At 62.8% G+C, this 440797-nt stretch carries 395 protein-coding genes, 7 tRNA genes, 2 rRNA genes, 1 other RNA gene, 2 pseudogenes and 1 riboswitch; of the genes and pseudogenes, 206 read left to right on the top strand and 201 right to left on the bottom strand.

The genetic code is table 11. From position 1 onward, the window contains the following. Positions 1-247 precede the first annotated feature (247 nt). The 5 genes and pseudogenes from J2Z31_RS10775 (at position 248) to J2Z31_RS10795 (ending at position 13163) form a co-directional block, all read left to right on the top strand. The gene (locus J2Z31_RS10775) at positions 248-7744 is read left to right on the top strand and encodes a type I polyketide synthase (RefSeq protein ID WP_209601880.1); all 7497 of its coding nucleotides are present in this window, start codon (positions 248-250) and stop codon (positions 7742-7744) included. After that, the gene (locus tag J2Z31_RS10780; protein WP_209601881.1) at positions 7741-9156 is read left to right on the top strand and encodes an aminotransferase class I/II-fold pyridoxal phosphate-dependent enzyme; all 1416 of its coding nucleotides are present in this window, start codon (positions 7741-7743) and stop codon (positions 9154-9156) included. The genes J2Z31_RS10775 and J2Z31_RS10780 overlap by 4 nt, the downstream gene beginning before the upstream one ends. Before the next feature lie 39 nt (positions 9157-9195). Further along, the gene (locus J2Z31_RS10785) at positions 9196-9999 is read left to right on the top strand and encodes an SDR family oxidoreductase (RefSeq protein WP_209601882.1); all 804 of its coding nucleotides are present in this window, start codon (positions 9196-9198) and stop codon (positions 9997-9999) included. Between the two features lie 224 nt (positions 10000-10223). After that, entirely contained in the window at positions 10224-11816 is a 1593-nt protein-coding gene (locus J2Z31_RS10790) for an LTA synthase family protein (protein ID WP_209601883.1), read from the top strand. A 17-nt stretch (positions 11817-11833) separates the two neighbouring features. After that, positions 11834-13163 (top strand): annotated as a pseudogene (locus J2Z31_RS10795) (capsule biosynthesis protein). On the opposite strand, the gene J2Z31_RS10800 reads toward J2Z31_RS10795, so the two are convergent. From J2Z31_RS10800 to J2Z31_RS10830, 7 genes are all read right to left on the bottom strand, one after another. Next, the gene (locus J2Z31_RS10800) at positions 13133-14143 is read right to left on the bottom strand and encodes a KpsF/GutQ family sugar-phosphate isomerase (RefSeq protein WP_209601885.1); all 1011 of its coding nucleotides are present in this window, start codon (positions 14141-14143) and stop codon (positions 13133-13135) included. The pseudogene J2Z31_RS10795 and the gene J2Z31_RS10800 sit on opposite strands and share 31 nt — an antisense overlap. A 317-nt stretch (positions 14144-14460) precedes the next feature. Then, positions 14461-14670, bottom strand: coding sequence for a hypothetical protein (locus J2Z31_RS10805; RefSeq protein ID WP_209601886.1), 210 nt, complete (start codon positions 14668-14670; stop codon positions 14461-14463). Between the two features lie 503 nt (positions 14671-15173). Further along, entirely contained in the window at positions 15174-17702 is a 2529-nt protein-coding gene (gene secD / locus J2Z31_RS10810; RefSeq protein ID WP_209601887.1) for a protein translocase subunit SecD, read from the bottom strand. Positions 17703-17810: 108 nt separating this feature from the next. Next, entirely contained in the window at positions 17811-18224 is a 414-nt protein-coding gene (locus tag J2Z31_RS10815; RefSeq protein WP_209601888.1) for a hypothetical protein, read from the bottom strand. A gap of 176 nt (positions 18225-18400) precedes the next feature. Continuing rightward, on the bottom strand, positions 18401-20011 hold the full coding sequence (locus tag J2Z31_RS10820) for a 5-guanidino-2-oxopentanoate decarboxylase (protein ID WP_209601889.1): 1611 nt from the start codon (positions 20009-20011) through the stop codon (positions 18401-18403). Further along, positions 20008-21198, bottom strand: a complete 1191-nt coding sequence (locus tag J2Z31_RS10825) for a pyridoxal phosphate-dependent aminotransferase (protein WP_209601890.1) — start codon at positions 21196-21198, stop codon at positions 20008-20010. The genes J2Z31_RS10820 and J2Z31_RS10825 overlap by 4 nt, the downstream gene beginning before the upstream one ends. A gap of 17 nt (positions 21199-21215) precedes the next feature. Beyond that, a complete protein-coding gene (locus J2Z31_RS10830) occupies positions 21216-21830 on the bottom strand; it encodes a TetR family transcriptional regulator C-terminal domain-containing protein (RefSeq protein WP_209601891.1) in 615 nt (204 codons plus the stop codon). Positions 21831-22201: 371 nt separating this feature from the next. On the opposite strand from J2Z31_RS10830, the gene J2Z31_RS10835 reads away from it, so the two are divergent. The 8 genes from J2Z31_RS10835 (at position 22202) to J2Z31_RS10870 (ending at position 29811) form a co-directional block, all read left to right on the top strand. Then, the gene (locus tag J2Z31_RS10835) at positions 22202-22975 is read left to right on the top strand and encodes an ABC transporter ATP-binding protein (protein ID WP_209601892.1); all 774 of its coding nucleotides are present in this window, start codon (positions 22202-22204) and stop codon (positions 22973-22975) included. 35 nt (positions 22976-23010) lie between these two features. Further along, complete coding sequence (locus J2Z31_RS10840; RefSeq protein WP_209601893.1) at positions 23011-23793, top strand: transporter substrate-binding domain-containing protein; 783 nt, start codon at positions 23011-23013, stop codon at positions 23791-23793. A 70-nt stretch (positions 23794-23863) separates the two neighbouring features. Beyond that, positions 23864-24583, top strand: a complete 720-nt coding sequence (locus J2Z31_RS10845; RefSeq protein WP_234939358.1) for an ABC transporter permease — start codon at positions 23864-23866, stop codon at positions 24581-24583. Beyond that, the gene (locus J2Z31_RS10850) at positions 24580-25404 is read left to right on the top strand and encodes an ABC transporter permease (protein ID WP_209601894.1); all 825 of its coding nucleotides are present in this window, start codon (positions 24580-24582) and stop codon (positions 25402-25404) included. The genes J2Z31_RS10845 and J2Z31_RS10850 overlap by 4 nt, the downstream gene beginning before the upstream one ends. Position 25405: 1 nt before the next feature. After that, positions 25406-26575, top strand: a complete 1170-nt coding sequence (locus tag J2Z31_RS10855; RefSeq protein ID WP_209601895.1) for a M20 aminoacylase family protein — start codon at positions 25406-25408, stop codon at positions 26573-26575. Positions 26576-26773: 198 nt separating this feature from the next. Next, the gene (locus J2Z31_RS10860; RefSeq protein ID WP_209601896.1) at positions 26774-28183 is read left to right on the top strand and encodes a cytochrome ubiquinol oxidase subunit I; all 1410 of its coding nucleotides are present in this window, start codon (positions 26774-26776) and stop codon (positions 28181-28183) included. Further along, on the top strand, positions 28173-29177 hold the full coding sequence (cydB, locus tag J2Z31_RS10865; protein ID WP_209601897.1) for a cytochrome d ubiquinol oxidase subunit II: 1005 nt from the start codon (positions 28173-28175) through the stop codon (positions 29175-29177). Before J2Z31_RS10860 ends, cydB begins: the two co-directional genes overlap by 11 nt. Positions 29178-29505: 328 nt before the next feature. After that, positions 29506-29811 (top strand): chorismate mutase family protein, encoded by a 306-nt coding sequence (locus J2Z31_RS10870; protein ID WP_209601898.1) that lies wholly within the window; start codon positions 29506-29508, stop codon positions 29809-29811. Between the two features lie 25 nt (positions 29812-29836). Here the strand turns inward: J2Z31_RS10870 and galE are convergent, their stop codons facing one another. From galE to mscL, 3 genes are all read right to left on the bottom strand, one after another. Continuing rightward, positions 29837-30871 (bottom strand): UDP-glucose 4-epimerase GalE, encoded by a 1035-nt coding sequence (gene galE, locus J2Z31_RS10875; RefSeq protein ID WP_209601899.1) that lies wholly within the window; start codon positions 30869-30871, stop codon positions 29837-29839. Positions 30872-31026: 155 nt separating this feature from the next. Then, entirely contained in the window at positions 31027-32193 is a 1167-nt protein-coding gene (locus J2Z31_RS10880) for a pyridoxal phosphate-dependent aminotransferase (protein ID WP_209601900.1), read from the bottom strand. A 134-nt stretch (positions 32194-32327) separates the two neighbouring features. Continuing rightward, positions 32328-32756 carry a large conductance mechanosensitive channel protein MscL gene (mscL, locus tag J2Z31_RS10885; RefSeq protein WP_209601901.1) on the bottom strand — a complete coding sequence of 143 codons (429 nt, stop codon included), beginning with the start codon at positions 32754-32756 and terminating at the stop codon, positions 32328-32330. A 218-nt stretch (positions 32757-32974) separates the two neighbouring features. Between mscL and J2Z31_RS10890 the strand changes: the two genes are divergently transcribed. Continuing rightward, the gene (locus tag J2Z31_RS10890; protein ID WP_209601902.1) at positions 32975-36478 is read left to right on the top strand and encodes a PAS domain-containing hybrid sensor histidine kinase/response regulator; all 3504 of its coding nucleotides are present in this window, start codon (positions 32975-32977) and stop codon (positions 36476-36478) included. Between the two features lie 85 nt (positions 36479-36563). On the opposite strand, the gene J2Z31_RS10895 is transcribed toward J2Z31_RS10890, so the two are convergent. Next, on the bottom strand, positions 36564-37211 hold the full coding sequence (locus tag J2Z31_RS10895; protein ID WP_209601903.1) for a response regulator transcription factor: 648 nt from the start codon (positions 37209-37211) through the stop codon (positions 36564-36566). A 116-nt stretch (positions 37212-37327) separates the two neighbouring features. Beyond that, entirely contained in the window at positions 37328-37765 is a 438-nt protein-coding gene (locus J2Z31_RS10900) for a hypothetical protein (RefSeq protein WP_209601904.1), read from the bottom strand. A 163-nt stretch (positions 37766-37928) separates the two neighbouring features. Between J2Z31_RS10900 and J2Z31_RS10905 the strand changes: the two genes are divergently transcribed. Then, positions 37929-38276 carry a DUF952 domain-containing protein gene (locus J2Z31_RS10905; RefSeq protein WP_209601905.1) on the top strand — a complete coding sequence of 116 codons (348 nt, stop codon included), beginning with the start codon at positions 37929-37931 and terminating at the stop codon, positions 38274-38276. Continuing rightward, complete coding sequence (locus tag J2Z31_RS10910; protein ID WP_209601906.1) at positions 38273-39361, top strand: quinone-dependent dihydroorotate dehydrogenase; 1089 nt, start codon at positions 38273-38275, stop codon at positions 39359-39361. The genes J2Z31_RS10905 and J2Z31_RS10910 overlap by 4 nt, the downstream gene beginning before the upstream one ends. On the opposite strand, the gene J2Z31_RS10915 is transcribed toward J2Z31_RS10910, so the two are convergent. The 3 genes from J2Z31_RS10915 to J2Z31_RS10925 are packed head-to-tail and all read right to left on the bottom strand — an operon-like array spanning position 39337 to position 41519. Then, entirely contained in the window at positions 39337-40701 is a 1365-nt protein-coding gene (locus J2Z31_RS10915; protein WP_408022024.1) for an MATE family efflux transporter, read from the bottom strand. The two genes, J2Z31_RS10910 and J2Z31_RS10915, sit on opposite strands and share 25 nt — an antisense overlap. Positions 40702-40746: 45 nt before the next feature. Then, positions 40747-41250 (bottom strand): CAP domain-containing protein, encoded by a 504-nt coding sequence (locus tag J2Z31_RS10920; protein ID WP_209601908.1) that lies wholly within the window; start codon positions 41248-41250, stop codon positions 40747-40749. Positions 41251-41252: 2 nt separating this feature from the next. Then, the gene (locus J2Z31_RS10925) at positions 41253-41519 is read right to left on the bottom strand and encodes a DUF6460 domain-containing protein (protein WP_209601909.1); all 267 of its coding nucleotides are present in this window, start codon (positions 41517-41519) and stop codon (positions 41253-41255) included. Between the two features lie 125 nt (positions 41520-41644). Between J2Z31_RS10925 and J2Z31_RS10930 the strand changes: the two genes are divergently transcribed. From J2Z31_RS10930 to pdeM, 4 genes are all read left to right on the top strand, one after another. Further along, the gene (locus J2Z31_RS10930; RefSeq protein WP_209601910.1) at positions 41645-42580 is read left to right on the top strand and encodes a class I SAM-dependent DNA methyltransferase; all 936 of its coding nucleotides are present in this window, start codon (positions 41645-41647) and stop codon (positions 42578-42580) included. Between the two features lie 107 nt (positions 42581-42687). Then, complete coding sequence (locus J2Z31_RS10935) at positions 42688-43323, top strand: YitT family protein (protein ID WP_209601911.1); 636 nt, start codon at positions 42688-42690, stop codon at positions 43321-43323. 278 nt (positions 43324-43601) lie between these two features. Next, positions 43602-46151, top strand: coding sequence for a ligase-associated DNA damage response DEXH box helicase (locus tag J2Z31_RS10940; protein ID WP_209601912.1), 2550 nt, complete (start codon positions 43602-43604; stop codon positions 46149-46151). Between the two features lie 2 nt (positions 46152-46153). After that, entirely contained in the window at positions 46154-46876 is a 723-nt protein-coding gene (gene pdeM / locus J2Z31_RS10945; RefSeq protein ID WP_209601913.1) for a ligase-associated DNA damage response endonuclease PdeM, read from the top strand. A gap of 3 nt (positions 46877-46879) precedes the next feature. On the opposite strand, the gene J2Z31_RS10950 is transcribed toward pdeM, so the two are convergent. Both J2Z31_RS10950 and betC read right to left on the bottom strand, forming a co-directional pair. Then, complete coding sequence (locus J2Z31_RS10950) at positions 46880-47116, bottom strand: Lrp/AsnC ligand binding domain-containing protein (RefSeq protein ID WP_034859316.1); 237 nt, start codon at positions 47114-47116, stop codon at positions 46880-46882. Positions 47117-47251: 135 nt separating this feature from the next. Continuing rightward, complete coding sequence (gene betC, locus J2Z31_RS10955) at positions 47252-48787, bottom strand: choline-sulfatase (protein ID WP_209601914.1); 1536 nt, start codon at positions 48785-48787, stop codon at positions 47252-47254. 97 nt (positions 48788-48884) lie between these two features. Here betC and J2Z31_RS10960 point away from each other — a divergent pair, with 97 nt between their 5' ends. Continuing rightward, the gene (locus J2Z31_RS10960; protein WP_209601915.1) at positions 48885-49835 is read left to right on the top strand and encodes a choline sulfate utilization transcriptional regulator; all 951 of its coding nucleotides are present in this window, start codon (positions 48885-48887) and stop codon (positions 49833-49835) included. Positions 49836-49862: 27 nt separating this feature from the next. On the opposite strand, the gene J2Z31_RS10965 is transcribed toward J2Z31_RS10960, so the two are convergent. The 3 genes from J2Z31_RS10965 to J2Z31_RS10975 form a co-directional block, all read right to left on the bottom strand. Beyond that, the gene (locus J2Z31_RS10965; protein WP_209601916.1) at positions 49863-50666 is read right to left on the bottom strand and encodes a TIGR02186 family protein; all 804 of its coding nucleotides are present in this window, start codon (positions 50664-50666) and stop codon (positions 49863-49865) included. Next, a complete protein-coding gene (locus J2Z31_RS10970) occupies positions 50666-51592 on the bottom strand; it encodes a sulfite exporter TauE/SafE family protein (RefSeq protein WP_209601917.1) in 927 nt (308 codons plus the stop codon). The genes J2Z31_RS10965 and J2Z31_RS10970 overlap by 1 nt, the downstream gene beginning before the upstream one ends. A gap of 453 nt (positions 51593-52045) precedes the next feature. Further along, complete coding sequence (locus J2Z31_RS10975; protein ID WP_209601918.1) at positions 52046-55699, bottom strand: peptidoglycan-binding protein; 3654 nt, start codon at positions 55697-55699, stop codon at positions 52046-52048. 406 nt (positions 55700-56105) lie between these two features. Here J2Z31_RS10975 and J2Z31_RS10980 point away from each other — a divergent pair, with 406 nt between their 5' ends. The 8 genes from J2Z31_RS10980 to J2Z31_RS11015 all read left to right on the top strand — a co-directional run bounded on the left by J2Z31_RS10980 (position 56106) and on the right by J2Z31_RS11015 (position 65137). Next, positions 56106-57902 carry an acyl-CoA dehydrogenase C-terminal domain-containing protein gene (locus J2Z31_RS10980; protein WP_209601919.1) on the top strand — a complete coding sequence of 599 codons (1797 nt, stop codon included), beginning with the start codon at positions 56106-56108 and terminating at the stop codon, positions 57900-57902. A gap of 109 nt (positions 57903-58011) precedes the next feature. Beyond that, positions 58012-59220, top strand: coding sequence for an acetyl-CoA C-acetyltransferase (locus tag J2Z31_RS10985; protein WP_209601920.1), 1209 nt, complete (start codon positions 58012-58014; stop codon positions 59218-59220). A gap of 16 nt (positions 59221-59236) precedes the next feature. Then, positions 59237-61450, top strand: a complete 2214-nt coding sequence (locus tag J2Z31_RS10990) for an FAD-dependent oxidoreductase (RefSeq protein WP_209601921.1) — start codon at positions 59237-59239, stop codon at positions 61448-61450. Positions 61451-61689: 239 nt separating this feature from the next. Next, positions 61690-62271 carry a LysE family translocator gene (locus J2Z31_RS10995; protein ID WP_209601922.1) on the top strand — a complete coding sequence of 194 codons (582 nt, stop codon included), beginning with the start codon at positions 61690-61692 and terminating at the stop codon, positions 62269-62271. A 218-nt stretch (positions 62272-62489) separates the two neighbouring features. Continuing rightward, complete coding sequence (locus tag J2Z31_RS11000) at positions 62490-63008, top strand: winged helix-turn-helix transcriptional regulator (RefSeq protein ID WP_209601923.1); 519 nt, start codon at positions 62490-62492, stop codon at positions 63006-63008. Between the two features lie 219 nt (positions 63009-63227). Then, positions 63228-63878: a S24 family peptidase gene (locus tag J2Z31_RS11005; RefSeq protein WP_209601924.1), complete on the top strand. Its 651-nt coding sequence runs from the start codon at positions 63228-63230 to the stop codon at positions 63876-63878. A gap of 13 nt (positions 63879-63891) precedes the next feature. After that, positions 63892-64638 (top strand): thermonuclease family protein, encoded by a 747-nt coding sequence (locus J2Z31_RS11010; RefSeq protein ID WP_209601925.1) that lies wholly within the window; start codon positions 63892-63894, stop codon positions 64636-64638. Between the two features lie 88 nt (positions 64639-64726). Beyond that, positions 64727-65137: a tellurite resistance TerB family protein gene (locus J2Z31_RS11015; protein WP_209601926.1), complete on the top strand. Its 411-nt coding sequence runs from the start codon at positions 64727-64729 to the stop codon at positions 65135-65137. A gap of 64 nt (positions 65138-65201) precedes the next feature. On the opposite strand, the gene J2Z31_RS11020 is transcribed toward J2Z31_RS11015, so the two are convergent. The 3 genes from J2Z31_RS11020 to J2Z31_RS11030 all read right to left on the bottom strand — a co-directional run bounded on the left by J2Z31_RS11020 (position 65202) and on the right by J2Z31_RS11030 (position 67310). Further along, complete coding sequence (locus tag J2Z31_RS11020) at positions 65202-66020, bottom strand: transporter substrate-binding domain-containing protein (protein WP_209601927.1); 819 nt, start codon at positions 66018-66020, stop codon at positions 65202-65204. A 68-nt stretch (positions 66021-66088) separates the two neighbouring features. Continuing rightward, positions 66089-66163, bottom strand: a tRNA-Gly gene (locus tag J2Z31_RS11025). A 49-nt stretch (positions 66164-66212) separates the two neighbouring features. Further along, positions 66213-67310, bottom strand: coding sequence for a 2'-deoxycytidine 5'-triphosphate deaminase (locus tag J2Z31_RS11030; protein WP_209601928.1), 1098 nt, complete (start codon positions 67308-67310; stop codon positions 66213-66215). A 75-nt stretch (positions 67311-67385) separates the two neighbouring features. Then, positions 67386-67464, top strand: a riboswitch (SAM riboswitch). A gap of 44 nt (positions 67465-67508) precedes the next feature. Here J2Z31_RS11030 and J2Z31_RS11035 point away from each other — a divergent pair. Beyond that, complete coding sequence (locus J2Z31_RS11035; RefSeq protein ID WP_209601929.1) at positions 67509-68693, top strand: O-succinylhomoserine sulfhydrylase; 1185 nt, start codon at positions 67509-67511, stop codon at positions 68691-68693. A 186-nt stretch (positions 68694-68879) separates the two neighbouring features. Next, positions 68880-69272 carry a Co2+/Mg2+ efflux protein ApaG gene (gene apaG / locus J2Z31_RS11040; RefSeq protein ID WP_209601930.1) on the top strand — a complete coding sequence of 131 codons (393 nt, stop codon included), beginning with the start codon at positions 68880-68882 and terminating at the stop codon, positions 69270-69272. 53 nt (positions 69273-69325) lie between these two features. Here the strand turns inward: apaG and J2Z31_RS11045 are convergent, their stop codons facing one another. The 3 genes from J2Z31_RS11045 to J2Z31_RS11055 form a co-directional block, all read right to left on the bottom strand. Next, the gene (locus tag J2Z31_RS11045; RefSeq protein ID WP_209601931.1) at positions 69326-70315 is read right to left on the bottom strand and encodes an Hsp33 family molecular chaperone; all 990 of its coding nucleotides are present in this window, start codon (positions 70313-70315) and stop codon (positions 69326-69328) included. 256 nt (positions 70316-70571) lie between these two features. After that, positions 70572-71489: an ornithine carbamoyltransferase gene (argF, locus tag J2Z31_RS11050; RefSeq protein WP_209601932.1), complete on the bottom strand. Its 918-nt coding sequence runs from the start codon at positions 71487-71489 to the stop codon at positions 70572-70574. Between the two features lie 76 nt (positions 71490-71565). Next, positions 71566-72762, bottom strand: coding sequence for an aspartate aminotransferase family protein (locus J2Z31_RS11055; protein ID WP_209601933.1), 1197 nt, complete (start codon positions 72760-72762; stop codon positions 71566-71568). 420 nt (positions 72763-73182) lie between these two features. Between J2Z31_RS11055 and J2Z31_RS11060 the strand changes: the two genes are divergently transcribed. Continuing rightward, positions 73183-73701 (top strand): GcrA family cell cycle regulator, encoded by a 519-nt coding sequence (locus tag J2Z31_RS11060; protein WP_209601934.1) that lies wholly within the window; start codon positions 73183-73185, stop codon positions 73699-73701. Positions 73702-73881: 180 nt separating this feature from the next. On the opposite strand, the gene phoB is transcribed toward J2Z31_RS11060, so the two are convergent. The 7 genes from phoB to phoR all read right to left on the bottom strand — a co-directional run bounded on the left by phoB (position 73882) and on the right by phoR (position 81707). Next, the gene (gene phoB, locus J2Z31_RS11065; protein WP_034853928.1) at positions 73882-74565 is read right to left on the bottom strand and encodes a phosphate regulon transcriptional regulator PhoB; all 684 of its coding nucleotides are present in this window, start codon (positions 74563-74565) and stop codon (positions 73882-73884) included. Between the two features lie 146 nt (positions 74566-74711). Further along, positions 74712-75425 carry a phosphate signaling complex protein PhoU gene (phoU, locus tag J2Z31_RS11070; protein WP_209601935.1) on the bottom strand — a complete coding sequence of 238 codons (714 nt, stop codon included), beginning with the start codon at positions 75423-75425 and terminating at the stop codon, positions 74712-74714. A 71-nt stretch (positions 75426-75496) separates the two neighbouring features. Then, positions 75497-76258: a phosphate ABC transporter ATP-binding protein PstB gene (pstB, locus tag J2Z31_RS11075; protein WP_234939412.1), complete on the bottom strand. Its 762-nt coding sequence runs from the start codon at positions 76256-76258 to the stop codon at positions 75497-75499. Positions 76259-76326: 68 nt separating this feature from the next. Next, the gene (gene pstA / locus J2Z31_RS11080) at positions 76327-77682 is read right to left on the bottom strand and encodes a phosphate ABC transporter permease PstA (protein WP_209601937.1); all 1356 of its coding nucleotides are present in this window, start codon (positions 77680-77682) and stop codon (positions 76327-76329) included. Continuing rightward, positions 77679-79139: a phosphate ABC transporter permease subunit PstC gene (gene pstC, locus J2Z31_RS11085; protein WP_209601938.1), complete on the bottom strand. Its 1461-nt coding sequence runs from the start codon at positions 79137-79139 to the stop codon at positions 77679-77681. Before pstC ends, pstA begins: the two co-directional genes overlap by 4 nt. A gap of 70 nt (positions 79140-79209) precedes the next feature. Further along, positions 79210-80250 (bottom strand): substrate-binding domain-containing protein, encoded by a 1041-nt coding sequence (locus J2Z31_RS11090; protein ID WP_209601939.1) that lies wholly within the window; start codon positions 80248-80250, stop codon positions 79210-79212. A 194-nt stretch (positions 80251-80444) separates the two neighbouring features. After that, positions 80445-81707, bottom strand: a complete 1263-nt coding sequence (phoR, locus tag J2Z31_RS11095) for a phosphate regulon sensor histidine kinase PhoR (RefSeq protein ID WP_209601940.1) — start codon at positions 81705-81707, stop codon at positions 80445-80447. Positions 81708-81848: 141 nt separating this feature from the next. On the opposite strand from phoR, the gene ppk2 reads away from it, so the two are divergent. After that, on the top strand, positions 81849-82751 hold the full coding sequence (ppk2, locus tag J2Z31_RS11100) for a polyphosphate kinase 2 (protein WP_209601941.1): 903 nt from the start codon (positions 81849-81851) through the stop codon (positions 82749-82751). Between the two features lie 30 nt (positions 82752-82781). Here ppk2 and J2Z31_RS11105 read toward each other — a convergent pair whose 3' ends face one another. After that, entirely contained in the window at positions 82782-83963 is a 1182-nt protein-coding gene (locus J2Z31_RS11105; protein WP_209601942.1) for a biotin transporter BioY, read from the bottom strand. 359 nt (positions 83964-84322) lie between these two features. Between J2Z31_RS11105 and J2Z31_RS11110 the strand changes: the two genes are divergently transcribed. Both J2Z31_RS11110 and J2Z31_RS11115 read left to right on the top strand, forming a co-directional pair. Further along, entirely contained in the window at positions 84323-85327 is a 1005-nt protein-coding gene (locus tag J2Z31_RS11110; protein WP_209601943.1) for an NAD(P)H-dependent flavin oxidoreductase, read from the top strand. A 76-nt stretch (positions 85328-85403) separates the two neighbouring features. After that, positions 85404-85479 (top strand) — tRNA-Thr (locus tag J2Z31_RS11115). A gap of 78 nt (positions 85480-85557) precedes the next feature. Here J2Z31_RS11115 and J2Z31_RS11120 read toward each other — a convergent pair. The 4 genes from J2Z31_RS11120 to J2Z31_RS11135 all read right to left on the bottom strand — a co-directional run bounded on the left by J2Z31_RS11120 (position 85558) and on the right by J2Z31_RS11135 (position 89076). Further along, a complete protein-coding gene (locus J2Z31_RS11120; protein WP_209601944.1) occupies positions 85558-86499 on the bottom strand; it encodes a phosphatidate cytidylyltransferase in 942 nt (313 codons plus the stop codon). 6 nt (positions 86500-86505) lie between these two features. After that, positions 86506-87117: a lysophospholipid acyltransferase family protein gene (locus J2Z31_RS11125; protein ID WP_209601945.1), complete on the bottom strand. Its 612-nt coding sequence runs from the start codon at positions 87115-87117 to the stop codon at positions 86506-86508. Beyond that, positions 87114-87779 carry a CDP-alcohol phosphatidyltransferase family protein gene (locus J2Z31_RS11130; RefSeq protein ID WP_209601946.1) on the bottom strand — a complete coding sequence of 222 codons (666 nt, stop codon included), beginning with the start codon at positions 87777-87779 and terminating at the stop codon, positions 87114-87116. The genes J2Z31_RS11125 and J2Z31_RS11130 overlap by 4 nt, the downstream gene beginning before the upstream one ends. Positions 87780-87900: 121 nt before the next feature. Then, positions 87901-89076, bottom strand: coding sequence for an AI-2E family transporter (locus J2Z31_RS11135; RefSeq protein WP_209602295.1), 1176 nt, complete (start codon positions 89074-89076; stop codon positions 87901-87903). Between the two features lie 363 nt (positions 89077-89439). On the opposite strand from J2Z31_RS11135, the gene J2Z31_RS11140 reads away from it, so the two are divergent. Beyond that, entirely contained in the window at positions 89440-91140 is a 1701-nt protein-coding gene (locus J2Z31_RS11140; protein ID WP_209601947.1) for a long-chain fatty acid--CoA ligase, read from the top strand. Between the two features lie 129 nt (positions 91141-91269). Continuing rightward, positions 91270-92895, top strand: coding sequence for a glucose-6-phosphate isomerase (gene pgi / locus J2Z31_RS11145; protein WP_209601948.1), 1626 nt, complete (start codon positions 91270-91272; stop codon positions 92893-92895). 139 nt (positions 92896-93034) lie between these two features. On the opposite strand, the gene J2Z31_RS11150 is transcribed toward pgi, so the two are convergent. The 7 genes from J2Z31_RS11150 to J2Z31_RS11180 form a co-directional block, all read right to left on the bottom strand. Beyond that, a complete protein-coding gene (locus J2Z31_RS11150; protein ID WP_209601949.1) occupies positions 93035-93961 on the bottom strand; it encodes a carbohydrate kinase family protein in 927 nt (308 codons plus the stop codon). 49 nt (positions 93962-94010) lie between these two features. Then, positions 94011-94709 carry an orotate phosphoribosyltransferase gene (locus J2Z31_RS11155; RefSeq protein WP_209601950.1) on the bottom strand — a complete coding sequence of 233 codons (699 nt, stop codon included), beginning with the start codon at positions 94707-94709 and terminating at the stop codon, positions 94011-94013. Positions 94710-94762: 53 nt separating this feature from the next. Then, entirely contained in the window at positions 94763-95800 is a 1038-nt protein-coding gene (pyrC, locus tag J2Z31_RS11160) for a dihydroorotase (protein WP_209601951.1), read from the bottom strand. A gap of 218 nt (positions 95801-96018) precedes the next feature. After that, on the bottom strand, positions 96019-96639 hold the full coding sequence (locus J2Z31_RS11165) for a nucleoside triphosphate hydrolase (protein ID WP_209601952.1): 621 nt from the start codon (positions 96637-96639) through the stop codon (positions 96019-96021). Continuing rightward, positions 96636-97418, bottom strand: coding sequence for an ATP-binding cassette domain-containing protein (locus J2Z31_RS11170; protein WP_209601953.1), 783 nt, complete (start codon positions 97416-97418; stop codon positions 96636-96638). Before J2Z31_RS11170 ends, J2Z31_RS11165 begins: the two co-directional genes overlap by 4 nt. After that, complete coding sequence (locus J2Z31_RS11175; RefSeq protein ID WP_209601954.1) at positions 97418-98500, bottom strand: ABC transporter permease; 1083 nt, start codon at positions 98498-98500, stop codon at positions 97418-97420. Before J2Z31_RS11175 ends, J2Z31_RS11170 begins: the two co-directional genes overlap by 1 nt. 400 nt (positions 98501-98900) lie before the next feature. Next, positions 98901-99926: a sugar ABC transporter substrate-binding protein gene (locus J2Z31_RS11180; RefSeq protein WP_209601955.1), complete on the bottom strand. Its 1026-nt coding sequence runs from the start codon at positions 99924-99926 to the stop codon at positions 98901-98903. 273 nt (positions 99927-100199) lie between these two features. On the opposite strand from J2Z31_RS11180, the gene J2Z31_RS11185 reads away from it, so the two are divergent. Together J2Z31_RS11185 and J2Z31_RS11190 are read left to right on the top strand one after the other, a co-directional pair. Next, complete coding sequence (locus tag J2Z31_RS11185; protein ID WP_209601956.1) at positions 100200-101432, top strand: ROK family transcriptional regulator; 1233 nt, start codon at positions 100200-100202, stop codon at positions 101430-101432. Beyond that, entirely contained in the window at positions 101433-101861 is a 429-nt protein-coding gene (locus J2Z31_RS11190; protein ID WP_209601957.1) for an RbsD/FucU family protein, read from the top strand. A 64-nt stretch (positions 101862-101925) separates the two neighbouring features. On the opposite strand, the gene J2Z31_RS11195 is transcribed toward J2Z31_RS11190, so the two are convergent. Beyond that, positions 101926-102366, bottom strand: a complete 441-nt coding sequence (locus J2Z31_RS11195) for a DoxX family protein (protein ID WP_209601958.1) — start codon at positions 102364-102366, stop codon at positions 101926-101928. A 271-nt stretch (positions 102367-102637) separates the two neighbouring features. Here J2Z31_RS11195 and J2Z31_RS11200 point away from each other — a divergent pair, with 271 nt between their 5' ends. Continuing rightward, positions 102638-103342, top strand: a complete 705-nt coding sequence (locus tag J2Z31_RS11200) for a Crp/Fnr family transcriptional regulator (protein WP_209601959.1) — start codon at positions 102638-102640, stop codon at positions 103340-103342. Positions 103343-103346: 4 nt separating this feature from the next. After that, the gene (locus tag J2Z31_RS11205; RefSeq protein ID WP_209602296.1) at positions 103347-105224 is read left to right on the top strand and encodes a CHASE2 domain-containing protein; all 1878 of its coding nucleotides are present in this window, start codon (positions 103347-103349) and stop codon (positions 105222-105224) included. 118 nt (positions 105225-105342) lie between these two features. Here the strand turns inward: J2Z31_RS11205 and J2Z31_RS11210 are convergent, their stop codons facing one another. Next, a complete protein-coding gene (locus J2Z31_RS11210; RefSeq protein WP_209602297.1) occupies positions 105343-105960 on the bottom strand; it encodes a FecR family protein in 618 nt (205 codons plus the stop codon). 187 nt (positions 105961-106147) lie between these two features. Here J2Z31_RS11210 and J2Z31_RS29945 point away from each other — a divergent pair, with 187 nt between their 5' ends. From J2Z31_RS29945 to J2Z31_RS11245, 7 genes are all read left to right on the top strand, one after another. Continuing rightward, positions 106148-106759, top strand: coding sequence for an SEL1-like repeat protein (locus tag J2Z31_RS29945; protein WP_234939360.1), 612 nt, complete (start codon positions 106148-106150; stop codon positions 106757-106759). A 167-nt stretch (positions 106760-106926) separates the two neighbouring features. Continuing rightward, a complete protein-coding gene (gene spdA / locus J2Z31_RS11220) occupies positions 106927-107733 on the top strand; it encodes a 2', 3'cyclic nucleotide phosphodiesterase SpdA (protein ID WP_209601960.1) in 807 nt (268 codons plus the stop codon). 41 nt (positions 107734-107774) lie between these two features. Continuing rightward, a complete protein-coding gene (locus tag J2Z31_RS11225; protein ID WP_209601961.1) occupies positions 107775-108095 on the top strand; it encodes a YkgJ family cysteine cluster protein in 321 nt (106 codons plus the stop codon). Between the two features lie 180 nt (positions 108096-108275). After that, positions 108276-111977 carry a trifunctional transcriptional regulator/proline dehydrogenase/L-glutamate gamma-semialdehyde dehydrogenase gene (gene putA / locus J2Z31_RS11230; RefSeq protein ID WP_209601962.1) on the top strand — a complete coding sequence of 1234 codons (3702 nt, stop codon included), beginning with the start codon at positions 108276-108278 and terminating at the stop codon, positions 111975-111977. Between the two features lie 171 nt (positions 111978-112148). Continuing rightward, positions 112149-112733, top strand: coding sequence for an IMPACT family protein (locus tag J2Z31_RS11235; RefSeq protein ID WP_209601963.1), 585 nt, complete (start codon positions 112149-112151; stop codon positions 112731-112733). Positions 112734-112852: 119 nt separating this feature from the next. Next, complete coding sequence (locus tag J2Z31_RS11240) at positions 112853-113281, top strand: DUF1810 domain-containing protein (RefSeq protein WP_209601964.1); 429 nt, start codon at positions 112853-112855, stop codon at positions 113279-113281. Positions 113282-113395: 114 nt separating this feature from the next. Next, positions 113396-113869: an aminoacyl-tRNA deacylase gene (locus tag J2Z31_RS11245; protein WP_209601965.1), complete on the top strand. Its 474-nt coding sequence runs from the start codon at positions 113396-113398 to the stop codon at positions 113867-113869. 85 nt (positions 113870-113954) lie between these two features. On the opposite strand, the gene J2Z31_RS11250 is transcribed toward J2Z31_RS11245, so the two are convergent. The 4 genes from J2Z31_RS11250 to J2Z31_RS11265 all read right to left on the bottom strand — a co-directional run bounded on the left by J2Z31_RS11250 (position 113955) and on the right by J2Z31_RS11265 (position 118064). Continuing rightward, a tRNA-Arg gene (locus tag J2Z31_RS11250) sits at positions 113955-114031 on the bottom strand. A 144-nt stretch (positions 114032-114175) separates the two neighbouring features. Continuing rightward, the gene (locus J2Z31_RS11255) at positions 114176-115657 is read right to left on the bottom strand and encodes a sensor histidine kinase (protein ID WP_209601966.1); all 1482 of its coding nucleotides are present in this window, start codon (positions 115655-115657) and stop codon (positions 114176-114178) included. Positions 115658-115678: 21 nt separating this feature from the next. Then, a complete protein-coding gene (locus J2Z31_RS11260; RefSeq protein WP_408022025.1) occupies positions 115679-115894 on the bottom strand; it encodes a hypothetical protein in 216 nt (71 codons plus the stop codon). A gap of 172 nt (positions 115895-116066) precedes the next feature. Continuing rightward, the gene (locus J2Z31_RS11265; RefSeq protein ID WP_209601967.1) at positions 116067-118064 is read right to left on the bottom strand and encodes a methyl-accepting chemotaxis protein; all 1998 of its coding nucleotides are present in this window, start codon (positions 118062-118064) and stop codon (positions 116067-116069) included. A gap of 325 nt (positions 118065-118389) precedes the next feature. Here J2Z31_RS11265 and rpmH point away from each other — a divergent pair, with 325 nt between their 5' ends. The 5 genes from rpmH (at position 118390) to J2Z31_RS11290 (ending at position 122267) form a co-directional block, all read left to right on the top strand. Continuing rightward, complete coding sequence (rpmH, locus tag J2Z31_RS11270; protein ID WP_083265374.1) at positions 118390-118524, top strand: 50S ribosomal protein L34; 135 nt, start codon at positions 118390-118392, stop codon at positions 118522-118524. Positions 118525-118544: 20 nt separating this feature from the next. Continuing rightward, complete coding sequence (gene rnpA / locus J2Z31_RS11275) at positions 118545-118943, top strand: ribonuclease P protein component (protein ID WP_209601968.1); 399 nt, start codon at positions 118545-118547, stop codon at positions 118941-118943. Next, positions 118943-120730, top strand: a complete 1788-nt coding sequence (yidC, locus tag J2Z31_RS11280; protein WP_209601969.1) for a membrane protein insertase YidC — start codon at positions 118943-118945, stop codon at positions 120728-120730. The genes rnpA and yidC overlap by 1 nt, the downstream gene beginning before the upstream one ends. A gap of 145 nt (positions 120731-120875) precedes the next feature. Next, positions 120876-121529, top strand: a complete 654-nt coding sequence (yihA, locus tag J2Z31_RS11285; RefSeq protein ID WP_209601970.1) for a ribosome biogenesis GTP-binding protein YihA/YsxC — start codon at positions 120876-120878, stop codon at positions 121527-121529. A gap of 198 nt (positions 121530-121727) precedes the next feature. Next, complete coding sequence (locus tag J2Z31_RS11290) at positions 121728-122267, top strand: DUF1269 domain-containing protein (RefSeq protein WP_209601971.1); 540 nt, start codon at positions 121728-121730, stop codon at positions 122265-122267. A 52-nt stretch (positions 122268-122319) separates the two neighbouring features. Here J2Z31_RS11290 and J2Z31_RS11295 read toward each other — a convergent pair whose 3' ends face one another. Then, positions 122320-123027 (bottom strand): anti-sigma factor, encoded by a 708-nt coding sequence (locus J2Z31_RS11295; RefSeq protein WP_209601972.1) that lies wholly within the window; start codon positions 123025-123027, stop codon positions 122320-122322. Positions 123028-123276: 249 nt separating this feature from the next. Between J2Z31_RS11295 and argB the strand changes: the two genes are divergently transcribed. Next, entirely contained in the window at positions 123277-124164 is an 888-nt protein-coding gene (gene argB / locus J2Z31_RS11300) for an acetylglutamate kinase (RefSeq protein WP_209601973.1), read from the top strand. 94 nt (positions 124165-124258) lie between these two features. Here the strand turns inward: argB and J2Z31_RS11305 are convergent, their stop codons facing one another. Then, a complete protein-coding gene (locus J2Z31_RS11305; RefSeq protein WP_209601974.1) occupies positions 124259-125026 on the bottom strand; it encodes an isocitrate lyase/PEP mutase family protein in 768 nt (255 codons plus the stop codon). 200 nt (positions 125027-125226) lie between these two features. Continuing rightward, complete coding sequence (locus tag J2Z31_RS11310; RefSeq protein WP_209601975.1) at positions 125227-126138, bottom strand: DMT family transporter; 912 nt, start codon at positions 126136-126138, stop codon at positions 125227-125229. 204 nt (positions 126139-126342) lie between these two features. Between J2Z31_RS11310 and J2Z31_RS11315 the strand changes: the two genes are divergently transcribed. Continuing rightward, positions 126343-127056, top strand: a complete 714-nt coding sequence (locus J2Z31_RS11315) for a pyrimidine 5'-nucleotidase (RefSeq protein ID WP_209601976.1) — start codon at positions 126343-126345, stop codon at positions 127054-127056. 40 nt (positions 127057-127096) lie between these two features. On the opposite strand, the gene J2Z31_RS11320 is transcribed toward J2Z31_RS11315, so the two are convergent. Next, entirely contained in the window at positions 127097-127996 is a 900-nt protein-coding gene (locus J2Z31_RS11320) for an LOG family protein (RefSeq protein WP_209601977.1), read from the bottom strand. Between the two features lie 292 nt (positions 127997-128288). Here J2Z31_RS11320 and dapD point away from each other — a divergent pair, with 292 nt between their 5' ends. The 3 genes from dapD (at position 128289) to J2Z31_RS11335 (ending at position 131646) form a co-directional block, all read left to right on the top strand. Further along, the gene (gene dapD, locus J2Z31_RS11325; RefSeq protein WP_209601978.1) at positions 128289-129146 is read left to right on the top strand and encodes a 2,3,4,5-tetrahydropyridine-2,6-dicarboxylate N-succinyltransferase; all 858 of its coding nucleotides are present in this window, start codon (positions 128289-128291) and stop codon (positions 129144-129146) included. Positions 129147-129148: 2 nt separating this feature from the next. Then, complete coding sequence (locus J2Z31_RS11330; RefSeq protein WP_209601979.1) at positions 129149-129526, top strand: DUF805 domain-containing protein; 378 nt, start codon at positions 129149-129151, stop codon at positions 129524-129526. A gap of 221 nt (positions 129527-129747) precedes the next feature. Then, positions 129748-131646: a DEAD/DEAH box helicase gene (locus tag J2Z31_RS11335; protein ID WP_209601980.1), complete on the top strand. Its 1899-nt coding sequence runs from the start codon at positions 129748-129750 to the stop codon at positions 131644-131646. Positions 131647-131711: 65 nt separating this feature from the next. Here the strand turns inward: J2Z31_RS11335 and J2Z31_RS11340 are convergent, their stop codons facing one another. Further along, the gene (locus J2Z31_RS11340) at positions 131712-132623 is read right to left on the bottom strand and encodes a LysR family transcriptional regulator (RefSeq protein ID WP_209601981.1); all 912 of its coding nucleotides are present in this window, start codon (positions 132621-132623) and stop codon (positions 131712-131714) included. Between the two features lie 136 nt (positions 132624-132759). Between J2Z31_RS11340 and J2Z31_RS11345 the strand changes: the two genes are divergently transcribed. The 5 genes from J2Z31_RS11345 to J2Z31_RS11365 all read left to right on the top strand — a co-directional run bounded on the left by J2Z31_RS11345 (position 132760) and on the right by J2Z31_RS11365 (position 140055). After that, positions 132760-133572: an alpha/beta hydrolase gene (locus tag J2Z31_RS11345; RefSeq protein ID WP_209601982.1), complete on the top strand. Its 813-nt coding sequence runs from the start codon at positions 132760-132762 to the stop codon at positions 133570-133572. Positions 133573-133612: 40 nt separating this feature from the next. Continuing rightward, positions 133613-134812, top strand: coding sequence for an efflux RND transporter periplasmic adaptor subunit (locus tag J2Z31_RS11350; RefSeq protein WP_209601983.1), 1200 nt, complete (start codon positions 133613-133615; stop codon positions 134810-134812). Positions 134813-134934: 122 nt separating this feature from the next. Further along, on the top strand, positions 134935-138120 hold the full coding sequence (locus J2Z31_RS11355; RefSeq protein WP_209601984.1) for an efflux RND transporter permease subunit: 3186 nt from the start codon (positions 134935-134937) through the stop codon (positions 138118-138120). A 158-nt stretch (positions 138121-138278) separates the two neighbouring features. Further along, positions 138279-139472, top strand: a complete 1194-nt coding sequence (gene dapE, locus J2Z31_RS11360) for a succinyl-diaminopimelate desuccinylase (RefSeq protein WP_209601985.1) — start codon at positions 138279-138281, stop codon at positions 139470-139472. Continuing rightward, positions 139459-140055, top strand: a complete 597-nt coding sequence (locus tag J2Z31_RS11365) for a hypothetical protein (RefSeq protein WP_209601986.1) — start codon at positions 139459-139461, stop codon at positions 140053-140055. Before dapE ends, J2Z31_RS11365 begins: the two co-directional genes overlap by 14 nt. A 7-nt stretch (positions 140056-140062) precedes the next feature. On the opposite strand, the gene truA is transcribed toward J2Z31_RS11365, so the two are convergent. The 3 genes from truA to def all read right to left on the bottom strand — a co-directional run bounded on the left by truA (position 140063) and on the right by def (position 142348). Continuing rightward, complete coding sequence (gene truA, locus J2Z31_RS11370; protein WP_209601987.1) at positions 140063-140806, bottom strand: tRNA pseudouridine(38-40) synthase TruA; 744 nt, start codon at positions 140804-140806, stop codon at positions 140063-140065. A gap of 1 nt (position 140807) precedes the next feature. Beyond that, positions 140808-141743, bottom strand: coding sequence for a methionyl-tRNA formyltransferase (fmt, locus tag J2Z31_RS11375; RefSeq protein ID WP_209601988.1), 936 nt, complete (start codon positions 141741-141743; stop codon positions 140808-140810). An 80-nt stretch (positions 141744-141823) separates the two neighbouring features. Next, the gene (def, locus tag J2Z31_RS11380; RefSeq protein WP_209601989.1) at positions 141824-142348 is read right to left on the bottom strand and encodes a peptide deformylase; all 525 of its coding nucleotides are present in this window, start codon (positions 142346-142348) and stop codon (positions 141824-141826) included. Positions 142349-142486: 138 nt separating this feature from the next. Here def and J2Z31_RS11385 point away from each other — a divergent pair, with 138 nt between their 5' ends. From J2Z31_RS11385 to J2Z31_RS11395, 3 genes are all read left to right on the top strand, one after another. Then, the gene (locus J2Z31_RS11385; protein WP_209601990.1) at positions 142487-143680 is read left to right on the top strand and encodes a DNA recombination protein RmuC; all 1194 of its coding nucleotides are present in this window, start codon (positions 142487-142489) and stop codon (positions 143678-143680) included. Between the two features lie 51 nt (positions 143681-143731). Further along, positions 143732-144631 carry a ribokinase gene (locus J2Z31_RS11390; RefSeq protein WP_209601991.1) on the top strand — a complete coding sequence of 300 codons (900 nt, stop codon included), beginning with the start codon at positions 143732-143734 and terminating at the stop codon, positions 144629-144631. A 285-nt stretch (positions 144632-144916) separates the two neighbouring features. Continuing rightward, positions 144917-147295, top strand: a complete 2379-nt coding sequence (locus tag J2Z31_RS11395) for a methyl-accepting chemotaxis protein (protein ID WP_209601992.1) — start codon at positions 144917-144919, stop codon at positions 147293-147295. Positions 147296-147481: 186 nt separating this feature from the next. On the opposite strand, the gene J2Z31_RS11400 is transcribed toward J2Z31_RS11395, so the two are convergent. Continuing rightward, on the bottom strand, positions 147482-148426 hold the full coding sequence (locus J2Z31_RS11400; protein WP_209601993.1) for a nucleoside hydrolase: 945 nt from the start codon (positions 148424-148426) through the stop codon (positions 147482-147484). A gap of 207 nt (positions 148427-148633) precedes the next feature. On the opposite strand from J2Z31_RS11400, the gene J2Z31_RS11405 reads away from it, so the two are divergent. Then, complete coding sequence (locus J2Z31_RS11405) at positions 148634-149065, top strand: Hsp20 family protein (protein WP_209601994.1); 432 nt, start codon at positions 148634-148636, stop codon at positions 149063-149065. A 50-nt stretch (positions 149066-149115) separates the two neighbouring features. Beyond that, positions 149116-149373, top strand: coding sequence for a BQ00720 family protein (locus J2Z31_RS11410; protein ID WP_209601995.1), 258 nt, complete (start codon positions 149116-149118; stop codon positions 149371-149373). Between the two features lie 288 nt (positions 149374-149661). Here the strand turns inward: J2Z31_RS11410 and trmB are convergent, their stop codons facing one another. The 4 genes from trmB to lnt form a co-directional block, all read right to left on the bottom strand. Then, positions 149662-150360 (bottom strand): tRNA (guanine(46)-N(7))-methyltransferase TrmB, encoded by a 699-nt coding sequence (trmB, locus tag J2Z31_RS11415; protein WP_209601996.1) that lies wholly within the window; start codon positions 150358-150360, stop codon positions 149662-149664. Positions 150361-150499: 139 nt separating this feature from the next. Next, positions 150500-151768, bottom strand: a complete 1269-nt coding sequence (gene metK, locus J2Z31_RS11420) for a methionine adenosyltransferase (RefSeq protein WP_209601997.1) — start codon at positions 151766-151768, stop codon at positions 150500-150502. A gap of 248 nt (positions 151769-152016) precedes the next feature. Next, positions 152017-152433 (bottom strand): helix-turn-helix domain-containing protein, encoded by a 417-nt coding sequence (locus J2Z31_RS11425; protein ID WP_209601998.1) that lies wholly within the window; start codon positions 152431-152433, stop codon positions 152017-152019. 148 nt (positions 152434-152581) lie between these two features. Continuing rightward, the gene (lnt, locus tag J2Z31_RS11430; RefSeq protein WP_209601999.1) at positions 152582-154177 is read right to left on the bottom strand and encodes an apolipoprotein N-acyltransferase; all 1596 of its coding nucleotides are present in this window, start codon (positions 154175-154177) and stop codon (positions 152582-152584) included. Between the two features lie 403 nt (positions 154178-154580). On the opposite strand from lnt, the gene J2Z31_RS11435 reads away from it, so the two are divergent. Next, a complete protein-coding gene (locus J2Z31_RS11435) occupies positions 154581-155159 on the top strand; it encodes a LabA-like NYN domain-containing protein (protein WP_209602000.1) in 579 nt (192 codons plus the stop codon). Positions 155160-155376: 217 nt separating this feature from the next. Here the strand turns inward: J2Z31_RS11435 and J2Z31_RS11440 are convergent, their stop codons facing one another. From J2Z31_RS11440 to mutS, 13 genes are all read right to left on the bottom strand, one after another. Then, on the bottom strand, positions 155377-156534 hold the full coding sequence (locus tag J2Z31_RS11440) for a hemolysin family protein (protein ID WP_209602001.1): 1158 nt from the start codon (positions 156532-156534) through the stop codon (positions 155377-155379). A gap of 12 nt (positions 156535-156546) precedes the next feature. Further along, complete coding sequence (ybeY, locus tag J2Z31_RS11445; protein ID WP_209602298.1) at positions 156547-157053, bottom strand: rRNA maturation RNase YbeY; 507 nt, start codon at positions 157051-157053, stop codon at positions 156547-156549. Positions 157054-157066: 13 nt separating this feature from the next. Next, positions 157067-158122 (bottom strand): PhoH family protein, encoded by a 1056-nt coding sequence (locus tag J2Z31_RS11450; RefSeq protein WP_209602002.1) that lies wholly within the window; start codon positions 158120-158122, stop codon positions 157067-157069. A gap of 109 nt (positions 158123-158231) precedes the next feature. Further along, a complete protein-coding gene (gene miaB / locus J2Z31_RS11455) occupies positions 158232-159632 on the bottom strand; it encodes a tRNA (N6-isopentenyl adenosine(37)-C2)-methylthiotransferase MiaB (protein WP_209602003.1) in 1401 nt (466 codons plus the stop codon). A 95-nt stretch (positions 159633-159727) separates the two neighbouring features. After that, entirely contained in the window at positions 159728-160543 is an 816-nt protein-coding gene (locus J2Z31_RS11460) for a lysophospholipid acyltransferase family protein (protein ID WP_209602004.1), read from the bottom strand. A 97-nt stretch (positions 160544-160640) separates the two neighbouring features. Then, positions 160641-161138, bottom strand: coding sequence for a GNAT family N-acetyltransferase (locus tag J2Z31_RS11465; RefSeq protein WP_209602005.1), 498 nt, complete (start codon positions 161136-161138; stop codon positions 160641-160643). A 38-nt stretch (positions 161139-161176) separates the two neighbouring features. Then, positions 161177-161845, bottom strand: coding sequence for a tRNA (adenosine(37)-N6)-threonylcarbamoyltransferase complex dimerization subunit type 1 TsaB (tsaB, locus tag J2Z31_RS11470; RefSeq protein WP_209602006.1), 669 nt, complete (start codon positions 161843-161845; stop codon positions 161177-161179). A gap of 196 nt (positions 161846-162041) precedes the next feature. Continuing rightward, on the bottom strand, positions 162042-162608 hold the full coding sequence (locus J2Z31_RS11475) for a NifU family protein (RefSeq protein WP_209602007.1): 567 nt from the start codon (positions 162606-162608) through the stop codon (positions 162042-162044). 146 nt (positions 162609-162754) lie between these two features. After that, complete coding sequence (locus J2Z31_RS11480) at positions 162755-163246, bottom strand: universal stress protein (RefSeq protein ID WP_209602008.1); 492 nt, start codon at positions 163244-163246, stop codon at positions 162755-162757. Positions 163247-163298: 52 nt separating this feature from the next. Continuing rightward, entirely contained in the window at positions 163299-164363 is a 1065-nt protein-coding gene (gene trpS / locus J2Z31_RS11485) for a tryptophan--tRNA ligase (protein WP_209602009.1), read from the bottom strand. Between the two features lie 140 nt (positions 164364-164503). Next, positions 164504-166114, bottom strand: a complete 1611-nt coding sequence (gene murJ / locus J2Z31_RS11490; RefSeq protein ID WP_209602010.1) for a murein biosynthesis integral membrane protein MurJ — start codon at positions 166112-166114, stop codon at positions 164504-164506. Further along, positions 166111-168957, bottom strand: a complete 2847-nt coding sequence (locus J2Z31_RS11495; protein ID WP_209602299.1) for a [protein-PII] uridylyltransferase — start codon at positions 168955-168957, stop codon at positions 166111-166113. The genes murJ and J2Z31_RS11495 overlap by 4 nt, the downstream gene beginning before the upstream one ends. Positions 168958-169205: 248 nt before the next feature. Further along, positions 169206-171947, bottom strand: coding sequence for a DNA mismatch repair protein MutS (mutS, locus tag J2Z31_RS11500; RefSeq protein ID WP_209602011.1), 2742 nt, complete (start codon positions 171945-171947; stop codon positions 169206-169208). A 103-nt stretch (positions 171948-172050) separates the two neighbouring features. Between mutS and J2Z31_RS11505 the strand changes: the two genes are divergently transcribed. After that, positions 172051-174336, top strand: coding sequence for an NADP-dependent malic enzyme (locus J2Z31_RS11505; RefSeq protein WP_209602012.1), 2286 nt, complete (start codon positions 172051-172053; stop codon positions 174334-174336). A 423-nt stretch (positions 174337-174759) separates the two neighbouring features. On the opposite strand, the gene J2Z31_RS11510 is transcribed toward J2Z31_RS11505, so the two are convergent. From J2Z31_RS11510 to J2Z31_RS11530, 5 genes are all read right to left on the bottom strand, one after another. After that, entirely contained in the window at positions 174760-175635 is an 876-nt protein-coding gene (locus J2Z31_RS11510; RefSeq protein ID WP_209602013.1) for a GNAT family N-acetyltransferase, read from the bottom strand. A 337-nt stretch (positions 175636-175972) separates the two neighbouring features. Further along, on the bottom strand, positions 175973-178144 hold the full coding sequence (locus J2Z31_RS11515) for a hybrid sensor histidine kinase/response regulator (RefSeq protein WP_209602014.1): 2172 nt from the start codon (positions 178142-178144) through the stop codon (positions 175973-175975). A gap of 47 nt (positions 178145-178191) precedes the next feature. Beyond that, a complete protein-coding gene (gene lspA, locus J2Z31_RS11520) occupies positions 178192-178692 on the bottom strand; it encodes a signal peptidase II (protein WP_209602015.1) in 501 nt (166 codons plus the stop codon). Beyond that, positions 178692-179549, bottom strand: coding sequence for a TrmH family RNA methyltransferase (locus J2Z31_RS11525; protein ID WP_209602016.1), 858 nt, complete (start codon positions 179547-179549; stop codon positions 178692-178694). The genes lspA and J2Z31_RS11525 overlap by 1 nt, the downstream gene beginning before the upstream one ends. Next, entirely contained in the window at positions 179546-180679 is a 1134-nt protein-coding gene (locus J2Z31_RS11530; protein ID WP_209602017.1) for a class I SAM-dependent methyltransferase, read from the bottom strand. The genes J2Z31_RS11525 and J2Z31_RS11530 overlap by 4 nt, the downstream gene beginning before the upstream one ends. 282 nt (positions 180680-180961) lie before the next feature. Between J2Z31_RS11530 and J2Z31_RS11535 the strand changes: the two genes are divergently transcribed. Beyond that, positions 180962-181420, top strand: a complete 459-nt coding sequence (locus J2Z31_RS11535; protein ID WP_209602300.1) for an SRPBCC family protein — start codon at positions 180962-180964, stop codon at positions 181418-181420. 29 nt (positions 181421-181449) lie between these two features. Here the strand turns inward: J2Z31_RS11535 and J2Z31_RS11540 are convergent, their stop codons facing one another. The 3 genes from J2Z31_RS11540 to sppA all read right to left on the bottom strand — a co-directional run bounded on the left by J2Z31_RS11540 (position 181450) and on the right by sppA (position 183208). Further along, complete coding sequence (locus tag J2Z31_RS11540) at positions 181450-181794, bottom strand: DUF1049 domain-containing protein (RefSeq protein WP_209602018.1); 345 nt, start codon at positions 181792-181794, stop codon at positions 181450-181452. 44 nt (positions 181795-181838) lie between these two features. Continuing rightward, complete coding sequence (locus J2Z31_RS11545) at positions 181839-182141, bottom strand: integration host factor subunit beta (RefSeq protein WP_209602019.1); 303 nt, start codon at positions 182139-182141, stop codon at positions 181839-181841. Between the two features lie 107 nt (positions 182142-182248). Continuing rightward, positions 182249-183208: a signal peptide peptidase SppA gene (gene sppA / locus J2Z31_RS11550; RefSeq protein ID WP_209602020.1), complete on the bottom strand. Its 960-nt coding sequence runs from the start codon at positions 183206-183208 to the stop codon at positions 182249-182251. A 253-nt stretch (positions 183209-183461) separates the two neighbouring features. Between sppA and lptC the strand changes: the two genes are divergently transcribed. The 6 genes from lptC to ptsN all read left to right on the top strand — a co-directional run bounded on the left by lptC (position 183462) and on the right by ptsN (position 188705). Continuing rightward, positions 183462-184133: an LPS export ABC transporter periplasmic protein LptC gene (gene lptC, locus J2Z31_RS11555; protein WP_209602021.1), complete on the top strand. Its 672-nt coding sequence runs from the start codon at positions 183462-183464 to the stop codon at positions 184131-184133. Positions 184134-184147: 14 nt separating this feature from the next. After that, positions 184148-184711 (top strand): LptA/OstA family protein, encoded by a 564-nt coding sequence (locus tag J2Z31_RS11560; RefSeq protein WP_209602022.1) that lies wholly within the window; start codon positions 184148-184150, stop codon positions 184709-184711. A 14-nt stretch (positions 184712-184725) separates the two neighbouring features. Beyond that, positions 184726-185538, top strand: coding sequence for an LPS export ABC transporter ATP-binding protein (gene lptB / locus J2Z31_RS11565; protein ID WP_209602023.1), 813 nt, complete (start codon positions 184726-184728; stop codon positions 185536-185538). A gap of 140 nt (positions 185539-185678) precedes the next feature. Next, complete coding sequence (rpoN, locus tag J2Z31_RS11570; RefSeq protein WP_209602024.1) at positions 185679-187232, top strand: RNA polymerase factor sigma-54; 1554 nt, start codon at positions 185679-185681, stop codon at positions 187230-187232. 266 nt (positions 187233-187498) lie between these two features. After that, positions 187499-188071 carry a ribosome hibernation-promoting factor, HPF/YfiA family gene (gene hpf, locus J2Z31_RS11575; RefSeq protein WP_209602025.1) on the top strand — a complete coding sequence of 191 codons (573 nt, stop codon included), beginning with the start codon at positions 187499-187501 and terminating at the stop codon, positions 188069-188071. A 169-nt stretch (positions 188072-188240) separates the two neighbouring features. Then, a complete protein-coding gene (gene ptsN / locus J2Z31_RS11580) occupies positions 188241-188705 on the top strand; it encodes a PTS IIA-like nitrogen regulatory protein PtsN (RefSeq protein ID WP_209602026.1) in 465 nt (154 codons plus the stop codon). A 230-nt stretch (positions 188706-188935) separates the two neighbouring features. On the opposite strand, the gene grpE is transcribed toward ptsN, so the two are convergent. Both grpE and hrcA read right to left on the bottom strand, forming a co-directional pair. Continuing rightward, positions 188936-189550 (bottom strand): nucleotide exchange factor GrpE, encoded by a 615-nt coding sequence (gene grpE / locus J2Z31_RS11585; RefSeq protein WP_209602027.1) that lies wholly within the window; start codon positions 189548-189550, stop codon positions 188936-188938. Between the two features lie 147 nt (positions 189551-189697). After that, positions 189698-190780 (bottom strand): heat-inducible transcriptional repressor HrcA, encoded by a 1083-nt coding sequence (gene hrcA / locus J2Z31_RS11590; RefSeq protein ID WP_209602028.1) that lies wholly within the window; start codon positions 190778-190780, stop codon positions 189698-189700. Between the two features lie 264 nt (positions 190781-191044). Here hrcA and rph point away from each other — a divergent pair, with 264 nt between their 5' ends. The 4 genes from rph to hemW are packed head-to-tail and all read left to right on the top strand — an operon-like array spanning position 191045 to position 194084. Next, positions 191045-191764 carry a ribonuclease PH gene (gene rph, locus J2Z31_RS11595; protein WP_209602029.1) on the top strand — a complete coding sequence of 240 codons (720 nt, stop codon included), beginning with the start codon at positions 191045-191047 and terminating at the stop codon, positions 191762-191764. A 33-nt stretch (positions 191765-191797) separates the two neighbouring features. Then, complete coding sequence (locus J2Z31_RS11600) at positions 191798-192214, top strand: VOC family protein (protein WP_209602030.1); 417 nt, start codon at positions 191798-191800, stop codon at positions 192212-192214. Positions 192215-192247: 33 nt separating this feature from the next. Continuing rightward, the gene (gene rdgB, locus J2Z31_RS11605) at positions 192248-192892 is read left to right on the top strand and encodes an RdgB/HAM1 family non-canonical purine NTP pyrophosphatase (protein WP_209602031.1); all 645 of its coding nucleotides are present in this window, start codon (positions 192248-192250) and stop codon (positions 192890-192892) included. Positions 192893-192899: 7 nt separating this feature from the next. Then, positions 192900-194084, top strand: coding sequence for a radical SAM family heme chaperone HemW (hemW, locus tag J2Z31_RS11610; RefSeq protein WP_209602032.1), 1185 nt, complete (start codon positions 192900-192902; stop codon positions 194082-194084). A 218-nt stretch (positions 194085-194302) separates the two neighbouring features. On the opposite strand, the gene J2Z31_RS11615 is transcribed toward hemW, so the two are convergent. The 8 genes from J2Z31_RS11615 to mutM form a co-directional block, all read right to left on the bottom strand. Further along, positions 194303-195166 (bottom strand): nuclear transport factor 2 family protein, encoded by an 864-nt coding sequence (locus J2Z31_RS11615; protein WP_209602033.1) that lies wholly within the window; start codon positions 195164-195166, stop codon positions 194303-194305. A gap of 54 nt (positions 195167-195220) precedes the next feature. After that, positions 195221-195700: an SRPBCC family protein gene (locus J2Z31_RS11620; RefSeq protein WP_209602034.1), complete on the bottom strand. Its 480-nt coding sequence runs from the start codon at positions 195698-195700 to the stop codon at positions 195221-195223. Between the two features lie 75 nt (positions 195701-195775). Continuing rightward, the gene (locus tag J2Z31_RS11625) at positions 195776-197047 is read right to left on the bottom strand and encodes an RNA polymerase sigma factor (protein ID WP_209602035.1); all 1272 of its coding nucleotides are present in this window, start codon (positions 197045-197047) and stop codon (positions 195776-195778) included. After that, positions 197044-197418, bottom strand: a complete 375-nt coding sequence (locus J2Z31_RS11630) for a YciI family protein (RefSeq protein WP_209602036.1) — start codon at positions 197416-197418, stop codon at positions 197044-197046. The genes J2Z31_RS11625 and J2Z31_RS11630 overlap by 4 nt, the downstream gene beginning before the upstream one ends. 201 nt (positions 197419-197619) lie before the next feature. Continuing rightward, positions 197620-199059 (bottom strand): chromosomal replication initiator protein DnaA, encoded by a 1440-nt coding sequence (gene dnaA / locus J2Z31_RS11635; RefSeq protein ID WP_408022031.1) that lies wholly within the window; start codon positions 199057-199059, stop codon positions 197620-197622. Positions 199060-200056: 997 nt separating this feature from the next. After that, positions 200057-200323 carry a 30S ribosomal protein S20 gene (rpsT, locus tag J2Z31_RS11640; protein WP_209602037.1) on the bottom strand — a complete coding sequence of 89 codons (267 nt, stop codon included), beginning with the start codon at positions 200321-200323 and terminating at the stop codon, positions 200057-200059. Positions 200324-200512: 189 nt separating this feature from the next. Then, on the bottom strand, positions 200513-201286 hold the full coding sequence (locus J2Z31_RS11645) for an enoyl-CoA hydratase (protein WP_209602038.1): 774 nt from the start codon (positions 201284-201286) through the stop codon (positions 200513-200515). Between the two features lie 22 nt (positions 201287-201308). Next, positions 201309-202196: a bifunctional DNA-formamidopyrimidine glycosylase/DNA-(apurinic or apyrimidinic site) lyase gene (mutM, locus tag J2Z31_RS11650; protein WP_209602039.1), complete on the bottom strand. Its 888-nt coding sequence runs from the start codon at positions 202194-202196 to the stop codon at positions 201309-201311. 171 nt (positions 202197-202367) lie between these two features. Between mutM and ubiE the strand changes: the two genes are divergently transcribed. The 3 genes from ubiE to coaBC all read left to right on the top strand — a co-directional run bounded on the left by ubiE (position 202368) and on the right by coaBC (position 206099). Continuing rightward, positions 202368-203144: a bifunctional demethylmenaquinone methyltransferase/2-methoxy-6-polyprenyl-1,4-benzoquinol methylase UbiE gene (gene ubiE, locus J2Z31_RS11655; RefSeq protein ID WP_209602040.1), complete on the top strand. Its 777-nt coding sequence runs from the start codon at positions 202368-202370 to the stop codon at positions 203142-203144. A 4-nt stretch (positions 203145-203148) separates the two neighbouring features. Next, positions 203149-204723 (top strand): 2-polyprenylphenol 6-hydroxylase, encoded by a 1575-nt coding sequence (gene ubiB, locus J2Z31_RS11660; protein WP_209602041.1) that lies wholly within the window; start codon positions 203149-203151, stop codon positions 204721-204723. Positions 204724-204884: 161 nt separating this feature from the next. Next, positions 204885-206099, top strand: a complete 1215-nt coding sequence (coaBC, locus tag J2Z31_RS11665) for a bifunctional phosphopantothenoylcysteine decarboxylase/phosphopantothenate--cysteine ligase CoaBC (RefSeq protein ID WP_209602042.1) — start codon at positions 204885-204887, stop codon at positions 206097-206099. Positions 206100-206144: 45 nt separating this feature from the next. Here the strand turns inward: coaBC and J2Z31_RS11670 are convergent, their stop codons facing one another. Then, positions 206145-206990: a class II glutamine amidotransferase gene (locus tag J2Z31_RS11670; protein ID WP_209602043.1), complete on the bottom strand. Its 846-nt coding sequence runs from the start codon at positions 206988-206990 to the stop codon at positions 206145-206147. A 338-nt stretch (positions 206991-207328) separates the two neighbouring features. Between J2Z31_RS11670 and J2Z31_RS11675 the strand changes: the two genes are divergently transcribed. The 7 genes from J2Z31_RS11675 to J2Z31_RS11705 all read left to right on the top strand — a co-directional run bounded on the left by J2Z31_RS11675 (position 207329) and on the right by J2Z31_RS11705 (position 216071). Beyond that, positions 207329-208459 (top strand): Gfo/Idh/MocA family protein, encoded by a 1131-nt coding sequence (locus J2Z31_RS11675; protein WP_209602044.1) that lies wholly within the window; start codon positions 207329-207331, stop codon positions 208457-208459. A gap of 139 nt (positions 208460-208598) precedes the next feature. Continuing rightward, positions 208599-209459: a MurR/RpiR family transcriptional regulator gene (locus tag J2Z31_RS11680; protein ID WP_209602302.1), complete on the top strand. Its 861-nt coding sequence runs from the start codon at positions 208599-208601 to the stop codon at positions 209457-209459. A gap of 109 nt (positions 209460-209568) precedes the next feature. Further along, entirely contained in the window at positions 209569-211521 is a 1953-nt protein-coding gene (locus J2Z31_RS11685; RefSeq protein ID WP_209602045.1) for a bifunctional 5-dehydro-2-deoxygluconokinase/5-dehydro-2-deoxyphosphogluconate aldolase, read from the top strand. 138 nt (positions 211522-211659) lie between these two features. Beyond that, complete coding sequence (iolD, locus tag J2Z31_RS11690; protein ID WP_209602046.1) at positions 211660-213513, top strand: 3D-(3,5/4)-trihydroxycyclohexane-1,2-dione acylhydrolase (decyclizing); 1854 nt, start codon at positions 211660-211662, stop codon at positions 213511-213513. A 220-nt stretch (positions 213514-213733) separates the two neighbouring features. After that, positions 213734-214633 (top strand): myo-inosose-2 dehydratase, encoded by a 900-nt coding sequence (gene iolE / locus J2Z31_RS11695; protein ID WP_209602047.1) that lies wholly within the window; start codon positions 213734-213736, stop codon positions 214631-214633. Between the two features lie 158 nt (positions 214634-214791). Beyond that, on the top strand, positions 214792-215592 hold the full coding sequence (iolB, locus tag J2Z31_RS11700; RefSeq protein ID WP_209602048.1) for a 5-deoxy-glucuronate isomerase: 801 nt from the start codon (positions 214792-214794) through the stop codon (positions 215590-215592). Positions 215593-215666: 74 nt separating this feature from the next. Next, positions 215667-216071, top strand: a complete 405-nt coding sequence (locus tag J2Z31_RS11705; protein WP_209602049.1) for a GFA family protein — start codon at positions 215667-215669, stop codon at positions 216069-216071. A gap of 379 nt (positions 216072-216450) precedes the next feature. On the opposite strand, the gene J2Z31_RS11710 is transcribed toward J2Z31_RS11705, so the two are convergent. After that, positions 216451-217434, bottom strand: coding sequence for an NAD-dependent epimerase/dehydratase family protein (locus J2Z31_RS11710; protein WP_209602050.1), 984 nt, complete (start codon positions 217432-217434; stop codon positions 216451-216453). Between the two features lie 72 nt (positions 217435-217506). After that, complete coding sequence (locus tag J2Z31_RS11715) at positions 217507-218028, bottom strand: helix-turn-helix transcriptional regulator (protein ID WP_209602303.1); 522 nt, start codon at positions 218026-218028, stop codon at positions 217507-217509. Positions 218029-218150: 122 nt separating this feature from the next. Here J2Z31_RS11715 and J2Z31_RS11720 point away from each other — a divergent pair, with 122 nt between their 5' ends. The 3 genes from J2Z31_RS11720 (at position 218151) to J2Z31_RS11730 (ending at position 220671) form a co-directional block, all read left to right on the top strand. Then, on the top strand, positions 218151-218963 hold the full coding sequence (locus J2Z31_RS11720) for an AraC family transcriptional regulator (RefSeq protein ID WP_209602304.1): 813 nt from the start codon (positions 218151-218153) through the stop codon (positions 218961-218963). Between the two features lie 75 nt (positions 218964-219038). Further along, complete coding sequence (locus tag J2Z31_RS11725; RefSeq protein WP_209602051.1) at positions 219039-219965, top strand: DMT family transporter; 927 nt, start codon at positions 219039-219041, stop codon at positions 219963-219965. 13 nt (positions 219966-219978) lie between these two features. Next, positions 219979-220671, top strand: coding sequence for a B3/B4 domain-containing protein (locus J2Z31_RS11730; RefSeq protein ID WP_209602052.1), 693 nt, complete (start codon positions 219979-219981; stop codon positions 220669-220671). A gap of 21 nt (positions 220672-220692) precedes the next feature. Here J2Z31_RS11730 and J2Z31_RS11735 read toward each other — a convergent pair whose 3' ends face one another. Beyond that, entirely contained in the window at positions 220693-222276 is a 1584-nt protein-coding gene (locus J2Z31_RS11735; protein WP_209602053.1) for a peptide chain release factor 3, read from the bottom strand. A 95-nt stretch (positions 222277-222371) separates the two neighbouring features. On the opposite strand from J2Z31_RS11735, the gene dut reads away from it, so the two are divergent. Next, entirely contained in the window at positions 222372-222842 is a 471-nt protein-coding gene (gene dut / locus J2Z31_RS11740) for a dUTP diphosphatase (protein WP_209602054.1), read from the top strand. A 58-nt stretch (positions 222843-222900) separates the two neighbouring features. Here dut and J2Z31_RS11745 read toward each other — a convergent pair whose 3' ends face one another. Beyond that, positions 222901-223335 (bottom strand): Lrp/AsnC family transcriptional regulator, encoded by a 435-nt coding sequence (locus tag J2Z31_RS11745; RefSeq protein WP_209602055.1) that lies wholly within the window; start codon positions 223333-223335, stop codon positions 222901-222903. A gap of 132 nt (positions 223336-223467) precedes the next feature. Here J2Z31_RS11745 and J2Z31_RS11750 point away from each other — a divergent pair, with 132 nt between their 5' ends. The 4 genes from J2Z31_RS11750 (at position 223468) to cysK (ending at position 226516) form a co-directional block, all read left to right on the top strand. After that, positions 223468-224382, top strand: coding sequence for a DMT family transporter (locus J2Z31_RS11750; protein WP_209602056.1), 915 nt, complete (start codon positions 223468-223470; stop codon positions 224380-224382). Next, entirely contained in the window at positions 224379-224684 is a 306-nt protein-coding gene (locus tag J2Z31_RS11755; protein WP_209602057.1) for an NIPSNAP family protein, read from the top strand. The genes J2Z31_RS11750 and J2Z31_RS11755 overlap by 4 nt, the downstream gene beginning before the upstream one ends. A gap of 108 nt (positions 224685-224792) precedes the next feature. Next, positions 224793-225410, top strand: a complete 618-nt coding sequence (locus tag J2Z31_RS11760; RefSeq protein WP_209602058.1) for a LysE family translocator — start codon at positions 224793-224795, stop codon at positions 225408-225410. 137 nt (positions 225411-225547) lie between these two features. Further along, on the top strand, positions 225548-226516 hold the full coding sequence (gene cysK, locus J2Z31_RS11765; protein ID WP_209602059.1) for a cysteine synthase A: 969 nt from the start codon (positions 225548-225550) through the stop codon (positions 226514-226516). Positions 226517-226569: 53 nt separating this feature from the next. Here cysK and J2Z31_RS11770 read toward each other — a convergent pair whose 3' ends face one another. The 9 genes from J2Z31_RS11770 to rsmI form a co-directional block, all read right to left on the bottom strand. Next, positions 226570-228102 carry a YifB family Mg chelatase-like AAA ATPase gene (locus J2Z31_RS11770; RefSeq protein WP_209602060.1) on the bottom strand — a complete coding sequence of 511 codons (1533 nt, stop codon included), beginning with the start codon at positions 228100-228102 and terminating at the stop codon, positions 226570-226572. Between the two features lie 150 nt (positions 228103-228252). Then, positions 228253-229200, bottom strand: coding sequence for a glutathione synthase (gene gshB, locus J2Z31_RS11775; protein ID WP_209602061.1), 948 nt, complete (start codon positions 229198-229200; stop codon positions 228253-228255). A 222-nt stretch (positions 229201-229422) separates the two neighbouring features. Beyond that, a complete protein-coding gene (locus J2Z31_RS11780) occupies positions 229423-230412 on the bottom strand; it encodes an endonuclease/exonuclease/phosphatase family protein (RefSeq protein WP_209602062.1) in 990 nt (329 codons plus the stop codon). Then, a complete protein-coding gene (locus J2Z31_RS11785; RefSeq protein WP_209602063.1) occupies positions 230409-231521 on the bottom strand; it encodes a sn-glycerol-3-phosphate import ATP-binding protein UgpC in 1113 nt (370 codons plus the stop codon). The genes J2Z31_RS11780 and J2Z31_RS11785 overlap by 4 nt, the downstream gene beginning before the upstream one ends. Positions 231522-231578: 57 nt before the next feature. Beyond that, positions 231579-232421, bottom strand: a complete 843-nt coding sequence (gene ugpE / locus J2Z31_RS11790; RefSeq protein WP_209602064.1) for a sn-glycerol-3-phosphate ABC transporter permease UgpE — start codon at positions 232419-232421, stop codon at positions 231579-231581. A gap of 10 nt (positions 232422-232431) precedes the next feature. Then, a complete protein-coding gene (locus J2Z31_RS11795) occupies positions 232432-233418 on the bottom strand; it encodes an ABC transporter permease subunit (RefSeq protein ID WP_234939363.1) in 987 nt (328 codons plus the stop codon). Positions 233419-233423: 5 nt separating this feature from the next. After that, positions 233424-234722 carry an extracellular solute-binding protein gene (locus J2Z31_RS11800; protein ID WP_209602065.1) on the bottom strand — a complete coding sequence of 433 codons (1299 nt, stop codon included), beginning with the start codon at positions 234720-234722 and terminating at the stop codon, positions 233424-233426. Positions 234723-234841: 119 nt separating this feature from the next. Next, complete coding sequence (locus tag J2Z31_RS11805; protein WP_209602066.1) at positions 234842-235210, bottom strand: YraN family protein; 369 nt, start codon at positions 235208-235210, stop codon at positions 234842-234844. Then, positions 235200-236147 (bottom strand): 16S rRNA (cytidine(1402)-2'-O)-methyltransferase, encoded by a 948-nt coding sequence (rsmI, locus tag J2Z31_RS11810; protein ID WP_209602067.1) that lies wholly within the window; start codon positions 236145-236147, stop codon positions 235200-235202. Before rsmI ends, J2Z31_RS11805 begins: the two co-directional genes overlap by 11 nt. A 245-nt stretch (positions 236148-236392) precedes the next feature. On the opposite strand from rsmI, the gene dnaN reads away from it, so the two are divergent. From dnaN to J2Z31_RS11840, 6 genes are all read left to right on the top strand, one after another. Next, entirely contained in the window at positions 236393-237511 is a 1119-nt protein-coding gene (gene dnaN, locus J2Z31_RS11815) for a DNA polymerase III subunit beta (protein WP_209602068.1), read from the top strand. Between the two features lie 296 nt (positions 237512-237807). After that, on the top strand, positions 237808-238410 hold the full coding sequence (gene pmtA, locus J2Z31_RS11820) for a phospholipid N-methyltransferase PmtA (RefSeq protein ID WP_209602069.1): 603 nt from the start codon (positions 237808-237810) through the stop codon (positions 238408-238410). Positions 238411-238431: 21 nt separating this feature from the next. Continuing rightward, on the top strand, positions 238432-239013 hold the full coding sequence (locus tag J2Z31_RS11825) for a histidine phosphatase family protein (protein WP_209602070.1): 582 nt from the start codon (positions 238432-238434) through the stop codon (positions 239011-239013). Between the two features lie 7 nt (positions 239014-239020). After that, positions 239021-239725, top strand: a complete 705-nt coding sequence (gene pyrF / locus J2Z31_RS11830) for an orotidine-5'-phosphate decarboxylase (RefSeq protein WP_209602071.1) — start codon at positions 239021-239023, stop codon at positions 239723-239725. Positions 239726-239838: 113 nt separating this feature from the next. Continuing rightward, the gene (locus J2Z31_RS11835; protein ID WP_209602072.1) at positions 239839-240126 is read left to right on the top strand and encodes a DUF1330 domain-containing protein; all 288 of its coding nucleotides are present in this window, start codon (positions 239839-239841) and stop codon (positions 240124-240126) included. A 177-nt stretch (positions 240127-240303) separates the two neighbouring features. Further along, positions 240304-241284 (top strand): complex I NDUFA9 subunit family protein, encoded by a 981-nt coding sequence (locus J2Z31_RS11840; RefSeq protein ID WP_209602073.1) that lies wholly within the window; start codon positions 240304-240306, stop codon positions 241282-241284. 572 nt (positions 241285-241856) lie between these two features. On the opposite strand, the gene J2Z31_RS11845 is transcribed toward J2Z31_RS11840, so the two are convergent. Further along, the gene (locus J2Z31_RS11845; protein ID WP_209602074.1) at positions 241857-242663 is read right to left on the bottom strand and encodes an undecaprenyl-diphosphate phosphatase; all 807 of its coding nucleotides are present in this window, start codon (positions 242661-242663) and stop codon (positions 241857-241859) included. 165 nt (positions 242664-242828) lie between these two features. On the opposite strand from J2Z31_RS11845, the gene J2Z31_RS11850 reads away from it, so the two are divergent. The 10 genes from J2Z31_RS11850 to J2Z31_RS11895 all read left to right on the top strand — a co-directional run bounded on the left by J2Z31_RS11850 (position 242829) and on the right by J2Z31_RS11895 (position 254574). Then, entirely contained in the window at positions 242829-243521 is a 693-nt protein-coding gene (locus J2Z31_RS11850) for a glutathione S-transferase family protein (RefSeq protein WP_209602075.1), read from the top strand. Between the two features lie 10 nt (positions 243522-243531). Continuing rightward, the gene (gene queG, locus J2Z31_RS11855; protein WP_209602076.1) at positions 243532-244695 is read left to right on the top strand and encodes a tRNA epoxyqueuosine(34) reductase QueG; all 1164 of its coding nucleotides are present in this window, start codon (positions 243532-243534) and stop codon (positions 244693-244695) included. After that, a complete protein-coding gene (locus J2Z31_RS11860) occupies positions 244692-245564 on the top strand; it encodes an SDR family oxidoreductase (RefSeq protein WP_209602077.1) in 873 nt (290 codons plus the stop codon). The genes queG and J2Z31_RS11860 overlap by 4 nt, the downstream gene beginning before the upstream one ends. 464 nt (positions 245565-246028) lie before the next feature. Then, complete coding sequence (locus J2Z31_RS11865; protein WP_209602078.1) at positions 246029-246403, top strand: septal ring lytic transglycosylase RlpA family protein; 375 nt, start codon at positions 246029-246031, stop codon at positions 246401-246403. Positions 246404-246490: 87 nt separating this feature from the next. Continuing rightward, positions 246491-247780 (top strand): RsmB/NOP family class I SAM-dependent RNA methyltransferase, encoded by a 1290-nt coding sequence (locus J2Z31_RS11870; RefSeq protein WP_209602079.1) that lies wholly within the window; start codon positions 246491-246493, stop codon positions 247778-247780. 256 nt (positions 247781-248036) lie between these two features. After that, on the top strand, positions 248037-249317 hold the full coding sequence (locus J2Z31_RS11875; protein ID WP_209602080.1) for an imelysin family protein: 1281 nt from the start codon (positions 248037-248039) through the stop codon (positions 249315-249317). A gap of 46 nt (positions 249318-249363) precedes the next feature. Continuing rightward, on the top strand, positions 249364-250962 hold the full coding sequence (locus tag J2Z31_RS11880; protein WP_209602081.1) for a di-heme oxidoreductase family protein: 1599 nt from the start codon (positions 249364-249366) through the stop codon (positions 250960-250962). Next, positions 250962-252089 (top strand): imelysin family protein, encoded by a 1128-nt coding sequence (locus tag J2Z31_RS11885; RefSeq protein WP_209602082.1) that lies wholly within the window; start codon positions 250962-250964, stop codon positions 252087-252089. The genes J2Z31_RS11880 and J2Z31_RS11885 overlap by 1 nt, the downstream gene beginning before the upstream one ends. Before the next feature lie 218 nt (positions 252090-252307). Further along, positions 252308-253297, top strand: coding sequence for a magnesium/cobalt transporter CorA (gene corA / locus J2Z31_RS11890; protein WP_209602083.1), 990 nt, complete (start codon positions 252308-252310; stop codon positions 253295-253297). Positions 253298-253497: 200 nt separating this feature from the next. After that, positions 253498-254574, top strand: a complete 1077-nt coding sequence (locus J2Z31_RS11895; protein ID WP_209602084.1) for a DUF1513 domain-containing protein — start codon at positions 253498-253500, stop codon at positions 254572-254574. Between the two features lie 36 nt (positions 254575-254610). On the opposite strand, the gene J2Z31_RS11900 is transcribed toward J2Z31_RS11895, so the two are convergent. After that, positions 254611-255165: a GNAT family N-acetyltransferase gene (locus tag J2Z31_RS11900; RefSeq protein WP_209602085.1), complete on the bottom strand. Its 555-nt coding sequence runs from the start codon at positions 255163-255165 to the stop codon at positions 254611-254613. 222 nt (positions 255166-255387) lie between these two features. Here J2Z31_RS11900 and J2Z31_RS11905 point away from each other — a divergent pair, with 222 nt between their 5' ends. The 3 genes from J2Z31_RS11905 (at position 255388) to guaA (ending at position 258066) form a co-directional block, all read left to right on the top strand. After that, positions 255388-255774 (top strand): PaaI family thioesterase, encoded by a 387-nt coding sequence (locus tag J2Z31_RS11905; RefSeq protein WP_234939421.1) that lies wholly within the window; start codon positions 255388-255390, stop codon positions 255772-255774. Beyond that, positions 255771-256409, top strand: coding sequence for a 5'-methylthioadenosine/S-adenosylhomocysteine nucleosidase (locus J2Z31_RS11910; RefSeq protein WP_209602087.1), 639 nt, complete (start codon positions 255771-255773; stop codon positions 256407-256409). Before J2Z31_RS11905 ends, J2Z31_RS11910 begins: the two co-directional genes overlap by 4 nt. Before the next feature lie 94 nt (positions 256410-256503). Continuing rightward, complete coding sequence (guaA, locus tag J2Z31_RS11915) at positions 256504-258066, top strand: glutamine-hydrolyzing GMP synthase (RefSeq protein ID WP_209602088.1); 1563 nt, start codon at positions 256504-256506, stop codon at positions 258064-258066. Here guaA and J2Z31_RS11920 read toward each other — a convergent pair. Both J2Z31_RS11920 and J2Z31_RS11925 read right to left on the bottom strand, forming a co-directional pair. Beyond that, entirely contained in the window at positions 258029-259321 is a 1293-nt protein-coding gene (locus J2Z31_RS11920) for an MFS transporter (protein ID WP_209602089.1), read from the bottom strand. The genes guaA and J2Z31_RS11920 overlap by 38 nt on opposite strands. 150 nt (positions 259322-259471) lie before the next feature. Next, the gene (locus tag J2Z31_RS11925) at positions 259472-259942 is read right to left on the bottom strand and encodes an Lrp/AsnC family transcriptional regulator (protein WP_209602090.1); all 471 of its coding nucleotides are present in this window, start codon (positions 259940-259942) and stop codon (positions 259472-259474) included. A gap of 208 nt (positions 259943-260150) precedes the next feature. Here J2Z31_RS11925 and tatA point away from each other — a divergent pair, with 208 nt between their 5' ends. The 4 genes from tatA (at position 260151) to ybaK (ending at position 263145) form a co-directional block, all read left to right on the top strand. Further along, positions 260151-261320 (top strand): tyrosine aminotransferase, encoded by a 1170-nt coding sequence (tatA, locus tag J2Z31_RS11930; RefSeq protein ID WP_209602091.1) that lies wholly within the window; start codon positions 260151-260153, stop codon positions 261318-261320. 14 nt (positions 261321-261334) lie between these two features. Further along, positions 261335-261964 carry a YitT family protein gene (locus J2Z31_RS11935; protein WP_209602092.1) on the top strand — a complete coding sequence of 210 codons (630 nt, stop codon included), beginning with the start codon at positions 261335-261337 and terminating at the stop codon, positions 261962-261964. Positions 261965-262316: 352 nt separating this feature from the next. Continuing rightward, positions 262317-262664: an ArsC family reductase gene (locus J2Z31_RS11940; protein ID WP_209602093.1), complete on the top strand. Its 348-nt coding sequence runs from the start codon at positions 262317-262319 to the stop codon at positions 262662-262664. Positions 262665-262671: 7 nt separating this feature from the next. Further along, entirely contained in the window at positions 262672-263145 is a 474-nt protein-coding gene (ybaK, locus tag J2Z31_RS11945; protein ID WP_209602094.1) for a Cys-tRNA(Pro) deacylase, read from the top strand. A gap of 78 nt (positions 263146-263223) precedes the next feature. Here the strand turns inward: ybaK and J2Z31_RS11950 are convergent, their stop codons facing one another. Next, positions 263224-263673 (bottom strand): MarR family winged helix-turn-helix transcriptional regulator, encoded by a 450-nt coding sequence (locus J2Z31_RS11950; RefSeq protein ID WP_234939365.1) that lies wholly within the window; start codon positions 263671-263673, stop codon positions 263224-263226. An 86-nt stretch (positions 263674-263759) separates the two neighbouring features. Between J2Z31_RS11950 and J2Z31_RS11955 the strand changes: the two genes are divergently transcribed. Together J2Z31_RS11955 and J2Z31_RS11960 are read left to right on the top strand one after the other, a co-directional pair. Continuing rightward, positions 263760-264446: a glutathione S-transferase family protein gene (locus J2Z31_RS11955; RefSeq protein WP_209602096.1), complete on the top strand. Its 687-nt coding sequence runs from the start codon at positions 263760-263762 to the stop codon at positions 264444-264446. Between the two features lie 90 nt (positions 264447-264536). Continuing rightward, positions 264537-265793: an aminopeptidase gene (locus tag J2Z31_RS11960; protein ID WP_209602097.1), complete on the top strand. Its 1257-nt coding sequence runs from the start codon at positions 264537-264539 to the stop codon at positions 265791-265793. Between the two features lie 421 nt (positions 265794-266214). On the opposite strand, the gene J2Z31_RS11965 is transcribed toward J2Z31_RS11960, so the two are convergent. Continuing rightward, a complete protein-coding gene (locus tag J2Z31_RS11965) occupies positions 266215-267093 on the bottom strand; it encodes an EamA family transporter (RefSeq protein WP_209602098.1) in 879 nt (292 codons plus the stop codon). A 98-nt stretch (positions 267094-267191) separates the two neighbouring features. On the opposite strand from J2Z31_RS11965, the gene J2Z31_RS11970 reads away from it, so the two are divergent. Then, the gene (locus J2Z31_RS11970) at positions 267192-267674 is read left to right on the top strand and encodes a MarR family winged helix-turn-helix transcriptional regulator (RefSeq protein ID WP_209602099.1); all 483 of its coding nucleotides are present in this window, start codon (positions 267192-267194) and stop codon (positions 267672-267674) included. 9 nt (positions 267675-267683) lie between these two features. On the opposite strand, the gene J2Z31_RS11975 is transcribed toward J2Z31_RS11970, so the two are convergent. The 3 genes from J2Z31_RS11975 to J2Z31_RS11985 are packed head-to-tail and all read right to left on the bottom strand — an operon-like array spanning position 267684 to position 270701. After that, entirely contained in the window at positions 267684-268277 is a 594-nt protein-coding gene (locus tag J2Z31_RS11975; protein WP_209602100.1) for an NAD(P)H-dependent oxidoreductase, read from the bottom strand. Next, positions 268277-269863, bottom strand: coding sequence for an exodeoxyribonuclease VII large subunit (xseA, locus tag J2Z31_RS11980; protein ID WP_209602101.1), 1587 nt, complete (start codon positions 269861-269863; stop codon positions 268277-268279). Before xseA ends, J2Z31_RS11975 begins: the two co-directional genes overlap by 1 nt. 52 nt (positions 269864-269915) lie before the next feature. Further along, a complete protein-coding gene (locus J2Z31_RS11985; protein ID WP_209602102.1) occupies positions 269916-270701 on the bottom strand; it encodes a helix-turn-helix domain-containing protein in 786 nt (261 codons plus the stop codon). Positions 270702-270829: 128 nt separating this feature from the next. Here J2Z31_RS11985 and J2Z31_RS11990 point away from each other — a divergent pair, with 128 nt between their 5' ends. Next, entirely contained in the window at positions 270830-271240 is a 411-nt protein-coding gene (locus J2Z31_RS11990; RefSeq protein WP_209602103.1) for a hypothetical protein, read from the top strand. A gap of 54 nt (positions 271241-271294) precedes the next feature. Here the strand turns inward: J2Z31_RS11990 and J2Z31_RS11995 are convergent, their stop codons facing one another. Continuing rightward, positions 271295-272281: a Gfo/Idh/MocA family protein gene (locus tag J2Z31_RS11995; protein WP_209602104.1), complete on the bottom strand. Its 987-nt coding sequence runs from the start codon at positions 272279-272281 to the stop codon at positions 271295-271297. A 253-nt stretch (positions 272282-272534) separates the two neighbouring features. Next, entirely contained in the window at positions 272535-273170 is a 636-nt protein-coding gene (locus J2Z31_RS12000) for a hypothetical protein (RefSeq protein WP_209602105.1), read from the bottom strand. Between the two features lie 290 nt (positions 273171-273460). Between J2Z31_RS12000 and J2Z31_RS12005 the strand changes: the two genes are divergently transcribed. After that, positions 273461-273820, top strand: a complete 360-nt coding sequence (locus tag J2Z31_RS12005; RefSeq protein WP_209602106.1) for a nuclear transport factor 2 family protein — start codon at positions 273461-273463, stop codon at positions 273818-273820. Positions 273821-274107: 287 nt separating this feature from the next. Here J2Z31_RS12005 and pheT read toward each other — a convergent pair whose 3' ends face one another. The 5 genes from pheT to infC all read right to left on the bottom strand — a co-directional run bounded on the left by pheT (position 274108) and on the right by infC (position 279280). Continuing rightward, entirely contained in the window at positions 274108-276534 is a 2427-nt protein-coding gene (gene pheT, locus J2Z31_RS12010; protein ID WP_209602107.1) for a phenylalanine--tRNA ligase subunit beta, read from the bottom strand. Positions 276535-276570: 36 nt separating this feature from the next. After that, positions 276571-277653: a phenylalanine--tRNA ligase subunit alpha gene (gene pheS / locus J2Z31_RS12015; protein ID WP_209602108.1), complete on the bottom strand. Its 1083-nt coding sequence runs from the start codon at positions 277651-277653 to the stop codon at positions 276571-276573. Positions 277654-277804: 151 nt separating this feature from the next. Then, the gene (gene rplT / locus J2Z31_RS12020) at positions 277805-278209 is read right to left on the bottom strand and encodes a 50S ribosomal protein L20 (RefSeq protein WP_209602109.1); all 405 of its coding nucleotides are present in this window, start codon (positions 278207-278209) and stop codon (positions 277805-277807) included. Between the two features lie 36 nt (positions 278210-278245). Then, positions 278246-278449, bottom strand: coding sequence for a 50S ribosomal protein L35 (rpmI, locus tag J2Z31_RS12025; RefSeq protein WP_026613581.1), 204 nt, complete (start codon positions 278447-278449; stop codon positions 278246-278248). A gap of 294 nt (positions 278450-278743) precedes the next feature. Further along, positions 278744-279280 (bottom strand): translation initiation factor IF-3, encoded by a 537-nt coding sequence (gene infC, locus J2Z31_RS12030; protein WP_209602306.1) that lies wholly within the window; start codon positions 279278-279280, stop codon positions 278744-278746. Positions 279281-279497: 217 nt separating this feature from the next. Here infC and J2Z31_RS12035 point away from each other — a divergent pair, with 217 nt between their 5' ends. Next, a complete protein-coding gene (locus J2Z31_RS12035) occupies positions 279498-280304 on the top strand; it encodes an alpha/beta hydrolase (RefSeq protein ID WP_209602110.1) in 807 nt (268 codons plus the stop codon). A 275-nt stretch (positions 280305-280579) separates the two neighbouring features. Next, positions 280580-281200, top strand: coding sequence for a transglutaminase-like cysteine peptidase (locus J2Z31_RS12040; RefSeq protein ID WP_209602111.1), 621 nt, complete (start codon positions 280580-280582; stop codon positions 281198-281200). Between the two features lie 222 nt (positions 281201-281422). Here the strand turns inward: J2Z31_RS12040 and J2Z31_RS12045 are convergent, their stop codons facing one another. Continuing rightward, positions 281423-282664 carry an SAM-dependent methyltransferase gene (locus J2Z31_RS12045; protein WP_209602112.1) on the bottom strand — a complete coding sequence of 414 codons (1242 nt, stop codon included), beginning with the start codon at positions 282662-282664 and terminating at the stop codon, positions 281423-281425. A gap of 397 nt (positions 282665-283061) precedes the next feature. Then, complete coding sequence (gene efp, locus J2Z31_RS12050) at positions 283062-283631, bottom strand: elongation factor P (RefSeq protein ID WP_209602113.1); 570 nt, start codon at positions 283629-283631, stop codon at positions 283062-283064. A 158-nt stretch (positions 283632-283789) separates the two neighbouring features. Here efp and epmA point away from each other — a divergent pair, with 158 nt between their 5' ends. Then, positions 283790-284842 (top strand): EF-P lysine aminoacylase EpmA, encoded by a 1053-nt coding sequence (epmA, locus tag J2Z31_RS12055; protein ID WP_209602114.1) that lies wholly within the window; start codon positions 283790-283792, stop codon positions 284840-284842. After that, positions 284839-285894, top strand: a complete 1056-nt coding sequence (locus J2Z31_RS12060; RefSeq protein ID WP_209602115.1) for a lysine-2,3-aminomutase-like protein — start codon at positions 284839-284841, stop codon at positions 285892-285894. The genes epmA and J2Z31_RS12060 overlap by 4 nt, the downstream gene beginning before the upstream one ends. Positions 285895-285951: 57 nt before the next feature. Here J2Z31_RS12060 and J2Z31_RS12065 read toward each other — a convergent pair whose 3' ends face one another. Further along, positions 285952-286617, bottom strand: coding sequence for an OmpA family protein (locus tag J2Z31_RS12065; RefSeq protein ID WP_209602116.1), 666 nt, complete (start codon positions 286615-286617; stop codon positions 285952-285954). A gap of 312 nt (positions 286618-286929) precedes the next feature. On the opposite strand from J2Z31_RS12065, the gene J2Z31_RS12070 reads away from it, so the two are divergent. Next, positions 286930-287568, top strand: a complete 639-nt coding sequence (locus J2Z31_RS12070; protein WP_209602117.1) for an exopolysaccharide biosynthesis protein — start codon at positions 286930-286932, stop codon at positions 287566-287568. Positions 287569-287572: 4 nt separating this feature from the next. Here the strand turns inward: J2Z31_RS12070 and J2Z31_RS12075 are convergent, their stop codons facing one another. From J2Z31_RS12075 to J2Z31_RS12090, 4 genes are all read right to left on the bottom strand, one after another. Then, a complete protein-coding gene (locus J2Z31_RS12075; RefSeq protein ID WP_209602118.1) occupies positions 287573-287923 on the bottom strand; it encodes an antibiotic biosynthesis monooxygenase family protein in 351 nt (116 codons plus the stop codon). A gap of 106 nt (positions 287924-288029) precedes the next feature. Beyond that, positions 288030-289055 carry a histone deacetylase family protein gene (locus J2Z31_RS12080; protein WP_209602119.1) on the bottom strand — a complete coding sequence of 342 codons (1026 nt, stop codon included), beginning with the start codon at positions 289053-289055 and terminating at the stop codon, positions 288030-288032. A 241-nt stretch (positions 289056-289296) separates the two neighbouring features. Next, entirely contained in the window at positions 289297-289824 is a 528-nt protein-coding gene (locus J2Z31_RS12085; protein WP_209602120.1) for a GNAT family N-acetyltransferase, read from the bottom strand. 3 nt (positions 289825-289827) lie between these two features. After that, on the bottom strand, positions 289828-290406 hold the full coding sequence (locus tag J2Z31_RS12090; RefSeq protein ID WP_209602307.1) for a helix-turn-helix domain-containing protein: 579 nt from the start codon (positions 290404-290406) through the stop codon (positions 289828-289830). A gap of 131 nt (positions 290407-290537) precedes the next feature. On the opposite strand from J2Z31_RS12090, the gene J2Z31_RS12095 reads away from it, so the two are divergent. Beyond that, positions 290538-291803 carry an MFS transporter gene (locus tag J2Z31_RS12095; protein ID WP_209602121.1) on the top strand — a complete coding sequence of 422 codons (1266 nt, stop codon included), beginning with the start codon at positions 290538-290540 and terminating at the stop codon, positions 291801-291803. Between the two features lie 59 nt (positions 291804-291862). After that, positions 291863-293689 carry a translation elongation factor 4 gene (gene lepA / locus J2Z31_RS12100; RefSeq protein ID WP_209602122.1) on the top strand — a complete coding sequence of 609 codons (1827 nt, stop codon included), beginning with the start codon at positions 291863-291865 and terminating at the stop codon, positions 293687-293689. A gap of 207 nt (positions 293690-293896) precedes the next feature. Here the strand turns inward: lepA and J2Z31_RS12105 are convergent, their stop codons facing one another. After that, positions 293897-294385, bottom strand: a complete 489-nt coding sequence (locus J2Z31_RS12105) for a GFA family protein (RefSeq protein ID WP_209602123.1) — start codon at positions 294383-294385, stop codon at positions 293897-293899. Positions 294386-294490: 105 nt separating this feature from the next. Beyond that, complete coding sequence (locus J2Z31_RS12110) at positions 294491-294946, bottom strand: DoxX family protein (RefSeq protein ID WP_209602124.1); 456 nt, start codon at positions 294944-294946, stop codon at positions 294491-294493. A gap of 180 nt (positions 294947-295126) precedes the next feature. Between J2Z31_RS12110 and J2Z31_RS12115 the strand changes: the two genes are divergently transcribed. After that, on the top strand, positions 295127-295408 hold the full coding sequence (locus tag J2Z31_RS12115) for a SelT/SelW/SelH family protein (protein ID WP_209602308.1): 282 nt from the start codon (positions 295127-295129) through the stop codon (positions 295406-295408). 151 nt (positions 295409-295559) lie between these two features. On the opposite strand, the gene J2Z31_RS12120 is transcribed toward J2Z31_RS12115, so the two are convergent. Then, the gene (locus J2Z31_RS12120) at positions 295560-296186 is read right to left on the bottom strand and encodes a ribonuclease D (protein WP_209602125.1); all 627 of its coding nucleotides are present in this window, start codon (positions 296184-296186) and stop codon (positions 295560-295562) included. Positions 296187-296300: 114 nt separating this feature from the next. Here J2Z31_RS12120 and J2Z31_RS12125 point away from each other — a divergent pair, with 114 nt between their 5' ends. Further along, positions 296301-296630, top strand: coding sequence for a hypothetical protein (locus J2Z31_RS12125; RefSeq protein ID WP_209602126.1), 330 nt, complete (start codon positions 296301-296303; stop codon positions 296628-296630). A 99-nt stretch (positions 296631-296729) separates the two neighbouring features. After that, positions 296730-297761: a hydroxyacid dehydrogenase gene (locus tag J2Z31_RS12130; protein ID WP_209602127.1), complete on the top strand. Its 1032-nt coding sequence runs from the start codon at positions 296730-296732 to the stop codon at positions 297759-297761. Positions 297762-297905: 144 nt separating this feature from the next. Here J2Z31_RS12130 and J2Z31_RS12135 read toward each other — a convergent pair. Beyond that, a tRNA-Leu gene (locus J2Z31_RS12135) sits at positions 297906-297990 on the bottom strand. Positions 297991-298308: 318 nt separating this feature from the next. On the opposite strand from J2Z31_RS12135, the gene J2Z31_RS12140 reads away from it, so the two are divergent. Further along, a complete protein-coding gene (locus J2Z31_RS12140) occupies positions 298309-298740 on the top strand; it encodes a BA14K family protein (RefSeq protein ID WP_209602128.1) in 432 nt (143 codons plus the stop codon). A gap of 96 nt (positions 298741-298836) precedes the next feature. Here J2Z31_RS12140 and J2Z31_RS12145 read toward each other — a convergent pair whose 3' ends face one another. After that, positions 298837-299169 carry a DUF6665 family protein gene (locus J2Z31_RS12145; protein WP_209602129.1) on the bottom strand — a complete coding sequence of 111 codons (333 nt, stop codon included), beginning with the start codon at positions 299167-299169 and terminating at the stop codon, positions 298837-298839. Positions 299170-299567: 398 nt separating this feature from the next. On the opposite strand from J2Z31_RS12145, the gene J2Z31_RS12150 reads away from it, so the two are divergent. After that, a complete protein-coding gene (locus J2Z31_RS12150) occupies positions 299568-301139 on the top strand; it encodes a hypothetical protein (protein WP_209602130.1) in 1572 nt (523 codons plus the stop codon). 328 nt (positions 301140-301467) lie between these two features. On the opposite strand, the gene rpsA is transcribed toward J2Z31_RS12150, so the two are convergent. From rpsA to aroA, 3 genes are all read right to left on the bottom strand, one after another. Then, positions 301468-303174 (bottom strand): 30S ribosomal protein S1, encoded by a 1707-nt coding sequence (rpsA, locus tag J2Z31_RS12155; RefSeq protein ID WP_209602131.1) that lies wholly within the window; start codon positions 303172-303174, stop codon positions 301468-301470. A 167-nt stretch (positions 303175-303341) separates the two neighbouring features. Further along, complete coding sequence (gene cmk / locus J2Z31_RS12160) at positions 303342-303980, bottom strand: (d)CMP kinase (protein ID WP_209602132.1); 639 nt, start codon at positions 303978-303980, stop codon at positions 303342-303344. Next, complete coding sequence (aroA, locus tag J2Z31_RS12165; protein ID WP_209602133.1) at positions 303980-305347, bottom strand: 3-phosphoshikimate 1-carboxyvinyltransferase; 1368 nt, start codon at positions 305345-305347, stop codon at positions 303980-303982. Before aroA ends, cmk begins: the two co-directional genes overlap by 1 nt. A 285-nt stretch (positions 305348-305632) precedes the next feature. Here aroA and J2Z31_RS12170 point away from each other — a divergent pair, with 285 nt between their 5' ends. After that, positions 305633-306022 carry a TIGR02300 family protein gene (locus J2Z31_RS12170; protein WP_209602134.1) on the top strand — a complete coding sequence of 130 codons (390 nt, stop codon included), beginning with the start codon at positions 305633-305635 and terminating at the stop codon, positions 306020-306022. 241 nt (positions 306023-306263) lie between these two features. Then, positions 306264-306339 (top strand) — tRNA-Ala (locus tag J2Z31_RS12175). 73 nt (positions 306340-306412) lie between these two features. Here J2Z31_RS12175 and J2Z31_RS12180 read toward each other — a convergent pair. After that, on the bottom strand, positions 306413-306841 hold the full coding sequence (locus tag J2Z31_RS12180; RefSeq protein WP_209602135.1) for a cupin domain-containing protein: 429 nt from the start codon (positions 306839-306841) through the stop codon (positions 306413-306415). 143 nt (positions 306842-306984) lie between these two features. Between J2Z31_RS12180 and J2Z31_RS12185 the strand changes: the two genes are divergently transcribed. After that, complete coding sequence (locus J2Z31_RS12185) at positions 306985-307776, top strand: YdcF family protein (protein ID WP_209602136.1); 792 nt, start codon at positions 306985-306987, stop codon at positions 307774-307776. 58 nt (positions 307777-307834) lie between these two features. Continuing rightward, positions 307835-308470 (top strand): trimeric intracellular cation channel family protein, encoded by a 636-nt coding sequence (locus J2Z31_RS12190; RefSeq protein WP_209602137.1) that lies wholly within the window; start codon positions 307835-307837, stop codon positions 308468-308470. A 99-nt stretch (positions 308471-308569) separates the two neighbouring features. On the opposite strand, the gene irrA is transcribed toward J2Z31_RS12190, so the two are convergent. Next, a complete protein-coding gene (irrA, locus tag J2Z31_RS12195) occupies positions 308570-308992 on the bottom strand; it encodes an iron response transcriptional regulator IrrA (protein WP_209602138.1) in 423 nt (140 codons plus the stop codon). 372 nt (positions 308993-309364) lie between these two features. On the opposite strand from irrA, the gene fabA reads away from it, so the two are divergent. From fabA to fabI, 3 genes are read left to right on the top strand one after another with little or no spacing between them, the layout of a single operon-like run. After that, positions 309365-309880: a 3-hydroxyacyl-[acyl-carrier-protein] dehydratase FabA gene (gene fabA / locus J2Z31_RS12200; RefSeq protein ID WP_209602139.1), complete on the top strand. Its 516-nt coding sequence runs from the start codon at positions 309365-309367 to the stop codon at positions 309878-309880. A 50-nt stretch (positions 309881-309930) separates the two neighbouring features. After that, positions 309931-311151 carry a beta-ketoacyl-ACP synthase I gene (gene fabB, locus J2Z31_RS12205; protein ID WP_209602140.1) on the top strand — a complete coding sequence of 407 codons (1221 nt, stop codon included), beginning with the start codon at positions 309931-309933 and terminating at the stop codon, positions 311149-311151. Between the two features lie 4 nt (positions 311152-311155). Next, positions 311156-311962 (top strand): enoyl-ACP reductase FabI, encoded by an 807-nt coding sequence (gene fabI, locus J2Z31_RS12210; RefSeq protein ID WP_209602141.1) that lies wholly within the window; start codon positions 311156-311158, stop codon positions 311960-311962. Positions 311963-312076: 114 nt separating this feature from the next. Here fabI and J2Z31_RS12215 read toward each other — a convergent pair whose 3' ends face one another. Further along, complete coding sequence (locus J2Z31_RS12215; protein ID WP_209602309.1) at positions 312077-313693, bottom strand: MFS transporter; 1617 nt, start codon at positions 313691-313693, stop codon at positions 312077-312079. Between the two features lie 287 nt (positions 313694-313980). Here J2Z31_RS12215 and rimP point away from each other — a divergent pair, with 287 nt between their 5' ends. From rimP to J2Z31_RS12265, 10 genes are all read left to right on the top strand, one after another. After that, positions 313981-314598 (top strand): ribosome maturation factor RimP, encoded by a 618-nt coding sequence (rimP, locus tag J2Z31_RS12220; RefSeq protein WP_209602142.1) that lies wholly within the window; start codon positions 313981-313983, stop codon positions 314596-314598. A gap of 45 nt (positions 314599-314643) precedes the next feature. After that, positions 314644-316263 (top strand): transcription termination factor NusA, encoded by a 1620-nt coding sequence (nusA, locus tag J2Z31_RS12225; RefSeq protein ID WP_209602143.1) that lies wholly within the window; start codon positions 314644-314646, stop codon positions 316261-316263. Beyond that, the gene (locus J2Z31_RS12230; protein WP_209602144.1) at positions 316263-316955 is read left to right on the top strand and encodes an RNA-binding protein; all 693 of its coding nucleotides are present in this window, start codon (positions 316263-316265) and stop codon (positions 316953-316955) included. The genes nusA and J2Z31_RS12230 overlap by 1 nt, the downstream gene beginning before the upstream one ends. Before the next feature lie 105 nt (positions 316956-317060). Next, positions 317061-319730 carry a translation initiation factor IF-2 gene (gene infB / locus J2Z31_RS12235; RefSeq protein ID WP_209602145.1) on the top strand — a complete coding sequence of 890 codons (2670 nt, stop codon included), beginning with the start codon at positions 317061-317063 and terminating at the stop codon, positions 319728-319730. 157 nt (positions 319731-319887) lie between these two features. Then, on the top strand, positions 319888-320295 hold the full coding sequence (rbfA, locus tag J2Z31_RS12240; protein ID WP_209602146.1) for a 30S ribosome-binding factor RbfA: 408 nt from the start codon (positions 319888-319890) through the stop codon (positions 320293-320295). A gap of 7 nt (positions 320296-320302) precedes the next feature. Beyond that, positions 320303-321238 carry a tRNA pseudouridine(55) synthase TruB gene (gene truB, locus J2Z31_RS12245; RefSeq protein WP_209602147.1) on the top strand — a complete coding sequence of 312 codons (936 nt, stop codon included), beginning with the start codon at positions 320303-320305 and terminating at the stop codon, positions 321236-321238. Positions 321239-321592: 354 nt separating this feature from the next. Further along, a complete protein-coding gene (locus J2Z31_RS12250; protein ID WP_209602148.1) occupies positions 321593-323308 on the top strand; it encodes a sensor histidine kinase in 1716 nt (571 codons plus the stop codon). 177 nt (positions 323309-323485) lie between these two features. Next, positions 323486-323755, top strand: coding sequence for a 30S ribosomal protein S15 (gene rpsO, locus J2Z31_RS12255; protein WP_209602149.1), 270 nt, complete (start codon positions 323486-323488; stop codon positions 323753-323755). Positions 323756-324204: 449 nt separating this feature from the next. Continuing rightward, positions 324205-326358, top strand: coding sequence for a polyribonucleotide nucleotidyltransferase (gene pnp / locus J2Z31_RS12260; protein WP_209602150.1), 2154 nt, complete (start codon positions 324205-324207; stop codon positions 326356-326358). 250 nt (positions 326359-326608) lie between these two features. Then, positions 326609-327625 (top strand): class I SAM-dependent methyltransferase, encoded by a 1017-nt coding sequence (locus tag J2Z31_RS12265; RefSeq protein WP_209602151.1) that lies wholly within the window; start codon positions 326609-326611, stop codon positions 327623-327625. Positions 327626-327677: 52 nt separating this feature from the next. On the opposite strand, the gene J2Z31_RS12270 is transcribed toward J2Z31_RS12265, so the two are convergent. The 5 genes from J2Z31_RS12270 to ffs form a co-directional block, all read right to left on the bottom strand. After that, entirely contained in the window at positions 327678-328916 is a 1239-nt protein-coding gene (locus J2Z31_RS12270) for a lytic murein transglycosylase (protein WP_209602152.1), read from the bottom strand. 30 nt (positions 328917-328946) lie between these two features. Then, positions 328947-329552 carry a recombination mediator RecR gene (recR, locus tag J2Z31_RS12275; protein ID WP_209602153.1) on the bottom strand — a complete coding sequence of 202 codons (606 nt, stop codon included), beginning with the start codon at positions 329550-329552 and terminating at the stop codon, positions 328947-328949. A gap of 241 nt (positions 329553-329793) precedes the next feature. Then, positions 329794-330117 (bottom strand): YbaB/EbfC family nucleoid-associated protein, encoded by a 324-nt coding sequence (locus tag J2Z31_RS12280; RefSeq protein ID WP_209602154.1) that lies wholly within the window; start codon positions 330115-330117, stop codon positions 329794-329796. Between the two features lie 75 nt (positions 330118-330192). Continuing rightward, on the bottom strand, positions 330193-332082 hold the full coding sequence (locus J2Z31_RS12285) for a DNA polymerase III subunit gamma/tau (RefSeq protein ID WP_209602155.1): 1890 nt from the start codon (positions 332080-332082) through the stop codon (positions 330193-330195). 48 nt (positions 332083-332130) lie between these two features. After that, an RNA gene (gene ffs, locus J2Z31_RS12290) (signal recognition particle sRNA small type) lies at positions 332131-332228 on the bottom strand. Between the two features lie 102 nt (positions 332229-332330). On the opposite strand from ffs, the gene J2Z31_RS12295 reads away from it, so the two are divergent. Beyond that, complete coding sequence (locus J2Z31_RS12295) at positions 332331-332735, top strand: HIT domain-containing protein (RefSeq protein ID WP_209602156.1); 405 nt, start codon at positions 332331-332333, stop codon at positions 332733-332735. Between the two features lie 2 nt (positions 332736-332737). Continuing rightward, on the top strand, positions 332738-333718 hold the full coding sequence (nudC, locus tag J2Z31_RS12300; protein ID WP_209602157.1) for an NAD(+) diphosphatase: 981 nt from the start codon (positions 332738-332740) through the stop codon (positions 333716-333718). Positions 333719-333836: 118 nt separating this feature from the next. Here the strand turns inward: nudC and J2Z31_RS12305 are convergent, their stop codons facing one another. The 3 genes from J2Z31_RS12305 to J2Z31_RS12315 form a co-directional block, all read right to left on the bottom strand. Beyond that, positions 333837-333974 (bottom strand): DUF1127 domain-containing protein, encoded by a 138-nt coding sequence (locus tag J2Z31_RS12305; protein ID WP_209602158.1) that lies wholly within the window; start codon positions 333972-333974, stop codon positions 333837-333839. 211 nt (positions 333975-334185) lie between these two features. Next, positions 334186-335040 (bottom strand): prephenate dehydratase, encoded by an 855-nt coding sequence (locus J2Z31_RS12310; RefSeq protein WP_209602159.1) that lies wholly within the window; start codon positions 335038-335040, stop codon positions 334186-334188. A gap of 12 nt (positions 335041-335052) precedes the next feature. After that, the gene (locus tag J2Z31_RS12315) at positions 335053-335805 is read right to left on the bottom strand and encodes a 3-deoxy-manno-octulosonate cytidylyltransferase (RefSeq protein ID WP_209602160.1); all 753 of its coding nucleotides are present in this window, start codon (positions 335803-335805) and stop codon (positions 335053-335055) included. Between the two features lie 156 nt (positions 335806-335961). On the opposite strand from J2Z31_RS12315, the gene J2Z31_RS12320 reads away from it, so the two are divergent. Next, positions 335962-336600 (top strand): c-type cytochrome, encoded by a 639-nt coding sequence (locus J2Z31_RS12320; RefSeq protein WP_209602161.1) that lies wholly within the window; start codon positions 335962-335964, stop codon positions 336598-336600. Positions 336601-336867: 267 nt separating this feature from the next. After that, complete coding sequence (locus tag J2Z31_RS12325; protein WP_209602162.1) at positions 336868-337965, top strand: branched-chain amino acid aminotransferase; 1098 nt, start codon at positions 336868-336870, stop codon at positions 337963-337965. A gap of 51 nt (positions 337966-338016) precedes the next feature. Here J2Z31_RS12325 and J2Z31_RS12330 read toward each other — a convergent pair whose 3' ends face one another. Then, complete coding sequence (locus J2Z31_RS12330; RefSeq protein ID WP_209602163.1) at positions 338017-338961, bottom strand: AEC family transporter; 945 nt, start codon at positions 338959-338961, stop codon at positions 338017-338019. Between the two features lie 242 nt (positions 338962-339203). Here J2Z31_RS12330 and J2Z31_RS12335 point away from each other — a divergent pair, with 242 nt between their 5' ends. After that, positions 339204-339479: a BON domain-containing protein gene (locus tag J2Z31_RS12335; protein WP_209602164.1), complete on the top strand. Its 276-nt coding sequence runs from the start codon at positions 339204-339206 to the stop codon at positions 339477-339479. 140 nt (positions 339480-339619) lie between these two features. After that, positions 339620-340327 carry an SOS response-associated peptidase gene (locus J2Z31_RS12340; RefSeq protein ID WP_209602165.1) on the top strand — a complete coding sequence of 236 codons (708 nt, stop codon included), beginning with the start codon at positions 339620-339622 and terminating at the stop codon, positions 340325-340327. 55 nt (positions 340328-340382) lie between these two features. Here the strand turns inward: J2Z31_RS12340 and J2Z31_RS12345 are convergent. Beyond that, positions 340383-340472, bottom strand: a tRNA-Ser gene (locus J2Z31_RS12345). Between the two features lie 262 nt (positions 340473-340734). Here J2Z31_RS12345 and J2Z31_RS12350 point away from each other — a divergent pair. The 3 genes from J2Z31_RS12350 to J2Z31_RS12360 all read left to right on the top strand — a co-directional run bounded on the left by J2Z31_RS12350 (position 340735) and on the right by J2Z31_RS12360 (position 342973). Beyond that, positions 340735-341052: a hypothetical protein gene (locus J2Z31_RS12350; protein ID WP_209602166.1), complete on the top strand. Its 318-nt coding sequence runs from the start codon at positions 340735-340737 to the stop codon at positions 341050-341052. Positions 341053-341100: 48 nt separating this feature from the next. Further along, positions 341101-341751 carry a peptide-methionine (S)-S-oxide reductase MsrA gene (msrA, locus tag J2Z31_RS12355; protein WP_209602167.1) on the top strand — a complete coding sequence of 217 codons (651 nt, stop codon included), beginning with the start codon at positions 341101-341103 and terminating at the stop codon, positions 341749-341751. Positions 341752-341980: 229 nt separating this feature from the next. Then, on the top strand, positions 341981-342973 hold the full coding sequence (locus tag J2Z31_RS12360) for a BMP family lipoprotein (protein WP_209602168.1): 993 nt from the start codon (positions 341981-341983) through the stop codon (positions 342971-342973). A gap of 125 nt (positions 342974-343098) precedes the next feature. On the opposite strand, the gene J2Z31_RS12365 is transcribed toward J2Z31_RS12360, so the two are convergent. Beyond that, complete coding sequence (locus tag J2Z31_RS12365; protein WP_209602169.1) at positions 343099-343305, bottom strand: SlyX family protein; 207 nt, start codon at positions 343303-343305, stop codon at positions 343099-343101. Between the two features lie 42 nt (positions 343306-343347). Beyond that, positions 343348-344085, bottom strand: coding sequence for a sulfate transporter family protein (locus J2Z31_RS12370; protein WP_209602170.1), 738 nt, complete (start codon positions 344083-344085; stop codon positions 343348-343350). A 263-nt stretch (positions 344086-344348) separates the two neighbouring features. Between J2Z31_RS12370 and J2Z31_RS12375 the strand changes: the two genes are divergently transcribed. Genes J2Z31_RS12375 through J2Z31_RS12385 form a run of 3 tightly spaced genes read left to right on the top strand, consistent with a single transcriptional unit; the run spans position 344349 to position 347337 of the window. Further along, positions 344349-345710: an amidase gene (locus tag J2Z31_RS12375; RefSeq protein ID WP_209602171.1), complete on the top strand. Its 1362-nt coding sequence runs from the start codon at positions 344349-344351 to the stop codon at positions 345708-345710. Next, positions 345707-346615 carry an ROK family protein gene (locus tag J2Z31_RS12380; RefSeq protein WP_209602172.1) on the top strand — a complete coding sequence of 303 codons (909 nt, stop codon included), beginning with the start codon at positions 345707-345709 and terminating at the stop codon, positions 346613-346615. Before J2Z31_RS12375 ends, J2Z31_RS12380 begins: the two co-directional genes overlap by 4 nt. After that, positions 346612-347337, top strand: coding sequence for a copper homeostasis protein CutC (locus J2Z31_RS12385; protein WP_209602173.1), 726 nt, complete (start codon positions 346612-346614; stop codon positions 347335-347337). The genes J2Z31_RS12380 and J2Z31_RS12385 overlap by 4 nt, the downstream gene beginning before the upstream one ends. Before the next feature lie 105 nt (positions 347338-347442). Here the strand turns inward: J2Z31_RS12385 and nagA are convergent, their stop codons facing one another. From nagA to J2Z31_RS12405, 4 genes are read right to left on the bottom strand one after another with little or no spacing between them, the layout of a single operon-like run. After that, positions 347443-348600, bottom strand: a complete 1158-nt coding sequence (gene nagA, locus J2Z31_RS12390; RefSeq protein WP_209602174.1) for an N-acetylglucosamine-6-phosphate deacetylase — start codon at positions 348598-348600, stop codon at positions 347443-347445. After that, complete coding sequence (locus tag J2Z31_RS12395) at positions 348597-349619, bottom strand: SIS domain-containing protein (protein ID WP_209602175.1); 1023 nt, start codon at positions 349617-349619, stop codon at positions 348597-348599. The genes nagA and J2Z31_RS12395 overlap by 4 nt, the downstream gene beginning before the upstream one ends. Before the next feature lie 30 nt (positions 349620-349649). Beyond that, the gene (locus J2Z31_RS12400) at positions 349650-350414 is read right to left on the bottom strand and encodes a GntR family transcriptional regulator (protein ID WP_209602176.1); all 765 of its coding nucleotides are present in this window, start codon (positions 350412-350414) and stop codon (positions 349650-349652) included. Next, positions 350411-351295 (bottom strand): N-acetylglucosamine kinase, encoded by an 885-nt coding sequence (locus tag J2Z31_RS12405; RefSeq protein WP_209602177.1) that lies wholly within the window; start codon positions 351293-351295, stop codon positions 350411-350413. Before J2Z31_RS12405 ends, J2Z31_RS12400 begins: the two co-directional genes overlap by 4 nt. Before the next feature lie 199 nt (positions 351296-351494). Here J2Z31_RS12405 and J2Z31_RS12410 point away from each other — a divergent pair, with 199 nt between their 5' ends. From J2Z31_RS12410 to J2Z31_RS12450, 9 genes are all read left to right on the top strand, one after another. After that, entirely contained in the window at positions 351495-352394 is a 900-nt protein-coding gene (locus J2Z31_RS12410) for an N-acetylmuramic acid 6-phosphate etherase (RefSeq protein ID WP_209602178.1), read from the top strand. A gap of 52 nt (positions 352395-352446) precedes the next feature. Then, complete coding sequence (locus tag J2Z31_RS12415; RefSeq protein ID WP_209602179.1) at positions 352447-353706, top strand: ABC transporter substrate-binding protein; 1260 nt, start codon at positions 352447-352449, stop codon at positions 353704-353706. Positions 353707-353905: 199 nt separating this feature from the next. Next, the gene (locus tag J2Z31_RS12420; protein WP_209602180.1) at positions 353906-354853 is read left to right on the top strand and encodes a carbohydrate ABC transporter permease; all 948 of its coding nucleotides are present in this window, start codon (positions 353906-353908) and stop codon (positions 354851-354853) included. Between the two features lie 11 nt (positions 354854-354864). Then, on the top strand, positions 354865-355704 hold the full coding sequence (locus J2Z31_RS12425) for a carbohydrate ABC transporter permease (RefSeq protein ID WP_209602181.1): 840 nt from the start codon (positions 354865-354867) through the stop codon (positions 355702-355704). Further along, positions 355701-356765, top strand: coding sequence for a Gfo/Idh/MocA family protein (locus J2Z31_RS12430; protein ID WP_209602182.1), 1065 nt, complete (start codon positions 355701-355703; stop codon positions 356763-356765). Before J2Z31_RS12425 ends, J2Z31_RS12430 begins: the two co-directional genes overlap by 4 nt. Positions 356766-356782: 17 nt before the next feature. Continuing rightward, positions 356783-357793, top strand: coding sequence for an ABC transporter ATP-binding protein (locus tag J2Z31_RS12435; RefSeq protein ID WP_209602183.1), 1011 nt, complete (start codon positions 356783-356785; stop codon positions 357791-357793). A 454-nt stretch (positions 357794-358247) separates the two neighbouring features. After that, a complete protein-coding gene (locus J2Z31_RS12440; protein WP_209602184.1) occupies positions 358248-359471 on the top strand; it encodes an efflux RND transporter periplasmic adaptor subunit in 1224 nt (407 codons plus the stop codon). A 10-nt stretch (positions 359472-359481) separates the two neighbouring features. Then, complete coding sequence (locus J2Z31_RS12445; RefSeq protein ID WP_209602185.1) at positions 359482-362628, top strand: efflux RND transporter permease subunit; 3147 nt, start codon at positions 359482-359484, stop codon at positions 362626-362628. 127 nt (positions 362629-362755) lie between these two features. Then, positions 362756-363373 (top strand): TetR family transcriptional regulator, encoded by a 618-nt coding sequence (locus J2Z31_RS12450; protein WP_209602186.1) that lies wholly within the window; start codon positions 362756-362758, stop codon positions 363371-363373. A gap of 36 nt (positions 363374-363409) precedes the next feature. On the opposite strand, the gene J2Z31_RS12455 is transcribed toward J2Z31_RS12450, so the two are convergent. Both J2Z31_RS12455 and J2Z31_RS12460 read right to left on the bottom strand, forming a co-directional pair. After that, positions 363410-363796, bottom strand: a complete 387-nt coding sequence (locus tag J2Z31_RS12455) for a response regulator (RefSeq protein WP_209602187.1) — start codon at positions 363794-363796, stop codon at positions 363410-363412. Then, the gene (locus J2Z31_RS12460) at positions 363780-367265 is read right to left on the bottom strand and encodes a chemotaxis protein CheB (RefSeq protein ID WP_209602188.1); all 3486 of its coding nucleotides are present in this window, start codon (positions 367263-367265) and stop codon (positions 363780-363782) included. The genes J2Z31_RS12455 and J2Z31_RS12460 overlap by 17 nt, the downstream gene beginning before the upstream one ends. A gap of 282 nt (positions 367266-367547) precedes the next feature. Between J2Z31_RS12460 and J2Z31_RS12465 the strand changes: the two genes are divergently transcribed. Continuing rightward, complete coding sequence (locus J2Z31_RS12465; RefSeq protein ID WP_209602189.1) at positions 367548-368561, top strand: chemotaxis protein CheB; 1014 nt, start codon at positions 367548-367550, stop codon at positions 368559-368561. Positions 368562-368594: 33 nt separating this feature from the next. Here the strand turns inward: J2Z31_RS12465 and polA are convergent, their stop codons facing one another. Then, positions 368595-371609 (bottom strand): DNA polymerase I, encoded by a 3015-nt coding sequence (polA, locus tag J2Z31_RS12470; RefSeq protein ID WP_209602190.1) that lies wholly within the window; start codon positions 371607-371609, stop codon positions 368595-368597. A 456-nt stretch (positions 371610-372065) separates the two neighbouring features. Between polA and J2Z31_RS12475 the strand changes: the two genes are divergently transcribed. The 6 genes from J2Z31_RS12475 (at position 372066) to dnaJ (ending at position 381787) form a co-directional block, all read left to right on the top strand. Beyond that, positions 372066-372506 (top strand): MarR family winged helix-turn-helix transcriptional regulator, encoded by a 441-nt coding sequence (locus J2Z31_RS12475; RefSeq protein ID WP_209602191.1) that lies wholly within the window; start codon positions 372066-372068, stop codon positions 372504-372506. Between the two features lie 108 nt (positions 372507-372614). Next, complete coding sequence (locus J2Z31_RS12480; RefSeq protein ID WP_209602192.1) at positions 372615-374006, top strand: M20/M25/M40 family metallo-hydrolase; 1392 nt, start codon at positions 372615-372617, stop codon at positions 374004-374006. Positions 374007-374382: 376 nt separating this feature from the next. Beyond that, entirely contained in the window at positions 374383-375330 is a 948-nt protein-coding gene (locus J2Z31_RS12485; RefSeq protein ID WP_209602193.1) for a lysylphosphatidylglycerol synthase transmembrane domain-containing protein, read from the top strand. Between the two features lie 634 nt (positions 375331-375964). Further along, positions 375965-378163, top strand: a complete 2199-nt coding sequence (locus tag J2Z31_RS12490; protein ID WP_209602194.1) for a transglycosylase domain-containing protein — start codon at positions 375965-375967, stop codon at positions 378161-378163. Between the two features lie 251 nt (positions 378164-378414). Continuing rightward, positions 378415-380340 carry a molecular chaperone DnaK gene (gene dnaK / locus J2Z31_RS12495; protein ID WP_209602195.1) on the top strand — a complete coding sequence of 642 codons (1926 nt, stop codon included), beginning with the start codon at positions 378415-378417 and terminating at the stop codon, positions 380338-380340. 307 nt (positions 380341-380647) lie between these two features. After that, complete coding sequence (gene dnaJ / locus J2Z31_RS12500; protein WP_209602196.1) at positions 380648-381787, top strand: molecular chaperone DnaJ; 1140 nt, start codon at positions 380648-380650, stop codon at positions 381785-381787. Between the two features lie 184 nt (positions 381788-381971). Here dnaJ and J2Z31_RS12505 read toward each other — a convergent pair whose 3' ends face one another. Both J2Z31_RS12505 and J2Z31_RS12510 read right to left on the bottom strand, forming a co-directional pair. Beyond that, entirely contained in the window at positions 381972-382874 is a 903-nt protein-coding gene (locus J2Z31_RS12505; RefSeq protein ID WP_209602310.1) for a DUF2182 domain-containing protein, read from the bottom strand. 4 nt (positions 382875-382878) lie between these two features. Further along, positions 382879-383514, bottom strand: coding sequence for a DUF1326 domain-containing protein (locus tag J2Z31_RS12510; protein ID WP_209602197.1), 636 nt, complete (start codon positions 383512-383514; stop codon positions 382879-382881). A gap of 244 nt (positions 383515-383758) precedes the next feature. Between J2Z31_RS12510 and recF the strand changes: the two genes are divergently transcribed. The 3 genes from recF to J2Z31_RS12525 are packed head-to-tail and all read left to right on the top strand — an operon-like array spanning position 383759 to position 386165. Beyond that, the gene (recF, locus tag J2Z31_RS12515; RefSeq protein WP_209602198.1) at positions 383759-384883 is read left to right on the top strand and encodes a DNA replication/repair protein RecF; all 1125 of its coding nucleotides are present in this window, start codon (positions 383759-383761) and stop codon (positions 384881-384883) included. A gap of 53 nt (positions 384884-384936) precedes the next feature. Next, entirely contained in the window at positions 384937-385692 is a 756-nt protein-coding gene (locus J2Z31_RS12520) for a molybdopterin-synthase adenylyltransferase MoeB (protein WP_209602199.1), read from the top strand. After that, complete coding sequence (locus tag J2Z31_RS12525) at positions 385692-386165, top strand: GNAT family N-acetyltransferase (RefSeq protein ID WP_209602200.1); 474 nt, start codon at positions 385692-385694, stop codon at positions 386163-386165. Before J2Z31_RS12520 ends, J2Z31_RS12525 begins: the two co-directional genes overlap by 1 nt. Here J2Z31_RS12525 and J2Z31_RS12530 read toward each other — a convergent pair. Continuing rightward, positions 386162-387166, bottom strand: a complete 1005-nt coding sequence (locus J2Z31_RS12530) for a 2-hydroxyacid dehydrogenase (protein WP_209602201.1) — start codon at positions 387164-387166, stop codon at positions 386162-386164. The genes J2Z31_RS12525 and J2Z31_RS12530 overlap by 4 nt on opposite strands. Before the next feature lie 185 nt (positions 387167-387351). Here J2Z31_RS12530 and J2Z31_RS12535 point away from each other — a divergent pair, with 185 nt between their 5' ends. Beyond that, positions 387352-387903 carry an SH3 domain-containing protein gene (locus tag J2Z31_RS12535; protein ID WP_209602202.1) on the top strand — a complete coding sequence of 184 codons (552 nt, stop codon included), beginning with the start codon at positions 387352-387354 and terminating at the stop codon, positions 387901-387903. A 111-nt stretch (positions 387904-388014) separates the two neighbouring features. Here J2Z31_RS12535 and J2Z31_RS12540 read toward each other — a convergent pair whose 3' ends face one another. Further along, complete coding sequence (locus J2Z31_RS12540) at positions 388015-389007, bottom strand: adenosine kinase (RefSeq protein WP_209602203.1); 993 nt, start codon at positions 389005-389007, stop codon at positions 388015-388017. Between the two features lie 87 nt (positions 389008-389094). After that, positions 389095-389520, bottom strand: a complete 426-nt coding sequence (locus tag J2Z31_RS12545; protein WP_209602204.1) for a VOC family protein — start codon at positions 389518-389520, stop codon at positions 389095-389097. 66 nt (positions 389521-389586) lie between these two features. Between J2Z31_RS12545 and J2Z31_RS12550 the strand changes: the two genes are divergently transcribed. Further along, entirely contained in the window at positions 389587-390177 is a 591-nt protein-coding gene (locus tag J2Z31_RS12550) for a TetR/AcrR family transcriptional regulator (protein ID WP_209602205.1), read from the top strand. A 123-nt stretch (positions 390178-390300) separates the two neighbouring features. Here J2Z31_RS12550 and nth read toward each other — a convergent pair whose 3' ends face one another. Continuing rightward, positions 390301-391071 (bottom strand): endonuclease III, encoded by a 771-nt coding sequence (gene nth, locus J2Z31_RS12555; protein WP_209602206.1) that lies wholly within the window; start codon positions 391069-391071, stop codon positions 390301-390303. Between the two features lie 22 nt (positions 391072-391093). Between nth and J2Z31_RS12560 the strand changes: the two genes are divergently transcribed. Together J2Z31_RS12560 and J2Z31_RS12565 are read left to right on the top strand one after the other, a co-directional pair. Beyond that, entirely contained in the window at positions 391094-391591 is a 498-nt protein-coding gene (locus J2Z31_RS12560) for a DUF2244 domain-containing protein (RefSeq protein ID WP_209602207.1), read from the top strand. Positions 391592-391764: 173 nt separating this feature from the next. Continuing rightward, positions 391765-392637 (top strand): methylated-DNA--[protein]-cysteine S-methyltransferase, encoded by an 873-nt coding sequence (locus J2Z31_RS12565; RefSeq protein ID WP_209602208.1) that lies wholly within the window; start codon positions 391765-391767, stop codon positions 392635-392637. A 173-nt stretch (positions 392638-392810) separates the two neighbouring features. Here J2Z31_RS12565 and J2Z31_RS12570 read toward each other — a convergent pair whose 3' ends face one another. The 6 genes from J2Z31_RS12570 to mepA form a co-directional block, all read right to left on the bottom strand. Further along, complete coding sequence (locus J2Z31_RS12570; protein WP_209602209.1) at positions 392811-393446, bottom strand: 2,3-bisphosphoglycerate-dependent phosphoglycerate mutase; 636 nt, start codon at positions 393444-393446, stop codon at positions 392811-392813. A 28-nt stretch (positions 393447-393474) separates the two neighbouring features. Continuing rightward, positions 393475-394293, bottom strand: a complete 819-nt coding sequence (gene dapB, locus J2Z31_RS12575; RefSeq protein WP_209602210.1) for a 4-hydroxy-tetrahydrodipicolinate reductase — start codon at positions 394291-394293, stop codon at positions 393475-393477. 16 nt (positions 394294-394309) lie between these two features. Continuing rightward, positions 394310-396115 carry an ABC transporter ATP-binding protein gene (locus J2Z31_RS12580; RefSeq protein WP_209602211.1) on the bottom strand — a complete coding sequence of 602 codons (1806 nt, stop codon included), beginning with the start codon at positions 396113-396115 and terminating at the stop codon, positions 394310-394312. 176 nt (positions 396116-396291) lie between these two features. Next, complete coding sequence (locus J2Z31_RS12585; protein ID WP_209602212.1) at positions 396292-397308, bottom strand: glucokinase; 1017 nt, start codon at positions 397306-397308, stop codon at positions 396292-396294. Positions 397309-397355: 47 nt separating this feature from the next. Beyond that, complete coding sequence (locus tag J2Z31_RS12590; RefSeq protein ID WP_209602213.1) at positions 397356-397736, bottom strand: methylglyoxal synthase; 381 nt, start codon at positions 397734-397736, stop codon at positions 397356-397358. 233 nt (positions 397737-397969) lie between these two features. Continuing rightward, on the bottom strand, positions 397970-399034 hold the full coding sequence (gene mepA / locus J2Z31_RS12595) for a penicillin-insensitive murein endopeptidase (protein WP_209602214.1): 1065 nt from the start codon (positions 399032-399034) through the stop codon (positions 397970-397972). A 189-nt stretch (positions 399035-399223) separates the two neighbouring features. Between mepA and J2Z31_RS12600 the strand changes: the two genes are divergently transcribed. The 5 genes from J2Z31_RS12600 (at position 399224) to J2Z31_RS12620 (ending at position 406076) form a co-directional block, all read left to right on the top strand. Beyond that, positions 399224-401077, top strand: coding sequence for an extracellular solute-binding protein (locus tag J2Z31_RS12600; RefSeq protein ID WP_209602215.1), 1854 nt, complete (start codon positions 399224-399226; stop codon positions 401075-401077). A gap of 180 nt (positions 401078-401257) precedes the next feature. Beyond that, a complete protein-coding gene (locus J2Z31_RS12605; RefSeq protein ID WP_209602216.1) occupies positions 401258-402340 on the top strand; it encodes a microcin C ABC transporter permease YejB in 1083 nt (360 codons plus the stop codon). After that, the gene (locus tag J2Z31_RS12610; RefSeq protein WP_209602217.1) at positions 402340-403470 is read left to right on the top strand and encodes an ABC transporter permease; all 1131 of its coding nucleotides are present in this window, start codon (positions 402340-402342) and stop codon (positions 403468-403470) included. The genes J2Z31_RS12605 and J2Z31_RS12610 overlap by 1 nt, the downstream gene beginning before the upstream one ends. 8 nt (positions 403471-403478) lie before the next feature. Then, positions 403479-405107 (top strand): ABC transporter ATP-binding protein, encoded by a 1629-nt coding sequence (locus J2Z31_RS12615; protein ID WP_209602218.1) that lies wholly within the window; start codon positions 403479-403481, stop codon positions 405105-405107. Between the two features lie 9 nt (positions 405108-405116). Beyond that, on the top strand, positions 405117-406076 hold the full coding sequence (locus tag J2Z31_RS12620) for a 2-hydroxyacid dehydrogenase (RefSeq protein ID WP_209602219.1): 960 nt from the start codon (positions 405117-405119) through the stop codon (positions 406074-406076). Positions 406077-406292: 216 nt separating this feature from the next. Here J2Z31_RS12620 and J2Z31_RS12625 read toward each other — a convergent pair whose 3' ends face one another. The 3 genes from J2Z31_RS12625 to J2Z31_RS12635 all read right to left on the bottom strand — a co-directional run bounded on the left by J2Z31_RS12625 (position 406293) and on the right by J2Z31_RS12635 (position 409102). Beyond that, positions 406293-407147 (bottom strand): C40 family peptidase, encoded by an 855-nt coding sequence (locus tag J2Z31_RS12625; RefSeq protein ID WP_209602220.1) that lies wholly within the window; start codon positions 407145-407147, stop codon positions 406293-406295. Positions 407148-407156: 9 nt separating this feature from the next. After that, complete coding sequence (locus J2Z31_RS12630) at positions 407157-407501, bottom strand: MarR family transcriptional regulator (RefSeq protein WP_209602221.1); 345 nt, start codon at positions 407499-407501, stop codon at positions 407157-407159. Between the two features lie 209 nt (positions 407502-407710). After that, the gene (locus J2Z31_RS12635; RefSeq protein ID WP_209602222.1) at positions 407711-409102 is read right to left on the bottom strand and encodes a leucyl aminopeptidase family protein; all 1392 of its coding nucleotides are present in this window, start codon (positions 409100-409102) and stop codon (positions 407711-407713) included. A gap of 126 nt (positions 409103-409228) precedes the next feature. Between J2Z31_RS12635 and J2Z31_RS12640 the strand changes: the two genes are divergently transcribed. Beyond that, positions 409229-410053 (top strand): tetratricopeptide repeat protein, encoded by an 825-nt coding sequence (locus tag J2Z31_RS12640; RefSeq protein WP_209602223.1) that lies wholly within the window; start codon positions 409229-409231, stop codon positions 410051-410053. 276 nt (positions 410054-410329) lie between these two features. Here the strand turns inward: J2Z31_RS12640 and J2Z31_RS12645 are convergent, their stop codons facing one another. From J2Z31_RS12645 to J2Z31_RS12685, 9 genes are all read right to left on the bottom strand, one after another. After that, positions 410330-411310, bottom strand: coding sequence for a type II secretion system F family protein (locus tag J2Z31_RS12645; protein ID WP_209602224.1), 981 nt, complete (start codon positions 411308-411310; stop codon positions 410330-410332). A 10-nt stretch (positions 411311-411320) separates the two neighbouring features. Continuing rightward, positions 411321-412331, bottom strand: a complete 1011-nt coding sequence (locus J2Z31_RS12650; protein WP_209602225.1) for a type II secretion system F family protein — start codon at positions 412329-412331, stop codon at positions 411321-411323. 108 nt (positions 412332-412439) lie between these two features. Next, complete coding sequence (locus J2Z31_RS12655) at positions 412440-413897, bottom strand: CpaF family protein (protein ID WP_209602226.1); 1458 nt, start codon at positions 413895-413897, stop codon at positions 412440-412442. Positions 413898-413943: 46 nt separating this feature from the next. Then, positions 413944-415224, bottom strand: a complete 1281-nt coding sequence (locus J2Z31_RS12660) for an AAA family ATPase (protein WP_209602227.1) — start codon at positions 415222-415224, stop codon at positions 413944-413946. Positions 415225-415257: 33 nt separating this feature from the next. Continuing rightward, positions 415258-415902, bottom strand: coding sequence for a CpaD family pilus assembly protein (locus tag J2Z31_RS12665; RefSeq protein ID WP_209602228.1), 645 nt, complete (start codon positions 415900-415902; stop codon positions 415258-415260). Positions 415903-415953: 51 nt separating this feature from the next. Next, positions 415954-417513 carry a type II and III secretion system protein family protein gene (locus tag J2Z31_RS12670; protein WP_234939368.1) on the bottom strand — a complete coding sequence of 520 codons (1560 nt, stop codon included), beginning with the start codon at positions 417511-417513 and terminating at the stop codon, positions 415954-415956. Further along, positions 417514-418323: a Flp pilus assembly protein CpaB gene (cpaB, locus tag J2Z31_RS12675; RefSeq protein WP_209602230.1), complete on the bottom strand. Its 810-nt coding sequence runs from the start codon at positions 418321-418323 to the stop codon at positions 417514-417516. Positions 418324-418458: 135 nt separating this feature from the next. Then, on the bottom strand, positions 418459-418971 hold the full coding sequence (locus tag J2Z31_RS12680; RefSeq protein ID WP_209602231.1) for an A24 family peptidase: 513 nt from the start codon (positions 418969-418971) through the stop codon (positions 418459-418461). Positions 418972-419073: 102 nt separating this feature from the next. Then, positions 419074-419256 (bottom strand): Flp family type IVb pilin, encoded by a 183-nt coding sequence (locus J2Z31_RS12685; RefSeq protein WP_209602232.1) that lies wholly within the window; start codon positions 419254-419256, stop codon positions 419074-419076. Between the two features lie 247 nt (positions 419257-419503). Here J2Z31_RS12685 and J2Z31_RS12690 point away from each other — a divergent pair, with 247 nt between their 5' ends. From J2Z31_RS12690 to J2Z31_RS12720, 7 genes are all read left to right on the top strand, one after another. Further along, positions 419504-419929: a pilus assembly protein N-terminal domain-containing protein gene (locus J2Z31_RS12690; RefSeq protein WP_209602233.1), complete on the top strand. Its 426-nt coding sequence runs from the start codon at positions 419504-419506 to the stop codon at positions 419927-419929. Positions 419930-420177: 248 nt separating this feature from the next. Next, complete coding sequence (locus J2Z31_RS12695) at positions 420178-420798, top strand: TadE/TadG family type IV pilus assembly protein (protein WP_209602234.1); 621 nt, start codon at positions 420178-420180, stop codon at positions 420796-420798. Positions 420799-420805: 7 nt separating this feature from the next. Next, positions 420806-421387: a TadE/TadG family type IV pilus assembly protein gene (locus J2Z31_RS12700; protein ID WP_209602235.1), complete on the top strand. Its 582-nt coding sequence runs from the start codon at positions 420806-420808 to the stop codon at positions 421385-421387. Between the two features lie 183 nt (positions 421388-421570). After that, entirely contained in the window at positions 421571-422791 is a 1221-nt protein-coding gene (locus tag J2Z31_RS12705) for a phosphopentomutase (RefSeq protein WP_209602236.1), read from the top strand. Next, on the top strand, positions 422788-423762 hold the full coding sequence (locus J2Z31_RS12710) for an adenosine deaminase (RefSeq protein WP_209602237.1): 975 nt from the start codon (positions 422788-422790) through the stop codon (positions 423760-423762). Before J2Z31_RS12705 ends, J2Z31_RS12710 begins: the two co-directional genes overlap by 4 nt. Before the next feature lie 170 nt (positions 423763-423932). After that, positions 423933-424562: a uracil phosphoribosyltransferase gene (gene upp, locus J2Z31_RS12715; RefSeq protein ID WP_209602238.1), complete on the top strand. Its 630-nt coding sequence runs from the start codon at positions 423933-423935 to the stop codon at positions 424560-424562. Between the two features lie 138 nt (positions 424563-424700). After that, complete coding sequence (locus J2Z31_RS12720) at positions 424701-425222, top strand: retropepsin-like aspartic protease family protein (RefSeq protein WP_209602239.1); 522 nt, start codon at positions 424701-424703, stop codon at positions 425220-425222. On the opposite strand, the gene deoA is transcribed toward J2Z31_RS12720, so the two are convergent. From deoA to J2Z31_RS12770, 10 genes are all read right to left on the bottom strand, one after another. Continuing rightward, on the bottom strand, positions 425215-426531 hold the full coding sequence (gene deoA / locus J2Z31_RS12725) for a thymidine phosphorylase (protein ID WP_209602311.1): 1317 nt from the start codon (positions 426529-426531) through the stop codon (positions 425215-425217). The genes J2Z31_RS12720 and deoA overlap by 8 nt on opposite strands. A gap of 10 nt (positions 426532-426541) precedes the next feature. Beyond that, on the bottom strand, positions 426542-427339 hold the full coding sequence (locus J2Z31_RS12730) for a purine-nucleoside phosphorylase (RefSeq protein ID WP_209602240.1): 798 nt from the start codon (positions 427337-427339) through the stop codon (positions 426542-426544). Beyond that, complete coding sequence (locus J2Z31_RS12735; RefSeq protein WP_408022026.1) at positions 427336-427731, bottom strand: cytidine deaminase; 396 nt, start codon at positions 427729-427731, stop codon at positions 427336-427338. The genes J2Z31_RS12730 and J2Z31_RS12735 overlap by 4 nt, the downstream gene beginning before the upstream one ends. A 182-nt stretch (positions 427732-427913) precedes the next feature. Further along, positions 427914-428885: an ABC transporter permease gene (locus J2Z31_RS12740; protein WP_209602242.1), complete on the bottom strand. Its 972-nt coding sequence runs from the start codon at positions 428883-428885 to the stop codon at positions 427914-427916. A gap of 3 nt (positions 428886-428888) precedes the next feature. Next, positions 428889-430019, bottom strand: coding sequence for an ABC transporter permease (locus J2Z31_RS12745; protein WP_209602243.1), 1131 nt, complete (start codon positions 430017-430019; stop codon positions 428889-428891). Continuing rightward, positions 430016-431551, bottom strand: a complete 1536-nt coding sequence (locus J2Z31_RS12750; protein WP_209602244.1) for an ABC transporter ATP-binding protein — start codon at positions 431549-431551, stop codon at positions 430016-430018. The genes J2Z31_RS12745 and J2Z31_RS12750 overlap by 4 nt, the downstream gene beginning before the upstream one ends. Positions 431552-431898: 347 nt before the next feature. After that, on the bottom strand, positions 431899-432477 hold the full coding sequence (locus J2Z31_RS12755; protein ID WP_209602245.1) for an alpha-ketoglutarate-dependent dioxygenase AlkB: 579 nt from the start codon (positions 432475-432477) through the stop codon (positions 431899-431901). Between the two features lie 199 nt (positions 432478-432676). Further along, on the bottom strand, positions 432677-433168 hold the full coding sequence (locus J2Z31_RS12760; protein ID WP_209602246.1) for a metallophosphoesterase family protein: 492 nt from the start codon (positions 433166-433168) through the stop codon (positions 432677-432679). Positions 433169-433536: 368 nt separating this feature from the next. Continuing rightward, complete coding sequence (locus tag J2Z31_RS12765; protein WP_209602247.1) at positions 433537-434388, bottom strand: hypothetical protein; 852 nt, start codon at positions 434386-434388, stop codon at positions 433537-433539. Between the two features lie 242 nt (positions 434389-434630). Continuing rightward, positions 434631-436763, bottom strand: a complete 2133-nt coding sequence (locus J2Z31_RS12770; RefSeq protein ID WP_209602248.1) for a bifunctional diguanylate cyclase/phosphodiesterase — start codon at positions 436761-436763, stop codon at positions 434631-434633. 250 nt (positions 436764-437013) lie between these two features. On the opposite strand from J2Z31_RS12770, the pseudogene J2Z31_RS29205 reads away from it, so the two are divergent. After that, positions 437014-437106, top strand: a pseudogene (locus J2Z31_RS29205) (IS66 family transposase); the annotation flags it as partial. 48 nt (positions 437107-437154) lie between these two features. On the opposite strand, the gene J2Z31_RS12780 reads toward J2Z31_RS29205, so the two are convergent. Both J2Z31_RS12780 and J2Z31_RS12785 read right to left on the bottom strand, forming a co-directional pair. Continuing rightward, the gene (locus tag J2Z31_RS12780) at positions 437155-438108 is read right to left on the bottom strand and encodes a DMT family transporter (protein WP_328243328.1); all 954 of its coding nucleotides are present in this window, start codon (positions 438106-438108) and stop codon (positions 437155-437157) included. Positions 438109-438197: 89 nt separating this feature from the next. Further along, a complete protein-coding gene (locus J2Z31_RS12785) occupies positions 438198-438815 on the bottom strand; it encodes a nitroreductase family protein (protein WP_209602249.1) in 618 nt (205 codons plus the stop codon). A 140-nt stretch (positions 438816-438955) separates the two neighbouring features. Here J2Z31_RS12785 and J2Z31_RS12790 point away from each other — a divergent pair, with 140 nt between their 5' ends. Continuing rightward, the gene (locus J2Z31_RS12790) at positions 438956-439849 is read left to right on the top strand and encodes a LysR family transcriptional regulator (protein WP_209602250.1); all 894 of its coding nucleotides are present in this window, start codon (positions 438956-438958) and stop codon (positions 439847-439849) included. Between the two features lie 360 nt (positions 439850-440209). On the opposite strand, the gene J2Z31_RS12795 is transcribed toward J2Z31_RS12790, so the two are convergent. From J2Z31_RS12795 to J2Z31_RS12805, 3 genes are all read right to left on the bottom strand, one after another. Further along, positions 440210-440286, bottom strand: a tRNA-Met gene (locus J2Z31_RS12795). Between the two features lie 75 nt (positions 440287-440361). Then, positions 440362-440476: ribosomal RNA gene (gene rrf / locus J2Z31_RS12800) — 5S ribosomal RNA — on the bottom strand. Positions 440477-440711: 235 nt separating this feature from the next. Next, a 23S ribosomal RNA gene (locus tag J2Z31_RS12805) occupies positions 440712-440797 on the bottom strand; the annotation flags it as partial.

Below are 440797 nucleotides of genomic sequence, written 5' to 3' on the forward strand. Positions count from 1 at the left end.
CCTTTCCGGCCATACCGCCTTCAAATCGATTACAGGCTGTCGCCGTAATTGTCTTGGATGAAGATTGTGAGGCGGATATCTAGGCCTTCGGGGTTGAAAGCTAGGCGGTATGGGTTAAAAGCTCGCTAATACTCAGGGGAACAACACGGGGAAATCACCCAAGGAAGTGTCGCTCTATTGCAATTTACGTTTGGCGTTGCAATGGACTAGAACAATTTAAACGGCAGTTCAGAGCGTTCGATCATATATGACAGTTGAAATCATTGGGCGTGCATGCCTGGCTCCTGGAGCACAATCGCCGCAGGCGCTATTCGAAATTCTCCGTCAGGGCATGTGCACCGTGTCCAGAGTTCCCGCCGACCGCTGGGACCTCGCGCGATTTTGGCATCCCGCCATGGGAACGCAGGGAAAGACCTATACCTTCGCCGCCGGTGTTCTGGACCAGATCTATGATTTCGACCCAGCCGTCTTCGGTATGTCGCAGCGCGAAGCCATGTACATGGATCCGCAGCAGCGCGTATTGCTGCAACTCGCCTGGCGCGCACTCGAGGACGCAAACATCTCGATCGCGTCGCTGCATGGCGAGAATGTCGGCGTGTATGTCGGCGCCTCCAGCCTTGACCATGCCAACCTGACGGTCGAGGATCCGGCCGCGGCCGGTCCCTATTTCATGACCGGCAACACGCTCTCGATCGTCTCCAACCGCATTTCCCACGTATTCGGCTTGAGCGGCCCGAGCATGACGGTGGATACTGCCTGTTCCTCCTCGCTGGTCGCCCTCGACCAGGCGATGCGGGCGCTCACCGCCGGCGAGATCGACACGGCAATCGTCGGTGGGGTCAACGTGCTTGCCCATCCCCTACCCTTCGTCGGGTTCGCGCAGGCGCGGATGTTGTCGCCGGAAGGGCTCTGCCGCGCCTATGACAATGACGGCGCCGGCTACGTACGCGCCGAAGGCGGCGTCGTCTTCGTCCTGCGCCGCTCCGATCGCGCTCGCCGAGAACGGGACAGGAGCTACGCCAAGATCGTCGCCACCGGGGTCAATTCCGCTGGCCGCACCAACGGTATCTCGCTGCCGTCGCGCGAGGCGCAGGCCAATCTGCTGCGAGCGATCTACGAAGGCCGCGGCATCGACGCCAATCAGGTGGCGTTCGTCGAAGGTCACGGCACGGGTACCAAGGTGGGCGATCCGGCCGAGGTCTGGTCCATCGGCTCGGTCATCGGCGCCAAGCGCCGGGCTCCGGTCCCGATCGGCTCGATCAAGTCGAATATCGGTCATACCGAGCCGGCGTCCGGCCTATTCGGCATGCTGAAAGCCATTCTGGCGCTTGAACACAATTACCTGCCGGCATCGCTGCATTTCGACGCGCCGAACGAACTCATCGATTTCGAGGGACTGAACGTCCGCGTCACCGCCAATCCGATCGAGTTGCTGAAGGGCAAGCGCGCGCGGCTTGCTGGCATCAATTCGTTCGGCTTCGGCGGAGCGAACGCGCACGTCGTCATAAGCGATCCGGACCCGCTTCCGGAGGAAAAACCCCCGGCTATCCCGTCCGGTCATGTATTCTTGGCGAGCGCCCATACGCAATCGAGCCTCGACACCCTGCTCAGAGAGTACAAGGCCGTCTTTGCAAGCGCCTCGAAGGAGGAGACGCGCGCCGTTATCGCCGCCTCGGGAGCAAACCGCACCCATATGCGCCATCGATTCGTGGCACGCAGCGACAATCCCGAAGATATCATCCGGGCAATCTCAAGCCATCTCGATAATGCCGGTTCCGACATTGGCGAAGTTGGCGAGGCACCGGTCAAGAACGCGCCGATCGCCTTTGTCTTCTCCGGCAACGGGTCCCAATGGGCAGGCATGGGCGTCGAGGCCTTCCGGGAAAACCTGCACTTCCGGCAATCCTTCACCTCCGTCAGCGCGCTGTTCAAATTCCACTCCGATATCGTCCTCACGGAGTTGCTGACGGATCCGGCACTCGACAAGAAGCTCGCCGACACCAAGATCGCCCAGCCGCTGCTTTTCGCAATCCAGGCGGCACTTTCGGATTCGCTGGTCGCGATGGGCATCAAGCCGGCCGCCGTCTTCGGCCATTCCGTCGGCGAGATCGCCGCCGCTTACGCGGCCGGCGCTCTGTCGCTTGTCGACGCGGTGGCGATCGTGGCCAAGCGCTCGCTGCACCAGGATAGACTCGCCGGCGAAGGCACGATGGCTGCCGTCATGCTCGGCGAGGAAGCCGCTGACGCCTTCGCAAAGGCGCAAGGCCTGAACGGGCTCTGCGTCGCCGCCGTTAACGCGCACAATTCGGTGACGATTTCCGGACCGGCAAACGAGGTTACGGCCTTCCGCGACGCTGCGCGCAAGGCGAAAATCCCCGTTCAGATCCTCGACATCAACTACCCCTTTCACCATCCGATCATCGACCGGGCGAAGGAAGCCTTCCTCGCCGATATCCCGGACATTGCGCCGCGGAGAACGGAACTTACTTATTTCTCGACAGTCACCGGCGCCGCACTCGAAGGCTCCGAACTCGATCCGGATTATTGGTGGAAGAACGTTCGCGAGCCCGTTCGCTTCCAGGCTGCGGCCGAGGCGGCGCTCGAGCTCGGTTGCCGGCTGTTCATCGAAATCTCCCCGCGGCCGATCCTTTCCTCCTATATCAAGGAGTCCATCAAGCAGGCGGCGGTTCCAGCAGCGGTGGTGGCGACCCTGCTTCGCGACGCAGGAGAACCGGGACATGATCCGATCTCCGCATCGATGGCGCGCGCCGTTGCCCATGGCGCAGCCGTCGACCGGCCACGCGTCTACGGCAAGCGCGACGCCTATGTCCAACTGCCGAGCCTGCCCTTCGAGCCGGTGGAACTGCGTCCACAATCGACAAGCGATGCGACGGATCTTTTTGGTCGCTCGGGCAAGCCCTACCGCCTCTCCGGCTGGCGCGGCGACCCGAACAGCGGCAGTTGGAAGAACCACATCGACGCACACCTCTTCCCCGATCTCGCCGAGCATGTCGTCGACGGCAAGGCGATCCTGCCGGGCAGCGGTTTCATCGAGGTCGCGGTTTCGGCCGCGCAGCAATATTACGGCAGCGTTGAGGTCGAGATCACCAATCTCGAGATCGTACGGCCACTGGAACTCAGCGGCAGCCGGATCATGGAACTCTCGACCGTCCTGTCCCCGGAAACCGGCGATATCGAGATACGCTCGCGCGAACGCCTGTCCGAGGACGATTGGACGGTGCATGCCGTCGCCCGCAGCCGCAAACCCATACCGGGAGCGAACGGGGGCTGCCCGTCATTCACAGGCCTGGCGAAAACGGGAGTCGTCACCCCGGAGAAAGCCTATGATACGGCCCGACAGTTCGGGCTGGACTACGGCCCGCGCTTCCGATTGCTCGCCGGCGCCACCGCTTACGGCGATCGGCTGATCGAGGTCGAACTGAAGGCCCCGGCTCCCGCCGGCCATCCGTTCGTCAGCTATGCGCTCAATCCGATTTCCGTCGACGCGACGTTCCACGGGCTGGTGGCTCTTTTCGACCGCTTCACCGGCGACAAGGGCGGCGCGCCTTACATCCCCGTGCGATTCGGCTCGGTGCGCGTCGTCAATTCCGGCAAGCCGATTGCCCGTGCGACGATCGAGATCGAGCGCGTTAGCGCCAATTCGATCAAGGCCCGCTTCCACTTCTTCGACCACACCGGCGCCGAGATAGCCCGTTTTGACGACTGCCGCTTCCGACGCACCTATCTGCGCAAACACAAGACGCTCGAGGATCTTTCCTTCCACTTCGAGACGGTGCTGTCCGAAGCGACGCTGCCCGGCAAGACATCGACCGTCACACTCCCAGCGAGGCTGACGGAGGAGACCCAAACCGACGAAGGCGTCGACAACGCCACCCTCTTGTTCAACGCCGCCATCTATCGCGCCAGCCAGGAGATCGCCCTGAAGCTCGCGAAAGGAGGGAGCACGATCCAAGGCGCTACCTTGCCCGGCGACGTCGCCTTCCAATGCTTCCTGACGAGCTGCCTCTATGCGCTCGAGGATGCGGGACTCTCGGAGCACCAGAACGGCACCTGGAAAGTGGCGACGGAGTTTACGCTCCCGACCGTTGACGAAATCCTGGCGGAACTTTACGGCGAGCGGCCCGATCGGGCGGTCGAGGCGGTGCTGATCAACAATGCCCACAAGGAAGCGCTCAGTCGCCTCGATGCATTTCTTGGCGGGACGGCCGGTGGCGATCCGCCGGCCTTCAATGCCGCCTTCATCAGCGAGGCGACGCTCGATCATCAGGCCGTTCATTCATTGGCAAGCCGCTCACGCATGGATCGGGTCCTCGCCGCTGTGGAGCGCGCCTTGGCCGCGCAGGCGAAGCCCAACCGCTTGCGCATCATCGAATTCGGCAGCGTTTCCGCTGGCTTCACCCGGCGCCTGGCTGATCTCGCAGCGCGGCACGGGGCGACCCTTTCCGTGGTCGAACCGCGCGACAACGCCCAACGCAATCTCGAGATCGCCTTCGAGCAAGACCCGCATGTGCGGGTCCTGAAGAAGAGCGAGTTTTCCGCGATCGGTCCCTTCGATCTCGCTGTCAGTGTATCCGACAACCTCTTCCAAATCGTCGACGAGGAAACCGGTGTGCGCGATGCGCTTGGCTCGATGCTGCGCGAGAGCGGCGCTCTCGTCGCAGCCGTCAGCGCCCCATCGATCTTCGGCGACTTTGCGCTCGGCCTCTCCGACGGCTGGTTCGCGCGCAGCCAGACGGCGGAGTTCCCGATCGGCAGGCTGGCGGCCGTGCCGCATTGGCAAAAGTACCTGAGCGATCTCAAGTTGCGCGACATCACCGTCAGCGAGCGCGAATGCCCACACGGCAATACCATTCTGATCGAAGCTCGCGGTGCGGCAAGTCAGGCGGCGGAGGCGAGCGAGATCAGCGCCGCTCCCTACCTGCTGCTCGAACTGGAAGGTTCCCGGCGCACGTCCGCGCCGGCGGGCGCGATCCCCGTATCCGTCTCGGGTGAGATGGATACCGATGTCGCCGCATTGCGCGACGCCTTCGGCGCCCTTGGCGCGAACGCGGTTCGCGCGGTATTCCTGTCGGCGGCAGAGCGCATCGGAGACGAGGATTCGGGCTTGCTGCAGACGCGGGTACTGGCCTTCAGCGCCTTTGCCGAAGCGCTGCGCCAGCATGTCGGCGAGACGGGCCTCGAAGGAGGCGCACGCCCTCGCCTCGTGCTCGTTGCACCGGGCGGTGCACCGGTAGCCGCTTCCGTTAATTCCGGGGTGAATTCAGGCCTGTGGGCATTCGTTCGCGTGCTCGAGAACGAATACGAATTCCTCGACGTCCATTCGCTCGACCTTACCGATCACACGGCGAGTGAGGACGAGATGCTCGCCGCGGCACTACCGCTTCTGACGCTGGATGGCGCCAATCGCGAATGGCTGCTCGACCCGGCGACCAGCCTCTTCTCCGAAATCCGGGCTGTGCCCGGACCAGCCCGTCGGGCGGAAGGCAAGACGAGCGCTTTTGCGGCGGCCACAATCCGCCAGCGCGTCAGTTCTCAGGTCGGCAGCATCACCTGGGAAGAAACCGAGGTGCCACGCGCAGGACCGGGCGAGGTCGTCGTCGCCGTCGCCGCGACCGGCCTCAATTTCCGCGACGTCATGTGGGCCATGGGGCTCTTGCCCGAGGAAGCGCTTGAGGACGGCTTTGCCGGGGCGACGATCGGCATGGAGCTTTCCGGCCATGTTGTCGAGGTCGGAGCAGGCGTCGACGACCTTGCGGTTGGCGATGCGGTGATGGCGATCGCCTCCTCAGCCTTCTCGACTCATGCGGTCGTCTCGCGCGCAGGCGTTGCCAGGCTGCCACAGACCATCAGCCTGGTGGCGGCCGCCACCCTGCCCGTCGCCTTTCTCACCGCCTATTACGCCATGGTCGAGCTCGGCCGCATCCAGCCTGGCGAGACCATCCTCATCCATGGTGCCGCGGGCGGGGTCGGTCTCGCCGCCTTGCAGGTCGCCAAGCTGAAGGGCGCCAAGGTCATCGCGACCGCCGGCACGCGCGAGAAGCGGCGTTTCCTGAAGATGCTCGGTGCGGATCACGTCTTCGATTCGCGTTCGCTCGGATTCGTCAATGACGTGCGCGCGGTGACCGGCGAAGGCGTGGACCTGGTGCTCAATTCGCTCTTCGCCGAGGCGATGGAGCAGAGCCTCGCCCTCGTAAAACCCTTCGGGCGGTTCCTCGAACTCGGCAAGCGTGACTATTACGCCGACAGCAAGATCGGGCTCAGGCCTTTCCGCCGCAATATCAGCTATTTCGGCATTGACGCGGATCAATTGCTCGTCAACCAGCCGGAATTGACGAAGCGCATCTTCATGGAAATTGGCGCGCTTTTCGAGCAAGGTCGACTGACGCCGCTTCCTTACCGTGCCTTCGATTTCGACGAGATCGGCAATGCTTTCCGGCTGATGCAGAATGCCGGCCACATCGGCAAGATCGTCGTCCTGCCCCCTGTTGCGGGCAAGCACGAGATTGCCTCCAAGGCGCACGGCGGCATGAAGGTCGATCCGGATGGCGTCCATCTTGTCGTCGGCGGTATTGGCGGCTTCGGCCTGATGGCGGCCAACTGGCTTGTCGAGAAGGGCGCACGCAGGATCGCGCTCTGCTCGCGTCGGGGGCAGCCGGACGCGGAGACGACCGCCATGGTCGCGCGATGGGCGGAAGAGGGCGTATCGGCATCCCTCCATGCTTGCGACGTAACCGACGCCGCGGCCGTCGAAGCGCTGCTTGCAACACTGCGGGCGCAAGCGCCGCTGCGCTCCGTCGTGCACGCCGCAATGGTGCTCGACGACGCGCTGATCAGCAATCTCAACCGCGAACGCAACCGACCGGTGATCGACACCAAGGCCAAGGGCGCGGCGCTCCTCGACCGGCTGACGCGGAGAGACAGGCTCGACAATTTCATCCTGTTCTCTTCCGCGACCACACTGGTCGGCAATCCGGGTCAGGCGAACTATGTCGCCGCCAATGGTTATCTCGAGGGCCTCGCCCGAGCGCGCCGTGCCGAGGGCCTGGCGGGGCTGGCGGTCGGCTTCGGAGCAATCGCCGACGCCGGCTACCTGACGCAAAATGCCGACGTCAACGAGCTGCTTGCAAAGCGCATAGGCAAGACGGCTCTGAAGGCGCAGGTCGCGCTGGACATGGTCGAAGCCCATATCGCTGCCGATCCGGGAACCGTCGATGCCGCTGTCGTGATGATCTCCGAGATCGACTGGGCGGCGGCGCGTAACCTGCCGGTTGCCCGCAATGCGCTCTTCGAGGTGATCCTGCGCACAGCCGACCAGCATTCGTCCGGCGCCGAGGGCGCGACGATGGACCTCGTCGCCATGATCGAAGGCAAATCGCCGCAGGAGGCGGAGGACATCCTCTTCGATCTTGTCGCCGGAGAAATCGCCGCCATCCTTCGCGTGTCGAAGGATACCGTGACGCGCGGCAAGATCCTGAAGGAAATCGGTCTCGACAGTCTCATGGCCGTCGAACTCGGTATCAGCTTCCAGCAGAACACCGGCTTCGACATGCCGCTCAGCGGCGTCGCCGACAACACGACCGTCGGGGACGTGGCGCGCAAACTCTACGAAAAGGTGAGCAAGCGCGACGAGAGCAGCGAGGGCGAAAACGCTGACGACAAGCTCGTCACCGAATTGACGCAACGCCATGTTGGAGCGGCAAAGGAGAAAGCGCTGAGCCAATGAGCAACGACGGAAAAGGCCAGACCTTCTCCAAGATGAACAGCAGTCTCAAGGAGAACCTGCTGGACAGGATGAGGAACACTCATCACTCGTCCGAGCGCAACCGGATGGCCCGCTCGGAGCGGGAGTTGCCCCCCGCTCCGCGTCGCCAACAGGCCCGCTTCGAGGATCTGCCGGAATACAAGCAGGTGGTGGCGCAGAAATTCGCGAGCGAACAGCTCGGCATCGCCAACCCCTTCTACCGGCCGCACCAGACCGCGGCCGGCGCGACGACGGTGATCGACGGCCGTACGCTGATCAATTTCGCGTCTTACGATTATCTCGGCTTGAACAAGCACGCCCATGTCCTCGAGCGGACGCGCGAGACGATCGGGACTTTCGGGATTTCGGCGTCGGCCAGCAGGCTCGTGGCGGGCGAACGGCCGGTCCACGTCGAGCTCGAAGAGCGGATCGCGCGTTTCTACGGCGTGGACGCCGCCGTCTGTTTCGTCAGCGGCTACCTGACCAATGTCGCCGCCATCAGCTGCCTGATGGGGCCCAAGGACCTGGTCATCCACGACGAGTTCATTCACAACAGCGCGCTGGCCGGCATCAAGCTTTCGGGCGCCACGCGCCGTCTCTTCAAGCACAACGATACGGCCGACCTGGAGCATGTCCTGCGTACGGTCTCGGGCGACTATCGCCACATCATGGTGATCGTCGAGGGCATTTACTCGATGGATGGCGATATCGCCAACCTGCCGGCCCTGCTGAAGCTCAAGGCCGAATACGGTTTCTGGCTGATGGTCGACGAAGCCCACTCGCTCGGCGTCCTCGGCAAGCGCGGCAAGGGTCTCGCCGAACATTTCGGAATCGATCCGCACGAGGTCGATATCTGGATGGGAACACTCTCGAAGACGACGTCGAGCTGCGGCGGATACATCGCCGGGAGTGCGGCGCTGACTGCCGTGCTTAAGGCCTCGGCCGGCGGTTTCGTCTACAGCGTCGGCCTTGCGCCCGCCTTGGGCGCGGCGGCGGTCGCAAGCCTCGATATCCTGGAACGAGAACCGGAGCGGACCACCGCGCTCCGGCGCAATGGCGGCCTGTTCCTGAAGCTTGCCAAGGAGGCCGGCCTCGATACCGGGTTGAGTGGCGGCTATTCGGTCGTGCCGGTGATCGTCGGCGACTCCTTGCGTGCCGTACAGCTTTCGAACGACCTGCTCGCCGCCGGTATCAATGTGCTGCCGATCATCCATCCGGCTGTGCCGGAAGGGCTCGCGCGGCTGCGCTTCTTCATCACCAGCGAGCACACGGAAAAGCAGATCCGCCGCACCGTGGCGCTAACCGCAGAGCGACTGAAGGACCTGACGGAGCGCAATTTCGGGCTTGGCGGTGTCGATATCGAGCAGATGCTGAAGGCGATCTCCGCGCGTTAGCACCACCGAGGCTGCCGCGGCCGCAAGCGAGTGTCCAGCATGACTCACGTGATCATCACCGGCGGCTCCAGCGGCATAGGAATGGCGATCGCCTCCATCTATGGCGCCCGTGGCGCACGGCTGTCGCTGATCGCCCGCTCGCGCGATCTTCTTGAATTGGCGGCGCACAAACTTGTTTCGGAATACGGTGCCAGCGCTGGCGACATTCGCATCGAGGCGGCGGACGTGACGAATGAGACGGAGGTCGGCGCCGCGATCTCCCGCTGCATCGAGACCTTCGGCCCGTGCGACATCCTCGTAACGTCGGCGGGCGTTGTCGAACCGGCTCCGTTCGACGCCATGCCTGGGCTCTCCTTCAACCGACAGGTGGAAACCAATTTTTGCGGGACCGTACATGCCATACGCGCCGTCTATCCGGACATGGTGCGGCGGCGAAGCGGGCGAATCGCGATAATTTCCTCCGGCGCGGGCCTCATCGGCATTTATGGATATTCGGCCTATTGCGCTTCCAAATTCGCGCTTCACGGCTTCGCGCAGGCATTGCGAAGCGAAGCACGCTGCCACGACGTTCATGTGTCGGTGAGCTTTCCGCCCGATACCGAGACGCCGCAGTTCGAGCGGGAACTCGACCAACGTCCGCCGGAGGCGAGCATCGTCATGGGAGCCGTCAAGCCCTGGAGCGCCGACGCCGTGGCGAGAAAGATCGTTGCGGGGATCGAGCGGAGACGGTTCGAGATCCATTTCGGACTTGAGCTTTTCTTGCTTGGTCGCATCGGTCCGGCGGTTCGACCGCTCCTCGATTGGTGGTTCGACCGGGCGATCGCACGCAGCCGTGGACGATGACCATCCGCAGTGATGTGCGGCTTGTCGCTGCCGACGTTAGCATTTAGACAGGAACGGCTCTAAGCCTCGGGACGCGTGCTGCTTGGAGCGTTTTGCAGTCAGGTGGAATCACCCGACATCGCACAATGCGGCGAACAAGCAGATGGGGCGGCGGCGTGAAAGCATGTGAGCGCATCCCGCTCCAAAGACTGCGGCGCGGTTAAAAACGGCTTGAAGGTATCGGTTTGGCGGTTCTTCCCTTTCATTTGCATGATTACCCGACAGCGCTGACCCTTGGCTGCTATCTTCTTTCCTGCGCAGTGATCTTCTTCACCGACCGCTTCGCCCTGCCGAAGCGCGAGCGCAGGAAGAATGCCTCCCCCTTTGGCCGCGACCAGAATCTGGTGGACGTCGTCGCCCGGCTCCCGGTAATCGCGCTCGTCTTTGCCGGTTTTTTCGCGATTTCCTGGCGCCCGCTCTATGCGGCGGCGGGCACCATGAGCTTCTTCATCATCTTCACCGGCATTTCCCGCGCGAAGTTCAAGTTCATTCGTGAGCCCTTGGTCTTTTCCGACATCGCCCTCGTCGCAGATGTCTTCAAATACAAGTCGATCTTCTACGCGACATCGCTCAACATCGCGTTCTGGATCGTGGCCTTTCTCTACGTTTTCGGCGTCTCCGGTCTCTACATGTATTTTGAGCCGAGCGTGCTGCCGACGAGCGACGAGGCGTTCTGGATCGTGGTGATGATCCTAGCCGCCAATGCCCCTTGGATCCTGCTGTTCTATGGTCCGGTGAACCGCCCGACCGCCGCCCTTGTCCAGCGGCTCGTCGGCAAGGTCAATGTCAAGATGAGCACGGTGCGCTTCGGCACCTTCGGCTCGGTGGTTTTTCATTTTATCATCTGGCTCGGCGTCAAGCGCGAGAAGATCGTTGCCGAACTCTCAGAGCGCCTGCTAGCCGCGGTGCATGATCTGATCGGCCACGAAGAGGCGCCGCTGATCGTCGTCTGGCAATCGGAATCCTTCATCGACATGCGCCATTTCGGTGTCGACTCGATCAAGCTGCCAACGATCGACCGGTTGCGCAAGCAGGCGGTGCAGTGGGGCCGGTTGAGCAATGTTTTCGAGGGCGGCTACACGCTGCGCACCGAGTTCGCCGTCTTGAGCGGCCTTGTACCTGACGACATCCACGTCGATGCGAGTTACCCCTATCTGCGTGCAGCACACTATGCCGATGTCGTATGGCCGGGGAAATTGAAGCGGGCCGGCTGGCACACACATTTCGTCCACCCCTACGACCGGACATTCTTCTTGCGCCACAAGGCAATGCCGGTGCTCGGCTTCGACAAGCTCACCATGCTCGATGCCTTCGACCATGACACGGCAACAGACGGTCTCTACGTCTCCGATGGGGTTCTGACCGCTCGCGTGCTCGAGGAAGCCGAGAAGCTGCCTGAGGACGAGAGCGGCTTCTTCTTCGTCGCCTCGATGGCCAATCATGGGCCTTGGGAACCCGGCCGGATCGAAGGCCTCACCAATCCCGTCGAAATCTATCTGGCGATCCTCGAGCAGTCGGATGCCGCCCTGAAGAAGCTGGTCGACGGCCTCGGCAAGCTCGAGCGCCCGGTCTGGCTCGTCTTTTACGGCGACCACGCGCCTCTGTTGAAATCTTTCGCCGACCCGTTCCCCGATCCGCGCACGGACTATTTCATCGTGCCGCTCGCAAATGCCCGTGCGTCCAACCACCGCCCGACGCCGGCCCAGGACGAGCATCCGTGGAACCTTCTGCGCGCCCTGTTTGGACACGCCAACCTGCAGAAGGAGGCGCTGCAGTAGCAGCGGAAATAGCAGCAATGAAAGCGGAGGCGACGACGAGCAACACCCATCGGCGGACATTCCTGTTCCTGCAGGGCCCTTCGTCGCCGATCTTTGCCAAGATCGCCGCCCGGCTCGAAGCTCATGGCCATCGTTGCTTGCGCATCAATCTCAACACCGGCGATCAGATTTTCTGGCGGCGCGGCGGCGCATACAATTATCGGGGCTCGTTCTCCAGGTGGTCCGACTTTGTGAACGAATTCATCCGCCGCCATGGCATCAGCGATCTCGTCCTGCTCGGAGAGGAGCGACCCTATCACAGAACCGCCATCAACGCGGCGCGGAACCATGGGGTTGCTGTTTTCGTCGTGGAGATGGGATATCTCCGGCCGGACTGGCTGACGCTCGAGCGCGGCGGCATGTCGTCCAATTCGCATTTCCCGGTCGACCCCGGCCAAGTTCTTGAAGCGGCTGCCGCACTGCCCGAACCCGACTGGCGGCGGCGCTACTCGCAGACCTTCGTCGCCGAGGCAGCCTGTGACCTCCTTTACAATCTTCCGAATGTTTTCCTCTGGTTTCTCTTCCCCGGCTATCGCCGGCACGCGATCTTTCATCCGATCGCCGAATATGCCGGCTGGTTGAAGCGGCTTGCCGGAGCCAGGCGGCAGAACCGAGCGGCTGAGGCGATCAGCCGCTCGATGGTTTCGGCGAACAGCCGCTATTTTATCTATCCCCTGCAGCTTGAGACCGACTATCAGTTGCGCGCGCACTCACCCTTCAACAGCCAGAAGGAGGCGATCGAGGAAATCCTCATCTCCTTTGCCCAATGCGCCCCGAGCACTGCAAAGCTGGTGATCAAGGTCCATCCTCTCGATAACGGCCTCATTGCCTGGCGCAGGATCGCTGCCACGAAAGCGGCAATGCTCGGGATCGAAGATCGCGTCGCCTATATCGACGGCGGCAATCTGGATGTCCTGACGGAGAGGAGCGCCGGCATGGTGACGGTCAATTCGACAGCCGGGCTGCACGCGCTCCGGCAGGGCAAGCCCGTCAAGGTCCTCGGCAGGGCGGTTTTCGATATCCAGGGGCTAACGGACCAACAGCCACTCGACGCCTTTTGGGCGGCGCCGCAGCCGCCGGATCCCGCCCTCAGCGCGGCCATCTTCCGCCTGTTGGCGGCGTCCATCCAGGTCCGCGGCAATTTCTATTCCAAGGCCGGCACCGACGCCGGCGCCGAGGCAATCGCCGAGCGGCTGCACAAGAATATCGTCAACCAGCCGGGGGCCTTCGTCGATCCACCGCCGCGGCAGAAGCCGGAGAAAAGAGCCTGACCTACCTCAGGCGACTCCGGCGCGCAGGAGATCGTGAATGTGCAGGATTCCGGTGGGAAGCCCCGCCTCGTCGATGAGGAAGAGCACGGTGACCTTGTGCTCTTGCATGAACTCCATGGCGGCGCTGGCGAGAACGTCGCCGTGAACCACGCGCGGGCTATGCGACATCACCTCTTCGACCCGCTGGCTCAACAGGTCGCCGGCCATGTGACGACGCAGGTCGCCGTCGGTGATGACGCCGATCAAGGCGCCGCGTTCATCAATGATGCCGACAACGCCGAAGCCCTTTGACGACATCTCGATAACCGCCTCACTCATCGGCCGGCCGACGGCGAGCAGCGGCACCTGCTCCGCTACATGCGCCAGTTCCTGAACCAGGCGCAATTGCGCTCCCAGCTTGCCGCCTGGGTGGAAGGTCTTGAAGTCTTCCGCGGAAAAACCGCGCCGTTCCAGGAGCGCGATCGCCAGCGCGTCGCCGACCGCAAGCTGCAGCATGGCCGAGGTCGTTGGCGCCAGCCCATGCGGACAGGCCTCCGGCACTTTCGGCAGCACCAAAGCAACGTCCGAGTTGCGCGCGAGGATGCTGTCTCGGTTGGACGAGATCGAGACAATCGGCACCTTGAAGCGCTTGGCATAGGTGAGCATGTTGGCCAGCTCCGCCGTCTCACCCGACCAGGAAAGCAGGATCACGACGTCGTCAGAGGTGATCATGCCGAGATCACCATGGCTTGCTTCCGTCGGATGGACGAAATAGGCGGAAGTGCCGGTAGAGGCCATGGTCGCTGCAATCTTGCGGCCGATATGACCACTCTTGCCCACGCCGGAAACGACGACACGGCCGCGCCCATCGCCGATGAGTTCGACGGCATCGACCAGGCTACGCGCGAAGTCTTCATCAGTCTCCAGATGATCCGCCAGGGCCTTGATGCCATTCGCCGCTGTCGTAATCGTCCTACCGATCGAGTTAAGCACGGCACCGCGCGAATGCCCATCCGCCTTCACATGTCTTAAACCCATTTCTGATCCCCGGGCATGGAGCAATGATGGCCGCTGGGGCCGGCTTACGGCGGTGCGGCGAGAAAAGTATTCGGAGGCAATAAGCCCTTTTTCTTGACGAACCAAGCCTTCCTGGCGCTGAAATTCGCTGCGCCGGGGCTATTTTCGAACAGTTCAGATTAGCGAGCGTGCTTTTCCACAGACCCCGGCGCGGGCGGAGGGATAACCGTAGCTCCAATCAAAGGCGCGCCGCCGCACATCGCGTACGGACGCGTGGCAGCTGTACTTACGCAAATTCGGGACGGTGATTTCAGACGAGAAGCTGCAGACCGAGGAAGTCACGACGACGCCACGCCGGCGTTCCCGGGCCGGGCACCGTGGCCGTTCAGCAGATGCCGAATGGCCGCCCGCGCCTCATCGGCCGAGCGGAACCGCTGAGCATCGAGATCCCAGACGTGATACTTCACGGCCAGGAACTTGACCTGCCCCTGATCGGGAACAACAACGCCGACGGGTACACCGTCATGTTCGATAACTTGCCTGTTCATGCAATAACGCTCCCCCACGCTTCACGCGCGGATCTTCAAATTTTCGGCAGAGGTGATTTCGGTGGGTCGAACGGTCACATTCGGCAGAGCGTGCCAATGAGACCTTTCACCGTTGCACGACAAAGGGAACGAGAGCCGCAGAAAGCGGCGGTCGAGATCATTCTTGACATGTCACGCTCCTTTGGCTTGGCGCGGCGGCAGCGCCGCGGCGGTTGTTGAACGATACGGGCGGACTCACCGCCCAGATCTGCAAATTAGAATAATCGACCAATCAGTCAATTGCAGAAAACAAGAACGAGAAAAGTTCTCCCGGCTTCCCATCTCCTGCAGAATTCCATTTGCCGTCTCCACAGGACCTTCTCGCTATCTAGGTAGCAACGAATCGACCTGCAAGGGACAGATCTAAGAAGACAGCACTTTCCGACGAAAAAGGGGCAGCCCGCAGGCCGCCCCTCGAATTTTCGATCGAAGCGCTTCTGCGCTTCCCCCACCCGGACCAGGCACTAAGGCGTTCCAGCCGGTTGCACTCCGGAGCGGCTCGCCTCCCGATCCTTCCACCAGCGGCTCAGGAACAAAAGGATCGGCCCGCCAATATAGATCGACGAGGTGGTTGCGACGATGACGCCGAAGATCATCGGCCAGGCGAAGCTGCGCACGACCTCGCCGCCCCAGATTGCCATCGGCACCAGCGACAGGGCCGTTGCCACCGAGGTGAAGATGCATCGCGCGATCACCTGGTTGATGCTCATGTCGATGAGTTCGGAGAAAGGCATCGACTTGTACTTGCGCAGGTTCTCGCGCATGCGGTCGTAGACGACCACCTTGTCGTTCACCGAGTAGCCGATCATCGTCAGCAACGCGGCGATCGCCGTCAGGTTGAAGTCCACGCCGGTGAGCGCGAAGAAGCCGATGGTCTTGGTGATGTCGAGCAGGAGCACGGCGATCGCACCGACGGCGAAGTGCCACTCGAAGCGGAACCAGATGTAGAGCAGGATCGCCAGCATGGCGAGGCCGACGGCGAGCGAGCCCGAACGTGCGAGTTCCGTGCTGATCGTGGGGCCGACGACCTCGGTCCGCTCGAGCGTTGCGCCCGGCACTGCGGTTGTCACGGCCTCCTTTATCCGGTTCAGCGCCGCCGTCTGCTCCTTTTCGCCGCCCGGCTGGCGCTGGACGCGGATCAGCACCGACTGGCCGCCGCCGAAGTCCTGCAGCGCCACCTCGCCGAGATTGAGCTCTTCGAGACCATGGCGCAACGTCGGCAGATCGATCTTTTCCTTCGAAACTGCTTCGACCTGAATACCACCGATGAAGTCGATGCCGTAGTTGAGACCCGGCGTGAAGAACAGGACGACGGAGCTGATCGACAGAAAGGCTGAAAAGCCGATCGCCTGGTACCGCCGCTTCATGAAGGAGATTGTCGGCAGATGCGGCACACGGCCGAAGAGCGACGGTATCTCCAGCTTCTTCATCTTGCGGCGAACGACGACCTCGCGCATCAGCAGGCGCACGACGGTCACCGAGGTAAACATCGAGATGATGATGCCGAGCATCATGGTCACGGCGAAGCCTCTCACCGGCCCGCTGCCGAGCCAGAACAGGAGCACCGTGCCCACGAGCGTGGTGACGTTCGAATCGAGGATCGTCGCGTAGGCCTTGTTGAAGCCGACGTCCAACGCCTTCATCGCACCGGCACCGGCTTCCGTTTCTTCTCGAATGCGCGCGTTGATCAGGATGTTGGCGTCGACCGCCATGCCGATGCCGAGGATGATACCCGCGATGCCGGGAAGGGTCAGCGTCGAGCCGATCAGGGCGAGGACGCCGATGGTCATGATCGTGTGCAGCAACAGGCCGACATTGGCGATCATGCCCCAGGCGCCGTAGAGCACGACCATGAGGCTGATGACGAGGCCGAAGCCTACCAGACCGGTATAGAGACCCATACGGATCGAATCGCTGCCGAGGTTCGGTCCGACGGAGCGCTCTTCGATGATCGTCAGCGGCGCCGGCAGGGCACCGGAGCGCAGCAGCGCCGAAAGGACCGTTGCCTCCTCGACCGTGAAGTTGCCGCTGATCTGGCCACGGCCGCCGAGGATCGGCTCGTTGATGACCGGCGCCGTCAGGACCTTGCCGTCGAGAACGACCGCAAATGGCCGGCCGACATTTTCCCGGGTAATCTCGGCGAACTGGCGCGCACCGAGCGAATCGAAGCTGAAGTCCACCACCGGCTGGTTCGTCTGCTGGTCAAAGCCGACTTTGGCATCGGCGAGCCGCTCGCCCGAAATCGCGACACGGCTTTCGATCGGATATCTGTTGCCGTCATTTGCGCCGGGAAGGATCTCGACCCCGCGCGGCGGCGACTCTGTCACGTCCACGCTCTGGTCCAGCATATGGAAGCTCATCTGCGCGGTGGAGCCGAGAAGCTCACGAAGGCGCGTCGGATCCTGAAGGCCCGGCAGCTGAACGAGGATGCGGTTGGAGCCGATGCGCTGGATCAGCGGCTCGGCGACGCCGACCTGGTCGACGCGGTTGCGGATGATCTCCAGGCTCTGCTCGACCGCTTTGGTCATGCGATCGGCGAGCCCCGCCTCGGTGAGCGAGAGCGTGATGACGTCACCGGACGTCGTCACCTCGACTTCGGGAGCCGAGGCGCCGAAGCCGATAACACTTACCGGCGTCGCCAGTTCCTGCAGTTTCGGGAGCACCTTTTCCCGGTCGGCAGCATCGGGGATGCTCACCGTTACCGTGTTGCCGCTGATACGCGCCGAAGAGGCGGAGACGCGCTCGCCGCGCAACAGCCGGCGGGTGTCGTCGAGAAGCGTGTTGACGCGGGCCTTCTGCAGACCGGCGGCGTCGACTTCGAGAACGAGATGCGAGCCGCCCTTGAGGTCAAGGCCGAGTGTGACGGGCTCGAACGGCAGAACGGAAGTGAATTGCTGCCGCAACCCTGGCGGCAGCACGCTCGGCAGCGCCGCGAGGCATCCGAAGATAACGATCGCGACATAGGCGAGAATCGCCCATCTTGATGTACGCATGTGGAATTTCCATAAATGCCTGAACGCGCCTGTGCGGCAGCATCCGGGCGTGAGTTTTTGTCATTTCGAGCAGATCCGAAAACCGTCCGCCCGAGCGCCCATGATCTTCTAAGCCCTGGGTGGGGCCCGGATGTGCTCGCTCTGGCGCGGTGCTCGGACAAGAACTTCCGTCCGCGCTACAGGCGCCGGCCGACCACCGAGAGCAGCTGGAACAACAGAAAACTCAGGCGGAAGAGCCGCACCAGGATCGCCGCCGACGGTCGATTTCCCTTCCGCCTGGGCGGCCATGGTGCGAACATCCGGCAAGGCGACGGCTCTGGCGAGCTGACGGGCCGCCGGGCGATTGGACGAGCCGGAATCGGGTGCGGCGACATCGCCGGTCTGCGCGCCGGCGCCAAACCGGCTCGAGACGCTTTGCCCGACCGCGATTGCCTGCATGGCGAAGGAGGCGCAAAACAGCCACAGCACAGCCAGAAGCCGGCCGGCATGCATGCTCTTGCTGCCACCACCCAAGAGGTACATGGGGACGCGGTTCCTTTCTATCGGCGCCCGGGAACCCAAGCCTATCGGAAGAACGTGGCCGGATTCGAGCGTCGGCGCCCTTATCACCATTCCGACGCGAAAAAGTCAAATCCGGGGTGGTTTGGATCTGCGCGTCGAGCTTTCCGAAAATCGGTTCCGGTTTTCGCGCCGATGCGCTAGCCGGCGGCGCCGGCGGTCTTCGTTTGATGGATCTCGACCAGCGACGGCCCCGCCCGCGCGGCGGCATCGGCGAGCGCCTGCGGCAGATTGCGGATATCGGCCAGACGCTCTGCCGGAACACCGTAGGCTTTGGCCGTCAGCAGGAAATCCGGGGCCGATGGCTTGACCCCTTCCGGCGTGATGCCGGATTCGCGCATGTAGGATTCGATTTCCTGATAACCATCATTGTTCCAGACGAGGAAGATCACCCGCGCATTGGCATCGACGGCCGAGCCGATCTCCGCGAGCGAGAACTGAAAGCCGCCGTCACCGACGAGACAGACGACAGGCCTCGCGCCATCGGCAACGGCCGCGCCGACAGCCGCCGGGGGCGCATAACCGAGCGCGCCATAGCCGGTCGCCGAATTGAACCAGGCGCGCTGCCGGGGCGCGTCGCAATAAAGATTGCCAGCATACACAACCTGCGTCGAGTCGCCGACGATGATGCAATCTGGCAGCGCCCCGTAGATCATGTCGATGACGTCCACCTCGGCCCGCATCTTCGGCGCCAATTCCTTCAAGGCCGCCTTTCGCGCCGAATCCGCCCGTGGCGCGCCGTCCTTGGCGAGGTGGTCGGGCAGAAAGCCGAGTATTCCCGCTGCCGCCGTCCTCGCGCCCGAAAGGATCGAAAGTACCGCCCGTGGCCCCCTCGCGAGTTGCGTCGCGTCGATGTCAGTGCGGATCAGGTTGCCGAGTTCGGGAAAGCCGCCATCGGCATAGAGATCGTAGTCTGTCTGGCCCATCTCCGTACCGAGCGCCAGCACGAGATCGGCGTCGCGCAGCAGGGCGCGGACGGCCTTGAGGCTCGGGCTCGCTGGCACGCGCAGCGGATGTCCGCCGAGTATGCCGCGGGCGTTCACGGTCGTTACCACAGGCGCGCCGATCCGTTCGGCGAGTGCCCGCACCTCCGCCTCCGCCGCCAAGGCGCCGCCGCCGCAGAGGATGGCCGGGCGCGAGGCTTCGGCGCAGAGGATCGCCGCCCTCTGCAGGGTTTCGCCGTCTGCGCGCGGGCGCGTCGCCGCGGCGGGCCGAATGACGCCGCTCTCAATCCTCTCGGCCATCACGTCGGTCGGAATTTCGATGTGCACCGGACCGGGCCGACCCGAGAGCAGCACGGCAAAGGCGCGGTCGACAACCAGCGGCAGGTCGGCCGGATTGAGGAGCGTGTGCGAATAAAGCGCCAGGGTCTTCATCATTCCCTGCTGGTCTGGCAGTTCATGCAAAAGACCGCGTCCGTGGCCGAGCGAATCCCGGCGGTTGACCCCGGAGATCACCAGCATCGGGATCGAATCCTGCCGGGCCTGGGCCATCGCCGTAATCGTGTTGGTTAGCCCCGGCCCGGTGATCACCAGCGCCACGCCCGGCTTGCCGCTGACGCGCGCATATCCATCCGCCATGAAACCGGCGCCCTGCTCGTGGCGCGGGGTCACGTGACAGATCTTCGAACCCGCGAGGCCGCGGTAGAGTTCCACCGTGTGGACGCCGGGAATGCCGAAGACGACCTCGACTCCGTTTGCCTCGAGCAGATCGATGAGAGCTTCGCCGACGGTTTTCATGGCAGCAATCATGCGCAACGCTCCTTCCGCCGCAGGCAGCGCTCGGCCGTGGCGGCGATACGGCGGCAAGCCTCGTCGATATCCTGATCCGGAACAGTGAGGCTCACGCGGAGGAAGCCCTCCGCCTGCCGACCGAATGATGATCCGGGCATCGCCGCCACACCCTCCTCTTCCAACAGCGTCCAGGCAAATGCCTCACCCGAAAGACCCGTATCGGAGACGTCGATCAGCGCGAACATGCCCGCTTCCGGCCGCAGCACCTTGACGCCCGCGGCACAGGCAAGACTGTCGACTATAAGTCCCGCGCGACGGCTATACGCTTCCCGCATCTGGCGCGCGGTATCGATGTCATGCGTCAGCGCATAGGCAGTCATATCGGCGATGAAGGGCTGCTGGCCGAAGAGCATGGTCTCGGAAACCGGCAGGAGGCGGCGGGTGAACTCGGCCGGTCCAACCGCCCAGCCGCTGCGGAACCCCGGCGCTGCATGGGACTTCGAAATCGACGAGACGACGACGGTGCGCTCGGCGAGGTCGGGATTGTCGAAGGGCGAGGCGAACGTCCCGCCGAAGACCAGCTCCTCATAAACCTCGTCGCAGACGATCCAAAGATCGTGGCGGCGTGCCACCTTGCCGATCGCCGCTATTTCCGCTGCCGTCAAGACCGCACCGGTCGGGTTGTGCGGCGTGTTCAGGAGCAGTACGCGGCACTCGGGGGTGACGACGCTCTCCAGGTCTTCGGCCCGCATGCGGAAGCCGGAGGACGGCCTCAACGGCACAAAGACGGGATGGGCGCCGGTCGCGCGAATGACGCCTTCATAGGTGGCATAGAGCGGATCGCCAACGACTACGCCGTCGCCGGCCTCGGCGAGTCCCAGCATCACGGCGAAAAGCGCGGTCTGGGTACCGGGAAAACAGAGGACGTTCTCCTTCGTCACATCGGCCCGGCGACGGCGGTACTTCTCCGCCAGCGCCGCCAGGACAGCCGGCTCCCCGCGACCGTTCGAATAGCGGTAGCGCCCCGTGTCCATCGCTCGCTGGCATTCATCGAGAAGTGCGCGATCCGGCGGCAGGTCCGGCTCGCCGATCGTCAGTTCGATGACGTTCGCGCCGCTTGCCTTCAATTGCCGCGCACGAATGTGCAGCGACCACTTGCCGGAGCCGAGATCGGCCAGCCGCGACGTGATCGACGCATAACGCATTGAGTTTCTCCCGTCGGTTATTCTTCTACAGGCAGATCAAGCAGAGCCTCGACCGCGGCCATGGCGATGCTGATCAGCTCTCCCTCGCGGAAGAGGTCACCGGCAAGGCAGCCTTCGATCCAAAGCCCGTCCACCAGGCCGTTGATCGCTATGGCGTGGCGGCGACAGACCTCCGTACTCGCAGGCCTGCCTTTGGCTGCGAGGAAATCGCCCAACAGGTCCTGAAGCGCATTGCGGAAGGCAAGATAACCTTCGCGGTGAATCTCGGCGAGCGCCGGATCGACGCGCACCTGACTGATGAAGGCTGCCCACAAGGAGACGCTGCGACTGTCGGCCACCGGCTCAGTCAAGTTGATGGCGATGAAGTCCTTGAGCCTGGTCGCCGGGTCGCCCTCGACATTCTTGGCCTTATCCGTCAGCGATGCGATAACGCTTCGATAAGCCTCCGCAATCATCTGATCCTTCGATTCGAAATAATGTCGGACGAGCCCAGCGGTGACACCGGCACGCACCGCGATCTGTCGGACGGTCGCACCCTTCAGGCCGAGTTCCGAGATGCAATCGAGCGTCGCCTCGATCAGATCCTGCCGGCGCTCACCCTCAGGCGCGCGATAGAAGCTGCGGCGGCTCACACTTGTCCTCCTAAAGCGCCGCGCGTCTTTTCAGACGCGCAAACGCCGCTGCAACTCTTTGAATTTGCGCGTTGAACTTCCCGAAAAGCGGGTACGATTTTCGGGCCGATAAGCCAGGCCCGCCACCTACCGGCCGCGTCGTTACATGCCATCCGTTTCGGCTCATGCGCTGCTCCTGCGGGAGGTTGGTGGAAGCGAGGACCGCCGGAAATTTCGGCGCGAAGTTATTATACACTTGAATAATAGCAGCACAAGTGCAACCATGCTTCTCAAGAAACAGCATGACGAACCGAAGATGCTGCCCGACAGCGCGATCAGGGGACAGTTTTCATGCCATCGAGCACTTTGCAAACCACGGGAACCGTGTGCCGATGACGGATACGGCCGAAGCAGTCGCGGTTTCGGACCTCCACAAGCGTTTCGGGCCGCTGGAAGTTCTGAAGGGCGTATCGCTTTCCGCCAAGAGAGGGGACGTCATCGCGATCATCGGCGGCAGCGGCTCGGGTAAATCGACGCTGCTGCGCTGCATCAACATGCTGGAACTGCCTTCCGCTGGAACGGTCAGCGTGCATGGCGAAGAGATCCGAATGAAGCCCGACGGCCACGGCGGACTTGTGCCTGCGGATCGCAAGCAGGTGCAGCGCATTCGCACGCGCCTCGGCATGGTTTTCCAGAGCTTCAATCTGTGGCAGCACATGACGATCATCGAAAACGTCATCGAGGCGCCGGTGCATGTGCTCGGCAGTTCGAAGGCAGAGGCGATGGAGACGGCAGAAGCTCTGCTCAGGCGGGTCGGGCTCTACGAAAAGAAAGATGCCTATCCCGCCTTCCTTTCCGGCGGCCAGCAGCAGCGGGCCGCGATCGCCCGGGCGCTGGCGATCCAGCCGCTCGTCATGCTCTTCGACGAGCCGACTTCAGCGCTCGATCCGGAACTTGTCGGCGAGGTGCTCTCTGTGATCGGCGATCTTGCGCGCGAAAAGCGAACGATGATCCTCGTCACCCATGAGATGAAGTTCGCCCGCAGTGTCGCCAACCACATCGTCTTCCTGCACAACGGCATCATCGAGGAACAAGGGCCTCCCGAGGACATCTTCGGCGCGCCGAAATCCGAAAGACTCAAGAAATTCATCAGCTCTATTCATTGAATTCCTGAATGCTAAACAACCACAAGGGGAACAGCATGAAGAAGACATTGAAGCTCCTGGCGCTCACCGCCGCCCTGGCAGTCACCGGCGCCGCCGCCTCATCTGCAGAAACGGTCAAGGTCGGCATTGCCGCCGAACCCTACCCTCCCTTCACCTCGCCTGACGCCAACGGCAATTGGGAAGGCTGGGAGATCGAGTTCATGAAGGCGGTCTGCGCCGAGGCCAAGCTCGATTGCGTGGTCACGCCGGTAGCCTGGGATGGCATCATCCCGGCGCTCACCGCGAAGAAGATCGACATGATCATCGGCTCGATGTCGATCACCGAGGAACGACTGAAGACCATCGATTTCTCCGACAAGTACTACAACACACCCACCGGCGTCATCGGCACGAAGGGCGAGGACATCAAGCCGACGCCGGAAGGCCTTGCTGGCAAAACTCTCGGCGTGCAGGTCTCGACCGTGCACCAGGCCTATGCGACCAAGCATTTCGCGCCGGCCGGCGTGGAGATAAAGGAGTATCAGACCCAGGACGAGGCCAACCAGGACCTCGCCGCCGGACGTCTCGATGCCGTGCAGGCTGACGCGATCGCGCTCGACGCGTTCCTGCAGAGTGACCAGGGCAAGGCGTGCTGCGACTACAAGGGCGACGTCGCCCCGGATGTCGACGTTCTCGGGCCGGGTGTCGGCGTCGGGTTGCGCAAGGGCGAGGCGGAGCTCAAGGAAAAGATCAACGCGGCGATCCAGGCGATCCGCGAAAACGGCACCTACGAGGCCTTCTCGAAGAAGTATTTCGACTTCGACATCTATGGCGGCTGATCCGCGACTGGCCGGCGGTCCAGCGCATCAGGCGTGAAACCACCGGCCGAAACGTTCGGAGTTGATCTCCATGGATTCCTTCGTCAACTGGAGCCTGCTCGCGCTCTCGGCACCGGGCTGGGGCGGCTTGCTGCTGCAGGGCTTCCTCCACTCGATCGAGATCGCCCTCGGCGGTTACGCACTCGGGCTCCTGCTCGGCATCGGCGGCGCTTTCGGCAAGCTCTATGGCGGCCCGGTGCTGCGCGATTTGCTCGAGTGCTATACGACGATTGTGCGCGCCGTGCCCGAGCTCGTGCTGATCCTGCTCCTCTACTATGCGGGCACTGATCTCCTGAACCAATTGCTGGGCCTTCTCGGGCTCGGTGCGGTCGACATCAGCGGCCTGATGGCCGGGATCTTCGTCATCGGCGTCGTCCAGGGCGCCTATTCGACGGAGGTACTGCGCGGCGCGATCAAGGCAGTGCCGGCCGGTCAGATCGAGGCGGCACGCGCCTATGGCATGTCGCCGGCCAAGGTGCTCCGCCGAATCACCCTGCCGGCGATGCTCCCCTATGCCATTCCGGGCCTCTCCAATCTTTGGCTGATAGCCACCAAGGATACGGCGCTGCTCGCCGTGGTCGGGTTTGCCGAGCTGACACTGGTGACGCGCCAGGCAGCCGGCGCCACCAAGGCCTATTTCCTCTTCTTCTGCGCGGCCGGCGCGCTCTATCTGGCGCTGACGCTCGTTTCCAACCTGATCATCGGCTTTATTGAACGGCATGCGCGCCGGTGCTTCGTGGAGCAGAGATGAGCAACGAAACCACCCACGCGCTCGCCTTCTCCCCCGACGATCTCCCCCAGGCGGAGAGCTTCTTCAAGCCGCATCGCATCGTGCTGATCGCCCTCTTCGTTGGCCTGGTGCTAGGCATCGCGATTTTCATGCGCTGGGATTGGCTGCCGCGCTACATGCCCCGCTTGGGCAGCGGCATCCTGGTCAGCCTGGCAATGCTCTTCAGCACGTCGATCCTCGGCTTCCTGCTGGCGATTCCGCTGGGGCTTGTGCAGGTGACCGGCCCTTGGTTCCTCAAAGGTCCCGCCCGTCTCTTCTGCACCGTCATCCGTGGCACGCCGCTGCTCCTGCAGCTCTGGCTGCTCTATTACGGGCTCGGTTCGCTGTTCCCGCAGTTCCCGACGATCCGCCAATCCTTCCTCTGGCCCTATCTGCGCGAGGCTTGGCCCTATGGTGTCGCGGCGCTGACGATCTCCTTTGCCGCCTATGAAGGCGAGGTGATGCGCGGTGCCTTCGCAGGCGTACCGCAGGGCGAGTTGGAGGCGGCGCGCGCGTATGGAATGGGGCGATGGACGATGTTCCGGCGCATTTGGCTGCCGCGTGCCGTCCACCGTGCGCTCCCAACGCTCACCGGCGAAACGGTGCTGCAGCTCAAGTCGACGCCGCTTGTCGCGACCATCACCGTCATCGATGTCTATGCCGTGATCTCGAAGGTGCGGCAGGAAACTTTCCTGACTTATGAGCCGCTGCTGCTGCTCGCACTGATCTATCTGTGCCTGACGGGCCTTCTCGTGCTCGCCTTCCGCTATTTCGAAAACCGTATCCCGACCCGTGGTGCCTGACATGAGACTTTCCGCCGCCATCGACAACGCCATGCCTGAGCTCCTCGCTATCCGGCGCGACCTGCACGCCCATCCGGAACTGGGCCTGGAGGAGACGCGGACCTCCGCGTTCGTCGCGCGCTATCTCGACGCCGTCGGCTATCGGGTGACAACGGGACTTGCGAAGACCGGCGTCGTCGGCACCCTGACGAACGGCACCGGCTTCCGCTCGATCGGCATCCGCGCCGATATTGATGCGCTGCCGATCCATGAGGAAACCGGGCTCGACTATGCCAGCCGGATTCCGGGGCGGATGCATGCCTGCGGCCATGACGGCCACACCGCCATGCTCTTGGGCGCGGCCCGCGCGCTTGCCGAGCGGAAGAGCTTCGACGGCACGATCCACCTCATCTTTCAGCCGGCCGAGGAGAATTTCGGCGGGGCGAAGATTATGATCGACGAGGGTCTGTTCGATAAATTCCCCTGTGACGCCGTGTTCGCGCTCCACAACGAGCCGGGCCTGCCCTTCGGCCAATTCGCGCTCCGGGAAGGGCCGGTGATGGCGGCTGTGGACGAGGCACGGATTACCGTCCACGGCCGCGGGGGGCACGGCGCCGAACCGCAGGACACGGCTGATCCGATCGTCTGCGGCGCCAGCATCGTCATGGCGCTGCAATCGATCGTTGCGCGCAACATCCACCCCATGGATCCAGCCGTCGTGACCGTCGGCGCATTTCACGCAGGATCGGCGAGCAATATCATTCCGGAGCGGGCCGAGATCGTCGTCGGCATCCGTTCCTTCGACGCGGCTGTGCGGGATGAACTCGAACGCCGCATCCGGACGATTGCTGAGGCCCAAGCTACGAGTTTCGGAATGCGCGCGACGGTCGACTATCAGCGAAGCTACGACGCGACGATCAACCACAAAGCCGAAACGGACTTCGTCCGGGATCTCGCTATCCGCTTCGCCGGGGCGGACAAGGTCGTCGATCTCGCGCGACCCTATATGGGCAGCGAGGACTTCGCCTATATGCTGAAGGAAAGGCCCGGCGCCTATTTCTTCCTCGGATCGCGCGTGACGGGCGAGGAGAAGCCGCTCCACCACCCGGGCTACGATTTCAACGACGACCTGCTGCCGATCGGTGCCGCCTTCTGGACGGAACTCGCAGAGGCCTTCCTTGGGCGCTGCTGAGCCCCTCCGACCAAAATGCCGCAGGCGAAAGATTGCCGCAGTGTGACAACGTGGCGGCCGGGTAATCATTGACCTTTGGCAATTTTACCGCAGATTCAATCACACGATGAAATCGAACGGCGCCGACCCGGTTGCGGCGCCGACAAGCGATAATGCGAGGGGGCGGACTCCGCCTCCTTCCGCCGAAAGGATCGCGACGTGTTCGAAGCCTTTGATGCAATTCTGCTCGCACGCATTCAATTTGCCTTCACGGTTTCGTTCCACATCATCTTTCCGGCCTTTTCCATTGGTCTCGCAAGCTACCTCGCGGTGCTCGAAGCGCTCTGGCTCTGGAAGAAGGATGTGGTCTATCTGGAGCTTTTCAACTTCTGGAAGACGATCTTCGCCGTCGCCTTCGGAATGGGAGTCGTCTCGGGCATCGTCATGTCCTACCAGTTCGGCACCAACTGGAGCGTGTTCTCCGACAAGGCTGGGCCGGTGATCGGACCGCTGATGGGCTACGAGGTGCTGACGGCCTTCTTTCTGGAGGCAGGCTTCCTCGGCGTCATGCTGTTCGGCCTCAATCGAGTGGGCCCGAAGCTGCATTTTCTCGCAACCGCGATGGTCGCCTTCGGGACGCTGATCTCCGCCACCTGGATATTGGCGGTGAATTCGTGGATGCAGACGCCGGCGGGCTTTTCCATGAACGAGGCGGGTCAGTTCGTTCCTGACGACTGGTGGGCGGTGATCTTCAACCCGTCCTTCCCCTACAGGCTCGTCCATATGGTGCTCGCGGCCTATCTGACCACCGCCTTCGTGGTCGGCGGCTGCGGGGCCTTTCATCTCCTGCGAAAAACCGCACCGCGCCGCGCCTACACCATGTTCTCCATGGCCATGTGGATGGCGGCCATCGTCGCGCCGATCCAGATCTTCGCCGGCGACCAGCACGGTCTCAACACGCTCGAGCACCAGCCGGCCAAGGTGATGGCCATGGAAGGGCACTACGAGAGCCATCCAGACGGGGCGCCGCTCATTCTGTTCGGCATACCCAATGCCGCTGAGAAGCGGGTCGACTACGCGATTGAAATCCCGAAATTGTCGAGCCTGATCCTGAAACACGATCTCAATGCGCCGCTCGCCGGGTTGGACACGATTCCAGAAGAGTTGCATCCTCCGGTCGGCATCGTCTTCTGGTCTTTCCGTGTCATGCTGGTGATCGGCTTCTCGATGCTCGGCATCGGTGTTTGGAGCCTCTGGTGCCGGTATCGCGGCACGCTTGGCACCAATGCCTGGCTGCATCGCACCGTCGTCCTCATGGGACCCGCCGGCTTCCTGGCTGTGCTTGCCGGCTGGGTCACGACCGAGGTCGGACGCCAGCCCTACACGGTCTACGGCCATCTCCTGACGGCCGAGTCGATCTCGCCCATCGGCGCCCCGGCGGTCGGCGCGTCGCTCATCGCCTTCATCATCGTGTATTTCTTCGTCTTCGGTGCCGGGACGTTCTACATCCTGCGGCTGATGGCGCGCCTGCCCCGTGATGCGATGCCGGAACTCGACGAGGGACCTATCCGCACCGCGGGCGTCATGCCCGGGCCGGCCCAACCCCATGGAGCCCATCATGGACATTGACCTGCCGCTGATCTGGGCCGCCCTCATCGCCTTCGCCGTTCTCGCCTACGTCGTCCTCGACGGATTCGACCTCGGCGTCGGAATCCTCTTTCCGCTCTTTCCGGAAAAACACGACCGCGATGTGATGATGAATTCCGTCGCGCCGGTTTGGGACGGCAACGAGACTTGGCTGGTGCTGGGCGGCGGCGGTCTCATGGCGGTCTTTCCTCTCGCCTATGCCACGGTGCTGCCGGCGCTCTACGCGCCGATCATCGCCATGTTGCTCGGCCTCATCTTCCGCGGTGTCGCTTTCGAATACCGCTGGCGCACGCGGCGAGGCGAGTTCCTGTGGAACTGGGCCTTTGCCGGCGGATCGATGCTTGCTGCCTTCTCGCAGGGGCTGGCACTCGGCGCACTCGTCCAAGGGATACCGATCGCCAACCGCACCTACGTGGGTGGCTGGTGGGACTGGCTGACGCCGTTTTCCATTGTGACGGGACTTGCGATCGTCGTCGGCTATGCGCTGCTAGGGGCAACCTGGCTGGTCATGAAGACGCGCGGCCCGCTTGCCGAACATGCCCGCTCCATTGCGCTCCGATGCTCTTTCGCCACCATCGCAGCCATGGGCATAGTCAGCCTCTGGACGCCATTTCTCGAACCGGTCTATCTCGAGCGCTGGTTCGGCTGGCCGACAGCAATCTTCAGCGTCATCGTGCCGCTGCTCGTGCTCGGATGCCTCTATCTGCTGCTGAAGGGTATTCGCGACCGGCATGATACGCAGCCCTTCATCGCCAGCCTCGGCCTCTTCCTGCTTGGTTACATCGGCATCGGCATCAGCTTTTACCCCTATATCATACCGCCGTCGCTGACGATCTGGGACGCGGCGGCACCGGACGACAGCCTCGCCTTCCTGCTCGTCGGCGCACTTGTTCTGGTGCCGATCATCCTCGCCTACACCGGCTATGCCTACTGGGTGTTCCGCGGCAAGGTCGATCCGGAGGAGGGCTACCATTGAGGCAAGCGGCTGGACTTGGGCGGAAGCTCCTCTGGTTCGTCGGCCTTTGGCTCGCCGGCGTCGCCGCTGTGAGCGTGGTCGGCTTGGCGATCAAGCTCGCGCTCGGGAGTTGAGCGAGAAAGCTCCGCTCAAGTTTGCGGGAATACCGTCATAACACACGTCGGCAGGCGATCGCCGGACGGAGACAGGACCGCACCCTACTCCCCCGGACGATCGCCCGCCGAGGTGACCAGACCTTTGCTGCGGCCCTTTTTCCCCTTCTCAGCCCGCATGCCCTTTGCTAGCAAGTCGGCGCAACGATTGGGGCGGCGCCCCGCAGGAGCCGGACATGCAGAAAACCCCCGCAGAATGCGCGACAATGGCGGACATCCGTGCCGAAATCGATCGGCTGGATCGCGCCCTGATGATGCTGTTTGCAGAACGCTGGGGCTATATCGAACGTGCCGCCGAGATCAAACGTCCGCTGAAGCTCAAGGCGGATATTCCGGCGCGTGTCGCCGAGGTCAGGGAAAATGTCCGAAGGAGCGCAACCGAGTTCGGCCTCGAGCCGGAATTCTACGATCGGCTGTGGTCGCAGCTCATCGATCACGCGATTGCGCACGAGCGCAAACTCCTCGGCGAGGATCAGGGATAGACTTCTTACAATATGAGCCGTCGGATCAGCCATTGGCGACGAGCCGGCTTTCTTGCTCGCGCCCTTCATCGAAGCTGTTCTTGCGACTGAGATAACTCTCCCAATCGAAGGCGCTCTGGACGATGTGTTCGAGGCTTGCGTGGGTCGGCACCCAATCGAGCTTCAGTCGTGCAAGTGATGGATCGGCGACCACCTGCGCGGCATCGCCCGGGCGCCTAGGCGCGAAGTCGACACGAAACTCGCGGCCGGAAACCCGCCGCACTGCATCGAGCACCTGCAGAACCGAGAAGCCCTCGCCATAGCCGCAATTTGAGACGAGAGGCTGACCGCCGTCTCTCAAGTAATCGAGCGCGTTCCTGTGGGCGGCGACCAGGTCGCTGACGTGGATATAGTCGCGAACGCCGGTGCCATCGGGGGTCGGATAATCTGTGCCGAAAACGTCGATCTTGCGGCGCTTGCCGAGCGCCGTCTCGCAGGCGACCTTGATGAGATGGGTGGCGCCGAGCGTCGACTGCCCGGCACGACCGAGCGGGTCGGCCCCCGCCACATTGAAATATCTAAGTGCCACATAGCTGAAGTCATGGGCGGCCGCGGCGTCCTCGAGCATCATCTCCGTCATCAGCTTGGAGCGACCATAGGGACTTTCCGGCCGCAAGGCTGCCGACTCCTTGACCGGATTGGGCGTATCCTGGGTGCCGTAGACGGCAGCGGTCGACGAGAAGACGAAGTGGCGTATCCCGGCCTTGATCGATGCGGCTATGAGCGTGCGCGTCCTCGCCGTGTTGTTGTCATAATAGGCGAGCGGGTTGGCGACCGATTCCGGCACGATTGCCGATCCGGCAAAATGGACCACTGCGTCGATCTCGTTCTCGGCAAATATTCGCGCAAGGACAGCCGGGTCTCCCACATCGCCGAAATAAAAGCGTGCCTCGCGCGCCACCGCCCAGCGAAATCCGGTCGTCAGGCTGTCGAGCACGACGACTTCTTCCCCGGCATCGAGCAGCGACCAAACCATATGGCTGCCGATATAACCTGCACCACCAGTCACCAATATGCCCATTGATTTCTGCCGCCCCTGTGAGACCGGGACAGGAAAGACGGTTGATGCTTTCGGAATCGGTAAAACACGGGCGCCCGGACCTGGATTCGCGCGCTATTCTGGTCGGCGTGGTTAAACTCGGACCTCCGAAATCGATCGCAATTTATCGATCGATGTCAGAGGGCGAGAATATAGCGGCGCAGGCGGTCCGCCGCTTCCGCGATCTGGGCCGGATCACGTAGGAAACAGGCGCGCATGAAGAGCTCGCCGCCCGTGCCGAATGCCGTTCCGGGCGCGAGGCCAATCCCCGCCTTATCGACGATTTCGATCGCCGCCCGGCGAGAGTCCGTAACGCCGTCGATTTTCAGAAAGGCGTAGAGGGCTCCATCGGGCTTCAGTTTCTCGACACGATTGGTCGCGATCAGCGCGTCGCAGAAAAGGTCGCGGTTGCCTCGAGCCCTGGCAACATTCGCGTTTACGAAATCGTCGCCCTCCTCGAGCGCGACGACGGCGCCGCGCTGCATGAATTGGGCAACCCCGGAGGTCGAATATTGAATCAGATTCTCGAGCACCTGCCCCATTGCCGGCGGCGCCACGATCCAGCCGACGCGCCAACCGGTCATCGCCCAGTTCTTGGAAAAGGAATTGACGAAGAGGATACGGTCTTCCTCCTCCATAATGTCGAGGAAGGATGGCGCCCGCCCGCCGAGATAATAGTAGAGCGCATAAATCTCGTCGGCGACCACCCAGATGCCATGCTTGCGTGCCACAACGAGGATTGCTTCTAGGTCGTCGCGGCTCGCCGTCCAGCCGGTCGGGTTGGAGGGCGTATTGATGAAGAGCGCCCGCGTTTTCTTTCCGATCGCCGCCTCGAGGCGGCCAAGATCGAGCTGCCATTTGCCGTTCTGAAACCGCAGCGGCACCGATACGGGCCGGGCATCCGAGAGGTCGGCGGCAGCCGCGAAATTCGGCCACGCGGGCGTGAGGAGAACGACCTCGTCGCCTGGCGAGGTGATCGCCTCGATTGCAAGCTTGATCGCCTGCATGCCCGATCCGGTGACGTAGAAATTCTCCGGCGACAGGGTTTTCTGGAAGCGGCGCTCGTAATAGCGCACCAGCGCCTCGCGAAGCGGCGGGAATCCGCGCTGCCAGGTATAGAACGTCTCGCCCGCCATCAATGCGTCCGCTGCGGCCCGGCTGATGAAGTCGGGTGTGGGAAGATCGCCCTCGCCGACCCAGAGCGGAATGAGCCCTTCGCGGTTGCGCGCGTAGTTCACGACTTGGACGATGCCGCTTTCGGGCGCCGAAAGGGCACGGGGGCTGAGGCTGGTCATGATCGTCATCGGCGGCTCCTGAACTGCTCGCCGCTTCTAGACAGTTTCATGCCGACGATCACGCGATATTCGCTGACCTGTCTATCGATTTCTGTGATGTTTTCGCGAACTGCGCGAGGACGGGCCGCCACCCGGCGCCTGCATCACGCCCGTTGCTTCAGGATATCGCGAATCTCCGACAACAATTGTATGTCCTCGGGCGGCGGCGCAGCCGGTTGCGGCGGCCTCTCCCTTTCGACAGAAGCGCGAATGCGATTCACAACCTTGATCATCAGAAAGATGATCCAGGCGAGGATGAGGAAATTGATAAATACGGTGATGAAATTGCCATAGGCAAAAACGGCGCCCTGCTGGCGTGCTGCCGCAAGGGTCGGTGCCGTGACGTTCGCCGTAAGCGGCAGGAAGTAATCAGAGAAGTCAAAGCCGCCACCGGTTATCGCGCCGACGATCGGCATGACGAGGTCGTTGACGACCGAATCGACAATCTTGCTGAATGCGGCACCGATGATCACGCCGACCGCAAGATCGATCACGTTGCCGCGGGCAATAAACTCCTTGAATTCGTTCAGCATGCATATCTCCGTAAGGTGCCTTTGGAGTGGCGCGCACCCTGCCCGGCGCGCAACCGATGATTACGAATCTAAACCAAACCCGCATACGACGGAACCACGCCACTTGCGGTCGATCAATTCCGCTCCGGCGAGGCCAGCGCATCTTGGACTTAAGACGAATGGAGAGCCAATTCTCAAAGACAGGGAGTTGCCCTATGCTTCGCGCAGAGGAGTGAGGCATGCTTTCGGGTTCGGTTATTTTTGCCTCGGCCTTCGCCTATCTGCTGCTGCTCTTCGCGGTTGCAAGCTATGGCGACCGGCAGGCCAGAAAAAGCAGTATTGCCAACAAGGGCAGGCCGCTCGTCTATGCGCTGAGCCTCGCCATCTACTGTACGTCCTGGACTTATTTCGGCGGCGTTGGCCTGGCCGCCGAACGCGGCCTCGAATTCACCGGGATCTATATCGGCCCGATCCTGATGTTCACCTTGGGCCTGCCGCTGATCCGCCGCATCGTTCGGCTGGCGAAAACGGAGAGATTGACCTCCGTCGCCGATTTCCTAGCCGCCCGCTACGGCAAGAACCCGGCGGTCGCCGCGATTGTGGCGCTGATCTCGCTGGTGGGCGCCATCCCCTATATCGCACTCCAACTCAAGGCGGTTTCGAGTTCCGTCGCCGCGATGGTCGACACCAGCGAGTACGGGATCGGCTCCGGGCAGAACTTCATCGACCTGCCACTTCTCGTCACGCTCTTCCTCGCCTGTTTCGCCATCGTCTTCGGCACGCGCCACACGGACGCGACCGAGCACCAGGACGGGCTGATCCTGGCAGTCGCCATGGAATCGGTCGTGAAGCTCGCCGCCATGCTGGGGATGGGCATTTACGTCGTCTTCATTCTTTTCGGAGGGCCCGCTGAGCTTTGGGCGCAGGCACAGCAAAGCCCCGATGCGCTTTCCGCGCTCGCTTACGAGACGCCGCCGGCGCGATGGATCCTGCTGATCGTGCTCTCCAGCTTTGCCATCATCATGCTGCCGCGGCAATTCCACGTCACCGTCGTTGAGAACCGCACCGACACGGAACTGCGCACCGCCGGCATTCTCTTCCCGCTCTATCTGGTCGCCATCAACCTCTTCGTGCTGCCTATAGCGATCGCCGGTATTGTCACCTTTTCCGGGTCCGGCGACGCCGACCTCTATCTCTTGACGCTGCCGCTCGCGAATGACATGCCGCTCCTGACCTTGACCACCTTCATCGGCGGCTTCTCTGCTGCAACGGCCATGGTCATCGTCGCCTCGGTCGCCCTGTCGATCATGGTCTCCAACGACATCGTCATGCCTGTTTTCCTGCGCCGGCGGCTCGGAACGCGCGGCTCCCTGCAAGAGGACATGGCCGGCACCCTCCTCAATATCCGGCGCACGGCGATATTCGTCGTTCTGCTTCTCGGCTATGGTTATTACCGCTCGGCGGACATCAGCGCCGGCCTTGCTTCATTGGGCCTGCTTTCTTTCGTCGCCATCTCGCAAATGGCGCCGGCGCTTTTTGGCGGCCTCGTCTGGAGGCAGGCGAACGCCCGCGGCGCGATCTCCGGCATGGTCTCCGGCTTTCTCGTCTGGGCCTATCTCTTGTTCCTGCCGAGCCTCGGCGGCCCGGACAATTCGCATGTCGCCTCGACAGTGCTAGGTTTCCTGCTGCCTTTTACCGATCTTTTCTCAGGACCGCAGTCCGACCCGCTGGTCAATGCAACCGCGCTCAGCATGCTCGTCAACACGACCGCCTACGTACTCGGCTCGCTGACGCGCACGCCGAAACCGCTGGAGCGGTTCCAGGCGGGAGTGTTCATCACGCGCCGCTCGCGCACGGAAGGAACCTTCCGTGGCCGGAAGACGAAAGTGACGGTGCGAGATCTCAAAACGACAATCGCTCGATATATGGGCGAGGAGCGCATGCAGCGCTCTTTCCACACCTATGAGCGGCAGTCCGGCCGGTGGCTGGATGAAAACGCCTCGGCCGACATGGCGCTTGTCCATTTCTCCGAGCAATTGCTCGGCAGCGCAATCGGCTCGTCTTCGGCGCGACTGGTGCTGTCGCTCGCCCTGCAGCGCGTGGACGACGCTTCCTCCGATACGGCCTGGCTGCTCGACCAGGCAAGCGAGGCGCTCCAATACAACCAGGATATGCTGCAGACGGCGCTTTCGCAGATGGACCAGGGCATCGCCGTCTTCGACAATGCAAACAACCTGATCATCTGGAACCGGCGGTTCCGGCAATTGCTCGATCTGCCGGAGACCGCCGGCCAAGTCGGCTTTCCGCTGGCCGGAATCGTCGCGACGCTTACTCGTCGCGGCGATATCCGCAAGGAGGACGAGGCGGCGCTGATCGCCAACTTCCTGACGCTTGACAAGCCCTTCCTGCTGGAACTTGCCAACGGCACGCGCATCGTCGAGGTTCGGACCAATGCCATGCCCGACAAGGGCATCGTCACCACCTATACCGACATCACCCAGCGCGTCGCCGCCGACATGGCATTGAAGCAGGCGAACGAGACATTGGAACAGCGCGTCGCCGAACGGACGGGCGAATTGACGCGGGTGAACCGTGAACTCGCCGAAGCGCGGGCCGCGGCCGAAGAAGCAAATATCGGCAAGACCCGCTTCTTCGCCGCCGCTGGACACGACATCCTGCAGCCGCTCAATGCCGCGCGGCTCTATTCCTCGTCGCTCGTGGAGCGGCTCGGCGATTCCGAGAACAGGGCGCTGGTGCAGAACATCGACTCCTCTCTGGAATCGGTGGAGGCGATCCTCGGCGCCGTGCTCGACATTTCCAGACTGGACACCGGAGCCATGAAGCCGCGGCTGCAATCGGTGCCCCTCGGCGAATTGTTCAAGCGCATGGAAACCGATTTCGCGCCGATGGCGCGGGAGAAGGATATCGAGCTTGTCGTCATGCCAACCTCGCTTGTCGTGCATAGCGACCCGAACCTCTTGCGGCGCGTCGTGCAGAACCTGGTCTCAAATGCCGTCAAATACACGCTCCGAGGCAAGGTGCTGATCGGGGCTCGCCGGCGCGGAAAAGTGGCGACCATCGAGGTGCTCGATTCAGGCATCGGCATTCCGCCCTCGAAATTCCGCACCGTCTTCAAGGAATTCGCGCGCCTCGAAGAAGGCGCGCGAACGGCCGCCGGCCTCGGCCTCGGCCTGTCAATCGTCGACCGCATCTCGCGCGTTCTCAATCATCCCGTCGGTCTGCAATCGAAGCCCGGCAAGGGAACCGGCTTCAAGGTGACCGTGCCGCTGGTTACGAGCGGCGACCGACAAAAGCCGCAAGTGCTGGCGGCACCGAAATCGGCGGATGCTCTGACCGGGCTCCACGTGCTGTGCGTCGACAACGAGGTGAAGATCCTCGAGGGCATGGCTCTGTTGCTTGGCGGCTGGGGCTGCACGATCACCACGGCAGAGTCGCTTTCAGCCTGCGCCGGGATGGGGCCTGACGGACTCGCGGCTCGCCCGGACGCCGTCGTCGCCGACTATCACCTTGGTGACGGCACCGGCATTGAGGCGATCGCCTGCATCCGCTCCCTTTGGAAAGAGAACATCCCGTCCTTATTGGTGACCGCCGATCGCACGCCGGAGGTCCGCGGCGCTGCCGAACACGACGGCATCTCCTTGCAGCACAAACCGGTACGTCCCGCCGCCTTGCGTGCCTGGCTGACGCAACTCGCGGCCGCTTCAAGGGCGGCTGCAGAGTAGTTGCCCTCGAGACCTGTGTCGTAACAGCCCCTCACCCTGACCCTCTCCCCGCACGCGGCTCCAGGAGAGAGTGGCAAAGGCAGGCTCAAGCCGCGGCGACGTTCCCGAGCTTCTGCAGCTGGATAACCGCCTGGGTGCGGCTGTCGACATTGAGCTTCAAGAGGATCGCCGAAACATGGGCCTTGATGGTCGCTTCGGAAACGCCGAGCTCATAAGCGATCTGCTTGTTGAGCAGACCCTCGGCGAGCATCGAGAGCACGCGCGACTGCTGCGGCGTCAGGGTCTGCAGCCGGTGCATGAGATCGGCCAGTTCCGGCTCGTATTCCTGATTCCGATCGTAGCCGGACGGCACGAAGATTTCCCCGGCCATGACCCTCGCGATGCCGTTGCGAATCTCCTCGATGCCGGCCGATTTCGATAGAAAGCCCGCGGCGCCGAGATCGATGGCGCGATGGATCGTTGCCGGATCGTCATGTGCGGAGACAATCATCACCGGCAGGCTCGGGAATTCGGCTCGCAACGCAATCAGTCCGGAAAGCCCGCTGACCCCAGGCATGGTCAGGTCCAGGAGCATCAGGTCGGCGTCCGGGTGGGCGGCTGCTGCCTTGCGCGCCGCAGCGAAATCGCCTGCCTCGACGATGGCCGGCGCGCCGGCCATCCCGCTCAGCGCCTGGCGCATCGCGCCTCGAAACAGCGGATGGTCGTCGGCGATGATGATGGTTATGTCCGGCATGGTGACGCCCCCTCCCAAGAGCCTCAGCTGCAATACATAGGATGCAGATCCTACTACCATTGAATTCGCTTCGGGATAAGATGCAGCAGCAGGCGCCCTCCGCCGCCAACGGGACATCACGTCCTGTCGGGTACCTGCTCGTCCCGATTGGCGGGCGAGCCCTCTTGCCCTTCGAATTCCTTAACGATCTCCATGAACTTCCGCATAATTCTTTCCATGATGCTCATTGTCCGGTCAATCTCTTCGTCAGTCGGAAGATCCTGTTTCCTTGTCGTTGCACCGCTCTGAAGGGCCTTTTCGAGGGCGTCGACGCGTTTGGTCAGAAGATCTAGCTCCCTCTCGAATGCTGCACGCTCGTCGGCCGCCATGCGGCAAACGAGTTCGCCATTCTTCTCCTGGCAGAGGTCGACCTCGCCCGTTTCGGTGTCGAGCCGGGCGAATCCCGTCTCGGACTTCTGCATCGAATAGCGTCCAGGCGAGGGTTCCTGGGCGCCCACCGAAAGCGCCCATGCAAAGCTCAGGACGAGACCCAATGCTGCGCTTGCGTGCTTCATGACATCCTCTCCGTTGGATGCTCACCTGCTGCGGCGACTTTCGTGCGTCTGGTAAGACGGCGCGCGCCGCAGGAAATCCGCTTCGATATGATGTTCCTCGGTGGACATGCGGCGATATTTGCGGCAAGGCCATGGCTCGGTTTCATGACGGCGAGCGGACAGGATGAACCCTACCATATACAAGATCGTTCCGGCACTGCTTTGGCAGGAAGCGCGGCGCACGGGACGGTTCGACGGCGCGCCCGCCGACCTCGCCGACGGTTTCGTTCACTTCTCGACGCGCGACCAGGTCGCCGAAACGGCAGCCCGCCATTTCGAAGGGCAGACGGAGCTCCAGCTTGTCGCCGTCGACGCGGCCGCGCTCGGAGACAAGCTGGTCTACGAGCCTTCCCGCGGCGGTGCGCTCTTCCCCCATCTCTATGCGCCGCTCATGCTCGATGCGGTGCTTTGGGAAAAGCCCCTGCCGCTCGGCGCCGACGGCAAACATATCTTTCCCGAGCTTGCCCCATGACCGGACCTTTCGAAAGCCTCGCCCGTCGCGGGCTGTTCCTGCTCGACCCGGAGACCGCCCATGGACTCTCGATCCGGGCGCTGAAGAGCGGCGTAGTCCCGAGCTGCGCAGCTGTCTCCGATCCGAGGCTGGCGCAAACCATAGCGGGCCTCACCTTTCCCAATCCAATCGGCATGGCGGCGGGCTACGACAAGAATGCCGAGGTGCCCGAGGCGCTGCTGAGACTGGGCTTTGGTTTTACCGAGATCGGCACGGTGACACCGCGGCCTCAAGCAGGCAACGACAAGCCGCGGCTTTTCCGGCTCGTCGAGGACGAGGCGGTGATCAACCGGCTCGGCTTCAACAATGAGGGGCATGGTGCGGCACTGGCGCGGCTCAAGGCCTGCTCGCGTGAGGCGCTGATCGGCGTCAATATCGGCGCCAACAAGGACAGTGCCGACCGGATTACCGACTATATCGCCGGCATCCGCACCTTCTATTCGGTCGCGCGCTATTTCACTGTAAACATCTCCTCGCCCAACACGCCGGGCCTGCGCGATCTGCAGGCGCGTGAAAGCCTGGCGGCACTGCTTACGGCCGTGCTTGCTGCTCGGAATGAAGAGGCCGGCAAGAACGGCCGGCGGCCTCCGGTATTCCTCAAGATCGCCCCGGACCTGACCGAAGAAGGCATGGACGATATCGCGGCGGAAGTGCTGGCTCATGACCTCGACGGGCTGATCGTGTCGAATACAACGCTCTCGCGCGATGGTCTCAAGGACCAGCGGCAAGCAAAGGAGACCGGGGGGCTTTCCGGCAAGCCGCTTTTCGAGAAATCGACCGCGGTGCTCGCGCGGATGCGCAAACGCGTCGGTCCGGAACTGCCGATCATCGGCGTCGGCGGTGTCGGATCGGCGGAGGCCGCGGCGGAAAAGATCCGCGCGGGCGCCGATCTCGTGCAGCTTTATTCGTGCATGGTTTACGAGGGACCGGGCCTGCCGGGGCGGATCGTCCGTGGCCTCTCAGCTCTCTGCGAGCGCGAGGGCCTCGCCTCCATCCGCGACATCCGGGACAGCCGCCTCGACTATTGGACCGCGCGGAAGGTCTGAGTTGCCCGGCGCGGCACCAGCATCAACAGAAATAGCCCGCGCATCAGCAGGAACAGGTTGAGCCCGGCCCAGAGACCGTGATTGCCGAAGAGCGGCACGAGCACGGCAAGCGCCGCGCAATAGCCGAGGAAGGCGGCGAGCATCATGTTGCGCATATCGCGCGACCAGGTGGCACCGATGAAGACACCGTCCATCAAGAAGGCGAGCGAGCCGGTCAGCGCCGTGAGCGCCGCCCAGGGCATGTATTCGTAGGCGACGACGCGCACGTCCGCCGCCGTCGTCAACAGATCGACCAGCGCATCGCCGAAGACAAGGAAGGCGAGGGTCGTGAACAGGGCCAGCCCCAGCGACCAGGCGGCAGTCATACGGATTGCACGGTCGAAGGCCGGGCGGTAGGCGGCGCCTATCGAACGTCCCGTCAACTGCTCGGCCGCATTGGCAAGGCCGTCGAGGTAATAACCGGCAACAAGAAAGATCGTCATCAGGACCGCATTGGCCGCGAGCGTCACCGGACCCAGCGCTGTGCCGATGCGCGTCATGAGCGTGAAGGCCGCGACCAGAACGAAGGAGCGGATCATGATGTCGCGGTTGAGGCCGAACAGTGCCGTGAGGCGCTCCACCGAAAAAATCGTCGCCCAATCCGGCGCGTCCCTCTTGTCGAAGCGGCCATAGACGATCGCAAAGCCCGCAAGCGCGCCGATGACTTCGCCGGCAACGGTGCCAATTGCGACGCCGGCCACGCCCCAGCCAAGCGCGAGCCCGAGGAGGATCGACAACGCGATGTTGGTGCCGTTGATGAGTGTTTGCAGCAGCAAGCCGATCGAGCCCTCGCCACGGCCAAGGACGAACCCGAGGATGGCGTAATTGGCGAGCGCCGCCGGACCGGAAAGAATCCTGTAGAAAAAGTAAGTGCTGGTGACTGCCGCGACTTCCGGACCCGGCGCCATCAGCCGGAGCCCGCCCGCCAGCAGGAGCGGCGACAGGAGGACGAGGGCACCACCGCAGACGAGCGCAGTCGTGAGCGATCGCCAGAACACCGCTTGCTGCTCACGCCGGTCGCCGCGACCATAGGCCTGGGCCACAAGGCCCGTGGTGGCGGCCCGCAGGAAATTGAAGGTGGTGAAGATTAAATCGAATATCACCGCGCCGATCGCAAGTCCGGCGAGCAATTCAGCCCGGCCAAGCCGACCGACGACAGCAGTATCCACGAGTCCTAGCAGTGGCGTCGTCAGGAACCCAAGCGTCATCGGCAGGGCGATCGAAAAGATCAGCCGATTGGTGACGTGAAAGGGACCCGCTTCGCGGGCATGCCGGTCTTCGAGGCTTTCGGCGGCGATCATCATTCTGTCCGTACGGCCGGTTCCGCAAGGGACTTGGGAATCAGCTCAACCGGACAGCACCATGGCCCAATAGGGGCGGTTCCCGGAAGCGGAATTTTGCGCCACGGCGACGCCGAGCCCCCGATAATTGCCGAGCATGTTCTTCAAGTGGTTCGCCGAGTTGAACCAGGCTTCGTAGGCACTCTCGGCATTCTCCTGGCCCATGGCGATGTTCTCGGCGGCCGGAAGCGTGACGCCGTGGCCCTTCACCCGGTCGTGGAAATTGTCCCGCCAGCCGATATTGTGTTTCATCTTGCCGGCGCGCGCCATGCGTGTGGCCTGGTACATTGCCGCCACCGAAGCAGCCGGATTGCGAACGAGCGTCGACAGACCCCTGCCCTGGCGAAGCGTGTTGACATAACCGAGTGTCGCCTCGGTCTGGTCGCTTCCGGTGCCGTCGTCGGGGGAAAGGACGTTGGAAGTCGAGCAGCCGGCAACAAGGCTGACGGAAATCACGGCACCGGCGGACAGAATGAGCCGTCTGCGGGGAAGAAAGAACTGATCCTGCATGCTTAACGTCGGTAGCTCAATACACGAAGGATGATAAAGGCGGGAATGACCACGGCGGCACCAAGCAGCAAATAGTCTCCGACGCGCCCAAGCGCCGCAAACCCTTTATGCCACAGATCGAGCAGGAAATTGCGGATGCCGTAGTAGATGTCGGCGGGATACCAGTCGAAGACATTCATTACGAAACCGACCAGGATCGACACGACGACGAGCTTGACCAGCACGCGCAGCGGTGAGTCCCCCAAAAACCTGTTTATTCCGTCCGACATGGGCGAAGAATTCTCCTTTTTCCCCTCACATAAGCTGCCGTTTCCGCACCCGCAAGCGGAGATTCCGCTTGTCTTTTGGCCCGGGCGACGTCAGATGCGCTCATCACAATGCACCCGTTGGTCCAATGTACGTGAAACAGCTCTCCTCCGGCGACCTGATCGCCGATCGCCGCGCCGACTATGCCAAGATGCTCGCCGAAGGCGGCGATCACCGAGGCGCGGCCGAGCTCATGGCCCAGGCGCTAGAAATCGCGCCGGACTGGGCGGCCGGCTGGTTCCGCCTGGCGGACTATGAAGAGAAATCTGGCCGTAAGATGGCTGCCATCGAGGCGCTGGGGAGAACCCTTCGCCTCAGTCCGGAGGACATTTTCGGCGCCAGCCTCAAGCTTGCCCTGCTCGGCGCCGCCGAAACGCCTCAGCAGCCGCCGAGCTCCTATGTCGAGCGGCTCTTCGATGACTATGCGGAGCGCTTCGATCAGGCGCTCGTCGAAAAGCTCGACTACAGCGTTCCGGAAAAGCTGGCTGCCCTGATCGGCAGGATGCCGAGCCAGCGCTTCCGACACGTCACCGACCTCGGTTGCGGCACGGGCCTCTTCGGCGAGCGCATTCGCCACTGCGCCGATTTCCTCGAAGGGTTCGATCTTTCGGTCAACATGCTCGCAAAGGCGGAAGCAAAAGGAGTCTACGACCGGCTGGGCCAGGCAGACCTGTCGTTGCCGCCGGAGCGCTCCGGGCTTTTCCGCGACCCGGCAAGGGAGCCTGCCGATATCGTGAGCGCAGCGGACGTGCTGATGTATCTCGGCAATCTCGAGAGCGTGTTCCTCATCATAGACCGTTTGTTGGCGCCGGCCGGACTGTTCGCCTTCTCGGTCGAGGATGCGGCAACGCAGGTGGGCTTCGTGCTGCGCCCGTCGCTGCGGTACGCCCATTCGGAGCCTTATGTCGCCTCGCTCTGTGCCGAGCACGGGCTTTCGCTCGTGGCAGTCGAGCGCACGATCATTCGAATGGATGCCGGCCTGCCAGTCTCGGGCATCCTGTTTCTCGCTCGCAAAGATGCTTGAGGCACAAGGCTGTCATGCGAAATAGGTCAGTATTACTTACATATTTTTCTTGATTAATTTTGTGCGTTGCAGCAATGCTGTCACCATCACGGTCTCGAGGGGTCGGCATGGCACAGGGAAGCAGCGTTTTCGGTCTCTGGAACACAAGTCCTACAAAGCACACGCCGATCGAGGATGCACAAGGCATCTTTTCCGGCAGCCTGATTGCTGCTCTAGGCCTCTATTTTCTCGCGAGCGCCGGGCTTCTGACCGGCAGTACCGCCGGTATTGCCTTTCTCCTGCATTACGCGACCGGCGTGAATTTCGGGCTCGCCTTCTTCCTCCTAAATCTGCCCTTCTTCTACCTCTCGCTGAAACGGCTCGGCCCGGCCTTCACTGTCAAGACCTTCATCGCCATCGGGCTCACCTCCTTCCTGACCGACGCGCAATCGCGGCTCTTCGAGACCGGGCAGATCCAACCCGGCTGGGCGGCGCTCCTCGGCGGCCTCCTGCTCGGATATGGCCTACTTGCGCTCTACCGCCACCGGGCGAGCCTCGGTGGCGTCGGCATTCTCGGTATTTATCTGCAGGAGCGGTTCGGTATTCGCGCCGGACTGGTGCAGCTTGTCATTGACATGGCTGTTCTGGCAGTCGCCTTCGCAATCACCATTCCCTCGGTCGTCACCTGGTCGGTGCTGGGCGCTGTCGTCCTCAACCTCTTCGTGGCGATCAACCATCGCGCCGATAGGTACATTGCGCTTTGACGCCCCCGCTACAGTGGGGCGGGATGCATGCGACCAGTGAGCGGCCCTCATCCGGCCTGCCGGCCACCTTCTCCCCGCACGCGGGGCGAAGGTGACTCGCGGTGCTCTCCAGTCCCCTCGCCCCGCTTGTGGTGAGAGGGTTAGTCCCCGGGTTAAACCCGAGGATAGGGGCAATCGCGTGCCTTCCGTGACGAGGTATCGGGTGGATTGCGATCGCGGAGTGAGAGGCCGGCCCACGCGGGATTGCAGACTTCTCTTTTGCCGCACATGATCTACCTTTGTTCCCCGTGACCAGGACCGATTCACCATTGCCGAAGGGCGACGCCCTGACGCTGCCGGCGCCTTTCCTCAGGTGGTTCGCCGAAAAGGGCTGGCGGCCGCGCGCCCACCAATTGGAGTTGCTCGCCCGCGCGGAGGCGGGAGAGAGCACGTTGCTGATCGCTCCGACGGGCGCAGGTAAAACGCTTGCCGGCTTCCTTCCCTCCCTCGTCGATCTAACCCGTCGCGGCAGGATCCCGCCAGGCTCGGCCTTTGTCGGCATCCACACTCTCTACATCTCACCGCTCAAGGCACTTGCCGTCGATATCGAGCGCAACCTGATGAAGCCGGTCAGCGAGATGGTCCTTCCCGTTCGGATCGAGAACCGGACGGGGGACACACCTCAGGGCAAGCGCCAGCGCCAGAAGCTCAATCCACCCGACTTATTGCTGACGACACCCGAGCAACTCGCGCTGCTTATAGCCGACGGCGAGGCCGAGCGCTTCTTCAAGGACCTGCGCTATGTCGTTTTTGACGAATTGCATTCGCTCGTCACCTCCAAGCGCGGCCATCTGCTTTCGCTCGGACTCGCCCGGTTGCGGCGGCTGGCACACCGCCTCCAGTCAATCGGGCTTTCGGCCACCGTCGCCGAACCGATGGAGTTGCAGCGTTGGCTCGTGGCACAAGCTCCGGGGAAGGACAACCATGCCGGACTGATCACCGTTTCCGGCGGCGCCAAGCCGGAGATTTCCATACTTCGCAGCGACAATCACGTGCCTTGGGCGGGGCACTCCGCCCGCTATGCGATTGCCGATGTCTACGAGGCGATCAAGGCGCACGGCACGACGCTGCTCTTCGTCAACACGCGCAGCCAGGCGGAAATGCTGTTCAAAGAGCTCTGGACGATCAATGACGACAACCTTCCGATCGCGCTGCATCACGGTTCCCTCGACGTTGCCCAGCGCCGCAGGGTCGAAGCGGCCATGGCCGAGAACCGGCTGCGCGCCGTCGTCGCCACGTCGACGCTCGACCTCGGCATCGACTGGGGCGATGTCGACCTGGTCGTCCATGTCGGCGCCCCGAAAGGGGCGAGCCGGCTCGCCCAGCGCATCGGCCGCGCCAACCATCGCATGGACGAGCCGAGCCGAGCCATTCTCGTGCCGGCCAACCGCTTCGAGGTGATGGAGTGTCAGGCGGCGCTCGATGCCAACTATGTCGGCGCCCAGGATACGCCGCCGATCGGCAAGGGTGCGCTGGACGTGCTGGCGCAACACGTGCTCGGCATGGCCTGCGCCAAGCCGTTCGATGCGGTCGAGCTTTACGAGGAGGTCACGAGCGCCGCCCCCTATACCGGTCTCTCCTGGGAGGACTTCGAGCGTGCCGTCGACCTCGTCGCCACCGGCGGCTATGCGCTTCGAACCTATGAGCGTTACGCCCGCATCCGCAAAACGAAAGAAGGGCTTTGGCGCGTTTCGAATCCCATGGTGGCGCAGCAATATCGTCTCAATGTCGGGACGATCGTCGAATCGCCGATGCTGAACGTGCGCATGGTGAAGCGCAATGCCCGCGGCTCGCTCGGCCGGGGCGGCATGTCCCTCGGTAAGGTGGAGGAGTATTTCCTCGAAATGCTGTCGCCGGGCGACACGTTCCTCTTTTCCGGCAGGGTTCTGCGCTTCGAAGGTATCCGCGAGAACGAATGCCTCGTCTCGCAGGCTTTCTCCATCGACGCGAAGGTGCCGAGCTATGCCGGCGGCAAGTTCCCGCTTTCCACGTATCTCGCCGCGCAGGTCAGAAGAATGCTCGCCGATCCGGGGCGCCGGGCTCATCTGCCGGAGCAGGTGCGAGACTGGCTTGCGCTGCAGAACGACGTCTCCGTGCTCCCGCGGGAAAACGAACTGCTTATCGAGACCTTCCCGCGCGGCAGCCGCCACTACATGGTCATCTATGCATTCGAAGGCCGTCTCGCCCACCAGACCCTCGGCATGCTGCTTACCCGCAGGCTCGACCGCGCCGGGCTGAAGCCGCTCGGCTTCGTCGCCACCGACTACTCGCTTGCGGTCTGGGCCCTCGATGACATGGGCGCTGCCTTCCGGGCGGGCGCGCCCTCGCTCGGGGAACTGCTGGACGAGGACATGCTGGGGGACGATCTCGAGGCATGGCTGAACGAGTCCTTCCTTCTGAAGCGGACATTCCGCAATTGCGCGGTGATCGCCGGGCTTATCGAGCAGCGCCATCCCGGCAAGGAGAAGACGGGCCGGCAGATCACGGTATCCGCCGACCTCATTTACGACGTGTTGCGGATGCACGAGCCGGACCACATCCTCCTGGAAGCCACACGGAACGATGCAGCGGCGGGACTCTTGGACATCGGCCGGCTCGGCGCCATGCTGAAGCGAATCAAGGGACACGTCATGCTTCGGCGGCTCGACCACATTTCTCCACTCGCCATCCCGGTCATGCTGGAGATCGGGCGGGAATCGGTTCATGGAGAAGCGCACGACTTCCTGCTCACAGAAGCCGCGGACGACCTGATCAACGAGGCGATGGGCCAACACAAAGGAATAAGCTAAGGATGCATCGGCTCGTCCATGCGACATCGGCCCCGGCGAGCGCCTTCTTCGAGGCGCGTACGGCGATCAACGGCGTGGCCGCGATCTGCGACACGTTGGGTGGCCTCTATCTGCCCGAAAGCCGAACGGTGGTCGTTTCCGACCTGCACCTTGAAAAGGGGTCCGCCTTTGCCCGCCGCGGCATGATGCTGCCGCCCTACGACACCTTGGCGACGCTACGGATCCTCGAGGCGATCCTCGCGCGCCACGATCCCAAGACTGTCATCAGTCTCGGCGACAACTTCCACGACCGCAAGGGTTCGGCGGCGATGCCGGAAAGCTTTCGACAGATGATCTGCTCGATGGCGCACGGCCGCGACTGGATCTGGATAAACGGCAACCACGACCCGGACGGCGCATTCGGACTGCCCGGCGTCTCCCTGGATGAACTGCGCCACGGGGGACTCGTCTTCCGGCACGAGCCATCCCTCACGGACGACCTCGGCGAGATTGCCGGTCATCTGCACCCTTCGGCAACCGTCCGGCGCCGGGAAAGGTCCGTGCGCCGCGCTTGTTTCGCGACGGACGGCAGACGGCTCCTGATGCCCGCCTTCGGCGTCACTACGGGCGGGCTGGACCTTAGGCACCGCGCAATGAGCGGCCTCTTCGATCGCCAACACCTCGTCGCCCACATGATGGGGCGCGATCGGATCTACTCGGTGCGCTTCGCCAATCTCATTGGCTAGATTTCAAAAGGCGTTGAAGGTCAGCGTCGTCAGCGATCGGGAAATGCCGGGCACGCTGGCGATGTTGTCGTTGATGAATTTGCCGACGTCCTGACCTTCTTCCACATAGATCTTCAAGAGCAGATCGTAGTCGCCGCTTGTCGAATACATCTCCGAGACGATCTCCTTGCGGTAGATCTCGTCGGCCACTTCATAGGTCTTGCCTGGGGCGCATTGCAGCTGGACGAAAATCGGCTTCATGGGGCTTCCTCTGCTTTCCGGGAACCACCTCTGGCAATTCCTCGTCGTCTTCCCGTTCAAATCACCGGTCGAACCTTCTCGTGCTTGCTTAAACCGGAAGAGGACAAAAGAAAACGGCGCGACTGCAGCTGCTTGTTACCGCCGTTCAGTCTTGTCGGTTACTCCTCTAGGGTAGCGCTGTTTCTCCTCGAGCACGTTGAGGTCCATGTGGTTGCGCATGTATCGCTCGGACGCCTTCTGCAGCGGCTCGAACTCCCAAGGATAATAGGCGCCGTTGCGCAAGGCAGTATAGACCACCCATCGGCGCGCCTGGCTTTCACGCACTGCGGCGTCGAACGCGGCGAGATCCCAGCGCTTGTTCGCTTCGGCGGCCATGCCGGCCAGGACTTCCTTGTACGCCTTATCCTGCGCAAGATTCCTCAATTCATGCGGGTCGGAGTCGATGTCGAACAAGAGCGGCGGGTCCTTTTCGCAGAGCGTCAGTTTGTAAGGCCCCATTCGCAATCCAACGAGCGGCGCCTCCGAACCCTCCGCGGCGTATTCCATCGGCACGGGACCCCGGTCGGCTTCCCCATGCACTAGCGGCGCGAGATCTACACCATCGGTCCACGGACGGATCGAAGCGATGTCCAAGCCCGCGATGGAGGCGATCGTGGGCGTGACGTCGAGCGTTGATACCGGCACGTCTACCCTACCGGCCTTCCAGCCGGGCGCCGAGATCATCAGCGGCACGCGGGCCGAGCCTTCGAAGAAGCTCATCTTGAACCAGAGACCGCGTTCTCCGAGCATGTCGCCATGGTCGGATAGGAACAGTATGGCGGTATTCTCGGCCATGCCGGTCCGCTCGAGCACATCGAGAAGCTCTCCGATCTTCTCGTCCACGTAGGAGATACTGGCAAAATACCCGCGCCGGGCGCGCCTTACGTCATCTTCTGAAATGTCGAAAGACCGGTGGTCGCAGGATTCCAAGAGGCGCTGCGCGTGCGGGTCCTGCTGCTCAAAAGGAATGGGCCCGACTTTCGGGTCAAGTGCCGGACAAGCTTCATAGAGATCCCAGAACCGCTTGCGCGCGACATAGGGATCGTGGGGATGCGTGAAGCTGACCGTGAGGCTCCATGGCCGATCGTCATTTCCGCGCGCAAGATCATAAAGCTTGCGGGTTGCGTGGTAAGCGACCTCGTCGTCATATTCCATCTGGTTGGTGATCTCGGCAACCCCGGCACCCGTGACGGAGCCGAGATTATGATACCACCAGTCGATGCGCTCCCCCGGTTTGCGGTAGTCCGGGGTCCAGCCGAAATCCGCCGGATAGATATCCGTCGTCAGCCGCTCTTCGAAGCCATGCAGCTGATCGGGCCCGACGAAGTGCATTTTTCCCGAGAGGCAGGTCTGGTATCCCGCCGCTCTGAGATGGTGCGCATAGGTTGGTATGTCCGAGGCGAATTCGGCCGCGTTGTCGTAGACGCGCGTGCGGCTCGGGAGTTGGCCGGACATGAAGGATGCGCGTCCCGGAGCGCAAAGCGGACTGGCGGTGTAGGTATTGACGAAGCGGACCGAGCGCTCGGTCAACGCCTTCAAGTGAGGCGCGTGGAGAAAATCGGCGGGGCCATCGGGAAACAGAGTTCCGTTAAGCTGGTCGACCATCAGGATCAGAATATTGTGCCGCGACACTGAATGTCTCCCGCTGCTATTTGATTTCCATATTCGTGCGGCTATTTTAAAGCCCTGTGAAGTCTGGTTTTCTTGATTTCCACCATAAGGTTTTTCTATGAGACAGCGAGCGGTTGATCTGGGTTGGATGCGGCTATTTGTGGAGGTGGCGCGGCGCGGCAACCTGACGTCCGCTGCAGCTGCGCTGAAAATCTCGCAGCCGGCGATCAGTTATCAAATTCGACGTATAGAAGAGCAGATCGGGGTGGAACTGCTGACCCGCGTGCACCGAGGCGTCGAACTCACGCCCGCGGGCCTAAGGCTTTATGACATCGCCAAGAGGGCAGTCGACGAAATCGATGATGCCGTTCGTGCTTTTCGCTCGGACCGGGAACGGTCGACTATTCGATTGCTCACGGATTACGCCTTCGCTTCACTCTGGCTGATGCCTCGAATGCATGCTTTCCGGCTACTGTATCCCGAGCTGGACATCCAGATCGTCGCGACCCAAAGGCTCCAGCGGGAGGTTTTAAAAGAAAGCGACATAGCAGTCGCTTTCGGCGCGCAGCGCGATTTCGGCGATGACGCGATCCTGCTCTTGCCGGAAGCGGTCACCCCCGTGTGTACCCCTGGCTATGCGGAAAAAAGCGGCCCGTTCGAAGATGCCGCGTCGCTGGCAAAATCAACCCTGATCCATCTCGAAAGTTCGTCGCCCTCGCCCTGGTTCGAATGGACTACATATCTGTCGCATTTCAAGGCGGTCAGAGATGCTCAGTCGGGACATGTCGACCTCAGCTTCAACACATATTCGCTCGTGGTGCAGGCTGCAGTCGGCGGCCAGGGCATAGCACTCGGGTGGAAGGGCCTCGTGGACGACCACATGTCGTCAGGTCTCCTGGTGCCCGTCGGCGCCACTCTCGAGGTTCCGGAGCGAGGTTATTGGTTGGTCCAGCCTGAGCGCGCAAGTCAACCCGTCAATCGTCTCGGAAGCTGGCTGATCGGTGAGGCGAAGGCTACGGCCGGGCCTCACGATCGCTACGAAGCTGAAAAGACCGCCGGAGCCTACTGACGGGGCACGGCACTGCAGAGTCAGAATCTAATCCTTGCGGAAGAGCAGGCTCGCGCCCCAGCCGGTGATGACCGCCAGGGTGACGGCGAAGAGGCCATAGATGACCGGCTGCTCGTGCGCTGCCCGGGTGATCGCCTGTTCGAGCCCGGTCTTGATGACCCTCAGCGGCAGAGCTTTCGCAGCGACAAAAAGCCCGTCCCGGAAAAGATAGGCGCGCACGATGTGAACTCCGTTCGGCACGTTTGCCGGCAGCCGGACGGAGGCCTTGAACAGGCTCGAACTTATGAACTGCACCCCACCCGGATCGCGTTGGTAGACGCCGTTTTGTTCCCGGATGCGGCGGAAGGCGTTGCGGAACTCGCCGAGATTGCTGCCGTCGCCAAAGAATCCAAGCGGCACCAGGCGCATATGATCGACGCCAATACCCATATTGGCGATGTCCCGCGGCGGCGCGATCGTCGCGATGTCGCGCGTGCTCGACAATGAATAGGCTTCAGGCACGAGCTCGAAGGTCATCGACTGGGTATTGACCCAGATGCCGAAGACCCGCTCCTTCTTGCGCACGGTCGCGTTGTCCTTCGGGCCTTCGAGCGTGACGATGATGTTGTATTTGCCCTGCGCAAGCAGATTGGCGTCGAAGCCGTCGATGGCGCCGAAGATCGTCAGGTCCGCCCCGCGGAAGTCCGAGGTGATGGAGATCTCGTCGGTCGAGATGCCGATCTCAAGCTTTTCGGGGAAGTGCGTGACCTGCCGCTCCAGCGTCTGCGCCGAGGCCGGCGCAGCGGCAGCCAGTAACAGGATGAGGAGGAAGTGGCGGGCGCGCGCGAGCATCAATAGCCGAACCCCGCCGATACGACCGAATAGATATCCTCGGGAGGAATGACGAGTTCGACCGCGAGGCGAATGCCGACCGCGAGCACGAGCAGCGCCAGAAGGGCCCGCAACTGTTCGCCGCGCAGCCGCTGGCCGACGCGCACGCCATATTGCGCACCGATGACACCGGCAATCATCAGCACGAAGGCGAGCACGATATCGACCGTATAGTTCGTCGACGCCTGGACGATCACGGTATAGGCGGAGACGAAGACGATCTGGAAAAGCGATGTGCCGACGACGACGCTGGTTGGGATTCGCAGCAGATAGATCATCGCCGGAACCATGATGAAGCCGCCGCCGACGCCCATGATCGAGGTCAGCATGCCGATGAAGAAGCCAAGCGCGGCGACGGGAATAACGCTTAGATAGATCTTCGACTTCTTGAAGCGCATCTTCATCGGCAGCCCGTGGATCCAGATGTGCTGGCCGGGCCGGCGCAGTGCCGTTGGCAGGTTTTTCGCGGCTTTGCGCATGGCACCGATGCTTTCCCACAGCATCAAGCCACCGACGGAGCCGAGCAGTACGACATAGAGCAGCGAGATCGTCAGATCGAGCTGCCCCATTCTGCGCAGGATCGAGAACAGCCACACGCCGACACTGGCGCCCACAAGGCCGCCGCCGAGCAGCACCGTTCCAAGCTTGACGTCGATCGTGCCGCGGCGGAAATGGGTGATGGCACCGGAGATCGACGACGCCACCACCTGGTTCGCTCCAGTCGCCACCGCGACGACCGGGGGAATGTTGTAGAAGATCAAGAGCGGCGTGATCAGGAAACCCCCGCCCACGCCAAACATACCGGACAGAAATCCGACGGCCGCGCCCATGCCGAGAATGATGAAGATATTCACCGACAATTCCGCAATGGGCAGATAGACCGTCACGGCCGAAACCTCGATGTACCAATAGCCCGCGGCTGCGGACGCACTGCAACTTCACAACTCCTAGCCCGAAACCGATTTAGGAATTGTGCATGCTTCAATTTTCTCCTCACACGCTCGTTTAAGGCGCGCGGCGCGATGCTTCAAAGTGGTCAGGGTTCACCACGAGCAGGGATGTAGCGGCAATCCGCCCGTCTTCCGGAGACAGCGGACTGCACCCTTCGTCATGCGCTCCGCAGCCGGAGCTGTCAACCATTTCAGGCACATGGCGCCGCAAACTTCCATGTCGTGCGCTCTAGATCACGATGATTTTAGGTCGGATCGAGCGAAAATCATGAACGCGTTCGATTCCGGGAAGCCAGCGGCCATACGGGCCTAAAACCGCGCGCACCTTTCCTCATTCCGCTATCGCGCCGATCTGCGGCTTTCTTGCGGCGCTCCGACGGAGCGGCCGCGTCAGGAATTGCGCTTCAGAAGCTCCTGCACCAGCGCGTCGGTAACCTCTCCCGTCGGCTCGTGGCCGATCGACTTCTGGAAGGCTTTGATCGCGGCAACCGTCCTCTTGCCCATCTGGCCGTCGGCAGGACCGGCATCGAAGCCGTTGTTGTTGAGGATCGCTTGGATGTTGCGCACCGCCTTCGTCATATCGACCGAAGCTGTCTTGGTCGAGGGACCGACCCAGGCGTCGGGGACCTCAACCGTATTCGCACCGGCATCGACCGGCTGCGCCTTCCAGGCATCGGCCTTGGCCCTGGCGCTCGAAAGTGTCTCCGGCGTCATCGCCTTGGCGATCTCGTCACGCTTCTCGGCTGCGTCCTTGTCGCCATCGCGCGCAGCGATGGCGAACCACTTGTATGACTCCTCGAGGTTCTGGGCGACGCCATTGCCGCGAGCGAAGAGCACCGCGAGGTTGAATTGGCTGTCGCGGACGCCGAAATTCGCAGCCTTTTCGAACCACTTGGCCGCTCCTGCAAAATCCGGGGCGCCGTCGCGGCCGCTCGCCAGCAGCACCGCGAGATTATGGATCGCACTCGCATTGCCGGCTTCCGCAGCCTTCAGGTACAAAGCCTTGGCCTTGGACGCATCGCGTGCGACTCCCGAACCTTTCTCATAAAGATTGGCAAGCCGGTATTCGGCTGGCACGACGCCAGCGTCGGCGGCGCGTTGATACCACTTCGCGGCCTCGGCCAAATCTTCCTTGACGCCGCGCCCCTCCGTGAAACGCGTACCGATCTCATAATATGCCAGCGGATCACCGCCCTTGGCAGCGGTGACGAGCGCCGGCGGACCAAAACCCGCGGGCAGGACGATCTCGCTCAGCTTTGCCTGTATCGGAGCCGAATGATTGGCTACCCCTTTTGCGGAGGGCTCGAAAGCGGAAGCGGGGCCTGTCGGCTCGACGGCCGCTTGAAACAGCGGCGCCTCGGTCGCGCCCCCTGCGTCGGCATGTTCATCACTCTTGTTCCCGATTTCGGGAGAGGGTGCCTTTGCGGGCGCTTCCGGCGCTGCAGCGCCCCTCGGCGCCGCGGCACCTTCAATCGTCGGTTTCGCGGCTGGTGCAGCTGCCGCCGGCTGGCTCATCTTCGGTTGCTCGATCGCGGCAACTGGCTGGACGCGCGGCGCATCCCTGCCCTTCAGCACCGTGCTGACAAGCGGATAGGACATGATCGCCAGGAGCACGGCGCCGACCGCCATCAGGATTGGGCGGCGATGGCGGGCAAATGCGCTGCTGATGGCAGAGGGCGCCTTGTTATCCTTCCGGTTCAGCGCGTCGGTCTCCTCGACGGCAAGCTGGGCCGCGCGGCGCGCGGCAGCAATGAAATCGGCCTTGTCGCCAAGGGCGGCCTGCTGGCCACCACGCGCCATTTGACCGGCGCGGACACGCTCGAGTATCTTCTTTACGTCCGGCACGCCGGAGCCCGGTTCCAGCAGTTGGTTGGCTTCGTCGGGAGCAAGCATTTCAGCGGCATCGATCGGCGGGGCCGGCTCCACCATCTGTCGCTCCGGGGCCGCTACGGCCGATCTCCGCTTGGCGGAGAAGCGCCGGGTCAGGCCAGCAAGCAGGCCGGGCTTTCCATGCTGCGCCTCCGCCGTCGGCTCCGTCCGTTCAACGGTCGAGATGTCCACGGAAAGCGCATCGGCTCCAAACGCACCGGCGGCGGCGGCGTCCACCGGCTCATGGCGCTCCAGCCCGACACGGCCATCATCGAAATCGGCCGGAGGGTAGGCATTGTCGAATGCAGGCTGCAGGGCTTTGGCCACCGCCGGCGCGTTGCGCAAGTCGGACGGCTCCCGCTCTTCAAGGCGCTCCAGCTTTTCCGCGATGTGCACGAGCGTCTCATGCAGCGCCTCGAAGGTCCGCGCCGTCCGTTCTTCGCTCGAACGGGCAATTTCCTCGAGCGCGCGAAGGTCCTCGGCAAGGGCAGAGATTGCCGCCATGTCGCGGCCCGACGCCGTTTGCGTCGGCGCGTTTTTGGAATAGGCCTCCATCACCGCTTCGGCGGCCTGTCGCGCCGCTTCGATGATGTATTCATCGCTGGTCGCAAGGTAATCTTCAAGCGCATGCATGCGATCTTCGAAGTGGCCCGGGGCGGTGTTAGCGGGTACCTGGTGTGGTTGACTGACCAGCGTCGAGAGGTGGCTGATCTGCGCCTCCAGATTTCGCAGCGCCTCGCGATCGTCGAAGGGGGCTGCCTGCGTCTCCTCCAGGCGCTGCGCAATATCGGCAAGACGGTCCTCGATACGGTCGAAGCGAGTATCATTCGCGGGCCTGTCGACCTGCGTGTCCAGTTCCTCGATGAGGCGGCCAAGGTAATCGAGCCGTGTCGCCAGCGCATCGTTGACGCTACCCTGGTCCAGAGCCTCGATCTTTCGCGAGATGTCGGCGAGGTAGTCGATGAGGTCAGGCGCGGCATTGTACTGGTTGCGTTCGAGCAGCGTCGAAAGGTGGTCAAGGCGCTCCTCGAGCCGGACCGCGGCCTTCTCGCTTGCCAGATCCTCGACTCGCTGGGCGAGAGCCTCGATCCTCGTACCGAGGTCAGCGTCGGACGGACGGGAGAGATTGTCGATCTGGCGGGAAAGGTCGCCAAGCCGCCCTTCGAGCCGATTGACGAAAGCAGCATCGATGCCGCCGGCAGTGCGGCCGTTCACCGCAATCGCCCGGCTGATTTCATCGAGCCGTGCATCGAATTCGGCAAATTGCGTAGCGAGGCGCCGGTCGTCCGGCTGCATCTGGCGTCCAAGCATCTCGACCGCCTGGGCCACGGCAATGAGCTTGTCTTCCAGGGCATCGGTCGAAACTCCCTTGCTCAGGGAACCGATCTGCGCCTTGAGCTCGTCGAGACGGTAAGCCAAAGCCAGCAGCTCATCGTCGCGATTGCGATCGAAGGCGTTCAGTCGGTCCTCGACGCCGCCCCAGCGGTTTTCCATGCGGCGCATGCTGTCTTCGCGGGCCAGACCGTCGAGCATTGCCCGAAGCTCATCGAACTCGACCCGCAGGGCATCCGCCTGAGCCGAGGGCGTGTGCCGGCCGAGTTCATTGATGCATTCGGCCAAACGCTGCATGTCGGTCCGGATATCGGCGGCAAGGCCTCGGTCTTTGGCCGCCTCGGCCTTGATGCTGCTGATCTCGGAGCGGAGAGCCGTGAGCTCGCGCGCGAGCCCATCGCCAATGTCGCGTTTGAGGTCCAGGCGGAGACCCACGAGCGCCTCGGCAATATCGGCTGCCGCGGAGGCCCGCGCCGGCGCAGCGGGCGCCGGTTGCGGAGAGAAGTAGCGCGGCTCTTCCGTGGAGCGAGGCGGGGTGGAGCGAGGCGGGGCGGAGCGCTCGGGCTCGCGCGCCGAGATACGTTCGCGCAGCGATGGGCGCTCGCGACCGGCGCTTAGCGAGCGCTGTCGTTCGAGAATTTCGGAGACGGCGCTGTCTGCCGTCGGTCTCTGTCGTTCGGAGTGGCGCTGCTCTGGCTGGCGCGACTCACGGCTGACGCTGCTCATCAGGCCTTCGATGCGCGCCTCGAGGCCTTCGATGGTTCGGTTGAGGGCGTCGAGCGACGTCCTGTCGCTATGGGACGGGCTGCCCATTCTCTGGGGATTGGATCGCGATCCGTTCATCTCTCTTCGCCCCTGTCGTCGACCATCATCGAAACCGCCCAGGGAAGGAACGATGCCCTCTCTCCTCAGCGGCTCAGCCGATCCGGCAAAGCCACAACGACGCGATTCGTGCCGTTTGCAGCTCTGGCCATCTCAAAGCCCACAATTCAGTAAACGTGGTAAACAAGCCGTTAAGCGTTGCGATTTTTTAACGTTTCATCAGGACGCTGGGACCGTGAGCCCACTTCAGCGCAGCAAATGCGCATGGGATGAAACTTACATGAACAACCAATTTTGACGTTTACGCAAACGTCAAAATTTTGTACCATCCTTGCATCGTTGCGGCACCTAAGCGCCGGCTGCGCTCGAAACTACAGACATCGGCAGCCGCGCAGGCGGCCCGAAGGGACATCAAGGCGAGGAAAGAATGCCCATCTACAAGGCTCCGGTTGAAGACACCCTGTTCATCCTCAACGAGGTACTCGGAATTGAACGCTACCACAATCTGCCGGGCTTTGCGGACGCGACACCAGACATGTTGTCAGCGATCGTCGGCGAAGCTGCAAAGCTTTCCGAGGAAGTTCTTTTCCCGATCAACCTTTCCGGCGACCAGGAGGGCTGCGAGCGACATGAGGACGGATCTGTCACCGTGCCGAAAGGCTTCAGGCAAGCCTATGAACGCTACCGCGAGGGCGGCTGGCTCGGCTTAGCGGCGCCGGAGGAGTTCGGCGGACAGGGCCTGCCTTACACGCTGCATACGGCCGTCGGCGAATTCATGTCCTCTGCCAATATGTCGCTGATGATGTATCCCGGTCTGACGCAGGGCGCGATCGCCGCCATCCTGGCGCATGGCTCGGACGAGCAGAAGCGGACCTATCTGCCGAAGCTTGTCGAGGGGCGCTGGACGGGAACGATGAATCTAACGGAGCCGCATTGCGGCACCGACCTCGGGCTGCTGCGGACCAAGGCCGTACCGAACGGCGACGGCAGCTACAGGATTTCCGGCCAGAAGATCTTCATCTCCGCAGGCGAACACGACATGTCGGAGAACATCATCCATCTCGTGCTGGCGCGAATCGAGGGGGCTCCGGAAGGCGTCAAGGGGATCTCGCTCTTCATCGTACCGAAGTTCAAGCTGAACCGGAACGGCGATCCCGGCGAGCGCAACGGCGTCTCCTGCGGCGCGATCGAGCACAAGATGGGCATTCACGGGAACGCCACCTGTGTCATGAACTACGACGAGGCTACCGGCTATCTGCTCGGCACGGAAAACAAGGGCCTCAATGCCATGTTCGTGATGATGAACGAGGCCCGCCTCGGCGTCGGCATGCAGGGTCTTTCGATCGCCGAGGTCGCCTATCAGAATGCCGCCGAATACGCCCGCGAACGCCTGCAGGGCCGCTCCCTCTCCGGTGCCAAGGCGCCGGACAAGAAGGCCGATCCGATCATCGTTCACCCCGACATTCGCAGAACGCTGATGACGATCAAGGCCTTCAACGAAGCCGGCCGCGCCTTTACGCTCTGGACGGCGCTGAAATCCGACATCGCCCACCGCTCCGAGAATGAGGCGGAACGCCAGGCCGCCGACGATATCCTCGGCCTGATGACGCCGATCCTCAAGGGCGTCATGACCGACAAGGGTTTCGAGCATGCTGTCATGGCACAGCAGGTCTTCGGAGGCCACGGCTATATCGAAGAGCATGGTATGAGCCAACACGTGCGCGACGCCCGTATCTCCATGATCTATGAAGGGGCGAACGGTATCCAGGCGCTCGACCTTGTGGGCCGCAAGCTCGCCATGAACGGCGGCCGCGCGGTCATGGCCATGTTCAAGGAAATCGGCGATTTCTGCGAAGACAACCGCAACGACGAACGGCTCTCCGGCCACACCAGGGCCTTGAAGAAGGGGCTCAACGACCTGCAGGCGGCAACCATGTGGTTCATGCAGAACGCCATGGCCAAGCCCGACAATGCCGGCGCCGGCTCGACCGATTACATGCACCTCTTCGGCCTCGTCGTCCTTGGCTATATGTGGGCGAAGATCGCGAAGACGGCGGAGGAGAAACTCTCCGCGGGAGAGACCGCCAATGCCGATTTTCTCAGGAACAAGCTGATCACGGCAAGGTTCTTCATGGAACGCATCATGCCGGAAACGGCACTTCGCAAAGCCCGCATCGAAACCGGCGCCGACACGATGATGGCTCTGGACGCCGCCGCATTCTGATTTCAAGCTGGAGTTGGATGGGGAGAATTCTGCAGCGGTTTTCCGCCCGCATCCCGCTCCGATATTCACATGCCGGCGCCAGGAGTGCCGCCGAACGGGAGATCAAGAGATGACGAGAGTCTTCGTATACGACCACGTGCGCACGCCGCGCGGCCGGGGCAAGAAGGACGGTGCGCTGCATGAGGTTCCCTCCGTTCGCCTTGCCGCCAAGGTGCTCGAGGCCGTGCGCGACCGCAATGGACTCGACACGTCGACCGTCGACGACGTCATTATGGGCTGCGTCGATCCGGTGATGGACGCGGGCGCGGTAATCCCGAAGGCGGCAGCCTTCGAGGCCCGCTACTCGACGCGAGCGCCCGGCATGCAGATTTCCCGCTTCTGCGCCTCCGGTCTCGATGCGGTCAATGTCGGTGCCGCCAAGATCGCCCAGGGGGCGGACGAAATCGTCATCGCCGGAGGCGTCGAGTCGATGTCGCGCGTGGGGCTCGGCATGTCCGGCGGCGCCTGGTTCATGGATCCCTCCGTCAACCTGCCGGCCTATTTCATGCCGCAGGGTGTCTCGGCCGACCTGATCGCCACCAAATATGGCTTCTCCCGCGATGACGTCGACGCCTACGCGGTCGAGAGCCAGAAGCGCGCGGCACATGCCTGGGACAACGGTTACTTCAAGGACTCGGTCATCGCCGTCAAGGACCAGAACGGCCTGACCATTCTCGACCGAGACGAGCATATGCGCCCTGGCACCGACATGCAGTCGCTCGCCTCGCTCAATCCTTCCTTCCAGATGCCCGCCGAGATGGGCGGTTTCGAGGCCGTCGCCATCCAGGCGCATCCCGAGATCGAGCGGATCAATTATGTGCACCACGCCGGCAATTCCTCCGGCATCGTCGATGGCGCCGCAGCGGTGCTCATCGGCTCGAAGGCCGGCGGCGAATCCATGGGGGTCAAACCGCGGGCCCGGATCCGCGCCTTCGCCAATGTCGGCTCCGATCCGGCACTGATGCTGACCGGTCCGGTGGACGTGACTGAAAAGCTCCTGAAGCGCGCCGACATGGAGCTGTCCGACATCGACCTCTTCGAACTCAACGAGGCCTTTGCGGCCGTCGTTCTGCGCTATATGCAAGCCTTCGACATTCCGCACGACCAGATCAACGTCAATGGCGGCGCGATCGCCATGGGCCATCCGCTCGGCGCTACCGGCGCGATGATCCTCGGCACGGTGCTCGACGAGCTCGAGCGCCGCGACCTCAACACCGCTTTGGTCACGCTCTGCATTGGCGCCGGCATGGGCACGGCAACGATCATCGAACGCTTCTGATCCTGGGAGAGAAAGAATGTCTTACACGAACTTCAAGATCGAAACCGACGCCGACGGCATCGCGCTCGTCACCTGGGACATGCCCGAGAAGTCGATGAACGTCATTACCCCGGAGGTGATGGAGGAACTGGACGCAATCATCGATGAGACGGCTGCGGACCCGGCTATCAAGGGCGTCGTCATCACTTCCGGCAAGCCCTCCTTCTCCGGCGGTGCCGATCTCTCGATGATCAAGTCGATGTTCACGCTTCAGGCCGAGGAGAAAGCGAAAGATCCGGCCCACGCCGCACAGAAGCTCTTCGATCTCGTCGGCCGCCTGAGCAGACTCTTCCGCAAGCTCGAAACCTGCGGCAAGCCTTGGGTGTCGGCGATCAACGGCACTTGCATGGGCGGCGCCTTCGAGCTGTCGCTCGCCTGCCACGGCCGCATCGCTTCCAATTCGAAGGCGGTGAAGATCGCGCTGCCCGAGGTCAAGGTCGGCATCTTCCCTGGGGCCGGCGGGACGCAGCGCGTGCCGCGGCTCACCAATACCCAGGACGCGCTGCAGATGATGACCACCGGCTCGTCGCTGACCGCCGCGCGCGCCAAGGCCATGGGCCTCGTGCACGAGGCTGTCGATCCGGACAAGCTGATCGATGCTGCCAAGGCGATGATCAAGAACGGTCTGAAGCCGGTACAGCCATGGGACGAGAAGGGCTTCAAGCTTCCCGGCGGTGGCATCTGGACGCCCGCCTCCGCGCAGCTCTGGCCGGCCGCTTCCGCCATCCTGCGGCGCGAAACCTATGGCAATTATCCGGGCGCCATCGCCATCCTGAAATGCGTCTATGAGGGCCTGCAGGTTCCCTTCGATACGGCCCTCAAGATCGAGCAGCGCTACTTCACCGAGGTGCTGCAGACGACCGAAGCCTTCTCGATGATCCGCTCGCTGTTCATCTCGATGCAGGAACTTGGCAAGGGCGCGCGCCGCCCGGCTGGCGTGCCGAAGGCGGAACTGAAAAAGGTCGGCGTCGTCGGCGCCGGCTTCATGGGCGCCTCCATCGCCTATGTCACGGCCGCTGCCGGAATTCCCGTCACCCTCATCGATCGCGACATGGAAGCGGCCGAGAAGGGAAAGGCGCATTCGGCGGGGCTGGTCAAGGACTCGATCGGTAAGGGCCGCCTGACCAAGGAAGAAGGCGAAGCGCTGCTTTCCCGCATTACGCCGTCGGCCGTCTACGACGACCTTTCGGATGCAGGTCTCGTCATCGAGGCGGTATTCGAGGACCGGCAGGTGAAGAAGGAGGTGATCGAAAAGGTGGAGGCGGTGATCGCCGAGGATGCGATCTTCGCATCCAACACGTCGACCTTGCCGATCACCGGCCTCGCTCAGAACTCCAGGCGGCCGGATCAGTTCATCGGCATTCACTTCTTCTCGCCCGTCGAGAAGATGATGCTGACGGAAGTCATCCTCGGGAAGGAGACCGGCGAGCGAGCGCTTGCCACGGCCCTCGACTATGTCGCGGCGGTCAAGAAGACACCTATCGTCGTCAACGACACGCGCGGCTTCTACGTCAACCGCTGCGTCTTCCGCTATATCCACGAAGCCTATGACATGCTGATCGAGGGCATTCCGCCGGCGATGATCGAGAACGCCGCCAAGATGGCCGGCATGCCGGTCGGACCACTCTCGCTCAATGACGAGGTGGCGATCGATCTCAGCCAGAAGATCCTGAAGGCGACCGTCGCCGATCTCGGCGAAGAAGCCGTCGATCCCGAGCATATGGCGCTGATCGATAAGATGGTCGGCGTCCTCGACCGCCGGGGGCGCAAGAACGGCAAGGGCTTTTATGAGTATCCGGCCAAGCCGGCCAAGAAATATCTCTGGCCGGGCCTCAAGGAGCTTTATCCGCAGAAGGATGCCGGAAATATCGACGTCGAGGTGCTGAAGCAGCGCTTTCTCGTGACGATCGCGCTGGAAGCGGCTCGGACCGTGGAGGAAGGCATCGTAACCGACCCGCGCGAGGCCGACGTCGGCTCCATCCTTGGCTTCGGCTTTGCGCCCTTCACCGGTGGAGCGCTGTCCTACATCGACGGCATGGGAGCAAAAGGCTTCGTCGAGCTTTGCAAGAAGCTCGCCAAGGACCATGGCGACCACTTCAAGCCAACGCCGCTGTTAAGGGAGATGGCCGAGCAGGGCGAGACCTTCTATGGGCGGTTCGATCCCTACGGGGAGGCGCAGAAGGCGGCGTAGGCTGCCCGGTGCTCCGCATGTCATGCCGACGCGCACAGCAAGCTGCAGCACTTTGTATCGCAAGACGTCTTTGAGGAAGCATGCAGTAGAGGGCCGTGTCACGGGTGCGGCGCTCTACACGCGAAAGCGTGTTCGCCAGTACCTGTTTCCCAAGCAACGAGCGGCGCAAATTGACCGGCGTCAAGCGCCTTGGCCGGCAATTGGGCTAAAGCTCTGCAGTTATCAATGTAGAGACCGCTATGCAGCCGTTCCCTTTCGCCCTCGCCATCCTGCTCCTGCTCGCAACGCCCGGCCCCACCAACACGCTGCTGTGGCTTTCCGGCGCGTCTGCCGGCATGCGCCGTTCCATGCTGCTGCTCCCCGGCGAACTCGGCGGCTATCTCACGGTGATCATTCCGGCGGCAGCGGTTGCGACGCCGCTGCTGTCGGCGCATCCTGAGATCAGCCTTATGCTGAAGCTCGCCGCCGCGTGCTGGATCCTCTTCATGGCGCATGCGCTCTGGACGTTGAAGGCGCACGGTGCCGGCGGGCAACCGATCACCGTCGGACAGGTTTTCCTAACGACGCTGCTCAATCCGAAGGCGCTTATCATCGCGCTCGTCCTCATGCCGCAGGTGGGCCCCGTGGCGATCTTGCCTTGGCTTGCGGGGTTTGCGCTACTGACTTTGAGTGCCGGTTCGCTCTGGATCAGCGCCGGCGCGCTTCTGGCGCGCCTGCCGAAGCAAAGGTTCGGTCCCCGCCTGCCCAGCCGCATCGCCGCCGGCTGCCTCGTTGCCTTTTCCGTCGGCATGGCCGGAAGCGCGCTTGCATCGTTGGTCTGAGATCCAGGGCCAAGCGCGCGGTCAGACTGCCTCACGCCTTGGCGAGGCGTTCGAAGATGCTCCGCCTCGACCGCCAGGGCTCCGCATCGGCAAATGCCGACCTGCTTGTAAAGCGAAAGCAGTTGCACTACCGACGCAGCTGCTGCAATAATGCAAGCAGTATGGGAGCATCGTGGGCAGGACGTCCACGAATCCCCCTTTCGACGCTGGAGACCGAAATGCCTGAAGATCACCGCTCTGGTTGCCCGATCAACCTCTCGCTTGAGGTCTTCGGCGACAAATGGAGCCTCCTGATTGTTCGCGACATGATCTTCGGCGGCAAGCGGCACTTCCGCGAACTCCTGCGCTCCGAAGAAGGCATCTCCTCCAACATCCTCGCCGATCGGCTGAAAACGCTTGTGGAGATCGGCATGCTGACGAAGAGCGACGATCCCACCCACAAGCAGAAGGCGATCTACAGCCTGACGGAGATGGCGATTGCGCTGGTGCCGATCATGGCGCATCTTGGCGCCTGGGGACGGCGTTACTTGCCGGTGAGCGAGGAGCTCAGCATCCGCGCTGAGCTGATGGAGGAAGGCGGACCCGCCCTCTGGGAGCGTTTCATGGACGAACTCAGGGCTGAACATCTCGGCGCCGGGCTCGTCGCGGAAGGGAAATCTTCAGTGCGCGAGCGCCTGCAGAAAGCCTATGAAGATGTGCTGGCTCGGAAGGCGAAAAGTCCCGATGTCGCCGGATAGCACCTGAATGCCGCATAGGTCGGAAAAGGACTATTTTCCTTCCCATCCTTTACGGCCCTTCCGCGCTCCGTTACTGTTGAACCTACAGCGCCGCGCGTCAATCTGATGCAATGTCGCTGCAGAACTTTGAAGTGCTGCACGTCTTGCCCTTACAATCCCAGTCAGGGGAGAAGACATGCAGGAGGGATGGGCGTCGCTCGCCTTCCAGGGTGGATCGACATGCTTTCACATGACAGCATCTGGCGCGCGATCGATGCGCTGGCGGAGCGCCATCAACTTTCGCCATCGGGCTTGGCGCGCCGGTCCGGGCTTGACCCCACCTCCTTCAACAAATCCAAGCGCAAGTCCCCCGACGGCCGTGACCGCTGGCCCTCGACTGAATCGATCGCCAAGGTCCTGGAAGCGACCGGCGACAGCGTTGACGAATTTCTGGCGCTCCTTCAGCCCGGCGACGGAGTGGTGCCTTCGCAGGAGCCTGCATCGGGCATTCCGCTGATCGGCTTCGCCCAGGCCGGTACAGGCGGCTACTTCGACGACAGCGGCTTCCCGGCCGGGCAAGGCTGGGACGAGATCGACTTTCCGGTCGCTCCTCAGAAGAGCGAGGGGGTCTATGCGCTGGAAGTCCAGGGCGAAAGCATGCTGCCGCTTTATCGCAACGGCGATGTCCTGATCGTCGATCCAAATACGCAGGTGCGTCGCGGTGATCGGGTCGTCGTCAAGACCCGCGACGGCGAAGTCATGGCGAAGGTGCTGGCGCGACAGACGCCGCGTGGCATCGAGCTTCTGTCGCTCAACCCCGATCACTCCAATCGCAGCTTCGAGATGAAAGACGTTGAATGGATCGCCCGAATACTTTGGGCCAGCCAGTAGAACAGGCCTGCTGATGCGTCAACAACTCGTCATCGCGGCCGGCGGGCTCGCCGCGCTTGCGCTTTACGGCGCCATCATTGCGAGTGGCGCCGCCGTCATCCGTGACCGCGATGGCGCTGCGGCGCCCGATTTCGTGCTCGATACGCCGGATACGGCAACATTCGAGGAGCCCGATAAGGCCGTTATCGCTGAGCCTGCCGCTCCGCCCGCCGCCGACCAAGAGCCCGCTGCAAAAGGCGCCCGCCTGCCGCTGCGAATTGTGGAGCCAGCCTTTATCGCCCCTCCCGAGGAGAGCCTCGCCCAACCGCTCGAACGTATTGCACCGCGACCGGCGCTTTCCGACCCTGCGAAAAAGGAAATGCCTTCGTCCGTCATTCTTCAGCGCCCTGTCGCGCTTGCCGCCGGACTTGTCCAGGCGGGCGATAGGACGGTGCAGCTCAAGGACATCGAGCCGGAAAGAACCGAGAAGATCTGCGGGAGTGAGGGAGGAAACTGGCCCTGCGGCGTGGTCGCACGCACGGCATTTCGCAACTTTCTGAGAGGCCGCGCTCTCGCCTGTGAAGAGATTGAGGAGAAGGCGGACGGGACGACCACCGCCATGTGCACCGTCGGCGGCGAGAACGCGGCCGCATGGCTCGTTGCGAATGGATGGGCACTGCCGCTCGCCGGGTCGGCCCTCGAGGCGCAGGCGGAGGCGGCGCGCACGGCGGGGCGAGGCTTCTACGGCAATGATCCGCGCGATCTCGACCGCGCTCCCTAGAGGGTTTTGCAGTCGTGCGGAATCCTTCCGGAGCTTGCAAGCGGATGGAGAGACTCCCAATTAACCGCTGAATTCCACGGAGATATCCATGTCCTCAAGTCTCAGCCAGCAAGAAGCCCTTGTCTATGTCATGGTCATGATGTCGGCCGTCGACCGGCACATGACCGACGACGAGTTCGCGCGCATCGGCACTCTCGTCCGCTTCCTGCCCTCTTTCGAGGGATTCGACGAAAACAGGCTTATCCAGATCGGCCGCGACTGCGCGGCTGAGCTCGCCGCCCCGGAAGGCCTTGACGTGACGCTCGAACTGGTAAGAGAGGCCTTGCCGCAAAGGCTCCACGATACGGCCTATGCGCTTGCCGTCGAAATCGCCGCCGCCGACCAGCGCATCCGCAACGAAGAAATCCGCCTTTTGCAGTTGCTGCGCGACCGGTTCGGCCTCGACAAGCTCACCTGCGCCGCCATCGAACGCGGCGCCATCGCGCGCTTCCGCAAGTAGCCGGCAAACGGGCTCTCGGCTTGAGGCCGGCGGCTGAGGGGCAATCAAGCTCACGCCGTGCTTGTCAATAAATCCCATTGGGGAAATAACGGAGATAGATCTCCTCGAGCCTGCCGCTGCGCGAAAGTGCCAGAAGCGCATGATCGATCGCCTGGGTGAGGGCAGGTTCGGTCTTCCGGTTCATGATTGTCAGACCTTCGCCCAGGAAGCGCTGCGAGAAATAGGCGCCTTCCATCAATGTGCAACAGCCTGAGGCAATGCCGCCGGAGATCCAGAATGAAAGTTGCATGCCGTCGGAGAAGACTGCCGGTACCAGTCCCTCCCGCAAGGCGGCAAGCATCGTGTCCCGGTCGGGAAAGATCTTGGCAGTAAGCTCCGGGAAGAAAGCCTTGAACATCGCTTCATGCCTCGTACCCGAGACGACGCCGACAGGCTTGCCAGCGAGGTCGGCCGGCTCGACGACGCCGCTGGCGGCCTTACGATTGAGCGCGAAGCGGGCGGGCAACTGCATAAACGGTCTGGAAAAGCCGAAGCTCTTCCTCAGTTCCGGTGTTATGGCAACGCCGGCGGCTATTGCATCCCCCTGCCCATCCTCCAGCGCCGGCGTCAACTCCTCGAAGGTCAGGGCCTGGATTTGGCACTTCGGCTCGATCGCCAGTTCCCGGCATATTTCCCGGGCAAGATCGACATGGAAACCCGCGAGCTTTCCCGACTGGTCGATGAAGTTGAAGGGCGGAAAATCGACCGTCGTGAGAAAGCGCAAGCGCGCAAGCGAGCTCAAGTCGGGCTTGGCAATACGTTCGCGAGAATCGAAGAGCAAGGGCAATTCCCTCGGCTCCGCATGCACCCCTCCCGCGATGAGCGAAGCCGAAACGGCAAACAAGCCGACTGCGCCCCTGAAAGAGGTGCGGACAAGATCGGATGCTTTCGAGAGACAACCGGCGGAAAAGATGGAGCGGGTGATCGGGATCGAACCGACGACATCAAGCTTGGGAAGCTGGCGTTCTACCACTGAACTACACCCGCAACAGAAGCGGAAATTTCCTCAATGGGCGCGATCTGTCAAGCATAATGCTCACTCGGCGCGAAAATGCTTCGAGAGCTTGAGCCCCTGCGCCTGGTAATTCGAGCCGAGATCGAGACCGTAGAGCCCGTCAGGCCGCTCCAGCATGTGCTCGTAGACAAGGCGCCCGACGATCTGCCCGTGCTCGAGGATGAACGGAACCTCATGGCTGCGGACCTCGAGCACGGCGCGACTGCCGCTGCCGCCTGCAGATGCATGGCCGAAGCCCGGATCGAAGAAGCCGGCATAATGGACCCGGAATTCGCCGACGAGCGGGTCGAACGGCGTCATCTCGGCGGCGTAGAGGGGCGGCACGTGCACCGCCTCGCGCGAGACGAGGATGTAGAATTCGTCCGGATCGAGGATCAGGTCGTCACGGCCGCGGCTATAGAGCGGCTCCCAAAAGTCGAAAATCGCGTGCTCGGCCTTCTTGTCGACGTCGACCACCGACGTGTGGTGCTTGCCGCGATAGCCGATCAGGCCGTCGGGCCCGGTACCCTTCAGATCGATGGAAAGAGCGATGCCGCCGCCAGTGACATTCGGACGTTCGCTAGCGACGAGCACATCGATTTCGTGCAGCGCCAGAAGCTCCTGTTCCGAAAGCATCGCATGGCCGACGCGGAAGCGAATCTGCGAGAGACGAGAGCCACGGCGAACGACGATGGGGAAGGTGCGCGGACTGATCTCGAGATAGAGCGGCCCCCTGTAGCCGGCCGGGATCTTGTCGAACTCCTGCGCCCGGTCGGTGATGACGCGGGTGAAAATGTCCAGCCGTCCGGTCGAGCTCTTCGGATTGGCCGAAGCCGACATGTTCTCCGGAAGAGCAAGGCTCTCCATCAGCGGCACGATATAGACACAGCCTGTTTCCAGCACCGCGCCTTCGCTCAGGTCGACGACATGCAGCTTCAGGCGGTCGAGCTTGTCGGCCACGAGATGGGCCGGACCCGGCATGAAGCTCGCCCGGACTCGAAACGCCTTGGATCCGAGGCGAAGATCAAGGCTCGCGGGCTGGATCTGGTCACTGTCGAGCGCCCTCTCGGCCTTCAAACGTCCCGAGGCATACAGCGCGGCAATCGCGCGGTCGGCCAAAATCCCTGTCTCGCGACCCATTCCGATCCTCTTCTCAACCCGCCCGACAAAACCAGACTCCAGGAATTGACGCAAGCGCGACCAGGCAGTATTGGAGCTTTATCCCGTGGTGATTTGGCCGGTCGGCTTGCAGCCACGTTAAACAACTAGCTAAAAGGGCCGGGTGTCAAACCGGTCGTTTTCGCGGCCGGTTTTTCTGTTTTTGAAAGTGATCGTCGTATGAGCAAGAACTGGCGCCCGGCAACCCAACTCGTCCACGGCGGAACGCTCCGCTCGCAGTACGGCGAGACCTCTGAGGCGATTTTCCTCACTCAAGGCTTCGTCTACGACAGCTCCGAAGCGGCTGAAGCGCGCTTCAAGGGCGAGACAGACGGGTTCATCTATGCCCGCTACGGCAGCCCCACGAACGACATGTTCGAGAAGCGCATGTGCATGCTCGAGGGCGCGGAAGACGCCCGCGCCACCGCCTCCGGCATGGCGGCCGTGTCGTCCGCGATCCTCTGCCAGGTGAAGGCCGGCGACCACATCGTCGCCGCGCGGGCGCTGTTCGGCTCCTGCCGCTGGGTGGTGGAAACGCTAGCGCCGAGATACGGGGTTGAATGCACGCTGGTCGACGGTCGGGACCTCGCCAACTGGGAGAAGGCGGTGCGCCCGAATACCAAGGTCTTCTTCCTCGAGAGCCCGACGAACCCGACGCTCGAAGTGATCGACATTGCCGGCGTCGCCAGGCTTGCGGACCAGGTGGGTGCGAAGCTGGTGGTCGACAACGTCTTCGCGACGCCGCTGTTCCAGAAGCCGCTGGAACTTGGCGCGCACGTTGTCGTCTATTCCGCAACGAAGCACATTGACGGTCAGGGCCGCTGCCTTGGCGGCGTCGTTCTGTCCAATAAGCAATGGATCGACGAAAACCTGCACGATTACTTCCGCCACACCGGGCCGGCCATGTCGCCCTTCAACGCCTGGACGCTGCTCAAGGGCATCGAAACCCTGCCGCTGCGGGTCAAGCAACAGACGGAGAACGCGCGCCGGGTCGCCGACTTTCTCGCCGATCAGCCCCAGGTCGCCCGCGTGATCTATCCTGGCCGCAGGGACCATCCGCAGGCCGATCTCATCGCCAAGCAGATGAGCGGCGGCTCGACCTTGGTCGCCTTCGAGCTCAAGGGGGGCAAGGACGCCGCCTTCGCCCTTCAGAACGCGCTGGAGATCGTCCGAATCTCGAACAATCTTGGCGATTCCAAGAGCCTGATCACGCATCCTGCAACGACGACGCACAAGAATTTGAGTGACGAAGCGCGCGCAGAGCTCGGTATTTCCGCAGGCACGGTCCGCTACTCCGCCGGCATCGAGGACAGCGACGACATCGTCGAAGATTTTGCCCAGGCGCTGAAGCACGTCCGGGCCTGAACAAAACCTATCGGCAAAACCGTCCGCCTGTCGCGGGCGGTTTTCAGGGGTGGTCGCGAGGCGAGACGCGCCATGTTGCCGTCCTTGCAGCGGAAATATGATGCAACTCGTGCAATCTTGCCGTTATTCTTCACGAAACCTTATTGCTATAGGATATCCGCACAGATTTGGAACAGGATGTCGAACATGTACCGCGCACTCACTCGCGACATAGAAGTCACGGTAGAGCCGTACTATCTCGAGGAACAGTCCGACCCTGACGACAGCCGTTATGTCTGGGGCTATCGTATCGTCATATCGAACCATTCGGACGTCGCGGTTCGACTCATGACCCGCTACTGGCACATCACCGACGAGAATGGCCAGGTGGATGAGGTCAGTGGCCCAGGTGTGATCGGGGAGCAGCCGCTGCTCAATCCCGGCGACACCTACGAGTATTCCTCCGGCTGTCCGCTGGATACGCCGTCAGGTGTCATGTTCGGTCACTACAGTATGGAGGCGGAGGGCGGCGAGACCTTCAATGTGGCCATCCCCGCCTTCTCGCTCGACTCCCCCGGGCAGGTTCGGACGCTGAACTGACGGCGCCCGGCAAGTTCACACCTGATCCGGTCGACCCCGGCGCGATCCCTTACCTATTGCGATCGCACCTCGCTCGCTTCGAAGCGATAGGTGGTTGAGCAGAACTCGCAGGTCACCTTGATGAGGCCATCCTCGATACTGTTCTCGATGTCCTCCCGGCTCAGCCCATCCAGCACGTTGCGGATCTTGTCGCGCGAGCAACTGCAGCGATCATACACCACCTGCGGCTGATAAACGCGAACGCCGCGCTCGTGGAACAGCCGGTAGAGCAGCCGCTCGGTTCCGACCGTCGGATCTGTCAGCTCATCGGTGTCGATGGTCTCGACCATCACCTTGGCTTCCGTCCAGAGATCGTCCTCCTCGAACTGGCCGTTGCCGTCGTCGCCGTCGCCGCCATGCAGGTCCGGCTGGCGCATTCTCTCCGGCGACTCGGGCAGGAACTGCGCCACCATGCCGCCGGCGCGCCAGCGATGCCTCGGCTTGCCATGCGCGTCACGGTCGAGAAGTTCGGCAACGCCCAGGCGCACCTTTGTCGGGATCTGCTCCGACTGGCGGAAATAGGCGCCCGCGATCTCCTCGAGCGTTGCGCCGTCGAGCGCGACGATGCCCTGGTACCGCTGGGTGTGCGCGCCCTGATCGATGGTGAAGGCCAGGATACCACTGCCGAGTAATTCGTGCGGCTGCGTCCGCCCCCCCCGTTCGGCGGCGGCCAGCGCCTCCTCGTCATAGCGGGCATAGGCGCGGACCCGGTCCGGCGTCGAAAAATCGGCAACCACCAGATCCACCGGCCCATCGCTCTGGGTCTGGACGATGAGCTTGCCTTCGAACTTGAGCGATGTGCCGAGCAACACGGTCAAGACAACCGTCTCGGCGACCAGCCGTGCCACCGGAAGCGGATAATTGTGCCGCTCGAGGATCGCATCGAGCATCGGACCAAGCTGAACGGCACGGCCGCGCACGTCGAGCCCTTCGACGTAAAACGGGACGACATGATCGTCACCGGCGAAATCGAACTCGCCCAGTCCCGGTGCTGTTTCTGTCATCGCTTGCTCCTTATTGCGTGCGGCCGCAACGCGGGCGTTGTTCCGCCCCGTGCAACCTGCCCGGCATCCAATGGTTCCCGCCAAGTGAACGGATTTGTCAGAAGTCCTATCCGCATGCGCGGCGTCGACGACCACAAGCGGTTCTCCGTCGGCCTCACCGGCAATCCATGCCGAAACCGCCTCTGTCGCGTAGATTGTGTCGGACCGCCGCGGTTTCAATAGCTTCGCCGCTCAAGGCCATCCTGCGACGCCGTGGTCAAACGGTGCCGAGGCACCAGGCGAGGATCGATTTCTGCGCATGCAGCCGGTTCTCCGCTTCGTCGAACACGACGGATTGCGGGCCATCAATGACCTCGTCGGTGACTTCCTCGCCGCGATGTGCCGGGAGGCAATGCATGAACAGCGCATCGGGCGCCGCATGCTTCATCAGCGCCGCATTGACCTGATAGGGCTGGAAGACATTATGGCCGCGGGCGCGATGCTCCAGATTCATCGACACCCAGGTGTCGGTGACGATGCAGTCGGCGCCGGCGACCGCCTGTTCCGGCTCATGGCAAAGCAGGATCTCTCCGCCGTTGCTGCGGGCCCAATTGAGAAACTTGTCCTGCGGCTCGGAGCCGAGCGGCACTGCCATGTTCATGCGGTAGCCGAAACGCGCCGAGCCTTCGATCAGCGAGTGCAGCACATTGTTTCCGTCGCCCGTCCAGGCGATCGTCTTGCCCATGACCGGACCGCGGTGCTCCTCGAAGGTCAGTATATCGGCCATGATCTGGCAAGGATGCGTGTCGTCGGTGAGGCCGTTGATTACCGGCACCGTCGCATGCTCGGCCATTTCCAGAAGCCGGCGGTGGTCGGTGGTGCGGATCATGATGGCGTCGACATAGCGAGACAGGACCTTTGCCGTGTCGCCGATCGTCTCCGCCCGCCCAAGCTGCATTTCGGTGCCGGAGAGGAACAGCGTTTCGCCGCCAAGCTGGCGCATGCCGACGTCGAATGAGACGCGCGTGCGGGTGGAGGGTTTCTCGAAAATCATCGCCAGCATCTTTCCTGCAAGCGGCTTGTCGGCCGTGCCGGCCTTGGTCGCCGACTTCCTGGCGCGGGCATCGTCGATGATCGTTCTGAGATCGGCGGCCGTCATCGCGGAAAGATCGAGAAAATGTCTGGTGGCGGTCATAACGCTTTCAGTTCCTGTCATAAATATCGGTACTCGACCATGATTGCGGGCCGGTTCAAGTGAGCCCCGCCCGATCTCAGGCCGCGGCGATGCCGGCCGCCCTCACGGCCTCGGCGGCACGCTCCAGCCTTGCCAGACCTTCCCGCGCTTCGGCCGCGGTGGTGATCAGGGGCGGCAGAAGGCGGAGCACGTTCTCGCCGGCGGGAACAGCCAGCAACTTCTCGGCGCGGATCGCCTTGAGGAGGTCCGCCGAAGGGACCTTCGCCTTGATACCGAGCATCAAGCCGTCCCCACGGATCTCCTCGACCACATCCGGAAAACGATCCTTGAGCGATGCGAGCCCCTGTCGGAAAACGAGCGCGACGTCGCGCACCCGATCGAGAAAGCCTTCGGCGAGAATGACGTCGAGCACAGCATTGCCGACAGCCATGGCCAGCGGATTGCCGCCATAGGTGGAGCCGTGCGTGCCTGCCACCATGCCTGCCGCAGCCGCCTCCGTCGCGAGGCACGCGCCGAGCGGAAAGCCAGCGCCGATACCTTTGGCGACCGCCATGATGTCGGGCTGGATGCCCGCCCATTCATGAGCGAAGAGCTTGCCGGTACGGCCGACGCCGCATTGCACCTCGTCCAGGATCAACAGCAGGCCGAATTCGTCGCAGAGTGCCCGCAATTCCTGCAGGAACTCCTTGGAAGCCAGGCGAATGCCGCCCTCACCTTGGATCGGCTCGATCAGGATTGCCGCAGTCTCGTCGTTGATGGCATTCTTGACGGCGGCGATATCGCCGAACGGGACCTGATAGAAGCCCGGCGCCTTTGGTCCGAAACCTTCTATGTATTTCTGCTGACCGCCGGCGGCGATCGTCGCGATGGTGCGGCCGTGGAAAGCGCCTTCGAAGGTGATGACGTGAAACCGCTCGCCATGCCCCTTGGCGAAGTGGTAGCGGCGCGCCGTCTTGATCGCGCATTCCAGCGCTTCCGCGCCTGAATTGGTGAAGAAGACGCGATCCGCGAAGGTTACCGCCGCCAGCCGTCTCGCAAGGCTCTCCTGGCCCGGCACGTCGTAGAGGTTCGAAACATGCCACAGCTTTTCGGCCTGCGTCTTCAGCGCCTCGACGAGGTGCGGATGCGCATGACCGAGGGAGTTCACGGCAACGCCGGCGGCAAAATCGAGATAGCGCGTGCCGTCCTCCGCAATCAGCCAGACGCCTTCGCCTCGCTCGAAACGCAACGGCGCGCGCAAATAGGTGTCGTAGAGCGGCGTTGTTGCGGTCATTTGAGCTTCTCCTTCCTCGGCGTCACCGTCGGACCGATAGGTCCTGGTTTGCGGCCGACAAAATCAAAAATGCCGCCTTTCGGCGGCGGGGCACTATTCCCATTTCGCGGCGCAATGTCAACAAAACCAAGGCCCCCGGCCGACTTACCGGTGCAGATTCCGCGGCGCGAAAAAATCGCGCCTTGGGGCTTGCAAAAATGCAACTATCGGACAGCAAGTTGGGGAAAACAGCGAAAACGATTCGGCACGATTCCCGCGACTCTTGCCACGGAGTCACCCTGCCGGTAGGTTAAGATTTAATTACTAGACGCATGCGGCGGACCTAGTCACCAAAATGGTTATCGCGTTGTAACTCCAGGCATTTTCTGGAGAAGGGTGATGGATTCTGCCATCCCAACGCCGAGAACGGGGAGTGCAGACATGATTTGGACTGACGAGCGGGTTGAGAAACTGAAGAAGCTGTGGTCCGAGGGACTGAGCGCCAGCCAGATCGCGGCGCAATTGGGTGGCGTCAGCCGCAATGCGGTCATCGGCAAGGTGCACCGGCTGAGCCTGCCGGGCCGCGCGAAGGCCGGCGGCACGACCGCAGCCGCTCGTCCAAAGCGGGCGACCTCGGCGCCGCGGGCGCCGAACTACGCCGCACGCGCCGTGACCCGGACCGTGACCCGACCGGCCGGCGCCACCGTTCTCAAGGAAGAGGTCGTCGTAGATCTGGCTCCTGAACCGGATTTCGCGCTCGAAACGAACATTGTCGTACCGATGTCGCGCCGGCTGGAGCTGACGCAACTCACCGAGCGCACCTGCAAGTGGCCGATCGGCGATCCGCTCAAGGAGGAATTTCACTTCTGCGGCAACGACTCGCCGGAATCCTCACCCTACTGCAGCTATCATGCACGTCTTGCTTATCAGCCGTCCGCGGAGCGGCGGCGCATCCGCTGAATTCGAACCGATCCAGACGGAAAAGGGCCCGGGAGGGCCCTTTTTGCATAGCTATCGAGGAGAGCGCTGGGGAGACTTAGATCACTACGGTTTCGGATCGATCCGAAGTCACGAACGTGATCGACTCTAAGAAGTCGGCGTCGGATGGGCAGAGAACTGCGCACTTTTCCTCGGCCCGCGCTAGCCCTCCAGCGAGTAACCAGCGCCACGGACCGTCCTGATGACGTCGGGCATGTTGGAGAAGTTCAACGCCTTGCGCAGACGTCCGACGTGGACATCCACCGTGCGCTCGTCGACATAGATGTCGTGGCCCCACACGCCGTCGAGCAGTTGTGATCGCGAGAAGACGCGTCCTGGCGACGACATCAAGAATTCCAGGAGGCGGAATTCCGTCGGGCCAAGTCGCACCTCACGGCTGCGACGATGAACGCGATGCGTCTCCCGATCGAGCTCAATGTCGCCGCAGCGAAGCACCGTCGAGAGCACCTCGGGCTTGGCCCGCCTTAGCATTGCCTTGACGCGGGCCATCAGTTCCGGTGTCGAGAATGGCTTGACGACGTAATCATCGGCGCCGGTCGCGAGCCCCCGCACTCGCTCGCTTTCCTCGCCGCGTGCGGTCAGCATGATGATCGGCAGCCGTTCGGTCTCTGGCCTCTGCCGGAGCCTGCGGCAAAGCTCGATGCCCGAAACGCCGGGTAGCATCCAGTCGAGGATCAGAAGATCGGGGAGTCGCTCCTGCAGACGGATTTCCGCCTCGTCTCCGCGAAGGATGGTATCGACCTCGAAACCCTCCGCCTCCAGATTGTAGCGGAGCAGCACGCTCAGCGCTTCCTCGTCCTCGACAACTGCTATCTTAGGCAACATTCAGCTACGCTCCTTGCCTCGATTCCATCACAGCGCCGCGCGTCCTATCAGACGCGCAAAGGTCGCTGTAACACTTTGAATTGCTGCGTGTCTTTGTCCTTAAACCTAGGTCGATTTAAGGAGACATGCAGTAGCGAGAGGATGGCTCATTCGGTCACCGAGCCCATGGTTGCTGTCGTATCGTCCTTCGGCCGTTCGCCCTGGGGCTGTGCACCGGTCGCCATGTAATAAATCGTCTCCGCGATATTGGTCGCGTGGTCGCCGATCCGCTCGATGTTCTTGGCGCAGAAGAGAAGATGCGTGCAGGGCGTGATGTTGCGCGGGTCCTCCATCATGTAGGTGAGCAGCTCTCGGAAGAGGGACGTGTAGATCGCATCGATCTCCTCGTCCCTTTCGCGGATGCTGTTCGCCTTCTCCGGCGAGCGCGACGCGTAGACATCGAGCACTTCCTTGAGCTGGACCAGAGCGAGTTCGGCCAGATGCTCGAGACCGCGCGCAAGCTTGCGCGGGATGCCCGAGCCTGCGACGGCGATTACCCGCTTGGCAGTGTTCTTGCCGAGGTCCCCGACACGCTCCAGGTCAGCCGCGATACGGATCGATCCCATGATTTCGCGCAGATCCGACGCCATCGGCTGGCGCTTGGCGATGGTGAGGATCGCCTTTTCACCGATCTGGCGTTCGGCGTCATCGAGAATGGCGTCGTCGGAGATGACCTTCTGGGCGAGACCCAGATCGGAATTCACCAGCGCGCGGACGGAGTCTGCCACCATCTGCTCGGCAAGCCCGCCCATCTCGGAGATTCGGCGCGTGAGATACTTCAACTCTTCATCGAAGGCGGACATTATGTGTGGGTGAGTCATCTTCAATTCCTCAGGGCGCGCGCCCATCAATCGATTCGATCAGTTTAGCAGGCGGAGGCCAGCGGGTCGGCCTAGCCGAACCGGCCCATGATGTAGTCCTGCGTGCGCTGGTCATCCGGATTGGTGAAGATCTTATCCGTGTCGTCCACTTCGACAAGGTTGCCAAGGTGGAACATCGCCGTACGCTGCGACACGCGGGCTGCCTGTTGCATTGAGTGGGTTACGATAACGATGGTGAAGTTCTCGCGAAGCTCGTGGATCAGTTCCTCGACCTTGGCAGTGGCGATCGGGTCGAGCGCCGAGCAGGGCTCGTCCATGAGGATGACTTCCGGACTCACGGCAACGGCCCGCGCAATGCAAAGGCGCTGCTGCTGGCCTCCCGAAAGGCCCGTGCCCGGAGCATGCAAGCGATCCTTCACTTCGTTCCAAAGGCCGGCCCTCTGAAGCGCTGATGCGACGATATCATCCAGGTCCGCCTTCTTGGCGGCCAGGCCATGGATGCGCGGACCGTAAGCGACGTTCTCGTAGATCGTCTTCGGGAAGGGGTTCGGCTTCTGGAAGACCATGCCGACCTTGGCGCGCAACTGCACCGGATCCACCTTCGGATCATAGATGTCTTCGCCGTCGATGGCGATGTGGCCTGCGACCCGGCATATGTCGATTGTGTCATTCATGCGATTGAGGCACCGCAGGAAGGTCGACTTGCCGCAGCCAGACGGACCGATGAAGGCGGTCACGGAGCGCGGATGGATCTCGATGCTGACATCCTTGAGGGCGTGTTTGTCGCCATAATGGACCTGCACACCGCGGGCGGAAATCTTCGGTTGGTTCATGGCGGGAGCCTTCGTCGAAATCGTCGTCGTTATCGTAGCGGACATATTGTTCATAATGCGCTCCTTTTCTACCAACGGCGCTCGAAGCGGCGGCGAAGAATGATCGCTGTCAAATTCATTGCAACCAGGAACACCAGAAGAACGATGATTGCGCCCGAGGCTCGCTCAACGAAAGCCGGATCGCCGCGCTGGGTCCAACTATAGACCTGAACAGGCAGGGCCGAAGCCGGATCAAAAAAGCCTTCCGGAGGCCCTGCAGGATAGTCGCGAACAAAGGCGACCATGCCGATCAGCAGCAGCGGTGCCGTTTCGCCCAGTGCATGGGCGAGGCCAATGATCGTACCCGTCAGGATTCCCGGCATGGCGAGCGGCAGGACGTGGTGAAATACGGACTGCATTTTGGATGCGCCGACGCCGAGCGCGGCGTCACGGATGGAGCGCGGCACAGCCTTCAGCGCAGCGCGCGTGGCGATGATGATGGTCGGCAAGGTCATCAGGGTCAGCACCAGACCGCCGACGACCGGAGCCGATTGGGGTAATCCCGCGAAGTTGATGAACACCGCCAGGCCAAGAATACCGAAAACGATGGAAGGGACGGCGGCGAGATTCGCAATATTGACCTCGATGAGGTCGGTAAAGCGGTTCTGCGGCGCGAACTCTTCAAGGTAAATCGAAGCAGCCACTCCGAGTGGCAGCGACAGGACCAACACGATCAGCATCATGTAAGCCGAGCCGAGAACGGCCACGCCCAGACCGGCCGCTTCGGGACGGGTGTCGGACGCGTCAGGCGCCGTAAAGAAATCCCAGTTGAATCTGGTCGCTAGAAGCCCGGCCTGCTTTAGTTCGTCTGCCAGCAGCAACTGCTCGGGGGAAATGTTCCGATCGAGTTGCGCGCTTTCCTTGGTCACGCGACCCTTGTAGTATCCGTCGATGCGGCCCGACGCGAGGAGATCGAAGGATATGGTTTCGCCGATGACCGCCGGATCGGAGATCACATACTGGCGCAACGTTGCCGGGGCTTCCTTGGAGATCAGTTCGACTGCGCGCTTGGCGTTCACTCCCTCGACGGCAATGCCCTTTGCAGCCATGGCATCGGTCAAAGCCTTCTGGATCAAGGGGGCGTAGGCGAATGTGGTGATCTTGGCGATGGCCTCGGGATCACGATTGCCTTGCTTGTCCAGCTTGGCCGGATCAAGATAGATGTCCAGCGTGACATAGGTTTGCCGGAAGGACGTCAGTCCGTTTGTGAGAATGGACGCCAGCAGCCCGACCAGGGCGAGAATACTGATCGCAACGGCAATCTTGCCCATAAGCCGAAAGCGGGCTTCCGCCGCATGGCGCCGACGGGTCCGCGCATCGATGGCTAGGATTGACTTTGGCTGCGAGACTTTGCCGCGCTCGGCTACGACGGAGACGTCGGTCATTCGTACTGCTCCCGGTATTTGCGCACGATGTAGAGGGCCAGCACGTTCAGCCCAAGCGTAAAGACGAAGAGGGTGAGACCGAGAGCAAAGGCGACCAGCGTCTCCGGACTTGCGAACTCGGTATCGCCGGTAAGCTGGCTTACGATCTTCACCGTCACCGTCGTCATCGCCTCAAAGGGATTGAGATCGAGTTTAGCGGCCGCGCCTGCACCGAGAACCACGATCATGGTCTCGCCGATCGCGCGGCTGGCCGCCAGCAGAATGGCGCCGACGATGCCCGGCAAGGCTGCCGGCAGGATAACCTGCTTGATGGTCTCGGACTGCGTCGCGCCAAGACCGTAGGACCCGTCTCGCAGTGCCTGCGGTACCGCATTGATGATGTCATCGGACAGCGAACTGACAAACGGAATGATCATGATGCCCATTACGATACCCGCGGTCAGTACCGACGAGGACGAGTTGCCGAGCCCAAGTGGCTGGGCAAACCAGTCGCGCAGGAAAGGGCCGACTGTGATCAACGCAAAGAGACCGTACACGATCGATGGAATGCCCGCGAGAACCTCGATTGCAGGCTTGGCGAAACTCCGCACAGACTTCCCTGCATACTCGGAAAGGTAGATCGCAATCAGCAGGCCGATCGGGACCGCTAGAAGGAGGGCCACCAGCGATATGTACAACGTGCCCCAGAGCAGCGGCAAGATGCCGAGCTCCGAGCCGCCGCGGAACTGCGGGTTCCATACGGTGGAGAAGAAGAACTCGGACGCCGGGTACATCCTGAAGAAGGTGATGCTCTCGAAGACGAGCGAGGCGACAATCCCGATGGTGGTCAGGATCGCAACCGTCGAGGATCCGATCAACAGTGACTTGATGAAGCTCTCGCTGATATTGCGAGCGCGCATGTCGGGGCGGATGCGAGTGAACGACCATGCGCCAAACCCGGCGGAAAGAGCGAGGACTGCGATGGTCATGGCGATCGTGCCGATTTTATCGCCCTGACGATAAACTTTTGCGGCTTCGAAGACCTCATTCGGAACGTCGTTCCCGAGTGCGATGCCGACTCCAGCGAGGCGATCACGAACGGTGGAGAAATCGATGCGGCCGTCGGTAAGCGCAGCCTCGTCCAGAACATTCCTGGCAAGCACTGCATCAAGGCCGTCGGCAATCCTGCGCACGTCTGAAATGACTAAGCTTCGCGCGCCGCCTGCGGGGATGACACTGTCGGGGATCATGCCGTTGACCCGAGCGCCGACAATCGCCGGCTGGATGAACAGCCAAGCTATCAAAAGCAGAAAGGCCGGGACCGCGATGAACAGAGCGACGGTCTGGCCGTAGTAACCAGGAAGGGAGTGGAGCCTCCTGCCGCTCTCAACCGCAAGAGCCAGGGCGCGCCGCCTGCCGAGGAAATAGCCGAGTGCTGAAAGCACCAGCAAGACAAGGATAATGATGCCCACACTCATCTTGCCCGCATCCTTTGACAAAGTTGAAAACTGGCGGCGCAATCATTGCGCCGCCAGAGTGTTTGAAGACTTAGTTCAAAGCCCCCAAGGGCTTGCGTGCCTTGACTGCTTCCTGGGTCTTGGCAAGTTCCGGATCGGAAACCAGGCCGTAGGCGGCGAGCGGGCCGTCCGGGCCAGCCATTTCGTCCGATACGAAGAACTCGACATATTCCTGCAGGCCCGGAATGACGTCCAGGTGAGCGTTCTTCACGTAGAAGTACAGCGGACGGGAAACCGGATATTCACCGGAAGCGATCGTCTCTACAGACGGCGTCACGCCGTTCATAGTGGCGACGCGCAGCTTGTCGGTGTTGTTCTGGTAGAATGACAGACCGAAAACGCCGATGCCGTTCTTGTTGGCTTCGATGCGAGCGAGCGTCTCGGTGTAGTCGCCGTCGATGTCGACCGAAACGCCGTCGGTGCGCAGAGCCATGCAGGCCTTTTCAGCTGCTTTCTCGTCGCCGCTGCTAGCGGCCTTGTGCGCTTCAAGCGTGCCATTCTCTTCGCAACCGGCGATGATGACCTTCTCGTCGAAAACCTCACGGGTGCCGTGTTTGGTGCCCGGGATGAAAGCCAGGATCGGCTGAGCCGGCAGTTCGGCGCGGATTTCATTCCAGGCCTTGTACGGGTTGTCGACGAGCTGACCGTCCTTCACGACCTTGGCGGCCAGAGCGGCGTGCCAGTCGGCCGGGGTGAAGGCGTATTCAGGACCCTTGATGTCCGACGCAAACACGATGCCGTCATAGCCGATGCGGACCTCCTGGATTTCCTGGACGCCGTTGGCAGCGCAGGCGTCGATGTCCGACTGCTTGATGCGCGAGGAGGAATTGGCGATATCGATGGTGTTCTCGCCCACACCTTCGCAGAGTTTCTTGCGGCCCGCGCCCGAACCACCGGACTCGACAACGGGGGTCGGGAAGTCGGTGTTTTCGCCAAAGGCTTCGGCCACGATAGAAGCGTAGGGAAGAACGGTGGAGGAGCCAGCGATCTGGATCTGATCGCGAGCCACTGCTACGCCCGCGAAAGCGGCGGAAGCAGCCAGCGCCGCCACGGTGAATTTAAGAGCTTTCATAGATGTTCTCCCGGAATGGGCTTGTGTTGGTGCGCTTGGGTGCCAGCGCTCTCTCTCGCCGTATCATCGGCGCCCCTAGTTAGCCGCCGATGGCCACATCTTTTATGTCAAATTCATGAAACATTTGTGACAGGCTAAGTAGCGGGAATCACTTCGAAATTTTGAGTCTTGCGAATTGTGCCCAGGCTTTTGTGTCAGAAGCGCACCGTAAAGACCGCGCCCTTGCCGAACTCCGAATGGATGAGCAGACGCGCCCTGTGGCGGGTCAGGATGTGCTTGACGATCGCCAGGCCCAGCCCCGTCCCTTTCTTGGAACGGCTCGCCTCCACGTTAACTCTATAGAAACGCTCGGTGATCCGCGGCACGTGCTCCGCCGAAATACCTGGCCCGTAATCGGTAACCGTCACCTCCGCATGGCCGCCCTCGCCGCCGGTCAGCCGCACGTCGACCTTCTTGCCCTCCTGCCCGTACTTGCAGGCGTTCTCTATGAGGTTCTCGAACACCTCGATCAACTCGTCCCGGTCTCCCTGTACGACGACCGGCGTCTCCGGTACGTCGAGCGAGATCGTCACGTCGAGTTCTCCGGCAAGCGGGGCAAGGCCGTCGCGGACATGCCCGAGCAACGGCACCAGATCGACCGTGTCGTCGGGCGCGATATGGGATTTAAGCTCCAACCGCGACAGCGACAGGAGATCATCGACGAGGCGGCTCATCCGCGTGACCTGCTCGTGCATGATGCTGAAGAACTTCTCCTGCGCCTTCGGATCATTGCGGGCAGGCCCTTGCAGCGTTTCGATGAAGCCGCGCAGAGACGCAAGCGGCGTGCGCAGCTCATGGCTGGCATTGGCGACGAAATCCGACCGCATCCGATCGATGCGGCGGACCTGGGAGATGTCGCGGTAGCTGAGCAGGAAGACCCGCCGACCGGAATTGCCCTCGCCGATATCGGCAGGGGCAACCCGGACGACATAAACGGCATCGGAGGGAAGCCGTTCCGTATGCTCGATCTGATTGGCCTTGCCGGTGGCGATGGTCTCACGCACCATGTCGAGAATGCCGGGAGAACGCACCCGGGCGGCAAGGTAACTCTCCGGGGGAATGGTGCCGAAGGCCTTCTCGGCGGCAATGTTCTGGAACAGGACGGTTTCGTCCGCCGCGATGACGAGCACCGGCATGTCGAGGGCGTTCAACACCGGGACCAGCGGATCCTTTCCATCCTCCATCGCCGCCGTTGCGACTATCGGCGCCGGCTGTTCCGTCGGCACGCTCCGGTTGAGAAGCGCCACAACGAAGGCGATCCAGAACGGCAGGATCACGAGGGGGTGAACGCCGGCGAATATCGCGAGCAGCGCAAGCACCGCGGAGAGGGCGAGGATCGCTCGTTCCGCCTTCAGCCTCGGCAGCAATTCCTGCCAAAACAGTTTCGTGCGATCCAACACGACACCCTCATCGCTCAATTGCCGCCTCCCGTGACGATTCGTCGGTAGTGACGGAGAGATAACGGCGCTTCATGACATGATTTTCACGTCATGCTTGAAATCGCAACGCAATTGTGTCCTCCTCCAGTGAAATCCAGCCGCGCAGCGGGAGGCAGGAAGATGGTAGTCGATACGGCAGAAAACGCGGCCAAGCCGGAAAGCCGGGCGGTCGAACTCCAGATCGGCGGCAAGACCCGGATCTTCGACATCGACAATCCGGAATTGCCGCAGTGGATCGATGAAGAAGCCTTCGCTTCGGACGACTATCCCTACCGGAAGAAGCTCGATGAAGAGCAGTATGAGCAGACTCTCGAGCAGCTGCAGATCGAACTCGTCAAGGTCCAGTTCTGGTTGCAGGCCACCGGCAAGCGCGTGATGGCCGTTTTCGAGGGCCGCGATGCGGCGGGAAAAGGCGGCGCCATTCACGCCACCATGGCCTACATGAACCCGCGCTCGGCTCGCGTCGTCGCGCTGACCAAGCCCACCGAGACGGAGCGCGGCCAATGGTATTTCCAGCGCTATGTGGCCACCTTTCCAACCGCCGGTGAATTCGTTCTCTTCGATCGTTCCTGGTACAACCGCGCTGGCGTGGAGCCGGTGATGGGGTTCTGCACACCTCAGCAATACGAGCATTTTCTGAAGCAGGTACCGCTCTTCGAGAGGATGATCGTCGAGGACGGCATTCATCTTTTCAAGTTCTGGCTGAACATCGGTCGCGAAATGCAATTGAAGCGTTTCCACGACCGCCGTCATGACCCACTGAAGATCTGGAAGCTGTCGCCGATGGATATCGCGGCCCTGCAGAAATGGGACGACTACACGGAGAAGCGCGACCGAATGCTCAGGGAGACGCATAGCGACGATGCGCCTTGGATCGTTATCCGCGGCAACGACAAGCGTCGCGCGCGGGTCAACCTGATTCGGCACATGCTCAACAAACTCGATTACGACGGCAAGAACGAAGCGGCAATCGGTGCATTGGACGACAGGATCGTCGGCTCCGGCCCGGACTTCCTCAGGTGAACTGCGCAGAGACGGACCGCCCGCGGCAGATCATTGCCCGGGCAGGACCCGGATGGCGAAAAGGTCCAGGCTGTTGCCGGCGCCGCTGACATCGCTGTTGATCAGCAGTCGCCCGGGGCTCTTCGGCGCGAGGCCGCGCTCAAATGTCACTTTGAACAGCGTATCCAGCCTTTCGTCGTGCACGGTGAAACGATGTCGGCCGCAGTTGCCGAGCGTCGAGAAATCGCAGGCGACGGAAAATTCCGTCGTCTTGCCAGCCATCGCCTTGACACTCAGGGCCAAGGTCGACGATTTGCCCGCGAGCTCCGCAAGTACATCCGCCGGGATTTCGATCGCGACGTCGCCGTCCTCGGTCCCGATGCTCGAGGTCAACCGGACCCGCTCGCCGCCGTCGTCATTATAGGGCTCCGCGCGGGCGCGGGCAGCCGGCTTGACGGATGCGGTGTCCGCGGCGGTGAAGACCTCGACCCAGTCGTCGGAGAATCCCTCACGGGCGCCAAGGGTCGGCAAGGCCGTCGCGCCGTTGAAATCCTCGGCCTCCACGGTCGGCGGCGGGTTGGCGACATTGGTGTCGCGTTCGGCCGGCGCCCTCAAGAGATCGTTGGTTTGAACCCACCAGACGGCGGCGCCGGCCGCCGCTGCGAGCGTCGCGACCACCATCAGGAAGGAAAGGAAACGTCCGCGCCTTCGCCGGGGAGGACGCTTTTCCGTCACGCCCAGATCCGTCATCCTCAGGTCGGATGCCGCCTGACCAGCCGCAACTGCAGCCGCCGAACCGGAGGCGCCGGGCGTTGCACTCTCGCCAGCCCCGCGGGAGGAAACCATCGGTCCATCGCGATCCGGCCGTAAGCCGCCGAGGCCGCCATCGGCCTGCGCGGCAGTCTCGCTCTCGCCCTTGGACGTCGGCTCCCGCTGCGCCGCACCGGCCGAGCCGGAGACATCGCCTCTGGCCTTCACATCTGCGAGACTGATGACCGGCGCGGCGGTGGCGCGCGCCTTCAGCGCGGTCCGCTCCTCCGTCTCTATCGCATGGATGATTGCCTCGAGCCGATGGCGCTGCCGCGCAATGACCTCGGGATCCTCGACCTGCTGTTTTTGCAGACCATTTTCCAGCGCCTGGCGCGCCGACTGGTAGATGCGGGCGCGGATTTCCGCATTGCTCCTGTCCGAGCGTTCCAGTGCATTCCTGATCGCAGTCTCGAGTCCGCTCACGTCAATTCCTTCTGCACATCGAACGTCCGGCCAATGACCGGCGGCCTCATCCCCGGCGGTTCCTCGCCACCTCGACGCCCTTGTTAACGTTTGGGTAACCGCTTGATTTGGAATCCGCAAGCCCGACAGCGTCGTCGATCACGACGTCCTGCGTCTTTTTACGCGATTGACGTGTAGTGTATTCAGAAGCGTCGCAGTACCACTTGAACTGCCACAGGTCTTTGCCTTTGGATCGGCTCCGGTCAAAGCCGGTAAGCGCGAGCGCAAAGTGCGCGCCATCCCGCTCGAGGCAAGCGGGTCGGCTGCTGCTATCAATCTTACGCTTACGCAAACGTCAAACAATTGGATGGAGATCCGAAATGTTGCCGCCAATTCTTTCCGGGATGAGACTGCCGGTCGTCGGAGCGCCACTATTCATCGTCTCGCATCCGAAACTGACGATAGCGCAATGCAAGGCTGGCATCGTCGGCGCATTTCCGGCGCTAAACGCGCGGCCGCAGGAACAACTCGACGATTGGCTGGCGGAGATCACCGAAACGCTCGCCGAACATGACGCCAAGAACCCGTACCGTCCGGCCGCCCCTTTTGCCGTTAACCAGATCGTGCACAAGTCGAATGCGCGTCTCGAGCACGACCTGATGCTCTGCGTCAAATACAAGGTGCCGATCGTCATCTCCTCGCTCGGCGCTGTTCCGGAAGTGAATGATGCCATTCACTCCTATGGCGGCGTCGTGCTGCACGACGTCATCAACAACCGCCATGCGAATTCGGCGATCCGCAAGGGCGCCGACGGGCTGATCGCGGTCGCCGCCGGCGCCGGCGGCCATGCGGGAACGCTTTCGCCGTTCGCGCTCGTCCAGGAAATCCGCGCCTGGTTCGACGGGCCGCTGCTCCTCTCGGGCGCGATCGCCACCGGCGGCGCCATTCTCGCGGCCGAGGCCATGGGCGCCGACATGGCCTATATCGGCTCGCCGTTCATCGCCACCGAAGAGGCCCGCGCCAGCGACGCCTACAAGCAGATGATCGTCGACAGCAATGCAGCCGACATCGTGTATTCCAATTACTTTACCGGGATCCACGGCAACTATCTCAGGGCCTCGATTCGCGCCGCGGGCATGGACCCGGACAACCTCCCGGAAGCGGACCCGTCCAAGATGGATTTCGGCAGGGCCGCCGACGGCGCCAAGGCATGGAAAGACATCTGGGGCTGCGGCCAGGGCATCGGCGCCGTCGGCGAGATCGCCCCGGTCGCGGGATTGGTCGACCGCCTGGAGCGCGAATACGATGCCGCCCGCGCCCGACTGGAGCTGGCGCATCGTGGTGCTGCGCCTACTCCGAAGGAATTTTCGAGTTCTCGGAACTGATGGCTTGAAATCTTGCCGCTTTGCGTTTATCAGCGCCTCACATTCGTTCCGCGGGCGCCCGCGGAACCGCCCCAGGGCCGCTTTAGCTCAGTCGGTAGAGCACATCATTCGTAATGATGGGGTCACGTGTTCGAGTCACGTAAGCGGCACCATTTGTTTCACGCAATTCATCGCCGGCGGATAGCCTGAACGAGGGAATCGGCTGATGCCGGCCTCCTTGCGAGCCACAATCACGTATAGAAATACCGCGTCAGGTGGAAGAATACCGGTGCGGCGAAGCTCAGCGAGTCCATGCGATCGAGCACGCCGCCATGGCCCGAGATCATCGTGCCCCAATCCTTCACGCCCATCGAGCGCTTGACGGCCGAGAGAGCAAGGCCGCCGAAGAAGCCCATGGCGACGATGGCGAGTGCCATTGCCGCCGCCTCGACGGGGGAAAAAGGCGTGATCCACCAGAGGCCCGCGCCTGCCAGCACGGCAGAGAGCCCGCCGCCGACGAGGCCTTCCACGGTTTTTGACGGGCTCACGACAGGCGCGATTTTCGTCCTGCCCGTCAGCTTGCCGAAGACATATTGCATGACATCGCTCAACTGCGCGACGGTGATCAGGAAGAAGAGCAGCAGGAAACCCTGACCATCATAGCCCGGTATGTCGAGCATGATCAGTGCCGGTGCATGACTGATGCAATAGACCGTCAGCATCAGCGCCCACTGAATGCGCGACACCCGCAGCAGGAACTGCTCGGCATCACCCTTCAACGCTGCGAGGGTCGGAAGGAGGAGAAAGCCGTAGACCGGTATCAAGATCGTGAACAGCGCATACCAGTCGGTCCAGATCAGCCAATATTGAAGCGGCAACAGCATATAAAACGCGCCGACGAGGAGCAGGTGGTCGGCCGCCCGCGTCGGCGTCAGCGAGACGAACTCGCGTAGCGTGTAGAAAGAGGTGAGCGCGAAGAGCACTACGGTCGCACCCTTGCCGAGGCCGAAGCTCAAGGCGAAGATCGCGACCATCACCCACCAGGCCTTGATGCGCGCATTGAGATTATCGACGGTCGCTCGGCCGCTTTCCGACGTGATCTTGCGCGATAGCGCAAAGCCGATCAGAGAGGCGATCGCGAGAAGACTGCAGATACCGGCGAAAAGGATGAGAAGCTTATCGCTCAAAGACATGCGGCCTCACGTGATCGGGTACGAGGCGAGCGAGCCGACCGCTTCCCGGGCGCGCTCGAGGAATTCGTCTTTTTCCTCTCCCGCTCGGCTGGCGAGCGGCGCGCCGAAACGCACCGTGCAACTGATGGGAACAGGAAGGAAGGCTCCCTTCGGAAAGGCGCGCGAGGGGTTATCGAGGTAGGTCGGGACCAGTTCGACCTCCGGAAATTCCTGCGCCAGCCAGAAGAGACCGCTCTTGAAGGGGCCCGGGAGGCGGTCACTGCCGCGCGTGCCCTCCGGGAAAAGGATGAGGGATTGGCCGTCGGACAACAGGCCGCGCAAGGGCGCCAGCGCCGCCCCGGGCGTGCCCTGCAAGGCCCGCTCGACGAGCACGGCGTTCAGCACTTTCAGCGCGATATGGCGGCGGATGCTGCCCCTGCCCCAATAATCGGCCGCGGCAATCGGATGGGTGGACGCGCGCAACGCCCGTGGCAGCGCCGACCAGATGAGGAGCGTATCTAGATGGCTGGCGTGATTGGCGAAATAGATGCGCTGGCGCGGCTCCGGCAGAGAGCCGACCCATCGCGCCTGGCCGCCGACGATAAAGCGGGTGAGGCCGATCAGCACGATATCAATCAAGGCTGCGAAGCTCCCCGGATGCGCGAGACGATGGCTCTGGTGCGGGTCCAGCAGGTGAGCAGTGAACCGAGCAGGATGACCCAGGCCGCGACGTAAGGTATGAAGTGCCCCGTCGTCAGCGCGGCTTCTGCGAGCGCCAAGACGCAGGCGAGGCTCATCACCGCCATGCGGTGCTGTTTGGCCATCGGACCGCGGAAATCCTGCGCCTGGCCGATCGAGCCGCCGAACACGCGGACATAGGCGGTAAGCGCCGCCGCGAGCGCGCCCCCCCAGCCGAGCCATCCCGCTTCCGCGGCATAGCCGAGGGCGACGATCAGCACCGTATCGGCGACGCGATCGGGAAATTCGTTGTAGAGCGCGCCGACGGACGAGCCGCGCCCACCCTCGACCGCCACCATGCCGTCGAGAAGATTGCACAAAAGGCGCAACTGGATGCCTGCGACGGCGAGCAGATAAAGGAAAGGCCAATGCGGCGCCCAGAACAGGGCAGCCGCTCCGATCACGGCGAAGGCGATACTGAAAAGCGAAATCTGGTTCGGCGTGACTTGCGTCTTGAGAAGCAATGCCGTCAGTTGCCGCGCGAAACCGCTCTGGCGCGCCGCAATCGGGCGGCGATCGGTGGCTGGCCCGTCGGCATGCTCGCCGTGAAAAGCGTCGTTCATTATGGAAAACCGGGCCCACAACTTTATGATTGCAGCCTGTCTTAAAACAACTTCGTGAAAAAAACCATATGGCGGCTTGCTCGTCGACACAGCCGGGACGGCCGTACTCGTCCGCTCGATCTCACTTCACCGACAGATCGACCCGCGTAATCGTCTCGGAAGTCGGCTGCGGCCTCTCGGTCACCTCATGCAGCCATTCGCGCCAGATGGCGACAAGCAGCGCCATGAGCACCGGCCCGACGAAAAGACCAAGGAAGCCCATTGTCTTGACGCCACCGACAAGGCCGAAGAAGGTCGGCAGGAAAGGCAGCTTGATCGGTCCGCCGACAAGCCTCGGGCGCAGCGTCTTGTCGACGATGAAAAGCTCCGTCGTACCCCAGACAAAGAGCGCAAGACCCTGAACCGGCGAGCCACTCGCCACGAGATAGGCCGACACCAGCGTGAAGCAGAGCGGCGCCCCGCCGGGAATCAGCGCCATGATGCCGGTGATGATGCCGAGCGTGACGGGAGACGGCATGCCGGCGAGCCAGTAGGCAACGCCAAGGACGATGCCCTCACCGATGGCGATAATGCCCATCCCGGTCACGGTCGAGCTGATGGTGAGGGGAACGACACGCGACAGACGCTCCCACCGCATCGGAAAGATCTGCTCGCCGAGACGATCGAGCTGCTTCGAAAAGGACTGGCCGTCACGATAGACGAAGAACAGCGTGATCAGCATGAAGAGCAGCGTCAGGAACGACTCGAAGGCTGAGGCGCCGATCACCAGAACACCACGATAGATGTTGCCGATATTGGAACCGCTGACGAGCTGGACCAGCTCTCCGAGAGCGCCGGGATGGCCGATATATCGCACCCATTGCTCCCCGAGCCAGCCGCCGGCCATCGGAATCGTTGCCAGCCATTCGGGAACCGCTGCTCCGTTGGCATTGGTCGCGACTGCCCAGAGGAGCCAATCGCGCACCTCCTGCACCGCATAGACCGCGGCCAGCGAGATCGGCACGACGATGAAGGCGACGACCGCAACGATGGCGATGGTAGCAGCAAGCGTACGATTGCCGCTAACCGCCTGCAGCAGCCGTCGATAGATCGGCCAGCTGGCGAAGCCGATGACGACGGCGGCGAGCACCGGCACCACGAAACCGTGGAAGAAATAGACGCCGGCGAGCAGTACGAGGACGAGCAGCCAACGCGCCGCAGAGATCGGCAGGACAAGGGCGGAACGCGAATGAGCCGGCTGCCCGAAGAGCCTCGGCTCCACCGGGAGATTTTCTCGCTCGCGATTGCCCAATTGCACCTGCATTCCTCCGTCTTTCAGAGACCTTACAACAAACGCGCGGCCTTGCCAGCCCGTCTCCCGCAGGATCGCGGATATTGTGCCGGCCTCCAGCGCCGCGTGTTTGCTCAACGGGCAAGGGTCGGGCTAGGCCCCCTCCCCCGCACTTCCCCCTGTTAGCCCAAGCAGGTGACAGGCAGATTTCGGTGATCCTAGCCAGACACGCACAGAACTCGCTTATTGACGCTTACGTCAAAGTAATATAACTGGAATGATGCTTGAAGAAGCGCAGTAAAAGCAGCATCTTCGACGGAGAGGAAGATCGGGAGGGGTTTTTCTTCGCCGTGAGCACGGCCGTTTGATGCGACCAGAGGGAGAGAGGTCATGGCGGAAGCAAGCATACAGCAGGCAGGGTCCGGCAGCGGAAAGATGTGGCTCGGATCCTATCCGCCCGGCGTGCCCGCCGAGATCGGCCCGATTGCCTATCGCTCCATCGGCGAGTTCTTCGACCACGCTGTTGCACAATATTCCTGGCGTCCGGCCTTCACCAGCATGGGCAAGTCCCTCACCTTCGCCGATCTCAATCGTTATTCGGCAAAGATCGGTGCGTGGCTGCAGTCGCTGGGGCTCACCAGGGGCGATCGGGTCGCGGTCATGCTGCCGAATACCCTGCAGAACCCGGTCGTCGTTTATGGAATCCTTCGCGCGGGCTTCACGGTGGTGAACGTCAATCCGCTCTATACCCCGCGCGAACTCGAACACCAGCTCGTCGATGCCGGTGCCAAGGTGATCTTCGTGCTTGAGAATTTCGCCCATACGGTCGAGCAGGTCGTCACCCGGACGGCGGTCAAGCATGTGGTCGTCGCCAGCATGGGCGACATGCTCGGGGCCAAGGGTCTGGTCGTCAATCTCGTCGTGCGCCGGGTAAAGAAACTCGTTCCCGCCTGGTCGATCCCGAACCATGTCTCCTTCAAGGCAGTCCTCGCCAAAGGCGCGACACTGACGCTTACGAAACCCCATCTGGGGCCGGGGGACACTGCCTTTCTTCAATATACCGGCGGTACGACGGGCGTGTCCAAGGGCGCATGCCTGACCCATGCCAACCTTCTCTCGAACATGGCGCAGATGGAGCTCTGGCTGAACACGGCGTTCCTGCGCAAGCCGCGCCCTGAACAGCTCACCTTCATGTGCGCGCTGCCGCTCTACCATATCTTCGCACTTACGGTGAATTCGCTGATGGGCCTCGCGCTTGGCGGCAACAACATCCTGATTCCCAATCCCCGCGACATTCCCGCGTTCGTCAAGGAGCTCGGCAAATACCGCACCAATATCTTTCCCGGGCTCAACACGCTCTTCAATGCGCTGATGAACAATCCCGAGTTCCAGAAGCTCGACTTTTCATCGCTGATCCTGACCTTCGGCGGCGGCATGGCCGTGCAGCGGCCGGTTGCGGAGCGCTGGCTGCAGATGACCGGATGCCCAATCCACGAGGGCTACGGGCTGTCGGAAACCTCGCCGGTCGCCACCGCCAACCGGCTCGACACGGATGAGTTCACTGGCACGATCGGCATGCCTTTACCCTCGACGGAGGTGGACATACGCGACGAGGACGGCAATTCGTTACCTGTTGGCCAAGTCGGCGAGATCTGCATCCGCGGGCCGCAGGTGATGTCCGGCTATTGGAAGCGGCCGGAAGAGACGGCGAAGGCGATCTCGCTGGACGGATTCTTCCGCACCGGCGACGTCGGTTTCATGACCGCTGCCGGCCTGATCAAGATAGTCGACCGCAAGAAGGACATGATCCTCGTCTCCGGCTTCAATGTCTTCCCGAACGAGATCGAGGAGGTGGTGGCCACGCATCCAGGCATTCTGGAATGCGCGGCGATCGGTGTTGCCGACCCGCATTCCGGCGAGGCGGTGAAGCTTTTCGTCGTGCGCAAGGACCCGAAGCTCACCGAAGAGGAGGTCAAACGCCACTGTGCGGAGAACCTCACCAATTACAAGCGGCCGAAATTTGTCGAATTCCGCGCCGATTTGCCGAAATCCAACGTCGGCAAGATCCTACGTAAGGACTTGCGCGGTTAGCACCAGCGGCGCACCGATCTGGAAATGCCATCCGCAGGCGGTTTTTTCGCTGCAGTGCACACATGCCCTTGATTTGCCGCTGTTAAAGCGACTAGCTATCGCAGCCAATCCGATGCAAGGAGCCCTGCGATGAAAGCGCTTGTCGAGAACCTCAAAGCCACTGCACGCGAGACCAATGCAACCGACATCCGTGCCGCCTTTGCGGCCGATCCCAACCGCTTTTCCCGCTTCAGCACCAGGCTCGGAGACCTCCTCTTCGATTATTCGAAATGTGCAGTGAATGACCGGATTCTCGACGGGCTGGAGGCGCTGGCGAAGGCCGCCAAGGTCGAGGAAAAGCGCGACGCGATGTTCCGTGGTGACATCATCAACATCACCGAGGAGCGTGCGGTACTGCATGTCGCGCTCCGGAACAGGACGAACCGGCCGATCCTCGTCGACGGCAAGGACGTCATGCCCGACGTCAATTCCGTGCTCGAAGCGATGAGCGCCTTTGCCGACGGGGTACGTTCCGGCGCGCTCCAAGGCGCGACCGGCAAGAAGATCACCGACGTCGTCAATATCGGGATCGGCGGCTCCGACCTCGGTCCCGTGATGGCGACGCTGGCGTTGGCGCCGTTCCATGACGGGCCGCGGTTGCATTTCGTCTCGAACGTCGACGGCGCCCACATCGCCGACACCCTGAAACTCCTCGATCCGGAGACCTCGCTCTTCATCGTCGCGTCCAAGACCTTCACTACGATCGAGACGATGACGAATGCGGCAACCGCCCGCGCCTTCATTGCCGATAAGCTCGGCGAGGCGGCTGTCGGCCATCACTTCGCGGCCGTCTCGACGGCGCTCGACAAGGTCGGCGCTTTCGGCATCGATGCCGCCCGCGTCTTCGGCTTCTGGGACTGGGTCGGCGGGCGCTACTCCATCTGGTCGGCCATCGGCCTGCCGCTGATGATCGCCATCGGCAAAGAAAACTTCGGCCGCTTCCTCGATGGCGGCCATGCGATCGACGAGCATTTCCGTACCGCCCCTATTCGCGAAAACATCCCGATGCTGCTTGGGCTCATCGGCTTCTATCATCGCAACGTGCTCGGCTATCCCTCGCGGGCGATCCTGCCCTACGATCAGCGTCTTTCGCGCTTCCCGGCCTATCTGCAGCAGCTCGACATGGAGTCGAACGGCAAGGCCGTGACGCTTGACAGCACGCCGGTCCAGTTCTCGACCGGGCCCGTGGTCTGGGGCGAACCCGGCACCAATGGCCAGCATGCCTTCTATCAGCTTATCCACCAGGGCACCGACATCATTCCCGCCGAGTTCATGATCGCTGCGAACGGACATGAGAAGAGACTGCGTCACCAGCACCAACTTCTGATCGCCAACTGTCTGGCGCAGTCGGAAGCCCTGATGAAAGGCCGCACGCTCGCCGAGGCAAAGGCGCAGCTTACGTCGAAGGGCATGGATGAGGCGAAGGCCGACAGAATCGCGCCGCATCGCGTCTTCACCGGCAATCGGCCGTCGCTCACCTTCGTCTACGACCAACTCGATCCGTTCGCGCTCGGGCGCCTGATTGCGCTCTACGAACATCGTGTCTTCGTCGAAGGCGCGCTCTTCAACATCAACTCCTTCGATCAATGGGGGGTCGAGCTCGGCAAGGAGCTCGCGACCGGGCTTCTCCCGGTTGTCGAGGGAAAGGAGAGCGCCGACGGCCACGATTCCTCCACTGCCGGCCTGGTTGCCGCTCTCCTGAAGGCGGCGCGCTGATCAAGAACAAGGGGCTCGGCCAAGTACCCCCACTGGCCTTCCCGTCCTCGCAGCAGCTGCGGAGTGGGCCGGCCAGAGGGGATATCGACCGTCGCGCGTTCCGGCCAAGTCGGCGAGAACCGGTGTCGTTAGTATGAACTCAGAGCCCGATTTCGTGGCGCCAGGGCGGATTGGCGCCGGCGCGCGAGACGGTGACAGCCGCGGCCTTGGCACCGAGCGTAAGCGCATCGCGAACGGCGCCCTCGTCAAGGCTCGCCACGCTTTCCTTAGTGAGCCGATCGTTGAGCTTCAGCGAAGCCAGTACGCCGGCATCGAAAGTATCGCCGGCACCGACGGTATCGACCACGGCGACGCGCTCGCCGGCGACTTCGACTTTGTGATTCCGGGTGTAGCCGACCGCGCCGGCCGCTCCCTTGGTGATCAGCACCAGCTTCGGGCCACGCGTCAGCCATTCGGCTGCGAGCGCGTCATGACTGCCCTCCATGCCGAACCAGGCGAGATCCTCGTCGGAGAACTTGATGATGTCCGACATCGCAGCCATTCGGTTCATGCGGGCAAGATGCGCCTCCCGGTCCTTGATGAAGCCCGGGCGGATGTTCGGGTCGAAGGAGATCACCCGTCTCTCGTGCTCCCGCCGCATCAGCGCCTCATAGGTCGAGCCGCAGGGTTCGGGAATAAGGCTGATCGCGCCGAAATGTAGCGCCTCGCAGGTGTCGTCGAGCCCCGGCAGGTGATCGACGGTGATCATTCGCCCGGCCGTGTTCTCGTCGAAGAACGCGTAGCTCGCATGGCCGTCGACAAGCTTTACGAAAGCGAGCGTCGTGTGCAGCGGCAGGGTGGCGCAGGGGCTGTAATCGACATTGGCAGCTTTCAGCGTCTCACGCAGGATATCGCCGAACATGTCGTCGGAAAGGCCAGTGACGAAGCCGGTCGGAATGCCGAGGCGTCCAAGCGCGATGGCGGTATTGAAAATTGCGCCCCCCGCATAGGGCGCAAAGGCAGTTTCCCCCGCCGCCGTCTCACGCGGCAGCATGTCGATCAAGGCCTCTCCGCAGCACACGATCATGACTGTCCTCCCTGAAATCTATTCGGTTGATTAAGCGCGCGCCGGTCTGTCACTGAGCCGCGAGCGCGCTGACGCCGCCGTTGCGGGCCGACCATTCGAGCGGCGCATTGAGGAAAGCCTCGACCTCGTTCAGCGTCTTTTCGTCAAAGAGCGCCTGCTCTCGGGCGACGGCAAGTACGTTGCGCCAGGTGGCGATGTAATGCAGGTCGACGCCTTTGGACTTCATGTTGGCGCGTGCCTCCGGGAAGATATCGTAATAGAAAAGGGCAACGCCGTGCTCGACTATGCCGCCGGCCGCGCGGATTGCATCGATGAACTTGAACATCGAACCGCCGGCGGTCGTCAGGTCCTCGATCACCAGAACGCGCGCACCCTCCGGCATATGCCCCTCGATTTGGGCATTGCGGCCGTGTCCCTTCGGCGCCTTGCGCACATAGATCATCGGTAGGCCGAGGCGCTCGGCAAGCATTGCCGCAAACGGGATGCCAGCGGTCTCGCCGCCCGCAACCACGTCAAACTGCTCGAAACCGGCCTCACTCAGGATCGTCGCCGCCGCGAAATCCATGACGGCCGAGCGAATCCGCGGATAGGAGATCAGCTTGCGGCAATCGATATAGACCGGGCTCGCCATGCCGGAGGCAAGCTTGTACGGTTCATCGGCGCGAAAATGCACGGCCCTGATTTCCCAGAGCATCTTCGCCACCAGCTCTGCCATCACCGCCTTGTCGGTGAATGCATTCGAAAACATGAACTTCCCTCCGTGGCATGACCTGAAACGATCACGCATCCAAGACAACCCGATTAGACGACAGCCCAGTAGAGCGGGAACATCGGATCAAAAACGGTGACCGGTCCCGCCTCAGTCTCGATCTTGGCCGGATAGCGCACTGGCTCCTGCCCTTTGCTGAGCGTGATTCTTTCCTCGTTGACCGGCAGGCCATACCACGCAGGGCCGTTCAGCGACGTGAAAGCCTCCAGCCGGTCGAGCGCCCCCTCCTCCTCGAAGACCTGCGCGAGGCAACTCAGGGTATTTATCGAGGTGTAAATTCCGGCGCAGCCGCAGGCGCATTCCTTGAGCGGATCGACATGCGGGGCGGAATCGGTGCCCAGGAAGAAGCGCACGTCGCCGGAGGTTGCCGCTGCCCGTAGCGCGAGACGGTGTGTTTCGCGTTTCGCGACCGGCAGGCAGTAATAATGCGGCTTGATGCCGCCGACGAGAATGGCGTTGCGGTTGATGATCAGGTGATGGGTGGTGATCGAGCCGGCGAGGTTGGCTTTCGACGCCTTGATATAGTCGATACCGTCCTTTGTCGTCACGTGCTCCATGGTGATCCTGAGCTCCGGCAGGCGCCGACGCAAGGGATCGAGAACCGTTTCGATGAACACGGCCTCACGGTCGAAGATATCGACCTCCGGCGTCGTTACCTCGCCGTGGACGCAGAGCGGCAGGCCGATCTTGGCCATGCGCTCGAGCACCGGCATTGCCTTGTCGATGTCGCGCACGCCGCTCGCCGAATTGGTGGTGGCACCGGCCGGGTAGAGCTTTACCGCCTTGACGAGACCGCTTCTGAACCCCTCCGCGACATCATTCGGGTCGGTACTTTCGGTCAAGTAGAGCGTCATCAGCGGTTCGAAGCGATGGCCCGCGGGAATGGCGGCGAGAATACGCGCGCGATAGGCCGCCGCATCGGCGGCGGTGACGACCGGCGGCACAAGATTGGGCATGACGATCGCGCGGGCGAAGTGGCGGCTCGTGTCAGCGACGACGCCGCGCAGCATGCCGCCATCGCGCAAGTGAAGGTGCCAATCGTCCGGGCGCCTGATTACGAGCTCTTGCATGTCAGCGTTCTCCCGATGCTCGCGCCCGATCCGCGCGGGCGGCGCTGCGGCCGGCGCTTGTGGGGCGGTAATTCATGTGGTGAAACCGCATCTCGATATCATCATTGCGCCGCGGAAGACAACGACGATTCCAACGGGATCGATCCACAGGGGGCGATTCCAAGGGCCAGGCACAGGATGTGGGCGTCACACACTGTCATCCCACTCCGGAGCTACCGTCAGAAGTCCGGAACCACCCGGTCGGCGGGCCGCCGACTGTCGAGGACCCGACGGGCGTTCGGGATGTCGTTGCCGAAGGCCTTCGCGCGCGCCACCTCGTTATCGTACCCGTAATCGAGCCAGCGCTGGAGCAGCCTCTTTTCGAGCACTTCCAGGCCGGGATCGATGAAGACCGAATAATCGAACGCTCCATCGAGGGCGCTCCAGGGCGCCTCGTCGAGCAGCAGGTAATTGCCTTCGACGAGGACAAGGCGCGTCTCCGGCGCAATGATCCTTGCCGAAGCGATCGCCAATTCCCTGGAACGATCGAAGACCGGAACCAAAACCTCGCCGTCATTAGCGCGGACGGCTGCGAGCGTTGCAAGGAACGTGCGCACGTCGAAGGTCTCGGGCGCGCCCTTGCGGCCAAGCAAGCCCTTCTTTTCGAGGACGGCGTTGTCCATGTGGAACCCGTCCATCGGGAGCACTGCCACGCTTTCGCCCGCTGAGGCGATCGCCTCGGCAAGGGCTTCGGAAAGTGTCGACTTGCCGGCCCCCGGTGGGCCGGCAATGGCGACGATGAAACGGCCGGCGCCGGCCGCCCGTTTCAGGATCTCGTCCGTCAAGGACCTGCGCGTCATGCAGCAATCGCCTCACCCGGAGGTGCTTTTGCACCGGTCATGAAGGCGACCGCATCCGACATGGTGAAGTCCTTGGGATTGATGACGCAGAGCCGCCGGCCGAGGCGGTGGATATGGATCCGGTCCGCCACCTCAAAGACATGCGGCATGTTGTGCGAGATCAAGACGATTGGCAGGCCGCGGGCGCGGACATCGAGGATCAGTTCCAACACGCGCCGGCTTTCCTTCACACCGAGTGCCGCAGTCGGCTCGTCCATGATCACGACTTTCGAGCCGAAGGCGGCCGCCCGTGCGACGGCGACGCCCTGGCGCTGGCCGCCCGAAAGCGTTTCCACCGCCTGATTGATGTTCTGGATCGTCATCAGGCCCAGTTCGGACAGCTTTGCCCGCGCCTGTTTTTCCATGGCCGCGCGGTCGAGCGAGCGGAACCACTTGCCCATGATCCCCGGCTTGCGGATCTCCCGGCCGAGAAACATGTTGTCGGCGATCGAGAGCGCCGGCGACAGGGCAAGATTCTGGTAGACCGTCTCGATGCCGGCCTTGCGCGCATCCATCGGCGAGCGGAAATGCACCGGCTGGCCTTCCAGGCGGATTTCGCCGTCGTCCGGCGTGAGAGCGCCGGAAACAGCCTTGATCATCGTTGACTTGCCGGCACCATTGTCGCCGATCACAGCGAGGATTTCGCCGGGGTAGAGATCGAAATCGGCATGGTCTAGAGCTGTCACCCGGCCATAGCGCTTGACGAGACCGCGGGCGGTGAGAATGGGTTCCTGTGCCATCAGGCTGCTACCTTTCTGATCCACTGGTCGATTGCAACGGCGAGGATGATCAGCAAGCCGATCAACAGATAGGTCCATTGCGGGTCGGTGCCCATCAGGCGAAGTCCGAGCGAGAAGACGCCGACGATGAGTGCACCGAACAGCATGCCGAGAATGGAGCCGCGTCCGCCGAAGAGCGAGATGCCGCCGATCACCACGGCGGTGATCGATTCGATATTCGCGAACTGGCCGGCGGTCGGCGAGACCGAGCCGATGCGGCCGATGAGGGCCCAGCCGGCCAGGGCGCAGATCAGGCCCGACAGCGTATAGACGGCGACGAGCATGTGCCTGACGTTGACGCCGGCGAGCTTGGCCGCTTCCGGGTCGTCGCCCACCGCATAGACGTAGCGTCCCCAGGCCGTATGGTTCAGGACATACCAGAGCAGGCCGACGAGAAGGACCATGGCGATGACGCCATAGGTGAAGACGGCGTTGCCCAGGCGAAGGCTCTGGCCGAAGAATTGCAGAATCGGCGCGTTCGCGGAGATGTCCTGTGCGCGAATCGTCTCGTTGGCCGAATAGAGGAAATTCGACGCGAGCACAATCTGCCACATGCCCAGGGTAACGATGAAGGGCGGCAGCTTCATGCGCGCGACGAGGGTGCCGTTGATGTAGCCGCAGAGCGCCCCGACACCAAGTCCGCAGAGGACGGAGAGCGTCGGCGGCAGACCGTAGCGGAAAGTAAACTGTCCCATCACCACGGAGGAGAGCACCATGATCGCGCCGACCGACAGGTCGATGCCGGCCGTCAGCACGACGAGCGTCTGGGCCGCGCCGACGATGCCGACGATCGCCACCTGCTGCAGGATGAGCGTCATCGAGAAGGCGGAGAAGAACTTGCCGCCGAGAATGGCGCCAAAGGCTGCCAAGGACAGCACCAGGACGATCAGCGGCACGGCGGCCGGGCTCGAATGAAGGAAATGCTGGAGTTTCTGAAGTGGCGTCTTGTCATGCGTGTCGAAGGACGCCACCTCCGTCGAACTGTTGACCAGGACTTTTTCGAATTCCTGGGATGGCTGTGCGGCTGTGTTTGGCTCGCCCATGGAGACTCCTCCCGTAAACCCCGCTCCCAAGCAGGGCGCATTGCTGCAGGATGTGCGGACCGCCGATCATCGCGGCGAATTCCCATGACTTTCCCGGTCACCTCGGCTCGGATTGCCTCATCCGGATCACAATGGCGACCGCTTCCGAGAAGCCAGAGCGGAATACGGGTGGAAACGCGATCACGACTTTCCTCATCCCGCTCTAAAGGTTGCGCAGGTTCTGCGGCTTGTCAAAGACCACACGCCGCGCGGCTGTTCAGACGCGCAAAATTTGCTGCAGAAGCTTCGACTCGCGCATGTCCTTCCTGGCTCCGCCAGAACTCAAGGAAACATGCAGCGCCGCTTACACGAAGGGCGGCCGGGGCCGCCCTTCCCTGTCACGTTTAAAGCCCGGGCCTCGTCAGCCCCAGCACTTCTCCAGACCTTCCTTGGTGTCGATCGACTCGACGCCGGAGACCGGCTTGTCGGTGACGAGCGAGACCCCCGTGTCGACGAAGTCCTTGCCCTCGGTCGGCTTCGGCTTTTCGCCGGTGTCGGCGAATTTCTTGATCGCCTCGATACCGAGCGCCGCCATCATCAAGGGATATTGCTGGGAGGTCGCACCGATTACGCCTTCGGCAACATTCTTGACACCCGGGCAACCGCCGTCGACGGAAACGATAAGCACGTCCTTCTCGCGGCCGAGCGCCTTGAGCGCTTCATAGGCGCCAGCGGCAGCCGGCTCGTTGATCGTATGAACGACGTTGATGGTCGGATCCTTCTGCAGAAGGTTCTCCATCGCGGTACGGCCACCTTCTTCATTGCCGTTGGTGACGTCATGACCGACGATGCGCGGATCATCCTCGTCGCCAATCTTGTTCGGATCCTTGGGATCGATGCCGAAACCGATCATGAAGCCCTGGTCGCGCAGAACGTCGACGGTCGGCTGCGACGGGGTCAGATCGAGGAAGGCGACCCGCGCCTCCTTGGCGGCATCGCCAAGCGTCGCGGCGGCCCATTGGCCGATCAGCTTGCCTGCAAGCAGGTTGTCGGTCGCGAAGGTCGCGTCAGCAGCATCGAGCGGCTCGAGCGGGGTGTCGAGAGCGATGACCAGGACGCCTGCCTCGCGAGCCTTCTGCACGCTTGGCACAATGCCCTTGGTGTCGGAGGCGGTGAGCAAGATACCCTTGGCACCGTCAGCGATGCAGGTTTCGATCGCCGCAACCTGGCTCTCGGAATCACCGTCAACCTTGCCGGCGTAGGACTTGAGCGTGATGCCAAGCTCCTGAGCCTTGGCGGTCGCGCCTTCCTTCATCTTGACGAAAAAGGGATTGGTGTCAGTCTTGGTGATGAGGCAGGCGGAAATATCAGCCGCCTGCGACGCCGACGCGAAGGCGACGCCAACAGCAAGCGCGCCGAAAGCGGCAGAAAGAACAGTTTTCTTCATTGAACCCTCCCAAGGATGAACATGCCGGAGAAGCCGGCCTTTCGGGCTTCGCCCCGCAGCAATTCCTCCACTGCGGACCGCGCTTCCGGATGTAAATCAAGCACCAAATTTCCGGCCTGTCAATAAATAAATCAAATTGAATTATTATCCCGTTGTGGCATTCTGCGTGTATGCGGAGGCTCCGAGCGGTCGATCACGCAATGCCGGGCATGGCGGGAGTAGAGCAACAGACTTCGTGTGAACTTCGAAGTGCCAACGGGAGGAGGCGGTGGCATGTCACTGACAGTAGGTCCCCGGGCAGGATCGACGCAGCCGGATGTCATCGATCCGAGCGGGGGGGCGAACCAGACGCGCGTGCGCGCCTACAACGAGCGGCTGGTCATGTCGCTGGTGCGTCGCCACGGCCATCTTTCCAAAGCCGATATCGCCCGCCGGTCAGGCCTTTCGGCGCAGACCGTTTCGGTGATCATGCGCTCGCTCGAGTCCGACGGGCTGCTCGTGCGCGGCGCCCCGGTGCGCGGGCGCGTCGGCCAGCCTTCGATTCCCATGCGACTCAATCCGGATGCAGTCTATTCCTTCGGGGTCAAAATCGGTCGTCGCAGCGCCGATCTGGTGCTGATGGATTTCGTCGGATCGATCCGGCTGCATCTGCACCAGATCCACACCTATCCGCTGCCCAACGATCTCGTGAGCTTCATCGTCGAGGGAATCGATAAGCTCGAGCGGCAGCTCGAGCCGGAAGCACGCAAGCGCATTGCGGGAGTGGGGATCGCAACGCCGTTCGAGTTGTGGAACTGGGCGGAGGAAGTCGGCGCGCCGCGCGAGGAGATGGACAAGTGGCGCAATTTCGACCTGCAGGCCGCAGTTGCCGCCCGGACGCCGTATCCTGTTTTCATCCAGAATGACGGCACCAGCGCCTGCGGCGCCGAACTCGCCTTCGGCGTCGGCGCCAGCTATCCCGACTTCGTCTATTTCTACATCGGTTCCTTCATCGGCGGCGGCGTCGTCATCAACTCGGCCCTCTTTTCCGGCCGCACCGGCACTGCAGGTGCCGTCGGGCCGCTGCCGGTGTCCGGCAAGGACGGGAAGACAACGCAACTGCTGAAGATCGCCTCGGTCTTCATGCTTGAAAAGCTGCTGCGCGAGCGCGGCATCGACCCGAGGCCACTGTGGTATTCGGCGGACGACTGGATCGATTTCGGCGAGCCGCTGGAGATCTGGATCCAGGATTCGGCGGCTGCCCTTGCGCAGGCCGTGGTCTCGGCCGCGTCGATCATCGATTTCTCAGCCGCCGTGATCGACGGCGGCTTCCCCCCATGGGTGAAAACCCGCCTGCTCGCGGCAACGCGCAAGGCGCTCACCGCTCTCGATCTACAGGGGGTCAGCGTTCCCGATCTCGTCGAGGGCGCGGTCGGAAGCCACGCCCGGGCGATCGGCGGCGCCAGTCTGCCGCTCTTTTCACGCTATCTGCTCGATACCAATGTTCTCTTCAAGGAGCTTACCTAGATGCTAAAGGGAATCGACCCCATCCTGAGCCCGGAACTGCTCTCCGCGCTACGGTCGATGGGGCATGGCGACGAGATCGCGCTCGTCGACGGCAACTATCCGGGACAGGAGCATGCGCGCCGGCTCGTGCGGCTCGACGGCCACCACCTAATCCCCGTGCTCGACGCCATCCTGAGCCTTCTGCCGATCGACGACTTCGTGCCTGAGGCGATCTTCCGCGCGACCGTCAAGCAGGACAAGGAGGCACTGGATCCGGTACATCGGGATATCGTTGAGTGCTGCCGCAAGCACGAGCCGCGGCAGCCGGTCGTCCCCCTTGTCGGCGCTGATTTCTATCCGCGGGTAAGAGCCGCCCACACGGTGGTGCAAACAAGCGAGCCGCGGCTCTATGGCAATGTCATTCTACGCAAGGGCGTGGTTTACCCCTGAACAATGAAAAAACCCGCCGGGCGCACCGGCGGGTTCGTTGCAACAATCGACGATTTCACCTGCCTTAGGCGGTGGCGAGCGCCTTGCCGAAGCGGGCGTCGAGCGAGAGTGCCCCCGGGCCGAAGCCGGCCAATACGAGGAAAGCGCCGGCAATGGTGATGTTCTTCATCATCATGATCTGGTTGAAGAGCGACAGCAGGCCGTTTGCGGCCTCGGGGAAATCTGGAATGTTGATGGCGCCGCCGTGGAACACGAAGGCGGTCACCAGGCAGAAGGCGGCAAGAAGATAGGAGGCGATGCGCGTCTGGAAGCCCACCAGGATGGCGAGGCCCGCGGCCAATTCGAATATCCCGGCAAGATAGGCAAGCAGTGTCGCCGCCGGCCATCCGGCATTGGAGATCATGCCGACCGTGCCCGACGGATCGCCGAGCTTGCTGAAACCGGAAGTGATGAAAATGATCGAGAGAAGAATGCGTCCGATGAGAACGATGACATTCTGAGACATGGCGAGCTCCTGTTGGAAAGGTATTCGGCAACAGAAGTACCAGTATTTCGAGATTCATCTAGCCGCCGCCGCGGAAACAGATTGTTCACTCCTAAAAGACAGAGGCGGTCCATCGTCAACGCATTTTGGCGCTCCGCCACGCTCTTTTCTGTTGCACGAGGGAGCAGCAAGAGGAAGAATCGCCGCGCGTCCAGCGTGTCGGCCCGTAAATCGGAACCAATTTTCGGGAAGCACGCCTGGGGGACGAATGGCGCGCTGCAGGGGAAATCTCATGGCCGAAGTCAACCGGAGTCCCGCCTTCTGGCGGTCCTTCCCGATATTCGAGGAGTTCGACAAGGAAACGCTTTGCGAGCTCGCCGACATCGCCACCTACCGGAAGTGGCCGGCGGGCACCGTCATCTTTCAGCGCGGCGACGAAGGCAACTACATGATCGTCGTGGTCTCCGGGCGGGTCAAGCTGTCGCTGTTCACGCCGCAGGGGCGTGAACTCATGCTGCGGCAGCATGAGGCGGGTTCGCTTTTCGGCGAAATGGCGGTGCTCGACGATCAGCCGCGCTCGGCGGATGCAACCGCGGTGACCGCCGCCGAAGGTTATGTGATCAGCAAGAAGGATTTCCTGGCTCTCATCACGCAAAGGCCGAAGATCGCCGAGGCGGTCATACGCTTTCTCTGCGCGCAATTGCGCGACACGACGGACCGGCTGGAGACGATCGCCCTCTACGATCTCAATGCGCGGGTTGCGCGCTTTTTTCTTGCGACCCTCAGACAGATCCATGGGAACGAGCTGCCGGCCAGCGCCAATCTCCGTTTGACGCTGAGCCAGACCGACATTGCCGCGATATTGGGGGCCAGCCGCCCCAAGGTAAACCGTGCTATCCTCTGGCTGGAGGAGAACGGCGCCATCAGACGCACGGATGGCATCATCTCCTGCAATGTCGGGCGCCTCCTGAACATCGCCGATCCACCGGAGGACTAGCCCTATTTTAAGTCCGGCAACCTGGCCGCATTATCGCATCAGCCCAGTCCTCGGCGGGATCATCGCGAGCCTGGCCGCGGCGCTCATTCTCTATCTTTTTGCCGAGACTGCGTTCCGCACGCAGCGCGAACTCTTCTTCGATAGTCTCAATCAGTTGGTCCCTTCGCCGCGGTCGCCGGAGATTGCCGTTGTCGACATCGACCGAAAAGCGCACGAGATGCGCTCCGGGGCCTGGGACAGGGCGGCGACCGCCGATCTCCTGTCGCGGCTTGCGGCCGCAGGGGCAAAGACGATCGCCGTCGACCTCGTCTTCAGCTCCGAATGCGACCCCCTCTCTCCCGATAATGCCGCCCTTGCTTCGGCGATCGGAAAAGCACAGGTTGTCCTGGGCTTCCTGGCGGCCGGGCGCACGCTCGAACGCCCGCGCCCCGTTCCGCCGCTTGCCTTGCGGCGGCCGGTTGCCGCTCCCGGTTCCTGGTTCATTGAAGGCGCAGAAACCTCCTGCCCGGCCTTCATGGATAGATCGAAAGCCGCAACGGCGGCTTTCCTCGTCGGCGACAGGGATGCGCGGGTCCGGCGGGCGCAGGCCTTCGCCATTCTCGGCGATGTTGCCTATCCGGCGCTCGGCATCGAAGCGGGTCGGCTTGCGATCGGAAGCAGCACGCCGGTGCTCGGTGGAGAACCGGCATGGCTCCGCCTCGACCATGCGCTTATTCCGCTCGACGAGGACGGCAATCTTCGTTTCGTCGCCAGTTCGCGGGAAGCGATCGCCGCGCGGACGCTTTCGGCGGCCGACGTCTTGGCGGACGAGGTCGAGAGGGAGCGTCTTGCCGGCAAGCTCATTTTCGTCGGCAGCAGCATGCCGAGCCTTGGCGGGCTCAGGCCGACCGCCTCGATGCCGCTTCAGCCTTCGGTGCAGATACATGCCGATATCGCTAACGCGGTGATAACCGGGTTCGTGCCCTACCGCACGAACAATCTGACGACCTTCGAAACGCTGTTCAGCCTCGTCTCAGGCATTCTGATTGCGATCGCAGCAACGAAGCTCCGCCCGGTGATGGCGCTCGCGCTTGCTCTGGCTGCCATTCTTGCCGTCGCGGCTGGCGCGGGTGCGGCCTACGCCGCGACCGGACTGCTCGTCGATGCGGTCACCATTTCGGCGGCGTTGTCGGCGGTGCTCGTCGTCACCAGCACCCTGCAGCTTGCCCGCGTGCGCCGTGCAGAGGCGATCGCCCGCCAAAGATTTTCCCAATACCTGCCGCGATCGGTCGTGGCGCGATACATCGACGAGCCGGATCATGGCCGCGTCGCAGGCGAGGAGCGCGTGGTCACAGCGCTCTTTACCGATATCGAGGGCTTTTCAACGCTATCGCAAAAACTCGCGCCTCGCGCGCTGGTAAAGCTGCTCGACGTCTATTTCGCCGAGGTAAACGCGCTCGTCGACCGCCACGGCGGCATGGTCGACAAGGTGGTGGGCGATGCCGTCCATTCCCTCTTCAACGCCCCGGAAGACCTTAAAGCTCACGTCGACAAGGCCATCCAATGCGCAATGGCGATCCACGCCCTGACCGAGGAAATGCGAAACCGTCCGCACTTCGCCGAGCAGGGTTTCGGCAGGACGCGGATCGGCATAGAAACCGGGCCGGCGGTGCTCGGAGAGGTCGGCGCGGGCGGAAAGCTTGACTATACGGCCCATGGCGACGCCGTAAACCTCGCCGCCAGGCTGCAGGAGGCGAACAAGTCCCTCGGAACCGCGATCTGCATCGGCCCGGCCGCCGCCGCGCAATCCACGATCCCGCTTCGCGGCCTCGGCGCACATGATATCCGCGGCTTCGGGAAGATTGAGCTCTTCACCGTCTCCGACCGCGCCGGCCGGGCGTAGATCGATGAGTTTCAGCGCCACGCAAGTTTTCAGACGCGCAATGGCCGCTGTGACTCGTTCAATCTGCGAATCGGGCCTTGCGAACTCGGCTCCGCGGGCCATGCGCCGGACCGGGCGGCTAAATCAGCCCGACGCTCGCATAGGCTTGGCGGATGCGCGCCTGCCCCCAATTGACCGGTTCGCTCGGCGGCGCGCCGGGCCGGTCGAAGTCCACGCCCAGGCCTGCGGAGATCGTGCGGGTCACGCCGCCACCTGTGACGCTGACGCTACCGCGCTCGACGAAAACGGCGAAGGCGGCGCGGCTCGGACCGCAGAAGAACCTGGTCCCGCGCACACCGATCATGCCGAAGGCGGTCCGCACCGCGATGTCCGTCTTCGGCGAGCCCTCGGGCCGCTCGAACAGCATCCGGCCGAGGCCAAGTTCGAGCGTCCCGCCCTGCCCGGCGATGAAGCGATCGATCAGCAATTCCGTTTGCGGGCCGAGCAGGACGCGCGTCTCGCTGAGCGCGAGATCGGCAAAGCTATTGGTGCCGGTCGTCACATAATCCCTGTCGAGAACGGCGCCGCCCATGGCAAGCCGCTCGTCCTCATCGCCCTGCCGGCGGCGAACGTTTCCGCGAATCTTCTCGGCCTTGCCGACGACGGCTGCCGCCGCAGACCACGGCAGTCCGGCAGCGAGTGCTCCGAGGATCAGCCCGCCGAGGACCGATCTTCTCCCCATATATGCCAGCCGCATCGACTGCGTCCACTGCATCGCGGCGCTCCCCAATTCGAGTTTGGCGACTGCAAGGATAGACGGAAGCGGCGGCGACGCAAGGCGGCCTAGCTCAGCGGCCATCCGCTCGGTCGGTGGCAGTTTCCTGCGGAACAGTTGGGGCCGAACGACTGTTCTAGGAATACCCTGGAGATTTAGGGAGACCGGCATGGATAAGCGTCTCAATCCCAATGCACCGATCGTCAGCGCTCTTTTGATGTCCGCCCTCACTTTGACCGCGGCCGCGCTTCCTCCGGCGCATGCCTCCGATCTCTCAGTCGCCGAGCAATGCGACAAGGAAGCTGGCAGCGAACTCGACCTCGAGCGCAACATGTCGTTCCCGCCCGTCGCCACCCAGGACATTCGCATCGGCATCGCACTCTCCGCCTGCCGCGAAGCCTACAACCAGAGTGGCAGCCCGCGCATACAGTTTCAGCTCGCGCGCGTCCTCGACCGGGCGGGGGAGAGGCTGAAGTCGCACGGCATCATCGAGGAAGCCGCGCGGAACGGTCATGCGCTCGCAATGGTCCATTACGGCGCGCTGCTTGCCGAACGCGGCGAAGAGAAGGAGGCTTTCGACTTCTACCGGCGCGCCGCAGAGACGGGAAATGCACTTGCCGCCCATAATCTCGGCATCGCCTACCGGGATGGCATAGGGACCGCCCCGCACGGCGAGCTGTCCGCCCGATGGTTGGCGCACGCGGCGCAACTCGGCGAGGCAGGCGAGCGAAGCAGGACTCTCGAGGCCGCCGCTCTGGCAACGGAGAATCGTATCGAGTGACGAGTACTCGCGCCCTGCCGGGACCGCGATGCAGAGCCCGTCCACAGGTCCGGCGACAAACGGGACGCGTCCTCGAACCCGTCAGCCATTCGCACCCAAAGATGCCTCTTGACGGGAGCGCCCAGGCGCAGGAGCGTGCGGCAAGGCACATCTGTCGCGGGGCGCCAATGACGAAGCTCATCATTTTCACCGATCTGCATATGGTCCCCGAAGGCATGACCATCATCGGGATCGATCCTTATCGTCGCCTTGCCAACGGCATAGCCCACGTCAACCGTTTCCATGCCGATGCCGATCGGGTGATATTCGCCGGCGATCTGGCACATTATGCGGACCGCGCCTCCTACCAGCGGCTGAAGGATTTGCTTTCGGAACTCATTCCCCCCGCCGCGATCATGATCGGCAATCATGATCGGCGTGAGGTCTTTCTTGATGTCTTCACGAATGCAGCAACCGACGAGGGCGGCTTCGTGCAGCAGACGATCGACTTTGCCGATTGCCGCGCCGTGCTGCTCGACACGCTGTTCGCGCCGCCCTACGAATACCCGACGAGCCATGCCGGCCATCTATGCGAAAGGCGGCTCGACTGGCTCGACCGGCAACTCGACGGGGCCGGCGAAAGGCCGGTGCTCCTCTTCATGCATCACCCCCCGCATGCAAGCGGATTTGCCGGTATCGACATGATCCGCCTCATCAACGAAGAGGAGTTCTACCGGCTCGTCAAGCGCCACGGCAACGTCCGGCACATCTTCGCCGGCCATGTCCACCGCACGATCAGCGGATCCAGCCGCGGCATTCCGTTCTCGATCTTCAAGAGTCCGGTCCACCAACAGCCCATGCCCTTCGACATTGCCGACGCTTCCCTTTCCGTCGACGAGCCGGCCGCCTACGGCATTGCCGTCGTCACCGCCGATGGGGTGCTGGTGCATACGGAGGATTACGAGATCGCCAGCCGCGATGCTGTCGTCGCGTGACGCCATTCCGACCTGTCCGGCTTCGTGATAGGCTGGCTGCCATGACCGTTTTCCATTCCGCCGCCCCATCCTTCGACTGCCAGAACTGTGGTGCATGCTGCGCATATTCGGCCGACTGGCCGCGCTTTTCGCTGGAGACGGAGGAGGAACTCGATCGGATACCGGCGGAGTTCGTAGCCGCCGATCTGGGCGGCATGCGCTGCGAGAACGACCGCTGCACCGCGCTTCAAGGCACGCCCGGAAAAAGCGTCGCCTGCAGGGTCTATGCCGCGCGACCGATCGTCTGCCGCACCTGCATGCCCGGAGACGACGAATGCCTTATGGCACGCGAACGACTTTTCGGAGCCGCCGCTTTCATGTGAACATTCGGGTTGCTTCAGCAATCACCGGATATTCATCCATGAAATAGTCTGCATGTGGATAATCGTCCGGCGCAACAGCGAATTTGCCGGATAGATGTTCGGTTCGAAGAAGCGTATCTTCTGCCCAGAATTCGAGACGGCGCCAAGCCGCCTTCGAGCCCTTGTGGAGGACCGCAGTTGATGAGCCAGACCCCGCTTAAGAAACCGGCCGATCAAGCCGCAACGGCGCCATTTGCCGAATTCGCGCCGCCGATCCGACCGCAGACCCCGCTTCGCCAGGCGATCACCGCCGCCTATCGCCGGCCGGAGACGGAATGCCTGCCGCCGCTCCTCGAGGCAGCCACGATGCCGCCGGAGACGCGGGAGGCCGCGGCGAAGACTGCCCGCAAGCTGGTGGAGGCTCTTCGCGGGAAGCACAGCGGCTCAGGCGTCGAAGGCCTGGTGCAGGAATATTCGCTTTCGAGCCAGGAGGGCGTCGCGCTGATGTGCCTGGCGGAGGCGCTGCTGCGAATTCCCGATACGGCAACGCGCGATGCGCTTATCCGTGACAAAATCGCGGACGGCGACTGGAAATCGCATCTCGGCGGCGGACGCTCGCTTTTCGTCAATGCCGCCACCTGGGGCCTTGTCGTGACCGGCAGGCTGACGTCGACCGTCAACGACCGCAGCCTTTCCGCGGCGCTGACGCGGCTCATTGCCCGCTGCGGCGAGCCGGTGATCCGCCGCGGCGTCGATATGGCGATGCGGATGATGGGTGAGCAGTTCGTCACCGGCGAGACGATCAAGGAGGCGCTTCAGCGCTCGAAAGAGCTCGAGAAAAAGGGCTTCAGCTACTCCTACGACATGCTGGGCGAAGCGGCAACGACGGCCGCCGATGCGGCGCGCTACTACAAGGACTACGAGACTGCCATCCACGCGATCGGCAGGGCGTCTGCCGGCCGCGGCATCTACGAGGGTCCGGGCATCTCGATCAAGCTCTCGGCCCTGCATCCGCGCTATTCGCGGGCGCAAGCGGCGCGCGTCATGGGCGAGTTGCTGCCGCGCGTCAAGGCGCTCGCCGTGCTCGCCAGGAAATACGATATCGGCCTCAACATCGATGCCGAGGAGGCGGACCGGCTGGAGCTCTCGCTCGATCTCATCGAGGAACTCTGCCTTGACGCCGATCTTGCCGGCTGGAACGGCATGGGCTTCGTGGTGCAGGCCTATGGCAAGCGCTGCCCCTTCGTGCTCGACTATATCATCGACCTCGCGCGGCGCTCCGGCCGGCGCATCATGGTCCGGCTCGTCAAGGGAGCCTATTGGGACGCCGAGATCAAACGGGCGCAGCTAGACGGGCTGGAGGATTACCCGGTCTTCACCCGCAAGATCCACACCGACGTCTCCTATATCGCCTGCGCCCGCAAGCTGCTTGAGGCGAGCGACCTGGTCTTTCCGCAGTTTGCCACCCACAATGCGCAGACGCTCGCCACCATCTATCACATGGCGGGCAAGGATTTTCAGGTCGGCGAATACGAGTTCCAATGCCTGCACGGGATGGGCGAGCCGCTCTACGAAGAGGTGGTCGGGCCAGACAAGCTCAACCGGCCCTGCCGCATCTATGCGCCCGTCGGCACGCATGAGACGCTGCTTGCCTATCTCGTCCGCCGCCTGCTCGAAAACGGTGCCAACTCGTCCTTCGTCCACCGCATCGCCGACCCGAAGGTTTCGGTCAGCGAGCTCATCGCCGATCCCGTGGAGATCGTCCGCGCCATGCCAGTCGTCGGCGCCAAACACGACAGGATTGCCCTGCCGGCCCAGATCTTCGGCGATTCCCGCAGGAATTCCGCCGGTCTCGATCTCTCCAACGAGGCGACGCTCGCCGCGCTGACGGAGGCACTGAAGGCGAGCGCCGCAATTGCCTGGAGCGCTGCGCCGCAGCTTGCAACCGGCACCGCCGCAGGCGCGCCGCGGCCGGTCGTCAACCCCGGCGACCATCGCGATGTCGTCGGATCGGTGACGGAGACTTCGGACGTGGATGCACGGCGTGCGGCTCAGCTTTCGGCGGCGGCAGCATCGGGCTGGGCGGCGGTTTCTCCGACGGAACGGGCGGCCTGCCTCGATCGCGCCGCCGATCTCATGCAGTCGCGCATGCCGACGCTACTCGGCCTGATCATCCGCGAAGCCGGCAAATCGGCGCTCAATGCCATTGCCGAGGTGCGCGAGGCGATCGATTTCCTGCGCTATTACGCCGAACAGACGCGCCGGACCCTCGGACCCGCCCACAGGCCGATCGGGCCGATCGTCTGCATCAGCCCGTGGAACTTCCCGCTGGCCATCTTTACCGGTCAGATCGCCGCCGCCCTCGTCGCAGGCAATCCGGTGCTCGCCAAACCTGCCGAGGAAACGCCGCTGATCGCCGCCGAAGGCGTGCGCATCCTGCACGAAGCCGGCATTCCGGCAAACGCGCTGCAGCTTCTGCCCGGAGACGGGCGCGTCGGCGCGGCGCTCGTTGCGGCGCCGGAAATCGCCGGCGTGATGTTCACCGGCTCCACCGAGGTCGCGCGGCTCATCCAGGCGCAGCTTGCCAACCGGCTCTCGCCGGCCGGCCGGCCGATCCCGTTGATTGCCGAAACCGGCGGCCAGAATGCGATGGTCGTCGATTCCTCGGCGCTGGCCGAACAGGTCGTCGGCGACGTGATCACCTCCGCCTTCGACAGCGCCGGCCAGCGCTGCTCGGCATTGCGCGTGCTCTGCCTGCAGGAGGACGTCGCCGACCGCATCCTGACGATGCTGAAGGGCGCGCTGCACGAGTTGAACATCAGCCGAACCGACCGACTTTTCGTCGATGTCGGCCCGGTGATCACCGAGGAGGCGAAGGAGGGCATTGAAAAACACATCGAGCGGATGCGCGGGCTCGGCCGCAGGGTGGAGCAGATCGGCCTCGCCAGCGAGACCGGGCACGGCACATTCGTGCCGCCGACGATCATCGAGCTCGACAAGCTGGCCGATCTGAAGCGCGAGGTCTTCGGGCCGGTGCTGCACGTCATCCGCTTTCGCCGGGACGATCTCGACCGGCTGATCGACGACATCAATGCCACCGGCTACGGGCTTACCTTCGGCCTGCATACACGCCTCGACGAGACGATCGCGCATGTGACGAGCCGCATCAAGGCCGGCAATCTCTATGTCAACCGCAACATCATCGGCGCGGTCGTTGGCGTGCAGCCTTTCGGCGGCCGCGGCCTTTCCGGCACGGGGCCAAAGGCCGGCGGTCCGCTGTACCTCGGGCGGTTGGTGACAACCGCGCCAGTGCCGCCGCAGCACAGCTCCGTGCATACGGATCCGGTGCTGCGCGATTTCGCGAAATGGCTCGACACCAAAGGAGCGATGGCGGAAGCGGAAGCTGCCCGCAGCGCCGGCGGCAATTCTGCGCTGGGGCTTGCCGTGGAGTTGCCCGGCCCCGTCGGCGAACGCAACCTCTACTCTCTCCACCCGCGCGGGCGCATCCTGCTCGTCCCGGCGACGGAGAGCGGCCTCTATCATCAGCTTGCCGCGGCGCTTTCGACCGGCAACAGCGTCGTCGTCGACGCCGCCTCCGGTCTGCAACCCTCCCTCAAGGGCTTGCCGCAGAGCGTCGCGCTTCGCGTCTCCTGGTCCAAGGATTGGGCCGCCGACGGCCCCTTCGCCGGTGCGCTCGTGGAAGGCGATGCCGACCGGATCCGCACTGTCAACAAGACGATCGCCGATTTACCCGGCCCGCTGGTGCTCGTCCAGGCGGCCTCCACCGAGGAAATCGCTCGCAATCCGGACGCCTATTGCCTGAATTGGCTGGTCGAGGAGGTTTCCACTTCCATCAACACCGCCGCCGCCGGCGGGAATGCGAGCCTGATGGCGATCGGCTAATTGACGGCGGCTCCCGTTCTTTCATCCCTCCCCAACCCCTCAAGGGGAGGGTTTCGGCGCCTGCCGCGACCGCCTACCCGACTTCCAACTTCATGGGCGGCCGCACCATCACTTTCGCCGGTGGCGCCTCCGACGCCAATCCGCTATCAGCTTGAAAAACGGAAGCAGCGGATGTTCACACTCCAGCGCGTCGAGACCGCGGCACAGGAAATCAAGAAAAGCCGGTTCGTTGCGATCGCCGGCCCGATCGCGGATGAGCAGGCGGCAAGGGCCTTCCTCGCCGCGCATGCCGACCCGACCGCCAACCACAATTGCTGGGCCTGGCGCATCGGCCAAGGCTACCGTTTCAGCGACGATGGCGAGCCGAGCGGCACCGCCGGCAAACCGATCCTTGCGGCGATCGATGGGCAGAAACTCAACAGCGTCGCGGTTCTGGTGACCCGCCGGTTCGGCGGTATTCTGCTCGGCAGCGGCGGTCTGATGCGCGCCTATGGCGGCACCGCCGCGCTCTGCCTCGGGGCTGCAGAAAAGGTCGAACTCGTTGACAGGCAGGTGGCGACGCTCGCCTGTGAGTTCACCGACCTGGCGCTGATCAAGGCGCGCCTTCTAAACCGGAAGGTCGCGGTCACCGGAGAGACCTTCACGGAAACCGGGGCGGTGCTGACGATCGAAATGCGAAAAGACGCGGTGGACGAAGTGTTGGCCCTCGTCACCGATCTCAGCCGCGGCAAAGCCGTCGTATCGCTCGCGAACTGAACGGCACACGATCGGCTGATCAAGGTTCACGTTCATCAGCGATGGTGAGATAATGCTGCGATCGTGCGGCTTCCTCATAGGCGCTGAGAGGGTGCCGACCGTTGCTAGGGATGGCAAGGATGAGCGAAGCCTTCGACCTCGAGCGCTTCGTCGAGGCGCAACAGGGCATTTACGAAACCGCCCTTGCAGAACTTCGCGCGGGCGCGAAGAAGACCCATTGGATGTGGTTCATCTTTCCGCAGATCCAGGGTCTCGGCCATTCGGCGACGGCGCAATATTATGCGCTTTCGGATATCGACGAGGCGGACGCCTATCTGCGGCACCCGATTCTCGGCCGCCGCCTGCTCGAATGCACCGACGCCGTCAACGCGCTTGAAGGCTTGAGCGCGCTCGAGATTTTCGGGCGACCCGACAATCTTAAATTCCACGCGTCGATGACGCTCTTTGCGCTCGCAGCCCCGACCGTCGGCGCCTTCAAAAGGGCGCTCGACCGCTATTTCGATGGCGTGAAGGATGGCCGCACGATGGAAATCCTGCGCGGGGAATAGAGCCGCGACCGCCGATGCCACGGCGGCAGCGGACCCGTTCATCGTTGACTTTCAAAGCCATGAGAGGAGAATGGAGGTCTTCCGCGTCACGACTGATCAGAAGGGGCGCCTACGATGACGATCGCCAAAAAACTCCAGGATTATATCGACAGCGAAGGGGTCACCTACGACACCGTCGCTCATCACCGCACGGCAACCTCGAGCCAAACCGCCGAGGCCGCCCATGTCCCCGGCAACCGCTTGGCCAAATCCGTGGTCGTGCACCACGAGATGGGCTATGTGCTGGCCGTCGTTCCCGCCACGCACCGGGTCGAACTCTCGACCTTGCAGGACGTCATGAACAGGCGCTTGGGTCTTGCCTCCGAAGACGAGGTCAGCTCACTGTTTTCCGATTGTGAGATTGGCGCAGTGCCGCCGATCGGATCGGCCTATGGCGTGCCTGTGATTCTCGACGAAAGCCTCGACAAGGCCAGCGACGTCTATTTCGAGGGAGGAGACCACCGGACCCTCGTGCATATGAGCGGCGCCAATTTCCGCAACCTAATGAGGAATGCTCAGGTCGCTCGCTTCAGCCACCCAGCGGCGTGAAAGACGAGGGCTTGGCGGCGCGCCGACTTCACTGACGCGGCACATGTTCTCGCGGCCATCGGCGCGTGCATTTTTATGAAGTGAATGGCGCACCCGAAGAGATTCGAACTCCTGACCCCCAGATTCGTAGTCTGGTGCTCTATCCAGCTGAGCTACGGGTGCTTGCCTTGAAGCGGTGACCACCGCTTGCGTGGCGATCCCTCTAAAGGGTCCTTTCGGGGATTGCAAGCGCCCCGGGGAAAAAATTTCACTTTTGCGAGGTCCCCGTCCTTTGGCGTACATCGCAATGCCGTGGCCGCGGCCGCGTTACGAGCGCCCCTTCGCCCGAAAGGCGTCGAGGCGGACAGGGCGGTCCGGCAGCTCGATGCGGAACAGCGTCCCGGGCGTCGGCTTTTCCACAAGCGCGATCGTGCCACCATGAGCAAGCACCAGCTCGCGGGCGATCGCAAGCCCAAGCCCCGTGCCCCCGGAGCGCGCCGAACCGCGGAAGGCGGCAAACAGGTTCTCTCGCGCCTTGGGCGGCATGCCCGGCCCCGTATCGTCGATGGAGATCGTCACCACGCCGCCCGTCCTGACGGCTGAGACGATGATCGCCCGGGTGCGGCCGTCCTCGGGTTCATGGTTCGCCAGCGCCTGGACGGCATTGCGGCAGATATTGTGCACGACCCTGAACAATTGCTCGCTGTCGGCATCGACCATCACGTCCTCGCGAACCTGGTTCTCGAAGGCAATACCGCTCTGGCTGTCGATCGCCAGCAGCTCCGCGACGTCGTCGACAAGCGGCCGCAACGCCACGAAGCGTCGGCGCGGCTCGGCCTCGGCCGTGCGCCCGTAGGAGAGGACCTCGTGCGTATAGCCCACGGCCCGGTCGATGGTCCTGAGCAATGTCGGCGCGAAACGCTTGACAACCGGATCGTCGACATCCGCAAGCCGGTCGGAAATCAGTTGCGCCGAGGAAAGGATGTTTCGCAGGTCGTGATTGATCTTTGAAACGGCAAGGCCGAGTTCGGCGAGGCTCTTCTGCTGCTTCAAAGTCTTTTGCAGTTCGCGCTGCATGCTGGCGAGGTGCTGGCCGGCGACCGCCAATTCGTCGCGCCCCTCCGGTGGGGTGAGGATCCGCGCGGGGTCCGCGGGCTCGTCGGAGAACTCCTGCATACTGGCCGTCAGGCGCTTGATCGGGACGATCAGCATCCGGTTGATGGCGAGAAAGATCAACGCCGCAGTGATCAGCGAAATGACGATCGACAACAGGAAGACGTTGCGGGAATAGCCGAGCATGGCCTTGCGCAGCCCCGCGTCCTTCATCACCAGCTCTATCGTCGCATCGCTCTCTCCAAGTGGCCCGTAGACCCGCATGATCCGGTGACCGCCGAACAGCAGCGTGTCGAAAGCGTCGCGGATCGCACCCAAGGGCGTAATATTGGCGACATCGTATTCCCCGTCGATCTGAGGCGGCATATCGACGCTCGCGATCATCCTTGATGCATCCTTGCGGCGGATAACGATCGCCTTGGTGCCGGTTGCCATCAGGGTCTCGCGCTGCACGGCACGCGGCAGCTCAATATTCTGCAGACCGTCGACGACGACGGCGGCGGCCGCCACGGTGTTCAGCCGGTCCTCGAGCCAGCGGATCCGCATATTGGCGACGGAGGGCACGAAGATCAGCACTTCCGCGAGCATGACGAAGGCGACCGTGAGCAACAACAGTTTGCCGGAGAGCCCGCGCAAGAAGCCGACGGCCGCACGGGGCGGCGCGCTCGCATTGGCCGGACGTACATCTTCTGTCATGTCCAATGGATTTCCCTGCCGTCAGCCGAAACGCCGCAGATGCGGATCGCAGTGCGGACCAACCCGATTTCGTGCCATGGGTGGATAATAGGAGATCGCTGCCCGTTTTCCAATCTCGGAAAGGACCGGACGGGGTGCCACATAGTCGCGGAAGCGTTTCAATGTCAGATGGTTGGCGACGGCAAGGGCCGCCTTCGCGCGTCCGATTGGACGCGCGGCGCTGTCGGCGTCGATCATCTCCCCGCTCCCGCGCCGACGCCGGCATCAGGAATTCGCTCCGGGGTCGAAAGGAACATGACGAAGATCGCCGCCGAAGTCCGCGCAAACGGATACAAAGCCGCTTGGCTGTAAGACAGCAGAGCCTGTCGCTCCCTTCGGATCGGCGGGCCCTGACGAGTCGATCTACAAATCAGAACTCCTGCCAATTGTCCCGGGCTGGGGCAGCCGAGCCGCCACCGAAGGCGCGTGCCACCGTCCCCATCATCCGACGCGCAGGCGATGCGACGGGCCGGCTCGTTTCTTTAGCCAGCGACGGCACGCGCACCTGTTCGCCATCGACGTTGAAATGGGCGATGAGGCCGGCTAATCCGTCCGCCTCGGCCGAGAGCTTGTGCGTGGCGGCCGTCGCCTCCTCGACCATGGCGGCGTTGCGCTGGGTCACCTGGTCCATCTGGTTGACGGCACTGCTGACCTCGCCGAGGCCGGTCGACTGCTCGCGTGCGGCGATCGCGATCGAATGGATGTGGTCGTTGATCTTGAGCACGCGCGTCTCGATCTCGCCAAGCGCGGCTCCCGTCGCCTGCACCAGCTTGACGCCGGTCGCCACTTCGTCGCCGGATTTAGAAATGAGCGCCTTGATGTCCTTGGCGGCGCTGGCGGCACGCTGGGCAAGCTCCCGAACCTCTTGCGCGACGACCGCAAAACCCTTGCCGGCGTCGCCGGCGCGGGCTGCCTCGACCCCGGCATTGAGCGCCAGGAGGTTCGTCTGGAAGGCGATCTCGTCGATGACGTTGGTGATCTGACCGATCTCGCTGGAGGCCTGCTCGATCCGGCCCATGGCCTCGATGGCGTCCCGAACGACAGATGCGGATTCGGCCGCGTTTTCCTTCGCTTCCGTCACCATCGCTGTCGCTTCCTGCGCCCGCTCGGTCGAGTTCTTCACCGCCGCGGTGATCTCGTCGAGCGCAGCTGAGGTCTCCTCGAGGGAGGCGGCCTGTTGTTCGGTGCGTTTCGACAGGTCATCGGCGGCGGAGCGCAATTCGGACGCGTTGCCGTTGATCGTGTCCGTCGCCGCACGCACCTCTCTGAGCGTTTTCCGCAGCGTCGAGAGCGCATCGTTGACATTCTTCTGCAATTCGGCGAAGGCGCCGTGGAACTCACCGTTCATGCTGTGCGTGAGATCGCCCGCCGCAAGGCTCGCGATCACCCGTCGCGTTTCGGCGATGCCGCTGTCGACACTGCCGACCAGTGCGTTGACGCTCGCTGCGAAGCGGTTGAGATCGTCGTCCCCGTAGTCCTTGCCGATGCGCCTGGTGAAATCGCCGGCCGCGGCCGCCGCGACGACGACGCCGATGCTCGACTGGAGGTCGGCGCTCTTTTCGCGCAATACCGCCTCCTGGGCATTGAGCTCGCGCACTGCAAGACCATTCTCCTTGAATACTTCGACGGCGGCCGCCATGTCGCCTATCTCGTCCTTGCGGCCGGCAAAGGGCACATCGACCGAAAGGTCGCCGCCGGCGAGGAGCTTCATCCTCTGGGTCAGGTCGACAATCGGGCGGCTGAGCTGATTGGTCGCGATGTAGTAGGCTGCACCGATACCGGCGGCCATCCCGAAGCCCGCAAGGCCGAGGACCAGGAGAACGATCCAGCCTTCGAAGGCGTCGAGGTCGGCAGTAATCGCCTGAAGGGATTCGCGATCGGCATCGACGACCACGTCAATCTCCGCCTGGAAGGCCTTGCGGTTCGCGCGGTTTGCCTCGTTATTGCCCTGCTCGTTGGCAGCCTGTGGCGCCACTTCCTTGCCGAGACGCGCGGTTTCCGTCCGGAATGCCTTGAATTCTTCCGCACGTTTAACAACTGCGTCGAAAGCCGACAGCCTGTCGGCCGGAACCAGCGGACGCCAGTCGGCCAGCAATCCGTCGATCTTTTCGAGGTTCTTGACGATACCTTCGGCGAAGGGCACTGCCTTCTCGATGGTCGGCGACGCATAGATCCCGCGCGACTCCATCACCACGGCCGTGACGAGCCGGTTCAAGCGCTCGCCCTTGAAGGCTCGTTCCGATGCATGCTGGAACTGGCGAAGCTTGTCGTTGTATTCCGAGACGATGAGCAAGGACATGCCGGTGATTGCAACCGCCAGCAGGCTCATGATGCCGACGATCAGGTTTATCTTTCCACGAATTTTCATTCCTGCTCCCCTCCCCACTGGACTCGCCTTTAGCGCGAAGTCACCCGCATCTCACACGCAGATGAGAGAATGCTAAAATGAGATTGGTTAACAATAAGGGACGTACCAGGCCCCAAATATTTAAGGGTAGCGGCCCCAAGGCGAGATCAGGCATGGCTTCCATGAAATTTAGGCGGTACCGGGAGGAATTGACTTTGCGGGGCTTTTGTCCCTATAAGCCGCGCACGTCCGGTCGAGCCGCCAAGGGCGGAGCTTTGCCGGAAACGTAAACGCTCCTTGCATAACGCAAACTCAAGAAGGGCCGCACACCGCGGTATTTAAATAAATGAAGCGTACCTACCAACCGTCCAAGCTTGTTCGCAAGCGCCGCCACGGCTTCCGTGCTCGCATGGCTACCAAGGGTGGCCGCAAGGTTCTCGGAGCCCGCCGGGCTCGTGGCCGCAAGCGTCTTTCGGCCTGAGCCGAGCCTGCCCGAAACGAGTGTCCGGGCACATGACTTCAGATAAAGACAAGATCGCTGTCGGACGGCTGAAAAGCCGTCCGCAGTTTTTGGCCGTCAGGGCCGGAGAAAGCCGCAAGGGGCCGCTATTTCTCCTCGAAGTGCTTGACCGCAACGATCTGGAAGGCGAGGCCCGCGTCGGTTTCACCGTTACCAAGAAACATGGCACCGCCGTCGAGCGGAATCGGATGCGCCGACGCCTCAAAGAGGCCGTGCGGCTTTCCGCAGGGTTTGCAATGAAACCCGGACACGACTATGTGATTGTCGCCCGACGCGATCTGCTGAATGCCCCTTTTGACGCATTGACGCGGGCGCTTGAGGATCGCATCGAAAACAAGCCGAAACCGAAGCGGCCGCCGGCCGGTTCCAGGAAGTCATGATGGAAAACAACCGCAATTATTTCGTGGCGATCGCCCTGTCCGTGCTGATCCTCGTTGCTTGGCAGTTCTTCTACGTCAATCCGAGAATCGAACGGGACCGGATCGCCGCGGAGCAGGCGCAGCAGGCCGAGCAGGCTCAGCAGCCGCAGCCGCAGCAGCAGGGTACCCAGCAGGCGGCACCGGGCCAGGCGCTGCCCGGCGGCCCGATTCCGGGAGCGGACCGCGACCAGGCCGTCGCCAAGTCTGCACGCGTCGCGATCGACACGCCGGCGCTTTCCGGCTCCATCAACCTGACCGGCGCACGCTTCGATGACTTGAAGCTCAAGGAATATCGCGAAACGGTCGACCCGCAGAGCCCCATCATTACGCTCTTCAGCCCTGCCGAAGCCGCGGACGGCTATTTCACCGAGCTCGGCTATATCGGCAACGAGGCCAGCGGCAGCGTGCCGGGACCGCAGACCGTCTGGACGCTTTCCGGCGGCGACAAGCTGACGCCGAATACGCCGGTGACGCTGACCTACACCAATGACAAGGGGATTACCTTCACCCGTACGATCTCGGTCGACGACCACTACATGTTCCAGGTCGCAGACAGTATCAAGAATGCGGGCGCTGCACCGGTCTCGCTTTCTTCCTACGGCCGCGTCACGCGCTTCAACAAGCCGACGACGCCGAGCATCTACGTCCTGCACGAAGGCTTCGTCGGCGTGACCGGCGACACTCTGCAAGAGGTCGGCTATTCGGACGCGGAGGAAGAAACGACGATCGAGTCCGGCAAGTCGACCGGCGGCTGGCTCGGGATCACGGACAAATATTGGGCCGCGACGATCGTTCCGCCGCAGGCGACGCCCTTCGATACCCGGTTTTCACATTTCACCGACGGCCGCGCCCGCTATCAAAGCGACTACAAGAGCGATCAGATCACGGTCGCGCCCGGCCAGGCGGCGGAGGTAAAGAATCTCGTCTTCGCCGGCGCCAAGGAAGTCCCGGTCGTCGACAACTATGCGGTCGCCTACGCGATTCCAAAGTTCGACCGCCTGATCGACTGGGGCTGGTTCTACTTCATCACCAAGCCGATGTTCAAAATGATGGATTTCTTCTTCCGTCTGTTCGGCAATTTCGGCATCGCGATCCTGATCACGACGATCGTCGTCAAGCTCATCTTCTTCCCGCTCGCCAACAAGCAATATGCCTCGATGGCGAATATGAAGAAGGTCCAGCCCAAGATGGAGGAGCTGAAGAAGAAGTTCGGCGACGACCGCATGGGGCTGCAGCAGGCGATGATGCAGCTCTACAAGGACGAGAAGATCAATCCGCTGGCGGGCTGCTGGCCGATCATCATCCAGATTCCGGTGTTCTTCGCGCTTTACAAGGTGATCTACGTCACCATCGAGATGCGCCATGCACCGTTCTTCGGCTGGATCCAGGATCTTTCCGCGCCCGACCCGACGACGATCTTCAACCTCTTCGGACTGCTGCCCTTCGACGTCCCGCTGTTCCTGCATCTCGGTGTCTGGCCGCTCATCATGGGCGTCACCATGTTCCTGCAGATGCGGATGAATCCGACGCCCCCCGACCCGACGCAGGCGATGCTGTTCACCTGGATGCCGGTCGTCTTCACCTTCATGCTGGCATCGTTCCCGGCGGGCCTGGTCATCTATTGGGCCTGGAACAACCTGCTCTCGATCATCCAGCAGTCGATCATCATGAAACGTCAGGGCGTGAAGATCGAACTCTTCGACAATCTGAAATCTCTATTCACGAAGAAACCCAAGCCGGCGGAATAGCGGCTTGCAGGCTCGCACCAAAAAGCCCCGGATCGAGCATCCGGGGCTTTTGTTTTCCAAGTCGTATGTCTTGCGAAACCGCCGCCGTGCTTGACATGCGTACGCAAAAGCCGGATGCCGGCAGCCAAAAAGGGGATGGCAGTACATGTCCGGACACAGCGATCAGAACGCCTCCACCGTCTTCGGCAAGCCGTGGATCTTCATCCGCGGCGTTCCGGCGATGAAATTTTTACCGCCCGAAGGCCCGGCGGAAATTGCCTTTGCCGGCCGTTCGAATGTCGGCAAGTCGTCGCTGATCAATGCGCTCGTCGGACAGAAGGGGCTTGCACGCACCTCCAACACCCCCGGCCGCACCCAGGAGCTCAACTATTTCGTGCCGGACGGCTACTCCGGCGAAGCCGACGACCTGCCGCCGATGGCGCTTGTCGACATGCCCGGCTACGGCTACGCGCAGGCGCCCAAGGAACAGGTCGACGCCTGGACCAAGCTCGTCTTCGACTATCTGCGCGGCCGCTCGACCCTGAAGCGCGTCTATGTGCTGATCGATGCCCGCCACGGTATCAAGAAGAATGACGAGGAGGTCCTGTCGCTCCTCGACAAGGCGGCAGTGTCCTATCAAATCGTGCTGACCAAGTCCGACAAGATCAAGGCGGTCGGCGTGCCGCGGCTTATCGCCGAAACGCTCGAGAAGATCAGGAAGCGTCCAGCCGCCTATCCGGAAGTCCTGTCGACATCTTCGGAAAAGGGCGCCGGCATAGAGGAACTGCGCTCGGCAATCGTATTCGCGGTCGCGCGCTAGAGCATTTTGCCGTCAGGTGGAACCACCCGACGTCGCGCTAATGCAGCAATGGGATTGGGCAGCGGTGCCGGATTTGTGCACACTCCGCGCTAAACCAAGACGCGCCCACAGAACCTCCGGAAGGCCCTACCCTCAGCCGCGAGCCGCCCTATCTCCGGCTGTCGAGCGTTGTACATGGCTCAATGGCAGGAGGGCGATATGTCCGATTTGATCGTGGTGGGATTCGACTCGCCAGAAGAGGCCGACAGGGTTCTCTTGAAGCTCAATAGCCTGAAGCAGGAATATCTGGTCGACCTCGAGGACGCGGTCGTGGTGGTGCGCGACGCCGCAGGCAAGGTGCATCTGAAGCAAAGCATCCACCTCGCGGCAGTTGGGGCCACCTCGGGTCTTCTCTCCGGGTCGCTCTGGGGCGGGCTCGTGGGCTTGCTCTTCCTGAACCCGCTCGCCGGCTTTGCAATCGGCGGTGCGCTCGGCGCCGGTGCGGGAGCTCTTTCCGGTTCGCTCGTCGACTACGGCATCGATGACGATTTCATCAAGTCGCTCGGCAACACCATCCCAAACAATTCTTCGGCGTTGTTCGTTCTGGTCCGTAAGGTCCAGCCTGAGAAAGTTCTTGCGGAGTTCTCGGGGCTTCGTGGCCGCGTGCTGAAGACTTCGCTTTCGCCGGAGCAGGAGCAGAAGCTGCAGGCGGCGCTGACGGATGCGCAGACGCCGTCGCCGCAAGCCGGAACTTTCTGAAAACAAGTGCTATGAGCGCCTACAGCGCCCGCGCGTTTTCGGGGCCGATGCGCTAGCGATAGCGCGCGTTTCCGCGAGCAATGATCACTCCGCTCGGTGAACCGGTCGGGGAACCGCCGGACGGCTCGACGCTGACGGCAAGGGTGGCGCCGACGGTGATATTGCGGCGCATCGTGGGTGTAAGCGGAATTTCCCCTCCGCCCGACTGCGGTAGGACGCCGAGCGATACGGCTGGCTGCGAGCCTCGAATCAGCCAGAGCTCCAGGGAGTTTCCCTCCGCCTTTCCGGCCCCAACAGGCGTCACCTTAATGCGTCCGGATGCGGCGTCGAAACGGGCGACGAGGTTGACGGCGTTGCCTTCTCCGGAAAGTTCCGCAACCAGCGATGTGCCACCCTCCCCGCCACCGAGGAGGCCCGCCGAAGAAGCGGCGAGAACCGTCAGGGCCGCGAGCGATGCAAGGGCGAGGCAGCGCCAGAACGCCAGCGAATTCCAGACGCCCTGGGAGCGTGCCGAAGCTTCGGGGGCACCGTGATCGACCGCCGTAAAACCACGCACCACGTGCACGCTACGTTCATAGGCTTCGTCGAACGCGGCCAGGTTGTTTTGCCAACGGACGACCATGGCGGCAAAATTTCGGTCGGATGCCATGCGCGCCTCGACCTTCCGGCGGTCTTCGGCGGATAGGACGCCCAACACGTATTCCCCTGCGATCACCTCGTCGCGGCGGGAATCGCCGCTTTCGGGCTTCTGCGTCGTCATCGCTCAACGTGCTCACTCGACATCAGGAGACCATGCCCGATCATTCCGGATCCGGAGCAGGATCAGCCATAATATATGTCTCGTCAATCCATTGGCGATGGCTCCGCTCGGTGAAAGGGCGTCCTGACGAAGGCGCTCCGCAGCCAGGCCATGGGAGCGCCGTCATTAAGCCGTTATGTTGCCTCCGGATCATTCCATCCGCCGGAGACTTGCGCTAAACAGCAGCCGATATTTTTTCGAGGGTCCGCCATGTCCGCATCAGAAAGTGAAATCCAGGCACGCCTGCTCGCCCAGGCGCTGCCCTACATGCAGCGCTATGAGAACAAGACGATCGTCGTCAAATATGGCGGGCATGCCATGGGCAATCCGGAGCTCGGCCGCGCCTTTGCAAGCGACATCGCGCTCTTGAAGCAGTCCGGTGTCAATCCGATCGTCGTCCATGGCGGGGGGCCGCAGATCGGTGCAATGCTCAACAAGATGGGTATCGAATCGAAGTTCGAGGGCGGGCTTCGCGTCACCGACCAGAAGACCGTCGAAATCGTCGAGATGGTGCTCGCCGGCTCGATCAACAAGGAGATCGTCGCGCTCATCAATCAGACCGGCGAATGGGCGATCGGGCTCTGCGGCAAGGACGGCAACATGGTCTTTGCAGAAAAGGCGAAGAAGACCATCCGCGATCCGGATTCCAACATCGAGCGCGTGCTCGATCTTGGCTTCGTGGGCGAAGTGGTCGAGGTGGACCGGACGCTGCTCGATCTGCTCGCGCGCTCGGAGATGATCCCCGTGATCGCCCCGGTGGCGCCCGGCCGCGACGGCCACACCTACAACATCAATGCCGATACCTTTGCCGGCGCGATTGCAGGGGCGCTCAACGCGACTCGCCTGCTGTTCCTGACCGACGTTCCGGGCGTCCTCAACAAGCAGGGCGAGCTCATCAAGGAGCTCTCGGTCGCCGAAGCCCGCGCGCTGATCGCCGACGGCACGATTTCGGGCGGCATGATCCCGAAGGTCGAAACCTGCATCGACGCGATCAAGGCAGGCGTGCAGGGCGTCGTCATCCTCAACGGCAAGACTGCCCATTCGGTGCTGCTCGAGATCTTTACCGAACACGGTGCCGGCACGCTGATCGTGCCTTGACGAGACGGGTTGCCCTTTGCGGCACGACATTAACCTACCGGCTTAGGAAGCCCCTCCCCTTTGTGGGGAGGGTTGGGGAGAGGAAGGTTCCATCCTACTTGCCAAATGCCTTCTCGGCCTCTCCGCGCAGCCAGGCGATCATGGCCCGGTAGGGAAATGGTCCATAGCTGACGCGACCGACGCCGGCGGCGGCAAGGATGGATAGGTCCGGCGCTCCGGGCTTCATCATCACGTTCACTGGCAACGGTGAAGCTTCGCAGAGTCTCGCGATCAGGTCTGCATCGACAAGCCCGGGCGCGAAGAAGCCGCTTGCGCCCGCGCCGGCATAGGCCCTCGCCCGGGCGATGGTCTCGTCGACTAGGCCGGCGTGGCGGGAAACATCGCTCTCCTGCAGGAAGAGGTCGGTGCGGGCATTGATGAAAAGGGGGACACCCTGGCGCTCGGCCATGTCGCGAATGGCCCGAATGCGGGCAACCTGCCTGTCAATCGGGTGAATGCCTCCCCGGCCGACGACCTGATCTTCGAAATTGATGCCGATTGCGCCTGCGTCGATGAGTTCAGCCACATTGGCGGCGCCCTGGGCCGGATCCTCCGAGTAGGCACCTTCGAAATCAACCGAAAGCGGCAGATCGACGGCCGCGACAATCTCGCGAACGGTCTCGATCAACAGCGCCAGCGGTACCTTCTGCCCGTCTCCATAGCCATGAGCCGCCGCCACGGACCAGCTTCCGGTCGCCAGCGCCTTGGCGCCGGCCTCGGCCACGCAGCAGGCACTGCCCGCATCCCATATATTGTAGAGAACGACCGGCTCCCCCTTGCGGTGCAATGCTGCAAAGGCAAGCGCCCTTTCCTCCTGTGTCATCGCTTTTCCTCCATATAGGCACGGGCCTTCGCGCCGGGCGAGCAATCATCGCTTTCTATGCTACCCCCGCCGCGCTCGACCCCCGGCACCGATTCCACGGCGCGGACTGCCTCGATGCTACCGATTCGCAGTCCACTTTGTACCATCTTGCGCTTTTACGGTCCGCCGGAATTGGGGCGCAGCATTGTGCTGAGAGCCGTTCACTGCACGATCAGCACGACGACGCCGAACACGATCAAGAGACAACCGAGGAGTTCGAGCCGGGTGATCCATTCCCGGAACACGAAGAAGGAGGAGGCGAATGTAAAAAGCATCTCCACCTGGGCGACAACTTTGACCATCGCCGCCTGTTGCAGGGTCATTGCCGAAAACCAGCCGAAGGAGGCCGAAGCGCCAACGAAACCGACCAGGATCGCGGGCTTCCATGCCGCGCGTATCCGGCCGAGTTCATCCGGTTCGCCAAGGGCGATCCAGGCGAGCATGACGATTGTCTGCAGCAGGATCACGAAGCCAAGCGTAAAACCGGCCTGCATCAGGTAGTCCGGCGCCGGAAGGCTTGGCGCCAAGGCAAGCGAGGCGGAGCGGTAGGCGACGGCGGAGAGGCCGAAACAAGTCCCGGAGAGGAGCCCTATGCCGGCGGTGCGTGTGAACACCGACGTCACCAAGGACCGGACACTCAACGCCGTGCGAGCAACGGAAATGAGCATGACCCCGACGACGGAGACGGCGATCGCGACAATGGCGCCCGGGCCCGCCTTCTCGCCGAGGAAGACCAGGCCGAACAGGGCCGCCTGGGCAGGTTCCGTCCGCGAATAGGCGGTGCCGACGGCAAAGTTGCGAAAGGAGAACAGGTGCACCAGCAGGAAGGTTGCCGTAATCTGCGACAATCCACCGACCAGCGCCCACAGGAAAAAGGTGCCATTCGGAACCGGCAGGCTGCGCCCCACCCACACCAGCAGGGCCAAATACAGAAACGCGAAAGGCAGGCCGAAGCCGAATCGCACGAAGGTGGCGCCGGTCGTTCCCATGACACCTTTCAGGTGCTTCTGCATGGTGGAGCGGACATTCTGCAGAAATGCCGCGGCGATGGTGATGAGAATCCAGGTTTCCATGACAGTCGGCCAGAGCGGGACGCGCTCACATGCGCTCGCGTCGCTTCTATCCCCTTGTTTTTTGCCGCATTGGTGCAGCGTCAGGTGATTCCTTGACGGCAAAGTGCTCTAGCACGAGCGGGAGCGGCAAACCAGCCGCAACTGTGAGTGGCGGCGCACAGGATTCCGTTTTCCTTCGCAAGCCGCGCGTGGCATAAGGCTGCCATGAAGAAGCTCGATCGCCTGCCGACCCATGCCGAATTCGCCCATGTCACCGACTGGGTCTTCGATCTCGACAACACGCTCTATCCGCACCACGTCAACCTCTTCGCCCAGATCGACCGTAACATGACGGCCTATGTCGCCGCACTGCTGTCGCTCGATCCTGCGGAGGCGAAGAAACTGCAGAAGGCCTATTATCGGGATCATGGCACGACGCTCCAGGGCCTGATGATCAACCATCGCGTCGACCCCAACGATTTTCTCGAACGCGCGCACGCCATCGACTACAGCGTCGTGCCCGCGAACCCCGAACTCGGAGAGGCAATCAAGGCGTTGCCTGGACGCAAGTTCATCTTCACCAACGGCAGTGTCGCCCATGCGGAGATGACGGCGCGTGCGCTTGGCATCCTCGACCACTTCGACGACATCTTCGATATCGTTGCCGCCGATTTCGTGCCGAAGCCGGCCGACACTACATACGACAAGTTCATGAGCCTGCACCGGGTCGACACGCGGAACGCAGTGATGTTCGAGGACCTGCCGCGCAACCTGATCGTGCCGAAGGCGCTCGGCATGACGACGGTGCTGCTCGTGCCGCGCAATCTCGAATATGAATTCGTCGAGGCCTGGGAGAGGTCGAGCGATGCCGATGAGCAGATCGACTACGTCACCGAAGACCTGACGGGGTTTCTGCGCCGCGTCGTTGCTGTCGCATAGGGATCAACGGAAAGATGATCCCGCTTTGCAACATCCCGCGCTAACGCCTGCCCGATGCCATCGGCAGGGAGCTAGGATCCACGGTCTCGTAAAAGCGGGCAATGATGTCCCAGGCCTGTTCTGCGGTATCGACGAAATGCACGAGATCGATGTCATTCGGCGCGATCGTGCCGAACTCTGCCAGCGCCTCGAAATTGATGATCGAGCGCCAGAACTTCTCGCCGAAGAGCAAAAGCGGTACGAGCGCCAGGCGCCCCGTCTGCATCAGCGTCATCGTTTCAAACAGTTCGTCGAGCGTTCCGAACCCGCCGGGGAAAACCGCCACCGCCCTGGCGCGCAGCAGGAAGTGCATCTTCCGGATGGCGAAGTAGTGGAAGTTGAACGATAGTTCCGGCGTGACGTAACGGTTCGGCGCCTGCTCGTGTGGCAGAACGATATTGAGGCCGATCGACGGGGCTCCGGCATCTGCCGCGCCGCGATTGCCCGCCTCCATCACGCCCGGGCCGCCGCCGGTGACGACGACGTATTCCTTGTGGCCGAGCTTGGCGGATTGCTCGGAGCACAGCCGGGCGAATTTTCGCGCCTCGGTGTAATAGACCGACGCCGCTTCAAGGTTTCTCCGCTGCGTCTCGTTCTTGGCCGCCCAGGCAGCACCGCCGGGCTCTGGAATACGCGCGCCGCCGAACATGACTACCGTCGAGTTGATGCCACGCTCCGCAAGCATCATCTCGGTCTTCAGCAGCTCGAGCTGCAGGCGAACCGGCCGCAATTCCTCCCGACAAAGGAAATCGTCGTCGACATAGGCCAGACGGTAGGTCGGCGAGGCCGATTGTGGCGTCAGCGGAACGGTCGAGGCGCGCTGCCTGCTTTGCTGGCTGTCCGCCAGCGGATCCCAAACCCCACCCCTGCGTCGCAGGGCGCGCTTTTTCATGCGTCCCATATTTCGTCTTTCCCGTCCATTCCGGACTATGTCCGGATACCTCCTGTTGTGTTTTCCCGGCAATGTGGCGTTTCTCTGCCGGAAACGCGCCCACTTGCCAAGCCCCGTCGCAAAAGCGAAGCCGAAAAGCCTTCGACCTTGCTAGATCAAGCTTCCGCAGCATCCGTTGAAACTCATACGCGACCCGGCAGCTGCGGCACTTCGTACTCTGCGTAACACCTCAAACAGGTTCCGATTCGACGCATTATGCAGTAGAGCTTCAACGATAACCGCCGAACTTTAAGGAATTCCGATGACCAACCACGACCTCGTCTCCCTGTCGCAGACCATCGAAACCGCCTTCGTAGAACGTGAGACGATCAATACAGGCACACGCGGTGCCGTTCGCGATGCTGTGGAAACGGCGCTCAACCTCCTCGACAGCGGCAAAGCGCGAGTCGCCGAGCGCGGCGAGGACGGCACCTGGACGGTCAATCAGTGGCTCAAGAAGGCCGTGCTTCTCTCGTTCCGGCTGAACCCGATGGAACTCGTGAAAGGCGGCCCGGGCGAATCGGTCTGGTGGGACAAGGTGCCCTCGAAATTCGACGGCTGGAGCGTCAACGAGTTCGAGAAGGCCGGCTTCCGCGCCGTGCCGAATTGCGTGGTCCGCCGATCCGCCTATGTCGCGCCGAACGCGGTCCTGATGCCCTGCTTCGTCAATCTCGGCGCCTATGTCGGCGAAGGCACGATGGTCGACACCTGGGCGACCGTCGGTTCCTGCGCGCAGATCGGCAAGAACGTGCATCTTTCCGGCGGCGTCGGGATCGGCGGGGTGCTTGAGCCGATGCAAGCGGGGCCGACTATCATCGAGGACAATTGTTTCATCGGCGCCCGCTCCGAAGTCGTCGAGGGTTGCATCGTCCGCGAGGGCTCGGTTCTCGGCATGGGCGTCTTCATCGGCAAGTCGACCAAGATCGTCGACCGCGCGACCGGGGAAGTGATGTATGGCGAAGTGCCGCCCTATTCGGTCGTCGTCGCTGGCTCCATGCCGTCCGGCTCGACCATGGCAAACGGTCAGCCGGCGCCGAACCTCTACTGCGCCGTCATCGTCAAGCGGGTCGACGAAAAGACCCGCTCGAAAACAGGCATCAACGAACTGCTCCGGGACTGACCATGGCCGAGAAGGGGCGGCCAAGCATGACCTGGCTGTTCTTCAGCCCGTCCGGCCGGATCGGCCGGCTGCCCTTTTTCCTTTCCTGGCTCTTTTGGCTCTTCGCCGGCGGCTTCCTGCTTGCGCAGGTGTTGAAAAACGAGGGGCAGGACGCGCCCCTGGCGCTCTGGACGCTGGCGCTGATCGCTTCCGGTTTCGTGTCCGCCGTCTCACTCGTCATGCTGGCGATCAAGCGCCTGCACGATATCGGCTATCCCGGCCCGCTGGCGCTCTGCCTGTTCATTCCGGTCTTGAGTCCGATCGTCTTCATCGCGCTTTGTCTGTGGCCCGGCAACAAAGGCGCGAACGAATTCGGCGGTGACCGCAACCGCCCAAGGTAACCCATCGAACTTGGGTCGGATTTGCGCTGGCGGTGAGCGGATCAAAGGCTTCGGCGGATATGCAGGTGCAAGGCCTCAGACACTGTACATTCCTGCTCCGAGCGCGTATGTAGCGGCACAATTGAACTGGCCGCGACGTTGGCCGCGGCAATCGACGCCTGATGGCGGCCAAGAGGGCCTGCTCGTCTGTCGGCGCGAAGACCGAATCCGAAAGACGAGACATGACAGAATTCGAAGGGATCGCCCCCGCGATCGCCGAAGCGTTGGCCAAACGCGGCTATGCAACGCTGACACCCGTCCAACAGGCAATGCTCGATCCGGCGATCGAGGACGCGGATGCTCTTGTTTCCGCCCAGACCGGCTCCGGCAAGACCGTGGCCTTCGGCCTGGCGATCGCGCCGACGCTGCTTGGCCAAGTCCGGCAACTCGGTGCGGCCGCGGCGCCGCTGGCGCTGGTCATCGCACCGACGCGCGAATTGGCGCTGCAGGTCAAACGTGAGCTCGAATGGCTCTATGCGCCTGCAGGCGCAACGATCGCCTCCTGCGTCGGCGGCATGGACATCCGCAGCGAGCGGCGCGCGCTGGAGCGCGGCGCCCATATCGTCGTCGGCACGCCGGGACGGCTTTGCGATCATATCCGCCGCGATTCGCTCGACATTTCCGCGCTTCGTGCTGTGGTGCTCGACGAGGCGGACGAGATGCTCGACCTCGGTTTCCGCGAGGACCTGGAGTTCATCCTGGAGTCGGCACCCGCCGAACGCCGCACGCTGATGTTCTCGGCGACAGTGCCGCGTGCGATCGCCACACTTGCCAAGAGCTATCAGCGCGACGCGGTGCGCATCGGCATTGCCTCGGAGCAAAAGCAGCACGGAGATATCGAGTACCGATCCCTGATCGTCTCCCCGGGCGACCGGGAGAACGCCATCATCAACGTGCTGCGCTACCACGAGGCGCGAAACGCAATCGTCTTCTGCTCGACGCGAGCGGCGGTCAACCACCTGACGGCTCGCTTCAACAATCGCGGCTTCTCGGTGGTGGCGCTCTCGGGCGAGCTCAGCCAGAATGAGCGCACCCATGCCCTCCAGGCGATGCGCGACGGACGCGCCCGCGTCTGCATCGCTACCGACGTCGCGGCGAGGGGCATCGACCTTCCAGGCCTGGAACTCGTCATCCACGCCGACCTCCCTAACAATCCTGAAACATTACTGCACCGGAGCGGCCGCACCGGTCGCGCCGGCCAGAAGGGCGTCAGCGCCCTGATCGTGCCGGTCAATCAACGGCGGAAAGCCGAGCGATTGCTGGATGGCGCGCGCATCACCGCGGCCTGGGCAAAGCCTCCGTCGGCCGACGAGGTGACGCGCCGCGACGAGGAGCGCCTTCTCGCCGATGTGGCTTTCGACGAGCCCTTGCACGATGACGAACAGGCAATGGTGCAGGCGCTGATCGACCGACACGGAGCCGAAAAGGTCGCCGCGGCCTTCCTGCGGCAGTTCCGCACCAGCCGCTCCGCGCCGGAGGAGCTTTCCGATGTCTCCATTGAGGAGACTCGCAAGAAGAGCCGGCGTGACGACTCCGTTCCCGCCCGCGACGATGTCGCCGGTCTTCGCCCGGACTTTGCCGATGGGAGCTGGTTCTCGCTCTCCGTCGGCCGAAAACAGAACGCCGAACCGCGCTGGCTGATCCCCATGCTCTGCCGTCATGGCAAGTTGAGCAAACGCGACATCGGGGCGATCCGCATGCAGCCTGAGGAAACCTATGTCGAATTGACCGGCGAAGGAGCCGAGCGCTTTCTTTCCGCGATCGGCCCAAATCGGACGCTGGAAAAGGGCATTCGCGTCAGAACCCTTCAAGGCGCCCCGGATATGTCCGCGCCGCGGGAGGGCAAACCGGATTTCGCGAAGAAGCGGCCGAGGCCTGCTGAGGTTGCGCCGGAGCGCGAGCACAAGGACTTCAAGCCGAAGCGCAAGTTCGAAAAGAAGCCTTCGCAGGCGCAGAATGCGCATCCGGAGAAGCGGGACGAAAAGCCCTGGAGCAACAAGAAGGGCAAACCCGAGGCTAGCAAAGCTGGCGACTTCAAGCCGAAAACCAAACGCAACAACGCCAAGAAACGTCAGGCTTGACCCTCGGCTGACTCGACGCCGCGCGCGAACGCTGTCATGCCGAGCGCGCCAAGTGAGCTGGCCAATCAGGCGCCCTCCATTTGCGATTGCGCCACCACCTTCACCACCCAATCCGCAAAGACACGCAGGCGGCTGCTTAAGTGCCGGTTCGGCGGGTAGACGAGATAGATGGGTGTGGGATCGATCTCCCAATCGGTCAGGACAGGAACGAGTGTTCCGGCGCTGAGGTCATCGCGCACCATGAAGAGCGGCGCCTGGATGATGCCGAAGCCCGCTCGCGCGGCGGCGAGATATGTCGTGGACTCGTTGGCCGCCACCGTATAGCGGCCGTTGACCTCGATCTCCTCGTTGCCGCGCCGAAAATGGAACGGCATCTGCTGACCTGTCTTCGGCAGGAAATAGCCGACGACATAGCAATTCTTCTCGAGATCGGTCGGGTGCTGCGGAACCGCGTGACGCGCGAGAAACTCCCGTGAAGCGCAGGATATGAATTTCATTTCCGTGATGCGGCGCGCAATCAGCGATTGGTCCGTCAGGGTGCCGGCCCGGATGGCGCAGTCGACGTTCTCGGCGAGATAATCGACAGTGCGGTCTGAAACGCCGAGATCGATCTGGATATCGGGGTATCTCTTGTGAAACTCCGGCAGGGCCGGAATGATGATCAGGTTGGCAAACGCGCTCGCCGTTTCCACGCGCAGCCGTCCCTTAGGCAGGCTCTGGGCACTCGAGAGGCTTCCGTCCAATTCGTCAAGGTCGGAAAGGAGGCGTGCGGCGCGCTCGTAATAAAGCGCACCATCCGGTGTGACCAGCACCCGCCGCGTCGTACGGTTCAGGAGCTTGGTCCTCAGGTGCGCCTCCAAACCCTGTATCAGGTTTGTAACCGTGGCCTTCGGCATGTTGAGCGAAGCGGAAGCCCGGGTGAAATTTCCGGTTTCGACAACCCGGAGAAACACGCGCATGGCCGTGAGCTGGTCCATTTTCAATAACCGAATTGTTCGAAATTTCGAATAGTGTAGCCAGATCCCGCGGACTATTCCAAGCGAAAGACAATGCTATGGTGTCAGCGTTGCGGGTTGTCCTCATCTAGGAATTCACCCGCCGCGGAGACAAGACATGGAGACGCATTTTACGGAAAAGATGGTGCAGACGAACCGCGGTGCGTGCTGCGCACGCATCTATCGCGGTGAGTCCTTGCTATCGCCACCCCCGATTGTGCTCCATCTCCACGGCGGAAGCTTCGTTGGAGAATCGGCCGCCGCAGGGGAAAAGGTCGCAAATGCATTGGCAGCTGCCGGTGCCGTGGTCGTTTCGCCCGACTATCCCTCCGCCTGCCTCAACCCGTTCCCGGCAGCGATCGAGACCGCCTATTCAATGCTTTCATCCATGCGCAGCAGCTGCCCTGAGTTCGCGCACAAGAAATCGATGCTGTTCGTCGCGGGCGAGGAAGCGGGCGGCAATATCGCGGCCGGGCTGGCCCTGATGGCGCGCGATCAGTTCCTCACCGATCTGAAGGGGCAGATCCTGCTCTCGCCGCTGCTCGACCCGTGTTTGGCGACGTCCTCGTTCCGCAAGTTCTGTCCGCAGAGCTCGGCGCAGTCGATCGCCGAGGGTTGGCAGCAATATCTCGGCGAGGGGACCGGCCTGACGCATCCATATGCGGCACCCGGCCATTGCACGCGGCTGGGCGGCCTCGTTCCGGCGCTCGTCGTCACCAGCGAGGAATGTCCGATGCGCGACGAGACCGAGGCCTATGCCGATCGCCTGCGTGAAGCCGGCGTTCCTGTCGAGTTGCACGTTCTGGCCGGGCGCGCCGCCTGGATCCCAAGCATTGCCGCCCAGGCAAACTGGGCCGCGCAGGAAAGAATCATCTCAGGCCTTTTCTCCCGCTTCTTCCACGCGGCGGGGGCGAAGCCGATCAAGCAGTAAGCGAGCACAAGAGCCGGCTCCCAACCGGCAAGGAGAAAACATGACATCGACCGTTACCCGCCGGGCCTTGTGGGGCGCCGGCCTCAGTATTCTATTGTCTCTCGCTGGCGGAGCTGCCGTCGTCTTCGGCCTGCCCGCCCGGTCGCAAGCTGATGCCGCAGCCGAGGCGGCGGCACCCGCGGCCGTCCCGGTTTCCGTAGCCAAGGCGGAAACGCGCCGGATCACCACCTGGGAAAGTTTCTCGGGCCGTCTCGAAGCGGTCGAGCGTGTCGAGGTTCTCCCCCGCGTCGGCGGCGCGATCCTGAAAGCGCATTTTCGCGAAGGTGCCCTGGTGAACAAGGGCGATCTGCTCGTCGCGATCGATCCCGAGCCCTATGCCGCTGCCGTCGAGCGGGCCGAGGCGGAGGTCGCGGCGGCCGAGGCGCGGGTCGCACTCGCGAAAACCGAGCTTGATCGCGGCCGTAAGCTCGTTACCACCAGCGCTATCCCCCAAAGCGGGGTCGATCAAAGGCTGAGCGCCTATGACGAGGCGCAGGCGAATGTCCGATCGGCCAAGGCTGCGCTCCGCTCGGCGCGTCTCGATCTGCAATATACGGAAGTTCGGGCGCCGATCACCGGACGCGTCGGTGCGCTCGCGATCACGGCCGGCAATCTCGTTTCCGCCGGTGCTGCTTCGCCGGAGCTGACGACCATCGTTTCCGTCGATCCGATCTATGCGAGCTTCAACGTCAACGAGGAAGTTGTCGCAGCCGCGCTCGCCAAACTTTCCGCTTCGGCCGGAACGGATTCGATCGAGCGCATTCCGGTCCAGATCGGCACCGCCGCCGACGAAGGCACGCCGATCGAAGGCCACATCCAGCTGATCGATAATCAGGTGGATGCGGCGACCGGCACAATCCGACTCCGTGCCGCACTCAAGAATGCCGACGGCCGGCTGATCCCGGGACAATTCGTCCGCATCCGCATCGGCGACCCAGCGCCGGCGGACAAGCTGGTGATCAGCGATCGCGCCATCGGCTCCGACCAGGACAAGAAATTCGTGCTGGTCGTCGGCACGGACAACAAGGTCGAGTACCGGCAGGTGACGCTCGGGCCGACCGCCGAGGGCCTTAGGATCGTCGAAAACGGATTGGCGCCTGGCGAAACCATCGTCGTCAACGGATTGCAGCGCGTCCGCCCTGGCGTCGTCGTCGCGCCGCAGCCGGTGGAACAGGAAACCGCTTCGGTCGCCAAGCCATAGCAACTGCGGCCTTGCCCTCTGGCGAGGCCCTGGAACTGACGTCAAGCCGCAAGCGGAGCGCCGCGGGTGAGGACTATCGCCCGCAGGCACCGTATGCCTCACCTTGTCCCAAGGGGGATGACATGAACTTTTCACGCTTCTTCGTCGACCGTCCGGTCTTCGCGGGCGTTCTCTCCGTGCTGATTTTCGTCGCGGGCCTGATCGGCATGACCGGCTTGCCCATCTCGGAATATCCGGAAGTTGTGCCGCCGCAGATCGTCGTTCGGGCCCAATACCCCGGTGCCAACCCGGCTGTAATCGCCGAAACCGTCGCGACGCCGCTCGAAGAGCAGATCAATGGCGTCGAGGGCATGCTTTACATGCAGAGCCAGGCGACCGCCGACGGGTTGATGACGCTCACCGTCACCTTCGAACTTGGCACCGATCCCGACCAGGCACAGCAGCTCATACAGAACCGGGTCTCGCAGGCCGAACCGCGGCTGCCGGAGGAGGTGCGCCGCCTCGGCGTCACCACCGTGAAGAGCTCGCCCGACCTGACGCTCGTCGTGCATCTGCTCTCGCCGAACGGGCAATACGACATCAACTACCTGCGCAATTACGGTGTCTTGAACGTCAAGGACCGGCTGGCGCGGGTCGAGGGCGTCGGCCAGGTGCAGATCTTCGGCGGCGGAGACTATTCGATGCGCGTCTGGATCGATCCGGAAAAGGCTGCCGAGCGCGGGCTAGCGGCAAGCGATGTCGCCAACGCCATCCGCGGACAGAACGTCCAGGCGGCCGCCGGCGTGATCGGCGCTTCGCCCTCCGTTGCAGGGCTCGACCTGCAGCTCTCCGTTAATGCTCAAGGACGCCTGAGAACCCCGGAGGAATTCGCCGGCATCGTCGTCAAATCCGGTGACAATGGCGAGATCACCCGCCTCGGCGACGTCGCACGCGTTGAAATGGGCGCGGCGGATTACTCGCTGCGCTCGCTGCTCGACAACAAGGCCGCCGTCGGCATGGGCGTTTTCCAGGCCCCCGGCTCGAACGCCATCCAGATCTCGGAAAACGTCCATAAGGTCATGGCCGAACTGAAGCAGACCATGCCGGAGGGCGTCGACTACGAAATCGTCTACGACACGACGCAGTTCGTCCGGGCTTCGATCGAATCGGTCGTGCACACATTGCTCGAAGCTATCGCGCTGGTGGTGCTCGTCGTCATCGTGTTCCTGCAGACCTGGCGCGCCTCGATCATCCCGCTCGTGGCCGTGCCGGTCTCGATCGTCGGCACCTTCGCGGTGATGTATGTCTTCGGCTTCTCGATCAATGCGCTGAGCCTCTTCGGGCTGGTGCTGGCGATCGGCATCGTCGTCGATGACGCGATCGTCGTCGTCGAAAACGTCGAGCGCAACATCGCGCAAGGCCTGTCGCCGGTGCAGGCGACCTATCGCGCCATGCAGGAGGTCTCCGGCCCGATCATCGCCATCGCGCTGGTGCTGGTCGCGGTATTCGTGCCGCTTGCCTTTATCACCGGCCTTACCGGACAATTCTACCGCCAGTTCGCCTTGACCATCGCCATCTCGACGGTGATCTCCGCTTTCAACTCGCTGACGCTGTCGCCGGCCCTCGCCGCGCTTCTCTTGAAGGACCACCATGCGCCGAAGGATCTTCTGACGCGGGTAATGGACAAGCTCTTCGGCTGGTTCTTCCGCGGCTTCAACCGCTTCTTCGGAAGGAGCTCCGAGGCCTACGGCCGGGGCGTCGGCGGCATTCTCACGCGCAAGTCGTTGATCATGGGCCTCTATGTCATCCTGCTTGGTGTGACTTTCGTGCTCTTCCGCGCTGTCCCCGGCGGCTTCGTCCCGGCCCAGGACAAGCAATATCTGATCGGCTTCGCGCAGCTGCCGGATGCGGCGACGCTCGACCGTACGGAGGACGTCATCCGGCGCATGAGCGACATCGCGATGAAGCATCCCGGCATCGAACATGCGATCGCTTTCCCCGGTCTGTCGATCAACGGCTTCACCAACTCCTCCAACTCCGGCATCGTCTTCGTGTCGTTGAAGCCCTTCGAGGAACGCACGACGCCCGAGCTCTCCGGCGGCGCGATCGCCATGCAGCTGAACCAGCAGTTCGGGGCGATCCAGGACGCCTTCATCGCCATGTTCCCGCCGCCCCCGGTACAAGGCCTCGGCACAACGGGCGGATTCAAACTGCAGATCGAGGACAGGAACGGCCTCGGCTATCGGGCACTCGACGATGCCGCCAAGGCCTTCCTGGGCAAGGCGATGCAGGCGCCGGAGCTCGCCGGGCTCTATTCGAGCTATCAGATCAACGTGCCGCAGCTCTATGCCGACCTTGATCGCACCAAGGCGCGCCAGCTCGGCGTGGCGGTGACGGACGTGTTCGAGACGCTGCAGATCTATCTCGGCTCGCTCTACGTCAACGACTTCAACGCTTTCGGCCGCACCTACAGCGTGCGCGTCCAAGCGGATGCGAGCCACCGCAGCCATGCGGATGACATCGGCAAGCTGAAGGTGCGTTCGGCGTCCGGCGAGATGATCCCGCTCTCCGCGCTGCTCAAGGTCGAACAGACGGTCGGCGCCGAGCGGGCGATCCGCTATAATGGCTTCCTCGCCGCCGACATCAATGGCGGTCCTGCTCCGGGCTTCTCCTCGGGCCAGGCACAGGCGGCGATCGAGCGGATCGCGGCGGAGACGCTGCCGCCGGGCATCAGCTTCGAGTGGACGGATTTGACCTATCAGCAGATCCTCGCCGGCAATTCGGGCGTTCTCATCTTCCCGCTGGCACTGCTGCTCGTCTATCTCGTGCTCGCCGCACAGTATGAAAGCCTGATGCTGCCGATCGCGATCATCCTGATCGTGCCGATGGGCATCATGGCAGCGCTCACGGGCGTGTGGCTGACCGGTGGCGACAACAACGTCTTCACCCAGATCGGCCTGATCGTGCTGGTGGGGCTCTCGGCGAAGAACGCGATCCTGATCGTCGAATTCGCTCGCGAGCTCGAGCTCTCCGGCAGGAGCGCCGTCAGCGCCGCAATCGAGGCAAGTCGCCTTCGTCTGAGGCCGATCCTTATGACCTCCATGGCCTTCATCATGGGCGTCGTTCCGCTCGTCACCTCCACAGGTGCAGGTGCGGAGATGCGTTCGGCCATGGGTATCGCAGTCTTCGCCGGCATGATCGGCGTCACCGCCTTCGGCATCTTCATGACTCCGGTCTTCTACGTGCTGATCCGCAAGCTCTCCGGCGAGCGGCCGCTAAAGCACGCGGGAGCCCAGATCGAAGCGCCGCATCTCGCCCCGGGGGAATAGGACACCTCCCCAGACGCGAGCGGGCCAGGCAATTGCCTGGCCCGCTTCTTTCTCACGGAACCGCGGAGTGGTCTCATCACGCGTGACAGCTTGGAACCGATCGGATAAACCAGCAATTCCAGTCCATTGGCCCACCGGCTCCGCAGGCATACCGCTCGATGTTCCCGACCGATCCGATCTCCAATCTCGCCACCCTCATCCGCTGCCCGTCGGTTACCCCGGCCGAAGGCGGCGCGCTCCGGGCGCTCGAAGCCATGCTGGCGCCGCTGGGCTTCAGGGTCGATCGCGTGGTTGCCAAGGAAGCCGGAACGCCGGATGTCGAGAACCTCTATGCCCGGGTCGGAAGCGAAGGGCCGCACCTGATGTTCGCCGGCCATACGGATGTCGTTCCCGTCGGCGACGAGGCCGCCTGGAGCCATGGCCCGTTTTCAGCCGAGATCGCGAATGGCGAGATGTACGGCCGCGGCGCCGTCGACATGAAGGGCGGCATTGCCTGCTTCGTGGCGGCGGTTGCCCGCCACGTCGAAAAGCATGGCCCGCCGAAAGGCTCGATCTCCTTGCTCATCACCGGCGACGAGGAAGGTCCGGCGATCAACGGCACCTCGAAGCTGCTCGAATGGGCGGCAGCCAAAGGCGAGCGCTGGGACGCCTGCCTTGTCGGAGAGCCCACCAACCCCGATCAGCTCGGCGACATGATCAAGATCGGCCGGCGCGGCTCGCTTTCCGGCCGCATCACCGTTCATGGCGTGCAGGGACATGCGGCCTATCCGCATCTCGCCGACAATCCGGTGCGCGGTATCCTGCAGCTTACCGCAGCGCTGATGCACCCGGCCTTCGACCAGGGTACGCAGGATTTCCAGCCTTCCAATCTCGAGGTCACGACGATCGATGTCGGCAATTCAGCCGTCAACGTCATTCCTGCAAAGGCAAGTGCCGCCTTCAACATACGTTTCAACGACGGCTGGACGGCCGAGAGCCTGATGGCGGAGATCGTCGCGCGGCTGGACCGGGCCGCAAAAGACGGCACACTCAGACCCGGCCGGGCGCCCGTCAAGTACGAGATCGTCTGGAACGAGCGGCCGAGCCAGGTGTTCCTGACGCGCGACGATGCGCTGGTCGAGTCGCTTTCCGGCGCGGTCGAAGCCGTCATCGGGCGGCGCCCGCAACTTTCCACCACGGGCGGCACCTCGGACGCGCGCTTCATCAAGGACTATTGCCCGGTGGTCGAATTCGGCCTCGTCGGCCGGACGATGCATATGGTGGACGAGCGCGTCGCGGTGGACGAGCTCGAGACGCTCACCGAGATCTACGGCTCCTTCATCGCCCGCTGGTTCAGACATGCCGTCGCTTGAATTGGTCCTCGCTTACATCAAGGGGCTATGGCTCCTCATTCTCGGCAAGCGCGAGGGCTATGTCTGGCTGGACCTCAGCGAAGGCGGTCTCTGGCGCTCCTTCGCGGCGATCCTCTGGGCACTGCCGGCAATGGTCGTGACCTGGGCCTCCTGGAGGCTCTATTATCTCTCCGCGATGCCGACCGGCACGACTGTCGGCGCAGGCTTCTTCCTGAAGCTCTTCATCGTCGATCTCACAAGTTGGTTGGTGCCGATCCTGCTGATCGTCATCCTTTCGCGGCCCCTCGGCTTTGCCGCTTTCGTGGTGCCGGTGATCGTCACCACCAATTGGCTTTCGGTGCCCCTGTCCTATGCAGCGGCGGTGCCGGCAGCGATCCTGCTGCTTGCGCGCGAAGCCCAGCCCGTGACCGCCTTCCTGTGGTTGATCGTACTCTTTGCCAGCACCGCCCTGCTCTTCCGGCTGCTGCGCACGATCACCGGCAACGAGAACCTGCTCGCGGCGGCTCTAACGGCACTCTTCCTGCTGCCATCGATGATGGTCGGGCAATATCTGCAACATCTCTTCGGCCTGATCCCCGGCTGACGGAGCCTCAATAGTCCACTTGCAGGAAATAGAGCCCCTCCGGCGGCGCGACCGGTCCGCAGGCCTTGCGGTCTCGTGCCTCAAGAGCCGCCGCTAGATCGTCCGGCGTCCACTTGCCCTCCCCAACGAGCTTCAATGAGCCGGCGAAGGAACGAATCTGATTGTGGAGGAAGCTTTGGGCGCTCGCGCGGATCTCGATCAATTCGCCGCCGCGGGTGACGTCCAGCCGGTCGAGCGTCCGCCATGGGCTCGTCGCCTGGCAATGGGCGGAGCGGAACGTGCTGAAATCGTGGTGGCCGACGAGCCGCTGCGCCGCCTCGTGCATCGCCTCATGGTCGAGCACCTTCGGCACCCACCAGGCGCGCCGCGCCTCGAGCGCCAGCGGTGAGCGGCGCGAGATGATCCGATAGAGATAGTGGCGGCGGACGGCCGAGAAGCGAGCGTCGAAACCCGACGGCGCTTCCGTGGCGTCGAGGATTGAGACCCGCTCGCCAGCGAGCGTCAAATGGGCGTTCAGCGCGTTGCGCAGCGTGTGCGCCTTCCAGTCGCGCCCAAGGTCCAGATGCGCCACCTGGCCGATCGCATGGACGCCGGAATCGGTGCGTCCCGCTCCGCGGATAGAGACGGTTTCGCCTGTGAGCGACAAGACCGCCTTCTCGATCGCGCCCTGAACCGAAGGGCCGTTTTCCTGGCGCTGCCAGCCGACATAGTCGGAGCCGTCATACTCGACGGTCAGGCGATAGCGCGGCATATCAGGAGACCCTCGCGCCCGCCGCAACCGGCGTGCCGCGCAGGAATTCCAGCGCAGCGAGCGCCTTGCCGCCTGCGCGCTGCAATCGCGTCAGCCGCACCGCACCTTCGCCGCAGGAGATCGTCAAAGTATCGTCGAGCACGGTACCGGGCTCGCCGGTACCGTCGGCGAGCTCAGAGGTCAGCACCTTGATCCGCTCGACCCGGCCGGCGATCTCCAGTTCGAACCAGGCTCCCGGGACGGGCGACAGCCCGCGAATATGGTTATGCACGTCGCTTGCCGACCGGGTGAAATCGATACGCGTTTCGTCCTTTGTGATCTTGGCCGCGTAGACAACGCCTTCCTCCGGCTGAGGGGTCAGCGTCAATTCGCCGGTCTCGAGCTTCGTCATCGCCTCCTTCATCAGCGCTGCCCCGACATGCATCAGCCTGTCGTGCAACTCACCGGCCGTCATCGCTTTGCCGATCGTCACGCACTTCGTCAGTGCAACCGGGCCGGTGTCCAGCCCCTTATCCATCTTCATCACCATCATGCCGGTCTCGCTGTCCCCGGCCATGATCGCGCGCTGGATCGGTGCGGCGCCCCTCCAGCGCGGCAGGAGGGAGGCGTGACCATTGTAGCAGCCGTAGCGAGTGCCCGTGAGGATCTCCTCCGGCAGCAACAGCCCATAGGCGACGACGACCGCCACATCCGCATCGAAGTCGCGGAAGGACTGCCGGTCGGCCGGCTGCTTGAAGTTGGCGGGTGTCAACACCGGGATGCCCAGGAGCTCGGCCGCCTGATGCACCGGAGACTTCGTAAGATCGAGGCCGCGCCGGCCGCCGGGACGCGGCGGCTGCGTATAGGTGGCAACGATCTCATGGCCAGCCTCGGCGAGCGCTCGAAGCGTCGGTACCGAGAATTCGGGCGTGCCCATGAAGATGATGCGAAGTGTCAAGGCGGTGAACTCCGTCTTTTTCGAATGCCCGGACCGGCCAGGCCGAACCCCGGCTGTCCGCGCCAAGAACCCTCGGCTCGTCAGATCGCGTGGCTTCCCCGCATCTTGGCGGCCTTGGTGAATTTGCGAATCACCATATCGCGCTTGAGCTTGGAGATATGGTCGATGAAGAGAACGCCGTTCAGGTGATCGATCTCGTGCTGCAAGCACGTGGCGAGCAGCCCATCGGCCTCGACGGCCTGCTTCTTGCCTTCACGATCGAGATACTCGACGGTGATCGCGGCCGGCCGCTCGACCTCGGCATAATAGTCGGGAATCGACAGGCAGCCTTCCTCGTAGACCGAGCGCTCGTCGGAAGAGCGGACGATCTCAGGGTTGATGAAGACGAGCGGCCTTCTCTCCTCGCTTTCCTTTGTGACGTCGAGCACGAGAAGGCGCTTCGGCACGCCGATCTGGATGGCCGCCAGGCCGATGCCGGGCGCATCATACATGGTCTCGAGCATATCGTCGGCGAGACGTCGGACATCGTCGTCTATCGCCTCCACCGGCGTCGATACCTGGCGCAGTACGGGATCGGGAAGAATGATGAGCGGCTTGATCGTCATGCCGCTCCCATAGCCGATCTTTCCGCCCGGGTGCAAGGAAATTACCGACGCGAAATCGCAAGCCTTCGGTAGCGCAACTCAATATGTCCGTTCTCGTTTTGATCTGTCCTTCGGGAGCGAATCTGTTAGGCTGCAGCCATGGAGCCCCTCGCCTTTTCCTTCGACCAGCCGCTATTTCAACTCGCCAGCCTGCCCATCACGGCAGGCCACCTCGTCGCCGCAGCCGCCTTGCTGATGGCGCTTGTCGCCATCGCGGCTGGCCGCCGCGCCCGTTCGCTGCGCATCGACGAGCGCGACGGGCAGATCTCGGCGCTGCTTGCCGCCCAGACCGAGCTGCAGGGGCGAATCGCGACGATGGCCGAGGTGTTCGGCGCCCGACAGGCCGAGCTCAATCAAACACTTAGCCAACGTATCGACGGCATGACGCACCGGATTGGCGCCTCGATCAGCGAGCAGACCAAAGCGACGCATGAGAATCTCCGGCGTCTGCAGGAGCGGCTGGCCGTCATCGACAGCGCCCAGAACAACATCCAGGCGCTCGCCAAGGACATGGCCGGGTTGCAGAACATCCTTTCCAACAAACAGACGCGTGGCGCCTTCGGCCAGTCGCGCATGGAGGCGATCGTCGCAGACGGCCTGCCGATCAGCGCTTACACTTTCCAGGCCACGCTTCCAAACGGCGCCCGCCCAGACTGCATCATCCGCATGCCAAACGGCCAGCCGCCGCTCGTCATCGACGCGAAGTTTCCGCTCGAATCCTGGAACTCCATGCGCGACGCGCCGGACGCCGACCGGCGTCAGCAGGCTGCGCAAGCCTTCCGCCGCGACATGGAGGTGCATGTGCGCGATATTGCCAGCAAGTATCTCTTGCCCGGCGAAACGCAGGAGACCGCTTTCCTCTTCGTTCCGTCGGAATCGATCTTCGCCGAAATCCACGAGCACTTCGAGGCCTTGGTGCAGAAGGCGCATCGCCAGCGTATCGTCATCGTCTCGCCTTCGCTCCTGCTGCTCTCGATCCAGGTCATCCAGGCGATCCTCAAGGATGCGCGCATGCGCGAGCAGGCGCATCTGATCCAAGGCGAGGTGATACGGTTGATGGAGGACCTGTCGCGTCTGGATGAACGCGTGCGCAAGCTCCAGGGCCACTTCGCCATGGCGCAGAAGGATGTCGACGAAATCCTGATCTCGTCGAACAAGCTGACGCGCCGCGGCGCCAGGATAGAGACGCTGGAAATGGAGGCCACAGCGCCGCCCGGGCCGAGCGAGAAAGGTGAGCGAGCAGTCGACAATCGCATGGGCCAGTTGAAGCTCAGGGTGGTTGACGAGGACTGACGCAGTCGGGCACTCTCCGGCAAATTCTGCGAGCCGACGGGACACCTCGAAATGATCACTGTTCTTGGATCCATCAACATGGATCTGATCGCCACGACCGCACGCCTGCCGAAGCCCGGCGAAACCGTTGCCGGATCCGGCTTCTCTACCGCCGCAGGCGGCAAGGGTGCGAACCAGGCGCTGGCGGCGCGACGCGCAGGCGCCGCCGTGCGCATGGCCGGCGCCGTCGGATCCGACAGCTTCGCAGAGGGAGCGCTTGCACTGCTCAGCGAGGCGGGCGTCGACCTCGGCCTCACCAAGACCGTGGATGCTCCGACCGGTACGGCTCACATCATTGTTGGCGGCGATGGCGAGAACGTCATCGTCGTCGTGGCGAGCGCCAACGCGACGGTGAGCGAGAGTGACGCCGCTGCCGCCGTCGAGGCGATGTCGCCCGGGGATACACTAATGCTTCAGCTCGAAATTCCGGGTGTTTCGGTCAAAAAGGCGCTTGACGATGCACGGCGCCGGGGTATCCGCTCCGTCATCAATATCGCGCCACTGACCCCCGATGCTGCCCGCCTCGGCCGCATGGCCGACATCGTCATCGCCAATGAGACCGAGTTCGAACTCCTTGCCGGCAAGAGCGGCATCGCTGCCGCCGATCGGGAAGAGGCAATGAAGGCACTTCACGCCGAAACCGGGCAGACCGTTATCGTCACCCTCGGCGCCGAGGGCGTGGTGGCGATCCATGAAGGCAAGCTCCACCGGGCGAAGGGGGTCACGATCGAGCCGGTCGATACGGTCGGGGCCGGCGACACCTTCTGCGGCTATCTGGCTGCAAGCCTCGATGCGGGGCTTTCCTTCCCCGATGCGCTTCGCCGCTCGGCGGTCGCGGGCTCGCTCGCCTGCCTCAAGCCAGGCGCGCAGCCCTCCATTCCGCTCGCAACTGAGGTCACCGCCCTCCTCTGACGATCGACCGGAATTAGCGCCGCTTCGCGATACGAACAGTGAATGTCGCAGCAACGACACTCGTCGCGCAGAATTCGCCAGAACTCCCAGTAAACGCCTGAAATGTTGGGCGTATCTTAATCTTTGATCGTCTATCCAAATGGCGAAACTGCCGGTCGCGTGGTCATCGGCTGTCTCCTTCTGCCGGTCGGCATCTGGCGCCCCATGACGGGGCCTTCACCCAAAATATCGGAATGCGTGACGCCGCGGGTAGCGCCTGCGGACCTCCAGATAGGCGAGGATTTCATGTTCAAGTTCCATGCCAAATCGCTGGCGACCAAGTTGATTGCAGTGACGGGCGGCACGATTGCCCTGGTGCTGCTTGCGTCGAATTTTGTTCTCATCTCCCAGACCCAAGACCGCGTGGAAACGCTCGTCTTCGAAGGCGCGCAAGCGGAAGCGCAAGCGATTGCCTCGGACATTGCCGGCAGCGTCGGTGAACTTGCCGCTGCGGCACGCACCATGTCCGGCGTTCTCGGGCGCGGCCATACGGGGAAATCCATCGATCGCCCAGGCGCCATCAACCTGTTGAAGGCGAATCTGGACCAGCATGAATTCGCTTTCGGCAGTTGGTTCGCCGAGGAAATCAAGGCCTTCGATGGGCGGCAGGAGGAGGTTGCCAACAACAAGGAACTCGGCGCCAACGATGCAGGCGTCTTCACGCCCTACTGGTCAAAGAACCGCGATGGCGAGGCGCAATTCTCGACCTTCGGCGCGGACTATACCGCCGAGTGGTACGCACTCGCCGCCAAGAGCGGCAAGGGCGCGATCACCCAGCCCTATCTTGCGGAAGGAACGGATGTACCGACCACGATGACATCGATCGCCTATCCGGTGATTTCGGGCGGCAAGATGATCGGCGTCTCGGGGGTCGACATCTCGCTCGCCTCCCTGGCCGATCGGCTCGGAAAGCTCAAGCCCTTCGGCTCCGGCCGCGTCTATCTCTTGTCGCAGGCCGGCAAGTGGCTTGCCGCGCCAATCCCCGAACTGCTCATGAAGGATTATGAGGGCGCAGGCGCGGACCTGATCAAGAACGCCCTGTCCTCGGGCACTTCGGGAATGATCAGGGATCTGACCTATGACGGAAACGAGCCCTTCGATCGTGTCGTCTATCCCTTCAGTCTTCCCAATGTGAATGCGAACTGGGTCGTGCTCGTGGACGTGCCGCGCACAGTCATCAACGCACCGGTCAACGACCAGACTTACATGATGATCCTCGGAGGCCTCGTCGTTCTTGGCGCAGTGCTCGCCGGACTCTACCTTGCCGTCCGGCGCTTCGTACAGAAGCCGCTCTCCACGCTTGTGGCCGATGTCGAGAGGCTCGGCAGCGGCGATTATGAAAACCCGATCTCCGGCCAAGACCGCGTCGACGAAACAGGCCAGGTCTCCAAGGCGCTCGAAGGCTTCCGTCACCGGCTTGCAGACGCCGGGCGCCTGGAAAACGAAGCGCGCCACGAGCGCGAGCAGGCGGAACGCCAACGCAGCCGTTCCGAAAGCGAGCGATCCGAAATCAGCGCGCTGCAGCGCGACATCGTCGCGCGCCTCGGCAAGGGCCTCTCGCATCTCGCCTCCGGCGACCTCGCTTTTCGGATTGCGGATGAATTCCCCGGCGAATACGCGCAGTTGAAGCGAGATTTCAACGGCGCGATGGAGAGCCTCGAAGAGACGATCCGCACCGTGAACCAGTCGGTCGTCAACATCGGCAGCGGTACCGGCGAGATCTCCAGCGCCGCCAATGACCTGTCGCAGCGCACTGAGCAGCAGGCGGCGAGCCTCGAGGAAACGGCCGCGGCGCTCGACGAACTGACTTCGCAGGTCAACGCCAGCGCCGACAACGCCAAGGTCGCCGCGAAATCGGTCGAACTCGCCAGCAGCGATGCCGAGCAGTCGGGCGAAGTCGTGCAGAAAGCAATTGCCGCAATGCACGGCATCGAGCAGTCCTCGCACGAGGTGAGCCGCATCATCGGCGTCATCGACGAGATTGCCTTCCAGACCAATCTTCTGGCGCTCAATGCCGGGGTCGAGGCGGCACGCGCCGGGGAAGCGGGCAAGGGCTTCGCGGTCGTCGCGCAGGAAGTCCGAGAGCTCGCGCAGCGATCGGCGAACGCCGCCAAGGAGATCAAGACGCTGATCAGCACCTCCGCGGATCAGGTGCGCGAAGGCGTCGACCTCGTTGGCAAGGCGGGCGGGGCGCTGAAGAAGATCTCCGAGCAGGTCGTCGAGATCAACGGCCTTATCCGCCAGATCTCGGGCTCCGCCTCCGAACAGGCGGTCGGGCTCAGGGAGATCAATACGGCCGTCAACCAGATGGATCAGGTGACGCAGCAGAACGCCGCCATGGTCGAGGAGACGACGGCGGCCAGCATGGCGCTGAACGAGGAAGCCCAGGCGCTCAGTGCACTCGTCTCCCGCTTCCGCCTTCCGGAGCGAGAACCGACACAGGCTGCCACCGACCGACTGCGTGGCGCAGCAGCGCGGATGCGGTCAGCCGAAGTCCACGCCTCCCGTCCGGCCGCCGCCACGGAGAGCCGGCCGGTGCGCGGCAGCGGCTATTCCCCGCCGAAGCAGCGCGTGCTCGTCCAGGGCGCCAATGCGCTTGCGGGGAGCGATTGGGAGGAGTTCTGAGCTGGCAGCGCTTGATATCTGCAGAAATACCCCTCCCCTCAAGGGGGAGGGGCTTGGTGCTCGCGGCAATTCCAGCAACGCCCATGACTTGGCTTAGCGTCTGCCAGAAAAGACAGGGTCGCCGGAGACGTTGCGGCAGGTTAGGCACCTCCCCCTTGTGGGAAAAATGCACGCCACGGCTTCACTCTAAATGCGCGAAAGACGCTCCGTCAGCAGATCGAAGAATCCCTCATCGTCGACATGCCGCATCACCTTGGCATTGTGTTTGCGGCCGGTGACCTGCCACCAGTCGACGACGGTCATGCCGGTGGTGAGGGCCGACGTCGTTTCGATCTCGACATTGCAGTCGCGGCCGGTGAAGAGCTCGGGCCGCAGAAGATAGGCGATCACCGTCGGATCGTGCAGCGGTCCGCCATCGGTACCGTATTTTTCGATATCGAAACGCTCGAAAAATTCGAGCATCTCCGCGAGCGCGACCGCCGCCGGGCTGCCGATGGCGCGGATCTTCTCCACCCTCGCCTTGTGGGTGAGCACGCGATGCGTGACATCGAGCGGCATCATCACGATTGGAATTCCGGAACGAAAGACGATCTCGGCGGCTTCCGGATCGACATAGATGTTGAATTCAGCCGCGGGCGTGATATTGCCGCCTTCGAAGAAGCCGCCCCCCATCATCACCAGTTCCCGAACCCGCGGCGCGATCTCCGGCGCCTTCGTGAGCGCGAGCGCTATATTGGTGAGCGGGCCGAGCGTCGAGAGCGTCACCGCACCCGGCGTTTCGGTCTTGAGCGTCTCGATGACGAAATCGACCGCATGCTGCTCCTGGAGCGGCATCGTCGGCTCGGTGAGTTCGGGGCCGTCGAGCCCGGTCTTGCCATGAACATGCTCGGCGGTGATCAGCGGGCGCGCGACCGGCCGCTCGGCGCCGGCGAAGACCTTCACGTCCGTCCTGTTGCAGAGCTCGCAGACGATCCGCGCGTTGCGGGCTGTCAAAGTGAGCGGCACGTTGCCGGCAACGGTGGTGATGCCGAGGACGTCGATCTCTTCAGGACTGCCGAAGGCAAGCATGATCGCGGCGGCATCGTCCTGCCCGGGGTCCGTGTCGATGATGATCTTTCTCGCGCTTGACACTTGCCTTTCTCCTGTCAGCCGGGTGTTCGCTGGGTCGTCGGGGCCATATTTTTCGACTGCCGCTCGGAAGCCCGGAGAGGACTATGATTTGCAGGGGCCGCGGAGGCAAGCCGCTTGCACTCGTTGCACACAGCTACCATATTGCTTGCCAGGATGCTGCTTGGCAGGTCCGAAAAGATGGTCGCTTGAGCTTGCAAGGACTTGGGAATGAGCAGAATTACGCCTTTTACCAGCCCGCTCCTGGTGGGGTTCGACAGCATGGAAAAGACCCTTGAGCGCATAGCCAAGGCGAACGACGGTTACCCACCCTACAACATCGAACGGATTCGGGGCGGAGGCACTGCCGATGCGCCGGAACGCCTGCGCATCACGCTGGCCGTCGCCGGATTTTCCGAAGACGATCTCGATGTGACGACGGAGGAAAATCAGCTCGTGATCAGGGGGCGGCAGATCGATACGGGCGAGAAGGATTATCTCCATCGCGGTATTGCCGCCCGGCAGTTCCAGCGCACCTTCGTCCTTGCCGACGGCATGCAGGTGCTCGGCGCGGAACTCCGCAACGGCCTGCTGTCAGTCGACCTCGTGCGGCCAGAGCCCGTTCGAATGGTAAAGAAAATTAACATTTCAGTCCCAGAATAGGATAACCGGCGGGATTTTCCTCCCCAAGCCGGCGACCACGGAGCATGACCATGGGACTGAAAACCATCAACACGTCGCTGTCGAAGAACGACCTCGCACATCTTGGCGAAGGCGAAGTCGGCTATATCCGCAAGATGCGTTCGGAGGAAGTCTCCCGCTGTTTTCCGGAAGCGCCCGAGATGGGACCCGGCATCGATCTCTGGGCCCTGTTCGCCGCCGATGGAACCCCAATCCTCTTGACGGACAACCGCTCCAGCACCTTCTTCAAGGCGGCAGAGGACGACCTGCGTACCGTCAGCCTGCATTGATTACCGGCCCCCGCCCCGGAGCTGTGAATTGCCCTCATCCGGCCTGCCGGCCACCTTTTCCCGCAACCGGGCGAAGGGGACCCCCGGCAAGGCCGAGCTCCTCTCACCTTCGGGGACGCGGCGGTAGTGCGAAATCGGGAGACCAGCGCTCCCGTCCCTCGCTCCGCATGCAGGACGAGGGCTGCTGCAGTATCCTTGAATCGACCTCGATCAAGACACGATGTGCCACAGCGGCCTTTGCGCGTCCGAAGACACGCGGGCGCCGTATGGTGAGGGGCTAAATACGCCCTAACTACGCCTGAAAGTCAGATAGGCAGACTTGCGGCCCTCCCGCTGGGCTTTGGCCTCGTAGCGCGTGCTCGGCCAACCGGCGAACGGCGTCAGCCAGTCGGCTGCTCTTTCGGCCGTCCACTCGAAAGCGGCGTGGTCGCGGCAGTGGATGAGGGTCCAATTGACGTAGCTTTCGATATCCGAAGCGAAGCAGAAGAGGCCGCCGGGCTTTAGCACGCGGGCGAAGCGGTCGAGATTGACTTTGGAGACGAAACGCCGCTTCCAATGCTTCCGCTTAGGCCAGGGGTCGGGATAGAGCAGGTCGATCTGATCGACCGAGGCAGCCGGCAACCAGTCCAGAACCTGGGCCGCGTCGTCGTCATAAAGGCGGACGTTGCCGACTCCCCTCGCTTCGATCTGACCGAGCAGTTTCGCCATCGAATTGATGAAGGGCTCTACGCCGATGAAGCCGGTGGACGAATCCTCCGAGGCTCGGTGTACGAGGTGTTCGCCACCACCGAAACCGATCTCGAGCCGTATTCGCGTGACGGGGGCCGGGAAGAGCTTCGACAGGTCCGCGGGCGCCGGCTCAGCCAGATCGAGCTTCAGGGCAGGCAGGATCGTTTCGAGATGCGTCGCCTGGCGTTCCCGCAAGGGCTTGCCCTTGCGGCGGCCAAAGAAGGCCTCCGTGGCTCTGGCGCGGCGCGGTTCACTCATCTCGTCATTCCATTCGAAGCCAAGATCGCTTTGGGCCGTTGCGGCCCAGATCTTCAAACAAGAGAGGCGGATGCTCCTTTGCGAGCACCCGCCCTGATTTATCAGAACCATGCATCCGAATCGATGCTAGGCCGTCGCCTTATGCCGCGCGGCCGTTGATTGCCGTCGCGTCGAGAGCGATCGCCTCCTTGAGCGGCTTTACCAGGTCGAGCTTTTCCCAGGAGAAGGAGCCGTCGCGCCCCGCCTTACGGCCAAAGTGGCCATAGGCGGCCGTCTTGGCATAGATCGGCCGGTTGAGGTCGAGATGACGACGGATGCCACTGGGAGAGAGGTCCATCGTCTTGCGGATCGCCCTTTCGACCTGGTCTTCGGAGACCTTACCGGTGCCATGCAGGTCAACATAGATCGACAGCGGCTGGGCAACGCCGATCGCGTAGGAAAGCTGGATCGTGCAACGGTCGGCCAGACCGGCCGCCACGACGTTCTTTGCGAGATAGCGGGCGGCGTAGGCGGCCGAGCGATCGACCTTGGTCGTGTCCTTGCCGGAGAAGGCGCCACCGCCATGGGGCGCTGCGCCGCCATAGGTGTCGACGATGATCTTACGGCCGGTGAGACCCGCATCGCCGTCCGGTCCGCCGATGACGAACTTGCCGGTGGGGTTGATGTACCAGGTGCAGTCGTCGGCAATGCTCAGGTCGGAAAGCGCCTCGTGAATATAGGGTTCAACCACCGAACGGACTTTGGCGGAATCCCAATTCTCGTCCAGATGCTGCGTCGAAAGGACGATCGAGGTAACCTCGGCCGGCTTGCCGTCGATATAACGCACCGTCACCTGACTCTTGGCGTCCGGACCGAGCTTGGCGACCTCGCCTTCACCCTTCTTGCGGGCAGCGGCAAGCAGATTGAGGATGCGGTGCGAATAGTAGATGGGCGCCGGCATGAGCTCTGCGGTCTCGCGGCAGGCATAGCCGAACATGATGCCCTGGTCGCCAGCACCCTCCTCGCCCTGCTTGTCGGCGGCGCTATCGACGCCTTGAGCGATATGCGCGGACTGGAAGTGCAGCAGCACGTCGATCCTGGCCGTCTTCCAGTGGAAGCCGTCCTGTTCGTAACCGATATCGCGGATCGCCTTTCGGGCGGCGGACTTGAACTTCGACGGATTGATGACGTCGTTGCCGTTCTTGTCCTTCTTGAGAAGACTCGGCGGCAGGCGGACTTCCCCGGCGATGACGACGCGATTGGTGGTCGCCAAAGTCTCACAGGCAATGCGCACGCTCCAGGGGTCGACACCCGACTTGGCCGCTTCGCGGTAGACCAGATCGACGATCTCGTCGGAGATGCGGTCACATACTTTGTCGGGATGGCCTTCGGCTACGGATTCACTCGTGAACAGGTAGTTTGCGCGCATGCGGGAAGTCCCCTCAATGAAAGAAGCGGTCCGAAACTGTTAGTGGGTTTGCTAGCGAAAAACAAGCGAACAACGACATAAATATATGTTTATATCGATATCACCGATCCGCAAAATGGGGGGCGCGTGGCGTCGCCGCGATTTTGAAATTTATTGAGCGATCGTCGCCCGCGATCTCAGCGGAATCTCACCCGCACTTACGAAAAAAGCGGCCCATGGCCGCTTTTTCATCTCCCGGAATTCTTCCGCTAGTCGCTCTCCGCCTCGGCGGCCAGCGCCTTCACGAGATCCACCAGCTTGCGCCTGACCTTCGGGTCGGAAATCCTGACAAAGGCTCGGTTAAGCTGCAGGCCTTCGGAAGACGACAGGAAATCGACCACGTAGTTGGAGCTCGCAGGCTCGGCGCTTCCCGAGGCACCGGCGCCCTCTCCCGGGGCATCCTCGAAGAAGAACGAGACCGGCACATTGAGAATCGTGGCGATGTTCTGCAAGCGGCTCGCGCCGACACGGTTCGTGCCCTTCTCGTATTTCTGGATTTGCTGGAAAGTGATCCCTAGACTCTCGCCGAGCTTCTCCTGACTCATGCCAAGCATCGTTCGGCGAAGGCGAATCCGGCTGCCGACGTGAATGTCGATCGGGTTCGGCTTCTTCTTGTTTTCAACCATATTCGCGTTCCTAAACACGCTGTTTCGATGACCTACAACCCCTCATTGCTGGTTCTTGCATCCCAAGCAGCCTGCCCGCGAAGGCAGGACTACAGCGGCAGGTGGAGATTGACGGTAATAAACACTATGCAATTTTAGGGGTTTTTGGTCAATTCGTTCCGTAACTGAAACTTCTGCGTGAAATAATTGCAATCAATAAGAGAACCCCCATCGCAAACCAGAAAATCCGGTCACGCGTGATTGTATTAGTCGCCGTGATCATTTTTCCCGGTAGGGTAGTATCAACAACTCCCTTGTAATTGTATCCCAATCCTACCACTAAAACACCGCGTGCATCAATGATTGCTGATATACCGCTATTGGCGGAGCGGATCATCGGCGTTCCACTTTCGACGGTGCGAAGCTGCGCCTGATGAAAGTGCTGGCGGGGGCCGGGTGTATCGCCGAACCAGGCATCATTGGTGACGTTCAGAAGCACGTCGGCCATGTGGCCGCTGCCGTCGATCTCGTCGGGGAAAATCGCTTCGTAGCAGATCAGCGGATACATCGTCCTGCCGTCAGGCAAGGTCAGAAGTGCGCGGCTCCTTGCCGCCGAGAAGCCACCTGGCATTGAGGCGGCAACGGAACTCAGTCCCCAGGAGGAAAGCAATTGCTCAAACGGCAGATATTCGCCGAAGGGAACCAGATGCATCTTGTCGGCGGCCCCGACGATCTGCCCGCGATCATCGATCACGTAGATCGAATTGTAGTAGCGCGGCGGCAGGCCGGCACCCGCGTCCTCGGTCCGCACCGCGCCGGTGACGAGTATCTGACCTTCCTCGAGAACATCGGCAATCCGGGTCAGGGCGTCGGGGTTTTCAGTCAGGATGAAGGGGACCGAGGTTTCCGGCCAGACGACGATGTCGGGCCTCTGGTGTTTCGGCGCTGGCGGGGCCCTCGTGAGGGCGAGATGCTGCTCGAAGATCGTCGCACGCTCTCGGTCGTCGATCTTCTTCGCCTGGTCGATCACCGGCTGGACGAGCCGCACGGTCGTTTGCGGTTCCGGCGGCGCCGTCACCGGAAGGGAAAGTCGATAATAGCCGAAGCCGATATGGGCGGCAAAGAGTGCGACCGCGGCGCCGAGGCCGATGCGCGCACCTCTGCCCGTGCCGACGAGGGCCGGGGAGGCAAAGACGAACACTGCCAGCGTGTTGATCGTCGAAAGGTTCACAACGCTTGCCGACTGCATCATCAGCGGCATCGGCATGGCCGCATAGCCTATGGCATTCCAGGGGAAACCGGTGAAGACGAAGCTGCGCAACCATTCCGCAAGGCCGAATCCGACGGCCAAGGCGGCGATGCGGCCCACCCCATCGGACCAGAAACAGCGGGCAAAAAGCACGGCCGCGGCATAGAAAAGCGCAAGAAATGCAGGAAGACCGATGACCGCGAGCGGCAGCGCCCAGGCGAAGACATCCGCCTCGACGAGCAGCGCGTTTCCAAGCCACCACAGCCCGCCAAGGAAATAACCGAAGCCGAAGGACCAGCCGATCGAGGCGGCAGGCAGCAGCCGCCGCAGCAAGCCCTCGTCCGGGTGGGGCGCCACTCCATCGATCAGCCACACGAGAATCGGAAAGGATACAAAGGCGGCGGCGAAAATGCCGAAGGGCGGCTGGGTGAACATCGCCAAGAGGCCGGCGAGAAAGCCGACGAAAGCACGAGATGCGCCGGAAAGTAGTATTATTTTACCTGCCAGTCTTTCCATCGAGACCCCAATCGGCGCCGGCCCTGGCCGCGCGGAAGAACGAATCAATCGGCCGCAGTCTTCCAAAAAAGCGGCGCCTTGTCCTGTGGCGGCAGCGGCAATCCGTCAGCTAGCCGATCGGCCCGATGCTCGGAACCGAATTTTCAGAAAGCGCGATTGCGTAGATCCACTAAACTTACGCCTCCCTATGCCCTCGAGGACGCACGGCGCGTAACGCAATCGCGTCGATGACTTCGCGTGACGGTTGAGATATGATTGACCCGAGTTAACCACAGTTGCCAATTTGATGCGGGGGGCGGCTACCGGTTTCCCCGTTCTTGCGTACGATATCGTCATCAGGCGTTCGACTCCACCTATGGCGATGGCCTAGTCAATGGGTTTTGTAGAGTGACAGGGGGTCACAATGTTCGATTCCCGCGAAAAGATCGCACTTTTCATTGATGGTGCCAATCTTTATGCCACATCGAAGAGTCTCGGCTTCGATATCGATTACCGGAAATTGCTGAGCGCGTTTCAAAAACGCGCGTACTTGCTGCGCGCCTATTACTACACGGCCCTCATTGAAGACCTGGAGTTTTCCTCGATCCGCCCATTGATCGACTGGTTGGATTACAACGGCTACACGGTCGTCACCAAGCCCGCCAAGGAATTCACCGATGCGCTCGGACGGCGCAAGATCAAGGGCAATATGGATATCGAACTCGCCATCGACGCCATGGAGCAATCGGACGTGGTGGACCACGTCGTGATCTTCTCCGGCGACGGCGACCTGACCACACTCGTGGAGGCGCTGCAGCGAAAGGGGCGCAAAGTCTCCGTGGTTTCGACCATGTCGACCCAGCCGCCGATGGTCGCCGATGAGTTGCGCCGCCAGGCGGATCATTTCATCGACCTGATCACATTGCGCGGCGAGATCGACCGCCATCCGCCGGAATACGTGCCGCAGTCCACCAAGCCGAAGAACGAAGACGCGAACCAGTAGATCAAGATGATTTCACGTCGGGTCGCCGGAAAGCCTCGTGATCTCGTTGCTGACGATCAGGGTGGATGCGGCCGAAATAGCTCTTCTGCATGTCTCCTGAAGGGCCGCGTGGAGAAAGACGTACAGCAGCTGCAACGACCTTTTGCGCGTCTGATTGGACGCGCGGCGCTGTAGTCCTCCGCCACCCCTCAGGGCTGCTGGTCCGCGGCGGTTAGGCTCACTTGACGGCGTGCGGTGGCTGGATCTCGGCCTGGCCGCCGGAAGGCACGAACGTCTCGGGCAAGGGCTCCTTTTCACTCTTCATCACCCGCCGGCGGGCCGGCGCACGCTTGCGCATGATCCGCACGCGTTTGACCCGGCGCGGATCGGCGTCGAGAATCTGGAATTCGAAGCCGGGAATGGCCTGAACCACTTCGCCACGGACCGGAATGCGGCCAAGCGAGGCGAATACCAGACCGCCCAGCGTGTCGACATCCTCGATCTGTTCGCGTACGTCGAAGTCCGGTCCAATCGCCTTGGCGATCTCCTCGAGTTCGACACGGGCATCGGCCACGAAAATGTCGTCGGACGTGCGGGCGAACATCACCTCTTCGTCGTCATGCTCGTCCTCGATGTCACCGACCACCATCTCCACGATGTCTTCGAGCGAGACGAGACCGTCCGTGCCGCCATATTCATCGATGACCAGTGCCATCTGTATGCGTGCGGCCTGCATGCGTTGCATCAGGTCAGACGCCAACATCGAGGGTGGCACGAACAGGAGCTGGCGAATGATCCCGGCCTCCTCGACGGTCTTGTCCAAATCGACGCGTGAGAGATCGAAATTCGACTTCGGCTGGCGCGGCGTCCTATCCGCCTTTTCGCCCGCCACAGCGGGCGGAGCCTTGCCGTTTCGGCGACGGTTGCGGGCCTGTTTCGTGACATAGGCCAGCAGATCGCGGATGTGCACCATGCCGCGCGGGTCGTCCAGTCCTTCGCTGTAGACTGGCATGCGCGAACGTCCCGATTCCTCGAAGATACCCATGAGTTCGCCGATGCTGATGCTCTGATCCACCGCCTCGATGTCCGCGCGCGGGACCATCACATCCTCGACCCGCACCTCGCGAAATCGAAGGATGTTGTTGAGCATCGCCCGCTCTTCGGGCGAAAAGGCGGCGTTGCTGACGGCATCGGTCAATAGCGCGTCGGCAAGATCCTCGCGGAGGCTGGACGTGCTTGCGCCGCGCAACAGGCGTGCGGCCCGGCTCCAGAAAGTTGATGCGCTTTTGTTGCCCTCTGGTCGGGCGGCGGTACTACTACTGCCCGCGTCGGAGTCGCCGGAGGCCTCGGCCTCGTCGTTCGCAACCGTGACCGGTTGAATCTTGAAGTCGCTCATTGTTCCAAACTGTCAATCCGAGGCTCTGTCCCCGTAAGGGTCAGATAAGCCAAGACGCGCCAAAATGCGAGTCTCCAGAGCCTCCATTCTCTCCGCTTCATGGTCTTCGAGGTGATCATACCCGAAAAGGTGCAGGAATCCATGGACGAGAAGATGGGTCAAATGCTCCTCGAAGGGCTTCGCCAACTCCGACGCTTCGCGCCGTAGCGTTTCGAAGGCGACGACGATATCGCCGAGCATCGGCCCCGGCATCTGACCCGGCGCCAATGGAAAGGCCGGAAAGGACAGGACATTGGTCGGCTTGTCCTGTCCACGCCACTCCGCATTGATCGCGCGGATCGACGCATCGTCGGTGAAGACCAGCGACAATTCCGGCGGCCCGTCGGGAAACGGCTGCCCCTCGCCCTCGACCAGAAAATCGGCTGCCGCCCCGAGTGTGCGTGCCGCAAAGGACTGGAGTTCGTCCTCCGGGGGCCATTCCCCTTCCTCGACGCTGATCTGGATGTCCAATACCGTCATCTTCGTGCGGTCGTCAGCGATCGCTCTGCTCGCTTTCGTCATGGACGGCCGTATGGCTTTCATAGGCCCTGACGATCCGCGCCACCATCGGATGACGCACGACGTCGGCGTCCTTGAAGCGGATAACCGAAACGCCTTCGACGCCCTTCAATATCTGCAGAGCCTCGACGAGGCCCGACTTGACGCCCCGCGGCAGGTCGACCTGGCTCGGGTCGCCCGTGACGATCATGCGGCCATTCTCGCCGAGACGGGTCAGGAACATCTTCATCTGCATCGATGTCGTGTTCTGCGCCTCATCGAGAATGACGGCGGCATTGGCGAGCGTCCGCCCGCGCATGAAGGCGAGCGGGGCGATTTCGATGACGCCGGCGGAAATCGCCCGCTCGACCTTGTCGCCAGGCATCATGTCGTAGAGCGCGTCATAAAGCGGGCGAAGATAGGGATCGACCTTCTCCTTCATGTCGCCCGGGAGAAAGCCGAGCCGCTCGCCCGCCTCGACTGCCGGCCGCGACAGGACGATGCGATCGATCGCGCCGCGCTCGAGCAGCTGGGCGGCATGGGCGACGGCGAGATAAGTCTTACCGGTACCGGCCGGGCCAATGCCGAAGACGAGCTCGGCCCGATCGAGCGCACGGATATAGGCATCCTGCATCGGCGTGCGCGCGGCGATCGTCTTCTTCCGCGTAGAGATCTGCGCCATCGTCAGCTTGGCCTTGCGCTCCATCGTCGGCAGCTGCAGCTGGTCGTCCGCCGCGGCCGCCATACGGATGGCGCCCTCGACGTCGGAGGTGTCGATAGTGGCGCCGCTCTGGAGCCTGCCGTAGAGGTAATCAAGCGCGCGGCGTGCCTGATTGGTCGCAACGACATCGCCGGAGATGGCAACCGAGTTCCCGCGCGGCCTGGCATGAATGCGCAGCCGCTCCTCGAGCAGTTTCAGGTTTTGGTCGAACTGGCCGAAGAGTTCACTGGCGAACCGGTTGTTCTCGAACGTGAGCACGAAGTGATTGGCGTCTGTCGCGGATGTCTTCGATTGGCGCGATGAGGATGAAATCATCTCGTGTCCGTTCAAGCGGTTCTGGCTCCTCGATCCTGGTCTGCAGCGTCCGATGGCAACCGCAGACTGTTCTAACACTTTATCTGCGCAATTGCTCCCAGCGAACGCGATTTCCGCTGCTGCGCTAGCCGACCATCTCGGCAAACAGGCTATTCGGGCCGGCCTTGGTGATTCGTACCCTGATAATGTCACCGATTTGCGATTGCTTTGCATCAATATTCACGGGCTGCAGCCAGGGCGAGCGACCGACCAGCTGGCCGGCCAGCCTGCCCGGCTTCTCCAGGAGAACATCTATCTCCCTTCCGACGCAGGATGCGGCGAATTCGCGCTGCTGGCGGGTAAGCAGGTTTAGCAATCTTTCCAGGCGTTTGGCTTTCACGTCTTCAGCAACCTGACCCGTGAGTTCCGCCCCAGGGGTGCCGGGCCGGCTCGAATATTTGAACGAGAAAGCCTGTGCATAACCGACCGACTCGACAAGGCGCATCGTGTCCTCGAAGTCTTCCTCGGTCTCGCCGGGAAAGCCGACGATGAAATCACCGGAGAGCGCAAGATCGGGCTGGGCCGCGCGGATGCGGTCGATAAGGGCGAGATATTCGGCGGCCGTATGCCGGCGGTTCATTGCCTTCAGGATGCGGTCGGAGCCCGATTGGACCGGCAGATGCAGATAGGGCATCAGTTTCGCCATCGAGCGATGCGCCTCGATGAGGCTGTCGTCCATGTCGCGCGGATGGCTGGTGGTGTAACGAAGGCGCGCGAGCCCATCAATCTCGCCAAGATGCCTCAAGAGATCGCCGAGACCGCAATCACGGCCGTCCGGGCCCGTGCCGTGCCAGGCGTTGACGTTCTGCCCGAGCAGCGTGATCTCGCGCACGCCGCCTTCGACCAGCTTCTCCGCTTCGGCAAGGATTTGCGCAACCGGGCGAGAGACTTCGGCGCCGCGGGTATAGGGAACCACGCAGAAGGTGCAGAATTTGTCGCAGCCTTCCTGGACAGTCAGGAAGGCGGTGACGCCGCGAGCGCGGGTTTTCGCCCGGTCGGGAGCCGGCAGATGCTCGAACTTGTCTTCAATCGCATAATCCGTCTCCACGACGCGCTCGCCGCGGCGGGCCCGCTTCAAGGCTTCCGGCAGGCGGTGATAGGTCTGCGGGCCGATCACCAGGTCAACTGCCGGTGCGCGGCGAAGGATTTCATCGCCTTCGGCCTGGGCGACGCAACCGGCAACGCCGATGACCATCTCGCGGCCTTCACTTGCGCGTGCCTTCTTCAATTCGCGCAGCCGCCCCAATTCGGAATAGACTTTTTCGGCGGCCTTCTCCCGAATATGACAGGTGTTGAGGAGCACGAAATCGGCGTCTTCCACCGCATCTGTCGCAACATAGCCGTCGCGCGCGAGCGCATCCGACATGCGATCGGAATCATAGACATTCATCTGGCAGCCATAGGTCTTGACGAAGACCTTGCGCAGCGGCACGTGGTCGTCGCCCGCGACGGGCGATGTCGGCAGAAGAGCTGTTTCCTGGGTCATGCGGCGTTCTTTAGTGCAAAGCGGCCAAAAGTTGAAGCTTTTTCGGGTGCCGCGGCCAATGCCGCGACCAAGTAAAGCCGAGACAGCAGGCTCGACTACGCCGCGTTTTGCGACCGGTCCGGCGACCGCCCTCTCAGTCGCTCCGACAGCATGGTGCGGATCCGCTGTTCGACGGCACGGCTGACTTCTTTCCGGTTGGATCGACGTTCGTAGTCCACCGTCTCACCGAAGTCGACATCCACGTCGAGCGCGCCTTCCCTGAGGACACCTAGAAGCGACGGAAGCAGGCCGATATCACCCGGCCAGGCCGCTATCGGCCGGTAATAGCGCCCCATCGGCATGCCGTGGATACCTGTATAGGATATGGCGACAGGCTGCACGTGGACGAGTCCGGTCGGCGACTGCGGCACGGCCGAGGCGGCAGCGCCAAAGAGCGATGTCTTCATTTCGAGCAGGCGATTGCCATCCGACGTGGTGCCCTCCGGAAAGAGCACCACCACTTCACCATCGGCCAGACGCCGGCCGATTTCGCTTACCTGATTGCCCGTCGCACGCCTCTGCTCGCGCTCGATGAAGACGGAAGCCTGCAGGCGTGCAAGGAGGCCGAAAATGGGCCAGTCCTTGACGTCGGACTTGGCAACAAAGACGACGTCAGCAATCGACGACAGGACCAGAATGTCCTTCCAGGAAACGTGGTTGGCGCTTATGAGCAGCGGCCGGCGGCTCTCCAGTTCCCCATGTACCCGGACGCGAATGCCGAGCAGACGGCAGGCAAGCCGGTGCCAGATGCGCGGCAGATAGCGGCGCGGTTCAAGGTCGAGCCGAAGGCACACGAGCTGAATCGGCATCATGAAAAGCGAGACGATCAGGAGCAGGATGCCGTAGAGCGTGACCCGTATCCAATTGACCATCGAGGGGCCTCACGCCGCGAGACTCGTCGCCATTCGAGAAACCAGTCCCGCCCATTCGCAGGAACGCGGCAGGAGTTCTCATTGACGGCAAAATCCTCTAGCGAAGATCAAGCCGCATGACAAGCGCGGCAGTGCGTGCGCCGGCAGCCCCCTGGTAATAGGCCCGCCGCTCCCCGACCTTCAGGAAACCCAGCTTGCGATAGAGGCCGATCGCCGCCTCGTTCGTTTCGTCGACTTCGAGGAAGAGGGTATCGGCACCCTTGACCAGCGCCTCGCGCATGACCGCCTGCATCAGCCGCCAACCGAGACCGGAGCGGGCGAAACGCGAATCGACCCCGATCGTCAGGATCTCCGCCTCGCCGGCGGTCGCACGCGACAGGACGAAGCCGCCCAGGGAAGGACGAAACCCACCGCTGGTCTGGCGCGCGGCAAATCCGAAGACCGTGTCCTGGGCGAGCAGCGCGTGAATCTCGCCATCGCTCCACGGGGAGGCAAAGGTTTGCCCATGGAGCGCCGACGCGGCAGCGAGGTCGCCTTCCTCCAGCGGGAAGATATCGAATTCGGCACGGCGGGTGAAATAGTCCGTCAAACTCATCGTCATCGATTCTAACACGGGCGTTACGCCCACACGATCTATCCTGCGCTGGCCCGAGACACCGCGAATCCCGCCTGGGGTTTCGCATCGGGCCCACGCAGATAAATCGGCTTCGGCTTGGCCGAAGCTGGATCGGCTGCAGCGCCCAGGCGAGCAACTATGGCGATGTCGATGTGATCTGCTTCACCGCTTGCCTCGGCAGTTGTGACGAGATGGGCTCCGGAACCGCAGGAGATTCCATCGAACCCGCGCAAGCGCTCGCGCGCCTCAGCTATCGGCAGGACTTCAGCCGGCCCTGCGGGTTGCCCGAGTGTGTCGAAGCACTGCACATAAGCCTCGTCCCGCTTCGCGTCGATCGCGACGAGCACCGGTCGCCCCGGCTCGGCCTGCCTGGCTCTTTCCGCTATGGCGTGAAGCGTGGTGACACCCACCGCTGGCTTGCCGAGCGCAAGCGCGAGGCCACGCGCGGCCGCAACCCCGACGCGGATGCCGGTGAACGAGCCCGGTCCGACGGTCACCGCGATCCGGTCGATATCCTCGAGCCGTTTGCCGGAAGCACCGAGAGCCTCGTCGATGAAGTCCATCAGGCGCTCGGCGTGGCCTCGCCCGATAGTCTCTCCGGCGCCTGCCAGCAGCGCTTCGGTCGCACCGTCGTAAACGGCTGCGGCGCAGCCGGAACCGCAAGTGTCAATGGCAAGAACCAACATGCTGAGCTGTCAACGCCTCCCTATGCATGTCTCTTAAATCGACCCCGAGTTAAGAGAAAGACATGCAGCAGTTCAAAAGTGCGAGAGCGACTTCTGCGCGTCTGCGAAGACGCCACCCGCATCTGCTGACGCACACCCCAGACGACGAGAGCGGCCCGCGGAGGCGGGACCGCTCGACAATTGCCTTGCCACTGAATCAAACGGATTCGACGGACTCAACTTCCGGCACGAAATGCCGCAGCAGGTTCTGCACGCCGTGCCGCAGCGTCGCTGTGGAGGAGGGGCAACCAGAGCATGCGCCCTTCATGTTCAAAAACACGGTGCCGTCCTTGAAGCCGCGGAAGGTGATGTCGCCACCATCCTGGGCAACCGCCGGCCGCACGCGGGTCTCGAGCAATTCCTTGATGGTGGCGACGATCGCCTCGTCGCCTTCATCGTAAAACTCGCCCTCCTCATCCGTTTGCTCCGCCCGGCCGACGCCGGACATCACCGGCTGGCCGGACATGAAATGCTCCATGATCGAACCGAGGATAGCGGGCTTCAGATGCTGCCACTCCTGCCCTTCCTTGGTAACCGTGATGAAGTCATAGCCGAAATACACGCCGGTAACGCCGGGAATCGCAAGGAGCCGCGCCGCAAGCGGCGAGCCAGCACGAGCTTCCTCCTCGTTGCGGAATTCGGCCGTGCCGCTTTCCATCACCACCTTGCCCGGCAGGAATTTGAGAGTGGCCGGATTCGGCGTGGCTTCGGTCTGAATGAACATCTCTTTCTCCGTTGAGCCTCGAGCGGTCCTCGATCGGCTCTTTAGAATAGTTCAAAAAATATAGGGACAAGCTGCCAAGGCCGCAAGAGCGCATGGCGCCCCAGTGCTGATTGTTCATCCGGCAGCTGAAATGCTGCACGCATGCATCAGGTGAGCGCGTCGATTTCCTCGTCGGTCAGAAGATCCGGGATGACGGTGACCGGAATCGGAAAGGCAGCGGACTTCCCGGCGATCGATGAGACCAGCGGCCCGGGACCCTCCTTTGCCGATCCGGCCGCCAATACCAGAATGGCGATGTCCCTGTCCTCTTCGATGAGCGCGTGGATCTCATCGGTTGCGTTTCCTTCGCGGATGACCAGTTCCGGCTCGATGCCGATCGTTTCTCGGACGTTCTGAGAGACCTTGGCAAGTGTCGCCTCGGCCTCCTCGCGCGCCTCCGCCCGCATGATCTCCTCGACGCCCAGCCATTCCTGGAAGTCGCCATCGGCGATGACGTAGAGCAGCACCAGGCCGCCATTGGAGTTCTTCGCCCGCATACCGGCATAATGCACGGCGCGGCTGCATTCGGGCGTGTCATCGATCACCGCCATGAATTTGCGGCGATGACCTTCCAGTCGTGAGAGTCGGGTCGAAACCATGCGGCGAACATTACATTGCCGCACGCCGCCTGCAAGGTCTCATTTTTGCCGGCTATTGCAAAAATCCGATGATCTCGCGCACTTCGCGCATCGTCTTTTCCGCTCTCGTGCGGGCGCGCTCGCCGCCCGTGCGCAGGATCGCGTCTATATGCGTCGTGTCGTCCATCAGGCGGCGCATTTCGGCCGTGATCGGCGCAAGCACGCTGACGGCAAGATCGACGAGGGCTGGCTTGAAGACCGAGAATTGCTGGCCTGCGAACTCGGCAAGCACCTCTTCCTTGGTCTTGTCGGAGAGCGCCGCGTAAATGCCGACCAGGTTTTCTGCCTCCGGGCGGCTTTTCAGCCCTTCCACTTCGCTCGGCAGCGCATCCGGGTCGGTCTTCGCCTTGCGGATCTTCTTGGCGATCGTCTCCGGATCGTCCAGCAGGTTGATGCGCGACAGATCGGATGGATCCGATTTCGACATCTTCTTCGTGCCGTCGCGAAGCGACATGACGCGTGGCGCCGGGCCGCCGATCAGGGGCTCCACCGGCGGGAAATAGGCGTGGATCGGCTCCTCGCCGACGACGATGTCGACACCGTAACCGCCGCGGCGGATATGCTCCATGAAGTCGATGTTGAACTTCTGGGCGATGTCGCGCGTCAGCTCCAGATGCTGTTTCTGGTCGTCGCCGACCGGGACATGCGTCGCGCGGTAGACGAGGATATCGGCCGCCATCAGGCTCGGATAGGCAAGCAGGCCGAGCGAGGCGTTCTCGCGGTCCTTGCCGGCCTTGTCCTTGAACTGCGTCATCCGGTTCATCCAGCCGATGCGGGCGACGCAGTTGAAGATCCAGGCGAGCTCCGCATGCTGCGGCACGGCCGACTGGTTGAAGACGATATGCTTCTCCGGATCGATGCCCGAGGCGATGAAGGCCGCGGCGATCGAACGGATCTGGCCAGGCAGATCCTCATGCACGAGCTGCGCTGTGATCGAGTGGAGGTCGACGACGCAATAGATGCAATCATGGCTCTCCTGCAAGGCGACGAACTTGCGGATCGCGCCGAGATAGTTGCCGAGATGCAGGTTGCCGGTCGGTTGAACGCCGGAAAATACGAGCGGCTTGAATTCGTTCATGTCGTCCCCAATCGGGCTTGTGGAGGGCCAGTTGTTATCCGCCGCGCTTATGCACGGCGGGCCCTCTTCAATCAAGTGGCTGAATTATGCGATGCCAGCACCTTGTTTCGGCACCCTGCAGGCGACAGGGCGCCTCGGGATCATGGCGTTTCAGAGCCATCTCGCGCGGCGGGTTCCGTCGCCGGTCTTGCCGCCTTGCGCTTCAGACTCCGGCGGATCATGCCGAGGCTCGCGCCGCCGAGCGCGAAGGCGCAGGCGAAATAGATCGCCATCGCCGCGAGCACCAGGCCGCAGACCGTCGCCGCACGCGTCGCAAGGGGTGCGGCGGAGGAAAGCGGGAAGGCCAGCCATTCGATCGCGTAATAGAGCGCCACCGCCATGATTGCGGCGGCGGCGACGAGGCGGGGGATCCTCGAGAGTAACGCAATGTCGCGGCCCCAGTGCCCCCGCCAGACGAGGGTCGAAAATAGCAGGATCGCATTCGCCCAGCCGGCGACGATCTCGGCAATGGCAATGCCGCTTGCGCCGAGCATCGGAAACAGCGTTAGGGCGAACGATACGTTCACGACCACCGAAACGGCGGCGAAGATCATCGGCGTGCGGGTATCCTCGCGCGCGAAGAAGCCGGGAATGAAGGCCTTGATCAGCACGAAGGCCGGCAAGCCGAGGCCGTAGATCGCGAGGATCTGGCCGACGATGACGGTCGATTCAGGCGAGAACTTGCCGCGTTCGAAGAGCAGCCGGACGATCGGCTCCGACATGACGAGCAGCGCGGCAGCCGCAGGCAAGGTCAGGAAAAGCGTGAACTCGACGGAGCGATTCTGCAGGCTCGAGGCCTCGTTGAGGTTGCCGGCGCGAAGTGCGCGCGCAAGCTCAGGGAGAAGTACGGTGGCGACCGCAATGCCGACGACACCGAGCGGCAGTTGGTAGATGCGGTCGGCATAGACGAGAGACGAGACAGCGCCCGCCTTTGCCGACGCAATGTTGGTATTGATCAGGAGGTTGATCTGGGTGATGCCGCCGGTGATCGCCGCCGGCAGCGCGAGCACCAGCAGCCGCCGGACATTGGCCGTCAACCGCGGGCGGCGAAAGCCGATCCTCATCCCGGCATTGCGCACCGCGAGCCAGACGATCGCAAGCTGGACAAGCCCCGCCGCCATCACCCCCCAGGACAGACCATAGCCGACGGCAACCGCGTCATGGCCGTCATACCAGGCATAGGCGAGCACAGCGATCAGGATGACGTTCAGGAACACCGGCGCAATCGCCGCAGCGAAATAGCGGTGCAGCGAATTCAGCATGCCAGCCATCATCGCGCCGAGCGACATGCAGGCGAGATAGGGGAACATGATCGTCGCAAAGGTGACGGTGCTTGCGAATTTCTCCGGATCGTCGGCAAAACCGGGCGCGATCAGTTCCCCGACGATGAAGGGCATCGCCAGTTCCATCGCGATCGTCAGAAGCAGAAGTACGGTAAACAGGACTCCGAAGACCTCTTCCGCAAAGGTGCGGGCGCCTTCCATGCCGCGCGCCTCGATCTCCCTGGCAAAGAGCGGCACGAAGGCGGAATTGAACGCGCCTTCGGCGAAGAGCCGGCGAAAGGTGTTCGGCAGGCGGAAGGCAGTGTTGAAGGCGTCGGCCACCGGACCGGTGCCGAGGGCCGCCGCCATGAAGGTTTCCCGTACGAAACCGAAGACGCGGCTTCCAAGCGTGGCGCCACCGACAGTGGCGAATTTCCTGACCAGGCTCATGTTTCGGCTTTTGTCGATCTGGACGCGTGCGACGAGCGCGGCACCGGAGCCGGCGCGATAATGCCCGAGGGCATATGCAAGCGCGCTTCGTCCAATTCGCCCGCAAGCACCGCCTTGAGGCGGGCGGCAATGTTGACCTGTCGGCTTTCGCTGGTGATCTTCGAACCAACCAGGTCGGTGACGTAGAAGGTGTCGATCACCTTCTCGCCGAAAGTGGTGATATGCGCCGAAGCGATGTCGAGCGAGAGGTCGGAAAGCACTGCCGTGATCTCGGAGAGAAGACCCGGGCGGTCGAGCCCTTCCACCTCGATCACCGTGAACTTGTTCGACAGCGTGTTGCTGATCGTCACCTCAGGCGTCACGGTGAAGGCCTTGCTGCGCTTCTTCACCTTGGTACGGCTGGCGATGACCTCCGGCAGACGCCTGCGGCCCGACAGTACGTCCTCGATCAGCTTGCCGATGCTGCCTGCCCGGCGCATCTCGTCCTCGTCCACCGAGAACTCGCGGTTGACGAGGATCGTGTCCAGTGCACGTCCATCGGAGGTCGTATGGATCTGGGCGTCGACGATGTTGGCACCTGCCGCGGCGCAGGCACCGGCAATCACCGTCAACAGGCGCGGATGGTCCGGCGAAAGCACGGTAATCTCGGTGATGGCGTGGAACTGGTGCGTGCGCACCATCGTCGCCAATGTCTTGCCCGCACGATCCGCCTCGCGGATGAATCCGGCATGGCGCACCTGGTCCTCGATCGCTACGGTAAGCAGATAGGGCTGGTAGTGCAGCCGCACATAGGCGTCGCGCTCTTTGCGCGGCCAATCCTTGAGCGCTTCGCCGAGCACGTGCGCGGCGTGCTTCGCCCGCTCTTTTCGCGAAAGCTCCGAAAAGCCCCCCGAGAGGAGAAGCTCCGTCTCGTAATAGAGCGTGCGCAGCAATTGCCCCTTCCAGCCGTTCCACACACCCGGCCCGACGGCGCGGATGTCGCAGACCGTCAGGATGAGCAGCATCCGCAGCCTTTCCAGCGATTGCACCCGATCGGCAAAGTCGACGATGGTCTTGCGGTCGTTCAAGTCGCGGGTCTGGGCCACCATCGACATGGTCAGATGTTCCTCGACCAGCCAGACGGCCGTTTCGGTCTGTTTCGGCGTCAGTCCGAGGCGCTGGCAGAGCTTGCGAGTCACCTTTGCGCCGGCGATCGAGTGATCCTCGGGACGGCCTTTGGCGACATCGTGAAGCAGCACTGCGACATAGAGGGCTTCGCGGTCTTCCACATGCGGCATTAGCTTCGCCGTCAGCGGATGCGCCTCCACCTCAAGACCCCGCTCGATGCGCGAGAGTACGTCTACCGAGCGCAGCAGATGCTCGTCTACCGTGTAGTGGTGATACATGTTGAACTGCATCATCGACACGATCTTGCCGAAATCCGGGATGAAGCGGCCGAGAACGCCCGACTCGTTCATGCGCCTCAGGATCAGTTCGGGATTGCGCCGCGACGTCAGGATCGAGAGGAAGAGCCGGTTGGCTTCCTCGTTCTCGCGCAGGTGCGGCGTGATCAGGCTCAAGGATCGCGTGACCTGCTTCAACGCATTCGGATGGAATTCGAGCCCGTGAATGTCGGCGATGTGGAACAGACGCAGAAGGTTCACCGGGTCGCGCTTGAAGGCGTCCGGGCTTGCTAGCGCGATACGGCCGCCATCGTCGACGAAGTCGAGCGTTCCGGCGATCTTGCGCGTGCGGTGCTTGAACCGGCTGATTACGCCGGAAAGGCCGGGAGCGTCCTTTGCCTGCTGATCCTCGAGGGCGGCACAGAAGATCCGGGTAAGATCGCCGACGTCCTTGGCGACGAGAAAATAGTGCTTCATGAAGCGCTCGACCGCCGTCAGGCCGGGATGGTCGTGATACCCCAGCGCCTCGGCGATTTCGCGCTGGATGTCGAAGGAAAGCCGTTCTTCCGCCTTGCCGGTGAGGAAGTGCATGTGGCAGCGCACTGCCCAGAGGAAATCGTCCGACTTCTGGAACAGCTTGTATTCCTGCTTCGAAAGCACGCCGAGCTTGACGAGGTCGGCGGAGTCCTTGACCCGGTAGAAATACTTGGCGATCCAGAAGAGCGTATGCAGGTCGCGCAGGCCGCCCTTGCCTTCCTTGACGTTCGGCTCGACGAGGTAGCGGGTGTCGCCCGCCTTGCGGTGGCGTTCATCGCGTTCGGCAAGCTTTGCGGCGATAAATTCCGGGCCGGTATTGCGGACGATCTCGTGGTCGAAGCGTTCCTCTAGCTCGTCTGCCAGCGCCTTCGAGCCGCAGATGTAGCGACATTCCAGGATCGCCGTACGGATGGTCATGTCGGCGCGCGACAGTCGGATGCACTCGTCGATCGTGCGCGTCGCGTGGCCGACTTTGAAACCCAGGTCCCAGAGCACATAGAGCATGAACTCGATGGCCGGTTCCGCCCAGACGGCCTTCTTTGAGGGGAGCAGGAAGAGGAGATCGATGTCCGACCCCGGCGCGAGCGTGCCGCGGCCATAGCCGCCGACGGCGGTCACGGCGATGCGGGCCGTCGCCGGCGCGTTCGCCGCGTCGAAGACCTCGTTCAGCGCGAAATCGTGCAGAACGGTGATCAGTTGGTCTTGCAGCCAGGAAATGCGCTCGGCGCATCTGAGCCCTGCCCCGTCGGCGGACAGCCGTTCGCGCGCTTTGGCGCGGCCGGCGGTATTGGCTTCCTTGAAGGCCGCGAGCAAGGCCCGTCGCATGGGTTCGCGCTGCTCGGCATGGGCGGAGGCGATGAACCCGCACTTTGCTCGGAGGCTCGCGACATCGAGGATTTCAGGAAAAGAGTGTTCGCTGGCCATGAAGTGCCGAGAGGCGTCCTGTCCGACTGTTTCTGTGGTCCGCTGCATGTGCAAGCGCTCCTGCATGTCTCCCTAAATCGCAGGCGATCCAAGTTGGAACCATGCAGCAATTCAAAGTTGCTGCAGCAACGTTTGCGCGACAAGACGCGTGGCGCTGCAGTGCGTGACTCATGAAGAAGCACGCGGCGCTGTATAGCTGTTTTGACAATCGATTGACAGGAAAAATAGGTGGCACCTTCGCGCCTCAATCAGCGGCCGGCGACTTCCTTCTTCAACGCGTAGAGTGCCTCCAGCGCCTCGCGAGGCGTCATGTCGTCCGGGTTGAGGGCCCGTAGCGTTTCCTCGAGTTTCGAAGAGCCGGGAGCTCGAACCTCCTCGCGCCGGATCGCAACCTGGAAGAGCGGCAGATCATCGATCAGCTCGCTGGCCGGGTTCTTGCGATCGGCGTCTTCGAGCTTGGCAAGCACGTCCCGCGCCCGCGTGACCACCGAGGCCGGAAGGCCGGCAAGGCGGGCGACCTGAATGCCGTAGGATCGATCGGCAGCACCGGGGCCGACCTCGTGCAGGAAGATCACGTCGCCGTCCCATTCCTTGACACGCATCGTCGCGTTCGACAGCCGTCCGAGCTTTTCGGAAAGAACCGTCAACTCGTGAAAATGGGTGGCGAAAAGGCCCCGGCATCGATTGGCCTCGTGCAGATGCTCTACCGCCGCCCAGGCGATCGAAAGGCCATCGAAGGTCGCGGTACCCCGGCCGATCTCGTCGAGGATCACGAGCGAACGATCGGTCGCCTGATTGAGGATCGCCGCCGTCTCGACCATCTCGACCATGAAGGTCGAGCGCCCACGGGCAAGATCGTCGGAGGCGCCGACGCGGGAGAAGAGCCGGTCGACGACGCCGATATGGGCGGCGGCGGCAGGCACGAATGAGCCCATCTGCGCCATGATGGCAATCAGCGCATTCTGGCGCAGAAAGGTCGATTTGCCGCCCATGTTCGGACCGGTGAGAAGCCAGATCGCTCCGGCCTCCTCGCCAGCAGGCGGCGACAGGTCGCAGCCATTCGCGACAAAGGGATTTGCCGCCTGAAGCCGCAGTGCCTGCTCGACGACCGGGTGGCGGCCGCCAGCGATTGTGAACATCCGCGATTGGTCGACGACCGGGCGGACATAGCCCTGCTCCTCGGCAAGAACGGCGAGCCCCGCCGAGACATCGATCGTCGCCAGCGCCAGTGCCGCCGCTTTGATGGTTTCCGCATGGGCGACCACCTCGCGCGTCATCGCCTCGAAGGCCTCGATCTCGATCGCCAGCGCCCGGTCGGCGGCATTGGCAATCTTCGTTTCGAGCTCCGCAAGCTCGGTCGTCGTGAAACGCATGGCGTTCGCCATCGTCTGGCGATGGATGAAGCGGGCGCGCGCCGCGTCCGTGTCGATCAACGCGCCGGCATTCCCGGCCGTCACCTCTATGAAATAGCCAAGAACGTTGTTGTGCTTGATCTTCAGCGACTTGACGCTGGTCTCCTCTGAATATCTGAGCTGCAGGCCGGCAATGACCCGGCGCGACCGATCGCGAAGCGCCCGCATTTCGTCGAGCTCGGCATTCGCGCCCTCGCGAAGGAAGCCGCCGTCGCGCTTGAGAAGCGGTAATTCCTCGGCGAGCATGGCATCGAGGTGGGCGAGCAATTCACTTGGGAGCGCGGTGATCGCCTCTTGCGCTTGCCCGAGTTCCGCCGGAAGCTCGGCTCGCAACAACAGCCGGGATATGGCCGCAGCGGCGCGCAAACCGGCCTGAATTGCGCTTAAGTCGCGGGGGCCGCCGCGGCCGAGCGCAAGCCGTGAGAGGGAGCGCGGCATGTCGGGCGCGCGCCGCAGGGCGTCGCGAAGGTCGATGGCGAAGCTCGGCTGATCAACCAGGATTTCGAGGGAATCGAGTCGCGCATTGATCCGTTCCGGGTCGGTCAGCGGCGACATCAGCCGCTCGGCGAGCAACCGCGCGCCACCACTGGTCACGGTCCGATCCAGCGCTTTCAAGAGGCTTCCGTCGCGAGAGCCGGAGAGCGTCTTTACCAGTTCCAGGTTGGCGCGGGTCGCCGGATCGATGAAAAGCGTCGAGGCGACGCTTTCTCTTTCGGGAATGCCTAGCGGCGGCCTCTCGGCGATCTGGGTCTTCTCGACATAGGAAATCGCAGCGGAGGCGGCCGCGAGCTCGGCCCGCGAGAAGCTGCCGAAACCATCGAGGGTCTTGACGCCATAATAGCGCGCGATGCGGTTCTCGGCGGTCGCGCTGTCGAAAAAGACGGCGGGCTGCGGCACCGCCACCCGGCCGAGCACGTCGAAAACGGCGCGCAGCTCCGGATCGTGGAAAACGGTGTCCGGCAGGATCAGTTCGCGCGGCTCGACCCGCAGGATGTCCGCGAGCAGACGACTCTCGGCCGTTTCCGCTAATCGGAAGACGCCGGTCGAGATGTCGATCCAGGCAAGCGCATAGGCCGGTTCCGAGCCGCTTCTGATGCGGGCGAGCGCCATCAGGTAGTTCGACTCGGCCGGCGATAGCAGCTTGTCCTCGGTGATCGTGCCTGGCGTCACCAGACGTACGACATCACGGCGCACGACCGACTTGCTGCCGCGCTTCTTCGCCTCCGCCGGATCCTCCACCTGTTCGCATACGGCGACTCGGTAGCCTTTGGCGATCAGCTTCTGCAGATAGTCGTCGGCAGCGTGGACCGGCACGCCGCACATGGGGATTTCCTGACCCATATGCTGGCCGCGCTTGGTGAGCGTGATACCGAGCGCGCGAGCGGCTTCGACGGCATCCTGGAAGAACAGCTCGTAGAAATCGCCCATTCGATAGAACAAGAGCGAATCCGGATTGTTCGCTTTGATCTCGATGTACTGCTCCATCATCGGCGTGGCAGTGGAGCGGCTCTCCTCGCTCGCCAGATCGGACACAGAAAGAACGTCCGTATGGCTCGATATTCCGGTCACGAAATTCATGATTGTTCCAAAAAAAGAGATGTCACACTATCCGCAAGGATTTATAGACGACAATAACAAAAGAGGCTGACCAGCTGGGTCGCCCACAGGAGGTTGAGGAAAGATGCCGGCTACCGACAAGTCCGATCGCGCAATGACGAGCGTAACCGCCCAGGAAGCGCTCGACTTCCATTCCCAGGGCCGCCCCGGAAAGCTGGAGATTTCCCCGACGAAACCGATGGCGACCCAGCGCGACCTGTCGCTCGCCTATTCGCCCGGCGTCGCCGTGCCCGTCAAAGCGATCGCCGAGGATCCGCAGACGGCTTACGACTACACCGCCCGCGGCAACATGGTTGCTGTGATTTCGAACGGCACGGCAATCCTCGGCCTCGGCAATCTCGGCGCGCTCGCCTCGAAGCCGGTGATGGAAGGCAAATCCGTCCTCTTCAAGCGTTTCGCCGACGTCGATTCGATCGACCTCGAGGTCGACACGGAGAGTGTCGATGAATTCGTCAATTGCGTGCGCTTCCTCGGCCCCTCCTTCGGCGGCATCAATCTCGAAGACATCAAAGCGCCGGACTGCTTCATCATCGAGCAGCGGCTGCGCGAGGTCATGGACATTCCCGTCTTTCACGACGACCAGCACGGCACCGCTATCATCGCCGCCGCTGGACTGATCAATGCGCTGACGCTGACGGGCCGTGACTTCAAGACGACCAGGCTCGTCTGCAATGGCGCTGGCGCTGCCGCGATCGCCTGCATCGAGCTCATCAAGGCGATGGGTTTCAATCCGGACAACATCATCCTTTGCGATACGAAGGGGGTGATCTACAAGGGCCGCACCGACGGGATGAACCAATGGAAGTCGGCGCACGCGATCGAGACCGACCTGCGGACGCTGGTCGATGCCGTCGAAGGCGCCGACGTGTTTTTCGGTCTCTCGGCCAAGGGCGCGCTTTCATCCGATATGGTGCGGTCGATGGCGCCAAGGCCGATCATCTTCGCAATGGCCAATCCGGATCCGGAAATCACCCCGGAAGAAGTCGCCGAGATCCGCGACGACGCGATCGTGGCGACCGGACGCTCCGACTATCCCAACCAGGTCAACAACGTCCTGGGCTTCCCCTACATCTTCCGCGGCGCCCTGGACGTGCGCGCCTCGACCATCAACGACGCGATGAAGATCGCCGCGGCCGAGGCACTTGCAAGCCTTGCCAAGGAGGATGTGCCGGACGATGTCGCTGCAGCCTACCAAGGCAACCGGCCGCGTTTCGGACCGCATTACATCATTCCGGTGCCCTTTGACCCCCGCCTGATCTCGGCCATTCCGATCGCCGTTGCGAAGGCTGCCATGGAGACTGGCGTCGCCCGCAAGCCGATCACCGATCTTGCCGCGTACGGACGGCAGCTTTCCGCCCGCCGCGATCCGATCGCCTCGACGCTTCAGCGAATCTATGAGCGCGTCCGGCGCCAGCCTAAGCGGATCGTCTTTGCCGAAGGCGAGGAGGTGCAGATGATGCGCTCGGCCGTCGCCTATGCAAACCAGCAGCTCGGCACCGCCATCCTGCTCGGACGTGAAGAGCAGATGCGCGAAACCGCCGAGCGGGAAGGCATCGACCTCAACCGCCCCGGCATTCAGATCGTCAATGCACGCCTTTCCAAGCGGGTCGGCGCCTATACCGACTATCTTTATGCACGACTGCAGCGCAGGGGCTATCTCTTCCGGGATGTGCAGCGGCTGATCAACAACGACCGCAACCATTTCGCCGCTTCGATGGTGGCGCTCGGGGATGCCGACGGCATGGTCACCGGGCTGACGCGCAACTATTCGACGGCGCTCGAAGACGTACGCCGCTGCATCGACGCCAAGCCCGGGCACCGCGTGATCGGCGTCTCGATCGCGCTCTGCCGCGGCCGCACGGTGCTCGTCGCCGACACCGCCGTGCACGACATGCCGACGGCCGAGGAGCTTGCGGACATCGCCGAGGAAGCCGCCGGACTTGCCAAGCGGCTGGGCTACATGCCGCGTGTCGCCCTGCTCGCCTATTCGACCTTCGGCCACCCCTCCGGCGAGCGATCGGAGCGGGTCCGGGAAGCGGTCAAGATCCTCGACCGGCGCCGCGTCGATTTCGAATATGACGGCGAGATGGCCGCCGACGTCGCGCTTAACGCACGGGTGATGGAGCAATATCCGTTCTGCCGCCTCTCCGGCACCGCCAATGTGCTGGTGATGCCGGCCTTCCACTCGGCCTCCATCTCCACCAAGATGCTCCAGGAACTCGGCGGCTCGATGGTGATAGGCCCGCTGCTCGTCGGACTCGACAAGTCGGTACAGATCGCCTCCATGTCGGCAAAGGATTCGGACATCGTCAACATGGCGGCCATCGCAGCCTACAACGCCGGGACGTGAGCTACTGTTTGCTTCGTTGACGCGAAAATCAGCAAAGAAGCGTGCCTCTTTGAAACAACTTCGGTGGAATCCGAACGCGCGACTGACAATCGTACAGTAATGGCACACGATCTACATACAAAATAAGAGCCCACCGCCGTCGAAACGGGGGTGGGCTCAATACGGTGTGGTGGATCCGCTTCTACGTTATGAAAAAACGAGGGAATTTTTCGCGACATCGGCCCCCTCAAGCCGAGTCTGCGAATTTCCCTTCTGTTCTACACTTTCGCGTAATGAAAATCAGACCCAACCACGGCAAGGAACTTGTCTCTTTCGAACGTCAGAGTCAAATACATCCTTAACAACTGGTTAATACTACAGAACCGCGCGTCTTATCAATGCGCAATGATCGCTGTATCACTTTTGAAGTGCTGCAGCCTTGCTTCAGGATGAGAAACGACCTGCGTCAGCGCCGTAATAATTGATGTAACGGCCCGAGATATTGCTGATCGGAAGGACGATCAGGACATCCGTCGTGCGGAAAGCGTGATCTACGACCGCGCCCTCGCCGACCATGGCGCCCAACCGCATATAGCCCTTGATGAGCGGCGGCAGGGCGGCCAGCGCCTTCTTCGGATTGATCGCCTCGGAAGGCATCAGGTCCATCGTCCGATAAAGCTCCGGTTGCGCCGCAACCGCCCAGTCGCCCCGGGCGAGGAGATTGTGGTGCAAGAAGGAGAGCGCCAAGGCATGCTCCTCGGGGACGACGCCCGGGAACGAGCCGCAGCCGAACATGGCGTCGACGCCGTACATCAGCGCATAGGCCCAATTGCCCTGCCAGAGCAGTTCGACTGTCCGCTTGGTGCGGTATTCCGGCAGGACGCAGGAGCGGCCGAGCTCCATGAACCGCTTGCCCGGATGGCGCGCGATGAGCGGGTCGATCGCGAATTCCGATGTCGAATAGAAGCCGCCGGCCCGCTCGGCTACCTCCTGGCGAAGCAGGCGATATGTACCGACGATCTGCTCTTCTGGATCGCCCTCGATCGAGGTGTCGAGAACGAGCAAGTGATCGCAGACGGAATCCCACCTATCCGCGTCACGCCGGCGCCGATGTGCCTCGGGCGCCACCTGCGCCTTCATCTCCTCGACGAAAACCTTGTAGCGGACCGCCTGTGCCGCGTCGACCTCCGCCGCAGAGCGCGCAAGCCGCGTCTCAAGGCTGCCGATGCGGCCGAGTGCGCCCGCCGTGGGTGCCGCCTTGCGGAGGCAAGCCTGCGAAGTGTCGACCACGTTCGTCGAATCCAGAAGTTCGGTCGTCATGCCGTGTCATCCCGAATCGTCAGCATCTGTCGGGCTTAAAACACGTTTTTGCTACAAGATAGTGACACGCAGACGGCGTGCAAGCAGCGAGTCTCGTCGAACCGCATTCATGCGATGCGCTTTAGATTTGCGCATGCCGTTGTCCCAAAACCGCTCCGCACTTTTGGGCGACATCATGTTTGCGCATGTCGTTGCCCCAAAACCGCTTCGCACTTTTGGGCGACATGCATGTTTTACGCATGTCGTTGCCCCAAAACCGCTTCGCACTTTTGGGCGACATGCATGTTTTACGCATGTCGTTGTCCCAAAACCGCTTCGCACTTTTGGGCGACATGCATTATGAGATAAGCCGTGAGATCTTGGCGAGGAGTTGGTCCGGCTCGGCCGGCTTGGTCAGCACGGCGTCGGCGCCCGCTGCGACGAGTTCGTCGCGGACATCCTTGCGGCCATCGGACGTCAGAACGATTACGGGGAGTTGACGGAGGCGCCCGCGCGCCCCCTCCCCACGCAGGCGCCGTAGCATGGCAAGGCCGTCGCCTCCCGGCATATGGAGATCCGTGACGACGAGTAGCGGCGGGGCGCACTCCGCTTCGTGCAGCGCGGCGTCGAGGGCGGCGAAGTCGGCCACATGCGTCACGGCATGGCCCTTACGCTCAAGAAGCGTCTGCAGGATCAGCGCATTCACCGCGTCGTCCTCGGCCAGGATCACGCGACCCGCACCGGTTGGGGCCGCGGACATCGGCGGCGCGTCGCGGAGCACCGGCCTGTTGTCACTGATCGCGTCGCGATTTTCGATGCCTCTCAGCCGCCCGAGCAGCACCTCCACCAGGGACCTTTCGCGCAAGGGCCGGATCAGCCAGGCTGCGTAGCCGTCCATCCTGTGCACAGGATGGCTGCTGCGCTCCTCCGGATTGATGAGATAGGTCCGGCGCAGCCTCAGGCGCTCGATCGCCGGCTCGATGAACAGGAGCCTTTGGAACTGGCCCGCATGGCGATGGTCGACGATGATGTCCGTCAGAGTCAGTCTGCCGACGAGCACATCGGCGAGGATGCTCCTGGCCTCGTCAAGTGTCGATGCCCGGTAGCACGAGCCGCCGAGCGTCTCGATCGTCGAGGCGAGCGCCAGCGAGGCCGGGCCCTCGGGCGCCATGACGAGCACGCGCGCGTCCGCCAAAGTGCCGCATCGGCCAGGCGACGGGGCGGCATCGCCCGGGATCGGAAAACGCACCACGAAGCGACTCCCCTTTCCGGCAGCGCTCGATGCCGTCAGGCTGCCGCCGAACGTTTCCAGGATCCGACGCGAGATGGCCAGACCAAGGCCCGTGCCTTTGGCACGCTGTGCGCCGTCGCCGGCCTGCTCGAATTCCTCGAACACGCGCTCCACCTCTTCGGGGGACATTCCCGGACCGCTGTCGTCGATCCGGATGCGCACCGTACCTTCGATAATATCTGCGGAGACGAGAACGCCACCGGTTTCGGTGAATTTGACGGCATTGCCGATGACGTTGAACAGCACCTGCCGCAATCTTGCCGCGTCGAAGACCATTGAGCCGGGCACGCTCGCTGCGACAGTCGCGCCAATTTCGATCCCCTTCTCATGCGCCCGGTGCGACAGAAGTTCCACCACGTTCTCTATGACGAGGCGAAGATCCTGGCGCGTTGGATGCAACTGAAACCGTCCGGCAGAAAGAGACGAAAAGTCGATCAGGTCTTCGACCAGTTGAACCAGCGCATGTCCGGACTGCTGCATATCGGCGAGGTAATTCCGCTGCTCGGCGGAAAGCTCCGTCTGGCCGAGCAGGTGGCTCATACCGAGGATGCCGGAAAGAGGCGTGCGAATCTCGTGCGTCACCGTGGCAAGCAGTCTCGACTTCGCCTGGCTCGCCTCTTCGGCGCGGCGGCGCGCCTCTTCCCTTTCGCGCGCGGCTCGCGCCTCCTCGGTGACGTCACGAGCGATGCTGTGGCGCACCAGGCGGCCGCTGCCAGACTCGCGGACAATGACGTCGTGCCAGTCGTAAAAACGCTCTCCCGCCGCCGTCATTAATCGTGCGAGATAGTGGTCGGGCTCGAGCCTCGGCTCGAGGGCCAGGCCGAGGGAAGCGCAGGTGAGACCCTTCACTTCCGTACGGGCCAAGACCCGGTGGAAAACGGCGTTGGCCTGAATGATCCTGCCGTCGAGGTGCCGGACGATCGCGATGTCGCCGAGTGCATCATGTATGGTCGATAGCAACGCGGAGGTCTCCGACCCACCCCGCCTGGCCATGTCATCTCCCCCCGCCACTTCCCAATGGTTCTCGCCATCACCGGAGAGCAGCAGAAAGGCGCCGGAAAGACCGCCGATGGCGGCGACAGCAGGCAACAGATGGAGATTGGCGCTAAGCCCTACGGCAAGGACGACAAGGGCGGCCAGAGCGCCCGCGCAGGCTGAGAGGATGCGCAGGATTGACCGCGCACTGCCATGCCCGGTCGGGGCCCGGTTCGGCTGTTCAAGTCGTGAAGGCTTGCTCATGATTTCAACCTAGCATGGCAAGCCTTCCGAATGCCTTCAGCGGACCTCTAAAGTTTTAGCGAACGGCCCCGTTTCGACTGCAGCAGTTCGTCGAGAATGATTGCGCCGGCGCCTATGGTAATGAAGCTATCGGCAAGGTTGAAGACGGCAAAAGACCACGTTTCCGTATGGAACAGGACATAGTCGATGACGTAACCGAAGAGCAGCCGGTCGACCAAATTACCGAGCGCTCCGGCGATGATCATCGCATAGCCGAGATGGGCGAAGAACCGGTCCTTCGGCGTGCGGCGCCAAAGCCAGAGCACGAAGGCGACGACGGCAAGCCGCATGCTGACGATGAACCAGCCCTCCATGCCGGACAGCATGGAAAAGGCAACGCCGTAATTATGGGTGCGGTAGAGCGCGAGCATCGGTATGACGGGCACCGCCTGCTGAAAGGGCAGAAGGGCCTCGACGAGGTATTTTATGAACTGGTCGGCGGCGATCGCGACGACGATGAAGAGCGCGATTGGCAAGGGCCGGGAAAACAGGGTCTGACGCATGCTCATCAACCCGCATCCAGTGCTAGCAGGTGGCGGCGCGCCTCGAAGAGCATGATGCCGGTGGCAATGGCGAGATTGAGCGAATCCGCCCGCCCTGCCTGTGGTATCCGGGCGAGCGCACCGGCCTCGCGGGCAAGCTCCACCGGCAGACCGGCCTGCTCGTTACCCATCAGAAGCACCACCGGCTTCGAGCGGTAGTCGATGGTGCGGTAATCGACCGAGCCCGCGAGGTGCGTCGCCACGACCCGCACGCCCGCCGACTTCTGCCAGTGGATGAAATCCTCGGCGCTTGCCCGCACGATCGGCATGGCAAAGACGGAGCCCATCGTTGCCCGCACCGTCTCGAGCGAAAAGGGGTCTGTGGTATCGCCGACCAGGATTACGCCGGAGGCGCCTGCAGCATCGGCGGTGCGGATGATCGTGCCGAGATTGCCGGGGTCGCGCACGCGGTCGAGCGCCACATAGGTCTCGCCTTCCTGCGGGTGAATGTCCTTGAGCGCGCGGTAGCGCTGTTCGAAGATCCCGACCACCATCTGCGGATTGTCGCGCCGGGTGATCGTGGAGATCACCTTTTCACTGACCTCGAGGACGAGTCCGCCCTTCGCCACCGTCCTCGCCGCAATCTGTTCGACCTGCGGCTTACCCTTCGCGGCCTTCGCGTAGACGAGCGTCCTGATCTTCCAGCCGAGATCGAGCGCGTCGATCACCAGCTTCAGCCCTTCCGCCATGAAGGAATGCGTCTCGTCGCGATGCTTCTTCTGTGATAGTGCGCGGATTTCCTTGATGATCGGATTGGCGAGGCTGGTGACCTCCTTCACCTGACCGACCCGCGACAGGCCGTGATCGCTTCTCTCTGTGTTCATTTGGGTACCCAGCGGCTGAAGAGCGAAGTGGAGAGCGCCCTTCCGGGGCTTGAACCGTCGAGCCCGCCCTCGCGGATGATGAGCTCGCCCGATTCCACCCGGCCGCCCCGGCCGCGCATCGTCTCGCGCATCAATTCATGGATGGAATAGAAACTGGCGCGTATGGAATAGGCCGTCAGTACCAGGCCGCGCGCCTCAGGCGCAAGGATCTCGCGGCAGGTGTCCAGCATGGCCGACAAGTGATCGAAGAGCTGCCAAACCTCGCCGTTGGGGCCGCGGCCAAATTTGGGAGGATCGGTCAAGATGATGTCGTAACGGCTGCCGCGCCGCTCCTCGCGTTGGATGAATTTCATCGCGTCGTCGCAGATCCAGCGGATCGGCAGCTTCTCGGCGCGAGACACGACCTGGTTCTCCCGCGCCCAGCCGATCGCCTTCTTGGAGGCGTCGACATGAGTTACCTCAGCGCCCGCCTTGGCGGCGATCAATGAAGCGACGCCGGTATAGCCAAAGAGATTGAGGACCTTCAGCGGCCGGCCGGCCGCCGCCACCTGGTCCCGCATCCAAGACCAATGGGCAAGCTGCTCCGGAAACACGCCGACATGCCGGAACGAGGTGAAACGGCCGAGGAAATCGGTGTCGAGAAGCTGCATCGGCCAGGTTTCGCCGAGCACCTCGCCGGGAAAGCGCCAGCGGCCAATGCCGTCCTCGTCGGTGTCGCCGGTGAAAATCGCATCGGCCTTGTCCCATACCGCCGCCGACAGTGTCTTCGGCCAGAGCGCCTGCGCTTCGGGCCGGACGATGCGATAGGGGCCGTATTGCTCGAGCTTCTCGCCACCGCCGCTGTCGATCAGGTGGTAACCGGCAGCAGCCGTCGTCTCAAGGATGAGCGGCACCGTTTCGGCGGGCTTCTCACCACTTCTCAGCTTCAGAGGGCGCGCCGGCGCCGCCTCCTGTGCAGGAAGGCGCGGCGTCTTTTCCGGCTTCGCCGTTGGTGGCGGGCCGCTTTTCCCTCGCCCAATGCTTTTTTCCGGCCGCTGCCATTGCTCCTGACGACCGCCGCGCGCCTCCGCCCCCCGGCCCTTTGCCGCGGTGACCGAGGCATTCTTCGATCGCCGATCCTTTTCCTTCACGCGCTTAACCTTGAACTTCGTTCAAATCATTTCCGGGCCAGCCGACTGCTTTCCGGCGCGACAGCCTCGATGCCGTGCAATAGCACCGCGAATGCATTTGGCAAAGCCGTTTCCGATTTGCGAATATCGCCGCGAGCGGGAAGAGCTACAGCATGTCTCCTTAAGGACAAAGACATGCAGCAATTCAAAGGCGACAGCGACCATTGCGCGTCCGACAAGACGCACGGCCTGAAGAATGCGCAATCGCGCCTGGACCCTGGAACAAGACGGGAGGAGATGCTCATGGAGATGGAAGGGGAGGAACGCATCGCGGCCCGCCGCGACGCCGTGTGGCAATGCCTGAACGACCCGGAGATCCTCAAGCAGTGCATTCCGGGCTGCCAGTCGCTCGAAGCGAAATCGGCGACGGAACTCGCCGCCGTCGTCAAGGTCAAGATCGGGCCCGTTTCGGCGACTTTCAACGGCAATGTCATCCTCTCCAATCTGAGCCCGCCCGACAGCTACACGATCTCCGGCGAGGGAAAAGGCGGCATCGCCGGTTTTGCAAAAGGACGCGCGGACGTGGCGCTTGAAGAGGAGAACGACGAGACGGTGCTGCGCTACGCCGTCAAGGCGGAGGTCGGCGGAAAAATCGCGCAACTTGGCTCGCGCCTCATCGACTCGACGGCGCGGAAGCTTGCGCAGCAATTCTTTGCGAACTTCAACCTGGCGGTCAGCGGCGAGGCGGAAGCGGCAAGCTGAATGACCACAGCAGAGGCAGGGCCGTCAGCTCAATTCTGCGGTTCAGGGAGGCTGTTCCGCTGCGCGAGTCTTTGAACCTCGCCGCGCTGCTTTTCGGCCTCTCGATGCCATTTCAATGCCTCATTGGCCTCGTTGCGCGCACGGCGACGATGTCTTCCCTGGGCAAACCAGGTGACGCCGGCGCCGAGGACCAGCCCAACGATCACGGCGAGGAACAGGAAGACGAAAAAGGGAGCCGATACGGAAAGCACGCTGTCGGCCGGATCGAACGGATTGAGCGCCAGGGTCGCTGTCTGGCGGTTAGCGACGCTCAGAATGATGAGGATGACGCCCAAGGGAACGAACACGAGGATATTGATTATTCGTTTAAGCATTCACCCGCTCCGGTTCGATCCCAACATTAGGCGGGAATACGCGCTCAATCTTCGTCCTTGCCGTTCATCCCGGGGTTGAGCCGCTCGCGCAGTTCCTTGCCGGTCTTGAAAAAGGGCACCCATTTCTCCTCGACGAAAACCGCATCGCCCGTGCGCGGGTTGCGACCTGAACGCGAAGGCCTGTTCTTGACCGAGAAAGCGCCGAAGCCGCGCAACTCGACACGGTTACCGGCGGCAAGCGCATCGGTGATCTCGTCGAGAACCGCATTGACGATATTCTCCACGTCGCGGTGGTAGAGATGTGGATTGCGCGCGGCCACAATCTGCACCAGTTCTGACTTGATCACTGTCGCCCCCTTTGGTCTTTTGCTTGATCTGCCTGGTTGGTGACGTCCCGTAGCATGACGACGGCCTGCATCCGGGCAGTCACACAGGCCAGTAAATTTCGCCTTCCTTATTGGCCTTCAACCTGCCAAACCGAGACAAGACCGTCAAGAAACAACTTCTCTCCGCCCAATTTTTCGAGCCCGTTGATCGCCGGAAAAGCCTCATATCCCAACAGCTTGAGTCCATCGGCGACAAGTCCGGAGAGCCCAAAGGACAAGGCGCCGCGCTGCGCCTTCCAATCGATAACGGGGAGGCCCTTGGGCACCTTGCGCTCGGCGAGGAAGGCTCTGATCTCATCATCGCCACCAATCTCGTCGACGAGCCGGCTTGCGAGTGCCTGCCGCCCCGTGAAGATGCGTCCGTCGGCGAGCGCGAGCGCCTGCGGTCGCGGCAGCTTGCGCCGCTCGGCCACAAGGTCGACGAACCAGTCATAGCTGTCGTTGATCATCGCCTGGATCATCGCCCGCGCTTCTTCGCTCGGCGGATGGAATGGAGACGGCTCGGCCTTCAGCGGCCGCGATTTGATCGATTCGAGCGACACGCCGATCTTTTCCATCAGATCCTTGATTTGCGGGTACTGAAAAATGACGCCGATCGAACCGGTGATCGACGTCTCGCCGGCGACGATGCGATCGCCGGCAAGCGCGATCATGTAACCGGCCGAGGCGGCGAGCGTTCTGACATCCGCGACCACCGGCTTATTGGCGGCGACCTTGCGGATGGCCCTGTAAACAACCTCGCCGCCATAGGTCGTGCCGCCCGGCGAAGAGATCGTTACGATCAGCGCCTTGGCGGATGTGCTGGCGGCGATCGTCTCCAGCCGCTCGACGAGTTCCCTGTCGTCCTGGATGATGCCGGAGACGGTAATGCGCGCGATGTGGTCGCGGGTGCGGCCCGTCGCCTCGCCCAAACCCGAATAGGCAAACAGCGCGAAGCCGGCAAGAACAAGGATCACGGCGGTCGCCCAGCGCCAGAAGCTCAGCTTCCGGCGCAGGCGGCGGCGATCGGCGATGGCGTGTTCGTCCATGGTTATCTCCGAATTTGTCGGCGGGGTTCTGTCAGTTTCCGAGGGAACATGCTATCTGCGCGAACCGTGGCAGGCTAGATGGTGGCGGCTCGACGGCGGTTGAAGCCGCAAGCCGCACTTCGCCCCCTCAAGTTTTTTCCTCTCCATTGCCGGATCGCAACAAAATAACCATATTCGCCCTGACTTACGCCATTGAATTGAAATGCGGGTGTCTCGGAATTGCCGACGCCCGACGGATCTTGACAGGCCCTTCATGCTGAACGAAGCGGGACTTCCCGGAATCCTTACCGATTCGGGCGCAAGCTCGGCCGATGCCTATGCCTCGGCTGCGCGGCATTCGGCACGCGTCAGACGGTTGAAAATCGTCCTGCCGCTCGTGGCCGGCGCCATCGCCCTGATTTTCCTGGCGGTTTCGTTCGTGCGCGCCTTCCTGCCCGAAGAATTGGAACTCGAGACCGCGACGATCGAAGACGGCAAGATCGTCATGCAGAATCCGGCGATCTCCGGCCGCAACAAGCAGAATATCAGCTATTCGATGAAGGCCCAGCGCGCGCTTCAGGACATCGAGAACCCGGACCTGATCACGCTTGAGAAGATTCATGCGGAGATGCCGGTCAACGACACGCTGATTGCCACCGTGAATGCGGTAAGCGGGATTTACGACCGGGGCGCGAACACGCTCGACATGAACGCGCCGTTCACGATTTCCATGAATAATGGCGTCTATGCCGATTTCCAGTCGGCGTATCTGGACATAAATGCAGGCGAGATGGAAACGAGACAGCCGATAGCCATCAGCATGAACGGCGGATCGATCATTGCGCAGAAGCTGAGAATGACAGATAAGGGACGTATTGTAACTTTTGAGGGCATGGTACGGGTCAACGTCGAACCCAGCGCCATCCGCAAGAACGCAAAAAAATAGGACCTGGTGCTCCCATGTCGGTGAGATCTCCCGTTTTCTTCAAGCTCGCAGTCGGCGTGACTGCCGCCGCAATCGGCGCGCTGGCGATCGCTTCTGGCGCTTCGGCGCAGGCCACGTCCAGCCGCATGCAAGGCATGCAACTTTCAAACGACAAGCCGATCCAGATCGAAAGCGACAAGCTGGAGATCAAGGATCCGGAAAGCAAGGCGATCTTCACCGGCAATGTGAAGGTCGTTCAGGGTACGACGACGCTGCAGGCGGGCAGCATGACGGTTTTCTACAAGACGAGCGAGGGCGCCACGATCACGAGCGGCGATGCCGATATCGATCGGATCGAGGTTAGCGATCGGGTTTTCCTGAGCTCCGGCACACAAAAGGCGACGGGCGACAGCGGCTCCGTAAACCTGACGACGCAGAAGCTGGTGCTGAAAGGCGACCGGGTGGTGTTGTCCGAGGGCAACAACGTCTTCGTCGGCTGCCAGCTTAACGTGCAGATGAACACGGGCGAGGCGCAACTCGAGGCCTGCGGTGGCCGCGTGCAGATCCAGCTCGACCCGCAATCCCGCAAGCAGAATTGACACAAGAATCGCTCGTGCAGTTTCCCTTCCTTCACAAACGCAAACGGGTCAAAAAGCCGTCGGCGGCCGCCGCAGCTGTGCGCTCCGTCGATAAGGCGCGCTACGAGGGCACGTTGATCGCGCGCGGGCTGACGAAGTCCTATCGGTCGCGTCGCGTCGTCAACGGCGTATCGCTTGTCGTGCGCCGCGGCGAGGCGGTCGGACTGCTCGGTCCCAACGGCGCGGGCAAGACAACCTGCTTCTATATGATCACCGGGCTGGTACCCGTCGACGAGGGCTCGATAGAGATCAACGGCAACGATGTCACGACCATGCCGATGTATCGACGGGCGCGCCTCGGCGTCGGCTACCTGCCGCAGGAGGCCTCCATCTTCCGCGGATTGACTGTCGAGGAGAACATCCGGGCGGTGCTCGAGGTCCACGACAACGACGGCGACCGCCGTGAGGACAAGCTCAACGAACTGCTTGGCGAATTTTCGATCACCCACTTGCGCAAATCGCCGGCTATTGCCCTTTCCGGCGGCGAAAGGCGGCGACTGGAAATCGCCCGCGCGCTCGCAACCGACCCGACCTTCATGCTGCTCGACGAACCCTTTGCCGGCGTCGACCCGATTTCGGTCGCCGACATTCAGGCCCTGGTGCGGCATCTGACGTCACGCGGTATCGGCGTCCTGATCACCGACCACAACGTACGAGAAACTCTCGGGCTGATCGACCGGGCCTATATCATTCATGCCGGCGAAGTGCTGACTCATGGGCGGGCCAACGATATCGTCACCAATCCGGATGTACGTAGGCTCTATCTCGGCGACAACTTCAGCCTTTAGCGATCCCTGATAGAGATTCGCGCCGCCGCTCAGTCGGCGCTTGACCAAATCCAAGTAATAAGCAATTTTTGGGCCAACTGATAATGGCCTGTCCAAAAGAAGACGTGGCCGCGGAAATTTGACGGGAGCATCGCGTCAGCATGGCCTTGTCCGCCAGCCTTCACCTGCGCCAGTCACAGTCGCTGGTCATGACGCCGCAACTGATGCAGTCTATCCAGCTGCTGCAGATGACCCATCTGGAGCTGACACAGTTCATTGCACAGGAAGTCGAAAAAAATCCGCTGCTCGAGTTTCAGAACGGCGATGAGCCTATCAGTGACCGCGACCGCGGCCACGACGAGGCGATTCCGCTTGCCGCCGACCCGGCGGAGCAGCCCGCCGGTCACGGAGATGTTTACGACAGCGCCACATCTTCCTCCGGCGAGAGGCTCAGCGTTGAACTCGACGCCGATTTCGCCAATGTTTTTCCGGACGATACCGTGCCGCAGCGCGCGGACGCTCCGGAATTGCTCGGCCAATGGAAATCGATGCCGGGCGCAGGTGGCAGCGAGGATGGCGAGGGATACGAACTCGACGATTTCGTCGCCGGCCGCAAGACCCTGCGGGAAACGCTCGTCGAGCAGCTTCCCTTCGCGCTCGCCGCGCCTAGAGACCGGTTGATCGCCCAGCACCTGATCGACCAGCTCGACGAGGCTGGGTATCTGCACGCGGACCTCGAGGAAACAGCGACAGGACTTGGCGCCTCCACCGGGGACGTTGCGCGGGTGCTTCTCGTGCTGCAACAGTTCGACCCTCCAGGCGTTTTCGCGCGTTCGCTCGGCGAATGCCTGGCCATCCAATTGCGGGCTCGCAATCGGCTCGACCCGGCAATGGAAGCGCTCGTCGCCAATCTGGAACTCCTTGCGCGGCGCGATTTTGTCAGTCTCAAAAAGATCTGCGGTGTCGATGAAGAGGATCTCGTCGACATGCTCGCTGAAATCCGCAAGCTCGATCCGAAACCGGGCACGAGCTTCGAGACATCGGTCACCGAGGCAATCATTCCCGACGTCGTCGTGCGCACCGCACCCAACGGTGGCTGGCTGGTCGAACTCAATCCCGATGCGCTGCCGCGTGTTCTCGTCAATCATCAATATTTCGCCGAGATCTCACGCGGCAGCCAGAAGAACAGCACCGATCAGGCCTTTCTGAGCGAATGCCTGCAGAATGCCAATTGGCTGACACGTAGCCTCGACCAGCGCGCCCGGACGATCATGAAGGTGGCGAGCGAGATCGTGCGGCAACAGGACGCCTTCCTGCTGCATGGTGTCGGTCATCTGCGGCCCTTGAACCTCAGAATCATTGCTGACGCGATCAAGATGCATGAATCGACGGTGAGCCGCGTCACCTCGAACAAATACATGCTGACGCCGCGTGGACTTTTCGAGCTGAAGTACTTCTTTACGGTCTCGATCGGCTCTGCGGAGAACGGCGACGCCCATTCGGCAGAGTCCGTGCGTCATCGCATCCGCACGATGATCGCCCAGGAAACGGCCGATGGCGTGCTTTCTGACGACGACATCGTCGACGTGCTCAAAGAGGGTGGCATCGAGATTGCGCGCCGTACCGTCGCGAAATACCGAGAGGCGATGAACATCCCGTCCTCCGTCCAGCGGCGACGCGAAAAGCGCGCTCTGGCCAAGGCTTCCGCCGTCTGATCGTCTACGGGCGCAAAGCGTTTTTTCAGACGTGCGAGCCGGTCGAATCTGCGCCCGCACGCGGAACCGCGAGGACCCCGCCGCCGTTTACTTGGCGGCTCATGATTGACTCTGCGCGACACAGCAGATATGAGGCCGCCGCAATTTCCGGCGCATGGAGACTGCGCTCCGGCGGCACCCGCGCGAGAGCCTTGCTGAAATGCTTGGATGACGGAAGCGCTTGGAATAAACTGGATACGCAAGTCACGAACGAGAGAGGAAACTCCATGAGTGTGCGTGTGTCCGGTAAACACATGGAAATCGGCGATTCGTTTCGCTCGCGCATCGGCGAGCAGATTCGGCAAGCCGTCACCAAATATTTCGACGGAGGATATTCGAGCCAGGTCACTGTGGAAAAGTCCGGGTCGCGCTTCAGCGCCGACTGCAAGCTTCATCTCGATACGGGCGTGATATTGCAGGCGAACGGCCAGGCAAACGAGCCACAGGCAGCCTTCGACGCGGCATCGGAGCGGATCGAGAAACGGCTCCGGCGCTACAAACGCAAGCTCAAGGACCATCACAACGGCAACGGCCAGAATGCCACCGAAGTGGCCTATCGGGTGATGGACTCGGTCCCCTTCGAGGACGAGGAAGTTCCCGATGATTACGCACCGACGATCGTTGCCGAGAGCACCAAACAGCTCAGAACGATGACCGTGGCCAATGCCGTGATGGCCCTCGACATGACGGACGAGCCTGTATTGATGTTCCGCAGCCCCGGCAAGGAGGACCTGAACATCGTCTATCGGCGCAACGATGGGAATATCGGCTGGATCGATGCCGCCAAAATCAAAGTATGAGCGGCTTTAAGGGAAAGCCGGAAAACCGGCCTTCCCGCCGCCGCGGCGGACAGACGGAAAAGAGTTACTTTTCTGTGAATGGGAGCCGTCAAAATAAAGAAGGTTAGAGCCATTACGGCATATTTGTGATGAAGTTGCCAGGCTCTAACCGGCAGACGAGGACAGAAGAATGGCATTGGCAGGCTTGCTGCATCAAGATGCGATCATCCCGGCCATGAGGGCCAACTCGAAAAAGCAACTCCTCCAGGAATTGGCGGCTAAAGCATCGAAACTCACCGGTCTGCCGGAACGCGAGATTTTCGACGTCATCCTTCAGAGGGAGCGGCTCGGCTCGACGGGCGTCGGCAACGGCATCGCCATCCCGCATGGAAAGCTCAGCAATCTCTCTTCGCTCGTCGGCATATTTGCGCGGCTGGAGACTCCGGTCGATTTCGAGGCGCTCGACGATCAGCCCGTCGATCTTGTCTTCCTCCTGCTTGCGCCCGAGGGCGCCGGCGCCGATCACCTGAAGGCACTGTCGCGGATTGCGCGGGTGCTGCGTGACCACGACATGGTGACGAGGATTCGCGCGAGCGATTCCGCAAGCGCGATCTATATGCTCCTCAACGAGGATACGACCTCGCACGCTGCCTAGGGCTTTTCCCGGTTGATTGAGACAATTCTGTCCTCGAGCGGAGCGGATGTATGCTCGGCTGCGCACGCCGTACCGTAGCCCCAGCCTACGTCCTACGCGCGCGTCTTCGGACTCGCAAAGAGTCGCTTAGGACGCTGTAAAGCGCGTTTTGGCGTGACAAGGCTGGGAAATTGAAAGCGCCGCGTATCGGAGACACGCGGCGCTTTCCTGTTGCCTTGCAGCTAGTCGCGTCAGCCCGCCGGCGTCTCGCTTTCGGTCGGAACCACTTTCGGTCCACCCTTGGCGACACCGACCATCGCCGGGCGCAGCACGCGCTCGCCGATCGTATAGCCGGCCTGCACCACCTGAACCACAGTGTTGTTAGGAACCTCGCTATTCGGCACTTCGAACATGGCCTGGTGGAAATTCGGATCGAATTTCTGGCCGGCGGGTTCGAGTTTCTTGACGCCGTGACGCTCTAGCGCCGCCAGCATGGACCGCTCGGTCATCTCGACGCCTTCGATCAGCGCCGCAAAGCCAGCATCGCCGGACTCCCGCGCCTCGGCGGGAATGGCCTCGAGGGCGCGGCGAAGATTGTCGGACACTGCGAGCATGTCGCGGGCAAAACCGGCAACGGCATAGGCTTTCGCGTCCCTGACGTCGCGCTCGGTACGCCGGCGCAGATTGTCCATCTCCGCGGCGAGGCGAAGATATCTGTCACGCAGTTCCGCATTCTCGGCCTTGGCGAGTTCCAGCGGATCTGGCGCGGCGGACGTTTCGGCTTCCGGCTTTTCCGGGGCGGCAGCCTTCACGTTCTCTTCCGGCACCGCGGCCTCAGGTCCGTTCTTGTTCGTTTCGTCGGTCATGACGTTCTCCGAATATCTTCCATTTCATGTTTCGGCATCATCAAACCAGCGGAGGTCGCTCTGCTTGAACCTTTTGTTGCCTGGATTCGACAGCCGATATCGAGGTTTGGGCCCGAAAAATCAAGGTCTGTCGATCAATAGGATTGCTCAGCGCGACAGCCGCGACATGAGCTGAGCGGTGTAGTCGACCATGGGGACGATCCGCGAATAGTTGAGCCGGGTCGGTCCGATGACACCGACCGCGCCGACGATGCGGTCGTCGTCGTCGCGATAGGGCGCGACGATCAGCGACGATCCGGAAAGCGAGAAGAGCTTGTTTTCCGAGCCGATAAAAATGCGAACGCCCGGACCGCTCTCGGCGAGGTTGAGGAGCTCGATGAGGCTGTCCTTCTTCTCGAGGTCGTCGAACAGCATGCGCAGCCGGTCGATGTCGTCGCTGCCTTCCAGCCCCTCGAGCAGATTGGCACGCCCGCGGACGATGAGGCGCGCAGGCTTGCCGTCACCCTCGCTGCCCGACCAGATCGCAAGCCCGCGTTCAACCAGATCCTGCGACAACGCGTCGAGTTCGCCGCGCACGGTTTCCTTGACCTTTTCAAGTTGTGCGCGCAGTTCTGCAATCGTCTGCCCGGCGAGGTGGGCGTTGACGAAATTGGCCGCTTCGGTGAGCTGCGCGCTTGTAATGCCCGCCGGCAGTTCGATGATCCTGTTCTCGACCTGATCGTGGTCCCCGACGAGGACGGCAAGGGCCTTGGTCGGCGCCAGGCGGATGAACTCGACATGCTTCAGCACCGGATCGCTCTTGGTCGTGATGACGAGACCGGCGCCGCGGGACATGCCCGAGAGCATCTGGCTTGCCTCGGCGAGAAGCGATTCGACCGATTGGTCCCGACCGGCGGCGGAGCGCACCTGCCGCTCGATCGACGCGCGCTCTTCCGGGGAAAGCTTGCCCACCTGCATGAAGGCGTCGACGAAGAAGCGCAGGCCCGTCTGGGTCGGCAGCCGCCCCGCGCTGACATGGGGCGAATAGATGAGGCCCAGATCCTCGAGATCGCTCATCACATTGCGAACGGAGGCTGGGGACAGCGACATGGGCAGGAGCCGCGAGAGATTGCGTGAACCAAGCGGCTCGCCGCTTTCGAGATAGGTCTCGACTATGCGGCGGAAGATCTCGCCGGAACGCTCGTCCAGCGTCGATGCGATCCCCTTCTTTTCAGGGTTGCGCAGTACCATGTCACTCCAAGCAAACAACCGTTCCTGTGGTTCCCGAATATAGTAAGCCGCAGGGGCAATGGCAAAAGGGAAAAATCACTCCCCCCACTATAGCGCCGCTCGCCTTTTCAAACGCTTTCAGACGCAAAGATCGCTGCAGCACTTCGAGCTGCTGCTTGCCCTATTCCTTGAATCGGTTCCGATTCAGGAAAACATGGCGCATCAACCGGTTCCTTTTATGGGCTGCATGATCTAGAAGGCTCAGCAGACAGATAGGAGTTGACGATGCGGCCATCCGGCAGACGAACCGACCAAATGCGCAAGGTTTCCTTCGAGCGCAATTTCTCCAAGCATGCGGAGGGCTCATGCTTCGTTCGCTTCGGCGACACACATGTCCTGTGCACGGCGAGCCTCGAAGACAAGGTTCCCGCCTGGCTGCGCAATGGCGGCAAGGGCTGGATCACTGCCGAATACGGCATGCTCCCGCGGGCAACCGGCGAGCGGATGAAGCGCGAGGCGGCAACGGGCAAGCAGAGCGGCCGCACGCAGGAGATCCAGCGGCTGATCGGCCGCTCTCTGCGCGCCGTGGTCGATCTGCAGGCTCTCGGCGAGCGCCAGATCTCGATCGACTGCGACGTCATCCAGGCGGATGGCGGCACTCGGACGGCTTCGATTACCGGCGCCTGGATCGCGCTTCACGACTGCCTGAAATGGATGGAAGCGCGCAACATGATCAAGGCGGAGAGGGTCCTGAAGGACCACGTCGCAGCGATTTCCTGCGGAATCTTCGCCAATCAACCTGTGATCGATCTCGATTATCTCGAGGACTCGGCGGCCGAAACCGATGCCAACTTCGTGATGACCGGCAGCGGCGGGCTGGTCGAAATCCAGGGAACGGCCGAGGGCAAGCCTTTCAGCGAGGAAGAATTCGCGACCCTGATGCGCCTTGCGAAAAACGGCATTGCCGAGCTCGTCGACTTGCAGAAGCAGGCGATCGCCGGCTAAAGCAATTCGAACGTGCGAGCGAGAGGATTGGACTTGGCCCCGGCGCTTGAAGGCATTCTCGAAACCGCGCTCTATGCGGAGGATCTCGACCAGGCCGAAGCCTTCTATGGCACCATTCTCGGCCTGGAGCGCATCACCCGCGTCGGCGTTCGCCATGTCTTCTTCCGCTGCGGCGACGGCGTGCTCCTGATCTTCAATCCGGTGGAGACCGTAAAACCACCGGCTCCGGGCGCTCTTCCCGTCCCGCCACACGGAACCACGGGCAAGGGCCACATGTGCTTCCGCGTCGAGGCCGCAGCACTCGACGCCTGGAAGGCGAAGCTCGAGGCCGCGGGTGTCATGATCGAGGCGGACATTCGCTGGCCGAACGGCGCCCGCTCCTTCTACTTCCGCGATCCGGCCGGAAATAGCCTCGAATTCGCGGAACCTGGCCTCTGGGCCAAGGATTGATCTGCGGCAGCAAGCCTTGATGGACGGAACAGAATGCGCAAATTGGTCGATAAGACGCTCGTCGTTGCGAGCCACAATGCCGGCAAGATCCGTGAAATCCGCGATTTGATCGGCCCGCTCGGGTTCGAGGCGAAATCGGCCGCGGATCTCAACTTCTCCGAACCGGAGGAGACCGGCGTCACGTTCGAGGAAAATGCGACGATCAAGGCGCTCGCCTCGGCAAAAGCCTCCGGCCTTCCGGCGCTCTCGGACGATTCCGGGCTCGCGGTCGATACACTCGGCGGAGCCCCCGGCATTTACACGGCGAACTGGGCCGAGCGCGAAGACGGCAGCCGCGATTTCGCCATGGCGATGGAGAAGGTCGAGACGGCGCTGCGCGAGAAGGGCGCCATGACGCCGGAAAGCCGCACAGCGCGTTTCGTTTCCGTGCTCTGCCTGGCCTGGCCCGACGGTCATGTCGAACTCTTCCGTGGCGAGGTCGAGGGCCATGTCGTCTGGCCGCCGCGCGGCACGAGCGGTTTCGGTTACGACCCGGTCTTCCAGCCCGACGGCTACGACACCACTTTCGGCGAGATGAGCGCGGAAGAAAAGCACGGCTGGAAGCCGGGCGACAGAGAGGCGCTGTCGCACCGTGCTCGTGCCTTCAAGCTATTCGCCGAGACCTGCCTCGGCGCCTGAGAAGGACATGAGTAAAAAGACTCCACTTACAACGATCGGTGACGTTACGGACCCCGGATTCGGGGTCTATGTCCACTGGCCGTTCTGCGCGGCCAAGTGCCCCTACTGCGATTTCAACAGCCATGTCCGCCACCAGCCGGTGGACCAGCCGCGTTTCGTCGAAGGTTTTCTCAGGGAGATGGCGGCCGTACGTGCGCTTTCCGGCCCTAGAACCGTGACAAGCATCTTCCTGGGCGGCGGCACGCCCTCCCTGATGGAGCCGGCAACTGTCGAGGCGATCCTCAACGGCATCGCCGGACACTGGCATATGCCGGACGACATCGAGATCACCATGGAGGCCAATCCCTCGAGCGTCGAGGCGACGCGCTTTTATGGATACCGGGCGGCGGGCGTCAATCGGGTCTCGCTCGGCGTCCAGGCGCTGAACAATCGCGACCTCAAATTCCTCGGTCGGCTGCACAATGTCGAGGATGCGCTGAAGGCGGTCAGGCTCGCGCGCGATATCTTCCCGCGCATGTCCTTCGACCTGATCTATGCCCGACCGGACCAGACTGTCGAAGATTGGGAGCGCGAGCTCAAGGAAGCGGTCTCCTATGCCGTCGATCACCTTTCGCTCTACCAGCTCACTATAGAGGAAGGCACGCCCTTCTACGGGCTGCACAAAGCCGGCAAGCTGATCGTCCCCGACGGAGAGCAATCGGCAGTGCTTTACGAAGCGACGCAGGAGATCACGGCGGCGATCGGCATGCCCGCCTATGAGGTTTCCAATCATGCGCAGCCAGGCGCGGAAAGCCGCCACAACCTCACCTATTGGCGCTATGGCGATTATGCGGGCATCGGTCCCGGCGCGCACGGACGCCTGTCCGTCGGAGCCGAGAAGGTGGCGACGGCAACGGAACGGAACCCCGAAGCATGGCTGCGGCTGGTCGAGGAGCGCGGCGACGGCATCGCCGAACGGGAGTTGCTCGATCCCGAAGCGCAGGCTGACGAGCTCCTGCTGATGGGGTTAAGGCTCCGGGAAGGCGTCGACCTTTCCCGCTGGCAGATGCTTTCCGGCCGCGATCCCGACCCGGATCGCGAGAGGTTCCTGATCGAGCACGGCTTCATCGAACGGCTCGGCAATTCGCGCCTTCGCTGCACGCCGGCCGGAATGCTGATCCTCGACTCCGTCGTGGCCGACCTCGCCTGCTGACGGGCAGGGCCGGCTGAGGCGGTGAGCGCCCACCGCGATTGCTTCTCACCGCACCCTCGGCCTCGCCTGAGAAGCGAGATGAGGCGAAGAAGAGGGCGCCGCAACTCCCCTCGCTCACCCTGCGCGGCTAGCACATGCGGTCTCCGCAGCAGCAGCAGCTGTGGGGCGGGCAGCCGGATCGGACAGCGCCGCGACGGGATAAGGAGCCGGGGATCGGCTCAACCCTCCTTCTTCACCGGTGCGACGATTGCCCACCTGATGCCGAACGGATCGCGGAGCTGGCCGTAATAGTCGCCCCAGAAGGCAATCTCCAGCGGCATCGTCACTTCCGCGCCAGCCGCGACCGCTCGCTTCCACCAGTGGTCCGCGTCGTCGACGACGAGATGGAGGACGTAGCCCTCCGGCGGCTTCCAAGGATGATCAAACTCCGGGAAAGGATCGCTCAGCATCAGCGCGCCGCCATTGACGGTCAAATGGCAATGGATGAGCCGCTTGCCGTCGTCGGCATATTTGCGGTGCTCTTCCTTAGCGCCGAAGGCGCGGCCATAGAATTCGGCGCTGGCATTGGCGTCCTCGACACTCAGATAGGCAATGACGCCGGCCATCGGCGGAGGCGACGGCGCGTCCCAGTCGACTTGGGACTTCGGGTCGAGATCGATCGCCGCCTTGAAGCTTCCATCCATGTAGAAGGGCACGGACTCGTGCTGATGCACAATCTTCCAGGTTCCGCCGGCGCGCCTCAGGCCGAGGGTCAGGCGGTACCAGAGGGCAGCCTTCCCGCCGTCCAGCTTTTCGCCGGAAAGATGGGTCAGGGCCGTGGCAAAGGCAACATCTTCACCTGCCGAAATCTCGACATCTTCGAGCCGAAAGCCGAGCGGCCCCTTCCAGGTAGCGAACCATCGCTCGAGCCCTTCCGAATCGCTGTCCGATGCCTTGAGCGGCGGCGCCAGCGAATAGACAAGGCAGTCCTCCGCACCCTGTGCGAGGACGCGGCCTGCATCCTTCCGGCGCATGGCCTCCGCCCAATCCTCAATGACCGCGCGAACGTCCGCAACGGCGGTTCTGCTCCCTATGTCGGACATGCTTCGTCTCCTTGTCTTGGTGGAAGCCGAAATCGTGGCGAGCGCGGCTCGCCCTCAAAGTCTGGTGACGAGAGCCGATAGCTGGTCGGCACATTGGCCCCAGCCCTCGTGAAAGCCCATTTTTTCGTGCGCCTCCTTGTCCTCCATGCTCCAGTGCCGGGCGCGGGCGGTGTAGCGGGTCTTGCCGCCTTCCTCCTCGAAGGTGAGAACCGCCGTCATGAAGGGCTTCTCGGCAGGCTTCCAGGCTTCCGTATAAGCATCGGTGATGACGAGCTTCTCGTTCGGAACGACCTCCAGATAGACGCCCTGATTGGGATAGAGCTCCCCCTCGGGCGATCGCATGACGAAACGATTGATGCCGCCGGGTCTGACATCCAGTTCCGCTTCCGTGATCGTCCACGGCAAGGGTGCGAACCATTGCTTCAGGAGTTCCGGGTCGGTGAAGGCGCGGTATACCTTCTCGCGTGGCGCATCGATCAGCCGGATCAGCACGAGATCGCGTTCGTCGGTCTTCGTGTCGGGCACAACGGTCATTTGGAATTCCTCCATGTTGGGTTCGATCCAAGGACGAAGGAAGGGGCCGGATGCCGACAGCGGTCAAATATTTTCTTAGGGCCGTTCTTCCGCGTGGGTCGGCTCGGTTTCGCCCGCCAGATGGTCGAGCTCTTTGCGGATGTAGGCGGCCTCCGCCGCGTTCGTGGCGAGCGCGATCGCCCGGTCGAAAGCGGCGCGGGCCTCGCGCCCGCGTTCCAATTGCTTGAGCAAGGCCCCCCGCAGGCCGTGATAATAGAAATAGCCGGAGAGCCTGTCGCCGAGCTGCTCGACGAGGGCGAGCGCCGCCTCCGGCCCTTCGCGCTTCGACACTGCGACTGCCCGGTTCAGGGTCACCACCGGCGATGGTTGCAGCCGTTCGAGCGCCTGGTAGAGCAGGTCGATCTCTTCCCAGTCGGTCAGCTCCGGCTGCTCCGCACGCGCGTGCAAGGCGGCGATCGCCGCCTGGATCTGGTAGGGACCGGGGCGGCGATGGCGCATGGCCTTTTCGATCATCGCCAGCGCCTCGGCGATCATCTGTCTGTTCCAGAGGCGCCGATCCTGATCCTCGAGCAGGACGATGCTGCCGTCGGCGTCGAACCGGGCGCGGGCACGCGAATGCTGGAGCAGGAGCAGCGCCGTCAGGCCCATGATCTCGGGCTCCGCCGGAAACAGCCGCAGAAGCAGTCGGGAAAGCCGGATCGCCTCGTCGCACAAATCGGCGGAAACGCCCTCGGGGCCGTTCATCGCCGAATAACCCTCGTTGAAGACGAGATAGATCATCGCCGCCACGGCGGCGAGCCGCTCTGCCCGATCGGCGGCGTCCGGCGTTTCAAAGGCAATGCCCGCGGCTGAGACACGCGCCTTGGCGCGGGTGATACGCTGCTCCATTGCCGCCTCGCTGACGAGGAAAGCGCGGGCGATCTGCCTGACCGACAGGCCGGAGACGATCCGGAGTGCGAGTGCTATCTGTTGCGTCGCCGGCAGGACCGGATTGCTGCAGACGAAGAGCAGCCGCAGTATGTCGTCGCGGTAGTGCGATCCGTCGAGGCGCTCCGCAAGCTCGCCTTCGTGATCTTCGAGGTCGGAAAGCAGTTCCTCAGGCGGGAGCGCCGTTTCGCGCGCCTGCCGGCGCACCTTGTCGATGCCGCTATTGCGGCCGACGAAGATCAGCCAGGCGGCCGCATCGCGCGGCGGCCCGTTCTTCGGCCAGGTCTTCAGCGCCCTGAGGCACGCCTCCTGGAAAGCTTCCTCCGCCTGGTCGAGATTGCGGAAATAGCGAAGAAGCGCACCCATGACCTGCGGCCGCGCCGAAATGAGTGCAAGATCGATCCAGGCGGTGTCGGTCATGAGGGTAGCTCACCGGGTTTGAAAAGAGCGAGGGGCCGGATCTCGTAGGAGCCGGAGCTCGGATTGGCCGTGCTGAGCTCGCGCGCGAAGTCGAGCGCCTCGTCGAGCGAGGCGCAATCGATCAGATAGAAGCCGAGCAATTGTTCCTTGGTTTCGGCGAAGGGGCCGTCGATGACGATCGTCTCGCCGACCTTGTGGCGCAGCGTCGTAGCCGCCGTGGTCGGCAGAAGGCGCGCAACCGGCCCAAGCTTGCCGGTTTCGACATATTTGCGCTGGACGGCAGTAAGGTCACGCATGACCCGGTCGTCCTCCTCCTTGCTCCAGGCACTGGTGACGCTTTCATCATTGTAGCAAAGCACGGCATAAAGCATCGGGAACTCTCCGCTCTGTCTGAAGACGAATGGAGAACGTGATAGCCGACAAAGCAAGGCGAAAGAAATATTTGGTGAGCTCTCTGCCTCAGATAGCGCGCGGGGCGGGAGGGCTTCCCCACGACCGAGCCATCCACCATGCCACAACAAAAGGCCCGGCAGAGCCGAGCCTTGTAACCTTCCGCTTACATAGACAATGCCCTACTCGTTGATCAGTCGCTTCAGGAGCTCGATCTCGTGGCTGAGCTTGGTATCGGCGGCGATCATTTCTTCGATTTTACGCACTGCATGCAGCACCGTCGTGTGGTCGCGACCGCCGAAACGCCGGCCGATCTCCGGAAAGGAGCGCGGCGTCAGGGTCTTGGAAAGATACATGGCGATCTGGCGCGGCTTGACGATAACGCGTGTGCGGCGATTGGAGACAAGTTCCTGGCGCGAGACGTTGTAGTGCTTTGCGACGACGCGCTGGATGTCCTCGATGCGGACGCGGCGCGGCTCGCCGGCGTTGACCAGATGGCCGAGCAGCTCGTCGACGCGCTCGATCGAAAGCTGCGGCTCGAAGGAGCGGCGGAAGAGAAGCTGGTTGAAGGCACCCTCGAGCTCGCGTCCGCTTGCCGTGACATTGCGGGCGACGTGCGAGAGGATTTCCGGAGGGATCTCGAGCGAGGCGTCGTCCTGGCGGGCGGCTTCGAGGCGGCGCTTCAGCATTTCGAGCCGCATCTCGTAATCCGGCCCTTCCATCTCGATCGCCACGCCCCCCTGGAGGCGGGAGCGCACGCGGCTGTCAAGCGATTCCAGTTCCCAGGGTGCGCGATCGGCCGCGACCACCACCTGCTTGGCGGAATCGAGCAGCATGTTCAAGAGATGGCAGAACTCGTGCTGGATCGACTTGCCCTGCAGGAACTGCATGTCGTCGATGATCAGGAGATCGATGTTGCGCAGCGATTCCTTGAGCGACAGCGCATCATTGTCGCGGATCGCAGTCGCGAAACGCCACATGAAATATTCGGCGGTCAAGTAGACGACCCGCGGCGCGCGGGCGCTTTGCAGGGCCGCGAGTGCGATCGCCTGGAGGAGATGGGTCTTGCCGAGGCCGACGCTCGAATGAATGAAGAGCGGATTAAAGCGCACGGCACCGGCACCGGCCTCAGCGATCGTGCGAGCGGCGGCAAGCGCCACGCGGTTTGACGCTCCTTCGACGAAACTGTCGAAGCAGTAGCGCTGATCGAGCGGCGAGCCGAAAAGCGGCGCCTGGGCCGGCTTCGGGGTGCTGGCGACCGCCGCTGCGGCAGAAACTGCGACAGGCGGCGGCGAGGCGGACCGACGGACCGGCGCCGGCGGTTCGGCTGCAGCTGGCGCCGTCTCTTCATGGGCGGAGGATCGCTGGCTGCGCGTTGCCGTGCGCACCAGAATTTCCACCTTCAGGATCTCGCCGTCCTCCTGTTGGAAGAGGCCAGTGATGAGATCGAGATAGCGGTTGTTGATCCAGGATTTAAGAAACGTCGTGGGCACCGACAAGCGAACGACGCTCTTCGATACGGAATGAAGCTTGAGACGCCCGAACCAGCTGGCGAAAACATCCGGACCGACCTGGGCTTTCAGACGCGCACTTACCCGCTCGAACAGTGCGTCATGCCGCATGTCGTGTTTTTCCCCCGCCGCGTGAGACTGATTGCCGGCCTGAAATCCTTCAGGTGCCGTCGCCATATTCATCATGTTGCCGCCTTCCAATTCCATTCTCCGACGCCGTCATTGCTGCCGGCTTCATCTCTAATACCCGCCTGCCGCGGCCGCCTCGAAAGGCCATGCCGTTTCCTCGGGCGCCCCTGTCACACCGGTGCGGGTTCCTCATAATCCCGCCACGATGCGCTACTGCGCGCATTCGCCTTTCCAGTGCGAATGTCCCCCGCGCCGCTTTATCCCGTTCCAGCGGTCACCTGGGGCCACCTGGAACCTTTCCTCTTCACGGCTGCGCCGCACCCTCGTACGAAGCGGTGCAAACCGGTATCTCTACCTCCTTCAGATCGACGCAGAACAGTTTGGGCTCACGCCCGGAACACAACTTAAGGTCGAAATATTCCTATCCCGACACGAAGGCTCGTTCGGCTTTCACTACTCGACTTGTCTGATGAGTGACGTGGAGTTACCCCGCCACAGGGAACAGGAAAGCCGAAGCCATCTCTCGGAAATGACCCCAAAACATTCCTGATACGGGTTTGGTCCGTGTCCCCTGTGGCAGCCATTTAGGCAGGATCGGACGGCAAGATCAATCGGGTTTTTTACCGCGCGTTAAACGCGGCCGGTTGACTCTCGGGCGCCGTTTTGCATGGGGTTTTCCGAGTCTTGAAAGAATCGCTTTTGAATCAAGGGTTTTGTTTTTCTGAGTTCTTGCTTAGCTGGCAAAAAAGTAAAAAAATAAAAATTCGCTTGACTCGCCTAGCAGGCGATACGTGCGCCAGGAGACACGTCCAGGCCAGGACATCCTCCGACAAACCTTTGAATTTCCTCAACAAATAATGTCACGACGTTGCCACAATGTCGCAGGGCGAGGTTAACCATGACCGTGACGAAATCAAGAATCAGAAGAGCCCAGCGCAACACGCCAGGCTCTTCATAAATGGATTTTTATTTAGCCGGCTTAGGCCGAAAGCGCCTTCACGCGCTGGGCCAGACGAGAGACCTTGCGCGATGCGGTGTTGGCATGCACCACGCCCTTGGTGGCGGCTCGCATCAGTTCGGGCTGAGCCGCCTTGAGGGCGGCGGCGGCGGCGGCCTGATCTCCGGATGCGATCGCCTCTTCAACCTTGCGGACGAAGCTGCGGACGCGCGAACGACGGGCCTTGTTCACTGCGGTACGGCGTGCGATCTTGCGGGTCGCCTTTTTCGCCGAAGTTGTATTGGCCATTGATGCCTCTCTTCGAAAACTGACATGAACTCCGCCTTCGCCGTGCCGGGTCACTGCGACCTGTCATCCAAGCAATTCGGGAGCATTCTCGGAAAGCCTGCGTGAGGCGTTCCAGACTGAGGGCGGCGTATAGCGGGAAACCGCTCCCGCGTCAACGCGCAAATTGCGAAAAGCTTGCCTTGCCTCACCTCATCTGTGTTTGAATTCGGCCTTGCGCTTGGCGACGAAGGCGGCCATCCCTTCCTTCTGATCGTCGGTGGCGAAAAGCGACTGGAAAAGCCGACGCTCGAAACGCAGGCCCTCGGCGAGCGTCACCTCGAGCGAGCGGTTGACCGCCTCCTTCGCCATCATCACAGCCGGCAGCGAGAAGGAGGCGATTTTCTCGGCCGCCCCGAACGCCTCGTGCATCAGCTTGTCCGGCGCGACGACTCGGGCGACGAGCCCCGCCCGTTCGGCCTCGGCCGCATCCATCATGCGGCCGGTCAGGATGAGATCCATGGCCTTGGCCTTGCCGACGGCGCGAGCAAGGCGCTGCGACCCGCCCATACCCGGAATGACCCCGAGAGTGATTTCCGGCTGACCGAATTTCGCGGTTTCCGAGGCGATGATGAAGTCGCACATCATCGCGAGCTCGCAGCCTCCGCCAAGTGCAAAACCGGACACGGCCGCGATCATCGGCTTGCGGGCGCCGGCAACGTGCTCCCAGCCGCCGAGGAAATCGCCGAGATAGCTTCCAGTGAAATCGAGCGCTTGCATCTCCTTGATGTCGGCGCCGGCAGCAAAGGCCTTTTCCGAGCCGGTGATGACGATCGCCCCGACATTTCCATCCGCATCGAAGGCTTTCAAAGCCACGTCGAGTTCGCGCATCAGCACGGAGTTCAGGGCGTTGAGCGCCTGAGGGCGGTTTAGGGTTATCACACCCACCCGCCCGCGCGTTTCGACCAGCAGGGTGTCGTAACTCATTCTCGTGTCCTCCATTCAACGGCTATTTTTGGCAGCGCGGGCAATAAAAGGTCGAGCGCCCCGCCTGAACGATGCGGGCGACGGTACCGCCACAGCCCGGCGTGCGGCAAGCCTCGCCCTCGCGGTCGTAGACGGAAAAGGCATGCTGGAAATAGCCGAGGCTGCCGTCGGCCTGTATATGGTCCTTGAGCGAGGAGCCGCCGGCAGCGATCGCGTCGGCAATCACTGCCCGGATTGCCTCCACCAGGAGAAGAAGAGGCTTTCTCGCGCCGCCGCGCTTGTCGACCAGCGTGCCCGCTGGCCTTACCGGCGCGAGGCGGGCGCGCCAGAGCGCCTCGCACACATAGATATTGCCGAGGCCCGCGATCGTCCTTTGGTCGAGAAGAGCGGCTTTCAACGGCTGCGCCTTGCCGTCAAAGCGCGCCGCAAGGTAAGCGGCGTCGAGCGCATTGCCCGTCGGCTCCTCGCCGAGCTCTCGGAAGAAGGCGTGTTCGGCGATAGCCTCACGCCGCGCCAGATCCATGAAACCGAAGCGGCGAGGGTCGTTATAGATCACCCGCGCCGGGCCGGCATGCGCGTCGAGATGGAAGACCACGTGATCGTGCTTTTCATCCTTGCCACGCAGGGCATGGAAGCCGTCGCGTGCGGTGGGAGCCCCGGCCTCGATCCGGAACGAGCCGGACATGCCGAGATGGGCGATGATTACATCGCCACCCTCGAGATCGATCATCAGATATTTGGCGCGCCGCGACAGGGAGAGGATGCGGCGGCCGGAAACAGCGGCGGCGAAGTCATCGGGGAAGGGAAAGCGCAGATCCGGCCGGCGCAGTTCGGCGCGCACCAGAAGCGCCCCCTCCATCGTTGGCGCCAATCCGCGCTTTACCGTTTCGACCTCGGGCAATTCCGGCATCGGCCGTCTTCCTTTATCCCTCTGTTCATTCCGCCCGCGGACATGCATTCCCATCTCGGGAGCGATGACCTATAGGTGCGCTATGCCGCAGCCGAACTCTCTCGCTGAGATAGCGCGGATCGGCCGATTTCGCTATGGTGCCGGCGCATTGGGTTGAAGTGGAGTTTTTTGATGACGGGCGAGCGCGTATCGACGAATGGCGGGATGGAGACCTCTTTCGGTTTCCACGAAGTCGGCGCGGGCGAAAAGCAGCCGCTCGTCAACGATGTCTTCCACAGGGTCGCCAAGCGCTACGACGTCATGAACGACGTAATGTCGGCGGGGCTCCATCGGGTCTGGAAGGATGCGATGATCGCCGCGCTCAATCCGCCGCGGCGAGAAGACTACCGGGTGCTCGATGTCGCCGGCGGCACCGGCGACATCGCCTTCCGTATCGTGGAGGCGTCGGCCCGCCGAGCGCATGCGACGGTGCTCGACATCAATGGATCGATGCTCGCCGTCGGCGCCGAACGCGCCCGCAAGAGAGGGCTCACCGCCAATCTGGAATTCGTCGAGGCCAATGCCGAGGACCTGCCTTTCGCCGACAATTCCTTTGACGCCTATACGATCGCCTTCGGCATCCGCAACGTGCCGCGCATCGAGGTGGCGCTGAAGGAAGCCTATCGGGTGCTGAAGCGCGGCGGCCGGCTCCTCGTCCTCGAGTTTTCCGAGGTCGAGATGCCGCTGCTCGACCGCTTCTATGATGCCTGGTCCTTCCACGCGATTCCGAAGTTCGGCAAGCTTATAACCGGCGACGACGCGCCCTATCAGTATCTGGTCGAGTCGATCCGGAAATTCCCGAACCAGCGTGATTTTGCCACCATGATCCGCGACGCGGGCTTCTCGCGGGTCTCGTTCACCAACTATACCGGCGGGATCGCGGCGCTGCATTCCGGATGGAAAATCTGACCGCATGAGCACGCCCGGAGCATATTTCCGTCTCGTGCGGATCGGCTGGGTGCTCGCGCGCGAAGGCGTGTTTTCGGCGATCCCTTCCGAGCACCTTCCCCCGTCCGCCCGCCTCGCGCAGAAGCTCGTAAGCCTGCTTGCCCGCCGCAAGGCTCGGTTCGAGGAGCGCAGCGGCCGGCTTGCCCGCGCCGTCGAGCGGCTCGGCCCCTCCTATGTCAAGATCGGCCAGTTCCTGGCGACGCGACCGGACGTCGTCGGCGCGGAAATCGCCGCCGATCTGTCGCTGCTGCAGGACCGGATGGAGACCTTTCCGCACCACGCAGCCAAGGCAGCGATCGAAGATTCGCTCGGCCGCAGCGTCGAAGCGCTCTTCGTCGAATTTTCCGAGCCGCTGGCGGCCGCGTCGATCGCCCAGGTGCACCATGCCATTGTGATGCGCGACGGCCGGCGGGAGCGGGTGGCGGTCAAGGTGATTCGACCCGGCGTGCGCCAGCGCTTCGCCGCCGACATCGAGGCGATGTACCTCGTTTCCCGCATGCAGGAGCGCTTCCTTGCCTATACGCGGCGGCTGAAGCCTGTGGAGGTGACTCGAACCCTCGAGCAGACGACCAAGATCGAGATGGACCTGCGGTTGGAAGCGGCAGCGCTTTCGGAACTCGCCGAGAATACGAAGGAGGACTCCGGCTTCCGGGTCCCCAGGGTCGACTGGGAGCGCACCGGGCGCGACGTCGTCACGATGGAATGGATCGACGGCATCAAGATGTCGGATATCGCAGGGCTGAAGGCCGCCGGCTATGACCTCGACAGGCTTGCCGAGACGCTGATCCAGTCCTTGCTGCGGCACACCTTGCGCGACGGCTTCTTCCACGCCGACATGCACCAGGGGAACCTGTTCGTCGACGAGGCGGGCCACATCGTCGCCGTCGACATGGGCATCGTCGGCCGGCTCGGCAAGAAAGAACGCCGCTTCCTCGCCGAGATCCTCTACGGCTTCATCACGCGTGACTACCAGCGCGTCGCCGACGTGCACTTCGAGGCCGGCTACGTGCCGTCCCATCACGATGCCGCAAGCTTCGCCCAGGCGATCCGCGCCATCGGGGAGCCGATCCACGGCCAGCCCGCCGAGACGATCTCGATGGCGAAGCTCTTGACGCTGCTTTTCGAGGTGACCGAACTCTTCGACATGCAGACGCGGCCGGAACTCGTGATGCTGCAAAAGACGATGGTCGTCGTCGAGGGCGTCGCGCGCACGCTCAATCCGCGCTTCAACATGTGGCGGGCCTCGGAGCCGGTTGTCGGCAAATGGATCCGCGACAATCTCGGCCCCAAGCGCGTCGTCTCCGATCTGCGCGACGGCCTGCACGCGGCGCTCCGCGTTGCCGAAGCCGTCCCGGAAATCGCCGCCCGCACGGAGCGCTTCTCGAACGACATCATGGCGATGAGCGAAAAGGGCCTGCGTTTCGATGCGGCAACCGCCGAAGCGATCGGCAAGGCGGAAGCGCGCCATACGCGCTCGGGCCGCGTCGCGCTCTGGGTGATCGCGGCCGCGCTCGTTTATATCGCATGGCGGTTGGTCTGAGCGCCTAGCTCTCCCGCCGCTGGCGCGGCGAGAGGGCCGGAGGCACGCCGCTTGCGCTCTAGGTTCCAGCACTCTGGTTGCCGCATTAAATCGGTTCCGCTTCGAGACCTCATGCAGTAGGGTCGCGGGAAGAACGGGAGCGGCGACTAGCCGGAAGCGGAATGACACTGTCGGGCAGGCGTATCCTTCTCATCATCTCCGGCGGGATCGCGGCCTATAAAAGCCTCGACCTCATCCGGCGGCTCCGCGAGCGCGGCGCAACGGTCCTACCCGTGATGACCGCGGGGGCGCAGCAATTCGTGACGCCGCTTGCCGTCGGGGCGCTTTCCGCATCCCATGTCTTCACCGATCTCTTCTCGCGCGAGGACGAGCAGGACGTCGGGCATATCCGGCTCGCGCGCGACTGCGATCTCGTCGTCATCGCCCCCGCAACGGCTGATCTGATGGCGAAGATGGCCAATGGCCATGCGGACGACCTCGCCTCGACGATCCTACTGGCGACCGACCGGCCGGTGCTCGTCGCGCCGGCGATGAACCCCAGGATGTGGATGCATCCGGCGACGCGCCGCAACCGGTCGACGCTCGTAGGCGACGGGATCCGCTTCGTCGGGCCCGCCTCGGGAGAAATGGCCGAAAGCGGCGAGGCCGGCGAAGGCCGGATGGCGGAACCAATGGAAATCGTCGCCGCTGCAGAGGAATTGCTGAGCGGGGCAAAGCCGCTTGCCGGGCGAAAGGCGATCGTCACCTCCGGGCCGACGCACGAGCCGATCGATCCGGTTCGCTATATCGCCAACCGCTCCTCCGGCAAGCAGGGCCATGCGATTGCGGCGGCGCTCGCCCGGTTCGGGGCTGATGTTACGCTCGTCTCCGGGCCGGTGACGATCCCCGATCCCGCCGGCGTGCGCGTCGTCCGGGTCGAGCGTGCCGAGGAGATGCGCGATCAGGTGCTCGCCGCGCTCCCGGCCGATATTGCCGTGATGGTGGCGGCGGTCGCCGACTGGCGTGTCGCCTCTGCCGCCGGCAACAAGATAAAGAAACGGCCGGGCGAAGCCCCTCCCCCGCTGCATCTCACCGAGAACCCGGACATACTGAAGATCATCGGGCATCATCAGGCTCGTCCAAAACTGGTGATCGGCTTTGCCGCGGAAACGGAGAATGTCGCCGAGAACGGCCGCGCGAAACTCGAGAAGAAGGGCGCCGATTACATTCTGGCGAACGACGTTTCGCCTGCGACCGGCATCATGGGCGGCGACCGCAATCGAGTGAGGCTGATCGGGCGCGAGGGCATTGAGGAGTGGCTGGAGATGGGCAAGGACGAGGTTGCCGAGAAGCTGGCGGCGCTGATTGCTGAAAACCTTGCAGCCGACCTGCCATGACGAAAACCTGCTGCGGCAGAATGTTTCCCTTCAACCGGGAAGGCACTAGGTGAGTTGCAGGTCGCTTCCGGCAGCCCTCGAAAACGGCGCGACGGCCGGTGACTCGCCAGACGGAATGTCAGCTGCGCCGAAAAGGCGCACGTCGACGCCGTTTTCGCCGACGATGACAGCGGAACCGTCCGGTATTTCTGCCCAGGCATTGTCGTCGTTGAGGGGCTCCGAAACCAGGCAGTAACCGCCATCCGCCCCCATGGGCGCGGCGTAAAGCGTCGGGGCTTTTCGGTCGGAGGCATAGCGGACTGCATAAAGATCCTCGCCGTTGGAAAACGCGGCGGTAAATCGAACGAGCACCGGACGAGCCATATGCGCGGCCAACCGCTCGACGAAGCCGAGCGTTTCGGCCACCGCACCAAGCGGATCACGGTCGAGGCCGAATTGCAGCGCCAGCAGGAAAAGCAGCTCCGAATCCGTGGTGCCGGTGCGCGCGGCATAAAGCTCGTCCTCGAGCATGTTCTCCATCGACCGGCGCAGATGCTCGAAATCGCCGATCTGCCCGTTGTGCATGAAGCACCAGCGACCATGGACGAAGGGGTGGCAATTGTCACGCCGCGTGCCGCCGCCGGTCGCCGCACGAACATGGGCGAGGAACAGGCGCGAGCGGATCTGCCTGGCAATGCTTTTCAGGTTGCAGTCGGACCAGGCGGGCAGGATGTCGCGATAGCGGCCCGGTTCAGGACGATCACCATACCAGGCGATGCCGAAGCCGTCGCCATTGGTCGCCGTCTTGGCACGGGTCGCGCAATGAGACTGTTCGATCAACGAGTGTGCCGGCGACGTGACAAGTTCTTCAAGATAGAGCGGTTCTCCACGATAGGCTGCCCAACGGCACATGCGTCAATCACTCCGGGCCTGCGGATATCGGTCAATCCACGCGTTCATTCCCATTGGACGGGCCAATTGGAGCGGGCCCATTGGAGCGGGATGCGAACGAAACCCGCCGCATAGTTTCCTCGGCCTGCTTGCTGCGATTCGTCAACCAGGGTGGCGCCATATTCCAACGGAACATGGTAAAAATGCGTTAACGATTCCGGCTCTGCGTGATGTCACCGGACAAGCTGGAGCATCGCTGGGCCTGAAAGCGGCATTTTTCGAACAAACATTCCATATTGACAAATTTCGTACAGATCATTTCATTCCCAATGATCAAGGCGAATGCTCGGGAGGAGAACATGGGCGACAAACGCAGATTGGGGATCGGCCTGATCGGCACGGGCTTCATGGGCAAGGCTCACGCACTCGGCTTCACGATTGCGGCGCGGGTTTTCGACCTGCCGTTCGAATTGGATCTGGTTTCCGTGGCGGACGTGACCGCCGAAAGCGCCGAGGCTGCACGGGCGCGGCTTGGCTTTCGCAAGGCGACCGCCGATTGGCGCGAGCTTCTGACCGATCCCACTATCGACGTCATCGATATCACCACGCCGAACCTGCTGCACAAGGAGATGACGCTCGCGGCCATCGCCCACGGAAAACACGTCTATTGTGAAAAGCCGCTGGCACCGACGGTCGCCGACTGCGCCGAGATGGTTGCGGCCGCTGAGAGGGCCGGCGTTGTCACTCAGGTCGGTTTCAACTACCTGAAAAACCCACTGATCTTCCTTGCGAAGGACATCATCGAAAGCGGCGAGATCGGCGAAGTCCGCTCGTTCCGCGGCGTTCACGCGGAAGATTTCATGGCGGATGCCAGCATTCCGTGGGCATGGCGCCTCGATCCTCGCAGCGGCGGCGGCGCGCTCGCCGATATCGGCAGCCATATCATCGCCTGCATGCGCCACCTCGTCGGCCCTATCAAGTCCGTTCTCGCCGAGACCGTCATCCATATCCCCGAACGTCCCGTCGCGCGCGGAGCGGTCGAGACGCGCGCCGTCGAAGTGGACGACATTGCCCGCGCCTTCGTCCGCTTCGAAAGCGGCGCGAGCGGCAGCTTCGAGGCAAGCTGGATCGCTACCGGCCGCAAGATGCAGCACGATTTCGAGATCTACGGTTCCAAAGGCAGCATCATCTTCACCCAGGAACGATTGAACGAAATCAGGGTCTATTACGCCGGCGACGTCGTCCGTAGCCGCGGATTCCGCACCATCTGGGCGGGACCGGAACACCCGCCCTACGGCGCATTCTGCGTGGCGCCCGGCCACCAGATCGGCTTCAACGACCTGAAGGCGATCGAGGTCAACGAGTTCCTGGAGGCCATCGCCACAGGTGGGCGGCCCTGCACGGATTTCCGCGAGGGCTACGAGGTGCAAAAGGTGCTTTCCGCCGCTTACCGGTCTGCCCGTACGAATGAATGGGTGGACATCGGCTGATCCGCGACGCAGCGGCGGAAAATCCCGCGAAATGGAACGTTCGTTCTATCGTGACGGACCCTATTCAATTAGAGTGAGGCGAACGGAACACGAGCAGGCCAAAACGTCCGGAGACGCTTGAACGATGCCAACGCCAGAGATGCCAACGCCAGAGTCGACCACCGAGGCTCCCCAGGATTTCGAGGCGCTGAAGGCCGTCATTCTCGAGCGCAAGGCGCAATTGCCGAAGCGTCTGAAACAGGTAGCGGCCTATTCGCTCGACCATCCGGACGAGATCGCCTTCGGCACGGCGGCAAGCATCGCGACCTCCGCCGATGTCCAGCCTTCCACACTCGTGCGCTTCGCCCAGCATTTCGGCTTCGAAGGCTTTTCGAGCCTGCAGCAGATCTTTCGCGCGCGCCTGCGCGAGCGCACGCCCGGTTACGAGGATCGGCTGAAGGCGTTGCGCGGCAATGACCATGCTACGCTCGAAAGCGGCTCCATCTTCAACGGCTTCGTTGCGGCCGCCCACCGGTCGCTCGACAACGTCGCGAGAGCAATCCATCCGGAGGCTTTTGAAAAGGCCGTCGACATTCTCGCCAAGGCGGACACGATCTTTCTCATCGCCAAGCGCCGCTCCTACCCGATCTCCAGCTATATGGCCTATGCCTTCGGCAAGCTCCGGGTGAAGTACCAGCATGTGGGCACGGCCGCCGGCATTGATGATGATCTGCTGGCGATGGCGACGAAGCAGGACGCCGCCTTCGCTGTCAGCTTCTCACCCTACGCCTCGGAAAGCGCAGCCCAGGCCCGCTTTCTCGCCAACCGCAAGGTGCCGGTCGTCTCGCTGACCGACTCTGCCTTCTCGCCGCTCGCGGAGTCTTCAAAGGTGTGGTTCGAGCTGGTCGAGGCCGACCATGCCGGCTTCCGTTCGCTTTCCGCCAGCATGGCATTTGCCATGGCGCTGACCGTGGCGATCGCCGAGAAACGCCGACGGCAAGGGGACAGCGGCGGCTCATAGAACGAAAATTCCATATTGACGAAATGACGGAATTTATGTTTCATGACCACATCGCCCATGACAAAAGGATAACTGTCGGCGCCGGCACGGCGTCCGCAGGGAGGAAGCAGTGAGCCAGGTTCCATCGGCCCGAATTCCGTCGACGCAGGGCGCCAAGCCCCTCGACATCATCACAATCGGCAGAGCCTCGGTCGACCTTTACGGCCAGCAGATCGGCACCCGGCTCGAAGACGTGTCAAGCTTTGCCAAATCGGTCGGCGGCTGCCCCTGCAACATCTCCGTCGGCACGGCGCGCCTCGGTCTCAAATCGGCGCTGCTGACGCGAGTCGGCGACGAGCAGATGGGCCGCTTCATCCGCGAGCAGCTTCAGCGCGAAGGCGTGGAAACCCGCGGCATGGTGACCGATCCGGAACGGCTGACGGCGCTTGCGATCCTCGCGGTCGAGAACGAGAAATCCTTTCCGCTGCTTTTCTACCGCGACAATTGCGCCGACAACGCTCTGTGCGAAGACGATATTTCGGAAGAGTTCATCCGCTCCGCCCGGGCGATCCTCGTCACCGGCACGCATTTCTCCAAGCCGAATACCGACGCCGCGCAGCGCAAGGCGATGCGTATCGCCAAGGAGAGCGGCGCCAGGATCGTCTTCGACATCGACTATCGCCCGAACCTCTGGGGCCTTGCGGGCCACGATGCGGGCGAGAGCCGTTACATCGCGTCGGATCGCGTTTCGGCGCATTTGAAGACCGTGCTCGGCGATTGCGACCTGATCGTCGGCACCGAGGAGGAGGTTCTGATCGCGTCGGGCGAGGGCGATCTCCTCAAGGCGCTGAAAACCATCCGCACGCTTTCCAACGCCACGATCGTTTTAAAGCGCGGTCCGATGGGCTGCATCGTCTACGACGGGCCGATTTCAGACAACCTCGAAGACGGCATCGTTGGCAAGGGCTTCCCGATCGAGGTCTATAATGTGCTCGGCGCCGGCGATGCCTTCATGTCCGGTTTCCTGCGCGGCTGGCTCACCGGCGAGCCGCATGCGACATCCGCCACCTGGGCCAACGCCTGCGGTGCCTTCGCGGTCTCGCGCCTGCTCTGTGCTCCGGAAATCCCGACCTGGGTCGAGCTGCAATATTTCCTCGAGCACGGCAGCAAGGAGAAGGCGCTGCGCAAGGACGAGGCGATTAACCACGTCCATTGGGCGACGACACGCCGGCGCGACATCCCGCTTCTAATGGCGCTCGCGATCGACCATCGCAGCCAGCTCGAGGATATTGCCGAGGGCAATCCGGACCTGCTGGCGCGCATTCCGGCCTTCAAAGCGCTCGCCGTCAAGGCGGCGGCCGAAGTCGCCGCCGGGCGGCCCGGCTTCGGCATGCTGATCGACGACAAGTATGGCCGCGATGCGCTCTTCGCAGCCGGCGCCTATCGCGATTTCTGGATCGGCAAACCGATCGAGCTACCGGGCTCGCGGCCGTTGCAGTTCGAGTTCGGCCAGGACCTCGGCAGCCGCCTCATCGATTGGCCCGTCGACCATTGCATCAAGGTGCTCGCCTTCTTCCATCCGGACGACCCGACCGAGCTCAAGGCCGCCCAGATCGCCAAGCTGCGCTCGGCCTTCGAGGCGGCGCGCAAGGTAGGCCGCGAGATCCTGATCGAAATCATCGCCGGCAAACACGGCCCGCTCGACGACCAGACCATTCCGCGCGCGCTCAACGAGCTTTATGATGCGGGACTGAAGCCCGACTGGTGGAAGCTGGAACCGCAGGCAAGCCGCGGCGCCTGGGCCGCCATCGACGCCGTGATCGAGAAGCGCGATCCGCTCTGCCGGGGGGTTGTGCTCCTCGGCCTGGAGGCGCCCTACGAGGTGCTGAAGGACGGCTTTGCCGCCGCAAGGACATCGAAGATGGTGAAGGGCTTCGCGGTCGGCCGGACGATCTTCGCGGACGCCGCAAAGACCTGGCTCACCGGCTCGATGACCGACGAGGAGGCCATTGCCGACATGGCCGCGAAATTCAAAGCGCTGGTGGACCTCTGGCTGCGATTAGGTGAAACCAAGGCTGCATAGGTAAAAACAGCCGACGAGGCGGATGAGGTATGGTGCGAAGCGGCTCCCACCCGCATCGCGCTTTGGCCATGAAATTCGACAGTCTGTTGGCGGCATCAAACAAAGAGGGGCGGGAATCCGCCACCAGGAGGAAACAAAATGAGCCAGAAAACCGTGCGCCTGACCATGGCACAGGCCGTGGCCCGGTTCCTTACGCGGCAGCTGACCGATATCGATGGAGAGCGGGTGCCGATCTTCGGCGGCGTTTTCGCGATCTTCGGCCATGGTAATGTCGCCGGCGTCGGCGAGGCGCTTTATGCCGTGCGCGAAACCCTGCCGACCTATCGCGCCCAGAACGAGCAAGGCATGGCCAATGCCGCCATTGCCTTCGCCAAGGCGAGCTTCCGGCGCCGCTTCATGGCGTGCACCTCCTCGATCGGCCCCGGCGCGCTCAACATGGTGACCTCGGCGGCGCTCGCCCATGTCAACCGTCTGCCCGTCCTGTTCCTGCCCGGCGACGTCTTCGCCAACCGGCGGCCCGACCCGGTGCTGCAGCAGGTGGAAGGCTTTGGCGACGGCACGATTTCGGCCAACGACTGTTTCCGCCCCGTCTCGCGTTACTTCGACCGCATCACCCGCCCCGAACAGATCATCCCGGCACTCCGTCGCGCGATGCAGGTGCTGACCGATCCGGCCGACTGCGGGCCAGTGACGCTCTCGCTCTGCCAGGACGTCCAGGCCGAGGCCTACGACTATCCGGAATCCTTCTTCGACGAGAAGGTCTGGGTGCCGCGCCGGATCGAGCCCGATCGCGACGAACTCGCCGCGGCGATCAAAATGCTCAAAGAGGCGAAGAAGCCGATCATAATTGCCGGCGGCGGCGTACTCTATTCGGAAGCGAGCGCCGAACTCGCGACTTTCGCCGATAAGCATGGCATTCCGGTCGTCGAGACGCAGGCCGGCAAGTCCTCGCTGCCGCATTCGCATCCGCTCAACATGGGCTCGGTCGGCGTCACCGGCACCTCGGCGTCGAACAGTCTTGCGGAGGAGACCGACATGGTGCTCGCCGTCGGGTCGCGGCTGCAGGACTTCACGACCGGCTCCTGGGCGCTTTTCAAGAATGACGAATTAAAGATCGTCGGCCTCAACGTCCAACTCTTCGATGCCGGCAAGCACAATGGTCTACCGCTGATCTCGGACGCGCGCGTCGGTCTGAAGCGGATATCGGCCGGGCTGGGCGATCACAAGGCCGACAGCGGCTGGACCGAAAAAGCCAAGGCGGGCAAGGCCGAATGGCTGGTGGCGGCCGACAAGGCAACCGCCACAACGAATGCTGAACTTCCCTCCGATGCCCAGGTGATCGGCGCGGTCCAGCGCGCCCGCGGCGGCCCAAAGTCGACGCTCGTCTGTGCAGCCGGCGGCCTGCCCGGGGAATTGCACAAACTGTGGCAGGCCGAAGAGCCCGGCGGCTACCACATGGAATACGGTTTCTCGACCATGGGCTATGAAGTGGCCGGCGGCCTCGGCGTCAAGCTCGCCCGGCCGGAGCGCGACGTGATCGTTATGGTCGGCGACGGCAGCTACATGATGCTGAACTCCGAGATTGCCTCCTCGATCATGCTCGGCGCGAAGTTCACCATCGTGCTCCTGGACAATGCCGGCTATGGCTGCATCAACCGGCTGCAGATGGAAACCGGCGGTGCCAACTTCAACAATCTGCTCAGGGACACCCATCACGTGGAACTGCCGCAGATCGATTTCGCTGCGCATGCCGCCGCGATGGGCGCCGTCACCCGCAAGGTCGGCTCGATTCCCGAACTGGAGACAGCACTCGCGGAAACGGCAGATGAAGCGCGCACGACCGTGATCGTCATCGATACCGACCCGCTGATCACGACGGAAGCCGGTGGCCATTGGTGGGACGTCGCGGTTCCGGAAGTTTCAGAGCGTGAGCAGGTGAAGACGGCACGCCAGGGCTATGAGAAGGCGCTGCAGTCGCAACGCTTTGGCTGAGCATAGGCAGGCCCTCACCCTTACCCTCTCCCGACGCGGGGAAAGGAGCTGCGAGGGTGCGGCATATCCTTCTCCCCGCGAGCGGGGAGAAGGTGGCGGTCCACCCTCCGCAGCTGCTGCGGAGGACGGGCAGCCGGATGAGGGGCTGGTCCGCCCCATCAAACACCAGATCACAAACCATCCGCCCCGACGCGGATGATTCAATGGGAAATGAAGAACCATGATCCGCTATGGAACCAACCCGATTGCCTGGAGCAATGACGACGACCATTCGATCGGAGCGCATCTGACGCTGGAGGATTGCCTTTCCGATTGCCAGAAGATCGGTTTCGACGGCATCGAGAAGGGCCATAAGATGCCCTCCGATCCGAATGCACTGAAGCAGAAGCTCGCTTCTTACGACCTCGTTTTCGTGTCCGGGTGGCACTCCACCAATCTTCTCACCCATGACGTCGAGGTCGAGAAGAACGCGATTCAGCCGCATCTGGACCTCTTGAAGCACAATGGCTGCAAAGTGGCGATCGTTTGCGAGACCTCGAACGCCATTCACGGAGACGACTCGAAGTCGCTCGTCGGGAACAAGCCGGTCCTGCCGGCCGATCAGTGGAAGAAGTTCGGCGCCGACCTCGAGGCGATAGCTGAATATTGCGCCGACCAGGGCATCGATCTCGTCTACCACCACCACATGGGCACGATCGTCCAGACCGGCGAGGAGATCGACCTCCTGATGCAAAATACCGGTCCTGCGACCAAGCTGCTGCTCGACACCGGCCATGCGTGGTTCGGCGGTTCCGATCCGGCGGAAGTTGCCCGCAAATACATGGGCCGCGTCCGCCACATTCATTGCAAGAACGTCCGGCCGGCGATCCGCGAAGTCGTCGAGAATGAAGGCCTCTCCTTCCTCGAAGGCGTACGCCGCGGCGTTTTCACCGTTCCCGGCGACCCCGAAGGCGGCGTCGATTTCCTGCCGGTGCTGAAAATTGCGGCCGAACACGGCTATGATGGCTGGCTGGTGATTGAGGCCGAACAGGATTCGGCCGTGCGCAACCCGTTCGAATACCAGTCGCTGGGGCTGAAATCGCTGAGGGCGTTCGCGAAGGAAGCTGGGCTGGACAAGTAGCCGCTCAATTAGGCGGTCGGCATGCCCCTCATCCTGCTGCCGCCACCTTTCCCCGCTCGCGGGGAGAAGGATATGCCGCAATTCAAAGTGCTACAGCGACATTTGCGCCTCTTCCTGGAACGCGCGGCGCTGTAGCCATCAAGGTCAGGAGTCCGCACATGTCCAAACTGCTCGTCAAACCGAAGGCACAGTCCGGCCTGATGCAGGAGATCACGCCAGAGAGCGCCGGCTGGACCTATGTCGGTTTCGCGCTCAATCGGCTGAAAGCGGGCGAGACGGTCGGCGGGGAAGCCGGCGACAAGGAACTCTGCCTGGTGCTCGTCTGCGGCAAGGCGCAGATTACCGTCGACGGCGAGGACTTCGGCGAGCTTGGCGAGCGCATGACGCCATTCGAAGGCCAGCCCTATGCGGTCTACGTGCCGAAGGGCAGCAGCTGGCGGGCGGACGCCACCACCGGTCTCGATCTTGCCGTTTGCTCGGCGCCCGGCGGCGAAGGCTTCAAGGCTAAGGTCATCCGCCCGGGCACGCATCCGCAGATGACCCGCGGCAAGGGCACCAATACCCGTTATGTCACCAACATCATGCCGGAAGACGACGGCTCGGCTCAGTCGCTGCTCGTGGTCGAGGTGATCACGCCCGGCGGGCACACCTCCTCCTATCCGCCGCACAAGCACGACCAGGACAATCTGCCGGCCGAAAGCTACCTCGAGGAAACCTACTACCATCGCCTGAACCCGCCGCAGGGTTTCGCCATGCAGCGCGTCTATACGGACGACCGCTCGCTTGACGAGACCATGTCGGTGGAGGACGGCGACGTGACGCTGGTTCCGAAGGGTTACCACCCGGTCGCCGCGGTCCATGGCTATGACTCGTACTACCTCAATGTCATGGCCGGGCCGAAGCGGATCTGGAAGTTCCACAACGCCAAGGAACACGAGTGGCTGTTCACCGGGGTTTAAACCCGTGGGGAACTCTCTGGACGAATGAGAACGGCGCTCTACCCTTCCTCTCCGGGGAGAATGGAGCGTTCGGAATGCATATCGAAGGCGAGTGCCATTGCGGCTTCGTGACTTACGAAGCGGACATCGATCCCGAACTTGTTGCAATCTGCCATTGCACCGACTGCCAGCGACTGACGGGGGCGGCCTATCGCGTGAGCGCCAGCACGCCGAGCACGTCCTTCCGGCTGACGGGCGGGGACCCCAAGCTTTACATCAAGATCGCCGAAAACGGGCGAAAGCGCCTGCAATACTTCTGTCCGCAATGCGGCTCCCCGATCTATACGACCGGAACGGACGAGGACGCCAAGGAGGTCGGCATCCGGCTCGGTACGATCAACCAGCGGCGCGAGCTCAAGCCGCGGAAGCAGATCTGGTGCTCCTCAGCCCTGCCATGGATCGGAGACGTGGCCGGCCTGCCCGGACGTCCGCGGGGATAGCCGGACTTAGAGCCTTTCCGGGTTAAATGGAAACATTCTGCCGGAGCAGGTTTTCGTCAGGGCAGAGGCGATCGCCGCAGGTCGTACCCGGAGGTACGGCCGAGGCGATCGCCTCTGCTCCTGGCGGAAAGATGCCCGGCCACTGCACGTCTCCTTGAAGCGATCTCGCTTCAAGGACAAAGACATGCAGCAATTCAAAGTGCTACAGCGACCTTTGCGCGTCTGATAAGACGCGCGGCGCTGTAGAGGTTGGCTGAAGCGGGCGGCCTGTTTGCCCGGCTGGCTTGGCCGTATGCTTTGGCTACGCCGCGCGCCAGCCGGGCAAACATTCCGCTCCGCTTGAGCCAACAGAATTGTTTCCATTTAACCCGGAAAGACTCTAGGCGACCGGATAGGGTCCGTCCGCAAAGACCGTGTCGTGGTATCCCTTGGAACCGATCTCGCGGGCGAGCGGACTGAGGAAGTCCTTGCCATTGCGCAGAGATTTCAGCACGTGGCGGAAATCGTATTTCGGCCGCCAGCCGAGCGACGCCATCGCACTTGCGCTCACATAGACACGGTCGATCGTCGGGAAAAGTTTCCAGCCACGCGCGGCATAAAGCGCCTCGCACTCCGGAAAATGACGCAGTACGACAGATGGAGCATCGGCGCGCAGCTCGGCGAGATCGTCACGTGTAAATGGCGTCGGTGCGGAGACGATATAGCGGCCGAAGCGGATCTCCTTCGCTCTCTCGAGCGCCGCGAGATGCGCGCTCACCACGTCCTCGATGTCGGCGCGCCGATAGAGCAGCTCATTCGCCTGCACATTGGCGATTTCATAACGGCTGCGGACATTGGCATCGTCGTCCGCCTCGGGAAAGAAACGCGAGGTGCGCAGGATGATGGTGGCAAGCCCGTGCCGGCGTGCAAAGAGCTCGCACAGCCCCTCCGCCGCGACCTTGCTGACGCCGTATATGTTGCGCGGCACAGCCATCACGTCCTCGGTGATCCAGGCGGCCGGCTTGTCGGGCGCCGGCGTCAGCGCCGAACCGAAGGCGCTCGTGGTGCTGGTAAAGACGAAGGCGCCGACGCCAGCCTCCGCGGCCTCTTCGAGCAGGTTGAGCGTACCGGCTATGTTGGTCTCGACGAATTCGGAATAGCGATGGCTCGCGACATGCGGTTTGTGCAACGTCGCCGCGTGAATGACGGCGCGCGCGCCCTTGAGCGCGCGGCTGACGAACGCTCGGTCGCCGATCGTTCCGATAAAATCGGTGAAATCAGAGCGTTTGATATCGATGCCGCGCACGTCGCGACCTGCTCCGCGCAGCACCCGCACCAGCGCCTCACCCAGATGGCCGGCGCTTCCCGTCACCAGAATCGTCATGCGTCACTCCTCGTTTTACTGAGGCTAGCCGGGGCCACCGGGGAGGAACAACGCATAAATTATACGTCGCGATCACATGAGCGTCGTCACGAGGCGACCTGACGCCCCATCGGTGAGCGGAATCTTCTCCCAAAGCACGCGGCCGGCGACGATCGGAACGTCGCCGCTGCCGTTCGGGCCGGTATCGACGACCAGCGACGCCAGGCGGCTCTCGTACCAGCCAAGATCTGCAAGGTCACTTTCCGCCTTCTGGATCTCCGCCGAGGCGTAACGGAACATCAGCGCTCCGAGCATATCCTGCCGCCACTCCGCCCGACGTGGTAGGGAGGCCGCCAGCAGCCGGTGCGAATGGTCGCAGATCAGGTGAACCCGGGCCGTCGATGTTTCGACCAGCCGCTTGAGCGCGGCATCGGCTGTCGACGATCCAGCAAAGAGGCGTTCCAGCGCCCGTTGCTGATTGTCCGAGGGCGTGAGCACGCCTGCTTCCCAGCGCGACACGGTCGCCTGCGTGACCTGCAGGAGTTCCGCCACATGGCTCTGCTTCATGCCGTTCAGAAGCCGCAGCCGCTTCAGGGCCTGCCCCGTATAAAGCATTGCACCCTCCGTGAAGGTCGTGCGCATCGATGCCCCTTGCCAGACCGCCTGCGCTTTGCGGCAAGTCGATTGAGAGGCTATACGACCAGGACGGCTCAACCAAGAACAGCGACGGAGCGGGCGTGAAAAAGGGCCATTTCAGGGTGCTGCCGCGCCGCATTGCCGGCGTCGACGTGGTTGAGGCCGCCACCGACCACACGTTTGCGCGCCACACGCACGAGCAGTTCGGAATCGGCCTGATCCATGAGGGGGCGCAGACGTCATTGAGCGGCCGCGGCATCGTCGAGGCGAAAGCGGGCGACGTGATCACCGTCAATCCAGGCGAGGTTCATGACGGCGCGCCGATCGACGGCAAGGGCCGTTCCTGGCGGATGCTCTATCTCGAACCTTCGCTGTTTGCCGCCGCGGTCGACGACATCAGCGAAGGGCGGATGCGGACCTGCGAATTCGCCCACCCCGTGATCAGCAATGCCGGGCTTGCCACCCGCTTTCGCGCAATCTTCGCGGCTGCCGCGACCGTGAACAGCCCCGACACGGTGCTTCGCTGGGAAGAGCTTGCCGTCACGCTCATCGCCGAGGCGACGGCGCTTGCCCCGCCGCCAGGCGCTCCGGGCAAGGTGCCGAAGGCGATCGCTGCCGCCGTTAGCCTGATCGACGACGACCCGCTGGCGCCCGTCACCCTCGCCGACCTTGCATGCGAGAGCGGCCTGAGCCGGTTCCAGGTCGTGCGCGGCTTTGCGAGAGCGACTGGGCTTACACCGCATGCCTATCTCATCCAGCGGCGGATCGACATCGTCCGTCGGTCGATCGCCGCGGGGATGCCGCTTGCGGAAGCCGCAATTGCCGGCGGCTTTGTCGACCAGAGCCACATGACGCGCGTCTTCGTGCGCAAATACGGCTTTTCGCCCGGCACCTATGCGCGCGCGGTGAATTGAGACCTGCAATTCCGTACAAGATCGCCGCCCTTCGATCGGGTTTTCTGCCGTCATCGATAACGGAACGGTGGAACGATGTCGAAGCAGCTTCAGGGATATCTATACCTATCGCTCGCGATGATGCTCGTGGGCAGCACCGTGGTTGCCAGCAAAGTCATAGCGTCCGGGCTGCCGCCGTTCATGGCAACGGCACTACGCTTCGCCATCGCGCTGCCTCTCTTCCTGATCCTGATGCGGGTAACCGCAACGCCGTGGCCGCGCCTCGCGAAAGGCGACTGGCGCGTCCTGCTCCTCCAAGCGGGCGCCGGCAGCGTCGGCTATACGACGCTGCTCATCTCCGGCCTGAAGCTGACGCCCGCCGCCGATGCCGGCATCATCATCGGTACGCTTCCCGCCGTCTCGGCGGCCATCGCCATACTCGTGTTGGGCGAGAGGCCGCACCGATTTGTGCTTCTTTCGATCGCGCTTGCCGCCGCGGGCGTCCTCGCAATAGTCCTGCCTGATGCCGGCGGCGCGCACTCACTCGTCGGCAGCGCCCTGATCTTCGGCGCAGTCGTCTGCGAAGGCCTCTTCATTCTCATCGGCAAGCGCCTCGAAACCGAGGTCCCGCCGCTGGCGCTGTCGACGCTGGTGGCTGCCCTCGGCGGCGCGATTGCCGCTCCCTTCGCGGTAGCGGAGTTTCCCTCGGCGGCTGCGGCAAGCGGGCCCGCCCTTGCTGCGGTGGTCTACTATGCGCTGGTACCGACAGTCGGGGGTTTCCTGCTATGGTATGCGGGGCTCGCCAAGGTGAGCGGCACGGAGGCCTCGGTCTTCACCGCTCTGGCACCTGTGTTCGCCGTTCTCCTCGCCGCTTCCGTCCTCGGCGAACCGATTGCTGCCAACCAGACGATCGGGATAGCCTGCGTGCTGATCGCCGTCCTAGTTCTCGGCTTTCGGGCGAACAATCGTCAAGACGCAGGACAGAGAAGGCCTGATGCGGCCGAGCCCTCAACGAATCTATAAAGACCGTGACCTCATGTACTTTCGCCACTCAGACGACATCTGGAAGGATTTCCCCGAACTCGCCGCAGGCGCGCTTCGAACCGAGGGCATTCGCAAGGACGTCGCGGTCGAGAAGCATGTCGCCAATTTCGAGGCGATGGCGAGAGCACGGCTTTCGGAGCGCACGGAGAGCGAATTACCGGAGATCCAGGCCTGGCGCCGCGGCTTCGCACGTATGGGACTTAAGCCGACGCAATATCGCTCAGCCTCCGAGGCGCTTCTCAGGCGATTCCGGAAGGAGGGAGCGCTGCCGAAAATTCATCCGATGATCGACCTCTGCAACGCCGCTTCGCTTGCATATGCCATTCCGGTCGCTGTTTTCGATCTGGCGAGGATCACCGGCGATCTCGAAGTCCGACCTGCTGTCGGCGATGAAATCTACACGACATTCGCCGGCGACGTGGAATTGCCGGAGCTCCAGGAAGTGATCTTCGCCGACGCGAGCGGACGTGCGCATGCGCGGCGCTGGACCAACCGCCAGAGCGGCTACTCTGCGGTGCGAGACGAGACTGCAAGTGTGTTGATCGTCGCAGAAGCTCTGCACGTCGGCGCCGAGCCCGATGTAAGACAGCTCATCGACGAGCTCTCTGTGGCCATCCGCGCGATCTGGTCCGTCAATCCGCGAAGCGCCATCTTGAACCGCTCGGCGCCGCGCTTCGATTGCTGAAGGAAAAGGCCTCTGTTTCCGTCATGCCGCCTTGGCGACGTGATACTCCTTGACCGCCACCATCTTGACCGCCGGATAGCGTTCCGACTCGTAACGCAGCGAGAAGCCGTCCTGCGCCATGAACACCGGATCGCCGTCGAGATCGCGGGCGATGTCGCCACGATGGGCGGAGATGAACTTGTCGAGGTCGGCCGGGAGATCGGCGGATATCCAACGGCAAACGGAGAAGCGCGACATCTCGAAGGAGACGGGCAGGCCATATTCCGCCTGAAGACGTTCCTTGAGGACGTCCAATTGCAGCGCGCCGACGACGCCGACGATCGCAGGCGCCCCGTCATCCGGGGAGAAGAGCTGGACGACGCCCTCCTCCGCCATCTGCTGCAGCGCCTCCTTCAGCTTCTTCGCCTTCATCGCATCCTCGAGCCGCACGCGGCGGAGAATTTCCGGCGCGAAGTTCGGCACGCCCTGGAAGACGAGCGGCTCGCCTTCGGTCAGCGTGTCGCCGATCCTAAGCGTTCCGTGGTTCGGGATGCCGACCACGTCGCCGGCAAAGGCGGTGTCGGCGAGTTGACGCTGCGAGGCGAAGAAGAATTGCGGCGCCGTCAGGCCCATCTGCTTGCCGGTGCGCGACAGACGCGCCTTCATGCCGCGTGCCAGCTTGCCCGAGCAGACGCGGACGAAGGCGATGCGGTCTCGGTGGTTTGGATCCATATTCGCCTGGATCTTGAAGACGAAGGCGGTCATGCGATCGTCCGTCGCCTCTACGGTGCGGATATCGGCGACCTGGGCGCGCGGCGGCGGCGCGAAGTCGCTGAGCGCGTTGATGAGGTCTCGGACACCGAAGTTGCGGAGAGCCGAGCCGAAGAAGACCGGTGTCAGATGGCCTTCGAGGAAAGCCTTGCGGTCGAAAGGCTTGCAGGCCTCGATCGCCAGCGTCGTCTCCTCGATGAAGGCTTCGCGCTCGTTCTCGGGCAGGCGGTGAGAGGCCATTTCGGGGTCATTGACCTTGGTTAGCCGCTCCTGCGTATCGGCGCCGCGCACCTCGTTGGTGGCAAGATGATAGGTGCCGCAGAAAGTTTTCGAGCGGCCGATCGGCCAGGTGACCGGCGCGCAGTCGAGTGCTAGCTTCCCCTCGACTTCGTCGAGGATCTCGAACGGATCGCGGCTCTCCCGGTCCATCTTGTTGACGAAGGTGATGATCGGGATATCGCGCAGGCGGCAGACCTCGAACAGCTTCAACGTGCGCGGCTCGATACCCTTGGCGGCGTCTATGACCATGACAGCCGCATCGACCGCCGTCAGTGTCCGGTAGGTGTCGTCGGCAAAATCCTCGTGGCCGGGCGTGTCGAGCAGGTTGAACACGGTGTCGTTATATTCGAAGGTCATAACCGAGGTCACGACCGAGATGCCGCGCTCGCGCTCGATCTTCATCCAATCCGAGCGGGTCTGGATGCGGTCCTTCTTGGCCTTGACTTCACCCGCGAGTTGGATCGCGCCGCCGAAGAGGAGGAGCTTTTCGGTGAGCGTCGTCTTACCGGCGTCCGGGTGTGAAATGATCGCAAATGTGCGGCGGCGGGAGACCGCCTCGGCAATGCTTTCGGCCATGATCGAGGTTCCTGTGAGTTGCGGCGTCTTTACAGGTTCAAGGGCCAATATGCAATTGACTGCCGGGAGACCGATGCTGTTATGACGGAATGATCATGAACGCGCCCGATAGCCAGCCCGCCCTCACAATCATCCGCCTGCCGCATGCAGACGGTCTCGAACTACCCGCCTACGAGACGGCAGGCGCAGCCGGCATGGACCTGCGCGCGGCTGTCATGGCCGAGGCGCCGGTGACGATCCCACCGGGCGGCCGGGCGCTCGTCCCGACCGGCTTCATCTTCGAGATCCCTGCCGGTTACGAGGGCCAAGTGCGGCCGCGCTCCGGGCTCGCCTTCAAGCACGGCATCACCTGCCTCAATACGCCGGGCACGATCGACAGCGATTATCGCGGCGAGGTGAAGGTGCTGCTCGTCAATCTGGGCCAGGAGGATTTCACGGTCGAGTGCGGCATGCGCATCGCCCAGATGGTGATCGCCCCGGTGATCCAGGTGACCGTGCGCGAGGGGGACGGCGCCAGCGCGACCGCGCGCGGCGCCGGCGGCTTCGGCTCGACCGGGTCCAGCTAATGCATGTCGCCCAAAGTGTGCAGCGGTTTGTGGACAACGACATGCATCAAACAAGGACCTAGAGGGGCGGCAGCCGGCGCTTGACCGGCGTCGACTTGACGATCGAGGTATTGGTCTGCGCCTTCTCGGCAATGCGGTCGAGAATGGTATCGAGTTCTGCCATGTCGCGCACCAGCATCTTGGCAACGAAGCAGTCGTCGCCCGTGACCTTGTCGCATTCGACGATTTCCGGTGTCTCCTGGATCAGCCTGTCGACAATGTGCAGCATGCCCGGCATCGGTCGGACGCGGACGACCGCCTGCAGCGGATAGCCGAGCCGGGCGGGATTGACGGAGATGGTGAAGCCATCGAGCACGCCGCGTTCCTCGAGCTTGCGCAGCCGCTCGGCCGCGCTCGGCGAGGAGAGCCCCGCCTCCTGCGCGAGTTCCTTCAGCGACACCCGGGCATTGGCGGCCAGAATTTCGAGGATGCGTCGGTCGAGTTCGTCCAGCATGAATATTCCCATTAGTAAGAAAGCGAGATTTCCCTTTTATAATTAGGTATTGTCCCACATTCTCCTTTCGGGATCCATATCGATCGGCCATACGGCTCACTATTCTTGCGCCAGATCGAAGGAGAAATGGCCATGGATAAGGATGTCCGGCGCGGAAGCGCGGAAATGACGGCGGCAATGCTGATCTCGGGAACGATCGGATGGTTCGTGCTGACGTCGGCCCAGACGGTCACCGGCGTCGTCTTCTGGCGCTGCGTCTTCGGGGCGGCAACGCTTGCCCTTCTGGCGGCGCTCTTCGGCCTCCTCGACCTCCGCCATCTGCGCATGAAGGTCATGGTTCTGTCGGCGCTTGGCGGGGTTGCGATCGTCGTCAACTGGCTGCTGCTTTTCGCTGCCTATCCGCGCGCCTCGATCTCCATCGCGACGATGGTCTACAACACCCAGCCATTCATGCTGCTCGGACTGGGCGCATTTTATCTCGGAGAGCGGATCACCGGCAGCAAGCTTTTCTGGCTCTCGGTATCCTTTGCGGGAATGATCGCGATCGTTTCCGCCAAGCCTGCCGGCGCATATGAACCCAGCGACTATCTCGTCGGCATCGGGCTCGCGCTTGCAGCAGCCTTCTTCTATGCCATCGCGGCGATCGTCACCAAGCTCCTCAAGGGCACACCGCCGCAGCTGATCGCACTGATCCAGGTGATCACAGGCGCCGTGATGCTGGCGCCCTTCGCGCTCGCCAACCCGCTGCCACAGGACGAAACGCAATGGGTGCTGCTGATCGTTATCGGCGTTGTCCATACCGGGGTCATGTACATTTTGCTCTATGGCGCGATCCAGAGGCTGCCGACCCATGTCACGGGAGCGCTTTCCTTCATCTATCCGATCGCCGCAATCCTTGTCGACCGTATTGCATTAGGGCATGCGCTGCAGCCGGTGCAGATCGCCGGCTCGGCCGCGATCCTGCTCGCGGCAGCCGGCACCAATCTCGGCTGGACCATTCGATCGATCCCCGTTATCAAACGCGAAACCGAACGGAGTTCCTCGTGATCACCTGCTACCTGAAATATGTCATCGATCCATACAAGCTTAAGGAATTCGAGCACTACGCCAAGCTCTGGATCCCGCTGGTCGATCGGCTCGGCGGCAAGCATCACGGCTACTTCATGCCGCATGAAGGGGCGAACAACATCGCGCTCGCGCTCTTCAGTTTTCCATCGCTTGCCGCCTACGAAGCCTATCGGGAGAAGATGGCGGCGGATCCAGATTGCCAGGCGGCCTTCGGCTATGCCGAGGAGACACGCTGCATCGTAAGCTACGAACGGAGCTTCATGCGCCCAGTCTTCGAGTAGCTACGCGATAGCCAGTTCTTAGCGAAAAATGTCGCTGATGCGCTCGGGTGGCATTTTGCTTTGCGTGGGGCGCGCGCTAAAACAGGGCAAACTGCAAGGAAGAACCCCATGACGCTCGCAACCCTTCTCGCCTATAGCGGTGCTCTCTTCATTGCTGCGGCCATACCAGGGCCCGGTGTGACGGCGGTCGTGGCGCGGGCGCTCGGGTCCGGTTTTCGCGAGACCTTCTTCATGGGCCTCGGCCTTATCCTCGGCGATATGCTCTATCTAACGGCCGTCGTGCTCGGGCTGGCCTTTATCGCCCAGACCTTCACGACCGGCTTTTTTGTCGTGAAGATCGCCGGCGCGCTCTATCTTTGCTATGTCGCCTGGAAGCTCTGGACCGCGGGCCTGCTGCCGCATGAGGTGGAGGCACGGAAATCGGCAAATGCCGCGATGTCCTTCCTTTCGGGGCTGCTGGTGACGCTCGGCAATCCAAAGACCATGCTGTTCTACGTGGCGCTGGTACCGACGCTGATCGATCTCGCCTCGATCGGCATCGAGGACTACGGACTACTGCTCGCTGCCACTTTCCTGGTCCTCTTGACAGTGCTGCTGCCTTACATGCTGCTTGCTGCACGCGCCCGTGCCCTTCTGAAGCAGCCCAAAGCACTGACGGCGCTCAACCGCGCAGCCGCCGGCATTCTCGGCGGCACCGCGGCTTATATCGCCACCCGCGCCACCTGAAAAAAGATTTCCCAACCGGAGGTGTTATAACCGTTTTTTTGTCTCGGCTGGCCCTTTTCCACGGCGTTCGCGCTCTGGCTTGGCTCGATCAATCTTCCTATGCTTGCGACAATTGTTTCGAAATGGGAGAAAACGAAATGCCCGAAGCGCGCAAGCCCGGCCGCGGCCGCATCTATTCCTCGATCACCGAAACGATCGGCGACACTCCCATCGTGCGGCTGGACAAGCTTGCCAAGGCCAAGGGGGTCAAGGCGAACTTGCTCGCCAAGCTCGAATTCTTCAATCCGATCGCCTCCGTCAAGGACCGGATCGGCGTCGCCATGGTGGAATCGCTCGAGGCTCAGGGCAGGATTGCTCCCGGCCGCACGACCCTCATCGAGCCGACCTCCGGCAATACCGGCATCGCGCTTGCCTTCGTCGCGGCCGCCAGAGGCTACAAGCTGATCCTTACCATGCCGGAGACGATGTCGGTCGAACGGCGCAAGATGCTGGCGCTGCTTGGTGCTGAACTGGTGCTGACGGAGGGCTCCAAGGGAATGAAGGGTGCAATCGCCAAAGCGCAGGAACTCACCGAGACGCTGCCCGAGGCGATCATCCCCCAGCAGTTCGAAAATCCGGCCAACCCGGAAATCCACCGCCGGACGACGGCCGAGGAGATCTGGAACGACACCGACGGTGCCGTCGACATCCTCGTATCGGGCATCGGCACCGGCGGCACGATCACCGGTGCCGGTCAGGTCCTGAAGGAGCGCAAGCCGTCTGTGAAGGTAGTGGCCGTCGAACCCGAAGAATCGCCTGTCCTCTCCGGCGGCGCACCCGGCCCGCACAAGATCCAGGGCATCGGCGCCGGCTTCGCCCCTCCGATCCTCGACACCTCCATTTATGACGAGGTGATCACCGTCAATGCCGGCGAAGCCGTCGAGGCCGCGCGCCTCGTCGCGAGGCTCGAAGGCGTGCCGGTCGGCATCTCCGCCGGGGCGGCGCTCCAGGCGGCGATCGAGGTCGGCCTGCGCGAGGAAAACGCCGGCAAGAATATCGTCGTCATTATCCCGTCGTTTGCGGAGCGCTACCTCTCAACCGTGCTGTTCGAGGGGCTGGGGGTTTAGGCCGAGCGCCATCCCTTCTGGCCTTATCCTGGTCAAAGCCAAGGAAAAGGGCGCTAAGCCGCCGCTGGCAAACGCTCTCCCGCGACACGGTAGGAGATCGCCTCGGCGAGGTGGATGCGGCCGACCGTCGCCGCACCATCGAGGTCAGCGAGCGTGCGCGCCACCTTCAGGACGCGATGGTAGCCCCGGGCCGAAAACTTCATCTTCTCCGCCGCATCCCTGAGGAGCTGCAAACCAGCGGCGTCGGGCTCGGCGATCTTCTCGATCATCGCCGTCGATGCGCGGGCGTTGCTCGTCAGTTTCGGATGGCCGAGCGCGGCGAAGCGGCCCGCCTGCAGCTCACGGGCGCGCGCAACCCGCCTTGCGACATCGGCACTCGCCTCGGCCGTGCCGGGGCGGATCAGGTCGGCGGCGCTCACGGCGGGCACGTCGATGCGGATGTCGATCCGGTCCATGAGTGGTCCTGAGATCCGCGCCTGGTAATCGGCCATGCAGCGCGGCCCGCGGGCACAGCTATGGCCCGGCTCGCCGGCCATGCCGCAGCGGCAGGGGTTCATGGCCGCAACGAGCTGGATCGCCGCCGGATAGCTGACGCGGTGATTGGCGCGGGCAATCACGCATTCGGCCGTTTCCAGCGGCTGGCGCAGCGCATCGAGCACTTGCGGGGAGAATTCCGGAAATTCGTCGAGAAATAGGACGCCGTGATGCGCGAGCGACGCCTCGCCGGGCTTTGCCCTGTTCCCGCCACCGATCAAGGCCGCCATGGTGGCCGAATGGTGCGGCGCGCGGAACGGCCGCCGGTCGGAGAGCTTGCCGCCCGGCAATTGTCCGGCGACCGAATGGACCATCGATACTTCGAGCAGTTCGGCAGGCGAGAGCGGCGGCAGGATCGACGGAAGGCGTGCGGCCAGCATCGACTTGCCGGAGCCGGGCGGGCCGACCATCAGGAGGTTGTGGTTCCCGGCGGCGGCAACTTCCAGCGCCCGCTTGGCGCTTTCCTGACCCTTGATGTCGGCGAGATCCGGCAGGTTGGCGGCCGTCGCCCGCACCGAGGGTTCCGGGCGGGAGGTGACCTGGGTGCCGCGGAAATGGTTGGCGATCGCGATCAGACTTCGCGGCGCGAGGATGTCGATCTCTGCCCCGGCCCAGGCCGCCTCCGGACCGCTTTCGGCCGGGCAGATCAGCCCCTTGCCGAGTGCATTGGCACCGATCGCTGCCGGAAGCGCGCCGGCAACGGGGGCGATCGTCCCATCGAGATTGAGTTCGCCGATGACGACATAGCCGGAAAGCGCATCCGCGGGAATCGCCCCGAGCGCCGCCATCAGGCCGAGCGCGATCGCCAGATCGAAGTGGCTGCCCTCCTTCGGCAGGTCGGCCGGCGCCAGATTGACGGTCACGCGCTTGGCCGGCAGCGCCAGGCCGGAGGCATGGAGCGCCGCCTGCACGCGCTCGCGACTCTCGGCGACGGCCTTGTCAGGCAGCCCGACGATCTGCATGCCGACCTTGCCGGGCGCAACCATCACCTGGACGTCGACCGGAACGCCTTCAATCCCCTGAAATGCCACGGTACTGACGCGTGCGACCATGATGCCCCCTGCCCGACGTGCTTTCACCGCTACAACCGCCGCCGGTGCCGAACCAATCTTGCACGGTACGCGCTCAAAAACAAGAACAATAATAGAACAAATGGCCGATGGGCGCAGGCGCCGCGGGAGCAGCACCTTCGCGTCAGGTGATCAGCCGCGCTTCTTCTCGATAGCGTCCCAGAGCAGGCTTGCGACATCGGCACCGCCGAAGCGCTTCACCTCGCGAATGCCCGTCGGCGAGGTGACATTGATCTCGGTCATGTAGTCGCCGATCACGTCAATGCCCACGAAAAGGAAGCCGCGCTCCTTTAGCGCCGGGCCGATACGGGCGCAGATCTCGCGCTCGCGGGCAGTGAGTTCCGTCGCCTCGGCGCGTCCGCCCACATGCATGTTGGAGCGGGCGTCGTGCTCTGCCGGCACACGGTTGATCGCGCCGACCGGCTCGCCGTCGACGAGCAGGATGCGCTTGTCGCCCTTCCTGACCTGCGGCAGGTATTCCTGCGCGATGAAGGGCTCGCGGAACATCTGACCGAACATTTCGAGCAGAGAGGAGAGGTTCCGATCGTCGCGCGCGGAGTGGAAGACGCCGGCGCCACCATTGCCATAGAGGGGTTTGAGGATGATGTCGCCCATCTCCTGACGGAAGCGGGCGATTTCGCCCGGATCGCGGGTGATCAGCGTCTTCGGCATCAGGTCCGGGAACTCGGTGACGAAGATCTTCTCCGGCGAGTTGCGGACCCAGGCCGGGTCGTTGACGACCAAGGTTTTCGGATGCAGGCGCTCGAGCAGATGCGTCGAGGTGATATAGGCCATGTCGAAGGGCGGATCCTGGCGAAGCAGGATGACGTCCATGGTCGAAAGGTCCACCCGCTCCGGCTCGCCGAGCGTGAAGTGGTCACCCTTGACATCGCGCAACGTCATCTGCTGCGCCGTCGCATGGACCTTGCCGTCACGCAAGGACAGCTTGTCGGGCGTATAGTGGAACAGCCGATAGCCGCGGGCCTGCGCTTCGAGGCTCATCGCGAAAGTCGAATCGCCCGTAATGGTGATGCCCGACACATGGTCCATCTGGACCCCGACATTGACGATTCTTGCCATCTTCCCGTTCCCGATTGAATCCCGACCCGCACAATTCCCTGGACCGGCATCGGCTGGAGCTGGAATTATGCGGCAAATCAAAGCGCTATACGGGACGCCGCCGCATGTACGCTCGCAACATGTAGAACGCGCAAGGCGCTCAGGCAAGAAGGCGGCGGCTTCATCCAACCCGGAGGGCGCGGCGGATTTCGCGCCTGACGGCGTCGACAAGTTTTGCAAATTTTATTCGAAGCCCTCGACGACGCAGGTGATGAGGTCGTGATCGGACAGGGGACGACCGGACGCGTCGAGCGAGGGAATGATGCGGCTTTCGTTGATCCTCAAGCCGCGCGCGAGGAACCAGTCGAGCTTCATCGCCCGCTCCGGCCAGCGCGTGATCAGGCTGGGGCGGGTCGTCGTCTGATCGATCGGGCCGCCATGGCGGGTGAAGCCGCGCGCGGCGCTCATCTCGAACAGCCCCTCCGCCTCGAAGTCTCCGCCGATATGATTGCCGGTATTGAGATCGCCGCCGATCAGGATGGGAAGCCCGGGAAACGCCGCCTCCAGTCGATCGATCAGCTCCTTCACCTGTCGTTCGCGACAGGCGGCAGTCGTGGCGCTTTCGAGATGGGTGGAGACAGCGACGAAGGGGCCTGCCTCGGTCTCAACGACACCGCCGACTGCGATACGCTCGCCAAGCCGCGGCTGGTCGGTATCCGTGAACCACAGGCGCTCGCCCCAGAGCCGCGATAGCAGAGGTCGGCGGAGGGGAACGGAACTCAGAAAGGCATTGCCGTGGAAACCCTTTTCGTTGGCGTCGTCCTTGCAGAAGTCGCGCTCCGTCTCCGATCCCAACCCGAGTTCAAGGAACTCGACTCCATAGGCATATTGCATGCCGAGCGCCATCGCGACTTCCGCCGTCGTGTGGCGCTGGCTCGTACGGGCCATGCCGTAGTCCATTTCGGAAAGCATCACCAGCGACGCGCCAGTCGCACGGAGATGCTCGGCGCTTTCTCGCGGAAACAGACAGCGCTCGAGGTTCCAGGCGGCGACCGTGAAGGGAAAGGCGAGCGGTCCGTCCGAAGCAGTGATGCCGCCGACCTCGATCCTGTTCATCGCTTCGATGCCTGCCATCGCCGCATCATGGGCGGCTATGCTGCGCTCGATGAGAGCGACATCGTTGCGGCTCTGTTCAGAGGGGATGGCGAGCGTCGATACGGTCTCTTCGATCACAATGCGGGCTCCACATTGACGATTTCTCGGTGCGCAGGCGCGGCACCCACCTTCTGGCGATAGAGCCGCTTGCCAGTCTCCGCCGAGAAAAAATGCAGTCGTTCGGTGGATATGGTGATCGCGAGCACATCTGCAAGCGGCGCCTCCGGCGCAAGCGCCACGGTCAGTGCCTGATCCTCGACCATACCATGAACGAGGCGCTGCGCCCCGAGTTCCTCGACATAGTCGACGCGGAAGACGAGCGTCTCGTCGCCGATCGCCGCCGGGCGCAGGTCCTCGGCCCTGAGGCCAACGGTCACCCGGCCTTGCGCGGGCGCCGGATAGCCAAGTTCGATCGCATGGGTGCCGATGTGCAGGCTGCCTCCTTCAAGGCTGCCTTTGACAAGGTTCATGGCGGGCGAACCGATGAAGCTCGCTACGAAAGTGGAAGCCGGCGCATGATAGACGTCGAGCGGCCGGCCAATCTGCTCGATCCGGCCGCCATTCAGCACGACCAGCCTGTCGGCGAGCGTCATCGCCTCGAGCTGGTCGTGGGTGACGTAGAGCGAGGTCGTGCCGAGGCGCTTCTGCAGCCGCTTGATCTCGCCCCGCATCGAGACGCGCAGTTTGGCGTCGAGATTCGACAGCGGCTCGTCGAACAGGAAGGCAGCGGGCTTGCGGACGATCGCCCTGCCCATGGCGACGCGCTGGCGCTGGCCGCCCGAGAGCGCTCGCGGCTTGCGGTCGAGATAAGGCTCGATCTCCAGCATGCGCGCGGCATCAGTGACACGCGCGTCGATCTCCGTCTTCGGTGTCTTGCGGTTCTTCAAGCCATAGGCGAGGTTCTCGTAGACGGTCATGTGCGGATAGAGCGCATAGTTCTGGAAGACCATGGCGATGTCGCGCTCGGCCGGATCGACCTCGTTGACGATGCGTGTTCCAATCTTCACCGTGCCCTTCGAGACCGTCTCAAGCCCGGCAACCATGCGCAGCAGTGTGGACTTGCCGCAGCCCGAAGGGCCGACGAGCACGATGAACTCCCCGTCCTCGATATCGATCGAGACGGATTTCACGGCTTCGACGCCGCCCGCGTAGATTTTCGAGACCTCTGCGATGTCGATCGCTGCCATTGGCTGCCTCCGTTGATGATTGCAGGTTGCCGGGCGCGCCCGCACCCTTGTCGTTCGTTATTTGTCGCTCTCGGTCAGCCCCTTGATGAACCAGCGCTGGAAGATCACGACGATCAGCACCGGCGGCAGCATGGCAAGGATCGCCAGCGCGAAGGCCTCGTTGTAATCGGGGATATTGGAGCCGACCCAGACCAGCAGAATCTGCTTGATGCCGCGTACCAGCGTGAAGAAGCCCTCGTCCGTCGTCATCAGGGTCGGCCAGAGATACTGATTCCAGCCGTAAACGAACATGATGATGAAGATCGCCGCCATCATCGTGCGCGAGAGCGGCACCAGCACGTCTATGAAGAACTTGAACGGACCGGCACCATCGATGCGGGCGGCCTCCAAGAGCTCGTCCGGCACCGACTTGAAAAACTGACGGAAATAGAAGGTGCCGGTTGCGGACGCCAGAAGCGGTACGATCAGCCCCGTATAGGTATTGGTGAGCTTCAGCGCATTCATTACCTCGTAGGAGGGCAGGATGCGGACTTCGAGCGGCAGAAGAAGCGTCGTGAAGATCACCCAGAAGAAGAAGGTCGCGAGCGGAAAACGGAAGTAGACGATCGCATAGGCCGCGAGCATCGAGAGCACGATCTTGCCGATCGCGAAGCCGAGACCGAGGATCATCGAATTCATCATCATGTTGAAGCCGGTGACCTTGCCGGTGAAGCCGCCCTCGCGGGTCAGCACCGTCCCATAGGTCTCGGCGAAATGGCCACCCCAGGTCAGGCTCAATCCTTTGCGGTGGATGTCGGCCGCCTCGTGGGTGGAGGTCATGAAGGCGACCACGACCGGCGCCACCATGATGAAGACGCCGATCAGGAGAATGACGTGGTCGAGAATTTTCGTGCGATGCATCGGCGCCACCTCAATTGTAGTGCACGCGCCGCTCGATGAAGCGGAACTGGAAGATGGTGAGCACGAAGACGACCAGCATCAGGATCACCGATTGCGCCGAGGATCCGCCGAGGTCGTTGCCGCGGAAACCGTCCATGTAGACCTTGTAGACGAGCGTGATCGGGTTGTTGGCGGCCTTGTCCTTCACCATCACGTCGATGACGCCGAAGGTGTCGAAGAGCGAATAGGTAATGTTGATGATCAGCAGGAAGAAGGCGGTGGGCGCCAGCAGAGGCAGGATGACTGTCCAGAACCTGCGCAGCTCCGAACGGCAGTCGATTGCCGCCGCCTCGCGCACCGAAACCGGTATGCCCTGCAGGCCCGAGAGGAAGAAGATGAAATTATAGGGAATCTGTTTCCAGACCGAGACGACGATCATCGCGAAAGCCGTGTCGCCGTAGTTAAGGCCGACCTTGATCTCCCAGCCGAACCAGCGGGCGAGCTCGACGATCGGGCCGATATGCTGGTCGAAAAACATCATGCCGATCAGGCCGGCGACCGGCGGCGCGATCGCATAGACCCAGATCAGCAGCGTCTTGTAGGCGGCATTGCCGCGAATGACCCCGTCCGCCTTGACGGCGAGCAGGAGCCCGATCGACAGCGCGAAGAAGGTGACGAGTGCGGTGAAAATGGCGGTGAAGCGCGCGATCCCGAGATATTCGCCGGACTTCAGCACGTCGGTGTAATTGCCAAGCCCGACGAAGGTGGAGCCGAAGCCGAAGGGATCCTCGAGATAGAAGGAGGAGTGGATCGCCTGCGCCGACGGCCAGTAGAAAAAGGTGAAGATGATCGCAAGTTGTGGCGCGAGGAAGAGATAGGGGAGCAAGCGCGACGTGAATTGCACGCGCTTGGCGGCGGTCTGCCCGTGTTGGCCTGACGCGCCCGTCACCCGGCCTGCCGGCCACCTTCTCCCCGTCAGGGCGGGGAGAAGGGTCGTCCCATCGGAGCTTTGGCTCATCGAAATCAGCCGGCCGTCTTGGCGAAACGGGCGAGCAGTTCGTTGCCTTCCCGCTCGATCGTCTCAAGCGCGTCCTTGACCGTGGTTTCGCCCGAGAAGATGCGGCCGTATTCGCGCTCCATGATCTCGCGGATCTGCGGATAGAAGCCGAGGCGGTAACCCTTCGACCATTCGCCGGCGGGCAGCAGGAGCTGCTTGATACCGACCTCGGCAACCGGCGTCTGCTTGTAGTAACCGTCCTTTTCAGCGAGCTCATAGGCCGCCTTGGTGATGGCAACGTAGCCGGTGGCCTTGTGGTAGAAGTACTGGATTTCCGGCGAAGTCAGGAACTGGAAGAAGTCTGCCACGCACTTGTTTTCTTCATCCGGCTTGCCGGACATGGCGAAGAGCGCCGCGCCGCCGATGAAGGAGTTGGTGCCGGCGCCCTCAATCGCCTCCCAGTAGGGCAGGAAGGTCGCGGAGAAGGGCATGGTGGCCGTCTTCTGCAAACCGCCAAAGGAACCGGAAGAACCGATCCAGAAGGCGGCCTTGCCCTCTTCGAAGACCTTCTGGTTGTCGGCCCAACCGGCGCCATAGAAGGCGAAGTGGCCCTCATCCTTCCAGGCCTTCAGTTTCTCGAACATCATCTGGAGGTTTGGATCCGTCACCTTCAGCGTGGTATCGACGACGCTGTCGTAGCCGTTGTTGTTGGTGGCGAACTGAATGTTGTTGCGCGAGAAGAAATTCTCGGTGAACTGCCAGGTGAGCTGCGACTGGACGAGCGGAATGTAACCCGCCTCTTTCAGCTTCGGAGCGATGGCTTCGAACTCTTCCCAGGTCTTCGGCGCTTCGGCGCCGGCCTTCTTGAGCGCCTCGTCGTTGATATACATGATCGGCGCCGAGGAATTGAACGGCATGCCGACGAACTTGCCGTCGCTGTCGGCGTAGAAATAACGCACGCCGTCGATGAAGGCGCCGCGGTCGAAGCTGTAACCGGCCTTGGTGATCAGGTCTTCCGCCGGGATGACCGCGCCTTTGGCATTGATGATTGTCGCCGCACCGGCATCGAAGACCTGCAGGATGTTCGGCTGTTCGCCCGAGCGGAAGGCGGCGATGCCGGAAGCGAGCGCCTCTTCATAGGTGCCCTTGCTGACCGGGGTCAGAACGCAGGCGCTCTGGGCCGCGTTGAATTTCTGGGCGACCTCGTTGATCACCTCGCCATTGCGGCCGGCCATGCCGTGCCACCAGCTGATGTTGGTCGCGGCCAGCGACGTCGTTGCGGAAAATGCAAAGGTTACGGCTGCAAGCAAAGCTTTCCTGATCATGTCCCTGTCCTCTCCACCGTGGTTGCGGTCGGCAGTGGACTAGTGGCCTTCAATGACAGACAGGTAATGCTTCTGTGACGGAACGATTACATTTTTCCCGTTCGGTCAAAAAGCACTCGTCAAAAGGCGTTGGGCAGATGCCGGGGCCAGCGCCAGGGCGTGACGGCGACGATGTCGTAACGCACCGACAGGCGGTGGAAATCGGGCTGGCGCGCGAGCCAGAGATCGCTTGCCGCTCTGATGCGCCTTTGAGAAAAATCGGACACGGCGAAGACTGCGCCATCGAACGTCGTCCTCGCCTTCACCTCGACGATGGCGACGAGATCGCCCCTCCGCGCGATGATGTCGATCTCGCCGAGCCGGGTGCGGTACCGCATTGCGACGATGCGATAACCTTTGAACATAAGGCAGAGCGCAGCTCGGTATTCGGCAAGAAGTCCGCGTTTCAGCGCCCGGATCTTGCGGGCGTCCGGTGGCTTAGCCTTCATCACGTCCCTTGAGGCTCAACAGCCGATCGTAGAGTTCCTTGCGCGGCAGACCTGTGCGGCGGGCGGCTTCCGTCGCGGCCTTGCCCATCGGCATGTCATGGGCGAGTTCCCTCAAAATGGCCTCGAGATCGGCCTCTTGCCGAACCGGCCTGGCCTCGGGCGGTCCGATCAACAACACGATCTCGCCCTTCACGCCGGCAGCTGCGTCATAGAAGGCTTTGAGCTCGCCGAGCGTGCCGCGGCGGAACTCCTCGAAGGCCTTCGTCAGCTCTCGGCAGACCGCCGCCCTCCTCTCCGTGCCGAGCACCTCGGCAGCCGCGGCGACGGCCGCGGCGATGCGGTGCGGCGACTCGAAGAAGATCAGCGTCGCCGGCACGGCTGCCAGTTCCGCGAGACGGTCTCGCCGGGCTTTCTGCTTCGTCGGGAGGAAGCCGGCAAAGAGAAAGGCGTCGCTCGGAAGGCCGGAGCCGACGAGCGCGGCAAGCGGCGCCGACGGCCCTGGGATGGGAATGACGCGGTGCCCCGCTTCGATTGCAAGCTGAGCGAGGCGGTAGCCTGGGTCGGAGACGAGCGGCGTGCCCGCGTCGGAGACGAGCGCCACCGACTTGCCCTCGGCAAGCTCGCCCAGGAGACGCGGCCCTGCCTCGGCGGCGTTATGCTCGTGATAGGCGAGCGGCCGATTGACGATGCCGTAGCGGTCGAGCAGGACCCTGGTCACACGCGTGTCCTCGCAGGCGAGCACATCCGCGGCGGCGATCGTTTCCAGGGCACGAAGCGTGATGTCGGCAAGGTTGCCGATCGGCGTTGCGACGAGATAGAGCGCCGGCTCCAGGGGGCGCGCCGGAATGCTTGCATTCAGCAGGCGAAAGCCGCGCTGCCGTTCCTTTTCCGCCGCCCCGCTCGATTGCTGCTTTTCCACTGCCCGATTCCCGATCATGCCCGGCCGGATCATAATCCCGATCGCCGGTTTCCGCCCTTTATGAGTGAGCAGAAGGCGCAGGGCAAGCGTACGGCGACCGCGGCCACAGGCTTGGGGAAACTGCCCGCGAAACCCCTTGCTTTCGCAGTTCCTTTTCTGCCATTTTGCCCGTCCATATCTTTCCGGCCGTTCGGCCGGGGACGCAGTTGACGCTGCGGCGGGCGCCTTGTCCGCCCGGCATAGGTTGAAAGCGGTAGCATCCCATGCGCATTACTCTCGAGCGATCAAACCTGCTGAAATCGCTGAACCACGTCCATCGCGTGGTCGAACGGCGAAACACGATCCCGATCCTCTCGAACGTGCTGTTGCGCTCGGATGGTGCGAGTCTCGAAATGAAGGCGACCGACCTCGACCTCGAAATCACCGAGGCAACGCCGGCACAGGTGGAACAGGCGGGCGCCACGACCGTTCCGGCCCACCTCCTCTACGACATCGTCCGCAAGCTGCCCGACGGATCGGAAGTGCTGCTGGCGACCAATGCGGAGGGAACGGCGATGACGGTCGCCTCCGGCCGCTCCAAGTTTTCGCTGCAATGCCTGCCGCAATCGGACTTTCCCGACCTGACGGCCGGCAGCTTCTCGCATTCGTTCCGCGTCAAGGCGACGGATCTCAAGATGCTGATCGACCGGACGCAGTTCGCGATCTCTACCGAGGAGACGCGTTATTATCTGAACGGCATCTTCATGCATACGGTGGAAAACAAGGGCGAACTCAAGCTGCGCGCCGTCGCCACCGACGGCCACCGCCTCGCCCGCGCCGACATCGAGGCGCCGGCGGGCTCCGAGGGCATGCCCGGCGTCATCGTTCCGCGCAAGACCGTCAGCGAATTGCAGAAGCTGCTCGACAATCCTGACGTCGTGGTCACGGTCGAGGTCTCGGACGCGAAGATCCGCCTGACGATCGGCTCGATCATCATGACGTCGAAGCTGATCGACGGAACCTTCCCCGACTATCAGCGCGTCATTCCTGCAAACAACGACAAGGAACTGCGCGTCGACTGCCAATCTTTCGCGCAGGCTGTCGATCGCGTCTCGACGATCTCCTCCGAGCGCGGACGCGCCGTGAAGCTCGCCTTGAACGAAGGGCAGATGACGCTGACCGTCAATAACCCGGATTCCGGCAGCGCGACCGAGGAACTGCCGGTCGGCTACGAGAGCGACCCGCTTGAGATCGGCTTCAACGCCAAGTACTTGCTCGACATCACCGCCCAACTCACCGGAAGCGAAGCGGTTTTCATGCTGGCGGATCCAGGCTCGCCAACGCTGGTGCGCGATCTTGCCGCCGATGACGCGCTTTATGTTTTGATGCCGATGCGAGTTTGAGAAACGAAACTTTCCGACGAAACCCGCCCTGCTCTCGCAAGGCGGGTTTTTTCATGTTCGCCTCCGCCCGCCACATTGCGGTGCCGAGCGTCATTTCAGACGTGCAAAGGTCGCGAGTAGCACTTTGTATCCCCATGTCTTTCTCCTTAATAGAAAGGATCTGGGGAAACATGCAGGAGGCGCAGACAGACTTGTTTTCGCCGCATATAGGAGCACATTATGAAAAAGGACGAACTCAAGCTCGGCGAACCGGAGAGCATGAGGAGAGCTGACAGCGAGGAGGTCGAGGGGGTTCTATGAATTTGCGCTTGAAGGTTAAGGAAAAGTTCGGCCAGAAGTTCGACGAGGAAATCCGCTTCTTCAAGGGCTGGATGAGCAATAGCCGCGCCGTCGGCGCGATCCTGCCGACATCCTCATTCACGGCACGGCGCATGGCGAGCGTCGTCAATCCGCGTTCCGGTCTGCCGGTACTCGAGCTCGGGCCAGGGACGGGTGTCATCACCAAGGCGATCCTGGAGCGCGGCGTGGCGCCCGAGAAGTTGATATCAGTGGAATATTCGACAGACTTCTTCAATCAGTTGAAGGAGCATTTCCCGGACGTGCAATTCATCAACGGCGACGCCTTCGACCTCGCCCGCACGCTGGGGGCGTTCAAGGACCAGCAGTTCGACAGCGTCATCTCCGCCGTGCCTTTGCTGAACTTCCCGATGCACCGCCGCGTCGCACTGATCGAGGATCTGCTCGCGCGCATCCCGGTGGGCCGGCCGGTCGTGCAGATCTCCTATGGCCCGCTCTCTCCGGTTGTCGCCATGCCGGATCGGTACCGCATCCAGCATTTCGACTTCGTCGTGCGGAACCTTCCGCCGGCCCAGCTCTGGGTCTACAGCCGGACGCATTAATCTCCGCGCGGGGGCGCTGTCGTGTTCGGCATCTATCTCACGCATCCGCAGGTCCGGATCGACCCCCGTGTGCCGGTGCCGCAATGGGGCCTTTCCGATCTCGGATGGGAGCGCACGCGCATGGCAGCCGAACAGCCTTGGGTCCGGCTTCTCGGTCGCATCATTTCATCTCCTGAGAAGAAGGCGATCGAGACGGCGATCATCCTGGCAGAAGCCGCCGGCGTCCCCTTGGAGAAGGATGAGGAGATGGCGGAGAACGACCGCTCCGCGACAGGTTTTCTGCCGCCGGAGGAATTCGAGAGGGCGGCCGACTGGTTCTTCGCCCATCCAGCGGCGAGCTTCAGAGGCTGGGAACGGGCAATTGACGCGCAGGCGCGCATCTCGAGGGCCGTATTCTACATCCTCGATCGCCACGATCCGGCTGTCCCGATCGCCTTTGTCGGCCACGGGGGCGTCGGCACCCTGCTCAAGTGCCGGATGACAGGCACTGCCATTGCCCGCAGCGCCGACCAACTGCCCGGCGGAGGCAATCTCTTTGCGTTCCGTCTTGCGGATCGCGCCGTCACGTGCGACTGGACGCCGATGGAGTTCTGGCAGGGGTAGTCTCGACATGAGCTTGAACGTGCGTGAACGGCTGATCGTCGGCCTCGACCTCCCGACAGTAGCCGAGGCGGAGAAGACCGTCTCGACCCTCGGCGACGAGGTCATCTTCTACAAGATCGGCTATCAGCTCGTCTTCGCCGGCGGGCTCGAATTCGCCCGCGACCTCGCCGCGAGCGGCAAGAAGGTCTTCCTCGACATGAAGCTGCTCGACATCGACAACACGGTTGCCAGGGGCGTCGAGAATATCGTCAAGATGGGCATGTCGATGCTGACGCTCCACGCCTATCCGAAAGCGATGAGGGCGGCGGTCGAAGCCGCCAAGGGCTCCGACCTCTGCCTGCTCGGCGTGACCGTGCTCACCTCGATGGACGAGCAGGATGTGATCGACGCCGGATATCTATACGACCCCCCCACCCTGGTGCTGCGCCGCGCCGAGCAGGCGCGTGCCACCGGAATGGGCGGCATCGTCTGCTCGGCGGAAGAGGCTAGAGCCGTGCGCGGGATCATAGGCCGGGACATGGCCGTGGTGACGCCGGGAATCCGCCCTGCCGGTGCGGAGAAAGGCGACCAGAAGCGGGTGATGACGCCGGCAGACGCGATCAGGGCTGGATCGAGCCATCTCGTCGTCGGCCGACCGATCGTCAAGGCAGAAGACCCGCTTGCTGCAAGCCGCTCGATCCTTGCCGAAATGGAAGGCGCCCTTTCGGCCTGATCATAGCGGCAGGACCAACGACTTCGCGTCGCCAGTGCGCCGCTTGACCTCGCCCGAGATTTGCCGAAAGTAACGACCTCGGCTGCAGTAGCGCAGCAAGACGAGGAGCTCATATGGCCAAAGGCTATTGGATTGCTCGGGTCGATGTAAGAGACCCCGAACGTTACCAAGACTATGTGGCGGCCGCCAAGCCCGCCTTCGAGAAATATGGCGCAAGCTTCCTTGCCCGCGGCGGGCAGTTCCAGCGCCTGGAGGGCGCCGTGCGCGCCCGCAACGTTGTGATCGAGTTCCCCTCCCTCCAGGCCGCCATCGACTGCTACAATTCGCCCGAATATCAGATTGCCGCGGCGATCCGCCAAGAGGTCGCCGACGCCGAGATGGTGGTCGTGGAGGGGGTCTGAAGGTTCCAAGAAGTTGGCGCGGGATGCGGGCGGAAAACCACGCACACTTTTCCTGATCCCGCGCCTGCGCCGCGGTGCAAAAGGGCTTGCAGGTGTGTGCGGATTGGCCTTCACCTCGCCCGCCGCTTGCGATATGTAGCAGGCAATTCTTCTAATGATCTCAGGAGTGCGCAGCCCATGACATTGTCCAACCTTCCGCCGCTGGTGACGATATTCGGCGGATCCGGATTCGTCGGCCGTCATGTGGTACGCGCGCTCGCCAAACGCGGTTATCGCATTCGCGTTGCCGTTCGCCGGCCGGATCTAGCCGGCCACCTCCAGCCGCTCGGCAATGTCGGCCAGATTTCCTTCATCCAGGCAAATCTGCGCTACCGCAAGTCGATTGATCGCGCGGTAGAGGGTGCCGATCACGTCATCAATTGCGTCGGCGTCCTCTATGAGAGCGGCCGCAACACCTTCGATGCCGTCCAGGAGTTCGGTGCTCGGGCCATTGCCGAAGCCGCCCGGGCGGCCGGCGCGACGCTTACCCATATCTCGGCGATCGGAGCGGACCCTAACTCCGCATCCGCCTATGCGCGCACTAAGGGGCGGGCAGAGCGTGCGATCCTCGAAACCGTTCCCGAGGCGATCATCCTGCGCCCGTCGATCATCTTCGGTCCCGAGGACGGTTTCTTCAACAAGTTCGCCGACATGGCGCGCTTCTCCCCCATGCTGCCGCTGATCGGAGGCGGCCGCACCCGTTTCCAGCCGGTCTATGTCACCGACGTCGCTGAGGCCGTTGCCCGCGCCGTTGAAGGCGAGCTTCAAGGCGGAACAATCTACGAGCTCGGCGGACCTCAAGTGCTGTCCTTCCGCGAATGTCTCGAGCTCATGCTGAAGACGATCGACCGCAAGCGTTCCTTCGTGGCGATTCCCTTCGGCATCGCATCGCTTCTTGGACGTGTCGCCTCGCTGGTGCCGTTCATCGCGCCGCCGATCACAGCCGATCAGGTGATGTTGCTGAAATCCGACAATGTCGTCTCCGAAAAGGCCGAAAGCGAAGGACGGACGCTGACCGGCATTGGCATCGCGCCGACGATGCTCGAGGCTATCCTGCCTACCTATCTGGTACGCTATCGCCCGCAGGGGCAGTATACGCGCAGCGGCCGCTCCGCCTGATCGCGCCTCTCCACGACAGAAAACAATCGGAGCCGCCAGCACTTGCCGGCGGCCTTTCTGTTGCACCGAGGCAACAGAGTTGCAATTCTGCCGCAGTCGCAAGCGCGTGCGTCGTTTACCGCAAATTCAGCATGTCCTGATATTGATCATGACATCTCCGGCGAATAAACAGCGCCCAACACGGCGCAGCAAACGCAATTGGCGCCGACAAGAATACTCGAAAGGCATAACACCCCATGGGCAAGTCGATCGCGATCTTTTTTGCGTCCGCGGCACTGGTCATCCTGGCTGGCTCGCTCATGGCACCGAGCACGGTCGCCAGCAGCAGCAGGGGCTGCGCACCCGCCTACGGCGTCGATCCGTGCACGACGGCATCCGTCGGAGTCTTCGGCAAATAGGCCGGCATCGCCTCCTTCGCTCATGAGGCGGCGGGAGCGGTAACGCGCAGAGATTTCAGTTTATTGGCGGGGGCCAGGGGCCGCATGCGTTTCGCAAGAAACGCATGCGGCTTTATGCTTTCGTGTCCGGACTTCCATATCTCGGCCCTCGTCCGGCCTGCCCGCCGGAAGGCCCTATCCGACCAGCCACAGGCCGATCAGCCCGGCGATGCCGACGAGGATGCGCCAAATGGCGAAGGGCGTGAATCCGCGGTGCGAAACGAAATCGAGCAGCGAGCGCACGACGAAGATCCCGGCGACGAAAGCGGCGACGAAGCCGACGGCGATCAGGCCGATATCGTCGAAGGAGAGCGCATCGCGGTTCTTGTAGAGATCGATGGTGAAGGCGCCGACCATGGTCGGCATGGCAAGGAAGAAGGAGAATTCGGCCGCCGAGCGCTTGTCCGTTCCCATGAGCAGGGCCCCGGCGATCGTCGCTCCGGAACGCGAAGTGCCCGGGACCATCGCCAGGCACTGGAAAAGGCCGATTTTCAGCGCCAGCGACGGTGGATACTGGAAGACGTCGGTATATCGCGGCCTCAAGGGCAGCCGGTCGATGACAAAGAGGACGAGGCCGCCGACGATCAGCACCACGCAGATCAGCATCGGCGTCTCGAACAGCACCGACTTGATGAAGCCATGCGCAGCCGCACCGATGAGGGCCGCCGGCAGAAAGGCGACGAGAACGGAGAAGACGAAACGGCGCGCGGCCAGACTCGTAGGCAAGGCGAAGGCGATCGACAGAAGTTTCTGGAAATAGACGAGCAGGATCGCGAGGATTGCACCGAGCTGGATAAGAACAGCGAAGGTATTCCCAGGGGATTTGAAGCCGAGGAAATGCCCGGCAAGGAGAACATGCGCGGTCGAAGAGACGGGAATGAACTCGGTGAGCCCTTCGATGAGCCCGAGAACGAGCGCGCTGATGATCGATTGATCCGCCATATATAAGAATTTCCTGATATAGTGTGCTCTGGAAAGAGAATAGCGATTCTCTTGTGTTTGCCACCTGAACTACCTATAGCTCGTTACAACGAGCCGTGGCCAGATGCATATGCCGCGATGCTGACATTCCCAAGACAGCTCACCCAAAACAGCTCAAAAACATCGATGCCGACACTTTATCATCACCCCATGTCTTCCAGCTCGCGGTTCGTACGCCTTATTCTCTCCGAATATGGCTATCAGACGGAACTCTGCGAAGAGCAGCCCTGGGAGAACCGGCGGGACTTCCTGGCGCTGAACCCCGCCGGCACCCTGCCGGTCTATGTCGACGACAGCATGCGCGCGCTTTGTGGCGCGACGATCATCTCGGAATATCTGGACGAGACCAGCGGCATCATGAAGCGCGACCGCCGACTGCTGGCGGAAGATCCGTTCCAGCGGGCCGAGATTCGCCGGCTCACCGAATGGTTCATGGAGAAGATGGAAGCCGACGTGACCCGCCCGCTGGTGCGCGAGCGCATCTTCAAGCTGCAGATGACCCCGGACCAGGGCGGCGGCGCACCAGATTCGAAAATTCTCAGGACTTCGCGCAACAACATCCGCCAGCACATGAAATATCTCTCCTGGCTTGCCGGATCCCGTCCCTGGCTTGCCGGCGACCGCATCTCCTATGCCGATCTTGCGGCGGCCGCGGCGATTTCGGTGCTCGACTATCTCGGCGAAATAGAATGGTCCGAATCGCCGGCCGCCAAGGAATGGTATCAGCGGCTGAAGTCGCGCCCCTCGTTCCGCCCTCTGCTTGCCGAGCGGGTGCGCGGCATCACCCCCGTCTCCCATTATGCGGACCTCGACTTTTAAGGACATGAACATGCCTGGGAACGCTGCAAAGGCGGAGAACCAGGACAGGAAACGACGGACGCTCACCGCCTTCCTGAAGGAGGAAGCCGCGGCCAAAGGCTTCGATCTCTGTCGCATCACCCGTCCGGATGCGATACCGCACGCGCCCGCGCGCCTGAACGCCTTCCTCTCCGCAGGCTGCCACGGCACAATGGACTGGCTTGCCGAAACGGCAGAGCGGCGCTCCGATCCGCGCGTCCTCTGGGGAGAGGTCCGGTCGATCGCCCTGTTCGCCATGAATTACGGCCCGGACGAGGATCCGCGCGATATTCTCGGCAAGCGCAACCGAGGCGCCATCTCGGTCTATGCCCAGAACCGCGATTATCACGACGTCGTCAAGGGGCGACTGAAGGAGATCGCGACACGCTTTGCCGCCCGCGCCGGCGGGGACGTCAAGGTTTTCGTGGACACCGCGCCGGTGATGGAGAAGCCGCTTGCGGAAAAGGCCGGCCTCGGATGGCAGGGCAAGCACACCAATCTCGTCAGCCGAGAGTTCGGATCCTGGCTCTTCCTCGGCAGTTTGTTCACAACCGCCGATCTCGATTTCGATGCACCCGAAGACGACCATTGCGGCTCTTGCCGGGCCTGCCTCGACGCCTGCCCGACCGGCGCGTTCCCCGCGCCCTACCAGATCGATGCGCGACGCTGCATTTCCTATTTGACGATCGAACACAAGGGGCGGATTCAGCCGGAGCTGCGGCCGCTGATCGGCAACCGCATCTATGGCTGCGATGATTGCCTCTCCGCCTGTCCGTGGAACAAGTTCGCCCGCTCTGCGTCGGAGATGAAACTCAAGGCCCGCGAGGATCTCAAGGAACCGGAACTTGCCTTCCTGCTGACACTCGACGATGCCGCCTTCCGCAGCTTCTTTTCCGGCTCGCCGGTGAAGCGCATCGGCCGTGACCGCTTCATCAGAAATGTCTTGATCGCCGCCGGCAACTCCGGCGAAGAAGGCCTGATCGCCGCTTGCAAGGCATTGGCGAGAGATACTTCGGCGACCGTCAGGGGAATGGCCGTCTGGGCGCTTTCGCGACTGGTCGGACCCGAGGAACTCGCCGCCTTCGCCGGCGAATGCGAGCCGGAGACGGATGAAGAGGTTGTTCTGGAATGGGAAATGGCGGGAGTGAGTCGATGAATGTCCTGGTCCTTGGCGCCGGTTATTCCGGTACGGCAATCGCGAAGGCGCTGGCGCCCTCCGCACAGTCGGTCACCGGCACGACACGCTCGCCGGAAAGACTGGCGGCCCTCTCGGCCGCGGGCATCACTCCGATTCTGTTCGACGGAAACGCAATTTCGGCCGAACTTGCCGAAGCGATGCAGAAGACGACGCATCTCATCCAGTCGATCGCCCCTGGCCAGGAAGGCGATCCGATGTTCCGTGCCAACCGGCCGCCGCTCGACGCGTTGCTGCCGAAGCTGCACTGGGTTGGCTATCTCTCCACCGTCGGCGTCTATGGCGACCATGGCGGCGCCTGGGTCGCGGAGGATGCGCCGATCAGGCCCGTCTCGCAGCGCTCGAAGGAGCGCGTCGAAGCGGAAACTGCATGGCTGGACTTTGGTGCCCGGCAAGGCATTCCCGTCGCCGTGCTGAGACTCGCTGGCATTTACGGGCCGGGCCGCAACGCCTTCCGCAACCTCGCCGCGGGAACGGCGCATCGCATCATCAAGCCGGACCAGGTCTTCAACCGCATCCGCGTCGAAGACATCGGCGCCGCGACGGCTTTTCTTGCCGCGCGAGGCTTCAGCGGCATCTACAATATCACCGACGACGAACCGGCGCCGCCGCAGGATGTGGTTGCGGAGGCCGCCCGGCTGATGGGTGTGGAGCCGCCGCAGGAAGTCCCATTCGAAACGGCCGAGCTTTCCCCGATGGCCCGGTCCTTCTATGGCGAAAACAAACGCGTTTCGAACGCCCGGCTGCGAGAGGCGGGCTTCGAACTTGCCTTCCCCAACTATCGCGCATCGCTTGCACAGCTGTGGGCTTCCGGCACTTGGCCCGGCTAGTCAATATGCTTAGACACACACTGCAGCAGTATAACCTTCCATAGCAGTGGTGCCGCGTCAGATCATTCGAAAGTATTGGCTTCCGCAGCTTATGCTTGACTGCCGTAAGCTGTCCATTTTTTGCCTATACTTCGCCACCATCCACAACCATCGCGATAGTTTGCGAAACACAACCTTCATGGACCGCAGAATCTCATAGCGATCGAAAATTTAAATTGCCTCTCTTCATGAAGAGGGCAGCTGGCTCTCAGCGAAGGCGGCTGGAAACGTTTAGCCCTTGATTCTAAAGAAGTTCCTCGAATGATTTAAATTATTTCAAGCAATCGTTAGTTTTAGATTTTCGCAAATCTGCAATAGATCCTAATCGGAAGTTAACGGTTGAAGCACTTTTTTGCCATTTTTTGCCCCGATTAGCACGACCTGTAAGGGAACAATTCCAACATTCAATCCGAGGGGGACGTCGCTTGAAGCCAGCGAAGATGAAGGCTGCGGCCGCTGCAGCGTTATTCACCGTCGGGATAGCATTGGTCTCGGCATCCGATACTCAGGCGGCAGCAGCCAGATGCGGCGGCGCCTCCTGGTATGCCCTCACCTCGAAAACGGCCTCCGGCGAAAGGATGAACGCCTCGCGCCTGACCGCCGCGCATCGCAGCCTGAAATTCGGCACCAAGGTTCAGGTCACCAACAAGCGCAATGGCAAGTCGGTCGTCGTCAGGATCAATGATCGCGGACCCTTCATTCGCGGCCGCGTGCTCGATCTTTCCAAGGCCGCGGCGTCGCAGATCGGCATGGTCCGTTCCGGCACCGCCAGCGTCTGTTATCAGGTCATCAACTCCTGACCGGTGCGCGGCAGCCATATTCTACCGCTGCCGTCTTGCTCTTCGATGCCTTCGCCGCTACCACGGCGAAAAAGGAGTTGATCGAAGATGCGATTGGGCGGCCGGCTCTCGGGAGCCATTGACGTTCTTGACGACATAGAGAGGCGCAAGCGCCCCGTCGCCGACGCACTCAAAGACTGGGGCCTCTCCCATCGCTTCGCCGGCTCCGGCGACCGCGCCGCTATCGGCAACATCGTCTATGACGCGCTGCGGATGAAACTCTCCCATGCCTATCTGATGGACAGCGACAGCGCCGTCGCGCTTGCTCACGCGGTGATGTACCGGCAGTGGGGCTTTAGCCCGGAAGGCCTTGCGGCCGAACTTGCCGACGACAAGTTCGCCCCGGAGACGCCGTCGTCGAAGATGGTGAAAGCCTTCAGCGAGCGCCGGATCGAAAACGCGCCGCTCAACGTGCAGGGCGATATTCCCGAGTGGACCCAACCGTCGTTCGAAGAGAATTTCTCCGACGCTTGGCTCGAAGAGGCCCAGGCGCTCGCAGGCCGTCCGACCCTCGACCTGCGCGTCAACACGCTGAAGGCGACCCGCGCGAAAGTGTTGAAGGCGTTGGAACGCAGCGGCGCCGAACCGGCGGCGATCGCCCGCCAGGGCATCCGCATCCCTGCCGGCGAGGGCGCTTCGCGCCTGCCTAACGTAACCGCCGAGGTTTCCTTCCAGAAAGGCTGGTTCGAGGTCCAGGACGAAGGCTCGCAGATCGTCGCCGACCTCGTTTTTCCGCAGGAGGGCGAGCAGGTGCTCGACTATTGCGCCGGCGGCGGCGGCAAGACGCTCGCCATGTCGGCCGCAATGAACAACAAGGGCCAGGTCCATGCGTATGATACCGACCGCAAGCGGCTGGCGCCGATCATTGAACGGCTGAAACGTGCGGGCACCCGCAATGTGCAGGTGCATGAAGCTGCCGACTCGCTTGCACCGCTTTCATCACGCTGCGACCGCGTGCTCGTCGATGCTCCCTGCACCGGCACCGGAACCTGGCGCCGCCGGCCGGACACGAAGTGGCGGCTGACGCAGAAGAATCTCGAGGAGAGGCTCGCACAGCAGGAAGAGGCACTTGCCAGCGCCGCGCAGTTCGTCCGTCCCGGGGGACACCTGATCTATGTAACCTGTTCGGTTCTGCCGGAGGAAAACGAAGCACAGGTCTACGGCTTCTGCGAGGACAACCCTGAATTCGAGATCCTGTCGGCCGCCGATACTTGGGCTGCACTATTCGGTACCGGCAAGCCGCAACCCTGGTCCGCCGACATGAAGACGGTGACGCTGACGCCGGCCTCGACCGGGACCGACGGCTTCTTCTTCTGCGTGATGGGGCGGAAGGGCTGATCGCGCTCCTATCGCATCTCTTCTTTAATGCACCTCCATTTGCGGACGAGGACTGCAATTCAAAGTGCTAAAGCGACGTTCGCGCGTCTGACGAGACGCGGCGCTGTCGGGTCGCGAGCTCCAGCGACCACCAGTCAAAGTCGAAAATAGATAGACTTCTAAACTATACACTTTGACACAAGTTTGCTTTTGGTCCATGACAGCCGAGCTTTACCGGGCGTGCACGGCCGCCTTGAGACAAGCGAAGGAGAGGGTCATGACCAAGAAATTCATCCGCACCGCCGCGTTGGCGCTCCTGGCGGCCACGTCCGCGCTGGCCCTGCAGCCGGTCAAGGCCGCGACCGACGCCGCTGCGGTCGTCAAGCATTATGCCGCCATTGCACATGCCAAATACGAGGACGCGCTGACGACGGCCGAGGCACTCGACAAGGCCGTCGACGCGCTGATCGCAAATCCGAGCGAGGAGACGCTGAAGGCCGCGCGCGAGGCCTGGCTGAAGGCGCGCAATCCCTATCAGGAGACGGAAGTCTATCGTTTCGGCAACGCGATCGTCGACGAGTGGGAAGGCAAGGTCAATGCGTGGCCGCTCGACGAGGGCCTGATCGACTATGTCGACGCGAGCTACGGCACCGAGAGCGACGAGAACGCGCTCTTCGTCTCGAACGTGATCGCCAACAAGACGATCAAGATCGACGGCAAGGACGTCGATGCGGCCAACATCACGCCGGAACTCCTGTCCGAGACGCTGCAGGAGGCCGGCGGTATCGAAGCAAATGTCGCGACCGGCTATCATGCCATCGAATTCCTGCTCTGGGGACAGGACCTGAACGGCACCGGTCCCGGCGCCGGCAACAGGGCCCCTACCGACTTCGACACCCAGGCATGCACGAATGGCAATTGCGACCGCCGCGCCGCCTATCTGAAGGCAGCCACGAGCCTGCTCGTCTCCGACCTCAAGGACATGGTCGCCAACTGGGCGCCGGAGGGCGACGCCACCAAGGCGGTCGAAGCCGACCCGAAGGCGGGGCTTGCCGCAATCCTCACCGGCATGGGCTCGCTCTCCTATGGGGAACTCGCCGGCGAACGCATGAAGCTCGGCCTGCTGCTGCACGATCCGGAAGAGGAGCACGATTGCTTTTCCGACAACACCCACAACTCGCATCTGCATGACGCGATCGGCATCCAGTCGGCCTATACCGGTGAATACACCCGGATCGACGGCACGAGGCTGGCCGGGCCGGCCCTCTCCGAACTGGTCGCCGCCCAGGATGCCGCGCTCGACAAGGAGATGAAGGGCAAGCTCGCTGCCACGGTCGAGAAGATGCAGGCGATGGCGAAACGTGCCGAGACGGTCGAGGCCTATGACCAGATGATCGGCGAAGGTAATGCGGAGGGCAATGCCACCGTGCAGGCGGCCATCGACGGGCTGATCGCCCAGGCCAAGACGGTCGAGCGCGTGATTGCCGCGCTCGATCTCGGCCAGATCGAGCTTGAAGGTTCCGACAGTCTGGATAATCCTAACGCGGTCTTCCAATAATCGAAAAGGCGGGCCGTTTCCGGCAGGTGGCGGCCCGGCCTGTCCAATGAATGTCCTGACGATCCGCTTTCACGCGCTTCCCATCGCGCTCCTCGCCGCAGCGGCAGCGGCGACGCCCGGTGGTGTCCGGGCGGAACCCCATCGGGTCGTGGCGACGAAAGCCGACACCCCCCTCTGCCCTGCCCAAGCCAGAGGGGGATGTCGTCCGCAACGCGACGATCTGTCCGAGCATGAGCTCGAGCGCGTGCTCGAGGTGACGCGGCCGACGACGGACTTCTCGAAAGCCGAGCAGTTCGAGGCGATGTCCGGGGGCGCGACGACGACGATCGCTCCGTTAGACGAGAAGGTATTCTCGCAATTCTCAGCGAACCTTCCATTCGAGGCCGAGGAGAATTTCAAGCTCGGCAAGGCACTGTTCGAGAAGCTCTGGGTCTCCTCCCCCTCCTCTACGCAAGCCTCCGATGGGCTCGGGCCGCTCTACAACGCTCGCGCCTGCGAGAGCTGCCACCCGCGCGACGGCCGCGGCCGTCCGCCCGAAGCCGCAGCGGATGCGACGTCGATGTTCTATCGACTTGCCCGTCCGGCGAGGGATGAGGCTGAGCGGCAGATGATCACGGCTCACAGGGTCACCAATTTTCCTGATCCGGTCTACGGTGCCCAATTGCAGGACAGTGCGGTACCTGGGCTAGCCGCCGAGGGCCGCATCACCATCACCTATACGGAAAAGCCGGTGACGCTTGCCGGCGGCGAGACGGTGTCGCTTCGCAAACCACACTATGCGGTCGCCGATCTCGGCTATGGTGCAATGGACGCGGCGACGACATTGTCGCCACGGGTCGCACCACCGGTGATCGGACTCGGCCTGATCGAGGCGATCCATGAGGCCGATATTCTGGCCAGCGCCGATCCGGAAGACATGGACGGCGACGGTGTCAGCGGCAGGGCGGCGCTCGTGCGTGACCGGCAGTCCGGCGCCACGATGCTGGGCCGCTTCGGCTGGAAAGCACAGAACCCGACCATTCGCCAGCAGACCGCCGACGCCTTTGCCACCGACATGGGCCTGTCCACGCCCGATGTCGACCGCAATCATGGGGATTGCACCGCGGCGCAGACCGCCTGTCTCGAACTCCCAACCGGCGCGCAGGCGCGGCTCGGGGCCGTCGAGGCTCCCGATCCCGTGCTCGGGCTCGTCACCTTCTATTCCTCCAATCTCGCCGTGCCCGCCCGCCGCGAGGCGAGCTTTGCCGAGACCTTGAAGGGCAAGCGGCTATTCTACGAGGCGGGGTGCCCGGCCTGTCACACACCGAAATTCGTGACCCGGCGCGACGCTCCACATAAGGAGGTGGCTTTCCAGTTGATCTGGCCCTACTCCGATTTCCTGCTGCACGACATGGGCGAGGGCCTCGCCGACGGCCAGGAAGTCGGTCTCGCCAGCGGACGCGAATGGCGCACCCCGCCGCTCTGGGGAATCGGCCTGACGAGGACCGTCAGCGGCCACACATTCCTGCTTCACGACGGGCGTGCGCGCAATTTCACAGAGGCCATCCTCTGGCATGGCGGCGAAGCGGAAAAGGCGCGAAAGGCCTTCGCCGCCATGGCGAAGGATGACCGCAAAGCCCTCTTGACCTTTCTGGAGTCGCTCTGATGCGCCTTGGCCTTTTCCTGCCAATTTCTCTCCTGTGCATCACGATCGCTGCCGGTCCTGCGGCGGCACAGGAAGGCGGCGCCCCAATGCTGTCCGCTCTCGACAAGACGGCGCTTCCGGGCGTAATGGCGAAAGCGGTGGACGGCTTCATCATTCCCGGCTATCGCAACCTCTCGCGGGCGACCGCCAGCCTTGCCGCCACGAGCGCGGCGCTTTGCGCAGAGCCCTCCGAAGCCGCATTGCAAGCCAGTCGGTCGGCCTTCGCGGAGGTCGTCCAGACATGGTCACAGATCGAAATCATCCGGCTCGGGCCTGCGCTCGAACAGAACCGCTTCGAGCGCTTTCTCTTCTACCCGGACCGAAAAAGCACCGGCTTGAAGCAGGTCCAGGCCATTCTCGCCAAGAGCGACGAGAGCGCAACCGACGTCGAGCGCCTCAGGGCAAAGAGCGTCGCGGTCCAGGGCCTCGGTGCGCTCGAATATGTCCTTCACGGCAAGGGAGCGGATGGGCTTGCCGGCAAGGGCGCCGGCTTCCGTTGCCGCTACGGGCACGCCATCGCCGGGAACCTGGAGGCGATTGCCGGCGAGTTGCGCGCCGCATGGGAAAAGCCGGACGGCATCCAAGCCGCGTGGAAGGCGCCGGGCCCCGACAATCCGCTCTTCCGCGATAACAAGGAGGCCGCAACCGAACTGCTTGGCGTTCTCATCCATAGCGTCGAAATGGTGAAGGACCAGCGGCTGCGCACCTTTTATGCCGGAACGATCTCCGGCAAACCGGGCAAGGATAATCCTAAGCTGGCGATCTATTGGCGCTCCAATCAGACGATGCCGTCCATTTCAGCGAATTTTCGGGGCCTGCAGACATTCTTCGAGACTTCCGGCATGCAGCAACTGCTGCCTGCGGACAGCCGCTCGATCGCCGCCTCCGTGAAGTTCCTCCTGAAAACACTGACGAGCGCAGCCGACCGGATTGACGGTCCGATCGACGCGGCGCTTGGCGACGACGAGCGACGCGCGGTTCTCGGCTTTATCGCCCTCAACACCGCCGATCTGCTCGACCGGCTCAATCGAGATTTTGGTGGCGCGATCGGCCTTGGTGCCGGCTTTTCCTTTGCCGATGGCGACTGACACGAGAAGGGGAGAACGACCGCTGCTCTCACCGGTTGACAAGAGTCGCGTTTGGGCGCAAATCGCATGTCGCGCCTGCTGCCGCGGGCACAGTTCACCACAAGGATCAACAGAAATGAACCCCGACAGTCGAAGTCGAGTCTTCACGCTCACGGCCGTCCGGACCTGATTGATCAGGGCTCCAGCCGGTCGGACGACTCGACGACATGGAGCCTGATATGCTGCGCATCTATAAAAGCCAGAACAGCCACCTCGTGCTTGCCGATCACGCCGCCGGCCCCACTGCGGACGAGGCGGTGGCATGGTTCGACCTCCTCAATCCCTCCGCAGACGAGACGCGGTTCGTCGAGGGCCATCTCGGCATCGAGATCCCGACGCGCGACGAGATGCAGGAGATCGAATTGTCCGACCGCCTCTATCAGGAGGATGGCGCCGAGTTCATGACCATTACGGCAACGGCGAAGCTCGACAGCGACCATCCGGCCAAGGTGCCGGTCACCTTCATCCTGAAGGGAACGACGCTCGTCACGGTGCGTCACGCCGAGCCGAAGCCGTTCCAGCTCTATGCAAACCGCATACAGAAGCCGAACGGCGCAGCCTGCGAGACGGGTGAACTGGTCATGCTCGGCCTGCTCGAGGCCATGATCGATCGTATTGCCGACGCACTCGAGCGCGCCGGCAACGAGGTCGACGCGATCTCGCACGAGGTGTTTCGCAAGACCCACGCCAGCGCCACCAAGAAGACACGCAACCTGCAATCGCTGATTGAGCAGATCGGCCAGAAGGGCGACCTTCTGACGACCATCCGCGAAAGCCTGGTCAGCATCGGCAGGCTTTTGGCCTATCACGTCGCCGTCGAGGGAAGCAGCCCGCGCAAGGCGGCGAAGGAGAGCCGGCAGCGCATCAAGCTGATCCAGCGCGACGCGACTTCACTCGGCGATCACGCGCTGTTCCTGTCGAACAAGATCAACTTCCTGCTCGACGCAACGCTTGGGCTCATCAACCTCGAGCAGAACCAGATCATCAAGATCTTTTCGGTGGCGGCCGTCGTCTTCCTGCCGCCGACGCTGGTCGCCTCGATCTATGGCATGAACTTCGAAGCTATGCCGGAACTCGCCTGGCACTTCGGCTATCCCTACGCACTCGGCATGATGGCGCTTTCCGCGCTGTTGCCCTATCTCTTTTTCAAGCGGCGGGGGTGGTTGTGACGAAAGCAAAGGCCCTGCCTACCCCTACCCACAAGGGGAGGGGCTCGGTGCCCGCTGCGATCGCCCATCTTTGCCGGCCGGTCTTGCGCAAGGCTAATGCGTGACGGCGGGTGCGCCAAGCGGGCCCCTCCCCCCTGTGGGGCCCTTATTGGGAGGGATTGATCACGGGCCACACTTTGCCGCTATGCACGGGAAATCGGATGAAAAACCTCATCGACCGACGTAGCTTCGTTAAAATGGCGGGTGCCGCGTGGGTGGCGGCGCTTGGTCCTCGAGCCGCCTTCGCACTCGAAAGTGCAGACGCCGTCTTCGCCTCCGCTTTCATGTCCCCCGACGGCAGCTATGGTGTGGCGACGCTTACGGAAGCGGGCGAGATCGTCGACCGGACGCCGCTGCCGGCACGGGCGCACGGCATTGCCTCCTCGCCGGCGACCCGGCGTGCTGTCGCGTTCGCGCGCCGGCCCGGTACTTACGCAGTGATACTTGCGACCGACGGAAGCACGGAACCGATCGTGATTTCCGCCGCCGAAGGCCGTCACTTCTTCGGCCATGGTTGCTTTTCCGCTGACGGCAGGCTGCTCTACGCCACCGAGAACGATTTTTCCGCCAATCGCGGCATGGTCGGCGTCTATGACGGCACGCAAGGTTTTGCCAGGGTGGGTGAATTCCCAACCTACGGCATCGGACCACACGACATGACGCTCTCTGCGGATGGTCGCACGCTCGTCATTGCCAATGGCGGCATCGAAACCCACCCGGACTTCGGCCGCACCAAGCTCAATCTCGACCATATGGAACCGAGCCTTGCGCTTGTCGATCCGGCCGCGGGCGCACTCATCGAGAAGCATGTGCTGCCTCCGGAACTGAAGCAGCTTTCGACTCGCCATCTCGACATCGGCGCCGATGCCCGCATCTGGTTCGCCTGCCAGTACGAGGGCCCGCGCAACGACCTGCCGCCGCTCGTCGGCCATTTTGCGAAAGGCGAGTCGCTGAGCTTCGTCGACCTGCCGGAGCGCATCACAACGGCGCTTGTCAATTATGTGGGCGCCATCTCCGTCAACCGCCGGCAGGGGCTGATTTGTGTTACGTCACCCAAGGGTCATGTCGCCGTCACACTCGACGCAAAAACCGGCGCTGTCGTAAGCGAGGAGCGCATACCGGACGCCGCGGGCGTGGCGGCTGCCGCCAATGGGTTTGCGGTTTCCTCCTATGACGGGCTCTTCAGAGGGCACAGGAGTGCCGTCGCATGGGACCAGCACATCGTTCGGCTCGACTAGGGGTAAAGCGCCCATCGGAGAGAGATTGCAGCGGTCTTATGCCGCCCGCCCGCCAACGCCGGACAGCGCCGCGAGGTCGTCCCAGCGATAGGCGACTTGAACCAGGCGTTCGCCGCCAACGCCAACGCGTCCTTCGCCGATAGCCCGAGCACCCATGCGTTCATAGAACGCCCGGTTGGGGTTTTCCGCAAGGACCCAGGCAAAAAGCGACGAAGCCCCCGTTTGGTGGCAATGGGCCGCGACCGTGCGCACGAGCGCCGAGCCGATGCCGGCGCTGTGGTACTGCGGCAGAATATACAGTTCATAGAGCTCCCGGTCGAAAGCAAGCGGCATGCCCCGCGCCCGCCCATGATTGGCGAAACCGATCACCCGACCTTCCGAAAGGTCGGCGGCCACGATGAGGAAGCTCCCCGGAACGCGCATCCGCCGCGCATGCCCGATGGCCTGGTCTTCGACCGTCATCGCATCGAGATAGGCATCCGAAATGATGCCGCGAAAGGTTGCGCGCCAGGTCGTGACCAGGACCGTGGCGATCGCCATGAGGTCGTCGGGGTCGGCCGGCCTAATCTCGATACGTCTGAAATTCTTCATGCGTAAGATATATGGACGCGCCCCGTCCCGCAAAAGGCTGCAAGGGGCGGAATCCTACGGCAAGCTTGGGCCGGACGATTGCGCTTGTCCTGCGGGAAAACGCGTGCAACTGTCGGCCGATCTCACGGGGCATATTTGCGGGGGCACTTGCAATTGAACGAAGACAGTGAGCCGTATGATTTCCGCGCCCGCGTCCGGGAGAGCTTCGGTCGCCAGGCGGCCATGCGCACGATCGGCGCGGAATTGACAAGGGTCGAGCAGGGGACGGTCGAGATCGAACTGCCCTTCGACGACAAGCTGACGCAGCAGCACGGACTTATCCATGCAGGCATCATCGCCGCCGCCCTCGATGCCGCCGGCACCTATGCGGCTTACTCGGTGATCGACCCCAATGCATCGCTGCTGACGATCGAGTTCAAAGTCAACCTGCTCTCGCCGGGCCGCGCCGAACGCTTCCTGTTCCGCGGCGAAGTGACGAAGCCGGGCACGACCATCATCGTCTCGGACGGGCGCGCCTATGCGGTGAGATCCGACGGGCCAGCGAAGCTGATCGCCTCCATGACCGGAACGATGATGGTGGTGCGCGGGCGCGAGGGGATCAAGGGATGAGCTTCGAGCTGAAGACTGTCGCGGGCAGGAAGATCCTCTATGTGATGGCCGTCGATCCCGAATACGGCCCGTGCCTGCGCGCCCGCATCAGGCCACTGATGACCGGCGTCGGCCCGGTCGAGGCCGCCGTCACGCTGACGAAAGCGCTTGGCGATCTTCGCGCGTCGGATCGCCTGCCTGATCTCATCGTCTCGCTCGGCTCGGCGGGGTCGGCGACCCTCGAACAGACGGAAATCTACCAGGCGAGCTCGGTCGCCTACCGCGACATGGATGCCTCCGCGCTCGGTTTCGAAAAGGGTGCAACGCCTTTCCTCGACCTCCCCGCCGTTGTGCCGCTGCCGCTAACGATTCCGGCGGTCAAGAAGGCGCGGCTTTCCACCGGCGCCAACATCGTTTCGGGCGAGGCCTATGGTGAGATCGATGCGGACATGGTCGAGATGGAGACCTATGCGATCCTGCGCGCCTGCCAGGCTTTCGGCGTACCGATGATCGGGCTGCGCGGCATATCGGACGGCAAGGCGGAGCTTAAGCACGTCAACGACTGGACCGAATACCTGCACGTCATCGACGAAAAGCTCGCAGCCACCATAGATCGACTTGAAACGGCACTGGAAGCCGGCGAAATCCGGCTCTGAGGGTCGGTGCCACATTGTCGGGATGCAATGTAATCGTTGCGCCGGCGGCAGGCTTTCATTAAAGGCTCGCCATGATCACGCTTGAAGGCCCGCCATGACCCAGACAGCCCATCCCGACACAGTCCTGATCGTCGATTTCGGCAGCCAGGTGACGCAGCTGATCGCCCGGCGCGTACGCGAAGCCGGCGTATATTGCGAAATCGTGCCGTTCCAATCGGCCGAGGAGGGCTTCAAGCGGCTCAAGCCGAAGGCAGTGATCCTGTCCGGCAGCCCGGCTTCGACGCTCGACACCGGTTCGCCCCGAGCCCCTTCGGTGATCTTCGACAGCGGCATTCCGGTCTTCGGCATATGCTATGGCCAGCAGACCATGTGCGCCCAGCTCGGCGGCAAGGTGGAGAGCGGCCATCACCGCGAGTTCGGCCGCGCCTTTATCGAGGTCGAGAAGGATTGCGATCTCTTCGAGGGCCTCTGGTCCGCCGGCTCGCGCCACCAGGTGTGGATGTCGCACGGCGACCGCGTCACCTCTTTGCCGCAGGGCTTTCAGGTCGTCGCCACCTCGCCCAATGCCCCCTTCGCCTTCATCGCCGACGAGACGCGCAAATATTACGCCGTGCAGTTCCATCCGGAAGTCGTGCACACGCCGGACGGCGCCAAGTTGATCGCCAATTTCGTACAGAGGATCGCCGGTATTGCGGGCGACTGGACGATGTCCGCCTACCGCGCCAAGGCGGTCGAGGCGATCCGCGAGCAGGTCGGCGACAAGAAGGTGATCTGCGCGCTTTCGGGCGGCGTCGATTCCTCCGTTGCCGCACTCCTCATCCACGAGGCCGTTGGCGACCAGCTCACCTGCATCCTCGTCGACCACGGCCTGATGCGCAAGGACGAGGCGGCGAATGTCGTCGCCATGTTCCGGGAGCACTATAACCTCAGCCTCCTCCATATCGACGCCTCCGACCGCTTCATCGGTGAACTCGAGAGCGTCAGCGATCCGGAAACGAAGCGCAAGATCATCGGGCGGCTGTTCATCGAAGTTTTCGAGGAGGAGGCGAAGAAGCTTGGCGGCGCCGATTTCCTCGCCCAGGGCACGCTTTATCCGGATGTGATCGAAAGCGTCTCCTTCACCGGCGGCCCGTCGGTGACGATCAAGTCGCATCACAATGTCGGCGGTCTGCCGGAGCGTATGAACATGCAACTCGTCGAGCCGCTGCGCGAGCTCTTCAAGGACGAGGTGCGCGTGCTCGGCCGCGAACTCGGCCTGCCCGAGAGCTTCATCGGCCGTCACCCCTTCCCCGGCCCGGGTCTTGCGATCCGCTGCCCCGGCGGCATCACCCGCGAGAAGCTCGAGATCCTGCGTGAGGCGGATGCGATCTATCTCGACGAGATCCGCAAGGCCGGCCTCTACGACGCCATCTGGCAGGCCTTTGCCGTTTTGCTTCCGGTGCAGACGGTCGGCGTCATGGGCGACGGGCGTACCTACGAATATGTCTGTGCGCTGCGCGCCGTCACCTCGGTCGACGGCATGACGGCCGACTTCTACCATTACGACATGGAGTTCCTCGGCCGCGCCGCGACCCGGATCATCAACGAAGTCCGCGGCATCAACCGCGTCGTCTACGACGTCACCTCGAAGCCGCCGGGTACGATCGAGTGGGAGTGATTGGCCTCCCCATGCAGGCGGCGACGACGACGCCCGACAGGAAGGTCAATGCGGCGATCGAGAAAATCGCCGCAGAAAGGCCGAAGCGATCGGCGATGAGCCCCGCGGAGAGAGCGCCGATCGCATAACCGAGATCCCGCCAGAAACGGTAGACGCTGAGCGAGCGGGCGCGCCAGGTGGGATGCGACGCGTCGGAGACTGCAGCGATCAAGGCGGGATAGACCATTGCCGTGCCGACGCCGAGAATGAGGCTGCCGGCAAGCCACCATCCGAACTCACGTGTCGCGGCGGTCAGGACCAGGCCGGCGGCCTGCACCCACATGCCGGCGACGATCAGGCCCTTGCGCCCCAGGCGGTCGCTCAAGGGACCAGTGGCGATCTGCAGCACACCCCAGGTCGCGGGATAGGCGGCCTTCAGAATGCCGATCCGTTCCACCCCGAGGCCGAAGGCGGCGAAGAACAGCGGGAAAATGCCCCAACTCATGCCGTCGTTTAGATTGTTGACGAGACCGGCCTGCGACGCTGCGAAAAGGTTTCGATCCTTGAATGATGTGAGCGCGAAGATTTCCCGAAAGCCGATCGAGGTTGCTTCCCCGGCATTGGAGGAAGCTTCCAGCCGGACATGGTCTCGCGTGTCGCGGACGAGGAGAGCCGACAGCACGGTGCCCAACCCCGCATAGGCGATACCGAGATAGATTGGCGTTGGGCGCAAGCCGTAGCGCGAGGCGAGATAGCCTGTGAGAAGTGCGGTTGCGCCCAACGCGAGATAGCCGGCGAATTCGTTCAATCCCACCGCAAGGCCGCGCGACTTCGGCCCGACCAGATCGACTTTCATGATTACCGTCATCGACCAGGCGAGTCCCTGGTTGATCCCGAGAAGGGCGTTGGCGGCGATCACCCATCCCCAACTCGGCGCCCCGATGATCATGAACGGAACCGGCAAGCCGAAGAGCCAGCCAAGCACGAGAACCCGCTTTCGGCCCCAGAGGTCCGCCAGTTGACCGGAGACGAGATTGGCGAAGGCCTTCACCACGCCGAAGCTCACGATGAAGGAGATGACGAATGTCGTCGAGGAAATCCCGAACTCTTCGGCGCCGATCAGCGGCACGACGGTGCGCTCGATCCCCACCATGCCACCGACAAAGGCATTGATGAGGACGAGCAGCGAGAACTGGGGCCAATTTTCCTTAAGCCCCAGCCGCAGAGGCCGTCCGCTCTCCGGTTGGAGGCCTGCTTCGGCGTTCGGAACGATCATCAAATTGCCCTCCTTGCGAGGGCGGCTGCATGAGTGCTCGCGCAAGGATAGGGCGAGAGCGGGCCTGCCAGCAAGTGCCGCGGCAGCCGCCGATTCCGATCTCCCGAGGCCGGCGAAATCGTGGCGCATTCCGCTCGATCTGCGCGTCGTTTACAGCGGAACCCCGGCGCCCGTCTTCGGGCTGTCGAGCAGGATGGTCGAGCGAATCGTCTTGATTTCGGCTATGTCTTCGAACTTGCTCCACAGCAGGCGCTTGTAATCGGCTACGTCGGCAACGGCGACCTTCAAGAGGAAATCGAAATCGCCGGCGACCGTATGGCATTCGATCACTTCCGGCATGCGCGAGACGAGCTCGATGAAACGCTGTCCCACGCGGCTGGCGGTGCGCTCCAACGTCACCTCGACAAAGGCCTGGAAACCGATGCCTAGCGCCTTCGGATCGACGATTACCGTCTGGCGGATAACGCCCGCCGCGTAGAGGCGGGCCAATCGCCGAGACAATGGCGCGGGCGACAGGCCGACCTTCTCAGCCAGCTCGTTGTTGCTGCGCGAAGCGTCCTCGATCAGCAGTTTGATGATGCGCCGGTCCGTCGCATCCAGTTCCATTTGCCCGCGCTCCATGACAACCTCCACCGGAGAGCAAAAACGCCCACATCAAACCTGCATTCTCGCAAATTCATTTAAGTCATCACGCGCTTTTGGGCAACCCGATCAGCGAATTTGCGGCTAGGGCAAGCTAAACAGTTACGGATCGCCGACCCTCCGGCTTGCCTTTCATCGGCCCCGGGACGACTATCGGAACAGTCTCATTTTCCAAGGGAATTCCACCATGTTCGAAGCCCTTACTCGCCAGCCCGACGACCCGCTGCTTGCCCTGATCGGGCTGTTCCGCGAGGACGAACGCCTCGGCAAGGTCGATCTCGGCGTCGGCGTCTACCGCGACGAGACGGGGCGCACGCCGATCTTCCGTGCGGTCAAGGCGGCGGAAAAACGGCTCCTTGAAACCCAAGACACCAAGGCCTATGTCGGCCCCGAGGGAGATCTCGTGTTCCTCGACCACCTCTGGAGCCTTGTCGCCGGCGACACGGTCGACAGGAGCCATGTCGCAGGCGTGCAGACGCCGGGAGGTTCCGGCGCGCTTCGTTTGGCGGCAGACCTCATCACGCGGATGGGCGGCCGAGGCATCTGGCTCGGTTTGCCGAGCTGGCCGAACCACGCGCCGATCTTCAAGGCGGCCGGCCTAAACATCGCGACTTACGACTTCTTCGACATTCCGTCGCAATCGGTCATGTTCGACAATCTCATCAGCGCGCTGGAAGGCGCGGCCCTCGGGGACGCGGTGCTCCTGCATGCGAGCTGCCATAACCCGACCGGCGGGGTACTGACGGAAGCCCAATGGCTGGAGGTCGCGACACTCGTCAATGAGCGCGGCCTGTTGCCGCTCGTCGACCTCGCCTATCAGGGTTTCGGCCGCGGCCTGGAGCAGGACGTCGCCGGCCTCCGGCACCTCTTGAGCGCCGCTCCGGAAGTGCTCGTCGCCGTGTCGTGCTCAAAATCCTTCGGTCTCTATCGCGAACGCACCGGCGCCATCTTCGCGCTCACCACTTCGCCTCAGTCCGCCGACACGGTCCGCTCCAATCTCGCCGGCCTTGCCCGCACCATCTATTCGATGCCGCCGGATCATGGCGCAGCCGTCGTGCGCACGATCCTCGCCGACGAGACGCTTCGGCGCGACTGGGCGGAGGAACTGGAATCCATGCGGCTGCGCATGACCGGCATCCGCCAGACGCTGGCGGAAGGCCTGAGAAGCCGCTGGCAAAGCCTCGGCGAGATCGCCGACCAGGAGGGCATGTTCTCGATGCTGCCGCTGACGGAAGCGGAGGTGATGCGGCTCAGGACCGAGCACGGCATCTACATGCCGGGCTCCGGCCGCATCAATATTGCCGGGCTGAAGACGGCGGAGGTCGCCGGGATTGTACAGAAATTCACCAGCCTCTGATCCGGATCGCGATGATGACGACCGATACCCCTTTCGACGCCGCGCCGGTGGACCGGCACAGGCCTTATGAAGACGTGCTGGCGATCCTCACGGGCACGCTCGTCGTTTCCCTCGGCGTGGCTATCTACAGCAAGGCGGTGCTGCTGACGGGCAGCTCTGCCGGCTTGGCGTTGCTCCTGCAATATGCAACCGGTTCGAGCTTCTGGCTGATGTTTTCGCTCGTCAACCTGCCCTTCTATGTGCTCGCGATCAAGCGGCTCGGCTGGCTCTTCGCGCTACGCACCTTCGTCGCCGTCAGCCTCGTCTCGCTCTTCTCACGCTTGACGGCGGAATGGGTGGAATTCGCGCGGCTTGACCCGGTCTATGCCACCGTCGCCGGCGGCGCCCTGATGGGGATGGGACTGCTCATTCTCTTCCGTCACCGCACGGGCCTTGGCGGCATCAATATCCTGGCGATCTACCTCCAGGAGAAGGCGGGGATCCGCGCCGGCTATTTCCAGCTCGCCGTCGACTTCGCCATCCTCGCCGCCGCCTTTTTCGTGCTCCCACCGGCAAATCTGATGCTCTCGGTCCTCGGCGCGACCATCGTCAACATGATGCTCGCCATCAATCACAAGCCTGGGCGCTATGTCGGGATAAGCTGAGCATTGCGGCAAGTCTTTTCACATCCGCTCGGCCCGGCTAGAGCCTTTCCGGGTTAAATAGAAACAATTCTGTTGGCTCAAGCGACGCGGAATGTTTGCTCGGCTGGCGCGTGGCGTAGCCCAAGCATACGTCCAAGCCAGCCGAGCAAACAGGCCGCCCCGCTTCAGCCAACCCGAAGGGCCGGGCATCTTTTCGCGAGGATCAGAGGCGATCGCCTCGGCCGTACCTCCAGGTACGACCTTCGGCAATCGCCTCTGCCCTGACGAAAACCTGCTCCGGCAGAATGTTTCCATTTAACCCGGAAAGGCTCTATGTGTACGGCCGCGCCTGAGCGAAGAAGGTTTTGCGACAATGGTTACGATCTACGGCATCAAGAACTGCGACACGATGAAAAAGGCGCGCGCCTGGCTCGACGGCCGCGGCACCGCCTACCGGTTTCACGACTATAAAGCCGAAGGTATCGACCGGGCGCATCTCGAGCGCTGGTGTGCGGAACTCGGCTGGGAGACGGTCCTCAATCGCTCGGGCATGACCTTCCGCAACCTGGACACAGCGGAGAAGCAGGACCTGACGGCCGAAAAGGCGATCGCGCTGATGCTCAAGCAGCTCTCCATGATCAAGCGGCCGGTGCTGGAGAACGGAAGTAAGCTGCTCATCGGCTTCAAGCCTGAACTCTACGAAGCTGCGTTCGGCGAGTAAGACATCGATGTCTAAGACAACGCGGGCGACGCAAGCGCTGGCAAAGGCAGGCATCTCCTTCACGGTGCACAGCTACGGCTACGATTCCGGCGCCGAACGCGTCGGGCTGCAGGCGGCCGAAGCACTCGGCGAAGATCCGTCGCGCGTATTGAAGACGCTGATGGCGGAGGTGGACGGCAAGCCTGTCTGCTGCATCGTGCCCTCCGACAGGGAGGTCAGCATGAAGAAGCTCGCCGCCGCCTTCCGCGGCAAGTCGGCGGCGATGATGAAGCCGGCCGATGCCGAGCGCCTCACCGGCTATCATGTGGGCGGCATCAGCCCTTTCGGCCAAAGGAAGATCGTTCCGACGGCGATTGAGGAGGCCGCACTCTCGGAAGCATTGGTCTTCATAAATGGCGGCCAACGCGGACTGCAGGTGCGGCTTGCGCCAAAGGATGCGCAGGCCGCCCTCAAGGCGATCGCCGCGCCGTTGGTCGCCTGAGCGTCGCTGCTGCCATCGGGCAGAGCCGAGGGGCGCCAACTTCCTGGACCAGTGATTGCCTCAACAGGTCGCATCTCCTTAGAGCCGCGAAAGCAAGGCCGCCAGGTCGCGTGCCTCCGCCTCGCTGAGTTTGCCACCGACGTGACGCTCGATCGATCGCGCATAGGTCCGCCACATCCGCTCCCTCACAGCCCTGCCCTCCTCCGTGACGACGATCCAGCGGCCGCGGCCGTCGGCATCGAACGCCTCGCGGCGAACGAGCCCTTCCCGCTCCAGCCGGTCGATAAGCCGCGACAGATTGTATTGCGTGAGCAATGTCCGCGCTTCGATCTCGAAGGGCCGCAGCCGCCCGCCGTCGGCCTTCACCAGTTCCCAAAGCACGTCATACCAGCCAAGCGGCGGCAGGCCCGCCGACTTGAAATCCTTCTCGATCGCCGCAAGCACCCGCTGCTGTGCCCGCATGAGGCCGATCCAGGCCTGGGTGATCGCAGGGGCCGGTGCCCCGTTCTGCAATGATGCTTTTGCCATAGATGCAATTACATCTATCTTGACGGATTTGGCAAGTCGGCCTAAAGATATATGCACTTGCATCTATATTGAACAGGGAGACCCCGATGACTGCGACATTGACACTGGTCAGCCACCATCTCTGCCCCTATGTGCAGCGTGCCGCGATCGCACTTTCCGAAAAGGGAGTGGCGTTCGAGCGCGTCTATATAGATCTCGCCAACAAGCCCGACTGGTTCCTGAAAACGTCGCCGCTCGGCAAAGTGCCGCTACTCAGCGTGCCGCAGAACGATGGCGACGCGATCCTCTTCGAAAGCGCAGTGATCTGCGAGTATCTGGAAGAGACCCAGCCGGGATCGAAGCTGCACCCGGCCGATCCGCTGACCAGGGCGCGCCATCGCGGTTGGATGGAATTTGGTTCTTCCATCCTTTCCGAACTTTGGGTCTACGAGACCACGCAGGATACCGAGACGCTGGAGAGGAAGCGCGACGCGCTCAAGGCGAAGTTCGCGACCATCGAGGCGGAGCTTGGTGACGGCCCTTATTTCGTAGGCGCCGCGTTCAGCCTGGTCGACGCCGTCTTCGCGCCGATCTTCCGCTACTTCGATGTCTTCGACAAAATCTCCGACAGGGGCATTTTCGACGGGCTGCCGCGTGTTCGCGCCTGGCGGCAGGCGCTTTCAGCGCGGCCGAGCGTGAAGGCCGCAGTGACCGAGGATTATGCCGAACGGCTGATGGCTTTCTTGAGGAGGCACGATGCGGCACTGCTGAGGACGGGAAATGTGGTCGCCTGATCGTCTTCTGGAGGGCGAGGGAGCTTCTGTTTTCGGAGCAAGCGGTTTAAAACCGCGATGACACCCGCAAGAAGAAGAGCAGGAGCAGAGATGAACGCGCCCCTCCAGTCGGCCCACGCCGCCGTCGATCCCGCAAAGCTCGAAAAACTCGCAGAAGTCGCCATCAAGGTCGGCCTGCAGCTCAGGCGCGGTCAGGACCTGGTGATGACCGCACCGATCGCGGCCCTGCCGCTCGTTCGCCTCATCACCGGGCACGCCTATATGGCGGGCGCCGGGCTGGTGACGACCTTCTATACGGACGAAGAGGCGACCCTTGCTCGCTATGCCCACGCGCCCGACGAGAGCTTCGACCGCGCCAGCGACTGGCTTTACGAGGGCATGGCGAAAGCCTTTGCCAATGGCGCGGCGCGGCTTGCGATCGCCGGCGACAATCCAATGCTGCTTTCGGACCAGGACCCGCAAAAGGTCGCGCGCGCCAACCGGGCCAATTCGAAGGCCTACAAGCCGGCGCTCGCAAAGATCTCGAACTTCGACATCAACTGGAACATCGTTTCCTATCCGAATCCCTCCTGGGCACGGCAGGTCTTCCCGGACCATCCCGAGGCGGTTGCCGTCGAGAAGCTGGCGAATGCGATCTTCGCCGCCTCCCGTGTCGATGTCGACGACCCGATCGCAGCCTGGGAGAAGCACAATGCCGATCTCCGCCGGCGCTCGACCTGGCTCAACGAGGAGCGCTTGGCCGCGCTGCACTTCACCGGCCCTGGCACCGACCTGACAGTCGGTCTGGCAGACGGCCACGAATGGCACGGCGGCGCCTCGACAGCCAAGAACGGCATCACCTGCAACCCGAACATACCAACCGAAGAGGTGTTCACCACGCCGCATGCGCTGCGCGTCGAAGGCCATGTCAGGAGCACCAAGCCGCTTTCCCACCAGGGCACGCTGATCGACGACATTCAGGTGCGCTTCGAAGCCGGGCGCATCGTCGAGGCCAGGGCCTCGCGCGGCGAGGAAGTGCTGAAGAAAGTGCTCGACACCGATGACGGCGCCCGCCGGCTGGGCGAAGTTGCGCTGGTGCCGCATTCCTCGCCTATCTCGGCAAGCGGCATCCTGTTCTACAACACGCTCTTCGACGAGAACGCCTCCTGCCACATCGCGCTTGGCCAATGCTATTCGAAGTGCTTCCTGAATGGCGCAAGCCTCAGCGACGAGCAGATCCGCGCCCAAGGAGGCAACTCCAGCCTCATCCATATCGACTGGATGATCGGCTCTGGCGAGGTCGACATCGATGGCGTTCGCGCCGACGACAGCCGCGTGCCTGTCATGCGCAAGGGCGAGTGGGCCTAGAGCCTTTCCGGGTTAAATGGAAACATTCTGCCGGAGCAGGTTTTCGTCAGGGCAGAGGCGATTGCCGCACGTCGTACCCGGAGGTACGGCCGAGGCGATCGCCTCTGATCCTGGCGGAAAGATGCCCGGCCACTGCACGTCTCCTTGAAGCGATCTCGCTTCAAGGATAAAGACATGCAGCAATTCAAAGTGCTACAGCGACCTTTGCGCGTCTGATAAGACGCGCGGCGCTGTAGAGGTTGGCTGAAGCGGGCGGCCTGTTTGCCCGGCTGGCTTGGCCGTATGCTTTGGCTACGCCGCGCGCCAGCCGGGCAAACATTCCGCTCCGCTTGAGCCAACAGAATTGTTTCCATTTAACCCGGAAAGGCTCTAATCCTCGAGAAGCGGCGACTTCGGCCGCGGCGTGACCTGCCGCGGCCGCCTATGCCCGAACCGGGTTGGCGCGGCGCGCCATCTGCGTCTGCTGGCTTAGCCAGACGCTCGCGAAGACGGCGACGACCCCGAGCGATTGCATGATCGACAGCTGCTGGCCTAGCACGGCCCAGCCGAGCAGGATCGCAACGACGGGGCTCAAGAAGCCGAGCGGTGCGACCCGGGAAGGCTCGAGCCGCGAGAGGCCGCGGAACCAGAGCATGTAGGTGAATGCGGCGCCGATCAGGCCGAGATAGGTGAAGCCCCACAGATTCGCGGCATCAAGCGGCGGCAAAGGCGGTTCGAAGAAGAATGCCACCGGAACGAGTAGCAGGCCACCGGCCGCCAATTGCCAGGCTGTGAAGGTGAGCGCCGATACCGGCGGCGCCCAGTGGCGCGCGAGCACCGTTCCGACGGCCATCGAGATTGCACCGGCCAGGCCGGCGACGATCCCCAGCGGATCGAGGCTCGCTTGCGGTGTGAGCACCAGAAGCGCGACACCGGCGATGCCGGCGAAACCGGCCACGACGCTCAAGACCCGGATCGGCGATCCGAGCACCACGCGCGAAAGGCATATGACGATCAGCGGCTGGATGGCGCCGACGGTTGCGGCAACACCACCCGGAAGGCGGTAGGCAGAGACGAACAGCATTGCCCAGAAGAAGGCGAAGTTCAGAGCACCGAGCGCGAAACTGCGGGCCCACCAGATCCCCTTCGGCATTTGCCTGACGACGAGCAGCAGCAGGAGCCCGGCCGGCAGCGCCCTCAACATCGCCACCGTCAGCGGATAGCCGTCGGGCAGGAATTCGGTCGTAATCAGATAGGTACTTCCCCAGATCGCCGGGGCTGCGGCAGTCAGGGCGACGTCGAAGCTCTGAGTCGTTTTCATCTGTTTACCTCAAGATTCTTCACTTCAAGATAACTCCCCATTTATCTTGACGTCAAGATAATTTTAGAATAGCAAGGGACCGAACAGGGCAGATGATGATGGATCACGTCGACAAAATCCTGGCGCAATGGATGCGAGAACGGCCGGATCTGGATGTTTCTGCCATGGGGCTGCTCGGTCGCCTGGCGCGGCTGAGAGCTCATCTCGCTCGCGAAATCGAGAAGATCTTCACGGAACACGGCCTGACATCGGCGAGCTTCGACGTACTGGCGGCACTGCGCCGCTCCGGACCGCCGTTTCAGCTTTCTCCGGGCGATCTCATGGCGACCACCATGGTCACCTCCGGCACCATGACCAACCGCATCGACCAGCTCGAAAAAGCCGGCCTCGTCGAGCGGCTCGACAACCCCGATGACCGACGGGGCGTCATTATCGGGCTGACGGAGGAGGGCCTGAAACGCGTCGAGGCTGCGGTGACCGACCACGTCGCCAACCAGCATCATCTCCTCGAATGCCTTGAGACCAAGGACAGGCAGGCGCTCGACGGCTTGCTCCGGAAATTGCTCGCCGCTTTCGAATGATCGAACGGCTCAGCGAAGCCGGCCGAGAAGCGTCCGCACCCGCTCCAGGTGGCGCTTTCGCTTCGCCTCTGTCGCCCGGTCCATGTCGTGCAGGCTGATCATCCGAAAATCGACGCCCCTGCTGCAGAAGGCGGCGATCCCGCGCTTGAGCAGCCGACGTACCGGATTGCCCATATAGAGATGTACGACCCACCAGGGGGATCCGGTGGTCGTCAGGGCCAAGAAGACCCTGATGTTCTGAAGGCGCGGGATGATCCGCCCGCCGTCCGGATCATGGTCAAAGGCGACTCCAGGGGCGAAGACACGATCGAAGAAGCCTTTGAGGATCGCCGGAAAATTGAACCACCATTGCGGAAAGACGAGCACGAGCCCATCGGCGGCCTTGAGCCGCTCGACGAGACCTGCCACGGCGGAGGTATCTTGGGACTTCGCATGATAGCTGCCTCGCTCGGCAATGGTCAGCCGTGGGTCGAAATCCTCGCGATAGAGATCAAGCAGATCGACCGTGTGGCCGCTTCCTTCCAACGCCTCCTTGGCAACAGCCGCAGTGCTCGCTGCGAAACTGTTCTCGAGCGGATGGGCGAGCACCAGGAGGATCCGCATCAAAACAGTCTGCCCTGCTTCGATGGTTCGGCCGCCTGCACCGGGCGCTTCTTCGGCGCTTGCGGCGATGGCGGGGCACCGCCGTCGCCGGCGACTGCCGCGACCCGGCCGTCGGCAAATTCCAGCGAAAGCGCCATGCCGGGCGACACTGCGGCCGCCTGCTTCACCGGCTCGCCGTCGGCGTCGCGCACCAGCGCGAAGCCGCGCTGCAATACATTGCGGTAGGAAAGCGATTGCAGCACTCGATCTTGCGCCGCCAGCGCCCCTCTCAACCGGCGAAGCTCGGAGCCCATCGCGGCGTCGCTACGCGCACCGAAGCTTGCAATGCGGTCCTGGGCGCGGTGGATCTGCCCGACGAGGCGTGAGGGAAAGGCGCGCAGCGACGCATCCGCAGCGGCAACGCGCGACTGTCGCCGGTCGAGCTGGCGCTCGACGCACCTTTCGGTGCGGTTCACGAGGTCGGAAACACGCTGCCGACGATCACCGATCCGCGATTTGACGAGATCCGGCCGCAGATGAGCGGCACACCGTTCGAAGCTGCGCCGCTTGTTGGCCGTGTTCATCTGCAAGCCGCGGCCGAGGCCGGCGGCCGCCTCGTCGAAGCGGCGCCGCGGCAAGGCCAGCAACTGGTCGAGCGAAGGCAGGGCACGGGCGAGCGCGCGCAGCGCGTTGCAGCGATGATCCATCTGCCGCGCAACGGCGCCCTTGAGCCGTGCGGAGAGGCTTGCGAGCTGAGCCTCGAGGTCCAGCTTTACCGGCACCGCCATCTCGGCAGCCCCCGTCGGCGTCGGGGCACGCTGGTCGGCCGCATAGTCGATCAGCGTCCAGTCGGTCTCGTGGCCGACAGCCGAGATCAAGGGGATCGCCGAGGCCGCCGCCGCGCGCACCACCGCCTCGTCGTTGAAGCACCAGAGATCCTCGAGACTGCCGCCGCCTCGGGCGACGATCAGCACGTCCGGTCGCGGAATGGGGCCGCCAGCCGTCAGTGCGTTGAAGCCCTGGATCGCGGCCGCCACCTCCTCGCCCGACCCGTCGCCCTGGACGCGCACCGGCCAGACGACGACGTGCACCGGAAAACGGTCGGCGATCCGGTGAAGGATGTCGCGGATGACCGCGCCGGTCGGCGACGTCACCACACCGATCACCTTCGGCATGAACGGGAGCGTCTTCTTGCGGGCCTGGTCGAAGAGGCCCTCGGCCGCGAACTTGCGCTTGCGCTCCTCGAGAAGGGCCATCAGAGCGCCGGCGCCCGCCGGCTCGAGCGACTCGATCACGAGCTGGTATTTCGACGAGCCGGGGAAGGTCGTGACCCGGCCGGTCGCGATCACTTCCATGCCCTCCTCCGGCCGGAACTTCAGCCTCGCAAACGCGCTCTTCCACACCACGGCATCGATCCGCGAGCGATCGTCCTTGAGCGCAAAATAGGCGTGGCCGGAGGAGTGCGGCCCGCGGTAGCCGGAAATCTCGCCCCTGACCCGCACGTGCTCGAAGGCCTGCTCGATCGTCCGCTTGATCGATCCGGACAGCTCCGACACCGAATATTCGGCGACGTTGGACGGAGAATCGGTTTCGAAGAACGTGTTCATGTACCTTTTGTAGCCGACCGTGCTCGGAAGATCAGCAGCAAGGCGCGGCTATCTACGGTTTTTCTGTCCCCTCGAAAAAGCGCTGCGTCGCCGCATCCGCCGGGAAGAAGGATTCGATGACGACACCCTCGAGGAGAGCATCCTGAGTGGAGCCGAAGGTTGAGAGTGTCGTTATGAAGCGCAGTTCCGTGTCGCCAAGGCTGAGTTCAACCGGCAGAACCGGCAGACGATCCGTAGCGGGAAAGTTTTCGAGCGCCCTCACGACGGAGGGAGTGGCGGCGAGCCGGTCAAGGCGCCGCTGCAAAGGACTGCGCGGCCCCTGCAGCCAGGCTTCGATGCGGACCCTCTGCACAAGATCGGCGGCAGTGGCCTCCCAGTTGCGCACGAGCGCGCGCACGCTTTCGGAACCAAGAAAGCCCTCCAGGAAATTCTGCCCCGGCCCAAGCGGCACTTGAGTGGTCTCGACGAGTGCGGAAAAGGCGCCATTGGTCAAAAGGATGTCATATCGGTGATCGAGCACCAGGCCCGGATAGGGATCGTGGCGTTCGAGCATCAGCCGGATGGCGTTGGCGACCGCAGGCGGCATCGCCTCCAGTCCGGAGGCCGGGCGCGTCACCATGCGAGGGCGATAGCCTGCGGCCGAAAAGAGCGCGCCCTGGTCGCGCGCCGGCACGTCGAGCACGGCCGCAAGCCGTAGGATCATGCCCTCAGACGGCCGCGAACGCCCGGTCTCGAGAAATGAAAGATGGCGTGCGGAAATGCCGGCAGCGGTCGCCAGAGCCAACTGACTCATGCGACGATGGTCGCGCCATTCCTTCAGGTGACAGCCGAATTCCATGGGTGCTCCCTCTTTGGCCTCCAGCAGACTTAGCCGAAGCCGACGGAAATTCCATTACCTGCAAGGTAATTGGTTTGATGACCAGAACGCACGACGATCCGACCATCGACAACCGATGGAGATTTGGCATGCTCAACCTTGCAAACCGCTCGATTCTCAACAAAACTTTTCTTGCGGACGGCGTCTTCTCATTGATTACCGGTATGGTACTGATCGTCGATGCGCCGCCCCTCGCCGCTCTGGCGGGCCCGGCAATCTCCCCGATCGTCATGGCGGCCCTCGGCATGGGGCTGCTGCTCTGGGGCGCCTTCCACCTCGTATCCGCGCGCAAGGGAGGTCCGAACATTTTCGCAGCGCGGATCAGCATCGGCGGCGACATTCTCTGGCAGATCGGCAGCGTCACCACTCTCGCCCTCGCCTACGGTTCGCTTTCGGCCATCGGCGTTGGCTTGATCATCATTGGCATGATCGGTGTCGCCGACTTCCTCTACTTCAAGCTAAGGGGAATAGGGCAAACCCACCTCAAGGCGGCCGCTTGATCCTTGAGAGGTGATGATGGCCCGCTCCAAGGCGGGCCATGTCGCCCACACGGCTCAGACCGGTTCCCAGCCGTCCTTCTCGCTGGCGCGATAGATAGCATCGATGAACTTCTGATTGAGGCGCGAGCTTTCAAGCGTCACCACCTCTTCCGGCTCACCCTTGGCCGCCCGCGCGAAGGCTTCCGCCTCGAGCCTGTACTGGCGCGCATCCTGGAAGCGGAAAAGCTGGGATTGACCGTGGTTCTGGTTGGTGAGCTCCACTTCCTCGCGACCGTAGCGATCGGCGTTGAAGGGCGATTTCACCTCGATGTAACCCTTGTCGCCGTGGAAGACCATGACCTGGCGGGCGGCGAGCTGTGTCGCGACGTAGAAGCTCAGCTCGAAATCGCCGAAGTCGGCGCGGACGCTCGAATAGGTATCGGTGCCGAATTCCGGATCCCGCTCCGTATCGGCCTGGACGCGCAGCGGCTCCTTGCCGGTCGAAAAGCGGGTGGCGATGGCTGGGTAGACGCCGATGTCCGGTAGTCCACCGCCGCCAAGCGCCGGTATGTTGCGCATGTTGCCGGGGTCGCGGTTATAGTAGGTGAAGGCTCCCTGAACGTGCCTCAGCCTGCCGATCGCGCCCTCGGCGATGAGAGAGCGCACCTTCCGCCAAACGGGGCTGTAGGTCACCATATAGGCTTCCGAAATCAGTACCCCGTTCCGATCGCGCGCGGCGATCACCGCATCGATTTCCTCCGACTTCAGGGCAAGCGGTTTTTCGCAAAGCACATGCTTGCCGGCATCGGCAGCCTTTATCGCCCACTCCACGTGCTGGGAGGTCGGTAGCGGAATATAGACCGCGTCGATCGTATCGGAGGCGAGCATCTCCTCATAGGAGCCGAAGGCATGCGGCACGGAAAAGCGGTCGGCCATGGCCCTCGCCTTGGCGAGATCGCGACTGGCGACTGCCGAAACGACGCAGTTTTCCGCGTCCTGAATGGCAGGCACGACGAGTTCGCGGCCGATCTTCGCCGTCGACAGAATTCCAAAGCGCAGCATGGGGCAGACTCCTTTTCGGGCGGAAGAAAAAGGGCCGCAATGCGGTTCCCTCCGCTCCTATTGGTGGGATCGCGCCGAGACTATCGCCGAGGTCCATACCTCGCAAGCGGTTAGCGGCGAGACGCAACAGCGATCCGCCAGGTGCCATTCTTTCGGCGCCCGCGCGAAGCGGATGCCCGCGGCCCGACAAGACGCTCCCCTCCCAATCCCGACAGCGTGTGGGCTCTTGTGGTGAGCAATTGAGGAGCGGAAATTATTGTCCCAACCTCGCTGCCTTTGCGAGCGGCGGGAATCCCGGATAAAAAGCCGCATGGCTGCCCTCGTGATTGGCCATGCCCGGCTTCGTCAACAGGCCGCGAGGTTCTGCATAGCTGCGGATCGTACGGCGCGGCCTCTCGTGCCATTGGATGTTGAAAGCCCAGAGCTTCGGGAAGAAGCAGAGCGATGCGTAGGGCAGATGGTCGTGGATCCACCAGGCGAGGTTTTGCCAGCCTCCCGCTTGGCGCTCCCGATCCCAGACCCAGGGGATGACGATGCAGGCCGTTGCGCCGATTGAGCCGTCCGCGTCGCGCATGTCCCAGATATGGTCGGCGGCGGTTGCGGCGTTGGTGGAGCAATTGAGCTTGTTAGCGTTGCCGAAGCCGTTGACGGCGCGGTTGCGGTAAGCGGAGCGGATATGTAGCCGGCCAAAGGTCGCCTGCAGCGGCTCCAGCAGTTCCTCGCAGAGCCTGCGACCCGCTTCAATGGCGAGCTCCGGATCGTCCGGGATGTTCGGAATACGATAGAATTCGGCGATCTCCGAATGAAGGAAATCACGCAGGAAGAAGTTCTTGGACAGACGGACGCGGCCGAGATCCTCCAGTGATTTCATCGATGCGGGTTTTTTCATCTTTCCTCCTGTCGATGCATTCGGCCGACCGGGAACGCTGTCCCCGATCAAACATGCGGCCGGCAGTCTGACCACCCGTTTCCTGCGCAATTGCGAGCAGGATGCGCTCACATGCGTACGCACGATCCCCTTTTGCCGCATCATTGCAACCTGAGGTGATTCCACGGCTCGAGGCGACGAGTATCGCAATTCGATCGCGACACCCTAACTATAGTAGCGTCGAACATACGTCCGCTTCGTGGAGCGGTGTGGATTTTCACGCTCTCCCGCAGGAAATGGAGGGATCAGGAATGTCCGAAGAGCAGGCCATCCGCGCGGTTGTCCACCTCTATGTCGACGGCATGGCCTTCGCGAACGAGGGGGCGTTGCGCAAGGCCTTTCACCCGAACGCCTCGATCGTCGGCAATCTAGAAGATAGCATCGAATGGCTGACGCGCGACGCCTTCATCGCTGCCGTCGTGGAGGAGGAGCCGGCGCCGCCGGATACACAGCCGCTCATGGAGGTGGAGATGATCCAGATTACCGGCGACGCGGCGAGCGCGAAGGTTGTCGATGAGTTCGCCGGTTCGCGCTACACGGACTATCTCTCCCTGTTGAAGGTCGATGCCCGGTGGCTGATCGTGAATAAGGTCTGGCACCGGCACACATAAAGCGGGCAGATTCTTACAGCAGCGAGCGCGAGACAAGCTCGTCGCTGCCCCTCCCAGAAGGGAGAGGCGAGAGCGGATGCGCTCTGCAATCGCTTGTGATTCCTCTGTCTTCCTACTGCAGGTCTCCTTGGTCGACCTCGATCCAAGGGACAACGACACGTAGCAATTCAGAAGCGAGTCTGAGAAGACGGGCGCCGCGCGGGCGCCACGCGCGGTCCGCGGAGCCCCTCCCCTTGCGGGGAGGGGCATTCTCGGCGCGTCGCCGGTGAAGCCAGCGACTCCTCGATTCACGCCCGCAGCACGCCGCCTGTGCTCTTTGCAACGTTGGCGACGATGCGTGAGGTCAGCGCCTCGAAATCCTCGTCGGTCAGCGTCCGTTCGACCGGCTGGATCGTCACTTCGATCGCCACCGACTTCTTGCCCTCGCCCACGGACGCTCCTTCGAAAACGTCGAAGACGTTGACAGCTGTCACCAGCTTGCGGTCGGCGCCGGATGCGGCACGTACGATAGCGGCCGCTTCGACTTGCCGCTCGACGACGAAGGCGAAGTCGCGCTTCACAGCCTGGAAGGGCGAAAGCTCCAGTGCCGGCTTCGTGCGCGTCGCTTTCTTCTTCGGCTCCGGCATGGCATCGATAAAGATCTCGAAAGCGCAAAGCGGACCGGAGACGTCGAGGTCGTCAAGTGTCTTCGGATGGAACTCGCCGAAGGCGCCGAGCACGATCTTCGGGCCGAGCTTGATCGTGCCGGAGCGGCCGGGATGATACCAGGCGGGACCGCCGGCTTCGAACTGGACATTGGCCATCGGCACACCGCAGGCCTCGAGCACGGCGATGGCGTCGGCCTTGGCATCGAAGACGTCGACGGCCTTGCCGCCGCCTTTCGCCACATTCGACCAGAGCCGGCCGGCGCCATTGAGAGATGCAGTGCCGCGGCGGATGCCGCCGGCGACGCGGCGCTGGGTCTCGGGCGTGTCGCCCTCATAGGTGCCGGAGACCTCGAAGATCGCGACATCGCCATAACCCTTGTCGGCATTGCGCTTAGCCGCAGTGAGGAGCCCCGGCAGCAGCGACGGCCGCATGTCGGACATGTCGGCGGCAATCGGGTTGGCGAGCTTCAGCGCCGGCTGACCGCCGCCGAAGAGCTTCGCCTGCTGCTCCGAAATGAAGGACCAGGTGACGGCCTCGAGCATGCCGCGGCTCGCAAGCGCGCGCTTGGCCTGGCGGGTGCGGATCTGCAGCGTCGTCAGGATCTTGCCATTGACCGCGTTGTGGCTCTGAAGCGGCTCGGCGACGATATTGTCGACGCCATGGATGCGCATCACTTCCTCGACGAGGTCTGCCTTGCCATCGACGTCCGGCCGCCAGGAGGGCACCGTGACGCTGAGGCGCTCGCCCGATCCCTCGACGCCGAAGCCAAGCTTTTTCAGGATCGCGATGCTCTCCTCGGGCGAAACTTCGAGACCCGTCAGCCGCTTCACTTCCGAGACCGGGAAATCGACGACCTTGGGCCTGTGGCCCTCATAGCCGACGACGTCCAGCTTTGCGGCCGTACCGCCGCAGAGCTCGAGCACCAGTTCAGTCGCCCGCTCCAGGCCCGGCACCATGTATTCCGGATCGACGCCGCGCTCGAAGCGATAGCGCGCATCGCTGATGATGCCGAGCGTCCGGCCGGTCTTGGCGATGTTCATCGGGTCCCAGAGCGCCGCTTCGATCAGCACGTCCGTCGTGTTCTCGTCACAGCCGGAATGCTCGCCACCCATGATGCCGCCGATCGATTCGAGGCCGTCCTCGTCGGCGATCACCACATTGGCCGGCGAGAGCGTGTATTCGCGGGTGTCAAGCGCAAGCACCCTCTCCCCTTCCTTCGCTCGACGAACCGTCAGGTTGCCCGTGACCTTGGCCGCATCGAAGACGTGCAGCGGTCGGCCCTGATCGAAAGTCAGGTAGTTGGTGATGTCGACCAGCGCGTTGATTGGCCTGAGGCCGATCGCCGTCAGCCGCTGACGCATCCAGTCCGGGCTCGGCCCGTTCTTGACGCCGCGCACGAGGCGAAGCGCGAAGCCCGGGCAGAGGTGCCCGTCCTCACCGAGCTCGAGGCGGACCTTGACCGGGGTTTCGCCCTCGACCGGGAAGGCCGGCGCCGGCCTGGTCTTCAGGGTGCCGAGCCCGGAAGCGGCGAGATCACGGGCGATGCCGTGAATACTGGTACAATCCGGCCGGTTTGGCGTCAGGTTGATTTCGATGACCGGATCATCGAGGCCGGCATAGGCCGCATAACTCGTCCCGACCGGCGCATCCTCGGGCAGATCGATGATGCCGGTGTGATCGTCCGAGATCTGCAATTCCTTTTCCGAGCACATCATGCCGCGGCTTTCGACACCGCGGATATTGCCGATCGCGAGCGTCGCGTCGATGCCGGGCACATAGTTGCCGGGGGCGGCAAAGGCGCCGACGAGGCCCTTGCGCGCGTTCGGCGCGCCGCAGACGACCTGCACGGGCTCGCCGGAGCCGGTGTCCACCCTCAGCACCTTCAGCTTGTCCGCGTTCGGGTGCTGCTCGGCCGAGATCACCTTGGCAATGACGAAGGGCTTGAAAGCTGCCTTGTCGTCCACCTCCTCGACCTCGAGCCCGATCATCGTCAGGCGAGCGCAGATTTCCTCGAGCGAGGCTTCGGTTTCCAGATGGTCCTTTAGCCAGGAGAGCGTGAATTTCATGATTTCACCTGTGTCCTCAAATACTTGCTCTGGCGGTCACGACGACAGGCCGCCGAAAAGCGTCGGCATGTCGAGCGGGCGGAAGCCGTAATGGGTCATCCAGCGGACATCGGCGTTGAAGAAGTCGCGCAGGTCCGGCATGCCGTATTTCAGCATGGCGATGCGGTCGAGGCCCATGCCCCAGGCAAAGCCCTGGTATTCGTCCGGGTCGAGGCCGCCGGCCTTCAGCACGTTCGGATGCACCATGCCGCAGCCGAGGATCTCCATCCAGTCCTTGCCTTCGCCGAACTTCACGATCGGACCGGAGCGGTCGCACTGAATGTCGACCTCGAAGGAGGGCTCGGTGAAGGGGAAGAAGGACGGGCGGAAGCGCATCGTCACCTGGTCCACCTCGAAGAAGGCCTTGCAAAACTCCTCGAGCACCCAGCGCATATTCGCGACATTCGCCGTCCTGTCGATCACCAGGCCTTCGACCTGATGGAACATCGGCGAATGAGTGGCATCGGAATCCTGCCGGTAGGTCTTGCCCGGGATGATGATGCGGATCGGCGGCTTTTGAGCCTCCATCGTGCGAATTTGCACTGGCGAGGTGTGCGTCCGCAGCACCTTGCGCTCGCCCTTCTCGTCCGGCTCAAAGAAGAAGGTGTCGTGCATCTCGCGGGCGGGATGGCCTTCGGGGAAGTTCAGGGCCGTGAAGTTGTAGTAATCCGTCTCGATGTCCGGCCCCTCGGCGATCGAGAAGCCCATGTCGCCGAAGATAGCGGTGATCTCGTCGACGATCTGGCTGATCGGGTGGATGCGGCCGCGCTCGGCCGGCGAGGAGCGCACGGGCAGGCTGATATCGACCTTCTCGCGCGCAAGCCGCTCGGCGATCGCCGCATCCTTCAAGGCCGATTTGCGAGCGGAGATCGCTTCCGTCACCGCGTTCTTCAGCGCATTGATCCGGGCGCCGCGCGTCTGCCGCTCATCCGGGCTCATCGAGCCGAGCGTCTTCAGGAGTTCCGAGATCGAGCCCTTCTTGCCGAGCGCACTGACGCGCACCGCCTCGATGGCCCCTTCGTCGCCGGCGGCATCGATCTGCGCCAGCAATGTCCGTTCCAATGTTTCCAGTTCGCTCATTCTGTCCTGCCTCGATGCGGGAATGGTTCGGGATATCCGTCTTGCATGGCTGCGATCGGCCGGCCGCAGCGCCGAACAAGAAAACCCGCGCCAGCCCAGCCAGCGCGGGTTTCCCAACAATTTTTAGAAACGGTCTTGGGAAAACGCTGGCTTAACGGACAGCGCTTTCAAACTCGTTTGTCGTGCCGGCTTCCTTGAGATAGGCGAGCGCCTTCTTGGCAGCTTCGACCAGCGCGGTGAAGGCAGCCGTCTCATGGATCGCCATGTCGGAGAGAACCTTGCGGTCGATCTCGATGCCGGCCTTGTTGAGACCGTCGATGAAGCGGCCATAGGTCAGGCCGTGCTCACGAACAGCAGCATTGATGCGCTGGATCCAGAGGGCGCGGAAATTGCGCTTGTTCACCTTGCGGTCGCGGTAGGCATACTGCTTGGAACGGTCGACCGCTGCCTTGGCGGCGCGGATCGTGTTCTTGCGGCGGCCGTAGAAACCCTTGGCGGCCTTCAGTGTCTTCTTGTGCTTGGCGTGGGCGGTTACGCCGCGTTTTACACGTGCCATGTCATGATCTCCTTAAAATCCAAATCGCCAGACGTCTTAAAGACCGTTGGGCAGGTAGTTCTTGACGACCTTCTTGCCATCAGCCTCTGCGAGAACCATGGTTCCGCGCGCGTCGCGAATGAACTTGTTGGACCGCTTGATCATGCCGTGGCGCTTGCCAGCAGCAGCAGCTCGAACCTTGCCGGTCGCGGTGACTTTGAACCGCTTCTTGGCAGACGATTTCGTCTTCATCTTGGGCATTTTGCTACTCCATTGTTCTTGATATCTGAAACCGGCTGACGAGGCTTGGTTTCCAGCGTTAAGAACGGCCACGGCATGCCCTGCCGGACCGTTCGGACGGGGGCTTATAACCGGCCGCCCTCAAAAACGCAACCCGGCAACGAAGAAGAGCCGTAGGGCGCGTCCGCTTAGATCCATGTGGCGGATCAATGGCACGAAGTTCCGCAAATCCGGCCGGCGCGCCCATGGAAAAGCCGCCCGGAGGCGGCCTTCCATCACATCGCTCAAACATATCTTGGGCGCTAGTCGCGCAAATCACTTCGGCGCCAGCACCATCATCATCTGACGGCCTTCGAGCTTCGGCTCGGCTTCGACCTTGGCGATCGCCTGAGTATCGTCCTTGACTTGCATCAGAAGCTTCATGCCGAGTTCCTGGTGGGCCATTTCACGCCCGCGGAACTTCAGCGTCACCTTGACCTTGTCGCCTTCCTCGAAGAAGCGGTTCATCGCCTTCATCTTCACCTCGTAATCATGGGTGTCGATGTTCGGACGCATCTTGATTTCCTTGATCTCGACGATCTTCTGCTTCTTGCGCGCCTCGGCCGCCTTCTTTTGGTTGGCGTATTTCAGCTTGCCAAGATCGAGGATCTTGCAGACCGGCGGATCTGAATTCGGTGCGATTTCCACCAGATCGAGACCGGCTTCGTCCGCCATGCGGAGCGCCTGGTCGATCGGAACGATGCCCGTGTTCTGGCCTTCGGCATCGATGAGCTGAACCCGGGGGACCCGGATTTCCTTGTTTGCGCGCGGCCCCTCTTTAACCGGGGCGTCCGCTTTGAACGGTCTGCGAATGGTCGTACTCTCCTCGAGCTGTTACGTACTAAGGTTCAATCAAACGATCAGCGCGATTTCAAACGACGCGCTTGAAACAGTCACTGACGGCAATGTGTGAATTGCGGCTCCAGAGTCAATAGCATGGGCCGTAAGGAAAATCACCACCTGTCGAAGCATTGGCGAATCTGTTTTAGAGGAAAATGCACTCGAAGGGATAGCTGCAGGGGGACATGCGATGTCAGCGACGCCGACCGATACCGAAATCACCCGGATCGAAGTGGGCAAGGGCGATGCTGGGCGCAGTATCGCCATGCGTGTCTTCCGCGCCGAGCCCGCCTCCACGCTGCCCGCCCTCGTCTGGCTCGGTGGCTATCGCTCCGACATGACCGGCACCAAGGCGATCGAGGTCGAGCGCCATGCGCAGGTGATCGGAACCGACTGCATCCGCTTCGATTACTCCGGCCATGGTTCCTCCGGTGGCGATTTCAGGGACGGCACGATCTCGCGCTGGCTCGAGGAGAGCCTTGCGGTCGTCGACCAAGCGACTCGAGGGCGCATGATTCTGATCGGCTCCTCCATGGGAGCCTGGGTCGCGCTCCGCCTCATCGAGGAACTGAGAGGCCGCGGCGAAGGCGAGCGCGTCGCCGGGCTCGTGCTGATCGCCCCGGCCCCGGACTTCACGGCGGAACTGATCGAACCCAATCTGACCGAAGGCGAAAAGGCGTCCCTGTCCGAACGCGGCTATTTCGAGGAACCATCGGAATACAGTGCCGAACCCAACATCTTCACCCGCGCCTTGATTGAAGACGGCCGCCACAACCGGGTGATGAAAGGACCGATCGAAACGGGCTGCCCGGTGCATATTCTCCAGGGCATGCGCGATCCCGACGTGCCCTATGCCCATGCGTTGAAGCTGATGGAGCACATGCCCTCGGACGATGTCGTCATGACGCTGATCCGCGATGGCGACCACCGGTTGTCGCGCGAGGAAGACGTTGCCAGATTGAGACAGGCCATCAACGACCTCATAGCCAAGACCTGATCGTCGTCACCGACCACTGACCTCCCTTCCGCTTTTTCCACAGGCGCGCGCCGGAAGCCCTGCGCCGCAAGGCTTTCCATTGTCCGTTCGTATAGGTTTTTAACCATAAAGGCCAATGCCTCAATCTGTCGATTGACTCAGGCAACCTGCGCATATTAACGTTTTGTTAACGATTAGAGCAGCGTCGGGGAAGACCTTCAAAAGCTGTCATCAACGTTTGATTGCGCGGGCAGGGCCGGCGGGACGAGCCCTCTTCGCGTTGCAGGGGATTTTGTATGACATTTTGGACCGGGGTTAAGGCAAGCGTAGCGGGATTCTGCGCAATTTTCATCTCAGCACATGTGGCAATTCCGGCTCAGACGGGCGCCGCTCCGTGGATGCAGACCGGTTCGGCGACGTCGCAGCCGATCGGCCATTACCAGTTCTGCCAGAATTACAAGGGCGAGTGCAGTGTCCGATCGAGGCCGACCGTGGCGCCGCGGGTCACGGGACGCGGTTGGGCGGTCATCCGGCAGGTGAACGCCGCCGTCAACCGCGAGGTCACGCCGATTACCGATCAGCAGCTCTTTGGTCGGGAAGAGATCTGGTCCTATCCGAATGGACGGGGCGACTGCGAGGATTTCGCGCTCGAGAAGCGCCGGCGCCTGATGCAGAAGGGCTTTTCTGCTGGCGACCTCCTGATGACCGTCGTACGCAAGCCTGATGGTGAGGGCCATGCCGTGTTGACCGTGCGCACCGCCCAGGGTGACTTCATCCTCGACAATCTCGACACCGGCGTGAAGCTCTGGACGCAGACCCCATATCGCTTCCTCAAGCGCCAGGCCACGAACCATAGCGGCCATTGGGTGACGATCGATAACAGCGCGGAAGTGCTCGTCGGCTCCGTCGGGCAGTAGACGAGCAGACAAAGCGGAATTCGAAAGGGCCGGTTTCGGCCCTTTTTCGCGACAAGCGCTCATTGCCGCTCCGTACGTCGGAACGCACAAAAGGCTGCAAGTCTTTGGCTACAGCGCCGCTTCTTTCGGAGGCGCAAAGCTCGCTGCAGCACTTTGAATTACTGCATGTGCCGTCACAACGTAGCCATGAGGTGCTCGGCAAGGCCACGCGGTCCGGCTGTCTCAGATCGACAGATCCAGCGTCTTTTCCTTCTCGATATAGGCGCGCTGTTGATCGGTAATGTAGTCGCGCACGATCGGTGCCGCATCGCGCGAACGCGACAGCTGCATGTGGAATACGAGCTGGCTGCCGGTGCGGAACATCATTTCCGCGCTGACTAGGTAGAATTCCCACATGCGGGCAAAGCGCTCGTCATACATCGCTACCACCTTGTCGCGGTTCTTCTCGAACCGTTCGCACCAGTGGGCGAGCGTCGTCGCATAATGCAGTCGCAGGAATTCGAGATCGGTGACCCAGAGGCTGTTCTGCTCGACCACCTCGAGGACCTCCGAGAGCGCAGGCGAATAGGCGCCGGGGAAAATATATTTGCGCAACCAGGGGCTCGCCATGCCTGGCGGACTCATATGGCCGATCGAATGGAGGACGGCTACTCCGTCGTCGGGCATCAGCGCGTTCAGCTTCTTGAAAAACTCGTCGTAATGATGGACGCCGACATGCTCGAACATGCCGACGGAAACGATGCGATCGAAGGGCCCCTCGACATCGCGGTAGTCCTTCAGCTCGAACCGGACCCGGTCGGCAAGCCCCGCCGCACGCGCCCGCTCGGAGGCGAGTGCGTGCTGCTCCTTGGAGAGGGTGACGCCGACCACCTCGACATTTTCGAGCGCCGCCAGATAGAGAGCGAGATCGCCCCAGCCACAGCCGATGTCGAGCACTTTCATGCCTGGCTTGAGACACAGCTTGGCGGCGAGCAGCCTCAGCTTGTTGCGCTGCGCCGCTTCCAGCGTTTCCTGCGGTTCACGAAAATAGGCGCAGGAATAAAGCATGTTCTCATCGAGGAAGAGCCGGTAGAAGTCATTGCCGAGATCGTAGTGATGGGCGACGTTCTGCTGGGCCTTGCCTTTCGGGTTCGCCTGCTGGCGCCTGCGGAAGCGCATCTTGATCGCACGCAGAAGCTTCTGGATCGGATAGGAGCCGAGAGACAGGCGGTTGATCGAAAAGAGGGTCAGGAAGTCCCTGAGCGTCGAGCCCTCCTCGAAGCGCATGGTGCCTTCCATGTAGGCCTCGCCGGCCGCAAGTTCGGCATTGAAGACCAGGCTGCGATAGAGCCGCTTGTCAGTCAGCCGCATCGTGACGCTCGGTCCCGGATCACCGGAAAAGACATGCCTCTTGCCACCCGCATCAATCACCGTCAGGCGGCCTTTGCGGATGAACGCTTTCATCATATGCGACAGTGGAAACATGCGGTGCCTCGTTTCTCGTTCCGCCTACTGCATGTCTCCTTAAATCGACCTCGGTTTAAGGACAAAGACATGCAGCAATTCAAAGTGCTACAGCGACCTTTGCGCATCTGGTAAGACGCGCGGCGCTGTAGAACGGCGGCATCCTAGCGCCAGGGCCAGGATAAATCGCGCTCAAGTTCATGGCGGAGGCAGATGGGGACGCTTGGGGAGGCGTAGCCTCCTTTTCGAACTCGCCGGTTCATCCGCCTGCCGCTACCTTCTCCCCGCCGGGGGGAGAAGGTATGGCGGCATCGGCTTTCCTTGCTTAAACAGCCATTGCGGGATTCTCGTCCCCCTCGCCGCATGCGGAAAGACGTTGGTGTTAAGTGAGAAGCAACCCGAGTGACCGGTGCGGCCCTCAGTCCTTTGCGCGCTCTACGTAGGAACCGTCTTCCGTCGCGATCACGACGCGGGTGCCCGCCTGGATGTGAGGCGGCACCGAAGTGCGGACGCCATTCGACAGAACGGCCGGCTTATAGGAGGAGGATGCCGTCTGACCCTTGACCACCGGTTCGGTCTCGGTGATCTCGAGGATGACATGGCGCGGCAGGTCGATCGCGATCGCCACGCCTTCGTGGATCGACAGCATCACGGCCATGCCTTCCTGCAGATAGGCCTTCTGGTCGCCGATATCGTCGGCCGACATGACGAGCTGGTCGTAGGTTTCCGGGTTCATGAAGTGGAAGCCTTCGGCATCCTCGTATAGGAAGGTGTGCTCGCGGTCCTCGACGAAGGCGCGCTCGACCTGCTCGGTCGTCCGGTAGCGTTCCGAGACTTTCACACCATCGGAAATGCGACGCATGTCGACCTGCGTGACAGGCGTGCCTTTACCCGGGTGGAAGTTCTGCGCCGTGAGCACGACATAAAGCTTGCCGTCGACATCGAGGACGTTGCCCTTGCGGACAGAAGAAGCGATGACCTTGACCATTAGTCTTCCTTGTAACAGAGGTACGCGGCACGAGCGGGCCTGAATACCGGCCCATGAGGACGCGAGAATGGAGTTCGCGCCGCCACTACCCTAATTTCGCGCGGAATGCCAGCCTAAGCCGGCATCTCGCCCGCAAGAATGCTTGGATCGAACCGATCATGCCGCATGCTTCTCCCTGGTGGACTCCGGATGTCCATGCCGATCGGCGCCCTTTCCTGATCGGGCGCAACCGCATACAGGCGGCGCTGCGCCGCTTTTTCGAAGAGCGCGATTTCATCGAGGTCGACACGGCGGCGCTGCAGGTGTCACCCGGCAATGAAGCGCATCTGCATGCCTTCGCAACCGAGGCGATCGGTCATGATGGCTCGGCCCAGCGGCTCTATCTGCACACATCGCCGGAATTCGCTTGTAAGAAACTGCTCGCGGCCGGCGAGAAGCGCATCGCCTGCTTTGCGCATGTCTACCGCAACCGCGAGCGTGGGCCACTGCACCACCCCGAATTCACCATGCTCGAATGGTATCGTGCCGGAGAGGGTTACGAGACGCTGATGGGCGACTGCGCCGAGATTCTCGCGCTCGCCGCCGAGACGGCGGGCACACGCACCCTCGGCTATCAGGGCCGTGAATGCAGTCCGGCCCTCGAACCGGAGCGGCTTTCGCTGGCCGAAGCCTTCGAGCGCCATGCCGGCATCGACCTGCTTGCATCCATAGCCAGGGACGGCTCGACCGATCGGGCCCGGCTGGCCGCAGCCATGCGCTGTGCGGGCTTACGCGTGGCCGAGGACGACACCTGGGCGGATCTTTTCAGCCGCGTGCTCGTCGAAAAGATCGAACCTGAGCTCGGCCTCGGCCGGCCGACCATCCTTGACGAATATCCGGTCGCGGAAGCTGCCTTGGCAAGGCCGACAGCATACGACAAGCGGGTCGCCGAGCGTTTCGAGCTTTACGCCTGCGGGGTCGAGCTGGCGAACGCCTTCGGCGAGCTGACCGATGCCGCCGAACAGCGCCGCCGCTTCCAGCAGGAGATGGCCGAGAAGGCACGGGTGTATGGAGAGACTTACCCGCTTGACGAGGACTTTCTTGCAGCACTCGCGATCATGCCGGAAGCAAGCGGCATCGCGCTCGGATTCGATCGTCTGGCGATGCTGGCGACCGGGGCATCGCGCATCGATCAGGTGCTCTGGGCACCGGTCGGGGAGGCTGGCGCATGAGCAAAGGCCGCCCGATCAGGACAGCGCGCGAGCTCGCGGATGCAGGGCTCATCGACGCCGCAGCGGAGGAAGCGATCTCCCACGTCGCCTCCCGTTATGCGGTAGCGATCACTCCGGCGGTCGCAAACCTCATCGACCGCGGCTATCCGGACGATCCGATCGCAAGGCAGTTCGTGCCCGATCCTGCCGAACTGACGCTTACCCCGGAAGAGCGGGCCGACCCGATCGGCGACGGCAGTCATAGCCCGGTTGCGGGCATCGTCCACCGCTACCCGGATCGCGTGCTGCTGAAAGCCGTGCATGTCTGCCCCGTCTATTGCCGTTTCTGCTTCCGCCGTGAGATGGTGGGGCCGCAAGGGCTCGGCACGCTGACAACGGCCGAACTCGACGCGGCCATCGCCTATATCGAAACGCATTCCGAAATCTGGGAAGTGATCCTCACCGGCGGCGATCCGCTCGTGCTATCGCCCCGGCGCCTCGGCGAAATCCTGGAACGGCTCCAGGCCATCGACCACGTGAAGGTCGTGCGCTTCCACACGCGCGTGCCGGTCGTCGAACCGGAGCGGATCGATGCGGATCTCGTCGCGGCGCTGAAGGCGAGCGGCAAGACGACCTATGTCGCGCTCCACGCCAACCACCCGCGGGAGTTGACGGCCGAAGCACGCGCCGCGACGGCGCGGCTGATCGACGCCGGCATCGTCATGGTCAGCCAATCGGTGCTGCTCAGGGGCGTCAACGACGATCCGGAGGTACTTGCGGAGTTGATGCGCGCCTTTGTCGAAGCGCGGATCAAGCCCTATTACCTGCATCATCCGGACCTCGCCCCCGGCACCAGCCATTTTCGCCTTTCGATCGAGGAGGGCCAGACGCTCGCCGCCTCCCTTCGCGGCCGCATTTCCGGCCTTTGCCAGCCGACCTATATTCTCGACATCCCTGGCGGCCACGGCAAGGCGGTCATCAGTGCCAGTGCGATTTCGGCCGAGGGCGGGGGCTGCTACACGATCACCGATTTCCGCGGCAATGCGCATTCCTACCCGCCGAAAGGGCAATAAGAACAAGGGCCGCCGGCATGCCGACGACCCATCTCAGCTGTCGATGCAGCGAATGAATCAACCCTGCTTGATCGGCGCAATCGAGATTTCGACGCGGCGGTTCTGGGCGCGGCCCGCCTCGCTGGCGTTCGATGCGACCGGTCGCTCCATGCCGTAGCCCATGGTCGAGATGCGCCGCTGGTCGATGCCGCGGCCGGCGAGATAGTTGGCGACCGAGGCGGCTCGGCGTTCGGAGAGGCCCTGGTTGTAGGAAGCACTCCCGGTCGAATCGGTATGACCATCGACATCGATCAGAGTCTTGTTGAACTTGCGCAGCACGATCGCGACCGAATCGAGCGTCGAGTAGAAGTCCGGGATCACCTGGTCGCGATCGGTCGCGAAGGTGATGTTGGACGGCATGTTGAGGATGATGCGGTCGCCGGCGCGCGTCACCGAGACGCCGGTGCCCTGCAGCTGGGCGCGCAGCTCCGCTTCCTGCTGGTCCATGTAGTTGCCGATGAGGCCGCCGCCGAGCGCGCCGATACCGGCGCCGACGAGCGCGGCGTCACGGCGGCCGGCGGCGCTGCCGCCGACCAGCAGACCGGTCGCCGCGCCAAGGCCTGCGCCGATCAGCGCGCCACCGGCCGTGTTCGACATCTTCTGTTCTCCCGTGTAGGGATCGGTGGTTGTGCATCCGGAAAGATAGATGGCGGCAACAGCCAGAATGGCGCATTTCTTGATCATCGAATCACGGGTCCCCATTGGTGCTGGGCTGCTTCATACCATGGATTGCGGCAGGAAGATGAAGCAGCGGTCGCTTTCCACAGGGGCGGACCGAGAGATGGCTGCACGGCGCCGCTTTCGCCACATTGCTGTCCAGAGCGACGGCTAACCGCCCTTGACTGCGGTTCTCATTAGGACGCGCGGCTCCGTCTGGTGCGGAGAGCGGAGTCGCATTCGGCACCAGGATAGATTACTGAAGGTAAGTCGAGACGCGGCGCTCCTTGCATTGGCGGAAGTTGCAGGCGGACCAGCGCGAATGGAGAAGGGGCAGACATGACGATCGAGTTCGGCGATACGGAACGCAGTCTCAGTGGCACGCTCACCGGCATGATCGCTTCGATCCGCGGCGACACGATCACCCTGCGCCAGCTGATGGTTCAAATCGGAGAGCAGGGCTTCCTGCTTCTTTGCGCGCTGCTGACGCTACCGTTCCTGATCCCGGTATCGATACCCGGGGTGAGCACCGTATTCGGTGCAGCTATCATTCTCATCTCCCTGGCGATCACGTTGAACCGTCTCCCCTGGTTGCCCCGGCGCATTCTCGACCGGCAGATCGAGACAGAGAAGCTCGTGCCGACACTCAGGAAAGGAGCGGAACTCGTCTCGAAGCTCGACCGCTTCGTGCGGCCCCGCCTGCATGGGCTGACGCAGGGCGCGTTGATGAATCGCTTCAACGGTCTGATGATCATGGCTGGTGGCGTACTGCTGATGTTTCCGCTCGGGCTGATCCCGTTGTCGAATACGCTGCCGGCGATCGCCATCCTGCTCCTGTCGCTCGGCATCATCCAGCGCGATGGGCTGATGGTGGCCGCGGGCTATCTCTTTCTCGTCGCGACCACGATCTATTTCACCATTCTTGCCTATGCTGCATTTGCGGCCGGCCAGGGACTTTCGACCTTCTTCATCTCCTGAGGCGTCAGGCCAAAAGCGAATCGAGGCGCTTGTAGCTGCCGAAATCGGTACGGATATTGAGCCGCCCCATCATCGCTTCTCGGTCGAGGCGCAGTTCCCCGTCCAGTCGAGCGAGAGCCGCGGCGACCCGAGGCGCGACCTCCTCGCTCGCAAACTCGATCATCGTGACGAAGTTGAACACGCCTGGACCGGAGTTCTGTTCCAGGATCCAGTCGCGTACATAACCGTCCTGGCCTCGGACGACAGCAAAGGTCTTCGCCACGAGGTCGAGGAACTCGTCTCGCGCGTCCGGCGGCACAGCGAATTTGTTGACACGGTACAGGGGCTGCAACACGGGCTGCTCAATCCCACTCATAGACTTCTCCTCTGAAAACCCAACCGCCGCCATGGCGGCCTCACAAGCGGGATCATTGGTACGACCTCAACTATGGTTGAGGTCAACAGCCGATCGGAGAAAAAAATCAGCGGGCGATGCCCTTGAGCACATTGGCGACGTTCGGGCCAATCTCCGGCACGCCATAGCCGCCCTCCATACACACGACGATCGGCAGGCCCGTCTCCTCCAAGCCTTGGCCCATGCGGAGATAATCCTCCGACTTCAGCTTGAAGAAGCTGATCGGATCGCGCTCGAAGGTGTCGACGCCGAGCGAGAGAACGAGGGCTTCCGCGCCGAAGCGGGCGATGCGTGAGAGTGCGTCGTCCATCGCCGCGCTCCAGGTCTCGAAGGTCGTGCCGCGCGGCAGGGGGTAATTCTTCGTCGAGCCAAGCCCGGCGCCTGTCCCCTCCTCATCGGCGAAACCGAGGAAATGCGGGAAGGCATCGACGGGGTCGCCGTGCAGCGAGGCGAAAAAAACGTCGCCGCGTTCGTAGAAGATATCCTGCGTGCCATTGCCGTGGTGGAAGTCGACGTCGAGGACGGCGACCTTCGCCGCGCCAAGATCGCGCAGGCGCTGGGCCGCGCAGGCTGCGTTGTTGATGAAGGAATAGCCGCCGAAGAGGTCGATCGCGGCATGATGGCCGGGCGGACGGCAAAGCGCGAAGGCGGCAGGATTGCCGGCTGCGACATGCTCCGCCGCCGAGATCGCGCAATCCATCGCGGCGCGCGCGGCGGCGAAGGTGCCTTCTGTGATCGCCGTTTCGGCGGCGAAGGCATAATAGCCGAGCGCACCGTCGATATCCCTCGGCGGATGCTGGCGCATTCGTCGCGCCGGGAAGCAGGCCGGAATCGCCTCTCCCCGATATCCGTCAGCCACCCAGCGGTCCCAGGCGGTCTCGAGGAATTCGAGATAGTCCGCCGAATGGAGTTTCAGTGCCGTTTCCATGCCATGGCGGACGGGCGCGACGATATCGGAAAAGCCGGCATCCTGGACTGCCGCAAGGATCCACTCGGCCCGAAACGGCGCCTCAAAGGGCGGAACGAGTTCGCCGCCATGCAGCTCGGTGCGGGCGTCTCTGAGCTTGTGGTCTTGGGAATAGAAAACGCGCATTTTTGGGGGGTCCTGATTTGTGGAAATTCGTAGCGACACTACTTCACGATTCGACAACGTGGAATCGTCTCGAGTGGCTGGTGAAGCCCTCATCCCGCTGCCGCGACCTTCTCCCCGAAGGCGGGGAGAAGGGACACGCGGCACCGTCCGCGCCAAGCCCCAAGGACGGACTGAAAGGCGTGCGGCTAGCCGACCTTCTCCCCGTCAAACGGGGAGAAGGTCGCGGCAGCGAATGAGGGCACTAAGCCGACAGATGCTTATAGAAGAACGTCGTCGCACAATAGCGGCCGTCCGGCATCAGCGCATAATCGGGAACGACGCCCGCCCGTAACCAGCCAAAGCGCTCGTAGATGGCCTCGGCTGGCTCGCCGGTGGCGGTATCGAGCACCAACACACGCCGTCCCCTTTTCACCGCTTCGGCCTCCGCTTGCTCCATCAGCCGGCGCGCTAGGCCGAGGCCGCGCGCCTGTCGATGCACCAGCAACTTCTTGATATCGGCGCGATGCGGCTGGTTCGGCATCGTCGCGAGGCCGAGCTGGACCGTGCCAACCGCGCGCCCGTCCACTTCGGCGACGATCAGAACAATCTCGCTTCGGTCAACCGCTGCCGCAACGCCTTCCCAGAAGGGTCGCGCATCCTGAGGCGCAAAAGGTTGCATGAAGCCGACGGATGCTCCGCCCTCGACGCAATCGGCAAGCACTTCGGCGAGCGCCGGCAGCGCTGCGCGCGCTTCTTCTTCGGTAAGGACGCGGATGGTTACGTCAGGCATAGGTTACACCTTGGTGCGGCAGAGGATGACGGCGTAATGCGCCGGTTCGTCATAGGGATTGTGAAAGACATGGGCTTCTTCGAGCCCCATGAAGAGGCAGTCGCCCGCCTCGAGCACCTGCGGCCCGCTCTCGATCGTCAGTTCCAATCGTCCGGAGAAGAGCCAGAGATGCTGGGTGATGCCGCGGTCGGCCGGCTGGCGCTCGAAGACGACGCGGGCGCGCGGCGGAAATTCGACCTCGACGATGTCGACCGACGAACCGAGGCCTTCCGGCGAAACCGATCGCCGCACATAACCGCTTTCCGGGTCGCGCCACAGCCGCTGCTCCGCGCGTCGCGCAATCGGCGAGGCGTTCTCGCTCGTCGAGGCGAAGAGCGCCGAGAGCGTCGTGCCGAGCGCGCTGCAGAGCTTGGCGAGCAATTGGGCCGTCGGACTGGCCTCGCCGCGCTCGACGCGCGAGATCATGGCGCGGCTCACGCCGGAGCGCGCGGCCAAGTCGTCCAGCGTCAGCGCCTGCTCGATGCGCAGTTCGCGCACCCGCTCACCGATCGTTCGTTCAAGGGAAACCGCGGCCTGCTCCATTATCCGAGATTGCATTTCTCTTATAGTGGAGTCAAGCCGGCGCAAAATAAATTCCGCCTATGCCGCTCAAGCGACAATGCGACGCCCCCGCCCGCGCTAGGGTGTGCCCGTGGCCGCAGGAGGACAGGCGCATGCAAAGGGACCCTTCGTCGCTCTGGTCGATTGCCAGCATCGTCGCCTCGATGACGGCCGTTGCGATCGGCAATGGGATGATGCTCGCCTATGTCCCCTTCGTGCTGACGCGCTCGGCGGCCCCGGACTGGGTCGCCGGCGCGGCGGTAACGGCAATCGCGTTCGGCGGTCTCGTCGGCTGCGTTGTGGCAGGCCCGCTCATTCGCCGCGTCGGCCATGCGCGGGCTTTCTCCTGTTCGATGGCGCTCGTCATCCTCGCCGCGGTCCTGATCAGCCTTGGCGTCAACCCGTTCCTCTGGGTCTTCGCCCGCGCGCTTTACGGCGCTGCCGCCAATACCAACTTCATCATCACCCAGAGCTGGCTCAACCATGCAAGCGACAATCACTGGCGCGGCAAGGCCATGGCGCTCTTCTACATGGCCTATGTGATAGGGCTCGGGGCCGGCGCCTGGCTTTTCGGCCAGGTCCCCGTCGAGGGCAATATCGCGCCGATCGTGACGATCTTCTTCACGGCGATCGCGATCCTGCCGATCGGGCTCACCCGCCTGCCGACGCCCCCCGCTCCTGCCAAGGCCAGCATCGACATCGCCATGGCCTGGCGCAATTCCCCGGTCGCCTTCATCGGCGTGCTCGCTTCCGGCGGGCTGTCGATGCTGGTCCAGGGCTTCACGCCGATCTATGCCGCCGCCAATGCGGTAAGCCAGGAGAGTGTTGCGACGCTGATGTTCGTCATGCAGTTCGGGCTGATCCTCATTCAGTACCCGATGGGGGCGCTTTCCGACCGCATCGATCGTCGCCTCGTGCTCGTCGCCACCTGCGCACTCATCGTCGCGGCGGGCCTTGCGGCACTTGTCGTCTCCTTCGGCAGTTTTCTCCTGCTGATATTCGTCTTTGCGATCTTTGCCGGCGCGGTAGAAACCGTTTATTCGATCGCCAATGCCCACGCCAACGACCGCACGGATCCCGAAGATTTCGTGCCGCTTGCCAGCACCATGCTGGTGGCCTGGTCGGCGGCGGCGACGGTCGTGCCGATGCTCGTGACCATGCTGACGCCCGTCTTCGGCGTGCATCTGTTCATCCACGCGACGAACGTGGTGGCTGTCGTCTACGCAGTCTTCGTGCTGTTCCGCCTGCGCATGCGCGAGCGGGTGCCCCCGCAGCTCTGCGAGACCTTCGAAATCAGGAGCGCGCAGGTGCCGAATGCACGGGCCTTCGCCGAGGCCGAAGCCGGAGGCGGAATGGCCGCGCCACACCGGGATTTATAGTGAACGAAGCCTTCATTTCCCGCTTTGCGCCGCCTGATCGCGCTGCTATATGCGGCGCCATGAGCACACCATCTTCCAAGACGCCCCTGTCGCACATCCGCAACTTCTCGATCGTGGCCCACATCGACCACGGCAAATCGACGCTCGCCGACCGGCTGATCCAGCTGACAGGCGGCCTTGCCGAACGTGAGATGTCCGAGCAGGTCCTGGACAGCATGGACATCGAGCGCGAGCGCGGCATCACCATCAAGGCGCAGACGGTGCGGCTGCACTACAAGGCGAATGACGGCGACACCTACGTGCTGAACCTCATCGACACGCCCGGCCATGTCGACTTCGCTTACGAGGTCTCGCGCTCCCTATCTGCCTGCGAGGGCTCACTGCTCGTCGTCGACGCCAGCCAGGGCGTGGAGGCCCAGACGCTCGCAAACGTCTATCAGGCGATCGACAACAACCACGAACTCGTGACCGTGCTCAACAAGATCGACCTGCCGGCCGCGGAGCCGGAAAGGATCAAGGAACAGATCGAAGAGGTGATCGGCATCGACGCCTCCGACGCGGTGCTGATATCGGCGAAGACCGGGCTCGGGATTCCCGACGTGCTCGAGGCGATCGTGCACAAGCTGCCGGCGCCGAAGAGCCCCGGCGGAGAAAAGGCGCCTCTGAAAGCGCTGCTCGTCGACAGCTGGTACGACACCTATCTCGGCGTCATGGTTCTGGTGCGCATCATCGACGGCGTCCTGACCAAGGGCCAGACCATCCGCATGATGGGCACCGGCGCCAAGTACACGATCGAGCGCGTCGGCGTGCTGACGCCAAAGATGGTGTCGATGGATTCGCTCGGACCGGGCGAGATCGGCTTTATTACCGCCTCCATCAAGGAAGTGGCCGACACCCGCGTCGGCGACACGATCACCGACGACAAGCGGCCGACGACGGAAGCCCTCCCCGGCTTCAAGCCGGCCCAGCCGGTGGTCTTCTGCGGCCTTTTCCCGGTCGATGCGGCCGACTTCGAGGAGCTGCGCAGCGCCATGGGCAAGCTGCGCCTCAATGACGCCTCGTTCTCCTTCGAGATGGAATCTTCCGCAGCACTCGGCTTCGGCTTCCGCTGCGGCTTTCTTGGGCTCCTGCATCTCGAAATCATCCAGGAACGGCTGTCGCGGGAATTCGACCTCGACCTGATCGCGACCGCCCCTTCGGTGGTCTATCAGCTGACGATGACCGACGGCACCGAGAAGGAACTGCACAACCCGGCCGACATGCCGGACGTCGTCAAGATCGCCGAATTCCGCGAGCCGTGGATCCGCGCAACGATCATGACGCCGGACGAATATCTCGGCGGCATCCTCAAGCTCTGCCAGGACCGGCGCGGCATCCAGACGGAGCTCACCTATGTCGGCAACCGCGCGATGCTGACCTACGACCTGCCGCTCAATGAAGTGGTTTTCGATTTCTACGACCGGCTGAAGTCGATCTCCAAGGGCTATGCCTCCTTCGATTACCACCTCTCCGACTATCGCGAGAGCGACCTCGTCAAGATGTCGATCCTCGTCAATGCCGAGCCGGTCGACGCGCTGTCGATGCTGGTGCACCGCTCGGCGGCGGAAAAGCGCGGCCGCGCCATGTGCGAGAAGCTGAAGGACTTGATCCCGCAGCACATGTTCCAGATCCCGATCCAGGCCGCGATCGGCGGCCGCATCATCGCCCGCGAGACGGTGCGTGCCCTGCGCAAGGACGTGACCGCGAAGTGTTACGGCGGCGACGCCACCCGCAAGCGCAAGCTTCTGGAAAAGCAGAAGGAAGGCAAGAAGCGGATGCGCCAGTTCGGCAAGGTGGAAATCCCGCAGGAGGCGTTTATTGCGGCGCTGAAGATGGGCGACGAGTGAGTGATTTACGTCGCCATCGCCACTACATGACCAAGCCCGCCACGCGAAATGTCATAGCTTGGGGGCGCTGACCATGTATCTCTTTCATGACCGGTGCCGCGGCCGGCCAGAACCGGCTGCGGCATGTTCAGGGGCAAAGGAGAGGTCGGCGCATCAACAACCACAGCGGCTACTCGCCCGGCATCATCTTGTCGCGTTCGTTCGCCGTCACGACGGAGACTGCGCTGCCTTCGCCCGCGCTGCTTCGAGCCGCTCCAGGCTCTCCCTCGGCCATTCCGCCTTGACATCGTAATAGGCTTCGAAGACCCGCGCGCCGGCCGGAAGTGGCACCCAATCGAGTTTCGAGCGGGTGTAGATGTGCACGTCGGGTGCGAATTCCGACGGCCGGTCGAGCGTCGCCAGCCGCAGGAAGGAGAGCCACTTGCGCCGGCCATAATCGCTCCAGAGCGGCGACTGGCAGTCGGCGCAGCGGTAGACGTCATGCGGGCGGCCGCTGTCGGTCGAAAGCGTCACCATCACGGGGTCGCCCTGGCGAAGTTCGATATTCTCCGCCTCAACGATGCCGTTGATCACGAATGCGCTGCCGAGCTGGCGCTGGCAGTCGGTACAATGGCAGCAATGGACGAACATCGGCCGACGCTTCAGCCGATAGCGGATGTGGCCGCAGAAGCAGCCACCTTCGATCGGTTCATGCATGGTCCACCTCCGGTAACCGAGAGAAGACCACGGGCGGCGCGGGCTTTCAAGAGCGGCAGGGAGCCGGCACACGGCCGACGCGAGACCCTACCGACACCGGAAGCATCAGAACTGCCGGCCGAGCTTGGCGTCGATGGATTGGCCGTTGGCGCCGCGGATCGCGAAGAAGAAGGTGACTGCCGCCCAGAGGACCGATTTTTCGGCGCCGCCGAGGCCCTCACCCTGGACGATGCCATGGAAATAGACCGTAACGAGCAGGACGATCGTGGCCGCAAAGGCCGCGGGCCGCGTCAGGAGGCCGACGGCGATGAAGATGCCGCCGAAGAATTCGGTGGCGGCAAGCAACGGCGACCAGAAGACACCCGGATAGAAGCCGAGCCCCTCCACCATACCGACGGTGCCAAACGGATCGAGGATCTTGCCGTAACCGTGCGTGACCAACAGTACACCTGCCACAACACGCAGCAGCGTTTCGGCAAAGGTGTCGAGTGGCAGGTAAATCCTTTCAAGCACCGGCACGATCGCCCGCGGGCGGCTGTTGATATGAATTGTATCGGTCATGATCCCTCTCGCAGAGTGTTGCTATGTACAAGTCTCTCGCCGCGGCCCCATCGAAATACAAGGGGCGCCCGGTAAAATGATGACAACCTGAGATGACAATTATGTGAGGCGCCGGGCGGAACACCGTTGTTCACGCCCGACCGCGAGGCTATGGTGGCCGAAAAACCGGGACCTTTTCCGATGAATGCCAAGCCGCGCGTCACCATCCTCTATTGTACCCAGTGCAACTGGCTGCTGCGCGCTGGCTGGATGGCGCAGGAGCTGCTCTCGACCTTTGCCGACGCGCTCGGAGAAGTGGCGCTGATCCCCGGCACCGGCGGCAATTTCGAGATCCACGTCGATGACAGACTGGTCTGGGAGCGCAAGCGCGACGGCGGTTTCCCCGGCCCGAAGGAATTGAAGCAGCGGATCCGCGACGTGATCGAGCCCGAACGCGATCTCGGGCACGTCGACAGGAGTTGAGGTCCCTTGACTTCGGCACTCTCGCCGGCTCTTCGCCGTTGGCTTTTATCAACCCTGCCTGGGCTGTTGATTGGATCCTCGGGTCAAGCCAGGCGTGACCCGAGGATGACCGAGCAGAGGCACAAAGAGCCAAGCCCCGTGGATCATGCCCTCAGCTATGGGCAAAAATGTCGGTCTCTTCCCAGCCGAGCAGGTCGAGCTTGGCACGTGTCGGGAGGAAGGCAAAACAGGCTTCGGCATGCTCCATCCGGCCGTCTCGCAGCAGGCGTTCAGTCAGCTTGTCGCGTAGTGCATGCAGATGGAGCACGTCGGAGGCCGCATATTCGAGCTGCGCCGGCGACAGGATTTCGGCTGCCCAGTCGGAGGACTGCTGCTGCTTGGAAATGTCGATGTCGAGCAACTCCTTGAGATTGTCCTTGAGGCCGTGCCGGTCCGTGTAGGTGCGGGTGAGCCTCGAGGCGATCTTGGTGCAGAAGACGGGCGCCGCAGTGACACCGAAGGTATGGAACAGCACGGCGATGTCGAAGCGGCCGAAATGGAAAATTTTCTGGCGCATCGGATCGACGAGCATCGTCACAAGGTTCGGCGCTTCCTTCTGACCCGCGGCGATGCGGATCACATCGGCGCTGCCGTCGCCCGACGAAAGCTGCACCACGCATAGCCGGTCGCGGCGGGGAACGAGGCCCAGAGTTTCCGTGTCGATGGCGACGGCGCCCGTGTAGCGGGCGGCATCCGCCGCGGAAATGTCGCCTTCGTGGAACCTTATTGTATTTGCCATCGAAAATCCCCAAACCTCTTCAACGTCGCAGGCCTATAGCGCAAGTTGGGCGGCGGCGATACCTCCCGCTCGCGCCGGCGCCCAATCGCCGCCCTGCCCGAAAAGTCCGCAAGCATGACCTGGTTTCGTTCGCAATCGACGCTTCCTCTCGCGGCCCTGCTTCTTGGCCTGTCGTCCCAAGCCGCACTGGCGGACGGAACGGCGCTGCGGCTCGCGCAGGCCTTTCGCGATCTTCCCGGCGTGCAGCCGCCGGACCGGCTCGAGCAGAGTGACAATCTCGTCTGCGAACAGGTTTTCGTCGATCGCTACGGACCGTTCGAGCCCTCGAGCGGCAGGTCGCGTTACGAGACCATCTATCGCTGCCGCAAGGGCGACGGCCCGGTCTTCCAGAGCGGCCGACTGCCGCCGTCGCTCGAGCGGCAGAAGCGTGGCCTCAACTATTGAAAGCGGAGCCGCCTTGGCAAGCATCGCCCGCTCCTGCTTAGATGGCGGTTCCCGCCGGTGCGGACAAAGTGCGGACTAAGTGCGGACAGGGAGGACACCATGACCGAGACGAAGCGGCCACTGGTCATCAGCGCGCCCGAACCCCGTACGCTCGATCTGATCTTCACGCCAGAGGCTCTCGAGAGCCTGCATTCACGCTACCGCCTCGTCGAGGCCGATCCAGCCAACGTTGCCGGCGTCGGCGACGAAGCGCTCGCCGAGGCCCGCTACGTCATCGGCCAGCCGCCGCTGGACGAGCAAGCGCTCGCCCGAATGCCGCAATTACGCGCAATTCTCAACGTCGAAAGCAATCTCCTGAACAATATGCCCTACGAGGTGCTGTTCCGGCGTGGGATCCATGTGGTCACGACCGGCCAGGTCTTTGCGGAGCCGGTAGCGGAAATGGGCCTTGCTATGGCGCTCAATCTTGCCCGCGGCATCGTCGATGCCGATGTCGCATTCCGCGACGGCCGCGAACTCTGGGGCGGCGAGGGCAACCGCAATGCCAGGCTCCTTTCCGGGTCCGAGATCGGCATCATCGGCTTCGGCGATCTCGGACGTGCCTTGAACCGCGTGCTCTCCGGCTTCCGCGCCAGGATCCGCGCCTATGATCCCTGGCTACCCGCTTCCATGCTTCGCCAGAACGGGGTCGAGCCGACTTCGCTCGATAACGTGCTCACGCAAAGCGACTTCGTCTTCGTGGTTGCCACGGTGACGAGCGAGAACGAGGGCTTTCTCGGCGCCAATGCCTTCTCCAAGATGCGCCCCGGGGCTGCCTTCATCCTCCTGAGTCGCGCCGGCGTCGTCGATTTCGATGCGCTCGTCGCGGCGGTCGAGCGCGGCCATATCCTGGCCGCGAGCGACGTCTTTCCAGAGGAGCCGCTGCCGCTCGATCATCCGGTCCGCCGCCTTCCGGGTTTCCTGCGCTCGGCGCACCGAGCCGGCGCTCTCGACGTCGCCTTCAAGAGGATGGGCGACATGGTGCTTGAAGACATGGAATTGATGGATCGCGACCTGCCGCCGATGCGCTGCAAGCGGGCAGAGCGCGAAACGGTCAAGCGGATGCGATCGCGGCCGGTCACCATCAACTGACGGCCCTCAGGCAATAGGCGGACGCACTGCTACGCGGCAATCGCGCAAGCGCAGAGCAGGTTGTGGCGACGCCCATAAACGCAAAAAAACCCGGAGATCCGGGCCTTTGCGTGATCATGATCGTTGACGATCTGAAAAGGGAAATGGTGCCCAGAAGAGGACTCGAACCTCCACGCCTCGCGGCACAGGTACCTGAAACCTGCGCGTCTACCAATTCCGCCATCTGGGCGACGGACCGGCATGTAAAAGGCGCGGCCTAAAGTGTCAACAGGCATTTCGAAGTTTTCGTGCCTTGAGGAGAAAAAGCACGGCGATTGTCCCGGCTGCGGCACGCCACCGCTCCACCACTCGACGCACTCTCCCAAGGCAGCGATAGGGCAAGAAACTCAGTGACATCGCCGCGCAACAGGCGCATGCTTGCAAAGGTGACCGGCGCGGAAATCCGGCGACGCAGACGCGCGCCCGGTCGTCAGGCCTAAACCTGTGAAAACAAGCACTTCAGAGGGGACAGAACCGGAAAGCACGACTCTCGGAAAGTGAGGACAAGATGACGGGATTTCGCAATTTCGTTCTGAGCTGCGCACTGGCGGCCGCCTCCATGATTCCCCCTGTGGCGCCTGTTCAGGCCATGCCGCGTCCGGCGCTCGACATAGAGATCAAGGGACCCGGCGACATCCAGTCTGCGAACCATCGCGGCTGGCGCCGAGGCTATTACAACGGCTGGGGGCACGGCTATTATCCGCGGTATGGACATCGCTATCGCCGCTCCGGGATCAGCATCTATTTCGGACCTAGCCTTGGTTATTTCCCAAGGCGCCATTTTTACGGGAACCGCTACTATTACGGGCCCCGCCATTATGGCCCCGGCTATTATCCCTACCGGCACTACGGGGGGTATTACCCCTACAGAAGCGACTATTACGGTCATCGATATTACCGGCCGGGCCATTTTGGCTTCTACATCCAACGGGGCTGGTAAGGGATGACGCGAACGAGGCGCGGCGGCGACTTGCGCCGGGCCTTCTTGCTTTCTGCAGCTGCGATGCGGGGAGAGTCCCTCACGCGGAACGGAGGGTTATCGTTTCCTGACAATCCCCAAGCGCGCCATGACTTCCTTCGGAATGCCGTAGCGGCGCACCGCATCGCGGCTGTCCCGCAGGCCGCAGATTTCGCGCTGGATCAAAAACGCCCAGACAACATCGGCCGCCTCGTCGAGAAGCCGCTGACGCTCCGCCGGCTCGCCGCAACCGCGGTCGAAGGCGTTGAGGGCAGCGATCGCCTTCTCGACCTTGAGACCGTGGCGACCCAACGCGTCGGCGCGCTCCGCCATCAACTCGTATTCGAGGACATTCACGCCCTTTGCGGCGAGATCGAAGCGCCGCAGCGATTGCGGCGGACGGAAGGTCATGGGCGGCTCCATCAAGGCGCGCTTTGATTGAGGCGCTTTAAGCCTCGGCTCCGAGACCATCACAGGATGAACCCCGAAGTACTCTTGTGCAAGGTGGGCAGATTCTTTCAGCAGCAGGCATATGGTTAAGACTTCATAAACATATGGATCCTATCCTTTGCAATCATGCCTGAGTGCGTCGCGGCTAATACGCATCCGTGCGACCAGTCCAGGCTCTTGTGTTCCTGCGTGTCGTTACCGACGACCGCTGCCCACTCTTGGGCGACATGCCGTGATCCCGTGCCGACGACAGCTGCGGCGGATCAGGCGATCGGCCGCACTGCGCATGAGGCGCCCCTCCGACAGCAGGAAATGACGAGCGCAGCCCGGCAGGCGAGTGCGGCGCATTGGAGACCAGGATGCTGATGCCCATTGTCGCGATCAGGAACGCTGGCAACCCAAGCGAAGACGCCGTCCCGAACATCCGTCGGTCGCCGGCGCCCCTCAGCCAGCGCACAGAGGCGATCCAGAAAATTCTCGATGCGCTCGGCCGTCACTTTTCCGGCCGCGAGATTCTTTCCAGCGATGCCCTGATGCGTATGATCGAAGATCTTTCGCGGCTCCTGAGATCGCCGGTCCTGCCGCACCGGGCCGAGCGAGACGTCGCCCGCCTGCTCCAGGTGCTCGAACTGCTGCCGGCACACGAGCGCCAGGCGGTCGCGCGAGAGCTTGGTGGGCACAGGCCGGCGCTGCGCATCGAACCTCCCATCCGGGCGACGCAACAGGCGATGGGCGCTTCACCGCAACCTGCTGGCCATCCGGTCATCCGCAGTCTACCGTTGCAGGCCCCAGCGACGCCGCAAAGCTCTGCCGCACAGACGTCGGCATCCGGCGACGTCGCGCTGCTGCAAGCAATGCTCAAGAAGACCTTCGGTGCCGGTGAGGAAACCGCACGGGCTGCGCGGACCTTTGAAGAAACGACCCAGGCCGAACCTCAAGCAGAACCTGATGCGACACCGCCGGGCGACGCCGCGAAGGCGTCGAATCCAGGCGAAGGCCGCACTCGGCCGGGCGACATGCGCAATCAGGCACCGACGGGCTTTCCGCCCGGCCCCGCCGAGCAACATGCGGAGGAAGCAGAGGCTGCCGACCGGCTATTGCCGAAGGCTGCCGACCTTCCTCATTCGCCAGAACATTCGACTCCGCGCACACCCGCATGCGGCGACGCATTCACTCCTCGCGTGCCAAGACAGGCGGAGGCACCAAAACAGGGTCAAATTCTCGACGAAGCCGAAACTCCGTCGCAAGGCGACGCTGGCTCCGGCGACGAACTCAATGGCGACGGAACCTACGGACCTCCGCGCGGCAGGGAGGAAAGCACCCCGCCACCGTTACGGTCGGGCGCGATGCGCGGCGAAGCGGCTTCCCCGGCACGCGCGATCGTGGATGCGGTCAAGCTGCTGACGGATGCCGGTTTCATCGCTGCGGCAAAATCGGGCGGACGGCCGCAAGCCATGGAGCATGTCGACAATGCAGTGCCTGTGAGCCGGTCGGAGCCTCCCGCACCGGAACAGGCGGGCGAGTTCGCCGTGCGTCAGAGAAACATATCGGCCCGGCACGAGGCTTCCTCCGCTCTTGCCGCTGCGGAACTGCCGGAGGCACCGATGCCCGGCGGCACTCCCTGGCAGGCGCGCTCGCCGCAGGCGGGCGAGGACCCGGCCATGCAGCAGGCACTCGCGCTTCTCGTCGAAGTCGGGCTTCCGAGGGAGATCCCCCTCGCTCTCCTCCCCTATCCGCCTGCCGAAACGGAAGCGGAAGATAGCGACGACAGCCACGGCGAGAGCGACGGACAGCCGAAAGACGACGATGACAAGGAGGCCGAAGCAGGGCCGGAGGACGGCAAGGAGGAGCAAGAGTCGCGCAGCGAATCGGACGAAGGACCCGACTCCTCCGACCCCTATGAGCTCTACAGGAAGTTCGGAGATCTCTGAGGCCCCTTACGAACCCAGAATAGCCACTCCCCGCATGCCGGTCGCTTGCGGGAGAAGTTAGCCCCGCTTGAGGGTCACTGGCGAGCGCCCCTCAAGGCGTTAGAATTCTTGCCACTCGCCGGCGGCACCGCCGCATTCTTGCTGGCGAAGGCGCGGGCGAATTTGTTGCCGAGCGCCCGGGCCCGAGAGGCGACGGTTCGCCGTCTCCGTGGCGGAGCGCGGACCGCAAGTTTCTTCCAGCCTTGAAGCGCGCGACGAGATTGCGAAGCACGGAAAAGCCCGCGGAGATCGCTCTCCGCGGGCTCGATTGCGTTCAGTGCGACGAGGATTACTCGTTGCTCTGACGGTTCTTGAGGGCTGCACCCAGGATGTCGCCGAGCGAGGCACCCGAGTCGGACGAACCGAACTGAGCGACGGCTTCCTTCTCTTCCGCGATCTCCAGAGCCTTGATCGACAGCTGGATCTTGCGGTCCTTCTTGGAGAAGTTGGTGACGCGGGCGTCGACGGTCTGGCCGACCGAGAAACGCTCCGGACGCTGTTCGTCGCGGTCGCGCGACAGGTCGGCGCGGCGGATGAACGCCGTGATGTCCTCGTGATTGACGAGCTTCACTTCGATGCCGCCATCGTTGACGCCGATGACTTCGGCCGAGACCACGGCATTCTTGCGCAGTTCGCCGGAAGCGGCAGCTTCACCGACCGCGTCACGGCCGAGCTGCTTGATGCCGAGCGAGATACGCTCCTTCTCGACGTCCACATCGAGAACGACAGCACGGACGACATCGCCCTTGTTGTATTCCTCGATGACCTGCTCGCCGGGACGGTTCCAGTCGAGGTCGGACAGGTGGACCATGCCGTCGACATCGCCATCGAGGCCGATGAACAGGCCGAACTCGGTCTTGTTCTTGACTTCGCCTTCGACTTCGGTGCCGGCCGGATGGCTGTGCGCGAATGCCTGCCACGGATTCTCGAGCGTCTGCTTGAGGCCGAGCGAGATGCGGCGCTTGGTCGGGTCGACTTCGAGAACGACCACGTCGACTTCCTGGCTGGTGGACAGGATCTTGCCGGGGTGGACGTTCTTCTTGGTCCAGGACATTTCCGAGATGTGGATCAGGCCTTCGATGCCCGGCTCCAGCTCCACGAAGGCACCGTAGTCGGTGATGTTCGTGACCGTACCGGTGATCTTCTTGCCGACCGGATACTTTGCGCCGATGCCATCCCACGGATCGGACTCGAGCTGCTTCATGCCGAGCGAGATGCGGTGGGTTTCCTGGTTGATGCGGATGATCTGAACCTTGACCTGCTGGCCGATGCTCAGGATCTCCGACGGATGGTTGACGCGACGCCATGCCATGTCGGTGACGTGCAGCAGACCGTCGATGCCGCCGAGGTCGACGAACGCACCGTAGTCGGTGATGTTCTTGACGACGCCTTCGACAACCTGGCCTTCCTCGAGGTTCTGAACGATTTCAGAACGCTGCTCGGCGCGCGACTCTTCGAGAACCGTGCGGCGCGATACGACGATGTTGCCGCGGCGCTTGTCCATCTTCAGGATTTCGAAGGGCTGCGGGTTGTGCATCAGCGGGGTCACGTCGCGGATCGGACGGATGTCGACCTGCGAACGCGGCAGGAAGGCGACGGCTCCGTCGAGATCGACGGTGAAGCCGCCCTTGACCTGGTTGAAGATGATGCCTTCGACGCGCTCGCCGGCTTCGAACTTCACTTCCAGGCGCTGCCAGCTTTCTTCGCGGCGAGCCTTCTCGCGCGACAGAACGGCTTCGCCGAGCGCGTTTTCGATGCGCTCGACATAGACTTCGACTTCGTCGCCGACCTTGAGCGAGCCGTCCTTGGCCTTGGCGCCGAATTCCTTCAGCGGCACGCGGCCTTCGACCTTCAGGCCGACGTCGACGATGGCGACGTCCTTTTCGATCGCCGTGACGACGCCCTTGGCGACATAGCCTTCGGCGAGGTCCGTCTTGGCGAAGGACTCTTCCAGAAGAGCGGCGAAATCATCACGGGTAGGGTTGATTGCAGACATATAATCTCCTGCTGCATCTCGAGCGAGACGCATATGCGCCGGGGGCTAGCGTTGAACGGCCTGAACCCAGTCCGCCCCGTGAGATGACGGGGCTTTCCGGCGCTTGGACGGAATTTCAGGCTTCTTCAGGAAGGCGGTCCGGCCGGGGCCGAAGACAAGGCCCTTCCTCAGATATTTTCTTTCAAGGCCGCGTCGATCAGCGTCTTCGCCGCCTGGAATGCCGCCTCTATACTCATTTCGGACGTATCGAGCAAGTGCGCGTCCTCGGACGGCCTGAGGGGACTGTCGGCCCGGCCCATGTCGCGCTCGTCGCGCTTTTTCACGTCCTCGAAAATTGCGGCGTAATCGGCACTCCCGCCGCCCGAAATGATCTCGTCATAGCGCCGCCTGGCCCGGACATCGGGCGAGGCGGTCACATAGAGCTTCACCGCCGCGTCGGGGCAGACGACGGTGCCAATGTCACGACCGTCGAGCACGGTGCCGGGTTCCTTGCGCGAAAAGTCGCGCTGCGCCTCGACCAGCGCCCGGCGCACGCCCGGCATGACGGCGATCTTCGACGCCGCCTCTCCGATCGCATGGGCCGACAGCACCGAGCGGTCGAGGCCGGCGAGTTCCACCTCGCGCGCCATCTTCTCCGCCACCGCCTCGTCGTCGAGCGGCAGGCCGGCATCGAGCAATGCCTTGGCTGCAGCGCGATAGGTGAGCCCGGTATCGAGATGGTGGAAACCATATTCCTCGGCGATCCGGCGCGAGAGCGTTCCCTTGCCCGCCGCTGCGGGGCCGTCGATGGCGATCACGAGGCTCATCAGGCTGCCTTGTTCTCGACCTGGTCGATCTTCGCACCCAAACCGGTCATCAGGTCCATGAATTCCGGGAAGCTGGTGGCGATCATCGTCGCGTCGTCGACCGTCACCGGATGTTCCGAGGCAAGGCCCATGACGAGGAAGCTCATGGCTATCCGGTGGTCGAGATGGGTCTTGACCTTTTCAGCCGAGGCGTTGCCGAGGCCCTTGCCGCCGGGGCGGCCGCGCACGACGAGCGAGGCTTCGCCCTCGTCGCAGTCGACGCCGTTGAGCTTCAGGCCATCGGCGACGGCGGAAAGGCGGTCCGACTCCTTGACCCGCAGCTCATCGAGGCCGTTCATGACGGTAGCGCCCTCGGCGAAGGCGGCGGCAACGGCGAGCACCGGATATTCGTCGATCATCGCCGGCGCACGCTCCTCCGGCACGATGACGCCCTTCAGCCCCGAATAGCGAACGCGCAGATCCGCGACATCCTCACCGCCGGCAAGGCGCTTGTTCATCACTTCGATATCGGCGCCCATTTCCTGCAGCGTCAGGATGAGGCCGGTGCGGGTCGGGTTCATCAGCACGTTGAGAATGGTGATGTCGGAACCCGGAACGATGAGAGCTGCGACCAGCGGGAAGGCGGTCGAGGAGGGGTCGCCCGGCACGTCGATCACCTGGCCGGTCAGCTTGCCTCGGCCTTCGAGGCGGATGGTGCGCACGCCTTGCTCATCGGTCTCGACCGAGAGATTGGCGCCGAAGCCCTGCAGCATCTTTTCCGTATGGTCGCGTGTCATCACCGGTTCGATGACAGTGGTGATACCGGGCGTGTTGAGGCCGGCGAGAAGCACGGCGGATTTCACCTGGGCAGACGCCATCGGCACGCGATAGGTGATCGGGTTCGGCGTCTGCGGTCCGTGCAGCGTCACCGGCAGGCGGTCGCCCTCGGTCGACTTCACCTGCACGCCCATCTGCCTGAGCGGATCGAGGACGCGACCCATCGGCCGCTTCGTGAGCGAGGCGTCGCCGACGAAAGTGGAATCGAAATCATAGACGCCGACCAAACCCATGGTCAGCCGGCAGCCGGTGCCGGCATTGCCGAAATCAAGTGGCGCTTCCGGAGCGAGCAGAGCGCCATTGCCGACTCCGTTTATGATCCAGGTGTCGCCCTCCTTGCGGATCTGCGCGCCCATCGCCTGCATGGCCTTGCCGGTGTTGATCACGTCCTCGCCTTCGAGCAGGCCGGTAATGCGCGTCTCACCCGAGGCAAGGCCGCCGAACATGAAGGAGCGGTGCGAGATCGATTTGTCGCCAGGAATGCGCACCGTGCCCCTGAGATCGGAAGACTTGCGTGCAGTGGCGGGCCGTGGGCTCTGGCCGTGGGACATGGGTGCTTTCCTCTGACAATCCGGCTTGGCGGCGACCCGCGAGAACCCTGCTACCGCTGCAGCAGGGGGGAGCCGCCCATCTGCCGGCTCCCTAACATAAAGCGGAAATGGGGTCATCCTCCCCGGGCGAAGAAAATGCGCGCCCCGCGGCGGCAGAAGTTTGCCTTTGACAGATGCCATCAAGACGATTAAGGGGACCGGCTAATCATCATAAGGCTGATATCTTTCCACCCGCCTGGATTACCGGCACGTGCCGGCTCGCCGGCCATTCAAGAGGCTTTGACTGTGGCAAAACCGGAACTTGGAACAAAGCGCATCGACCCGGAAACGGGGCGCAAATTCTATGATCTGAACCGTGATCCGATCGTCTCTCCCTATACGGGCAAGTCCTATCCGCTGTCCTTCTTCGAGGAGAGCTCCGTCGCCAAGGTGCTTGAGAAGGAGGAAGAGGAAGACGTCACGGAAGTCGATGCAGAGAGCACGGAGGTCGAACTCGTCTCGCTCGAGGATGCTGATGACGAGGCCGCGAGCGGCGACGACCTGCCGGATCTCGGTGATGAGGAAGTCGAAATCGACGGCGATGATGACGACACATTCCTCGAGACCGATGACGAGGACGATGACGACGACATGAGCGACCTCATCGGCGTCTCCGACGAGGACGAGGACGTCTGATCGGCGAGTGCAGGGGCCGAAACGCCGACCCCTCTCTTCTGCGTAAGCGCCTCAAAAGACACGTGAAATCTCCCCGTCCGCCGAACGAGTCTGCGGCCGGGGTACCGGAGCGGAAAGAAAAAGAAAATCGCGCCGGCATTCAATTTTCGGCTTGCCATCTGCAAAAAGCAGAAGTAATAAGCCGCCACTCGCCGGGCATGATGCCTGACGATTTCCCGGACCGGCACAGCCGGACCCTGATGGGGCTATAGCTCAGCTGGGAGAGCGCTTGCATGGCATGCAAGAGGTCAGCGGTTCGATCCCGCTTAGCTCCACCAAATTCCCTTCTCAACTGCGATTTTCGGCTCGGGTGTAAACGATCGGAAAAGCATCGTGTCCGCCGAATTGCCGTCACTGAGCAGCCACGGTCGTCGGCTTGCCCTGTTCCCCGATGAACACCGCAAGGATCTTGCTCGGCGTCCCCGCAACATTGAAAGCCTGATGCTTGCGGTTCTGAGTCTCGATGAACGCTTCGCCGGCCTTATAGCGGTGCGGTTCCTTGCCCTCTGTCCTTAGTTCGATCTCGCCCTCGAGGACGTAGACGTAGACGGGCACCGGATGTTTGTGGAGGGCGGTCCGGCCGTCTTTTGCAAGCGTACCAACGACCGAGATCACCTCGGGCTTCCCGGTCGGATAAACGATAGGGTCATCATCCCGGCTCACGCTTGTCTTGATCAGCGGTTGTGTTTCGAACCCCTCCGGCAGCGGATCGTCTTGAGCAAAGGCTACCGTGACACCCAGCAGAGCGAGGCTTGTCGAGAGTGCGCTGAGTCGTTTCATCGTTCTTTCCTCCCTATTGCGCCGCCGGAATTATACGACACGCTGCGACGTCGGGCAGACACCAAAGTAACAGCATGCTGGATCGAGCGTCTTTCTCCGGTCGATTTCGAAATTGTTAACCATCCGTCTGGAAGAACAGCCTCATGTTTCTCGCCTCGAAAATCTTCTGGCTTGTCGCCCAGCCGTTGTCTTTCGCCTTTTTCAGTCTGCTAATCGGCCTTTTGCTCGTTATCTCCCGCTTCCGGCGGGCCGGCGCCGTCCTCGGTGCACTCGGGCTTCTGGTGCTCTTCCTGAGCCTGTTCACGACGAGCGGGCCCTATTTCCTGCAGATCCTCGAAGACCGGTTTCCTCGGCCCTCGTCGCCGCAGGAGCTTTCCTGCATCATCGTGCTTGGCGGCGCCTTCGAGAATGAGGTGGTGGCGGGGCGCGGCGGCATGGAGTTCAACCAAGCGGGCGACCGTTTCATCGAGGCTGCGAGGCTCGCAAGGGTCTATCCGAAGGCACGCATCCTGGTTTCCGGCGGCGACGGCTCGTTCAGCGGCGCTTACGAGGGCGATGCACGGGCGTCGGAGACTTTCTTTTCGGCTTTCGGCATCGGCCCGGATCGCCTGATCCGCGAGGAGAACTCGCGCACCACCTTTGAGAACGCCGTGCATACCAAGGAATTACTGGCGGAAAGCGAACTTGAGAACTGCGCGCTCGTCACCTCGGCGTTTCATATGCCGCGTTCGATCGGCCTGTTCCGCGGGCTTGGCGTCAAAGTCACACCCTGGCCGACGGACTATCGCACCAGCGGCAAGGTGCGGCTTGGCTTCGATTTCACACAACCTTCGCTCAATGCGCAGCTTACGACAACCGCAGCACGCGAATGGATAGGGCTTTTCGGATACTATGTGAGCGGCCGGACGCCGATGCTCCTTCCGCATCATCGTTGACGGCGAGAGCCGCCTGCTCCAGCCTTTGGTCGACACCGTTCACGCACAGCGAGGCGCGATGCAGCTTCTTGAAATCCTCGACTATGCCGGCGTCGCCGTCTTTGCGGCCACCGGCGCGCTTGCGGCCTCGCGCAAGCAGCTCGACATTATCGGCTATCTCTTTCTCGCCTCCGTCACCGGGATCGGCGGCGGCACGATGCGGGACGTGATCCTCGGGGCGACGCCGGTCTTCTGGGTCGTGAATCCGGCCTACCTCGTCGTCTGCGCCGCGGTCGGGCTCCTGGTGTTTTTCACCGCCCACCGTCTCGAGTCGCGCTACCGCATGCTCGTCTGGCTCGATGCGATCGGCCTTTCCGCTTACTGCGTCATGGGCGCGGCAAAGGGACTCGCGGCAACCGGTTCGCCGATCGTCGCGCTTGTGACCGGCATGCTGACGGCAACCTTCGGCGGAATCTTGCGCGATCTCCTCGCGGGTGAGCCCTCGGTGCTGCTCAGGCCCGAGATCTACGTCACGGCGGCGCTCGTCGGCGCCGGCGCCTTCGTCTTGGCGACGCTTGCCGGGTTGCCGGTAGCGATCGCCTCGTCGCTCGGCGTTGTCGCAGCATTCGCGGTGCGCGGCGGCGCGCTTCGATATGGCTGGACGCTGCCGACCGGCAAGTCCGGTCCCGGGCGCGATCCGGACGAGATCATGTAAATGCATGTCGCCCAAAAATGTGAAGCGGTTTTGGGTTTACGGCATGCATACGGAAGAAAAGCGAAGCGCCAGCAAATTCATTGAAGGCAGCGCCCTTTGTCAGCGCCGCGATTTGTGCCGCAGGCGGATCACCACGTCGACATGGGAGATTTCCATGCCCTCCGGCGGCTCCGGCAGGTTGCCGATTTGTATGTTGCTCACCGGAATATCGAGGACCTCGTTCTCGCCCTCGATGAAGAAATGATGGTGATCGGAAACATTGGTGTCGAAATAGGTCTTGGCGCTCTCGACCGCGAGAACGCGGATGATGCCCGCTTCGGTGAACTGGTGCAGCGTGTTGTAGACGGTCGCGAGAGAAATCGGGACGCCGGCGGCGACCGCCTCTTCATGCAGTTCCTCCACCGTCAGGTGACGGTCGCCCTTGGCGAAGATCAGATCGGCAAGCGCAATGCGCTGGCGCGTCGGTCGCAACCCCGAATTGCGCAGCCTTTCCTGCGAAGAGATCTCCATAACTCTCGTCATGCGGCAGCCGTTCCGATATTCCTGCTTCAGGCCCATGGACCGTCAGCCTGCGATATAACTTCTAGCGCCGATGCTTTCAATAGACTCCGGCCTCGAGAGAGGCGCTATCGCCTGAAAATCGGCCCAAAGCGGGGGAAGTCCGGCATTTAACTCTGGTCGCGGCCACATTCATACTGTAAGCGACGGCGGAACGATATCGCCATGGAGAGCGGAATGGAGCACAATGCCGGGGTGGCTATTGGGCCGCAAACTCGCTCTACTTGGAAGAACGTGACAAACTGCAGCCAATGGCAGGCTGCGCTTCAATTCAGACCGGACTTGCTCTAAAGCAAGCCCGACAAAACTTTGAGACACGCAGGGAAACAACCATTCATGACCACCAGGCAATCCAGCTTCAGCTATGAGGAAATCCTGACCTGCGGCCGAGGCGAAATGTTTGGCCCTGGCAACGCGCAGCTGCCGCTGCCGCCGATGCTGATGTTCAACCGCATCACCGATATTTCCGAGACCGGTGGGCCGCACGACAAGGGCTATGTGCGCGCCGAATTCGACATCACGCCGGATCTCTGGTTCTTCCCGTGCCATTTCATGGGCGACCCGGTGATGCCCGGCTGCCTCGGGCTCGACGCGATGTGGCAGCTGACCGGTTTCTTTCTCGGCTGGCTCGGCGAGCTCGGCAAGGGTCGTGCGATCTCTACCGGCGAAGTAAAGTTCACCGGCATGGTGACGCCGAAGACCAAGCTGGTCGAATACGGCATCGACTTCAAACGCGTCATGCGCGGCCGCCTGGTTCTCGGCATCGCCGACGGCTGGATGAAGGCCGATGGGGACGTGATCTACAGGGCTAGCGACCTCAGGGTCGGCCTTTTCCAGGAAAAAGCCGACTGAACTGCGGGTTTCCCCCCGCACGAGTCCAATCGAAGAAAAGGTCATTTACCATGAGACGGGTTGTTGTAACGGGCCTCGGTATCGTTTCCTCGATCGGCAACAATGCCGATGAAGTCACTGCGTCGCTGCGTGATGCGAAGTCGGGCATCACGTTTTCTCCGGATTTCGCCGAGCACGGCTTCAGGTGCCAGGTCTGGGGTCGGCCGACGCTCGACACAACCGACCTCGTCGACCGGCGCGCCATGCGCTTCCTCTCGCAGGCCGGCTCCTGGAACCACGTGGCGATGAAGCAGGCGATCGCCGATGCCGGGCTGGAAGCCGGCGACATCACCAACGAGCGCACCGGCATCATCATGGGCTCGGGCGGCGCCTCGACCCGCACCATCGTAGAAGCCTCAGAGATCACCCTGAAGAACAACAGCCCCAAGCGCATAGGTCCCTTCGCCGTGCCGAAGGCGATGTCCTCGACTGCTTCGGCAACGCTTGCGACCTGGTTCCAGATCCATGGCGTCAACTACTCCATCTCGTCTGCCTGCTCGACCTCGGCGCACTGCATCGGCAATGCGGCGGAGATGATCCAGTGGGGCAAGCAGGACGTGATGTTCGCAGGCGGCCATGAGGACCTCGACTGGACGATGTCCAACCTGTTCGACGCCATGGGTGCCATGTCCTCGAAGTTCAACGAGACGCCCTCCACCGCCTCCCGCGCCTATGACGTGAGCCGCGACGGCTTCGTGATCGCCGGCGGTGCAGGCGTCGTCGTGCTCGAGGAATTGGAGCGCGCGAAGGCGCGCGGCGCCAAGATCTATGCCGAACTGGTCGGTTACGGCGCGACCTCCGACGGCTATGACATGGTCGCCCCGTCCGGCGAAGGGGCGGTGCGCTGCATGCGCCAGGCGCTTTCCACGGTGAAGGGCGATATCGACTACATCAACACTCACGGCACCGCGACGCCGGTCGGCGACCAGAAGGAAATCGGCGCCATTCGCGAGGTCTTCGGCGAGAGGATGCCGCACATCCAGTCGACCAAGTCGCTGACCGGCCATTCGCTCGGCGCGGCCGGCGTTCAGGAATCGATCTACGGCCTGCTGATGATGCAGGCAGGCTTCATCGGCGAAAGCGCACATATCAGCGAACTCGACCCGGAATTTGAGGGCGTTCCGATCGTGCGCAAGCGGATCGACAATGCCAAGATCGACACGGTTCTCTCGAATTCCTTTGGCTTCGGCGGCACTAACGCGACGCTCGTGTTCCAGCGCTACAACGGATAACAGAATGAACGGACTGATGAATGGAAAGCGCGGCCTCATCATGGGTGTGGCCAATAGTCATTCTATTGCCTGGGGTATTTCGAAGGCTCTCGCCGCCCAGGGGGCGGAACTCGCCTTCACCTATCAGGGCGAGGCTCTCGGCAAGCGCGTGAAGCCGCTTGCCGCGGAACTCAACTCCGAGTTCCTGCTGCCCTGCGACGTAGAGGATCTCGCCTCCGTCGACGCCGTCATCGCCGCGATAAAGGAGCGCTGGGGCGAGCTCGACTTCATCGTCCATGCCATCGGCTTTTCCGACAAGAACGAGCTCAAGGGACTTTACGCGGATACGACGCGGGAGAACTTCAACCGAACAATGGTGATCTCGTGTTTCTCCTTCACCGAGATCGCCAAACGCGCCGCGGAGCTGATGAGCGAAGGCGGGACCATGCTGACGCTCACCTATGGAGGATCGGTGCGCGTGATGCCGAACTACAACGTCATGGGCGTTGCGAAAGCCGCGCTCGAGGCCTCGGTCCGCTATCTCGCCGCCGACTACGGTCCGCGCGGCATCCGCGTCAACGCGATCTCCGCCGGACCGATCCGCACGCTCGCCGGCGCCGGCATTTCGGACGCGCGCGCCATGCTCTCCTGGCAGCAGAAGAACTCGCCGCTCCGCCGGACCGTCACCATCGACGACGTCGGCAGCTCGGCGCTCTACCTGCTGTCGGATCTCTCCGGTGGGGTCACCGGCGAGATCCACTACGTGGATTCCGGCTACAACATCACCTCGATGCCGACGCTCGAGGCGCTCAGGATCGCCGATGCGGAGTAACCGCCGCGCGTTTGGACGAGAGGCAATGATCTTAGGTCGGATCGACCTGAAACCATAAACTTGATCGAGAAGTTGGCGCCGGGCGGTCGGAAGTCCGCGCACGCCCGGATCCGTTTAATGCATCTCGACCGGCCGCTTGTAGCGCTCGTAGTGCCCGGGAACGATCGTCTGCCGCTCGATCATGCGGTGGACGCGAGGCGGATTGTCGCCCCGGTGCAGGGCCGTCAGCCTGTCGCCGACGGCGGCGTCGGCCTGGGTGCGGCGCTGATTGTGGCGGACATATTCGACCCAGGTCGGCACGTGGTAGGTTTCCGTCCAGATCGTCGGATTTTCGAGATCTCGCATCAAGGCCCAATGGCCCGCCCCGTCGCGGATGCGGATGCGTCGCCGCTCGGCCATCGTGCTCAGGAAATCCGGGATGTCCGCCTCTTCGATCTCGTAATCGATCATCACGACGATCGGACCGCTGCGGGGCTTGAGATCGAGTGCGAGAAGCGGCTCGTTGAAGCGGTTGAGCGGGTCGAGGTTCAGCGATTTGAACTTGGGCAGCGGGAGGCGCAGCCCGATGGCGATGCCGGAGAGCATGAGCAGACAGGAGCCTATGAGCGCGTTGGCGGCGCCGTATTCTTCCGCCGCAAAGCCCCAGAGCCAGCTTCCGCCGGCAATGCCGCCGAAGGTCGCCGTCTGGTAAAGCGAGAGTGCCCGGCCGACGACCCAGCGCGGCGTCGAGAGCTGTACCGTGGTGTTGAACAGCGACAGTGCCAGAACCCAGCAGGCACCGGAGACGACGAGGACGAGCGAAGTCAGCCAAGCCACGGTGCTGAAGGCGGTGACGATCGCGCTCAAGGCGAAGCCTGCGAAGGCTGAGCGCACGATTGTTTCGCTCGACAGCCGTTCCCTGAGCCTCGCGCTCAAAAGCGCGCCGCCAATTGCGCCGAGGCCGAAGGCACCGAGCAAGATGCCGTAGGTGAGCGGCCCGCCGGCAACGAGATCGCGCGCCACGAGAGGCAGGAGGGCGAGCAGCGCACTTGCCGAAATGCCGAAGGAAAATCCCCGCAGCAGCACCTTGCCGATATTGGGCGACATCGCCACGTAACGGAAGCCGGCGGAGACGGCCCGGCCAAGGGTCTCGCGCGGCAGGAGTTTCTCCTGAACGGCCGGGCGCCAGCGGAAAAGGGCGAAGAGGATCGCGAAATAGCTGAGCGTGTTGGCGGCGAAGGCAGCGGCGGCTCCGGCCGCCGCGACGATGGCGCCGCCGATCGCCGGGCCGACGCTGCGGGTGATGTTGAAGCCCATGCTGTTCAGCGCGACGGCAGCCGGCAGCTGGTCGCGCGGCACCATGTCGCCGACGGAAGCTTGCCAGGCCGGGTTGTTGAGCGCCGTGCCGCAGCCGATCAGGAAGGTGAAGATGAGCAGCAGCCAGGGCGTGACGAGGCCGAAATAGGCCGAAAGCGTCAGCAACGCCGACACGCCGAGCATGAAGCCCTGCGCCACCAGCATGATCCGTCGCCGGTCGAAATTGTCGGCGAGCGCGCCGGAGATGAGCGAGAAGAGCATGATCGGCAGCGAGGTCGAGGCCTGCACCAGCGCCACCATGTTGACGGATTGGGAGATGGATGTCATCAGCCAGGCCGCGCCGACCGCCTGGATCAGTCCGCCGAAATTTGAGGCGAGGCTTGCGACCCAGATGGTGCGGAAGGTATCGTGCTTGAAGGGTGCCAGCGGCGACATGCGGTTCGTCACCTCGTAATCTCTTCCATTTGACTATGAACCTCAGAGGCGCTTTGGTTATACGCCTTGAAACGTGATGCGCCAGCCGCTGAAACTTGCCTTCAAGGAAGCGGGGGGAGCAAGGAGCGGGAAGGAGAAGGCGCAGGTATTGGCGCCGCTTTGACAGACCCTTGCAATCTCCGGCCGGGAAGCGTATATGAGCCTCAAATTCTTGATCGGTAGATGAAGAGTGGGCTCCGTCAGGACCCGCTCTTTTTTATTAGCCGGTCCGATGAGGAGATGATCGTTTGTCCGACCAGGCAACGGCAGAAAATGCAAGTGAGCCGCGGCTGATCGCGGAAACCGGGCTCGACCGGCGCATTGCCGATATCGTCGAACCCGTGCTGGAGCAGATGGGTTTTCGGCTGGTGCGCGTGCGTATGTCCGGCCAGAACGGCCTGACGCTGCAGATCATGACCGAACGCAGCGACGGCACGATGACCGTCGAAGATTGCGAGGAGGTCTCGAAGGCGATATCCCCGGTTCTCGACGTGGAAGATCCCATCGACAAGGCGTATCATCTTGAAGTGTCGTCGCCGGGCATCGATCGCCCGATGGTGCGAAGGTCCGACTTCATCCGCTGGCAGGGCCATCTGGTGAAGTGCGAGACGTCGGTCATGGTCGATGGGCGCAAGCGTTTCCGTGGCAAGATCGTGTCGGTGGACGAGGACGGCTTCCGCCTCGAGCGTGACCAGCCCGCCTACGGCGAGGAGCCGAGCGTTGCCATTCCGTTCACCGCGCTTTCGGAAGCGCGGCTGATCCTGACCGATGACCTGATCCGCGATGCGCTGACGGCAGACAAGAAGGCGAAGGCGGCGCGCGCCGCCAACGAGAATTTCGAAGACGAAGACAAACCTATCGAGTGAGGCAGGGCGCGCTTTCGGGCCCCTGCAACCAGACGGAGACAAGACATGGCAGTCAGTGCTAACCGGCTCGAACTTCTGCAGATCGCAGATGCTGTGGCACGGGAAAAGGTGATCGACCGCGAGATCGTTCTGGCCGCGATGGCAGATGCGATCCAGAAGGCGGCGCGCTCGCGCTACGGTTCGGAATCGAACATCCGCGCCGACATCAATCCGAAGACCGGTGAAATCCGTCTCCAACGTCTTCTCGAAGTGGTCGAGCATGCCGATGATTATTCGACCCAGATCCCGCTGGAACTGGCGCGCGACCGCAATCCGGACGCCAAGCTCGGCGATTTCATCGCCGATCCGCTGCCGCCGATGGATTTCGGCCGCATCGCTGCACAGTCCGCCAAGCAGGTGATCGTGCAGAAGGTGCGCGAGGCCGAGCGTGACCGTCAGTATGAAGAATTCAAGGACCGTGTCGGCGAGATCGTCAACGGCACCGTCAAACGCGTCGAATACGGTAACGTCATCGTCGATCTCGGCCGTGGCGAAGGCATTATCCGGCGCGACGAGATGATCCCGCGCGAGACCATGCGCTACGGCGATCGCGTCCGTGCCTTCGTCTACGACGTCCGCCGTGAACAGCGCGGGCCGCAGATCTTCCTGTCGCGCACGCATCCGCAGTTCATGGTCAAGCTCTTCACCATGGAAGTGCCGGAAATCTATGACGGCATCATCCAGATCAAGTCGGTCGCTCGCGACCCGGGCTCGCGCGCCAAGATCGCCGTCGTCTCGAACGACTCGTCGATCGATCCGGTCGGCGCCTGCGTCGGCATGCGCGGCTCGCGCGTCCAGGCCGTTGTCGGCGAGCTCCAGGGAGAGAAGATCGACATCATCCCGTGGTCTCCCGATCCTGCCTCCTTTATCGTCAACGCCCTGCAGCCGGCGGAAGTGACCAAGGTCGTCCTCGACGAGGATGCGGAACGCATCGAGGTCGTGGTCCCCGACGAGCAGCTTTCGCTCGCCATCGGTCGCCGCGGCCAGAATGTCCGACTCGCCTCGCAGCTCACCGGCTGGGATATCGACATCCTTACCGAGCAGGAGGAAAGCGAGCGGCGCCAGAAGGAATTCAACGAGCGTACGCAGCTCTTCATGGATGCGCTGGACGTCGACGAGATGGTCGGCCAGGTTCTCGCCTCCGAGGGTTTTGCCCAGGTCGAGGAACTTGCCTATGTCGATCTCGACGAGATTTCCTCGATCGACGGTTTCGACGAGGAGACCGCGACCGAAATCCAGACGCGCGCCCGCGAATATCTCGACAAGATCGAGGCGGAGATGGACGCCAAGCGCAAGGAACTTGGCGTTTCGGACGATCTGCGCCAGATCAATGGGCTCACCAGCCAGATGCTGGTCGCGCTCGGCGAGGAAAGCATCAAGACGGTCGAGGATTTCGCCGGCTGCGCCGCCGACGACCTGATCGGCTGGACCGAGCGCAAGGATGGCGAGACCAAGCGCTTCGAGGGTATCTTCTCGAAGTTGGACGTCACCCGCGAAGAGGCCGAAGCGATGATCGTCCAGGCGCGGCTTGCGGCCGGCTGGATCACCGAGGAGGACCTGGCAAAGGCTGAGGGCGAAGAGGACGAGCCGATCGATGTCGCCGAAGGCGCCGAGCAGGATGCCTGATGCCGTTGGCGACCGAGGCCGATAACCTGCCATCGGACAAGGGGCCGAAGGACCGGGGCGGCAGCAGCCGAACCTGCATCGTCACGCGCGAGAGCGGTTCGCCCGACACGCTGATCCGCTTCGTTGCCGGCCCCGATGGACGCGTCGTTCCAGATTTGAAACGACAGCTTCCCGGGCGCGGCTGCTGGGTGAAGGCCGAGCGGCCTTTCATTGAGAAGGCAGTGGCGAAGAAGCTCTTCGCCCGCGCCCTTCGCACCGAGGTCAAGGCCGATCAGGCATTGGCGGACGAGGTCGACCGGCTGCTCGCGGAACAGCTCGCCGGAATGATGAACATGGCGCGCAAGGCCGGCCAGTTCGTCACTGGCGCGACCAAGACTGAGCAGGCCGTGCGTGGGCTTGCGGCGATGGCCGTGTTCCACGCGATCGACGCGGCTGCTGACGGCGTTCGCAAGATCGATCAGGCTCGCAAGGCGATGAGCTTCGTCGGCGAGGACGAGACGGAAATACCAGCCTTCCGACCCTTTAGTGCGGCGGAAATGGAGGGCCTTTTGGGAAGTAATGCTTTTATCCATGCCGCAGCGCTTGCAGGGCAGGCGGGTGAGGGTGTAGTGAAGCGCGCAATCATGCTCGAAAAGTACCGAGGATCCGTCCCGGTCCGGGCCAAAGGCGGCGCTGGCAAGCCACAGCAATGATACGCGTCACCGGCAGATGCCGGAATAGCGAGCATTGTTTGAGACAATTTGGAAGACGGGGTCAGGTGATACGCATCCGGCCCTGATCGCTAGGAACGGAACGGAATGACCGACAACAAAGACGACAAGACACTCAGCGTAGCGGGCAAGAAGACGCTGACCCTTAAGCCCTCCGGGGTACCGCATGGGACGGTACGCCAGGACATGGGCCGCGGTCGCACCAAGGCGGTCGTGGTTGAAACCAAGAGAACGCGTGGACTGACCAAGCACAAGGACGAGCGCCCGATCACGCCGGTTGCCGCGACGCCTGTCGCTCGACCGGTCGAGCAGCGGCCTGTTCCGCCACAGCCTGCCGGCCGTCCGGCTCCCCAGCCGCAACCGCATCAGCCGCGCTCCGAGCAGAACCGTCCCCGTGGCGTTGTCCTGAACGACCTTTCGGCCGGCGAGATGGAAGCCCGCCGTCGCGCGCTCGCAGAAGCTCAGATCCGTGAAGTCGAGGACGCCAAGCGCCGTGCCGAAGAGCAAGCCCGCCGGCGGCGCGAGGAAGAAGAGCGCATCGCTCGCGAGGAGGAGGAGACCGCCCGTCGTGCCGCCGAAGAGGCAGCACGCCCGGCAGCAGCACGCCCGGCAGTAGAAGAAAGGGCCGAAGCGAAGGTCGAAGAGGAGCGCCCGGCCGCCGTCGAGCGCGGCGCCGAGGCCCGCCCGCAGCCGCCGCGACCGTCGCCGGCAACCCCGCAGGCCCCGGCCGGCGTCGCCGCCCGCGGCCGCCGCGTGGGCGACGAGGAAGAGGACGAGCGCCGGCGCGGTGCCGGACCGGTGCGCGGCAAGGTCGCGCGGCCGGAGCCGGCCAAGCCGGTCACCCGTCCGAAGGGCGACGAAGGCCGTCGTCAGGGCAAGCTGACGCTGACCGCAGCCGTCGACGAGGACGGCGGCCAGCGCAGCCGCTCGCTCTCGGCCATGCGCCGCCGTCAGGAGAAATTCAAGCGCAGCCAGATGCAGGAAGCCCGCGAGAAGATCTCGCGTGAGGTCGTCCTGCCCGAGACCATCACGATTCAGGAATTGTCGCAGCGCATGTCCGAACGCGCCGTCGACGTCATCAAGTTCCTGATGAAGGAAGGCCAGATGATGAAGCCGGGCGATCTGATCGACGCCGACATGGCCGAGCTCATCGCCGTCGAATTCGGTCACACTGTCAAGCGCGTGTCCGAGTCCGACGTCGAGGAGGGCATCTTCAACATCTCCGATCAGGACGAGGACCTGGTGGCGCGGCCGCCGATCGTCACGATCATGGGCCACGTCGACCACGGCAAGACATCGCTGCTCGACGCCATCCGCCACGCCAATGTGGTTGCGGGCGAAGCGGGCGGCATCACCCAGCACATCGGTGCCTATCAGGTCGAGCAGAACGGCCAGAAGATCACCTTCATCGACACCCCCGGCCACGCCGCGTTCACGGCCATGCGCGCCCGCGGTGCCCAGGCAACGGATATTGCCGTCCTCGTGGTTGCGGCCGACGACAGCGTGATGCCGCAGACGATCGAATCGATCAACCACGCCAAGGCGGCCAACGTGCCGATCATCGTGGCGATCAACAAGGTCGACAAGCCGACGGCAAACCCGCAGAAGGTCCGCACCGAGCTCCTGCAGCACGAGGTGTTCGTTGAATCGATGGGTGGCGAAGTGCTCGACGTTGAGGTTTCGGCGAAGAACCACACCAACCTCGACAAGCTGCTCGAAGCGATCCTGCTGCAGGCGGAAATCCTCGACCTCAAGGCCAACCCCGACCGGACCGCCGAAGGTACGGTGGTGGAAGCCGAGCTCGACCGCGGGCGCGGCGCGGTTGCCACGATTCTCGTCCAGAAAGGCACGCTGACCCCGGGGCAGATCATTGTCGCGGGCGACCAGTGGGGCCGCGTGCGTGCGCTCGTCAACGACAAGGGCGAACACGTGAAATCCGCCGGTCCGTCGACCCCGGTCGAGGTTCTCGGCCTGTCCGGTACGCCGGCCGCCGGCGACAAATTCGCCGTTGTCGAGAGCGAGAGCCGCGCACGCGAGATCTCCGAATATCGCCAGCGGCTTGCCCGTGAAAAGGCGGTTGCCCGTCAGTCTGGTTCGCGCGGTTCGCTCGAGCAGATGATGAGCCAGCTCCAGACCTCCGGTCTGAAGGAGTTCCCGCTGGTCATCAAGGGCGATGTGCAGGGCTCCATCGAAGCGATCACCGGCGCGCTGGAAAAGCTCGGCACGGACGAAGTGCGTGCACGCATCGTGCATTCGGGCGCAGGCGGCATAACGGAGTCGGATATCTCGCTCGCCGAGGCCTCCAACGCCGCGATCATCGGCTTCAACGTGCGCGCCAACAAGCAGGCGCGCGATGCGGCAGAGCGCGCCGGCATCGAGATCCGCTACTACAACATCATCTACGATCTGGTGGATGACGTGAAGTCGGCGATGTCCGGTCTGCTTTCGCCCGAGCGTCGTGAGACCTTCCTCGGCAATGCCGAGATCCTGGAGGTGTTCAACATCACCAAGGTCGGCAAGGTCGCGGGCTGCCGCGTTACGGAGGGCAAGGTCGAGCGCGGTGTCGGCGTCCGCCTCGTGCGCGACAACGTCGTCATCCACGAAGGCAAGCTCAAGACGCTCAAGCGCTTCAAGGACGAGGTCTCCGAGGTCCAGTCCGGCCAGGAATGCGGCATGGCCTTCGAAAATTACGAGGACATCCGTCCTGGCGACACGATCGAGTGCTTCCGCGTCGAGCACGTCACGCGGACTCTCTAACCGGGTCCGGCCACGGATTTTGCGAGCGCCGGAACGGTTCCGGCGCTCGCATTTTTTTGAAGGTAGGGAGGTAGAGACGAGCGGCGTCTCGCCCCAAATTGCTCTCGCACTGAAACGACCGCCATTGCTTCGTCATTTGCGGTCCGGGACAAGAACGATGAAAAGATCCACATCCTCAGCACCCTCCCAGCGCATGCTGCGCGTCGGCGAACAGGTGCGCGCCGCGATCACGCAGATCCTGCAGCGCGGCGAAGTGCGCGACCCGCTGATCGAAAAGACGGTGATTTCCATTTCCGAAGTGCGCATGTCACCCGACCTGAAGATCGCCACCGCCTATGTGACGCCGCTCGGCGTGGCGGATCATGCGACGATCATCGAGGCGCTGAACAAACATGCGAAATTCATCCGCGGCCGGCTCGGCCCCCAGCTTCGGCAGATGAAATACATGCCGGACGTCCGCTTCCGCGACGATACCAGCTTCGACAATTACCAGAAGATCGATGCGCTGCTGCGCTCGCCGGAAGTCAGCCGCGACCTCGATCCGGATTCCGAAGACGAAGAATAAGAAGAGCATGTCAAAACCGCGCAAACCCAAGGGCCGCCCGATCTCGGGCTGGCTCATCCTCGATAAGCCGCTCGACTACGGTTCCACTGAGGCCGTCGCCAAGATCAAGTGGCTGTTCAAGGCGCAAAAGGCCGGTCACGCCGGCACACTCGACCCACTCGCCTCCGGCATGCTGCCGATCGCGCTCGGCGACGCGACGAAGACGGTGCCTTACGTGATGGATGGCCGTAAGATCTACGAATTCACGGTCGCCTGGGGTGAGGAGCGTTCGACCGACGATCTCGAAGGCGAGGTCGTCCGCTCGTCGGCCGGGCGGCCGAGCGAAGAGGCGATTCGCGCCCTTCTGCCGAACTATACCGGCGTGATCAGCCAGGTTCCGCCGCAGTTTTCGGCGATTAAGATCGACGGCGAGCGCGCCTATGACCTCGCGCGCGATGGCGAGACCGTGGAGATCCCTGCGCGTGAAGTGGAGGTTTTCCGTTTGGCGTTGATCGGCTGCACCCCCAATCTCGCCCAGTTCGAGATCGAATGCGGCAAGGGAACCTATGTTCGTTCGCTTGCCCGCGACATGGGCCGCGATCTTGGCTGCTTCGGCCACATCGCCTCGCTGCGCCGCACTTTCGTCGCCCCCTTCGGCGAGGAGGACATGGTGCCGCTCTCCGAACTGGTCGCTTTGGAGAAGATCGAGGACGAGACGGAGCGGCTCGCTGCGCTGGACCAATATCTGATCGAAACCGGCGAAGCGCTGTCGGATCTACCGCACCTCGCCGTCAATGACGACCAGGCGCACCGGCTGAGGATGGGCAATCCGATCATTCTGCGTGGACGCGATGCACCGCTGCCCACTCCTGAAGCCTATGCCACCGCCCGCGGCAAGCTCGTGGCGATCGGTGAAATCAGCGAGGGCGAGTTTCGTCCGAAACGGGTTTTCACCGGCCACTGAACGCCGGCACGGCCGAAAATCGTTCCCGTCCGAGCGAGGGCGCGTATACTCGTCTTCACGGAGAGCGAGTAAGCAAGTCCGCTGGATAACCGCTCAGTCTACCGCCGCGCGCCTTATCGGACGCAAATGTCGCTGTATACTGTAAATTGCTGCATGGCTTGCTGCTTCAAATGGCGACATGCAGTAGCATCTTCCCGCTTGCCGGGAGGGGAGCCGAAAGGGTAACCGCGAGTCTCCGCCTCTCCGCCTGCGGGGAGAGAAGGTGGCCGGCAGGCCAGATAAGGGCCATAGGCGGATGAATACTTCTGATCCGCGCTCCAGCGACATAACGCCGAATGGCGAAAGGCAGTCCGGATGGTCGAGGCGTCAGAGAAGAACCAGCGGGAACTCTCGTCCGGGAGCTTGCAGGCGGCTGCGGCTTTCGTCCGGCAGTATCTGCGGCGGCCGTTCAGCTTTTATCTGATCTCGCTTCTCCTGATCGCGATCGTACCACCCTTCGTCTTTTCTCTGGTGATCCTCAAGCGCAACATGGATGCACAGGAGCAGGTCGTTAGCTCGCTGCTCAAGGCTTCGACCGGGTCCGTCACGCGCATCGTCGAGCGCGAAGTCGAGGGAAAGCTGACCACGTTGAGGGTTCTGTCGACCTCCCCGGCGATCGATCTTGGTGACATGAAGACGATCTTCGACCGTGCTTCGGTGGCACTCGCCGGATCGGATTCTCACCTGATTGTTGTCGACCGCCAGCATGAGCTGCGATTGAACACCCGTTTTCCGTTCGCAACACAGCTCGGCCGGGCTTCGGATCCGGATGTCGAACTCGCGTTCGAGAGTGGCGTGCCACTCGTCTCCGGCGTGTTCTTCGCCCGCGCCGGCGGGCGTTGGGCATTCAACGTTCTCCTGCCCTACACGGCCGCGAACGGCGAGAAATTCCTCCTGGGCCTGACGCAGGATGCGACCAGCATGGCCAAGGCCGTCAACCGCGAGACGCTCTCACCCGGATGGAACGCGGCCCTGGTCGACGGGAGAGGACGGGTCATCATTTCCTCCGACCCTAAGGTCTCGCCTGGCGATGCCTTTTTCCTGAAGCAATTGCCGATGCTCAGCATCGGCGTCGACAATGTCAGCGCGAACGGCACCGAATACCGCGTCGCCTCCGAATTCTCGGTCCTGACCGGGTGGCGCATCGTTGCCTGGGCACCGCGGGAGATCATCGACCAGCCGATGGTCTGGTCCTTTCTGTGGCTGTCGCTCGGCGGAATCATCTTCACGAGCATCGCCATCGCCGGCTCGTTCACGATCGCGCGGCTGCTGACGCAGGGTGTCAAGCTGCTCGCACTCGATGCACGGCGCCTGGGCGCCGGCCAATCGATCGAGCCGCGCCGGTATATGATCACCGAAGTCGAGGCCGTCTCCGCCGCGCTTGCGCGTGCGGCGGCCGCTCGTACCAAGGCGGAGGGCGAAATTCGCCTTCTGATGCGCGAGGTCGCCCATCGCTCCAAGAATCAGCTGACGGTGATCCAGTCGATGTTGGCCCAATCGTCGGCTTCCGCCGAGGATGCGCCGGATTTCGTCGACGGATTCCGACGGCGTCTGGCGGGGCTTGCGCGCTCGACCGATCTGATGCTCGCCAATGCGGCCCTGGGTGTCGACTTTCGCGAGCTTGTCCAGAACCAGCTTCAGCCCTTCGCGCCCGATGATTCGGATCGTATCCAGCTTCACGGCCCGGATCTAAGGCTGGACACCCAAATGGCCCAGACGCTCGGCATGGTGTTCCATGAACTCGCGACCAATGCCATCAAGCATGGCGCGCTTGCCAATACGACAGGCACGATCAGGCTCGACTGGTCGGTGGAGAAAGGCGCAATCACCATTCGCTGGCGCGAACGTGGCGCGGAGATCGCCGACTCACAGAAGCCCCGCAGAGGCTTTGGAACCGTCGTGCTCGAGCGGATGCTTGCCCTGGCGTTGCGCGCCGAACTCGAAAAGACCATGCATGCGGACGGCATCGAATGGCTGATCCGCATCCCGCGCCAAGGCGAGCAAGAGGAAAGGAGCGAGCCGGCCGGTTGAGCGCAGACGTTGCGGCAGCAGGTGTTGCGCGCCCCGTCGGCATCACCCTTCCCTTTTCAATCGGTTTCGGTTATAGGCACGCCAGCGAAAGGCACGGCCTCTCGTGTGAACGGCCGCGGCTGGACGACATCCCGGCTGCCGGCGACCCGAAAATCCTCGAAACGAAAGGATCATCCGATGTCGATCACTGCAGAGCGCAAGGCTCAACTCATCAAGGAATTCGCGACCGCCGACGGCGACACCGGCTCTCCGGAAGTTCAGGTTGCGCTTCTGACCGAACGGATCAACAACCTCACCGAACACTTCAAGGACCACAAGAAGGACAACCATTCCCGCCGTGGTCTTCTCGCGCTGGTTTCCAGCCGTCGTTCGCTCCTCGACTATTTGAAGAAGAAGGACGAAGCGCGCTACAACAAGCTGATCGGTGCCCTCGGCATCCGCCGCTAACGAAGTTGACCGGCGGGTCGTTCTGCGATCCGCCGGCTTTTTTGGCGCCCGCGCGCCGGCTGCATCTCTCCTTAAAACGGAACCAATCCGGAGTTAGGAGTGCAGGGTATTCAAGAGTGAAACAGCGACCTCCAGCGCCAGAAGGGCGTAGGGCGCTGTTGAAACCGTCCCTCACGGGCGCCGGAGGCGCTTTCGGAAGGGGGACCGTCCAGCGAACCGGATGGGCCGGTATCGCGGATCAACCGATGGCCCGTCATGGGGCAGGATTGCAGGATGCTTCGGCGCCTGCTTGCCGGAGCGCTTCCATGCGGGTGCGCGCCAAGCGGCGAGCGGCCGGTTCTGATTAGAAGCCTCCCGTTGTCTTGCCCGTGATGCGCCAAATAAAGCGGCATAGAGATCGCCCGCGCCGCATCGGCCGCGGACGCTCTCTCGCACACGAAGGACAGAACATGTTCGAGACTCACAAGGTAGAAATCGAATGGGCCGGGCGCCCGCTCAAGCTCGAAACCGGCAAGATTGCCCGCCAGGCTGACGGCGCGGTTCTCGCCACCTACGGCGAAACCGTCGTGCTCGCCACCGTCGTTTCGGCCAAGGCGCCGAAGCCGGGCCAGGACTTCTTTCCGCTGACCGTCAACTACCAGGAGAAGACCTACGCCGCCGGCAAGATTCCTGGCGGTTACTTCAAGCGCGAAGGCCGCCCGACCGAGAACGAGACGCTGGTCTCGCGCCTGATCGACCGGCCGATCCGCCCGCTCTTCCCGGAAGGCTACAAGAACGACACCCAGGTCATCCTCACTGTCATGCAACATGACCTCGAGAACGACCCGGACGTCGTGGCGATGGTCGCCGCCTCCGCGGCGCTGACGCTTTCCGGCGTACCCTTCATGGGCCCGGTCGGCGGGGCACGCGTCGGCTACATCAACGGCGAATATGTCCTCAACCCGCACCTCGACGAAATGGACGAATCCTCGCTCGACCTCGTCGTGGCCGGTACCCAGGACGCCGTGCTGATGGTCGAATCGGAAGCCAAGGAACTGCCCGAGGACGTCATGCTCGGCGCCGTGATGTTCGGCCACAGGGGCTTCCAGCCGGTGATCGACGCGGTCATCAAGCTTGCAGAAGTCGCCGCCAAGGAGCCGCGCGAATTTGAGCCGGAGGACCATTCGGCCCTCGAGAACGCCATGCTCGAAATTGCCGAGGCCGAGCTGCGCAACGCCTACAAGATCACCGAGAAGGCGGCACGCTACGCCGCCGTCGATGCCGTCAAGACGAAGGTCAAGGAACACTTCCTGCCGGAGGGCGTCGAGAATCCCGGGCACACCGCAGAAGAGATCGCCGCCGTCTTCAAGCACCTGCAGGCGAAAATCGTTCGCTGGAACATCCTCGACACGCAGAGCCGCATCGACGGCCGCGATCTCGTCACCGTCCGTCCGATCGTCGCCGAGGTTGGCCTTCTGCCACGCACCCACGGCTCCGCGCTGTTCACGCGCGGCGAGACGCAGGCGATCGTGGTTGCGACGCTCGGCACCGGCGAAGACGAGCAGTATGTCGATTCCTTGACCGGCATGTACAAGGAAAACTTCATGCTGCACTACAACTTCCCGCCCTTCTCGGTCGGTGAAACAGGTCGTCTCGGTTCGCCGGGCCGCCGCGAAATCGGCCACGGCAAGCTTGCCTGGCGCGCAATCCATCCGATGCTGCCGACGGCGGAACAGTTCCCCTACACGTTGCGGGTCGTCTCGGAAATCACCGAGTCGAACGGCTCGTCCTCGATGGCGACCGTCTGCGGCACATCGCTGGCGCTGATGGACGCCGGCGTTCCGATCGCCAAGCCCGTCGCCGGCATCGCCATGGGCCTGATCAAGGAAGACGACCGCTTCGCCGTTCTCTCCGATATCCTTGGCGACGAGGACCATCTCGGCGACATGGACTTCAAGGTTGCGGGCACCGAAGCCGGCGTCACCTCGCTGCAGATGGACATCAAGATCGCCGGCATCACCGAAGAGATCATGAAGGTGGCGCTCGACCAGGCCAAAAGCGGCCGTGTCCACATTCTCGGCGAAATGGCCAAGGCGATCTCCGAGAGCCGCGGCCAGCTCGGCGAATTCGCGCCGCGCATCGAAGTCATGAACATCCCGGTCGACAAGATCCGTGAAGTCATCGGCTCCGGCGGCAAGGTCATCCGCGAAATCGTCGAAAAGACCGGCGCCAAGATCAACATCGAGGACGACGGCACTGTCAAGATCGCCTCGTCCTCCTCGAAGGAGATCGAAGCCGCCCGCAAGTGGATCCACTCGATCGTCGCCGAGCCGGAAGTCGGGCAGATCTACGAAGGCACGGTCGTCAAGACCGCCGACTTCGGCGCCTTCGTCAATTTCTTCGGCGCGCGCGACGGCCTCGTCCACATCTCGCAGCTCGCCTCCGAGCGAGTCGCCAAGACGACCGACGTCGTCAAGGAAGGCGACAAGGTCTGGGTCAAGCTGATGGGCTTCGACGAGCGCGGCAAGGTCCGCCTCTCCATGAAGGTCGTCGACCAGGCGACCGGCAAGGAGGTCGTCGCCGAGAAGAGCGAAAAGAAGGACGGCGGCGAAGCGGCCGAATAAGGGCGAATCGCCCGAAGCATTCGAGCGTGGCTCCGTGCGCAAGTGCGGAGCCACGCTCCGTTTCCGCCGTCGTAAGGCCCCTCCCCGACCCCTCCCCACAAGGGGGAGGGGCTCACTGCTCACCCGCCTGCCGCCATCCGAACCTCCGAAATCGAGGAACCGTTGAGGAATGGAGAGGCGGGGCGACAGGTAAGCCCTCCCCCTTGTGTGGAGGGGTTTCGCCATTGACCTTGAAATCGGAATCCAGCCCATGAGCCGCGACGCGCTGAAAACTCTGTTCTACCCGTTCGATACCGGCGTCATCGAAGCTCCGCAGGAAGGCGAGCGCGTTCTCTTCCTGGGCGCCGAGGCCGGTTACAGGCTGCCCGGAGGCTTCGCCGGATCCATCGCTGCCGTACAGCCGCTGAAGCCCGTCTATCGCGCTCTTAAAGCCGCGCAGGCCGACGTCGCGCCGATTGCTACCGGAGACGAGTATGACGTCGCACTGGTGCTCTGCGGCAAGCACAAAGGCGAAAACGAGAACAGGATCGCCGAGGCGCTGAAGCGCACCCGCACCGGCGCCCTGATCGTCGTCGCAGGCGCTAAGGAAGACGGCATTCAGCCGTTGCGCAAGAAGATTGCAAGATTCGGCTGGGATGGCGATTCCATGCCAAAATATCATGGCGTCGCCTTCTGGTTTACTCGGCCGGACGACGTGTCCGAGGCCGCCGCCAGGCTCGCCAAGGTTCCGGTGCGCGTCGACGGCGTTTTCGAGGCCTCGCCCGGGATGTTCTCGCATGACCGCGTCGATGCCGGCTCCGAGTTGCTCGCCTCGCGTTTGCCCCGTGATTTCACCGGTCATGCAGCGGACTTCGGCGCGGGTTGGGGCTATCTTTCGGTGAAGCTCGCCGAGGCCTCACCAGGTCTCAAGGGCATAGACCTCTTCGAAGCGGATTACGAGGCGTTGGAGGCTGCCCGTGTCAACATGGCGACGAATGCGTCCTCGACACCGGCACGCTTCTATTGGCACGACCTGACGGCCGAGGAGACACGCGACAAGTACGATCTGATCGTCATGAACCCGCCCTTCCACGAAGGGCATGCCGCAGAGCCGGCACTCGGCGCGGCGATGATCCGCGCGGCCGCCAAGGCCCTCAAACATGGCGGTCGGCTGATGCTGGTGGCCAATCGCGGCCTGCCCTACGAACAGGTCCTCAGCGAGACTTTTCAGCAAAGCGGCGAAACCTGCCGCAATGCGCGCTTCAAGGTGCTCTGGGCGAAGCGCTGAAGAAGCGCGACTTATCTGACGCGCCAAGTGCCATGCCAGGCTGCGGGAGAGATTACCGCAGCCTCGCCTTCAGCGAGGCATCCGGAAAGCAGGTGGGCGTGATGCCGTTCTTCGCCTGCCAGTCGCCAAGCGAGCGACGGGTCTTGTAGCCGGGCAATCCGTCGACCTTACCGACATCGTAGCCAACCGCCGTGAGCGCCTTCTGCATGCCAAGCACGTCGGAACGCAGCATCTTGCCGACATCGCCCCACTCAGCCCGAAAGGCGCCGCTTCCCGCGGCGATGCGATCGGCGAGATTCCCAATGAAAAGCGCGTAGAGATCGGAATTGTTGTATTCCTTGAGGACGTAAAAATTCGGCGTAACCACGAAGCTAGGGCCATGCCTGCCGGCAGGCACCAGCATCATGCCGGGAGCCGAGCGCTCCCCCGGCGGAAAAGGCTTTCCGGACACGCGCGCTATCCCCATTTCGACCCAATCGGCGATGGGGCGGGCAAGGTCCGGGCCTTCCTGAGCACAAGATACCGTTGCCGGGATCGAAACTTCGAAACCCCAGTCACGGCCGCTCTGCCAACCTTTCTCGGAGAGGTAGTTTGCGACGGAGGCGAGGCTGTCCGGAACGGAACTCCAGATGTCGCGGCGGCCGTCGCCGTCGAAATCGACAGCGTATTTCAGAAAGCTCGAGGGCAGGAATTGCGGCTGGCCCATGGCGCCCGCCCATGAGCCGCGCATGTCCGCTTGCCGGACGTCGCCGCTCGCGAGCATGTGAAGCGCGGCGATCAGCTCGCGCCGGAAAAGCTCGGGCCGCGTCGACATGAAGGCCTTGGTCGCCAGCACATCCATGATCGGATGCGGGATGTTCGCCCGGCCGAAGCCCGATTCGCGTCCCCAGATCGCAAGGATGACCGACCCGGAAACGCCATAGGTTCTCTCGATCTTCTGCAATGTCGAGGCATGGGCGCTCGCAAGACTGCGGCCGGTCGCCGCCAGTCCCTGCAGTCGCTTCTCCGAGAAATAGGAGCCGGGTGAGGAAAACTCGGCTTGACTCTGCTTGCGCTGCTTCGCCTTTGGAAAGCCGGGCGGCGCCAGATCGGGAAGATCCCAATAAAGTCTCACATCCCGAAAGGCAGCCCTGAAAGAAGCGGCGGAAATGCCGGCCTTTTCGGCCTCCGGCCAGAGATCGTTCTGCAGCCATTGACGGAAGTCGCTTTCGACATCGGCTTTCGATGCGGCGAAACAGCATCCGGTGAAAGACGCGAACGAAAGGATCAAGGCAAAAAGGAATTTCAGCATGCGGCTTCCGTAATTCGATAGAGGCAATGATCAGATGGTCGTACGCGCCCTGAGCGCGGCTGTCAGCGTGCCTTCGTCGAGATAGTCGAGCTCGCCGCCGACGGGGACGCCATGGGCAAGGCGGGTGATCTTCACCTCCATGCCTTCGAGCTGGTCGGTGATGTAATGCGCCGTCGTCTGGCCCTCGACGGTGGCGTTGACGGCGATGATCAGCTCGCGCACGCCGCCCCTGGCGACTCGATCGACGAGGTTCTTGATATTGAGATCGTCCGGACCGATGCCATCGAGCGGCGACAGCGTGCCGCCGAGCACGTGGTAGGCGGCGTTCATCGCGCCCGCACGCTCCAGCGCCCAGAGATCGGCAACGTCCTCCACCACGATGATCACCGACTGATCGCGCCGCTCATCGGTGCAGACCGTACAAGGATCGATCGTATCGACGTTGCCACAGCAGGAGCAGAGCCTGACCTTGCGGTGCGCCTCGCCCATTGCTTCGGCAAGCGGCCCGAGCAATTGCTCCTTCTTCTTGACGAGATGCAGGGCCGCCCGCCGGGCGGAACGCGGCCCGAGGCCCGGCACCTTCGCCAGGAGCTGGATGAGCTTTTCGATTTCGGGACCGGTGACTCGCTTTGCCATGGGCGGCTTTTATAGCATTTTGCAGTCAGGTGGAATCATCTGACTTCGCACTACAGCATGTCTCCTTAAATCGAGCTCGATTTAAGGACAAAGACATGCAGCAGTTCAAAGTGCTACAGCGACCTTTGCGCGTCTGATAAGACGCGCGGCGCTGTAATGCGGCAGGAACAAGCAGAGCGGCCCTGCGAACGCCCTTGAGCATGACGCCGACGAAGAAACCCGCTGAGCGCGTGAACGCGGATCAGAACGGCAGCTTCATGCCGGGAGGAATCGGAAGACCGGCCGTCAGCTCGCGGGTCTTTTCGGCCTGCACGGCCTCGGCCTTCTCCTTGGCATCCTTGTGGGCGGCAACGATCAGATCTTCGAGGATTTCGACGTCGTCTTCCTTGAAGAGTGAGGGATCGATCTTCAGACTTTTCAGATGGCCCTTGCCGTCGAGGCGGACAGTGACGAGGCCTCCGCCCGAGGTGCCGTCGACTTCGAGCGCAGCGATCTCCGCCTGCAGCTTCTCCATCTTCGCCTGCATTTCCTTGACCTTGCCCATCATGCCCATGATGTCGCGCATCGTCGTCTCCTGTTCTTGTATTTGTGCCTGAAATAGCGCCGCTTGTGCTATTCGCCATGCTACTCGATGTCGTCGCTATTCTATATCGTCACCGGGCACGATATCGCCGTCCTCGGATTCGGCGGCGGCCGGCACAAGGGCTTCAACCTCCTCTGCCGCGGCGCGAAAACGCACATCGGTGATCCGGGCACCGGGAAAGCGCGCGAGGATCGCGGCAACGTCCGGATCCTGGCGCGCGTCGTTGACGCGCTCTTCCTGAGCCCGCTGCTCTGCCTCGACGAGCGTCGGTTCGCCGGGTTCACGGCTGTAGCTGACGACCCAGTGAATACCGGTCCATTCCTTGAGCTTGACCGCGAGTTCACCGAGCAGCGTCTTCGGTGCGTCCTCGGGCAGGTTGACGTCGAGGCGGCCCGGCTCGATATGCACGAGGCGCAGGAAACCACGCACCAGCGTCTTCAGCTTGATGTCGCGGTTCTTCGCGCAGAGTTCGGCGATATCGCTGATCGAGTTGACCGGGACCTTCGGCTCGGGTCTTGCGGCGGGTGCCGGCGCCAGACTTTCCTCGGTGCGGCCGACGCCGATCGGCTGTGGTGCGGCATCCGGGACGGCGCGCAGCATCGTGGCACCGTTGCCGGACGGCCTTTGCTGGGGCGCCGCCTCCCTGGAACGGGCCTCGATCGACCCACCGGCGGACTGCTGCTCAGCGCTGCCGCCACTGCGCGTCGGTGTCGGGCGTCCGCCGGCTTCCCCACCCGAAAGCTCGAGCAGCCTTCGCGCGGCCTCCTCCGGCGAGGGAAGATGGGCGGCATGGGCAAGCCGGATCAGGACCATCTCGGCAGCACCCGCCGGGCGCGCGGAACTTTCCGCTTCGGGAATGCCCTTCAACAGCATCTGCCAAATGCGCGAGAGGGTGGTGACCGCGATGCTGCCCGCGAACTCGGCGCCGCGCGTGCGCTCGATCTCGCTCAGCGACTGGTCGTTTGCCGCCTCGGGCACGTATTTCATGCGCGTGACGAGATGGGTGAAATCGGCGAGGTCGGTCAAGACCACGGTGGGATTGGCCCCTGCCTCGTATTGAGCGCCGAATTCGCGCAGCGCTGCGGCCGCATCGCCCTTGATGATGTGCTCGAAGAGATCGACGATGCGGGCTCTGTCGGCGAGCCCCAGCATCGAGCGCACAGTCTCCACCTGGACGGCGCCGCCGCCATGGGCGATCGCCTGGTCGACCAGCGACAGCCCGTCGCGCGCCGAGCCTTCCGCCGCGCGAGCCACCATCGCAAGTGCTTCCGGCTCGAAAGCCACGGCCTCCTTGCTGAGGATCGTCGAGAAGAGGCCGACGAGATCGGAGGCGCTGATGCGCCTCAAATCGAAGCGCTGGCAGCGCGACAGCACGGTGATCGGCACTTTGCGGATCTCGGTGGTCGCGAAGATGAACTTCACGTGCTCCGGCGGCTCTTCCAGCGTCTTCAGGAGGCCGTTGAAGGCCTGGGTCGAGAGCATGTGCACTTCGTCGATGATGTAGACCTTGTAGCGGGCGGAGACCGGCCGATAGCGTACCTGCTCGATGATTTCGCGAATGTCGTCGATGCCGGTATGCGAAGCGGCGTCCATCTCGATCACGTCGACATGGCGGCCGTCCATGATCGCCTGGCAATGCTCACCGAGGACGCGAAGGTCGATCGTCGGTCTGTCGATCTCCGCTGTCTTGTAGTTCAGCGCCCGCGCCAGGATACGCGCCGTTGTCGTCTTGCCGACGCCGCGCACGCCGGTCAGCATATAGGCCTGAGCTATGCGGCCGGTCTCGAAGGCGTTGGTGAGCGTGCGCACCATCGGCTCCTGCCCGACCATGAGGTCCGAGAAATCCTTGGGGCGATACTTGCGCGCCAGAACGCGGTAGGCGGCCGGTTTGTCAACAGGCGAATGGGGGGGTGGATTGGCGGATGAAATAGGCGCTTCGTCGCTCATCGACCCTGCCGCTGTTCGAACTCGTGTCCCGACAGGACGGAGAAGAAGGTGGGAGGCTGGCACGGTGACCCGTGCCGGAGCTCGTTAGGGCTGCTTCCTTCCGGACCTGACCCGGTTGGCGAGTGGCTCGTCCACCACCAACCTCCCGGCCTCCATATCGGCAATATCTGAAGCAAATGCAAGCCAAGCCATCAAAAAACTGATATCGATAATGCGAAACTAGGCGAATCCCTTTCGAGGAGAATCTCTTGTCAACCTTCACGCTCGACGAGCGCCTCGAGCGCGACGGCATCCCGATCGCATCGATCGGTCTCTGCCAATTGCGCCTGATGAATGATCGGCGTTGGCCCTGGCTTATCCTCATACCCCAGCGCGAAGGTGTTTCGGAAATTTTCGATCTGTCGCCGCTCGACCAGACGATGCTGACCTTCGAAACGATGCTGGTGGCAACGGCCCTTAAGAAAGTGACCGGAGCCGAGAAGATCAATGTCGGCGCACTCGGCAACGTGGTCCGGCAGCTTCATGTGCATGTCATCGCACGCCGGACGGGCGATCCCAACTGGCCGGGTCCCGTCTGGGGGTTCGGAAAGGCCGAGCCCTGGCCGGAGACGGAGCATGAGGCATTCGCAGCAGGCATACTGGAAAATCTTTGAACATGACGAAAACGATCTTCGATCTTCACAGCCCTCACCCGGAGCCGAGCACCTTCGTCGCTTTCGCCGAAAATCACCTCGACCGGCAGTCCGAGCACCGGCCGGACGATTGCCTGGAAGCGGCCCTGAAGCATCCCGGCGCGCATTTTCTCGCCTTCTCCGGCGCCAAGCTGATCGTCAAGCATGACGCGAAGATCATTGACCCGCTCTTTGCGCCCTATGAACTCGCCGGCCTCGAGCCGACGCTCGACGAGGCCATCCTGCTCGGTTACCTCCCGAATGGAGAACCGCGGCTTGCGGTACCCTCGGGCCTCACCGAGGAAACCGTACCGGAGCCCTTCAAGATCGCCGATGCGCGCATGCTCTACCGCCAGCAGATGCTGCCGGAAGAACTGCTGGGGCAGTTTGCACAGGGGTCGAGCCTGATTGTCTGGAACGCCAACAATCGCTTCTGCGGCCGTTGCGGCGGCCCGATGGACGGAGCGGCCGGCGGCTATCGGAGGGTCTGCACCGCCTGCGGACACATGGTCTTTCCGCGCACGGACCCGGTCGTCATCATGCTGACGATCGATATCGAGCGCGACCTCTGCCTGCTCGGGCGCAGCCCGCACTTCGCGCCGGGCATGTATTCCTGCCTCGCCGGCTTCGTGGAACCGGGCGAAACGATCGAGAATGCAGTCCGACGGGAGACGCAGGAGGAGGCGGGTATCCGCATCGGCCGCGTGCGTTATCACGCCTCCCAGCCCTGGCCGCTGCCGCATTCGCTGATGATCGGCTGCTATGCCGAGGCGAAGTCGACCGCCATCCGGCGCGACGAGCAGGAACTGGAGGACGTGCGCTGGTTCACGCGGGCGGAGACCGAGGCGATGCTGGAGCGCACCACCGGAATTGCCGACACGGGCGACGAGCACATTCCGCCACCGAAGGGGGCGATTGCGCATCAGCTCATGCGCGACTGGCTAGCCTGGCCGGAGCGAAGCTGAGAGGGTTTCACAGGGCCTAAGTGCCGGCGATGGCAGGTCCTCGCATCCGGCGTCAACCGGCAGCGCAGGACCGGCATCGCATTTCCCCTTAATCGAGGTCGATTCAGGGGGACCAGGATCAGCGGCCGTAGACGGCGGCGTGAATCTGCGAACGGGAAAGGCCGATGTCGCTCAGCGCGTGGTCATCCAGAGCTTTCAACTCGCGGATCGCGCGGCGCTTCGTTGCATATTCCATGAGCTTCTGGCGGATTTTCATATTTGACACTCCATATCTTGACGAGTGTCAAATAGGCATTTGCCCAAGATTTAAGTAGCACCGCGATTGCAGATTAGGCATGCGCTGAACGCGTAGCCGGCTAACGCACTTTTGCCATTTTTCTCCGCAGGGGAAATGCACGATCGCCGCGGTCCGGAGCCACTCGTGCCTGGGAATCACACCGGCCGCGGCACCTGATCCCCGCTGGACCTCAGAGCACGCCGCGCATCGGATGCGCCGGGTAGCTGCCGAGTATGCGCACGTTTTCCGAGAAGAACCGCAGTTCGTCCATCGCGTGGCGCACGCCCAGGTCGTCCGGGTGGCCCTCGATATCCGCATAGAACTGCGTCGCGTAGAACTTACCGCCGAGCTGATAGCTTTCGAGCTTCGTCATGTTGATACCGTTCGTCGCAAAGCCGCCGAGCGCCTTGTAAAGGGCGGCCGGGATATTGCGCACCTTGAAGACGAAAGTGGTGATGATCAACTCCTCGTCCGACTTCCGTGCAATCCCCTTCTCCTCGCGCGAAAGCACGACGAAACGGGTGACGTTGCTATCGGTATCCTCCACATTCTCGGCGATGATTTCGAGCCCGTAGAGATCGGCGGCAAGGCGCGGCGCAAGCGCCGCCATCGAGCGGTCGCCGTTCTCCTTGACGAGCTTGGCTGCGCCCGCGGTGTCTCCCGCCACGACCGGCTTCCAGCGATTGGCACGGACGATCTTGCGGCACTGGCCAAGAGCGTGGATATGGCTGTGCACAGTGCGGATCTCGTCGTGCTTGACGCCCGGCAGCACCATCAGCTGGAAGCGGATCGGCATGAAATACTCGCCGACGATATGCAGACGCGACTCCGGCAGAAGGTGATGGATATCGGCCACGCGTCCCGCAATGGTGTTCTCGATCGGGATCATGGCGAGATCGGCCTCGCCATTTTCCACCGCCAGAAAGGCATCCTCGAAAGTCTGGCAGGGCAGCGGCTCCATCGACGGGAACATGTCGCGGCAGGCCATGTCGGAATTGGCGCCGTAGTCGCCCTGGAAGGAAATCCGGTTCGTTTTGGCAATCACTTTGATTTCCCCTCAGCTTCTGGCTCGAAGAATGCGGCGGGCCTTCTCGAGGTCGCCCGGCGTATCGACGCCGAGCGGCACGGAGTCGACGATTTCGACATCGATGCGCATGCCGGCTTCGAGCGCCCGCAGTTGCTCGAGCGACTCGCGCTTCTCGAGCGTCGAGGGCTTCAGCGACACGAAGGTCTCGAGCGCCTTGCGCCGATAGGCATAGAGGCCGATATGGTGATAGAGCGGGCCCGTCCCGTGCGGCGCGGTGGCGCGGGTGAAATAGAGCGCTCGCAGCCGACTCTCCGAAAGCGGCGAGCCGACGACCTTGACGACGTTGGGATTGGTCTTCTCATGCTCGTCGGTAATCGCAACCGTGAGCGTGGCAATGTCGGTCGCTGCATCCTCGAGCGGCTTCAGCGCCGCGCGGATCGGCTCCGGCTCGATCGTCGGCAAGTCCCCCTGCACGTTGATGACGATCTCGGCCTCACCCTCCGGGTCGGCCTTCATGAGCGCCTCGAAGATCCGGTCGGAGCCGGACTGGTGGTCTTCCCGTGTCATGATCGCCTCGAACCCGGCATCGCGCACCACTTGGAACACCTCCGGGTGATCGACGGCGACGACGATTCGGCCGACATCGGCCTCCTGAGCGCGCCTGGCCACCTGTACGATCATCGGCAGGCCGCAAATGTCGGCGAGCGGCTTTCCCGGCAGGCGCGTGGACGCCAGGCGCGCTGGAATGAGCACGATCGATTTGCGCGATTTTTCTCGAATCATTTTTCGGCCTTCAAAGTCCCCACGGAAAGTGTCAAAAGGTCTCACTGCGGGGCCGATAATCACTGTTGCAACGCAGAGCCAAAAGACATAGGTTCCGCGCGATTTCAAGATGGGCCGGCCTTTTGTTTGCGCCGGTGGCAAAGGGAGCGTTTGCAGATGAATCCATATGTGAACATGGGTGTGGGTGCCTTGCTGGGTACGGTCTTCGTGCTGATGACCGTTTCCATCGCATCGGAAGGCATTTTCCATTCCGAAGCTCCCGAGAAGGAAGGCTTCGCGATCGTCGCCGAGGAGACGACCGGAGAGCCGGATGCTGCCGGCGGCGGTGAAGCCACTTCCGAACCGATCGGTCCGCTGCTGGCCAAGGCCGACGCCTCCGCGGGCGAAGCCGCGTTCAAGAAGTGCGCAAGCTGTCACACCGTGGAGAAGGGCGGACCCAACAAGGTCGGCCCGAATCTCTGGAGCATCGTCAACCGCCCGGTCGCCTCGCATGAGGGCTTCAGCTATTCCGCCGGCATGCAGACCTTCGCAGAAGGCGGCAAGGTCGTCTGGGACTACGACCATCTCAGCTACTTCCTCGAAGCGCCGAAGAAGCACGTACCTGGCACGGCGATGGGCTTTGCCGGCATCAAGAAGGCCGACGAACGGGCCAACCTGATCGCTTGGCTGCGCGAGCAGGCGGACAGCCCGGCGCCGCTGCCCGCCGCCGACGCAACCGGAGCTACCGAAGCCGCTCCGGCGCAAGGCGAGGCTGCCCAGGGAACCCCGGCACCCGCTCCCGCCCCGGCCAACTGAGCGTCCTCAGACAGTCCTTTGAGAAAGCCCGGCCCTAGCCGGGCTTTTTCGTGTCGCCTCCAGCGGTACAGTCCTCGCGCACCTCCAAGAAGGCGGGCGAAAGCGCTAGGGGCGCCTCCGAAATCACCGCTGTCGGATTTTGCTTTGGCAATGATAAAATCTGTGCATATGAAAGCATGAACGCAACCCGATGCGATCTGATCTGAGCTAAATCCCGCCCGATGACGAGCGGGACGTATCCGCTCGGACCGAAGGAGCGGACGATAGATGACCGAGAGCCAGGCAAAGACTTTCCTGTTCGAGAAGAACCAGAACCCGCTGGCGGCGAGCGAGCGCGAGGCGCTGCTTGAGAACCCCGGCTTCGGCCGCGTGTTCACCGATCACATGGTGACGATCCGCTATTCCGAGGGGCGCGGCTGGCATGATGGCAGGATCGAAGCCCGCAGGGCTTTCGATCTCGATCCCGCGACCGTGGTGTTCCATTACGCCCAGGAGATCTTCGAGGGCATGAAGGCCTACCGGCTGCGCGACGGCGGAGCGGCACTGTTCCGCCCGGACGCCAATGCCCGCCGGTTCCGCAACTCCGCCCTCAGACTGGCCATGGCTCCTCTGCCCGAGGACATGTTCGTCCAGTCCGTGCGCGAACTGGTCCGCGTCGATCGCGACTGGATCCCGAGCGCCGACGGAGCCGCTCTTTACCTCCGGCCCTTCATGATCTCCACCGAGGTGCTTCTCGGGGTCAAGCCGTCCTCCGATTATATCTATTGCGTGATCGCCTCTTCGGTCGGTTCCTATTTCAAGGGGGGAGCACCGGCGGTGACGCTCTGGGTTTCCGAGAACTACACGCGGGCGGCTCCGGGCGGAACCGGCGAAGCCAAGTGCGGCGGCAATTATGCCGCGAGCCTCGCCGCCCAGGCCGAAGCGACCCGGGAAGGCTGCGAGCAGGTGATCTTCCTCGACGCGGTCGAGCGGCGCTATGTCGAGGAACTCGGCGGCATGAACGTCTTCTTCCTCTTCGACGACGGATCGCTGCAGACGCCGCCGCTCACCGGCACGATCCTGCCCGGCATCACCCGCGATTCGCTGATCACGCTCGCCCGCGACCTCGGGCTCACCGTGCGCGAGGAACCCTATGCCATCGATCGGTGGGAGGCGGATGCAAAGAGCGGTCGCCTCACCGAAGCCTTCGCCTGCGGTACGGCGGCGGTCGTCACCCCGATTGGCCAAGTGAAGGGCCGCAAATACAACTTCACCATCGGCAGTGGCGGCGCCGGCCAGGTCACGGGCAAGCTGAAGGCAGCGCTGCTCGACATCCAGAACGGCCGCGCGCCCGACCCGCACGGCTGGATCGACCGGCTGTTCTGACGCCCTCGGGCTTGCCGTTTCCCGGCCCGGTGCATAGGGCCAATCTCGCGATCACATCAACAGATAGGCCCAGGCGGAAACGCTGACGACGCCGAGCGCCGTCGTCAGCGTGATCGTCGATGAGGCGAGCGCGTGGCCGACATTGAAATGATTGGCGATTAGCCAGGCATTGACGCCGGTCGGCACGGACGAGGTCAGCACCAGCGCCGCGGTCCAGCTCTCGCTCAGTCCGAGAAGATGGCAGGCGGCGAATACCACCCCCGGCAGGACCAGGAGCTTCAGGGCGCTGGTAACGGTGGCAAGCCCGGTATTGCCTGCGAGGCCGTATCTGTTGAGCGCCATGCCGATCGAGACCAGCGCGGCAGGCGCGGCAACACCGGCAAGCTGATCGACAACGATCTTTGCCGGCCCGCCGAGCGGCTGGCCGACAAGATGGAAGAGCGCGCCGAAGGCAAGCCCGATCACCAACGGATTGCGGACGAGATTGCGCGCGACCCCAACAAGCAACCTGGCGAGGCCTTGCCCCGGCTTGCCGCTCGTCTTGCGTTCAGCCCGCTCCATGAACACGGTCCCGGCGATCATCATCACCGGCAAGTGCACCGAAAGCAGGATCGACAACGCCACGACCCCCTCCTCGCCGACAACCCGGGAAACGAGCGGCAGGCCGATGAAAACGGTATTGGCGAAGGCGGACGAGACGCCTGCGAGCACGCCCATGCGCGGATCACGGCCGAAGCCGAGGGTGGCGGCGAGATGACCGATGGTCCAGGTGACGGCCACCCCTGAGAAATAGGCAAGCCAGAGCGGCCAAGGCGAACCTTCCTTGAAATCCGCCTCGGCCAGGGTGCGGAAGAGCAGGACCGGCACAGCCACGCGAAAGACGAAATCGCCAAGCGCCTCCCCGACGGCCGGCCCCAGATAGCCGAATCGGACGACGAGCCAGCCGGTCAGGATCAGGATGAAAATCGGAAGCACGTTCAGGAAGACTTCGGACATGGGCAGGCCTTTGGTCCACGACGGTCGGAGATGAATCGACGATCGCGGGCGATTCCAGAAGGGCGATTTGGATGGCGGGCGGGGATGAGCGCGCCTTCGTTCATGCAGGTGCGGGTACAGCCATAGCGCCGTTTGATCGACAGAGGCAAGGGCATGCAGCATCACATGGATCAGGACGCCGCCGCCGAAACGTGAGCGGAACCTTTCGGTCGACGCAAGCGTTGCGAAGCAAGGACTGGGCCATGGCAACGGAAGATCCGATCTATTCGCATCGGGACGACGACCCGCATCTGACCGGGGATGCGCTGGCGGAGAAGGTTACGCGCTTCCTTCATTACGCAACCCTCATCGACACGAGCGACATCTCCGTCATCGCCGCCGGCAACATGGTAATCCTTTTCGGTTCCGTCCCGCGGGAAGCAGATATCGCCTGCGCCGGCGAAGCCGCCGCTTCGGTCATCGGGGTGGGAAAGGTCGAGAACCGACTCATCGCACGTGGGCAGGCGGGGGAGATTTAGCCCCGCGTGCCGGCTATCGAAAAGAGCGTCGCACTGGCTCGGCGTCGAAACGTCGAGACCTTGTCGAAGCCGTTCCCTGCCGATCGCTCAGCGGTTGACGCTTGGCACGGAGGGGCTACCTTCCTCAGAGGAGGCTCGCGATGTGCGGACGCGTCTATATCAAAAGCAATCTCGACGAGCTGTTGCGCGGCTTCTCCTTTGCCGAGCGGAGCGCAGTCATGGGCATGGCCAACCAGTTGCCGCGCTATAACGGCGCGCCCTCCCTCACCTACCCGATCATCATCACCGACGTGATCCGAGACCCGGATGTGTTCGGGCCGACCTTCGTCAGCGCCCGCTGGGGGCTCATTCCGCGCTGGATGAAGACACCCGGTCGGCCACCGCCGGTCAATGCACGCTGCGAAGGCATTTCCACGATCGGCCTCTTCAAGCACGCCTATCGCTACCGCCGCTGCCTCATCCCTATCGACGGCTTTTTCGAGTGGAAGGACATCCATGGCACCGGCAAGCTGAAGCAGCCCTACGCCATTGCCATGAACTCCGGCGAACCCTTCGCGCTCGCCGGCATCTGGGATACCTGGCGCGACCCGAAGACGGACGAGGACATCCGCACCTTTTCAGTCATCACCTGCCCGGCGAACGAGATGATGGCGAAGATCCACGACCGCATGCCGGTGATCCTCGCACGAGAAGACTACGACCGCTGGCTCTCCTCGGAAACGGACCCTTCAGACCTGATGAAGCCGTATCCGGCGGAACTGATGACCATGTGGCCGATCGACCGGAAGGTGGGGTCGCCGAAAAACGATACGGCGGATGTGCTTGATCCCATCGATCCGGTCACGTGATCCGGCCCAGCGGCACCGCGTCAGTCGGACTGAACGTGAGTTCAAAAGGGCAGGATGGCGGACAGAGAGGGATTCGAACCCTCGATACGCTTTCACGTATACACGCGTTCCAGGCGTGCGCCTTCAACCACTCGGCCACCTGTCCATCCGTCTCAGCCGGTGGTCAGTCCGGCTGGTGTGACGCCGGCAAATCCGGCGGACGGGCGCGATATATACCGATGATGCCGGCGGGATCAACTGGTTTCTGACAGATTGTTGACAGGACGCGAGATGGCGGAGGAGGTGCTGCCATTGCGCATCTCCGGCGGCACGCCTATTTCTATGCGCGGGACGCGCAAACTCGTAAGACTGCCCGCCTCGAGGGAGCCAATGGACGAGCGGCGCGAATGCCCAGCAAAGGAGGACGAATGCGGCTCTTCTTGCGCATTGCAAGCTTTCTCGCGCTTACGGCCGCCGTTTTTGCCGGCACGATCGATTCGATCCAGTCGGTAGCGGCCTCCGCTCCAGTGATGACCCCGCTTGCCGACGGCATCGAGGTCCTCGGGCCGGATGCAGCAGGTTGGGTGCAGTCGTTGCAGCGCGCGGATGCCGGGCCGGCCTTCTGGCTCACCGCATTGCACTGGATGTTCAAGCAGCCGGCCTTCGCCGTTTTTCTTGTTATCGCCTTGCTTCTCTGGATGGCGGGCTACAGGAAGAGGCCCGCCGCCGGGCGCTTTGCCGCCTGAGCCCGTCCCGCTCGATCCTCAATGCCTCCGGCGCGAAAGGAGCCCGAGATGTTTCTGATCGACATGTTCAACAAGAAGACGATCCTACCGGATGCCGAGACGGCGCTACCCGGTCGCACGCAAGAGATCCCGACGGCCGAGACGCATTTCGTCTCCGGGCGCCCGCTGAAAGGTCCCTACCCCGACGGCACGAAGAAGGTTCTCTTCGGCATGGGTTGCTTCTGGGGCGCCGAGCGGCTTTTCTGGAAGATGCCCGGCGTTTGCGTAACGGCGGTCGGCTATTCCGGCGGGCTGACGCCGAACCCGACCTATCAGGAGACGACGACGGGGCTGACTGGCCATGCCGAGGTGGTGCTGGTCGTCTATGATCCCGAAAAGATCTCGTTTGCCCGCCTGCTCAAGACCTTTTTCGAGGAGCACGACCCGACCCAGGGCATGCGGCAAGGCAACGATGTCGGCACCACCTACCGCTCGACGATCTACGTCTATGACGAAGAGCAGCTTGCCGAAGCGAACGCGGCCCGCAACGCCTTTCGCAAGGCGCTGACCGCCTTCAACCATGGACGCGAGATCACGACGGAAATCGCAATGGCCGGTCCCTTCTATTTCGCCGAGGACTACCACCAGCAATATCTCGCCAAAAACCCCGACGGCTATTGCGGATTGCGTGGAACCGGCGTCAGCTGCCCGATCGGTTGAGCGGATTCGGGTTGGGAGGCCCCCGTTTTCTCCCTACAAGCTCTTCGCCGCCGGCCCTTTGCACCAGGGCCGGCGGCTTTTTTACCATCCGAAAAATTTTGAGTGTTTTTTTGCTTGAGCCGTGCAAGGATGCGGCCACCCAAGCCTTAAACAGAAGAGGGGCGGGATCCGCGGCACGGTTTCGCCCGGAAGACCCGAAAACATTCAATTGCGACGACAGGGCTGAAAGATGAAAAAAACTATTCTCGGTCTCTTTGCTTTTTCGATGATGTCCGCGACGGCACTCGCCGCCGACATCAAGCCCGCGATCATCTACGATCTCGGTGGCAAGTTCGACAAGTCCTTCAACGAGGCCGCCTATAACGGCGCCGAAAAGTTCAAGGCCGAAACCGGTATCGAGTATCGCGAATTCGAGATCGCCAACGATGCCCAACGCGAGCAGGCGCTTCGCCGCTTCGCCAGCGACGGCAACAGCCCCATCGTCATGGCCGGTTTCAACTGGGCCGCATCGCTCGAGAAGATCGCTCCGGAATATCCGGAGACCAAGTTCGCCATCATCGATATGGTCGTCGAGAAGCCGAACGTGAAGTCGATCGTCTTCAAGGAGCAGGAAGGCTCCTATCTTGTCGGCGTGCTCGCCGGCCTCGCCTCCAAGACGAAGACCGTCGGCTTCGTCGGCGGCATGGACATCCCGCTGATTCACAAGTTCGCCTGCGGCTATGTCGGTGGCGCCAAGTCGACCGGCGAGGGCGTAAAGGTGCTCGAAGCCTATACGGGTACGACCCCGGACGCCTGGAACGATCCGGTCAAGGGCGGTGAAATCGCCAAGTCGCAGATCGACCAGGGCGCGGACGTCGTCTATCACGCGGCCGGCGGCACTGGCGTCGGTGTTCTGCAGGCGGCGGCAGATGCCGGCAAGCTCGGCATCGGCGTCGACTCCAACCAGAACATGCTGCAGCCGGGCAAGGTGCTGACCTCGATGCTGAAGCGCGTCGACGTCGCCGTCTACGACGCCTTCACGACCGCCAAGGACGACAAGTTCGAATTCGGCGTCTCCAATCTCGGCCTCAAGGAAGACGGCGTCGGTTACGCCCTCGACGAACATAACAAGGCCGTGATCACGCCGGAAATGCTCGATGCGGTCGAGAAGGTCAAGGCAGAGATCATCGCCGGCAAAGTCCAGGTGCACGACTACATGACCGACGAGACCTGCCCCTACTGATCGGGCTGAAGGTCAATCGAAGCCGCCGGTTCGAAGACGAGCCGGCGGCTTTTTTGTGTGGCCTGTGATACCAACTGCAGTGGATTCTGACCGATCTGATCGGACAGAATCCACTGCAGTTGGCGTCAGTAGTGCGGCGGGCGCGTCACCGGGGTCGCTTCCCGCGTCTGCTCCTCGAGCGACAGGAAGCGCTCCGTCAGCCGATCGAGTTTGGCACGCGTCTGTTCGACCACTTTCCATTGCTCAGCCAGTTGATCCGAGAGCTCCTCGATCGTCTTGGCCTGGTGCGCCATCATTTCCTCGAGGCGGGTGATCCGGTCGTCCTCGCTCATGCTGTTCTCCAATCTCTTCATATCGGCAGCTACCCCTACGCCTCAGGCTCGCGCCGGGGCAGCGATACTTTGGGCAAAACCCGGGTCGCGGGCGGAAAGCAGCTTGTGCAAATGCACCATCATGCCGGCCGCGAAAAGCGGCGTCAGCAGGTTGAGCAGCGGCACGGCCAGGAAGGCAGCTAGCAGCAGCCCTCCAAGGAATACGGTTGCGCGATGCTTCCTGCGGAAGAGCCGGGCCTCCTCCGGCCTTCGATGCCGCATGGCGGCGAACTCGAAGAATTCGCGCCCGAGCAGATAACCGTTGACGAGAAAGAAGGCGATGAGGTTGAGCCCGGGTACGAGCAGGAGGAAGAGCGCGAGAATATTGCCGAGAATGACGACGCCGAGGAATTTCGCCGAACTGACGACCGCCTCGGCAAGCGGCAACGGCACCCCCGGCGGCTCGCCGGGATAGTCGCGCTTCTCCACGACCTCGGCAACGTCGTCGAGAAAGAAACCGGCGATCATCGCCGTAACCGGTGCGAGCAGCAGCGCCAGCCCAAGGGCAAGTCCGAGGCTTGCGAAAATACCGAGAACGAAAGTGAACCATCCCGCCCATTCGGGCGTGCCGGGTATCAAGGTGTCGATCCAGGGCAGCGCAAGCCAGGCGAACAGTTCGCGCAATGCGAACCAGAGCGCGACGAGCGAAAGCAGAGTAAGCCCTATGACCTTCCAGAAAACGGCACGCGTCTCGACCGCGAAAAGGTTGGCGAAGGCAAGACGCGCCGCCTCGAGAATCATGACCTGTCTCCCTAGAGCACATATGGGCCGCAAGCATGTAGGCAAAGCGCTCGCCGGCGACAAGTCGGCCGCGATCTCACGCACAATTCTTCCGGCCCTGGCAAAGCTGTCGCATGGCGATATGTTAGGCGCAGGATCGCGCGGCAAGGGCTTACATCGCCGCGCGTCCTTTCAGACGCGCAAAGGTCGCTGTAGCACTTTGAATCGCTGCATGTTTCCTTAAATCGGGTAGGATTTAAAGAAACATGCAGCAGGGGAAGGAAATGACTGTGCAAAGAACACTCGCAAGTCTCGCCGTCCTCGTGCAATCGGGCGAAATCGACCCGGTTGCGCTTGCGCAGGAGACGCTTGACCGAATTGACAACCACGCCGATCAGGCGATCTTCATCGGCCTGACGCGGGAGCGTGCGGAGCGGGAGGCCGAGGCGGCCTCGAAGCGCATCAGGGCCGGGCGCTCGCTTGGCCTGCTCGACGGCCTCCCCGTCGCCTGGAAGGACCTCTTCGACATCCAGGGAAGCGTGACAACGGCCGGTTCCGTCGTGCTCAAGGACAGTCCGCCGGCTGAAGCCGATGCCGCGGTCGTCGGCGCCTTTAGGGGTGCCGGCATGGTCACCGTCGGCCGCACCAATATGAACGAGTTCGCCTTTTCCGGTCTCGGCATCAATCCGCATCATGGCACGCCGCGCAATCCGGCCTCAGCCGACGGTCATCGCATTCCCGGCGGCTCCTCCTCCGGTTCGGCGGCAGCCGTCGCCGCCGGTCTCGTGCCGCTGGCGATCGGTACCGACACGGGCGGTTCGGTGCGCATACCGGCGGCGATGACGGGGATCGTCGGCTACAAGGCAACACGCGGCCGCTATGCGATGAAGGGCGTCTTCCCGCTTTCCGGAAGCCTCGATTCGCTTGGGCCGCTCTGCCTGACAGTGCAGGACGCGGTCTGGGCGGACGCGGCCATGCACAGCCTGACCGCTCCGGTGATCCGCCGGGCGGAGCCGGCAGACCTCTCTCTCGTCGTTCCCGAGACGATCGTTTTCGATAATGCCGAAGCCGAAGTCGTCACCGCTTTCGAGGCCGCGATCCGGAGACTGGAGTTGGCCGGCGTGCGGGTCAGCCACCGGCCCTTCCCGAGCTTCTCGGCGGTCTTCGATCTGATGGGCCGCCACGGGGCGCTGGTGAACGCCGAGGCCTATGCGATCCACCGCGAGCGCCTGGCAAGCCCCGACGCGGCGCGGATGGATCACCGCGTCGTTGCCCGCCTCCGTCTTGGGGAGGCGATCAGCGTCAGCGACTACATCGCTCTTCTCGATGCCCGCGACCGGCTGATCAAGGAGACACTGGAAACCCTGCAGGGTGGCGAGTTGATTGCCCATCCGACCCTGCCGCATGTGGCACCGCCGATCGAGCCGCTGCTTGCGGACGACGACCTCTTCTTCAAGATCAATGGCAGGAGCTTGCGCAACACGCTGATCGGCAATTTCCTGGATTTCTGCGGCATCTCCATTCCCTGCGGCTCGGGCGCGGCCGGCATGCCGGTCGGCTTCCTGCTTTCCGCCCCGCATCACCAGGACGACCGGCTGCTTTCCGCAGCACTCGCCCTCGAAGCCGTAATCCGGGGCGAGGCATGATCCTCTGCTTCGATATCGGTGGCTCGGCCATCAAGGGCGCGATCACCCATTCGCCGGAGCGGATTTTCCCCCTGCCCCGGCGCGAAACCCCGCTCACGGATTTCCGCCGGTTCGTCGAGGCGATGGAGTCGATGATCGACGAGGCGGGCGGAATCCCGGACGGAGTGGCGATTTCCATCACCGGCGTCATCGATCCGCAGACGGGTCGGATCAAGTGCGCCAATATACCCTGTATCGACGGGCGCAAGCTTACGGCCGAGCTCGAGGCTGCGCTTCACCTGCCGGTGGTGATCGCCAATGATGCCGATTGTTTCGCGCTTGCCGAGGCCGGCATCGGTGCGGGGCACGGCCACCGCATCGTCTTCGGCGCGATCCTCGGCACCGGCGTCGGCGGCGGACTGGTGGTCGATGGCAGATTGATCAATGCCGATGGCGGCTTTGCCGGCGAATGGGGACACGGGCCCGTCGCTGCTCGCGAAGCCGGGGATCCGCCCATCGCGATCCCGGCCTTCGATTGCGGCTGCGGCCAGCGCGGCTGCGTCGATACCATCGGCGGCGCGCGTGGGCTGGAAAGGCTGCATGTGGCCCTTTATGGCAACGCGCTTGCCAGTCACGAAATCATCGAGGCCTGGGAGCGAGGCAATGCCGAGGCGGCACGAACTGTCGAAGTCTATGTCGATCTTGTCAGTTCGCCGCTGGCACTCGTGATCAACATCACCGGCGCGACCATCGTACCCGTCGGCGGCGGCCTGTCGAATTCGGAGGCGCTCGTCGCCGAAATCGACCGGACGGTGCGCCAACGCGTGCTGCGCCGGTTCGACCGGCCGCTGGTGGTGCGCGGCGAATGCCGGCTGGAGCCGGGATTGATCGGCGCCGCCCTGCTTGGCTTCGGAGGACATGGATGAGCAAGATCCTGCTCGAGGTCTGCGTCGACGATGCGCAGGGCCTGGCGGCGGCAGTCGAGGCCGGCGCCGACCGGATCGAGCTCTGCTCGGCTCTCGCCGTCGGCGGATTGACGCCAAGTGCCGGGCTGATGGCTTTCGCAAAGCCGCCACCGACCCCAGTCTATGCGATGATCCGCCCGCGGCCCGGCGATTTCGTCTTCAGCTCCGAAGAGCTCGACGTCATGCGCCGCGACATCGATGCGGTACGCGCCGAGAGCCTTGCGGGGGTCGTCCTCGGCGCTTCACTTTCCGACGGCCGGCTCGACGAGCGGATGCTGACCAAACTTGCGGGACACGCCGCTGGACTCGGCATGACGCTGCACCGGGCGTTCGACCTGGTTCCGGATTTCGAGGAGGCGATGGCGATCGCCGCCGAGCTCGGCTTCGAACGCATCCTGACCTCGGGCGGAGCGAGGAGCGCGCCGGAGGCCGTCGACAGGCTCGCCCAACTCGTCGAGCTCGCCGCCGGGCGGCTCTCGATCATGCCCGGATCCGGCATCAACCCCGATACGATCGGCGAGCTGCTGCCGAGGCTCAAGGTCACCGAGGTGCACTCATCCTGCTCCGTTGGTGAGCCGGCTAATGACACGCGCCTTATCGAGATGGGCTTCGCGCCGCAAGAACGGCGGCGCACGGATGCCGCAACGATTCGGGCGATGAAGGCGCGGCTTGGAGCATTATAGAGACGGGCCGGGCGTCAGAGTTGTCTTCCGAAAGAGCCCTTGGAAAAACCCTCCCCGCCCCCCCACAAGGGGGAGCGGTTGGGGAGGGGAACTGCGGACGAAACCTCAGGCGGAATGAACCACCTCCCCGCCGATCCACGTGGACTTCAATTGAAGATCCGGCGTCAGCAGCAGGAAATCCGCGTCCGCGCCGGGGAGGAGACGGCCCTTGTGCGAAGCAATGCGCATGGCATCGGCGGGATAGGCGGAGGCCATTCGGATCGCCTCCTCGAGCGGCAGGCCGAGCTTGCGGTGCGCGAAGCGGACGGAGGAGAGCATGTCGATATCGGCGCCGGCGAGCGTGCCGTCGGCAAGCGTCAGGCGTCCGTCCTGGCGCAGGATCTCCCGCCCGTTCAGGAGAAAGCTCGTCATGTCCGTGCCGATCGTCGACATCGCATCCGTGACCAGGAATATCTGTCCCGGCCCCTCCTTGCCGCGGATCGCAATACCCATCGTTGCCGGATCGACATGGAAGCCGTCGGCGATCATGCCGGCGTGGAGCGTGCCTGTCGCAAGCGCGGCGCCAACCACGCCCGGCTCGCGGTGGCCAAGGCCGCTCATGGCGTTGAAGAGATGTGTCACGGTGCGCGCGCCCGCCCTGGCATAGGCGCAGGCCGTCTCATAGCCCACATCCGTATGGCCGAGGCTGACGGCGACGCCGGCATCGGCAAGTGCCGTCACCTGCTCCTTCGTCGCGTTTTCGGGGGCAAGCGTCACCATGAGGCAGCCGAGCGCCTGCATGCACGCAAGCATCTCATCAAGGTCGGCCGCCTCCATTGGGCGGATCAGCGAGGGATCATGCGCGCCCTTGCGGGCGACCGAAAGGTGCGGACCCTCGAGATGCAAGCCGAGGAAGCCCGGCACTGCCGCAGCCTTCGCCTCGATCCCAGCCTTTATCACGGCGGTGCGGACGTCGCGACGGTCGGTGATCAGTGTCGGCAGCAGCGCGGTCGTGCCGAACCGTGCATGGGCGCTGCAGATCTGCCGGATGCCGTCGAGGGTCGGCTCGTCGTTCAAAAGAACTCCGCCACCCCCATTGACCTGCAGGTCGATGAAACCCGGCACGAGAAGAAGGCCGCGTGCGTCGATGGTCTCCGCCTCGATCGGGGCTGCGTTCGCCGGCACAATAGCTTTCACATGGCCCGACTCGATCAGCAGCGCGGCGCCGTCATGGCAGTCGATGCCGTCGAAAATCCGCGCTCCGGTGATTTTCTTCCTGGTCATCGTGTCTCCGTTACCTTCTTGAGGCTCGCCGGCGCATCCGGGTTGAGACCGCGCGAGCGCGACCAGGCTTCGACGAAGCCATAGAACGGCAGAACCAGCGTGAGGGCGTCGGTGATCGGGTGGCCGGTCTCGACGAAGGGCAGGCGCTTTGCCCTGCCTGTCCGCGCCGAGGTGACGCGCACGACCGCCCCCTTGGCGCTCAGCCCATCGGCGACTTCGGCGACTGAGGCTTCGGCGGCATCGCGCGCGGCGAGCGCCAGCACCGGGAAGCGCGCCCCGACGAGCGCCACCGGCCCGTGGAGCACTTCCGCCGCAGAATAGGCCTCCGCGTGCATGCCGGACGTCTCCTTGAACTTCAGCGCCGCCTCGCTGGCGACCGCAAGTGCCGGGCCGCGTCCGAGCACATAGAGCGATTCCGCCTGATCAAGCTCGACGGCGAAGTCCTGCCAGTCAAGCTTCACCGCTGCCGCGAACTGCCGGGGCAGATCGGCAACCGCCCGCTTCAATGCCGCATCGCCCGTCCATTCGCCGAGGACGGCGAGGCCGGCAACGATCGAGTTAACATAGGATTTCGTCGCTGCGACGGCAATTTCAGGCCCGGCGAGAATATCGAGCGGATGGCTACAAGCGTCCGCAATCGGCGACGGCAGCGTATTGGTAAGCGCGATCGAAACGGCGCCGGCACGCGTTGCGGCCTCGGCCATCGCAACGATGTCGGGGCTCTTTCCCGACTGCGAGATGGCGATGGCCGCCGCCCCGCCGAGCTTCAGTTCGGCACCATAGATCGAGGCAAGCGAGGGGCCAAGAGAGGCGACGGGCCGGCCGCAGGTGAGCTCGACCGCATATTTCAGGAACAACGCCGCATGGTCGGAGGAACCGCGGGCGATCGTGACCAGGAAGGCCGGATCCTTGGCGCGCAGTGCGGCACCCGCCGCGGCCAGCGCCTTCGCCGAACGATCGAGCAATCGTGCGGCGGCCTCGGGAATCTCGTCGATTTCTCGCCGCATATTGGTCGGCATGTTTTCAATCCTTTCCAAAAGGAGGTGCGCTCAGCTTTCCGGGATCGTCAGCTCCGCGACAAAGTCATAGGCATCGCCCCGATAGAGCGATCGGGTGAATTCGACGACGCGTCCCGATGCGAGATAGGACACGCGCTCGATCGAAAGGCCTGCCGCACCGACGGCTACGCCAAGCATCGCCGCATCCGGGTCCTTGATGTTGCAGGCGGAAATACGCTGCACGGCGCGCACCGGCCGGGCGTCGGCCCTTCCAAGCGCGGCATAGAGCGACGAGCTGACGGAAAGCGGGTCAGGCAGGAATTCGGCCGAAACGCAGGCGCGTTCGATCGCAAGCGGCATGTCGTCGGCGATACGGAGCCGCCCCAGGCGCGCGACTAGCGCATCCGCCGGCAGTCCGAGCGTCATCATCTCGTCCGGCGATGGATGAAACAGACCCCGTTCCAGCCATTCCGCCCGCGTGTTGAGGCCGCGCCGGGCCATGTCCTCGGTGAAGGAGGTGAGGCGCGAGAGCGACTGCTCGACCCGCGAGACGGGCCGGATGACGAAGGTGCCGGAGCCATGGCGGCGCACGAGCAGACCGTCCCGCACGAGATCGTCGACCGCCTTGCGAACGGTCACGCGGCTGACATTGGCGTAGTCGGCGAGGTCCCGTTCCGGCGGCAGCGCATCGCCATGATTGAGCTTGCCGGACAGGATCGCCTCTTCCAACGATTGGCGGAGCTTGAGGTAAAGCGGACCGGGGCCACCGGCCAGAAGGCCTTCGCGCGGCAGGATGGCGGCAAGCGCATGGCTCATGCGACGACCTCCGGCCGCGTGCCGAAGCGCTGAGCCGCAAGCGCGACCGCGCCGCTCAGCGCGTCCGCCTCGGCTTCGACGAAATGCGGCTGGTGCCGTTCGGCAAGCCAGGGGCGGTAGAGGGGCGCCAGCCCGCCGAGCAGGCAGATCGCCCGCGCGCCTCTCGCGACCACCACATCCAGCGCCTCGTCGACGGTGATCGCGGCGGCTCTCAAGAGGCGCATCGCCACGGGATCGCCGCGACCTGCGAAATCGAACACGCGGGGTGCGTAGCGGCCGAACTCGCCGGGCTTGGCGAGCCGCGCGAAATCGACGACGTCACGGGGATCGTTGTTGAACTCCGAGAGCACCGAGCCCGTGACCGGCGAAGCTTCATGGATGCCATCATAGGCGAGCAGGCTTTCCTGCAGGAGAGCGTGGCCGATGCGAGCGCCGCTGCCATGATCGCCGATGGTGAAGCCCCAGCCGCCGATGTAGCTGACGGTTCCGCCCCGTCGTGCGATATAGATCGTGCCAGTACCGAGAATGGCGACGGCGCCGTCCTTGTCACCAAGAGCGCCTTGAAGCGCGATCAGCCCGTCGGATTCGATGTCGGCGGCGGCGAAGGGAAGGCGCCGCTTCACATAATGCACGGCGTCGCCGACGTTATGTCCCGCGACCCCGAGGATCGCGCTTGCGGCGGTGACGCCCGCCGGATCCAGCCCCGCGTCGTCGAAAGCAGCGCCCGCCGCATCGGCAATATTCTGAAGCGCCGTTTCCGGATCGGTGAGAATATTGGCGGCACCGGATTTTCCGCGCCCAAGAATATGGCCATCCGGGCCTGCGACCGCAGCCCGGCAGCTCGTTCCACCGCCGTCGATTCCGATGAGATAGGATGTCATGAGCACCTCCGCACTTTCAAAATACCAAAAAAATACCATTAACCAAGCACGATTTCGCGCTAAGGTTCAAATCGATAGAGAAGCCCCTGTTTACATTGAACTATTTTCTTTTGGCGACGCTTTGTTGCGCCAAAAGTTAAATTTCCCCTAGACAATTGGTATTTTTTTGGCATTAATTCGGGAAGAGGAGAACGACGCTATGCAGGCAAGAAAGACCGAAGAGCGCCTTGATGAGGCAAGGGGGTTGGATCGAATGGATCCGGCGCTTTCCCTTCGCCTGCTCGCCTCCGGGCAACAGGCCGCCGCAAGATCCGTCGATGCCGCGATAGAGGCGATCGCGGCCGCGGCCGCTCTCGCCGCGGGCACACTCTCTTCCGGTGGGCGGCTCGCCTATGCCGGTGCAGGAAGTTCCGGCCTGATGGCCATGGCCGACGCGCTCGAACTGCCGGGTACCTACGGCATTCCCCAGGAGCAGATCGTCGTCCTTCTGGCCGGCGGCACCGCAAGTCTCGGTGACCTCGCCGGCGGCTATGAAGACGACACGGAGCTTGCGCGCGGCGATGTCCGCAAGGCCGGCATTGCGGCCGCTGACTGCCTCATTTCCGTTTCCGCCAGCGGCTCGACGCCCTATGCGCTCGCCGCCGCCGACGAGGCGCGGAAACTCGGCGCGAAGGTCATCGCCATCGCCAACAATCCGGGCGCCGCTCTCTTCGAAGGCGCCGACGTCGCAGTCCTCTTGCAGACGCCGCCGGAGGTCGTCTCCGGCTCGACGCGCATGGGCGCGGGCACGGCACAGAAGATCGCCCTCAACATGCTTTCGACACTCGTCGGCATCCACCTGGGGCACGTGCTCGACGGTCACATGGTCAATCTGCGCGCCGACAACATCAAGCTGCGCGGCCGAGCCATGCGGATCGTCTCGGACGTCACCGGCGTCGGCGCCGAAGAGGCGGAACGGCTGATCGATACCGCCTCCGGCTCGGTCAAGCTTGCGATCCTGCTCGCCTCGGGGGCGAGGGACGCCGCGCAAGCCGAAGCCGCGCTCGCGAAGGCCAATCAGAATTTGCGTCAGGCGATCGCGATCGTCTCGCAGACATGAAACTGGGATCCAAACCGCGCCCGCGACGGCGCCTACAAGAGGGAGAACCTGAATGACCCGCACGACAATGAAAGGCCTGCTGCTCGCATCGAGCATTCTCGGCTCCGCCGGGCTTGCTGGGGCGCAGGACGTGACGCTGACGATCGAGAGCTGGCGCAACGACGACCTGGCGATCTGGCAGGAGAAGCTGATTCCCGCCTTCGAGGCCAAGAATCCGGGCATCAAGGTCGTTTTCTCGCCATCGGCTCCGACGGAATACAACGCGGCGCTCAATGCCAAGCTCGACGCGGGATCCGCCGGCGATCTCATCACCTGCCGGCCGTTCGATGCTTCGCTCGAGCTCTATAACAAGAAGCATCTCGCCGACCTGACCGGACTTGCCGGCATGGAGAACTTCTCCGACGTGGCCAAGTCCGCCTGGACGACCGACGATGGCAAGTCGACCTTCTGCGTGCCGATGGCGTCGGTCATCCACGGCTTCATCTATAACAAGGACGCCTTCGATCAGCTCAAGCTTTCCGTACCCACGACCGAGGAGGAATTCTTCGCCGTCCTCGAGAAGATCAAGGCGGATGGCACCTACATCCCGATGGCCATGGGCACAAAGGATCTCTGGGAAGCCGCGACCATGGGCTACCAGAATATCGGCCCGAACTATTGGAAAGGCGAAGAAGGGCGTCTGGCGCTGATCGAGGGTGAGCAGAAGCTTACCGACGAGCCGTGGGTAGAGCCCTATCGCGTGCTCGCCAAGTGGAAGGACTATCTCGGCGACGGCTTCGAGGCGCAAACCTATCCGGACAGCCAGAACCTCTTCACGCTCGGCCGCGCCGCGATCTATCCGGCGGGCTCGTGGGAAATCGCCGGCTTCAACACCCAGGCACAATTCAAGATGGGCGCCTTCCCGCCGCCCGTTAAGAAGGCCGGCGACACCTGCTACATCTCCGACCACAACGACATCGGTATCGGACTCAACGCCAAGAGCCCGAACGCAGAAGCCGCCAAGACCTTCCTCACCTGGGTCGCCTCGCCGGAATTCGCGGAAATCTACGCGAACGCTCTGCCCGGCTTCTTCAGCCTGAACTCGACCGCGGTGAAGATGACCGATCCGCTTGCCCAGGAATTCGTCTCTTGGCGCGACAAGTGCAAGTCGACCATCCGCTCGACCTACCAGATCCTCTCGCGTGGTACCCCGAACCTCGAAAACGAGACCTGGGTCGCATCGGCCAACGTCATCAACGGCACTGAGACGCCGGAAGAGGCTGCCAAGAAGCTGCAGGAAGGCCTCGACAGCTGGTACAAGCCGGCGAAGTAAAGGCTCAAGGGGCGCGGGAGGAGATTCCGCGCCCGTCCTCCCGCCGCGCACAGCGCCGCACCTCGGCCGCGCGCGGTCGGATCCTCGCCGCTCCTTAGCGTAGCTGCGGCGATTACGGAGGCGCCCTCAAGGCGCCCAGTGCTTTCGAACGAAATCGGGGCTGCGCTGCGAGCCAGCCATTGGAACGGGCCAGAGGCCGATGACCCCACGCGAGACCATGATGGATGAAATTGCGCTCAAGCGCCCGCGGCGCTGGCACATACTCGTCTTCCTGACGCCGGCGCTTGTCATCTACACGGCAGTGATGATCCTGCCGCTGATAGAGACTCTGCGCCAATCCTTCTTCAACACGGTGGACGGCGAATACACTTTCGTGGGCCTCGGCAATTTCACCGTACTCTTCGGCGACCCGCGCTGGGCCTCGGATTTCTGGAACGCGCTCAGGAACAACGTCGTCTTCTTCTTGATTCACATGGCGGTTCAGAATCCGATCGGCATCGCGCTTGCCGCCATGCTGTCGGTGCCGAAGCTGCGCTTCAACGCCTTCTACCGCACGGCGATCTTCCTGCCAACGCTGCTCTCCTTCGTGATCGTCGGCTTCATCTGGAAGCTGATCCTATCGCCGATCTGGGGCGTGGCGCCTTATCTCATGGATCTGGTCGGGCTCAAATGGCTCTTCGCGCCCTGGCTCGGCCGGCCCGACAGCGCGCTCATCGCCGTCTCGCTGATCTCGGTCTGGCAGTATATCGGCATCCCGATGATGCTGATCTACGCGGCGCTCCTCAACATTCCGGACGAAGTGATCGAGGCGGCAGAACTCGACGGCATCACCGGCTGGAGCCAGTTCTGGAAGATCAAGCTGCCCCTGATCCTGCCGGCGATCGGCATCGTCTCGATCCTCACCTTCGTCGGCAACTTCAACGCCTTCGACCTGATCTACACGGTGCAGGGCGCGCTTGCCGGGCCGGACGGGTCGACGGACATCCTCGGAACGCTGCTCTACCGCACCTTCTTCGGCTTCCAACTCCAGCTCGGCGACCGCTCGATGGGCGCGACGATCGCGACGGTGATGTTCCTGATCATTCTTGCCGGCGTATCGCTTTACCTCTTCGTCATCCAGCGCCGCATGCGCCGCTATCAGTTCTGAGGAGGAACAAGATGTCGAAAGCACGCACCTCCCTTGCCCGCACCGGCGCCGTTCATTTCGCGCTGATCGCCTACACGCTCATCGCGCTCTTCCCGGTGTTCCTGACGATCGCCAATTCATTCAAGAGCCGCAACGCGATCTTCCGGGAGCCCCTCGCGATCCCGACGCCCGAAACATTCAGCCTGATCGGCTATCAGACGGTGCTGAAACAGGGCGATTTCATCGGCTATTTCCAGAACAGCGTCATCGTCACGGTGGTCTCGATCGCGCTCGTGCTGCTCTTCGGGGCCATGGCCGCCTTCGCGCTCTCCGAATATCGCTTCCGCGGCAACACGCTTATGGGGCTTTACCTGGCGCTCGGCATCATGATCCCGATCCGGCTCGGTACGGTCGCTATCCTCCAGGGCATGGTCGCGAGCAACCTCGTCAATACGCTGACGGCGCTGATCCTGGTCTATACGGCGCAGGGCCTGCCCCTGGCGGTGTTCATTCTGTCCGAGTTCATGCGCACCGTTTCGGACGACCTCAAGAATGCCGGACGCATCGACGGGCTTTCCGAGTACGCGATATTCTTCCGATTGGTGCTGCCGCTCGTGCGGCCGGCCATGGCGACGGTCGCCGTCTTCACCATGATTCCGATCTGGAACGACCTCTGGTTCCCGCTGATCCTCGCGCCGGCGGAACCGACGAAGACCATCACGCTCGGGTCGCAAATCTTCATCGGCCAGTTCGTCACCAACTGGAACGCCGTGCTCTCGGCGCTGTCGCTGGCGATCTTCCCGGTGCTCGTCCTCTACGTCATCTTCTCGCGGCAATTGATCCGCGGCATCACGGCAGGAGCAGTCAAATGAGCTCTTCCGAACGTCCGATCCGCGTCCTCGTCGCCGGCCTCGGCAATATGGGACGCAGCCACTCGCTCGCCTATCACGAAAACCCCGGGTTCGAGATCGTCGGCCTCGTCAACCGCTCCAAGGTCGATCTGCCGGAAGCTTTGGCCGGCTACGAGCTTCGCCCAAGCTTTCCGGAAGCGCTTCTCGAGTTCAGGCCCGAGCTCTGCTCGATCAACACCTATTCGGACAGTCATGCGAGCTATGCGGTGACGGCCATGGAGGCAGGCTGCCACGTTTTCGTCGAGAAGCCGCTGGCGACCACCGTCGCCGATGCCGAACGCGTCGTCGCCTGCGCCCGCGCCAATGGCCGCAAGCTCGTCGTCGGCTACATCCTCCGCCATCACCCGTCGTGGACACGGCTGATCGCCGAGGCGCGCAAGCTCGGCCCGCCCTATGTCTTCCGCATGAACCTGAACCAGCAGTCGAGCGGCGCGACGTGGGCGACGCACAAGTCGCTGATGCAGACGACCGCACCGATCGTCGATTGCGGCGTCCATTATGTCGACGTCATGTGCCAGATCACCGATGCGAAACCCGTCGAGGTGCGCGGCATGGGCTTGAGGCTTTCGGACGAAATCGCCGCCGACATGTACAATTACGGGCACCTGCAGGTTCTTTTCGAGGACGGGTCTGTCGGCTGGTACGAGGCCGGTTGGGGTCCGATGATCTCCGAAACCGCCTTCTTCGTGAAGGACGTGATCTCGCCCAACGGCTCGGTGTCGATCGTCATGGACCAGAACGCCAGGTCCGACGACATCGACACGCATACGAAGACGGCCGTCATCCGCTTGCACAGCGCCGCGACCGGGCCGGACGGCCGCTTCCTCCGGCCCGACGTGGACCAGAGGATGGAAGGCGAGCCCGGTCACCAGGAGCTCTGCGAGCGCGAACAGGCCTTCGTGCTCAAGGCCATCCGCGAAGACATCAATCTCGACCGGCACATGGACGATGCGGTGCAGTCGCTGAAGATCTGCCTGGCGGCGGATGAAAGCGTCCGCACCGGCAAGCCGGTCAAGCTTTAAGCCAAGAGGGGCGACACGTGGGATCATTGCACTTGAAATCCATCCGCAAGGCCTTCGGCGGCCATGAGGTGCTGAAGGGTATCGACCTCGAGGTGAAGGATGGCGAATTCGTCATCTTCGTCGGTCCCTCTGGCTGCGGAAAATCCACCTTGCTGCGGACCATTGCGGGTCTTGAGGACGCGACCTCGGGCAGCGTCCGGATCGACGGCGTCGAGGTCGGCCATGTCGCACCCGCCAAGCGCGGCATTGCCATGGTGTTCCAGTCCTACGCCCTCTACCCGCACCTGACGGTCAAGGACAATATGGGCCTTGGCCTCAAGCAGGCCGGCGCGGCGAAGGCCGAGATCGACGAGAAGGTCGCGAAGGCGGCCGGCATGCTGTCGCTCGAACCCTATCTTGCCCGGCGTCCAGCCGAGCTTTCCGGCGGCCAGCGTCAACGCGTGGCGATCGGCCGAGCCATCGTTCGCGAGCCCAAGCTCTTCCTCTTCGACGAGCCCCTGTCGAACCTCGACGCGGCGCTGCGCGTCAACACACGGCTCGAAATCGCCCGCCTGCATCGCAGCCTCAAGGCAACGATGATCTATGTCACCCACGACCAGGTCGAGGCGATGACGCTCGCCGACAAGATCGTGGTGCTGAATGCCGGCCGCATCGAACAGGTCGGCTCGCCGATGGAGCTCTATAACCGACCGGCCAATCTCTTCGTCGCCGGTTTCATCGGTTCGCCGCAGATGAACTTCATCGAAGGCGAACGGCTCGGCGATACCTCGGCGAAGACGGTGGGGATCCGTCCCGAACATATCGGCCTGTCGCGCGAGGGCGGCGACTGGAAGGGCAAGGTCGTCCATGTCGAACATCTCGGCGCTGACACGATCGTCTATCTGGAATCGGACAGGGTCGGGCCGCTCACCGCGCGGCTCTTCGGCGAGCACCGCTATGCGGCCGACGACATCGTCCATGCCACCCCGGTGATCGGCGCGATGCATCGTTTCGATGCCGATGGGCGGGTTGTCAGTTCCGCGCAGTAAAAGGCGGACGCATTTTGCCCCTCACCCTAGCCCCTCTCCCCGCAAGCGGGGCGGGGGGCGCCGGCGCAACTTGTGACCGACGTCTATACCCCAGAGTAAATTTTGCCGCGGTGCAACGCGATTGGGTGGCGCGGCACGGCTCCTTCTCCCCGTCTGCGCAGAGAAGGTCGCGGCAGCGGGATGAGGGGCGGAGAGACGCCGGAACCTGTCCTTTGACACTTATCACACATGCGTGATCTTCCGTCGCCGCAAGGTCGGAAGCCATTGCAGTCCTTGGTCTTTCTCGCCTTTTCCGGGCAACCGGAAAACACCGTTGCGCTACGGTAGAAATTAACATACACTAGTGTACGTATATTAGCGCTTTCCGGTATTTGATGTCCCTAATATCGGATCCGCTTCATTCTCCCTTTCGGACCGCGCAGCTGCAGGATTAGGCTGTGAGCGGTCCTTTCGTATGGACATCGCGATGCATAAGAATCGAGCGATACTGGCCGCCGCGCTGGCAACCGTGCTTTTTCTCGCCGGCTGCCAGAAGGACGAAGAGCAACAGGCAGCACCTTCGGCCTTTCCGCCCGCTGAGGTTGCCGTCTTCACGACGGCGGCGGAACCCTTGCCTATCACCAACGAACTGCCCGGCCGCATTACGGCGACGCGGATCGCCGAGGTTCGCCCACGGGTTTCCGGCATTGTCGTTGAGCGGGTGTTCCAGCAGGGCTCGATGGTGAAGGAAGGCGATGTGCTCTACCGGATCGATCCGGCTCCTTTCCAGGTAAAGGTCGACAGTGCCGAGGCGACGCTGAAGCGGGCGCTTGCCGTCCGTGACCAGGCCAGGCAGACCGCCGACCGTCAGGCGCGACTGAAGGAGGCACAGGTTACCGCCGTCCAGCAATATGACGATGCCATTGCGGCGCTCGCCCAGGCAGAGGCCGATGTCGGCATTGCCGAGGCGGGCCTCGCGGAGGCGAAGCTCAACCTTGAATACGCCAATGTCACGGCGCCGATCAGCGGCCGGATCGGCAGGGCGCTGATCACCGAGGGTGCGCTCGTCAGCGCCAACGGCTCGGACAACCTCGCGACGATCCAGCAGCTCGACCCGATCTATGCCGACTTCACGCAATCGGCGACGGACCTCATGCGGCTGCGAAAGGCGCTTGAGGACGGACAGCTCATCAGCGCCAGGAACGAGGCGGAAGTTCAGCTGATTCTCGACGACGGCACGTCCTATCCGCACAAGGGGAGGCTGCTCTTTTCCGAGGCGGCCGTCGATGCGACGACCGGCCAGGTGACGCTGCGTGGAGAATTCCCCAATCCAGACGGCGACCTGCTTCCGGGCATGTATGTGCGCGTCCAGATCGTGCAGGGGCTGGAGAAGGACGCGATCACGGTTCCGCAGCAGGCGGTGCAGCGCAACAATGCCGGCCAGTCGCAGGTCTACATCGTCACGCCCGAGAAGAAGGTCGAATTCCGCAACATCACGCTCGGCCGCACGGTCGGCAATCGTTGGCAGGTGACTGCCGGCATCGAGGCCGGGGAGAAGGTTATCGTCGAGGGTTTCCAGAAGGTCGCCCCGGGTGCCCCTGTGGAGCCCTCCGACTGGAACCCCAACGCAAAGCCGGACCCGGCCAAGGCCGATGTCTCCGCAGCGGCCGGCGAAAAATCCGCCACCGCAGTGAAGTGAGAGCCCGCCCATGCCCAGTTTCTTCATCGACAGGCCGATCTTTGCCTGGGTGGTGGCGATCTTCATCATGGTCGCCGGGATTATCGCAATACCGCTCTTACCGGTGTCGCAATATCCGGACGTTGCCCCGCCGCAGATCTCGATCAACGCGAACTACCCCGGCGCTTCTTCCCAGGACACTTATCAGAGCGTCACGCGGCTCATTGAGAACGAGCTGAACGGCGTCGAGGGCCTGCTCTATTTCGAATCGACCTCGAGCGCATCCGGCTCGGTCCAGATCAACGCCACTTTCGCGCCCGGCACCGACCCCAGCCAGGCCTCGGTCGACATCCAGAACCGGGTCCAGCGTGTCGAGCCGCGCCTGCCGGATTCGGTCAGGCAACAGGGCGTCCAGGTGGACGAGGCCGGCTCCGGCTTTCTTCTAATCATCTCGCTGACCTCGACCGACGGGTCGATGGACGCGATCGGGCTTGGCGACTATCTCAGCCGCAACGTCCTGAACGAGATCCAGCGCGTGCCCGGCGTCGGCCGCGCCCAGCTCTTTGCGACCGAACGCTCGATGCGCGTCTGGCTCGACCCGGACAAGATGCTCGGCCTCAACCTCACCGCCGCCGACGTGACGGCGGCGGTCCAGGCGCAGAACGCCCAGATTGCCTCGGGCTCGATCGGCGCCCAGCCGAACCCGATCACCCAGCAGATCAGTGCGCCGGTGGTGATCAAAGGACAGCTTTCGACGCCCGAAGAATTCGGCGCCATCGTGCTCCGGGCAAATGCCGACGGCTCGGCGGTGCGCCTGCGCGACGTTGCCCGAATAGAGATCGGCGGCGAAAGCTATGACTTCTCGACTCGTCTCAACGGCAAGCCCTCGGCCGCGATCGCCGTGCAGCTCTCGCCAAGCGGCAATGCCATGGCGACCTCCGAGTCCGTCAAGGCGCGTATGGACGAGCTTGCCGAATTCTTCCCCCCGGGGCTCGAATATTCCATCCCCTACGACACCTCGCCCTTCGTGAAGGTCTCGATCGAAAAGGTGATCGAGACGCTGGTCGAAGCGATGGCGCTCGTGTTCCTCGTCATGTTCCTGTTTCTACAGAACATCCGCTACACGATCATACCGACCATCGTCGTGCCGGTCGCGCTGCTCGGCACCTGCGCGGTGATGCTGGCGATGGGCTTCTCCATCAATGTGTTGACCATGTTCGGCATGGTGCTGGCGATCGGCATCCTCGTCGACGACGCGATCATCGTCGTCGAGAATGTCGAGCGCATCATGTCGGAAGAGGGGCTGACGCCGAAGGACGCAACCCGAAAGGCGATGCGCCAGATCACCGGCGCAGTGATCGGCATTACGCTGGTGCTCGCCTCGGTGTTCATTCCCATGGCCTTCTTCCCAGGCGCCGTCGGCGTCATCTATCGGCAGTTCAGCCTGACCATGGTCGTTTCGATCCTGTTTTCGGCGTTCCTCGCCCTGTCGCTGACGCCGGCGCTTTGCGGCCGATTGCTGAAGCAGGTGCCGAAAGGACACCATCACGCCAAGCGCGGCTTCTTCGGCTGGTTCAACCGCGGCTTCGACCGTACGTCGCGCGGCTATACGCGGGCAGTCGGTGGTCTCGTCACCCGCGCCGGGCGCCTGATGGTCATCTATCTGGCGCTGCTCGCCGGGCTTGGCTGGGCTTTCCTGCAGCTTCCCTCCTCCTTCCTGCCGGACGAGGACCAGGGCTATGTCATCGTCATGATGCAATTGCCCTCGGAAGCGACCGGCAATCGTACCACGGAGGTGATCGAGCAGGCGGAGACGATCTTCGGGAAGGAGCCGGCGGTCGACCGGATCGTCGCGATCAACGGCTTCTCCTTCTTCGGCACCGGCCAGAATGCCGGGCTTGCCTTCGTGACGCTGAAAGACTGGAGCGAGCGCGGGGCCGACAATGCCGCCGAGGCGATCGCCGGCCGAGCGACCATGGCGATGAGCCAGATCAAGGACGCGATCAGCTTCGCGCTGTCGCCGCCGGCGATCCAGGGCCTCGGCACCACCGGCGGTTTCTCCTTCCGCCTGCAGGACCGCGCCGGCCTCGGCGAAGCGGCCCTCGCGGAGGCGCGCGACCAGCTTCTCGGGCTGGCTTCCCAGAGCACGGTCATTACCGGCGTTCGCTTCGAGGGCATGCCCGATGCGGCGCAGGTCAGCGTGGTGATCGACCGCGAGAAGGCCAACACCTTCGGTGTGACCTTCGCCGACATCAACTCGACGATCTCGACCAATCTTGGTTCCTCCTATGTCAACGACTTCCCCAATGCCGGCCGCATGCAGCGCGTGACGGTGCAGGCCGACGAGAACAAGCGCATGCAGACGGCGGACCTCCTGAACCTCAACGTCCGCAATGCGAGCGGCGGCATGGTTCCACTCTCGGCCTTCGCGACCGTGGAATGGATCAAGGCGCCGACACAGACCGTCGGCTACAACGGCTATCCCGCCGTCCGCATCAGCGGCCAGGCCGCACCCGGCTATTCCTCCGGCGATGCGATTGCCGAAATGGAGCGGCTCGCCGCCGAGCTTCCGGCGGGCTTCGGCTACGAATGGACGGGCCAGTCGCTGCAGGAAATCCAGTCGGGAACGCAGGCGCCACTGCTGATCGCGCTTTCCTGCCTGCTCGTCTTCCTCTGCCTGGCGGCGCTCTACGAAAGCTGGTCGATCCCCATTTCGGTGATCATGGTCGTGCCGCTCGGGGTCATCGGCGCGGTTCTGGCGGTGACGTTGCGCGACATGCCGAACGACGTGTACTTCAAGGTTGGCCTGATCGCCATCATCGGGCTTTCGGCGAAGAATGCCATCCTGATCATAGAGTTCGCCAAGGAACTGCGAGAACAGGGCAAGTCACTGGTCGACGCCACACTCGAAGCCGTCCACCTGCGCTTTCGCCCAATCCTGATGACCTCGCTCGCCTTCACCCTTGGGGTTCTGCCTCTGGCGGTCGCAACGGGCGCAAGCTCTGCGAGCCAGCGCGCGATCGGTACCGGCGTGATGGGCGGGATGATCTCGGCAACGGTGCTCGCGATCTTCTTCGTACCGGTCTTCTTCGTCTTCGTGATGAAGATCTTCGAGCGCGGCAAGACTCTCGCGGGGATGTCGCAGCGGGCATCGGAGACCAGCAGTCCCGCTGAGTGAACAGATGCAGCGGCCTCAGAAGCCGGGCCGCTGCAGTCCCGATTTTGCGCGAACGACTTGCACGGGGGAGTGAAAGGCGCGCGGCAAGCTTCGCCAGCTAAATCCGATGCATCTCAGGGAGAATGGCATGCGCCGAACCAAGGCCGAGGCCGAAGCGACACGAAAGAAGATCCTGGATGCGGCCGAGCGCATGTTCTACGAGAAGGGCGTTTCCGACACGACGCTCGAGGAAGTGGCAAGCGAAGCGGGCGTCACGCGTGGAGCCATTTATTGGCACTTCTCCAACAAGACGGATCTGTTCCTGGCGCTCTACGAAGCCGTGCCGCTACCGCATGAGGACATGATCGCGCGCGAGATCGAGAGCGAGGATTTCGACACGCTCTCGGTTGTCGAAGAGGCGACGGGCGAATGGCTCGAGGCCCTGGCCAAGGACGGGCAACGCCAGCGCATCCTGACGATCATGCTGCGCTGCGACTACGACAATGCCATGTCGGCGGTACTTGCCAAGCAAAGGGAAATCGACCAACGCCATCACGCCATGCTTGAACTCGCGTTTTCGCAGGCGCTCGAGCGGGGGCAACTGGAGGAGCGCTGGACGCCTGACTCCGCCGTTCGCACGCTGCACTGGACGATGATGGGGCTTTGCACCGACTGGCTGCTATTCGGCCGCAGCTTCGATCTCGCGGCAGAGGGGCGCGAAACGCTTCGGCGCCTCTTCTCGAGCTTCAGGCTACCGCCGGCGTAACTAGGCGAAAGAAAGAGTAAGCCAAGCGCGACTGATCTACGCGACCAAAGCCCTCGCAGCCGCCCCGACGAGTTCCTCTTGCGTTGCCGGCTTGTCGACGAAGACGGCGCGGCTGCACTTCTCCCGCATCCCTGGAGGCAGGGCCTGGCCGCTGTAGAACAAGAATGGAATGCCACGTTGGGCGAGCCTATCGCTCACTTTCTCGGTCGTTCCCCGGCCAAGGCGGACGTCGAGGACCGCGAGCGAAACGGGCTCGCTTTCTGCAGCGTCCAAGGCAGCCGCGACTGTCGTGAAGGGTCCGACGATCTCGGCGCCGGCATCGCGGAAGGCTGATTCCATGTCGAGCGCGATCAAGAGCTCGTCTTCAACGATCATGATCCGCGCACCGCGCAGAGAATAATTCTCGTCAATACTCCGCATCATCCTGCGGCGTCTCCGGAAGCTCGATTTCGATCGTACAGACGATCCCGTCCGGCCGAAATTCTCGGCGAACCGCACCTCCCGGCAAACTCCTTTCGATCAGGACCCCCCCGAAACCCTGTTTCTCCGGCGGTTTAACCGGCGGCCCGCCGCGTTCTTTCCAGGTAACAACCAGATGGTGTCCGTTGTTCCGAAGTTTCCAGGTGAGAATGACCTGCCCGTCCGCCGTCGAGAAGGCGCCGTATTTTGCGGCGTTGGTTGCAAGCTCGTGAAGGACGAGGCCAAAGGGCGTCGCAATATCGGGCGGAAGCGCGACGTTCTCCCCCTCGATCCGCAGCCGTTGCCGGTCAGTTCCTCCATAGGCCTCAAGCTGGCTGAGAGCCAGCGCCCCCAGCTCCGCGCCCCTCCAGTCCGACGCGACGAGAAGCTTGTGCGAGGCAGCCAGCGCTGAAAGGCGACCTTCGAAGCGTTCGACGAAGTCCTCGTTTGAATCGGCGGTTCTGAGTGTCTGCCGCGCGAGCGATTGGACGACGGCGAGCGTATTCTTCACCCGATGGCTCAGTTCGCTGAGGAGCAGCTGTCGTCGGCGCTCCCAATGCCTGAGTTCCGTGACGTCGCGCGTGCTTTCGAGAACCAGTCGCCGGTCGCCGAGCGGCAGGAGCTCGATTTGGCTCTCCACCGTCAGCACCCGACCTTCCTTGGTGGTATGACGCAATTCGCCGCTCCAATGCCCCTTTTCCAGGAGAGTCTGCCGCAAGGCATCAAAGGAAGAGCCGGGCACGACCGTCTTGAGCAAGCTTTCCTTCTGTTTGCCGAGAACCTCTTCGCGCGAATAGCCGTAAAGCTCCTCGCTGCCGCGATTCCACTGCGAGATGCCGTCGTCGAAATCCCAGACGAAGATCGGCGAGCGGGAGAGTTCGACGAGCCGCATTTCCTGTTCGAGGCGCTGCTTGCTCTCGCGCGCATTTTCCTCCGCGCGGCGGCGCTCCGTGATGTCGACGAAGGTCGCCACGATGCCGTCGATCTTGTCGTCGATCGTCCGATAGGGCCGCATGCGCACTAGATACCAGCGGCCATTGCCGCTCCTGACCTCGTGCTCCACGGGCGTGAGATCCTTCAGCACCGAGCGCGCATCATTGGCGAGACTCTGATAGTCGAGCTGATGGGTGAAGTCGGTGATCGGCCGCCCTTCGTCATTCATCGTGACATTGAATATTTCCATGAGGCGCGGCGTGAAGCGCTTGATGCGCAGCGACTGGTTGACGAAGAGCGTCGCGACATCGGTCGCCGCCATCAGGTTCTGCAGGTCGCTATGGGCACGCGAGACGCTTTCGAGCTTCAGCTTCAGCTCATTATTGACCGTCTGCAGTTCCTCATTGATCGACTGCAGTTCCTCCTTGCTTGTCTCGAGTTCCTCCGCCGTCGAACGATACTCCTCGTTCATCGACTGGAGCTCTTCATTGGCGGCCCGCAATTCCTCGTTGGCGGCCTCGGATTCCTCCCTCGTCATCCGGAGCCGGCTCTGTGCCAGTTGCAGTTCCTTCTGCAATTGCCGGACCGTCTGGCTCATCGCCGGGCGGTCGTCGGGTGTCTCCGTAGGAGCCTCGCCCGGCTGGTCGATCGGCTCGCCTTCAATGAATAGGACGAGCGCATGTGGCGCCGCGTCGCCCCTCTCAGTCACCGGCTTCACCTGGATGTAGACACGGTGCGGCTGGCCGTCGAGTTGCGCCAGGATGGGCATCGTCAGAGTCGCTTCGTTGCGCTCGAAGGCGCGGTGCAGCGCGGAGCGCAAATCGAAGCGAAACTCCTCGCGCACGAGATCCGTCGCGTCCGTGCTGACCGGACCGCCGGACGGCCGGAGAAAGCGCCCCGCATTTTCCGATAGATGGATGGCGCGGTGACCCTCGTCCACAAGCATGCTCGGCGGAGCGACCCTCTCGAGCATCTGGCGATGCAGGGTGGCTTCGCTGACATTGCCGGCGGGCGACGGCGGACGGGGAACCTGCGGCGCCCGCTCCGCCGGTTGATGTGGCCCAAGGAACACCGGCAGCGCCGGGCGTCCGGCACTCGCAACCGAGCGGTAAATGCGCGCTTCCCGGTCGACGGTGCGGAAAAGGCCGGCGGGATGATCGGCGCTTTCGGAGGATCCGAGGAAAAGGAAACCACCGGGGTTGAGCGCGTAATGGAAGGTGTTGCAGACCTGCTGCTGCAATTGCCGGTCCAGGTAGATCAGCAAGTTGCGACAGGAAATCATGTCCAGATGCGAGAATGGCGGGTCTCTCAGAAGGCTGTGGCTGGCGAAGAGCACGATGTCGCGCAACTCGCGCCGCACGCGATAGTGCTCGCCCTCCTGCTGGAAGAACCGGCGCAGCCTCTCTTCCGTGAGATCCGCTTCGATCGCCGCGGGGAAGCGCCCCTCCCGCGCGATCGACAGAGCCGCCGAGTCGAGATCGGAACCGAAGACCTGTATTTCCGGCGTCAGGTCACGCCGCGCGGCTTCCTCTAGCAAGAGAATGCCGATCGTATAGGTCTCCTCTCCCGTGGCGCAGCCCGGAACCCAGACCCTGATGCTGCTGTCGGCGTTCTTTCCTTCGAACAAAAGCGGAATTGCGTTCTGGGCAAGCGACTGGAAGGCAGCCGGATCGCGGAAGAAGGTGGTGACGGAAATCAGGAAATCGCTGAGGAGCGCCTGGGCCTCCTCCGGGTTCTCGCGGAGATAAGCGTAATATTCCCCGAGCGTTTCCTTCCTGCTCACCTGCGCCCGCCGGCCGATGCGGCGCAAGATCGTGCCGCGCTTGTACTGGGAGAAGTCATGGCCGGTCCTGACGCGCACGTGGGTGAGGATGCGGCCGAGTACGTCCTCGTCGCCGGAGAGATTACGGGCGGATGCGGCAGTTGCTCGGCTCGAAATCAGTTCGCCCAGCCGATCGGGGATGTCGCGGATCGGTAGCACGAAGTCGGCGGCCTCGGTAGCTATGGCATTGCGGGGCATCGAGGCATATTCCGCCTCATCCGGGTCCTGGACGAGCACGATGCCGCCGGCCTCCTTGATCGCCCTGACGCCGATCGCCCCGTCCGAGCCGGCGCCGGTGAGAATGACGGCATAGGCGGTGCCATCCTGCTCCGCTAGCGATCGGAAGAAGAGATCGATCGGCGCGCGATGCGCCTGCGTTTCCTCGAATGGAAGCGCGGCGATCATGCCGTCGGCAATCTTCAGCCGTCGGTTGGGCGCGATGACATAGACGTGGTTGCCTTCAAGACGTGCCTGGTCGGCGACCTGTTTCACCGGCATCCGCGTGCGCGTTGCCAGGATATTCCCAAGCTCGCTCCTGTTGTCGGGACTGAGGTGGACGATCACGACGAAAGCGGCACCCGTATCGTCGGGCAGCTCGTCGAAGAACGTCTGGAGCGCCCGGACGCTCCCTGCCGAAGCCCCGATACCGACTATCGGCGGATGCTCTTCCTGCTCCATGCTTCACCTCCCCAGCAACGCGCCGGCGGTATTTCATCGAACGCTGTACGCGTGACGAGATTTTCGTCAGTCCGGGGCAGGCGGCAATTCTACACCCGGCAGAACTTCCTGGCACGCTTGTTATAGCAGTCGAGGCCCGCCGGCCACAGAGCAAATGGGAGAATCTTCCTGTCAAATGCAGCGCTCCCCATGTGCATCTGCCGAGCTTTGGACCGCAGGAGGAAAAAATTGCCATCGAACCAATGGAGCGACGGCGCGTTGTAGGTGAAATGGAGCAATGCGATGGGCCGCGACGTGATAGCCATTGGGGGGTCGCTTGGCGCTGTCGACGCGGTCAAGCAGCTGCTTCGCGATCTTCCTCCCGGCATCGACGCCGCCATTTTTGTCGTCATCCATGTCGGCGCTCGCGGCAAGGACCTGCTAGCAGGAATTTTCAACGAACACGCAGCAATTCCCGTGAGCACTGCGACTGACGGCGAGCAGGTCAAAGCCGGTCGCGCCTATGTCGCGCCGGCAGACCACCATCTCCTCGTCACGGACGGCGTCGTGCGATTGGGCCGCGGGCCGCGCGAGAATCTTGCTCGACCGGCGATCGATCCGCTCTTTCGCTCCGTCGGCATGAGTTATGGCCCGGGAGCGATCGGCCTCGTGCTTACCGGAATGTTGAACGACGGGGCCGCGGGGCTGACCGATCTCAAACGTTGCGGCGGCGTGACCGTGGTCCAGAATCCGGCAGACGCAGTCGCTCCGGACATGCCGCTCGGGGCACTCTCGGCAGCCGAGGTGGATTACCGGGCTCCGCTTACGGACCTGTCTTCGCTGCTTGCCAAGCTTGCCAGCGAAAAAGCAGGACCGGCGGCTCCAGTCCCCGACGATGTTCGCCTCGAGGTCGATATCGCGCTCGGCCGCCGCGTCGACCCGCCGACGATCAGCGCCATCGCCGACCCGGCGACATTGTCATGCCCCTCCTGTGGCGGCGTCCTCTCGCAGGTGAGACGGTCGCCGCCGCTCAGGTTCCGTTGTCAGGTCGGACATGCATTCACCTCCGCAACCCTGGCGGAAACCAGCGAGGATGCCGTCGACGAGGCCATACGCATCGCGCTTCGGATCATCGAGGAACGGGTTACGCTCAGCGAGAAGATGGCGGAGGACGCAAGCCGCAACGGTCTGGATGCCGCTGCCGCCGCCAACAGGCGGCGGGCCGATGAAGGCCGGGAACACGCCGAGGTCCTACGACGAAGCCTCGTCGAGAAGAATGCGAGCCCGATCGGCAGCAAGCTGAAGACGACGGAATAGGAGGAGAACGGCTGGGATTCCGCCTGTTTTGGTCTAATGCGCCTCGTCCCAATTGTGCGCAGCGCGCGCGTCGACCTTCAGCGGCACCTTCATCTCGAGCGCCGGCATCGCCGCCTGTTCCATCTCGGAGACGATCACCGGAATGGCGCGGTCGATCTCGCCGTCTTCCACCTCGAAGATCAGCTCGTCGTGCACCTGGAGCAGCATGCGCGCTGAGAGCTTCGCCTTTTCAAGGGCCGGTTCCATCTTGACCATGGCCCGGCGGATGATATCGGCGGCCGATCCCTGGATGGGCGCATTGATTGCCGCACGCTCGTTGAAGGCGCGCATCGACGGGTTCGAGGAGCGGATATCCGGATAATGGGCACGGCGACCGAAGATCGTCTCGACATATCCGTGCTCGCGGGCAAAGGCCTTGGTGTTCTCCATATAGTCGCGAATTCCCGGAAAGCGCTCGAAATATCTCTTGATGTATTCGCCGGCTTCCGAGCGCTCGATCGATAGCTGGTTGGCAAGACCGAAGGCGGAGATGCCGTAGACGATGCCGAAATTGATCGCCTTGGCGCGCCGACGGATTTCGCTTGGCATGCCTTCGACCGGAACACCGAACATTTCGGAGGCGGTCATCGCATGAATGTCGACGCCATCGGCGAAGGCCTGGCGCAGTTGCGGGATGTCAGCCACGTGCGCGAGCACCCGAAGCTCGATCTGGCTGTAGTCCGCCGAGACAAGCTTATGCCCGGGCGTCGCGACGAAGGCCGTGCGGATCTTGCGGCCCTCGGCAGTGCGGACCGGTATGTTCTGCAGGTTCGGTTCCGACGACGAAAGCCGCCCCGTCGTCGTCGCAGCGAGTGCATAGCAGGTGTGGACACGTTTGGTTTCCGGATGCACGAAACCCGGCAAAGCGTCCGTGTAGGTGGACTTGAGCTTGGTCAGCTGTCGCCAATCGACAATCTTGCGCGGCAGCTCGTGGCCCGCAGCGGCAAGGTCCTCGAGCACAGAAGCGGAGGTCGACCATTGACCGGTCTTCGTCTTCGAGCCTCCCGGAAAACCCATCTTTCCGAACAGGATGTCGCCAAGCTGCTTCGGCGAGCCGATGGTGAAAGTCTCGCCGGCGAGACGATAAATCTCGTCTTCGAGCGCGGCCGCCCCTTGTGCCAGATCGCCTGAGAGGCGCGAGAGGATCTGCCGGTCGACCGTGATGCCGCGCTCCTCCATCCGGGCAAGCACCGCGACCAACGGCCTTTCAAGCCGCTCATAGACGCGCGTGAGGCCCTTGGCGGCAAGCCGCGGCTTCAGCACGTGCCAGAGCCGCAGCGTCACCTCCGCTTCCTCCGCGGCATAGGCGGTCGCCTTGTCGATATCGACGAGATCGAAGCTGACGGATGCCTTGCCGCTGCCGGCAATATCCTTGTAGACGATCGGCGCATGACCGAGCCAACGCTCTGACAGCTGATCCATGCCGTGCGCGCCTTTGCCGGCATCGATCACATAGGACATCAGCATCGTGTCGTCGAAGCTCCGTATGGTGATCCCATGCCGCTTCATGACGAGATAGTCGTATTTCAAGTTCTGGGCGACCTTCAGGACCGACGCGTCCTCCAACAGCACCTTTAGCCGGCTCAATGCCTCAACTGCCGGAACCTGATTCTCCAACAGGCCGCCGCCAAGCAGGTCGCCGGCGCCGTTCTTGTGCGTGAGCGGCACATAGGCCGCCCTGATCCTGGCGCCCAGCGGGTCGAAGGAATAATCGGCGATCGCCAGTGAGAAGCCGCAGAGCTCCGCCCGCATCGGGTCGAGCGACGTCGTTTCCGTATCGAAGCCGACGAGCCCTGCATCGCGCGCGTCGGCGATCCAGCGTTCGAGGGTGGCGATATCGCGTACCGTCACATAGGTCGAATGGTCGAAGGGCGCCTTCGCAAAGTACTCCGCACGAGCCTCCGCCAGTCCCGCCGGTGTCGCCTCGGCCCTTTCGATCTCCTGGCCGCGGGAGAGGAAGGGAACTGCCGCCTTGGCGGCGTCGCCGCGCGGCGGCACGGCACTCGTGGATTGTCGGGATGGCGGCGGGCCAGCCGCCTCGCCCACATCGAGATCCGGTCCGTGCGCCTGGGCGCCCCATTCGATCGGCACATGGGCCGGTTCGATGGCTTCCGCATCGGTGTCGGTCGCGGCAGCGACGCGCCGGGTCAACGCGTTGAACTCCATCGTCTTCAAGAAGGCAATCAGCTTCGGACCGTCCTGCGAATCGAGCCGCAAGTCCTCCAGTGGGACATCGAGCGGCGTATGCTTGTCCAGCTTCACCAACTCGCGGGATAGGCGCGCCATATCCGCATTGGCGATGATCGACTCGCGCCGCTTCTGCTGCTTGATCTCGCCGGCGCGCGCAAGCAGCGTGTCGAGGTCGCCGAATTCCTCAAGAAGCTGCGCCGCAGTCTTCGGGCCGATGCCTGGAATACCCGGCACATTATCGGTCGAATCGCCCGTCATCGCCTGGAGATCGATCATCTTCTCCGGTGGCACGCCCCATTTCTCGATCACCTCGGCGATCGTGATCTGCTTGTCCTTCATGCTGTCGTACATCGCGACCCTCGGTGTCACGAGTTGCATGAGGTCCTTGTCCGATGAAATGATCGTGACGTCGGCGCCCGCCTCTTCGGCCAGCCGCGCATAGGTGGCGATCAGGTCATCGGCCTCATAGCCTTCCTTCTCGATGCAGGGCAGGTTGAAGGCGCGGGTCGCGTGGCGGATCAAGCCGAATTGCGGGATCAGGTCCTCCGGCGGCGCCGTGCGGTTGGCCTTGTACTGGTCATAGAGCCCGTTGCGGAATGTTTTCGACGAATAGTCGAAGATCACCGCGAAATGCGTCGGCGTCACGCCGACAGAGGTGTCGCGCGCATCCGTCAGGAGCTTCCACAGCATGTTGCAGAAACCGGCCACCGCATTGACGGGCAGCCCGTCCGACTTTCGGTTGAGCGGCGGGATGGCGTGGAACGCCCGGAAGATGAAGCCCGAGCCGTCGACGAGAAAGAGATGATCACCGTTTTTCATGCGGCCATGGATAGCGCGAGGGAAGAGAAAGGTCCATTGCGGTTTTGCTCGCAAATACGGACCCTCATTGCTATTTTTCCGCTTGGCAGCTCGGTGGTTATGCCCGACTTACGGCCGTCGATCCTGTCACGGAAACGTTACGCATTTGTAATGCGCGATTCAGTCGGACAATCCTTGAAAAGCCACATTTGAATCCTCAAATCTTGTCGAGCGGCACTAAAACGATGCCGTCGTCTGGTGATTGGCCTGTCCCCCGCCCACACCAGATGTGGACAAAGGCCTCATCCCCCTCTCCGGGCCTTTGTCCCGCTTTCAAAGAGCCGCCACGGTGCCGCCTCCGCACCGTGGCGCTTTTGTTTCAGGCGAGCGGCCGGGCTCAAGCCATCGTGAATTCCCAGGAAACCCAGTGCCTGCTTTGTAACTTGTCATCGATCCGATTACGGCCTAGGCATAGACATGGCCTTCAATCGTATGGAATCTGCGACCTACCTGGCCAGCCTGCTGGCAAAGAGCTTCTCGCGCGCCCTGCAGGAGCGAGGACAGAAGCTCGGCTTCGCGCCCGGCCAGTTTCCTATCCTGCTGGAACTCTGGGCCGAGGACGGGCTGACGCAGAAACAATTGCTCGACCGCCTCGATGTCGAGCAGGCGACGCTCGCCAATACGCTTGCCCGAATGGAGCGGGACGGCCTTATCCTTCGCCGCAAGCATCCGACCGACAAGCGCTCGCAACAGATCTTCCTCTCGGATCGCGGCCGCGAAATAGAGGCGGCGGCGAAGGAAGCGGCGGCCGCGGCGGAGCAATCGCTGCTTTCCGGTTTCCGCCGTTTCGAGAAGGAATTGATGCTCGAATACATGCGCATGGTCCTCGCCAACTCTGCACGCGGCAACAGCGCTTGAGCATTAGCGCGTCCGCCATCGACAATTTATCGTTGCATCAAAAGTTTTTACTTAAAGCGGTACGCTTTAGGCTCTAGGTTCGCCCGCGAAACCCACGCAAGGATTCGCATGATGGCAGTTATCACTCCGGTTCTCGAACGCGCTGACGCCAATCTACCGCAAAGCCTCGATCGCCTCTTCGACCTCGTCCGCATTCAATCCATTTCCACCGACCCGGGCTTCAAGGCCGAATGCCGAAAGGCGGCCGAATGGCTGGTAGCGGAATTGAGGGCGCTGGATTTCGATGCCTCGCTGCGGGAGACACCCGGACATCCGATGGTGGTCGGCCATCATGCCGGCGCGAACCCAAGCGCCCCGCATCTACTCTTCTACGGCCATTACGACGTTCAGCCGGTCGACCCCCTGGACCTGTGGGAGGCGCCGCCTTTCGAGCCGGCACTCAAGGAAGTGGAGCCCGGGCAAAAGGTGATCACCGGCCGCGGAACCTCCGACGACAAGGGACAGTTGATGACCTTCGTCGAGGCGCTGCGCGCCTACAAGGAGACGAAGGGATCGCTTCCGTGCCGCATCACCATTCTTTTCGAGGGTGAAGAGGAATCCGGCTCTCCCTCGCTGAAACCCTTTCTCGAGGCGAATGCCGCCGAGCTCAAGGCGGATTACGCATTGATCTGCGACACAGGCATGTGGGACCGCGAGACGCCGGCGATTTCCGCGGGCCTGCGCGGTCTCGTCGGGGAAGAGGTGGTTGTCAAGGCGGCGGATCGCGACCTGCACTCCGGCCTTTACGGCGGAGCGGCGGCAAACCCGATCCACATCCTGGCCGGTATACTCGCCGGCCTGCATGACGGGACCGGCCGCGTGACGCTCGAAAATTTCTACGACGGCGTCGAGGAGACCCCCTCCGACATCAGGGCGATGTGGAGCAAGCTCGACAGAACGGCGGAGAAATTCCTCGGAGAGGTCGGCCTCTCGATCCCTTCGGGCGAAAAGGGCCGGTCGGTACTCGAACTGACCTGGGCACGGCCGACGGCGGAGGTCAACGGCATCGTCGGCGGCTACACGGGCGAAGGTTTCAAGACGGTGATCGCGTCCCAGGCCTCCGCCAAGGTTTCATTTCGTCTCGTCGGCAGGCAGGATCCCGGGAAAATCCGGGAGAGCTTCCGCGCCTACGTCCGCGCCAGGATCCCGGCTGATTGTTCGGTCGAGTTCCACCCCCATGGCGGTTCTCCGGCGATACAGCTTCCCTACGATTCGGCGCTCCTCAACACCGCCAAGGCCGCACTGTCGGAGGAATGGCCCAAGCCCGCCATTGTCATCGGCATGGGCGGTTCGATCCCGATCGTCGGCGACTTCCAGAAAATGCTTGGCATGGAATCGTTGCTCGTCGGCTTCGGACTTGCCGACGACCGCATTCATTCGCCCAACGAGAAATACGAGCTCACGTCCTTCCACAAGGGAATTCGCTCCTGGATCCGCATTCTCGACGCGCTCGCCGCATGAGGCCGTGCGGCGTCGTGGCCACTCGCATGTCTCGTTGGATCGACTTCGATTTCAGGACAAAGACATGCAGCGGTTGAAAGTGCTACAGCGAGCTTTGCCCGTCCGATAAGACGCGCGGCGCTGTAGCCATGCTCCGCCATACGGCTTCGAGATTGCCGTGATCACGCGATATCACGCATCGCTGCTTGACCTGCCGGCCCCAGGATGCTTCCCTTTTCTAAAACACAGGACAAATGGGAAGTGGGCTATTGGCAAGGGTAAAGACCGAGACTGCGCGCCTTGGGCGCGATCCCTTCGGTGCGCGGTACGGCAATGATGATTCCTGTCGCGCCCTGCCATGGGCTTCTCTCGCTCTAGCCGATCCCCAGAAGCCGGTATGAAACGGGCAAGCAGATATTTCTGGCCCGTGATCGGGCTGGCGGCGATTCTTTTGTCGGTAAACGCGCTCTATCACGAATTGCGCGGCCTTTCTCTCGACGAATTCGTCGCGAGCTTCCAGGCGATTTCCTTGGAAAGCTGGCTGCTTGCCATCGGATCGACATTGGTCGCCTATGCGGCCCTTGCCGCTTACGACCGACTGGCGCTCGACCATCTCGGCCACCGCATCTCTCTCTGGTTCATTACGATCTGTTCGTTCACAACTTATGCATTGTCACACAATCTCGGCGCCTCGGTATTTTCCGGGGCGGTGGTGCGCTATCGCGCCTATCGATCGAAGGGCCTGACCCCGGGCGAGGTCGGCGTGCTCGTCGCCTTCTGCTCTTTCACTTTCACCCTCGGCACGCTGATGCTGTCCGCTGTGGTGCTCCTGTTGAAACCTGACATCATCGAGCGCTTTGCGGAGTTCCTGCCGCTCGAAATGTCGCTGACGACCGGCGTCCTCATCCTGGCACTGATCGGCCTTTACGTGCTTGGAAGCATGGTCGGACTCCGGCCGCTGCGCACGCGGTGGTTCCAGCTCTACTATCCGAGGCCGCGTATCGTCGTCAGGCAGTTGATCATCGCGCCCCTCGAACTGCTCGGAGCCGCCGGCATCATCTATTTCGCGCTGCCTGAAGTCGGCAATCCCGGATATGTCGTCATCCTCGGGATCTTTCTTGCCTCCTTCTCCGCCGCGCTGCTCTCGCATGCACCGGGTGGCCTCGGCGTCCTCGAGCTCGTCTTTATCGCCGCGCTGCCGGAAATGGATCCGGCCGACGTCCTTGCTGCGCTTGCGATCTTTCGGCTCCTCTACCTTGTCATCCCCTTCGCGATGGCCCTCGTCGTCATCTTCATCTTCGAGCACTCGCGGTTCCAGGAACAAAGGAACGAGCTAGGGTCGTAGACACGGTGACCAACGGAAGAAGCCGCTACTTTGGCGTGCGGCCGATCCGGTCAGGACGTGGCCGGTTCTTCAATCAAGGGCACGACCGGAGCCTTGGCACAAAAAAGACCCCGAGCCGGGAGGAGGTGGCATCGGGGTCTTTAAACTGGGCCGGTTCCTGGGAGGAGGAGTGAACCGACCGATTATCGAGCGCCGCGGGAGGAGGTGCAGCGCTTCGACAAGCAGGAATGTAAATCATTCCACCTGATTTAATTAGTGCCAATGTTGCATCGCAGCATTGCACCGGACGCAAATCGGAACGCCTCATCAACTCCGCGACGCCTGGTTGGTTCCCTCATGCGGGCCGCTGTCCTTTGGCAATTCGCTTCTTGCTGTTCGTCGAAAGGCGAGACGGAGGACGCAACATCTTGAAGGCACGGGGCTTTCACAGGCCGGTTCTTAACTCCCCCTTAAATTGCCGTATTTAGAGTTCACCGGATCGGCGCGAGCAGGCGGGAACGAGTCGGCGCGGCGGCCGGAGCGGGATCAGGATGGCGCAGTTCTGCGAGCATTCCGCCTCCAACCTATCAGAATCGATGGCGTCGGCTCTCTTTGCACACGCGATCATCGTGGCCCAGGAGACGTTCCTTCCGATATGGCGAACAGAAGATCAGGGCAACGGGTCGAACCTTCCTTCGGCGGCGACGATGATGGCGATTTGCGCGTCGACCCAAGCGACCGTATGGGCGGCAACGGGCCGAAGCGCACCCGCTCGCCGCAAAAGAAGCGACGGAAGACGCGGCCCCGGTCCGGTCGCAACGGTGGCGGCCTTTTCACGCTAATGCGCCGTCTTTTCTACTGGTGCATCGTCCTTGGCATCTGGGGTGCGATCGGGGTCGGCGGACTGGTGCTCTATTACGGAGCACGCATGCCGAGCGCAACGAGCTGGTCGATCCCGGAGCGCCCGCCGAACGTCAAGATCCTTGCGGTCAATGGCGACATCATCGCCAATCGCGGCGCGACCGGCGGTGAGGCGCTCGCGCTCGAAGACATGTCCCCCTACATCCCGCAGGCGGTGATCGCCATCGAGGACCGGCGCTTCTATTCGCATTTCGGCGTCGATCCCGTCGGGCTTGCGCGCGCCATGCTGACGAACCTCATGAGCGGCCGCATGGTGCAGGGCGGCTCGACGCTGACGCAGCAACTCGCCAAGAACCTGTTCCTTTCGCCGGAGCGCACGCTCGAGCGAAAGGTACAGGAGGTACTGCTCGCCTTCTGGCTCGAGCAGAAATACACGAAAGACCAGATCCTCGCGATGTATCTCAACCGCGTCTTCTTCGGCTCGAACGCCTATGGCGTCGAGGCGGCGTCGCGACGCTACTTCAACAAGTCGGCACGGGACGTCAATCTCGGAGAGGCGGCGCTGCTTGCCGGCCTCCTCAAGGCGCCTTCGCGGCTTTCGCCGGCGCGTGACCCGGAGGCGGCAGAGGAGCGGGCGCAGGTGGTACTCGGAGCGATGCGCGAGGAAGGCTACGTCACCGATACCGAGATCAAGACGGCGATGTCGCAGACGCCAACCCGGGCGAAAAGCTTCTGGTCGGGGGCGGAGTATTACGTCGCCGACATGGTGATGGACCAGCTTCCCGGCATGATCGGCGAAGTCAATCAGGACCTGATCGTCGACACGACCATCGACCTGGCCCTGGAAAAGCAGGCCGAGGAGGTGATCGCCGAGATGCTCGAAGAGGAGGGCGGCAATCTCAACGCCTCGCAGGCGGCCCTCGTCTCCATCGATGGCACCGGTGCGATCCGGGCGCTCGTCGGCGGCAGGGACTATGCCGACAGCCAATTCGATCGCGCCTCCAGGGCGAGGCGCCAGCCGGGTTCCGCCTTCAAGCCCTTCGTCTATGCCGCCGCGCTCGAAATCGGCCGCACGCCGATGTCCGTTCGCAACGATGCGCCGGTCCGTATCGGAAACTGGACGCCGGAGAACTACGACCAGAAATATCGCGGCGAGGTGACGCTCTCCGATGCGCTCGCCAACTCGCTGAACACGATTGCGGCCCAGCTGGTGATGGAAGTCGGCCCGCAAAACGTGGTCAAGCTCGCGCATCGCCTTGGGATCGATTCCGAGCTGCAGGCGAATGCCTCGATCGCGCTCGGAACGTCGGAAGTGAGCCTGGTCGAGCTCACCTCCGCCTATGCGCCCTTCATGAATGGCGGCTTCAAGGCGACACCGCATGTGATCCGCCGCATCTCGACCGCCGACGGCACGGTGCTTTACGAGAACACCTATGACAATCCGCCGCGCGTCCTCGACCCGGCGATCGTCAGCGAGATGAACCGGATGATGGTGGGCGTGCTGACGAATGGTACAGGCAAGAAGGCGCAGCTTCCGGATTGGGAGGCGGCCGGCAAGACCGGCACGACGCAATCCTTCCGCGACGCGCTTTTCGTCGGCTATACCTCGAACCTGACGACCGGCGTTTGGTTCGGCAATGACGACGGCAAATCGATGAAGAAGGTGACGGGCGGCGGACTGCCCGCGAAGGCCTGGCACGATTTCATGGTCGCCGCACATGAGGGGCTCTCGCCTTCGCCGCTTTTCGGCACGACGGGCGTTGAGCCGGTCTTCGAGGGCGTCGATGGCGTAGCTGGCGGCCCCGACGGCATTCCAGGGGGCGATCCGGAGGGCTTCCCCGAACCGCCGCTCGCCGCCGGAGCGGTCGCAGCCGACCAGCCCCGCCCGGCAGGGGAGCCGACAGGGGGAAGTCCGGTGCCGCCGGCCGCCGTCGGCGAGGCGAGCGGGGCGACCCGCCGCACCACGCTGTTCGAGCTTTTGACCGGTGGTTGAACCGGCGATTGTCCCCCACTTGCGCGGGAGGAGAATTGCGGTGGCGAAACGACGTTTGCCAGAGTGCCGAAGGTGGCTTGCATTTGCCGCTGCTCGCCCCGCAGAATGCCTTGCAGTCCGAAACGCCGGTCCTTATATACGCCGCATCGACGCAGCCGCGGCTGCGCTGACTTTGAATGACCATCCCGTTAGGGGCTGTCCCATGAATGCCTGACCGGGGTTCCGACAGTCCGCTGCAAGGAGAGAACGACATGGCTAGAGTTATTGGTATCGACCTCGGAACGACGAACTCCTGCGTCGCCGTCATGGATGGCAAGGACGCGAAGGTGATCGAAAACGCGGAAGGCGCGCGTACCACCCCTTCTATGGTGGCCTTCACCGACGACGGCGAACGCCTCGTCGGCCAGCCGGCCAAGCGCCAGGCAGTCACCAACCCGGAAAACACCCTTTTCGCGATCAAGCGCCTGATCGGGCGCACCTTCGAGGATCCGACGACCCAGAAGGACAAGGGGATGGTCCCCTACAAGATTACTCGTGCGGACAATGGCGACGCATGGGTCGAGGCGCACGGCAAGCAGTACTCCCCGTCGCAGATTTCCGCCATGATCCTTCAGAAGATGAAGGAAACCGCCGAGTCCTACCTTGGTGAAAAGGTGGAAAAGGCCGTCATCACCGTTCCGGCCTACTTCAACGACGCCCAGCGCCAGGCCACCAAGGACGCCGGCAAGATCGCCGGTCTCGAAGTGCTGCGCATCATCAACGAGCCGACCGCGGCCGCCCTCGCCTACGGCCTCGACAAGAAGGAAGGCAAGACGATCGCGGTCTACGACCTCGGCGGCGGCACCTTCGACATCTCGGTCCTCGAAATCGGCGACGGCGTCTTCGAGGTCAAGTCCACCAACGGCGATACCTTCCTCGGCGGTGAAGACTTCGACATGCGCCTCGTCGAATATCTCGCAGCCGAGTTCAAGAAGGAGCAGGGTATCGACCTCAGGAATGACAAGCTCGCGCTGCAGCGTCTGAAGGAAGCTGCCGAGAAGGCGAAGATCGAGCTGTCGTCCTCGCAGCAGACCGAGATCAACCTGCCGTTCATCACGGCCGACGCGTCCGGTCCGAAGCACCTGACGATGAAGCTGTCGCGCGCCAAGTTCGAGAGCCTTGTCGAGGACCTCATCCAGAAGACCATTGCCCCGTGCAAGGCCGCGCTCAAGGACGCCGGCGTCTCGGCTGCCGAGATCGACGAAGTCGTTCTCGTCGGCGGCATGACCCGCATGCCGAAGGTCCAGGAGACGGTCAAGCAGCTCTTCGGCAAGGAGCCCCACAAGGGCGTCAACCCGGATGAAGTGGTTGCCATGGGCGCGGCGATCCAGGCCGGCGTGTTGCAGGGCGACGTCAAGGACGTTCTGCTGCTCGACGTCACGCCGCTGTCGCTCGGCATCGAAACGCTCGGCGGCGTCTTCACTCGCCTGATCGAGCGCAACACGACGATCCCGACGAAGAAGAGCCAGGTTTTCTCGACCGCCGATGACAACCAGTCCGCGGTGACGATTCGCGTCTCCCAGGGAGAGCGCGAAATGGCCGCCGACAACAAGCTGCTCGGCCAGTTCGACCTCGTCGGCATTCCGCCGGCGCCGCGCGGCGTGCCGCAGATCGAGGTGACCTTCGACATCGACGCGAACGGCATCGTTCAGGTGTCCGCGAAAGACAAGGGCACTGGCAAGGAGCACCAGATCCGCATCCAGGCGTCCGGTGGACTGTCCGACGCCGAGATCGAGAAGATGGTCAAGGACGCCGAGGCGAATGCCGAAGCCGACAAGAAGCGCCGTGAAGCAGTCGAGGCCAAGAACCAGGCCGAAAGCCTCATCCACTCCTCGGAGAAGTCGCTGAAGGACTATGGCGACAAGGTCTCGGAGACCGATCGCAAGGCGATCGAGGACGCGATCGCGGCGCTCAAGTCGGCGGTCGAGGCGTCCGAGCCCGACGCCGAGGACATCAAGGCCAAGAGCAACACGCTCATGGAAGTCTCCATGAAGCTCGGCCAGGCGATCTATGAGGCCCAGCAGGCCGAGGCCGCGCATGCAGATGCGGCTGCCGACGCCAAGCGCGACGGCGAGGATGTGGTCGACGCCGACTACGAAGAGGTCAAGGACGAGGACGACCGCAAGCGGTCCGCATAAGGCGGTCCTGTCGCAAACAGAGCCCGGGAGCGATCCCGGGCTTTTATCTTGCCCGAAGCAGCTGAGGCCGATTCACCAGGGCCGTCAGCCCGGCGGAAGAGTGGGCGACAGCCCGCTTCACGCGCCGGGAAGATTGCCCGTTACCGGGGGGCGGCAGCAAAAGCGAGATATTTGCGACAAAAACCACTCGGACGCCCGGCTTGACTATGGTATGGCGCTTTCAGGTTTACTAAATCCTGTGCAAGATATTCGCAGCGGTCGGATCCTTCGCGCTGGCAGGCCCTGTCAACAGGACAATTGTTGAAGCATGAAACGTGATCTTTACGAAACGCTTGGTGTTGGAAAGACCGCAGACGAGAAGGAGCTGAAGAGCGCCTTCCGCAAATTGGCGATGAAGTACCATCCGGATCGCAACCCCGGTGATGCTGACGCCGAGAGGAGCTTCAAGGAGATCAACGAGGCCTACGAGACGTTGAAGGACCCGCAGAAGCGCGCGGCCTACGACCGCTACGGCCATGCCGCCTTTGAGCAGGGCGGCATGGGTGCTGGCTTCGGCAACGGCTTTGCGGGCGGTGGCGCCCACGGCTTCTCCGATATTTTCGAAGACATCTTCGGCGAGATGATGGGCGGCCGCCAGCGCCGTTCATCCGGCGGTCGCGAGCGCGGCGCAGATCTCAGGTACAATATGGAGATCACGCTCGAGGAGGCCTATACCGGCAAGACGGCGCAGATCCGCGTGCCGACTTCGGTCACTTGCGAGGTTTGTACCGGTACCGGCGCCAAGCCCGGCACCAGCCCGAAGACCTGCTCCACCTGTCAGGGCAGCGGGCGGATCCGTGCGGCGCAGGGCTTCTTCTCGATCGAGCGCACCTGCCCGACCTGCGGCGGCCGCGGCCAGACGATCACCGATCCCTGCACAAAGTGCCAGGGCCAGGGCCGCGTCACGGAGGAGCGCACACTATCGGTCAACATTCCGGCCGGCATCGAGGACGGCACGCGCATCCGCCTCTCGGGCGAGGGCGAAGCCGGCCTTCGCGGCGGCCCGCCCGGCGACCTCTACATCTTCCTCTCGGTCAAGCCGCACGAGTTCTACCAGCGCGACGGGGCCGACCTCTACTGCAGCGTACCGATCTCCATGACGACGGCAGCGCTCGGCGGCAAGTTCGACGTTACCACCCTCGACGGAACGAAATCGCGCGTTACCGTGCCGGAGGGCACGCAGGCGGGCAAACAGTTCCGCCTGAAGGGCAAGGGCATGCCGGTGCTGCGCTCGAACCAGATGGGCGATCTCTACATCCAGATCCAGATCGAGACGCCCCAGAAGCTCACCAAGCGTCAGCGCGAGCTCCTGCAGGAATTCGAGGAAATCTCGTCCAAGGAGAACAATCCGCAATCGACCGGATTCTTCTCCCGCATGAAAGACTTCTTCGACACGCTGAGCGAATAACCAGCCTCTCAAATTTGCCGCTCTCCTCGGGTTTAACCCGAGGACTAACCCTCTCCCCGTAAAGACGGGGAGCGGGAACTGGGCGCGTGCCGCGAGTCTCCTTCGCCCCGCTTGCGGGGAGAAGGTGGCCGGCAGGCGGGTTGATGGGTCGAGAGCCTCGCCCCGCCGGTGAAGCGGCAAGACATCATGCGGCTGCCGCCACGAATTGCCACAGACCGAGAGCAAGGAGGACCGTGCCGGCGATGCGGGGCAGGACGCGCCCGGCCGGCGTAAGCTTCTCCAGGAGCACGAAGATCGCGATTGCGGCGATCCACAGCACGTTCATGATGCCGCCGACGAAGAGAAGCGCCATGAGCGCCCAGCAGCAGCCGACGCAGTAGAGGCCGTGGCGGAAGCCGAGGGCCAGGGACCCGCGCGGATCACGGCGGAAGCCGCCATGGGTCTGCAGGAACACGACGGGTGTCTGGCATTGCCTCAGGCAGGCATCCTTGAGCGGCGTCCACTGATAAAGCCCCGCAACCACAAGCACGACGCCGGTGAAGGCCGCGCTCGCGCTCGCAAGCGACGGCGTCAGCAGCGCTTCTTCGATCAGCCATTGGCCGAATGTCGCGACAAGTGAAAAGACTCCCCAGGCGATGAGGTAGCCGCCGGCAAAAAAGCCCGTCGGGGCAAAAGGCTTGCCCTGCTTCAAGCTATGACGCCCGACATGCGCATAGAGCAGGATCATCGGGGTGGCCGAGGGAAGCATCATCCCGACCATCATCACGACCCACATGGCAAGGGTCAGCGCGGCCTCGACCGCAGTCCAGGGGCGCGGCGAAAGGCCGAGAGCCTCAAGCGGCCCGCCGCGCGCTTCGTTGCCCATGTCCGTGTCGTCCATGTTCATGTCGTTCATGGCCATGTCGTCCATGGCCATGCCCGGATTCATGGGCATGGTCGCATCCATGCCCGGCATCGGCATGGCCTGCATGTCCATCGCCGCCAGCCGGAGAATGTAGATCCAGGCGAGCGCCGTCAGGGCAGCAATCGATGCGGCGACGATCGCACGGTCGCGCCGCAGCAGGGCTTCGAGCGCACTGTCCGCCATGGCGTCAGTGGACCACGCCACTCTCGGTCATATGCAGCTTCGCGAAATGGGCGTGCGAATCGGAGAGCGAGACCATCAGGGGACCGCTCGTCTCGGCCCAGCCGCGCCCCACTTCGCAGGTGTCGTATTCGAAGCCGTTCGGAAGGGTGAGGCGAGCGCGGTGAGGTTCGCCGCTCACTGGATTAAGGATCGGCTCTCCGCGCGCCTCGATCCAGCCGGGCACGTTCACACGCGCCGTGCGGCCCTCTACGTCCATGTCGAACTCGATCGGCGCGAAGACCGGATCGTGGATTCTGTCGAAGGTCGTCGAGAATACCTGGAAAAAAGTAGCGCCGGGCTCGGTATCCTGGCCGCTCATGATCCGCAACAACGCTTCCCGTTGCGCTTCTGAAGCACGCTCGTCGACAATCGGCACGACCTCGCCGCCGCCCTCATGGATCGCACCCGGCCAAACGACGATCATGCCGCATCTCAGGCCATCGAGTCGGGTATCGCCATGATGGCCTTCCTCGATCTCCACAACGCCGATGGCGCGGCAGTGTCCCTGGGTGGGCAGCGCATTATATTGGCAGGGGCAGCCATAGGCGCAATTGCAATGAATGAACTCGCGGCCTTTGATCGTCCATTTGACGTCAACCATCGTCTCCTCCCGGCGTTCAAATGCTCGTTTCAGCTCCTGCGAAGCGGCGATATATCAGGCGGGGAAAATATACGCCCCGCAACGTCGGATGCCAACGGGGGCGCGGGAGATCCGCCTCACACCCGAGCAGACACCTGTCGCCTGCGCCAGAAGGGGCGGCAGCGATCAGCGGCGCTGCGCCCTTTCGCCTTGCCTCGGCTCGCCTTTCGTCCTACCTGACAGGAACGTCGAATCCGGACCCGCAATGCCCCACAAGGTCTACATCACCCGCCTGAAGCTCCATGACTTTCGCAATTACGCGGCATTGGCGCTCGATCTCGACCAGCGCCATGTGGTGCTGACCGGCGAGAACGGGGCGGGCAAGACCAATCTGATGGAGGCCGTCTCCTTTCTTTCACCCGGTCGCGGGCTGCGCCGCGCGGCTTACTCCGATGTCGCCCGGGTCGGCGCTGCGGACGGCTTCTCGGTTTTTGCGGTCGTCGATGGGATGCAGGGCCCGGTCGAAATCGGCACGGGTACCGCGGGCAGCGACGAGGGGCAGTCGCGCCGCTTGAGATTGAACGCCACGCCGGCGCGTACGGTAGACGAACTCACCGACCACCTGCGCCTGCTCTGGCTGACGCCGGCGATGGATGGACTCTTTACCGGCCCGTCCGCCGACCGGCGGCGGTTCCTCGACCGCCTGGTGCTCTCCCTCGACCCGGAACACGGCCGGCGCGCGAACGAATTCGACCGCGCCATGCGCAGCCGCAACCGCCTCCTTTCAGAATTCCGTCCCGACCACGCCTGGCTATCGGCGATCGAACGCGAGATGGCCAGCCTCGGCGTTGCGATGGCGCTTGCCCGATTGGAAATGATCGGCCTGCTTTCTGCCCTCATCGAGCGAAACCGAGAGGATGGCACTTTCCCGTCGGCGCGCCTGTCGCTTGCCGGCTTTCTCGACGATTGCCACGGCCTGCCGGCCTACGATCTCGAAGAACGCTATCTCGCCATGCTGCAGGAGGGCCGCTCCCGCGATGCCGCCGCCGGCCGTACTCTCGACGGGCCGCACCGCAGCGATCTTCTGATCCGCCACCGGGAAAAGGACATCGAGGCGGAACGCTGCTCGACCGGCGAGCAGAAGGCGCTTCTGGTCGGGCTCGTGCTTGCTCATGCGCTCCTCGTCGGCGACATGACCGGCCACGCCCCGATACTGCTTCTCGACGAGATTGCAGCCCATCTCGATCAAAGCCGGCGCGCCGCACTCTTCGATCGCGTCGACGAAATCGGCGGCCAAGCCTTCATGACCGGCACCGACTCCGCCATGTTCGAGGCGCTTGGCGACCGGGGACGCTATCTGACCGTTGCAAACGGCCGCGTTTCGGAGTGACATCCGAGCCTGCCCCCGATGCCGCTTTGGCGAATGCCCTGACGGAGACGAAGATGACCGCCGCAACCCTCGACTCTTCGGAAATCGCCCGCTACGCGCGCCATATCGTGCTCGCCGAGATCGGTGGCGCCGGCCAGCAGAAGCTGAAAGCGGCGCGCGTGCTGGTCATCGGCGCGGGCGGCCTGGGCGCCCCGGCGCTGCAATATCTCGCCGCCGCCGGTATCGGTACCCTCGGAATCGTCGATGACGACGTGGTGTCGCTATCGAACCTGCAGCGCCAGATCATTCACGGCACCGACGATATCGGTCGGGCGAAGGTCGAGAGTGCAGCCGAGGCCATCGCGGAGCTCAACCCGCATGTCAGGGTCGTGCCACACGCGCTCAGGCTTCAGCCCGACAATGCCGAGGCGATTTTCCGCCAGTACGACCTCGTCGTCGACGGCTCGGACAACTTCGAAACACGTTATCTGGCGGCTGATACGGCGGAAGCAGCCCGCGTGGCGCTCGTCACCGGCGCCGTCGGCCGTTTCGACGGCTCGGTCACGGTGTTGAAACCCTATGAAACCGACGCGGGCGGAAACTTGCTCCCGTCCTACCGCGATCTCTTTCCGACCAAGCCGCCGCCGGGTGCGGTGCCTGCCTGCGCCGAAGCCGGCATCGTCGGCGCCCTCACTGGCGTCATCGGTGCGCTTCAGGCGATGGAAGTCATCAAGCTCGTCACCGGCATCGGCGCGCCGCTGGTCGGCCGGCTGTTGCTCTATGATGCGCTTTCCGCCGAGTTCAAGACGATCCGCTATCGGCGAGCTTGATGGATACTGTTCGATTAGAGCCGGACTTCGATCGCTACGACGAACTGCTCGCGCTGATCCTCGCCGCCTTCGCTTATATGGACGGACGGATCGATCCGCCCTCCTCCGCCCGCGCATTGACGGCTGAGTCGCTGCGCCAGAAGGTGAGCGTGGAGATCGCATTCGCCGGGATCGAGCGCGGCGATTTGCTCGGCTGCGTCTTCCTGAAACCCGAACCGGAATGCCTTTACGTCGGCAAGTTGGCGGTTGCGCCCGCGTCGCAGCGAGGGGGGATCGGCCGGCATCTGATCGGCATCGCGGAACAAACCGCCCGCAACCTCTCACTGCCGGCGCTGAGGCTTCAGACCCGCATAGAACTCACCGAAAATCATGCGATCTTCGCGGCGTGGGGCTTCGTCGAAGCGGGCCGCTCCGCTCATCCAGGTTTCACGCGCCCGACCTCGATCGAGATGAAGAAGATGATCGTACTCTAATCCCGCCCCGGCAGCACCCGGTCCGGCGGGCGGTGGCCGTCGAAGAAGGTGCGGATGTTGATCACCACCTTTTCGCCCATATCGACGCGGCCTTCGAGTGTTGCCGAGCTCATATGCGGCAGGAGGACCACCTTGCCTTCGCCGGCGAGCTTGATGAGCTTCGGGTCGATGGCCGGTTCGTTCTCGAATACGTCAAGGCCGGCGCCGGCAATCTTGCCCTCGCGCAGGCACTTGATCATCGCCACCTCGTCGATGACATCGCCCCGGGCCGTGTTGACGATGTAGCTCTCCGGGCGCATCAGCGCCAGCCGCCGGGCGGAGAGAAGATGAAAGGTCGCGGGCGTCGATGGGCAATTGACGGAGACGATGTCGACACGGGCAAGCATCTGATCGAGGCTGTCCCAGTAGGTCGCCTCGAGCATTTCCTCGGTTTCCGGGCTGACGCGGTGGCGATTGTGATAGTGGATCGAAAGACCAAAGGCCTTGGCCCGACGAGCGACGGCGGTGCCGATCCGCCCCATGCCGACGATGCCGATGCGCTTGCCGGCGATCCGCCGCCCGAGCATCCAGGTCGGCGACCAGCCCGCCCATTCTCCCTTGCGGTCGGTCAGTATCCGCGCACCTTCGGCCAGCCGGCGCGGCACCGCCAGTATGAGTGCCATCGTCATGTCGGCCGTATCTTCCGTCAGCACGTTCGGCGTGTTGGTGACGGTTATCCCCTTGCGGGCGGCCGCGTCTACGTCGATGTTGTCGACGCCGTTCGAGAAGGCCGCGATCAGCTTGAGCTGCGGCCCTGCCTGCTCGATGAGCGCCGCGTCGACACGGTCCGTCACCGTCGGCACGAGCACATCGACCCGCTTCACCGCGGCGACCAGCTCCGGCTGACTGCGCGGCGTGTCGTCGATGTTCAACTCCGCGTCAAACAATTCGCGCATGCGGGTTTCGACGACGTCCGGCAGTTTTCGGGTGATGTAGACGGTTGGCTTTTTCTTGCTTGTCATTCTTGCGAGCGGCCCTCGTTGACGAGTCCTTAACCAAGTCGGGCGATAGTTTCTCCCTACAGCCGCAATTTCTAACAGACCCGGTGGGGAACACAATTGAAAGTCGCTGTCCGGGTCCGGGATTTGCGCTGCGCGTCTGGTCGGGCGCGCAAAAGCCGCCGCAAAGCTTCGCTTACGAATGGAAGATGGGCTTCGTCATGCGCCATGTCATTTCCAACGCCTCTGTCCTGATACTGGCCGCCTTCCTCGGAGTGGCCGCGATGACTGCCAGCGCTCATGCACAGGCAGCCAAGGGCCCAAGCGGACTGCCCCTCCCCCGCTTCGTCAGCCTGAAGGCGAAGAGCGTCAACTTGAGAATCGGCCCGAGTCTCGATTATGCGGTAGCCTTCCGATATCTCAAATCCGGCGTGCCCGTCGAGATCATCCAGGAATACGATAATTGGCGCCGGATCCGAGATGCGGACGGAACGGAGGGTTGGGTGAACCAGGCGCTGCTTTCGGGCGAGCGCACCGCCGTTGCGGCCCCGTGGATGCGGGGCAAAAGTGAGGGGGTATTCGTCAACCTCAGGCGCGACCCGCAGGGCACGGCGCCGATCGTCGCCCGCATGGAGCCCGGTGTGTTCCTGCGGATCGGCGAGTGCAACGGCGACTGGTGCCATGCCGAAACCCAAGGCGTCGAGGGCTGGATCGCTCAGAACGAGATCTGGGGCGCCTATCCGGGTGAAGCCTTCAAGTAAAACCAGCGGCAGTGGATACTGGCCGATCTGACCTGAGCTGTTATTGTGTCGTGGCAAGGCGCGTCGCGCGCCGCAACATGGAATGCGCGGCGAGGTGCGAACGCAAATGCATCAGACGAGTGCGGCTCGCCGGGCGGCATCGGCGAGGGACACCAAGGGCCGCGGGCCGATCTGCCCGATCACGATGCCTGCGGCCAGATTGCCGAGCCGGCTGCAATCTTCGAGCGAACGGCCGTTCGTGTAGCCAAAGAGGAAGCCGGCTGCATAGAGATCGCCGGCCCCCGTTGTATCGACGACTTCCTCCACGGCGTTAGCGCGAACGCGAACGCGTTCGTTGCCGCAGAGGACGACGGAACCCTCCTCGCTCAAGGTGACGGCGGCAAGCTTGCAATCCTTCGCCAGCCTATCCAGGGCGAGATCAAAATCCTCGGTTTCGTAGAGCGCCAGCGCTTCCTGCCGGTTGGCGAAGACAATGTCGACGGTGCCGGAGCGCATCAGTTCCAGGAATTCGCCGCGGTAGCGGTGCACGCAGAAACTGTCCGAAAGCGTCATCGCCGTCTCGCGGCCGTGCTCGTGAGCAATGCGCGCCGCCTCGCGGATCGCGTCTTTGGCGCGCGGCGGATCCCACAGGTATCCCTCGAAGTAAGTCAGCTTCGACTGCGCCACCACGTCGGCTTCGACGTCTTCCGGGCCAAGCTCCACGCATGCCCCGAGATAGGTGTTCATCGAGCGCTCGCCATCCTCGGTCACGAAGATCATCGAACGCGCGGTCGGCGGCACGCTCGCGAGCGGCTTTGTCTGGAAATGCACCCCCTGGGCGCGGATATCATGGGTGAAGATTTCGCCTAGCTGGTCGTCGGCGATCTTCCCGAAATAGGCGGCGCGCCCGCCGAGACTCGCGACACCCGCCGCCGTGTTGCCGGCACTGCCGCCGGAGGCCTCGACCGCTGGACCCATGCGCGAATAGAGCAGTTCCGCCCTTTCCGAGTCGATGAGGTTCATCGCGCCCTTGATGATCCCATTCTCCAGGAGAAAGCTGTCGTTGCAGCGCGAGATGATATCGACGATCGCGTTGCCGATCGTCAGGACATCGAATCTGGTCATGAGCCCCCGTCCGGTTTCCAGTATGGCCGGTGACCGTTAATACCGGTTTTGCGACCGTTTGGAAGCCAAAAGACAAAAGCAAGGTAATCATTTCGGCAATGCTGCCGCTTCATAGGCGGCTGCGAACTCCGCATTTGGTGGAATCGGTTTGATGATGTCGATCATTACGCCGTTCGGATCGGCCGTGATGAAGTGGCGCTGGCCGAAGGCCTCGTCGCAGATCGGCTTGAGGATCGGAAGCCCCGCCGACTGCACGTCGGCGTATAGCTGGTCCGGATCCTCGACTTCGAAATTCAACAGCAGGCCCCGTATGGGCCCTCGATGCGTTTCCGGAACGGTCTCATGGTTGTAATCGAGAATGGCCAGCGTCACATGCTCGTCCTCGGTCGATTGGAGGTGCACGTACCAGGTGCTCGTGAAAAGCGGCTCGAAGCGGAAATGCCGAACGTAGAAGTCCGATGTGGCCTGCACGTCACCGGTCATTATGACCGGGTAATAGCTGGTTGTTTTCATTCCCTTTACTCCGCCATAAATTAACATACAATCTGTACGTAGGTAATTAACATACAGGGTGTATGTATGCAACAGAAACATCGGCGTTCGAACCGCGAGCGCTCCGACACGACCCGGACCGCGATTCTCGATGCCGCACGTGCCCTGTTCATCGAGAGCGGCTATGCGGAAACGCCAACGCCGGAGATCGTCGCCGCCGCGGGGCTGACCCGCGGGGCGCTCTACCATCACTTTCAAGACAAGAAGGCGCTATTTCGGGCGTTGATCGAACGGGAGGCGCGCGAGGTCGCAAGCTCGATCGAGCGGTCGACGGTCGAAGGCCTTCCGCCGCGGGAGGCGCTGCTCGCCGGTGCCGCCGCCTATTTCGACGCCATGGCAGTCCCCGGGCGGGTGCGCCTGCTGCTGCTCGACGGCCCTGCAGTCCTGGGCGTCGGCGAAATGGCGACGATCGATGCTGCGCACGGAGGCAGGACACTGGAGGAGGGCCTGGTCGCCGCCATGGCGCCGCAAGGTTTGGAGAAGAAAGCCATCAAGGCGATGGCGTTTCTGCTCTCGGCGGCTTTCGACCGGGCCGCGCTCGAGATCGATGCCGGTGCCGCGCGGGCCGACTATGCCTATGCGATTGACAGGCTGATCGATCGCCTGATCGCTCCATGAGTTCCGCTCTGCGCCGGCCATTACAGCGCCGTCAGCCCTTCAGGACGCACAAAGGACGCTGTAAGTCCTTGAATATACGCATCGGGCTTCCCGAAAATCGGTTCCGAATTTCGGGCCGATGCGCTAGCCGGGGACGGGAATGACTTGCGGCGGCAATTCGACGAGCGGAGCGGGGATATCGCAGGTCTTCTCGGGCGACTTGCACAGGTCGGCGATGACGCAGCGCTCGCATTCCGGCCGTCGTGCCTTGCAGACATAGCGGCCATGCAGGATCAGCCAATGATGCGCATGGAAGAGATATTTCTCGGGGATGACGCGAAGGAGATGCAGCTCGACCTCATCCGGCGTCTTTCCGGGCGCAAGCCGGATGCGGTTGGCGATCCGGAAGATGTGCGTGTCGACAGCGATCGCCGCCTGGCCGAAGGCCATCTGCAAGACGACATTGGCGGTCTTGCGACCGACGCCCGGTAGCGTGATCAATTCCTCGCGCGTGCGCGGCACCTCACCGCCGAAGTCGGCGATCAGCTTTTCGCTGAGCGCAATGACGTTCTTCGCCTTGTTGCGGTAGAGGCCGATCGTCTTGATGTAGTCGCGAAGCCGCTCCTCGCCGAGCGCCAGCATTTTTTCCGGCGTGTCGGCGACGGCGAAGAGCGGCCGGGTCGCCTTGTTGACGCCGGCATCGGTGGCCTGCGCCGAAAGCGCAACCGCGACCACGAGCGTGAAGGGATTGACGTGCTCGAGTTCGCCCTTCGGTTCAGGGCGCTGCACCGAAAAGCGGCGGAAGATCTCCTCGACCTCGGCGACCTTGTAGGCGCTGCGCTGTCGCGTGCTTGCGCGGCGGGCGGGGGCTGCCTTCGACCTGCGAGATGGTGACGGTGATTTGACGTTTTTCATGTGGCATCTATAGTCATTGCTTATGATCGAAGGCAACGCTGCGCCACATGTCAACGACCAGCCGATCTTCGCCGCCGAGCTCACGCCTTACCGCTCCCTCGGTCGCAGAGGCTTCAAAATCCTCCTTATGATCGCCGGCGCGATGAGCCTGGTGCACATCCTCGTCTTTCTCGTCATCGGCGCATGGCCGATCGTCTTCTTCTTCGGGCTGGATTTCGTGCTGCTCTTCGGTGCCTTCTGGCTCAACTATCACGCGGGTCGCGCCCGCGAGGAGGTCAGCGTTTCGCGCACCGACGTTTCCGTGAAGAAGTTCGCCCCGTCAGGACGGGTGACGGAGCATCGCTTCAACACCTTCTGGACGCGCTTCAGCATCAAGCGCCATCAAGAGGTCGGCATAATCTCCATGATGATCAGCGGCGGCGGCCGACAGACCGACATCGGCTCCTTCCTCAACCCCGACGACCGCGAAAGCTTTGCCGCCGCCTTCGCCCGCGCACTGGCGGCGGCCAGGTCGCGCTGATCGCGGTCATCACACTGAACAGGAATCGGGTGGTCATTCGCTCTCCCCAGTGGTTAGCTGAGGCATGCCAGCGCGGGACCGGACCCGCATCCGGCGCTGACTTCTTAGAACCGATCACGTTTATGATTCTAGGTCGATCGGACCTGAAATCATCATCGTCCAGGAGATGAGCCATGAACGTCGCCACATCCATTCCGACCGACATCACCCCGGACGGCACCGACTACGAAACGGTCAGGAGCGTGATCGAGATGCTCACGGAGGACTATCGCGATCAGCCGTCGCTCGAGGCGATCGCCCGCCGCCTTGGCCAGTCGCCGACCCAATTGCAGAAGGTCTTCACTCGCTGGGCGGGGCTCTCGCCCAAAGCCTTTCTGCAGGCGGTGACGCTCGACCACGCCAAGCGACTGCTGCGAGAGCAGGACATGCCGCTGCTCGAAACGAGCATCGAGGTCGGCCTCTCCGGTCCGGGACGGCTTCACGATCTTTTCGTTACCCATGAAGCCATGTCGCCGGGCGAATGGAAGGCGCGCGGCACCGGCCTCACCATCCGCTACGGCTATCATCCCTCGCCCTTCGGAACGGCGCTGGTGATGGTCACCGAACGCGGCCTTGCCGGCCTCGCCTTTGCCGACCCCGGCGAGGAGCGCGCAAGTTTCGATGACATGGCGTGGCGCTGGCCGAATGCCGCTTATGTCGAAGACAGTGCCGCGACGGCCCGCTACGCCGCGCGCATCTTCGACCCGGACCGGTGGTGCGCCGAGGAGCCACTGCGGATATTCTTGATTGGCTCCGATTTCCAGGTGAGGGTCTGGCAGGCGCTGTTGAAGGTGCCGTTCGGCAAGGCCACCACCTATTCGAACATCGCCGAGGAGATCGGCCAGCCCGCGGCATCTCGCGCCGTCGGCGCGGCCATCGGCCGCAACCCGATCTCCTTCGTCGTGCCCTGCCACCGCGCCCTGGGCAAAGGCGGCGAACTCACCGGCTACCATTGGGGATTGACGCGAAAGCGCGCGATTCTTGGATGGGAAGCGGGAAAGGTGTGAGCTTGAGAAAGGGGCCGCCCCCGCGGACTTGCCCCACATCCCCCTGCCGCGACCTTCTCCCCGCCGCGGGGAGAAGGGACTTGCCGCAGCGTTTCGGTCCCCTCTCCCCGCCTGCGGGGAGAGGGCTAGGGTGAGAGGCAAATCGCCACCAAATCACCCCTTAATGCAGGGTATCAGTGCGCCCCCGACATGTCGCCGAGAACTTCCTTCGAAGCGACCGTGGAATCCGCCTTCAGCTTGTAGACCATCGGCACGCCGGTCGCGAGATTGAGGTTCAGCACCTGTTCCTTGGTAAGACGGTCGAGCACCATGACGAGCGAGCGCAGCGAGTTGCCATGGGCGGCAACCAGCACCTTCTCACCGGAAAGCACCCGCGGCAGGATATCGGTGAGGTAATAGGGCCAGACCCGAGCGCCGGTGTCGCGCAGGCTCTCGCCGCCGGGCGGCGGCACGTCGTAGGACCGGCGCCAGATGTGGACCTGCTCCTCGCCCCATTTCTTGCGGGCATCGTCCTTGTTGAGCCCCGAAAGTTCACCGTAATCGCGCTCGTTCAGCGCCTGGTCACGGATGGTCTTAAGCGAGGATTGCCCGACGGCATCAAGCACGATCTCGCAGGTGCGCTGGGCGCGCACGAGCGCGGAGGTAAAGGCGATGTCGAACTTGATGCCGTAGTCGGCGAGCGCCTTGCCGCCGGCCTTCGCCTCCTCGACGCCGAGTTCGGTCAGGTCCGGGTCGCGCCAGCCGGTGAACAGGTTCTTCAGGTTCCAGTCGCTCTGGCCGTGCCGGACGAGGACGAGTGTGCCGCTCATTGTCGATTTCCTCTAGTAGATGTTGACGTCAGTTGAGCCCGAGAACGTCGAGCATGGAATAGAGACCGGGTTTCTGACCGCGACCCCAGAGCGCTGCCGTGACGGCGCCGCGCGCGAAGATCGAGCGATCCGTGGCGCTATGCGAAAGCGTCACCATCTCGCCCTCACCGGCAAGCATAACGGAGTGTTCGCCGATGACGGAGCCGCCGCGCAAGGTGGCAAAGCCGATCGTGCCCTGTTGCCGGGCCCCGGTGTGACCGTCACGCACGCGAACGGAGTGGTTCTCAAGGTCGATGCCGCGCCCCTTCGCTGCCGCCTCGCCCAACAGAAGAGCGGTGCCGGAGGGGGCGTCGACCTTATGTTTGTGGTGCATTTCGAGAATCTCGATGTCCCACTGGGCAGCGGGAAGCGCGCGCGCCGCTTTTTCCGCCAGCACGCCGAGCAGGTTGACGCCGAGGCTCATATTGCCGGACTTGACGATGCGGGCATGGCGGGCGGCGGCGAGGATCTTCGCCTCATCCTCCGCCGACCATCCGGTCGTGCCGATGACGTGGACGATTCGTGCTTGCGCGGCGAGCCCGGCGAATTCGACCGAGCTTGCCGGAGACGTGAAATCGAGCACCCCGTCGGCATGCAGGAAGGCCTCCAGCGGCTCATCGGTCACGGGAACGCCGATCGATCCAAGACCGGCGAGTTCGCCGGCATCTCGCCCGATATAGGGCGAGCCCGGCCGTCCGATCGCCGCGTGAAGCCGCACGCCATCCATGGCATGGACGGCCCGGATCAGCGTCTGGCCCATTCGGCCGCCCGCGCCGACGACCACGAGCTTCATCTCCGTTTCGCCCATCGAAATTCCCTCGTTCTTACAGGATTTCGGCCCCGGCGCTCACATCCGGGCCGTGGCCTTGCAGATTGTGCAGGCGAGCGTAGAGCCCGTCCGCACGGCGTGCAAGCTCCTCATGCGTGCCTTCCTCCACCACCCGGCCATCCTTCATCACGAGGATCTTGTCGGCGTTGACGATGGTGGAGAGGCGGTGAGCGATGACGATGACGGTACGGCCGCTCATCGCCCGGTCTAGCGCCTTCTGGACCGCGGCTTCCGATTCGGTGTCGAGCGCCGAGGTGGCTTCGTCGAGGAGAAGGATGGGCGCATTGCGCACGAGCGCGCGGGCGATCGAAAGGCGCTGGCGTTGACCGCCTGAGAGCGTCACGCCATGCTCGCCGACCGGCGTGTCATAGCCCTGCGGCTGGGCCAGTATGAATTCATGCGCATAGGCAAGCCGCGCCGCTTCCTCGATTTCCGCGTCCGTGGCGTCGGGTCGGCCGTAGCGGATATTGTCGCGGATCGAGCCCTCGAAGAGATATGGCTGCTGCGAGACATAGGCGAGCCCGTTGCGCAGAGACTGCTTGGTGACGGTGGCGATGTCCTGGCCGTCGATGAGGATCTGACCCGACTTAGGATCGTAGAAGCGCGGAATGAGACTGATGATGGTCGATTTTCCGGCGCCCGAGGGGCCGACGAGCGCGGTCGTCTTGCCGCCCTCGGCACGGAAGCTGACGCCTTTCAGGATCTCGTCACCACTGCCGTAGGCGAAACGGACTTCGCGCAGCTCGACTGTCGCTTCGTGAATCGTCAGTTCAGTCGCATCCGGTCGATCGCGCTGGTGCGGCACCGTATCGAGAATCTCGTAGATCATTCGGGCGTTGACGGCGGCGCGCTCCAGAGAGACCTGCAGACGCGCCAGGCGCCGTGCCGGATCATAGGCCATCAGCAGCGCGGCAACGAAGGCGAAGAAGGCGCCCGGTGGTATGTTGCTGTAGATCGTGCGAAAGGCGGCATAGGCAAGCACGCTCGAGATCGCCAATCCCGCGAAGGTTTCGGTCATCGGCGCCGTGCGCTCGCTCAATCGCGCGATGCGATTGGCGCGGTTCTCGGCCCGGTCGATGATCGCCTCGACCTTGCGGCGCAACTCGTGTTCCATCGTGAAAGCCTTGACGATGGAAATGCCCTGGATGGTTTCCTGCATCGCGCCGAGAACGCGGCTGTTGACTTCGACGGCCTCGCGCGTCGCCGCGCGCAGCCGCTTGGACACATATCTGAGGCCGAGAAGCAAAGGCGGCGCAACGAAGAATACGAGGAGCGAAAGCAGCCAGTCCTTGCTGAACATGACGCCGATGAGACCGATCAAGGTCAGAAGATCGCGCGCGATCGACGTCACCGTCATGTTGAGCACGTCACGGATGCCGCTGACGTTCTGGCTGATCTTCGCGGAGAACTGCGCCGAGCGGTGGTCCTGGAAATAGCCGACGCTGAGCGCCATCAGGTGCGCATAAAGCCGCCGCTGATAGCGCGCGACGATATTGTTGCCGATCTTCGACAGCGCCACGGCCTGGCCGTAGGTGGCGAGGCCGCGCAGCAGGAACGCGAAGAAGATGGCGCCGCAGATCAAGAGGACGATGTCGGCGCGCTTGTTGGCGAAGGCCTCGTTGACCACGGTCTCCATGATCCAGGCGGTAAAACCGGTCGTTGTCGCCACCACCACCAGGCAGCCAATGGCAAAGGCATAGCCGCCAATATGGTCGCGTCCGTTCTCGGCAATGATGCGCCTGAGGATTCCGCTGATCGTCTCGGAGTCGACTTGGCGGTCTTTTCTGTTCCCGGCTTTCAACAGGCCCGTCTTCCCTAACGCATGTTTCCGCAGCCGCTCAAGTGCTGCAGCGATCTTTGCGCGTCCGATGAAACGCGCGGCGCCACCTGCAGTGGCTGCCGCACGCCGGCGCCACGTGTCGGGGGCTCTATAGTGGTTTGGAGTCGCTTTGGCGAGTCTTTGCCCCGGTCAACGCGTCAGCTTCTCCAGCGCCGTCCCTCTGTTGCAACACCGAAGGTGCCGGGCCTGCGCGCAAAGGCGGCAAGACCGGCGAGTGCCGCCATCGGATGGACGACAGCGAAGGTCGCAATCGTGCGCATCAGCGCCGAGTGCGGGGCCTTGTCCTCGAAGGCGGCGCGGAATTCCGGCTTCATCAATGCCGGCAGGATCTTCTGCGTGATGCCGCCGCCAAGGAACACCCCGCCCCGCGCCATGAAGATCAGCGCCATGTCGCCGGCGACGCGCCCGAGATAGGTAGAGAATAGCGACAGCGTCTCGACCGCTGCGGCATCGGCACCGGAAAGCGCCGCCGTCGTCACTTCCGCCTGATCCTTCAGCGCCGGATCGATACCGTCGGCCGCACAGACGGCGCGATAGAGATTCATGATACCGCGCCCGCACAGAATCTGTTCACGGGCCATGCGCCCTTCGATCGGCTCGAGGAAGGGCCAGATCTGAAAATCGCGCTCCGTGCTCGGCCCGATGTCGACATGGCCACCTTCGCCGGGAACCGGGATCCAGATGCCTTGCGCGAACACCATGCCGGCAACGCCGAGCCCGGTTCCGGGCCCAAGAACGACACGCGAACTGTGCGGAAGGATCTCGCCGCCGCCGATCTGCACCAGATCCTCATCGGCCGGAGCGGCAACGGCCAGCGCCTGCGCTTCAAAGTCGTTGATCAGAAGCACGTCCGAGAGCCCGAGGCTCGCGAGCATGTCCTTCGGCCGGATCACCCAGTCGGCATTGGTCAGCGGGACTTCATCGCCCTGGATCGGGCCGGCGAGAGCGAGGATCGCCGAACGCGGACGCGCGGCGTTTAGACCGAGAATGCTCTTCAGCGCCGCCTCGATGGTCTCGAAATCGGCGGTCTTGACAGGGGGCAGCTGCCGCGGCTCGGACTTTGCGTCGTCAAGCAATGCGAAGCGGGCGTTCGTGCCGCCGATGTCGCCGATCAGCAGCGGAAAGGGAAAGGTCTGGTCACTCGCAATGGGCATGGCAAGATCGTCCTGATCGCGGGCTATGAGAAGTTCCGGAATGTGTATCAGCTGCGCCTGAAGTCGATCAACTGTTCGGCCGTCGCGCGATTGAGCGCCATCGGGATATCGTAGACGATCGCGAGCCGCATCAGCGCCTTGACGTCGACGTCGTGCGGCATTGGCGTCAGCGGATCGACGAAGAAGATCAGGCAGTCCACGTCGCCGGTGGCTATCAGCGCGCCGATCTGCTGGTCGCCGCCAAGCGGGCCGCTTTTGAGCCGGGTCACGTCGAGCCCGGCGCAGGCTTCGAGGACGCGGCCGCCCGTCGTTCCGGTCGCGACGATCTTCCATCCGGCGAGAACTGCCTCATTTGCCTTGGCAAAGGCGGCGAGATCGTCCTTCTTCTGATCATGGGCGATCAGTGCGAGGCATTTGCGATCTGCCATGGGGCCTCCCCGGGGCTCATGAGGAGCCGGACGCCATAGGCCCGGCTACGTTGTTTAAATCGATTTGAATGCCCTATACATGAGGCCGGGGAAATTGGAAAGGCAATACCCCGCCCTTATCCTTTGAACTGCTGCGAGACTCCATCCTCGGGCGTGCCCAGGTCAAGCCCGAGGATCACGGTTTGAAGGGAGTGGACTAGGGCGGCGGGCGGGCCTGCCCTTTCCCAAAGAAACTAATGCAGCGCCGGCCGTGGCGAGGGCACCGGGATATTTGCAAGCGGCGCCTCTTCCGCGGCACCGATGATCGCCTCGATGCTGGTCTGAGCAGCAGGCACAGCGGCCGCAGTACGATAGGCGGTGCCATGGGTCGCCTGCAGTTCGGAGGCCGGAGCCGGCCCGTTCAGCACCAGAGCGCAGGCCTTCGGCAAATCGGAAAGCGTCGCGTATTTCGGTTTTACGGGCTTTTCGGGCTTCTTCGTCGGCTTCGCCCAGGGCTCGTCGGTGAACCACCAGGCAAGCGACTTGTCGCAGCCGTCTCCGGCGGGCACGGCCGCCTGGTCCTTGCAGCCCTCTGACCCTGCCGGGCATTTGATACGGATGTGGAAATGATAGTCGTGGCCATAGATCGGCCGCACCTTGCCAAGCGCCGAGCGGTCGCCTTTCCAGGTATCGCAGAGCTTCTTCTTGATTGCCGGGTTGACGAAGATCCGCTCCACCTCCCGGTAGCTTGCCGCCAGCATGATCAGCCGCGCATGGGCCGGCGTCCAGGCGGACGGGTCGATCGTCAGAAACCTGTTCTTGTCGAGCATCGAGGTCGCCGAAATCGTTTCGCGCTCGTCGTAGCTCAGCGTCCGCTTCGGCATTGGCGTCAGCCAAATGTCGGCGTCGAGTCCGATCTGATGCGAGGCGTGGCCGGAGAGCATCGGACCGCCACGCGGTTGCGAGATATCACCAAGGAGGAGGCCCGGCCAGCCGATCTTGTCGGCTGCGTCATGGGAGAGGCGCTCGATCAGCGCAATCATCCGAGGGTGGCCCCAGCGGCGGTTGCGCGACAGCCGCATGGCCTGCCATGTCGGTCCGTCGGTGGGAATGGCAATGCCGCCGGCAAGGCAGCCCTTGGAATAGAAGCCATAGGAGGTCGGCGCCGATTGCGTCGGCAGCGCCTTTGCACCGAAGAGCTCCTTGGCGGGCGTGCTGTCGGCTGCAACCGCATCTGCCGCCAAGATAGCGGCCGTTACGACCAAGCTCAGAAGCGCGGAACCGCAGCGAACAATCGCTGCGCGCGTATCAAATCCCATTCAATCCCCCATCGGCAGCACGCGCAACATGCGCTGCCCATCTTCGTGCGCCGCGGTTGCATCAGCCTTGCGACTCACCGCGATGTGACCGAAAAAATCGGTCTGATTTTGGGCAGGTCCTGTCAATTGCCGCGATTTCGCCTATTCTGGTTTACAAGAATAATCGAAAATACAAGGAGAAACGACGGGATGCTGGACATTGGCGGTGCTGGAAGAATGAAGTTTGCGACCGCGTTCCTGGCCATGTCCCTGCTTCTGATGCCATCGGCAGTGGCTCAAGAGCAGCCCGCCTGGCATCATGGGCTGTCGCTTGTCGACGAGCTCAAATATCCGCCGGGCTTTGCCCATTTCGACTATGTGAATCCGGCGGCTCCGAAGGGCGGAGAGCTCAGGCTATCGCAGACGGGCACCTTCGACACTTTCAATCCGCTCTTGGTGAAGGGCGAAACGGCGGTCGGTCTGGCGCTCGTTTTCGACACGCTCATGAAACCGGCGGAGGACGAGATTTCGACGGCCTACGGGCTCCTGGCAGAAAGCGTCTCTTTTCCCGACGACATTTCTTCGGCGACGTTCCGGCTGAGGCAGGAGGCGAAGTGGGCCGACGGCAAGCCGGTGACGCCGGACGACGTCGTCTTCAGCTTCGACAAGGCGAAGGAACTAAACCCGCTCTATCAGAGCTATTATGGCCATGTCGTCAAGGCGGAGAAGACGGGGGACCGGGACGTCACTTTCCACTTCGACGAAAAGAACAATCGCGAACTGCCGCAAATTCTCGGACAGATCCTGATCGTGCCGAAGCACTGGTGGGAGGGCACCGGGCCGGACGGCAAGCCGCGCGACATCTCCCGAACGACGCTTGAACCGGTCATGGGGTCAGGCCCCTATCGCATCGCATCCTTCTCGCCCGGCGGAACCGTCCGTTACGAGCGCCGGCGGGATTACTGGGGCGCTTCGCTGAACGTCAATATCGGGCAGAACAATTTCGATTCGATCACCTATTCCTTCTTCGGGGATCGCGACGTCGAGTTCGAGGCGTTCCGCTCCGGCAACGTCGATTTCTGGCGTGAGAACCAGGCGATGCGCTGGGCGACCGGCTTCGATTTTCCGGCAGCGAAAGAAGGCCGCGTCAAACGTGAGGAAGTCCCCAATCCCTTCCGGGCAACGGGCGTTATGCAGGCGATGGTCCCGAACATGCGCCGCGAGCCCTTCGATGACGAGAGAGTGCGCCAGGCACTGAACTATGCCTTGGACTTCGAGGAGTTGAACCGCACGGTTTTCTTCAACCAGTATCAGCGCGTCGACAGCTTCTTCTTCGGCACGGAACTCGCTTCATCCGGTCTGCCGCAAGGCAAGGAACTGGAGATCCTGAACGAGGTCAAGGACCTCGTGCCGCCGGAAGTGTTCACCACGCCTTACAGGAACCCGGTCGGCGGCACGCCGCAAAAGGCACGCGAGAATCTGCGCGAGGCAATCGAACTCCTCAAGCAGGCCGGGTTCGAGCTCAAAGGCAACCGAATGGTGAATACGGCGACGGGCAAGCCTTTCTCTTTCGAGATCCTGTTGAGCAGCCCGGCGCTCGAGCGGGTTGCCTTGCCCTATGCGCAGAACTTGAAACGGATCGGCATCGAGGCCCGCGTGCGCACCGTCGACCCGTCGCAATATACCAACCGCGAGCGCAGCTTCGACTACGACATGACCTGGGAAGTCTGGGGCCAGACCTTGAGCCCCGGAAACGAACAGGCGGATTACTGGGGATCGGAAGCCGCCACACGTGAGGGTTCGCGCAATTATGCAGGCATTTCCGACCCCGGCGTCGACGCGCTGATCCAGCGCGTCATTTTCGCAAAGGATCGGGACACGCTGGTTGCCGCCACCAAGGCGCTCGATCGTGTACTGCTCGCCCATAATTACGTCATCCCGCTCTACTACAAAATGGCCGCCCAAATCGCCTACTGGGACAAGCTGGACCGGCCGCAAGAACTGCCGAAATACGGACTCGGCTTCCCCGATGTGTGGTGGTCCAAGAACGCCGCGAGCCAATGAAGCACTTGCACTCGGGGCCTCTCTCGATTCCAAATGCCCGGAACGAATCACTCAAGCTGCGGGACGAAATCGGCAGGATGCGACGCGCCAAGGAGTTCACGGATTGAAACGACATAGACGGCAAACGAGAGCGCCGCTGGCCACGCCGGTCGGCGGCGTGAGAACGCCGGGGTTCGCCTGATGGGTGCCTATATCCTGCGCCGGCTTCTCCTGATGATCCCAACGATCGTCGGGATCATGGCCATCTCGTTTGCGGTCGTGCAATTCGCCCCCGGCGGTCCCGTGGAACAGGTCATCGCGGACCTTACCAACGCCGCTGGGTCAGACAGGCTTTCCGGCACGGGTGGCGATCTCGTGCCGGGGAGCGGCGGCGAGGGCGGTGGCTATCGCGGCGCGCAAGGGCTCGACCCCGAATTCATCGCCAAGCTCGAGAAGCAGTTCGGCTTCGACAAGCCGCCGCTCGAGCGCTTTCTCACGATGATGTGGAACTATGCCCGTTTCGATTTCGGTGAAAGCTTCTTCCGCAATACCTCGGTCATCGACCTCATCATCGAAAAGATGCCGGTGTCGATTTCGCTCGGCGTTTGGATCCTTATCTTTTCCTATCTCATCTCGATCCCGCTCGGGGTCAAGAAGGCGGTCTCCGACGGCTCGACATTCGACGTCTGGACCTCCGGCATCATCATTATCGGCTATGCGGTGCCGAGCTTCCTTTTCGCGATCTTGCTGATCGTTATCTTTGCCGGCGGCTCGTTCTTCGACTGGTTCCCCTTACGTGGACTCGTTTCCGACAATTTCCACGAGCTTTCCTGGTGGCAGAAGATTCTCGATTACTTCTGGCACATGACGCTGCCGCTGATCACGTTGCTGCTCTCGGCCTTCGCGACGACCACGCTGCTGACCAAGAACTCCTTCATCGACGAGATCAAGAAGCAATATGTGACGACGGCGCGTGCGAAAGGCCTGACCGAGCGGCGGGTGCTCTACGGCCACGTCTTCCGCAACGCCATGCTGATCATCATTGCCGGCTTTCCCGGCGCATTCATCTCGGCCTTCTTCACCGGATCGCTGCTCATCGAATACATCTTCTCGCTCGATGGCCTCGGCCGGCTCGGCTATGACGCGGTCGTCAAGCGCGACTATCCGATCGTCTTTGCCACCCTCTACATCTTCTCGCTGATGGGCCTGTTCGTGAGCCTTATTTCCGACCTGATCTATACCTGGGTCGATCCCCGCATCGATTTCGAGCGGAGGGACGTCTGATGAGCACGGTCGCCTACGCCGGAACACCGGAAAAGGGCTGGCTGACGCCGATCGGCCGGCGACGCTGGCAGAACTTCAAGGCGAACCGACGCGGCTACTGGTCGTTCTGGATCTTCCTCGTCCTCTTCGGCCTCAGCCTCTGCGCGGAATTCATCGCCAACGACAAGCCGATCGTCGCCTCTTACAAGGGCGAACTTCTGTTCCCGGTTTTCGTGAACTATCCGGAAGAAAAGTTCGGCGGCTTTCTTGCCGAGACCGACTTTCGGTCCGATTTCATTCGCGACGAGATCGAGGCGAACGGCTGGATGGTCTGGCCGCCGATCCGCTATTCCTACCAGACGGTCAACTCGAACATCCCGCATTCGGCGCCGACCCCTCCCTTCTGGCTGATGAGCGAGGAGGAGCGCTGCTCCGCCTATCCGCTCGGTGCCGACGACCCCGGATGCATGCTCGGCAACATGAACTGGCTCGGCACCGACGACCAGGCGCGGGACGTGACGGCGCGAATGATCTACGGCTTCCGCATCTCCGTGCTCTTCGGCCTCGCACTGACGATCGCCTCCGCCGTGATCGGCGTCTCCGCCGGCGCGGTTCAGGGCTATTTCGGCGGATGGACGGACCTTCTTTTCCAGCGCTTCATCGAGATCTGGTCGTCGATGCCGGTGCTCTACATCCTGCTGATCATCGCCGCCATTTTGCCGCCCGGCTTCTTCATCCTGCTCGGCATCATGCTGCTCTTCTCCTGGGTCGGCTTCGTCGGCGTGGTGCGTGCAGAGTTCCTGCGGGCGCGCAATTTCGAATATGTGAACGCGGCGCGCGCGCTCGGCGTCGGCAACGGCACGATCATGTACCGGCACCTCCTGCCGAATGCTATGGTCGCCACCCTCACCTTCCTGCCCTTCATCCTTTCGGGCTCGATCACGACGCTCACCTCGCTCGATTTCTTGGGGTTCGGCATGCCGCCGGGCTCCGCCTCGCTCGGCGAAATGATCGCCCAGGGCAAGTCCAACCTGCAGGCGCCCTGGCTGGGTTTGACCGCCTTCTTCGCCATGTCGATCATGCTGTCGCTCCTGATCTTCGTCGGCGAGGCGACGCGCGACGCCTTCGATCCGAGAAAGACCTTCCGGTGAAAGCGACGATGACAGAAACTCTTCTCTCGATCCGCGATCTCTCCGTCGCCTTTCATCAGGGCGGCGAGACCTCGATCGCCGTCGACCATATCTCCTTCGACATCCGCCGCGGCGAAACGGTGGCGCTCGTCGGGGAATCGGGTTCCGGAAAGTCGGTCTCGGCGAATTCGATCCTGAAGCTCCTTCCCTACCCGGCGGCGAGCCACCCGAGCGGCGAGGTCTTCTTCAACGGCAAGGACCTGATGAAGGCGAGCGATCAGGAACTGCGCCATGTGCGCGGCAACGACATCACCATGATCTTCCAGGAGCCGATGACGTCGCTCAATCCGTTGCACACGATCGAGCAGCAGATCGACGAAATCCTGGAGCTTCACCAGGGGATCAAGGGACCGGCCGCGCGCACACGCACGCTGGAACTGTTGAACCAGGTCGGCATCCGCGAGGCGGAAAAACGCCTCGGCGCCTATCCGCACCAGCTTTCCGGCGGTCAGCGCCAGCGCGTGATGATCGCCATGGCGCTTGCCAACCGCCCGGAACTTCTGATCGCCGACGAGCCGACGACGGCGCTCGACGTCACCGTGCAGGCGCAGATCCTGGAACTCCTAAAGTCGCTCAAGGACGAGCACGGCATGTCCATGCTCTTCATCACTCACGACCTTGGTATCGTGCGCAAGATCGCCGACCGGGTGTGCGTGATGACCAAGGGCAAGATCGTCGAGGCCGGTCCGACGGCCGAAATCTTCGCCAATCCGCAGCATGCCTATACGAGGCATCTACTTGCCTCCGAGCCGAAGGGCGAACCGCCACCCTGCGATGCCTCGAAGCCGATCGTCATCGAGGCTAAGGACGTGAAGGTCTGGTTTCCTATCAAGGCGGGGTTTCTCCGCCGCGTCGTCGATCACGTCAAGGCCGTGGACGGCATCGATCTGACGCTGCGGGCCGGGCAGACGCTCGGCGTCGTCGGCGAGTCCGGTTCGGGCAAGACCACGCTTGGCCTGGCGCTGACGCGGCTCATCTCGTCGAAGGGCCGGATCGCCTTCGTGGGCAAGGACATCGATGCCTACAGTTTCGGCGAGATGCGGCCGCTCCGCAACCGCATGCAGGTGGTCTTCCAGGATCCCTACGGTTCCCTCAGCCCGCGCATGTCGATCGCCGATATTATCGGCGAAGGGCTGAAAATCCACGAGAAGGCGCTCACCGATGGCGAGCGCGACGCGCGCGTCGCCGCCGCGCTGGAGGAGGTCGGACTCGACCCCTCCACCCGCTGGCGTTACCCGCACGAATTCTCCGGCGGCCAGCGCCAGCGGATCGCGATCGCCCGGGCCATGGTGCTGAAGCCGCAATTCGTCATGCTCGACGAGCCGACATCGGCACTCGACATGAGCGTCCAGGCACAGGTTGTCGATCTTCTTCGCGATCTGCAGCGCAAGCATAATCTCGCCTATCTCTTCATCAGCCACGATTTGAAGGTCGTTCGGGCGCTCGCCAACGAGGTGATCGTCATGCGCATGGGGAGAGTCGTCGAACAGGGCCCGGCCGAACGGATTTTCGAGGCGCCGAGCGAGGACTATACCAAGGCGCTGATGGCCGCCGCCTTCAATCTCGAAGCCGTCAACCTTTCCGCCATCCGCCAGTAGAGTGCCCGCATGCCCGCAAAAAGTCCCGTCATCGTCGACCTGAAATTCATTCCGGAGGAGATCGAGGCCGCGCTCCAAGGCGCCTTTCCGGGGCGTGAGGTGATCAATCTTGCCGATCCGGCCCATCGCGGGCGGGATCTCTCCGGCATCGACTATGCGGTGGTGTGGAAATCTGCACCCGACCTCTTCTCCCGCGCGCCGGACCTCAAGGTCGTTTTTTCCGGCGGCGCCGGCGTCGATCATGTGCTCACGTTACCAGGCCTGCCCGAGGTGCCGCTTGTGCGCTTCGTCGACGAGACGCTGACGCGGCGGATGAGCGAATGGGTGGTGATGCAATGCCTTTTGCATCTGCGCCAGCACCGCGCCTATGAGGCGCTGGCGAGAAAGCGGCAATGGCGGGACTTGAGCCAGCCGGAAGCCGCAGACGTCACCGTCGGCATCATGGGCATGGGCGTGCTCGGGCAGGATGTCGCCCATAAGCTTGCCGTCATGGGCTTCAAAGTGATCGGCTGGTCGCGAACGAAGCGAGCGGTCGAGGACATCGAGACCTACGACGCCTCCGGCCTCGACGTCTTCCTCGGCCGGACTGATTTTCTGGTCGGCCTGTTGCCGCTGACGGCGGACACCAAGGGGGTCTTCAATACCCGCCTCTTCTCAAGGCTTAGCCGCAACGGCCCCTTCGGCGCCCCTGTCTTCATCAATGCGGGCCGCGGCGGCAGCCAGGTGGAAGCCGATATCCTTGAATGCCTCGACGATGGCACCTTGGCGGCGGCCTCACTCGACGTCTTCGAACGCGAGCCGCTTTCGCCCGAGAGCCGCTTCTGGGACATGCCGAACGTCTACGTCACGCCGCATGTCGCGGCCTCCTCGGACGTCAAGGCGCTTTTCGCCCATGTCGAACACCAGATCACCCGCTTCGAAAGCGGCCTGCCGCTAGAGCACGTCGTGGATAAGGTAGCCGGCTATTGATCGTTGCCGCTCCACCACCGTCATCGGCTATAAGTCGGATCAAGGCCGAGAAGGGCTCATGTGGACTCCAGAACTTGTGTAATGATCTGGCCCCTTCCTCCGGCGTCATCCTCGGGCTTGACCTCGCTTGACCCAAGGATCCAAGCGCAGCATTCGATAGCACGCGGATAAAAGGACGGTCCGTCAGCCCGTGAAACGAATCCGCGGGGAAAGGATCTACGGCCTTCGATAACCCGTCGGCTCGGCATAGAGCCAGCCAATGCGCTGGATGGCAGCGTCCAGCCCCTCGCGGGAAACGGTCATGGTGTGGCCGTTTGCGTGCAGCAGCGTTTTCTCGTTCTCCATGATCGCGACGTGACCTTTCCAGAAGACGAGGTCGCCGCGGGTGAGTTCGTCACGCCCGATCGGCTGGCCGATCGTCCCGGCCTGCATGTCCGTGTCGCGCAGGACACGGCGGCCGACCATCTGCATCGAAAGCTGCACGAGCCCGGAGCAGTCGATTCCGAATCCGGAGCGGCCGCCCCAGAGATAGGGGGTTTCAAGGAAGCGCGCCGCGATCGAAACGTAATCGCCGCCAATCGGGCTTCCGACCGGCGAACAATGATCGGCAACGACAGCCAGCCCGCCGTCGAGGAGGAAATAGCGCGTGCCGCGCGTCTCAGCTTCGCCAACGACACGGAGGCGGCTTCCCATGGAGAGCGCGAAAGCCTGCGGAAAGCGCAGATCCGCGCCGTGATAGAGGAAGGTCCGGGGCACCGCGACGATATGGGTCGGAGTCGCCTCTGGTGGCGCCAATGCCTCCTGCGGCACGTAGCCGACATATCCGTCGATATCGGATTTCACCCAGGCCCAGCCTTCGGCAACGTCGAGAACACGTGCCGTTTCGCCATAGAGCAATTCCGTGTCGGTGCCGCAGGAAAGGTCCGGACGCGACCTAAGTGGCGTCACCGGAACGGTGAACGCGGCGGTTGTGCCTTCAACGAAGCGCTTCGCCTCGACCAGCCCGCGCAGGCGTTCCTCGGCAAGGTCGTCACGATAGGCGTTGATACGGCGGTCGAGCATTTCAGGCATGGCATGCACTCACAGTTTCCGACCCTGATTGATGATCAGATCGCCGAGTTTTTCAAGGTAAAGTGCACCCTCGACCGTGCGTTTGATGACGACATTGCGCCTGTCGCCCTCGTCGCGCATGCGGTCGACGAGACCGAGCGCACCCATTGTGTCGAGGGCTCGGGTGATCACGGGCTTCGACACGCCAAGCGCGGCGGCGAGACCGCGCACCGTGTGGGGCGGCGGCACCAGGTAGATTTCGAGCAGGATCGCCACCTGCCGCAGCGTCAGATCGCGGCTGTCGACACGAACCTGCTCGAGCGAGACGGCGTGCCAAAGCCCCAGAGCCTGGGAAGGCGTCAGTTCGACCGGCAACGGAGACTCCTGGGTAGGAACAAGCTGCCACATTAGCGGCCGATCGTTACGCAAGCGTTTCTTTGCGCCGAGATGATGGCCGCCCCTCATCCGCCTGCCGGCACCTTCTCCCCGCCTGCGGGGAGAAGGGACAAGCGGCCCCCTTTCAGCCCGGCTGCAGGCGCCCGGCTCAAAAACGCAATCAAGCGGGGGCGGAAACGGGCGAACGGCTAACGCGCCATCCGGCCGATATGGTGATAGAGCGCGCGGATCGCCTGGGCTTCGCCGCCGATCGGCGAATGCGGCCGTTCCGATTGCGCCCAGCCGAAAATGTCGAAATGCACCCAGCTCTTGGCGTTCCCCATGAAGCGCTTGAGGAACAATGCTGCCGTGATCGAGCCGGCCATGCCGCCCGACGGAGCATTCGTCAGATCGGCGATGCGGGTGGAGATATCCTTGTCATAGCCCATGTAGAGCGGCATGCGCCAGAGCGGATCGTCGATCGAGAGGCTCGCCTCCGTCAGATCGCGCGCGAGCTCTTCGTCGTCGGTAAAGAAAGGCGGCAGGTCGGGCCCGAGCGCGACGCGGGCGGCACCCGTCAGCGTTGCCATGTCGATGACGAGATCCGTCGCCTCCTCATCGGCATAGGCGAGCGCATCGGCGAGGATCAGCCGACCCTCGGCATCCGTGTTGTCGATCTGCACCGTCAGACCTTTGCGACTGCGGTAGATGTCGCCCGGGCGGAAGGCATTGGACGAGATGGAGTTCTCGACGACGGGAACGATCACGCGCAGATCGACCTTCAGTTTCGCGTCCATGATCATCAGCGCCAGGCCCATCACGTTCGCGGCACCGCCCATGTCCTTCTTCATGAGCAGCATCGAGGAGGCCGGCTTGATGTCGAGACCGCCGGTGTCGAAGCAGACGCCCTTGCCGACCAGCGTCACCTTCCTGTGGCCCTTCTTGCCCCAGCGCATTTCGAGAAGCCGCGGTGCTTCGGCACCGGCGCGGCCAACGGTGTGGACCAGGGGGAAGTTCTGCGTGAGCAAGGCATCGCCGGATATCACCGAAACATCCGCCTTGTAGTGGCTGCCGAGCGCCCGGAAGGCCGCCTCAAGCGCTTCAGGACCCATGTCGTTCGTTGGGGTGTTGATGAGGTCGCGCGCCAGGAAGACACCCGCCAACTGCCGTTTGACGTCGGTCGCATCGGCGTCGGCGGGGATCAGCAGCGTCGGCGCTTCGGCCTGGCCCGCCTTGTAGCGCTCAAAACGGTAGGAACCGAGGCCGAAGCCGAGCGCGAGGCGATTGGCGGTGAGCGGCGCCGTCTCGATGTGCCATTTCGCTGCAGGCAGGGCGCGAGCGAGCTTTCCGGCGAGGAAAGGCGCTTCCGAAGGATTCTTGCCGAGGCCGAACAGTGCGCCGCCGAGGTGGCCGTCCCTCGAGGGAATGAGCAGCACGGCGCCGGACTCCGCCTTGAACCCCGCCTTTCTCGCCCAGTCGAGCGCGATCGGGTCTATCGCCCCCGTTTCGATATGTGCCGGTGTTACTGCAAAGATCGGCAGCGTCTTGCCGTTGCTGGTATTGAACGGCGACGGCCGCTCGATGAACTGGTAGGGAGCCATGAATGTCCTCGGCTGGTCGGGATTCGCTCTATTAACGCTCTGTTAGGGTTAACAGATTATTGCTGGAGTGAAAGTTGCGCCGTCGTCGTTGGAGTTCCGGTGCAGGACTGGCTACTGGGGCTTCCAATGATCACGCAAGACACTCCTTCCTCCTGGCGGCAGCGGCTGACGAGCGGCGCCGCCGTCGCGCTCATTGCACTCTCGTTCGCGGGCTGCGCGGGACAGCAGGGCAAGAAGGAACTGACGACCGGCTCGATCCCGAGGCTTTCGAAGCCGGTACAGTCGATGAACGCAACCGAGCTCGCGGCCGCGACGGAGAGCATCGGCCAGACCTATGAGCGCAACCCGAAGGATCGCGAGGCGGGGCTGAACTATGCCAATCTGCTGCGCATGACCGGGCGCAACGAGCAGGCGCTGGCGGTCATGCAGCAGGTGGCGATCAATCATCCGACCGATCGCGAGGTTCTCGGCGCCTATGGGAAGGCGCAAGCCGCGGCAGGACAGTTGGATCAGGCGTTGGCGACGATCCAGCGGGCGCAGACGCCGGACCGCCCCGACTGGAAGCTGAAATCGGCGGAAGGCGCGATCCTGGACCAGCTTGGCCGTTCGCCCGAAGCGCGCCTGCGGTACAGGGAGGCGCTCGATCTGCAGCCGAACGAACCCTCCGTCCTCTCCAATCTCGGCATGTCCTATCTGCTTGCCAAGGATCTGCGGACCGCCGAGACCTATCTCCGCTCGGCCGCAGACCAGCCGGGCGCCGACAGCAGCGTGCGACAGAACCTGGCGCTCGCCGTCGGCCTGCAGGGGAGCTTCCAGGAAGCGGAATCGATCGCCCGCCAGGAACTGACGCCCGAGCAGGCGGAAGCCAACGTCGCCTATCTGCGCTCGATGCTTTCCCAGAAGGGCGCTTGGCAGCAGCTTGCCAAGGCGGACGAGGGGAACACGAATTAGGCGGGTTCGATGCAACTGGGTGATCCTCAGGTCAGGCCCAAGGAAGACGCCTTGGAGAGCATCGCGCCGAGAGTGCATCAGGCCGAATATGCCGCCGCCTCGCCTATCGTTCTATTGATATCTCTCCAGGCTCCGAATAGGTCCCGCCAATTCGGATATACTTTCTTCGATCAGCGATACGACCTGTCGTGATTTTTCTAGCTGGCCTGCCGATAGCGAAGGCGCCGCGCGAATCGGTTTCCGCAGAAGCGAGCGTTGCCAGGACTCGCAGACGTCCTAGAACTTATCCGCCACCTGGATCCCCGCGGGGCCGAGGATGACGGCGACGAGGACCGGTAGGAAAAACAGGATCATCGGTACGGTCAGCTTCGGCGGCAGGGCGGCCGCTTTCTTTTCCGCGGCGGTCATCCGCTGGTCGCGGCTTTCCTGCGCCAGGACACGCAAGGCCTGGGCGATGGGAGTACCGTAGCGATCGGCCTGTATCAGCGCCTGCATCACCGACTTGACTTCTTCCAGCCCTGTGCGCAGGCCGAGATTTTCGAGCGCGACGCGCCGGTCCGGCAGGAAGGAGAGCTCCGCCGTCGTCAGCACCAGTTCTTCCGCCAATGGCGGAGATTGGGCGGCGATCTCGTCGGCGACGCGGCGCATGGCGAGTTCCATCGACACGCCCGATTCGACGCAGATGAGCAACAGGTCCAGCGCATCCGGAAAGGCGCGGCGGATCGAATGCTGGCGTTTCGAGATGGCATTGGCGATGAAGATGTTCGGTGCGTAGAATCCGAGATAGCCGAAGCCGATGGCGAAAAGTATCCGGATCATAAACGGCTTCTCGGCGAAGTTCCCGAGCACGAATATATAAACGATCGCGGCCGTCAGGAACAGGAACGGCAGGCAGAAGCGGGCGAACAGGAAGGTATTGAGGGCGTTCTGCGAGCGGTAGCCCGCCGTCTTCAGGCGGTTGACCGTATTCTCGTCGACCAGCGCTTTCCTCAGGTTCAGCCGTTCCACCACCTGGCGTACAGAGGTATTCTGTTGGCTCCTGAGACTTGCCTTGCCCCCGACCTCGGCACTGAGACGGGCGCGCTCTCGGGCGCGAATCTGCTCGCGTTCGGTCGCGACCGACTTCATACGCTTGGCGAGGTCGCCGCGCTCGAAAAGCGGAACGGCGAGCGAATAGAAGGTCGCGAGCACGGCCATCGAGACAAGCGCCCCGATGAGGATGTTCGGGTCCGTCAGTGTTTCTATCCAACCGTTCACGCCGCGAGCCTCAGATATCGAAGTTGATCATGTTGCGCATCACGAAGATGCCTATGCTCATCCACACCGCCGACGCGCCCATGATGATGTGGCCGCGTGGGTCGGTGAAAAGGATCATCATGTAATCGGGCGATGTCAGATAGACGAGCAGCGAGACGATGAAGGGCAGCGCGCCGATGATGGCTGCGGACGCCTTCGCCTCCATCGAGAGGGCGCCGACCTTCGCCTTCATCTTCTTGCGCTCGCGCAGCACCTTGGAAAGATTGCCGAGCGCCTCCGACAGGTTGCCGCCGGCCTGCGCCTGGATGGCGATGACGATCGAGAAGAAATTCACCTCCGGCAGAGGAACGCTCTGGATCATCCGGGCGCAGGCGTCCGGAACGTTGAGGCCGACCTGCTGCGACTCGACCACGCGGCGGAATTCCGTCTTGACCGGCTCCTGACCGTCACTGGCGATCAGCCGCAATGCATCGTTGAGCGGCAGACCGGACTTGATGGAGCGGACCATAACGTCGAGGGCGTTCGGAAATTCGTTCAGAAATTGTTTGCAGCGCCGCTTGATCAGAAAACCGATGATCCAGCGCGGCAGGCCCGCCGTCGCAATCAGCCCGACCCCCAGGGCGACCCACAGCCCGGCGCCGGCGAGCAGTATCACGATGAAGGCGAAGAGGCCGAAGAGGACGCTGAAAACATAAAACTGCGTCAGCGAGATCGACAGGTTCGCCTGCACCAGCCGCTTCTTCATTGAGGGAGCGGCATTGGCTGACTTCTCCTGCTGCTTCTTCTCGAGCTCCTTCAGCGAATCCTGCACGGATTTGCGCCGCTTCGACAATTCGCTGACGCGATCGCGCGCCGCCTTGACATTGGCGCGATCGCTCTCGGAGGCGCTGACGCGGCGCAAGCGTCCTTCCGCTTTCTTCTCGGTTTCGATCCGGGAATAGAGCACGCCGTAGGCAAGCGCCGCAGCCGCAAGCGCGACGAGGCCAGCTATTGCCAGAACGGTGATATCCATGCCGAACATCGGTTGGTCAGTTCCTTCGCTTCAGCGGTCGTGCTCAAAAGCGCGCCACTCGCATTTGTGCTTGCCGCATTTGCGCGGCGTCAGGTGATTTCAACTGGCTGCAAAATTCTAGTTCTTCTCCATCGCATCGAGGGTGGCGGCGAGCCTCTTGTCCTCATTGAAATAGCGGGCGCGGTCCCAGAAATGCGGCCGGCCGATGCCGGTCGAGACATGGCGGCCGATGATCCGGCCATTGGCATCCTCGCCGTCGATTTCGTAGCGCATCAGGTCCTGGGTGACGATCACGTCACCCTCCATGCCGGTGACTTCGGTGATGTGGGTGATGCGGCGCGAACCGTCGCGCAGGCGCGATGCCTGAATGATGACGTCGACAGATCCGGCGATGATTTCGCGGACGGTCTTGGCCGGCAGCGTATAACCACCCATGGCGATCATCGATTCCATACGGCTCAGGCACTCACGTGGCGTGTTGGCGTGGATGGTGCCCATCGAGCCGTCGTGGCCGGTGTTCATCGCCTGCAGCAGGTCGAACACTTCCGGTCCGCGCACTTCGCCGACGATGATGCGTTCCGGCCGCATGCGCAGGCAGTTCTTGATGAGATCGCGCATGGTGATCTCGCCCTCGCCTTCGATGTTCGGCGGGCGCGTTTCCAGACGGACCACATGCGGCTGCTGGAGTTGCAGTTCCGCCGAGTCCTCGCAGGTGATGATGCGCTCATCGCTATCTATATAGCGCGTCAGGCAGTTGAGCAGCGTCGTCTTACCGGAGCCCGTGCCGCCCGAAATGACGATGTTGCAACGGACGCGGCCGATGATCTGCAGCAGAACCGAACCTTCGGGGGTGATCGAGCCGAAGCGGACGAGTTGCTCCAGTGTCAGCTTGTCCTTCTTGAACTTGCGGATCGTCAGCGCCGTGCCGTCGATCGCGAGCGGCGGAGCGATGACGTTGACGCGCGAACCGTCGGGAAGACGCGCGTCGCAGATCGGGCTCGATTCGTCGACGCGTCGGCCGACCTGGCTGACGATGCGCTGGCAGATCGACAGGAGCTGCGCATTGTCACGGAAGCGAACATCCGACTCCTCGACCTTGCCGCCGACTTCGATGAAGGTCTGGCCGGCGCCGTTCACCATGATATCGGCAATGTCGTCGCGTGCGAGCAGCGGCTCGAGCGGGCCATAGCCGAGCACGTCGTTGCAGATGTCGTCGAGCAGTTCCTCCTGCTCGGCGATCGACATGGCGAAATTCTTGATCGTGATGATGTCGTTGACGATGTCGCGGATTTCCTCGCGCGCGCTTTCATTGTCCAGCTTGGCGAGTTGCGACAGGTCGATCGTGTCGATCAGGGCGGAGAAGACCTGCGACTTGGTATCGTAATAGTCGTCCGCCCGCGGCGAGCGCCGGCGTGCCGGGGGAGCGGACGGTTGGGGGCGGGGAGCAGGAGCTGCGGGCTCGCTCAGAACCGGCGCGCCAGGATGCTCCATCACCGCCGCCGGCATCGCCGGCGGGACCGCGGCAATCTTTGCGCCCGCCCTTCCAAAGCCTTCATTTCCGCGTTTGCCAAACATCAGTCCGATCCGCTTGTTCTATCGATCCTTCTAAGGGACACGATGGCTATTTCCGCCCGAGCTTCGCCAGCACCTTCTGGAGACCGGCCTTGCGCGCCTTCTTGACCGTCGCGCGCCCGGTCAGAAGATGGGCGAGCTGCGAAAAGGTTTCCGCGGCGGGCGATTTCCTGTCGATCTCGGCGATCATCCGTCCGCTGTTTGAAGCGTTGCCAAAGATCACGGCGTCGAACTGGATGATGGCGGCAGCCTCGATTTCCAGCGATTCGCAGAACTCGTTCGGGGCGATCTCCGGCCGCTTGGGCATGCCGACCTGGTTGAGGACGAGGTGAGGCGCCCTGTCGTTCGGGCGAAGCTTCTTCAACGCATCGAGCAGGTTCTTCGCATTCCTGAGATTGGCAAGGTCCGGAACCGCAGTAATCACCACCTCGTCTGCTTCGGACAGCACCGAGCGGGTCCAGTCCGACCAGGCATGCGGCACGTCAAGCACCGAGACCGGCGCGCTGCGCTGGAGGATTTCGAGGATCGGCTGAAAAGCGCCCGCTTCGAAATCGTAAGCACGATCTAACATCGACGGCGCAGAGAGCATCGACAGGTGCTCGGAACATTTGGTCAGGAGGCGGTCGAGATAGACCTCGTCCAGCCGATCCGGGGAGGAAACGGCCTCGGCGATGCCCTGCGCCGGATCCTGGTCGAAATCGATATTGGCGGTGCCGTAGGGCAGGTCGAGATCGGCGAGGATGGTTTCCGTCGAAAAGAGATTGGAAATGCCCCAGGCGCAATTATGCGCGATGACCGACGATCCGCAGCCGCCCTTGGCGCCGATGAAGGCCAGGCTCCGTCCGAGCGGTTCGGCCTCCGGATCGACGAAGATCGCCGAGACCGCCGCCAGTATGTCCGCCATTCCGACCGGGGCCACCATGTACTCGGAAATGCCGTTGCGGATGAGCTCGCGATAGAGTGCGATGTCGTTGTGGCGGCCGATAATGACGACTTTGGTACTCGGGTCGCAGACTTCCGCCAGCGGCGCCAGTTCCGCAAGCAAGGCTGTCGGTTCGGTCGCGGTTTCAAGGATGATCAGGTTGGGGGTGGACACGCTTGCGAACATGTTGGCGGCCGCTGCGACGCTGCCGCCGGTAATGCGCAGGCTGACCTTCGCCATGCGGCGGTCCTGGCCGCAGCGCTCCATGAGGCGCTGCATCGCGTCCGTCTCGCAGAAGGCATGAATCGAGATGCGGGGCAAGGGCCGAAGCTGGTCGAGATCGCCGGGGCGCGCGTCCGCGGAATTGTTGCCTCCGCCGTTGTCGATGCTGTATTCGATCGCATTCATCTCTTTTCCCCAAAACGCTGCCGTGCCGCTGCTCTAGTTCTCACGCCAGGCCTCGATCACCTCCGCGCGCTGCGCCGCGTCGATCGGAGACATCTCTCGAGGACCGAGGAGATCCGTCGGGTTGGCAATCTGCGCGGCGAGATTGGACTGCGTCGCGCAGCCGAAATTGTGATAGTTGCGGTTCTCCAGCGTGTTCAGCGTCAGGTCCTCCGGCCACTCGCCGCAAGGCCCGGTCTGCGCGGTTATCGCGACATAGCTCAGCCGGATAGGGGCGGCATCGCCAGTGGCGCCCGCTTCGTAAGCCGTTTCGATCATTCGGTTCGCCGGAACGCCGCCTGCCGCCAGGATGCCCCGTATCTCCTTGCGGACGATATGGGCGGCATGGCTGTTGGCCGACCCGCGCGGCAGCATGATCTGGACGACGCCGCTCGCCGAATGGCGGTATTCGGTGGCAAAGCCGCGAATGACGTCGCGCGTGCCTTGGGTCAGCCGCCTGTCGCCGGAAGCGACCGGGATGTCGATGGCGCGCTCAGCCTCGGCAAGGACGATCGGGTGACGGGTGCGGTAATCGTCCGGTATCGCTCCGGTCGCCTGATTGTCCCTGGTGCCGCAGCTTGCAAGCAGGCCGCCAACAAGCGCCAGGGTGGCCAGGCGCGCCGCGTTACGGGTCAGGGACATGAGCGTCCGCCTTTCAATCTCTGCTGCGTTTCGGTTTCTCATGAGCCCGACCTATTTGTAGATGAAGCCGACATTGCCGTGATATCGGCCGACTGGCACCCCGGCTTGCGGGCGTCCGTAGATCTTGTTGACGCGGCCAAGGAAGAAGCTCTCGACATCGTTCGCCGCATTGAAGTTGTCGTCCGGCCGCGACAGCGCGCTTCGGGCGACCGGGCGCACCAGATAGGGCGTCGCGATGATCACGAGTTCCGTTTCGTTGCGCTGGAAGTCCTTGCTGCGGAACAGCGTGCCGATGATCGGGATCTTCGAGGCGCCGGGCACTCCTGAAAGAGCCTGGCGGATGTTGTCCTGGACAAGGCCCGCGATTACGATAGATCCGCCCGATGGCAGTTCGACACTGGTGGAGGCCTCGCGCCGGCGGATGCCGAGGAAAGTGTTGCCGGGGATGCCCGGTCTGGCGCTTCCCCACCCGTTACCGGTTACAACGGATCCTTCGTAGGTCGGCTCGGACACGTCTGTTTCTATCTGCAGGCTGATGCGACCAGCCCCGAGAACTACCGGTTTGAAGTTCAGCCGAATGCCGTATTCTACGTCATTCACCTCCCGCTCGATCGTTGGCGCACCCGTTTCGTCGTCTGCCGTAACTTCCTGGACGCCGGCGAGCCGGAATTCACCCCCGACGTAAAACTTGGCTTCCTGGCCGGAAATCGCAGTGAGGCTGGGTTCGGCAAGCGTACGCATGACACCTGCCTGTTCCATAGCGTTGATGTAGCTCGTTATGGTTGTCCCGCCGATCGAACCGCGAATCGCGGCATTGGCGAATACATTGACCGCATCACCCAAATTCGCCGGGTTGCGATAACTGATGCCACTTTCGCCGTCCGAGACGCTGCCGTTGAAACCAAGCTGCTTCAGCACCTGTCGGCTCACTTCCGCGACGGTCACCTTCAGCGTCACCTGATCCTCGCCCTCGATCGTCAGCAGGTTGACGATTTGGGAGGTCTGGCGGGCCTCCGCAAAGATATCCCCGTCACCATTGTCGCCCTGGACGGTGATGTTGCGCGTCGTCGCCTCACCACCCTTCAGGAAGGCGCGTGCGAGGTCCACGGCCCTGTTGGAGTCGAGCGGCGTGCGCACGCTTCCTGTCAGGACCACGTTGTCCGAGACGATTTCCACTTTGATGTCCGAGTCCGGAATGAAGCGGCGCAGGTTCGCCTCGAGCCCGGCAACGTCGCGCTCGACGGCGACGTCGAGGCTGACGATCTCCTCGCCATTGGAGCCGAAGACGAAGATGTTCGTCTGGCCGACGGCCTTGCCGAAGAGATAGATGCGACGCGACGTGCGGGTTATGGCATCGGCCAGTTCGGGATCGGCAACGAGGATGTCGTGCGCGTCCGCGGGCAGATCCACGACCACCGCCTTGTTAAGGCCGAGATTGACCCTCTTCTTCACACCCGGCCCGCTTTCCGTGATCCGCACGACCGAAGAGGATGCCGCTTCTGCCGTTGGAACCATCGGCAGAGTAATCCCCGAAAATGCCAGGCAAAGGGAAAGACCGGCTGCGACGGACGCTCGAAACCTTTTTCCATTCCGTTTCACGTTGCGCCCCATCTATTGCTGATTCTGGACGGCGCCATCGCTCTTGACGATGGAGCCCGACTTGATGACCTGGATCGCCGGCTGACCGTCGCCGCTGAGCAAATAATCGGCCGCAACCGTGTCCGGCTCCTGGGCATCGGCGACGCTGCGCAACGCCAGCGAGATGCGCTCGGCCATCTGCTGCGCGACCGTCATCACCTTCGACTGGTCGGGCGTAAGTTCGAGCGTCGCCGTGGTGCCGATGACGGATTTGGAGCCGTCCTCCTTCACTTCGACCTGCTGGTCGATCGCCAACACCCGGACATTGCTGAGCACCGTTTCCGTCAGGTAGACCCCATCGCCATCGGACTTGCGCACCATGATCACGTCGACCCGGTCGTTCGGAAGGATGAAGCCGCCGGCACCGGTCGCAACCGTGATCTCGGTGGCGACGGCCCGCTTTCCGGCCGGCAGCAGCGACGACATGATGCGGCTCGACGAATCGGCGATCTTTTCCGCCCGTACCGGCTCGCCGCCGAAGATCGGCAGGCGAACGACGGCACCGGAAAGATCGTCTATCGCCCCAGGCCGGTTTTCCTCGGTGATCATGCCTTCGGCGACATTGTCCTCTGGCCAGGCCGTCCAATGGATCGAATCGCCCCCGAGCCGCGAGCCAACGGGCAGGCTCTTGGAAGCGACGAGGACGTTGATGGTCGGCTCGCGCTCGACGACGGCTGCAGCGATATGCGGCGTCCCACCGCGGGTGAGCTTCATCGCCAACAATCCGGCCATCGCCGCCGAGCCGACGGCCACCGCCAGAATAATGATGCGCACCGGTTTCATGATCTTGCCGAGCCCCTGAGAATCCCCGGGACCAGATTGATCAGCAATTGGTGTAATTATGGTTAACGAGCTGCTTATATAGATGGTTAACAAATACAGAGCGGATGCAGCGCTCGTTGCTTTTTAAGAGCGAGCTTACGACAGCTGCGCAAAGGCGAGCTGCATCATCGGCGAAGAGGGGTAAGCGGCAAAACCGCCGAGCGCGATGGCGATGCCGTAAGGGATTTTCTTCGCCGTCAGCAGAAGCTGCGGCACCGGGATGCCGCTCGCTAGAATGGCGTTCTCATGACTGCGTAAGAAAAGTACAGCGAGTGTTAGCAGCCCGCCGAAAATGGAGACATACACCAGGAAAGCGACGAGCGATGCATCGAGGCCGAACCAGACGGTACAGGCAGTCAAGAGCTTGGCGTCGCCCCCGCCCATGATGCTCGCCGCAAAAAGGCAGAAGCACACCGCAAAGACAACGGCAGCCGCGGCAATATGCAGGCCGATCTGTCCCACACCGATATTAGCAAGAAGCGCAACAATGATGAATGCGCCCAGCAATATCGCCGAGATGCGATTCGGTATGGCCATTGTGAAAAGATCCGAGAACGCCGCCAGCGCGAGACAGAACGGAAGAATGACCACGATGCAAGCAATTGTCATGCCGTCCTCTTAAACTGCAAGAGATACAAGGCAACTACGTCGAAAAAGAGAGCCGCTTCGAAGGAAACGGCTCTCCGTGTTCGTTGCTAGGCCCCGAACGAATTACATGTTGTCTTCAGCGGTCGTCATCTTGCCGCCGAGAGCGGTAAACATGCTGTCGAGGGAGTCGCCGAGGGCCGTCGCGCCAGTGATCAGCGCGACCGAGATCAGGGCCGCGATCAGGCCGTATTCGATGGCGGTTGCGCCGGATTCGTCCTTCAGCAGGCGAGCGAAAATGGTCTTCATGGAAATTCTCCTACGTCACTTGTTGTCAGCACTTCCGCCAACTGTTGCCGTTGATCGGATGCCCTTGAATTTAACGGGGGTCGATTGCTACCGGCTTAAGGAAAGAGGTTAGCGTCCAGTAAACGGGCAAGCCCGCTTTCCTGGGTAAATGCCCTGGAAAGAGACACGGCAAATTGCAGCGCGTTTACGTAACCATTCATTCACCAAAAGGCGGCAGGATAGGCCGTCATTCTCATCGGGAAACGCCATGAATACGTCTCTCGCGGCCAGCAGGGTCGCCACGCTCGTCTCCGCAATCCTTGTCGGGCTGCCGTCGGCCTTTGCCCCGGGCGGCGCGCTTGCGGCGGAAGAGATGATGCGGGTCTATATGGATCACGCGCGCGTATTGAAGCTGGACCGTCCCGTCAGCAAGGTAATCATCGGCAATGCGGATGTCGCCGACGCTACGGTCGCGGATGCGAGGACGATCGTGCTCACCGGGCGCAGCTTCGGCACGACAAACCTCGTTATCCTCGACCAGGACGGCAATGCGATCGTCGATGAGCGCATTCTCGTGTCGATCGACGAAGGCAATACCCTGCGCGTCTACAAGCAAACGACGCGCACCGTCTTTTCCTGCTCCCCGAACTGCGAGCGGCATGCGGAGCGCCAGGAAGCCGCTCAATCCGACTAGATCCCGATGGTTTTTGGTCGGATCGACCAGGAATCGGAAAGCCTTGCTCTTTCCGCATTTGTGCCAGTCAGATGACGCCGCCTGTCTTCAGCATTCTCTAATGAAAAATCAACACCACTAAAATTTTACTGACAGGCGAAAAGGAATTCTCAACCGTCCCGAGCTATTCTTGCGCGATCCAAGGGGAAATCGCGGGGCTGCAGGTGCAAGCTCCGTTGGCTCCGACGTGACATGACGGAACGGCGCAAATGTCGACTGATACGCAATCCTCCACGCCTCGGCTGTGGCTCCATCACGTTTTCCGTCGCCTCGTCGGCGACAGAAAGGGCGCGACCGCGATCGAGTTCGCGATCCTCGCACTGCCCTTCTTTCTCGTCGTCTTTGCCTCGATCGAAACCTTCGTCGCTTTCACCGGCGAACAATTGCTCGCCAATGCAACGGATACGCTGGCGCGCAAGATTCGCACCGGCGAGATCACGTTCAATCAGGGCAAGTCGACGGACATGACGGAGGCCCAGTTCCGCCAGGCCTTTTGCGACGAGATCGCAATCCTGATGACCTGCTCGGCAACCGAGCTAGTGGATCCGGAGAAGCTCTATCTCGATGTGCGCAAGATCACCGATCTGAAGACGTTTCCGCCGGCGGTGCCGCGGATCGGTTCTTCCTCGTCATCCGATCTCGACACCAGCGGTTTCCAGTTCGCGCCCGGCGGTGCGGGGGAATTCACAATGGTGCGCGCCTATTACCGCTGGGAAGTGATCACCGATCTCGTTCGGCCCTATGTGACCAACCTGCGCCCCGCCGGTACGACCATGCCCCGAGACTTTCTGATGGTCGCCACCGCGACCGTTCAGAATGAAAACTATTGAGGACGCCATGAGACGGTCGCCCGAATCCCCCATTGCTCGCGTGTTCGGACCTTTGGCGCGCCTGTTCAAGGATCGACGCGGCGTTGGCGGCGTCGAATTCGCGATTGTCGCGCCACTATTGATCATGGCCTATATCGGCGCCTTCGAAATCTCGCTCGGGTTCACCGTGCTTCGCAAGGTCGCGCGCGCATCGAGCGCCGTCGCCGACATCGTCTCGCAGCAGCAGGAGGTCAACACGGCCTTTCTGGACGATATGAAGGAGGTTGCGAAAAGCATTCTCGCTCCCTACGACAGCTCGAACTACACGCTGAAAGTCACCGGCATCCAGGTCACCGGAACGACGACCGGCAAAGTCGTCTGGTCGCGCGATGAGAACGGCGCAACGCCCTATCCCGCCAATTCCACCACCCCCATCCCATCGGAACTCGACGCGGTGAACGCCTTCATCGTGCGCACGGAACTCGTAGTTCCACACGAACTCCTGCTCTTCGCACCCAATCTCGAGAGCACCGTGAACACCGTCGATCTGTCGAAGACAGCCTATTACCGGCAGCGCTTCGGCAACATGATCAAATGCACGAATTGCTGATCGGCGGTCATTGACCCGTGGCGGAGCCGATCTCCCGCAGTAAGTCCGCGCTCAATTGCATTGGATGAACCGGCGCGCTATCTCTGCCGGATTGCGCGGCCCGTCTTCGCGCTTTGAGCATTTTGCAGTCAGGTGGAATCGCGTGACGTCGCACAAATGCACTGTAGTCCAACCGGGTGCTTCATGGCGCGTGCTTTTCTCTTTGTGCTCGACTCCTTCGGCATCGGCGGCGCGCCGGACGCGGAAGCCTACGGCGATCTCGGCGCCGATACGCTCGGCCACATCGCCGAGTTCTGCGCCGCGGGCGCCGGCGACCGCCGCGGCTTGCGCGAAGGGCCGCTGCATCTCCCCAACATGTCGGCGCTCGGGCTCCTCCATGCAGCCAAGCTCGCGAGCGGCCGAGTGCCCGCAGGCATGCCGTTGCCGGAACGGGTCTACGGCGTCTACGGCGCGGCCAGCGAAGTCTCGCGCGGCAAGGACACCCCCTCCGGCCATTGGGAGATTGCCGGCACACCCGTGATGTTCGACTGGGGCTATTTCCCCAAGGAAGGCGATGCCTTTCCTCCCGAGCTCGTGGACGCGATGTGCCGCGAGGGCGAAATCCCCGGCATTCTCGGCAATTGCCACGCTTCCGGCACGGACATCATCGCCCGCCATGGCGAAGAGCACATGCGGACCGGCAAACCGATCTGTTACACCTCCTCCGACTCGGTATTGCAGATTGCGGCCCATGAGAAGACCTTCGGGCTCGAGCGGCTCCTCGAGCTCTGCCAGATCGTTCGCCGGCTCGTCGACGCCTACAATATCGGCCGAGTCATCGCCCGCCCCTTCATCGGCGACGAGCCCGGCCATTTCACCCGCACCGGCAATCGCCGCGACTATTCGGTGCTGCCGCCAGAACCGACCGTACTCGACCGACTGAGTGAGGCAGGTCGCAACGTGCATGCGATCGGCAAGATCGGCGATATATTCGCACATCAGGGCGTGACGAAGCTCACCAAGGCTAACGGCAATATGGAGCTCTTCTACGCGAGCCTGCAGGCCATTGAAGAGGCGGAGGACGGCGACCTCGTTTTTGCCAATTTCGTCGATTTCGACATGCTCTACGGCCATCGCCGCGACGTACCGGGCTATGCCGCAGCGCTCGAAGCCTTCGATGCGCGCCTGCCCGATCTCGACCGCCGCTTAAGACCAGGCGACATGGTCATCCTCACCGCCGACCATGGCTGCGATCCGACCTGGCGCGGCACCGACCATACTCGGGAGCGCGTGCCCGTGCTGATGTTCGGACCGTCGCTGAGGAGCCGCTCCTTCGGCATTGCCAACAGTTTCGCGCATATCGGGGAGACGGTCGCCGGACATCTCGGGATCGCGCCGGGCGCCCATGGGAGAAGCCTCATTTGACCGCACATCTTAAGAAGGCCGAGCTGCATTGCCACATCGAAGGCGCCGCGCCGCCGGAGCTGGCGCTGCGACAGGCGCGCAAATACGGGATCGATACGAGCAATATCATCCGCGACAAGGCCTATGTCTGGGAAGATTTCACCAGCTTCGTGAGATGCTACGATGCGGTCGCCTCGCTGTTCCGCACCGAAGGCGACTATGCGCTGCTGGCCGAGGCCTATCTGACGGAGCTTGCGGAAGCTGGAACGATCTATAGCGAAATCATCGTTTCGCCGGACCATGGCAACACGATCGGGCTTGGTGCCGACGCCTATATCGAAGGGCTCGCCGCGGGTATGGAAGCAGCCAAAGCGAGGACCGGCATCGAGTCGCGCATGCTGATCACGGGAATTCGCCATCTCGGACCGGAATCGGTGATCAGCACCGCCGAATATGCTGCCATGCGCCGCCATCCGCTCGTGACGGGCTTCAATCTCGCCGGTGAGGAGCGCATGCACAGCGTCGCGGAATTTGCCCGCGCATTCGACATCGTGCGCGATGCCGGTCTCGGGCTCACCATCCATGCCGGCGAACTGTCCGGCGCGTTCAGCGTGCGCGACGCGCTCGACCACGTGCGCCCGGCGCGCATCAGCCATGGGGTCCGGGCCATCGATGACGCGGGCCTGGTCAAGCGCCTGGCCGACGAGGGAGTGGTGCTGGAGGTCTGCCCCGGCTCCAACATCTCGCTCAAGGTTTTTCCCGATTTCGCCTCGCACCCGCTACGCCCGCTTTACGATGCCGGCGTTCGCGTCACGCTCAATTCCGACGATCCGCCCTTCTTCCACACCTCGCTCGTGCAGGAATACGAGATCGCGGCTCACGTCATGGGCTTCGACGACAGCGAGATCGATCGCATGACGAGGACGGCGATCGAATCCGCATTCGTGGATGAGCCGACAAGGGAGAGGCTGCTCTCGGCGCTGCACGTTTGAATATCGCTGTGACGTGCGGCGACTGCCGCTCTCTCGGTGTTAGCCCGAGGATAGGGCGCTCGGCAGATGACGGGGCAATTCCGCAGGCAAGTTCGAGCATCGGCCTTGCGGCCTCCTCTCATTCCATGGAAAAGAAGCAGATAAAACCAATTCTCGCGGGAAGGTGAGCCATGGACGGCGTTACAGTGATCGATCATCCGCTGGTGCAGCACAAGCTGACCATCATGCGCAAGAAGGAGACGTCGACTGCGGGCTTCCGCCGGTTGCTCAAGGAGATCTCGACACTGCTCTGCTATGAGGTCACGCGCGACCTGGAGCTCACCATGGAGCGGATCGAGACGCCGCTCGAGGAGACGGAATCGCCGGTGCTCGAGGGCAAGAAGCTGGTCTTCGCCTCGATCCTGCGCGCCGGTAACGGACTGCTCGAGGGCATGCTCGAGCTCGTCCCGTCGGCGCGCGTCGCGCATATCGGCGTCTACCGCGACCATGAGACGCTGCAGCCGGTCGAATATTATTTCAAGGCGCCGGAGGGCCTCAGCGAACGCCTCGTCATCGTCGTCGATCCGATGCTGGCGACCGGTAATTCATCGATCGCGGCGATCGACAAGTTGAAGGAGCGCGGCGCCAGGAACATCCGTTTTCTCTGCCTTTTGGCTGCCCCCGAAGGGATCCGGAACTTCCAGTCGGCGCATCCGGACGTGCCGGTCTTCACCGCCGCCATCGACAGCCACCTCAACGAGAAAGGCTATATCGTGCCCGGACTTGGCGATGCAGGCGACCGCATGTATGGCACGAAGTAGAGCTTCCTTAACCAGACCGGAAGATGAGACGCCAGGCCGCCGGTTTTCCGGCGGCCTTTTTGCTGGACGTTAGCGATCATCCGCCGAAGATCCGCCAAAGATCCGCAGGCCGTACTCCTGCGATATCCGGAGTCAAGAATGGTCACACGCCTCCTCGCTTTTGCCGGTGGACTTGCCGCCCTTGCGCTCGTCGTCCCGGAATTTGCCTCCAGCTATCTTGCCCGACACAGCAACAGTGCATCGCCGCCGCCGCAGACGTCGGTTACGGCACCGGCGAGCTATGCCAGCGGCAAGGGCGTGGTGCTCGAGGCCGACCGCAACGGGCACTTCATCGGCACCTTCCATATCAATGGGAAGCGGGAAACGGGAATGGTCGATACCGGCGCCAGCGTGGTCGCAATAAACACCTCTGCGGCCCGGCGCTTCGGCATTGCCGTCGGCAGCCTCTCGTTCAACGGTCGGGCACAGACGGCGAATGGGATGGTGGAGGCGGCTCACGTCGAACTCGATCGGGTCGAGATCGGCGGCATATCGCTTAAGCATGTCGAAGCCATGGTTCTGCCGGACAAGGCGCTCTCGGGCACACTCGTCGGCATGTCGTTTCTGAGCCGGCTATCGTCCTATCGCGTAGAGAACGGCGCGCTGCATATGGTCAAGTAACCGTCGAGAGGATGACGGGACGCGGACCGGGCGCCGCGTCCGCGATTGTAAAATGCGTCGCGATCCGATCCGCCATCAACTCGCCCTGGCGCCGATCGGCGGCATGAACGAAGCCGATCGGCTCGCCCCTTTGCACCCTCGTTCCGAGCGGCTGCAATTCCGAGAGCCCGACCCGATGGTCGATCCGATCCTCCGGCCGCGTGCGCCCGCCACCGAGCGCAATGACCGCCATTCCGAGCTCGCGCGTTTCACAGGCTGCGAGATAGCCATCCCGCCCGGCCGGGACCGGCACCACGGCCGGCGCCCTTTCGAGGTAGGCGGCAGGACGCTCGACGAAATCGGCGGGTCCGCCGAGGCGATGGACCATGAGAGCGAAGCGCTCCATCGCGGCGCCGCTCGTCAAGGCGCGCCGCGCCATCGCTTCAGCTTCGGCCCGGTCAGCATTCAACCCGGCCGCGACCAGCATTTCCGCCGCGAGAGCCATGACGACGCTATCGAGCCGCGTTCCCGCCCTTTCACCGCGCAGGTAAGCCAGGCAATTTTCTATCTCGAGCGCGTTTCCTGCCGCGTCTGCAAGCGGCTCATTCATGTCGGTGATCAGCGCCGAGGTGCGCACGCCCGCGCCATTGGCAACGTCGACGAGCGAACGCGCGAGCAATTCGCTTTCCTCGGGTTCGGCCATGAAGGAGCCGTTGCCGAGCTTCACGTCGAGCACCAGCGATTGCAGCCCGGCGGCGAGCTTCTTCGACAGGATCGAGGCGGTGATCAGCGGCACGGAATCGACCGTTGCGGTCACGTCGCGGATGGCGTAGAGGCGCTTGTCGGCCGGCGCGAGATTGGCGGTCTGGCCGATAACGGCGCAGCCGACCTCGTCGACCACCTGGCGGAACAGCTCGGGTGGAGGCTGGATATCGTAGCCGGGAATGGATTCGAGCTTGTCCAACGTGCCGCCGGTGTGGCCGAGCCCGCGACCAGAGATCATCGGCACCGCGGCACCGCAAGCAGCGACAATGGGCGCGAGCATCAGCGAGACATTGTCGCCGACACCGCCAGTCGAATGCTTGTCGACGACGGGGCGGCCGAGACCGCTCCAATCGAGCGTCTCCCCGGAATCGCGCATTGCCCGCGTCAGCGCGACGCATTCGCCGCCGTCCATACCGGAGAACCAGACCGCCATGGCGAAGGCGGCGACCTGACCCTCGGAGATCGAACCGTCGGTGAGCCCCTGCACGAAGCCGGCGATTTCCGCCGCCTCGAGGGCGCCACCATTCCGCTTCTTTCGGATGACTTCCTGGGGGAGCATCGTCAGCGGCCGCCGTTCAGCTTTCGCTCGTGATCATTTGCTTCAGGATCGAGGCAAGACGCTCGCCGCCAAGCGGCGCCATTTCCTTCGTTTCCTCGTGGCTGAGTTCGGCCCCGGTCATACCGGCTGCGAAATTGGTGATGACGGAGGCTGCCGCGACCCTCAGTCCGAAAAAGCGCGCCAGGATGACCTCCGGCACGGTGGACATGCCGACGGCATCTGCGCCCAGGATGCGCGCCATCCGGATCTCCGCCGGTGTCTCGAAGCTCGGGCCGGAGAACCACATATAGACGCCGCGTGCGAGGGGGATGCCTAGGCGGTCGGCAGCCTCCTCCATCCGCTCGGCAAGAGCCGCGTCATAGGCGTTCGTCATGCCGACGAAACGACCATCGCCTTCCTCGCCGATCAGCGGATTGACACCGGAAAAGGCGATATGATCGGCAATGCGCATCACGGAACCGGGCGGCATGTCCTCGCGCAGCGACCCGGCGGAATTGGTGAGAATAAGGCTTTCAACGCCAATCTGCTTCAGCGTCTCGATCGGCAAACGCATCCCGTTGGAGTCGCCGCGCTCATAATAGTGGACACGGCCTGAAAGCATCGCCACAGGAACATCGCCGAGCCTGCCGGCCACGAATTCACCCGCATGGCCGGAGACGCTGCTCGACGGGAAGCCTGGGATCTGCGAGTAGGGAACGCGGATCGGCTTTTCGATCGCCTCGACGAGCGCGCCGAGGCCGGAGCCGAGCACGATGCCGTAGCGGGGCGAGATGGTTCCCAGCTTTTCCTTCAGAAAGTTTGCTGTCGCAGTCATCCGAGGACCTCGGTTTCGAAGCTGTGCGGCAAGAGGTCGGAAAGCGCCAGGCTCTTCTTGATGCCGGTCTCGTCGCAGAGATAGATGCGCGTGCTCGCGCCGGAAAACTCCGCCAGTCGCTGGCGGCAGCCGCCGCAGGGCGGGCATAGCGCCAGCTTCTCGGCTACGACTGCCACTTCCATGATCTTGCGCTGGCCGGCCATCACCATATGGCTGATCGCCGTCGTCTCCGCACACCAGCCTTCCGGGAACGACAGGTTCTCGATATTGGCACCGGTATAGATCTTGCCGTCTTCGGCGCGGATCGCCGCGCCCACCGGAAACTTGGAATAGGGCGCATGCGCCTTGGACATGGCTTCACGCGCGGCGACGTAGAGTTCCTTCTCAGGCATGGGTCTGTCCTTCTCAGTATGCATGTCGTTGCCCCAAAACGGCTCCGCACTTTTGGGCGACATGCATCTTTAATCCATGCATGTCGTTATCCCAAAACCGCTCTGCACTTTTGGGCGACATGCGTCTTTATTGCATGCATGTCGTTATCCCAAAACCGCTCCACACTTTTGGGCGACATGCATTAGCGCTCCTTCACATAAGGCACGCCGCCCGCCTTCGGCGGAATGGCCTTGCCAATGAAGCCGGCAAGCAGGATCACGGTGAGGATATAGGGCAGCGCCTGCATGAACTGCACCGGAACCTGGCCGATGAGCGGCAGGGGTGCTCCTTGCAAGCGGATCGCCAGCGCATCGAGGAAGCCGAAGAGCAGGCAGGCGAACATGACGTTGACCGGCCGCCATTTGGCGAAGATCAGGGCCGCGAGCGCGATATAACCCTTGCCGGCGGTCATGCCCTTGACGAAACCGGCCGTCATCGCGAGCGACAGATAGGCACCGGCAAAACCGCAGAGGATGCCGCAGCAGATGACGGCGCGGTACCGCAGCCAGATCACGGAGATGCCAGCGGTATCGACCGCTCCAGGGTTTTCGCCGACGGCCCTCAGCCGCAATCCGAAGCGCGTCCGGAAAAGAATCCACCAGCTGATCGGCACCATGGCGAAGGCGAGATAGGTCAGCAGGAAATGCCCGGAAAGAAGATCCGCATAAACCGGCCCCAGCACGGGCACGTCGCGGATCGCATCCGCGCCGGGGAAATTGACGACCTGGAATCTCGCGCCTTCGACGAGCGCCGGCGTCCGGCCGCCCTGCCGGAACCAGGCTTCGCCGAGAATCACCGTGGCGCCGGCGACGATGAAATTGATCGCCACGCCCGAGACGATCTGGTTGCCGCGCTGGGTGATCGAAGCATAGCCGTGGACGAGCGACAGCAATACGGAAACGAGGATCGCGGCGACGAGGCCGACCCAGACCGACTGGGAAACGGCCGCCGCCGCGCCTGCCGCGAATGCGGCTCCGAGCATCTTCCCTTCAAGGCTGATGTCGAAAACGCCGGCTCGCTCGGTGAAAAGGCCGGCAAGTGCGGCAAAGACCAGCGGCACCGAGACGCGGATCGTCGATTCGAGGAGCACTACGAGGACGTGGAAGAAATCCATGGCTCAGGCCCCCTTGGTCTGGACGAGGGCGGCGCGCTCGCCGCGCATGGCGAAGGCGCGGGCGATCGGCGGTCGGAACATGTTCTCGAGCGCGCCGGCAAAGAGGATGACGAGGCCCTGGATGATGACGATCATGTCGCGCGAGATCGACGGCATCTCGAAAGCGATTTCCGCCCCGCCCTGATAGAGTACGCCGAAGAGGATCGCGGCGGGAATGATGCCGCCAGGGTGGGACCGGCCCATCAGCGCCACGGCGATGCCGACGAAGCCCGCGCCTTGGACGAAGTCGAGCTGCATGCGGAACTGCTCGCCCATGATCGGGTTCAGCGCCATCATCCCGGCAAGGCCGCCGGAGATCATCATGGTGATGACGACGATGCGACTTTCGCGAATGCCGGCATAGCGGGCAGCGGAGGGGCTGTGCCCCATGGTGCGCATCTCGTAGCCGAGCCGCGTGCGCCAGATCAGCACCCAGACGGCGAAGGCGGCGGCGAGCGCCAGCAGGAAGGATATATTGAAGGGAGCCGTCCCGACATTCAGCCCGAAAATCGAAAGCAACCAGTCGAGTTTCGGCAGTTGCCCACCTTCGGCGAAGGTGCGCGTCTGCGGCGCCATGGAGCCGAGCGGCTTCAGGACGCGCGTCAGGAGATAGACCATCAGGCTCGAGGCGATGAAGTTGAACATGATGGTGGTGATGACGATGTGGCTGCCGCGCCTGGCCTGCAGCCAGCCCGGCAGGAAGGCCCAGATGGCGCCGAAGAAGGCCGAGCCGAGGATCGCCAGCGGGAAAACCACATACCAGGGCATCACCTGATCGAGCCAGAGACAGGCGAGCGCCACGCCGATCCCGCCGACATAGGCCTGACCTTCGCCGCCGATGTTGAAAAGCCCGGCATGGAAGGCGACGGCGACAGCAAGCCCGGTGAAGATGAAGGTCGTCGCATAATAGAGCGTAAAGCCGATATACTCTCCGCGGCCGAAGGCGCCGTTGATCAGATGATAGGCGGCTTCGAACGGGTTTTCGCCGACGAGCAGGACGACCAGGCCGGCGACGAGGAAGGCGACGGCAAGGTTGACCAGCGGGATCAGGCCGTATTCGACCCAGCCCGGGAGTTTCGCATAGGGGGTGCTCATTCTGCGGCCTCCTTGCGGCCTTCGACGCCCGCCATCAGGAGGCCGAGTTCGCCTTCCGTCGCCTCGGGGCTCCGCTCCCCGACAATCCGCCCGGCGAACATCACCAAGATTCGGTCGGAAAGAGAACGGATTTCGTCGAGCTCGACGGAAACCAGAAGGACCGCCTTGCCCTGATCGCGCATTTCGATGATCCGCTTGTGAATGAATTCGATCGCCCCGACATCGACCCCGCGGGTCGGCTGACCGATGATCAGCACATCCGGATCGCGCTCCATCTCGCGGGCGAGCACGATCTTCTGCTGGTTGCCGCCGGAGAAATTGGCCGTCTTCAGCCGCGCATTTGGCGGGCGGATGTCGTATTTGCCGATCTTTTCCTCGGCATCCCTGCGGATCGCGTCGATATTCAGGAAAACGCCGTTCGAGTAGCGCGGATCACGGTGATAGCCGAGAATCGCGTTCTCGCTCTCCTCGAATTTCAGGACGAGGCCGACGTGGTGGCGATCTTCCGGGACATGGGCAAGGCCGCGACTTCTGAGTTCCGCCGGATCGGCATGGCCGGCGACATCGGCGGGCCTGCCATTCAAGAGAACCGTCCCGGCTGTCGGCTTCCGAATGCCGGCAATCGCCTCGAGCAATTCCGATTGGCCATTGCCGGCGACGCCCGCGATGCCGACGATCTCTCCGGCGCGGACTTCGAAGGAAACGCCGTCGACCATGGTCACGCCACGGCTGTCCTTGACCGTCAGTCCCTGAACCGCGAGCTTCACGTCGCCCGGCCTGCTCTCGCCCTTCTCGACCCGCAGCAGCACGCGGCGGCCGACCATGAGCTCGGCAAGCTCCTCGACGGAGGTCTCGCGCGTCGTGCGGGTGGCGACCATCTCGCCCCGGCGCATGACGGAGACCTCGTCGGTGATCGCCATGATCTCGCGCAGCTTGTGGGTGATGAGGATGATCGTCTTCCCCTGCGCCTTGAGCTGGTCGAGAATGCGGAAGAGATGGTCGGCCTCCGCCGGCGTCAGAACGCCGGTCGGCTCGTCGAGGATCAGGATATCGGCCTTGCGGTAGAGCGCCTTCAGGATTTCCACCCGCTGCTGCAGGCCTACCGGCAGTTCCTCGATCAGCGCATCGGGGTTGACCTCGAGCGCATATTCCTGCTCGAGCCGCTTCAGCTCCCTTCTCGCCTTGGCGATGCCCTTGTTGAGGATCTGGTTGTCCTCGGCGCCGAGCATGACGTTTTCGAGCACGGTGAAATTCTCGACCAGCATGAAGTGCTGGTGCACCATGCCGATACCGACGGAGATCGCCGTGTTCGGGTCGCGAATGGCAACCGACTTGCCATTGACGAGGATCTCGCCGCTATCGGCTTGATAGAAGCCGTAGAGGATCGACATAAGCGTGGATTTACCCGCGCCGTTCTCGCCGATAATGCCGTGGATCGTGCCCTTTCTGACCCTGAGATTGATGTTCTTGTTGGCATGGACCAGACCGAAACTCTTGTCGATCCCGCGCAATTCGATGGCAATATCGTCCATATTGGCCTAGCGATCCCCTGTTTGCCCGCTTCGGCTTCCGCCCTGCTGCAAGTCTCAAAGCAGACCTCCAGCAGTTCAAAGTGCTACAGCAACCTTTGTGCCCCCGATGAGACGCATGGCACTGCAGGCCGCGCCGGCATTTTTTTACCGTTTGGTATAGGTTTATCATCGATTCCGCGAGGCGAAAGCCCCGAAATCGCAACTTCCTTATACTCTCATCGCATCGGTGAGAGTCCAGCGTGAATATTCACGAGGGGTCGAGGGCATTTCTGGGTAACGGTGCTTCCAGGTCGCCATTCGCTTACCCACCGTCACTGCGGCGCGACGAGCCGTGCATGCGAGTTGCCTCACGCGCTCGCTCTCGCCCGCAACTCCCGGAAAGTGATCGAATATCGCAGCCGCTCCACCGCCGGGATGGAATGCTCCCACTCCCATCTCACTGGTCCGGAGAGAAGATAGGCGGAGCCGGGCTCTAGAATCACGGAGGCACGCTGCCACCTGCCGGCCGTTCTCCGGCGCAGTCTCAAAGTGCAGGAGGAAAGGAGCGAGATGCCGACGACATTGCCGAAGACTGCTTTGTCCCGATGCCAGCCGATGGGCGCGCCGACGTCATATTCGGTGATCAATGCCTGTTCGAGATTTTCCGGCGGCAGTTGGGCGAAGTCCGCTGCCAGTTTGCGCAGGGGCAGCAGCATCGGCGGCATAGCCTCGATCTTGCGTACCTCCTCCGAGCTGAAGTCATACTTCCAGCCGAAGGAGACGACCCGCCTCTTGCCTTCGAAACCGTGGAATTCGAACGCCCTGAACGGGAGCCGCGGCATCATCTCGAGAAGCATCTCCTGGAGAATTCGCGGCACGATGTCCCGCTCGTAGCGGAAGCCCTCAGGAAGGCTTGGCGATGCATCCCCAAACAGATCGTCTTGCATGAACGCCTCACGGCGCGGTTCGACTTGAAGCTATACAGGCCCCAAACAACGTTGCTCGCCACACGTTCCGCATACAGCGCCGCGCGTCTTTTCGGACGCGCAAAGGTCGCTGTATCTTCTTTGAATCTGCGCATCGAGCTTTCCGAAAATCGGTTCCGATTTTCGGTCCGATGCGCCAGGCGCCACTCACAGGTTCAATTCACGCCCGGCTGTTCAGAATGTCGGCCAGACTGACTGGTCGCAGACTCCTGACATCCACACCCACATCGAACTGTCGCGGCATCGGCTTCAGCCTCCCATGGGAGTGCCCATGCAGATTGACGGATTTCTTTCCCATCTGGTTCCAGGTCCGGAACGGATAATGGCAGAGAATGAGCAGCTGCCCGTCGATCATCAGCTCCGCATAGTGCTGCGCACTCTGCCAGCCTGCCGCCATGATCGTTTCAGCTGTATCGTTATTGCCAATGATCAGATGCTTCCTGCCGTTTAGCCGGGAAAGCAAGTCCTCAGCAAAACGCCCTCGCTTCGAGGCAAAATCACCAAGGTGCCAGATCTCGTCGTCGGGCGACACGGCACTGTTCCAGTTGGCGATCAGGGCGGCATCGTGTTCGACCATGTTGGAGAAAGGCCGGCGGTCGATGCGCAGCACGCGCGCGTCGCCAAAATGCGTGTCGCTCGTAAAATAGATCATCTCGCCAACCGTGGCTGCCTAGAGCGGATGCGCTCACATGCATTCACACCGCCGCTCTATCTGTTCGTCCGCACTCGTGCGGCGTCTACTACATGTCTCATTAAAATTGTGGTGCGTCTTCATCACCGGCTTGTCGCCATTCATGCTTTCCGAACGGCATTTGGCGGCAAGCGCGGCTCAAGGCCGGCCTCTGCTTGAGCGGCTCGGCCGCGAGCCGTCAGGCGGCGGAATCCTCGCCAATGTCGGCGAGCTGCGCACGAAATATCTTAAGGCGCTGCCGGCGGCCGACAAATCACCACATCGGTCCGTAGCTCGCTTTCGCGCGCTCGTAACAATGGGCACGCTCGTCCCTGGGCCCTTTCCTTCACTCAGGTCCAGCCACGCTCGTTTATCTGCTCCGCTCGTTCGTCCTGGGGCTTGATCTGGGCCGACTCGCCATTAACGAGCAGAAAACCGCCCTTCAGATCGAGCCAAGACTCTTCAGGTCCCGGCGTTGGCGCGCGCAATCCTTCTCCTTTTTCTCCGGTCTTTGGATTGATCGCTTCGGCCCACTTAGGGTTACTTAGATTGGCGTTGTTCCGTGCCGCATCGCTCAGGACCGTAAGGCCAATCTCATCGATCCGTCCGCTCGAATAGAGCCTCTCGGCAATCCAAATCTTTGCTCGGTCCGGCGCAAGCGACCGCGCAATCTCTTCGCAAGGGATTTCGATTGTGCCTGTGTCCTCCTCCTGCCTCACGCCGTCACCCGTACGCACTTCGATGCGCTGGGCTGTTAGCATGGCCGGCAGCCGGCGAGCCAAGACGTCCGCCAGCGAGCGCATAATCTCGCTATTGAAGGCACGCCCGGCCGCGGGATTGATCCAAAACTGCGCGCGGTAGCCGGTCCGCGCACTGAAAAACCAATCGTAATACCTCGGTAACATCTGAAACTGCACTATCGAACGGCGCTCGACGAAAGCATTGTTCCTGCTATCGACTGCGATCCGAAAGTCCCTGCGATTTATGGCTTCGTTCAGGGCTTTGACCAGAACCCCTACCAGCGCATCGCATGATCCCGCAGATTCCAACCATGCCGCCCGCCCCTCATCAACGGCACGGATTTTTTCAAAGCCCCAGTCGTGTGGATCGATCCGATTCATGTTCCGCGATGGTAGCAAGCCGACCGGTCGAGCGGCAATGCGCCGCTCACTTTCGCTAATCTCCAGCAAAGCTGCTTTCATCAAATAAAGCCATCATAAGCGGCACAAGGTGGTCTCCGTAGGAGCGTTGTCGGAGGAAGGGGTACGATGAATTCCGCTCAGGTCTTCAGTTTCGTTCCGATTGGGCCCGACGAGTTGGCCATGATTGGGATGCTGGCACTTCCCGCTGTGATCCCCACCCCGGGGCCGTTCGGCATGATTTCCGGATCTTCTGCACTGGCGATCGTCGCCCTGCAGTTCGCCGTCCGTTTTTGCGGGGCGCCTCAGGCGGTAGCGGCGGCCTTCTCCACTAGAGCTCTGGTTATCTCATCAGCGGACACCGGCTTTCCGATCAGGTAGCCCTGCAGCAGGTCACAGCCCGCACGTGTAAGGACTCCTGCTTGGTAAGGATTTTCGACACCTTCGGCCGTTACCGGGATTCCGAGCGCCGTTGCGAGAGCGATCGTGGCATTGAGTATACCTTCCCCCTGGCCCTCTTCCAGCGCCCAGACCAGAGAACGGTCGACCTTCATCCGGTCGAAACCGAACTGCCGTAAGGCCCCGATGCTCGCGTAGCCGCAGCCAAAATCGTCCAGGGCGAAGCCTACGCCGATAGCCTTCAATGCGTCCATAGCGCGACGGGCCTGGTCGGGATTCGACATCAAGACGCCCTCTGTAATTTCGAGAGTAAGGCGCCTGGGATAGAACCCAGCTTCGTTCAATGTTGAGATGACAAACGGCGCAAAATCTGGATTGCACAATTGAATGGGAGACACGTTGACCGAAAGATTTATGCCAGGCCAGGCACGCGCCTCAAGAAGTGAAGCCTTGAGTATCGCAGCGCCCAATGCGTCAATGAGCCCGGACTTTTCGGCCAGCGGGATGAAGACTTCGGGGCTCACAGGACCATTTTTGCTGCGCCACCGCGCGAGAGCCTCGACACCCGTGATCCTTCCTGTCGTGGCGGAGACCAGCGGCTGGAACGCCGGTTGCACCTCTCCGGAGGCCAGTGCGTCGCGCAGTTCCTTTTCGAGTTCGGCAACGCGTAGACGATCCCGATCCAGTTCCGGGTCATATTTGACCAGTTGGCCCTTGCCGTTTTCCTTAGCGCGATAGAGAGCGATATCGGCGCGACGCAGAAGTTCGAGTGAGGCAACCAACTGTTCGTGGCTCGCGGATCCGATGCTCGCACCCACTTCGATTGTTCGTCCCCCAATCTTGAACGCAGCAGCGAAAACGCTGAGCACCGCATGTTCAATTTGCCTCGGGGTCGCACCGCCGACCTGAATGAGTGCGAATTCGTCCCCACCGAGGCGGGCGGCTGCCACGATCTCCTCATGGCAGGTCGCGAGCGCCTTGGCCACAATCCGAATGAGATCGTCGCCGACCGCATGTCCCCAGGCGTCGTTGACCGACTTGAAGCCATCCAGGTCCACGAGATGAAGGGTCAGGGGTCCGGAGGCACCAATCTGAGCCGACGCCTGATCCAGAAAATCCAGGAGACCGCTCCGATTGAGCAGGCCGCTCAAGCTGTCATGCGTGGCCTCAAAGCGAGCACGTGTTGCAAATCCGCGCAATCTCGATGCTTCCGCCGTGCCTGCAAGCAGCACGCCAACAAGGAAGAGTGCCAATACAAGCACTGCGGCGACAATATAGGGATACACCTGCTCTAAAACCTGCGTGCCGGGGGATTGGCTCGGCCAGTTTAGATAGGCGAGGGTATTCCCGATCCCATCTTTCAGCACCGCGTGCAGCAGGTCGGGGCGGACGGTTTCCTCGAGGCGGAGCTCGGTCAACTGATGTTGTGCCGCGATTTCGGCGATCACCGCCGGCGTCAACAGCTTGTAGAACGTCAGCACGCTCAGGCTATCTTCCTTTGCCTTCCCCATAAACGGCTGAACCGCCCCTGACGCTACGACGGCAATCCCGTCGGGCGTTTTCACGAAACTGATGGAAGGATCCTGCTGAGGTTTGGCAGCGCTCTTGACCTGTGCGGCGAATGACGGACCGAAGTAAGCATGCGGGTCGAATATCTTACCCTTAGCGTAGGCTGATATGATCTCGCCCTGCCGTCCGATAACCACGGCTCCGTCATAGAGCGGATAATCTTCGCTGGTTTTGCCCCAGTTGTCGAAGGACCATGTCGCCGCATCCTCTGAAGAGATCGCTGCATATGCGTCGTCCCATACAGAATTGTCTCGGACTGTGGAGCTGATCCGCGCTTTGATGTCCTCAAGCGCGCTTTCAGCCGCCCGGACAGCACGCCGGTCGTCGATCGTGTTCGCATTCGAAGTCATTGTGCTGATCACTTGTGTCATCAGCCCAGCGAGAACCAGTGCGATCAGGACGAAAACAGCGGTCGTCGAGATAACAGATGCAACATGGCGGCGACTGTCAGAAGGGGAATAAGAGAACATGCGGATTCCGCCATCGGAAGGTTTTGGAACCTCATGTCCCGCAAATATCTACTGTCACATTAGCAAGCAACGATAGCGCTTTCGTCAAGAAGGATGGTTAGCATCCGATGAACGATCAGCTCAGCGTGACGGGCGGCTAACGTTGCGCGCGACCGTTGCGCTCCGGCGGTGCTGGGACAAGATGCTTACGGAACTGCCGCGCTCGAGCAGCACGGCGGAGGCGACCCGCTATTGATTTACCCGCTGGTCGTCGCTTTGCCGCTTCCTCGACGAGGGCGCCGTCGAGATCGACAACAACGCCGCCGAGCGGGCAATCCGCCTATCGGCTTTATTCTTGAGGTGATTGGCTACACCAGTCATTACCCCCCTGGCCGTTACAGCATGGATGGCGCTACCTTGGCGGCATTCGGAGCGTTCCCTCGCCACCTGGAGCAGGGGCCGCGGCCTGTCCCGCTCTACCACGAAAAAGCAGGGCAATCGCCGTGACCACGAGCAGGCTGCCTGGAAGCCACTGCCAACCGATGACGTCCGGGCGCGTCAAGAACAGCACCAGCATTGATACGAACGGGACAAGATAGCTGTACGCTGTCACCGCGCCCGGTGTGAGCGCGCCGGTCGCACGCTGCATCAGCCAGAAGGTCGCACCACTGGAAAAGACACCGAGATAGGCAACCAGCAACACGTCTCCAAAGCTCATTCGCGACATCGCGGCTACCGGCTCGGTGACTAACCCGGCAATGGCGATCAAAACGCCGCCCAAAGCCAGGCTCCAGAACGTGCGTACGGCCGCGTCGCGCGACAGAGCGCCCCGCGCCAACCCCCATTTGGACAGGACTGGATAAAGCGCCGACGCGATGCATCCCAGGAAGAAGGCGCCCTCGCTCCGGCCGAACTGCAATCCCCGCAGATCGCCACCGCTCTGGGCGAGCGCCAACGCCAGAGCCCCGACCGCCCCCAGCGCCAAGATGGCCGGTAGGCGATGGGCGGGCGCTTCCACACCGAAAACCCGTCCAAGGCCGTAAGCCAGCAGCGGCATGGAAACGAACAAGGTCGACATGGAAAGCGCGCTCACCCGATGGGCGGCCCAGAACATGACTCCGAAGAAGCCGGCGAGGCACAGTCCCATGACCGCGTAAAGCAGCATGGCCCGAAGGTTCGGCACTGCCGGCCCCGCGCGCCACGCCATCGGCAGCATCGCAAGTGCTGCGATCGCAAAGCGCATCGCCGTCAGAAGCAGCGGCGAGAGCCCTTCGCTCAGGAGGCCGACCACCGGAAAGGAAGCACCGACGATCAAGGCCCAGAGCAGCATTCCCAGATGCGCGCCCATCGCACTACTGTTGTTCACTTTTCATCTCCTTCCACGGACGCGCGACTTTTTCAGGCAAGGCCTTTGCATGTATTGATTGGATAACCAGTACCGGAACGACGGCCAGCTCAAATGCTCTCTAGGACGCGGGAAACCGGCAGTCTCGGCTTTTGCGGCCAGTTGCCTTCTCGGGCGTATCCAACGGCGACCAGCATCACCGGGATCTCGTCGGCGGCAAGACTGAATTGGCGCGTGACGGCCGTCGGGTCGAAGCCGACCATCGGCCCGGTAGCAAGCCCGTAGGCTTCCGCCGCGAACATCAGAAAGGCGGCGCCGAGCGTTGCCGTGCGAACCGCCTCGTCACGCTGTTTTTCCGGATTGTCGCCATAGGTGTCTTCCACTGCCCGTGTCCAGGCGCCGACCATCTCGGCCGGCATGAAGCCCGCTTCAACAGAGGGCCCAAGGCGCTCTTTCATGACCGTATGCGAGGGCAGCTTTCCGCAGACAATATAGGTAACTGCGGCCTCGGCCACCTTAGCCTGCCCGTAAGCGGCAGCCTGAAGGCTCGCTTTCGCCTCAGACGTTCTGACGGCGATGAAGCGCCAGTTCTGAAGATTGTAGGCAGTGGGCGCGCGCGTCGCCAGCCTTGTAAGCTCCTCGACTTGCTCATCGCTGAGTGCCCTTTCGGCATCGAACAGGTTTGCGGAGACGCGGCTTTCGATAGCAGCGATAATCGGGTTCTTCATTGGTCTCGACCTCCTTGGTAGCTCGCAAGTTTCTTTTGCCCTGGCGGTGTGTCGCTGACGAGATCGAGATAATTCCTTCCCAACATTTCGATAATCAGCTATCGGGTACTGAAACTCACGACTGCTGGTGAATAATCGATATGGATCAGCTGCAGGCCATAAAGGTTTTTCGCCAGGTCGTGGACCAGGGCTCCTTTGCGGAAGCCGCACGCCGCATGGGGCTTTCGCCCGCTGCAGTCAGCAAAAATATCAGGGAACTGGAGGCGCATCTGCGCGTGCGGCTGCTCAACCGCACCACGCGCCGATTAAGCTTGACAGAAGCCGGCGAGCGCTATTTCGAGCAGATCGCCCGCATTCTCGACGATCTCTCTGAAGCCGACAGTTCGCTCGGCCCCATGCAGCGTATGCCGAGCGGTCTCCTGCGTGTTAGCGCCCCGATGGCTTTCACGCTGGCGCGCCTGTCGAATGCAATCGTCGGCTTTCTAGACCGCCATCCCGATCTGACACTCGACCTGAAGCTCGAGGATCGCCGGGTGGACCTCGTCAAGGAAGGAATCGACCTTGCCATTCGCGGCAGCGACCGGCTGGAAGATTCCAGCCTGATTGCGCGCAAGCTGATGACATTGCGCCATGTGGTCTGCGCCTCGCCGGGTTATTTCGCATGTGCAGGTCGGCCGGGCGAGCCGGAAGACCTGCGCTCACACAATTGCGTCCAGTTCACGCTCTCCGGCCATACTCAGGAATGGTCTTTCACCCGGAAGGAGCGAACTGTGCGGGTGGCGATCGGCGGACGCTACAAGGTCACGACAAGTCTTGCCGTGCGCGACGCCCTGCTTGGCGGCTTTGGGCTGAGCCTCATCCCGCGCATCTATGTGGAAAAGGACATCGCGGAAGGAAGGCTCACGACGGCGCTGGACGACTGGACGCCGGTCGAGACCTCGATCTACGCGGTCTACCCGTCCCGCCAGTATGTCCTGCCAAAGGTGCGCGCCTTCGTGGATTTTCTTATCGATGAGATGCAGGAGGAAGCCTGATCAACCCGACGCCGCAATCTCTGCCGTCAGCATAACGCGGAGATGTCTGCTAACGGGCAGTGGGAAGCTTACCTCTACGGCTGACATGGGGCGTGAAGCCGTCGTTGAATTGCAAATTTCCGCTATGGGCCCGACAGCGAACGAGCTTTTAAGCGACCACCGAATTACCGCACATGGGTGCGGATTCAGCTTTAATCACATCGCCTTAGCAGGCCCCGCCGGACGCTCAGGGAGTACGAGTACCACGATTTCATCGATCGCGGCCCGCTCGACACTGAGGCGAACGCGAAGAGTTCCTCAGGCTTTGCGCCGAGGAACTCGTGAAGAAGCGACTTGGATGGAGAGAGTTACAAGTCTCGTTGGTTGCGGGGGCAGGATTTGAACCTGCGGCCTTCAGGTTATGAGCCTGACGAGCTACCGGGCTGCTCCACCCCGCGTTATTTTTGGCTTGCGGTGTTGTTTGGCTTTTGGCCGCGTGTTTGAGAAGATGTTGTTTTTCTTGCGTTTTGCAGACCTGGCAGCGACCTACTCTCCCGCGTCTTGAGACGAAGTACCATCGGCGCTGGGGCGTTTCACGGCCGTGTTCGGAATGGGAACGGGTGCAGCCACCCCGCCAGAACCACCAGGTCGGCAAAGCGCAAGATTGCTCCCCGAAGAAGGGGAGCCAATTTAAATCGAGAAGCTGGTGAAGCGATTGCTTCGTTTTGAACACGTCTTGCGGCGCTTTGGGCACGTATCGGAGCTTAAGCTCCGCAAGGCCAAAGGCCGTCGCGCCTTTTGGCGCGGCCCGTCCGGAGCGCTACGCGCGTCAGGACAGAAGATAGCATCATCAAACTTCGTTTGATGAGCATAGGCAATGGGAACGATCAAGCCGATCGAACGATTAGTACCGGTAAGCTTCATGCGTTGCCGCACTTCCACACCCGGCCTATCAACGTGGTCGTCTTC

It is taken from the genome of Sinorhizobium kostiense, assembly GCF_017874595.1.
Lineage (GTDB): Bacteria > Pseudomonadota > Alphaproteobacteria > Rhizobiales > Rhizobiaceae > Sinorhizobium > Sinorhizobium kostiense.

Coding starts and splice junctions, on each gene's coding strand:
- J2Z31_RS12720 (WP_209602239.1), top strand. CDS start 424,701: ATGGTCACACGCCTCCTCGCTTTTGCCGGTGGACTTGCCGCCCTTGCG.
- J2Z31_RS11505 (WP_209602012.1), top strand. CDS start 172,051: ATGCCGGCTACCGACAAGTCCGATCGCGCAATGACGAGCGTAACCGCC.
- pheS (WP_209602108.1), bottom strand. CDS start 277,653: ATGAGCGAACTGGAAACATTGGAACGGACATTGCTGGCGCAGATCGAT.
- J2Z31_RS12265 (WP_209602151.1), top strand. CDS start 326,609: ATGAGCCGCGACGCGCTGAAAACTCTGTTCTACCCGTTCGATACCGGC.
- J2Z31_RS11190 (WP_209601957.1), top strand. CDS start 101,433: ATGCTAAAGGGAATCGACCCCATCCTGAGCCCGGAACTGCTCTCCGCG.
- xseA (WP_209602101.1), bottom strand. CDS start 269,863: ATGAACACGTTCTTCGAAACCGATTCTCCGTCCAACGTCGCCGAATAT.
- J2Z31_RS11180 (WP_209601955.1), bottom strand. CDS start 99,926: ATGAAGAAAACTGTTCTTTCTGCCGCTTTCGGCGCGCTTGCTGTTGGC.
- yihA (WP_209601970.1), top strand. CDS start 120,876: ATGTCCGGACACAGCGATCAGAACGCCTCCACCGTCTTCGGCAAGCCG.
- J2Z31_RS11150 (WP_209601949.1), bottom strand. CDS start 93,961: ATGATCGTGTGCTGCGGAGAGGCCTTGATCGACATGCTGCCGCGTGAG.
- queG (WP_209602076.1), top strand. CDS start 243,532: ATGCCTGGGAACGCTGCAAAGGCGGAGAACCAGGACAGGAAACGACGG.
- J2Z31_RS12605 (WP_209602216.1), top strand. CDS start 401,258: ATGGGTGCCTATATCCTGCGCCGGCTTCTCCTGATGATCCCAACGATC.
- J2Z31_RS10775 (WP_209601880.1), top strand. CDS start 248: ATGACAGTTGAAATCATTGGGCGTGCATGCCTGGCTCCTGGAGCACAA.
- efp (WP_209602113.1), bottom strand. CDS start 283,631: ATGGTCAAGGTCATCGCTTCTTCTGTCCGCAAGGGCAACGTCCTCGAT.
- miaB (WP_209602003.1), bottom strand. CDS start 159,632: ATGACCCAGGAAACAGCTCTTCTGCCGACATCGCCCGTCGCGGGCGAC.
- J2Z31_RS11335 (WP_209601980.1), top strand. CDS start 129,748: ATGACAGAATTCGAAGGGATCGCCCCCGCGATCGCCGAAGCGTTGGCC.
- rsmI (WP_209602067.1), bottom strand. CDS start 236,147: ATGATCGGGAATCGGGCAGTGGAAAAGCAGCAATCGAGCGGGGCGGCG.
- J2Z31_RS11045 (WP_209601931.1), bottom strand. CDS start 70,315: ATGACAGAAACAGCACCGGGACTGGGCGAGTTCGATTTCGCCGGTGAC.
- J2Z31_RS12185 (WP_209602136.1), top strand. CDS start 306,985: ATGTTTCTCGCCTCGAAAATCTTCTGGCTTGTCGCCCAGCCGTTGTCT.
- ybeY (WP_209602298.1), bottom strand. CDS start 157,053: ATGACGGTATTGGACATCCAGATCAGCGTCGAGGAAGGGGAATGGCCC.
- J2Z31_RS11900 (WP_209602085.1), bottom strand. CDS start 255,165: ATGAAGAATTTCAGACGTATCGAGATTAGGCCGGCCGACCCCGACGAC.
- fabI (WP_209602141.1), top strand. CDS start 311,156: ATGAACGGACTGATGAATGGAAAGCGCGGCCTCATCATGGGTGTGGCC.
- J2Z31_RS12080 (WP_209602119.1), bottom strand. CDS start 289,055: ATGCGCGTTTTCTATTCCCAAGACCACAAGCTCAGAGACGCCCGCACC.
- J2Z31_RS12625 (WP_209602220.1), bottom strand. CDS start 407,147: ATGCCTGAAATGCTCGACCGCCGTATCAACGCCTATCGTGACGACCTT.
- J2Z31_RS11465 (WP_209602005.1), bottom strand. CDS start 161,138: ATGAGTTTGACGGACTATTTCACCCGCCGTGCCGAATTCGATATCTTC.
- J2Z31_RS11885 (WP_209602082.1), top strand. CDS start 250,962: ATGCGCCTTGGCCTTTTCCTGCCAATTTCTCTCCTGTGCATCACGATC.
- J2Z31_RS12440 (WP_209602184.1), top strand. CDS start 358,248: ATGGACATCGCGATGCATAAGAATCGAGCGATACTGGCCGCCGCGCTG.
- J2Z31_RS11435 (WP_209602000.1), top strand. CDS start 154,581: ATGTTCGATTCCCGCGAAAAGATCGCACTTTTCATTGATGGTGCCAAT.
- J2Z31_RS12505 (WP_209602310.1), bottom strand. CDS start 382,874: ATGGCGGACAGTGCGCTCGAAGCCCTGCTGCGGCGCGACCGTGCGATC.
- J2Z31_RS12125 (WP_209602126.1), top strand. CDS start 296,301: ATGACCTGGTTTCGTTCGCAATCGACGCTTCCTCTCGCGGCCCTGCTT.
- J2Z31_RS10995 (WP_209601922.1), top strand. CDS start 61,690: ATGCAGCCGTTCCCTTTCGCCCTCGCCATCCTGCTCCTGCTCGCAACG.
- J2Z31_RS12655 (WP_209602226.1), bottom strand. CDS start 413,897: ATGTTTGGCAAACGCGGAAATGAAGGCTTTGGAAGGGCGGGCGCAAAG.
- J2Z31_RS11405 (WP_209601994.1), top strand. CDS start 148,634: ATGAGCAGAATTACGCCTTTTACCAGCCCGCTCCTGGTGGGGTTCGAC.
- J2Z31_RS11990 (WP_209602103.1), top strand. CDS start 270,830: ATGCTCAACCTTGCAAACCGCTCGATTCTCAACAAAACTTTTCTTGCG.
- J2Z31_RS11670 (WP_209602043.1), bottom strand. CDS start 206,990: ATGTGCCGTTGGGCAGCCTATCGTGGAGAACCGCTCTATCTTGAAGAA.
- phoU (WP_209601935.1), bottom strand. CDS start 75,425: ATGACTCACCCACACATAATGTCCGCCTTCGATGAAGAGTTGAAGTAT.
- J2Z31_RS12420 (WP_209602180.1), top strand. CDS start 353,906: ATGACCCCACGCGAGACCATGATGGATGAAATTGCGCTCAAGCGCCCG.
- J2Z31_RS12145 (WP_209602129.1), bottom strand. CDS start 299,169: ATGACCTTCCGTCCGCCGCAATCGCTGCGGCGCTTCGATCTCGCCGCA.
- J2Z31_RS12530 (WP_209602201.1), bottom strand. CDS start 387,166: ATGACAAGCAAGAAAAAGCCAACCGTCTACATCACCCGAAAACTGCCG.
- J2Z31_RS11955 (WP_209602096.1), top strand. CDS start 263,760: ATGACTGCGACATTGACACTGGTCAGCCACCATCTCTGCCCCTATGTG.
- J2Z31_RS12190 (WP_209602137.1), top strand. CDS start 307,835: ATGCAGCTTCTTGAAATCCTCGACTATGCCGGCGTCGCCGTCTTTGCG.
- J2Z31_RS11425 (WP_209601998.1), bottom strand. CDS start 152,433: ATGGTTGAAAACAAGAAGAAGCCGAACCCGATCGACATTCACGTCGGC.
- putA (WP_209601962.1), top strand. CDS start 108,276: ATGAGCCAGACCCCGCTTAAGAAACCGGCCGATCAAGCCGCAACGGCG.
- J2Z31_RS11365 (WP_209601986.1), top strand. CDS start 139,459: ATGCCGTCGCTTGAATTGGTCCTCGCTTACATCAAGGGGCTATGGCTC.
- guaA (WP_209602088.1), top strand. CDS start 256,504: ATGACCCAGACAGCCCATCCCGACACAGTCCTGATCGTCGATTTCGGC.
- rplT (WP_209602109.1), bottom strand. CDS start 278,209: ATGGCACGTGTAAAACGCGGCGTAACCGCCCACGCCAAGCACAAGAAG.
- J2Z31_RS11875 (WP_209602080.1), top strand. CDS start 248,037: ATGACCAAGAAATTCATCCGCACCGCCGCGTTGGCGCTCCTGGCGGCC.
- J2Z31_RS11745 (WP_209602055.1), bottom strand. CDS start 223,335: ATGCTGGACGAACTCGACCGACGCATCCTCGAAATTCTGGCCGCCAAT.
- J2Z31_RS10800 (WP_209601885.1), bottom strand. CDS start 14,143: ATGGGTTTAAGACATGTGAAGGCGGATGGGCATTCGCGCGGTGCCGTG.
- pgi (WP_209601948.1), top strand. CDS start 91,270: ATGAAAGCGCTTGTCGAGAACCTCAAAGCCACTGCACGCGAGACCAAT.
- J2Z31_RS10780 (WP_209601881.1), top strand. CDS start 7,741: ATGAGCAACGACGGAAAAGGCCAGACCTTCTCCAAGATGAACAGCAGT.
- J2Z31_RS12640 (WP_209602223.1), top strand. CDS start 409,229: ATGATCACGCAAGACACTCCTTCCTCCTGGCGGCAGCGGCTGACGAGC.
- J2Z31_RS11675 (WP_209602044.1), top strand. CDS start 207,329: ATGGGCGACAAACGCAGATTGGGGATCGGCCTGATCGGCACGGGCTTC.
- tsaB (WP_209602006.1), bottom strand. CDS start 161,845: ATGTTGGTTCTTGCCATTGACACTTGCGGTTCCGGCTGCGCCGCAGCC.
- dapB (WP_209602210.1), bottom strand. CDS start 394,293: ATGGGCGAAACGGAGATGAAGCTCGTGGTCGTCGGCGCGGGCGGCCGA.
- J2Z31_RS11715 (WP_209602303.1), bottom strand. CDS start 218,028: ATGCTTTATACGGGGCAGGCCCTGAAGCGGCTGCGGCTTCTGAACGGC.
- J2Z31_RS12685 (WP_209602232.1), bottom strand. CDS start 419,256: ATGAAGACCATTTTCGCTCGCCTGCTGAAGGACGAATCCGGCGCAACC.
- infB (WP_209602145.1), top strand. CDS start 317,061: ATGACCGACAACAAAGACGACAAGACACTCAGCGTAGCGGGCAAGAAG.
- J2Z31_RS12785 (WP_209602249.1), bottom strand. CDS start 438,815: ATGAAGAACCCGATTATCGCTGCTATCGAAAGCCGCGTCTCCGCAAAC.
- J2Z31_RS12445 (WP_209602185.1), top strand. CDS start 359,482: ATGCCCAGTTTCTTCATCGACAGGCCGATCTTTGCCTGGGTGGTGGCG.
- J2Z31_RS11940 (WP_209602093.1), top strand. CDS start 262,317: ATGGTTACGATCTACGGCATCAAGAACTGCGACACGATGAAAAAGGCG.
- J2Z31_RS12400 (WP_209602176.1), bottom strand. CDS start 350,414: ATGAGCCATGCGCTTGCCGCCATCCTGCCGCGCGAAGGCCTTCTGGCC.
- J2Z31_RS12750 (WP_209602244.1), bottom strand. CDS start 431,551: ATGGACGATATTGCCATCGAATTGCGCGGGATCGACAAGAGTTTCGGT.
- J2Z31_RS12695 (WP_209602234.1), top strand. CDS start 420,178: ATGTCGACTGATACGCAATCCTCCACGCCTCGGCTGTGGCTCCATCAC.
- J2Z31_RS12610 (WP_209602217.1), top strand. CDS start 402,340: ATGAGCACGGTCGCCTACGCCGGAACACCGGAAAAGGGCTGGCTGACG.
- J2Z31_RS11795 (WP_234939363.1), bottom strand. CDS start 233,418: ATGAGCCAAAGCTCCGATGGGACGACCCTTCTCCCCGCCCTGACGGGG.
- rpsA (WP_209602131.1), bottom strand. CDS start 303,174: ATGTCTGCAATCAACCCTACCCGTGATGATTTCGCCGCTCTTCTGGAA.
- J2Z31_RS12700 (WP_209602235.1), top strand. CDS start 420,806: ATGAGACGGTCGCCCGAATCCCCCATTGCTCGCGTGTTCGGACCTTTG.
- rpoN (WP_209602024.1), top strand. CDS start 185,679: ATGGCCTTGTCCGCCAGCCTTCACCTGCGCCAGTCACAGTCGCTGGTC.
- J2Z31_RS11035 (WP_209601929.1), top strand. CDS start 67,509: ATGAGCAAGAACTGGCGCCCGGCAACCCAACTCGTCCACGGCGGAACG.
- J2Z31_RS11200 (WP_209601959.1), top strand. CDS start 102,638: ATGGCCGAAGTCAACCGGAGTCCCGCCTTCTGGCGGTCCTTCCCGATA.
- J2Z31_RS11440 (WP_209602001.1), bottom strand. CDS start 156,534: ATGAGCGACTTCAAGATTCAACCGGTCACGGTTGCGAACGACGAGGCC.
- J2Z31_RS11535 (WP_209602300.1), top strand. CDS start 180,962: ATGGAGATGGAAGGGGAGGAACGCATCGCGGCCCGCCGCGACGCCGTG.
- J2Z31_RS10965 (WP_209601916.1), bottom strand. CDS start 50,666: ATGCTCGCGCGCGCCCGCCACTTCCTCCTCATCCTGTTACTGGCTGCC.
- J2Z31_RS12520 (WP_209602199.1), top strand. CDS start 384,937: ATGACCGCCGCAACCCTCGACTCTTCGGAAATCGCCCGCTACGCGCGC.
- J2Z31_RS11850 (WP_209602075.1), top strand. CDS start 242,829: ATGCCGACACTTTATCATCACCCCATGTCTTCCAGCTCGCGGTTCGTA.
- J2Z31_RS12320 (WP_209602161.1), top strand. CDS start 335,962: ATGAATCCATATGTGAACATGGGTGTGGGTGCCTTGCTGGGTACGGTC.
- J2Z31_RS12545 (WP_209602204.1), bottom strand. CDS start 389,520: ATGAAAACAACCAGCTATTACCCGGTCATAATGACCGGTGACGTGCAG.
- J2Z31_RS11960 (WP_209602097.1), top strand. CDS start 264,537: ATGAACGCGCCCCTCCAGTCGGCCCACGCCGCCGTCGATCCCGCAAAG.
- J2Z31_RS11175 (WP_209601954.1), bottom strand. CDS start 98,500: ATGGGCGAGCCAAACACAGCCGCACAGCCATCCCAGGAATTCGAAAAA.
- J2Z31_RS12180 (WP_209602135.1), bottom strand. CDS start 306,841: ATGAAACGACTCAGCGCACTCTCGACAAGCCTCGCTCTGCTGGGTGTC.
- J2Z31_RS11975 (WP_209602100.1), bottom strand. CDS start 268,277: ATGCGGATCCTCCTGGTGCTCGCCCATCCGCTCGAGAACAGTTTCGCA.
- J2Z31_RS12130 (WP_209602127.1), top strand. CDS start 296,730: ATGACCGAGACGAAGCGGCCACTGGTCATCAGCGCGCCCGAACCCCGT.
- hpf (WP_209602025.1), top strand. CDS start 187,499: ATGAGTGTGCGTGTGTCCGGTAAACACATGGAAATCGGCGATTCGTTT.
- J2Z31_RS12380 (WP_209602172.1), top strand. CDS start 345,707: ATGATCCTCTGCTTCGATATCGGTGGCTCGGCCATCAAGGGCGCGATC.
- pstC (WP_209601938.1), bottom strand. CDS start 79,139: ATGAGTGTGGGCATCATTATCCTTGTCTTGCTGGTGCTTTCAGCACTC.
- J2Z31_RS12360 (WP_209602168.1), top strand. CDS start 341,981: ATGAAAAAAACTATTCTCGGTCTCTTTGCTTTTTCGATGATGTCCGCG.
- J2Z31_RS10925 (WP_209601909.1), bottom strand. CDS start 41,519: ATGTCGGACGGAATAAACAGGTTTTTGGGGGACTCACCGCTGCGCGTG.
- J2Z31_RS10845 (WP_234939358.1), top strand. CDS start 23,864: ATGGATTCCTTCGTCAACTGGAGCCTGCTCGCGCTCTCGGCACCGGGC.
- J2Z31_RS11255 (WP_209601966.1), bottom strand. CDS start 115,657: ATGACAGAAGATGTACGTCCGGCCAATGCGAGCGCGCCGCCCCGTGCG.
- J2Z31_RS11985 (WP_209602102.1), bottom strand. CDS start 270,701: ATGGAATTCGGCTGTCACCTGAAGGAATGGCGCGACCATCGTCGCATG.
- pstA (WP_209601937.1), bottom strand. CDS start 77,682: ATGACCGACGTCTCCGTCGTAGCCGAGCGCGGCAAAGTCTCGCAGCCA.
- J2Z31_RS11870 (WP_209602079.1), top strand. CDS start 246,491: ATGCGATTGGGCGGCCGGCTCTCGGGAGCCATTGACGTTCTTGACGAC.
- J2Z31_RS12425 (WP_209602181.1), top strand. CDS start 354,865: ATGTCGAAAGCACGCACCTCCCTTGCCCGCACCGGCGCCGTTCATTTC.
- ptsN (WP_209602026.1), top strand. CDS start 188,241: ATGGCATTGGCAGGCTTGCTGCATCAAGATGCGATCATCCCGGCCATG.
- J2Z31_RS11785 (WP_209602063.1), bottom strand. CDS start 231,521: ATGGCAGCGATCGACATCGCAGAGGTCTCGAAAATCTACGCGGGCGGC.
- J2Z31_RS11015 (WP_209601926.1), top strand. CDS start 64,727: ATGTCCTCAAGTCTCAGCCAGCAAGAAGCCCTTGTCTATGTCATGGTC.
- J2Z31_RS12060 (WP_209602115.1), top strand. CDS start 284,839: ATGAGCAAAGGCCGCCCGATCAGGACAGCGCGCGAGCTCGCGGATGCA.
- J2Z31_RS11840 (WP_209602073.1), top strand. CDS start 240,304: ATGACATTGTCCAACCTTCCGCCGCTGGTGACGATATTCGGCGGATCC.
- J2Z31_RS11130 (WP_209601946.1), bottom strand. CDS start 87,779: ATGAACGACGCTTTTCACGGCGAGCATGCCGACGGGCCAGCCACCGAT.
- J2Z31_RS10880 (WP_209601900.1), bottom strand. CDS start 32,193: ATGACGATCATGACCAGCCTCAGCCCCCGTGCCCTTTCGGCGCCCGAA.
- pdeM (WP_209601913.1), top strand. CDS start 46,154: ATGCATCGGCTCGTCCATGCGACATCGGCCCCGGCGAGCGCCTTCTTC.
- J2Z31_RS12585 (WP_209602212.1), bottom strand. CDS start 397,308: ATGCCCATTGCGAGTGACCAGACCTTTCCCTTTCCGCTGCTGATCGGC.
- J2Z31_RS11540 (WP_209602018.1), bottom strand. CDS start 181,794: ATGCTTAAACGAATAATCAATATCCTCGTGTTCGTTCCCTTGGGCGTC.
- J2Z31_RS12350 (WP_209602166.1), top strand. CDS start 340,735: ATGCGGCTCTTCTTGCGCATTGCAAGCTTTCTCGCGCTTACGGCCGCC.
- ubiB (WP_209602041.1), top strand. CDS start 203,149: ATGAGCACGCCCGGAGCATATTTCCGTCTCGTGCGGATCGGCTGGGTG.
- J2Z31_RS11110 (WP_209601943.1), top strand. CDS start 84,323: ATGTTGCCGCCAATTCTTTCCGGGATGAGACTGCCGGTCGTCGGAGCG.
- J2Z31_RS11320 (WP_209601977.1), bottom strand. CDS start 127,996: ATGGGACGCATGAAAAAGCGCGCCCTGCGACGCAGGGGTGGGGTTTGG.
- J2Z31_RS12120 (WP_209602125.1), bottom strand. CDS start 296,186: ATGGCAAATACAATAAGGTTCCACGAAGGCGACATTTCCGCGGCGGAT.
- J2Z31_RS10975 (WP_209601918.1), bottom strand. CDS start 55,699: ATGAACGGATCGCGATCCAATCCCCAGAGAATGGGCAGCCCGTCCCAT.
- cysK (WP_209602059.1), top strand. CDS start 225,548: ATGCCCGAAGCGCGCAAGCCCGGCCGCGGCCGCATCTATTCCTCGATC.
- J2Z31_RS10850 (WP_209601894.1), top strand. CDS start 24,580: ATGAGCAACGAAACCACCCACGCGCTCGCCTTCTCCCCCGACGATCTC.
- J2Z31_RS12340 (WP_209602165.1), top strand. CDS start 339,620: ATGTGCGGACGCGTCTATATCAAAAGCAATCTCGACGAGCTGTTGCGC.
- J2Z31_RS11615 (WP_209602033.1), bottom strand. CDS start 195,166: ATGTCCGACATAGGGAGCAGAACCGCCGTTGCGGACGTTCGCGCGGTC.
- J2Z31_RS11630 (WP_209602036.1), bottom strand. CDS start 197,418: ATGCTTTATGCCGTGCTTTGCTACAATGATGAAAGCGTCACCAGTGCC.
- J2Z31_RS12415 (WP_209602179.1), top strand. CDS start 352,447: ATGACCCGCACGACAATGAAAGGCCTGCTGCTCGCATCGAGCATTCTC.
- J2Z31_RS12485 (WP_209602193.1), top strand. CDS start 374,383: ATGAAACGGGCAAGCAGATATTTCTGGCCCGTGATCGGGCTGGCGGCG.
- J2Z31_RS11260 (WP_408022025.1), bottom strand. CDS start 115,894: ATGATCGACGCCGACAGCGCCGCGCGTCCAATCGGACGCGCGAAGGCG.
- rdgB (WP_209602031.1), top strand. CDS start 192,248: ATGCGCAAATTGGTCGATAAGACGCTCGTCGTTGCGAGCCACAATGCC.
- J2Z31_RS12660 (WP_209602227.1), bottom strand. CDS start 415,224: ATGAATGCGATCGAATACAGCATCGACAACGGCGGAGGCAACAATTCC.
- J2Z31_RS10815 (WP_209601888.1), bottom strand. CDS start 18,224: ATGTACCTCTTGGGTGGTGGCAGCAAGAGCATGCATGCCGGCCGGCTT.
- epmA (WP_209602114.1), top strand. CDS start 283,790: ATGCCGCATGCTTCTCCCTGGTGGACTCCGGATGTCCATGCCGATCGG.
- dnaJ (WP_209602196.1), top strand. CDS start 380,648: ATGAAACGTGATCTTTACGAAACGCTTGGTGTTGGAAAGACCGCAGAC.
- J2Z31_RS11770 (WP_209602060.1), bottom strand. CDS start 228,102: ATGGTCGCACGCGTCAGTACCGTGGCATTTCAGGGGATTGAAGGCGTT.
- J2Z31_RS12650 (WP_209602225.1), bottom strand. CDS start 412,331: ATGTTCGGCATGGATATCACCGTTCTGGCAATAGCTGGCCTCGTCGCG.
- J2Z31_RS12370 (WP_209602170.1), bottom strand. CDS start 344,085: ATGATTCTCGAGGCGGCGCGTCTTGCCTTCGCCAACCTTTTCGCGGTC.
- trpS (WP_209602009.1), bottom strand. CDS start 164,363: ATGAACGAATTCAAGCCGCTCGTATTTTCCGGCGTTCAACCGACCGGC.
- J2Z31_RS11395 (WP_209601992.1), top strand. CDS start 144,917: ATGTTCAAGTTCCATGCCAAATCGCTGGCGACCAAGTTGATTGCAGTG.
- J2Z31_RS12790 (WP_209602250.1), top strand. CDS start 438,956: ATGGATCAGCTGCAGGCCATAAAGGTTTTTCGCCAGGTCGTGGACCAG.
- J2Z31_RS11355 (WP_209601984.1), top strand. CDS start 134,935: ATGAACTTTTCACGCTTCTTCGTCGACCGTCCGGTCTTCGCGGGCGTT.
- J2Z31_RS12430 (WP_209602182.1), top strand. CDS start 355,701: ATGAGCTCTTCCGAACGTCCGATCCGCGTCCTCGTCGCCGGCCTCGGC.
- J2Z31_RS12325 (WP_209602162.1), top strand. CDS start 336,868: ATGACCGAGAGCCAGGCAAAGACTTTCCTGTTCGAGAAGAACCAGAAC.
- J2Z31_RS11330 (WP_209601979.1), top strand. CDS start 129,149: ATGGCCGAGAAGGGGCGGCCAAGCATGACCTGGCTGTTCTTCAGCCCG.
- galE (WP_209601899.1), bottom strand. CDS start 30,871: ATGGGCATATTGGTGACTGGTGGTGCAGGTTATATCGGCAGCCATATG.
- J2Z31_RS12110 (WP_209602124.1), bottom strand. CDS start 294,946: ATGACCGATACAATTCATATCAACAGCCGCCCGCGGGCGATCGTGCCG.
- J2Z31_RS10980 (WP_209601919.1), top strand. CDS start 56,106: ATGCCCATCTACAAGGCTCCGGTTGAAGACACCCTGTTCATCCTCAAC.
- J2Z31_RS12510 (WP_209602197.1), bottom strand. CDS start 383,514: ATGGTTGACGTCAAATGGACGATCAAAGGCCGCGAGTTCATTCATTGC.
- J2Z31_RS11895 (WP_209602084.1), top strand. CDS start 253,498: ATGAAAAACCTCATCGACCGACGTAGCTTCGTTAAAATGGCGGGTGCC.
- J2Z31_RS11880 (WP_209602081.1), top strand. CDS start 249,364: ATGAATGTCCTGACGATCCGCTTTCACGCGCTTCCCATCGCGCTCCTC.
- J2Z31_RS11935 (WP_209602092.1), top strand. CDS start 261,335: ATGACGACCGATACCCCTTTCGACGCCGCGCCGGTGGACCGGCACAGG.
- J2Z31_RS12365 (WP_209602169.1), bottom strand. CDS start 343,305: ATGAGCGAGGACGACCGGATCACCCGCCTCGAGGAAATGATGGCGCAC.
- J2Z31_RS12115 (WP_209602308.1), top strand. CDS start 295,127: ATGAATGCCAAGCCGCGCGTCACCATCCTCTATTGTACCCAGTGCAAC.
- J2Z31_RS12040 (WP_209602111.1), top strand. CDS start 280,580: ATGACATTTTGGACCGGGGTTAAGGCAAGCGTAGCGGGATTCTGCGCA.
- tatA (WP_209602091.1), top strand. CDS start 260,151: ATGTTCGAAGCCCTTACTCGCCAGCCCGACGACCCGCTGCTTGCCCTG.
- J2Z31_RS12680 (WP_209602231.1), bottom strand. CDS start 418,971: ATGACAATTGCTTGCATCGTGGTCATTCTTCCGTTCTGTCTCGCGCTG.
- J2Z31_RS11140 (WP_209601947.1), top strand. CDS start 89,440: ATGGCGGAAGCAAGCATACAGCAGGCAGGGTCCGGCAGCGGAAAGATG.
- J2Z31_RS11965 (WP_209602098.1), bottom strand. CDS start 267,093: ATGAAAACGACTCAGAGCTTCGACGTCGCCCTGACTGCCGCAGCCCCG.
- J2Z31_RS12140 (WP_209602128.1), top strand. CDS start 298,309: ATGACGGGATTTCGCAATTTCGTTCTGAGCTGCGCACTGGCGGCCGCC.
- J2Z31_RS12745 (WP_209602243.1), bottom strand. CDS start 430,019: ATGAGCACCCCCTATGCGAAACTCCCGGGCTGGGTCGAATACGGCCTG.
- J2Z31_RS11315 (WP_209601976.1), top strand. CDS start 126,343: ATGAAGAAGCTCGATCGCCTGCCGACCCATGCCGAATTCGCCCATGTC.
- hrcA (WP_209602028.1), bottom strand. CDS start 190,780: ATGGTACTGCGCAACCCTGAAAAGAAGGGGATCGCATCGACGCTGGAC.
- J2Z31_RS12760 (WP_209602246.1), bottom strand. CDS start 433,168: ATGATCTATTTTACGAGCGACACGCATTTTGGCGACGCGCGCGTGCTG.
- iolE (WP_209602047.1), top strand. CDS start 213,734: ATGATCCGCTATGGAACCAACCCGATTGCCTGGAGCAATGACGACGAC.
- recR (WP_209602153.1), bottom strand. CDS start 329,552: ATGGCAAAGCGAGTCACCGGTCCCGAAATCGAAAAGCTCATCCAGCTC.
- spdA (WP_209601960.1), top strand. CDS start 106,927: ATGACGAAGCTCATCATTTTCACCGATCTGCATATGGTCCCCGAAGGC.
- J2Z31_RS12075 (WP_209602118.1), bottom strand. CDS start 287,923: ATGAGTGGGATTGAGCAGCCCGTGTTGCAGCCCCTGTACCGTGTCAAC.
- J2Z31_RS11735 (WP_209602053.1), bottom strand. CDS start 222,276: ATGGCCGAAAGCATTGCCGAGGCGGTCTCCCGCCGCCGCACATTTGCG.
- J2Z31_RS12045 (WP_209602112.1), bottom strand. CDS start 282,664: ATGTTTCCACTGTCGCATATGATGAAAGCGTTCATCCGCAAAGGCCGC.
- J2Z31_RS12465 (WP_209602189.1), top strand. CDS start 367,548: ATGGGCCGCGACGTGATAGCCATTGGGGGGTCGCTTGGCGCTGTCGAC.
- J2Z31_RS11390 (WP_209601991.1), top strand. CDS start 143,732: ATGATCACTGTTCTTGGATCCATCAACATGGATCTGATCGCCACGACC.
- fabA (WP_209602139.1), top strand. CDS start 309,365: ATGACCACCAGGCAATCCAGCTTCAGCTATGAGGAAATCCTGACCTGC.
- nagA (WP_209602174.1), bottom strand. CDS start 348,600: ATGACCAGGAAGAAAATCACCGGAGCGCGGATTTTCGACGGCATCGAC.
- lptC (WP_209602021.1), top strand. CDS start 183,462: ATGCTGAACGAAGCGGGACTTCCCGGAATCCTTACCGATTCGGGCGCA.
- J2Z31_RS11805 (WP_209602066.1), bottom strand. CDS start 235,210: ATGAAGGCTAAGCCACCGGACGCCCGCAAGATCCGGGCGCTGAAACGC.
- J2Z31_RS11910 (WP_209602087.1), top strand. CDS start 255,771: ATGAGCTTCGAGCTGAAGACTGTCGCGGGCAGGAAGATCCTCTATGTG.
- J2Z31_RS12635 (WP_209602222.1), bottom strand. CDS start 409,102: ATGGCTCCCTACCAGTTCATCGAGCGGCCGTCGCCGTTCAATACCAGC.
- yidC (WP_209601969.1), top strand. CDS start 118,943: ATGGAAAACAACCGCAATTATTTCGTGGCGATCGCCCTGTCCGTGCTG.
- J2Z31_RS11995 (WP_209602104.1), bottom strand. CDS start 272,281: ATGCTGCGCTTTGGAATTCTGTCGACGGCGAAGATCGGCCGCGAACTC.
- J2Z31_RS12395 (WP_209602175.1), bottom strand. CDS start 349,619: ATGCCGACCAATATGCGGCGAGAAATCGACGAGATTCCCGAGGCCGCC.
- J2Z31_RS12600 (WP_209602215.1), top strand. CDS start 399,224: ATGCTGGACATTGGCGGTGCTGGAAGAATGAAGTTTGCGACCGCGTTC.
- J2Z31_RS11645 (WP_209602038.1), bottom strand. CDS start 201,286: ATGAGTTACGACACCCTGCTGGTCGAAACGCGCGGGCGGGTGGGTGTG.
- lepA (WP_209602122.1), top strand. CDS start 291,863: ATGAGCACACCATCTTCCAAGACGCCCCTGTCGCACATCCGCAACTTC.
- argB (WP_209601973.1), top strand. CDS start 123,277: ATGTCCGCATCAGAAAGTGAAATCCAGGCACGCCTGCTCGCCCAGGCG.
- J2Z31_RS12455 (WP_209602187.1), bottom strand. CDS start 363,796: ATGATGCGGAGTATTGACGAGAATTATTCTCTGCGCGGTGCGCGGATC.
- ybaK (WP_209602094.1), top strand. CDS start 262,672: ATGTCTAAGACAACGCGGGCGACGCAAGCGCTGGCAAAGGCAGGCATC.
- J2Z31_RS12765 (WP_209602247.1), bottom strand. CDS start 434,388: ATGAAAGCAGCTTTGCTGGAGATTAGCGAAAGTGAGCGGCGCATTGCC.
- hemW (WP_209602032.1), top strand. CDS start 192,900: ATGAGTAAAAAGACTCCACTTACAACGATCGGTGACGTTACGGACCCC.
- J2Z31_RS11620 (WP_209602034.1), bottom strand. CDS start 195,700: ATGACCGTTGTGCCCGACACGAAGACCGACGAACGCGATCTCGTGCTG.
- rpmI (WP_026613581.1), bottom strand. CDS start 278,449: ATGCCCAAGATGAAGACGAAATCGTCTGCCAAGAAGCGGTTCAAAGTC.
- J2Z31_RS10990 (WP_209601921.1), top strand. CDS start 59,237: ATGTCTTACACGAACTTCAAGATCGAAACCGACGCCGACGGCATCGCG.
- J2Z31_RS12285 (WP_209602155.1), bottom strand. CDS start 332,082: ATGAGCGACGAAGCGCCTATTTCATCCGCCAATCCACCCCCCCATTCG.
- J2Z31_RS12410 (WP_209602178.1), top strand. CDS start 351,495: ATGCAGGCAAGAAAGACCGAAGAGCGCCTTGATGAGGCAAGGGGGTTG.
- J2Z31_RS12460 (WP_209602188.1), bottom strand. CDS start 367,265: ATGGAGCAGGAAGAGCATCCGCCGATAGTCGGTATCGGGGCTTCGGCA.
- nudC (WP_209602157.1), top strand. CDS start 332,738: ATGACGAAAACGATCTTCGATCTTCACAGCCCTCACCCGGAGCCGAGC.
- truA (WP_209601987.1), bottom strand. CDS start 140,806: ATGCCGCGCTATCGCCTGACCGTCGAGTATGACGGCTCCGACTATGTC.
- J2Z31_RS11350 (WP_209601983.1), top strand. CDS start 133,613: ATGACATCGACCGTTACCCGCCGGGCCTTGTGGGGCGCCGGCCTCAGT.
- J2Z31_RS11245 (WP_209601965.1), top strand. CDS start 113,396: ATGACGATCGCCAAAAAACTCCAGGATTATATCGACAGCGAAGGGGTC.
- J2Z31_RS12450 (WP_209602186.1), top strand. CDS start 362,756: ATGCGCCGAACCAAGGCCGAGGCCGAAGCGACACGAAAGAAGATCCTG.
- J2Z31_RS11730 (WP_209602052.1), top strand. CDS start 219,979: ATGTACTTTCGCCACTCAGACGACATCTGGAAGGATTTCCCCGAACTC.
- J2Z31_RS10805 (WP_209601886.1), bottom strand. CDS start 14,670: ATGAACAGGCAAGTTATCGAACATGACGGTGTACCCGTCGGCGTTGTT.
- J2Z31_RS11265 (WP_209601967.1), bottom strand. CDS start 118,064: ATGAAAATTCGTGGAAAGATAAACCTGATCGTCGGCATCATGAGCCTG.
- J2Z31_RS11010 (WP_209601925.1), top strand. CDS start 63,892: ATGCGTCAACAACTCGTCATCGCGGCCGGCGGGCTCGCCGCGCTTGCG.
- J2Z31_RS12385 (WP_209602173.1), top strand. CDS start 346,612: ATGAGCAAGATCCTGCTCGAGGTCTGCGTCGACGATGCGCAGGGCCTG.
- J2Z31_RS11480 (WP_209602008.1), bottom strand. CDS start 163,246: ATGGTTTCGACCCGACTCTCACGACTGGAAGGTCATCGCCGCAAATTC.
- aroA (WP_209602133.1), bottom strand. CDS start 305,347: ATGTCCCACGGCCAGAGCCCACGGCCCGCCACTGCACGCAAGTCTTCC.
- dut (WP_209602054.1), top strand. CDS start 222,372: ATGAACGCGCCCGATAGCCAGCCCGCCCTCACAATCATCCGCCTGCCG.
- J2Z31_RS11310 (WP_209601975.1), bottom strand. CDS start 126,138: ATGGAAACCTGGATTCTCATCACCATCGCCGCGGCATTTCTGCAGAAT.
- J2Z31_RS11090 (WP_209601939.1), bottom strand. CDS start 80,250: ATGAAAGCTCTTAAATTCACCGTGGCGGCGCTGGCTGCTTCCGCCGCT.
- nusA (WP_209602143.1), top strand. CDS start 314,644: ATGGCAGTCAGTGCTAACCGGCTCGAACTTCTGCAGATCGCAGATGCT.
- J2Z31_RS11305 (WP_209601974.1), bottom strand. CDS start 125,026: ATGACACAGGAGGAAAGGGCGCTTGCCTTTGCAGCATTGCACCGCAAG.
- J2Z31_RS11235 (WP_209601963.1), top strand. CDS start 112,149: ATGTTCACACTCCAGCGCGTCGAGACCGCGGCACAGGAAATCAAGAAA.
- J2Z31_RS11240 (WP_209601964.1), top strand. CDS start 112,853: ATGAGCGAAGCCTTCGACCTCGAGCGCTTCGTCGAGGCGCAACAGGGC.
- J2Z31_RS10930 (WP_209601910.1), top strand. CDS start 41,645: ATGTACGTGAAACAGCTCTCCTCCGGCGACCTGATCGCCGATCGCCGC.
- dnaN (WP_209602068.1), top strand. CDS start 236,393: ATGCGCATTACTCTCGAGCGATCAAACCTGCTGAAATCGCTGAACCAC.
- dnaK (WP_209602195.1), top strand. CDS start 378,415: ATGGCTAGAGTTATTGGTATCGACCTCGGAACGACGAACTCCTGCGTC.
- grpE (WP_209602027.1), bottom strand. CDS start 189,550: ATGACCGACGAAACGAACAAGAACGGACCTGAGGCCGCGGTGCCGGAA.
- mutM (WP_209602039.1), bottom strand. CDS start 202,196: ATGCCGGAATTGCCCGAGGTCGAAACGGTAAAGCGCGGATTGGCGCCA.
- J2Z31_RS12375 (WP_209602171.1), top strand. CDS start 344,349: ATGACTGTGCAAAGAACACTCGCAAGTCTCGCCGTCCTCGTGCAATCG.
- polA (WP_209602190.1), bottom strand. CDS start 371,609: ATGAAAAACGGTGATCATCTCTTTCTCGTCGACGGCTCGGGCTTCATC.
- J2Z31_RS11295 (WP_209601972.1), bottom strand. CDS start 123,027: ATGACGACGCAGAAGCCCGAAAGCGGCGATTCCCGCCGCGACGAGGTG.
- J2Z31_RS11705 (WP_209602049.1), top strand. CDS start 215,667: ATGCATATCGAAGGCGAGTGCCATTGCGGCTTCGTGACTTACGAAGCG.
- dapE (WP_209601985.1), top strand. CDS start 138,279: ATGTTCCCGACCGATCCGATCTCCAATCTCGCCACCCTCATCCGCTGC.
- J2Z31_RS10915 (WP_408022024.1), bottom strand. CDS start 40,701: ATGATCGCCGCCGAAAGCCTCGAAGACCGGCATGCCCGCGAAGCGGGT.
- J2Z31_RS12620 (WP_209602219.1), top strand. CDS start 405,117: ATGCCCGCAAAAAGTCCCGTCATCGTCGACCTGAAATTCATTCCGGAG.
- J2Z31_RS12095 (WP_209602121.1), top strand. CDS start 290,538: ATGCAAAGGGACCCTTCGTCGCTCTGGTCGATTGCCAGCATCGTCGCC.
- J2Z31_RS12590 (WP_209602213.1), bottom strand. CDS start 397,736: ATGGCAGATCGCAAATGCCTCGCACTGATCGCCCATGATCAGAAGAAG.
- corA (WP_209602083.1), top strand. CDS start 252,308: ATGCTGCGCATCTATAAAAGCCAGAACAGCCACCTCGTGCTTGCCGAT.
- J2Z31_RS11165 (WP_209601952.1), bottom strand. CDS start 96,639: ATGACGCGCAGGTCCTTGACGGACGAGATCCTGAAACGGGCGGCCGGC.
- J2Z31_RS11475 (WP_209602007.1), bottom strand. CDS start 162,608: ATGTTCATTCAGACCGAAGCCACGCCGAATCCGGCCACTCTCAAATTC.
- dnaA (WP_408022031.1), bottom strand. CDS start 199,059: ATGCGGCATGACGCACTGTTCGAGCGGGTAAGTGCGCGTCTGAAAGCC.
- J2Z31_RS11055 (WP_209601933.1), bottom strand. CDS start 72,762: ATGACCGCAACAACGCCGCTCTACGACACCTATTTGCGCGCGCCGTTG.
- J2Z31_RS12770 (WP_209602248.1), bottom strand. CDS start 436,763: ATGTTCTCTTATTCCCCTTCTGACAGTCGCCGCCATGTTGCATCTGTT.
- J2Z31_RS11905 (WP_234939421.1), top strand. CDS start 255,388: ATGCGCACGATCGGCGCGGAATTGACAAGGGTCGAGCAGGGGACGGTC.
- trmB (WP_209601996.1), bottom strand. CDS start 150,360: ATGAGTGAACCGCGCCGCGCCAGAGCCACGGAGGCCTTCTTTGGCCGC.
- nth (WP_209602206.1), bottom strand. CDS start 391,071: ATGAAAAACGTCAAATCACCGTCACCATCTCGCAGGTCGAAGGCAGCC.
- J2Z31_RS11625 (WP_209602035.1), bottom strand. CDS start 197,047: ATGACCGACACCGCCTGGATCGATCTTGCACTCATTTCGGCGCGGCCG.
- J2Z31_RS12035 (WP_209602110.1), top strand. CDS start 279,498: ATGTCAGCGACGCCGACCGATACCGAAATCACCCGGATCGAAGTGGGC.
- secD (WP_209601887.1), bottom strand. CDS start 17,702: ATGCGTACATCAAGATGGGCGATTCTCGCCTATGTCGCGATCGTTATC.
- J2Z31_RS12705 (WP_209602236.1), top strand. CDS start 421,571: ATGGCGCGTGCTTTTCTCTTTGTGCTCGACTCCTTCGGCATCGGCGGC.
- pyrC (WP_209601951.1), bottom strand. CDS start 95,800: ATGCAAGAGCTCGTAATCAGGCGCCCGGACGATTGGCACCTTCACTTG.
- J2Z31_RS11030 (WP_209601928.1), bottom strand. CDS start 67,310: ATGGGTCGCGAGACAGGGATTTTGGCCGACCGCGCGATTGCCGCGCTG.
- phoB (WP_034853928.1), bottom strand. CDS start 74,565: ATGTTGCCTAAGATAGCAGTTGTCGAGGACGAGGAAGCGCTGAGCGTG.
- J2Z31_RS11170 (WP_209601953.1), bottom strand. CDS start 97,418: ATGGCACAGGAACCCATTCTCACCGCCCGCGGTCTCGTCAAGCGCTAT.
- J2Z31_RS11525 (WP_209602016.1), bottom strand. CDS start 179,549: ATGAACACAGAGAGAAGCGATCACGGCCTGTCGCGGGTCGGTCAGGTG.
- upp (WP_209602238.1), top strand. CDS start 423,933: ATGGACGGCGTTACAGTGATCGATCATCCGCTGGTGCAGCACAAGCTG.
- mscL (WP_209601901.1), bottom strand. CDS start 32,756: ATGCTGAACGAATTCAAGGAGTTTATTGCCCGCGGCAACGTGATCGAT.
- J2Z31_RS11290 (WP_209601971.1), top strand. CDS start 121,728: ATGTCCGATTTGATCGTGGTGGGATTCGACTCGCCAGAAGAGGCCGAC.
- J2Z31_RS12550 (WP_209602205.1), top strand. CDS start 389,587: ATGCAACAGAAACATCGGCGTTCGAACCGCGAGCGCTCCGACACGACC.
- J2Z31_RS12150 (WP_209602130.1), top strand. CDS start 299,568: ATGCTGATGCCCATTGTCGCGATCAGGAACGCTGGCAACCCAAGCGAA.
- ubiE (WP_209602040.1), top strand. CDS start 202,368: ATGACGGGCGAGCGCGTATCGACGAATGGCGGGATGGAGACCTCTTTC.
- J2Z31_RS11560 (WP_209602022.1), top strand. CDS start 184,148: ATGTCGGTGAGATCTCCCGTTTTCTTCAAGCTCGCAGTCGGCGTGACT.
- J2Z31_RS12490 (WP_209602194.1), top strand. CDS start 375,965: ATGGCGAACAGAAGATCAGGGCAACGGGTCGAACCTTCCTTCGGCGGC.
- J2Z31_RS10910 (WP_209601906.1), top strand. CDS start 38,273: ATGACCGGACCTTTCGAAAGCCTCGCCCGTCGCGGGCTGTTCCTGCTC.
- J2Z31_RS29945 (WP_234939360.1), top strand. CDS start 106,148: ATGGATAAGCGTCTCAATCCCAATGCACCGATCGTCAGCGCTCTTTTG.
- J2Z31_RS11860 (WP_209602077.1), top strand. CDS start 244,692: ATGAATGTCCTGGTCCTTGGCGCCGGTTATTCCGGTACGGCAATCGCG.
- J2Z31_RS11680 (WP_209602302.1), top strand. CDS start 208,599: ATGCCAACGCCAGAGTCGACCACCGAGGCTCCCCAGGATTTCGAGGCG.
- J2Z31_RS11510 (WP_209602013.1), bottom strand. CDS start 175,635: ATGACGACCGAACTTCTGGATTCGACGAACGTGGTCGACACTTCGCAG.
- J2Z31_RS11515 (WP_209602014.1), bottom strand. CDS start 178,144: ATGAGCAAGCCTTCACGACTTGAACAGCCGAACCGGGCCCCGACCGGG.
- truB (WP_209602147.1), top strand. CDS start 320,303: ATGTCAAAACCGCGCAAACCCAAGGGCCGCCCGATCTCGGGCTGGCTC.
- J2Z31_RS11845 (WP_209602074.1), bottom strand. CDS start 242,663: ATGGCGGATCAATCGATCATCAGCGCGCTCGTTCTCGGGCTCATCGAA.
- J2Z31_RS10870 (WP_209601898.1), top strand. CDS start 29,506: ATGCAGAAAACCCCCGCAGAATGCGCGACAATGGCGGACATCCGTGCC.
- J2Z31_RS12105 (WP_209602123.1), bottom strand. CDS start 294,385: ATGCATGAACCGATCGAAGGTGGCTGCTTCTGCGGCCACATCCGCTAT.
- J2Z31_RS11185 (WP_209601956.1), top strand. CDS start 100,200: ATGTCACTGACAGTAGGTCCCCGGGCAGGATCGACGCAGCCGGATGTC.
- recF (WP_209602198.1), top strand. CDS start 383,759: ATGCCCCACAAGGTCTACATCACCCGCCTGAAGCTCCATGACTTTCGC.
- irrA (WP_209602138.1), bottom strand. CDS start 308,992: ATGACGAGAGTTATGGAGATCTCTTCGCAGGAAAGGCTGCGCAATTCG.
- msrA (WP_209602167.1), top strand. CDS start 341,101: ATGTTTCTGATCGACATGTTCAACAAGAAGACGATCCTACCGGATGCC.
- J2Z31_RS11460 (WP_209602004.1), bottom strand. CDS start 160,543: ATGGTCAATTGGATACGGGTCACGCTCTACGGCATCCTGCTCCTGATC.
- J2Z31_RS12570 (WP_209602209.1), bottom strand. CDS start 393,446: ATGAGCGGCACACTCGTCCTCGTCCGGCACGGCCAGAGCGACTGGAAC.
- J2Z31_RS11000 (WP_209601923.1), top strand. CDS start 62,490: ATGCCTGAAGATCACCGCTCTGGTTGCCCGATCAACCTCTCGCTTGAG.
- J2Z31_RS12405 (WP_209602177.1), bottom strand. CDS start 351,295: ATGACATCCTATCTCATCGGAATCGACGGCGGTGGAACGAGCTGCCGG.
- J2Z31_RS12230 (WP_209602144.1), top strand. CDS start 316,263: ATGCCGTTGGCGACCGAGGCCGATAACCTGCCATCGGACAAGGGGCCG.
- J2Z31_RS12305 (WP_209602158.1), bottom strand. CDS start 333,974: ATGAAAATCCGCCAGAAGCTCATGGAATATGCAACGAAGCGCCGCGCG.
- J2Z31_RS10950 (WP_034859316.1), bottom strand. CDS start 47,116: ATGAAGCCGATTTTCGTCCAGCTGCAATGCGCCCCAGGCAAGACCTAT.
- J2Z31_RS11225 (WP_209601961.1), top strand. CDS start 107,775: ATGACCGTTTTCCATTCCGCCGCCCCATCCTTCGACTGCCAGAACTGT.
- rpsO (WP_209602149.1), top strand. CDS start 323,486: ATGTCGATCACTGCAGAGCGCAAGGCTCAACTCATCAAGGAATTCGCG.
- J2Z31_RS12535 (WP_209602202.1), top strand. CDS start 387,352: ATGGGCTTCGTCATGCGCCATGTCATTTCCAACGCCTCTGTCCTGATA.
- iolD (WP_209602046.1), top strand. CDS start 211,660: ATGAGCCAGAAAACCGTGCGCCTGACCATGGCACAGGCCGTGGCCCGG.
- J2Z31_RS12270 (WP_209602152.1), bottom strand. CDS start 328,916: ATGCTGAAATTCCTTTTTGCCTTGATCCTTTCGTTCGCGTCTTTCACC.
- fabB (WP_209602140.1), top strand. CDS start 309,931: ATGAGACGGGTTGTTGTAACGGGCCTCGGTATCGTTTCCTCGATCGGC.
- ugpE (WP_209602064.1), bottom strand. CDS start 232,421: ATGCATCGCACGAAAATTCTCGACCACGTCATTCTCCTGATCGGCGTC.
- rbfA (WP_209602146.1), top strand. CDS start 319,888: ATGAAAAGATCCACATCCTCAGCACCCTCCCAGCGCATGCTGCGCGTC.
- cmk (WP_209602132.1), bottom strand. CDS start 303,980: ATGAGCCTCGTGATCGCCATCGACGGCCCCGCAGCGGCGGGCAAGGGA.
- J2Z31_RS11950 (WP_234939365.1), bottom strand. CDS start 263,673: ATGGCAAAAGCATCATTGCAGAACGGGGCACCGGCCCCTGCGATCACC.
- mepA (WP_209602214.1), bottom strand. CDS start 399,034: ATGGGATTTGATACGCGCGCAGCGATTGTTCGCTGCGGTTCCGCGCTT.
- cpaB (WP_209602230.1), bottom strand. CDS start 418,323: ATGAAACCGGTGCGCATCATTATTCTGGCGGTGGCCGTCGGCTCGGCG.
- J2Z31_RS11725 (WP_209602051.1), top strand. CDS start 219,039: ATGTCGAAGCAGCTTCAGGGATATCTATACCTATCGCTCGCGATGATG.
- J2Z31_RS12475 (WP_209602191.1), top strand. CDS start 372,066: ATGGCCTTCAATCGTATGGAATCTGCGACCTACCTGGCCAGCCTGCTG.
- J2Z31_RS12670 (WP_234939368.1), bottom strand. CDS start 417,513: ATGGGGCGCAACGTGAAACGGAATGGAAAAAGGTTTCGAGCGTCCGTC.
- lspA (WP_209602015.1), bottom strand. CDS start 178,692: ATGAGCATGCGTCAGACCCTGTTTTCCCGGCCCTTGCCAATCGCGCTC.
- J2Z31_RS11060 (WP_209601934.1), top strand. CDS start 73,183: ATGATTTGGACTGACGAGCGGGTTGAGAAACTGAAGAAGCTGTGGTCC.
- J2Z31_RS12070 (WP_209602117.1), top strand. CDS start 286,930: ATGACGATCGAGTTCGGCGATACGGAACGCAGTCTCAGTGGCACGCTC.
- J2Z31_RS12730 (WP_209602240.1), bottom strand. CDS start 427,339: ATGACTGCGACAGCAAACTTTCTGAAGGAAAAGCTGGGAACCATCTCG.
- J2Z31_RS11970 (WP_209602099.1), top strand. CDS start 267,192: ATGGATCACGTCGACAAAATCCTGGCGCAATGGATGCGAGAACGGCCG.
- J2Z31_RS11710 (WP_209602050.1), bottom strand. CDS start 217,434: ATGACGATTCTGGTGACGGGAAGCGCCGGCCATCTGGGTGAGGCGCTG.
- J2Z31_RS12735 (WP_408022026.1), bottom strand. CDS start 427,731: ATGCCTGAGAAGGAACTCTACGTCGCCGCGCGTGAAGCCATGTCCAAG.
- rpsT (WP_209602037.1), bottom strand. CDS start 200,323: ATGGCCAATACAACTTCGGCGAAAAAGGCGACCCGCAAGATCGCACGC.
- J2Z31_RS12615 (WP_209602218.1), top strand. CDS start 403,479: ATGACAGAAACTCTTCTCTCGATCCGCGATCTCTCCGTCGCCTTTCAT.
- J2Z31_RS10905 (WP_209601905.1), top strand. CDS start 37,929: ATGAACCCTACCATATACAAGATCGTTCCGGCACTGCTTTGGCAGGAA.
- J2Z31_RS11925 (WP_209602090.1), bottom strand. CDS start 259,942: ATGGAGCGCGGGCAAATGGAACTGGATGCGACGGACCGGCGCATCATC.
- J2Z31_RS12280 (WP_209602154.1), bottom strand. CDS start 330,117: ATGCGCGACATCATGGGCATGATGGGCAAGGTCAAGGAAATGCAGGCG.
- J2Z31_RS10835 (WP_209601892.1), top strand. CDS start 22,202: ATGACGGATACGGCCGAAGCAGTCGCGGTTTCGGACCTCCACAAGCGT.
- J2Z31_RS12540 (WP_209602203.1), bottom strand. CDS start 389,007: ATGACCAGATTCGATGTCCTGACGATCGGCAACGCGATCGTCGATATC.
- J2Z31_RS12665 (WP_209602228.1), bottom strand. CDS start 415,902: ATGTCCCTGACCCGTAACGCGGCGCGCCTGGCCACCCTGGCGCTTGTT.
- J2Z31_RS10840 (WP_209601893.1), top strand. CDS start 23,011: ATGAAGAAGACATTGAAGCTCCTGGCGCTCACCGCCGCCCTGGCAGTC.
- cydB (WP_209601897.1), top strand. CDS start 28,173: ATGGACATTGACCTGCCGCTGATCTGGGCCGCCCTCATCGCCTTCGCC.
- lnt (WP_209601999.1), bottom strand. CDS start 154,177: ATGGAAAGACTGGCAGGTAAAATAATACTACTTTCCGGCGCATCTCGT.
- J2Z31_RS12565 (WP_209602208.1), top strand. CDS start 391,765: ATGAACGTCGCCACATCCATTCCGACCGACATCACCCCGGACGGCACC.
- J2Z31_RS12740 (WP_209602242.1), bottom strand. CDS start 428,885: ATGGATTTCTTCCACGTCCTCGTAGTGCTCCTCGAATCGACGATCCGC.
- J2Z31_RS11835 (WP_209602072.1), top strand. CDS start 239,839: ATGGCCAAAGGCTATTGGATTGCTCGGGTCGATGTAAGAGACCCCGAA.
- J2Z31_RS12560 (WP_209602207.1), top strand. CDS start 391,094: ATGATCGAAGGCAACGCTGCGCCACATGTCAACGACCAGCCGATCTTC.
- J2Z31_RS10825 (WP_209601890.1), bottom strand. CDS start 21,198: ATGCGTTATGCGTCGATCACGTCGCGGCTGGCCGATCTCGGCTCCGGC.
- J2Z31_RS11495 (WP_209602299.1), bottom strand. CDS start 168,957: ATGGCCAGCGAACACTCTTTTCCTGAAATCCTCGATGTCGCGAGCCTC.
- J2Z31_RS11005 (WP_209601924.1), top strand. CDS start 63,228: ATGCTTTCACATGACAGCATCTGGCGCGCGATCGATGCGCTGGCGGAG.
- pmtA (WP_209602069.1), top strand. CDS start 237,808: ATGAATTTGCGCTTGAAGGTTAAGGAAAAGTTCGGCCAGAAGTTCGAC.
- dapD (WP_209601978.1), top strand. CDS start 128,289: ATGACCAACCACGACCTCGTCTCCCTGTCGCAGACCATCGAAACCGCC.
- murJ (WP_209602010.1), bottom strand. CDS start 166,114: ATGAGCCTGGTCAGGAAATTCGCCACTGTCGGTGGCGCCACGCTTGGA.
- gshB (WP_209602061.1), bottom strand. CDS start 229,200: ATGGCAAGAATCGTCAATGTCGGGGTCCAGATGGACCATGTGTCGGGC.
- J2Z31_RS12335 (WP_209602164.1), top strand. CDS start 339,204: ATGGCAACGGAAGATCCGATCTATTCGCATCGGGACGACGACCCGCAT.
- J2Z31_RS11340 (WP_209601981.1), bottom strand. CDS start 132,623: ATGGACCAGCTCACGGCCATGCGCGTGTTTCTCCGGGTTGTCGAAACC.
- J2Z31_RS12005 (WP_209602106.1), top strand. CDS start 273,461: ATGTCCGAAGAGCAGGCCATCCGCGCGGTTGTCCACCTCTATGTCGAC.
- J2Z31_RS10890 (WP_209601902.1), top strand. CDS start 32,975: ATGCTTTCGGGTTCGGTTATTTTTGCCTCGGCCTTCGCCTATCTGCTG.
- J2Z31_RS11800 (WP_209602065.1), bottom strand. CDS start 234,722: ATGATCAGGAAAGCTTTGCTTGCAGCCGTAACCTTTGCATTTTCCGCA.
- J2Z31_RS12315 (WP_209602160.1), bottom strand. CDS start 335,805: ATGATTCGAGAAAAATCGCGCAAATCGATCGTGCTCATTCCAGCGCGC.
- pyrF (WP_209602071.1), top strand. CDS start 239,021: ATGAGCTTGAACGTGCGTGAACGGCTGATCGTCGGCCTCGACCTCCCG.
- J2Z31_RS11760 (WP_209602058.1), top strand. CDS start 224,793: ATGACGCTCGCAACCCTTCTCGCCTATAGCGGTGCTCTCTTCATTGCT.
- mutS (WP_209602011.1), bottom strand. CDS start 171,947: ATGAATTTCGTGACCGGAATATCGAGCCATACGGACGTTCTTTCTGTG.
- J2Z31_RS10895 (WP_209601903.1), bottom strand. CDS start 37,211: ATGCCGGACATAACCATCATCATCGCCGACGACCATCCGCTGTTTCGA.
- J2Z31_RS12690 (WP_209602233.1), top strand. CDS start 419,504: ATGAATACGTCTCTCGCGGCCAGCAGGGTCGCCACGCTCGTCTCCGCA.
- J2Z31_RS12000 (WP_209602105.1), bottom strand. CDS start 273,170: ATGAAAAAACCCGCATCGATGAAATCACTGGAGGATCTCGGCCGCGTC.
- apaG (WP_209601930.1), top strand. CDS start 68,880: ATGTACCGCGCACTCACTCGCGACATAGAAGTCACGGTAGAGCCGTAC.
- J2Z31_RS10935 (WP_209601911.1), top strand. CDS start 42,688: ATGGCACAGGGAAGCAGCGTTTTCGGTCTCTGGAACACAAGTCCTACA.
- J2Z31_RS12065 (WP_209602116.1), bottom strand. CDS start 286,617: ATGATCAAGAAATGCGCCATTCTGGCTGTTGCCGCCATCTATCTTTCC.
- J2Z31_RS11920 (WP_209602089.1), bottom strand. CDS start 259,321: ATGATCGTTCCGAACGCCGAAGCAGGCCTCCAACCGGAGAGCGGACGG.
- J2Z31_RS11120 (WP_209601944.1), bottom strand. CDS start 86,499: ATGTCTTTGAGCGATAAGCTTCTCATCCTTTTCGCCGGTATCTGCAGT.
- rph (WP_209602029.1), top strand. CDS start 191,045: ATGCGGCCATCCGGCAGACGAACCGACCAAATGCGCAAGGTTTCCTTC.
- J2Z31_RS10985 (WP_209601920.1), top strand. CDS start 58,012: ATGACGAGAGTCTTCGTATACGACCACGTGCGCACGCCGCGCGGCCGG.
- J2Z31_RS12525 (WP_209602200.1), top strand. CDS start 385,692: ATGGATACTGTTCGATTAGAGCCGGACTTCGATCGCTACGACGAACTG.
- ppk2 (WP_209601941.1), top strand. CDS start 81,849: ATGGTAGTCGATACGGCAGAAAACGCGGCCAAGCCGGAAAGCCGGGCG.
- rpmH (WP_083265374.1), top strand. CDS start 118,390: ATGAAGCGTACCTACCAACCGTCCAAGCTTGTTCGCAAGCGCCGCCAC.
- J2Z31_RS11155 (WP_209601950.1), bottom strand. CDS start 94,709: ATGTTTTCGAATGCATTCACCGACAAGGCGGTGATGGCAGAGCTGGTG.
- def (WP_209601989.1), bottom strand. CDS start 142,348: ATGACGATCAAGCCGCTCATCATTCTTCCCGATCCCGTACTGCGCCAG.
- J2Z31_RS11750 (WP_209602056.1), top strand. CDS start 223,468: ATGGATAAGGATGTCCGGCGCGGAAGCGCGGAAATGACGGCGGCAATG.
- iolB (WP_209602048.1), top strand. CDS start 214,792: ATGTCCAAACTGCTCGTCAAACCGAAGGCACAGTCCGGCCTGATGCAG.
- pstB (WP_234939412.1), bottom strand. CDS start 76,258: ATGAACCAACCGAAGATTTCCGCCCGCGGTGTGCAGGTCCATTATGGC.
- J2Z31_RS10820 (WP_209601889.1), bottom strand. CDS start 20,011: ATGATTGCTGCCATGAAAACCGTCGGCGAAGCTCTCATCGATCTGCTC.
- J2Z31_RS11195 (WP_209601958.1), bottom strand. CDS start 102,366: ATGTCTCAGAATGTCATCGTTCTCATCGGACGCATTCTTCTCTCGATC.
- J2Z31_RS12090 (WP_209602307.1), bottom strand. CDS start 290,406: ATGGAGCAGGCCGCGGTTTCCCTTGAACGAACGATCGGTGAGCGGGTG.
- J2Z31_RS10900 (WP_209601904.1), bottom strand. CDS start 37,765: ATGAAGCACGCAAGCGCAGCATTGGGTCTCGTCCTGAGCTTTGCATGG.
- J2Z31_RS10960 (WP_209601915.1), top strand. CDS start 48,885: ATGAGACAGCGAGCGGTTGATCTGGGTTGGATGCGGCTATTTGTGGAG.
- J2Z31_RS10920 (WP_209601908.1), bottom strand. CDS start 41,250: ATGCAGGATCAGTTCTTTCTTCCCCGCAGACGGCTCATTCTGTCCGCC.
- sppA (WP_209602020.1), bottom strand. CDS start 183,208: ATGGACGAACACGCCATCGCCGATCGCCGCCGCCTGCGCCGGAAGCTG.
- pheT (WP_209602107.1), bottom strand. CDS start 276,534: ATGAAATTCACGCTCTCCTGGCTAAAGGACCATCTGGAAACCGAAGCC.
- J2Z31_RS11410 (WP_209601995.1), top strand. CDS start 149,116: ATGGGACTGAAAACCATCAACACGTCGCTGTCGAAGAACGACCTCGCA.
- J2Z31_RS12215 (WP_209602309.1), bottom strand. CDS start 313,693: ATGTCGCCGCTGGCACCCTTCAAGCACGATACCTTCCGCACCATCTGG.
- pnp (WP_209602150.1), top strand. CDS start 324,205: ATGTTCGAGACTCACAAGGTAGAAATCGAATGGGCCGGGCGCCCGCTC.
- argF (WP_209601932.1), bottom strand. CDS start 71,489: ATGACCGCCACCAGACATTTTCTCGATCTTTCCGCGATGACGGCCGCC.
- J2Z31_RS12480 (WP_209602192.1), top strand. CDS start 372,615: ATGATGGCAGTTATCACTCCGGTTCTCGAACGCGCTGACGCCAATCTA.
- J2Z31_RS11385 (WP_209601990.1), top strand. CDS start 142,487: ATGGAGCCCCTCGCCTTTTCCTTCGACCAGCCGCTATTTCAACTCGCC.
- J2Z31_RS12330 (WP_209602163.1), bottom strand. CDS start 338,961: ATGTCCGAAGTCTTCCTGAACGTGCTTCCGATTTTCATCCTGATCCTG.
- J2Z31_RS12755 (WP_209602245.1), bottom strand. CDS start 432,477: ATGCAAGACGATCTGTTTGGGGATGCATCGCCAAGCCTTCCTGAGGGC.
- coaBC (WP_209602042.1), top strand. CDS start 204,885: ATGACACTGTCGGGCAGGCGTATCCTTCTCATCATCTCCGGCGGGATC.
- J2Z31_RS11210 (WP_209602297.1), bottom strand. CDS start 105,960: ATGCGGCTGGCATATATGGGGAGAAGATCGGTCCTCGGCGGGCTGATC.
- J2Z31_RS11345 (WP_209601982.1), top strand. CDS start 132,760: ATGGAGACGCATTTTACGGAAAAGATGGTGCAGACGAACCGCGGTGCG.
- metK (WP_209601997.1), bottom strand. CDS start 151,768: ATGCGCGCAAACTACCTGTTCACGAGTGAATCCGTAGCCGAAGGCCAT.
- J2Z31_RS10785 (WP_209601882.1), top strand. CDS start 9,196: ATGACTCACGTGATCATCACCGGCGGCTCCAGCGGCATAGGAATGGCG.
- J2Z31_RS12250 (WP_209602148.1), top strand. CDS start 321,593: ATGGTCGAGGCGTCAGAGAAGAACCAGCGGGAACTCTCGTCCGGGAGC.
- J2Z31_RS10855 (WP_209601895.1), top strand. CDS start 25,406: ATGAGACTTTCCGCCGCCATCGACAACGCCATGCCTGAGCTCCTCGCT.
- J2Z31_RS12085 (WP_209602120.1), bottom strand. CDS start 289,824: ATGCCTGACGTAACCATCCGCGTCCTTACCGAAGAAGAAGCGCGCGCA.